The sequence below is a fragment of the Xanthomonas sp. NCPPB 1068 genome (assembly GCF_041479385.2).
GTDB lineage: Bacteria > Pseudomonadota > Gammaproteobacteria > Xanthomonadales > Xanthomonadaceae > Xanthomonas > Xanthomonas cannabis.
On the sequence record NZ_CM192986.1, the window covers coordinates 1196745 to 1658117 of the forward strand.

General features: G+C 65.6%; 379 protein-coding genes, 12 tRNA genes, 5 other RNA genes, 6 pseudogenes and 1 riboswitch (2 of these 403 running past the window's edge). Of the genes and pseudogenes, 234 read left to right on the forward strand and 168 right to left on the reverse strand.

Translation table 11 applies throughout. The annotated features are described in order from the left end of the window. Positions 1-261: the 3' portion of a mechanosensitive ion channel family protein gene (locus ACCQ12_RS05130; protein ID WP_104581681.1), read on the forward strand. Its footprint begins 867 nt before the window's first position; the window shows 261 of its 1128 coding nt (coding positions 868-1128); the start codon falls outside the window, past its left edge; its stop codon occupies positions 259-261. Between the two features lie 179 nt (positions 262-440). Here ACCQ12_RS05130 and ACCQ12_RS05135 read toward each other — a convergent pair whose 3' ends face one another. The 3 genes from ACCQ12_RS05135 to typA all read right to left on the reverse strand — a co-directional run bounded on the left by ACCQ12_RS05135 (position 441) and on the right by typA (position 4478). Further along, positions 441-2054 (reverse strand): amidase, encoded by a 1614-nt coding sequence (locus ACCQ12_RS05135; protein ID WP_372383558.1) that lies wholly within the window; start codon positions 2052-2054, stop codon positions 441-443. Positions 2055-2159: 105 nt separating this feature from the next. Next, positions 2160-2630 (reverse strand): DUF2127 domain-containing protein, encoded by a 471-nt coding sequence (locus ACCQ12_RS05140; RefSeq protein WP_372383085.1) that lies wholly within the window; start codon positions 2628-2630, stop codon positions 2160-2162. Positions 2631-2648: 18 nt separating this feature from the next. After that, positions 2649-4478, reverse strand: a complete 1830-nt coding sequence (gene typA / locus ACCQ12_RS05145) for a translational GTPase TypA (RefSeq protein ID WP_039413200.1) — start codon at positions 4476-4478, stop codon at positions 2649-2651. Between the two features lie 242 nt (positions 4479-4720). Here typA and ACCQ12_RS05150 point away from each other — a divergent pair, with 242 nt between their 5' ends. Next, positions 4721-5215, forward strand: coding sequence for a peptidylprolyl isomerase (locus ACCQ12_RS05150; protein ID WP_039413197.1), 495 nt, complete (start codon positions 4721-4723; stop codon positions 5213-5215). A gap of 118 nt (positions 5216-5333) precedes the next feature. Continuing rightward, positions 5334-6320, forward strand: a complete 987-nt coding sequence (locus tag ACCQ12_RS05155; protein ID WP_039413194.1) for a malate dehydrogenase — start codon at positions 5334-5336, stop codon at positions 6318-6320. 189 nt (positions 6321-6509) lie between these two features. Here the strand turns inward: ACCQ12_RS05155 and ACCQ12_RS05160 are convergent, their stop codons facing one another. Next, complete coding sequence (locus tag ACCQ12_RS05160) at positions 6510-7124, reverse strand: glutathione binding-like protein (RefSeq protein WP_166750201.1); 615 nt, start codon at positions 7122-7124, stop codon at positions 6510-6512. A 38-nt stretch (positions 7125-7162) separates the two neighbouring features. After that, positions 7163-7237, reverse strand: a non-coding RNA gene (locus tag ACCQ12_RS05165) — sX9 sRNA. A gap of 372 nt (positions 7238-7609) precedes the next feature. On the opposite strand from ACCQ12_RS05165, the gene ACCQ12_RS05170 reads away from it, so the two are divergent. Continuing rightward, positions 7610-9445 carry a chloride channel protein gene (locus tag ACCQ12_RS05170; protein ID WP_372383086.1) on the forward strand — a complete coding sequence of 612 codons (1836 nt, stop codon included), beginning with the start codon at positions 7610-7612 and terminating at the stop codon, positions 9443-9445. A 90-nt stretch (positions 9446-9535) separates the two neighbouring features. Here ACCQ12_RS05170 and ACCQ12_RS05175 read toward each other — a convergent pair whose 3' ends face one another. The 3 genes from ACCQ12_RS05175 to ACCQ12_RS05185 form a co-directional block, all read right to left on the reverse strand. Next, entirely contained in the window at positions 9536-9997 is a 462-nt protein-coding gene (locus ACCQ12_RS05175) for a cell wall hydrolase (RefSeq protein WP_039413190.1), read from the reverse strand. Positions 9998-10608: 611 nt separating this feature from the next. Next, positions 10609-12642: an NADPH-dependent 2,4-dienoyl-CoA reductase gene (locus tag ACCQ12_RS05180; RefSeq protein ID WP_047695382.1), complete on the reverse strand. Its 2034-nt coding sequence runs from the start codon at positions 12640-12642 to the stop codon at positions 10609-10611. Between the two features lie 266 nt (positions 12643-12908). Beyond that, positions 12909-13931: a zinc-binding alcohol dehydrogenase family protein gene (locus ACCQ12_RS05185; RefSeq protein ID WP_372383087.1), complete on the reverse strand. Its 1023-nt coding sequence runs from the start codon at positions 13929-13931 to the stop codon at positions 12909-12911. 414 nt (positions 13932-14345) lie between these two features. Here ACCQ12_RS05185 and ACCQ12_RS05190 point away from each other — a divergent pair, with 414 nt between their 5' ends. From ACCQ12_RS05190 to ACCQ12_RS05200, 3 genes are all read left to right on the forward strand, one after another. Next, entirely contained in the window at positions 14346-15443 is a 1098-nt protein-coding gene (locus ACCQ12_RS05190; protein WP_029219243.1) for an OmpA family protein, read from the forward strand. A 201-nt stretch (positions 15444-15644) separates the two neighbouring features. After that, a complete protein-coding gene (locus tag ACCQ12_RS05195) occupies positions 15645-16145 on the forward strand; it encodes a hypothetical protein (protein WP_184372237.1) in 501 nt (166 codons plus the stop codon). Positions 16146-16164: 19 nt separating this feature from the next. Beyond that, positions 16165-17025 carry a pseudouridine synthase gene (locus ACCQ12_RS05200; RefSeq protein WP_372383088.1) on the forward strand — a complete coding sequence of 287 codons (861 nt, stop codon included), beginning with the start codon at positions 16165-16167 and terminating at the stop codon, positions 17023-17025. Here the strand turns inward: ACCQ12_RS05200 and ACCQ12_RS05205 are convergent. Beyond that, a complete protein-coding gene (locus tag ACCQ12_RS05205; RefSeq protein WP_166750197.1) occupies positions 16964-17368 on the reverse strand; it encodes an HNH endonuclease in 405 nt (134 codons plus the stop codon). The two genes, ACCQ12_RS05200 and ACCQ12_RS05205, sit on opposite strands and share 62 nt — an antisense overlap. A gap of 2 nt (positions 17369-17370) precedes the next feature. After that, the gene (gene kbl / locus ACCQ12_RS05210; protein WP_166750196.1) at positions 17371-18579 is read right to left on the reverse strand and encodes a glycine C-acetyltransferase; all 1209 of its coding nucleotides are present in this window, start codon (positions 18577-18579) and stop codon (positions 17371-17373) included. 92 nt (positions 18580-18671) lie between these two features. Here kbl and ACCQ12_RS05215 point away from each other — a divergent pair. From ACCQ12_RS05215 to ACCQ12_RS05235, 5 genes and pseudogenes are all read left to right on the forward strand, one after another. Continuing rightward, positions 18672-19768: pseudogene (locus ACCQ12_RS05215) on the forward strand (sulfate ABC transporter substrate-binding protein). A gap of 2 nt (positions 19769-19770) precedes the next feature. Then, entirely contained in the window at positions 19771-20631 is an 861-nt protein-coding gene (gene cysT, locus ACCQ12_RS05220) for a sulfate ABC transporter permease subunit CysT (RefSeq protein WP_372383089.1), read from the forward strand. Then, positions 20628-21581 carry a sulfate ABC transporter permease subunit CysW gene (gene cysW / locus ACCQ12_RS05225; RefSeq protein ID WP_184439640.1) on the forward strand — a complete coding sequence of 318 codons (954 nt, stop codon included), beginning with the start codon at positions 20628-20630 and terminating at the stop codon, positions 21579-21581. Before cysT ends, cysW begins: the two co-directional genes overlap by 4 nt. Positions 21582-21588: 7 nt before the next feature. Next, on the forward strand, positions 21589-22620 hold the full coding sequence (locus ACCQ12_RS05230; RefSeq protein ID WP_372383090.1) for a sulfate/molybdate ABC transporter ATP-binding protein: 1032 nt from the start codon (positions 21589-21591) through the stop codon (positions 22618-22620). 293 nt (positions 22621-22913) lie between these two features. After that, a complete protein-coding gene (locus ACCQ12_RS05235) occupies positions 22914-23630 on the forward strand; it encodes a TorF family putative porin (protein ID WP_372383091.1) in 717 nt (238 codons plus the stop codon). Positions 23631-24617: 987 nt separating this feature from the next. Here ACCQ12_RS05235 and tdh read toward each other — a convergent pair. Beyond that, positions 24618-25652, reverse strand: coding sequence for an L-threonine 3-dehydrogenase (tdh, locus tag ACCQ12_RS05240; protein WP_179455019.1), 1035 nt, complete (start codon positions 25650-25652; stop codon positions 24618-24620). A 606-nt stretch (positions 25653-26258) separates the two neighbouring features. After that, positions 26259-28673, reverse strand: coding sequence for a TonB-dependent receptor (locus ACCQ12_RS05245; protein WP_372383092.1), 2415 nt, complete (start codon positions 28671-28673; stop codon positions 26259-26261). A gap of 103 nt (positions 28674-28776) precedes the next feature. Between ACCQ12_RS05245 and ACCQ12_RS05250 the strand changes: the two genes are divergently transcribed. The 11 genes and pseudogenes from ACCQ12_RS05250 (at position 28777) to ACCQ12_RS05300 (ending at position 40974) form a co-directional block, all read left to right on the forward strand. Further along, entirely contained in the window at positions 28777-30858 is a 2082-nt protein-coding gene (locus ACCQ12_RS05250; protein ID WP_372383093.1) for a phosphocholine-specific phospholipase C, read from the forward strand. Between the two features lie 43 nt (positions 30859-30901). After that, positions 30902-31294 (forward strand): annotated as a pseudogene (locus tag ACCQ12_RS05255) (S46 family peptidase); the annotation flags it as partial. A 55-nt stretch (positions 31295-31349) separates the two neighbouring features. After that, on the forward strand, positions 31350-31994 hold the full coding sequence (locus tag ACCQ12_RS05260) for a histidine phosphatase family protein (RefSeq protein ID WP_039412210.1): 645 nt from the start codon (positions 31350-31352) through the stop codon (positions 31992-31994). 250 nt (positions 31995-32244) lie between these two features. Then, positions 32245-32730, forward strand: coding sequence for a hypothetical protein (locus ACCQ12_RS05265; RefSeq protein WP_372383094.1), 486 nt, complete (start codon positions 32245-32247; stop codon positions 32728-32730). Positions 32731-32965: 235 nt separating this feature from the next. Beyond that, positions 32966-34165, forward strand: coding sequence for a bifunctional tetrahydrofolate synthase/dihydrofolate synthase (folC, locus tag ACCQ12_RS05270; RefSeq protein ID WP_372383559.1), 1200 nt, complete (start codon positions 32966-32968; stop codon positions 34163-34165). A gap of 68 nt (positions 34166-34233) precedes the next feature. Then, on the forward strand, positions 34234-35313 hold the full coding sequence (locus ACCQ12_RS05275) for an SPOR domain-containing protein (protein ID WP_372383095.1): 1080 nt from the start codon (positions 34234-34236) through the stop codon (positions 35311-35313). Between the two features lie 216 nt (positions 35314-35529). Then, complete coding sequence (locus tag ACCQ12_RS05280) at positions 35530-36276, forward strand: CvpA family protein (RefSeq protein WP_372383096.1); 747 nt, start codon at positions 35530-35532, stop codon at positions 36274-36276. Between the two features lie 30 nt (positions 36277-36306). Further along, the gene (gene purF / locus ACCQ12_RS05285; protein WP_039412221.1) at positions 36307-37773 is read left to right on the forward strand and encodes an amidophosphoribosyltransferase; all 1467 of its coding nucleotides are present in this window, start codon (positions 36307-36309) and stop codon (positions 37771-37773) included. Between the two features lie 126 nt (positions 37774-37899). Next, a complete protein-coding gene (locus tag ACCQ12_RS05290) occupies positions 37900-38724 on the forward strand; it encodes a ferritin-like domain-containing protein (RefSeq protein WP_372383097.1) in 825 nt (274 codons plus the stop codon). Positions 38725-39170: 446 nt separating this feature from the next. Next, positions 39171-40424, forward strand: coding sequence for a zinc-dependent metalloprotease (locus tag ACCQ12_RS05295; RefSeq protein WP_228333410.1), 1254 nt, complete (start codon positions 39171-39173; stop codon positions 40422-40424). A 130-nt stretch (positions 40425-40554) separates the two neighbouring features. Then, complete coding sequence (locus ACCQ12_RS05300; protein ID WP_047695397.1) at positions 40555-40974, forward strand: hypothetical protein; 420 nt, start codon at positions 40555-40557, stop codon at positions 40972-40974. A 109-nt stretch (positions 40975-41083) separates the two neighbouring features. Here ACCQ12_RS05300 and lpxH read toward each other — a convergent pair whose 3' ends face one another. From lpxH to ACCQ12_RS05340, 8 genes are all read right to left on the reverse strand, one after another. Continuing rightward, on the reverse strand, positions 41084-41827 hold the full coding sequence (gene lpxH, locus ACCQ12_RS05305; RefSeq protein WP_104581150.1) for a UDP-2,3-diacylglucosamine diphosphatase: 744 nt from the start codon (positions 41825-41827) through the stop codon (positions 41084-41086). 614 nt (positions 41828-42441) lie between these two features. Further along, positions 42442-42984, reverse strand: a complete 543-nt coding sequence (locus tag ACCQ12_RS05310) for a phosphatase PAP2 family protein (protein WP_104581075.1) — start codon at positions 42982-42984, stop codon at positions 42442-42444. Next, a complete protein-coding gene (locus ACCQ12_RS05315; protein WP_372383098.1) occupies positions 42965-44101 on the reverse strand; it encodes a glycosyltransferase family 4 protein in 1137 nt (378 codons plus the stop codon). Before ACCQ12_RS05315 ends, ACCQ12_RS05310 begins: the two co-directional genes overlap by 20 nt. Positions 44102-44310: 209 nt before the next feature. After that, a complete protein-coding gene (gene ppx / locus ACCQ12_RS05320) occupies positions 44311-45831 on the reverse strand; it encodes an exopolyphosphatase (protein WP_179455073.1) in 1521 nt (506 codons plus the stop codon). Positions 45832-45893: 62 nt separating this feature from the next. Then, the gene (gene ppk1, locus ACCQ12_RS05325) at positions 45894-47996 is read right to left on the reverse strand and encodes a polyphosphate kinase 1 (protein WP_166751514.1); all 2103 of its coding nucleotides are present in this window, start codon (positions 47994-47996) and stop codon (positions 45894-45896) included. Between the two features lie 109 nt (positions 47997-48105). Next, positions 48106-49434, reverse strand: a complete 1329-nt coding sequence (gene phoR / locus ACCQ12_RS05330; RefSeq protein WP_039412235.1) for a phosphate regulon sensor histidine kinase PhoR — start codon at positions 49432-49434, stop codon at positions 48106-48108. Positions 49435-49507: 73 nt separating this feature from the next. Further along, positions 49508-50197: a phosphate regulon transcriptional regulator PhoB gene (phoB, locus tag ACCQ12_RS05335; RefSeq protein ID WP_002806631.1), complete on the reverse strand. Its 690-nt coding sequence runs from the start codon at positions 50195-50197 to the stop codon at positions 49508-49510. 185 nt (positions 50198-50382) lie between these two features. Continuing rightward, the gene (locus tag ACCQ12_RS05340; protein WP_372383099.1) at positions 50383-52029 is read right to left on the reverse strand and encodes a M48 family metalloprotease; all 1647 of its coding nucleotides are present in this window, start codon (positions 52027-52029) and stop codon (positions 50383-50385) included. A 149-nt stretch (positions 52030-52178) separates the two neighbouring features. On the opposite strand from ACCQ12_RS05340, the gene grxC reads away from it, so the two are divergent. From grxC to ACCQ12_RS05355, 3 genes are all read left to right on the forward strand, one after another. Further along, positions 52179-52487 carry a glutaredoxin 3 gene (gene grxC / locus ACCQ12_RS05345; RefSeq protein ID WP_039412239.1) on the forward strand — a complete coding sequence of 103 codons (309 nt, stop codon included), beginning with the start codon at positions 52179-52181 and terminating at the stop codon, positions 52485-52487. Further along, a complete protein-coding gene (locus ACCQ12_RS05350; protein WP_039412241.1) occupies positions 52484-52879 on the forward strand; it encodes a carboxymuconolactone decarboxylase family protein in 396 nt (131 codons plus the stop codon). Before grxC ends, ACCQ12_RS05350 begins: the two co-directional genes overlap by 4 nt. A 562-nt stretch (positions 52880-53441) precedes the next feature. After that, positions 53442-54449, forward strand: a complete 1008-nt coding sequence (locus ACCQ12_RS05355) for an isocitrate dehydrogenase (protein ID WP_010368534.1) — start codon at positions 53442-53444, stop codon at positions 54447-54449. Positions 54450-54582: 133 nt separating this feature from the next. Here ACCQ12_RS05355 and ACCQ12_RS05360 read toward each other — a convergent pair whose 3' ends face one another. Then, positions 54583-55344 (reverse strand): Bax inhibitor-1/YccA family protein, encoded by a 762-nt coding sequence (locus ACCQ12_RS05360; protein WP_039403972.1) that lies wholly within the window; start codon positions 55342-55344, stop codon positions 54583-54585. A 151-nt stretch (positions 55345-55495) separates the two neighbouring features. On the opposite strand from ACCQ12_RS05360, the gene ACCQ12_RS05365 reads away from it, so the two are divergent. The 4 genes from ACCQ12_RS05365 (at position 55496) to ACCQ12_RS05380 (ending at position 55970) form a co-directional block, all read left to right on the forward strand. Continuing rightward, a tRNA-Pro gene (locus ACCQ12_RS05365) sits at positions 55496-55572 on the forward strand. A 42-nt stretch (positions 55573-55614) separates the two neighbouring features. Continuing rightward, a tRNA-Arg gene (locus ACCQ12_RS05370) sits at positions 55615-55691 on the forward strand. Positions 55692-55723: 32 nt separating this feature from the next. Continuing rightward, a tRNA-His gene (locus tag ACCQ12_RS05375) sits at positions 55724-55800 on the forward strand. Between the two features lie 94 nt (positions 55801-55894). Continuing rightward, positions 55895-55970, forward strand: a tRNA-Lys gene (locus tag ACCQ12_RS05380). A gap of 13 nt (positions 55971-55983) precedes the next feature. Here ACCQ12_RS05380 and ACCQ12_RS05385 read toward each other — a convergent pair. The 3 genes from ACCQ12_RS05385 to ACCQ12_RS05395 form a co-directional block, all read right to left on the reverse strand. Next, positions 55984-56133, reverse strand: a complete 150-nt coding sequence (locus ACCQ12_RS05385; protein ID WP_158255459.1) for a hypothetical protein — start codon at positions 56131-56133, stop codon at positions 55984-55986. A 98-nt stretch (positions 56134-56231) separates the two neighbouring features. Continuing rightward, positions 56232-57494 carry a lipase family protein gene (locus ACCQ12_RS05390; protein WP_104581080.1) on the reverse strand — a complete coding sequence of 421 codons (1263 nt, stop codon included), beginning with the start codon at positions 57492-57494 and terminating at the stop codon, positions 56232-56234. A 723-nt stretch (positions 57495-58217) separates the two neighbouring features. Further along, complete coding sequence (locus ACCQ12_RS05395) at positions 58218-59486, reverse strand: two-component system sensor histidine kinase NtrB (protein ID WP_372383100.1); 1269 nt, start codon at positions 59484-59486, stop codon at positions 58218-58220. Between the two features lie 271 nt (positions 59487-59757). Between ACCQ12_RS05395 and ACCQ12_RS05400 the strand changes: the two genes are divergently transcribed. From ACCQ12_RS05400 to ACCQ12_RS05445, 10 genes are all read left to right on the forward strand, one after another. After that, a tRNA-Leu gene (locus tag ACCQ12_RS05400) sits at positions 59758-59842 on the forward strand. A 204-nt stretch (positions 59843-60046) separates the two neighbouring features. After that, positions 60047-61339, forward strand: a complete 1293-nt coding sequence (gene tig, locus ACCQ12_RS05405) for a trigger factor (protein ID WP_372383101.1) — start codon at positions 60047-60049, stop codon at positions 61337-61339. 92 nt (positions 61340-61431) lie between these two features. Further along, entirely contained in the window at positions 61432-62058 is a 627-nt protein-coding gene (gene clpP / locus ACCQ12_RS05410; RefSeq protein ID WP_002806026.1) for an ATP-dependent Clp endopeptidase proteolytic subunit ClpP, read from the forward strand. Between the two features lie 125 nt (positions 62059-62183). Beyond that, positions 62184-63470, forward strand: a complete 1287-nt coding sequence (clpX, locus tag ACCQ12_RS05415; RefSeq protein ID WP_003483788.1) for an ATP-dependent Clp protease ATP-binding subunit ClpX — start codon at positions 62184-62186, stop codon at positions 63468-63470. 143 nt (positions 63471-63613) lie between these two features. Next, complete coding sequence (lon, locus tag ACCQ12_RS05420) at positions 63614-66085, forward strand: endopeptidase La (protein ID WP_372383102.1); 2472 nt, start codon at positions 63614-63616, stop codon at positions 66083-66085. Between the two features lie 214 nt (positions 66086-66299). Further along, positions 66300-66572, forward strand: coding sequence for a non-specific DNA-binding protein Hbs (hbs, locus tag ACCQ12_RS05425; RefSeq protein WP_002806049.1), 273 nt, complete (start codon positions 66300-66302; stop codon positions 66570-66572). A gap of 11 nt (positions 66573-66583) precedes the next feature. Continuing rightward, positions 66584-66658 (forward strand) — tRNA-Val (locus ACCQ12_RS05430). A gap of 27 nt (positions 66659-66685) precedes the next feature. Continuing rightward, positions 66686-66762 (forward strand) — tRNA-Asp (locus tag ACCQ12_RS05435). A 92-nt stretch (positions 66763-66854) separates the two neighbouring features. After that, positions 66855-66931: transfer RNA gene (locus tag ACCQ12_RS05440), tRNA-Asp, on the forward strand. A 272-nt stretch (positions 66932-67203) separates the two neighbouring features. Then, positions 67204-69174 carry a peptidyl-prolyl cis-trans isomerase gene (locus ACCQ12_RS05445; protein WP_047695407.1) on the forward strand — a complete coding sequence of 657 codons (1971 nt, stop codon included), beginning with the start codon at positions 67204-67206 and terminating at the stop codon, positions 69172-69174. 425 nt (positions 69175-69599) lie between these two features. Here the strand turns inward: ACCQ12_RS05445 and ACCQ12_RS05450 are convergent, their stop codons facing one another. Both ACCQ12_RS05450 and gloB read right to left on the reverse strand, forming a co-directional pair. Continuing rightward, positions 69600-70775 (reverse strand): transglycosylase SLT domain-containing protein, encoded by a 1176-nt coding sequence (locus tag ACCQ12_RS05450; RefSeq protein WP_372383103.1) that lies wholly within the window; start codon positions 70773-70775, stop codon positions 69600-69602. Further along, positions 70772-71539 (reverse strand): hydroxyacylglutathione hydrolase, encoded by a 768-nt coding sequence (gene gloB / locus ACCQ12_RS05455; protein ID WP_372383104.1) that lies wholly within the window; start codon positions 71537-71539, stop codon positions 70772-70774. The genes ACCQ12_RS05450 and gloB overlap by 4 nt, the downstream gene beginning before the upstream one ends. A 12-nt stretch (positions 71540-71551) precedes the next feature. Here gloB and ACCQ12_RS05460 point away from each other — a divergent pair, with 12 nt between their 5' ends. The 3 genes from ACCQ12_RS05460 to dnaQ are packed head-to-tail and all read left to right on the forward strand — an operon-like array spanning position 71552 to position 73438. Next, positions 71552-72208, forward strand: a complete 657-nt coding sequence (locus ACCQ12_RS05460) for a hypothetical protein (protein WP_372383105.1) — start codon at positions 71552-71554, stop codon at positions 72206-72208. 34 nt (positions 72209-72242) lie between these two features. Then, complete coding sequence (gene rnhA / locus ACCQ12_RS05465) at positions 72243-72695, forward strand: ribonuclease HI (protein WP_047695411.1); 453 nt, start codon at positions 72243-72245, stop codon at positions 72693-72695. Positions 72696-72703: 8 nt separating this feature from the next. Continuing rightward, positions 72704-73438, forward strand: a complete 735-nt coding sequence (gene dnaQ / locus ACCQ12_RS05470) for a DNA polymerase III subunit epsilon (protein WP_372383106.1) — start codon at positions 72704-72706, stop codon at positions 73436-73438. A gap of 131 nt (positions 73439-73569) precedes the next feature. Here the strand turns inward: dnaQ and ACCQ12_RS05475 are convergent, their stop codons facing one another. Then, positions 73570-74274: a PP2C family protein-serine/threonine phosphatase gene (locus ACCQ12_RS05475; RefSeq protein ID WP_039404013.1), complete on the reverse strand. Its 705-nt coding sequence runs from the start codon at positions 74272-74274 to the stop codon at positions 73570-73572. Positions 74275-74469: 195 nt separating this feature from the next. Here ACCQ12_RS05475 and ACCQ12_RS05480 point away from each other — a divergent pair. Together ACCQ12_RS05480 and ACCQ12_RS05485 are read left to right on the forward strand one after the other, a co-directional pair. Beyond that, positions 74470-74560 (forward strand) — tRNA-Ser (locus ACCQ12_RS05480). Positions 74561-74816: 256 nt separating this feature from the next. Next, positions 74817-75221: a DUF6165 family protein gene (locus ACCQ12_RS05485; protein ID WP_039404016.1), complete on the forward strand. Its 405-nt coding sequence runs from the start codon at positions 74817-74819 to the stop codon at positions 75219-75221. A gap of 189 nt (positions 75222-75410) precedes the next feature. Here the strand turns inward: ACCQ12_RS05485 and ACCQ12_RS05490 are convergent, their stop codons facing one another. Next, on the reverse strand, positions 75411-76460 hold the full coding sequence (locus ACCQ12_RS05490; protein WP_372383107.1) for a glycosyltransferase family 9 protein: 1050 nt from the start codon (positions 76458-76460) through the stop codon (positions 75411-75413). Between the two features lie 20 nt (positions 76461-76480). Here ACCQ12_RS05490 and ACCQ12_RS05495 point away from each other — a divergent pair, with 20 nt between their 5' ends. From ACCQ12_RS05495 to ACCQ12_RS05525, 7 genes are all read left to right on the forward strand, one after another. Further along, positions 76481-77230 carry a 3-deoxy-D-manno-octulosonic acid kinase gene (locus tag ACCQ12_RS05495; RefSeq protein WP_047695414.1) on the forward strand — a complete coding sequence of 250 codons (750 nt, stop codon included), beginning with the start codon at positions 76481-76483 and terminating at the stop codon, positions 77228-77230. After that, positions 77230-77979, forward strand: a complete 750-nt coding sequence (locus ACCQ12_RS05500) for an MBL fold metallo-hydrolase (RefSeq protein WP_372383108.1) — start codon at positions 77230-77232, stop codon at positions 77977-77979. The genes ACCQ12_RS05495 and ACCQ12_RS05500 overlap by 1 nt, the downstream gene beginning before the upstream one ends. Beyond that, entirely contained in the window at positions 77979-79013 is a 1035-nt protein-coding gene (gene moaA / locus ACCQ12_RS05505) for a GTP 3',8-cyclase MoaA (RefSeq protein ID WP_184376104.1), read from the forward strand. Before ACCQ12_RS05500 ends, moaA begins: the two co-directional genes overlap by 1 nt. Before the next feature lie 41 nt (positions 79014-79054). Beyond that, positions 79055-79321: a hypothetical protein gene (locus ACCQ12_RS05510; RefSeq protein ID WP_372383109.1), complete on the forward strand. Its 267-nt coding sequence runs from the start codon at positions 79055-79057 to the stop codon at positions 79319-79321. Between the two features lie 75 nt (positions 79322-79396). Beyond that, on the forward strand, positions 79397-79894 hold the full coding sequence (moaC, locus tag ACCQ12_RS05515; protein ID WP_166744022.1) for a cyclic pyranopterin monophosphate synthase MoaC: 498 nt from the start codon (positions 79397-79399) through the stop codon (positions 79892-79894). Then, positions 79891-80136, forward strand: a complete 246-nt coding sequence (gene moaD / locus ACCQ12_RS05520) for a molybdopterin converting factor subunit 1 (protein ID WP_047695418.1) — start codon at positions 79891-79893, stop codon at positions 80134-80136. The genes moaC and moaD overlap by 4 nt, the downstream gene beginning before the upstream one ends. After that, a complete protein-coding gene (locus tag ACCQ12_RS05525) occupies positions 80133-80573 on the forward strand; it encodes a molybdenum cofactor biosynthesis protein MoaE (RefSeq protein ID WP_372383110.1) in 441 nt (146 codons plus the stop codon). Before moaD ends, ACCQ12_RS05525 begins: the two co-directional genes overlap by 4 nt. 281 nt (positions 80574-80854) lie before the next feature. On the opposite strand, the gene ffs is transcribed toward ACCQ12_RS05525, so the two are convergent. Continuing rightward, positions 80855-80951, reverse strand: an RNA gene (gene ffs / locus ACCQ12_RS05530) — signal recognition particle sRNA small type. 74 nt (positions 80952-81025) lie between these two features. After that, a tRNA-Ser gene (locus ACCQ12_RS05535) sits at positions 81026-81118 on the reverse strand. Positions 81119-81253: 135 nt separating this feature from the next. Between ACCQ12_RS05535 and dnaX the strand changes: the two genes are divergently transcribed. The 4 genes from dnaX (at position 81254) to ACCQ12_RS05555 (ending at position 84719) form a co-directional block, all read left to right on the forward strand. Beyond that, complete coding sequence (gene dnaX / locus ACCQ12_RS05540) at positions 81254-83254, forward strand: DNA polymerase III subunit gamma/tau (protein WP_372383111.1); 2001 nt, start codon at positions 81254-81256, stop codon at positions 83252-83254. A gap of 6 nt (positions 83255-83260) precedes the next feature. Then, the gene (locus ACCQ12_RS05545; protein WP_005913896.1) at positions 83261-83581 is read left to right on the forward strand and encodes a YbaB/EbfC family nucleoid-associated protein; all 321 of its coding nucleotides are present in this window, start codon (positions 83261-83263) and stop codon (positions 83579-83581) included. Positions 83582-83681: 100 nt separating this feature from the next. Beyond that, a complete protein-coding gene (recR, locus tag ACCQ12_RS05550) occupies positions 83682-84275 on the forward strand; it encodes a recombination mediator RecR (protein WP_166750139.1) in 594 nt (197 codons plus the stop codon). 93 nt (positions 84276-84368) lie between these two features. After that, the gene (locus tag ACCQ12_RS05555; RefSeq protein WP_039404049.1) at positions 84369-84719 is read left to right on the forward strand and encodes a histidine triad nucleotide-binding protein; all 351 of its coding nucleotides are present in this window, start codon (positions 84369-84371) and stop codon (positions 84717-84719) included. Positions 84720-85026: 307 nt separating this feature from the next. On the opposite strand, the gene ACCQ12_RS05560 is transcribed toward ACCQ12_RS05555, so the two are convergent. The 4 genes from ACCQ12_RS05560 to ACCQ12_RS05575 are packed head-to-tail and all read right to left on the reverse strand — an operon-like array spanning position 85027 to position 89417. Continuing rightward, positions 85027-85560, reverse strand: coding sequence for a Slp family lipoprotein (locus ACCQ12_RS05560; RefSeq protein ID WP_372383112.1), 534 nt, complete (start codon positions 85558-85560; stop codon positions 85027-85029). Continuing rightward, positions 85557-87509 (reverse strand): transglutaminase TgpA family protein, encoded by a 1953-nt coding sequence (locus ACCQ12_RS05565; RefSeq protein WP_372383113.1) that lies wholly within the window; start codon positions 87507-87509, stop codon positions 85557-85559. The genes ACCQ12_RS05560 and ACCQ12_RS05565 overlap by 4 nt, the downstream gene beginning before the upstream one ends. Beyond that, on the reverse strand, positions 87502-88458 hold the full coding sequence (locus ACCQ12_RS05570) for a DUF58 domain-containing protein (RefSeq protein ID WP_372383114.1): 957 nt from the start codon (positions 88456-88458) through the stop codon (positions 87502-87504). The genes ACCQ12_RS05565 and ACCQ12_RS05570 overlap by 8 nt, the downstream gene beginning before the upstream one ends. A 5-nt stretch (positions 88459-88463) precedes the next feature. Further along, entirely contained in the window at positions 88464-89417 is a 954-nt protein-coding gene (locus tag ACCQ12_RS05575) for an AAA family ATPase (RefSeq protein WP_039404058.1), read from the reverse strand. A gap of 37 nt (positions 89418-89454) precedes the next feature. On the opposite strand from ACCQ12_RS05575, the gene ACCQ12_RS05580 reads away from it, so the two are divergent. From ACCQ12_RS05580 to ACCQ12_RS05590, 3 genes and pseudogenes are all read left to right on the forward strand, one after another. Then, entirely contained in the window at positions 89455-91296 is a 1842-nt protein-coding gene (locus tag ACCQ12_RS05580) for a glycosyltransferase family 39 protein (protein ID WP_372383115.1), read from the forward strand. Positions 91297-91304: 8 nt separating this feature from the next. Beyond that, positions 91305-92278, forward strand: a pseudogene (locus ACCQ12_RS05585) (glycosyltransferase family 2 protein). Next, positions 92275-94131 (forward strand): hypothetical protein, encoded by a 1857-nt coding sequence (locus ACCQ12_RS05590; protein ID WP_372383560.1) that lies wholly within the window; start codon positions 92275-92277, stop codon positions 94129-94131. Before ACCQ12_RS05585 ends, ACCQ12_RS05590 begins: the two are co-directional and overlap by 4 nt. 14 nt (positions 94132-94145) lie before the next feature. Here ACCQ12_RS05590 and ACCQ12_RS05595 read toward each other — a convergent pair whose 3' ends face one another. Beyond that, positions 94146-94721 carry a Maf family protein gene (locus ACCQ12_RS05595; protein WP_372383116.1) on the reverse strand — a complete coding sequence of 192 codons (576 nt, stop codon included), beginning with the start codon at positions 94719-94721 and terminating at the stop codon, positions 94146-94148. Between the two features lie 108 nt (positions 94722-94829). Here ACCQ12_RS05595 and ACCQ12_RS05600 point away from each other — a divergent pair, with 108 nt between their 5' ends. The 14 genes from ACCQ12_RS05600 (at position 94830) to ACCQ12_RS05665 (ending at position 106174) form a co-directional block, all read left to right on the forward strand. Beyond that, positions 94830-95339, forward strand: coding sequence for a YceD family protein (locus tag ACCQ12_RS05600; protein WP_039564560.1), 510 nt, complete (start codon positions 94830-94832; stop codon positions 95337-95339). Positions 95340-95436: 97 nt separating this feature from the next. Then, positions 95437-95631: a 50S ribosomal protein L32 gene (rpmF, locus tag ACCQ12_RS05605; protein ID WP_039404068.1), complete on the forward strand. Its 195-nt coding sequence runs from the start codon at positions 95437-95439 to the stop codon at positions 95629-95631. Positions 95632-95720: 89 nt separating this feature from the next. Next, entirely contained in the window at positions 95721-96698 is a 978-nt protein-coding gene (locus ACCQ12_RS05610) for a beta-ketoacyl-ACP synthase III (protein ID WP_005995227.1), read from the forward strand. Between the two features lie 60 nt (positions 96699-96758). Further along, positions 96759-97541 carry a BUD32 family EKC/KEOPS complex subunit gene (locus tag ACCQ12_RS05615; protein ID WP_372383117.1) on the forward strand — a complete coding sequence of 261 codons (783 nt, stop codon included), beginning with the start codon at positions 96759-96761 and terminating at the stop codon, positions 97539-97541. A gap of 104 nt (positions 97542-97645) precedes the next feature. Next, positions 97646-98590: an ACP S-malonyltransferase gene (gene fabD, locus ACCQ12_RS05620; protein WP_372383118.1), complete on the forward strand. Its 945-nt coding sequence runs from the start codon at positions 97646-97648 to the stop codon at positions 98588-98590. Between the two features lie 82 nt (positions 98591-98672). Continuing rightward, complete coding sequence (fabG, locus tag ACCQ12_RS05625) at positions 98673-99416, forward strand: 3-oxoacyl-ACP reductase FabG (protein WP_372383119.1); 744 nt, start codon at positions 98673-98675, stop codon at positions 99414-99416. A 154-nt stretch (positions 99417-99570) separates the two neighbouring features. Next, entirely contained in the window at positions 99571-99810 is a 240-nt protein-coding gene (acpP, locus tag ACCQ12_RS05630; protein ID WP_002814322.1) for an acyl carrier protein, read from the forward strand. A 143-nt stretch (positions 99811-99953) separates the two neighbouring features. After that, positions 99954-101189 carry a beta-ketoacyl-ACP synthase II gene (gene fabF / locus ACCQ12_RS05635; RefSeq protein WP_166744033.1) on the forward strand — a complete coding sequence of 412 codons (1236 nt, stop codon included), beginning with the start codon at positions 99954-99956 and terminating at the stop codon, positions 101187-101189. 173 nt (positions 101190-101362) lie between these two features. Next, complete coding sequence (locus tag ACCQ12_RS05640; RefSeq protein WP_372383120.1) at positions 101363-102718, forward strand: aminodeoxychorismate synthase component I; 1356 nt, start codon at positions 101363-101365, stop codon at positions 102716-102718. 60 nt (positions 102719-102778) lie between these two features. Next, positions 102779-103852 (forward strand): endolytic transglycosylase MltG, encoded by a 1074-nt coding sequence (mltG, locus tag ACCQ12_RS05645; protein ID WP_372383121.1) that lies wholly within the window; start codon positions 102779-102781, stop codon positions 103850-103852. Continuing rightward, complete coding sequence (locus ACCQ12_RS05650; RefSeq protein WP_372383122.1) at positions 103849-104808, forward strand: DNA polymerase III subunit delta'; 960 nt, start codon at positions 103849-103851, stop codon at positions 104806-104808. Before mltG ends, ACCQ12_RS05650 begins: the two co-directional genes overlap by 4 nt. Beyond that, positions 104805-105158 (forward strand): PilZ domain-containing protein, encoded by a 354-nt coding sequence (locus tag ACCQ12_RS05655; RefSeq protein WP_003483889.1) that lies wholly within the window; start codon positions 104805-104807, stop codon positions 105156-105158. The genes ACCQ12_RS05650 and ACCQ12_RS05655 overlap by 4 nt, the downstream gene beginning before the upstream one ends. Positions 105159-105394: 236 nt before the next feature. After that, a tRNA-Val gene (locus ACCQ12_RS05660) sits at positions 105395-105469 on the forward strand. 378 nt (positions 105470-105847) lie between these two features. Continuing rightward, positions 105848-106174, forward strand: coding sequence for a hypothetical protein (locus ACCQ12_RS05665; RefSeq protein ID WP_047695464.1), 327 nt, complete (start codon positions 105848-105850; stop codon positions 106172-106174). Between the two features lie 43 nt (positions 106175-106217). Here ACCQ12_RS05665 and prpR read toward each other — a convergent pair whose 3' ends face one another. Next, positions 106218-107828, reverse strand: a complete 1611-nt coding sequence (gene prpR / locus ACCQ12_RS05670; protein ID WP_372383123.1) for a propionate catabolism operon regulatory protein PrpR — start codon at positions 107826-107828, stop codon at positions 106218-106220. A 124-nt stretch (positions 107829-107952) separates the two neighbouring features. On the opposite strand from prpR, the gene prpB reads away from it, so the two are divergent. Together prpB and prpC are read left to right on the forward strand one after the other, a co-directional pair. Beyond that, positions 107953-108849 carry a methylisocitrate lyase gene (prpB, locus tag ACCQ12_RS05675; RefSeq protein WP_104581110.1) on the forward strand — a complete coding sequence of 299 codons (897 nt, stop codon included), beginning with the start codon at positions 107953-107955 and terminating at the stop codon, positions 108847-108849. 72 nt (positions 108850-108921) lie between these two features. Further along, the gene (prpC, locus tag ACCQ12_RS05680) at positions 108922-110076 is read left to right on the forward strand and encodes a bifunctional 2-methylcitrate synthase/citrate synthase (protein ID WP_047695436.1); all 1155 of its coding nucleotides are present in this window, start codon (positions 108922-108924) and stop codon (positions 110074-110076) included. Positions 110077-110099: 23 nt separating this feature from the next. On the opposite strand, the gene ACCQ12_RS05685 is transcribed toward prpC, so the two are convergent. Continuing rightward, entirely contained in the window at positions 110100-110336 is a 237-nt protein-coding gene (locus ACCQ12_RS05685) for a hypothetical protein (RefSeq protein WP_372383124.1), read from the reverse strand. A 32-nt stretch (positions 110337-110368) separates the two neighbouring features. On the opposite strand from ACCQ12_RS05685, the gene acnD reads away from it, so the two are divergent. The 9 genes from acnD to pbpC all read left to right on the forward strand — a co-directional run bounded on the left by acnD (position 110369) and on the right by pbpC (position 131921). Then, positions 110369-113011: a Fe/S-dependent 2-methylisocitrate dehydratase AcnD gene (gene acnD / locus ACCQ12_RS05690; RefSeq protein ID WP_372383125.1), complete on the forward strand. Its 2643-nt coding sequence runs from the start codon at positions 110369-110371 to the stop codon at positions 113009-113011. A gap of 54 nt (positions 113012-113065) precedes the next feature. After that, positions 113066-114265 carry a 2-methylaconitate cis-trans isomerase PrpF gene (prpF, locus tag ACCQ12_RS05695; protein ID WP_372383126.1) on the forward strand — a complete coding sequence of 400 codons (1200 nt, stop codon included), beginning with the start codon at positions 113066-113068 and terminating at the stop codon, positions 114263-114265. A gap of 474 nt (positions 114266-114739) precedes the next feature. Further along, a complete protein-coding gene (locus tag ACCQ12_RS05700) occupies positions 114740-116956 on the forward strand; it encodes a TonB-dependent receptor (RefSeq protein WP_372383127.1) in 2217 nt (738 codons plus the stop codon). A gap of 107 nt (positions 116957-117063) precedes the next feature. Further along, positions 117064-118029, forward strand: coding sequence for a nucleoside hydrolase (locus ACCQ12_RS05705; protein ID WP_372383561.1), 966 nt, complete (start codon positions 117064-117066; stop codon positions 118027-118029). Between the two features lie 1171 nt (positions 118030-119200). Next, complete coding sequence (locus tag ACCQ12_RS05710; protein WP_372383562.1) at positions 119201-124078, forward strand: alpha-2-macroglobulin family protein; 4878 nt, start codon at positions 119201-119203, stop codon at positions 124076-124078. A 152-nt stretch (positions 124079-124230) separates the two neighbouring features. Then, the gene (locus tag ACCQ12_RS05715; RefSeq protein WP_372383128.1) at positions 124231-124698 is read left to right on the forward strand and encodes an REP-associated tyrosine transposase; all 468 of its coding nucleotides are present in this window, start codon (positions 124231-124233) and stop codon (positions 124696-124698) included. Between the two features lie 449 nt (positions 124699-125147). Further along, positions 125148-127976, forward strand: coding sequence for a TonB-dependent receptor (locus ACCQ12_RS05720; protein ID WP_372383129.1), 2829 nt, complete (start codon positions 125148-125150; stop codon positions 127974-127976). A gap of 188 nt (positions 127977-128164) precedes the next feature. Beyond that, complete coding sequence (locus tag ACCQ12_RS05725; protein ID WP_372383130.1) at positions 128165-129112, forward strand: glycerophosphodiester phosphodiesterase family protein; 948 nt, start codon at positions 128165-128167, stop codon at positions 129110-129112. A 388-nt stretch (positions 129113-129500) separates the two neighbouring features. After that, a complete protein-coding gene (gene pbpC / locus ACCQ12_RS05730) occupies positions 129501-131921 on the forward strand; it encodes a penicillin-binding protein 1C (RefSeq protein ID WP_372383131.1) in 2421 nt (806 codons plus the stop codon). A gap of 339 nt (positions 131922-132260) precedes the next feature. Here pbpC and ACCQ12_RS05735 read toward each other — a convergent pair whose 3' ends face one another. Together ACCQ12_RS05735 and ACCQ12_RS05740 are read right to left on the reverse strand one after the other, a co-directional pair. Beyond that, entirely contained in the window at positions 132261-132821 is a 561-nt protein-coding gene (locus ACCQ12_RS05735) for a ferritin-like domain-containing protein (RefSeq protein WP_047695444.1), read from the reverse strand. 40 nt (positions 132822-132861) lie between these two features. Beyond that, positions 132862-133344, reverse strand: coding sequence for a peroxiredoxin (locus ACCQ12_RS05740; RefSeq protein ID WP_372383132.1), 483 nt, complete (start codon positions 133342-133344; stop codon positions 132862-132864). A 163-nt stretch (positions 133345-133507) separates the two neighbouring features. Between ACCQ12_RS05740 and ACCQ12_RS05745 the strand changes: the two genes are divergently transcribed. From ACCQ12_RS05745 to ACCQ12_RS05790, 10 genes are all read left to right on the forward strand, one after another. Beyond that, entirely contained in the window at positions 133508-133984 is a 477-nt protein-coding gene (locus ACCQ12_RS05745) for an Hsp20/alpha crystallin family protein (RefSeq protein ID WP_047695446.1), read from the forward strand. Positions 133985-134381: 397 nt separating this feature from the next. Then, complete coding sequence (locus tag ACCQ12_RS05750; protein ID WP_039565242.1) at positions 134382-135278, forward strand: DnaJ C-terminal domain-containing protein; 897 nt, start codon at positions 134382-134384, stop codon at positions 135276-135278. A gap of 605 nt (positions 135279-135883) precedes the next feature. Next, a complete protein-coding gene (gene pilH / locus ACCQ12_RS05755; protein ID WP_039407238.1) occupies positions 135884-136270 on the forward strand; it encodes a twitching motility response regulator PilH in 387 nt (128 codons plus the stop codon). 432 nt (positions 136271-136702) lie between these two features. Further along, the gene (gene hflK, locus ACCQ12_RS05760) at positions 136703-137839 is read left to right on the forward strand and encodes an FtsH protease activity modulator HflK (protein ID WP_372383133.1); all 1137 of its coding nucleotides are present in this window, start codon (positions 136703-136705) and stop codon (positions 137837-137839) included. Further along, complete coding sequence (hflC, locus tag ACCQ12_RS05765) at positions 137839-138702, forward strand: protease modulator HflC (RefSeq protein ID WP_047695448.1); 864 nt, start codon at positions 137839-137841, stop codon at positions 138700-138702. The genes hflK and hflC overlap by 1 nt, the downstream gene beginning before the upstream one ends. A gap of 231 nt (positions 138703-138933) precedes the next feature. Beyond that, entirely contained in the window at positions 138934-139398 is a 465-nt protein-coding gene (locus ACCQ12_RS05770) for an REP-associated tyrosine transposase (protein WP_047695449.1), read from the forward strand. A gap of 329 nt (positions 139399-139727) precedes the next feature. Next, positions 139728-139913 (forward strand): DUF2065 domain-containing protein, encoded by a 186-nt coding sequence (locus ACCQ12_RS05775; RefSeq protein WP_179454896.1) that lies wholly within the window; start codon positions 139728-139730, stop codon positions 139911-139913. Positions 139914-140327: 414 nt separating this feature from the next. Further along, the gene (locus tag ACCQ12_RS05780) at positions 140328-141620 is read left to right on the forward strand and encodes an adenylosuccinate synthase (RefSeq protein WP_166744048.1); all 1293 of its coding nucleotides are present in this window, start codon (positions 140328-140330) and stop codon (positions 141618-141620) included. 177 nt (positions 141621-141797) lie between these two features. Beyond that, positions 141798-142082, forward strand: coding sequence for a YlcI/YnfO family protein (locus ACCQ12_RS05785; protein ID WP_166751250.1), 285 nt, complete (start codon positions 141798-141800; stop codon positions 142080-142082). A gap of 1 nt (position 142083) precedes the next feature. Continuing rightward, on the forward strand, positions 142084-142380 hold the full coding sequence (locus ACCQ12_RS05790) for a type II toxin-antitoxin system RelE/ParE family toxin (RefSeq protein WP_184369500.1): 297 nt from the start codon (positions 142084-142086) through the stop codon (positions 142378-142380). Positions 142381-142557: 177 nt separating this feature from the next. On the opposite strand, the gene ACCQ12_RS05795 is transcribed toward ACCQ12_RS05790, so the two are convergent. The 3 genes from ACCQ12_RS05795 to bdcA form a co-directional block, all read right to left on the reverse strand. Further along, entirely contained in the window at positions 142558-143883 is a 1326-nt protein-coding gene (locus ACCQ12_RS05795) for a Smlt3024 family type IV secretion system effector (RefSeq protein WP_372383134.1), read from the reverse strand. 23 nt (positions 143884-143906) lie between these two features. Next, the gene (locus tag ACCQ12_RS05800; RefSeq protein WP_372383135.1) at positions 143907-144770 is read right to left on the reverse strand and encodes a Smlt3025 familytype IV secretion system inhibitor; all 864 of its coding nucleotides are present in this window, start codon (positions 144768-144770) and stop codon (positions 143907-143909) included. A gap of 258 nt (positions 144771-145028) precedes the next feature. Further along, positions 145029-145742, reverse strand: a complete 714-nt coding sequence (gene bdcA, locus ACCQ12_RS05805) for an SDR family oxidoreductase (protein ID WP_166744051.1) — start codon at positions 145740-145742, stop codon at positions 145029-145031. A gap of 71 nt (positions 145743-145813) precedes the next feature. On the opposite strand from bdcA, the gene ACCQ12_RS05810 reads away from it, so the two are divergent. The 11 genes from ACCQ12_RS05810 (at position 145814) to ACCQ12_RS05860 (ending at position 158627) form a co-directional block, all read left to right on the forward strand. Continuing rightward, positions 145814-146410 (forward strand): TetR/AcrR family transcriptional regulator, encoded by a 597-nt coding sequence (locus ACCQ12_RS05810; RefSeq protein WP_372383136.1) that lies wholly within the window; start codon positions 145814-145816, stop codon positions 146408-146410. Between the two features lie 130 nt (positions 146411-146540). Further along, entirely contained in the window at positions 146541-147071 is a 531-nt protein-coding gene (locus tag ACCQ12_RS05815; protein WP_372383137.1) for a MarR family transcriptional regulator, read from the forward strand. Beyond that, positions 147061-147747, forward strand: coding sequence for a hypothetical protein (locus tag ACCQ12_RS05820; RefSeq protein WP_372383138.1), 687 nt, complete (start codon positions 147061-147063; stop codon positions 147745-147747). The genes ACCQ12_RS05815 and ACCQ12_RS05820 overlap by 11 nt, the downstream gene beginning before the upstream one ends. Before the next feature lie 95 nt (positions 147748-147842). Continuing rightward, positions 147843-148106 (forward strand): YlcI/YnfO family protein, encoded by a 264-nt coding sequence (locus tag ACCQ12_RS05825; protein WP_372383139.1) that lies wholly within the window; start codon positions 147843-147845, stop codon positions 148104-148106. Positions 148107-148112: 6 nt separating this feature from the next. After that, positions 148113-148421 carry a type II toxin-antitoxin system RelE/ParE family toxin gene (locus tag ACCQ12_RS05830; RefSeq protein ID WP_372383140.1) on the forward strand — a complete coding sequence of 103 codons (309 nt, stop codon included), beginning with the start codon at positions 148113-148115 and terminating at the stop codon, positions 148419-148421. A gap of 73 nt (positions 148422-148494) precedes the next feature. Continuing rightward, complete coding sequence (locus ACCQ12_RS05835) at positions 148495-151578, forward strand: BPTD_3080 family restriction endonuclease (protein WP_372383141.1); 3084 nt, start codon at positions 148495-148497, stop codon at positions 151576-151578. A 1-nt stretch (position 151579) separates the two neighbouring features. Then, complete coding sequence (locus tag ACCQ12_RS05840; RefSeq protein WP_372383142.1) at positions 151580-154450, forward strand: site-specific DNA-methyltransferase; 2871 nt, start codon at positions 151580-151582, stop codon at positions 154448-154450. A gap of 7 nt (positions 154451-154457) precedes the next feature. Then, on the forward strand, positions 154458-155558 hold the full coding sequence (locus ACCQ12_RS05845) for a hypothetical protein (RefSeq protein ID WP_372383143.1): 1101 nt from the start codon (positions 154458-154460) through the stop codon (positions 155556-155558). After that, complete coding sequence (locus tag ACCQ12_RS05850; RefSeq protein ID WP_372383144.1) at positions 155555-155929, forward strand: hypothetical protein; 375 nt, start codon at positions 155555-155557, stop codon at positions 155927-155929. Before ACCQ12_RS05845 ends, ACCQ12_RS05850 begins: the two co-directional genes overlap by 4 nt. A gap of 22 nt (positions 155930-155951) precedes the next feature. Then, complete coding sequence (locus ACCQ12_RS05855; RefSeq protein WP_372383145.1) at positions 155952-158030, forward strand: UvrD-helicase domain-containing protein; 2079 nt, start codon at positions 155952-155954, stop codon at positions 158028-158030. A 327-nt stretch (positions 158031-158357) separates the two neighbouring features. After that, entirely contained in the window at positions 158358-158627 is a 270-nt protein-coding gene (locus ACCQ12_RS05860; RefSeq protein WP_372383146.1) for an XAC0095 family protein, read from the forward strand. Positions 158628-158632: 5 nt separating this feature from the next. On the opposite strand, the gene ACCQ12_RS05865 is transcribed toward ACCQ12_RS05860, so the two are convergent. Beyond that, the gene (locus ACCQ12_RS05865) at positions 158633-159262 is read right to left on the reverse strand and encodes a TetR/AcrR family transcriptional regulator (protein ID WP_372383147.1); all 630 of its coding nucleotides are present in this window, start codon (positions 159260-159262) and stop codon (positions 158633-158635) included. A 180-nt stretch (positions 159263-159442) separates the two neighbouring features. On the opposite strand from ACCQ12_RS05865, the gene ACCQ12_RS05870 reads away from it, so the two are divergent. The 3 genes from ACCQ12_RS05870 to ACCQ12_RS05880 all read left to right on the forward strand — a co-directional run bounded on the left by ACCQ12_RS05870 (position 159443) and on the right by ACCQ12_RS05880 (position 162873). After that, positions 159443-160222, forward strand: a complete 780-nt coding sequence (locus ACCQ12_RS05870) for a histidine phosphatase family protein (protein WP_372383148.1) — start codon at positions 159443-159445, stop codon at positions 160220-160222. Beyond that, positions 160222-161091 (forward strand): NAD(P)H-hydrate dehydratase, encoded by an 870-nt coding sequence (locus ACCQ12_RS05875; protein ID WP_372383149.1) that lies wholly within the window; start codon positions 160222-160224, stop codon positions 161089-161091. Before ACCQ12_RS05870 ends, ACCQ12_RS05875 begins: the two co-directional genes overlap by 1 nt. 303 nt (positions 161092-161394) lie before the next feature. Continuing rightward, positions 161395-162873, forward strand: a complete 1479-nt coding sequence (locus tag ACCQ12_RS05880) for a glycoside hydrolase family 30 protein (protein ID WP_372383150.1) — start codon at positions 161395-161397, stop codon at positions 162871-162873. 281 nt (positions 162874-163154) lie between these two features. On the opposite strand, the gene ACCQ12_RS05885 is transcribed toward ACCQ12_RS05880, so the two are convergent. Then, positions 163155-164960: a glycoside hydrolase family 15 protein gene (locus tag ACCQ12_RS05885; protein WP_372383151.1), complete on the reverse strand. Its 1806-nt coding sequence runs from the start codon at positions 164958-164960 to the stop codon at positions 163155-163157. Continuing rightward, the gene (locus tag ACCQ12_RS05890; RefSeq protein WP_372383152.1) at positions 164957-165859 is read right to left on the reverse strand and encodes an SDR family oxidoreductase; all 903 of its coding nucleotides are present in this window, start codon (positions 165857-165859) and stop codon (positions 164957-164959) included. The genes ACCQ12_RS05885 and ACCQ12_RS05890 overlap by 4 nt, the downstream gene beginning before the upstream one ends. A 212-nt stretch (positions 165860-166071) precedes the next feature. Between ACCQ12_RS05890 and ACCQ12_RS05895 the strand changes: the two genes are divergently transcribed. Then, positions 166072-166770, forward strand: coding sequence for a DUF429 domain-containing protein (locus ACCQ12_RS05895; protein WP_372383563.1), 699 nt, complete (start codon positions 166072-166074; stop codon positions 166768-166770). 1 nt (position 166771) lies between these two features. On the opposite strand, the gene ACCQ12_RS05900 is transcribed toward ACCQ12_RS05895, so the two are convergent. Both ACCQ12_RS05900 and ACCQ12_RS05905 read right to left on the reverse strand, forming a co-directional pair. Then, a complete protein-coding gene (locus ACCQ12_RS05900; protein WP_372383153.1) occupies positions 166772-169126 on the reverse strand; it encodes a GH92 family glycosyl hydrolase in 2355 nt (784 codons plus the stop codon). Between the two features lie 280 nt (positions 169127-169406). Continuing rightward, positions 169407-170387, reverse strand: a complete 981-nt coding sequence (locus ACCQ12_RS05905) for an SDR family oxidoreductase (protein ID WP_372383154.1) — start codon at positions 170385-170387, stop codon at positions 169407-169409. A gap of 161 nt (positions 170388-170548) precedes the next feature. Here ACCQ12_RS05905 and ACCQ12_RS05910 point away from each other — a divergent pair, with 161 nt between their 5' ends. Together ACCQ12_RS05910 and ACCQ12_RS05915 are read left to right on the forward strand one after the other, a co-directional pair. After that, positions 170549-171178 carry an alpha-ketoglutarate-dependent dioxygenase AlkB gene (locus ACCQ12_RS05910; protein WP_372383155.1) on the forward strand — a complete coding sequence of 210 codons (630 nt, stop codon included), beginning with the start codon at positions 170549-170551 and terminating at the stop codon, positions 171176-171178. 210 nt (positions 171179-171388) lie between these two features. Further along, the gene (locus ACCQ12_RS05915) at positions 171389-173083 is read left to right on the forward strand and encodes an FAD-dependent oxidoreductase (RefSeq protein WP_166751266.1); all 1695 of its coding nucleotides are present in this window, start codon (positions 171389-171391) and stop codon (positions 173081-173083) included. A 102-nt stretch (positions 173084-173185) separates the two neighbouring features. On the opposite strand, the gene ACCQ12_RS05920 is transcribed toward ACCQ12_RS05915, so the two are convergent. After that, a complete protein-coding gene (locus ACCQ12_RS05920; protein WP_166744063.1) occupies positions 173186-173932 on the reverse strand; it encodes an EAL domain-containing protein in 747 nt (248 codons plus the stop codon). A gap of 148 nt (positions 173933-174080) precedes the next feature. Between ACCQ12_RS05920 and ACCQ12_RS05925 the strand changes: the two genes are divergently transcribed. Further along, a complete protein-coding gene (locus ACCQ12_RS05925) occupies positions 174081-174719 on the forward strand; it encodes an HD domain-containing protein (RefSeq protein WP_047695851.1) in 639 nt (212 codons plus the stop codon). A gap of 115 nt (positions 174720-174834) precedes the next feature. Further along, the gene (locus tag ACCQ12_RS05930) at positions 174835-177369 is read left to right on the forward strand and encodes an excinuclease ABC subunit UvrA (RefSeq protein ID WP_372383156.1); all 2535 of its coding nucleotides are present in this window, start codon (positions 174835-174837) and stop codon (positions 177367-177369) included. A 260-nt stretch (positions 177370-177629) separates the two neighbouring features. Here ACCQ12_RS05930 and ACCQ12_RS05935 read toward each other — a convergent pair whose 3' ends face one another. The 4 genes from ACCQ12_RS05935 to ACCQ12_RS05950 all read right to left on the reverse strand — a co-directional run bounded on the left by ACCQ12_RS05935 (position 177630) and on the right by ACCQ12_RS05950 (position 184074). Continuing rightward, positions 177630-179915 carry a glycoside hydrolase family 3 N-terminal domain-containing protein gene (locus tag ACCQ12_RS05935; protein ID WP_372383157.1) on the reverse strand — a complete coding sequence of 762 codons (2286 nt, stop codon included), beginning with the start codon at positions 179913-179915 and terminating at the stop codon, positions 177630-177632. Positions 179916-180140: 225 nt separating this feature from the next. Beyond that, positions 180141-182438 carry a xanthine dehydrogenase family protein molybdopterin-binding subunit gene (locus ACCQ12_RS05940; protein ID WP_372383158.1) on the reverse strand — a complete coding sequence of 766 codons (2298 nt, stop codon included), beginning with the start codon at positions 182436-182438 and terminating at the stop codon, positions 180141-180143. Beyond that, positions 182435-183523 carry an FAD binding domain-containing protein gene (locus ACCQ12_RS05945; protein WP_372383159.1) on the reverse strand — a complete coding sequence of 363 codons (1089 nt, stop codon included), beginning with the start codon at positions 183521-183523 and terminating at the stop codon, positions 182435-182437. Before ACCQ12_RS05945 ends, ACCQ12_RS05940 begins: the two co-directional genes overlap by 4 nt. After that, on the reverse strand, positions 183496-184074 hold the full coding sequence (locus ACCQ12_RS05950) for a (2Fe-2S)-binding protein (protein WP_104581140.1): 579 nt from the start codon (positions 184072-184074) through the stop codon (positions 183496-183498). The genes ACCQ12_RS05945 and ACCQ12_RS05950 overlap by 28 nt, the downstream gene beginning before the upstream one ends. Before the next feature lie 275 nt (positions 184075-184349). Between ACCQ12_RS05950 and ACCQ12_RS05955 the strand changes: the two genes are divergently transcribed. From ACCQ12_RS05955 to ACCQ12_RS05970, 4 genes are all read left to right on the forward strand, one after another. Further along, positions 184350-185681, forward strand: coding sequence for a DUF763 domain-containing protein (locus tag ACCQ12_RS05955; protein ID WP_372383160.1), 1332 nt, complete (start codon positions 184350-184352; stop codon positions 185679-185681). Continuing rightward, the gene (locus tag ACCQ12_RS05960) at positions 185678-186271 is read left to right on the forward strand and encodes a GIY-YIG nuclease family protein (protein WP_372383161.1); all 594 of its coding nucleotides are present in this window, start codon (positions 185678-185680) and stop codon (positions 186269-186271) included. The genes ACCQ12_RS05955 and ACCQ12_RS05960 overlap by 4 nt, the downstream gene beginning before the upstream one ends. A 63-nt stretch (positions 186272-186334) precedes the next feature. Continuing rightward, positions 186335-186676, forward strand: coding sequence for a cupin domain-containing protein (locus tag ACCQ12_RS05965; RefSeq protein WP_047694220.1), 342 nt, complete (start codon positions 186335-186337; stop codon positions 186674-186676). A 188-nt stretch (positions 186677-186864) separates the two neighbouring features. Continuing rightward, the gene (locus ACCQ12_RS05970; RefSeq protein WP_372383162.1) at positions 186865-187380 is read left to right on the forward strand and encodes a DUF6496 domain-containing protein; all 516 of its coding nucleotides are present in this window, start codon (positions 186865-186867) and stop codon (positions 187378-187380) included. Positions 187381-187583: 203 nt separating this feature from the next. Here ACCQ12_RS05970 and ACCQ12_RS05975 read toward each other — a convergent pair whose 3' ends face one another. Next, complete coding sequence (locus ACCQ12_RS05975) at positions 187584-188009, reverse strand: type II toxin-antitoxin system death-on-curing family toxin (RefSeq protein WP_039413334.1); 426 nt, start codon at positions 188007-188009, stop codon at positions 187584-187586. A gap of 9 nt (positions 188010-188018) precedes the next feature. After that, positions 188019-188240 carry an AbrB/MazE/SpoVT family DNA-binding domain-containing protein gene (locus ACCQ12_RS05980; protein ID WP_166751276.1) on the reverse strand — a complete coding sequence of 74 codons (222 nt, stop codon included), beginning with the start codon at positions 188238-188240 and terminating at the stop codon, positions 188019-188021. A gap of 149 nt (positions 188241-188389) precedes the next feature. Between ACCQ12_RS05980 and lexA the strand changes: the two genes are divergently transcribed. The 5 genes from lexA to ACCQ12_RS06005 all read left to right on the forward strand — a co-directional run bounded on the left by lexA (position 188390) and on the right by ACCQ12_RS06005 (position 195672). Then, positions 188390-188995: a transcriptional repressor LexA gene (gene lexA, locus ACCQ12_RS05985; protein WP_123137481.1), complete on the forward strand. Its 606-nt coding sequence runs from the start codon at positions 188390-188392 to the stop codon at positions 188993-188995. 1 nt (position 188996) lies between these two features. Further along, a complete protein-coding gene (gene imuA, locus ACCQ12_RS05990) occupies positions 188997-189650 on the forward strand; it encodes a translesion DNA synthesis-associated protein ImuA (protein ID WP_372383163.1) in 654 nt (217 codons plus the stop codon). Between the two features lie 9 nt (positions 189651-189659). Then, positions 189660-191078, forward strand: a complete 1419-nt coding sequence (locus ACCQ12_RS05995; protein WP_372383164.1) for a Y-family DNA polymerase — start codon at positions 189660-189662, stop codon at positions 191076-191078. 172 nt (positions 191079-191250) lie between these two features. Next, positions 191251-194502 (forward strand): error-prone DNA polymerase, encoded by a 3252-nt coding sequence (locus ACCQ12_RS06000; RefSeq protein WP_372383165.1) that lies wholly within the window; start codon positions 191251-191253, stop codon positions 194500-194502. Positions 194503-194853: 351 nt separating this feature from the next. Further along, positions 194854-195672: an HDOD domain-containing protein gene (locus ACCQ12_RS06005; RefSeq protein WP_047694267.1), complete on the forward strand. Its 819-nt coding sequence runs from the start codon at positions 194854-194856 to the stop codon at positions 195670-195672. 18 nt (positions 195673-195690) lie between these two features. Here ACCQ12_RS06005 and ACCQ12_RS06010 read toward each other — a convergent pair whose 3' ends face one another. Further along, positions 195691-196182: a DUF3757 domain-containing protein gene (locus ACCQ12_RS06010; RefSeq protein WP_372383166.1), complete on the reverse strand. Its 492-nt coding sequence runs from the start codon at positions 196180-196182 to the stop codon at positions 195691-195693. Positions 196183-196569: 387 nt separating this feature from the next. Between ACCQ12_RS06010 and ACCQ12_RS06015 the strand changes: the two genes are divergently transcribed. The 5 genes from ACCQ12_RS06015 to ACCQ12_RS06035 all read left to right on the forward strand — a co-directional run bounded on the left by ACCQ12_RS06015 (position 196570) and on the right by ACCQ12_RS06035 (position 203888). Next, positions 196570-198540, forward strand: a complete 1971-nt coding sequence (locus ACCQ12_RS06015; RefSeq protein ID WP_372383167.1) for an OPT family oligopeptide transporter — start codon at positions 196570-196572, stop codon at positions 198538-198540. Between the two features lie 532 nt (positions 198541-199072). After that, entirely contained in the window at positions 199073-199918 is an 846-nt protein-coding gene (locus ACCQ12_RS06020; protein ID WP_184369596.1) for a transporter, read from the forward strand. Between the two features lie 146 nt (positions 199919-200064). Then, positions 200065-202185, forward strand: a complete 2121-nt coding sequence (locus tag ACCQ12_RS06025) for a prolyl oligopeptidase family serine peptidase (protein ID WP_372383168.1) — start codon at positions 200065-200067, stop codon at positions 202183-202185. A gap of 374 nt (positions 202186-202559) precedes the next feature. Further along, positions 202560-203039, forward strand: a complete 480-nt coding sequence (locus ACCQ12_RS06030) for a hypothetical protein (protein WP_047694236.1) — start codon at positions 202560-202562, stop codon at positions 203037-203039. Positions 203040-203162: 123 nt separating this feature from the next. Then, positions 203163-203888 (forward strand): AraC family transcriptional regulator, encoded by a 726-nt coding sequence (locus tag ACCQ12_RS06035; protein ID WP_039413302.1) that lies wholly within the window; start codon positions 203163-203165, stop codon positions 203886-203888. Positions 203889-205065: 1177 nt separating this feature from the next. On the opposite strand, the gene ACCQ12_RS06040 is transcribed toward ACCQ12_RS06035, so the two are convergent. From ACCQ12_RS06040 to gcvP, 4 genes are all read right to left on the reverse strand, one after another. Next, complete coding sequence (locus tag ACCQ12_RS06040; RefSeq protein WP_372383169.1) at positions 205066-207174, reverse strand: catalase; 2109 nt, start codon at positions 207172-207174, stop codon at positions 205066-205068. Positions 207175-207364: 190 nt separating this feature from the next. Then, positions 207365-208219 (reverse strand): aldo/keto reductase, encoded by an 855-nt coding sequence (locus ACCQ12_RS06045; RefSeq protein WP_372383170.1) that lies wholly within the window; start codon positions 208217-208219, stop codon positions 207365-207367. Positions 208220-208321: 102 nt separating this feature from the next. Continuing rightward, entirely contained in the window at positions 208322-209992 is a 1671-nt protein-coding gene (locus tag ACCQ12_RS06050) for a carboxylesterase/lipase family protein (protein ID WP_372383171.1), read from the reverse strand. Positions 209993-210139: 147 nt separating this feature from the next. Continuing rightward, entirely contained in the window at positions 210140-213013 is a 2874-nt protein-coding gene (gene gcvP, locus ACCQ12_RS06055; protein ID WP_372383172.1) for an aminomethyl-transferring glycine dehydrogenase, read from the reverse strand. A 90-nt stretch (positions 213014-213103) separates the two neighbouring features. After that, positions 213104-213218: riboswitch (glycine riboswitch) on the reverse strand. Positions 213219-213482: 264 nt separating this feature from the next. On the opposite strand from gcvP, the gene ACCQ12_RS06060 reads away from it, so the two are divergent. Then, complete coding sequence (locus ACCQ12_RS06060) at positions 213483-214736, forward strand: multidrug effflux MFS transporter (RefSeq protein ID WP_372383173.1); 1254 nt, start codon at positions 213483-213485, stop codon at positions 214734-214736. Positions 214737-214752: 16 nt separating this feature from the next. Then, positions 214753-215157, forward strand: coding sequence for a hypothetical protein (locus ACCQ12_RS06065; protein ID WP_039409783.1), 405 nt, complete (start codon positions 214753-214755; stop codon positions 215155-215157). Between the two features lie 260 nt (positions 215158-215417). On the opposite strand, the gene ACCQ12_RS06070 is transcribed toward ACCQ12_RS06065, so the two are convergent. The 5 genes from ACCQ12_RS06070 to ACCQ12_RS06090 all read right to left on the reverse strand — a co-directional run bounded on the left by ACCQ12_RS06070 (position 215418) and on the right by ACCQ12_RS06090 (position 224011). Beyond that, positions 215418-217340, reverse strand: coding sequence for an XVIPCD domain-containing protein (locus ACCQ12_RS06070; RefSeq protein WP_372383174.1), 1923 nt, complete (start codon positions 217338-217340; stop codon positions 215418-215420). 139 nt (positions 217341-217479) lie between these two features. Continuing rightward, positions 217480-219498: a M2 family metallopeptidase gene (locus ACCQ12_RS06075; RefSeq protein ID WP_372383175.1), complete on the reverse strand. Its 2019-nt coding sequence runs from the start codon at positions 219496-219498 to the stop codon at positions 217480-217482. 257 nt (positions 219499-219755) lie between these two features. Continuing rightward, on the reverse strand, positions 219756-221417 hold the full coding sequence (locus tag ACCQ12_RS06080; RefSeq protein ID WP_372383176.1) for a phosphoethanolamine transferase: 1662 nt from the start codon (positions 221415-221417) through the stop codon (positions 219756-219758). Continuing rightward, complete coding sequence (locus tag ACCQ12_RS06085; protein ID WP_372383177.1) at positions 221414-222178, reverse strand: phosphatase PAP2 family protein; 765 nt, start codon at positions 222176-222178, stop codon at positions 221414-221416. The genes ACCQ12_RS06080 and ACCQ12_RS06085 overlap by 4 nt, the downstream gene beginning before the upstream one ends. Before the next feature lie 99 nt (positions 222179-222277). After that, a complete protein-coding gene (locus tag ACCQ12_RS06090) occupies positions 222278-224011 on the reverse strand; it encodes an ArnT family glycosyltransferase (protein ID WP_372383564.1) in 1734 nt (577 codons plus the stop codon). A 216-nt stretch (positions 224012-224227) separates the two neighbouring features. Between ACCQ12_RS06090 and ACCQ12_RS06095 the strand changes: the two genes are divergently transcribed. Both ACCQ12_RS06095 and ACCQ12_RS06100 read left to right on the forward strand, forming a co-directional pair. Continuing rightward, a complete protein-coding gene (locus ACCQ12_RS06095) occupies positions 224228-224944 on the forward strand; it encodes a response regulator transcription factor (protein ID WP_104580986.1) in 717 nt (238 codons plus the stop codon). Next, entirely contained in the window at positions 224937-226238 is a 1302-nt protein-coding gene (locus tag ACCQ12_RS06100; protein WP_372383178.1) for a sensor histidine kinase, read from the forward strand. The genes ACCQ12_RS06095 and ACCQ12_RS06100 overlap by 8 nt, the downstream gene beginning before the upstream one ends. A gap of 173 nt (positions 226239-226411) precedes the next feature. Here ACCQ12_RS06100 and ACCQ12_RS06105 read toward each other — a convergent pair whose 3' ends face one another. The 5 genes from ACCQ12_RS06105 to ACCQ12_RS06125 all read right to left on the reverse strand — a co-directional run bounded on the left by ACCQ12_RS06105 (position 226412) and on the right by ACCQ12_RS06125 (position 229508). Continuing rightward, on the reverse strand, positions 226412-226903 hold the full coding sequence (locus ACCQ12_RS06105) for a hypothetical protein (protein ID WP_039409866.1): 492 nt from the start codon (positions 226901-226903) through the stop codon (positions 226412-226414). A 153-nt stretch (positions 226904-227056) separates the two neighbouring features. Further along, on the reverse strand, positions 227057-227314 hold the full coding sequence (gene minE / locus ACCQ12_RS06110) for a cell division topological specificity factor MinE (RefSeq protein WP_011036323.1): 258 nt from the start codon (positions 227312-227314) through the stop codon (positions 227057-227059). Between the two features lie 2 nt (positions 227315-227316). After that, on the reverse strand, positions 227317-228126 hold the full coding sequence (gene minD, locus ACCQ12_RS06115; RefSeq protein WP_184439826.1) for a septum site-determining protein MinD: 810 nt from the start codon (positions 228124-228126) through the stop codon (positions 227317-227319). 35 nt (positions 228127-228161) lie between these two features. After that, positions 228162-228908, reverse strand: coding sequence for a septum site-determining protein MinC (gene minC, locus ACCQ12_RS06120; RefSeq protein WP_039409811.1), 747 nt, complete (start codon positions 228906-228908; stop codon positions 228162-228164). 3 nt (positions 228909-228911) lie between these two features. Then, complete coding sequence (locus ACCQ12_RS06125) at positions 228912-229508, reverse strand: GNAT family N-acetyltransferase (RefSeq protein WP_039409814.1); 597 nt, start codon at positions 229506-229508, stop codon at positions 228912-228914. Between the two features lie 245 nt (positions 229509-229753). Here ACCQ12_RS06125 and ACCQ12_RS06130 point away from each other — a divergent pair, with 245 nt between their 5' ends. The 5 genes from ACCQ12_RS06130 to ACCQ12_RS06150 all read left to right on the forward strand — a co-directional run bounded on the left by ACCQ12_RS06130 (position 229754) and on the right by ACCQ12_RS06150 (position 234247). Continuing rightward, positions 229754-230950, forward strand: coding sequence for a sensor histidine kinase (locus ACCQ12_RS06130; RefSeq protein WP_039409817.1), 1197 nt, complete (start codon positions 229754-229756; stop codon positions 230948-230950). Further along, positions 230951-231592, forward strand: coding sequence for a response regulator (locus tag ACCQ12_RS06135; RefSeq protein WP_039409820.1), 642 nt, complete (start codon positions 230951-230953; stop codon positions 231590-231592). Positions 231593-231920: 328 nt separating this feature from the next. After that, complete coding sequence (locus tag ACCQ12_RS06140) at positions 231921-233102, forward strand: polyketide cyclase (RefSeq protein WP_372383179.1); 1182 nt, start codon at positions 231921-231923, stop codon at positions 233100-233102. Positions 233103-233198: 96 nt separating this feature from the next. Next, positions 233199-233570 carry a DUF423 domain-containing protein gene (locus ACCQ12_RS06145; RefSeq protein ID WP_372383180.1) on the forward strand — a complete coding sequence of 124 codons (372 nt, stop codon included), beginning with the start codon at positions 233199-233201 and terminating at the stop codon, positions 233568-233570. Positions 233571-233572: 2 nt separating this feature from the next. Beyond that, positions 233573-234247, forward strand: coding sequence for a DNA-3-methyladenine glycosylase family protein (locus tag ACCQ12_RS06150; protein WP_372383181.1), 675 nt, complete (start codon positions 233573-233575; stop codon positions 234245-234247). A 36-nt stretch (positions 234248-234283) separates the two neighbouring features. Here the strand turns inward: ACCQ12_RS06150 and ACCQ12_RS06155 are convergent, their stop codons facing one another. From ACCQ12_RS06155 to ACCQ12_RS06170, 4 genes are all read right to left on the reverse strand, one after another. After that, positions 234284-235081, reverse strand: coding sequence for a M15 family metallopeptidase (locus tag ACCQ12_RS06155; protein ID WP_166750523.1), 798 nt, complete (start codon positions 235079-235081; stop codon positions 234284-234286). Positions 235082-235292: 211 nt separating this feature from the next. Continuing rightward, positions 235293-235472 carry a type II toxin-antitoxin system antitoxin gene (locus ACCQ12_RS06160; protein WP_047695959.1) on the reverse strand — a complete coding sequence of 60 codons (180 nt, stop codon included), beginning with the start codon at positions 235470-235472 and terminating at the stop codon, positions 235293-235295. Then, complete coding sequence (locus ACCQ12_RS06165; RefSeq protein ID WP_039409835.1) at positions 235469-235753, reverse strand: hypothetical protein; 285 nt, start codon at positions 235751-235753, stop codon at positions 235469-235471. Before ACCQ12_RS06165 ends, ACCQ12_RS06160 begins: the two co-directional genes overlap by 4 nt. Positions 235754-235762: 9 nt before the next feature. Further along, positions 235763-236632 carry an SPFH domain-containing protein gene (locus ACCQ12_RS06170; protein WP_228333204.1) on the reverse strand — a complete coding sequence of 290 codons (870 nt, stop codon included), beginning with the start codon at positions 236630-236632 and terminating at the stop codon, positions 235763-235765. Between the two features lie 127 nt (positions 236633-236759). On the opposite strand from ACCQ12_RS06170, the gene purT reads away from it, so the two are divergent. Then, the gene (gene purT / locus ACCQ12_RS06175; protein WP_372383182.1) at positions 236760-237962 is read left to right on the forward strand and encodes a formate-dependent phosphoribosylglycinamide formyltransferase; all 1203 of its coding nucleotides are present in this window, start codon (positions 236760-236762) and stop codon (positions 237960-237962) included. Positions 237963-238275: 313 nt separating this feature from the next. Here purT and ACCQ12_RS06180 read toward each other — a convergent pair whose 3' ends face one another. Both ACCQ12_RS06180 and ACCQ12_RS06185 read right to left on the reverse strand, forming a co-directional pair. Continuing rightward, entirely contained in the window at positions 238276-239535 is a 1260-nt protein-coding gene (locus ACCQ12_RS06180) for an endonuclease/exonuclease/phosphatase family protein (RefSeq protein WP_372383183.1), read from the reverse strand. A 21-nt stretch (positions 239536-239556) separates the two neighbouring features. Beyond that, positions 239557-240471 (reverse strand): arginyltransferase, encoded by a 915-nt coding sequence (locus ACCQ12_RS06185; RefSeq protein ID WP_166750656.1) that lies wholly within the window; start codon positions 240469-240471, stop codon positions 239557-239559. Positions 240472-240511: 40 nt separating this feature from the next. Between ACCQ12_RS06185 and ACCQ12_RS06190 the strand changes: the two genes are divergently transcribed. Then, positions 240512-241111: an EF-hand domain-containing protein gene (locus tag ACCQ12_RS06190; RefSeq protein WP_372383184.1), complete on the forward strand. Its 600-nt coding sequence runs from the start codon at positions 240512-240514 to the stop codon at positions 241109-241111. Between the two features lie 167 nt (positions 241112-241278). Here ACCQ12_RS06190 and ACCQ12_RS06195 read toward each other — a convergent pair whose 3' ends face one another. The 5 genes from ACCQ12_RS06195 to ACCQ12_RS06215 form a co-directional block, all read right to left on the reverse strand. Beyond that, positions 241279-241764, reverse strand: coding sequence for a hypothetical protein (locus ACCQ12_RS06195; RefSeq protein ID WP_372383185.1), 486 nt, complete (start codon positions 241762-241764; stop codon positions 241279-241281). 305 nt (positions 241765-242069) lie between these two features. Continuing rightward, positions 242070-243263: an RNA polymerase sigma factor gene (locus tag ACCQ12_RS06200; RefSeq protein ID WP_104580994.1), complete on the reverse strand. Its 1194-nt coding sequence runs from the start codon at positions 243261-243263 to the stop codon at positions 242070-242072. Between the two features lie 121 nt (positions 243264-243384). Next, the gene (locus ACCQ12_RS06205; protein ID WP_047695967.1) at positions 243385-243894 is read right to left on the reverse strand and encodes a putative signal transducing protein; all 510 of its coding nucleotides are present in this window, start codon (positions 243892-243894) and stop codon (positions 243385-243387) included. A 208-nt stretch (positions 243895-244102) separates the two neighbouring features. Continuing rightward, positions 244103-245008: an acyl-CoA thioesterase II gene (tesB, locus tag ACCQ12_RS06210; RefSeq protein ID WP_372383186.1), complete on the reverse strand. Its 906-nt coding sequence runs from the start codon at positions 245006-245008 to the stop codon at positions 244103-244105. A 70-nt stretch (positions 245009-245078) separates the two neighbouring features. Further along, complete coding sequence (locus tag ACCQ12_RS06215; protein WP_372383187.1) at positions 245079-245849, reverse strand: enoyl-CoA hydratase/isomerase family protein; 771 nt, start codon at positions 245847-245849, stop codon at positions 245079-245081. Between the two features lie 23 nt (positions 245850-245872). On the opposite strand from ACCQ12_RS06215, the gene ACCQ12_RS06220 reads away from it, so the two are divergent. Then, positions 245873-246343: a copper chaperone PCu(A)C gene (locus tag ACCQ12_RS06220; protein ID WP_166751298.1), complete on the forward strand. Its 471-nt coding sequence runs from the start codon at positions 245873-245875 to the stop codon at positions 246341-246343. A gap of 220 nt (positions 246344-246563) precedes the next feature. On the opposite strand, the gene ACCQ12_RS06225 is transcribed toward ACCQ12_RS06220, so the two are convergent. Both ACCQ12_RS06225 and uvrA read right to left on the reverse strand, forming a co-directional pair. Then, on the reverse strand, positions 246564-246968 hold the full coding sequence (locus tag ACCQ12_RS06225) for an acyl-CoA thioesterase (RefSeq protein WP_047695975.1): 405 nt from the start codon (positions 246966-246968) through the stop codon (positions 246564-246566). Further along, the gene (uvrA, locus tag ACCQ12_RS06230) at positions 246968-249934 is read right to left on the reverse strand and encodes an excinuclease ABC subunit UvrA (protein WP_047695977.1); all 2967 of its coding nucleotides are present in this window, start codon (positions 249932-249934) and stop codon (positions 246968-246970) included. Before uvrA ends, ACCQ12_RS06225 begins: the two co-directional genes overlap by 1 nt. 292 nt (positions 249935-250226) lie before the next feature. Between uvrA and rplU the strand changes: the two genes are divergently transcribed. The 3 genes from rplU (at position 250227) to obgE (ending at position 252111) form a co-directional block, all read left to right on the forward strand. Further along, complete coding sequence (rplU, locus tag ACCQ12_RS06235) at positions 250227-250547, forward strand: 50S ribosomal protein L21 (protein WP_003484328.1); 321 nt, start codon at positions 250227-250229, stop codon at positions 250545-250547. 12 nt (positions 250548-250559) lie between these two features. Beyond that, positions 250560-250820, forward strand: a complete 261-nt coding sequence (rpmA, locus tag ACCQ12_RS06240; protein WP_003484326.1) for a 50S ribosomal protein L27 — start codon at positions 250560-250562, stop codon at positions 250818-250820. A gap of 238 nt (positions 250821-251058) precedes the next feature. Next, positions 251059-252111 (forward strand): GTPase ObgE, encoded by a 1053-nt coding sequence (gene obgE, locus ACCQ12_RS06245; RefSeq protein ID WP_039409562.1) that lies wholly within the window; start codon positions 251059-251061, stop codon positions 252109-252111. Positions 252112-252202: 91 nt separating this feature from the next. Here the strand turns inward: obgE and rpsT are convergent, their stop codons facing one another. Further along, positions 252203-252472 carry a 30S ribosomal protein S20 gene (gene rpsT, locus ACCQ12_RS06250; RefSeq protein WP_003484323.1) on the reverse strand — a complete coding sequence of 90 codons (270 nt, stop codon included), beginning with the start codon at positions 252470-252472 and terminating at the stop codon, positions 252203-252205. Positions 252473-252588: 116 nt separating this feature from the next. On the opposite strand from rpsT, the gene murJ reads away from it, so the two are divergent. The 13 genes from murJ (at position 252589) to ACCQ12_RS06315 (ending at position 269149) form a co-directional block, all read left to right on the forward strand. Next, a complete protein-coding gene (gene murJ, locus ACCQ12_RS06255; protein WP_372383565.1) occupies positions 252589-254193 on the forward strand; it encodes a murein biosynthesis integral membrane protein MurJ in 1605 nt (534 codons plus the stop codon). Between the two features lie 287 nt (positions 254194-254480). Beyond that, the gene (locus tag ACCQ12_RS06260) at positions 254481-255644 is read left to right on the forward strand and encodes a bifunctional riboflavin kinase/FAD synthetase (RefSeq protein ID WP_372383188.1); all 1164 of its coding nucleotides are present in this window, start codon (positions 254481-254483) and stop codon (positions 255642-255644) included. Between the two features lie 6 nt (positions 255645-255650). Then, on the forward strand, positions 255651-258482 hold the full coding sequence (gene ileS, locus ACCQ12_RS06265; protein WP_372383189.1) for an isoleucine--tRNA ligase: 2832 nt from the start codon (positions 255651-255653) through the stop codon (positions 258480-258482). Positions 258483-258674: 192 nt separating this feature from the next. Then, on the forward strand, positions 258675-259193 hold the full coding sequence (lspA, locus tag ACCQ12_RS06270; protein WP_039409539.1) for a signal peptidase II: 519 nt from the start codon (positions 258675-258677) through the stop codon (positions 259191-259193). Positions 259194-259257: 64 nt separating this feature from the next. Then, positions 259258-260208 (forward strand): 4-hydroxy-3-methylbut-2-enyl diphosphate reductase, encoded by a 951-nt coding sequence (ispH, locus tag ACCQ12_RS06275; protein ID WP_104581001.1) that lies wholly within the window; start codon positions 259258-259260, stop codon positions 260206-260208. Between the two features lie 87 nt (positions 260209-260295). Beyond that, a tRNA-Thr gene (locus ACCQ12_RS06280) sits at positions 260296-260371 on the forward strand. A 356-nt stretch (positions 260372-260727) separates the two neighbouring features. Continuing rightward, positions 260728-261663 carry a ubiquinol oxidase subunit II gene (gene cyoA / locus ACCQ12_RS06285; RefSeq protein ID WP_372383190.1) on the forward strand — a complete coding sequence of 312 codons (936 nt, stop codon included), beginning with the start codon at positions 260728-260730 and terminating at the stop codon, positions 261661-261663. Then, positions 261663-263663, forward strand: a complete 2001-nt coding sequence (cyoB, locus tag ACCQ12_RS06290; RefSeq protein ID WP_047696032.1) for a cytochrome o ubiquinol oxidase subunit I — start codon at positions 261663-261665, stop codon at positions 263661-263663. Before cyoA ends, cyoB begins: the two co-directional genes overlap by 1 nt. Next, positions 263660-264295, forward strand: coding sequence for a cytochrome o ubiquinol oxidase subunit III (cyoC, locus tag ACCQ12_RS06295; RefSeq protein WP_179454805.1), 636 nt, complete (start codon positions 263660-263662; stop codon positions 264293-264295). The genes cyoB and cyoC overlap by 4 nt, the downstream gene beginning before the upstream one ends. After that, positions 264295-264630: a cytochrome o ubiquinol oxidase subunit IV gene (gene cyoD / locus ACCQ12_RS06300; protein WP_003484294.1), complete on the forward strand. Its 336-nt coding sequence runs from the start codon at positions 264295-264297 to the stop codon at positions 264628-264630. The genes cyoC and cyoD overlap by 1 nt, the downstream gene beginning before the upstream one ends. Positions 264631-264796: 166 nt before the next feature. Continuing rightward, on the forward strand, positions 264797-266677 hold the full coding sequence (locus tag ACCQ12_RS06305; protein ID WP_186005755.1) for a M61 family metallopeptidase: 1881 nt from the start codon (positions 264797-264799) through the stop codon (positions 266675-266677). Positions 266678-267042: 365 nt separating this feature from the next. Further along, complete coding sequence (gene radA / locus ACCQ12_RS06310) at positions 267043-268434, forward strand: DNA repair protein RadA (protein ID WP_104581003.1); 1392 nt, start codon at positions 267043-267045, stop codon at positions 268432-268434. Between the two features lie 328 nt (positions 268435-268762). Beyond that, entirely contained in the window at positions 268763-269149 is a 387-nt protein-coding gene (locus tag ACCQ12_RS06315) for a DUF805 domain-containing protein (protein WP_047695990.1), read from the forward strand. Positions 269150-269269: 120 nt separating this feature from the next. On the opposite strand, the gene ACCQ12_RS06320 is transcribed toward ACCQ12_RS06315, so the two are convergent. After that, a complete protein-coding gene (locus ACCQ12_RS06320) occupies positions 269270-270055 on the reverse strand; it encodes a winged helix-turn-helix transcriptional regulator (protein ID WP_166743421.1) in 786 nt (261 codons plus the stop codon). A 919-nt stretch (positions 270056-270974) separates the two neighbouring features. Here ACCQ12_RS06320 and ACCQ12_RS06325 point away from each other — a divergent pair. From ACCQ12_RS06325 to ACCQ12_RS06335, 3 genes are all read left to right on the forward strand, one after another. Beyond that, positions 270975-272330 carry a helix-turn-helix transcriptional regulator gene (locus ACCQ12_RS06325; RefSeq protein ID WP_355609218.1) on the forward strand — a complete coding sequence of 452 codons (1356 nt, stop codon included), beginning with the start codon at positions 270975-270977 and terminating at the stop codon, positions 272328-272330. A 210-nt stretch (positions 272331-272540) separates the two neighbouring features. After that, positions 272541-274409, forward strand: coding sequence for an ATP-binding protein (locus ACCQ12_RS06330; RefSeq protein WP_372383191.1), 1869 nt, complete (start codon positions 272541-272543; stop codon positions 274407-274409). 24 nt (positions 274410-274433) lie between these two features. Next, positions 274434-276758: a tetratricopeptide repeat protein gene (locus ACCQ12_RS06335; protein ID WP_372383192.1), complete on the forward strand. Its 2325-nt coding sequence runs from the start codon at positions 274434-274436 to the stop codon at positions 276756-276758. Between the two features lie 128 nt (positions 276759-276886). Here the strand turns inward: ACCQ12_RS06335 and ACCQ12_RS06340 are convergent, their stop codons facing one another. Continuing rightward, positions 276887-277105, reverse strand: coding sequence for a hypothetical protein (locus ACCQ12_RS06340; protein WP_372383193.1), 219 nt, complete (start codon positions 277103-277105; stop codon positions 276887-276889). A gap of 462 nt (positions 277106-277567) precedes the next feature. Between ACCQ12_RS06340 and ACCQ12_RS06345 the strand changes: the two genes are divergently transcribed. From ACCQ12_RS06345 to ACCQ12_RS06375, 7 genes are all read left to right on the forward strand, one after another. Continuing rightward, positions 277568-278410 carry an STAS domain-containing protein gene (locus tag ACCQ12_RS06345; protein ID WP_039410094.1) on the forward strand — a complete coding sequence of 281 codons (843 nt, stop codon included), beginning with the start codon at positions 277568-277570 and terminating at the stop codon, positions 278408-278410. A 1-nt stretch (position 278411) separates the two neighbouring features. After that, entirely contained in the window at positions 278412-278774 is a 363-nt protein-coding gene (locus tag ACCQ12_RS06350) for an STAS domain-containing protein (protein ID WP_047695998.1), read from the forward strand. Beyond that, positions 278771-279166 (forward strand): ATP-binding protein, encoded by a 396-nt coding sequence (locus ACCQ12_RS06355; protein WP_039410100.1) that lies wholly within the window; start codon positions 278771-278773, stop codon positions 279164-279166. The genes ACCQ12_RS06350 and ACCQ12_RS06355 overlap by 4 nt, the downstream gene beginning before the upstream one ends. Continuing rightward, complete coding sequence (locus tag ACCQ12_RS06360) at positions 279157-280167, forward strand: ATP-binding protein (protein WP_179454795.1); 1011 nt, start codon at positions 279157-279159, stop codon at positions 280165-280167. Before ACCQ12_RS06355 ends, ACCQ12_RS06360 begins: the two co-directional genes overlap by 10 nt. Beyond that, a complete protein-coding gene (locus ACCQ12_RS06365; protein WP_047696002.1) occupies positions 280164-281033 on the forward strand; it encodes a sensor histidine kinase in 870 nt (289 codons plus the stop codon). The genes ACCQ12_RS06360 and ACCQ12_RS06365 overlap by 4 nt, the downstream gene beginning before the upstream one ends. Beyond that, positions 281030-282985 carry a response regulator gene (locus tag ACCQ12_RS06370; protein WP_372383194.1) on the forward strand — a complete coding sequence of 652 codons (1956 nt, stop codon included), beginning with the start codon at positions 281030-281032 and terminating at the stop codon, positions 282983-282985. The genes ACCQ12_RS06365 and ACCQ12_RS06370 overlap by 4 nt, the downstream gene beginning before the upstream one ends. 509 nt (positions 282986-283494) lie before the next feature. Next, on the forward strand, positions 283495-285861 hold the full coding sequence (locus tag ACCQ12_RS06375) for a TonB-dependent receptor (protein WP_372383195.1): 2367 nt from the start codon (positions 283495-283497) through the stop codon (positions 285859-285861). Between the two features lie 105 nt (positions 285862-285966). Here ACCQ12_RS06375 and trxC read toward each other — a convergent pair whose 3' ends face one another. The 6 genes from trxC to ACCQ12_RS06405 form a co-directional block, all read right to left on the reverse strand. Beyond that, entirely contained in the window at positions 285967-286413 is a 447-nt protein-coding gene (gene trxC, locus ACCQ12_RS06380; RefSeq protein WP_372383196.1) for a thioredoxin TrxC, read from the reverse strand. 170 nt (positions 286414-286583) lie between these two features. Next, positions 286584-286949 carry a DUF1428 domain-containing protein gene (locus tag ACCQ12_RS06385; RefSeq protein ID WP_039410146.1) on the reverse strand — a complete coding sequence of 122 codons (366 nt, stop codon included), beginning with the start codon at positions 286947-286949 and terminating at the stop codon, positions 286584-286586. Between the two features lie 381 nt (positions 286950-287330). Further along, positions 287331-288455 carry a hybrid sensor histidine kinase/response regulator gene (locus ACCQ12_RS06390; protein WP_039410116.1) on the reverse strand — a complete coding sequence of 375 codons (1125 nt, stop codon included), beginning with the start codon at positions 288453-288455 and terminating at the stop codon, positions 287331-287333. After that, complete coding sequence (locus tag ACCQ12_RS06395) at positions 288452-289036, reverse strand: chemotaxis protein CheB (RefSeq protein WP_372383197.1); 585 nt, start codon at positions 289034-289036, stop codon at positions 288452-288454. Before ACCQ12_RS06395 ends, ACCQ12_RS06390 begins: the two co-directional genes overlap by 4 nt. After that, positions 289033-289881: a CheR family methyltransferase gene (locus ACCQ12_RS06400; protein WP_179454789.1), complete on the reverse strand. Its 849-nt coding sequence runs from the start codon at positions 289879-289881 to the stop codon at positions 289033-289035. Before ACCQ12_RS06400 ends, ACCQ12_RS06395 begins: the two co-directional genes overlap by 4 nt. After that, entirely contained in the window at positions 289854-293018 is a 3165-nt protein-coding gene (locus ACCQ12_RS06405) for a response regulator (protein WP_372383198.1), read from the reverse strand. The genes ACCQ12_RS06400 and ACCQ12_RS06405 overlap by 28 nt, the downstream gene beginning before the upstream one ends. A 159-nt stretch (positions 293019-293177) precedes the next feature. On the opposite strand from ACCQ12_RS06405, the gene ACCQ12_RS06410 reads away from it, so the two are divergent. Together ACCQ12_RS06410 and ACCQ12_RS06415 are read left to right on the forward strand one after the other, a co-directional pair. After that, the gene (locus tag ACCQ12_RS06410; protein WP_372383199.1) at positions 293178-294341 is read left to right on the forward strand and encodes a PAS domain-containing hybrid sensor histidine kinase/response regulator family protein; all 1164 of its coding nucleotides are present in this window, start codon (positions 293178-293180) and stop codon (positions 294339-294341) included. After that, positions 294334-294702, forward strand: coding sequence for a response regulator (locus ACCQ12_RS06415; protein ID WP_184439885.1), 369 nt, complete (start codon positions 294334-294336; stop codon positions 294700-294702). The genes ACCQ12_RS06410 and ACCQ12_RS06415 overlap by 8 nt, the downstream gene beginning before the upstream one ends. A gap of 28 nt (positions 294703-294730) precedes the next feature. Here ACCQ12_RS06415 and ACCQ12_RS06420 read toward each other — a convergent pair whose 3' ends face one another. Beyond that, the gene (locus ACCQ12_RS06420) at positions 294731-296080 is read right to left on the reverse strand and encodes a glycoside hydrolase family 16 protein (protein ID WP_179454785.1); all 1350 of its coding nucleotides are present in this window, start codon (positions 296078-296080) and stop codon (positions 294731-294733) included. Between the two features lie 372 nt (positions 296081-296452). Further along, positions 296453-296728: a DUF2798 domain-containing protein gene (locus tag ACCQ12_RS06425; protein ID WP_039410133.1), complete on the reverse strand. Its 276-nt coding sequence runs from the start codon at positions 296726-296728 to the stop codon at positions 296453-296455. Between the two features lie 134 nt (positions 296729-296862). On the opposite strand from ACCQ12_RS06425, the gene ACCQ12_RS06430 reads away from it, so the two are divergent. After that, positions 296863-297816 carry a LysR family transcriptional regulator gene (locus tag ACCQ12_RS06430; RefSeq protein WP_372383200.1) on the forward strand — a complete coding sequence of 318 codons (954 nt, stop codon included), beginning with the start codon at positions 296863-296865 and terminating at the stop codon, positions 297814-297816. Between the two features lie 112 nt (positions 297817-297928). Here ACCQ12_RS06430 and ACCQ12_RS06435 read toward each other — a convergent pair whose 3' ends face one another. Next, positions 297929-299512, reverse strand: coding sequence for an alpha-N-arabinofuranosidase (locus ACCQ12_RS06435; RefSeq protein WP_372383201.1), 1584 nt, complete (start codon positions 299510-299512; stop codon positions 297929-297931). A gap of 248 nt (positions 299513-299760) precedes the next feature. On the opposite strand from ACCQ12_RS06435, the gene ACCQ12_RS06440 reads away from it, so the two are divergent. Further along, the gene (locus ACCQ12_RS06440; protein WP_372383202.1) at positions 299761-300810 is read left to right on the forward strand and encodes an aldose epimerase family protein; all 1050 of its coding nucleotides are present in this window, start codon (positions 299761-299763) and stop codon (positions 300808-300810) included. A gap of 335 nt (positions 300811-301145) precedes the next feature. Here ACCQ12_RS06440 and ACCQ12_RS06445 read toward each other — a convergent pair whose 3' ends face one another. Next, the gene (locus ACCQ12_RS06445) at positions 301146-301937 is read right to left on the reverse strand and encodes a cytochrome C assembly family protein (protein WP_047696025.1); all 792 of its coding nucleotides are present in this window, start codon (positions 301935-301937) and stop codon (positions 301146-301148) included. Positions 301938-302323: 386 nt separating this feature from the next. Here ACCQ12_RS06445 and ffh point away from each other — a divergent pair, with 386 nt between their 5' ends. From ffh to ACCQ12_RS06490, 9 genes are all read left to right on the forward strand, one after another. After that, on the forward strand, positions 302324-303700 hold the full coding sequence (ffh, locus tag ACCQ12_RS06450) for a signal recognition particle protein (RefSeq protein ID WP_047694273.1): 1377 nt from the start codon (positions 302324-302326) through the stop codon (positions 303698-303700). Between the two features lie 25 nt (positions 303701-303725). Then, positions 303726-305024, forward strand: a complete 1299-nt coding sequence (locus ACCQ12_RS06455) for a hypothetical protein (RefSeq protein ID WP_372383203.1) — start codon at positions 303726-303728, stop codon at positions 305022-305024. A gap of 245 nt (positions 305025-305269) precedes the next feature. Beyond that, positions 305270-306340: an NAD(P)H-dependent flavin oxidoreductase gene (locus tag ACCQ12_RS06460; RefSeq protein ID WP_372383204.1), complete on the forward strand. Its 1071-nt coding sequence runs from the start codon at positions 305270-305272 to the stop codon at positions 306338-306340. Next, complete coding sequence (locus tag ACCQ12_RS06465; RefSeq protein ID WP_372383205.1) at positions 306331-307128, forward strand: aminotransferase class IV family protein; 798 nt, start codon at positions 306331-306333, stop codon at positions 307126-307128. Before ACCQ12_RS06460 ends, ACCQ12_RS06465 begins: the two co-directional genes overlap by 10 nt. Positions 307129-307227: 99 nt before the next feature. Next, a complete protein-coding gene (rpsP, locus tag ACCQ12_RS06470; RefSeq protein WP_039414145.1) occupies positions 307228-307488 on the forward strand; it encodes a 30S ribosomal protein S16 in 261 nt (86 codons plus the stop codon). A gap of 41 nt (positions 307489-307529) precedes the next feature. Beyond that, positions 307530-308042, forward strand: a complete 513-nt coding sequence (rimM, locus tag ACCQ12_RS06475) for a ribosome maturation factor RimM (RefSeq protein ID WP_228333144.1) — start codon at positions 307530-307532, stop codon at positions 308040-308042. A 63-nt stretch (positions 308043-308105) separates the two neighbouring features. Continuing rightward, complete coding sequence (trmD, locus tag ACCQ12_RS06480) at positions 308106-308864, forward strand: tRNA (guanosine(37)-N1)-methyltransferase TrmD (RefSeq protein WP_039566185.1); 759 nt, start codon at positions 308106-308108, stop codon at positions 308862-308864. 144 nt (positions 308865-309008) lie between these two features. After that, entirely contained in the window at positions 309009-309416 is a 408-nt protein-coding gene (gene rplS, locus ACCQ12_RS06485) for a 50S ribosomal protein L19 (protein ID WP_005989873.1), read from the forward strand. 105 nt (positions 309417-309521) lie between these two features. After that, a non-coding RNA gene (locus ACCQ12_RS06490) (sX9 sRNA) lies at positions 309522-309598 on the forward strand. Positions 309599-309694: 96 nt separating this feature from the next. On the opposite strand, the gene ACCQ12_RS06495 is transcribed toward ACCQ12_RS06490, so the two are convergent. Beyond that, positions 309695-311182, reverse strand: a complete 1488-nt coding sequence (locus ACCQ12_RS06495; RefSeq protein WP_372383206.1) for an MATE family efflux transporter — start codon at positions 311180-311182, stop codon at positions 309695-309697. A gap of 464 nt (positions 311183-311646) precedes the next feature. On the opposite strand from ACCQ12_RS06495, the gene ACCQ12_RS06500 reads away from it, so the two are divergent. Continuing rightward, positions 311647-312054: an RNA-binding S4 domain-containing protein gene (locus tag ACCQ12_RS06500; RefSeq protein WP_349775940.1), complete on the forward strand. Its 408-nt coding sequence runs from the start codon at positions 311647-311649 to the stop codon at positions 312052-312054. 150 nt (positions 312055-312204) lie between these two features. Here the strand turns inward: ACCQ12_RS06500 and katG are convergent, their stop codons facing one another. From katG to mutS, 3 genes are all read right to left on the reverse strand, one after another. After that, the gene (gene katG / locus ACCQ12_RS06505; protein WP_372383207.1) at positions 312205-314451 is read right to left on the reverse strand and encodes a catalase/peroxidase HPI; all 2247 of its coding nucleotides are present in this window, start codon (positions 314449-314451) and stop codon (positions 312205-312207) included. Between the two features lie 364 nt (positions 314452-314815). After that, positions 314816-315430: a DUF937 domain-containing protein gene (locus tag ACCQ12_RS06510; protein WP_372383208.1), complete on the reverse strand. Its 615-nt coding sequence runs from the start codon at positions 315428-315430 to the stop codon at positions 314816-314818. Positions 315431-315643: 213 nt separating this feature from the next. After that, a complete protein-coding gene (gene mutS / locus ACCQ12_RS06515; RefSeq protein ID WP_372383566.1) occupies positions 315644-318199 on the reverse strand; it encodes a DNA mismatch repair protein MutS in 2556 nt (851 codons plus the stop codon). 631 nt (positions 318200-318830) lie between these two features. On the opposite strand from mutS, the gene ACCQ12_RS06520 reads away from it, so the two are divergent. Both ACCQ12_RS06520 and ACCQ12_RS06525 read left to right on the forward strand, forming a co-directional pair. Next, positions 318831-319124, forward strand: coding sequence for a hypothetical protein (locus tag ACCQ12_RS06520; RefSeq protein ID WP_052077005.1), 294 nt, complete (start codon positions 318831-318833; stop codon positions 319122-319124). Between the two features lie 867 nt (positions 319125-319991). After that, positions 319992-321920, forward strand: coding sequence for an alpha-L-fucosidase (locus ACCQ12_RS06525; RefSeq protein ID WP_372383567.1), 1929 nt, complete (start codon positions 319992-319994; stop codon positions 321918-321920). A gap of 395 nt (positions 321921-322315) precedes the next feature. On the opposite strand, the gene ACCQ12_RS06530 is transcribed toward ACCQ12_RS06525, so the two are convergent. The 7 genes from ACCQ12_RS06530 to ACCQ12_RS06560 form a co-directional block, all read right to left on the reverse strand. Beyond that, a complete protein-coding gene (locus ACCQ12_RS06530; RefSeq protein ID WP_147423591.1) occupies positions 322316-322918 on the reverse strand; it encodes a hypothetical protein in 603 nt (200 codons plus the stop codon). A 301-nt stretch (positions 322919-323219) separates the two neighbouring features. Further along, positions 323220-324242, reverse strand: coding sequence for a hypothetical protein (locus ACCQ12_RS06535; protein ID WP_372383209.1), 1023 nt, complete (start codon positions 324240-324242; stop codon positions 323220-323222). 1036 nt (positions 324243-325278) lie between these two features. Next, positions 325279-327846 carry a beta-galactosidase GalA gene (gene galA / locus ACCQ12_RS06540; protein ID WP_372383210.1) on the reverse strand — a complete coding sequence of 856 codons (2568 nt, stop codon included), beginning with the start codon at positions 327844-327846 and terminating at the stop codon, positions 325279-325281. Next, complete coding sequence (locus tag ACCQ12_RS06545) at positions 327843-329054, reverse strand: glycoside hydrolase family 53 protein (protein WP_179454763.1); 1212 nt, start codon at positions 329052-329054, stop codon at positions 327843-327845. Before ACCQ12_RS06545 ends, galA begins: the two co-directional genes overlap by 4 nt. A gap of 195 nt (positions 329055-329249) precedes the next feature. Beyond that, positions 329250-329322: non-coding RNA, sX9 sRNA (locus ACCQ12_RS06550), on the reverse strand. A gap of 68 nt (positions 329323-329390) precedes the next feature. Next, complete coding sequence (locus tag ACCQ12_RS06555; RefSeq protein WP_372383211.1) at positions 329391-332081, reverse strand: TonB-dependent receptor; 2691 nt, start codon at positions 332079-332081, stop codon at positions 329391-329393. Between the two features lie 366 nt (positions 332082-332447). Then, on the reverse strand, positions 332448-333833 hold the full coding sequence (locus ACCQ12_RS06560) for a helix-turn-helix domain-containing protein (protein ID WP_372383212.1): 1386 nt from the start codon (positions 333831-333833) through the stop codon (positions 332448-332450). Between the two features lie 133 nt (positions 333834-333966). Here ACCQ12_RS06560 and ACCQ12_RS06565 point away from each other — a divergent pair, with 133 nt between their 5' ends. The 7 genes from ACCQ12_RS06565 (at position 333967) to ACCQ12_RS06595 (ending at position 342298) form a co-directional block, all read left to right on the forward strand. After that, the gene (locus tag ACCQ12_RS06565; RefSeq protein WP_104581030.1) at positions 333967-335472 is read left to right on the forward strand and encodes a CoA-acylating methylmalonate-semialdehyde dehydrogenase; all 1506 of its coding nucleotides are present in this window, start codon (positions 333967-333969) and stop codon (positions 335470-335472) included. Positions 335473-335482: 10 nt separating this feature from the next. After that, positions 335483-336664 (forward strand): acyl-CoA dehydrogenase family protein, encoded by a 1182-nt coding sequence (locus ACCQ12_RS06570; RefSeq protein ID WP_047694301.1) that lies wholly within the window; start codon positions 335483-335485, stop codon positions 336662-336664. Then, the gene (locus ACCQ12_RS06575; protein ID WP_372383213.1) at positions 336661-337458 is read left to right on the forward strand and encodes an enoyl-CoA hydratase; all 798 of its coding nucleotides are present in this window, start codon (positions 336661-336663) and stop codon (positions 337456-337458) included. Before ACCQ12_RS06570 ends, ACCQ12_RS06575 begins: the two co-directional genes overlap by 4 nt. Next, positions 337458-338636, forward strand: a complete 1179-nt coding sequence (locus tag ACCQ12_RS06580; RefSeq protein ID WP_372383568.1) for an enoyl-CoA hydratase/isomerase family protein — start codon at positions 337458-337460, stop codon at positions 338634-338636. Before ACCQ12_RS06575 ends, ACCQ12_RS06580 begins: the two co-directional genes overlap by 1 nt. A 133-nt stretch (positions 338637-338769) precedes the next feature. Continuing rightward, positions 338770-339657, forward strand: coding sequence for a 3-hydroxyisobutyrate dehydrogenase (mmsB, locus tag ACCQ12_RS06585; RefSeq protein WP_372383214.1), 888 nt, complete (start codon positions 338770-338772; stop codon positions 339655-339657). A gap of 136 nt (positions 339658-339793) precedes the next feature. Further along, the gene (locus tag ACCQ12_RS06590; RefSeq protein ID WP_372383215.1) at positions 339794-340786 is read left to right on the forward strand and encodes a cation diffusion facilitator family transporter; all 993 of its coding nucleotides are present in this window, start codon (positions 339794-339796) and stop codon (positions 340784-340786) included. Positions 340787-341014: 228 nt separating this feature from the next. Further along, positions 341015-342298, forward strand: a complete 1284-nt coding sequence (locus ACCQ12_RS06595; RefSeq protein WP_104581035.1) for an aspartyl/asparaginyl beta-hydroxylase domain-containing protein — start codon at positions 341015-341017, stop codon at positions 342296-342298. A 23-nt stretch (positions 342299-342321) separates the two neighbouring features. Here the strand turns inward: ACCQ12_RS06595 and ACCQ12_RS06600 are convergent, their stop codons facing one another. Beyond that, the gene (locus ACCQ12_RS06600; protein ID WP_372383569.1) at positions 342322-343824 is read right to left on the reverse strand and encodes a tetratricopeptide repeat-containing sulfotransferase family protein; all 1503 of its coding nucleotides are present in this window, start codon (positions 343822-343824) and stop codon (positions 342322-342324) included. A 122-nt stretch (positions 343825-343946) separates the two neighbouring features. On the opposite strand from ACCQ12_RS06600, the gene ACCQ12_RS06605 reads away from it, so the two are divergent. The 3 genes from ACCQ12_RS06605 (at position 343947) to ACCQ12_RS06615 (ending at position 349201) form a co-directional block, all read left to right on the forward strand. After that, positions 343947-344432, forward strand: coding sequence for a hypothetical protein (locus ACCQ12_RS06605; protein ID WP_372383216.1), 486 nt, complete (start codon positions 343947-343949; stop codon positions 344430-344432). Positions 344433-344470: 38 nt separating this feature from the next. Beyond that, complete coding sequence (locus tag ACCQ12_RS06610) at positions 344471-346051, forward strand: tetratricopeptide repeat-containing sulfotransferase family protein (protein ID WP_372383217.1); 1581 nt, start codon at positions 344471-344473, stop codon at positions 346049-346051. Positions 346052-346348: 297 nt separating this feature from the next. Next, positions 346349-349201 carry a TonB-dependent receptor gene (locus ACCQ12_RS06615; RefSeq protein WP_372383218.1) on the forward strand — a complete coding sequence of 951 codons (2853 nt, stop codon included), beginning with the start codon at positions 346349-346351 and terminating at the stop codon, positions 349199-349201. 128 nt (positions 349202-349329) lie between these two features. Here the strand turns inward: ACCQ12_RS06615 and ACCQ12_RS06620 are convergent, their stop codons facing one another. Then, a complete protein-coding gene (locus ACCQ12_RS06620; protein WP_372383219.1) occupies positions 349330-351411 on the reverse strand; it encodes a 3-hydroxyacyl-CoA dehydrogenase NAD-binding domain-containing protein in 2082 nt (693 codons plus the stop codon). A gap of 235 nt (positions 351412-351646) precedes the next feature. On the opposite strand from ACCQ12_RS06620, the gene rpoE reads away from it, so the two are divergent. From rpoE to recO, 9 genes are all read left to right on the forward strand, one after another. After that, positions 351647-352267, forward strand: coding sequence for an RNA polymerase sigma factor RpoE (gene rpoE, locus ACCQ12_RS06625; RefSeq protein ID WP_039406677.1), 621 nt, complete (start codon positions 351647-351649; stop codon positions 352265-352267). Further along, positions 352264-353130 carry a sigma-E factor negative regulatory protein gene (locus tag ACCQ12_RS06630; protein ID WP_372383220.1) on the forward strand — a complete coding sequence of 289 codons (867 nt, stop codon included), beginning with the start codon at positions 352264-352266 and terminating at the stop codon, positions 353128-353130. The genes rpoE and ACCQ12_RS06630 overlap by 4 nt, the downstream gene beginning before the upstream one ends. A 109-nt stretch (positions 353131-353239) precedes the next feature. Next, a complete protein-coding gene (locus tag ACCQ12_RS06635) occupies positions 353240-354826 on the forward strand; it encodes a DegQ family serine endoprotease (protein WP_372383221.1) in 1587 nt (528 codons plus the stop codon). 191 nt (positions 354827-355017) lie between these two features. Further along, entirely contained in the window at positions 355018-356808 is a 1791-nt protein-coding gene (lepA, locus tag ACCQ12_RS06640) for a translation elongation factor 4 (RefSeq protein WP_047694313.1), read from the forward strand. A gap of 104 nt (positions 356809-356912) precedes the next feature. Then, complete coding sequence (gene lepB / locus ACCQ12_RS06645) at positions 356913-357713, forward strand: signal peptidase I (protein WP_039406666.1); 801 nt, start codon at positions 356913-356915, stop codon at positions 357711-357713. After that, entirely contained in the window at positions 357714-358121 is a 408-nt protein-coding gene (locus ACCQ12_RS06650; protein WP_081419377.1) for a DUF4845 domain-containing protein, read from the forward strand. It begins immediately after the preceding gene. After that, entirely contained in the window at positions 358111-358791 is a 681-nt protein-coding gene (gene rnc, locus ACCQ12_RS06655) for a ribonuclease III (protein WP_372383570.1), read from the forward strand. The genes ACCQ12_RS06650 and rnc overlap by 11 nt, the downstream gene beginning before the upstream one ends. Beyond that, positions 358788-359684, forward strand: coding sequence for a GTPase Era (gene era, locus ACCQ12_RS06660; protein WP_047694318.1), 897 nt, complete (start codon positions 358788-358790; stop codon positions 359682-359684). The genes rnc and era overlap by 4 nt, the downstream gene beginning before the upstream one ends. Positions 359685-359916: 232 nt before the next feature. Continuing rightward, complete coding sequence (recO, locus tag ACCQ12_RS06665; RefSeq protein WP_372383222.1) at positions 359917-360639, forward strand: DNA repair protein RecO; 723 nt, start codon at positions 359917-359919, stop codon at positions 360637-360639. A 136-nt stretch (positions 360640-360775) separates the two neighbouring features. Here the strand turns inward: recO and ACCQ12_RS06670 are convergent, their stop codons facing one another. Beyond that, positions 360776-361498 (reverse strand): response regulator, encoded by a 723-nt coding sequence (locus ACCQ12_RS06670; RefSeq protein ID WP_039406654.1) that lies wholly within the window; start codon positions 361496-361498, stop codon positions 360776-360778. Between the two features lie 158 nt (positions 361499-361656). On the opposite strand from ACCQ12_RS06670, the gene rlmD reads away from it, so the two are divergent. The 10 genes from rlmD to ACCQ12_RS06720 all read left to right on the forward strand — a co-directional run bounded on the left by rlmD (position 361657) and on the right by ACCQ12_RS06720 (position 371712). Continuing rightward, complete coding sequence (gene rlmD / locus ACCQ12_RS06675; RefSeq protein ID WP_184552364.1) at positions 361657-362991, forward strand: 23S rRNA (uracil(1939)-C(5))-methyltransferase RlmD; 1335 nt, start codon at positions 361657-361659, stop codon at positions 362989-362991. Between the two features lie 175 nt (positions 362992-363166). Then, positions 363167-363658 carry a CYTH domain-containing protein gene (locus ACCQ12_RS06680; RefSeq protein ID WP_039406648.1) on the forward strand — a complete coding sequence of 164 codons (492 nt, stop codon included), beginning with the start codon at positions 363167-363169 and terminating at the stop codon, positions 363656-363658. A gap of 161 nt (positions 363659-363819) precedes the next feature. Continuing rightward, positions 363820-364503, forward strand: coding sequence for a DsbA family oxidoreductase (locus ACCQ12_RS06685; protein WP_123137393.1), 684 nt, complete (start codon positions 363820-363822; stop codon positions 364501-364503). A 15-nt stretch (positions 364504-364518) separates the two neighbouring features. Next, a complete protein-coding gene (locus tag ACCQ12_RS06690; protein ID WP_372383223.1) occupies positions 364519-365607 on the forward strand; it encodes an NAD(P)/FAD-dependent oxidoreductase in 1089 nt (362 codons plus the stop codon). A gap of 154 nt (positions 365608-365761) precedes the next feature. Next, a complete protein-coding gene (locus tag ACCQ12_RS06695) occupies positions 365762-367339 on the forward strand; it encodes a cryptochrome/photolyase family protein (RefSeq protein WP_372383224.1) in 1578 nt (525 codons plus the stop codon). 180 nt (positions 367340-367519) lie between these two features. Further along, positions 367520-368521 (forward strand): beta-N-acetylhexosaminidase, encoded by a 1002-nt coding sequence (gene nagZ / locus ACCQ12_RS06700; protein ID WP_372383225.1) that lies wholly within the window; start codon positions 367520-367522, stop codon positions 368519-368521. Further along, positions 368521-369075 carry a hypoxanthine-guanine phosphoribosyltransferase gene (locus ACCQ12_RS06705; RefSeq protein ID WP_039406636.1) on the forward strand — a complete coding sequence of 185 codons (555 nt, stop codon included), beginning with the start codon at positions 368521-368523 and terminating at the stop codon, positions 369073-369075. Before nagZ ends, ACCQ12_RS06705 begins: the two co-directional genes overlap by 1 nt. A gap of 224 nt (positions 369076-369299) precedes the next feature. Next, positions 369300-370052 carry an S-methyl-5'-thioinosine phosphorylase gene (locus ACCQ12_RS06710; RefSeq protein ID WP_184439947.1) on the forward strand — a complete coding sequence of 251 codons (753 nt, stop codon included), beginning with the start codon at positions 369300-369302 and terminating at the stop codon, positions 370050-370052. An 87-nt stretch (positions 370053-370139) separates the two neighbouring features. Continuing rightward, entirely contained in the window at positions 370140-370346 is a 207-nt protein-coding gene (cspE, locus tag ACCQ12_RS06715; RefSeq protein ID WP_003488188.1) for a transcription antiterminator/RNA stability regulator CspE, read from the forward strand. Between the two features lie 94 nt (positions 370347-370440). After that, entirely contained in the window at positions 370441-371712 is a 1272-nt protein-coding gene (locus ACCQ12_RS06720) for an FAD-dependent oxidoreductase (protein ID WP_372362594.1), read from the forward strand. A gap of 27 nt (positions 371713-371739) precedes the next feature. On the opposite strand, the gene pdeM is transcribed toward ACCQ12_RS06720, so the two are convergent. The 11 genes from pdeM to ACCQ12_RS06775 all read right to left on the reverse strand — a co-directional run bounded on the left by pdeM (position 371740) and on the right by ACCQ12_RS06775 (position 383263). Continuing rightward, positions 371740-372384 (reverse strand): ligase-associated DNA damage response endonuclease PdeM, encoded by a 645-nt coding sequence (gene pdeM, locus ACCQ12_RS06725; protein WP_372383226.1) that lies wholly within the window; start codon positions 372382-372384, stop codon positions 371740-371742. Continuing rightward, positions 372374-374875 (reverse strand): ligase-associated DNA damage response DEXH box helicase, encoded by a 2502-nt coding sequence (locus ACCQ12_RS06730; protein ID WP_372383227.1) that lies wholly within the window; start codon positions 374873-374875, stop codon positions 372374-372376. The genes pdeM and ACCQ12_RS06730 overlap by 11 nt, the downstream gene beginning before the upstream one ends. Beyond that, complete coding sequence (locus ACCQ12_RS06735; protein WP_372383228.1) at positions 374872-376476, reverse strand: ATP-dependent DNA ligase; 1605 nt, start codon at positions 376474-376476, stop codon at positions 374872-374874. Before ACCQ12_RS06735 ends, ACCQ12_RS06730 begins: the two co-directional genes overlap by 4 nt. Beyond that, positions 376473-376706, reverse strand: coding sequence for a hypothetical protein (locus tag ACCQ12_RS06740; protein ID WP_372383229.1), 234 nt, complete (start codon positions 376704-376706; stop codon positions 376473-376475). Before ACCQ12_RS06740 ends, ACCQ12_RS06735 begins: the two co-directional genes overlap by 4 nt. Beyond that, positions 376703-377722: a ligase-associated DNA damage response exonuclease gene (locus tag ACCQ12_RS06745; RefSeq protein WP_047694345.1), complete on the reverse strand. Its 1020-nt coding sequence runs from the start codon at positions 377720-377722 to the stop codon at positions 376703-376705. Before ACCQ12_RS06745 ends, ACCQ12_RS06740 begins: the two co-directional genes overlap by 4 nt. A gap of 231 nt (positions 377723-377953) precedes the next feature. Then, positions 377954-378319, reverse strand: a complete 366-nt coding sequence (locus ACCQ12_RS06750) for a hypothetical protein (RefSeq protein ID WP_372383230.1) — start codon at positions 378317-378319, stop codon at positions 377954-377956. Then, the gene (locus ACCQ12_RS06755) at positions 378316-378882 is read right to left on the reverse strand and encodes a bactofilin family protein (RefSeq protein ID WP_166750585.1); all 567 of its coding nucleotides are present in this window, start codon (positions 378880-378882) and stop codon (positions 378316-378318) included. The genes ACCQ12_RS06750 and ACCQ12_RS06755 overlap by 4 nt, the downstream gene beginning before the upstream one ends. Before the next feature lie 110 nt (positions 378883-378992). After that, a complete protein-coding gene (locus ACCQ12_RS06760; protein WP_166750586.1) occupies positions 378993-380702 on the reverse strand; it encodes a diguanylate cyclase in 1710 nt (569 codons plus the stop codon). A 365-nt stretch (positions 380703-381067) separates the two neighbouring features. Further along, positions 381068-381394, reverse strand: a complete 327-nt coding sequence (locus ACCQ12_RS06765; protein ID WP_047694353.1) for an XAC1346 family secretion chaperone — start codon at positions 381392-381394, stop codon at positions 381068-381070. 229 nt (positions 381395-381623) lie between these two features. Then, positions 381624-381965: a hypothetical protein gene (locus tag ACCQ12_RS06770; protein WP_039406586.1), complete on the reverse strand. Its 342-nt coding sequence runs from the start codon at positions 381963-381965 to the stop codon at positions 381624-381626. Positions 381966-382087: 122 nt separating this feature from the next. Continuing rightward, positions 382088-383263, reverse strand: coding sequence for a thiolase family protein (locus ACCQ12_RS06775; RefSeq protein WP_372383231.1), 1176 nt, complete (start codon positions 383261-383263; stop codon positions 382088-382090). A 159-nt stretch (positions 383264-383422) separates the two neighbouring features. Between ACCQ12_RS06775 and ACCQ12_RS06780 the strand changes: the two genes are divergently transcribed. Next, on the forward strand, positions 383423-386266 hold the full coding sequence (locus ACCQ12_RS06780; protein WP_372383232.1) for a S8 family serine peptidase: 2844 nt from the start codon (positions 383423-383425) through the stop codon (positions 386264-386266). A gap of 102 nt (positions 386267-386368) precedes the next feature. Here ACCQ12_RS06780 and ACCQ12_RS06785 read toward each other — a convergent pair whose 3' ends face one another. The 3 genes from ACCQ12_RS06785 to ACCQ12_RS06795 all read right to left on the reverse strand — a co-directional run bounded on the left by ACCQ12_RS06785 (position 386369) and on the right by ACCQ12_RS06795 (position 389418). Continuing rightward, the gene (locus ACCQ12_RS06785) at positions 386369-387469 is read right to left on the reverse strand and encodes a Glu/Leu/Phe/Val dehydrogenase dimerization domain-containing protein (protein WP_184374031.1); all 1101 of its coding nucleotides are present in this window, start codon (positions 387467-387469) and stop codon (positions 386369-386371) included. A gap of 156 nt (positions 387470-387625) precedes the next feature. Beyond that, entirely contained in the window at positions 387626-388882 is a 1257-nt protein-coding gene (locus ACCQ12_RS06790; RefSeq protein ID WP_372383233.1) for a 2OG-Fe(II) oxygenase, read from the reverse strand. Between the two features lie 35 nt (positions 388883-388917). Next, the gene (locus tag ACCQ12_RS06795; protein ID WP_081419382.1) at positions 388918-389418 is read right to left on the reverse strand and encodes a M48 family metallopeptidase; all 501 of its coding nucleotides are present in this window, start codon (positions 389416-389418) and stop codon (positions 388918-388920) included. A 422-nt stretch (positions 389419-389840) separates the two neighbouring features. Between ACCQ12_RS06795 and ACCQ12_RS06800 the strand changes: the two genes are divergently transcribed. After that, entirely contained in the window at positions 389841-390014 is a 174-nt protein-coding gene (locus ACCQ12_RS06800) for a DUF1328 domain-containing protein (protein ID WP_003489471.1), read from the forward strand. 134 nt (positions 390015-390148) lie between these two features. Here ACCQ12_RS06800 and ACCQ12_RS06805 read toward each other — a convergent pair whose 3' ends face one another. Beyond that, a complete protein-coding gene (locus ACCQ12_RS06805; protein ID WP_047693727.1) occupies positions 390149-390403 on the reverse strand; it encodes a DUF2789 domain-containing protein in 255 nt (84 codons plus the stop codon). A 142-nt stretch (positions 390404-390545) separates the two neighbouring features. Between ACCQ12_RS06805 and ACCQ12_RS06810 the strand changes: the two genes are divergently transcribed. Then, the gene (locus ACCQ12_RS06810; protein WP_184386902.1) at positions 390546-390812 is read left to right on the forward strand and encodes a DksA/TraR family C4-type zinc finger protein; all 267 of its coding nucleotides are present in this window, start codon (positions 390546-390548) and stop codon (positions 390810-390812) included. A 130-nt stretch (positions 390813-390942) separates the two neighbouring features. Here the strand turns inward: ACCQ12_RS06810 and ACCQ12_RS06815 are convergent, their stop codons facing one another. From ACCQ12_RS06815 to ACCQ12_RS06835, 5 genes and pseudogenes are all read right to left on the reverse strand, one after another. After that, entirely contained in the window at positions 390943-391536 is a 594-nt protein-coding gene (locus ACCQ12_RS06815) for a mechanosensitive ion channel family protein (RefSeq protein WP_184439968.1), read from the reverse strand. 407 nt (positions 391537-391943) lie between these two features. Next, positions 391944-392129: a hypothetical protein gene (locus ACCQ12_RS06820; protein ID WP_029221706.1), complete on the reverse strand. Its 186-nt coding sequence runs from the start codon at positions 392127-392129 to the stop codon at positions 391944-391946. Positions 392130-392317: 188 nt separating this feature from the next. After that, positions 392318-393694 (reverse strand): Hsp70 family protein, encoded by a 1377-nt coding sequence (locus ACCQ12_RS06825; protein ID WP_372383234.1) that lies wholly within the window; start codon positions 393692-393694, stop codon positions 392318-392320. Positions 393695-393819: 125 nt separating this feature from the next. Beyond that, positions 393820-394293, reverse strand: coding sequence for an FKBP-type peptidyl-prolyl cis-trans isomerase (locus ACCQ12_RS06830; RefSeq protein ID WP_372383235.1), 474 nt, complete (start codon positions 394291-394293; stop codon positions 393820-393822). Between the two features lie 339 nt (positions 394294-394632). Next, positions 394633-395595: pseudogene (locus tag ACCQ12_RS06835) on the reverse strand (cation diffusion facilitator family transporter); the annotation flags it as partial. Positions 395596-395811: 216 nt separating this feature from the next. On the opposite strand from ACCQ12_RS06835, the gene ACCQ12_RS06840 reads away from it, so the two are divergent. Then, positions 395812-396147, forward strand: coding sequence for a zinc ribbon domain-containing protein YjdM (locus ACCQ12_RS06840; RefSeq protein ID WP_104581570.1), 336 nt, complete (start codon positions 395812-395814; stop codon positions 396145-396147). 207 nt (positions 396148-396354) lie between these two features. Here the strand turns inward: ACCQ12_RS06840 and ACCQ12_RS06845 are convergent, their stop codons facing one another. The 3 genes from ACCQ12_RS06845 to ACCQ12_RS06855 all read right to left on the reverse strand — a co-directional run bounded on the left by ACCQ12_RS06845 (position 396355) and on the right by ACCQ12_RS06855 (position 399723). Continuing rightward, complete coding sequence (locus tag ACCQ12_RS06845) at positions 396355-397155, reverse strand: hypothetical protein (RefSeq protein WP_179455057.1); 801 nt, start codon at positions 397153-397155, stop codon at positions 396355-396357. Between the two features lie 182 nt (positions 397156-397337). Then, the gene (locus tag ACCQ12_RS06850; RefSeq protein WP_047693714.1) at positions 397338-398387 is read right to left on the reverse strand and encodes a L,D-transpeptidase; all 1050 of its coding nucleotides are present in this window, start codon (positions 398385-398387) and stop codon (positions 397338-397340) included. Between the two features lie 241 nt (positions 398388-398628). After that, complete coding sequence (locus ACCQ12_RS06855; protein ID WP_166751355.1) at positions 398629-399723, reverse strand: alkene reductase; 1095 nt, start codon at positions 399721-399723, stop codon at positions 398629-398631. A 244-nt stretch (positions 399724-399967) separates the two neighbouring features. On the opposite strand from ACCQ12_RS06855, the gene ACCQ12_RS06860 reads away from it, so the two are divergent. From ACCQ12_RS06860 to ACCQ12_RS06890, 7 genes are all read left to right on the forward strand, one after another. After that, on the forward strand, positions 399968-401176 hold the full coding sequence (locus tag ACCQ12_RS06860) for an MFS transporter (RefSeq protein WP_372383236.1): 1209 nt from the start codon (positions 399968-399970) through the stop codon (positions 401174-401176). Between the two features lie 278 nt (positions 401177-401454). Beyond that, positions 401455-401631 carry a hypothetical protein gene (locus ACCQ12_RS06865; protein ID WP_372383237.1) on the forward strand — a complete coding sequence of 59 codons (177 nt, stop codon included), beginning with the start codon at positions 401455-401457 and terminating at the stop codon, positions 401629-401631. A gap of 212 nt (positions 401632-401843) precedes the next feature. Beyond that, positions 401844-402299 (forward strand): PA2169 family four-helix-bundle protein, encoded by a 456-nt coding sequence (locus ACCQ12_RS06870; protein ID WP_047693704.1) that lies wholly within the window; start codon positions 401844-401846, stop codon positions 402297-402299. A gap of 263 nt (positions 402300-402562) precedes the next feature. Next, positions 402563-403162, forward strand: a complete 600-nt coding sequence (gene thpR, locus ACCQ12_RS06875) for an RNA 2',3'-cyclic phosphodiesterase (RefSeq protein ID WP_166743320.1) — start codon at positions 402563-402565, stop codon at positions 403160-403162. A 45-nt stretch (positions 403163-403207) separates the two neighbouring features. Further along, positions 403208-403813 carry an HD domain-containing protein gene (locus tag ACCQ12_RS06880; RefSeq protein ID WP_047693699.1) on the forward strand — a complete coding sequence of 202 codons (606 nt, stop codon included), beginning with the start codon at positions 403208-403210 and terminating at the stop codon, positions 403811-403813. Between the two features lie 63 nt (positions 403814-403876). Further along, a complete protein-coding gene (locus ACCQ12_RS06885; protein WP_047693696.1) occupies positions 403877-404059 on the forward strand; it encodes an oxidoreductase-like domain-containing protein in 183 nt (60 codons plus the stop codon). A 69-nt stretch (positions 404060-404128) separates the two neighbouring features. Next, positions 404129-405502: a virulence factor gene (locus ACCQ12_RS06890; protein WP_104581575.1), complete on the forward strand. Its 1374-nt coding sequence runs from the start codon at positions 404129-404131 to the stop codon at positions 405500-405502. A gap of 294 nt (positions 405503-405796) precedes the next feature. Here the strand turns inward: ACCQ12_RS06890 and mprF are convergent, their stop codons facing one another. Continuing rightward, positions 405797-408361: a bifunctional lysylphosphatidylglycerol flippase/synthetase MprF gene (mprF, locus tag ACCQ12_RS06895; RefSeq protein WP_372383238.1), complete on the reverse strand. Its 2565-nt coding sequence runs from the start codon at positions 408359-408361 to the stop codon at positions 405797-405799. 262 nt (positions 408362-408623) lie between these two features. Here mprF and ACCQ12_RS06900 point away from each other — a divergent pair, with 262 nt between their 5' ends. Genes ACCQ12_RS06900 through ACCQ12_RS06910 form a run of 3 tightly spaced genes read left to right on the forward strand, consistent with a single transcriptional unit; the run spans position 408624 to position 409695 of the window. Further along, positions 408624-408818 (forward strand): hypothetical protein, encoded by a 195-nt coding sequence (locus ACCQ12_RS06900; RefSeq protein ID WP_372383239.1) that lies wholly within the window; start codon positions 408624-408626, stop codon positions 408816-408818. 9 nt (positions 408819-408827) lie between these two features. Continuing rightward, complete coding sequence (locus ACCQ12_RS06905; RefSeq protein WP_372383571.1) at positions 408828-409337, forward strand: DUF998 domain-containing protein; 510 nt, start codon at positions 408828-408830, stop codon at positions 409335-409337. A gap of 10 nt (positions 409338-409347) precedes the next feature. Then, positions 409348-409695 (forward strand): RidA family protein, encoded by a 348-nt coding sequence (locus tag ACCQ12_RS06910; protein WP_039412318.1) that lies wholly within the window; start codon positions 409348-409350, stop codon positions 409693-409695. Positions 409696-409847: 152 nt separating this feature from the next. On the opposite strand, the gene ACCQ12_RS06915 is transcribed toward ACCQ12_RS06910, so the two are convergent. From ACCQ12_RS06915 to gloA2, 19 genes are all read right to left on the reverse strand, one after another. After that, entirely contained in the window at positions 409848-410918 is a 1071-nt protein-coding gene (locus ACCQ12_RS06915; RefSeq protein WP_372383240.1) for an SAM-dependent methyltransferase, read from the reverse strand. 17 nt (positions 410919-410935) lie between these two features. Next, on the reverse strand, positions 410936-411718 hold the full coding sequence (locus tag ACCQ12_RS06920) for a DUF1295 domain-containing protein (RefSeq protein WP_372383241.1): 783 nt from the start codon (positions 411716-411718) through the stop codon (positions 410936-410938). Continuing rightward, the gene (locus ACCQ12_RS06925; protein WP_372383242.1) at positions 411715-412260 is read right to left on the reverse strand and encodes a DUF2878 domain-containing protein; all 546 of its coding nucleotides are present in this window, start codon (positions 412258-412260) and stop codon (positions 411715-411717) included. Before ACCQ12_RS06925 ends, ACCQ12_RS06920 begins: the two co-directional genes overlap by 4 nt. Beyond that, a complete protein-coding gene (locus ACCQ12_RS06930; protein ID WP_372383243.1) occupies positions 412257-413549 on the reverse strand; it encodes a class I SAM-dependent methyltransferase in 1293 nt (430 codons plus the stop codon). Before ACCQ12_RS06930 ends, ACCQ12_RS06925 begins: the two co-directional genes overlap by 4 nt. Next, on the reverse strand, positions 413546-414430 hold the full coding sequence (locus tag ACCQ12_RS06935) for a DUF1365 domain-containing protein (protein ID WP_047693679.1): 885 nt from the start codon (positions 414428-414430) through the stop codon (positions 413546-413548). The genes ACCQ12_RS06930 and ACCQ12_RS06935 overlap by 4 nt, the downstream gene beginning before the upstream one ends. Further along, positions 414430-415680: an NAD(P)/FAD-dependent oxidoreductase gene (locus ACCQ12_RS06940; RefSeq protein WP_184439991.1), complete on the reverse strand. Its 1251-nt coding sequence runs from the start codon at positions 415678-415680 to the stop codon at positions 414430-414432. Before ACCQ12_RS06940 ends, ACCQ12_RS06935 begins: the two co-directional genes overlap by 1 nt. Continuing rightward, the gene (locus ACCQ12_RS06945) at positions 415677-416675 is read right to left on the reverse strand and encodes an acyl-CoA desaturase (protein ID WP_372383244.1); all 999 of its coding nucleotides are present in this window, start codon (positions 416673-416675) and stop codon (positions 415677-415679) included. Before ACCQ12_RS06945 ends, ACCQ12_RS06940 begins: the two co-directional genes overlap by 4 nt. A gap of 346 nt (positions 416676-417021) precedes the next feature. Next, complete coding sequence (locus tag ACCQ12_RS06950) at positions 417022-417855, reverse strand: anti-sigma factor (protein WP_184439995.1); 834 nt, start codon at positions 417853-417855, stop codon at positions 417022-417024. After that, the gene (locus tag ACCQ12_RS06955; protein WP_039412353.1) at positions 417852-418415 is read right to left on the reverse strand and encodes a sigma-70 family RNA polymerase sigma factor; all 564 of its coding nucleotides are present in this window, start codon (positions 418413-418415) and stop codon (positions 417852-417854) included. The genes ACCQ12_RS06950 and ACCQ12_RS06955 overlap by 4 nt, the downstream gene beginning before the upstream one ends. A 58-nt stretch (positions 418416-418473) precedes the next feature. Continuing rightward, positions 418474-418839 (reverse strand): DUF4345 family protein, encoded by a 366-nt coding sequence (locus tag ACCQ12_RS06960; RefSeq protein ID WP_047693671.1) that lies wholly within the window; start codon positions 418837-418839, stop codon positions 418474-418476. 85 nt (positions 418840-418924) lie between these two features. Then, complete coding sequence (locus tag ACCQ12_RS06965; protein WP_372383245.1) at positions 418925-419713, reverse strand: hypothetical protein; 789 nt, start codon at positions 419711-419713, stop codon at positions 418925-418927. Between the two features lie 176 nt (positions 419714-419889). After that, a complete protein-coding gene (rnfB, locus tag ACCQ12_RS06970; RefSeq protein WP_104581584.1) occupies positions 419890-420309 on the reverse strand; it encodes an Rnf electron transport complex subunit RnfB in 420 nt (139 codons plus the stop codon). 7 nt (positions 420310-420316) lie between these two features. After that, positions 420317-420907: an HAD family hydrolase gene (locus tag ACCQ12_RS06975; RefSeq protein WP_047693667.1), complete on the reverse strand. Its 591-nt coding sequence runs from the start codon at positions 420905-420907 to the stop codon at positions 420317-420319. Between the two features lie 395 nt (positions 420908-421302). After that, a complete protein-coding gene (gene metG, locus ACCQ12_RS06980) occupies positions 421303-423387 on the reverse strand; it encodes a methionine--tRNA ligase (protein WP_372383246.1) in 2085 nt (694 codons plus the stop codon). A 122-nt stretch (positions 423388-423509) separates the two neighbouring features. After that, the gene (locus tag ACCQ12_RS06985; protein WP_372383247.1) at positions 423510-426614 is read right to left on the reverse strand and encodes a TonB-dependent receptor domain-containing protein; all 3105 of its coding nucleotides are present in this window, start codon (positions 426612-426614) and stop codon (positions 423510-423512) included. Between the two features lie 460 nt (positions 426615-427074). Continuing rightward, positions 427075-427524: a DUF2147 domain-containing protein gene (locus ACCQ12_RS06990; protein ID WP_047693663.1), complete on the reverse strand. Its 450-nt coding sequence runs from the start codon at positions 427522-427524 to the stop codon at positions 427075-427077. Between the two features lie 221 nt (positions 427525-427745). Continuing rightward, positions 427746-431345: an ABC transporter permease/M1 family aminopeptidase gene (locus ACCQ12_RS06995; RefSeq protein ID WP_372383248.1), complete on the reverse strand. Its 3600-nt coding sequence runs from the start codon at positions 431343-431345 to the stop codon at positions 427746-427748. 12 nt (positions 431346-431357) lie between these two features. After that, a complete protein-coding gene (locus ACCQ12_RS07000; protein WP_372383249.1) occupies positions 431358-432251 on the reverse strand; it encodes an ABC transporter ATP-binding protein in 894 nt (297 codons plus the stop codon). A 140-nt stretch (positions 432252-432391) separates the two neighbouring features. After that, positions 432392-432781 (reverse strand): SMU1112c/YaeR family gloxylase I-like metalloprotein, encoded by a 390-nt coding sequence (gloA2, locus tag ACCQ12_RS07005; RefSeq protein WP_047693747.1) that lies wholly within the window; start codon positions 432779-432781, stop codon positions 432392-432394. Positions 432782-433372: 591 nt separating this feature from the next. On the opposite strand from gloA2, the gene ACCQ12_RS07010 reads away from it, so the two are divergent. From ACCQ12_RS07010 to mmuM, 5 genes and pseudogenes are all read left to right on the forward strand, one after another. After that, entirely contained in the window at positions 433373-434065 is a 693-nt protein-coding gene (locus ACCQ12_RS07010; RefSeq protein WP_372383572.1) for a hypothetical protein, read from the forward strand. Between the two features lie 56 nt (positions 434066-434121). Continuing rightward, entirely contained in the window at positions 434122-434547 is a 426-nt protein-coding gene (locus ACCQ12_RS07015) for a hypothetical protein (protein ID WP_184386921.1), read from the forward strand. An 18-nt stretch (positions 434548-434565) separates the two neighbouring features. Next, positions 434566-434798, forward strand: a pseudogene (uvrD, locus tag ACCQ12_RS07020) (DNA helicase II); the annotation flags it as partial. 303 nt (positions 434799-435101) lie between these two features. After that, on the forward strand, positions 435102-436499 hold the full coding sequence (gene mmuP / locus ACCQ12_RS07025; protein WP_372383250.1) for an S-methylmethionine permease: 1398 nt from the start codon (positions 435102-435104) through the stop codon (positions 436497-436499). After that, entirely contained in the window at positions 436496-437464 is a 969-nt protein-coding gene (mmuM, locus tag ACCQ12_RS07030; protein WP_104581589.1) for a homocysteine S-methyltransferase, read from the forward strand. The genes mmuP and mmuM overlap by 4 nt, the downstream gene beginning before the upstream one ends. Positions 437465-437592: 128 nt before the next feature. Here mmuM and ACCQ12_RS07035 read toward each other — a convergent pair whose 3' ends face one another. The 3 genes from ACCQ12_RS07035 to ACCQ12_RS07045 all read right to left on the reverse strand — a co-directional run bounded on the left by ACCQ12_RS07035 (position 437593) and on the right by ACCQ12_RS07045 (position 441193). Further along, on the reverse strand, positions 437593-439542 hold the full coding sequence (locus tag ACCQ12_RS07035; protein WP_039564068.1) for a DUF885 domain-containing protein: 1950 nt from the start codon (positions 439540-439542) through the stop codon (positions 437593-437595). A gap of 195 nt (positions 439543-439737) precedes the next feature. Beyond that, positions 439738-440514, reverse strand: a complete 777-nt coding sequence (locus tag ACCQ12_RS07040) for a queuosine precursor transporter (protein WP_372383251.1) — start codon at positions 440512-440514, stop codon at positions 439738-439740. Positions 440515-440518: 4 nt separating this feature from the next. Next, positions 440519-441193 (reverse strand): DUF502 domain-containing protein, encoded by a 675-nt coding sequence (locus ACCQ12_RS07045; protein WP_039409647.1) that lies wholly within the window; start codon positions 441191-441193, stop codon positions 440519-440521. 479 nt (positions 441194-441672) lie between these two features. On the opposite strand from ACCQ12_RS07045, the gene ACCQ12_RS07050 reads away from it, so the two are divergent. After that, positions 441673-443040, forward strand: coding sequence for a hypothetical protein (locus tag ACCQ12_RS07050; protein WP_372383573.1), 1368 nt, complete (start codon positions 441673-441675; stop codon positions 443038-443040). A 286-nt stretch (positions 443041-443326) separates the two neighbouring features. Here the strand turns inward: ACCQ12_RS07050 and ACCQ12_RS07055 are convergent, their stop codons facing one another. After that, on the reverse strand, positions 443327-444880 hold the full coding sequence (locus tag ACCQ12_RS07055) for an alginate export family protein (protein WP_166750615.1): 1554 nt from the start codon (positions 444878-444880) through the stop codon (positions 443327-443329). 351 nt (positions 444881-445231) lie between these two features. On the opposite strand from ACCQ12_RS07055, the gene ACCQ12_RS07060 reads away from it, so the two are divergent. Together ACCQ12_RS07060 and ACCQ12_RS07065 are read left to right on the forward strand one after the other, a co-directional pair. Further along, the gene (locus ACCQ12_RS07060; RefSeq protein WP_104581592.1) at positions 445232-445594 is read left to right on the forward strand and encodes a PadR family transcriptional regulator; all 363 of its coding nucleotides are present in this window, start codon (positions 445232-445234) and stop codon (positions 445592-445594) included. Further along, a complete protein-coding gene (locus tag ACCQ12_RS07065) occupies positions 445591-446508 on the forward strand; it encodes a sensor domain-containing protein (protein ID WP_104581593.1) in 918 nt (305 codons plus the stop codon). Before ACCQ12_RS07060 ends, ACCQ12_RS07065 begins: the two co-directional genes overlap by 4 nt. A gap of 86 nt (positions 446509-446594) precedes the next feature. On the opposite strand, the gene ACCQ12_RS07070 is transcribed toward ACCQ12_RS07065, so the two are convergent. From ACCQ12_RS07070 to ACCQ12_RS07080, 3 genes are all read right to left on the reverse strand, one after another. Then, positions 446595-446670: non-coding RNA, sX9 sRNA (locus ACCQ12_RS07070), on the reverse strand. Positions 446671-446784: 114 nt separating this feature from the next. Next, on the reverse strand, positions 446785-448128 hold the full coding sequence (locus tag ACCQ12_RS07075) for a polyhydroxyalkanoate depolymerase (protein WP_372383252.1): 1344 nt from the start codon (positions 448126-448128) through the stop codon (positions 446785-446787). Between the two features lie 589 nt (positions 448129-448717). Next, entirely contained in the window at positions 448718-449320 is a 603-nt protein-coding gene (locus ACCQ12_RS07080) for a methyltransferase (protein WP_039409602.1), read from the reverse strand. A gap of 73 nt (positions 449321-449393) precedes the next feature. Here ACCQ12_RS07080 and ACCQ12_RS07085 point away from each other — a divergent pair, with 73 nt between their 5' ends. Beyond that, complete coding sequence (locus ACCQ12_RS07085; protein WP_166750617.1) at positions 449394-449840, forward strand: CopD family protein; 447 nt, start codon at positions 449394-449396, stop codon at positions 449838-449840. A 77-nt stretch (positions 449841-449917) separates the two neighbouring features. Here ACCQ12_RS07085 and ACCQ12_RS07090 read toward each other — a convergent pair. The 8 genes and pseudogenes from ACCQ12_RS07090 to lpxD all read right to left on the reverse strand — a co-directional run. Next, positions 449918-450010, reverse strand: a pseudogene (locus tag ACCQ12_RS07090) (tetratricopeptide repeat protein); the annotation flags it as partial. Positions 450011-450081: 71 nt separating this feature from the next. Continuing rightward, positions 450082-451041, reverse strand: a complete 960-nt coding sequence (locus ACCQ12_RS07095; RefSeq protein ID WP_039409599.1) for an acetyl-CoA carboxylase carboxyltransferase subunit alpha — start codon at positions 451039-451041, stop codon at positions 450082-450084. Positions 451042-451199: 158 nt separating this feature from the next. Continuing rightward, a complete protein-coding gene (dnaE, locus tag ACCQ12_RS07100) occupies positions 451200-454793 on the reverse strand; it encodes a DNA polymerase III subunit alpha (protein WP_372383253.1) in 3594 nt (1197 codons plus the stop codon). Positions 454794-455056: 263 nt separating this feature from the next. Then, positions 455057-455755 (reverse strand): ribonuclease HII, encoded by a 699-nt coding sequence (rnhB, locus tag ACCQ12_RS07105; RefSeq protein WP_372383254.1) that lies wholly within the window; start codon positions 455753-455755, stop codon positions 455057-455059. Next, positions 455752-457023, reverse strand: coding sequence for a lipid-A-disaccharide synthase (lpxB, locus tag ACCQ12_RS07110; RefSeq protein ID WP_372383255.1), 1272 nt, complete (start codon positions 457021-457023; stop codon positions 455752-455754). The genes rnhB and lpxB overlap by 4 nt, the downstream gene beginning before the upstream one ends. A gap of 29 nt (positions 457024-457052) precedes the next feature. After that, on the reverse strand, positions 457053-457844 hold the full coding sequence (lpxA, locus tag ACCQ12_RS07115; RefSeq protein WP_166743297.1) for an acyl-ACP--UDP-N-acetylglucosamine O-acyltransferase: 792 nt from the start codon (positions 457842-457844) through the stop codon (positions 457053-457055). 23 nt (positions 457845-457867) lie between these two features. Beyond that, positions 457868-458329, reverse strand: coding sequence for a 3-hydroxyacyl-ACP dehydratase FabZ (fabZ, locus tag ACCQ12_RS07120; RefSeq protein WP_039415369.1), 462 nt, complete (start codon positions 458327-458329; stop codon positions 457868-457870). Beyond that, positions 458326-459339 carry a UDP-3-O-(3-hydroxymyristoyl)glucosamine N-acyltransferase gene (lpxD, locus tag ACCQ12_RS07125; RefSeq protein ID WP_166750622.1) on the reverse strand — a complete coding sequence of 338 codons (1014 nt, stop codon included), beginning with the start codon at positions 459337-459339 and terminating at the stop codon, positions 458326-458328. The genes fabZ and lpxD overlap by 4 nt, the downstream gene beginning before the upstream one ends. Positions 459340-459466: 127 nt before the next feature. Between lpxD and ACCQ12_RS07130 the strand changes: the two genes are divergently transcribed. Beyond that, on the forward strand, positions 459467-459658 hold the full coding sequence (locus ACCQ12_RS07130; RefSeq protein WP_372383256.1) for a hypothetical protein: 192 nt from the start codon (positions 459467-459469) through the stop codon (positions 459656-459658). Positions 459659-459738: 80 nt separating this feature from the next. Here the strand turns inward: ACCQ12_RS07130 and bamA are convergent, their stop codons facing one another. Continuing rightward, positions 459739-461373: the 3' portion of an outer membrane protein assembly factor BamA gene (bamA, locus tag ACCQ12_RS07135; RefSeq protein WP_372383257.1), read on the reverse strand. Its footprint extends 729 nt past the window's final position; the window shows 1635 of its 2364 coding nt (coding positions 730-2364); its start codon lies off the right edge, out of view; the stop codon is at positions 459739-459741.

The window sequence follows — 461373 nt, forward strand, 5'->3', positions numbered from 1 at the left end:
ATCACCGATACCAGCGACAACACCATCCAGGTGCGATTGCTGGTAAGCGCGCGCAATTCCGGCGATGCGTTCGATCTGCGCTGCCTGGTGCGCGAACGCATGATCGACTTCCTGACCCGCGAGCACGCCTATGCGCTGCCCAGGATCCGCGCCGAAATTGCGGCGCAGGAAAAGCCGGTGTCGCGTGCCGCAGAACCGATCTCGCCAGAGAGCGTGCGTTCGCCGGGTGCGGAAGACGGCGAGCCTGCGGCATCGATCTAGCGTTGCCGGCAGACATGCCTGGTCGCGTCGGTGGGCGTTGGCGGCCAAGCGGTTCGCCATGCTGCGCATCGGACGGACGACGGTGCGCAGCTGCCTGGGTGGCAAGCAGCGCGACAGCCGGGTGAGGCTGTCTCATGGCGTCGATGCCCGTACCGCCGCCGCGTTGCCTTGCGGTGTAGTCAGTCGGCCGTCTTCGGTTGCGCTGCGCCCGGTGCCGCCGGCGGTGCGCTCGGCGCGTAGCCGGGCGCGAACCGCGCGTGGCTGCGTTGCTCGTAGGCATAGGCCAGTTCGATCAGGCGCGGCTCGCTCCAGGCAGCGCCCATGAATAGCAGTCCGAGCGGCAAGCCTTGGGTCTGCCCCATCGGCACGCTCAGGCTTGGATACCCGGCCACTGCCGCGGCGCCGTAGCCGGCACCGGGAAAGGTGTCGCCCTTGCCGAGCGTGGTGACCCAGGCGGCGCCGGTGGTCGGCACGATCAGCGCGTCCAGGCGGTCGGCCTTCAAGGCCGCGTCGATGCCTTGTTCGCCGGCGAGCCGTCTGGCGCTGGCACGCGCGCGCAGATAGCCCGCGTCCTGCAGGCCCGGCGCAGCCTGCGCCTGCTCGAACAACTCCTGGCCGAAGTAAGGCATTTCGCGCTGCGCATTGGCGCGATTGAAGGCAATCAGGGCCTCCAGATCCTTGACCGGTGCGGCATGGCTGCGCAGGTAGGCATTCAAGCCGGCCTTGAATTCGACCAGTAAGACCATCTGCTCAGCAGCATCCCACTTGCCATCCGTGACCAGGGCAGTCTCAACCACCGTGGCACCTGCCGCGCGCAAGGTCTGTACGGCGCGATCCAATGCGGCGGCGATCGCGGGATCCTCGCGCAGTGGATTGCGCAGCAGTCCCAAGCGCGCGCCGCGCAGGCCGTCGGGTTTGAGGTGGGCGAGATAGTCTGGAGTGGACGACGGCGCAGTGCGCGTGGCCGGGTCCTGCGGGTCGGGTGCGACGATGGCCTGCAGCAGCGCGGCCGCGTCGGCCACGCTGCGCGTCATCGGCCCGGCGGTGTCCTGGCTGGCCGAGATTGGAATGATGCCGTCGCGGCTGACCAGGCCCACCGTCGGCTTGAGTCCGACCAGGCCATTGACCGCGGCCGGGCAGGTGATGCTGCCATCGGTTTCGGTGCCGATGCCGAGCGTGGCCAGGCTGGCGGCGATCGCCGCGCCGGTGCCGGCGCTGGAGCCGCACGGGTTACGGTCCAGCGCATACGGATTGCGGGTGAGCCCGCCGCGGGCGCTCCAGCCGGAACTGGACTGGGTGGAGCGGAAGTTGGCCCACTCGCTCAGGTTGGTCTTGCCCAGGATCACGGCGCCGGCCGCCCGCAGGCGCTGCACCAGGAAGGCGTCGCGTGTCGGGCGGAATCCGGCCAGGGCCAGCGAGCCGGCACTGTTGACCATGGGCAGCGCATCGATGTTGTCCTTGAGCAGCACCGGAATGCCCTGCAGCGGCCCGCGCACGCGGCCGGCGCGGCGCTCTGCATCCAGCGTGCGCGCATCGGCTTCGGCCTGTGGATTGAGTTCGATCACGGCGTTGAGCTGCGGGCCGGCGCGGTCGATGCTGGCGATCCGCTGCAGATAGCCGCGCGTCAGCGCCAGGCTGGTGGTGCCGCCATCGCGCATGCGGGCCTGCAGGCCGGCGACATCGGCATCGATCAGATCGAGCGTAGCGGTAGAGGGGGCGGCTGTGGCTGCCGGACGTGCCGGGTCATCGGCATGCGCGCAGCTGCACAAGGCCAGCGACAGCGCAAAGGACAGGACGGTGGATCGCATGGATGGTCTTCCCCGGGAACTGTCCGCAGGCTAACGGCGCTGCGTCGGGGTGACAACGGATAAGACGTGCCCGCAGACGGGTAGGGCGGGTCAGCGGCGCCGACGCCGGACCAGATCGCGCGCCAATACGCCGACCACGATCAGATTGATCGCCAGCACGGCCCAGGCGGTCCAGCCGGGATGGCGGACGATGGCGTAGATATCGAAAGGCAGATAGATGGCCGCCGACAGGCAGCCCAGCACCGAGGCCCAGGCCCGGGCACGCCACAGGCCCCACGCTTCCACCACATGCAGCAGACCGTAGGCCAGCATGGCGGCAGCGGCCAGATGCACGGCATCGGGGCTGATGGTCTTGAGCAACGACGGCAGAGCGCCGTGGTCGGGGTCCAGATTGAAACGGCGGATCAGCGTGCTGACCGCATGCTGCAGCGGGAGCGGGCCCAGAATTTCCAGGCCCGTCGCCGCCAGCAACGCAAGCGTGCCCTTGACCGCCTCCAGCAAGGCGATCGCGTGGAGGCCCGGATGCGCGCGCGCATCCGGGCTGTAGGGCGTGTTGCTCACGACAGTGGTCGTCAGTGCTTAGCCGGAACGGCCAGCGCGCTTACGGTCGCTTTCGGTCAGGAACTTCTTGCGCAGGCGGATTTCCTTCGGGGTGACTTCCACCAGCTCGTCGTCCTCGATGAAGTCCAGCGCCTGTTCCAGCGTGTACTTGATGGCCGGGGTCAGCTTGATTGCATCGTCCTTGCCCGACGCACGCATGTTGGTCAGCGGCTTGGTCTTGATGGCGTTGACGGTCAGATCGTTGTCCTTGGAGTGGATACCGATCAGCTGGCCTTCGTACACGTTGTCGCCTTCAGCGGCGAACAGGCGGCCACGCTCTTCCAACGGCCCCAGCGCATAGGCCGGCGTTGCGCCCGGTGCATTGGCAATCATCACGCCGTTCTGGCGCTTGGCGATGGCGCCCTGTTCCTTCGGACCGTAATGGTCGAATACGTGGAACAGCAGGCCCGAGCCCTGGGTCAGGGTGCGGAATTCGTTCTGGAAGCCGATCAGGCCGCGCGCCGGGATCATGTAATCCAGACGCACGCGGCCCTTGCCGTCCGGCTCCATGTTCTTCAGCTGGCCCTTGCGGGTGCCCAGCTTTTCCATCACGCCGCCCTGGTGCTGTTCTTCGATGTCCACCACCAGCTGTTCGATCGGCTCCATCAGCTTGCCGTCGATTTCCTTGATGATGACTTCCGGACGCGACACGGCCAGCTCGTAGCCTTCACGGCGCATGTTTTCGATCAGCACCGACAGGTGCAGTTCGCCACGGCCGGAGACCAGGAACTTGTCGGCGTCGGAGCCTTCCTCGACCTTCAGTGCCACGTTGTGCACCTTCTCGCGGTCCAGGCGGTCGCGCAGCTGGCGGCTGGTCAGGAACTTGCCGCCGGACAGGTCCTTGTTGCCGGCGAACGGCGAGTTGTTGACCTGGAAGGTCATCGAGATGGTGGGCTCGTCCACGGTCAGCGCCGGCAGCGCTTCGGGGTGATCGAGCGCGCACACGGTGTCGGAGATGGTCAGCTCCTGGATGCCGGAGATGGCCACGATGTCGCCGGCCTCGGCGGTGTCCTGCTCGATGCGTTCCAGGCCCAAAAAGCCCAGCACCTGCAGCACCTTGCCCTGGCGCTTCTTGCCTTCGCGGTCGATCACGCTGACCGGCATGTTCTTCTTCAGCACGCCGCGCTGGATGCGGCCGATGCCGATCACGCCGACGAAGTTGTTGTAGTCCAGCTGGCTGATGCGCATCTGGAACGGGCCGTCCGGGTCAACGTCCGGGGCCGACACGTGCTGCATGATCGCTTCGTACAGCGGGGTCATGTCGCCGTCGCGCACGTCCGAATCCAGGCTGGCGTAGCCGTTCAGTGCGGAGGTGTAGACGATCGGGAAGTCCAGCTGTTCGTCGGTGGCGCCGAGCTTGTCGAACAGGTCGAACACCTGGTCGATCACCCAGTCCGGGCGTGCGCCGGGACGGTCGATCTTGTTGACCACCACGATCGGCTTGAAGCCCATCGCAAAGGCCTTCTGGGTCACGAAGCGGGTCTGCGGCATCGGGCCGTCCATCGCGTCGACCAGGATCAGCACCGAGTCCACCATCGACAGCACGCGCTCGACTTCGCCACCGAAGTCGGCGTGTCCCGGGGTGTCGACGATGTTGATGCGGTTGCCCTGCCAGGTGATGGCGGTGTTCTTGGCCAGGATCGTGATGCCACGTTCCTTTTCCTGGTCGTTGCTGTCCATCACACGCTCAGCCAAGACGGTGCGTTCGGACAGGGTGCCGGACTGCTTCAGCAGGCAGTCGACGAGGGTGGTCTTGCCATGGTCGACGTGCGCGACGATGGCGATATTACGGAGTTTTTCAATGGACATGCGGAAAGGGCCCCTGTCTGGCGCCAGTCTTGAGATGAGGTAAGCCCGACATTATAGCGGTTTCATTGCGCTACCGTTGCCAATTGGCCAAAGTCGATTCAGATCGCCCATTCAGCCAGCGTGACGGGCCGGGGGGTGTGGCAGGCAGGAGCGTTGGACCATGGTCGTATCCGCACGGTCGTCCACGCGCCCGGGTGTATCCTAATGAGCTGTTGATCACCCCAGAACCTGCAAGGATTTCCATGTCCCTGATCGCCACTTTCGACACGTCCCGCGGCCCGATCGTCGTCGAGCTGTACCCGGAGAAGGCACCGCTAACCGTTGCCAACTTCGTCAACCTGGCCAAGCGCGGCTTCTACAACGGCCTGAGCTTCCACCGCGTCATCGCCGACTTCATGATCCAGGGCGGCTGCCCGGAAGGGTCCGGTCGCGGCGGCCCGGGTTACCGGTTCGAAGACGAGACCAATAACGGCGTCGGCCACGAGCGCGGCGTGCTGTCCATGGCCAATGCCGGCCCCAACACCAACGGCAGTCAGTTCTTCATCACCCACACCGCCACGCCGTGGCTGGACGGCAAGCACACCGTGTTCGGCAAGGTCACCCAGGGCCTGGACGTGGTCGATAGCGTTGCCCAGGGCGACACCATCAACACGCTCACTATCGAAGGCGATACCGACGCCGTGCTGGCCGCCAAGGCCGACCGCGTTGCGGAGTGGAACAAGATCCTCGCCGCCTGATCGCATCCTGTCGAACGGCCGCCCTGTGCGGCCGTTTGCTCGTCAACGCGCGCCGCCAGGCCGTGGGCCCCGCCAGCGCGCCACCCCCACCAACGCTTTTTAGCAGAGGAAACACCCCATGAAAGCACCTGTTCGTGTTGCTGTGACCGGCGCCGCCGGCCAGATCGGCTATGCCCTGCTGTTCCGTATCGCCTCGGGCGAAATGCTGGGCAAGGATCAGCCGGTCATCCTGCAGTTGCTTGAACTGCCGCTCGAGAAGGCGCAGGCCGCCCTCAAGGGCGTGATGATGGAACTGGAAGATTGCGCGTTCCCGCTGCTGGCCGGCATGGTCGGTACCGACGACGCCGAAGTGGCGTTCAAGGACGTCGATGTCGCCCTGCTGGTGGGTTCGCGTCCGCGCGGCCCGGGCATGGAGCGCAAGGACCTGCTGCTGGCCAATGCGGAGATCTTCACCGCGCAGGGCGCGGCGTTGAACAAGGTCGCCAAGCGCGACGTCAAGGTGCTGGTGGTCGGCAACCCGGCCAACACCAATGCCTATATCGCGATGAAGTCGGCGCCGGATCTGGACCCGAAGAATTTCACCGCCATGCTGCGCCTGGACCACAACCGCGCGCTGAGCCAGCTCTCGGCCAAGCTCGGCAAGCCGGTCGGCGGTATCGAAAAGCTGGTGGTGTGGGGCAACCACAGCCCGACCATGTACCCGGACTACCGTTTCGCCACCGCTGACGGTGCCTCCATCGGCGATGCGATCAACGACCAGGAATGGAATGCGTCCACCTTCATCCCGACCGTGGGCAAGCGCGGCGCGGCCATTATCGAAGCGCGTGGCCTGTCCTCGGCTGCGTCGGCTGCCAATGCGGCCATCGATCACGTGCGCGACTGGGTGCTGGGCAGCAACGGCAAGTGGGTCACCATGGGCGTGCCGTCGGACGGTTCCTACGGCATTCCGGAAGGCGTGATGTTCGGCTTCCCGGTCACCACCGAAAACGGCAAGTACACTATCGTCAAGGATCTGCCGATCGACGACTTCAGCCAGAAGTACATCGACAAGACCCTGGCCGAGCTGGAAGAAGAGCGCAGCGGCGTGTCGCACCTGCTGGGCTGAGTCATACGTGTGTCGCAAGTAAAAAACGCCGGGCACTGCCCGGCGTTTTTTTGTGGCCGCATGCCGGTAGTCTCGCTAAGCGATGCGATGCGCGGCGATGGCGCGCCTGAGGCGGGGTGCCTTGCGACGTGCATCTTCAGCGATGCACATCGCTGGCAGCCACGTCGCGCCACCAGGCAGCGGTGGCGTTTACGCCAGGCCTTCGGCCGACAGCGCAGCCTGCACATCGGCGTCGGCCTGCATGCGCTGGAAGAAGGCATCCAGTGCGCTCAGCCCGCTCAGATCCACGCCTGCCTTGTTGGCCCAACGCACCGTCACGAACAGATAGGCATCGGCTCCGGTATGGCTGTCGCCGGCCAGCCACTGGCGGTCTTGCAGATGTGCATCGACGCGGGCATAGAGCGCACGCAACTTGCTGCGTGCATCGTCTTGGCTGCGCGCAATCAAGGCCTCGTCCTGCAGATAGGCGGTGCTGCCGAAGATGGGCTTGAAGGCCGGATGCACATCGGCATTCGAAAAGGCGATCCAGCGGTTGATCTCGGCGCGGCTGCGCGCGCTGCCATCGCCGCCCAGGCCGGTAAGCGGGGCGATGTCGGCGATGTAGTTGAGGATGGCGGCATTCTGGGTCAAGGCCCAGTCGTCGACGACCAGCAGTGGCACCGCACCGGCCGGGTTCAGGCGCAGATACTCGGGCGACTTCATGGTGGCTGCATCGACCACGACCAGGTCGAAGGGCAGCCCGGACCAGCGCAACACGATGTGATCTGCCAGCGAACAGGCGCCCGGCTTAGTGTAAAGCTTCATGGTCAATCCAATGAGGAACAGGTGCGCAAGCTTAGAGCAGCCAACAGAACGTAGCGAGCAGTCGTCAGGTAGCTGTGGACAGCGGGCTCGGAACCGGAGTACGCGTGGTACATGCCGATTCCGGGCGCCGACCGCGCCCGCCTGACGGCTGCACAGTGATGTTGTCAGCCGCTCTTAGGCGGGCGTATGCCGCTGCCGTGCGGTCGTCCGGCCGGCAGCGAGCGTGGTGCGGGCGGCTGCGTGTGGCCATCGAATGCGCATGCAAGGCGAGCCAGGTGGCGCATGTAGGGCGCCGCCGGCTCGATGCGACGAGAGAAGGAGCTAGACGTCTTTGCTGCGGTGTCCTGCCTGGCGCGTGGGATGTTGCGTGCGCGATTGAACGACATGCCTCGCCGATGCGGTGCGCGCGCCGATTTAAGTTCCAGCCAGCTACTACGAGGTGATCGGCGTAGCCTTTGCCGCGTCGCATTTTCTGGCGTTTCCCCTTGAACGACTCTGCTCCCACCACGCAATCACGCGCGGCGATTCCGCTTGTCCCCTCGTTGGGCGCCGCGCAGGTGCAGGCCCACTTGCCGCAGCAATCTCCACCGCTGGAACGTCGCGTGATCTGGATCGCCAGCCTGAGTGTGCTGCTGGCGTTCGTGGTGGCCGGCGTGGCGCAGGTGCTCACCGCGTTGATCGGACTGGTGACCAATCTTGCGTACTTCGGGCGCCTGCGCACCGAGATGGTCAGCCCGGCAGGACACGCACTGGGTGCCTTGGCCATTGCAGTGCCGGTGATCGGTGGAGTGATCGTCGGCATCATGGCCCGCTATGGCTCGCGCGCGATTCGCGGGCACGGCATTCCCGAAGCGATGGAACAGGTGTTGCGCAACGACAGCCGCATTCCGCCGATCATGACCTGGCTCAAGCCGACATCGTCTGCGGTGGCGATCGGGACTGGCGGGCCGTTTGGTGCGGAAGGGCCGATCATCGCCACCGGTGGCGCGCTCGGTTCGCTGCTGGGGCAGCGGCTGCATGTCACTGCCGACGAGCGCAAGACCTTGCTTGCCGCAGGTGCAGCCGCAGGCATGGCCGCGATCTTTGCGACACCGATCGCAGCGGTGGTCCTGGCGATCGAATTGCTGCTGTTCGAACGCCGCGCGCGCTCGTTGATTCCGGTGGCATTGGCTGCGATGGTCGGCGCTGCGATGCATGCTGTGTTCGAAGGCAGCGGGCCGGTATTTCCGATGCCGGCATTGCCGCCGGCGATGCTGAGCGCATTGTTCGCCTATGTCGCGATGGGCGCGCTGGTCGGTGCGATCAGCGTTGGGGTGACGCGTCTGACCTACGGCATCGAAGACGCGTTCGAGCGGATTCCGCTGCATTGGATGTGGTGGCCTGCGATTGGTGGCCTGGTCGTCGGCATTGTCGGCTATTGGGTGCCGCGCACGTTGGGTGTGGGCTACGACAACATCATTTTCGTGCTGGGCGGCAGCGCGGGGCTGGGCACGATGCTGGTGCTGTGCGTTGCCAAGCTGGTGTCCTGGTCGGTGGCGCTGGGCAGCGGCACGTCCGGCGGCACGCTCGCACCGTTGTTCACCATCGGCGGCGCCTTGGGTGGCGTGCTGGGGATCGCGTTGGCGACGTATGCGCCCGTCCTGGGCGTGGATCCGCGAATGGCGGCACTGGTGTGCATGGCGGCGATGTTTGCAGGCGCATCACGCGCATTTCTGGCGTCGGTGATCTTTGCCTTCGAAGCCACGCAGCAAACGCACGGGTTAGTGCCGTTGTTGGGTGCCTGCGCGGCGGCGTATCTGGTGTCGGGCCTGATGATGCAGCACACGATCATGACTGAAAAAATCGTGCGTCGCGGTGTTCGCGTTCCATCGGACTACAGTGCGGATCACCTGGATCAGATTGCCGTGCGTACCGTGTGCAGCCGCGACGTGGTGAGCCTGCATGAGACGCAAACCCTGCACGAGGTACGCCAGTGGTTGAGCAGTGGCGCAGCAGGCATCACCCATCACGGCTTCCCCGTGATCGGATCCGACGGTGCGCTGCGGGGCGTGCTGACACGCCGCGATCTGCTCGATTCCCGCCACGCAGACGACCTGCCGCTCTGCGCACTCGTGCAACGCGCACCGGTGGTGATCGGTGAAGAGCACTCGTTGCGCGATGCCGCCGATCACATGAGCGATGCCGGGGTGGGGCGGTTGGTGGTCGTCGACGGGGCGCAAACATTGCGCGTGCTCGGCATCGTCACGCGTAGTGATCTACTGGCGGCGCACCGCGGACGCCTGCGTGCATCACGCGATATCACGTGCAGCGCGATGCAGTAGATCGTTATCCGTGGGAACGGCGGCAAACACTGCGTGCATGCGGGCGGCGGTAACGACACGCCGCAGCGCACTGCAAGGCAGGGATGTCGGTCAAGACGCAGTGCGCGGACGCAGCTTCTGCACGCGGTAGAACGTGTGGTCGCCGATGGTGGCAACCTGATAGGCGTTACGCCAGCTCGGGCTGGCGATTGCACTGGCGGCGAAGTGGCTCGCGCCTGGCACGATCTCCTTGCGCTGCCCCACGGGCAACGCCCAGTTGCGCTCCGCAGCCAGGGCCACGCCCAATGCCTTGTTCCAGGCATCGTCGTTCTTCAACTGCGTACCCGGAGAGACGATGGTGGGTGCGAACTGCTTGCGCGCGGTCACCACCTGGCACATCGAGTCGCCCCACAGTCCGCTATCCAACCGACGCAACGCAACTTCTGCAACGGCCTGCTGGCCACGCAAGGTCTGGTCGCGCGCTTCCAGGTAGACGGTGGTACTCAAACACAACGAATCTGCAGCAGGCTGCGGCAATAATTGCGACAGCCAGAGTATCCAAGCCAGTTTCATAGAACTCCTTGCTCCGTATGGGCCGATCCGCAGAGCGCCCAATGTGGGTGCACCAGTGCGAAGGGCTTGGCGTCATGGGGAGGCGACCTGTCACGGGCCGCCCGGTCTCCGGCGAAGAGAGATCTACCGGAGGTGCCCACCAAGTGGGTGGGTCAAAAAGTTGGCGCAAGGTAGGCGCCGATCACACAATCGTGGCTGAATGGGCGGGGTTGACGTGGCGTCAGCGCGGCCACGCCTACGTTGCGCAGGTGCCGGCTCACGCATCGCAACACGCTGCACGCGTCGCATTGGCAGAGCGACACGCGCGCTTTGCGAAACGGCAGGCGATGCAGCGCAAGCACGATGGCGCGCGCACCTTTTTTAGTTCACACGGCCTGCACGCACTGCGTGTTTGACAGTGAATACGCATGTGCTTTTCTGTCACATGAGACCGTTGCAACGCACGATGTCATTGCGCACGGCGCACGACAAAACCACTTACGTCGGCAAGGACGCGTTCCGGCATACAAGCACAAGCCGCATGCGCTTTATCGTCAGATGCACAATGACCGAAGCTGCGCCACGGTATGAAGTCAGCTCTCGGCGTACCGGCGTCGTTCGAGTTGGGTTGTTTACAACGTGGCAGCGAGTCGGCTGGCCTGGTTGATGGCACGCTTGGCATCCAGTTCGGCGGCCACGTCTGCGCCGCCGATCAGATGCGGTTGCTGACCGTTGGCCTGCAGCGCGGCAAGCAATTCGCGCCGCGGCTCCTGACCGGCGCAGACCACCACCGTGCCCACGTCGAGCAGTTGCTCGCTGCCGTCCACGCGGATGCGCAGGCCGGCATCGTCCACCCCCAGGTACTCCACACCACCGAGCATCTTGACGCCTTTGGCCTTGAGCGTTGCGCGGTGGATCCAGCCGGTGGTCTTGCCCAGCCGCGCGCCGGGGCGCCCGGGGCTGCGCTGCAACAGCCAGACCTGGCGGGCAGGGCGCTCAGGCTGCGGTTTGCACAGCGCGCCGCGTGCCTCGAAGGTCGGATCCACGCCCCACTCGGCCATCCAGCGCTGTGGATCCAGCGATACCGACGCACCCTCGTGCACCAGGAATTCGCCGACATCGAAGCCAATTCCACCGGCCCCGATGATCGCCACCTTGCCGGCGGCGACGTGGCGGCCCAGCACCACGTCCAGATAGCTGACCACCATCGGATGATCGGCGCCGGGAAAGTCCACCTTGCGCGGCTCGATACCGGTTGCCAGCACCACCTCGTCGAAGTCCTTCAGGTCGTCTGCCTTCACGCGCGTCTCCAGTCGCAGCTGCACGCCGGTGGCCTCGATGCGGTGGCTGAAATAGCGCAGCGTTTCAGTGAATTCTTCCTTGCCGGGAATGCGTTTTGCCACGTTGAACTGGCCGCCGATGGCGCTGCTCGCATCGAACAGCGTCACCCGGTGACCGCGTTCTGCCGCCACCGTCGCGCACGCCAGGCCCGCGGGTCCGGCGCCGACCACGGCGATGCGCTTGGGCGTGGCCGTGGGTGCGTAGACCAGCTCGGTTTCGTGCACGGCGCGCGGATTGACCAGGCAGGTGGCCAGCTTGTTTTCGAATACATGGTCCAGGCACGCCTGATTGCAGGCGATACACGTATTGATGGTGTGCGATTGCCCGGCGCGCGCCTTGTTGGCCCACTGCGGGTCGGCCAGCAACGGCCGTGCCAGCGACACCATGTCCGCCGCGCCATCGGCGAGGATGCGCTCGGCCACCTCCGGCATGTTGATGCGGTTGCTGGCCACCACCGGAATGCGCAGGTGCGGTTTGAGCTTGGCGGTCACGCTGGCGAATGCGGCGCGCGGAACCGAGGTGGCAATGGTCGGAATGCGCGCCTCGTGCCAGCCGATGCCGGAGTTGATGATGGTCGCGCCGGCCGCTTCGATCGCCTGCGCCTGTGCCAGGATCTCCTGCCACTGGTTGCCGTCCTCGACCAGGTCCACCAACGACAACCGGTAGATGATGATGAAGTCCTCTCCGCAGGCCTCGCGGATGCGGCGCACGATCTCCACGGCAAAGCGCATGCGTTTGGCTGCGTCGCCGCCCCAGGCGTCGCTGCGCTTGTTGGTACGCGCGGCGGTGAACTCGTTGATCAGATAGCCTTCCGATCCCATCACCTCCACGCCGTCGTAGCCGGCCTCGCGTGCCAGCCGCGCTGCGCGGGCGTACGCGGCAATCTGCCGGTCTACTGCCGATGCCGACAACGCGCGCGGGGTAAAGGGGTTGATCGGCGCCTGCAGTTTGGAAGGCGCCACCGACAACGGATGGTAGGCATAGCGCCCGGCGTGCAGCAGTTGCAGGCAGATCTTGGCGCCGTGCGCGTGTACCGCCCGGGTGACCTGGCGATGCGGGCGTACTTCCCAGGGCCACGACAGCTTGCCGCCGAAGGGTTTGAGCCAGCCCACCACGTTCGGCGAGAAACCGCCGGTCACGATCAGGCCGACACCGCCCTCGGCGCGCTCGGCAAAATACGCGGCCAGCTTGGGGAAATCGCGCGCGCGGTCTTCCAGCCCGGTGTGCATCGAGCCCATCAGGACCCGGTTGCGCAGTTGGGTGAAGCCCAGATCGAGCGGGGTGAACAGGTGCGGGAAGGCGGAAGGGCCGGTGGCGGGCGACATGGGATGGATACGCTGGCGTACGGAGTGCGCACGATGCCGTCAAACGGGCGTGGCGGCAAGCCCTGGTAGCGGATTTCGCTTCGCGACGGCACCGCAGGCACCATCGCGCCTTCCGTGCGCGCCACCGCCTTCTTGCGTACCGTCTGCCCATGCAGCCGCAGCGGGGCCAGATCCTGGCGTTCGTTGTCACCGGATGGCAGGCGTCGGCAGCGTGCCGCGCGTCCGCTGCCTCTGCCGTGCAAGCGGTGGCGTAGCCGCCGATGCGCTTACCAGCCGGCCAGCACCAGCTTGCCGATCGTGCTGCCGCTTTCCAGGCGCCGATGCGCCTGGCGCATATTCTCGGCGTTGATCGGCGACAGCGTCTCGGTGTGCGTCGAGCGTAGCTCGCCGGCATCGATCAGGCTCGCGGCGCGGTTGAGGATGCGGTGCTGTTCCACCATGTCGCCGGTCGCGTGGCGCGCCCGCGCGAACATGTGCTCCCAATGGATGCCGATGCACTTGGACTTGTAGGGGCCGCCAATGGTCAGCGCACCGCGCGGCTCCACGATCAGGCCGACATGTCCTTGCGGTGCCAGGACTTCGCCCAACTGCTGCCAGTAGCGGTCGGTATCGGCCAGATTCAGCGCCGCGTCCACGGTCTGCAGGCCCAGTGCCTGCAATTGCGCGTGCAGCGGCCGATGGTGGTCGATCACATGATGAGCGCCCATCTGCCGGACCCATTCGATGCTCTCCGGGCGCGATGCAGTCGCGATCACCGTGAAGCCGGCGTGCCGTGCCAACTGGATCGCGATCGACCCAACGCCACCAGCACCGCCGATGATCAACAGGTGCCGGCCGCGTTGACGCGCGCCGTCGAAGGCGAAGGGCATGCGCTGGAACAGCAGCTCCCAGGCCGTCAGGGTGGTCAGCGGCAATGCCGCTGCCTGCGCAAAGCTGAGCGAGGTCGGCTTGCAGCCGGCAATGCGTGCATCCACCCACTGGAACTGCGCGTTGCTACCCGGCCGGCCGACATCGCCGGCGTAATACACCTCATCGCCTATCGCAAAAGCGGTCACCTCCGGACCGACCGCTTCGATCACTCCGGCCGCGTCGTAGCCCAGGATCATCGGCTCGGGCAAGGCCTGCGGCGTGGACGCGCGTACCTTGGTGTCGACCGGATTCACGGAGATCGCTTCCACCCGTACCAATAAGTCATACCCCGAGGGCGCTCCAGGGCTCGGCACCTCGATGTCAAGCAGCGATGCGGGGTCGTCGATCGGCAAGTATCTGGTGAGGGCGACGGCTTTCATCGGGGCGCTCCTGATGGGAAGTTCAGGGTGCGTTGTGAAGTCAGTGCGCTGCAACCACGCACCCCACAATTCAGCTCGCACGGGGCCTGGCGTTCACCTATGTGGTTTTCCTGCCACGCTGGGACACCGGAAAGTGCCTTGCATGGAACCGTCTTCAATCGCCTCGATTCGGCTGATGTTCATGTGCTTCGATAAGCGAAAGTGAGCGCCGGGCCCTTTTCTTCATGAAACTGTATACGTAATATCGAGTGGGCTCGGCGGCCCTGGCGATTGCTTTCACATGTTATATGACCGTTAACGCGATCTTCACCGAGGCCGGCTTAATCTGCGCCCCGATGGCTCTGGATGTGACGAGCATCTTTACCAAGAACACCGCCTCTATCGGTTTTATCTCCCAAAGAAGGAGCTGTATAAATGAACAAGAAAATTCTCACTGCCGCGTTGCTCGGCGGTCTGGCAGTGGCCCAGGCTGCTTCCGCGCAGGAGTTCGATGACCGTTGGTACCTGACCGGTAGCGCTGGCTTCAACTTCCAGGACAGCGATCGCCTGACCAATGATGCTCCGTTTGTCACCCTGGGCCTGGGCAAGTTTGTCAGCCCGAACTGGTCGATCGACGGTGAACTGAACTATCAGAACCCGAACTTCGACGCCAACCAGGACCAGAACTGGAGCCAGTACGGCATCTCGTTCGACCTGCGTCGCCACTTCATCCAGGAAGGCCGCGGCTGGAACCCCTACCTGCTGTTCGGTCTGGGCTACCAGCGTTCGGAAGAAGAATTCGACGCGACCCCGAACCCGGTGTCGCCGGGCCAGCAGAAGGACGGCAACTTTGCCGCCAAGGCTGGTGTCGGTCTGCAGACCACCTTCGACAAGCGCGTCGCCGTGCGTGCTGAACTGGCCTACCGCGCCGACTTCAACGACCAGAGCGTTGCTGCTCCGCAGGAAGACTGGTTCGGCGACGTGCTGGCTTCGGTCGGCGTCGTGATCCCGCTGGGACCGGCTCCGTCGACCGCTCCGCCGCCGGCTCCGGCTCCGGTTGCTCCCAGCTGCGCCGATCTGGATGACGACGGTGACGGCGTCAACAACTGCGACGACAAGTGCCCGAACTCGCAGCCTGGCCAGACCATCGGTCCGGACGGTTGCCCGGTTCCTGTCTCGATCGACCTGAAGGGCGTGAACTTCGACTTCAACAAGTCGACCCTGCGTCCGGATGCCGTGTCGATCCTGAGCGAAGCGACCGAAATCCTGAAGCGTTACCCCGACCTGAAGGTCGAGGTTGCCGGTCACACCGACTCGAAGGGTACCGACGCGTACAACCAGAAGCTGTCCGAGCGTCGTGCGACCACCGTGTACGACTACCTGACCAAGAACGGCGTCGATGCGTCGCGTCTGGTTGGCCCGATCGGCTACGGCGAGAGCCGTCCGATTGCTCCGAACGCCAACCCGGATGGTTCCGACAATCCGGAAGGCCGTGCGAAGAACCGTCGTACCGAGCTGAACGTCCAGAACTAATCTGGCCGCTGGCTTGCTTCATACAAAACCCGGCCTCGTGCCGGGTTTTGTCTATGTGTGATCCGAAAACTCCCGAATTCAGCCGCAGCCGGACCGCCATGCTGTCTGCGTTGCCATCGATATGCGGTTCCTGTTGAAAACAGCGTTCATCGCTGCCTACACTCGCCGCGTCGACACCACACTTTTACTGGAAGAACCACGATGCTGCGTACCGCTTCGGCAGGATTGCTCTGTCTCGCCTTGATTCCCGCCGCCTACGCCGCACCGAACTGCGCCGGCAACACGGTCTCCCAGCCGCTGCCGTTGCCCGCCACCGTCATCGCGCCGGCCGCTGCCGAGTTCTATGCCCGCAGCGTGCAACTGGGCATGCCCACCGGCGTGCTGGCACAGCCGTACAGCAGTGATCAATCGGTCGACCGCGTGCTGCTGCGCCTGCGCGTGGAAGGCTGCCAGGACCTGGCCAAGGTCATTCCACCGGGCGGCACCGTCAACCCGAACGATCCGGCGGCCTACAAGGCCACGACCGCTTTCGACAACACGCCGTGGCGCTTTGACATGAGCCAGAACGGCAAGCGCATGACCGCCGAAGAATTTGATGCCTGGATGAAGGCGCGCGGCGTGCGCGTGGTCAAGGCGCGTCCGGTGGCTGCACCGGCGCCGGCTGCGCCTGCTGCCGACGCCAAGCCGGTCGAAACCAAGTAAGCCGCACGGTCGGGACGGCATGACCCGGCGACCACCGCCGGTGACGTCCCGGCCTCGTCAGCGCGCCTCGGCTGCATCGGTGCGCGGCGTGCGTGCATCGGCTGCAGGTGCCGCTCACTCTGCGCCACGCCATGGGCTGGCGCGGGTGTTGTCCAAGCTGGGTGTGTGTTCGCGCACCGAAGCGGCGCGCTGGATCGTCGATGGGCGGGTCAGCGTCGCCATGCGGGTGATCCGCGACCCCGAGTTTCCGATCCGCACCGACCAGCAGGCATCCATCACCGTCGATGGTCAGCCGCTGGCCGGGCCTGCGCGCGTGTACCTGATGCTCAACAAACCGCGCGGTGTGGTGACCACTGCCCGCGACGAGCAGGGCAGGGACACCGTTTACCGCTGCTTCGATGGCGCCGGTCTGCCGTGGATCGCGCCGGTGGGGCGGCTGGACAAGGCCAGCGAGGGGCTGCTGCTCTTCAGCAATGACCCGCAATGGGCTGCGGCAGTGACCGACCCGGGCAGCGGGCCGGACAAGACCTATCACGTGCAGATCGATTGCCGCCCGAGCGCCGAGCGGCTGGCGCAGCTGCAGGCCGGGGTGGTCGACCCCGACCCGGACGGCGGCGGGGCGTTGCTGCGCGCCAAACAGGTGCGCTTGTTGCGCGAAGGCGAGCGCAATGCCTGGCTTGAAATCGTGCTGGACGAAGGCCGCAACCGGCAGATCCGCCGGCTGCTGGCGGCCGTGGATATCGGTGTGCTGCGGCTGGTGCGCGTGGCGATCGGTTCGCTGGCAATGGGGGCGCTGGGCAAGGGCGCCTGGCGCGAGCTCAGTGCGGCGGAAGTCCGGGCGCTGATGTCGGCTCCCGCCAGCGCGCCAGGCGCGCGCTGAGCAAGGCGCCGACCACTTCGACAGCGCGCGCATCGCCAGCACCGTTGGCGTCATGGCGCCGCCCCTTGGCGTGGTTGCAGCTGGCACAGGCCAGCGCGAGATTGCGTGCGTCGTTAGGGGCGTCGCCGACCAGCGCGCAGAGCGCGGCGGCGGCGCGCCGGCCGAACCAGGCCTGCGGCACCACGTGTTCCAGGGTGGTGTGGCCGAGCGGCTCGCCGTCGGCACGGACCTGCAGGCGCCGCCGGCAATGCAGGCAGCGGGTTTCCCAGCGATCGGCAAGCAGCTGCGCCTGGGCATCGGTCTGCGCCGCGAGCAGAAGCCGTTGGCGCAGGACCGTGCGCATGCTCAGGACTTGATGACGTCCAGTTCGCGGCCGATCTTGATGAAGGCATCGATGGCCTGATCCAGGTGCTCGCGGGTGTGTGCGGCGCTGATCTGGGTACGGATGCGCGCCTGCCCCTTGGGCACCACCGGGAAGAAGAAGCCGATGGCGTAGATGCCTTCTTCGAGCAGGCGCTCGGCAAACTTCTGCGCCAATGGCGCGTCGTAGAGCATCACCGGGCTGATCGGGTGCACGCCGGGCTTGAGATCGAAGCCGGCTGCGGTCATGCGCTCACGGAAGTAGCGGGTGTTCTCCACCAGCTGCGTGCGCAGCTCGCCGGCCGCGTCCAGCATCTCGAACGCCTTGATGCCGGCGGCCACCACGTGCGGCGGCAGCGAGTTGGAAAACAGGTAGGGCCGCGAACGCTGGCGCAGCAGTTCGATCACTTCGCGCCTTGCGGTGGTGAAGCCGCCCAGTGCGCCGCCCATGGCCTTGCCCAGGGTGCCGGTGAAGATGTCGATCTGGTCCAGCACGCCCTTGACCTCGGCCGAGCCACGACCGCTGGCGCCCAGGAAGCCGGTGGCGTGGCATTCGTCGATGTGCACCAGCGCGTTGTACTTGCGGGCCAGGGCAGTGATCTCGTCCAGCGGGGCGATGAAGCCGTCCATCGAGAACACGCCGTCGCTGGTGATCAGCTTGGTCTTGCAGCCGGCCGCGTCGGCGGCCTGCAGCTGCGCTTCCAAGTCGGCCATGTCGCAGTTGGCGTACCGGAAACGCTTGGCCTTGCACAGGCGCACGCCGTCGATGATGGAGGCATGGTTGAGCGCGTCGGAAATGATCGCATCCGCTTCGCCGAGCAATGGTTCGAACAGGCCGCCGTTGGCGTCGAAGCAGGCCGCGTAAAGGATGGTGTCTTCGGTGCCGAAAAACTCGGCGATGGTGCGTTCCAGTTGCTTGTGCAGGTCCTGGGTGCCGCAGATGAAACGCACCGACGCCATGCCGAAGCCATGCGTGTCCAGCGCGTCCTTGGCGGCCTGGATGATGTCCGGGTGGTCGGCCAGGCCCAGGTAGTTGTTGGCGCAGAAGTTCAGCACGCTGCGGCCGTCTGCCAGGGTGATCCGGGCCGACTGCGGGCCGGTGATGATGCGCTCGGACTTGAACAGGCCCTGGGACTGGAGGGTCTCCAGTTCGGCGGCGTAGTGGGCGGTGAGCGCGGCAGGCGGACGGGTCATGGCGGTCGCTGTGGCAAAGAAAGAAGCGCAATGTTAACGATCACAATGGCATACCACTACGTCATGCAAAATCGGCATAAGCGGCGGCGTGGATGTCATTTCACCGCCCGCGTGCCGCTGCGCAGCATGGCATGCTTGCTGTTCAGCTGCGCCCACCGGCCAGGAGATCGTTGTGACACACCCCCGTATCCGTCTTGCTTCCCTGTTCTGCACGCTGCTGGCGCTGGCTGGCCCGGCCGGCGCGCGTGATATCGGGCTGCTCAACGTGAGCTACGACCCCACCCGCGAGTTCTACCGCGACTACAACACCGCCTTCGCAGCCCAGTGGAAGCAGCAGCATCCGCAGGACACGGTGACGGTGGAAACCTCGCATGGCGGGTCGGGTAAGCAGGCGCGGGCGGTCATCGACGGCATCGAAGCCGATGTGGTCACCCTGGCACTGGCCTACGACGTGGACGCGATTGCCGAAAAGGCCAAGCTGATCGACAGCGATTGGGAAAAGCGGCTGCCGGACAACAGCGCCCCTTACACGTCGACGATCGTGTTCCTGGTGCGCAAGGGCAACCCGAAAAATATCCACGACTGGCCGGACCTGCTGCGCTCGGGCGTGGCGGTGGTGACGCCGAACCCGAAGACCTCCGGCGGTGCGCGCTGGAACTATCTGGCCGCCTGGGCCTATGCCGACCACATCTTCAAGGGCGACCGCGAGCGCATCCTGCGCTACATGCAGGCCTTGTTCCGTAACGTGCCGGTGCTCGATACCGGTGCACGCGGCGCTACCACCACCTTCGTCCAGCGCGGGATCGGCGATGTACTGCTGGCCTGGGAAAACGAGGCGCTGCTGGCGCGCGAGGAACTGGGCAAGGACAAGTTCGAGATCGTGGTACCGAAGCTGTCGATCCTGGCCGAGCCGTCGGTGGCGCTGGTGGACAAGAACGTGGACAAGCACGGCACCCGTGATGTGGCCGAGGCCTATCTTCGCTACCTGTATGCACCGGAAGGCCAGAAGCTGGCTGCCAAGCACTTCTATCGCCCGCGGCATCCGGAGTTCGCCGATCCGGCGGATGTGGCCCGCTTTCCCGACATCAAGCTGGTGACCATCCAGCAGGCCTTCGGCTCGTGGGACAAGGCACAGCAGGAACACTTTGCCGACGGCGGTCTGTTCGACCAGATCCAGGCCAAGAAGTAGCCATGCAGACATCGGTTGCATCCGGCACGGTGTCGCCATCGCGCCGGCGCGTGATGCCGGGGCTGGGTCTGAGTCTGGGCATCACCCTGACCTGGCTGGGCCTGATCGTGCTGATCCCGTTGCTGGGGATTTTCATCAAGACCAGTGGGCTGGGCTGGGAGGGGCTGTGGAAGGTCTGGAGCGAGCCGCGCGTGCTGTCGGCGTTGCAGGTGAGCTTCGGCACCGCGTTCGCGGCCGGTGCCTTCAATGCGGTGATGGGCACGTGGGTGGCCTGGGTGTTCGTGCGCTACAGCTTTCCGGGCAAGCGCTTGTTCGATGCGGTGATCGATCTGCCGTTCGCGTTGCCCACGGCAGTGGCCGGTATTGCGTTGACCGCGTTGTATGGCGGCAACGGCTGGGTCGGGCGTTGGCTGGAGGTGATCGGCATCAAGGTGGCCTACACCCAGCTGGGCATCGTGCTGGCGCTGGTGTTCGTGGGCCTGCCGTTCGTGGTACGGGTGGTGCAGCCGGTGCTGGCCGAAAGCGAGCGGGAGCTGGAAGCGGCTGCCGCCACGCTGGGCGCCTCGCGCTGGCAGACGGTGTGGCGGGTGGTGCTGCCGGGGCTGTGGCCTGCGGTGCTGACCGGCTTTGCCCTGGCGTTTGCGCGCGGGGTGGGTGAGTACGGCTCGGTGATCTTCATTGCCGGCAACCTGCCCAATTCCACCGAGATCGCGCCGCTGCTGATCACCATCCGGTTGGAAGAGTTCGACTACGCCGGCGCCACCGCGATTGCGGCGGCCATGTTGCTGCTGTCGTTCGTGATCCTGCTGCTGGTCAATACGTTGCAGGCACGCCTGCTGCGCTATCAACGGAGGCCCGCATGAGCGATGCTGTCTCATCGTTGCCCTCCCTGTTGCAGACACGCACGATGACCGAGCAGGCGCGCCGCATCACCGACTCGGCCACCAATGAGCCGCGCTGGGTGCAGTGGTTGATGATCCTGGGCGCGTTGGCCTTCCTGCTGGCCTTCCTGCTGCTGCCGCTGGTGCTGGTGTTCGCCGAGGCGTTGCGTGGCGGCTGGGATACCTTCCTGCGCGCAGTGGTCGATCCGGATGCGTTGTCGGCGATCAAGCTGACCTTGCTGGTGACCGCGATCGTGCTGCCGTTGAATCTGGTGTTCGGCGTGGCCGCTGCGTGGGCCATCAGCAAGCATCAGTTCCGGGGCAAACGCTTGCTGGTCAGCCTGATCGACCTGCCGTTCTCGGTGTCGCCGGTGGTGGCGGGCCTGATCTTCGTGCTGATCTTCGGGCGCAGTGGCTGGGCCTGGCCGCTGATCGACGAAGGGTGGCGGGTGCAGCTGCCGGCGCTGGGCGAATTCGTGATCCAGCTGCCGCGGATCGTGTTCGCGTTGCCGGGCATCGTGCTGGCAACGACGTTCGTCACTTTCCCGTTCATCGCGCGCGAGCTGATGCCGCTGATGGAGCAGCAGGGCAGCGACGAAGAGCTCGCTGCACTGAGCCTGGGTGCGAGCGGCTGGCAGATGTTCTGGCGGGTGACCCTGCCCAATATCCGCTGGGGCCTGCTGTACGGCGTGCTGTTGTGCGCGGCGCGCGCGATGGGCGAGTTCGGTGCGGTATCGGTGGTGTCCGGGCATATTCGCGGACGCACCAACACGCTGCCGCTGCACGTGGAAATTCTCTATAACGAATACGCCTACAGCGCCGCATTTGCCTGCGCCTCGCTGCTGGCCTTGACCGCGCTGCTGACGCTGGCGTTGAAGACATATCTGGAATGGCGGCACGGCGATGCGCTGGCCGCCAACCACCGCCACTGAGGTGACCATGGGCATCCGCATCCACCGCCTGCGCAAGCAGTTCGACACCTTCACCGCGCTGGACGACATCACCCTGGACGTGCGCCAGGGCGAGTTGCTGGCCCTGCTCGGTCCCTCAGGTTCGGGCAAGACCACCTTGCTGCGGATCATGGCCGGGCTGGAGCATGCCGATGTCGGGCAGGTGCTGTTCGGCGACGAAGACGCCACCCGCATGAGCGTGCAATCGCGCCGGGTCGGCTTCGTGTTCCAGCACTATGCGCTGTTCAAGCATATGGACGTGTTCGAGAACATTGCCTTCGGGCTGCGCGTGCGGCGTGGCAACGAGCGCTGGGCCGAAGCGCGCATCCGTGCACGCGTGGAAGAGCTGTTGGCGCTGGTGCAGTTGCAGGGCCTGGAGCAGCGCTATCCCACCCAGCTCTCCGGCGGCCAACGGCAGCGCGTGGCATTGGCGCGCGCGCTGGCGATCGAGCCGCGCGTGCTGCTGCTGGACGAGCCGTTCGGTGCGCTGGATGCGCAGGTGCGTCGCGACCTGCGGCGCTGGCTGCGCGAGCTGCACGAGCGCACTGGCCTGACCACGGTGTTCGTGACCCACGATCAGGAAGAGGCGCTGGAACTGGCCGACCGCGTGGCCATCCTCAACCGCGGCCGCATCGAGCAGCTCGACACGCCGGCGATGATCTACGACAAGCCGGCCTCCCCATTCGTGTATTCGTTTGTGGGGGCGGTGAACCGCATTCCCGGGGTGCTGGCGCAGGGGCAGATCCAGGTGGCCGGGCATGCGCTGCCGCTGGCCAATGCCGCGCTGGCTGCAGGGCCGGTCGAGGTTTACGTGCGGCCGGAAGATCTGGTCCCCGACGAGGCGGGCTGGCCGGCCACGGTGGCCTGGTCGCAGCGTAGCGGGGCGCGTCTGCGCCTGCGCGCGACGCTGGAGCCGGCAGGCAACGAGGTAGAGGTGGAGCTGCCGGCGTCGGCCGGAAGTTTTCAGCCAGGGCAGCAACTACGCCTGGCAGCGCGCCACTACGGCGTGTTTTCTGCCTGACCTAGCCGGCTGGTACTAGCCGGGACTCGGGATGGGGGATTGGTGATAGGGATTGGGGCACGGCAGGGATTCTCTTCGCTGTGGCCAATCCCCAATCTCCACTCCCGTCCCATCAAGATTCGGCTCTGCCGGTCGATGAGACGGAGGCCTGATCGGCGTCATCGGCTTGTGCAGGATGTGCGCTGGATCCAGCGAGCGCGACGTTCATGTTGCGCTGCAATGACAGTTCGACTAAGAAGTCAGTGCAGCTCGCTTCGCGCCATCCGCCCGCCCATCGCTCCAGGAGATGCCCCATGAAGCAGACCCCGCTCGCCTGTCGTCTGTCGTTGCTGTTGTTGTCTGTCGTGCCGCTGGCACAAGCGCAGGAGGAAGACGCGCCTGCCTCGCCACTCAGCGGGACCTTTGCGGTGACCAGCGACTACCTGTTCCGCGGTATCTCGCAGACCAACGAAGACCCGGCGTTCCAGGCCGGGCTGACCTACAAGTTGCCGTATGGCTTTTACGTCGGCACCTGGGGTTCCAATGTCGACTACGGCGCTGGCGATCCGGATTGGGAAGTGGACGGCTTCGTCGGCTACAACACCGACCTGAGCGCCAACTTCAACCTGGATGTGATGGTGAACCGCTATCAATACCTGGGCGCGGGCGCATCCAACTACGCCGAGCTGATCACCAAGACCACATTCCTGAAAACCTACAGCCTGACCCTTGCCTACACCAACGATCTGTACGGCACCGACACGGACGGCTACTACTACGCGCTGGATGCCAATTGGGCATTGCCGCACAACTTCACCATTGGCGCCCATGCCGGGCACAGCATCTACACCGCCGCACTCAGCAAGGTGGACCACGACTACAACGATTTCGGCGTCAACGTGGGCAAGACCTTCGGCCCGCTGGGCCTGACCGTGGGCTATTACGACACCAGCGAAGCGGCCGAATTCGGTTTTGGCCGGCAGAATTCGCAGAACCATCTGGTCGCGACTGCGACGGTCACCTGGCCGTGATGGCGATGGACTAAACAGCGGCTCTGACGAGTCGGCTGTGAAGTGGTGAGGCGGCAAGAGTGGCTACGTGGATTCTTCGCCGCCTGTTTAAACGACGCTTTGCTTTAAATCTTGGTTGTTTTGTTTTGGCGTGATTGCATCGTGCGGATCGATCACTTGTAGAGCGGTTGATCTGTGTCTTGGCTGCAGGGCCCTTGCCCGCCCACCATCGCGGGACACGCTGCAAGTACGTCCATGTAGCTCCGTGGCGGCATCCATGCCGCCAAGGGTCCCGCGACGGTGGGCGGGCAAGGACCAGTTGAGACGGTCCTTGCGTCGCGTTTTCAAAAAGCACCAGTAAACCGTCTGACGCGGTGTTTTGTTCTCGATCAAGCAGCTGGAAAACTGGCGCGTGCGGTTTTTCGTTCTTTATGTGCAATCAGCCAACTGTCTGGTGCGGTGTCCTCGCCGATTGCGGGACCGTTGGCGGCATGGATGCCGCCATCGAGCCTCCACGGACGGATTCACGGCGTGTCCCGCGAGCGGTGAGGGCACCGCGCCCTCGACGCTGAGGCTTGGCTGCAGGGCCCTTGCCCGCCCACCGCCGCGGGACACGCTGCAAGTACGTCCATGTAGCTCCGTGGCGGCATCCATGCCGCCAAGGGTCCCGCGACGGTGGGCGGGCAAGGACCAGTGGAGATGGTCGGTACGTTGCGTTTTCAAAAAAGCACCAGTAAACCGTCTGACGCGGTGTTTTGTTCTCGATCAAGCAGCTGAAAAAAACTGGCGAGTGCGGTTTTTTTGTTCTTTATGAGCAATTAGCGAACGGTCTGGTGCGGTGTCCTCGCTCACTCAACCGACTGAGCTTTGTCTGCATCCTCGCCGACGTCGCGTATCTTGAAGCGCTCGCCTGCACCCAAGGATCACCCGCTGCGTTTAAGCACTTCTGAAGACCGAAATACAAAAGGCGCCTCGCGGCGCCTTTTGCGTATCTGCACCATTAGCCAATCAATTCCAGCTCAACACAACCTTGCCGGCCTTGCCTTCTTCCATCAGGTCGAAGCCTTTCTGGAAATCGTCGATCGGCAACTGATGGGTCAGCACCTTGTGCAGCGGGAAACCCGACAGCACCAGCTGCGTCATCTTGTACCAGGTCTCGTACATCTTGCGGCCGTAGATGCCCTGCACGGTGAGACCCTTGAAGATGATCTTGTCCCAGTCGCAACCGGCGCCGCGCGGCATGATGCCGAGCATGGCGATCTTGCCGCCGTGGTACATGCAGTCGAGCATGTCGTTGAACGCGCGCGGGTTGCCGCTCATTTCCAGGCCCACGTCGAAGCCTTCCATGTGCAGGTCGGCCATGACGTCCTTGAGCGAGGTCTTGGAGACGTTGACCACGCGCGTGGCGCCCATGTCGGCGGCCAGCTTGAGGCGAAAATCGTTGACGTCGGTGACCACCACATTGCGCGCACCGATGTGCTTGCAGATGCCGGCGGCAATGATGCCGATCGGGCCGGCGCCGGTGATCAGCACGTCCTCGCCGATGACATCGAATTCCAGCGCGCAATGCGCGGCATTGCCGTACGGGTCGAAGAAGGCGGCCAGCTCGGACGGAATCTGGTCCGGAATTGGCCACAGGTTGGACGCCGGCATCACCATGTATTCGGCAAAGGCGCCGTTGACGTTGACGCCGATGCCGACCGTGTTCGGGCACAGGTGCGGACGGCCGCCGCGGCAGTTGCGGCAGTGGCCGCAGACGATGTGGCCTTCGGCCGAGACGCGCTGGCCCACTTGGTAGCCGGTAACCGCCGAACCGAGCTCGGCCACGCGGCCGACGAACTCATGGCCGATGGTCAGGCCGGGGGTGATGGTGCGCTGGCTCCACTCGTCCCACAGGTAGATATGCAGATCGGTACCGCAGATGGCGGTCTTTTCCAGCTTGATCAATACCTCGTTGGGGCCTGGCGTGGGCACGGGAACCTGTTCCAGCCAGATGCCTTTGTTCGCTTCGCGCTTGACCAGCGCCTTCATCGTCTGCGCCATCTGGCGGGGCCTGCTGAGTGAAAGATAAGCCGCCGATTATATGCGGGGGCCAGGCGTATGCATGTGGCGGTGCAAGAGCAATGGTCCCGGCGCAGTCCGGGTCGGGAGGTGGTGGTGATGGGTGGGTTGGCGGACAGGATGCGTCTGTTGCCGGGCGGTTGCCCCCATCCGCCCTTCGGGCACCTTCCCCCGCAGGCGGGGGAAGGGCAGGGAAGTCGAGCGACAGGGAAATCGAGGTACAAGGGAGTCGAGCGACAGAGAAGTAGAGCTACAAGGAAGTCGAGCGACAGGGAAGTCGGCAAGCAGGGAAGTCGACAAGGAGGGAAGTCGACAAGGAGGGGAGCCGCTGCGCAAGACCGGCCACCGCTCGGAGAAGGCAGAAAGGAAAAGCGGAGAAGGCAAAAAGTAGATGAGGCCGAGAACGGCAGGGAAGACAGGAAGCAGGTGAGGCGAGATACGGATAAGCCGAGCAAGTGTGAACGTATGGGAACGGACGCTGCGGACCGGCTTGAGGCGTCAAGACGCTGCCGGCCTGCCTTCTCCCGCGCGCGGGAGAAGGTGGCGCGTAGCGCCGGATGAGGGCGCTTTCAAACGATGTAGCGCTGCTTAAAACTTCACATCCAGGCTCATGAAGTACTGCCGTGGCGCACCCACCACCATGGTCTGGTTGTAGCCGTCCGGATCGGAGGCGACGTAGCCGTTGGTGCCGGTGCTGGCGAAGTAGCGCTTGTCGGTGAGGTTGGTGATGTTGAGGGCGAGCGCGACATTCTCGACCGGGCCCACGCGGCCGAAGTCGTAGCGTGCGCCTGCATTGAACAGCCAGTACGACGGCACCTGCGAGTCGTTGAGGAAGGTGATGTAGCGCTTGTCGACGTACTTGCCGTCCAGGTCCAGGCGCAGGTTGCCAAGCTGGTAGCTGGCGCTGGAGGAGAACATCAGCGCCGGAATGCCGACCACGTCCTTGCCGGAGGTGGCGACCACGCCGTTGTTGAGGTAATCGTCCTGATAGCGCGAGCGGTTCCACGACAGCGAGTTCAACCAGCTCAGGCCTTCGACCGGGCGCCACATCAGCGCCAGATCCGCACCGGCGCTGTGCACCGCACCGACATTGCTCAGGATCGAGGCGCAGGTCTGCACCGCGGTGCACGGCGAGGTGGTCAGCAGGCGGTTGGAGAACTTGGTGAAGTAGGCATCGGCCGAAAGCTGGAACTGCTCGTCCTGAAGGCGGTACCCCATCTGCACGGTTTGCGATTCTTCCGGCTCCAGCGTGGAGCGGCTGCGGTCGAAGGCGGCCTGCGAGGTGGCGAACGGGGTGAAACCGAAGGCGGCGATGTTCTTGCTGTAGGACGCGTAGATGTCCTGGCGCTCGTCGAGTTTGTAGTTCACGCCCACCTGCGGAAGGAAGTTGTCTTCGGCGCGGATGCGGCCCTGCGCCAGTGCGGTGGTCGGCACCAGCGATTGCGCGCGTGTGGTGGTGTCCAGCGCCTTTGCGCCGTAGTTCAGCGTCAGCCGATCATCGAGCAGGCGCAAGGTGTCCTGCAGGTACAGCATGCGGGTCTGGGTGGTGTAGCGCTGCTGGAAATCGCGGCGGAACGGGGTCTGTGCCTCAAGGACGTTGTATAGCGAGGTATAGCCCTCGTTGCCGAGCGCGAAGTAATTGCGGCCCTGCGTGGTGCGCGCGTTTTCCGCCCATGCACCGACTTCCAGATCGTGATTGCCCCACGACCACTTCAAGGCGCTGGTGCCGCCAAAACGATCCAGACCATAGTCGGTGGTACGCATCGACACCGGAATCTGCGCCGAGGTGGCCACGTACGGCGTCACCCATTGCCCTTCGCCACGATTGGCGTGGTAGTAGCCGGTGGCATCGAGCGTTGCGCCACCGAACACGAAGGTGCCGGACAGGCCGGCAAGATTGTCGCGACGCAGGCCGCCGCCGGCGTAGTAGCTGGCATCGAGCCAGCTGTAATCGCTGGGAAGCCCGGCCAGCGATTGCGGGTAACCGTTGGCCACGCCGCTGGTGGCGCCGGTGTTTTGATATGCACGCGCCATCTGCACGGCGGTGGCCCAGTCCGGCTGCAGGTAATCGTAGTCCCAGCCCAGTGCGCGCTGGCTGGTCAACGACAGATCCATGTAGTCGTATTCCTTGCGCCGCGAGGTATCCAGAAACAGGCTCAGGCGGTTGCCGTCGCCCCACTGGTACACGGTCTTGAGGTTGGCCTGTTCGGAGGTCTGGTCGCCGAAGCCCTTCCATTTGTCGGTGCTGGCATTGGCGTAGGACAGGTACGCCGACAAGCCGTTGCGGTCGCCGGTGTCGGCGCGCACGAAGGTACGGCGCGTCGCATCGCTGCCCACCGTCTGCACCAGCCGCGCGCCGGGCGTGGTCTGCGGATCGGCCGAATAGAACTGCATGGTGCCGCCGAGATTGGTATTTGAGGCGGTGCCGAGCGCGCCGGCGCCTTGCGCGATTTCCACCGAGCCAAGGTTTTCCGAAATGATGGCGCGGGTGATGTGCAGGCCGTTGGTGACGCCGTAACTCATGTTGCCCAGCGGGATGCCGTCGAGCGTGTAGCCCAGACGGCTCTGATCGAAGCCGTGCAGGGTGACCTGCGTGGACCATTCGTAGGTGCCGAACGGGTCGGCCGACTGGAACTGTACGCCGGGCAGTTTTTCGACGGCCTTGAAGGCGCTGCTGCCCGGTGTGAGTTGTTCGATGTCCTGGCGGCTGATGCGCTGCACCTGCCGCGTGCTGCCCTGCGAGACCACGTTGATGGCATCCAGCTGCGTTGCATTGCCTGCAGCATCGGCCGTCGTTGCCGGTGCGTCGGCCACGCTGGCGGTCACCGGGTCGGCGGCCTGCGCCATGACGGGAAGCAGCGCGGCCAGGGCGAGCGCCAGCGGAGTGACATCAAAACGACGAGCGGAAGTCATGGGGGAATCCTGTTCGAGCACGGCTGAGGGCGGACGCGCGGTGCAACACCGGCGTTTCGCGACGCAGGGTGTCAACGGCTCATGAAACATTGATGACGGCGGCTGTCGCAAAACTGTCGCGCTTGCCCGCTATACACGTGTTCTGCAGCCGCATCGCGCGCTGCATTGCACGGGCTTCGCTAGGATTTTGGTCATGACGTCATCTGCTTCGCGCCGCGATTTCCTCAAGCGGGTTGCTGCACTCACTGCGGCCGGAGCGCTGCCTTCGTCGATCGGGCGCGCGCTGGCGCTGCCGGCCAATTCGCGTACCGGCACGTTGCGCGACATCGAGCATGTGGTGATCCTGATGCAGGAAAATCGCTCGTTCGATCATTACTTCGGCGCACTGCGTGGCGTGCGCGGATTCGGCGACCCGCATGCGTTGCAACTGCGCGACGGCAACCCGGTCTGGAGCCAGCCTGCGGCCGATGGACGGCGCCTGTTGCCGTTCGCGTTCGATTCGCAAACCACCTGCGCGCCGCTGATCAAGAGCCTGGACCACTCCTGGAAAGCCGGCCACGGGCAGGACCCGGCACGCTGGGCCGAATACGACACCTGGGTGCCGTACAAGGGCGAGCTGACGATGGGGTACTTCCAGCGTCAGGACATCCCGTACTACCACGCGCTGGCCGACGCCTTCACCATCTGCGATGGCTATTTCTGCTCGATGCATGGGCCGACCAATCCCAACCGCATGTACCTGTTCACCGGCACCAGCGGCCTGAGCGTGGGCGACCTGCGCGCACAGGTGGCCGACAACGCCGACGATGGCAACTGGACTGCCGACATGGCGCGCGACAAACCCGGTTACGCGGCGATGGGGTGGACCACGTATGCGCAGCGGCTGCAGGCCGCCGGCATCGATTGGCGCGTGTATCAGGAATACGACAACTTCGGCTGCAACTCGCTGGCGTATTTTGCGCACTACCGCGGGCTCGATCGCGCCGACGAGCGCTATCGGCGCGCACGTGCCTGCGTGCCCGGGTCCACCGCAGAAAACGCGCCCCACACCCAGGCCGATCACCTGATTGCGGCCATTGCAGCCGATGTGCAGGCCAATCGCCTGCCGCAGGTGTCGTGGATCATTCCACCCACCGCGTATTGCGAACATCCCGAAGCACCGCCGGCCTATGGCGAATCGTTGGTGGCGCGTTTGATCGACGCGCTGACCTCCAATCCGGAGGTCTGGGCCAAGACTGCATTGATCATCAACTACGACGAGAACGACGGCTTCTTCGATCATGTGCCGGCACCGCTGCCGGCGCTGGATGCACGCATGGGGCGCAGCAATGTCGATGTGCGCGGCGAGTCGTATAACGGTGTGCCGGTCGGCCTGGGCATCCGCGTGCCGATGTTGGTGATCTCGCCTTGGACGCGGGGCGGCTGGGTCAATTCGCAGGTGTTCGACCACACCTCGGTGCTGCGCCTGCTGGAGCGTCGCTTCGGTGTGGCCGAGCCGAATATCAGTCCATGGCGTCGTGCGGTCAGCGGCGATCTCACCAGCGTGTTCGACTTCCGCAAGCCGGACGATTCGGCGCTGAGCGCCTTGCCCTCCATCGACGACTACCGTGCGCGCACGGCTGCGGTGCGCAACAAGCCGCTGCCGGCGCCACCGGCCACGGCGCGCATGCCGCGCCAGGAGCCGGGCCAACGTCCGGCACGCGCGTTGCCCTACGCCCTGCAGGTGCATGCGCGCGAACACGCGGGCGAAGCGCTGCAGCTGCACTTCGTCAACACCGGCACCGCTGCGGCGGCCTTCAATGTCTACAGTGGCGCCGCCAGCGGCGGGCCCTGGTATTACTCCGTGTTGCCGGGCACGCAGCTCGACGATGTGCCGGTGGGCGCTGCACTCGATGGCGCGTATGCGTTGCGCGTGCACGGGCCCAATGGATTCCTGCGCGAGTTTGCAGGCGTCGTGCGGCCCGCATCGGCGCAGCAGGCGGCGCCGTGGCTGGAAGCGCGGCAGGAGGGCGATGCGCTGGTGCTGGAGATCGGCAATGCCGGGCAACAGGCCTGCACGCTGCAACTGCGCGCGCTGGACCACGGCGACTCCAGTCCACGCTCGCTGCAGCTGGCCGGTGGTCAGCGCCAGACCATCCGGCTGGCGCTGGCGGCAAGCGATCACTGGTACGACGTGATGGTAGAGCAACCGGGTGCGGCATTTCGCCGCCGGCTGGCCGGTCATCTGGAAACCGGTCGGCCAAGTCGCAGCGATCCGGCGTTGGGACGCGCCTGAGCGGAGGCCTGCCGCTGCGTGCGTCAGCGGGCGTGGCGTGACTTCCACGCTGGATGGAATGGCCGCCAAGGACACCGACGCCGCCCCGTTCAACGCGCTCAAGCCGTTGCCGGCGGCGGTCAGGGCCAAGCGCTGCAGGGTTCGAAGACAAGCGCCCGGGCTCGGTGCCGGTCAACCTCGTGTCGGAGCTGGACATCAGTGGCGGCAGCGCCGGCGTGCCGGTAATGGATGCGCAGGGCAGTTGGTCGGTCTGGGGTTCGACGGCAACCGGGAGTCGGTGAGCAGCGACTGGACCTTCGACCCGGCGATGACCCGCTCGACCGCTGCACAAAGCGATCTGCGCTGGATCATGACTGTGGTGGCGCCCGCATTGCAGGTCCCGAAGGCGCCGGGTGTGCGCTGGGTTGGCCGGGCAGGGGACGGGGAGCGGTTATGATGCGGTCCGGTTTCGCCGCAGCGAGCCGGCCCCTCCCCCAAGGAACTCTCAGCGCATGCGCATCCTGCTTGCTCGTCACGGCGAGACGCCGTGGAACGCCGAAGGCCGTTACCAGGGCCAGATCGATATTCCGCTGTCGCCGGTGGGCGAAGGGCAGGCACGTGCGCTGGGCGAACGGCTGCACACGCTGCAGATCGACCGCGCAGTGGCCTCGCCGCTGTCGCGCGCGCAGGCCACCGCCAAGGCTGCGTTGGGTGCATCGCGCGAAAGCCTGCTGCAGACCGATGCCGACCTGCAGGAAATCGCCCATGGCGAGTGGGAAGGTTTGCTGGCCAGCGAAATCAACGACAAGGATCCCGCCCGCCTGCGTGCCTGGCGCGAAGAACCGGACACCGTGCTGATGCCGGGCGGCGAATCGTTGCGCCAGGTGCTGGACCGCAGCTGGCGCGGCCTGGCGCGTGCCGCCGACGGGCTGGGCGCCGACGACACCTTGCTGGTGGTCGCGCACGACGCGGTCAATCGCGTGATCCTGTGCAAGATCCTCGGCCTGCCGCTGTCCAAGCTGTGGAGCTTCCGCCAGGCGCCCACCACTCTCAACCTGCTCGAAGGCGACGACGTCGACCACCTCGAAGTGGTCCGTTTGAACGACTGCGCCCACCACACGCCGTTTTTCGGTGAGGCCAAGCATCGGGCGTTGTAACGTCTCGCAACGCAGCGTAGGTCTACCAGTACGGAGACGTATCATCATAGACAGCGCGACATATCAGTAATTTGGTAATGATGCGCCGTCCTGCCGGATGGCGTTATCTCGCTGCTTAAGCGATGGCGCAAACTCAAGATGGAAAATGGTCAGGCAGGCGATGACTCATTTGCGTCCAGAAGTAGCTCCGCGAACATCCAAGTTATTCGCCTGGAGCAAGGTCATATTGCTTTGTGCACCGATAGCTCTGGTGCCGTTGAGTCTGTTCGTCGATTTTGCACCCGCTCCATTTTTAAGGTCTGACCTTTGGTTCTGGCCGATGACGGCCCTAGGTGCTGTGCTGTGCGTGCTATTGCAGAGGAATGCACGTCGGCATGGGCGCGAGGGAATTTTCAATCAAAACAGCCGGTTGTTTTCGGTATTCATGATATGCGGCGCACCGATATTGTTGGGCTGTGTATGCTTGTTACTGTTGTGCAAGCTGTTGCCGTGGTTATTCACCCTGGCGGTGGGCGAATCATTCGAACACACATATGTGATGCAGACGCATTACCAACATGATCGAAAGCTTTGCGAGTACCGGTTAACTGGCGCGCCGATGGAGGGTGCCGTGCCCAGCTATCTCTGTATCAACGCGTCTTCTTATCGGCGTCATCCGGAGCAACCGGTGCAGGTGCTGTTGACCGGTCAGCGGTCTGTGTTGGGTCTGCGGATCGAAAGGTTCTACGAAAAATAGCCACGCAAAGCGAGGATTGCAGCGGGGATAGCCTGTGGCGGAGTTGTCTTCCGTGTGGGAATACTGCCGTAGTTTCTTCATCGCGGCCAAACCATCGCTTCCCTGATCAACTGTGCGCTGCATTGGCGATAATGCCCTCCAATGCGCATGACATCAGGTAAATTCAGTGACTACCCCCACAGTACTCTCCGACTGGCTCGCCTACATCGAGCAGCAGCATCCCAACGCCATCGACATGGGCCTGGAGCGCGTGCGCGAGGTTGCGGCGCGCCTGCAGATCGAAGCGCCCGCCAGGCATGTCATCGTCGTGGGCGGCACCAACGGCAAGGGCTCGACGGTGGCCTTCATCGAGGCGATCGGGCGCGCGGCCGGCTGGAAGGTGGGTGCCTACACCTCGCCGCATCTGCTGCGCTACAACGAACGCGTGCGCATCGACGGCAATGAGGCCAGCGACGCGCAGCTGGTCGAAGCGTTTGCTGCCGTCGAGGCGGTGCGCGGTGATACCACGCTGACCTATTTCGAATACGGCACGCTCGCCGCGCTGTGGCTGTTTCAGCAGTCCGCGCTGGAGTTGGCGGTGTTGGAAATCGGCCTGGGTGGGCGCCTGGATGCGGTCAACATCGTCGATTCGGACGTGGCGGTGATCACCACCGTGGATATCGACCACACCGACTGGCTGGGCGAGGATCGCGAGGCCATCGGCACCGAGAAGGCCGGCATCATCCGCGCCTGGAAACCGGTGGTGCTGGGCGAAATCGACCCGCCGTCCAGCGTGCTGCGACGCGCTTACCAACTGGGCGCCAATGCCATCCGTGCCGGCAGCGATTACTTCTTCGAGCCGATCGACGCCCGGCAATGGCGTTGGCGCGATGTGGCCGTGACCCTGGAGCTGCCGATGCCGGCCCTGCTGGCGCCGGTGCAGCTGGCCAATGCCGCAGCCGCGATCGCGGCGCTGCAGGCCTTGCCGGTGGACGTGCCCGCAGCGGCCTGGGCGCAGGGCATGACCGACGCACAGGTGGCGGGGCGCCTGCAGCGCATGGACGTCGCCGGCGTGGAGGTGCTGCTGGATGTGGGGCACAACCCGCAGGCTGCACGCGCTCTGGGTCAGGCACTGGCTGCGCAGCCGATCGCCGGCGTCACCCATGCCGTCTATGCCGCGCTGGCGGACAAGGATGCGGTGGGCGTAGTGGAGGCAGTGGCGGCGCAGGTGGATCACTGGACGCTGGCGGGGCTACAAGGCGTCCGCGCCCAATCGGCGAAGGCCTTGCAGCAGCGTCTGCAGGGCACGGCCGCGGCCCAGGCGGCGTGTCATGCCGATGTTGCGCATGCGCTACGCGCGGTGCTGGCCGCCGCCCGGCCCGGCGACCGTGTATTGGTCTTTGGCTCCTTTCTTACCGTTGCCGACGCGCTAACCGCACTTCGTTCAGCCCACTAGGGTCGGCGGGGTGGCGCCGGCCTTATAATCGCCGCGGCACCCCGCCACGCCGCCTTTAGCTCTCTTCTGTGGACACTGCTCTGAAACAGCGACTGATTGGCGCCATCGTTCTGGTGGCACTTGCCGTGATCTTCCTTCCGATGCTGGTCAAGGGCCCCGCGCCAGCCAGCGGCGTGGCCGATGTCCCGCTCGAAGCACCTGCCGCGCCCGGCAATGGCGAATTTGAAACCCGTGAATTGCCGCTGGTCACCCCCGGCAATGCACCGGCTGGTGGCGCCTTGGGCATGGCCGGCGCTCCCAGCGCGCCTGCAGCGGTGCAGGACAACCCGGATGCCGCCGATCTGGCCAACCCCTCCAGCGCGCCGTCGGCGCCAGAAGTGGCGGCCGGCAACTACGCGGTGAATTTTGGCGCGTATGCCACCAGCGCCGATGCCGATGCTGTGATTGCGCGGCTCAAGCAGGCGCAGTTGCCTGGCTTCAGCGAGAAGACCCAGATCGGTGATCGCCCCGCCTGGCGTGTGCGCGTGGGGCCGTACGCCGATCAGGCCCAGGCCGAATCGGCCCGCCTGCAGGCAGTGAAGGTGCGCAGCGACGTCAATGCGCAAGTGGTGACGCTGGACGCGAATGCCGCCGCACCGGCGCCGGTCGCGACGCCGACGCCCGCGCCGGCTGCTAAACCGAGCAGCACCGTGGCCGCTGCCAGCGCGCCGGCTGCGCCAAAGACCGAGAGCCTTCCGCCGGAACCGGCCAAGCCGGTCGCAGCGGCACCCAAGCCGGCCGAAGCGCCCAAGCCGACACCCGCCCAGCCAGACGTTGCCAAGGCAGCGCCGGCCAAGCCAGAACCTGCCAAGCCCGAAGTTGCCAAGCCGGTCGCCGCTGCACCGGCCGCGCCGCCAGCACCTGCCGCCAGCGGCGTCGGGTTTGCCGTGCAGCTGGGCGCATTCGGTCGCGCCGAAGATGCCGACGCGCTGCGCGACCGCGTGCGCGCCGCCGGCTTCAGCGCCTTCGTCGAACAGGTCCGTACCGACAAGGGCGCGCTCAACCGCGTGCGTGTCGGGCCGGTGGCCAATCGCGGCGACGCCGAGCAGTTGCGTGCGCAGGTCGCCGCCAAGGTCGGCATTTCCGGCATGGTGCGCCCGCATCCATAAACGCCTGCGCCGGCCGCAAGCAAGCGCGGCCGCTGGGTGTGTGGCAGCCGCTTGTACACTGCACGGCTGGCGCACCGCCATGTGTCCGCTAACTGCGCGCATTGCGCTGCCGGCTGCGGCTGGACTTTTTGAACGCCTCGCACCCACGGAGGGGAGGGCAATGACGACCGAGCCAGAGTGCAGCAACGGCGCGCGCGCCGCGCGGAGACCTCGCCAATGATCGACATGGTGCTGGGCGTCATCATTCTGGTGTCGGCGCTGCTGGGCTTGCTGCGCGGCTTTGTCGCCATCGTGGTCGGCACCTTGTCGTGGCTGCTGGCCGGCTGGGCCACCTTTCTGTTCGGCGGCGCGGCGGCGCGCTGGCTGGCCGATGGCAAGCATCCCTCGGCCACCGAGTCGTTCGGTGGCTACGCCATGGTGTTTGTCGGCGTGCTGATCAGCGTGGCGGTGATCGGCATGGTCATTCGCGCCGGCGTGGACGCGGTCAAACTCGGTGGCACCGACCGTATGCTCGGCTTCGGCCTGGGCGTGGTGCGCGGCGCGTTCTTGGCCAGCGTGCTGGTGCTGCTGATGGGCTTCACCCCGCTGCCGCGGGAGCCGTCCTGGCGCCAGTCGGTGCTGCTGCCCATGCTCCAGCCCGGTGTGGGCTGGATGCGCGCGCAGCTGCCGGCCTGGCGGATGCCATCGATGGAGATGCCATCGATGGAACTCGGCAACTTGCCAACGGAGTTGGGGAAGTTGCCCTCGGCAGGCGATAATACGGACCTGGGCAAGGCGCTTGGCGGTTCCGGCCTGAGCGACACCATCACGCGTGCGCTTGGCAAACCCGGCAAAGCTGCCAGCGACGGACGCGATCCGACGCAGGCGATGCCGGCCAATATCGATCCGGCGCAGGTTCGCGGCGGAGAAAGCGACCCGGCTCGGGTCGAATCCCAAGGCCAGGCACGGCCACCTTCACAGTAACGGCGCAAGCCGAAGCGGAGAACGCGCACCATGTGTGGCATCGTCGGTATTGTCGGCAACCAGAACGTCGCCGGGCAGCTGTATGACGGCCTGACCGTCCTGCAGCATCGTGGGCAGGACGCCGCAGGCATCGCCACCGCAGATGGCACGCGCCTGCGCGTGCAAAAAGCCAATGGCCTGGTGCGCGACGTCTTCGACGAAAAGAAGATGGCGGTGCTGGAAGGCCGCGTCGGCATCGCGCATTGCCGCTACCCGACCGCAGGCTCGGAAGGCATGGACGAGGCGCAGCCGTTCTACGTCAATTCGCCCTACGGCATTGCATTGGCGCACAACGGCAACCTGATCAACACCGAGGCCTTGCGCCAGCAGGTGTTCGAAGCCGACCGTCGCAACATCAATACCGATTCGGACAGCGAAGTGCTGCTGAACGTGTTCGCCTACGAGCTGGACGCGCAGCGCATGCTCACTCCCGAAGCGGCAATCCGCGCGGTGGCCGGCGTGCACCGCCGCTGCAAGGGCGGCTACGCGGTGGTCAGCGTGGTGCTGGGCCTGGGCCTGGTGGCGTTCCGCGACCCGCACGGCATCCGTCCGCTGGTGCTGGGCAAGCGCGAGCACGCCGAGGGCACCGAATACATCGTGTCCTCCGAATCGGCCGCGCTGGACATCCTGGGCTATCAGCGCGTGCGCGACGTGCGCCCGGGCGAAGCACTGGTGATCACCGCGCGTGGCGAGCTGTTCTCGGAAGTGTGTGCGTCGCCGACCAACAACGCGCCGTGCATCTTCGAATACGTGTATTTCGCGCGTCCCGATTCGATGATCGACAACATCTCGGTGCACAAGGCGCGCATGCGCATGGGCCTGAAGCTGGGCGAAAAGATCCTGCGCCTGCGTCCGGACCACGACATCGACACCATCATCCCGATCCCGGATACCTCGCGCGATGTGGCGCTGGAAATGTCCAACGTGCTCGGCGTGAAGTACCGCGAGGGGTTCGTCAAGAACCGTTACGTGGGCCGCACCTTCATCATGCCGGGGCAGGGCGAGCGGCAGAAATCGGTGCGTCGCAAGCTCAATCCGATCCATCTGGAATTCCGCAACCGCGTGGTGCTGCTGGTGGACGATTCCATCGTGCGCGGCACCACCAGCCGGCAGATCGTGCAGATGGCGCGCGATGCGGGGGCGCGCAAGGTGTATCTGGCCTCGGCCGCGCCGCCAGTGCGCTATCCCAATATTTACGGCATCGACATGCCGGCCGCCGAAGAGCTCATTGCGCATGGCCGCAGTGAGCTGGAAATCCAGGAATTTCTTGGCTGCGACTGGCTGATCTACCAGGATCTGGAAGACCTGGAAGTGGCCGTGCGCGAAGGCAATCCGGAGATCAAGCAGTTCGATTCCTCGTGCTTCAACGGCGAATACATCACCGGCATCGAGCCGGGCTATTTCGAACGCATCCAGCAGCTGCGCTCGGACGATGCCAAGAAGCGTCGTCGCGCCTGAGTCATCGCGGTGGCGCGGCCGATTGGCCGCGCTGATGCTGCCGGCAGGCCGTGCGAGACAGCACGCCTGCGGGCGCTTGCGGGCGTACTGGGTGTCTGCTGCAAGCGGTCACTCGTGGCCGACGGCATGAGCATCGGTTCGTTCGAAAGCACCGATCTCTTTTCTGCTGCGCGCCTGTGCCTGGACCAGGCCGACCCGCTGCAGAAAGTCGCACTGACCCAGCAGTACGCTGAGGCCTTTCGCGCAGGCCATCTCATGATCGCTTCGGCGGCGCCTGCGCCCGAACCGATCCGCATGCCGGGGCGGCCGCCAACACCAATCCTGGTGCATCCACGCGAGCTGCCGCGACGCGGATTGGGAACACCGGAAGGGCGCGCCGCGTTCATCCATGCCATCGCCCATATCGAGCTCAATGCCATCGACCTGGCCTGGGATGCGGTGTATCGCTTTCGCGGGCTACCCGAGGGGTTCTATGCCGATTGGGTGGCAGTTGCCGACGACGAATCGCGCCACTTCATGCTGCTGCGTGCGCGCCTGAAGGCGCATGCCCACGACTATGGCGACTTTGCCGCGCATAACGGCTTGTGGGAAATGTGCGAGAAAACCGCGCACGACGGCCTGGCACGCATGGCCCTGGTGCCACGCGTGCTCGAAGCGCGTGGCCTGGACGTAACGCCGGCGATGATCGTCAAGCTGCGCTCGCTCGGCGATGCGGCAACCGCCGACGTGCTGGACATCATCCTGCGCGAAGAAGTGGCCCATGTCGCGGCCGGCTCGCGGTGGTACCGCTGGTATTGCGAACAGGCCGGCGTCGAGCCGCGTGCGCGCTTCAAGGCCCTGTTGCGCGAGTACGCCGGCGGCTACCTGCATGGGCCGTTCAATATCCAGGCGCGGTTGCTCGCCGGGTTCGATGAGGAAGAACTGGCCGATCTGGTAGAGCAGGCCGGCTGATCGCTGCGCCGATGCGCAGACGAGACGGTGTGGCATGCGTGCCGACACCCCGCCGCCGAACGCGTGCACCGACCAGCCAGTGCCGCTGTCATTTGGCTTGACCGAACGCCAAGCGGTGCGCCGATCGTATCGCGCTGCCGTTGTCCCGCGCTGCGCATGCTCCAACGCAACGCCCCCGCACGCAGTGGGGCAGCGTGCTGCCCAAATTCTGCACGTGTCCTCGCCGCTGCGTTCCCCCGGTGCCGCGACTCACACACCGGACTGTGCGCTGGTTCCTTCCATGCCGCCGCCGGAATCGCATCCAGTCATCGGCAAACATCACAAAAATGTAATTTTCCTTTGTAACAACTTGCAATCTGTCCTTTGTGGCGCGCCCTAATGACGTCCCGGGGACAGGGGCCCGGTGTTTCGCATCCGTTACTTCCATGTCTTAGGAGAGAGAGACGATGAAGTCGAAGTCGATGTGCACCACGCTGGGCCTGGTGGCCATGTGCCTGGCCGGGTCGGCCGCCGCTGCCGGCAAGCCGCTGTACCAGACCGGCCCGGCGCTCAGCCGCAGCGCCACTGCCACCGCTGCAGCCGAACCTGCGCTGCAACGCCTGCTGACCGCCCCGTCCACTGCCAACGCACAGGTGGTCCAGCTCGACGCCGGCGCGGTGACCGCGACGGAAAAACTGCTGGAACTGCAGCTGGACGGCCAGACCATCACCGCCACCCAAGCCAAGGTGGATGCGCTGGAAGGCGGCGACAGCGTCTGGTACGGCAACCTCGGCCCGCGCGCCGGCACCCGCGCGCGCACGTTGTCGGGTGTGGACCCGTTGAACTCGGCCATCCTGGTGCGTAGCGGCGACACCGTCACCGGCACCATCCGCTACGCCGGCAAGCTGTATCGCCTGCGTCCGCTCGCCGATGGCCGCCACGTGCTGGTGCAGGTGGACGAGCGGCGCATGCCGCAGGAGCATCCGGCCGAATACAGCCTGCTGCCGAAGTTCGACATGCCCAGCGACGGACGCGTCACCGCCGCCGCCGCGTCGTCCGGCAGCCCGGCCACCATCCGCGTGCTGGTGGTCGCCACCAACAAGGCCGTGACTGCCTATGGCGGCAACATGCAGTCGCTGGTGCAGCTGGCGGTGGCCGAGGCCAACCAGGGCTACATCAACAGCAACGTGGGCATCACCCTGCAACTGGCGCGCTACGAGACCACCAGCTACACCGAAACCGGCAACTTCACCACCGACCTGCAGCGCTTCCGTGTGACCAACGACGGCTACATGGACAGCATCCACACCAGCCGCAACACCTACACCGCCGACGTGGGCGTGATCGTGCTGGACAACAGCAGTTACTGTGGGCTGGCGTCGGGTATCGGTTCGACTGCCGCCAGCGCATTCGCATCGGTGTACTGGGATTGCGCCACCGGCTACTACAGCTTTGCGCATGAAATCGGGCATCTGCAGAGCGCACGCCACGATGCCACCAACGACCCCAGCACCTCGCCCTATGCGTACGGCCACGGCTACCGCTACGGCAACAGCTGGCGCACCATCATGGCCTACGACTGCACCAGCGGCTGCCCGCGGTTGAACTACTGGTCCAACCCCAACATCAGCTACAACGGCGTGCCGATGGGCAATGCCAGCACCGCCGACAATCAGCGCGTGCTGGTCAACACCAAGGCCACGATCGCCGGCTTCCGCTGATCCTGTTGCACGTTCACACGGCCCGGCACCGGCAGGTGCCGGGCCAATGCGCTACACCCGGGCGCGGTGATCGCGCAGACTAGACGCACCGCCGGCCGCTGCCGGCCACGTCCTGTCGAGCGGAGCCCTCATGTCCACTTTCCTGCGTTATGCGCTGCTGTGTCTGGTCGCACTGGCCGCTGCCGGCTGCCGCCAGCAACCGGCCGAGCCCGCCGCCACCGCACCCACGCCCACCGTGGAAACCCCGGCGCCGGCGACCAGCAACGATGCCCGGGCCCGCGCCCTGCATGTGCTCGAAGCGCGGTTGCAGAGCGACCACGCCTACCCGGATAACTGCATCAGCATCATCGACGAAGACGGCGATGCGCCGTCCACGGACGCCTTCGACTTTGCGGTGCGCGAGCGCCACGGCGACGGCTGCCCCGGTGACCCGCAGACCAGCCCGGTGCGTGACCGCTTCCGCGTCCAGGCCGATGGCACATTGCTCTGGTACGACGTGGTCAATGCCGATTTCGTCGACTACGCCGAGCGTGCACGTAGCACGCAATGATGTCGTGCACTCAATGGCTCGCGGCTCCACCGCCGAGCCGGGCTGGTTGAACAGCGTATAGCGCCCCGAACGACCGATGCCTGCGCGCGCTGTCGCTGCGCCGCGTGGACTACAGCGCCAGCTGCTCCAGCGACACGCCATCGGCATCCACGCGCAGCACCGAACCTTGTTCGTACCAGTCGCCCAGCACGATGCGCGTGCAGGTCTGCCCGCCTGCCTGCAGCGTGTGGATCGCGGGACGGTGGGTGTGCCCGTGAATCATTCGATCCAGTCCGTAGCGGACAAAAGTGGCCTCCACCTCGGCCGGCGACACGTCGGTGACCGTCTCAAAGCGCGACTGGTCGCCTTGTTTGAGTTCGGCATGGCGTGCCTGGCTGGCTGCACGTGCCTGCTGCGCGAACGCCACGCGCGCGGCCAATGGCTGGGCCAGGAACTGCGCCTGGAACACCGGGTCGCGCGTCTGCGCGCGGAACGCCTGGTAGGCGGTGTCGTCGGTGCACAGCAGGTCGCCATGCATCAGCAGCGTCGTATGGCCGTACAGATCGATCACGCTGGGGTCGGGCAGGATGCGGAAGCCCGCGCGCTGCGCGTAGGTATCGCCGACCAGGAAGTCGCGGTTGCCCGCCATGAAGAACACCGGCACGCCGGCGTCAGCCACTGCATGCAGTGCCACCGCGACCGCATCGGCAGCGGTGGAAGGAGTGTCATCGCCGATCCAGGCTTCGAACAGATCGCCCAGGATGTACAGCGCGTCGCTGCCGGGCACCTGCGTGCGCAGGAAATCCAGAAACAGCTCGGTGATTGCCGGCCGGGCCGGGTCCAGGTGCAGGTCGGAAATGAACAGGGTCGTCATTGCGCCATTGTACGGCGGCAGGACGGGGCGGGAATGGGGAATGGGGAATGGGGAATCGGGAATCGGGAATCGGGAATCGGGAATCGGAGAATCGGAGAATCGGAGAATCGGAGAAGCGGAGAAGCGGAGAAGCGGAGAAGCGGAGAAGCGTTTCGGCTGCGCAGCGATGGGTGTGCGAACGATTCTTGCAACTACGCCGGAGGCTGGCGATCGCCATCAGACATCCTGCGGTCGTACGCGCCGTGGGACATACGCTTGGGTGGGCAGCTTTCTGTCAGCTCACCGCATACCTTCAGCGCAAGATCCCCTCTCCCTGCGGGAGAGGGGTAGGGGTGAGGGTACGGGGCGAAGCCACGCGCTGAAGTCGCAATTGCTGCGTCATGGCTCTTTTCGACTTGTGCGAAACACCAATCGACGGCAAATGAATGAGGCTTGCGCACGGACCCTCATCCGCCCCTGCGGGGCACCTTCTCCCCCATGAAGGAGGACAATGTCCCGGCAAGAGAAAGCCGCGGCGCAGAAGCCTTGCTGCTTACTTGCCACCGTTCTGGTAACTGTCCGTTTGTCCTTACGCTTACCTGTCAGCAAGCCGCCCTCACGCAAACCGCCAGCGCTTACCCCAACATCGCCGGCAGCCCCCATAACGACAGGCTTGCCAGCAGCACGCCGATCGCCGTGGCCGCCAGCACATCGCTGGGGTAGTGCAGGCCCAGCACCACCCGCGACAGCGCCACGCCGGCCGAAAACGGCACCAGCAGCGGGGCAAGCCACGGGTAGTACGCCAGTGCCACGATGCTGAAGGACACCGCGTGCAAGGTATGGCCGGAGGGGAAACTGAACTCGTCCAGCGGCGCCACCCACGCGCGGATGCGCACATCGGCCGCGTACGGGCGCGGGCGTCGGGTCCAGCGCTTGAGCGCCTTGTACAGCGTCAATGCCAGCACGCCGGTGGCGGCCATATGCGCCGAGGCGCGAACCCCGTCCATGCCGTCGAGCACCACCAGCAGGCCCATCAGGCTGTACCAGAACACGCCATCGCCCAGCCGGCTGATGGTGGCGAAGGCGCGCCGTACCGGGTGACGTCGGCACCAGTGATTGGCGCGCCGGCACCAGCGCGCTTCGTGGCCGCGCAAGACCTCAAGCCGCGTTGACGACATAACGCCCCCGTGCCGCGGTGATGCCCAGCAACAAGGCTTCGAAATCGGACACCACGTTGTCCGGATGCAGGCGTTTCATTGCCTGCGCTGCGGCTATACCCAGGCGTTGGCGCAGTGCGTCGTCCTGGGTCAGCGCAACCGCGGCCTGGATGAATGCATCATCGGAGTCCACCGCTGCGCCGTTCTGGCCGCTGCGTAGATATTCGCGTGCGGCACCGTAGTCGAAGGCGACCGTCGCGACGCCGCTGGCCATCGCTTCCAGCGTCACGTTGCCGAAGGTCTCGCTGCGGCTGGGAAACAGAAACAGGTCGCCGCTGGCGAAGTGGCGCGCCAGCGCCTCGCCGCGCTGGATGCCGCAGAAGATGAAGTCGGGGTGCTCCTGCGCGATCTTCTCGCGCGCCGGGCCATCGCCCACCCAGACGAAGCGCGCCTCGGGGCGGGCCCGCTGCAGCGTGCGAAATGCCTGGATCGCCAACGGCAGATTCTTTTCGTTGGCGATGCGTCCGACATAGATCGCCGCAAAGCCGTCGCCGTCGATGCCCCATTCGGCGCGCAGCGCGGGATCGCGACGGCGCGGATCGAACTGCTGGCTGTCCACGGCACGCGCCAGCAGCTGCACGCGCGCAAAGCCGTCGTTGCGCAGAAACTGCAGCAGCTCGCGCGTGGGCACCAGCGTGGCATCGGCCTGGTTGTGGAACCGCCGCATCCAGCGCAATGCGGTGCCCTGCAGCCAGGCCGCGCCGTAGTCGGGCAGGTATTCGTCAAAGCGGGTGTGGAAGCCCGACGCGACCGGAATGCCCAGCCGGCGTGCCGCACGCATCGCCGACCAGCCCAACGGGCCTTCCGTGGCCACGTAGATCGCATCCGGTTGCGTCGCGCGCCAATGGCGAATGAGGCGATGAGTGGCCGGCAACCCGAATTTCAGCCCCGGGTAGCGCGGCAGCGATGCGCCGCGCACCAGCAGCGCTGCGCTCGGTACGGTGTCGGCGCTCTGGCGTGGACGTACCACATCCACCTGGTGTCCGCGTGCGCGCAGACCGGTTTCCAGTCCGTGCACGGTCAGTGCAACACCGTTGACCTCGGGGGGATAGGTTTCGGTAACGATCGCGTAGCGCATGCCCGTTCTCCCGTTTTGACTAGCTTCCGGGCATGCGATGGCATGGGTGTTGCGCCGATAAGACGTGGCGGTGACAAGCGCGACGGGAGTAGGAATTCGGGATTCGCAGAAGCGGGCTACGCCAATGTCAGCAAGCCCGCAACACATGGTCTGCCGGGATCAACAAATCCCCAATCCCGAATCCCCAATCCCGCCTGAGGCCGAAGGCCTCAGGTCACAAACGGTTTGAACGCGATCCCCAGGCCGGCCATGCTTTCGACTTCGCCGATTAGGTCGGCGCGCAGCAGCGGGCGCGAGTCGATCCAGCTTTGCGACAGGATCAACGACAGCCGCGTGTCGTCGGCGGTGAGTTCCAGGGTCGGAATCGGGTCCGACTCGTGCGCGCGGTGCAGCAACACCGCCAGCCGCAGCAGTGCGGCCTTGCGGCGGGTGGGCAGCAGCAGGCGGTCGGGCAGGGCCTCGAACGCGGTCTTGGGCACGTTGCGCCGATGCGTGCGCACCAGCGAGGCCAGCACCTGTTGCTCCTGCCGCGAAAACCCGGCGATATCCGAGTGTTCCAGGATGTAGCTACCGTGCACATGGTACTGGCTGTGCGCAATGATCAGCCCCAGCTCGTGCAGGCGTGCGGCGCGGCGCAGCACCTGCGCATCGTCGCCGTCCAGTTGCCAGGATTCGCAGACCTGGTCGAACAGCCGGCAGGCAGTGGCTTCCACGCGCTGCGCCTGTACTTCATCGATGCCATAGCGCTGCACCAGCGAGGCCACCGAGCTGTCGCGCGGGTCGTTTTCGCCGCCGCGGCCGAGCATGTCGTACAGGATGCCTTCGCGCATCGCTGCCTTGCTGACCATCAGCTTCTCCAGCCCCAGTGCCTGAAACGCGGCTTCCAGCACCAGGATGCCGCCGGCGATGATCGGGCGGCGCTCGGCGGCAAGGCCGGGCAACTGGATGTCTTCGATGCGCTTGGCCTTGAGCAGTTCATCGCGCAGCGCTGGCAACGCCTGCGCGGTGATCGCGCCCTTGGTCAGCTTCATCGCCGCGCAGATCTCGCCGATGGCCTTGTGCGTGCCGGACGAGCCGATCGCCTCATGCCAGCCCAACGCCTTGTACTGGCCGGCGAACTGCTGGAACTCGGCGCCGATCTCGGTCAGCGCATCCTTCCATTTCTTCTTCGATAATTTGCCGCCGGGGAAAAACCGCCGCGTACTGGCAATGCAACCGGCCTGCAGGCTTTCGCGTTCCAGCGTCTGGAAGCCGCGGCCGATGATGAACTCGGTCGAGCCGCCGCCGATGTCGATCACCAACCGGCGTTGGTCGGGCTTGGGCGGCTGCGCATGCGCCACGCCCAGGTAGATCAGGCGCGCTTCCTCGCGCCCGCTGACCACTTCGATCGCATGGCCCAGCGCGGTCTCCGCCGGCATCAGGAAGGCCTGCGGCGAGCGCAGCTGACGCACCGTGTTGGTCGCCAGCGCACGCACGCGCAGCGAAGGAACTTCGCGGATGCGTTGACCGAAACGTGCCAGGCATTCGAGCGCGCGCTGGCGCGCCTCGTTGGACAGGCCACCCTTGCCATCCAGGCCGTCCGCCATGCGCACGGTCTCGCGCAGGCGGTCGACGACGCGCAGCTGACCCATCAGGTAGCGCGCAATGACCATGTGGAAACTGTTGGAGCCTAGGTCGATGGCAGCGAGAAAATCGCCATCGCGCAGGGGCGGAATCGTGGGGGAAGGCATTGGCATGGCCGCATGGTAGCCGATGGGCCGTTGGCCACGTGAGAGGCCACGGCCGCGGCCTCTCAGATCCGGTCGAGCAGGGTCATCTGCGCCGAATGTGCCGGCTCGCCCGGTGCCGGCGTGCGCTTGTGGTACACGCCATCGGCATCCAGTTCCCACGCGCTGACGTTGTCGTCCAGGTAGTTCTGCAGCACTTCGCGGTAGACACGCTTGGCCAGGTCCGGGTCCAGGATCGGGAAGCAGGTTTCCACACGGCGCAGCAGGTTGCGTTCCAGCCAGTCGGCACTGGCGCAGTACAACTCGGCCGCACCGTCATTGCCGAACCAGTACACCCGGCTGTGTTCCAGGAAACGCCCCACGATCGAGCGCACGCGGATGTTGTCCGACACGCCCGGGACGCCGGGCCGCAGCGTGCAGGCGCCGCGCACGATCAGGTCGATCTGCACGCCGGCCTGCGAGGCGGCATAGAGCGCACGCACCACTTGCGGCTCGTTGAGCGCGTTCATCTTGGCGATGATGCGGCCGGGGCGGCCATTGCGGGCCAAGCGCGTCTCCCGTTCGATCCGCTTCAGCACGCCGGCATGCAGCGTAAACGGCGATTGCAGCAGCTGATCCAGCTTCATGCGCGGAGCAAGACCGGACAACTGCTGGAACAGCATGTGCACGTCGTTGCCGATCTCCGCATCAGCGGTGATCAGGCTGATGTCGGTGTAAACGCGTGCGGTGCCGCTGTGGTAGTTGCCGGTGCCCAGGTGCACGTAGCGTTTGAGCTTGCGTCCCTCACGGCGCACGATCAGCAGCATCTTGGCGTGGGTCTTGAAGCCGACCACGCCGTAGACCACCTGCACGCCGGCTTCCTGCAACTTGTCGGCCAGGCCCAGGTTGGCCTCTTCATCGAAGCGCGCGCGCAGCTCCACCACCACGGTGACGTCCTTGCCGTTGCGCGCGGCCAGAATCAATGCATCGACAATCAGCGAATCCTTGCCGGTGCGGTACAGCGTTTGCTTGATCGCCAGCACATTCGGGTCGACGGCGGCCTGACGGATCACATCCAGCACCGCAGTGAACGCATCGAAGGGGTGATGCAGCAACACATCGCCCTTGCTGACGATCTGGAAGATGCCCTCGCTGTCGCGCAAGGTGCGCGGATTGAACGCGGGGTACTTCAGCTCCGGGCGCTGCACCAGGTCGTAGACCTGGGTGACGCGGCTCAGGTTGACCGGCCCGACGATGCGGTACACCGCGTTCTCGTTCAAACCGAAGTTCTGCAGCAGGGTACGCATGATCGGCGCCGGGCAATCGTGCGCGATCTCCAGCCGCACGGCCGGCCGGTAGCCGCGCGTGACCAGCTCGTCACGCAGCGCAAGCGCGAGATTTTCGACTTCTTCCTCGTCCACCACCAGTTCGGAGTTGCGGGTGACGCGGAACTGGTACGAGCCCTTGACCTGCATGCCCGGGAACAGCTCGTCCACGAACTCGGACAGCACCGAGGACAGGAACACAAAGCTCTGCGCGCCTTCCGGCGACAGGCTGGCCGGCAACTGGATGATGCGCGGCAACGAGCGCGGCGCACGCACGATGGCCAGATGGCCGGCGCGCCCGAATGCGTCCTGGCCTTCCAGCACCACCACGATGTTCAAGGTCTTGTTGAGGATCTTCGGGAACGGGTGCGCCGGGTCCAGCCCCAGGGGCGACAGCACCGGCATGATCTCGTTGCGGAAGTAGGCGCGCAGCCAGCGCTTCTGGCGGGAATTCCACGTCGAGCGACCGAGCACGGCCACGCCGGCATCTTCCATCGCCGGGCGCAGCACTTCATTCCATGCGTGGTACTGCTGCTCGACCAGCTTGGCCGCACGGTCGTGCACCGCGTTGAGGATGGCGGTCGGGCTCAGCCCGTCCGGGGCCGGCGGCAGGCCGAACTCCTGCGCGTGCCGCACGGTGGCCGCGCGGATCTCGAAGAACTCGTCCAGATTGGTGCACGAGATGCACAAAAAACGCAGCCGTTCCAGCAGCGGAACCTGCTCGTCCAGCGCCTGCGCCAGTACCCGGAAATTGAAGTCCAGTTGCGACAGTTCCCGGTTGATGTACAGCGCCGGATCACGCAACGGATCGGTGGCGATGTCGTCGCCGGGTGTGATGTCGTGCAGTTGTTTGGCGTGGCCCATGGAGTCGGTCATCAAGACGGAAAGTGTGCGTGTTTGCCGCGCGTGCCATGCAGCGAAGGTAACGCGGTGTGCGCGTTACGCGCCCATCGCAGCGCATGCTCCCTACATATCACGCCGAGCGTGACAGTGGCAGGGAGTGCTCGCGCTGCACGATGCGTGCAGCGACGAAATGACACGAGAATTCGCTGCCGCGTCCCACTTCGCTTTCGATCTCCAGGCGCGCCTGGTGCAGGCCCAGGATGTGCTTGACGATCGACAGCCCCAGCCCGGTGCCGCCACTCTCGCGCGAGCGGCTGCTGGACACGCGATAGAAGCGCTCGGTGATGCGCGGCAGATGCGAGGCGGGGATGCCGTAACCGGTATCGCGCACCGCCAGCGCCGCGCCGTCGCCTTCGCGCACGAAGCGGATCGTCACCGTGCCGCCGCCGGGTGTATAGCGCACCGCGTTGGTCACCAGGTTGGAAAACGCGCTGTGCAGTTCCTTGTTGGAGCCGAGCAGATCCACCCCGGCCTCGTCGATCACTTCAACCGTGTGCCGGCCCTGGCTGTGCGCCTCGGCCTCGCGGCGCAGGGTGGAGAGCATCGGCGCCATCGCCACGTGTTCTTCGCCGAGCTCTTCCTGCGATTCCAGTCGCGACAGGGTCAGCAGGTCTTCCACCAGCTGCGCCATGCGCTGCGATTGCTTGCGCATCTCCGCCAGCATCGGGCCGGAGTCCGGGAAGTCTTCCGGGTCGAGCATGTCCAGGTAGCCGTGCACCACCGTCAACGGCGTGCGCAGCTCGTGCGAGACATTGGCCACGAAGTCGCGGCGGACCTGCTCCAGGCGCAACAGCTTGCTGACATCGCGCGCCACCAGCAGCCAGTAGTCGTCCGAGTACGGGATCAGGCGCAGGTTCAAGCGCAGGTCCGGGTCCACGGGCGAGGGCGCATCCAGCATCGGCTCGGCATTGCGGCCGGCCGCCAGCCAATGTGCCAGCGGCAGCGGTTGCAGGCGTTCCACCACCGACACGCCCATGTCGCCGGGATGATGCAGCCCAAGCAGGCCGCCCGCGGCCTTGTTGAACCACTGCACGCGCTGGCTGTTGCGGTCCACCACCACCACCGCATCCGGCAACGCCTGCGCGGCGGCGCGGTAGGTGCGCAGCATGTCGATCAGGCGACGCTTGCGCCCGCGCATTTCGGCCTGGCTGCGATACAGCAGCCGGTCCAGCTCGTTCCAGGCGCCGACGCCGGCAGCAGGCTCGGCACGCTGGCGTGCGGTGAGCCGGCGCAGCACCTGACGCAGCCGCCAGTAATGCCAGGCCAGGACGCCCAATGCAGTGAGCGTCAGCGCCATCCATACATGCCCGATCAGCACGCCGGCCACGACGGCAGCGCCCAGCAACAGCGCAAGGGTGCCGAGCGTCTTGAGCCAGGCGGAACGGATATGTTGGGGCATGGAAGGCGTGATCACGAAGCGTCAGGTAGGCAGCCGCCCCGGCCAGAGCGCGGCCGGGCGGCTTGGCGGCACGTCAGGTCGCCGAAGAAAAACGATAGCCCGAGCCACGCACGGTCTGCACCATGTTCTCCAGGCCGAACGGCTCCAGCGTCTTGCGCAGGCGGCGGATGTGCACGTCGATGGTGCGCTCTTCCACATACACGCTGCCGCCCCAGACATGGTCCAGCAGCTGGGTCCGCGTGTACACGCGCTCGGGGTGGGTCATGAAGAAATGCAGCAAACGATATTCGGTCGGGCCGATCGGCACCGGCGCATCGCCGGCGAACACGCGGTGCGCGGCGCCATCGATGCGCAGCCGGCCCACGGCCACGCTGCCGTCCTCGTCGTCCTCGCGGGTGCGCCGCATCACCGCACGGATCCGTGCCAGCAGCTCGCGTGCCGAAAACGGCTTGACCACGTAATCGTCGACGCCGGCTTCCAGGCCGCCGACGCGGTCGTTCTCTTCGCCGCGCGCGGTGAGCATGATGATCGGAATCTCGCGGGTCAGCTGCTCCTTGCGCCAGCGGCGGGCAAGATCCAGGCCGCTGGTGCCGGGCAGCATCCAGTCCAGCAGGATCAGGTCGGGCACGCGGTCGGCGATGGCGGTCTGCGCCTCGCGGGCGTCGCCGGCGTGGATGGGCTCGAACTCGCCCTTGCGCAGCGCGAACGCCACCATGTCGCGGATCGCGGGTTCGTCATCGACGATCAGAATGCGTTTCTGCACGCGGGGCTTACCGTCTGGCTTTGGTGATCGCCAGTAGACTACGGTTTTGTGACTCTCATGTGACATGCCGGGCGCAGGCTGCAGCCAGACTGCGGTTCTGTGAAGCGGGCTGGGCTGGTAGTGCGGCGGCGGTATCGACGGTTGCAGGATGCGGCGGTCGGGCCGGCTCCTCGCACCCGGCGACATCAGCGCGTGGACAGGTCCGGGTCGCGGATGCCCTGACGGCGCAGCTCCAGCACCGTTGGCGTGATCGCGGCGATGCGGGCATCCACGCGTGCCCGTGTCACATAGTCCAGGTCCTTCTTCTTCAGTGCTTCCAGCTGGATCAGCGCCTGCTCCGGGCGCCCATTCAAGTAAGCAGACTCGGCATAGGCTTCGCTGGCGCGCAGATGATCGCCGGCCAGCTCGCAGGCACGCGCATAGGTCTGCTGCAGCAGCGGGTCCTCGCCACTGCGGTACAGCAACGGTTCCAGCACCTGCCGCGCGCGCTGGCCGGACTCCTTGCTGGCCTGCTCGTTGAGCGCGCCGGCATAGGTCAGTGCCACCGCGCGGTTGCTCGGCAGTTGCTTGAGCAGCGCATCGAAGCGCGCATTGGCCGCTTCGCGCTGCCCCACGCGCGCCTGCGCCTCGCTCAGGCCCAGCGCCAGCCACAGGTTGTCCGGGTGCGCCTCGAGCAGGCTGGTCAGCTCGGCCACCGGCTCGCTGGGCCGGCTGCCGCTGTTGCGCAGCCGCGCCAGCGCCAGCCCGTAGCGCTGCGCATCGCTCAGCCCCTGCTTGGCGCTGCGGCGCAGGTTTTCGTACTCGCGAATGGCTGCGTCCGGGGTGCTTGCACTGAGCACGCGCAGGCGTTCCTTGGCCCAGTCGAAACCCTGCTGGTCGCCGCCGCGGCTGAGCGCATCCACCGGCAGCCGCAGCGTATAGGGAAGCAGTGCGTTGCCGTTGCGACTCAACGGCTCCGACAGGCTCGGGTCTGCCGGGTCCACGCGTTCCTGGCGCGTTCCGCCCGGCACCGAGGTGGTCAGCACCACGGTGTTCTTCTTCATCTGTTCGGCGCGTGCCTTGGCCTCGCTGATGCGGGTGGTGGTGACCGGGTGGGTCTGCAGGAAGTCCGGGGCGCTGTAGCCGCCCTCGTTGGCACGCATCGCCACCGACATGCGCTCGAAGAAGCCGGCCATCGCGTCCACGTCGTAGCCGCTGCGCACCAGCGTGCGGATGCCCAGTCGGTCGGCCTCGGATTCGTTGGAGCGGGTGTAGTCGATCTGGCGTTGCTGCATCAGCCCCATCGCACTGGTGATGGTGGCCATGGTGGCATCGCCCTTGGAGTTGCCGCCGGCCTGCTGCGCGGCGACCACCGCGGCCAGCATGCCGAGCAGGATCGGGATCTGGTCGCGCTGGGCCCGCTCCACCCCGCGCAGCACATGCTGCTGGGTGACGTGGGCGATTTCGTGCGACAGCACCGCCGCCACCTCGTCCTCGCGCTCGGCGGTCAGCACCAGCCCGGCGTTGACCGCGATATAGCCGCCCAGGGTGGCGAACGCATTGATCTGGCGGTCGCGCAACATGAAAAACGTAAACGGCTGCTGCGGTTGATCGCTGTTGGCGCCCAGCCGGGTGCCCATGGTCTGCAGCCAATCGCCGATCAGCGGGTCGTCCAGCACGTAGTCGTAATTGCGCAGCTCGGCCAGCATCATCTTGCCGTACTCGGCCTGACGCGCCGGGGTCAGCAGCTCGCCGGCCGAGGAACCGATATCGGGCAGGCGGCTTTCCTGCGCGGGTGCCACACCCACGGCGACGGCCAGCGTAAGGGCGGTGGCAAGCGGAAGCAGGCGCAAGTGGAACTCCCAGGTGATGCGCGGAGCATGCGGGCAGCGCAGCGCAGCGGCGTGAATCGGCAATTAATCCACAGTGTTGCGGTGACGACATGGAAATTCCAGTCGCCCGCTACCATGTGTCAGACCTCAGACCAACCACGGAGTTTCCCGTGAGCCAAGACCATACCGTGCAGGACGCCGCCGGCGGCCCACATATCACCCTGTATTCCACCGCCATCTGCCCGTATTGCGTGGCCGCCAAGAACTTCCTCAAGAGCAAGGGCCAGACCTGGACCGAGGTGCGCATCGACCTGGACCCGGCCGAGCGCAACAAGATGGTCGCCCTGGCCAAGCGCACCAGCGTGCCGCAGATCTTCGTCGGCGACGTCCATGTGGGCGGCTACGACGACATGATGGCCCTGCATCGCGCCGGCAAGCTCGAGCCGCTGCTGGCCGGCAGCACGGGCGGGCAGGCATGAGTGGTTCCGACGACGGCAGCGCCGACCGCCTGCGCGAGTTCACCGAATTCCGCCAGCGCATGAACCAGCGCATCCTGGCCGAGCCCAACCAGGTGGTGCGGCGTTTCTTTGCGCTGGACACCCAGACCTACCAGGCCGGTGCGCTGGACGTGAAAACCAAGGAGCTGCTCGGTCTGGTGGCCTCGATGGTGCTGCGCTGTGACGACTGCATCAGCTACCACGTCGCCCAGTGCAAAGAGGCTGGCGTGAGCCGTGAAGAGTTCTTCGAAACCTTCTCGGTCGGACTGGTGGTCGGCGGCTCCATCGTGATCCCGCATCTGCGCCGCGCAGTGGATTTTCTCGACCAGCTCGAAGGCGGCGCGCAGGCGCCGGCGCAGCACGCGCACGAGTGAGGGGCCGAGCCGGGCGGCTGCATGCCGCTCGGGATTGGCGATTTGGAATTGGGAATTCGTCAAAAGACAGGTCGCGCGCCGCCGTCAGGGCGGCGCGTTGCGTTCGGGTGCTCGGCCGCCCCACGCCGACAGCATGCGTAGCCAGCGTGCCCGCGGCGGCGTAAGCCGGCCGCACGCATTGGTGGGCTCGCTGTGCTGTCGACGTACGTACCGCGCAGGATGGGCGGGTGCTCGGAGCGGTCAGGGGTTTGGCGGCAGGTGACGCGCTGATACCGGGGTCTCGGTAGGCGGCAGTCTCCGCACAGCGGCCGGCGCCTGTGGTTTGCGTCGTCGCGCATGCGCCTGCCAGGCAGCCTGGCCTGGCAAGGGTCGGAGGCGTCCGCATCCGTCGGCCGCGCAGCGACTGCCGCGCCCTGCCTGCGCCGTGCCAGCCGCTCTTAGACCAAGGTCGGTTTGGGCGCCTTCACCGGCATCGGGCATAATTGCCCGTGAAACCTCCTTGCGCCGATCTGCCGGGTTCGACGGCTGGCGCTCCCCCCTTCAAGTTCGGAAACCCAACGATATGACGCAGACAATCACGGTCATCCGCGGCGACGGTATTGGCCCGGAGATCATGGATGCCACGCTGTTCGTGCTCGATGCGCTGCAAGCTGGCCTGACCTACGAGTACGCCGACGCTGGCCTGGTCGCGCTGGAAAAGCACGGCGATCTGCTGCCCGAGTCCACCCTGGCGTCGATCACCAAGAACAAGGTGGCGCTGAAAAGCCCGCTGACCACGCCGGTCGGCGAAGGTTTCAGCTCGATCAACGTCGCCATGCGTCGCAAGTTCGACCTGTACGCCAACGTGCGTCCTGCCAAGTCGTTCCCGAACACCAAGTCGCGTTTCGCCGATGGAGTGGACCTGATCACCGTCCGCGAGAACACCGAAGGTGCCTACCTGAGCGAAGGCCAGACCGTGTCCGAGGATGGCGAGACCGCGTTCTCCGGCACCCGGATCACCCGCAAGGGCTCCGAGCGCATCGTGCGCTATGCCTTCGACCTGGCGCGCGCCACCGGCCGCAAGAAGGTCACCGCGGTGCACAAGGCCAACATCATCAAGTCGACCTCGGGCCTGTTCCTGAAGGTGGCACGTGACGTGGCCGCGCAGTACCCGGAAATCGAATTCCAGGAAATGATCGTCGACAACACCTGCATGCAGCTGGTGATGCGTCCGGAGCAGTTCGACATCATCGTGACCACCAACCTGTTCGGCGACATCATCTCCGACCTGTGTGCCGGTCTGGTCGGCGGCCTGGGTCTGGCCCCGGGCGCCAACATCGGTCTGGACGCGGCGATTTTCGAAGCCGTGCACGGCTCGGCGCCGGATATTGCAGGGCAGGGCAAGGCCAACCCGTGCGCGTTGCTGCTGGGTGCCGCGCAGATGCTGGACCACATCGGTCAGCCGCAGAACGCCGAGCGCCTGCGCGAAGCCATCGTGGCCACCCTGGAAGCCAAGGACTCGCTGACCCCCGACCTGGGCGGCACCGGCAACACCATGGGCTTTGCCAAGGCCATCGCCAGCCGCCTCTGAGCGCACTGGCAACGCCGCACAAAAAGAAAGGGCGCCCAGGGCGCCCTTTCTTTTGCTTGGAAATGTCTGAAGCCACTCCATGCCATAGATCGCAGGGAAACGCTCTAGCGATTCCCCAATCCCGATTCCCCGCTTAGTTCCGCGACTGCAGCTTCGACAGCAAGCGCAGGAACTCGATGTACAGCCACACCAGCGTCACCATCAGGCCGAACGCGCCGTACCACTCCATGTGCTTGGGTGCGCCCTGCTCGACACCGCTCTCGATGAAGTCGAAATCCAGCACCAGGTTCAGTGCCGCCACCACCACCACGAACAGGCTGAAGCCGATGCCGACCAGGCCCGAGTCGTGGATGAAGGGAATCCGCACGCCGAAAAAGCCCAGGACAATTGTCGCCAGATACACCAGCGCGATGCCGCCGGTAGCCGCCACCACGCCCAGCTTGAAGTTCTCGGTTGCCTTGATCATGCCGCTGCGGTACGCGAACAGCAGCGCGAACATGGTGCCGAAGGTCAGCAGGACCGCCTGGAATACGATGCCGTTGAAGCGTGCTTCGTACACGGCCGATATCGAACCCAGGAAGAAACCTTCCACCAGTGCGTACAGCGGCGCGGTGATCGGCGCCCAGGTCGGCTTGAAGCTGGTCGCCAGCGCGAACACCAGACCGCCGATCGCACCGGCAATCATGTAGATACGTGCGGCCGGCAGCGGGACGCCGTCGGCGCCAAGCGATTGCGACCACGCGAACGCGGCGGTGAGGACCGCCATCAGCAACAGCAGCCCGGTCTTGTTGACCGTGCCGTTGAGTGTCATCGCCTGACCATCGCGGGTGACCACCGAGCCGGAGCCGAGGTCGAGGAACGTGGATTCCCGGAGGGCCGGGTTACCGCTACGCATGCGTGTTCTCCATGAAAGTGTGTGCTCGCCGAGTTGACGAGCGTTGTTGCGAGGATACCGGATCGCCCAATTTACACTGGGTGATTGACAGCGAGGCCAATCGTTCCCAAAATAGCCGACCTTTCCAGCCTTCGGGATTGAAAGGTCCCGCCGGGGTATAGCGCAGTCTGGTAGCGCGCCTGCTTTGGGAGCAGGATGTCGGGGGTTCGAATCCCTCTACCCCGACCATTCCGAGCTCCTGACGGCGTGGGAATGCGAAGTTCGGTCCGGGCGCCCGTAGCTCAACCGGATAGAGCACCGGCCTTCTAAGCCGGCGGTTACAGGTTCGAGTCCTGTCGGGCGCGCCATCGGCGGTACGGTAGGAAGCAGGTTTTCAGTGGTGGCTGTAGCTCAGCTGGTTAGAGTACTGGATTGTGATTCCAGATGTCGGGGGTTCGAGTCCCCTCAGCCACCCCACTGAATGACAGGCAAGTGCAGGAAAGTTTGACCCGATGCGTCGCGGGGTGTTGCAACGAAGCAAAAACGCGCATACAATGTGCGACCAGTTTCAGGGCCGTTAGCTCAGTTGGTAGAGCAGTTGACTCTTAATCAATAGGTCCAAGGTTCGAATCCTTGACGGCCCACCAGACAGGCAGCCACTCAGCGCAAGTTGAGTGGCTGTTTTTCTTTGCGCAGATGCTTGTCGCAGACGCAGGCAATCTTGGCCTGCGTGGCATCCGGCGCGTCATTGCTGTGTGCAATGACTGCCGGCGCGTCGGGCGCCAAATCAGTGGCGCCCGGCTTTTTCATCCTGGCAACGGCATCGTCGCTGTGCAGACGGCGGCAATGCGCTGCGCGCCGTCCTGGTGTTGCGTGCGTCCCGGGCCGCTGTGCGCAAGCGCCTGCGCTCAGCGTTGCTTGTCCAGCAACTGCTGGCGCACGGCGATCATGCAGCTTTCCTTGCTGGCCAGATGTGCCAGGGCATCGTTGTCGGCGGGATCGCCGCTGCCCACATCCACCACCGAGACCTGAGTGCTGCCGCGGCGCTTGAAGGCGTCGATGGCGGTGCTCGCGTTCTTCAGTGGCACGGTGGCGTCATTGGAGGAGCCGCAGAGCAATGTGCGCGTCCGTGGCGTCCAGTCCAGCAGATCGTTGCGCACCAGGTCCTGGCGGAACCGGTTGTTGGGGTTACGCAGGAAGTCCTTGTAGAAGCTCGGCTGGAAATAGCTGCCGACCTTGTCGATCGTCGGCAACAGTCCGCCGACGGCCAGATCGATCAGATCGTTCTTGCCCGGGAAAAGGCCTTCGACTTTTCCCGCCCACGGGTCCTGGAACACCTGTGACGGCGAGAGGTAGACATTCTGGTAGGCGTGCTGCATGCCGACCAGGGCGTAGGTCACCAGCACCAGGCCGAACGTGCTTTCGCCAACGGCATTGCGTCCGCTCCAGCTGTCCAGGAAGGTCTGGCTCAATGCATACGGGCCGGAAATCGGCGCGCTGGCGGCCAGCTTGAACTCGTTGGGATAGTGCGCCTCGATTTCGCGCTGGGTTGCCATGGCGGCGTGACCACCTTGCGAGTAGCCCGACAGCATCACCTTGCCCGACAGCGGGGTGTTCAGCCGTGCCAGGACCTGGCGGGCGGCGCGCATCGCATCGATGGTCGCGCTGGCTTCGCTGTCCGCGTGCAGGTAGGGGTGGAATGGATAGGTGGACTTGCCCAGGCCCAAATAATCGGTGCTGACCACCACGTATCCCCGGCCGGCCAGTCGGGTAACGATCGGGTCATCGCCCTTTGCGTCACGAATCTCCTTGGCCTGCTCTGCGGCACGTTGCGGTTCGGTGCCTGGGTCCCAGCTCAGCAACGGATAGGGGCCTGTGCAGCTGGCACCACCTGGCACGAGCAATACGCCAGACGCCGTGGTCGGTTCGCCCTTCACGCCGACCGTTGCATAGGTGAACTCGGCCACCCTGACATCGCATTTGGGCAGGTCGCTGGCCTTGTCGTTGGGCAGCAATGCAGCAAGCGCGGTGCGGGTATAGCTGGTGAGGAAGTTGCTGTTGAGCAGGGTGCCACGCGCAGGCGATGCCATCGCGATCACGGGCAGGAAGGCCAGCGCAGTTCCAATGGCGGTGAACAGACGTGATGCATTGCGATTTCGTTTGTTTCCCATGGCGGATGTCCTGATGTGCGACCGCAGGTGAATGCGGCTGCGTGGGGGAGTGGTGGGACGCTTCAAGGTGTCGGCTGCGACAGTGGTGGCATGGATCGCATGCAATCGGCGCTTTGTCAGCGGGGTGTGTGGATCGAGGCAAACGCGGTGCCCTGATCGGCAGTGACGGCGTTGCGACAGGTAATGGATGGGTGCTGGCGAGGCCCTGACTGTTCAGGAGGCCAGACTATGGGCCTGTGGATCAGGGCCGCATTCCGCAACAACGAAGCGCGCACTCCCGGCGCGAATGCGCGAAGTGTCACGCACGTCTTCGCCTGTATCGATTCATCGGATGTTGGACGCGGCTGCCTGGACGCAGGCCAGCATCAGTGCGCCAGCGGCTGCCGCTTTCCGGGTGCAAGGGCCAGTCGGGACGAGTCGGTGTCACTAGGCGGTTCGATCGCCATCCAGGCTGCGCGGCAAGTGACTGGCAAGGCTGCATCGGTCACAAAAGTGGCTGGATGACTCTCAGCACGAGCGCATGTCATCGTTGCAGACGTCCCGCCGACTTCTTGAAGTACATCGGCATGTTGCCGACACGACCGAGGTAGTGCCGGCGGGCGGCAGTAATCGGCCTGTGGCATCGATGATGCGGTGCGCCGCATTACGCAACGGTTTACACCGGTATCTCACTTGCTTGCGGCGCAATGCAGTGCGCCGGCTCCCGCACCCGCCGATCAGATGCTAAGCCTGATCCACGCGTGGAAACGCAAGCAGGAAGCGCGCGCCTTCACCCGGCGCCGAAATGACCTCGACAAAACCGCCTGCCTGCCGCACGGCGCTGTAGACCTGCGCCAGGCCCAGGCCGGCGCCGCGGTCTGCACCCTTGGTGGTGAAGTACGCTTCGAACAGCCGTGACTGCACCTGCTGATCCATCCCATGGCCATCATCGGCGACGGCGATGGTGACGTAGGCCCCGGCGGGTTTGGTCAGGCTTGCGTCGGCCTCGGTCACGCGTGCGTAGCCCGTCTCGACACGGATGATGCCGCCGCTGTCACAGGCATCGCGCGCATTGATGACCAGGTTCAAGAGCGCGCGTTCCACCGTGTGTCGGTCGACCATCGCGCAGCATCCGCCCGCATCGCTGTGCAACTGCAGCTGCAGGTCCGCGCCGATCACCTGCTCCAGCAGCGGGTTGAGCTGTTCGGCCAGGGCGGCCAGGTCGACCACTTCGGGGCTGTACGGATATTGGCGCGAAAACCCGACCAGGCGCTGCGCCATGACCGAGCCGTGTTGAAGCGCCGCATCGGCGACGGCGAGCAGCTTGGCATCCTTTGCGTCGATCTGCCCGCGTTGCACCACCAGATCGATCGCCGACGTGGCGGCCTGCAGCACGTTGTTCAGGTCGTGCACCACGCCGGCAAGCAATTGGCCGACTGCCTCGCCTTTCTGCGCCTGCTCGGAAATCTTCTCCGCAGCGCCCTGCGCGGCACGCGCGATGTCCAGGTCGCCTTCGGTGCGCTCGTGCAGGCCGCGCAAGGTATGCAGCTCGGTCGACAGCGAATGCTCGCGCGTGCGTGCCAGCATCAGCGCGCCGGTGGAGAATTCACGCTCTGCCTTCAGGGTGCGGTCCAGCGTGTGGAAGGCCGCCTCCAGTGCCCGGCGGTCAGAGATGTTCTTGCTGACCGCCAGGATGGCTTCGACATTGCCGAACTCGTCGAACAACGGGCTGGTGACCACCTGCCAGGTCTGCCGGACGCCACCGAAATTGACGCAGGTCGCCTCGAACTCGTGCACCGTGCCGTCGATCGATGCTGCCATTGCCGCATCCACCAGGTGCACGGACTCCGCCGGCCATAACTCGCGCCACGGGCGGGAGAGCAACTGGTCCTGGTGGCTGGCGCCAAGGACGGTCAAGCCGTTGACGTTGACTGCCGTGATCCGCCCGTCGAGGTCGATCTCTTTGATGCAGTCTCGCGACAGTGCCACGATCTGCCGATACCGATCTTTCATCGCGGCGGTTGTCTCTCTCGGCTGATTAACGGAATTTTCGCAAACATTGCCGTCGCCGTGCGCAAGAACACGGCATTGCTTCATCCTGCAACAGGGCGCTACGCTGAACCATTCACCGGACTCTAGCGTACTGGTAGATGTCGGGAGCGCTGCGAAGAGGGAGCCAACGGCCGCCAGGTAAGGTCAGAAATGGCGGCAGACCGCCCTGGACAGGCAGCAGCGCTTTTTCTTTGCCAGCATCCCTGCAACAATGGCGGGCGCGTACAGCACTGCGAAAGTGGCGGAATTGGTAGACGCACCAGATTTAGGTTCTGACGCCGCAAGGCGTGGGGGTTCGAGTCCCCCCTTTCGCACCAGTGCAGCTCGGCCGTGAGTGTTCCGGCCGCCGACGCCCATGTAGACCACAGGTTTTTCTCGCCAGGCGTGCCATTGCACGCATCCCGCTGGCAGCGGCCGCCGTTATCGGCGAAACTACAAGGCTCGGCGGCTTTCTCGCCATCCGTCAACCCGCATCTTCCATCTCGTGCCGACGCCGTGCGCTGTCGGTGGCAGGAGTCAACATGCAAGCATCGATCGAATCCACCGGCAATCTGGAACGCCGCCTGACCTTCACCCTGCCGCAGGAGCGCCTGGAGACGCATGTCGGTGGCCGCCTGCGCGAACTTGCGCGGACCACCCGCATCAAGGGCTTTCGTCCCGGCAAGGTGCCGACCAAGGTCATCGAGCAGCGCTTCGGTCAGCAGGTGCGTGCCGAAGCGATGGAAGGCCTGCTGCGGGAGACCTTCGATTCGGCGGTGCGCGAGCACTCGCTGCGCCTGGCCGGCAACCCGCGGATCGACCAGGGCGAGAGCGACTTCGATTTCGTCGCCACCTTCGAAGTGGTGCCGGATTTCGGCGACATCGACGTGAGCCAGCTGTCGGTGGTGCGTCATACCGCCGAAGTGACCGATGCCGATATCGACCAGATGATCGAAAACCTGCGCCTGCAGCGCCGCACCTGGAATCCGGTCGAGCGCGGCGCGCAGGTCGGCGACCTGGTGGCGCTGGAGACCTGGTCGCAGGCCGGCGACGAGCGTCTGCCCGCCGAAGGCGTGGAGACCGGCAGCAGCGTGCTGGGCTCGGGCGTGATGTTCGACCAGATCGAAAAGGGCCTGGAAGGCCTGACCAAGGGTGAAGAAAAGACCCTGACCGTCGATTTTCCTGCCGAATGGCGCGTGCCGCAGCTGGCAGGCAAGACCGTGCAGGTGCACGTCAAGGCGGTCGAGGTCTCCGAGCCGGTGTTGCCGGCAGTGGACAAGGAGTTCATCAAGAGCTTCGGCGTGAAGAGCGGCGATGCCGAGCAGTTCCGCGCCGACATCCGCACCAACCTGGAGCGCGAACTCAAGGGCGCGCTGATGAACCGTCTGCGCCGCGAAGTGGGCGAGCAGCTGATTGCCGCCTACGCGCACGTCGAAATGCCGCCGCGCCTGGTCGAGAACGAAGCGCGTTCGATGCTGGCCCAGCAGGTTGAGCAGGTTCGCCGCAGCGGCCGCGATCCGGGCCAGGTGCCGGACGACGCGCATCAGGGCTTCATGGACGCGGCCGCCAAGCGCGTGCTGGTCGGTCTGCTGGTGGGCGAGGTGGCCCGTCGCAATGAACTGCGTCTGGAATCCAAGCGCGTCAGCGAAACGCTGCGTCTGATCGCCTCGACCTACGAAGAGCCGGAACAGGTCATTGAGATGTACCGCAACGACCCCCAACTGATGGGTGGGCTGCAGAGCCGTGTGATGGAAGAGCAGGTGATCGACTGGATCGCCGAGCGCGCCCAGCACACCGAGCAGCCGCTGTCGTTCCAGGACGCCATTCGGGTCTGAGGCGGTAGCAAGAGAACCGCGCCCTGCCGTCGTCAGGGTGCGGATATCGAACACGGGCGTCGGCACAGGCCGCTGCCACAACAGGAAGACCGATGAGCATTGTGACCAAAGCCCTGAACCTGGTGCCCATGGTGGTCGAGCAGACCAGCCGTGGCGAGCGTGCGTACGACATCTACTCGCGTCTGCTGAAGGAGCGTCTGATCTTCCTGGTCGGTCCCATCGACGACCATATGGCCAACGTCATCGTGGCCCAGCTGCTGTTCCTGGAAGCGGACAACCCGGAAAAGGACATCAGCATCTACATCAATTCGCCCGGCGGCGTGGTCACTGCCGGCATGGCGATCTACGACACCATGCAGTACATCAAGCCGGACGTGAGCACCATCTGCGTCGGTCAGGCGGCCTCGATGGGCGCGCTGCTGCTGGCATCGGGTGCGGCCGGCAAGCGTTACGCGCTGCCGAATTCGCGCGTGATGATCCATCAGCCGCTGGGTGGTTTCCAGGGCCAGGCGACCGACATCGACATCCACGCCCGCGAAATCCTGACCCTGCGTTCGCGCCTGAACGAGATCCTGGCCAAGCACACCGGCCAGTCGCTGGAAACCATCGCGCGCGATACCGAGCGCGACAACTTCAAGAGCGCGGTCGATGCGCAGGCCTATGGTCTGGTCGATCAGGTGCTCGAGCGTCGTCCGGAAGAGTCGATCCAGCCGTCTTGATCGCCAGGTCGCTGAAATTGCAGGAAAAACCGGCAGGGTCGGGTGGGGCGAATGTCCTCCCGACCCTGTGCTATTCTCGAAATCGAACCCCCGTACATCGGGTGGGGTAACTGGGTAACAGAAGCATGAGCGAAGACCGCCAAGGTCGTTCCGGCGACAGCAACAAGATTCTCTACTGCTCGTTCTGCGGTAAGAGTCAGCATGAAGTCCGTAAGCTGATTGCCGGTCCCAGCGTGTTCATCTGCGATGAGTGCGTTGAGCTGTGCAACGACATCATCCGCGAAGAACTCGAAGAGAAGGCGCAGTCGGCACGTTCCAGCCTGCCCAAGCCGCGCGAGATTCTCGAGGTTCTCGATCAATACGTAATCGGGCAGTTGCGCGCCAAGCGCACGCTCGCAGTAGCGGTGTACAACCACTACAAGCGCATCGAGAGCCGCAGCAAGAACGACGACGTCGAGCTGGCGAAGTCCAACATCCTGCTGGTCGGTCCGACCGGGTCGGGCAAGACGCTGCTGGCCGAGACGCTGGCACGCCTGCTCAATGTGCCCTTCACGATCGCCGATGCCACCACGCTGACCGAGGCCGGCTATGTCGGCGAGGACGTGGAAAACATCATCCAGAAGCTGCTGCAGAAGTGCGACTACGACGTCGAGAAGGCGCAGCAGGGCATCGTCTATATCGACGAAATCGACAAGATCTCGCGCAAGAGCGAGAACCCGTCGATCACCCGTGACGTGTCCGGCGAAGGCGTGCAGCAGGCCCTGCTGAAGCTGATCGAAGGCACGGTTGCCTCGGTGCCGCCGCAGGGTGGCCGCAAGCATCCGCAGCAGGAATTCCTGCAGGTCGACACCAAGAACATCCTGTTCATTTGCGGCGGCGCGTTCGCCGGCCTGGACAAGGTGATTCAGCAACGTTCCAACGACGCCGGCGGCATCGGCTTTGGTGCCAAGGTCAAGAGCAGCGAGCGCAAGCAGGAAGTCGGCAAGATCCTGGCAGAGGTCGAGCCGGAAGATCTGATCAAGTTCGGTCTGATCCCCGAGTTCGTCGGCCGCCTGCCGGTGGTTGCAACGCTGGAGGAGCTGGACGAGCCGGCGCTGATCAAGATCCTGACCGAGCCGAAGAACGCCATCACCAAGCAGTTCAAGAAGCTGTTCGACATGGAAGGCGTGGAACTGGAGTTCCGCCCGGATGCCTTGTCCGCGATCGCCAAGAAGGCGCTCAAGCGCAAGACCGGTGCCCGTGGCCTGCGCACCATCGTCGAATCGGTCCTGCTGGACACGATGTACGAGCTGCCCTCGCAGGAAAACGTCAGCAAGGTGGTGGTGGACGAGTCGGTGATCGAGCACAAATCCGAGCCGTATCTGATCTACCAGGCGCAACCGGCCCCGGCCAAGGCCGCGTCCGGCGACTGAGCCCTGCGGCCGCGTTGCCCGGGCCTGGCCCCGCTCGCGGCTAAAGGCTTTCCGAGCGCTACTTGCAACACCTCGCCGATGGCCCCATAACGGGGCCATCGGCTTTTTTGTGCCTCTAAACCCCCATTCCTGCGGAGCGCCCCATGGCCCAGTCCCAATCAGAAGTTCTCGATCTGCCGGTGTTGCCGCTGCGTGACGTGGTGGTATTTCCGCACATGGTGATCCCGCTGTTCGTCGGCCGTGACAAGTCGATGCGCGCGCTGGAAAAAGCCATGGAAGCGGACAAGCGCATCCTGCTGGTAGCGCAGAAGTCGGCCGAAACCGACGACCCGGCGGCCGGCGATCTGTATGCCGTCGGCACCCTGGCGCAGGTGTTGCAGCTGCTCAAATTGCCCGACGGCACCATCAAGGTGCTGGTCGAAGGCCTGTCGCGCGTCACTGTCGACAAGGTCGTCGAGCAGGACGGCGCACTGCAGGGCCAAGGCACCGAGGTCGAAGCCAGCGATGCTCGTGAGCCGCGCGAGGTGGAAGCGATTGCGCGCTCGCTGATGTCGCTGTTCGAGCAGTACGTCAAGACCAACCGCAAGCTGCCGCCGGAACTGCTGCAGACCCTGGCCGGCATCGACGAGCCGGGGCGCCTGGCCGACACCATTGCCGCGCATATCGGCGTGCGCCTGGCCGACAAGCAGCGCCTGCTGGAGATCACCGATATCGGTGAGCGCCTGGAGCTGCTGGTTGGCCTGGTGGACGGCGAAATCGACGTGCAGCAGCTGGAGAAGCGCATTCGCGGCCGCGTCAAGTCGCAGATGGAAAAGAGCCAGCGCGAGTACTACCTCAATGAACAGATGAAGGCGATCCAGAAGGAACTGGGCGACCTGGACGACGCGCCGGGTGAGCTGGAAGAGCTTGCCCGCAAGATCGCCGAGGCGGGCATGCCCAAGCCGGTCGAAACCAAGGCCAAGGCCGAGCTCAACAAGCTCAAGCAGATGTCGCCCATGTCCGCTGAAGCGGCGGTGGTACGCAACTATCTGGACTGGCTGCTGGGCGTGCCGTGGAAGAAGCGCACCAAGGTGCGCAAGGACCTCAAGGTCGCCGAAGACACGCTGGACGCCGACCATTACGGTCTGGACAAGGTCAAGGAGCGCATCCTTGAATACCTGGCTGTGCAGTCGCGCGTGAAGCAGATGAAGGGGCCGATCCTGTGCTTGGTCGGTCCGCCGGGTGTGGGCAAGACCTCGCTCGGGCAGTCGATCGCAAAGGCGACTAACCGCAAGTTCGTGCGCATGAGCCTGGGCGGCATCCGCGACGAGGCCGAGATCCGCGGCCACCGCCGGACCTATGTTGGCTCGATGCCGGGCCGCCTGGTGCAGAACCTCAACAAGGTCGGCAGCAAGAACCCGCTGTTCCTGCTGGACGAGATCGACAAGATGTCGATGGACTTCCGTGGCGATCCGTCGTCGGCATTGCTGGAAGTGCTGGATCCGGAGCAGAACAACTCCTTCAACGACCATTATCTGGAAGTGGATCTGGATCTGTCGGAGGTGATGTTCGTCGCCACCTCCAACTCGCTAAATATCCCGGGCCCGCTGCTGGACCGCATGGAAGTGATCCGCATCCCCGGCTACACCGAGGATGAAAAGCTCAATATCGCCATGCGGTATCTGGTGCCCAAGCAGATCAAGGCCAACGGTTTGAAGCCGGAAGAGATCGAGATCGGTGGCGACGCGATCCAGGATGTCGTGCGCTATTACACGCGCGAATCGGGCGTGCGTAACCTGGAGCGTGAAATCGCCAAGATCTGCCGCAAGGTGGTCAAGGAGATCGCGCTGGCCGGCCCACAGCCGGCAGCCAAGAAAGCCGTGGCCAAGAAGGGTAAGCCAAAGGCGCTGGTGACGGTTGGTTCGAAGAATCTAGACAAGTATCTGGGTGTGCGTCGTTTCGACTTCGGTCGCGCCGAAGAAGAAAACGAGATCGGCTTGGTGACCGGTCTGGCATGGACCGAAGTCGGCGGCGAGTTGCTGCAGGTCGAATCCACGCTGGTGCCGGGCAAGGGCAACCTGATCCTCACCGGTCAGCTTGGCAACGTTATGAAGGAATCGGCATCGGCTGCGTTGTCGGTGGTACGTTCGCGCGCCGAGCGGCTGGGCATCGACGTGGATTTCCTGCAGAAGCAGGACGTGCATGTGCACGTGCCCGACGGTGCCACCCCCAAGGATGGCCCGAGCGCGGGCATTGCGATGGTGACCTCGCTGGTGTCGATCCTGACCAAGGTGCCGATCCGTGCCGATGTGGCGATGACCGGCGAGATCACGCTGCGTGGCCGCGTCTCGGCGATCGGCGGGTTGAAGGAGAAGTTGCTGGCGGCATTGCGCGGCGGTATCCGCACGGTGTTGATCCCGGACGAGAACCGCAAGGATCTTGCCGACATCCCGGCCAACGTCACCCGCGATCTCAACATCGTGCCGGTGAAGTGGATCGACGAAGTGCTGGACCTGGCGTTGGAGCGCCCGCTGGCGCCGAAGAAGGCCGGCAAGGAAAAGGCGCGCAAGACCGCATCGCGCGTTGCCGTCCGCGGTAAGTCGCGCACCACTCCCGGCGCGCGCGTCAAGCACTAACGCGCGCTGTCTAGGACATCCCGAAACAAGCCAAAACCCGCGTCGTTATTGGGTTTTGGCTTGCGTGCTGTTGGGGGCGCTGGTATAAATGCACGACTCGTGGGCGCGGCAAAATGTGATGCGTCACGCGATACCACTTGTGTCGGGTTCTTCGCTAACGGCAAGAGCGCCGATTGTCGATTCCGCGGCATCTGCCGCAAAGGGAGTTTCAAGAATGAATAAAACCGAATTGATCGATGGCGTTGCCGCTGCCGCTGACATCTCCAAGGCTGAAGCTGGCCGTGCTGTCGACGCGGTTGTGAGCGAAATCACCAAGGCGCTGAAGAAGGGCGACGCCGTCACCCTCGTTGGCTTCGGCACCTTCCAGGTCCGCGAGCGCGCTGAGCGTACCGGCCGCAATCCGAAGACGGGCGACAGCATCAAGATCGCCGCTTCGAAGAATCCTGCATTCAAGGCTGGCAAAGCCCTGAAGGATGCAGTAAACTAATCGACTCGCTAGGGTGCTTAGCTCAGCGGTAGAGCGTCTCCCTTACACGGAGAGGGTCGGGGGTTCGAAACCCTCAGCACCCACCACTAAGCACCAGGCAAAGTTTCAAGCGCGGAGCGGTAGTTCAGCTGGTTAGAATGCTGGCCTGTCACGCCGGAGGTCGCGGGTTCGAGTCCCGTCCGCTCCGCCAGTTACACCGAAGCCCCTGAGCGATTGGGGGCTTCGTTTTCTCCACAACATTTGCGCTGCGAATGCGTTGGGGAAGATGTCCAAGTTTAAAGCGGAGCGGTAGTTCAGCTGGTTAGAATGCTGGCCTGTCACGCCGGAGGTCGCGGGTTCGAGTCCCGTCCGCTCCGCCAGTTGTACCCAAGCCCTCGGCCTTGTGCCGGGGGCTTTTTTTATGGTGTCTGTCTCGCGGTGGGTTTGGCGGTTGCGGCGCTGCAGACAAATGGCCTGGGCATGGCGGAGCGGGTGCCATGTCTGTCCTTCTCTCCATCACGTCCAGGGCGCCGCGGCTTCTGCGCCGGGATCCAGTTTATGCATCGCCGCGCTGCGGCAGCGGGCGTCGGGCTGGGTGCTTGGCGTCAGGCGGGTTACACTGCGCGGCTCGCCCACAGGCCGTGATTTGCCAATGCTGCAGAAACTTCGCGACAAGACGTCAGGCTGGATCGCTACCGCCATCCTGGGGTTGCTGATGATTCCGTTCCTGTTCGTCATCGACAACAGCTACCTGGGCGGCATTGGCGCCAACAACGTGGCCAAGGTGCAGGCGCCACCCACGTGGTGGAAATCGGCACCGTCATGGTGGCCGGTCTCGCTGCTGTGGCAGCACCATGAAATCAGCACGCAGGATTTCCGTGCACGCTTCGAGCAGGCGCGCATGCAGGAACGTCAGCGCCAGGGCGAGAATTTCGACCCGCGCACGTTCGAATCCCGCGAGAACAAGCTGCAGGTACTCGACCAGCTGGTCGACGAACAAGTGGTGCGTCTGGGCGCGGAAGATGCCGGCATCGTGATCGGCGATGCGACGGTGCGCGATTACATCACCAACATCCAGGCGTTCCAGGTCGACGGCAAGTTCAGCCCCGACCAGTATCGCGCCGCGCTGGCACAGGGCACGCCGCCGCGCACGCCTGCGCAGTTTGACGCGCTGGTGCGCGACAGCCTGCAGCAGTCGGTGATCCCGCAGGCCGTGGCCGAATCGGGGTTTGCAACCAAGGCCGAATTCGAGCGCCTGCTCAAGCTGATGGGCGAGACGCGCGATGTGGAGTTGGCAATGCTGCCGGCGCCGGCGGCCGATACCGCACCCGTTAGCGATGCGCAGATCAAGCAGTGGTACGACACGCATGCGCAGGACTTCCGTCAGCCCGAGACGGTGACCATCGAATATGTGGAGCTCAATGCCGCCACGATGCCGCCTGCGACGGCAGCCGACGAGGCGACGTTGCGCAAGCGCTATGAGGAAGAGAAGGCGCGCTTCGTCGAGCCGGATCAGCGTCTGGCGTCGCATATCCTGATCAGTGCCGGCAGCGATGCTGCCGCGCAAAAGGCGGCCGAGGCGAAGGCGGCAAAGCTTGCAGCGGAAGCCAAGCAGCCAGGCGCCGATTTTGCGGCACTGGCCAAGGCCAACTCGCAGGACCCCGGTTCCAAGGCTGCCGGTGGCGACCTGGGTTGGGTCGAAAAGGGCACCATGGTCAAGCCATTCGAAGACGCACTGTTTTCGATGAAGGCGGGCGACGTGGTCGGGCCGGTCAAGAGCGAATTCGGTTATCACGTGATCCAGTTGCGTGAGGTCAAGGGTGGCCAGGGCAAGTCGTTCGAGCAGGTGCGTGACCAGCTGGCCGCCGAGCAGCTCAAGGCAGACGCCGACAAGGCATTTGCGGACGTGAGCGGCAAGCTTGTGGATCAGGTCTACAAGAACCCCACCGCGCTGGAGCCTGCGGCCAAGCAGGTCGGCCTGCCGGTGCAGACGCTGGGCCCGTTCTCGCGGACCACGGCCAGCGGCATTGCCGCCAACCCGGCGGTGCTGCGTTCGGCGTTCTCCGAAACGCTGGTGCAGGACGGCACGGTGAGCGACCCGATCACCATCGCGCCCAACCACAGCGTGGTGCTGCGTGTAACCAATCACACCGCCGAACAGGCGTTGCCGTTGGACAAGGTGCGCGACAAGGTGATTGCCGCGGTCCACGCCGATCGCACTGAAAAGGCGGCTGCTGCTGCGGCCGATGCGCTGCTGGCGCGCGTGCAGAAGGGCGAGACCCTGCAGGCACTGGCTGCAAGTGAGAAGCTGCAGGTGCAGCCGATCCCGGGGTTGCCGCGTACCGCGCCGATTCCGACGCCGGCTGCAAACCGCGCAATCTTCAGTGCCCCGCGTCCGACTGCAGGCAAGCCATCGGCAGGGAAGGTGGAGCTCGATGGCGGTCGTTTCGCGGTCTTCGTCATCAGCAAGGCGACGCCGGGCGACCTCAAGCAGATGCCGGCCGAACAGCAGACGATGCTGCGCGAGCAGCTGAGCCAGATCGATGGCAACAATGCCGCCCAGGCCTATGTCAAAGAAATGCGCAAGCGGTACAAGATCCAGATCGAAGAAGCGCAGCTGTAAGGTCGCGCTGTCGGATGGTGTCAGGAACGAGCCCGGGTAACCGGGCTTTTTCTTTGCCTGTCACCGTGCTGTGCGAACAGTCCGAGGGTGCGGTGGTGTGCTTGCCTATGCCAGCGCTTGGCGCATGCAGAATCTGCTGCCTGGATTCGGAAAGACGTTTCCAGACAAGGCCGTTCAGTGGCAATGACGCGCATGGCCCGCGCTCGAGCGGCGTTGCAAGCTATCCAGTGCAGGATTGCCGGGCACGAGCGGCCGGGTCGTTACGCACTGCGCGTAGTGTCGTGGTGGTAGCGGCCCTGGCCGCGAGGGGACTGTTCCCGGGAACGTCCCCCTCGCGGCCAGGGCCGTTTCTGCAAGAGCGTGATGGCTATGGCGGTTGGGGAGTTCGGCACCCGGAATGGTGGGGGCGCCCGACCGGTGCGCCCTCAGGGTGCGTCGTTGAACGACAGCACCATGCCCGGCTTCAATACCGCGCGCTTGTCCAGGCCATTGCTGGCAAGCAGGGTGGCCACGGTGATGCCGTAGCGGCGGGCAATGGCCCAGGCAGATTCGCCGTTGCGAACCGTGTGGGTCCGGGCGGGCGCGCCGGAGGCCTTGGCTATCACAGTACTGGTGGTGGCAGCGGCACCGTTATCCGTTGCCATCATCGGAGTCGTCGAGGCGACGACGGCACCGCTGGATCCGGGCTGCGCGGGCGCTGCCGGAGCCAGGACATGGACGCCCCTGGGGGCCGCGCGCGCTCCTGCCACCGCAGGGTTCAGGCGAGCCAGCAACTGCGGCTCGATGGCACGTTGCCCGGCCCAGGTGTTGAGGCTGGTACCGGCAGGGAGTGCGTGCTCGGTCAATACCGGCACCTGGCGGTCCAGCGAGGTCAGCAACGTACCCTGTTGTTGCGCGTGGTCCAGGACACAGGCCAGCGCATGCAGCTTTTCGACGTAGTCGTAGGTGACCTTGGACATGCCGGGCAGTTGCGACGGGCTGGCATTCTGGGCATTCACCCCGGCGCTGCGCATCGCCTGCAGCACGCGGTACTCGCCGGCGTTGTACGCCATCAGCGCCAGTCGCCAGTCGCCACCGAACATGCCGTACAAGGTCTTGAGATAGCGCACCGCCGCAGTGGTGGAATCCACCGCCGACAGGCGGCCATCGTATTGCGCGCCGACCGGTACATGGTGGTTACGTGCAGTGGTGGCGACAAACTGCCACAGGCCCGCAGGGCCGCTGCCGTTACGTGCACCGGGGCGATAACCGCTCTCGACGAAGGGGATCAGCGCGAATTCCGTCGGCATGTCGGCGGCGCGAAGTTCATCGACGACATAACCGAACAGCGGCAGGACATCCTGTGCATCGTCGGCCAGGCGGGCCGGGGCGCGTGAGAAGTGCTGCTCCCAGCGCGTGTCACTGTGTTCGCTGTCGCAGCCGGGATCGGCGCGGCCGTCCAGGAATGCCGAAAAGATCTCCCGCCCGTTACGCATGCTGGGGGCGGCGGGCGATGCGGTGGGGCCGTCTGCGGGTTTCAGGCGGGCTGCGTCGTTGGACGAGGCCGCCGCCGGTGCAGTGACCGCAAACGCGGCCAGCACTGCCAACACCAACGGCCTCATGCGCGAAATTCGTCTTTCCAGCGCCGAAGTTCGGCGAATACGTCTACTTCGGAGGATACCGCTGCAGTCGCGCGCAGTGTGACTGCGGCGCGGATCTCGGGGCGGTTGGTACGTAAGAACGGATTGGTGGCCAGTTCACTCTTGAGCGAAATCGGCAGGGTAGGACGGGCTGCATGACGCATGGCCTGGGCTTCCTGTTGACGGCGCTGCAAGGCAGCGTTGGTGGGATCGACATGCAGCGCAAAGGCCGCGTTGGCCAGGGTGTATTCGTGGCCACAACACACAAGCGTGTCGCCAGGCAGGGAGGCCAGGCGCTGCAACGAGTCGAACATCTGAGGAGCGGTACCTTCGAACATCCGCCCACAGCCTAGGCTGAACAGGGTATCACCGCTGAACAAGTGGGTGCCCGTTGCAAACGCGATGTGGGTGCGGGTGTGGCCGGGAACCTCCAGCACCTCCAGTGCCGTCCCCAATAGCGCTAGGCGCTCGCCCTGACCAACCCGATGCGCGTTGCCGGGAATGCGCTCGTCGTCAGGCCCGAACACCTCCAGGTCCGGCCAGCGCTGCTGAAGCGTGGCCACGCCGCCGACATGATCGGCGTGATGGTGGGTCAACAGGATGGCCGTGGGCACCACGCCATCGTGCTGTGCGGCGGCGATGACCGGCTCGGCCTGACCGGGGTCGACAATGATGGCGCGGCCATCCGCAGCGACCAGCGCCCAGATGTAATTGTCATCGAATGCGGGCAGGGCGATCAGTCGCATAGAATTGGGACCATGCCTGCCCCGCCATTCTCCCGTCAAGCTGGTGTCTCATCCTGGTTTGATACGGGGGCAGGGCGCGGCCTGCTCCAGTCCGAGCGTCGCCTGGCACTGGAGGCGCTGCAGACGCGTCCCTCCCAGCCGTGGTTGTGGCTGACGCCGACCAAGGATCTGCCACCACGCGAGTCGCTGGATGGGCGCGGGCTGCGCCTGTTCCGCAGTGCGGGGCGGTTCGCCGGCGATGCCCGCTGCACCATGCCGTTCCCGCTGCCAACCGAAAGCCTGCAGGCCATCGTGGTGCAACATGCCGTGGTCGGCGGTGCGGCGGATTTCCTGAGCGAGTGCGAGCGGCTGTTGATGCCGGGTGGCCGGCTGTGGCTGTTTACGCTCAACCCGCTGAGCCCTTACCGGTTTCATTGGGCGCGCCGCGGCCCGGTGGCCTTGCGGCCGGATCGCTGGCGGCTGCTGGCGCAGCGCGCCGGCCTGCATTGCGTGGAAACAGAGCGCTACCTGGGGCCGGTCTGGCGTGTCGGGCGCGGCTCCTCCGATCCTGGCCACGCTCCGTGGCGCGCGGTGTATTTACTTGAAGTGGAAAAGCGCGCCTCGGCACCGATCGCGCCCACACCGATTGCGCTGCCGTCGCGTTGGCCGCAACCGGTGGCCACGATCTGACTGACCTTTGCCTCATTGCAACTCTTGGAACCTGATGAAATCAATTGAAGTGCATACCGACGGCTCCTGCCTCGGCAACCCCGGGCCGGGTGGCTGGGCAGCGCTGCTGCGTTACAACGGCCGCGAAAAGGAACTGGCCGGCGGCGAAGCGGTGTCCACCAACAATCGGATGGAGCTGATGGCGGCGATCATGGCCCTGGAAACGTTGACCGAGCCATGCCAGATCGTGCTGCATACCGATTCGCAATACGTGCGCCAGGGCATTACCGAATGGATGTCCGGCTGGGTGCGCCGCGGATGGAAAACTGCCGGCGGCGATCCGGTCAAGAACCGCGAGTTGTGGGAGCGGCTGCACGCGGCAACCCAGCGCCATCGCATCGATTGGCGCTGGGTGAAGGGGCACAATGGCGACCCGGACAATGAGCGCGTCGACGTGCTCGCCCGCAACCAGGCCATCGCCCAGCGCGGTGGCGCTGCAACTGCGTAAGAGGATTCATGCGTCAGATCATTCTCGATACAGAAACCACCGGCCTGGAATGGCGCAAGGGCAACCGCGTCGTCGAAATCGGTGCGGTGGAGCTGCTGGAGCGACGGCCCAGCGGCAACAATTTCCATCGCTATCTGAAGCCGGACTGCGACTTCGAGCCCGGGGCACAGGAAGTGACCGGGCTGACCCTGGAATTCCTGGCCGACAAGCCGCTCTTCAGCGACGTGGTGGAGGAGTTTCTCGCCTACATCGACGGTGCGGAGCTGATCATCCACAACGCCGCATTCGACCTGGGCTTTCTGGATAACGAGCTCTCGCTGCTGGGCAGCGGCTATGGCCGCATCACCGATCGCGCCAGCGTGACCGATACCTTGATGATGGCGCGCGAGCGTTACCCGGGGCAGCGCAACTCACTGGATGCCTTGTGCAAGCGCCTGGGCGTGGACAACTCGCATCGCCAGCTGCACGGCGCCCTGCTCGATGCGCAGATCCTGGCCGATGTCTACATCGCGCTGACCTCCGGGCAGGAAGAGATCGGCTTTGCCAGCGCCGATGCCGGCCAACGCTCCGAGGACGGCAGCGGCATGATCACCTTCGACCCGGCCTTGTTGTTGCCGCGGCCGCGGGTCGTGGTCACCGCGTCGGAAACGCAGGCGCACGAAGCGCGGCTGGCGCAGTTGCGCAAGAAAGCCGGTCGTGCACTGTGGGATGCGCTGGTTGAGGAGGTTGCTGCGGCAGGCTAGGACGGCTGCGCCGGGGGCGTCTGCCGTCACGCGCTCGCGGCATACGCCATGGTGGGCCTGTGCCAGGTGCAGCACGGCGCTGTGTTAGGCGATCAGCGCCGACGTCCGAGGCCGACGGCGCGCAGCCTTGCTCAGTAGCTGCGCACCAGGATGGCGGTGATGTTGTCCGAGCCGCCGCCATCCAGTGCCGCGGCCACCAGGCATTCCACGCACTCCTGCGCGCTGCAGTCGGCCTGCGACAGGGTTGCGGCGATGGCGGCATCGTCCACTTCCTCGGTCAGGCCGTCGCTGCACAGCAGTAGCTGCATGCCGGATTTGAGTTCGCCCTGCATGGTGGCAACGTTGAGGTGCGCCGGGTCGGTGACGCCCAACGCCTGGGTCACCACATTGCGATGCGGATGCGCGCGCGCCTGCTCGCTGGTCAACGTGCCTTGGGCGATGAGTTCCTGCACATAACTGTGGTCCTGGCTCAACTGCGCCAGACGGCCGTCGCGCCACAGATACGCGCGGCTGTCGCCGACCCAGGCCACTTCGAAGCGCTGGCCCAGCACGCGTGCGGCGACCACGGTGGTGCCCATCGGCAACGTGTCGTTGCATCGGCGCGAGGTCTTGATGATTTCTTCGTCGGCGATGCGCACGGCCTGGGCGAGCGGGGTGCCGGCGCGGACTTCGCGCACGATGGTCTCGCGCGCCAGCGCACTGGCCACCTCGCCGCAGGCGTGACCGCCCATGCCGTCGGCCACCAGCCACAGCCCCAGCTCGCTGTCGCCGTAATAGGTGTCCTCGTTGAGGTCACGGCGCAGGCCGACGTGGGTGAGGTGTCCGAATTCGAGCATGGGGCCGGTCGCCAGGGAGAAGGTACGCCACCATCATCGCGGCCGGGACGGCCAGCAGCAACCGAGCCATTGCCGGTGCCGCAGCGCCGGTTCACGCCGGGCCGGCGGGCGGTGACACCGACGCTGGCCCAGGCCGCTTGTGGCCTGACGCGTGTGCCCGTATGATGCACGGCCCCAGGACACTGGGGACCATCTGGAGAGGTGGCAGAGCGGTTGAATGTACCTGACTCGAAATCAGGCAGGCGTTTATAGCGCCTCGGGGGTTCGAATCCCCCCCTCTCCGCCAGATTGAGGCGAGCAGTTGTGCCAGTGCCGCGTGAGTTTCGCCGGCGGCGTTGGGGGGTGAGAAGCCCCGGGTTCGACAGACAGCGCAGCTGTCTGCACGGCGAAGCCGCCCGCAGGGCGAAGGCACGTAGTGCCGAGTGAATCCCCCCTCTCCGCCAGATTCGCATCAGCCCCCGCAAGGGGGCTTTTGTTTATGTGTCGCAGCCGGCTGTGGCTGCGATGACTACAATCCGCTCGATCCCCGTTGGAGGCCTGTCATGTCCGAGATCCTGGTGCCCGTGTCCTTTGGTGAGCTGCTCGACAAGATCGCGATCCTGCAGATCAAGTCCGAGCGCATGAGCGATGCGGCCAAACTGGCGAATGTGCGCAACGAGTTGTCCGCGCTGGAAAACAGCTGGATGGCGCATCCGGCCGCCGGCCACGACATTGTGCGTCTGCGCGCCGAGCTCAAAGCCGTCAACGAGCGGCTGTGGGTGATCGAGGACGACATCCGGCTCAAGGAACAGGCGCAGACCTTCGACGACGGCTTCGTGCAGCTGGCGCGCAGCGTGTACATCGAAAACGACGAGCGTGCGCGGATCAAGAAGCAGATCAATCTGGCGCTGGGCTCGTCGTATGTGGAAGAGAAGTCCTATCAGGATTACCGCGCAACCGGCGCCTGAGACGTGATCGGGTGATCGCGCTGGCGTACGTCAGTGGGGCCACAGGGCCGGCGGTGCGTGTCCCGGCGGCTGGCGATCAGGGCGTTGCCCATTGCCTCGTGGGACGATGAGATCGCTGTGTCGCGTTTGCGCGCCGCGCAGGCTCACCGCGCAACACGCCGGTACGCGCGTGGCTGCAGCGGCCAATGCTCAACGCGGATGATCGGCGCGATAGCGTTCGAATGCGGCAATCGCATCGTCGACGGTGATCAGCGACATCACCTCGTCGAACTCGATCTTGGTGCCCCAGCGGAGCTGCTCGGCCGGTTTGCCCAGGTGTTTGCGCGCGGCCGCGTCGTAGCGGTCCACGCAATAGCGCACATCCGAGTAAGGCCCGCTACGTCTGGGGTTGCTGGCCGCGTGCAGGCCAAGCACCTTGGTGCCCATCGCGTTGGCGATGTGCATCGGCCCCGAATCGGGGGTGACCACCAGGTCTGCGCGGGCAAGCAGCGCGGGCAGCTGCTTGAGTGTGTCCTTGCCGACCAGGTCCAGTACCGGCGCACGCGTGGCGGCGACGATGGCGTCGGCCGTGCTGCGTTCCAGTGCACTGCGGCCGCCGCACAGCACGATGCGCCAGCCTTGCGCCGCCGCGTGATCGGCCAGCGCCGCGTGGCGCTCCGGGTACCAGTTACGTCGCACATGGCTGGAGCAGGGCGAAATCATCAGCACCGGGCGGCCGTCGTCGTCCCACTGCGCGCCTGCCCAGGCGTGCGCCTCGGCGGGCACCGGCAGGTCCCAGCGAACCTGCGTCTGGCGCAGGCCCAGCGGCTCGGCGAAGCTGCCGATGGCATCGAGTACGTGGATGCCCGGGCGGTCGGGGATGCGTTCGTTGACGAACAGCCCGTGCAGATCCTTGGAGCGGCTGCGGTCGTAGCCGATACGCCGGCGCGCCGGCACGAACGCCGACAACACGTTGGCGCGAAAGGCCACCTGCATTTGCAGCAAGGCGTCGAAGCGCCCCAGCGGCGCCAGCGACCGGCGTAATGCGCGCATGCCGGCCACGCCGCTGCGTTTGTCGTAGGCATGGAACTGCACGCCCGGCAGGCCATCGAGCAGCTTGAGTCCCGCCTGGTCGATGATCCAGTGCAGCTGCGTCTGCGGGAAACCCGCTTGCAGCGTGCGCACCAGCGGCACCACATGGGTGACATCGCCCAGGGCGGACAAGCGCAGCAGACACAGCGATGCAGGCGTTACAGCCATGGTGTTGTTAGACTCGATAGATGGTTTCTTTCGACGCCACCGAAGCACTGACGCCGTACCGCGAGGGTCGCGGGTACGGCGCCATTCTGTTCGACCGCGAACGGCTGCGGCAAGCCGACGCCGGGCTGTTTTCGCCGCAACGCTGGGGCGACAGGGCGCGGCCGGTCGGTGAGGGTGGCCGCGGCGGGGCCTGGTTTGTGGATGCGCCATTCGGCCGCAGCGTGTTGCGCCAGTACCTGCGTGGCGGCATGGCGGCGCGGGTGAGCCATGACCGGTATCTGTGGAAAGGTGCCGGACGCACGCGCAGCTTTGCCGAGTTCCGGCTGATGCGCGAACTGATCAAGCGCAAGTTGCCGGTGCCGCGTCCGCTGGCAGCCTGCTATCTGCGCGAAGGCCTGGGCTACCGCGCGGCCTTGTTGATGGAGCGGCTTGAAGATGTGCGCTCGCTGGCCGACCACGCGCAGGTGGCCGGGCGTGGCGCACCGTGGGAGGCCACCGGCCAACTGATTGCGCGGTTTCATCGCGCCGGGCTGGATCACGCCGATCTCAACGCGCACAACATCCTGTTCGATGCCGGCGGGCATGGCTGGTTGATCGATTTCGACCGCGGTGTGCTGCGTATTCCGGCCACCCGCTGGCGCGAGCGTAACCTCAAGCGGCTGCACCGTTCGCTGCTGAAGCTGCGCGGCAACCGTAGCCGCGAAGAGGTCGACAAGGATTACCAGCGGCTGCACCGCGCGTATGAGCTGGCCTGGGGCCGGGGCTACTGATGCATTGGGCGTTGCGGATGCAAGGGGTCGGCAATGCGTCGGCGGTGGCGCTCGGTTCGCCGATGGCAACCATCGAGCGCGCCGGCGCTCCGTGGTTGACCATCGATTGCGGCAGCGAGGGGCTGACTGCCTATCAGGCCCATTACGGTCAGCTGCCGCAGGCGATCTTCATCACCCATGTGCACCTGGATCATGTCGGCGGGCTGGAGCGGGTGTTCGTCGACAGCTATTTCTCCGAGCGGCGTGGGCGCACGCGCCTGTATGTGCCCGCGCCGGTGGTGCCGCTGTTGCAGCGGCGCATTGCCGATTACCCGAACGTGCTGGCCGAAGGCGGGGCGAACTTCTGGGACGCATTTCAATTGGTGCCGGTCGGCGATGCCTTCTGGCACGACGGGGTGCGGCTGGAAGTGTTCCCGGTACGTCACCACTGGCCCGAAACTGCTTACGGGCTGCGTCTGAAGGGCGCGCTGGTGTGGACCGGCGACACCCGGCCGATCCCGGAAATGCTGAAGCGTTATGCCGACGACAACGAGCTCATCGCGCATGACTGCGGTGTTCACGGCAACCCGTCGCATACTGGCGTGGACGATTTGGAGCGGGAATACCCGCAGGACCTGTTGAGCCGCATGCTGCTGTACCACTACGCCAGCGACGCCGATGCCGATGTGCTGCGCGCGCGCGGCCATCGTGTTGCCGTGCCTGGGCAGCATCTGATGCTGGCGGACTCGACCGCTGCCACGGTGCGCTGATGGGTGCCCTGACCCTGCCCACCCTGGCCGGTGCGCCCATGCAGGACCGCTACGGCCGCCCGCTGCGCGACCTGCGCCTGTCGGTGATCGAGGCCTGCAACTTCCGCTGTGGCTATTGCATGCCGGCCGATCGCGTGCCGGACGACTACGGGTTCGATGCGCAGCAGCGCCTGAGCTTCGAGCAACTGGAAACCCTGGTGCGGGCCTTTGTTTCGGTGGGCGTGACCAAGGTCCGCCTGACCGGTGGCGAGCCATTGCTGCGGCGTGACCTGCCGGCCCTGATCGCGCGTCTGACGGCGATCGACGGCATCGAGGATCTGGCATTGACCACCAATGGCGTCCTGCTCGCGCGCCAGGCTGTGGCGCTGCGCCAGGCCGGGCTGCGCCGCATCACCGTCAGCATGGATGCGTTGGAGCCGGCATTGTTCAGACGCATGAGCGGCGACCGCGGCGATATTGCCCAGGTGCTGGCCGGGATTGCGGCTGCCGAGCAGGCCGGCTTCACGCGGTTGAAGATCAATTGCGTGGTGCAGCGTGGCGTCAACGAGGATCAGGTGCTGCCGCTGGTGGAGCACTTCCGCGGTACCGGGCACGTGCTGCGCTTCATTGAATTCATGGACGTGGGGAGCTGCAACGGTTGGTCACCGGAGGCGGTGGTGAGCTCTGCGCAACTGCACGCGCGCATCCATGCACGCTGGCCGCTGGTGCCGCTGGATGCCAATTACACCGGCGAAGTCGCTCAGCGCCACGCATTTGCAGATGGCGCCGGCGAAGTGGGGTTCGTCAGTTCGGTCAGCGTGCCGTTCTGTGGCGACTGCCAGCGCGCGCGCGTCTCGGCCGACGGCCATCTGTATACCTGTCTGTTTGCCAGCCAGGGCCATGATCTGAAGCCGGCCTTGTCCGACGGCGAGCACGGGTTGGCGGACCACCTGCGTCAGCGCTGGAGCCTGCGTGGCGACCGCTACAGCGAGGTGCGTGCGGTGGCGGCGCCGCGTCGGGGTAAACCGGTGGAGATGTTTCTGATCGGCGGGTGAGTGCGGGCGGGCTTCTGGCGCTATGCGCGCCGCACGCGTGCTTGCGCGATTTGCTGATGCGCGCGCGTTGGCGCATTGCGCGGCACCGACTGGACGTCACCGCGTCCGGGCGCCCTGCAGTCGCAGCGGACGATGTGCAGCGATCGCTGCGCCAAGTGCGGATCTCGCTGTCGATGACCGCGTCGAACGCGTCTGAAACGTTGTTTTCTTGCAATCCTGCGCCGCTGGATCATCGGTCGACCGCCAGGCGACTGCCGGATTGCGTGCTGCTGCGCGTCGCACGCTGGCGCAAGGATGCACGCTGCTGACAGCTGCTGTTCCATCAAGGCGCCTCGTTCACCGAGAATGCCGCATCCTGCCCGCCTGTCACCGTGTAGTTCTCCATGCCTCCCAAATCACGTTCCGCGCGCCTGACCCACCTGGACGATGCCGGGCTCCCCACCATGGTGGATGTCTCGGACAAGGCGGTCACCGCACGCAGCGCCACGGCCGCCAGCCGGGTGCGTTTTCCGGTTGCGGTCGCAGCCCAGTTGCGTGCCAGTGGCCTGCGCAGTGCCAAAGGTGGCATCGTCGAGACGGCAGTGATCGCCGGCACGATGGCGGTCAAGCGCACGCATGAGCTGATCCCGTTCTGCCATCCGTTGCCGATCGATGCCTGCCGTTTCGAGATCGATTGGGCTGGAGAGCAGGTGCTGGACATCCAGTGCACGGTCCGTTGCGTGCATCGCACTGGCGTGGAGATGGAGGCCCTGACCGGCGCCAGCGTTGCGGCGTTGACGGTGTATGACATGTGCAAGGCGCTGTCGCACGCCATGACCATCGGGCCGACCAGGTTGGTCTCCAAGCGTGGCGGCAAGCGCGACATCGGAGCGGCGCGATGACTGCCACGGTAACGGTGTTGTATTTCGCCAGCCTGCGCGAGGCGGCAGGGGTGGCCGACGAGCGCGTGCAGTCCAGTGCTCAGGACCTGCGGGGCCTGTATGCCGAGCTCGATGCACGGCACGGCCTGCGCTGGACGCCGGCGCAGTTGCGCGTCGCCGTCGATGGGGCGTTTGCGCGCTGGGAGGATGCGGTGCGCGACGGCAGCGAAGTGGTGTTCATTCCGCCAGTGTCGGGAGGTTGAACGTGAGAGAGCAGACAACCGCCGTGTTTGCGCTGTCCGACATTGCGCTGCCGGTCGATCACTTGCGTGCAGGGATGGAACATCCGCACGCCGGCGCCTTCGCCAGTTTCGAGGGCTGGGTGCGCGACCACAATGAGGGCCGCGGCGTTGCCGGCTTGCGCTACGAAGCCTATGCCGCACTTGCCCAGGCCGAAGGCCAGCGCGTGCTCGATGAAGCGGTCAGCCGCTTTGCCGTCGTGCAGGCGCAGTGCGTGCATCGTGTGGGTGAGTTGCGTATCGGCGAGATGGCGGTGTGGGTCGGTGTGAGTGCGGCGCATCGCGGCGCCGCGTTCGACGCCTGCCGTTACATCATCGACGAGGTCAAGGCGCGCGTGCCGATCTGGAAGCACGAGCATTACCTGGAAGGGGATGCGGGCTGGCTGCATCCGGAGGCCTAGGGGTGAAGGCAGCGCAGTGGCGTGCCGAGTCCTGCAAGTTTCATGCTGACGATGGCGCGCGGCTCGAGGGCGTCTGCAGCGCGCGTCAATGCGCTTGTGTAGTGTCCAGCCCTGCGCACGCCACGTCGGTCCGCAACGCGGCACTCCTTGCCAACAACACCGCACTGATGTTCCTGCAGACGCCAATGGAACTGCAGAACGTGGTCGCCGCGTGATGCAGGCAGGCGTACCGCTGTGGCGGCGACTGGCCGGCCCGGCGCGTGCTGGAGGTTGGGGTGGTGTCCCCGCCGGTTGACCTCGGCGCCCGCATCAATCGATACCGTTGCTGCCTTCCGGCCCTGGCGGGATTTTCGATCTAGCGTCGCGAGGGACCGACGGGGCCACCATAAGACGTGGGCCACTGGCGTGGCCCGGGATCTGCTGCGACGGTGTCATCGCGCACATCATGAAACTGGCGGAGAGAGGGGGATTCGAACCCCCGAAGCGCGGTTTAGACGCTTACACACTTTCCAGGCGTGCTCCTTCAACCACTCGGACACCTCTCCGTACCTGCACGACCGGGGCCTTACAGGGCCGCAAATTCTAGCGGTCGCCGGGCCATACCACAAGCTGAATCTTGCAGGCGCAGTCGATGAGACGGGCCGTGGCACAATATCGGCTCAGAACAAGCTGGTTGCCCGATGTCTTATCTCGTTCTCGCCCGCAAGTGGCGCCCGAAGCGTTTTGCCGAACTCGTAGGCCAGGAACACGTGGTCCGCGCGCTCAGTAACGCGCTCGACAGTGGGCGCGTGCACCACGCGTTCCTGTTCACCGGCACCCGCGGCGTGGGCAAGACCACCATTGCGCGCATCTTCGCCAAGTCGCTGAACTGCGAGACCGGCACCAGCGCCGACCCGTGCGGGACGTGCCCGGCCTGCCTGGACATCGATGCCGGCCGCTATATCGACCTGCTGGAAATCGACGCCGCATCCAACACCGGCGTGGACGACGTGCGCGAGGTGATCGAGAACGCCCAGTACATGCCCTCGCGCGGCAAGTTCAAGGTCTATCTGATCGACGAAGTGCACATGCTCTCCAAGGCGGCGTTCAATGCGTTGCTGAAGACGCTGGAAGAGCCGCCGGAGCATGTGAAGTTCCTGCTGGCCACCACCGACCCGCAAAAGCTGCCGGTGACCGTGCTGTCGCGCTGCCTGCAGTTCAACCTCAAGCGGCTGGACGAGGATCAGATCCAGGGCCAGATGACGCGCATTCTGGCGGCCGAACAGATCGAATCGGATCCGTCGGCGATCGTGCAGCTGTCCAAGGCGGCCGATGGCTCGCTGCGCGATGGTCTGTCGCTGCTGGATCAGGCGATCGCCTACGCCGGCGGCGCGCTGCGCGAGGACGTGGTGCGCACCATGCTGGGCACGGTCGATCGCACCCAGGTCGGGGCGATGCTGCAATCGCTGGCCGATGGCGATGGCGCGCGCCTGCTGCAGGTGGTGGCCGCGCTGGCTGAATTTTCGCCCGATTGGAGCGGCGTGCTGGAAGCCCTGGCCGAGGCGCTGCACCGGGTGCAGGTGCAGCAGCTGGTGCCATCGGTGGCCTTTGTGGGCGATGGGATCGACCCGACCCCGTTTGCCGCGCAGCTGCGCCCGGAGGTGGTGCAGCTGTGGTACCAGATGGCGCTCAACGGGCGCCGCGATCTGTATCTGGCGCCAAGCCCGCGCGCCGGGTTCGAAATGGCGGTGCTGCGGATGCTGGCCTTCCGGCCCGCGGCGGCGGTGCCTGCCGGTAGCAGCGACGACGGCCGTGGGGCCAGTGCCGGCAGTGGCACACGCGTGCCGGGCGCAGGCGTGCAGGCCGCTGCGCCTGCTGCCGCGGCCGCAGCGCCTGCAGCGATGCCGGCAGCGGCGATGGAAGCAGTGGTTGCGCCAAACGTGGCAGTTGCCGCCGCTGCGCCAGCTGCCGTCGCGGCAGCGCCGGTGGTCTCGCTGGCTGCTTCGGCGGTTCCCGCGGGCGCTGCGCCTGCGCGCACTGACGACACCCCACCCTGGGCGGTGGACGACGCACCAGTGAGGACGCCTGCCGCAGTGACGGAGACCTCGGCTCCCGCATCCGGGGCGGCCACTGCCCCGTCGATCGCGTCGCCCTCGGTCATGGCCACGCCGGAAGCGGCCATGGCGCCTCCCCTGGACGCTGCGGACCCGGCAGCGGCAACCGAAACGATGGCGGCGACACCGCCGTCGCACGTTGCAGCAGCATCCCCGGCGCCTTCCACCGCTGCGGTGGCACCGATCGACGATGGCCGCATCGCCGATGCCGAGCAGTGGCTGGAGCTGGTCACGCGCAGCGGCTTGAATGGCCCGTCGCGTCAGCTTGCTGCCAACGCGGCATTCATTGGCCATCGCGACGGCGTGCTGCGGCTGGCGCTGGCGCCGGGCTTCGAATACCTCAACTCAGAACGCTCCATCGCCAACCTGGCTCAGGCATTGGCGCCGGTGCTGGGCGACACCCCGCGCATCGTGATCGAAACCGGCAACGCCGATGTCGAGACCTTGCACGAGCGGGCCAACCGCCAGAAAGGCGAGCGCCAGAGCGCAGCCGAAATCGCCTTCATGAACGACCCCAATGTGCAGCAGCTGATTCAGCAGCAGGGCGCGCGGGTCGTCCCCGATTCCATCCGCCCTTACGACGAGTAACGCCCCATGCGTGGAAACATTGCCCAATTGATGCAGCAGGCGCAGAAGATGCAGGAAAACCTGCAGCGCGCCCAGGAAGAACTGGCCAAGCTGGAAGTCACCGGCACCGCCGGCGGCGGCATGGTCAGCGTGACGCTGACCGGCGCCAAGGAGTGCCGCAAGGTGCGCATCGACCCGAGCATCCTCTCCGACCAGGAAATGGCCGAAGACCTGATCGCCGCTGCGTTCAACGACGCCTCCAACAAGATCGACGCCGAATCCAAGGACCGCATGGGCTCGGCCACCGCCGGCATGCAGCTGCCGCCCGGCATGAAGTTGCCTTTCTGATCGAGGGGATTCGGGAGTCGGGATTGGGGATTCGCTAGAAGCGAGGTTCGCTTCTGCATTTGCGAATCCCGAATCTCCACTCCCGAATCCCGGCCGCCCAATGTCCACTCTGCTCGAACAACTGATCGAGGCCTTCCGGGTATTGCCCGGTGTGGGCCAGAAGTCGGCGCAGCGCATGGCCTACCACGTGCTCGAGCGCGAGCGCGAGGGCGGGCGGCGCCTGGCCGCGGCGCTGGGAAATGCGGTGGACAAGGTCGGGCATTGCGTGCAATGCCGCGATTTCACCGAGTCGGAAGTCTGCACCATCTGCGCCAGCAGCAGCCGTGACCGCCAGCAGCTGTGCGTGGTCGAGTCACCGGCCGATCGCTTGGCGATCGAGCACGCCACCGGCTACCGCGGTCTGTATTTCATTTTGCAGGGGCGCCTGTCGCCGCTGGATGGCATCGGCCCGCGCGAGCTGGGGCTGGACCGCCTCGGCGAGCGCCTGGCCGCTGGCGAAGTGACCGAAATGATCATCGCCACCAACGCCACCGTGGAAGGCGAGGCAACCGCGCATTACCTGGCGCAGTTGGCACGACAACATGCCGTGCGGCCCAGCCGGCTCGCCCAGGGCATGCCGCTGGGCGGTGAGCTGGAATACGTCGACCGCGGCACCCTGTCGCACGCCTTCGGCACCCGCAGTGAGGTGCTGTGAGGGCGGGGATTGGGGAGTCGGGATTGGGGATTCGCAAAAGCCGGTCGGCGCGCGCGGTAAGCTTTGGCCAATCCCGAATCCCGAATCCCGTCTATGACCGACACCATCTTCGGCAAAATCATTCGTCGCGAAATTCCGGCCACCATCGTTTATGAAGACGACGAGGTGCTGGGCTTCGAGGACATCGCACCGCAGGCGCCGGTGCATGTGCTCTTCATTCCCAAGCAGCACGCCATTCCCACCCTGGACGATGTGCCGCCGGAGCAGGCACTGCTGGTCGGCAAGCTGGCCATTGCGGCGGCGGCCTACGCGCGTGCGCAGGGACTGGCGCAGGACGGTTACCGCATCGTGATGAACTGCCGCGAGCATGCGGGCCAGACCGTGTTCCATATCCATCTGCATCTGCTGGCCGGTGCGCCGCTGGGCCGCTTCGGCACCCCATGACGGAGTGGGGCAGGACGTTGCCGCCGATGTGACCGAACAGGTGGTCGAGCGGCAACGGCAGGCCAGGCTTGAGCATGGCCGGTCGTCGCTACTGCGGTTATAAGCCGATGCACGCCAGTAGGCGCTCATGGCAGCCGCGCAGCCGCGATTCCTGCAGGCTTGTTGCTCCCGCGTAGCGCCGGGGCCGGCAAGATGGCGAAGTGACGATCCAGCCGGAATGCGCTGATGCAGGCGGCTTGACCTGCACCAACAAAAACGCCGCTCCTTCAGGAGCGGCGTTTTGCATCACGGCTGACTCAGCGATGGATTACCACCAACCGCGGCCCCAACCCCAGCCGCCGCCCCAGCGCGGACCCCACGGGTCGCCCCAGGGGCCGTACGGGTAGGCCGGAATCACGTCGACGTCGCGCACTTCCGGCCACAGGTAGACCACATCGGCAGCCACCTTGGGCAGATTGTAGTCGTACTCGCCGATCTTGGTGGTTTCATAGCCTTCGATCTTGCCGATGAAGGTGACCTCGCGGCCCGGCTCGAACACGGCCGGATCATAGAAGCCCGAGCGGCATGCCAGGAAGCGGCCATCGCTGGCATCCACCGCATTGCGGTCCGGGCGGCCACTGGCGTTGAGCGGACGCGAGATCAGCTCGAAGCAGGTCTGGCCCTGGCCGGGTTTGGTCTGAATGATCTTGCCGCCCCAGCGCACCGAGGTGCCCAGTTGCGCGCTGGCAGTGGAATCGCTCGGGCTGACCGTGGGGAACTGGCCCTGCAGCGGCTTGGGCGCGGTCGCGCAGGCTGCGAGCCCGAGCACAGCGACAATGGGGAACAGAAAACGGGTACTCATGAGGAAGCTCCGGTTCGCGGGCGATGCTGCAGCAGGTCTTTCAGGAGAGTGGCGCTGTCCGAATCAGCGCCAGCGTATCGCGCGGCAGCGAAACGTTGGCTGAGCGCCAACAGTGCCGTGTCCGGGTGCGAGCGGGCGACGCGTTGCGCCCAGTCAATGGCCGGTTCGTGGGGTTCGCGGGCCAGGCCCAGCTTGCCGTAGCGGCGACTCAGCCGATGCCAGGCGCGCAGTAGCGGGTCGCGTTCGCGCTCGCCGCGGGCCAGCAGCCAGCCCATCCAGGCCAGGGCACTGACGGCAAACACGCCGAAGATGGCAGCCAGTTGCGTGGGCTCCAGGCGGTCGATGCCGAACGGCTGCAGCAGGCGCTGCTGGCGGTCGGCATTGAACGACAGCACCAGGTCGTTCCAGCCGCGGCGCAGCCAGTCGCCGACCTGGCTCAGGCCGGCCCAGGTGCCGAGCTGGGCCAGGCCGGCGCCGCCATCGGTCTGCAGGCGATCTTCCAGCGTGTCGTAGATGCGTTCCGGCGCCACCGCGGCAGTCGGGTCCACGCGCACCCAGCCGCGGCCGGCCAGCCACACCTCGGTCCAGGCATGCGCATCCATGCGCCGCACCACCCAGTAGTTGCCCAGCCCGTTGTAGGTGCCGCCGGCATAGCCGGTGACCACGCGCGCCGGGATGCCGGCCGCACGCATCAGCACCACAAACGATGAGCTGAAGTGTTCGCAGAAACCGGCCTTTTGCTGGAACAGGAATTCATCCACGCTGTTGCGGCCGAGCAGCGGCGTATCCAGCGTGTAGGCGAATTCGCGGGTGATCCACCCCAGCGCGCGCTGCACCACCGCATCGTCGTTGCTGCCGGCCTCCGCGCGCCATTGCCGGGCCAGGGTGAGCGTGCGCGGATTGAAGCCTGGAGGCAGCGCGAGCGCGCGCTTGCGCAACTGGTCGGGCAGGTCGGTATCGAAACGGGTGGGCGGTGCCGATTGCAGCTCCCAGCGTGTCAGCGCGCTCAACGGGCGCTGTGCGAACAGTTCGTAATCGGGTGAGAGCTCGGCGTTGGCAACGCCCCGGGTCGGCAGGTCCAGCGACACCAGCTGGCGACGATCTGTGGGCTCGTAGTCCAGTCGGTAACGATAGGTTTGCGGGCCTGCGGTGACCGAGGCGGGCTGGCCGCGGCCGGTCCAGCGCGCGCGCTGCCAGGTACGGCCGTCGAAGTCCCACATCACCGGTCCGCGCCAGTAGCGTTGCTGCGGCGGTGGCGCCTTGCCGGTGAACTGCACGCGCAAGGCCGGGCTGTCGTCGGCCATCAGGTCGATCCATTCGCCCGGGGACATGTTGTCCGACAGGCCGGGCCGCGACAGTGCGCGCTCGGGCACGCCCCACAAGGGCGAACTCAGGCGCGGCAGCAGCCAGAAGGTGACCAGCGCCAGCGGCACGCCGATGGCGACCAGTTTGCCGATGCTGCGCAACTGCAGGCGCAGGCCGGGCGTGCCGGTGCGGTGCTCTTCGTCGGCCAGCCGCTGCATGCTGATCAGTGCGCTGACCACCGCCAGCAGCGCCAGGCCCATCGTCGTCGGGCCCTGGTCGAGTAAGAAGGCCGCAAACGGCGCAAACAATACAAAGCCCAGCAGGCTGCGCGCATCGCGCAGGGTGCGCAGTTCGGAGGCCTTGATCGCCAGCATCGCCGCCAGCACCGCGCAGCCGGTGTCGCGCCCGAAACGCATACCAATTTGCCAATACACCGCCGCCAGCATCGCGATCACCAGCAGGACGCGCACCGGTGCCATCAGGGTGCCGCGCCAGCTCATCACGCCCACCAGCAGTGCGGCGATGGCGATGGTAGAGGCCAGCAACCCGGGCAGCTGCAGCAGCAACGGCGTGAGCGCCAGCCAGCTGGTGGCCAGCACCCAGCCACGGCTGGCCTGGGAAATGGGAAGGGCGGGCTCAGTCATGCGGCAGCAGCGCCAGCGCGCGCAGGCAGAGGTGATGGTGCGAAGGCCCCTGTGCAGGGCCCAGCGGAGGTTGGCCCGGCAGCAGCAGCCGGTAGCGTCGCCCGTCGCGCTCTGCCAGATTGACCCAGCGCGCCAGCCGCGCGATGCGGCGCTCGTAGGGCAGCGCGTGGAGGCTGCGCCAGTCCAGTGTCACTTCGATACCGAGCGGTTGTTCGTACTCGCGCACCAGCAAGGTGTCGCGCCGCGCCGAGTGCTTCCAGGAAATCGTGCGTGGCGCATCGCCTGCGCGGTACGGGCGCAGCTGATGCAGTTCTTCGCCTTGCGCGTGCAGCCGGGTCTGGTTGGGCGACCCGGCGCCCTCGGGCAATGACGGTCCCTGTTCTTCGGGCCTGGGGTAGGCCAGCAGCGGCGTTTCCGGCCACACCCACGACCATGCCCGTACCAGCCCCAGCGGTTGGGTACTGGACAGGCGGATGCGTTCGATGTCCTGCCAGCCGCGGCGCTCGGTGGGCACCAGCAAGTCGATCTCGGCCATGTCGTGGTCGACCAGCGAACAGAAGCCGCTGCTGTCCAGATGATCCAGGCGCACACCGCGGCGTGCGCGGGTATCGCGGCGTGCCAGCGACACCCGCATGCGCAGCGGCTCGCCGGCCACCACCGGCTCGGCCGACACCGCCTCGATACGCAGCGCCGACAACTGCAGGTGCGCCATGATGCTGCTGGCGACCCCGGCGGTGGCCAGCAGCAGGGCCAGCAACAGCGCGGGGTTGTTGTTGTAGTTCAGCGCGCCCAGCAGCATCGCCAGCAACAGCGCGGTGACGAACAGTCCGAAGCGGGTGGGCAGCACATAGATGCGCCGCCGGTCCAGCACGATCGGCAAGGTTTCGGCTCCCCGCGGACGCGCCAGCAGGCTGAGCCGGCGGCCGATGCCGCGCAGTGGCGCACGCACCTGGGTCAGTCCACCGGCACGCTGTGCAGCAGCGCCTTGGCCAGCGCCGGCCCGGACGAGGATTCGGCCTCCGGCACCAGCCGGTGCCCGGCCACGGCGACAAACAGCGCCTGCACGTCTTCCGGCAGCACATGTTCGCGCCCCAGCAGCAGCGCGTAGGCCTTGGCGGCACGCAACAGCGCAATGCCGGCGCGCGGCGACAGCCCCACGCGCACCCCGGCGTGCTGACGGCTGCGCAGCAGCAAGGCCTGCACATAACCGATCAAGGCATCGCTGGTGTGGACCTGGCCGACCACTGCGCGCAGCGCCACCACGTCGGCGTCGCTGAGTTGCGGGGCGGCCTGGGCGATCAGCTCGCGTCGGTCGGTGCCCGACAGCAGCGCGCGCTCGGCATCGGCGCTGGGGTAGCCCAGGCTCAGCCGCAGCAGGAAGCGGTCCAGCTGCGAATCGGGTAGCGGGAACGTGCCGGACAGATCGACCGGGTTCTGCGTGGCGATCACGAAGAACGGCTCCGGCAACGCATGCGTCACGCCGTCCAGTGTCACCTGCTGCTCGGCCATGGCTTCGAGCAGCGAGCTTTGCGTGCGCGGCGGCGCGCGATTGATCTCATCGGCCAGCAGCACGTTGGTGAACACCGGGCCGGGATGGAACTGGAACTGGCGCGAGGCCGCGTCGTAGACCGACACGCCCAGCACATCGGCCGGCAGCAGGTCGGAGGTGAACTGCACGCGCTGGAAGCCCAGCCCCAGGCTGGACGCCATCGCGTGGGCCAGGGTGGTCTTGCCCAGGCCGGGCAGGTCCTCAATCAACAAATGCCCGCCGGACAGCAGCGCCACGAACGCCAGCCGCACTTCCTGCGCCTTGCCCAGCAGCAGCGAATTGACCTGGTCTTGCGCGCGCCGCAGCGATTGACGCAGCGCATCGGTTAGCATTTCCGTGGAACGCAGCGGTGTCGACATCACAATTCCGTAGGTGAAAAGAAGAGTGCACAGGGCAATGCAGGGGGACCAACGCGCACATCGCACCTTCGTGATCCTGTGGACACTGGCGACGGCCGTCAAGCTATTGATCGCCGCACGCTTGCCGCTATTCGTGGACGAGGCGTTTTACTGGCAGGAAGGCCAGCATCTGGCCGCAGCCTATTCGGATCTGCCGGGCCTGACCGCCTGGCTGGCGCGGCTGGGCGTGGAGCTGGGCGGGCATCATCTGCTGGCCTTGCGGCTGCCGTTCCTGGCCATTGCCGCGCTGATTCCCTGGTTGATCGCGCATATCGCCACGCGCTGGTTCGGCTCCAACCTGGGCTGGCAGGCCGGCAGCCTGACCCTGCTGATGCCGTTGTCGGCCACGTTGGGCATCCTGGCGGTGCCGGACGTGCCGATGGCCCTGGCAGCGGTGCTGTGCATGGACGCTGGCGCGCGCTTGCTGCGCGAGGTCGATGCCACCAGTGCGCTGGAGCTCGCCATTGGCCTGGTGATCGGCGCGCTCAGCCATTACCGCTTTGCCGGGGTGATCGGGGTGGGCTGCATCGCGCTGCTGTGCATTCCGCAGGGGCGCGCGGTGATGCGCGACCCGCGCATCTGGATGGCGCTGACGGTGGGTGCGGTGAGCTGGCTGCCGCTGCTGTTCTGGAACACCGACCATGACGAGGCCGGCCTGCGCTTCCAGTTGGTTGACCGGCACCCGTGGCGCTTTCAGATCACCGGGCTGTGGTTTCTGTTGATCCAGGCGGCACTGGTGACGCCGTTGCTGGCCTGGGCAATGGTCAAGGTGGGCCTGGCCGGCACGCGGACCGGTGGCGGTTCGCGCGCGCAGTGGCGCTATTTCGGCCTGCTGGGCGGCATTTCGACCGTAGCGATCTTCGTGCTGGGCTTCTTCAGCGATGCCGAGCGGATCAGCTTCCATTGGCCGTTGCCGGGGTATCTGGCGCTGCTGGTGGCGGTGCCGGTGATCCTGATGCGCTGGCCGCACCCGCTGCGCCGTGCGGCGTGGCTGATCGCGCTGCTCGGCACGCTTGGTGCGTATGGCTATTACCTGGCCGTCTCGGTGCCGTCGATCCGCGCGCACGCGGCTGGCGAAAAATACTACCCGCGCAACTTTGCCGGCTGGAACGATCTGGCGCGCGCGGTCAAACGTCAGCTGGCGCAGATGCCGCCGGGCACGCGCGTGCTGGCAGAAAACTTCAAGGTCGGCGCCGAGCTCGGTTTCCAGTTGCACGACGCCAACATCGAGGTGCTGCGCGCCGACTTGAACGACAAGCACGGGCGCAGTGCGCAGTTGCTGCAGTGGGGGTTGCTCAGCGATGGCACGCGGGATGGGCCGCGATTGCTGGTGCTCTCGCCCAGCGATCAGCGTTACCGTGATCTGCTCGTGCGCTACCACGACATCTGCAAGATGGTCGGGCCATTGCCATCGCCCACCGTCGTCTCCACCGATCACGGCTATCAGCGCTTCCTGCTGCTTGCACTGCCGGCGCAGCGCGCGCCCGGGGCGTGCGTTACCCCGGCGATGGCCTGGATCGACACGCCGCTGCCGGACGCGGCGGTGTCCGGCCAGGTCCAGGTGCGCGGTTGGGCGTTCAAGGACGGCGTCGGCCTGGCGACCGTGGAGCTGCTGCTGGACGGTCGCCCGGTCGCGCAGGCCGCTTACGGCAGCGTGCTGGACGTGCGCCCGTACTGGAAGATTTCCACCGACCCGCAGCACCCGAACGTCGGCTTCTCCGCCACGCTCGACACGCACGCGTTGCCGCCCGGCACGCATTGGTTGGGACTGCGCCTGCACGGCCGCAACGGCAGCGTCGAGGACTGGTGGGAGCAGCCCGTCGCCGTTTCCGCACCCTAGATCGCCCAATGACGCAATCCTTGCCTGTTCCCCATCCCGCACCGCTGTCCGGGATTCAAATCGCCGTGCTGGTGCCTTGCCATGACGAAGCGGCAACAGTGGCCGAGGTGGTCGGCGCGTTTGCTGCCGCCCTGCCGGGCGCGGTGATCTACGTGCTGGACAACAATTCCAGCGATGCCACCGCAGCAGTCGCCGCGGCGGCAGGTGCACAGGTGTGCCGCGTCGCACTGCAAGGCGAGGGCAACGTGGTGCGGCGTGGATTTGCCGACGTCGAAGCCGACATCTACGTGCTGGTCGACGGCGACGCCACCTACGACGCCGGTGCTGCGCCCGCGCTGGTGCGCAAGCTCATCGACGAACGCCTGGACATGGTGGTCGGCGCGCGGCGCGATCAGCAGCAGGCCGCCTATCGCCCCGGCCATCGGCTGGGAACGTGCTGCTGACGCGGTGCGCCGGGCTGCTGTTCGGGCGCAGCTTCGATGACATGCTGTCCGGGTACCGGGTGTTTTCGCGGCGCTATGTCAAATCCTTCGCGGCCCATGCCCATGGTTTCGAGACCGAAACCGAACTGGCCGTGCACGCGTTGCAGTTGCGCATGCCGGTGGCCGAGGTCGAAACCGCCTACGGCGTGCGACCGGAAGGCTCGCAAAGCAAGTTGAATACCTGGCGCGACGGCTGGCGCATCCTCACCACGATCGCCAAGTTGTTCAAGGCCGAGCGGCCGTTGTTGTTCTTCTCGGTGGGTTTTATTGCCTGTGCCCTGGCTTCGGTGGGATTGGCGATCCCGTTGTTTGAAACCTACGCCCAGACCGGCCTGGTTCCGCGCTTTCCCGCCGCCATCCTGTGCGTGGCGCTGATGCTGCTGGGGTTCTTGTTGCTGGCCTGCGGGTTGATCCTGGATACCGTCACCCGTGGACGCATCGAGGCCAAGCATCTGGCCTATCTTGCCGAGCCCTTGCTGGGGCCGGGGGCGCATCGATGAGTGCCCTGTTCGCGCGCGTCTACGCCGGCGCTGCCGCCTCCGGGCAGGGGCGCAGGATCGCCCGCTTGTTGCATTGGGCCGATCACCGCTTCGCGTTCCGGCGTCCAGCCAACGTGGTCGCGGCGGTGACCGCCGTTGCGCTGCTAGGTGGGCTGGTGGCGTTGTGTCTTGGGCAGGATGCCAACTGGGACCTGCGCAATTACCACGTCTACAACGGCTATGCGTGGTGGCACGGTCGCCTGACCCAGGATCTGGCTCCGGCGCAGTTGCAGAGCTATTTCAATCCGGCGCTGGATATCGTCCAGTACGCGCTGCTGACACGCTGGCCCGGGCCAATGGCCGGCGCGCTGATGGGCGTGCTGCATGCATTGGTGTTCGTGCCGGTGGCGGCAATCGCCTGGTATGTGCTGGAGGCAGACTCCCAGCGCGCTCGCCTCGCCCCGCCGCTGGCGCTGGCTGGCCTGTGCAGCGCGGCATTCCTTTCCGAATTTGCCAACACCATGGGCGATGCGAGCACGGCGCTGCCATTGCTCGCGGCGCTGGCATTGGTGATGCGCGCGCAGCGCCGACAGCAGGCCGGTAGTGCGCTTGCTGCGGGTCATTGGCTGCTCGCCGGGTTTTTGCTTGGTCTCGCCGTGGCGTGCAAGTTGACCAACGCGCCTTATGCAGTGGCATTGGCTTGTGCGGCGCTCTGCGCCGGTGGGCGGCCGCGCGCACGGGCGCTGGGTTTGGTGAGCATGGCGCTAACGGCATTGCTGGTCTTTGCCGTGATCGCTGCCCCCTGGTATCTGCGGGTCTGGGAGCAGTTCGGCAACCCCTTGTTTCCGCAGTTCAATGGCCTGTTTCGCGCGCCACTCGCGCAACCTGTTTCGCTAGGTGACACCCGTTGGCTGCCGCGCAATGTTGGCGAGTGGTTGGCGTGGCCGCTGGTGCTGACCTTCAATCCCTGGCGGGTGAGTGAAATTGCGCTGTTTCAATGCATCTGGGCACTGCTTTATCTGGCCGTGCTGGGAATCGTGGGGCGCGCGCTATGGCGCAGGTCGTTGCCCGTTCGCGGGTGGAATGCCCAGGCGACGACGCTGCTGGTGTTTGTCGGGGTGGGGTATCTGCTCTGGCAGAGCATGTTTTCGATCCATCGTTACCTGGCGGCATTGGAACTACTGGCGCCGTTGGCGCTCTGGCTTTGCTGTCAGCGGCTGTTCGCCGCCGCCCGGGCCCGCACTGTGGCCGCCTGCCTGGTGCTCTTCAGTGCGGTGATTGCGCTCGGGGGCTGGAACGACTGGGGCCATGAATCGTGGGCACGGCACAGCATCCAGGTGCAGCCACCACCGATCGATGCACCAGCGTCCAGTACCGTGTTACTGGTCGGAAACCAGCCACAGGCATGGCGGATTGCGCTGCTTGCGCCAGCGGCACGTTATGTCGGTGTGGCCAGCAACCTTGCCGAGTCGGATGCCTATCGCGCCCGCGTGCGCGCGCTGGTGGCAGAGCGGCCCCAGCTGTATGCGTTATGGGATGCTACCCGGGACAAGCAGAGCCCCCGCGTGGAACGGATGAATCGGTGGGCGCGGCGTCTGGGATGGAGTGCTGGGCCGGAATGCCCCCAATTACGCTGGCTGACGGCGCATGGATTGCGTGCCGAACTCGATGCATCCCGGCCCGGACTGTGCCAGTTGCGCGTTCCCGAACACAAGGCGAGGGAATTGGTGGCTGCCGATCGCCGCCTATTGGAGCAGGCGCGGCAGCAGCTGCTTGCGTATGGGGTGAGGCTGGATCCGGCGAGTTGTCGCAGGCTTTCCTCGCAAATCGGGCAGGGAGAGTATCCCTACCAGTTCTGCAGGCTCGATCGATGAGCCCAGGCGATAGCTCAGGGCAGTTGAAACCCCGCCTGGCGCAGTAACCGCGCCAGCGCGATCAGCGGCAGCCCGATCAGGGCCGTGGGGTCCTCAGAGCGAATCGCATCGAACAGGCTGATGCCGAGGCCTTCGCATTTGAAGCTGCCGGCACAATCCAGTGCGGGTTCGGCGGCCAGGTAGCGCGCGATCGCGTCGGGCGTCAGCGGGCGAAGCTGGACTTCGGTCAGGTCCAAGGCGTGAAAGGCGCCGTCCGGGCCGATCAGGCTGACCGCGGTGTGGAAGCGCATCGTGCGCCCGGACATGGCGCTCAACTGCGCGCATGCCTGGTCCAGTGTGCCGGGCTTGCCCAGCGCCTGGCCGTCGAGGTCGGCCACCTGATCCGAGCCGATCACCCAGGCGTCGGGCGTGTGGGTCGCGATGGCGGCGGCCTTTTCGGCAGCCAGGCGGCTGGCCAGGGCGCTCGGGGCCTCACCCGGCTGCGCCCGCTCATCGACCTGCGGGCGTGCGGTGGTGAAGTCCAGTTGCAGGCGGCCAAGCAGCTCGCGCCGGTACGCGGAAGTGGAGGCTAGGATCAGGCGTGGCATCATGGACGCTGCTGGAAACGGGCAGGGCAGTCTGCCAGTCTGCACCCGGTGCAGCACACTGAATGGGTGCATTTGACATGGCCACGGCGGGTCTTTAACATTCTGCGGCTTATGTCCGCGAACGTACCCGAAATGCTGGATGCTTGGCGGATGGTCGCAGCGCGCAGGCGCTTCGATGGCCGCATCCCGCTCTCTGCGATGACCCGTCTGCAGGGGAGTCTGGTCGATACCGAAGGCGAGTGTGTCTATTCGCTCCAGTTCGATCAGGACGCTCTGCTCAAGGTCGCCTATGTCGAACTCAGCATCGATGTCGAGCTGCCGCTGGCCTGCCAGCGCACCTTGCAGCGTTTTCTGTACCCGGTGCAGATCAGGCAGCGTCTTGGCCTGATCCGCGACGAGGACGAAGAAGCCGCGTTGCCGCCGGATTACGAAGCTTTGCTGGTGCCCGACGACGGCATGTTGCGGGCGGCGGACCTGGTGGAGGACGAACTGGTGCTGTCGGTGCCAGTGGTGCCGATGGCGCCGGGCAGCGAAGCGATCGATGCCGAATGGGTTCCGACCCAGGAAGAGCAAGACAAGGCCAGTCCGTTCGCGGCGCTGGCAGCGTTGAAGAAACAGTAACCGCCGCTGTTAAGGGCGGAAAGACAGGTCGACGCGGGCGTAGAGCGTGCTGTTCGACTCAACAGACAAGTTATCGAACTAAAGTTGGAGCAATCCCATGGCTGTGCAGAAATCCCGTGTCACCCCGTCCCGTCGCGGCCAGCGTCGTTCGCACGACGCCCTGACCGCCAAGCAGCTGTCGACCGACCCGACCAGCGGCGAGATCCATCTGCGCCACCACATCACCGCTGACGGTTACTACCGCGGCAAGAAGGTGATCGCGACCAAGTCGTCGGCCATTCAAGAAGATTGATTCGTGGCACCCGGCGCCTCTGCGCGGCCGGGTGACTCTCGCTTCTTCCGGAGCCGCCGGTCACCGCGGCTCTTGCACCAGGAAACAGTATGAGCAAGCGGATCTATTCCAGAATCGCGGGCACGGGTAGCTATTTGCCCGAAAAGGTGTTGACCAACGACGACATGTCCAAGATCGTCGACACCAGCGATGAATGGATCTTCTCGCGCACTGGTATCCGTGAGCGTCACATCGTCGCCGACGACCAGACCACCAGCGATCTGGCGTATTTCGCCTCGCTGAAGGCGATGGAAGCGGCCGGCGTCACCGCCGACGAGATCGATCTGATCGTCATCGGCACCACCACCCCCGACCTGATCTTCCCGTCCACGGCCTGCCTGCTGCAGGCGCGGCTGGGCAATGTCGGGTGCGGGGCGATGGACGTCAACGCGGCCTGCTCGGGCTTTGTCTACGCGCTCAGCGTGGCCGACAAGTTCGTGCGCAGTGGTGACGCCAAGACCGTATTGGTGGTTGGCGCCGAGACGCTGACCCGCATTGTCGACTGGACCGACCGCACCACCTGCGTGCTGTTCGGCGACGGTGCCGGTGCGGTGATCCTCAAGGCCGATGAAGAAACCGGCATCCTCAGCACCCATCTGCATGCCGACGGCAGCAAGAAAGAGCTGCTGTGGGACCCGGTGGGCGTGTCGGTCGGCTTCGGCGAAGGCAAGAACGGCGGCGGCGCGTTGCTGATGAAGGGCAACGACGTGTTCAAGTACGCGGTCAAGGCGCTGGATTCGGTGGTCGATGAGACCCTGGCCGCCAATGGCTACGACAAGCACGACCTGGACTGGCTGATCCCGCATCAGGCCAACCTGCGCATCATCGAGGCCACCGCCAAGCGGCTGGACCTGCCGATGGAGCAGGTGGTCGTCACCGTGGATCGCCACGGCAACACCTCCTCGGCCTCGGTGCCGCTCGCGCTGGACGAAGCGGTCCGCTCGGGCCGCGTGCAGCGTGGCCAATTGCTGCTGCTGGAAGCCTTCGGTGGTGGATTTACCTGGGGCTCGGCGCTGCTGCGCTACTGAGTCCCGCAGGCCCGGCCGCGTCCGCCGGCTGGGTCTGACTGCGTCGAAGGACGGACCGTCATGGCAGAACCCATCGTCATCGCCGGCCAGCGTGTCTGGCTCAAGCAGTACCGCCGCAGCAATCGGGCGGTCTCGCTGGGCGCACTCAACTTTGTCGCACGCCGCTGGGGCCTGGATGCATTGCGTCCACCGCCGCACCGTGGCGGCGACGCCGCGCGCGACCTCGAAGCGCGCCGGCTCGGCGAGCTGCACGCGCAGTCGGTCAATGTGCCGCGCGTGGTCGGCTGTGGGCAGGCGGCCCTGATCCTGAGCGACAACGGCCGCTCGTTTGCCACCTGCCTGCGCGAAGCCGACGTGCCCGAGCGCGACCGCCTGGTGGCGCTGGCGGTGTCGGCCATGGTCCATGCGCATGGTCATGGCGCCTATTTCGGGCAGCCGTTGCCACGCAACATGACCTTCGATGGCCAGTCGGTCGGCTTTATCGATTTCGAAGAAGATCCACTGGAAGTGATGGACCTGGCGCAGGCCCAGGCGCGCGACTGGCTGGTGTTCGGCTATGGCGTAGCCAAGTACTACCGTGGCCGGCGCGAGGTGCTGCAGCGCTTGCTGGCGCGCGCCTTCGATACCGCCGGCCCGGCGGTGGTCGAACATGCGCATACGGTCACCGGGCGGCTGCGGCGCGTTGCGCAGGTGGCGCGCGGCCTGGGCCGCTCGGCGAGCGCGCTGGGGCGGGCGATCCAGGCCATCCATGCGGCCAGTGCCTTCGGCGTGGTGTTGGTGCTGGCGCTGTGCGTGGACTGGTTTGCCGACGGCGAAATGGACCTGCTCGCAGCCTTGCTGTAAGCGTGCCGGCCGCTGCGTCGGTGCCGGCTTGCATACGCGGCAGTACAGACGCCAGGGCGATTTCGCACGTATCATCCCGGCTCGATTTTTGCAGGCAGCAGCGCGTGACCGAATCCACTCTCGCCTTCGTGTTTCCCGGCCAGGGCTCGCAGTCCTTAGGGATGCTGGCCGAACTGGCCGAACTGCATCCGCAGATCCGTGACACGTTTGCCGAAGCCTCCGAAGGCGCCGGTGTCGATTTGTGGGCCCTGTCCCAGGGTGGCCCGGAAGAGATGCTCAGCCGCACCGAATACACCCAGCCGGCCTTGCTGGCCGCGGGCGTGGCGGTGTGGCGGTTGTGGACTGCCCAGCGCGGGCAGCGCCCGGCGCTGCTGGCCGGGCACAGCCTGGGCGAATACACCGCCCTGGTCGCCTCCGGCGCCTTGTCGCTGCACGACGGCGCGCACCTGGTGCGGCTGCGCGGCCAGTTCATGCAGGCCGCCGCGCCGGCCGGCGTTGGCGCGATGGCGGCGGTGCTTGGCGCCGACGACGCGTTGGTGCTGGAGGTCTGCGCCGAGGCGGCAGGCAGCCAGGTGGTGGTGCCGGCCAACTTCAATTCGCCCGGTCAGATCGTGATTGGTGGCGATGCCGGCGCGGTGGACCGCGCGCTGGCATTGCTGGCCGAGCGCGGCGTGCGCAAGGCGGTCAAGCTGGCGGTGAGCGTGCCCTCGCATACGCCGCTGATGCGCGATGCCGCCAATCAGCTGGCTGAAGCCATGGCCGGGCTGAGCTGGCAGACGCCGCAGATCCCGGTGGTGCAGAACGTCGATGCACGCGTGCACGAGGGCAGCGCCGCGATCCGCCAGGCGCTGGCCGAGCAGCTGTACCTGCCGGTGCAATGGACCGGGTGCGTGCAGGCGCTGGCTTCGCAGGGCATCACGCGGATTGCCGAATGCGGCCCGGGCAAGGTGCTGAGCGGGCTGATCAAGCGCATCGACAAGAGCCTGGATGTGCGCCCGCTGGCCACGCCGGCCGACTATGCCGGCGCGCTCGACGCGTGGGCGCACTGATCTACTGCATATGCCGGTCGTGCCGGCCTCCCTCGACGTTCGCGGCCACCGTTGCGACGTCCCCCTTCGAGGAACAGCATTCATGAGCAAGCCTCTGCAGGGCGAAATCGCCCTTGTCACCGGTGCCAGCCGCGGGATCGGCGCGGCCATTGCCGACACGCTGGCCGCCCAGGGCGCCACCGTCATCGGCACTGCCACGTCGGCCTCCGGCGCTGCGGCGATCGGCGAGCGCCTGGCCGCCCACGGCGGGCATGGTCGCGAACTCAACGTCACCGATGCGGCGGCGGTGGATGGCCTGATCGATGCGATCGGCAAGGAATTCGGTGCGATCTCGATCCTGGTCAACAACGCCGGCATCACCCGCGACAACCTGTTGATGCGGATGAAGGACGACGACTGGCAGGCGATCATCGACACCAACCTGACCAGCGTGTTCCGCACCTCCAAGGCGGTGATGCGCGGCATGATGAAGGCGCGCAAGGGCCGCATCGTCAATATCGCCTCGGTGGTCGGGGTGACCGGCAATCCGGGCCAGACCAACTACGCCGCGGCCAAGGCCGGCATCATTGCGTTCTCCAAGTCGCTGGCCAAGGAAATCGGCTCGCGCGGGATCACCGTCAACGTGGTGGCGCCCGGTTTCATCGACACCGACATGACCAAGGCGCTGCCGGACGAGGCCAAGACCGCCTTGCTGCAGCAGATCGCACTGGGCCACCTGGGCGCCCCGGAAGACATCGCCAATGCGGTGGCATTCCTGGCTGGCCCGACCGCACGCTACATCACCGGCGAGACCCTGCACGTCAACGGCGGCATGTACATGCCGTGAGCGTGCGGCGCCGGGAGGCGCTAAGTGGCTGATCGGCCGGGACTTGTGATGCAATGCAAGGCTCGGGCGCTTCCACTACACTATCCAACGCGGCCATCGCAGCCCGATGGCGTTTTTTTGTACCACCACTACTCCATCTGGAGCGATATCCCCAATGAGCACCATCGAAGAACGCGTCAAGAAAATCGTCGTCGAACAACTCGGCGTCAAGGAAGAGGAAGTCACCACCAGCGCATCGTTCGTCGATGACCTGGGTGCCGACTCGCTGGACACCGTCGAGCTGGTGATGGCGCTGGAAGAAGAGTTCGAGTGCGAGATCCCGGACGAAGAGGCCGAGAAGATCACCTCGGTCCAGCAGGCGATCGACTACGTCAAGGCTCACGTCAAGAGCTGATGCGTTGTTCCTGACGGCGGTGGCGCGCATCATCACGCCGCTGCTGCGTCAGACATTCCATGGGGCCGCTGATGCGGCCCTGTGTTTTTAGGCGTCACCCGCAAACCGCAAGCACCGTTCGTTCCGTGGTGAGGAGATCTGCAATGAGTCGTCGTGTTGTCGTTACCGGCATGGGCATTGTGTCGCCGCTGGGCAATGATCTGGCCAGCAGCTGGGATGGAATCATCCACGGGCGCTCCGGCATTGGCCCGATCACGCAGATAGATGCCTCGCAGTTCACCACCAAGATCGCCGGCGAAATCAAGAATTTCGACCCCACGCTTTTTGTGTCCGCCAAGGACGTCAAGAAGATGGACTCGTTCATCCACTACGGTGTCGGCGCCTCGTTCATGGCGCTGGACGATTCCGGGCTGGAGATCGACGAAAGCAATGCCGAACGCATCGGTGCCATTCTTGGCTCCGGCATCGGCGGGCTGCTCGGTATCGAAGAGCAGACCATCAAATTCCATGAGGGCGGCGCGCGCAAGATTTCGCCGTTCTACGTGCCCAGCACCATCATCAACATGTTGCCGGGCCAGGTCAGCCTGATCAAAGGTCTGAAGGGTCCGACGTTCTCGGCCGTGTCGGCGTGTGCCACGTCCAACCACTCGATCGGCACCGCAATGCGCATGATCCAGTACGGCGATGCCGACGTGATGCTGGCCGGCGGCGCCGAGCGCGGCTCCTCGCCGAGTTCGGTCGGCGGTTTCTGCGCCATGAAGGCCATGTCCACTCGTAACGACGATCCCGCTGCGGCCTCGCGTCCGTGGGACAAGCAGCGCGACGGCTTCGTGCTGGGCGACGGTGCCGGCGTGCTGGTGCTGGAAGAGTATGAACACGCCAAGGCGCGTGGCGCACGCATCTACGCAGAGCTGGTCGGCTTCGGTGCCAGCTCGGATGCGTTCCACATGACCGCCCCCAGCGAAGACGGCGAAGGCGCGGCGCGCAGCATGCTGGCCGCCATGCGCGATGCCAAGCTCAATCCCGAGCAGATCGGCTACCTCAACGCGCACGGCACCTCCACGCCGCTGGGCGATCTGGCCGAAACGCTGGCGATGAAGCGCGCGCTGGGCGACCACGCCTACAAGACCATGGTCAGCTCGACCAAGTCGATGACCGGACACCTGCTCGGCGCGGCCGGCGGCGTGGAAGCGATCTTCTCGGTGATGGCGCTGCACACCGGCATCATTCCGCCGACCATCAACCTGGAAGAGCCCAGCGAAGGCTGCGACCTGGATTACGTGCCCAACGTGGCGCGCGAGGTACAGGTGGATGCGGTGATGTCCAACGGCTTCGGCTTTGGCGGCACCAACGGCACGCTGGTGTTCAAGCGCGTCTGAGTCGATGCGCCGTTTTCTTTTCTGAAAACGGTGTGCGGTGCCTCAGCTGCTGCGCGTGACGCGTCGGCGCGGCAGTCGCTGCTGACGTTTCCGATTGACAGCCGATCCATCTCATCGCGGACGCCGCGTTTACCGCAGCGGCCCGCGTCTGCACCTCACGCCACGCCGGACCGATGACGCTCACCCGATCACTGCATGCGGACATCGACCTGCTGGCGCTGCATCGGCTGGCACCGCAACGCTATCCGGCCCTGCTCGAATCCACTGCTTCCGGAACCGCCCACGGGCGCTGGGATGTGCTGCTGCTGGCAGAGGGCGCAAGCCTGCGGCTGGACGGCGATGGGCGCACCCGCGATGGCGATGGCCGGGTGCTCGAAGGCACGTTTCTGGACGCGCTGGATGCCGCCTGGCAGGCCGAGAGCGTGCCGCACGATACGACCAGCCCATGGCCGTTCCGTGGCGGCTGGGCGGTCTTGCTGGATTACGAACTGGCCGCGCAGGTCGAACCGATTCTGCAGCTGCCCGCCCGCGGCGATGGCATGCCGACTGCGCTGGCGTTGCGCGCGCCGGCAGCGTTGCTGCGCGACCGCGTGGAAGGGCGCTGCGTGGCGCTGGCCGAGCCGGGGCGTGAGGATCTACTGACCCGCATCGTCGAAGACATCGCTGCCTGCGCTGCACTGCCGCCGTTGCCCGCGTGGAGCGGGCCGGTCGCGGTGGAAGAAGACGCGGCCGAGCGCTTCACCGACGCGGTGCAGCGGGTGCTCGATTACCTGCGCGCCGGCGATGTGTTCCAGGCCAATATCTCGCGTGCATGGCAGGCCACATTCGCCAACGCGGTCGACCCGGCCGCGCTGCATGCGCGCCTGCGCGCGGCCAACCCTGCGCCGTTTGCCGGCCTGTTCGTGGCGGCCGGGCGCGCGGTGGTGAGCTCCTCGCCCGAGCGGTTGGTGTCGGTGCAGGGCGATGCGGTGCAGACCCGCCCGATCGCCGGTACCCGCGCGCGCTTTGCCGGCGACGACGACGCTGCGCGGATCCGTGAACTGGTCGGGCATCCCAAGGAGCGTGCCGAGCACGTGATGCTGATCGATCTGGAGCGCAACGACCTGGGCCGCATCTGCGCGCCCGGCACGGTGGAAGTGGACGAGCTGATGGCCGTGGAGAGCTACGCGCACGTGCACCACATCGTCAGCAACGTGCGTGGCCGCCTGCGCGCCGGGGTGACCCCGGGCGCGGTGATCGCGGCGGTGTTTCCCGGCGGCACGATCACCGGTTGCCCCAAGGTGCGCTGCATGCAGATCATTGCCGAGCTCGAACAGACCGCGCGCGGCGCCTACACCGGCGCGTTCGGCTGGCTCAATCGCGATGGCGATATGGATCTGAATATCCTGATCCGCACGGCCGAGGTGGCCGGCGAGCAGGTGCGTTTCCGCACTGGCGCCGGGATCGTGGTGGACTCGGACCCGCAGCGCGAGCTGGACGAAACCCGCGCCAAGGCGCGTGGCGTGTTGCGCGCGATCGAGCAGACATGAGCGCTTCAACGGGACATCACCGGCGCGCGGTATCCTGCGCGGTGCTGGGGCAATGACGAGGTGGGTGTGGCGGTGACTGGCAAACGCGGATGTCTGGCCGTGCTGGGCACGGCATTGCTGCTCGCAGCGCTGCTGGCGATTGCCGCGGTGGTGGCGTGGCGGCATTACCTGCACTTCGCCGATACCCCCGTGCCTGCGAGCGCGCCCAGTGTGGTGATTGCGCCCGGCGATTCGCTCAAGGTCACGCTGCGCAAATTGCGCGCGGCCGGCCTGGAGCAGGGCACCGATCTGGAATGGCAGCTGCTCGCCCGCCAGGTGGATGCCGCCGGCAAGCTCAAGGTGGGCGAGTACGCATTGGCGCCGGCACTGTCGCCACGCGAGGTGCTCACGCGCATGCGCCAGGGGCGTGTGATCCAGTACCGTTTCACGATCGTGGAGGGCTGGAATTTCCGGCAGCTCCGCGCCGCACTCGCCACCGCCACGCCGTTGCAGCACTCCATTGAGACGCTGGACGATGCTGCGCTGATGGCCAAGTTGGGAGCCGCCAAGCAGCATCCGGAAGGGCGATTCCTGCCGGAAACCTATGTATATCAGCGCGGCGATAGCGATCTCGACGTGCTCAAGCGCGCACACGCCGCCATGGACAAGGCATTGGCGCAGGCCTGGGAGCAGCGCGCCCCGAACCTGCCGCTTAGCTCGCCGGAACAGGCATTGATCCTGGCATCGATCATCGAAAAGGAAACGGCCCTGGGCTCCGAGCGGCCGTTGATCGCGGGAGTGTTCCTGCGCCGCCTGCAGCTGGGCATGAAGCTGCAGACCGACCCGACCGTGATCTACGGCATCGGCAGCAGCTACGACGGCAATATCCGCCGCCGCGACCTGACCACCGACACGCCATACAACACCTATACGCGCACCGGCCTGACGCCGACGCCGATCGCGATGCCGGGCCGCGAGGCCCTGCTGGCGGCGGTGCAGCCTGCGCCCGGTGAGGCGCTGTATTTCGTGGCCGTCGGCGATGGCACCGGCGCGCACGCATTCTCGGCCACGCTGGCCGAACATAACGCGGCGGTGGCGCGCTACCTGCAGCGCCGCCGCCTGCCGAGCGCGCCGCAGACGGAGCCCACGCCATGACCGCCGCATTTTCGCCCTGGCAGCAACGCGCCTTCGACCAGACCGTGGCTGCACTGGATGCCGGACGGCTCGGGCACGGGTTGCTGATCTGCGGGCCGGAAGGGCTGGGCAAGCGCGCGGTCGCCCTGGCCCTGGCCGAGCACGTGCTGGCCAGCTCGCCGGACCCGGCACTGGCGCAGCGCACGCGGCAGTTGATCGCCGCCGGCACCCACCCCGACCTGCAGCTGGTGTCCTTCATTGCCAACCGTACCGGCGACAAGCTGCGTACCGAGATCGTCATCGAGCAGGTGCGCGAGATTTCGCAAAAGCTCGCGCTGACCCCGCAGTACGGCATCGCCCAGGTGGTGATCGTGGACCCGGCCGATGCGATCAATCGCGCCGCCTGCAACGCCTTGCTCAAGACGCTGGAAGAACCATCGCCCGGCCGCTACCTGTGGTTGATCAGTGCCCAGCCGGCGCGGTTGCCGGCGACCATCCGCAGCCGTTGCCAGCGCCTGGAATTCAAATTGCCGCCCGCGCACGAGGCACTGGCCTGGTTGCTGTCGCAAGGCGTCAGCGAGCGCGCTGCGCAGGAGGCCCTGGACGCCGCCCGCGGCCATCCCGGCCTTGCCGCGCAATGGCTGCGCGAAGACGGCCTGGCGGTGCGGCGTGCGGTGGCGCAGGACCTGGAGCAGATTGCCAGCGGCCGCGTCGGCGCGGTGGAGGTTGCGCAGCGCTGGACCAATGATGGCCAGGCCGATCAACGTCTGCGGCATGCCGCCGATCTGGCATTGGCGCAGGCCTCGGCCGGCTTGACCGATCCATCGCGGTTGCACAAGCTGGCGACCTGGTTCGACGCCGCCAACCGCACCCGCGACCTGCTGCGCACCACCGTCCGCGCCGACCTGGCAGTGACGGAATTGTTGCTGGCCTGGCGCGAGGGAGAGCGCCAGCCACGTTCTAGGGGAACTCGATGAGTGCAATGAATGCACGCCAAGGCATTTTGTCGCTGGCGTTGAAAGACAAGCCGGCGCTCTATAGCGCCTACATGCCGTTCGTGAAAGGTGGCGGCATCTTCGTGCCGACCCCCAAGCGCTACATGCTGGGCGACGAAGTCTTCCTGCTGCTGACCCTGCCCGATTCCAGCGAGCGCCTGCCGGTGGCCGGCAAGGTGATCTGGACCACGCCGGCCGGCGCCCAGGGCAACCGCGCTGCCGGCATCGGCGTGCAGTTCCCGGACGGCCCGGAAGGTGAGGCAGTGCGCAACAAGATCGAGACCCTGCTGGCAGGCCTGACGACCTCGGACAAACCGACGCATACGATGTGACGTGGTGCGGCGCGGTGCGGTTGCGTGCGTGATTGCCGTCGTATTGGCAGCGGGTCGTCGAAGGGGCGTATCGGGCGTTTGAATGGCGCCGAATCGATTATCGCCATGGCGCCGCCAGACCGCCGGCACGGCGCGCCCAGTCATTGGACCGGACGTTTTCGACCAGGTCCTCGCCGTCGCGGATGTACCTGTTGACGATTGCCGCAGCTGCCCTATAATGTGCGGCTCGCGTCACCGGGCGGTTAGCTCAGCGGTAGAGCATTGCCTTCACACGGCAAGGGTCACAGGTTCGAACCCTGTACCGCCCACCATAGAAATCCTGCACTCCACGGGATTGGACGCGAAGAAAAAGCCGGCCATGTGCCGGTTTTTTTGTGTCTCGCCTCCCATGCGGGAGGCTCAAGGACGCAGCAACGCGCGGGACGTCATGGGTGACGCCTGCTGCAGGCGGTTGCGGTAGGCGAATTTGGTTGAATGCACGTTGCCGCTACGGGAGTGATAGCGCACCTGGCAATCAGTAGAACGTCGTTCCCGGTCTTGCAGACATGTCCGTTGGCGCCCGGAGAGTCGGGCCTGCGCCCCGTGACCTTTCTTTCCGGGTGGTCTGTCTCGTCGCTTGTGCCTGCTTGTTGCGGGCTCAGCAAGGACTTGCCATCCTGCGAGACCCCCGCGTTGAAGAAGGTATGGCGATGAAAGCACTGCTTGGAAGTGCCCTGATTGCGATGGCGCTGCTGACCGGCTGCGCGCGCGATGTTGGCGAGCAGTACGTGGGCAAGTGGGTCAATGTGAAGTCGCAGAAGAATGTACTGAGCATCGAGCACAACGGCGAGAGCTTCATCATCCGCGACACCTCGCCGGAGATGTTCGGCAATGGGGTCAAGACCCGAAATTACCCGGCGTTGTTGACCAAGGGCGTGCTGCAGGTGTCCAGTGGCAATGGCACGGTCAACTATGCGATCGACGAGGCGAGCGGTCGTTTGAGCACCGGCGATACCGAGTACACGCGGGTCAAGTGAGCCTCTGCGCCTGGGCGTGCGCCTTGCAGTCGTCGCGTCCGTTCTAGGTAGCTTGCGCCTGCATCCAGCGCCACAGTGTCGTGCGCGAAACGCCGAGCGCCTGTGCGGCGAGGGCGCGATTGCCGTTTGCGCGATCGAGCGCCGCGCGGACGGCTGCAGCGGTGAGCTGCAGGCGGGACGCCGCCAGGTCGCTGCGTGCGGATGTCGCCGCGGTATCGCCGATCTGCGTGTCGAACAGTTCCGGTGCCCACCAATGCAGTTGCTCAAGGCTCAGGCTCTCGTGCGCCTGCGCCTTCCAGTGGATGCACAGGCGTTCGACCAGGTTGCGCAGCTCGCGCACGTTGCCGGGCCAGGTGTGTAGTTGCAGTCGTTGCAATGCAGCCTCCGACAGCGGCGAGGCGATATTGCCGAGTTGCTGGAAGTAATGCGCCAGCAGCAGTGCGATGTCGTCGGGGCGCTGACGCAAGGGGGGCAGCGCGATGCGTAACGCTGCCAGGCGGTAGAACAGGTCGCGACGGAATCGCCCTTGTTCGACCAGCGCGTGCAGCTCCTGCAGGCTGGCGGCCACCACACGCACGTCGATTGCGACGGGCAGGGTTGCGCCAACGCGCAACACTTCGCGTTCTTCCAATACGCGTAAGAGCCGTGTCTGCAACGGCATGGGCAATTCGCCGATTTCGTCGAGGAACAGCGTGCCATCCTGCGCGGCTTCGATCAGGCCGGTGTGCCCGCCGCGGCGGGCACCGGTGAAGGCGCCATCGCTGTAGCCGAACAGCTCTGCCTCCAGCAACGATTCGCTGATGGCCGCGCAATTGATTGCCACGAAACGGCCGCGTCGACGGCTGCCGGCATGCAGTTGTCGGGCGACCAATTCCTTGCCGGTGCCGGTTTCGCCGCTGATCAGGACGGTGCCGGCATGCGGGGCATACAGCTGCACCAAGGCACGCACCTGCGCCATGGCGGCGGCGTCGCCAAGCAGCGCATCGCTACGTCGGGGGCGCCTTGAGTGACTACGCGCGGAGGGCCGCTCCCGGCTCGATGCCGTGCCCAGTGCGATGGCCTGCTCCAGCGCCTGGCGCACCGACCCTGCCGAATACAGCAGCACGCCGGGCAGCCCGGCCTGTTCGGCGAAATCGATCGCCATGCCGGTGCCCACAATGACCTTGATACCGGCGGCGCGCAGGTCGGCAATGCAATCGCGCGCGTCCTCGGCAGTGACGAATCGGCGGTGCTCGATATCCAGGTCGAAACTGATCTGGAAGGCATGAAACGACGGGACGTCGCTGGCATGGGTCACCACGCCGATGCGCGGGGCAATGCGGCGCGCGCGCGCCAGTGCTTCCATCAGGTCGAACCCGGTCGCCTGGATTGGTGCCAGCGGCAATGCCAGGCGGCTGCGCAGATAGGCGGCGTTGGAGCCGCCGGCCACCAGGGCGTCGCAGCGTTCGCGGCGCAGTCGCTGGCCGATGACTTCCACCGCTTCGGCAAAGCCAAGGTTGATCTGCTCGATGCGCGCGCGCTGGTCGAACTCGGGGATGACGTCGGCGAGCAGGCCGGTCAGGCGGGACACGCTGACGGTCCAGATTACCGGCAGAGAGGTGTCTGCTGCGTCGGAGGTGCTGGAGGTGCGCGGGAAGTCGAGCTGTTTCGTCATGTTTCATGATGTTCCATCAGTTCCAAAACCGCAACAATGGTGTCTCCGGTTCGTAGCAGAATCAGACACTTGCGATTGGCACGACGTTTGCTGACCAGCTAACCATCTCATCCCGGGAACTGTCATGACGTCCTCCTATCCAGCCTCTGCCGGCACGCGCTTCCGCGCAGCGCTGGCTGCCGAGTCGCCGCTGCAGGTGATCGGTGCGATCAATGCCAACCACGCGCTACTGGCCCAGCGTGCGGGCTACCAGGCCATCTACCTGTCCGGCGGCGGCGTGGCGGCTGGCTCGCTGGGCTTGCCGGATCTGGGGATCAACACGCTGGAAGACGTGCTGATCGATGTGCGCCGCATCACCGACGTGTGCGAACTGCCGCTGCTGGTGGATGTGGATACCGGCTTCGGGCCGAGTGCCTTCAATATCGAGCGCACCATCAAGTCGCTGATCAAGGCCGGCGCGGCCGGTTGCCATATCGAAGACCAGGTTGGCGCCAAGCGTTGCGGGCATCGGCCGGGTAAGGAGATCGTGAGCCAGGGTGAGATGGTCGACCGGGTCAAGGCAGCAGCCGATGCCAAGACCGATCCAGCGTTTTTCTTGATTGCACGCACCGACGCCATCCAGATGGAAGGGGTGGATGCGGCGATCGAACGCGCCATCGCCTGCGTGGACGCGGGCGCCGACGGCATCTTTGCCGAGGCCGCCTACGACCTGGAGACCTACGCGCGCTTTGTCGATGCAGTGAAAGTGCCGGTGCTGGCCAACATCACCGAGTTCGGCAAGACCCCGCTGTTCACGCGCGACCAACTTGCGCAGGCCGGTGTGGCGATCCAGCTGTTCCCGCTGTCGGCGTTCCGTGCAGCCAACAAGGCCGCCGAGGCGGTCTATACGGCGATTCGGCGCGATGGCCACCAGCAGGCCGTGCTGGAAACGATGCAGACCCGCGAAGAACTCTATGAGCGCATCGGCTATCACGGCTACGAACAGCGCCTGGACGCGTTGTTTGCGCGCAAGGGCGCATGATCGCCGCTTGCTGGGTCCATCTGGTCAATCCTTCGTGACATTGCAACACGCCACAGCTTGGGAGCTCATCGCATGAACGACACTGCCATTCCCGGTTTCAAGCCGAAAAAATCCGTCGCACTGTCAGGCACTGCCGCGGGCAACACCGCGCTGTGCACGGTGGGGCGCAGCGGCAACGATCTGCATTATCGCGGTTACGACATTCTGGACCTGGCCACCACCAGCGAGTTCGAGGAGATCGCCTACCTGCTGGTGCACGGCAAGTTGCCCAACAGCGGCGAGTTGCGCGGCTACAAGGCCAAGCTGCGCTCGTTGCGGGGTGTGCCGGCGGCGGTGAAAACCGCGCTGGAACAGCTGCCGCCATCCGCGCACCCGATGGATGTGATGCGCACCGGTGTGTCGGTGTTGGGCTGCCTGCAGCCGGAAAAGGACGATCACAACCATCCCGGTGCGCGCGATATCGCCGACAAGTTGATGGCCTCGCTCGGTTCGATGCTGCTGTACTGGTATCACTACAGCCACAACGGCAAGCGCATCGAGGTGGAGACCGACGACGACTCCATCGGTGGGCATTTCCTGCACCTGCTGCATGGCTTTGCGCCGAAGGATTCGTGGGTGCGCGCAATGCACACCAGCCTGATCCTGTACGCCGAGCACGAATTCAACGCCTCCACGTTTGCGAGCCGCGTGATTGCCGGTACCGGTAGCGATATGTACAGCGCCATTGCCGGTGGTATCGGCGCATTGCGCGGTCCCAAGCATGGCGGCGCCAACGAGGTGGCCTTCGAGGTACAGAAGCGCTACGACACGCCAGACGAAGCCGAGGCCGATATCAAGGCACGTGTGGAGCGCAAGGAAGTGGTGATCGGCTTCGGGCATCCGGTGTACACGGTGTCCGACCCGCGCAACAAGGTGATCAAGGACGTGGCGCGCGAGCTGTCCGAGGAGCAGGGCAGCCGCAAGATGTACGACATCGCCGAGCGTCTGGAAAGCGTGATGTGGGACATCAAGAAGATGTTCCCGAATCTGGACTGGTTTAGTGCGGTGAGCTACCACATGATGGGTGTGCCGACAGCGATGTTCACCCCGCTGTTCGTGCTGGCACGCACGGCGGGCTGGAGTGCGCACGTGATCGAGCAGCGCGTGGATGGCAAGATCATTCGGCCTTCGGCCAATTACACCGGGCCGGAAGATCAGGTGTTTGTGCCGTTGGATCAGCGCGTCTGAAAAGTGCCACTTGCGAGTGGCCCTCATCCGCCCTTCGGGCACCTTCTCCCGCGTTGCGGGAGAAGGGAGCGTGGCGAGTGGCACGTGGTGAGCAGGAATACGAGCAGCAACAGCAACAGCAATAGCAACAGCAATAGCAACAGCAACAGCAACAGCAATAGCAACAGCAATAGCAATAGCAACAGCAATAGCAACAGCAACAGCAACAGCAACAGCAACAGCAACAGCAACAGCAACAGCAACAGCAACAGCAACAGCAATAGACCCCGCCCGCCTTGTGATATCGCCAGCCATGAATAGCCAGTACCGCAAGCCCTTGCCGGGCACCGCGATGGATTACTTCGATGCACGAGCCGCCGTGGATGCGTTGCAGCCCGGTGCATATGCAGGCTTGCCGTACACCGCACGCGTGCACGCGGAAAATCTGGTGCGGCGCGCCGAGCCGCAGATGCTGGAGGCGTATCTGCGCCAACTGATCGAGCGCAAGCGCGAGCTGGATTTCCCGTGGTTTCCGGCGCGCGTGGTCTGCCACGACATCCTGGGCCAGACCGCCTTGGTGGATCTTGCCGGACTGCGTGATGCGATTGCCGAGCAGGGCGGCGATCCGGCGCAGGTCAATCCGGTGGTGCCGGTGCAGCTGATCGTCGATCACTCGCTGGCGGTGGAATACGCCGGCTTCGACAGGCAGGCCTTTGTCAAGAACCGCGGCGTGGAAGACCGTCGCAATGCCGACCGCTTCCATTTCATCGAATGGACCAAGCGCGCGTTCGAGAACATGGAAGTGATTCCGCCGGGCAACGGGATCATGCATCAGATCAACCTGGAGAAGATGTCGCCGGTGATCTACACGCTGGACGGCGTGGCGTTTCCGGATACCTGCGTGGGCACCGATAGCCACACTCCGCATGTGGATGCGTTGGGCGTCATCGCAGTGGGCGTGGGCGGCCTGGAGGCAGAAAACGTGATGTTGGGACGCGCCTCGTGGATGCGCCTGCCGGACATCATCGGCGTGGAACTTACCGGGCGTCCGGCACCGGGAATGACTGCCACCGATATCGTGCTGGCCTTGACCGAATTCCTGCGCCAGCAACGCGTGGTGGGCGCCTATCTCGAATTCTATGGTGCAGGCGCCAGTGCGCTGACCATCGGCGACCGCGCCACCATTTCCAACATGACGCCGGAATTCGGCGCGACCGCGGCGATGTTCTACATCGATCAGCAGACCATCGACTACCTGCGGCTCACCGGGCGCGACGACGCGCAGGTGGCATTGGTGGAGAACTATGCACGCCATACCGGGCTGTGGGCCGACGATCTGGCCACCGCACAGTATGAGCGCGTGCTGCAGTTCGATCTGTCCAGCGTGGTGCGCAACATGGCCGGGCCCTCTAACCCGCACAAGCGCGTGGCCACCAGCGAGCTGGCTGCGCGCGGCATTGCCGGCGCCTGGGACGAAGTGCCGGGGCAGATGCCCGATGGCGCGGTGATCATTGCGGCAATCACCTCGTGCACCAACACTTCCAACCCGCGCAACGTCATCGCGGCCGGTCTGCTGGCACGCAATGCCAACGCGCGTGGCTTGACCCGCAAGCCGTGGGTGAAGAGTTCGCTGGCGCCGGGTTCCAAGGCAGTGCAGCTGTACCTGGAAGAAGCCGGTTTATTGAGCGAACTGGAACAGCTGGGCTTCGGCATCGTGGCGTTCGCCTGCACCACCTGCAATGGCATGAGCGGTGCGCTCGACCCAACCATCCAGCAGGAAATCATCGACCGCGATCTGTATGCCACTGCGGTGCTGTCGGGCAACCGCAATTTCGACGGGCGCATCCACCCGTATGCCAAGCAGGCGTTTCTCGCCTCGCCGCCGTTGGTGATCGCCTATGCAATCGCCGGAACCGTGCGCTTCGATATCGAAAAGGACGTGCTGGGCATCGATGCCGATGGCGTGTCGGTAACGCTCAAGGATCTGTGGCCGAGCGATGCGGAGATCGACGCGGTGGTGGCGCGCAGCGTCAAGCCTGAGCACTTCCGTCGCGTGTACGACCCGATGTTTCAGCGCAGCAGTGGGCAGGGCATCAGCGTGAGCCCGTTGTACGACTGGCGCCCGACCAGCACCTACATTCGCCGCCCGCCGTACTGGGAGGGCGCATTGGCAGGGGCGCGCAGCCTGCACGGCATGCGGCCGCTAGCCGTGCTCGGCGACAACATCACCACCGATCATCTGTCGCCGTCCAATGCGATCCAGGCCGGCAGTGCGGCTGGCGAGTACCTCGCGCACATGGGCGTGCCCGAGGAGGATTTCAATTCATACGCCACCCATCGCGGCGACCATCTCACCGCGCAGCGCGCCACCTTCGCCAATCCCAAATTGATCAACGAAATGGCCGTGATCGATGGGCAGGTCACCGCAGGCTCGCTGGCGCGGCTGGAGCCGGAAGGGCAGGTCATGCGCATGTGGGAGGCCATCGAAACCTACATGACCCGCAAGCAGCCGTTGATCATCGTTGCCGGTGCCGATTACGGGCAGGGCTCCTCGCGCGACTGGGCAGCCAAGGGCGTGCGTCTGGCCGGTGTGGAGGTGATCGTGGCCGAAGGCTTCGAACGGATCCACCGCACCAACCTGATCGGCATGGGCGTGCTACCGCTGGAGTTCAAGCCGGGCACCGATCGCAAGACACTTGGCATCGATGGTAGCGAAACCTTCGATGTGACCGGACAGCGCACGCCGGGGGCCACGCTGACACTCTCGATCCACCGGCGCAACGGCGAGCAGTTGCAGGTGCCGGTCACGTGCCGCCTGGACACTGCAGAGGAAGTCTCGATCTACGAAGCCGGTGGTGTGCTGCAACGGTTTGCGCAGGATTTTCTGGAGAGCCGGGAATCGGGAGTCGGGAATCGGGATTCGTTGAAAGCGAGATCTGCACCGCAAGCGCACTAACGTCACTGGCTGCTGCCATCGCACTGCCGCTTTAATCCCTAATCCTGGCCTCCCATGACCCATTTCCCCCAACTCCGTATCCCCGCTACCTACATGCGTGGCGGCACCAGCAAGGGCGTGTTTTTCCGTTTGCAGGATCTGCCCGTGGCCGCGCAGCAGCCGGGCGCTGCACGTGATGCGCTGTTGCTGCGGGTGATCGGCAGCCCGGATCCGTATGCCAAGCAGATCGATGGCATGGGCGGGGCGACCTCGAGCACCAGCAAGAGTGTGATCGTCTCTGCCAGTACGCGTGCCGGGCACGATGTGGACTATCTGTTCGGGCAGGTGTCCATCGATAGCGCGTTCGTGGACTGGAGTGGCAACTGCGGTAATCTTTCTGCGGCGGTGGGGCCGTTTGCGATTGCCAGCGGATTGATCGATGCCACACGCGTGCCGCGCGATGGCATGGCCATGGTAAGGATCTGGCAGGCCAATATCGGCAAGACGATCGTGGCGCATGTGCCGATGACCGATGGGCTGGTGCAGGAAACCGGCGACTTCGAACTGGATGGGGTGACCTTTCCGGCGGCCGAGGTGCAGCTGGAATTTCTCGACCCGGCCGATGACGCCGAAGGCGAGGGTGGGGCGATGTTCCCCACGGGCAATCTCATCGATCGATTGGAGATTCCCGGGCTGGGCACGCTGGATGCCACGCTGATCAATGCCGGCATTCCGACCATCTTCGTCAACGCGCGCGATCTGGGCTACACCGGCACTGAGTTGCAGGAGGCCATCAATGGCGACCCACGCGCCTTGATCATGTTCGAAACCTTGCGCGCGCATGGCGCGGTGCGGATGGGTTTGATTGCGAAGGTGGAAGACGCCGCGACGCGGCAACACACGCCCAAGGTGGCCTTTGTGGCGCCGCCGGCCGACTACACCGCCTCCAGCGGCAAGCCGGTGCACGCGGCCGAGATCGATCTGCTGGTGCGTGCGATGTCGATGGGCAAATTGCACCACGCGATGATGGGCACCGCAGCGGTGGCGATTGGTACCGCTGCGGCGGTGCCGGGCACCTTGGTCAACCTGGCGGCCGGCGGCGCGGCCCGCTCGGCGGTGCGCTTCGGGCATCCGTCCGGCACCTTGCGCGTGGGCGCCGAGGCAACACAGGTCGATGGGCAGTGGCAGGTGACCAAGGCGCTGATGAGCCGCAGTGCGCGCGTGCTGATGGAGGGTTGGGTGCGGGTGCCCGGCGGCATCGCCGAAGGCGAGTGAGCAGAAGCTGGCACGGGTGGTGTGCTTGCGGCAGGTGCGCATGTTCGGGATGGACAACGCGGCTGCGTAGGTTTGCGCCGTAGTTGTCATGTCCAGGGCTTCGGTGCGCCGTCCGGGTCGAGTGTCGCGATGGCGCGGCGGGTGCGCTTGCGAATCGGTAAGGTGCTGGTGCAGGGGCGCGTCCCTGACGTCTTGTCACGCCAGGCCAGCTCTTAGCGATGCGCCTGGGTCGCGACTTGTGTAGCCGACCATGTGAATGCCGAAGTTGGCAGTTGCCGGCCACGGACCGCTTTTGAGACTGACAGGGCTCCGACGCACAAATTGCACGCCCGTGTTGCATTAATTAGAACGCCCGTGCGAATTATGGAAACTTTTTCGTACGGGCTCTGCCATATTTGTGTAAATCGTGTTAATTCTGTTGCACCGCGGCATGCAGGCCAGGCCGCCCCGCCACCAGAATTTGGAGTGCTTCCCATGTCAGCCAGCCGGTCGCTCAAGATCAGCGCGCTTGCCGTTGCCGTCGTTTCGCTTCTTCCGTTTCACGCTGCTGCACAGCAGGCGCCCAGCGACGACGGTGTCGTGCGTCTGGATGCGGTCAAGGTCACGGTCGAGCGTCGCTCGGAAGACTCCAAGGATGTGCCGGTTTCCGCCAGCGTGCTGCGCCCGGAATTTCTCGATGCCATTTCCACCAGCGGCTCGGACATCCGCGTGCTGGCCGGCAAGGCGCCGAGCCTCAACATCGAATCGTCCAACGGCCGTGTGTTCCCGCGCGTGTATATCCGCGGCTACGGCAACACCGACTTCAACACCTACGCGTCGCAGCCGGTGTCGCTGATCTATGACGAAGTGGTGCAGGAAAACGCGTTTTTGAAGGGCTTCCCGATCTTCGATCTGGAAGGCCTGGAAGTGCTGCGTGGCCCGCAGGGCACGCTGTTCGGCCGCAATACGCCGGCCGGCGTGGTCAAGTTCAATTCGGTCAAGCCGACCATCGGCGCCAATGACGGCTACGCCAGCCTGTCGTACGGCACCTACGGCACCATGACCCTGGAAAGCGGCCTGAGCATCGCGATGGGCGACCATTGGGCGGCGCGTCTGTCCACCTTGGGCCAGCGCCGCGACGATTGGGTGGAAAACCGCGACGGCCGCGATCTGGAAGGCTATACCGACTCGGCCGTGCGTCTGCAGCTGCTGTACCAGGCCAGCGACGATTTCAGCGCGTTGTTCAACGCGCATGCACGCCATCTGGACGGCACCGCGCGGCTGTTCCGCGCCAACATCATCCAGCCCGGCACCAATCAGCTGGTGGATGGCTTCGACGAAGAAAAATCCTTCATCGACGGCGCCAACACCCAGGAACTGCAGACCTATGGCGGCAGCGCCAACCTGACCTGGGACCTGGGCGATATCGCGCTGCACTCGATCACCGCGTACGAAGGCATCGGCAAGTACTACAGCCGTGGCGATATCGACGGCGGCTTCGGCGCGGTGTTCGCACCGCCGTCCGGCCCGGGCGTGATTCCGTTCCCGGTGGAAACCGCCGGCGGCATCAAGAGCCTGGACCAGTACAGCCAGGAAGTGCGCGCCGAATCGCAGTACGAGGGCCCGCTCAACTGGCAGGCCGGCCTGTACTACTTCCACGACGATGTGGAAGGCGAAAACTACACCTACAACACCTTCAGCGGCGGCGACCTGGCCAGCTACCAGCTGACCCGCCAGCGCAATACCTCATGGGCGGCATTCGGCTCGTTGAACTACGCGGCCACCGACCGGTTGAACCTGCGCGCCGGCATCCGCTACACCTACGACAAGAAGACCTTCGACGTGCTGGCGCTGGACCGCGTCACCCTGGTCGAGCCGTCCAGCGGCGAGACCGACAACTCCAAGGTCACCGGCGATCTGGCCGCGACGTTCTCCATCAACGACGACGTCAACGTGTACGCCCGTGCGGCGCGCGGTTTCCGTGGCGCCAGCTTCGGCGTGCCCTCGGGCACCGCGCCGCTGACCGTGGCCGAGCCGGAGACGGTGGATTCGTTCGAGATTGGCATCAAGTCGGATCTGTTCGACAACCGTGCGCGCCTGAGCTTCGACATCTACGATTTCCGGGTTAAGAACCAGCAGCTCACCGCAGTGGGCGGCGAATCCAACGACGTGCGCCTGCTCAATGCCGACAAGACCAAGGCGCGCGGTGCCGAGTTCGACTTCGAAGCGTTGATCACCCAGAACCTGCGCGTCACCGCTGGCGGCGCCTACAACTGGACCCGCATCGACGACCCGAGCCTGTCGGTGGGCGTGTGCCGCACCTGCACCGTGACCGACCCGCTCAATGCGGCCGGCCGCGCGCTGATCGACGGCAACGACCTGCCGCAGGCGGCCAAGTGGATGGCCAACGCGACGCTGCGTTACGGCATCCCGATGGGCAACGACGGCGAGCTGTTTTTCTACACCGACTGGTCCTACCGCAGCGAAGTGAACTTCTTCCTGTACGACTCGCGTGAGTTCACCGGCCAGCCGCTGGTCGAGGGCGGCGCCAAGATCGGTTACAACTGGGGCGCGGGTGCGTACGAGTTGTCGGTGTTCTGCCGCAACTGCACCAACCAGATCCGCGTGACCGGTGCGATCGACTTCAACAACCTCACCGGCTTCATCAACGACCCGCGCATCGTGGGCGCGCAGTTCCGCGCCAACTTCTGATCGGCGTCGTGGTGTAGCACTATCGAACCGCCGGCCAACAAGCCGGCGGTTTTTTTTATGGCAGCAGGAGTTGATGCATGCGGCGGATCATTCGAGATGCGTGGTTGATTGCGGGGCTGTGGTGTGCGGCTGCCGTGGCGCAGGCACAGGCGGCTGCGGTGACGACAGCGCAGGCCGCGCAATCGCCCACGGCCAGCGAGCTGCTGGTGGTCTCCACCGATATCGGCGACGACATCGACGATGCGTTTGCGCTGGGGCTGCTGTTGCGCAGCCCGCAGTTGCAGGTACTGGGTATCGCATCGGCATGGGGCGACACCACGTTGCGTGCGCAGCTGTTGCAGCGCTTGTTGCGGCAGGCCGGGCGCAGCGAGATTCCATTGGCGGTGGGGGCACGCACGACCAGCACCATTGCCTTCAGCCAGGCACGCTGGGCCGCCAAGGAACAGTTGCCCGGCAAGCTGCCGGATGCGGCGGCCATGATCCTGCAGCAGGCGCGCCGGCACCCGGGCGAGGTCACCTTGCTGGTGCTGGGGCCGATGACCGATGCGGCGTTGGCGCAGCAGCGCGACCCGGCCGGCTTTGCCAAGCTCAAGCGCATCGTGGCGATGGGCGGCTCGGTGCGGGTGGGTTACGGCAAGTCTGCCTATCGGCCGGCCAGCGCACCGGCGCCGGAGTACAACATCCTCTCCGATGTGCCGGCGGCGCAACGCGTGTTCGCGGCCGGCGTGCCGATCGTGTTGCTGCCGCTGGACGCTACGCAGATCACGCTGGAAGAACCCGAGCGTATCGCCTTGTTCGCGCATGGCGATGGACTCACCGATGCGCTCACCCAGCTGTACTATCAGTGGCGCAATACCGACCAGCCCTGGGCCAATGCCACACCGACGGTGTTCGATGCGGTACCGGTCGCCTGGCTGCTGAGCCCGGCGCTATGCCCGACCACGCCGCTGCATCTGGATGTCGATGCACAGGGCTATACCCGCGAAGGGCCAGGCATACCGAACGTGCGGGCGTGCCTGCGTCTGGACAAGCCGACGTTCATTGCGTTGTACATGCGCCAGCTGCTGCGCTGAGACGCGTGCCGTGGCGTTGCCAGCAAGGCGCTTGGGTAGTTGGTGCTGTTGGTCCTACGCCGGGTCATTGGTCTGGGGCAGCGGCGTGTACCGCCCCTCATCCGCCCTTCGGGCACCTTCTCCCGTTGACGGGAGAAGGAACGGCTTGCGCTTCGTGGTGTTGCTGGCACAGCTGGTGTGAGCGTTCGTAATGGCGTGAGCCGTCCCTCATCCGCCCTTCGGGCACCTTCTCCCGTCGACGGGAGAAGAAACGTCTTGAGCTTCATGGTGTTGCTGGCACAGCTGGTGTGAGCGTTCGTAATGGCGTGAACCGCCCCTCATCCGCCCTTCGGGCACCTTCTCCCGTTGACGGGAGAAGGAACGTTTTGTGCTTCATGGCGTTGGTGGCACGGCTGGTGTGAGCGTTCGTAATGGTGTGAACCGCCCCTCATCCGCCCTTCGGGCACCTTCTCCCGTCTACGGGAGAAGGAACGTTTTGTGCTTCATGGCGTTGGTGGCACGGCTGGTGTGAGCGTTCGTAACGGCGTGAACCGTCCCTCGTCCGCCCTTCGGGCACCTTCTCCCGTTGACGGGAGGAGGAACGGCTTGAGCTTCATGGTGTTGATGGCACGGCTGGCGAGCGATTCGTAATGGTGTGAGCCGTCCCTCATCCATCCCTCGGGCACCTTTCCCATCAGCGGGAGAGGGGAGATCGACAAGCTTTTTGGTGCTGCCGGCACCGCTCAAGTGTTGAAACAGCTTCCGCGGGTACGAGGCAGGCGAGCCGACGAACAGGTATGTACGTCGCTTGCGTGCGTACGGCGACCCAACGCGCGGTGCCAAGCATCACGCTGGCGGCCGAGACCTAGTCCATCCAGCCCTGGCACTCCTTCTCCCGTGGGCGGGAGAAGGTGCCCGAAGGGCGGATGAGGGGCTGTTGAGGACATCCCCGCCAGCCCAGCACAGGCACATCCAGTCTTCAGCTTGCCTGCGCGCAGCCGATCCAACAGGCGCCAGGAGTCCTTACCCGAGGCCACTGCAAGTCGCATGGCGCGCAGCGCCAAGGGGGGTATGCCTATGCTGCCGCGCAGCGCGTGCGGGTGGGGTGCGTCGCTATACTGGTCGTCTCAGTCATGGGATAGCACGAATGGACAGCCGGGAATCAGGGATGAGGGCGTCGGGCACGCGGCGTATGTTGCTGTGGGTGGTACTGCTCACGGTGGCGATTGGCGCGGTGGCCTGCAAGCGCAACGAAAGCGGCCAGTTGCCTGCCGCCAGCGGCGAGGCGATCAAGGCTGACAAGCAGGCCATTACCGGCTTCGCGCTGGCGCGTGCCTATCCCGACCAGACCAGCGATGGTCTGTCGCTGGCGCTGGAATTCTCGCGGCCGTTGGTGGGCACCCAGGATTTCGATGCTCTGGTGCGCTTCGAAGAAAAGGTTGGTACCGGCGACAGCAGCTGGTCGCTGTCCGAAGACGGCAAGACGCTGCGCTACCCGTACGTGGAGGCCGCCAAGGACTACACGGTGCTGGTCGACGCCAATTTGCTGGCCGCCGACGGCAGCCGCCTGGGCAAGCCGCTCAAGCAGAAGGTCTACACCGGCGAACTCAAGCCTGTGGCCGGGTTCGCTTCGCAAGGCAGCGTGTTGCCGGCGCGCGAAAGCCGCGGTCTGCCGGTGGTGTCGGTCAACGTGCCGGAAGTGGATGTCGAGTTCTTGCGCGTGCGCGAGAAATCGCTGCCGGCGTTCTTCCAGCAGTTCCAGCGCGGCGGTCGTCGCGGCAGCTGGGATCTGGAAAGCGAGTACAGCGGCAACGAGCCGCTGTCCAAGCTGGCCGACCCGGTCTACGTCAACCGTTTTATTTTGGGCGGCAAGCAGAACGAGCGTGTGCTGACCTACCTGCCCACGCAGGACATCAAGGAGCTGCAGGAGCCGGGCCTGTACTTCGCGGTGATGAAGCGTGCCGGCAGTTTCGAAAACGAATTCGATACCGCGTTTTTCACCGTCAGCGACATCGGCCTGCACGCGCGCGCCTACAAGGACAAGCTGTTCGTGCACACCGCCTCGTTGCAGAGCGGCGAGCCGATCAAGAACGTGGAACTGCGCATCCTCGATGCCAAGGGCGAGCTGTTCCTGAAAGGTGCGACCGACGGTAACGGCAACGCACTGCTCAACTACACGCTCGACGCCGGCCATGTGCTGACCGCGCGCAGCAAGACCGATGTGTCGTTGCTGCCATTCAATCAGCCGGCATTGGATCTGAGCGAATTTGCGGTGGCCGGGCGCCAGAGCGCGTGGTTCGATGTGTTTGCCTGGGCAGGTCGCGACCTGTATCGCCCCGGTGAGACCATGCGGGTCTCGGCGATCCTGCGCGACAACGACGGCAAGCCCACCAAGCCGCAGCCGGTGTTCCTGCGTCTGAAGCAACCGGACGGCAAGACGTTCCGCGAGACCAAACTGCAGCCCGGCGAGCAGGGCTATTTCGAGTTCACCCAGCAGATTCCGGCCGATGCGCCGACCGGCCGCTGGCAGGTGGAATTCCGCACCGACCCGGCCAGCAAGGACGCCGTGCAGGGCATGACCGTGCGTGTGGAAGAGTTCCTGCCCGAGCGCATGAAGCTGGACCTGGACAGCACCCAAAAGACCTTGGGCGCCGGGCAGCCGTTCAAGCTGGTGGCCAATGCCGCGTACTTGTACGGCGCGCCGGCCGATGGCAACCGCTTCACCGCCAAGCTGGCGGTCAGTGTGGAGCAGCATCCGCTCGAATCGTTGCCGGGCTGGTTCTTCGGCGACCCGACGCTGGAGCTGCCGCGCGAAGCCAAGGACGTGATCGATACCGAGTTCGGCAGCGACGGCATCCTGCGCGAAGACATCGCGTTGCCGGCCGAGGCCAAGCCGGTCAGCACGATTGCGGCAGTGGTCTCCGGCAGCGTGTATGAAACCGGCGGGCGCACCGTCACCCGCACGCTCAAGCGGGTGCTGTGGCCGGCCAAGGCGTTGGTCGGCGTGCGCCCCTTGTTCGACGACGCCGATGGTGCCGACGCCAACAGCAATGCGCGTTTTGAAATCACCCGCGTGGATGCCGATGGCAAGCCGCAGCCGGCCAAGGGCCTGAAGGTCACCCTGGTGCGCGAGCTGCGCGACTACCACTGGAACTACACCGACAACCATTGGGATTACGACTTCACCCGCCGCTTCGAGAACAAGGACACGCGCACGCTGGACGTGGGCAGCGCCAATGCCAAGATCGATTTCCCGGTGGAGTGGGGCGAATACCGCCTGGATGTGTTCGACCCGGCGAGTGGGCTGACCACGCGTTACCCGTTCCGTGCCGGCTGGAGCTGGAACGACGAAAACCGCGGCCTGGACGCGCGCCCGGACAAGGTCAAGCTGGCGCTGGACAAGACCGGCTACCGCGCCGGCGACACGCTCAAGGTGACGCTGACCCCGCCACATGCCGGCAAGGGCGTGCTGCTGGTGGAAAGTGACAAGCTGCTGTACGTACAGGACATCGACGTCAAGCCGGGCAGCACGTTTGAACTCCCGGTCACGGAAGCCTGGGAGCGGCACGACGTCTATGTCACCGCGCTGGTGTTCCGCGGCGGCACCGCGCCGAGCAAGATCACCCCCGCGCGTGCGGTGGGCGTTGCGCATGTGCCGATGGACCGCAAGGCACGGCGTGTGGCGGTGGGCTTGTCCGCACCCAAGCAGATGCGCCCCGAGCAACCCCTGCCGGTGACGGTGAGCGTGCCCGAGCTGGCCGGCAAGGCCGCGCACGTGACCATTTCGGCAGTGGACGTAGGCATCCTCAACATCACCCGTTTCCCGGTGCCCGACGCCAACGCGCAGTTCTTCGCGCAGCGCCGCCTGGGCACCGATGCCTATGACATCTACGGGCGGGTGATCGAAAGCTTCGAAGGCGCCAGCGGCAAGCTCAAGTTCGGCGGCGACATGGCACTGGAAGCCTTGCCGCAGGCCAAGCGCCCGACCGCGCGCGTGCAGACCGTGGACCTGTTCTCCGGCTCGGTGACACTCGATGCCAAGGGCAACGCGCGGGTGCAACTGCCGGTGCCGGATTTCAACGGCACCTTGCGGGTGTCGGCATTGGTGTACTCGGACACGCGTTACGGCAACCGCGACATGGAAACCATCGTGCGCGCGCCGATCCTGGCCGAGGCCAGCATGCCGCGCGTGATGGCCCCGGGCGACCGCAGCACGGTGACGCTGGATGTGCAGAATTTCACCGGCAAACCGGGCGAGTTCAACGTGCGTGTGGAAGGCATTGGCCCGCTCGCCATCGCGGAGGCGGCACGCAGCGTCAAGCTGGGTGTGGACGCCAAGCAGACGCTGAGCTTTCCGCTGAGCGCCACCGAAGGCTACAGCGTGGCCAAGGTGCGCGTGCGCGTGGATGGCAATGGCTTCAAGGCCGACCGCAGCTACGAGCTGCCGGTACGCGCCGGCTGGCCGCAGGTATTGCGTACGCAGACCCGTGTGCTCGACCCGCTGGCGCCGATCACCCTGGACAGGAGCTTTGCCGATGGCCTGATGGCCGGCTCGGTGACCGCGCGCATGGTGGTCAGCCCGCTGCCGCCGATTCCGTTCGCCAGCGCCCTGCAAGGCGCGTTGGAGTACCCGTACGGCTGCGCCGAGCAGACCACCAGCAAGGGCTACGCGGCGCTGTTGCTCGACGATGCCACCGCCAGGGCGCTGGGGACCAAGGGGCTGGAAGCGGCCAAGCGCCGCGAGCGCATGGAAGGCGCGTTCGGCCGGCTGGCGTCGATGCAGATCGCCAGCGGACATTTTTCGATGTGGGGCGACGATGGCTACGTCAACCCGGGGCTGACGCCGTACATCGCCGAGTTCCTGCTCGATGCCAAGGACGCCGGCTTTGCGGTGCCCGACAACGTGCTGCAGAAGGCGCTCAATCGTTTGAGCGAAGACCTGTTGTCCGGCGGCAACGAGTTCTATGGGCAGGACCGCCGCGACAACCTGAAGTTCGCCAATCAAGCCTGGTCGGGCTATGTCCTGGCGCGCGTCAATCGCGCCCCGCTGGGCACCTTGCGCGCGCTGTACGACAACCAGCGCGACAAGGCGCTGACCGGCCTGTCGCTGGTGCATCTGGGTGTGGCGTTGTCGCTGCAGGGCGACACCAAGCGCGGCGATGCGGCGATCAAGGCCGGCTTTGCCAAGGACAGCAGCGAGCGGCCGCCGTATTTCGGCGATTACGGCAGCGCGATCCGCGACGATGCGTTGATGATGGCGTTGCTGCACGAGCGTGGCTTGTCCAAGCCCGAGTACGACACCCGTGCGGTGGCACTCGGGCGCGCACTGGATGCACGTCGCGCCACCGGCTGGCTGTGGCTGAGCACGCAGGAACAGGTCGCCCTGGCGCGCCTGGGCAAGGCGCTGATGGTGGGGCAGGGCAAGCAGGTGTCCGGCACGCTGACGGTCGGCGGCGATGCACAGCAGATCGCCCCTGCACGTTTGTTCGGGCGCAGCTTCGACAGCGCCGCGCTGGCGCGTGGGGTGCAGTTCGTACCGCAGGGCGAAGCCCCGATGTATGCCAGCCTGGAAGTGGCCGGCATCCCGCGCAGCGCACCGGAGCCGGACACGCGCCATCTCAGCGTGGAGCGCAGCTGGTACACCACCGACGGCAAGCCGTGGACACCGCAGGCCTTGAAGGAAGGCGAGGCGTTGATCGTGCGCGTCACCATCACCGCCAACAGCAACATGCCCGACGCCTTGCTCACCGACCTGTTGCCGGCCGGGCTGGAGATCGAGAATTTCAATCTCGGCGATGCCAAACAATGGGCTGACGTGGTGGTGGACGGCATCGGCATCAGCGAGCGTTCCAGCGCCGCCGACGTCAAGCACGAAGAGTTCCGCGACGACCGCTATGTGGCCGCGCTGGCGCTGTCCTCGGGCAGCAAGGCGCAGGTGTACTACCTGGTGCGCGCAGTCTCGCCGGGTACGTACACGGTGCCGCCATCGCTGGTGGAAGACATGTACCGCCCCGAGCTGCGTGGCGTGGGCCGCAGCACGCCGGCCACGATGACGGTGGTGCAGCCGTAGGGCAAAAAGGTAGGAGCGCGCTCGCGCGCGATGAGGCTTTCCCAAGGATGCCCCATCGCGCGCAAGCGCGCTCCTACGTTCGGGAGTTTTCTCACCGACGCGGGCGTGCGACTCCCATTCAAGCGCTTGCTTAGGTGGAGCAGCATGCATCGATGATCAGCTCTACTTCCGCAGGACATCGCGCGCTTCGTCGTGGCCGACGCTCGCTTGAAAATTGCTGCTATCTACTCACCGTTACAACCTGTCAGCGGCGACGTGTGTTCCACGATTTTCAGCTGGCTGCGTTGGCTTGCCGTGCGTCCATCGCCGCGCTACCCGAAGATGCCACGTTGCTTGCTTGGGTGCTGATGCCGGACCATGTCCACTGGCTGTTGCAGTTGGGAGATGTCACGCCACTGGCGCGTACTGTGTCATGCATGAAGGCAGCAAGTACGCGTGCGGTCAACAGGCAACGGGAATTGCCCAGCGCGGTTTGGGCGCGCGCCTACCACGACCGCGCCTTGCGCAAGGACGACGATCTGCGCATCGTGGCTCGCTACCTTATCGCCAATCCGCTGCGCGCCGGAATGGTTGAACGGGTCGGTGATTACCCATTTTGGGACGCAATCTGGTTGCCGTAGGAGCGCGCCCGCGCGCAATTGGGCATCGCCGGGAAAACCTCATCGCGCGCGAGCGCGCTCCTACGCCAGTAAAAACGCCGCTTCGCAGCAAGCGACGTCACTGCGCACTGTCTTCTTGATGCGATGCGCGCGACACGCAAGGGTCATTTTTACGGGCTACGGTGGCGTGCTTTCTCATCGGCGCGGCGTGATTGCTGCGCGACTTACGGGATTCCATGCAGCACTCCGACTCGTACCGTGTACACCTGTCCGTTCTCGCCGTGGCCATCGCGGCCTGTTCGCCTGCCTCGCAGGCATCCGCCAACGAGCGCGCGGCGATTGCAGTCGACGCCCCGTCTCAGACGTCTTCTGCGGCGATGGCCACGGCCACGAGCGCATCGGCGAGTGCAGTTACAGCGACAACCGATAATGGCGAGGCAACCACGTCCGGCGCGGGGATTGCGACCGCAATGCAAGGTTCTTCGGTGTCAGCCGATGCCTCTGCAGATTCCAGAGACCCTGCATCGTCGTCATCGATACAAGACGATGCAACCAACACCGACAGACCGCCCACCACCGCATCAGGCGTACAAACCCTCGATGCAATGCAGGTCACCGGTGTGCGCCGCGCCAATGCGGCGGCGGTGGAGAGCAAGCGTGCGGCGACCAACATCACCGATGTGATCAGCGCCACGGACGTACGCGCCTTGCCCGACAGCACCATCGTCGAAGCGTTGCGCCGCGTGCCTGGCTTGTCGGTGTTACCGGCCACCGACAACGAGCATCCGCGCGATGAAGCCGCCACGCCGGTATTGCGTGGCCTGGGGCCGTCGTACAACAACGTCACCATCGACGGGCTCACCATCGCCTCGCCCGGTACGCCGAACGGGACGCTCGGTTCGATCACCCGCGGCGTGCGTCTGGATTTGGTGCCCGCCTCGATGGTCAGCGAGTTGCAGGTGGTCAAGACGTTCACCCCCGACCTGGATCCCAATGCCACCGGCGGTGCAATCAACCTCAAGACCCGCAGCGCATTCGAAAACGGCGGCAAGCCGTTCTTCAGCGCCGAAGCCGCACTTGGCCACGCCAACGACGTGGGCAAGCCACGCGATCAGGACGAGCTGGGCTACCGGTTGAATGCCACCGGCAGCCGCACCTTTGGCAGCGAGCAGCAATATGGGCTCACGGTGTCGGCCAACTACCAGACGCTCAGCAGCTATACCGAAACCCATATGACCACCGACACGGTGCATTACGGGTTCTACGACAACAACGGCATGCTGCAGACCGGCGCCAATCTCGGCAATGGCTGGGCAGTGCCGCAGCAGGACAAGTATTGGTACGTGCAAAACCAGCGCGACCGCTACGGCGTCACCGGCAAGTTCGAGATGCGACCCAGTGCCGCGCTCGAAGCGTATGCGATGGCCGGCTACTACTATTTCAAGGACGACATGGAGCGCAACGAGGTCATCATCGACCCGCGCAACCGCAACCAGGTGTTCGATCAGACTGCCTCCTCCGGCAGTTATCCGGGTGGCGACATCGAGGTGGGTTACTCGAACCAGATCGTCACCACGCGCACCAAGGTCGCGCAGCTGGGCACGATCTGGCGGCCCACCGATCGGCAGCAGTTTTCCGCGCGCGGTGCGTGGTCGGATGCGACCTACGACGAGCCGATCCGCATGATCAAGTACGCCACCGGCATCAGTCGCACCGCGCCGGTGCCGGTGGGCCAGACCGGCAGTGGCGTGACCATCAATGCCACGCCAAATTATGCGTTCAACTACGACACCTCCGGTTTCGATCAACGCTTCGCGGTATCGCCGCAGGCGTACAACACCCTCGACAACTACAGCCTGTCGTACTGGCGCCCGGACTATAAGCGCACCGCGGCCGATCGCATCCTCACCGGCCGGCTCGATTACGGCTTCAATCAAGGGGAAAGCGATCAGGGCGTCGGCTTCGCGGCGGGCGTGTCGTACACCACCGACAAGCCGTCATACGACATCTTTCGTGTCGAGTATCAGCCCAACACGACGGCGCCCGCGTTCGGCCTGGCCGATGTGGTCGGCACCGGCAGGGCACCGATGCGCTACGCTGGTTTGAACCTGCTGAGCATCGACCCGAACAAGGCCAATCGCGTGTTGGCCGCCACGCCGCTGAGCGCGTTCAATAGTACCGACCAACAGGCTTTCAGTAATCAGGACAACTTCACCCATACCGAAAAAACCTTCGGCAGCTACGGCCTGGTCAGCTATCGCAGCGACCGCTTCAACGTGCAGGCCGGCGTGCATTTCGACAGCACCAAGCTCGACACGGTCGGCCGCCAGAGGCAGCTGGATGCAGCAAGCAATCGCTACGTGTATGTCGATAACCCAACCAGTGCGGACTACGACTACCTGTTGCCGTCGGCGGTCATGACCTATCACCTGACCGACGCACTGGACCTGCGCGCCGGTGCGAGCCGCACGCTGGGCCGCCCACCGTACGATGCCTATGCGGCGCGCACCTCGATCGGCTTCGTCAACACGGCTGACGCCGGCAACCCGAATGCGCAGGGCGTCACCGTCACCATCGGCAACCCGGACATCAAGCCGCGTGTGTCCAATAACCTGGACCTGTCGCTGGAATGGCGCCTGCCCGGCGACTTCGATGCATTCGCGTCCGCTGCCGTGTTCGACAAGCGCATACAGGACGAGATCTTTACGCTCTCGCGCACCGACAGTTTCACTTTCGATGGCACCACTTACGCGAATGCGTTGATCAGCACGCCGGCCAATGCGGCCAAGGCGCGTATCCGCGGTGTGGAGCTCAACGGCATCGTCAATACGCTGGCGCCCATCGCGCCGTGGTTGAGCGGTGTCGGTTTCAGCGCTAATGTCGCGGTGCTCGATGGCAGCCTGGATGTGCCTTACAGTGTTGGCAGCGGCAGCAGCCTGACCCAGCGCGAGCGCAAACTCGACAATCTGGTCGGTCAGCCGGACTACACCGCCAATGCCACGCTGTTCTACAACACCGGCGGGCTGGAGTTGCGTGCGGCCTACAACCGGCAAGGCAAGGCATTGCGGTCCATCGTCAGCAATATCGATTGGCAGGACCTGTACTGGTCGCCGCGCTCGCAGCTGGATTTCACTGCCACCTATGCGGTCAGCAAGCAATTGAGCCTGATCGGCCAGGTCAGCAACATCACCCACAGCCGCATCACCAGCGTGACCGGCCCGGGGCAGAACCTGCTCAAGGACAGTTATTCGGTGCCCACCACCTACTGGGTGGGTCTGCGGTTTACGCCGGCGTTGTAAGCGCGATCAGTTTGCGTTGGCAACGTTGTAGAGCTGTGCCATCCCGCCGGAGTGCTGCCATCCAGAAGCGCATCACTACAACCTACACACTTCATCCGTATCTGCATCTACAGCGTCGAGCACGCCACGCGGCAATGCATCTGCGCCGCACACTGGTTTTGCAAGTCACCCGATTGGGAGTTGTTCGAATGACACCACGTTCCATTGCCATCCTCGCTGCCTTGCTGTGCGCTGCCGTGGTCACCACAGCGAGCGCAGCGCCTGCGGGCGTCGCCGCGATCCAGGCACGCCTGGCCAACCCGCAAGGCGGCATCGTGGTGGTGGCGCACCGCGGTTGTCATGCCGCCGCACCACAGCACGGCTTCACCGATACAGCACCGGAGAACTCGCTTGCGGCACTGGAGCGCTGCATCGCAATCGGTGCCGATGTGATGGAAACCGATGTGCGGCGCGCGGCCGATGGCACGCTGGTGATGCTGCACGATGCCACCGTGGACCGCACCACCGACGGCACCGGCAAGCTGTCCGAGCTCACGCTGAGCGACCTGCAAAAACTGCGCCTGCGCAGCGATGAAGGTGGCGCACAGGCACCGCTCACCGACCAGCGCGTGGTCACGCTCGACCAGATGCTTGCCAAGGCCAAAGGGCACATCCTGCTCAACCTGGACGTCAAGGATGCGATCTACGTACAAGTGATCGACGCGGTCGCGCGCGCCGGCATGCAGCATCAGGTGATCGTCAAGGCCGAGGCGGGCATCGCCACGCCACCGCTGGCAGCGATGGTGCCGTTCGACACCGTGTACTTCTTTCCGATCCTGATCAATGCGCACGGCAATGCCGACCTTGCCGCCATTGCCACCGCGCAGACCCGCAATGCGCGTCCGATGGCGTTTGAGTTGCCCAAGATGGCTGCGGCGCAGTTGCCGGCATTGGTGGCGGTGAGCAAGGCACACAACGTACGGCTGATGGTCAATTCGCTGTGGGAAGGCTTCATCGCCGGCTACGGTGGCGACGCCGATGCCGAGCGCGACCCGGACAAGGTGTGGGGCCGGATGTACAGCGATGGCGTGTCGATCATCCAGACCGATGCACCGGAAGCCTTGTTGCGCTATCGCGCCAGCTTGGAAAAGCGCTGAGCGGAAGCGACCAGGCGGCTGTCCCACGCGGCGGCAACCAGGTGTAGCACGGCGCGCGGTGCATCAAACAACGCAACGACCGATACGTCACGTCAACCAAACTGTATTTGTAGGCATGGCCATTGCCTGCCGGCAATGCGTGCTGCTACCGATGGGCACCGACCACGCCCTTCGGTGTGAGTGGCCTGATCGTTGCAGGCACTTCATGCGGCGGCCACGGATAAGATCAGACGGTGGATCGCAAGGATATCCACCTGTCGCTCAGGGTTTGCGCCTGGCCCTTGGGCCAGTAGCTTGTCCGGCTGTCGTGCAGCTGATCGCGCCAAGACGCCGGGCCCGGGCCGCATAGCAGTGGCCGAAACGCGTTTTGCCCTGCATGCTCTGCGCGATGGATGAACAGCCGCAGGTAAAAACAGGGATGGATCGGACGCAGGCGCACCCGAAAGCGCCGAACCATCAGGCTCGCGACGGGCGCCGCTGGCTGCGGTGGCTGCGCTTGAGTGCGGCTGCCCTGCTGAGCGCCCTGCTGCTGCTCGATCTGGCCTTCCCGTTGCCGTTGCCCAAATCCCGCGACACCTCCACCCTGGTGGTTGCGCGCGACGGCACGCCGTTACGTGCGTTTGCCGACCGCAATGGCGTGTGGCGCTATCCGGCCACGCCGCAGAGCGTGTCGCCACTGTATCTGCAGGCATTGCTCAATTACGAAGACCGCTGGTTCTGGCGCCATCCCGGCGTCAATCCGTGGGGCCTGCTGCGTGCCGGCGGGCAGTGGATCGGGCAGGGCCGCATCGTGTCCGGCGGCTCGACGCTGACCATGCAGGTGGCGCGCATTCTGGACCCGCACACGCGCACGCCATGGGGCAAGGCCAAGCAGTTGTTGCGCGCATTGCAGCTGGAAGCCCACTTGAGCAAGCGCGAGATTCTCAACCTGTACCTGGAACGGGCGCCCTACGGCGGCACCATCGAAGGCGTGGAAGCGGCCAGCTGGGCGTACCTGGGTAAACCGGCGAAAGCGTTGTCGCAGGCCGAAGCCGCGTTGCTGGCGGTGCTGCCGCAATCGCCCAGCCGCTTGCGGCCGGACCGTCACCCGGAAGCGGCGCAACGCGCCCGCGACAAGGTGCTCGATCGCATGGTGGAGCTGGGCGTGTGGTCGCGCGCGCAGGTGGACGATGCGCGCATCGAGCCGGTGGTCACGCGCTCGCTCAAGCCGCCGTTGCATGCGGCCCTGCTTGCCCAGCGCCTGCACAGCGCGCAGCCGCGCGCGGCGCGCATCGTAACCACGCTGGATGTGGAACTGCAGCGCACGCTGGAAGAGCGCGTGGCCACGTATTTTTCGCAGCTGCCCGAGCGCACCTCTGCAGCCTTGCTGGTGGTGGACAACGCCAGCATGGAAGCACGCGCCTATGTCGGCTCGGCTAGCTTCGGCGATCGTCAGCGGCTGGGGCATGTGGACATGGTGCAGGCCTGGCGCTCGCCTGGCTCCACCCTCAAGCCGTTCCTGTACGGCATGGCGCTGGACGATGGCCTGATCCACTCGGAGAGCCTGCTGGTAGACGCGCCGCAGAGCTTTGGCGATTACCGGCCGGGCAACTTCGATGCAGCCTTCAATGGCCCGGTGAGCGCAGCCACTGCATTGCGCTTGTCGTTGAACGTGCCGGCAGTGGATCTGCTTGATCGCATCGGCCCGGCGCGCTTTGCCGCGCGATTGGGCAATGCCGGCATCGCCCTGCATTTTCCGCGTGGCAGTACGCCATCGCTGGCCGTGATCCTGGGCGGCACCGGCGCGCAATTGCAGGAACTGGTGGGTGCATTCGCCGCGCTCAATCGCGGCGGCATCGCCGGGCGTGTGCGCTATACGCCCGGCGATGCGCGCGTCGAGCGCCGGCTAATGTCGCCGGGCGCGGCCTGGATCGTGCGTGAGATCCTGCAGAGCAATCCGCGCCCTGGCTACGGCAGCGGCACCTTCGATACCGCAGCGCGTCCGGGCGTGGCGTGGAAGACCGGTACCAGCTACGGCTACCGCGATGCCTGGGCGATCGGTGGCACGCGGCGTTACACCGTGGGCGTGTGGGTGGGGCGGCCGGATGGCACGCCGTTGCCCGGCCAATACGGCGCGGTGACTGCGTTGCCGTTGATGTTCGAAGTCATCGATGCCTTGCCGCGCAGTGCCGGCGACAGTGCGCCGCTGCCGATGCCGGCCACCGTGCAGCGCGTGCAGATCTGCTGGCCGCTGGGTGGTGCTGCCGACCAGACGCCACCGCCCTTGTGCGCGCGCCGTGCCGACGCCTACGCGCTCGACGGCGCGGTACCACCCACCTTTGCCGAGCGCGATGCACGCCTGTGGCAAAGCGGGCAGCTGCAGTTCGAGGTGGACGCGCGCAGCGGCCTGCGCCTGTCACAGGAGTGCACCCAGCCGCACGCGCGTGCGGCGCGTGCATTGGCGCGCTGGCCGGCACTGGTGTCGCCCTGGCTCAGCGCCGCAGAACGTCACGCCGCACAACTGCCGCCACTGGCGCCGGACTGCCTGCCGGACGGGCGCATGACCGGCGGCGGTGTGCTGCGGATCGACGGCCTGACCGACCGCGCCACCCTGGCGCGCGCCAACGACACCGCACGCCCGGTGCGCCTGCAGCTGCGCGCACTGGGCAGCGAGGCGCGCATCGACTGGCTGCTGGACGGCCGCTGGATCGCGCAGACCAACGGACGACAAGGATTCCAGCGCGACTTCGAAGAAGTCGGGATGCATACGCTTACCGCAATGGCCAGCGATGGTGCATGGACGCAGGTGCGTTTTCGCGTATTGCGCTGAGCGCCGCCGCAGCGTGATCGATCACCAGCTGACATGTAGGAGCGCCCCTGGGCGCGATGGGCGTTACCGGGAAGGCCCGTCGCGCCCGGGGGCGCTCCTACGAGAAGCACTGCGTATCGATCTTGTGACTTGCTGACGCGGTTACGTCGTCGTGCGACATGCGCCGAAAACAGAAAGGGCGCACGTGGCGCCCTGTCTGTTTCGTTATCGAGGGGTGTCCACGTCATGCCGATGCAGTCATCCGGCATGACCTAGCGCATCGCGGTTGCAGGCACGTGCAAATGATCGACGTTGCCTGCGCTCCCAATGCATGCGGTGCGCAGCACCACACCGATCACCTCATTCGCCGATCCAGCCTTCCAGCATGTCGGCGAACTCGTCGGCGTGCTCTTCTTCCTGGGCCAGGATGCTTTCCAGGATGCGCTTGGTGGTGGTGTCCTTGTCGCCGATGAAATCAATCATCTCGCGGTAGCTGTCGATGGCGATGCGTTCGGCGATCAGGTTTTCCTTGACCATGTCGCGCAGGTCGGTGCCTTCCTTGTATTCGGCGTGCGAACGCTTGGTCAGCGTGTCCGGGTTGAGGTCGGGTTCGCCGCCCAGTTGCACGATGCGCTCGGCAAGCTTGTGCGCGTGCGCCTGTTCCTGCTGCGCGTGCTCCAGGAATTCGCCCTTGACCGCATCGGCCAACATACCCTTGGCCATGAAGTAATGGCGGTAGTAGCGCAAGGTGCACACGTATTCGGTGGCGAGCGCGGTGTTGAGCAACGCGATCACTTTTTCGCGATCGGCATGGTAGCTCTCGGTGATGGCGCCGTCTTCGATGCTCTGGCGTGCGCGGGCGCGCAGGGTGGCGGTATCGGTGATACCGGCGGGGGTGGTGCTGGCTGGCTGATCAGACATGGCTGGCCGTTTTCCTTCTGAGTGGACGGGGACTTACGCTTCAATCGGGCAGGTGCTGCAGCACGTAATCGGCTGCAGACACTTTGAATTCGCCGGGCTCTTCGACGAACAAGGCCTTGACCACGCCGTCGTCGGCATACAACGCGTAGCGACGCGAACGCAGGCCCATGCCCGAGCCGCTCGCGTCGATTTCCAGGCCCAGTGCGCGGGCAAGTTCGGCATTACCGTCGGGCAGCAGATGCAGGCCGTCGGGTATCAACTGGCTGCGGCCCCAGGCCTGCATCACGAACGGGTCGTTGACGGCGGTGCACAGGACCTCGATACCGCGTTTGCGGAACGCTTCGAAGTGCTCCACGTAGCCCGGCAGGTGCTTGGCCGAACAGGTCGGCGTGAATGCGCCCGGCACCGCGAACAGCAGCACCTTGCGGCCGGCAAACAAGGTATGGGTGTCGACCGCCTCGATGCCTTCGCGCATGCGCTTGAGCACCACTTCGGGAATGCTGTCACCAACGGCGATGGTCATGGGGCTGTGCTCCTGTGGCTGAACGAATTCTAGAAAAGGGCAGGGGAAAGGCGCGTCAACGCGCTTGAAATCCGCAGCGCGACGCCTATCTGACGCACATGGCCGGCGCGGTGCGCGCATGCCGCCGCCGCCGGCCCCTTACCCAACCTTTTGGAGGCTCGCAATGAACATCGTTCGTTATCCCCAGTGGCCCACCCACGCCCTGCAAAACGAGATCAAGCATGTGTTCGACCGCTTCTTCGAGCAGAACGGCGACACCGACGAATCGGCGGTGGTGACCGCGCAGTGGGTGCCGCGTGTGGACATCAAGGAAGAGGCCAATCACTTCGTACTGTATGCCGACCTGCCGGGGATCGACCCCAGCCAGATCGAGGTGCAGATGGACAAGGGCATCCTGTCGATCAAGGGCGAGCGCAAGGGCGAGTCCAGCACCGAGACCGAGCGCTTCTCGCGTATCGAGCGCCGCTACGGCAGCTTCCACCGCCGCTTCGCGCTGCCCGATAGCGCCGATGCCGACGGCATCACCGCAGCCGGGCATAACGGTGTGCTGGAAATCCGCATTCCCAAGCGTCCGGCGGCCACCCCGCGTCGCATTCAGGTGGGCAACGGGCAGGACACCAGTGGCAGCACCGTGCAGTAAGCGCGCGCAGCGGTTGCGCTGAGGTAGTTGCCGGGCGAGTCGCCTGTTTGGTCTGAGCGCTGGTGCGCCCAGCCTTCGGCCCTCCGGCGACCACCACCCGTGCAGGCGGCGCACCGCTGCGAGGCAACGGACCCTGGAGCGATGTCGCCTGACTTCGCTCCCCGGCGACGACCGCGCCGTAGAATAGGCGCGGTCGCCCGCCCGGCTGCGAAGAGATCGGCCAGCAACCCCGTTGCGTGACCGTCATGCGGGTGCGGCTGGTGGTGCAGTTGCGGGTACGGCATGTACCCGTCACGTTTCGCCAGCTGCGCCATCCATGGCTGTCCTACGGGAATGCCCGCCCTCGAACTGGCTCGTGGCCTCGGCTGCGGGCCGTTTTTTTTCCAGAGGTGATTAGATGGAATTCAAGGATTACTACGCAACGCTGGGCGTGGAGCCCAGCGCGGGCGATGCGGAAATCAAGACCGCCTATCGCCGGTTGGCGCGCAAGTACCACCCCGACGTCAGCAAGGAAGCCGGCGCCGAAGACAAGTTCAAGGCGATCAACGAAGCCTACGAGGCATTGCGCGACCCGGCCAAGCGCAAGGCTTACGATCAGTTGAAGGCGCAGGGGTATCGCCCGGGCGACGAGTTCCAGGCCCCGCCCAGCTATGGCGGCGGGCAGGGCTTCGACTATGAAGAGGTGTTCGGCAACGGCGGCGCCGGCGGCGGTTTCAGCGATTTCTTCGAGAGCCTGTTCGCCGGCCAGCGCGGTGGCCGTCCGCGCGGCCCGGGTGCCGGTGCGGGCGCAGGTGCCGGCCCACAGACGCGCGGCGACACCCGCGCCAAACTCGCGGTACCGCTGGAAGCCGTGCATTCGGGTGACAGCGTGCGCATCACCATCAACGGCAAGCAGCTGGACGTGCGCGTGCCCAAGGGCGTGCAGCCAGGCCAGGTGATCCGCCTGAGCGGGCAGGGCAACGGCGGCGGCAACCTGCTGCTGGAGATCGAGTACGCCGCCCACCCACAGTTCGAGGTGGACGGGCGCAACATTTTGTACACCCTGCAGGTCATGCCCTGGCAGGCAGCGCTGGGCACCACCATCAGCGTGCCGACCCTGGGCGGCTCGGTGGAACTGAAGGTGCCCGCCGACTCGGACGCCGGCCGCAAGTTGCGCCTGCGCGGCCGCGGCCTGCCGGGCACGACCCCGGGTGACCAGATCGTGGAGCTGGAGATCCTGGCCCCGGCTCCCACCGACGACGCGCAGAAGAAGGCGTACCGTAATCTCGCCAAGGCATTTGGCGAGACGGTGTGAGTGAGCTGATCAGCGCCTGCTAGAAGAGCCCCTCTCCCTGCGGGAGAGGGGTTGGGGTGAGGGTACGTAGGTCAGCGATGCGGCAGTCGCCCTCGAACTGCGCTGTCGAATCGCGGCCGCACCCTCATCCGGCGCTGCGCGCCACCTTCTCCCGGTGGGAGAAGGGTGCACGTCCCTCTCCTCGTGGGGGAGAAGAAGGATAAGCACCTCTCCTGCGGGAGAGGGGTTGGGGTGAGGGTACGTAGGTCAGCAATGCGGCAGTCGACCTCGACCTGCGCCATCGAGCCGCAGCCGCACCTCATCCGGCGCTGCGCGCCACCTTCTCCCCTATGCAGCAAGCAATGTCCGATGCGAGAAGGGATCAGCGTCGCTGTCCGTCGATTCCTGCGTTGAATCCAACCGTGGCTTGGCCGACGTAGTACTCCAGCAGTCGCCTACAAAGAACGACTGCGCGTCAGTCCATCGCATGTCGCAACCTTCGCCAACCACCAACCACCAACCACCAACCACCAACCACCAACCACCAACCACCAACCACCAACCTGGCCCAGCTATCGAAAGCGCAGCCGGCGCACTACACTCGCCGCGCACACTAGGGGAAACACATGGCACGCATTTTGATCGTCGACGACTCGCCGTCGCAGCTGCTGGGGATTCAGCGCATCGTCGAGAAGCTCGGGCACGAGACCATCACCGCCACCGATGGCGCCGCCGGCGTGGAAGCGGCCAAGGAGTCGCTGCCGGATCTGGTGCTGATGGACGTGGTCATGCCCAACCTCAACGGCTTCCAGGCCACGCGCACGCTCAAGCGCGAGCCCACCACCCAGCATATCCCGGTGATCCTGGTGACCACCAAGGACCAGGACACCGACCGCATGTGGGGCATGCGCCAGGGCGCCCGCGCCTACATCACCAAGCCGTTTTCCGAAGACGAACTGCTGGAAGTGATGGAGCGCGTGTTCAACCAGAAGGACGAATCGCCGACGGCGTGATCGCGGGGGTGCCGCGCCGCGTGTGCAGCCCCTGCGGCCGTTGCCGCACTACCGTGGCGGCCGGCGCCGCAGCTGCCGGCAGTGTCGGTGACGGTTCCACATCAGCCAGCCGGCAAGGCTGCCGCCGGGCAAGGCAGGGCAGATCAGCGCTGCGGTCAGTGCGTCCGTCCTCGCGCATGCCCGGTGAGACCGGCAGGTACTTGTGCTGGTCATCCATCAACAGGGCACCGGCGCGCCAGCGAGGTCCCTCGTCCCCCGCACATGCCATGCTGCACAGCAATGGGCCCCAATCCACCCAGCGGCTAAATCGCCGATGCACCGGACCGGGCCTTTCAAAACGGCCGGTCTGCCCCATCTAGTAGAATCGGCGAATCAAACAACATGGCGGCACTGCGGGACTGGCCCGCACAGCCCCTCGATCATGGAGCGTGCATGGCCTGGAACACACCCGGCAACAAGGGCGGAGACGGCCCGGATCCCAACCGTCGCAGGTCCTGGGGCCCGCGCGGTGGTGGCAACGGTGGCGGTTGGGGCAATCTGCCTGCGCCGCTGAAAGAGCTGTTCGACGGTGGTGCGGGGCGCTGGATCCTGGTCGCGGTGGTGCTGATGGTGCTGTTCTCCAGCTTCCAGCTCATCGGCGAGCAGCAGCGTGGCGTGGTGCTGCGCTTCGGCCAGTTCTCGCGCATCCTGCAGCCCGGCCCCAATTTCAAGCTGCCGTGGCCGATCGAGTCGGTGCGCAAGGTCAATGCCACCGAGATCAAGACCTTCAGCAACCAGGTGCCGGTGCTGACCCGTGACGAGAACATCGTAAATGTCTCGCTCAACGTGCAGTACCAGATCAGCGACCCGCGCAAGTACCTGTTCGGCTCGCGCAATGCCGACCTGGTGCTGGAGCAGGCCGCGCAAAGCGCCGTGCGTGAGCAGGTGGGCCGCTCGGATCTCAATACCGTGCTCAACAATCGCGGCCCGCTGGCGATCGCCTCCAAGGACCGCTTGCAGGCGGCGCTGGATGCCTACAACACCGGCCTGGCCGTCACCGGCGTGACCCTGCCCGACGCGCGTCCGCCGGAAGAAGTGAAGCCGGCCTTCGACGAGGTCAACGGTGCCCAGCAGGTGCGCGAGCGCCTGATCAACGAAGCCCAGGCGTATGCCGCCAAGGTGGTACCGGAAGCACGTGGCCAGGGTGCACGCACCCGCACCGGTGCCGAAGGCTACAAGCAGGCGGTGATCTCCAAGGCCGAGGGCGACGCCGACCGCTTCAGCCTGCTGCAGGAGCAGTACGCCGGCGCGCCCGAAGTCACGCGCAAGCGCCTGTGGCTGGAAACCGTGCAGAAGGTGCTCTCGGAGAACCGCAAGGTGATCGGCAGCGATGGCCGCCAGGTCATCTACGTACCGCTGCCGGCCGATGCCAACAAGGCGTCCGCGACCAGCGGCAATACGGGCAACAGCGGCATGCCGTCGATGGTGCCGCAGGACGTGCTGTTGAATCCGCCGCAAAGCTCCAGCAGCGAGGCCATCCGCAACCCGGAGCGCGGGCCGCGCCCGACCGGCCGTGAGGGAACCGAATAATGAAGAATTCGCTAGTCATCGGCCTGATCGTCGCCGTGTTGCTGACCCTGATGGGCTCGGTGTTCGTGGTGCGCGAAGACCAGACGGCCATGGTGCTCAACCTGGGCCGTGTGGTGCGCGCCGACCTCAAGCCCGGCCTGCACTTCAAGATTCCGGTGGTGGAATCGGTACGCGTGTTCGATCGCCGCTTCCAGGTGCTGGATACCGCCCCGGCGCGCTATTTCACCGCCGAGCAGAAAGACGTGAGCGTGGACTTCTTCGCCATCGGCTACATCTCCGATGTGCGGGCGTTCTATCGCGCCACCGGTGGTGAGGAGTCGGTGGCCAACTCGCGCCTGGCCCCGATCATCACCGACTCGCTGCGTAACCAGATCAACTCGCGCACTCTGCAGCAGTTGGTCTCCGGCGACCGCAGCGAATTGATCGCCAGCCAGCTCAAGGGCATCAATGGCGCCATCAAGGGCCTGGGGATGCAGATCACCGACCTGCGCATCAAGCAGATCGACCTGCCGACCGACAGCCAGGTGATCACCGACGTCTACGAGCGCATGCGTGCCCAGCGCAAGCAGGAAGCCAGCAAGCTGCGCGCAGAAGGCGAAGAGCAGGCCCTGACCATCCGTGCACAAGCCGATCGCGAAAGCACGATCATCAAGGCCGATGCCGAGCGCGATGCCCAGAAACTGCGCGGCGAAGGCGATGCCGACGCGGCCCGCATCTATGGCCAGGCCGGCGCAAAGGACCCCTCGTTCTACGCCTTCTACCGCAGCCTGGAGGCATACCGCGAGTCCATGACCGACGGTAACGGCGTGGTCGTGCTCGACAAGAACGACCCATTCCTGCAGTACCTCAAGAGCGATCGGTGATCGCTCTGCCTTGAAACAAAAACGCCCGCGTAACGCGGGCGTTTTTGCATGCGCCTGTTACTGCCGCGCAGGCAGACGCGCCCCCCACCGTAGGAGCGCACCCGGGCGCGACGGGCCTTACCGGCGGACCCCGCTGATCTCACCTGGCAGTCAATCGCCACAGAGATCCCCTAGCGCAGAACGCGGCAACCGCCGATATCCCGCGTTGCCCAATGCCGTCAGCATCACGCCATGGCCGATATCGATTCTCCGGGGCATCGCGCGTTGCGCCGCGGCAGGCAGTCTTTGCCCAACAGCGCATACCTGCTGACCACCACGACATGGCAGCGTCGCGCTGTGTTCGCAGATTTTCTGCTTGCAGCAACCGCCTGCCGGGCATTCACTGCCGCCACGCCTTGCGATGCCACGCTGCTGGCCTGGGTGTTGATGCCGGACCATGTCCATTGGCTGTTGCAACTGGGGAGCGTCACCTCGTTGGCCGACGCCGCTTCACGCATGAAGGCGTGCGCAGCGCGTGCGGTGAACGATCAGCGCCAGCATCACGCACCGGTCTGGAGTCACAGCTATCACGACCACGCGTTGCGCAAGGACGACGACCTGCACGCAGCCGCGCGTTACCTCATCGCCAATCCCCTCCGTGCCGGGCTGGTCAGCCGCGTGGGCGATTACCCGTTCTGGGACGCAATCTGGCTCTGAGAGGGGATTAATGCGCATCCAAACCCCGGCATCCGCGTAGGAGCGCACCCGGGCGCGACCGCTTTACCGGCAATGCCCGTCGCACCCAGGTGCGCTCCTACCGGCGCGGTGTGTCCGGGTGTCGATTCAGTGCCTATCGTGGACCGAATGATCGTGCGTCGGGCGATCTGCAGATCTCGCGAGGCACGCCACCCTGCCATGTAGGAGCGCACCCGGGCGCGACGGCTTTACCGGCAATGCCCGTCGCGCCCAGGTGCGCTCCTACGGTGTGGCGTGTCGGGCTGCCGAACCGGGCACACTGCAACTCCCACGTCGTCCTGGTGTTGCTGATGCACGAGTTCCTGTCCGCGTTATGCCTGATCGCCGTCATCGAAGGCCTGCTGCTGTTCGCCGCGCCCGCCGTCTGGAAGCGGATGGTCGAGCAGCTGTTCAGCCTGCCCACGGCCCAACTGCGTGCCATCGGCGGTGTGACCTTGGTGCTGGGTGCGGTCGCGCTGTGGATCGTGCGTCACTGAGTGGGTGGTCCCTTCCGACCGAAATGGGCAGCGTATGGACGCACCTGGGCGCGACAGGCGTTACCGGTGAAGCAGTCGCGCCCGGGTGCGCTCCTACGACCCGCGATGGGGTTTGGGATTGCTAGGGGGCCGGCAGCGCCCGGAGCACCGCGCGACCGATGGCCAGCGGCAATCCGGCTAGCCCTCGATCCGCCGTTTGCCGGGGGTAGTGCACGCCACCGGAAACCCGGATAATGCACAAAAGCCGGCCGGGCACGCTCCACGCAGAGCACCCCGTTCGGCTTTTTCCGTGTCAGGGCTGGTCGCCGCTGCAACGCTCCCCGATGGAGCCGCGCGTACGGTGGCGCCGCCAGCCCGAGCCGGTCCCATCCCGCGGCCCCGATGGCTGCAGCAAAACTCAGGAGTTCACCCGTCATGGGTCAATCAGTTGTCGTGCTCGGTGCCCAGTGGGGCGATGAAGGCAAAGGCAAGATCGTCGATCTGCTCACCGAAGAGATCGGTGCGGTCGTTCGCTTCCAGGGCGGCCACAACGCTGGCCATACCTTGGTCATCAACGGCAAGAAGACCGTCTTGCATCTGATTCCGTCCGGCATCCTGCGCGACGACGCGCTGTGCCTGATCGGCAATGGCGTGGTGATCTCCCCGGCCGCGCTGATCAAGGAAATCAGCGAGCTGGAAGGCGCCGGTGTGGAAGTGCGTTCGCGCCTGAAAATCTCCCCGGCCGCGCCGCTGATCATGCCGTACCACATCGCCCTCGACCAGGCGCGCGAAAGGGCCGCCGGCGGCAAGGCCATCGGCACCACCGGCCGCGGCATCGGCCCGGCGTATGAAGACAAGGTGGCCCGTCGCGGTATCCGCATCGCCGACCTGCATTACCCGCCGCAGCTGGAAGAACTGCTGCGCACCGCGCTGGATTACCACAACTTCGTACTGACCAAGTACCTGGGCGTGGAAGCGGTCGATTTCCAGAAGACCTTCGACGAGGCGCTGGCCTTCGGCGACTACGTGCAGCCGATGAAGTCCGACGTGGCCGGCATCCTGCATGACCTGCGCAAGCAGGGTAAGCGCGTGCTGTTCGAAGGCGCGCAGGGCGCATTGCTGGACATCGACCACGGCACCTACCCGTACGTCACCAGCTCCAACACCACAGTGGGCGGCGCACTGGCCGGCACCGGCGTGGGCGCTGACGCCATCGACTACGTGCTTGGCATCGCCAAGGCCTACGCCACGCGCGTGGGCGGCGGCCCGTTCCCGACCGAGCTGGACGACGAAGTGGGCCAGGGCATCCGCGACCGCGGTGCCGAGTACGGCGCGTCCACCGGCCGCCCGCGTCGTTGCGGCTGGATGGACATCGTCGCGCTCAAGCGTGCGGTGGCCATCAACGGTATCTCGGGCCTGTGCATCACCAAGCTCGACGTGCTCGACGGCATGGAAAAGCTCAAGGTCTGCATTGCGTACGAATACCGCGGCAAGCGCACCGAATATGCGCCGCTGGACGCGCAAGGCTGGGAAGAGTGCACCCCCGTGTACCTGGAGTTCCCGGGCTGGACCGAAAACACCCACGGCATCACCGAGTGGGACAAGCTGCCGGTGGCCGCACGCGCCTACCTGCGTGCGCTGGAAGAACTGGCTGGCTGCCCGATCAGCATCGTCTCCACCGGCCCGGACCGCGACCACACCATGGTGCTGCAGGACCCGTTCGCCTGATCGGTTGATCTCGCGTTGTCATACCCAACGGCCCGGCTTGTCCGGGCCGTTGGCGTTTGAGGATTCAGGCGCGGTCGCTTCCGGGCGGGCCGGCAACGGCATGCGGTGTGACGACACGGTGGTGTGACACACCTGTGCTACATTCGCGCGTACGAAATGCACACGCTTGAGGGTTTCATGAGCACCACAACCATCCGTCTTCCAGACGAACTCAAGATGCGCGTTGCTGCGGCGGCGAAGCAGGGCGGCACGACCGCACATAATTTCATTCTGGAAGCGATCGCCGAAAAGGCGGAGTCGGTCGAACGTCGTGCCGATTTCGATGCGGTTGCCGAACAGCGTTATGCCGGCATCGTGGCGTCCGGAAAGACCATCGCCTGGGACGACATGCGTGGCTATCTGGAAAAGCGCATGGCTGGAGAGCCGGCAAAGCGTCCCGCGGCCCGCAAATTAGCCCCGTAGCGTGGCGCGTATCGAACTGGCACCGGAGGTTGCACAGGATCTTGAGCGGATCTTCGATCACCTCCAGCGCCATGAAGCCGCACATGTCGCAGCACGCCTGCACGAGATCATCGCGGCAATCGATGTGCTGGAAACCAATCCGCTGATCGGCCGGCCGGCTGGTGGCGACAAACGCGAACTGGTGATCGGTCGCGGCGCGCATGGCTATCTGGCGCTGTACTGCTATGTCGCGCAGATCGACACGGTGTTTGTGCTGGCCGTTCGCTCGCAACGTGAGGCGGGCTTTGCGGGGCCGTGATGTTCGCAGTTGCCCCATCGCCGTAGCCCGGCGTCCCTGTTATTCGATGCACTGCCACCCGACCCGCGCAAGCCGGTGCTGGAGATCGTCGCGCGCCACGCCGACGTTGCCAACCGGTATCGCCGGCACGCCATTGCCCAGAAGCCGCCGCAATGCCTTGCCACCCGCCCAGCGCCGTTATCCCATGCGCATCGACGCACTCTCACGTTGCCGGTTGTCCGTTTCCTGCTGCTGGCGCTGCGCCAACGCCTGCTGGCGGTCGGCACTGGCCACTTCCAGCTGCTGCAGCGACTGCTCCACCGGCGTCTGCACGGCCACATCGGTCGGCATGTGGGCGCGCAGGTGCGCCGGGTTGTTCAACTCGCCCTGCACCACAAACACATTGCGGCCAGCCGGGCTGTCGGCGGTCTGTTGGCTCAGTACCACATGGTCGGCCCGGTCCAGGTTGTTCTGGCGGGCGAGGGTCATCACGCTGGCGATCAGGCGCTCGCTGTTTGCGTCTGGTGTGCGCCCGGCTTGCGCATCGATCGCGCTTACGCCCGCATGCACCTGCTGTAGCAGTGCGTAGTCCCGGTGATCAGGGCCGATATCGGCCAGTTTGGTGGGCGCCTGCATCCGATCGGGCAGGCCGTCAGCCGACGCCGTGAACGGGCTGCGGGTGATGGAGCGGTACGGATCGTCTTCGTGGAACTGCGTGGCTTTCTGCTGCCGCTCCAGGCGCACGGCGCGGGCATCATCGAGTTCGGCGATACGGCCGGGACTGGTTTCTTCGCGCATGGACAGATGCCCGCCGCCTGCGCTGACGTTCACCCACTTCTGTTCTTTTTCGAAGTACATCGCATAGAAGCTGTTGCTGCCGACCACATTGGGGTCGACGGCGGAGCGGCCCTCCAGCATCTGGATCGCTTCTGTAGTGCCGAGCTTGGTCAGGTACTCGCTGCCGGCCGCCAGTCCCATCTGCGCAAAGGTCTCGTAGCTCGTGTTCTTTATACGGGCAGCGCCGCGATACTCGTTGTCGAGCATGTTGGTCCAGATCTCTTCGAGCTTCTGCGGGCCGCTTTTTTGCTCGGCTGCTTCTAAAAGGACGCGAGGTGTCCAGCAGTTGGGGTCGAGCTGATGAAATTCGAATGCTCGATCATGTGCAGTCATCACATCCTTGCCAGGAAGGTTCAAGGCCAGGTCCGGGCGGCGCTGTTCCATCCAATGCATCCGCTGCGCCAAATCCTGTTTGACCAGCGTCTGCCCGAATACCTCCCATTGGCGCTCACTCAGTTCGGCATTGGCAAAGCGCGATCCGTTGTCGTGTTGTTGCCTGGCGTAATCCTGGGCATAACTGTTTGCCACTTGGCCGGGCAAGCTGTCATTGCGAACGACACCCAATGCCAACGTTCCGTAGCCATCGGCACCTGGCAACTGGGAAAGATAGTTCCAGTAGAGTTCGCGGTTTCCATCTCTGGCATAGCTGGTCAGGACAGCCAAATCCTTCTTAGTCAATCCACTCATGATTCACTCCGGCAATGGGCGGATTACTGCACTTTGGTTCGCGCCAGTACATCCCGTACTGCGTCTTCCATGCGCGTCCAATCCTTCAGGAACGCTCTTTTGTAGGTCAACCTGATTGACAGCTTATTCTCGATATCCGAGAAATAATGAAAGCAACCGGCGGAAACTGCGCCATCCTCGTTGATGACCTGATCACCCTCCAGGCGCACGCCATCTCCTCGAAACTTCTTGCTGTCGCATTTGATAAATGTCGTCAGGTTGCCCTTTGGTCCGCGCGCGATATACCAGTCGTCTTCGTAGCCGGGGTTACGTGTTGGTGGTTTGCCATAGCGTGCTTCGTATTCTTTCGAAAATCCTGCCATCTTTGCTTCGTCAATGTTGTATAGCATTAGCCCCATGGTCTCGGTTTGGGCAATGCGTAAGTCCAGGCGATCTCTTGGATCTCGGCGTTCCACCGAACCGTCTTCAGTGATGGCCTCGTTGGACGACAGCCTCTCCAGCGATGTTTCGATGGGGGCGCGGTCGATGTAGTCGATCGACACGGAAATTTCTTTCCGGAAATCATTCGTACGCGGGTTAGCCCGTGCACCGGGCGGGGTGGGGGTCATGTCCGGCCATTCAATGACCAGCGTCACGCCTTCGCCCGGCCATGGCGCGATCTGGCTATCCAGGTAGTTGGCGGGGATGCGGAAGGTGTTCGGCCCCAGCTTTACGTCAACCGGAGCATCCGAATAGGTGTGCCCGTTGATGGTGCGGCCTGTGGTGACGGTGTCCGACATGGGGGAAGTCCTTTTGTGTTCGGGTGATGGCGTCCGTGCACATGCACTGCCGGTCACAGCGACGGCGAGTGCAAGGGCCAGGCACCGGCCGGATGACATCATGTGCATGGGTCAGTCCATTGCAGGGTTCGTCACGAACTATAGGCAACTCGGGGTCAACACGACAGCAAGGTCCAGGCAGCCATTGCATGTGCAAGCGCCGCATGACATCCGAGTGCGATCACGCGCCGCCAGCAGGCTAAGGCGCGTGGATCACGATGCTGGCGGTGCAACAGCAGCTCGCCATGCGCGTTGACGGAGGGCGTTTGCGGCCATCCATCAACGCGCATGGCGAGCTGCAGTGCCCTCAACGCAAACGTCGCCGCGTCATGCCCCGAATGCGCCGTCGATCGTATGCATCGCGCCAGTCACAAAGCCCGCTTCCGGGCCGGCAAGCCAGGCCACCATGCCGGCGACTTCCTCGGCGCGGCCGTGGCGCTTGATCGCCATGAAGCTGTGCATCAGGTCTTTCATCGGCCCGTTTTCCGGGTTGGCGTCGGTATCGATCGGGCCGGGTTGCACCACGTTGATGGTGATGCCACGCGGCCCGAAGTCGCGGGCCAGCCCGCGCGCCAGCCCTTGCAGCGCGGATTTGCTCAACGCGTACGACGCCATGCCGGGCAGCGGCATGCGGTCGCCGTTGACTGAGCCAATCACGATGATGCGGCCGCCGGGCGGCATCTGCCGCGCGGCCTCCACGGCCGCGTGGTAGGGCGCGTGCACGTTGATGCGGAACAGCCGGTCCACCGCATCCGGATCCTGTTCCAGCGCATCGCCGAACAACGCAATGCCGGAGTTCACCACCAGCACATCAAGCGGCCCACTGCGCCGCACCGTGTCGATGACCGCATCGCGGTCTGCGCTATCGGCCAGCACCGTGCTGCTGCCGGTGTCGCTGGCCAGGCGCTGCGCCGCCTCGGCAGAGCCGGCATAGGTAAACGTCACTCGCGCCCCTTCGGCCACGAAGCGCCGCACGATCGCGGCCCCAATTCCCCGGCTGCCGCCGAGCACCAACACAGACTTGTCTTTGAACGCTGACATGCACCCACCTCGCAATTAATGTAGCGAGTAATACATAATAGATTTGGCCTGCCGTCAAGAATTTTGTAACAATGACTACAGAAAACTCCAGGGCCCGCGGCCGGCCGCGCGCATTCGACCCGGACCAAGCGGTCGCCACCGCGCAACAGCTGTTCCATGCGCGCGGCTACGACGCACTGAGCGTGGCCGACCTCACCAAGGCGCTGGGCATCAACCCGCCCAGTTTCTACGCCGCCTTCGGCAGCAAGGCCGGCCTGTATGCGCGCATCCTCGACCGCTACGCGCAGACCGGTGCCATCCCGCTGCCGCAGATTCTGGACGCCAACCGCCCGCTGGCCGACGCCCTGGCCGATGTACTGGAGCACGCCGCCCGCTGTTACGCCGCAGACCCCGCTGCCACCGGCTGCCTCGTGCTGGAAGGCACGCGCAGCAACGACCCGCAGGCGCGCGAGGCCGCCTGCGGCTTTCATGTCGCCGCACAGGAGTTGATCCGCGCCCACATCGTCAAGCAGTGCCCGCACGACGCAGACCGGCTGGCGGATTTCATCAGCACCACCATGGCCGGGCTGTCGGCCAGCGCGCGGCATGGGCAGAGCCTGGAGCGCCTGTTGGCGAGTGCGCGGTTGGCGGGGGAGGCGCTTCGGGTGGCGCTGCGGGGAATTGGGTGAGCGTGTCTGGCTTCCGCCGTTGAGCGATAGACCCTCGTTTAGTCAGGGCACTTAGCGACGACTGCTTGCAAAAACAGCTCGTTGGCTGGATATTCCATATTTCGGAATATGGAATAAGGCGAGCTTGGCCGTGGAACTGAAGCCCCAGGATCTGGTGGTGCTGTACAAGCAGGTCGCCCAGGCTGGCCAGGCCTGGACCTATGCATCCCTTGGAGAAGCGCTGGGCATGAGCGCCTCCCAGGTGCATCGCAGCGTCAAGCGCGCTGTGGCATCCGGCCTGGCGCTGGAAAAAAGCCGCGGCGAGTGGGAGACGGTGCGCACTGCTTTGCATGAGTTTGCGGTACATGGCGTGCGTTATGCCTTTCCTGCCGTGATCGGGCCGCTCAGGCGTGGCATTCCTACGGCCTTTGGCGTGCCCCCACTGTCCACTGCGATTGCCAGCGTCCCAGGGGAGGCACCGGTGTGGCCAAGCGCGCAGGGCACAGCCAAAGGCCCCAGCTTGTCGCCGTTGTCGGCCGGTGTGCCCAACGCTGCGCTGGCCGACCCTGCCTTGCACCAATTGCTGGCGCTGCAGGACGCCCTGCGTAGCGGGCGCGCCCGCGAGCGCACGCTGGCAGCGCGCTATCTCAAACAATTGCTGGGGCTTGGCGATGCGCTCTGATGATCCCAATTTGCCGCATCTGCTGGTGATTGCGGATGCACTGGGCGAACTTCGCGACCACGTAGTATTTCTTGGCGGGGCAGTTGTTGGACTGCTGGTATCCGATCCATTGGCGGAAAGTGTCCGCGCCACCTATGACGTCGATGCGGTGGTCAATCTTGATTGGGCCCGGTTCCGCGGTATCGAGGCGCGCGTGGAATCGCAGGGCTTTGCGCGCGAGATGCGCAGCGGTGTTGTCTGCCGCTGGGTACACGAAGCGTCGGGCGTCCTCTTCGACCTGATGCCGGTGGATGCCGGCGTGCTTGGCTTTTCCAACCGCTGGTACGCCCATGCGGTAGAGACGTCCCAAGTGGTGGCCTTGAGCGATCGCCTGTCCATCCGCTTGGTCACAGCGACTGCATTCGTGGCAACCAAGCTCGAAGCCTTCGTTACCCGAGGCAACAGCGACTTCCTTGCCAGTCACGACCTGGAGGACGTCCTCAATGTCGTCGATGGCCGGGCCGAGCTGGTGGAAGAGTTTGCCGTGGAGCATGCAGACCTTCGGCATTGGGTTGCCGACGTGTTCGAGGGGCTAGTGGATAACCCGGCGTTTGTGAACGCGTTGCCGGGGTTGGTCGCCGAACCGGAGCGCGCAAGCGTGGTGCTTCAGCGCCTACGCACTATTGCATCAGCGTAGCTGCGGCATCGTCGGGTTAGGTCTATAAAGAAAACCTTGAAGCACCGGCGCTCGCTTGCGATGATGCATCGCAATTGCAACGCACTGGGTCTGCCATGAAATCCGCATCTCTTCCATCGCTCCGGGTAGATCCCGCGCTGCGCGAAGCGGCCGAAGCCGTGTTGCAGGAGGGTGAGACGCTGTCCAGCTTCGTCGAGTACTCCGTGCGTGCCCAGGTGCAGCAGCGCCAGCAGCAGGAAGCCTTCATTGCACGCGGGCTGGCGTCGCGTGACAGCGCCAGGGCGGCGGGCCACTACATCGACGCGAAGGATATGCTGGCCGGGCTGCAGTCCCAACTGGACAAGGCGCGTAAGGGCTAAGCCAGCGTGGGATTTTCTGTCCGCTTCACCCAGGAAGCGCGCGAAGATCTCGCGCGTCTTTACGACTGGCTGCTACAGCGTGCCGAAGGCGACTTCACCGTGGCCGAGCGCGCGCTGCAGGCCATCCGCGATGGCGTCACCGTGCTTGAACTGGCCCCGTTGAGCTGCCGCAAGGCGGGGGTGGCAGACCCGTTCTTGCGGGAGCTGGTGATCGGCTTCGATGCCGGTGGCTATGTGCTGCTGTTCGAGGTGGAAAGCGATCAGGTCGTCACCGTTTTGGCAGTCAGGCATCAGCGTGAAGACGACTATCATTGAGTTGGGCACCTGCGTCCACCTCTTGGCGTAAGAGTCGATGCCCGGGTAGGGCAAAAATCAGGGGTTAAAGATAGTGAGTGACCAGTTTTTCAAGCAGCCTATTCTCAATTCTCCATACGGTTACCCGTCTTTGCACTGGGAGCTCGACGAAAAGGGGCAACCTACACAGCAAGTAGTCGAATCTCGCCGAGCATCCAGCTTCGTTAGTCCGATTCCAAAGCCACGTCGGCACCAGGGCGAGCAGGCTACCCTGGCGCTGGATGAAGTTGAGAGCCTGGCTGATGACGGGCAGCGCTACCGACACTCTGAGCTAATCAATTCGGTGCGGCGGGAGGTCGATGCTTGGCGTCTCTTGCCACCTGCGCAGTGGCGCGTCACCCCTGAAACAGCACGATTACTGGAACATTGGCGCAACCACAAGTTCGCCGGTGTGCGCCCATTCTTTTGCCAAGTAGAAGCGGCCGAGACCGCCATCTGGTTGACCGAGGTCGCTCCACAGCTTGGAAAGAACGGCGAGCGCTTCCTCGATCACCTGAAAAAGGCCAGCACTGATGCTAATCCCGGCTTGATGCGTTTGGCGCTGAAGCTGGCGACTGGTGCAGGCAAGACCACGGTCATGGCCATGCTCATTGCGTGGCAGACGGTTAATGCCGTACGGCATCCGCAGAGCAAGAAATTCACTCGTGGTTTCTTGCTGGTCGCTCCTGGCCTGACCATCAAGGATCGTTTGCGTGTGCTATTGCCCAATGATGCAGACAGCTACTACGCCAACCGCGAAATCGTGCCACGCGACATGCTGGCCGATTTGGACAAGGCCAAGATCGTTATCACCAATTACCACGCTTTCAAGCGACGTGAACGCATGGAGCTGTCCAAGGGCGGCCGCCGCCTGTTGCAAGGCCGCACCGGCAGCGAGCTGGAAACGCTGGAAACCGAGGGACAGATGCTCCATCGAGTCATGCCGGAATTGATGGGGCTGAAGAATATTCTTGCCATCAACGACGAGGCACACCATTGCTATCGGGAGAAGCCGCACGCTGTCGTAGACGACGAAGATCTCGATAAAGATCAGAAAGCAGAAGCCGAGGACAACAATGAAGCCGCTCGGCTTTGGATTTCTGGCCTAGAAGCGGTCAACCGCAAGCTGGGGCTGCAGCAGGTGATGGACCTGTCTGCAACGCCTTTCTTCCTGGCCGGCTCTGGCTATGTGGAGGGCACGCTCTTTCCGTGGACGATGAGCGATTTCTCGCTGATGGACGCTATCGAATGCGGCATCGTCAAGTTGCCGCGCGTGCCGGTTGCCGACAACATTCCCGGTGCGGAAATGCCTATCTATCGTGAGCTCTGGAAGCACATAGGCAAGAAGATGCCGAAGAAGGGGCGCGGCAAGAACGCCCAGCTCGATCCACTGGCCATTCCGGTGGAATTGCAGACCGCACTGGAAGCCCTGTACGGCCACTACCTCAAAACGTACGAAGCGTGGAAGCAGGCGGGGATTCAAGTGCCACCGTGCTTTATCGTGGTGTGCAACAACACAGCGACTTCAAAATTGGTGTTTGATTACATCTCCGGTTTTGAGCGCACGGATGAGAATGGCTTCATCAAGCCTGTACCCGGCAGGCTTGAATTGTTCCGAAACCATGATGAACACGGTCCGTTAGCACGTCCTAACACCCTGCTGATAGACAGCGAGCAACTCGAATCCGGCGAGGCGCTGGACGATAACTTCCGGGGGATGGCGGCCTACGAGATCGAACGCTTCAAGCGCGAAATCATCGAGCGCACCGGCGATCGCCGCCAGGCTGAGAACCTGAGTGACAGCGAATTGCTGCGCGAGGTGATGAACACCGTTGGCAAGCAGGGCCGCTTGGGTGAACAAATCCGCTGTGTAGTGTCGGTGTCGATGCTCACGGAAGGCTGGGATGCCAATACAGTTACCCACATCCTCGGCGTGCGTGCCTTTGGTACTCAGCTGCTGTGTGAGCAGGTGATCGGCCGTGCCCTGCGTCGCCAGTCCTATGAGCTGAACGAGCAAGGTCTCTTCGACGTGGAGTACGCTGACATATTCGGCATACCCTTCGACTTCACAGCAGAGCCTGTCGTCGTCACGCCGCCCAAGCCCCGCGAAACCATCACAGTCAAGGCACTGCGTCCGGAACGCGATCATCTGGAAATCTGGTTCCCGCGCGTACAAGGCTATCGCGTCGAACTGCCAGATGAACAACTCGAAGCAGAATTCAACGACGATCACCACCTCAGCCTGACGCCCGACATGGTTGGTGCGACCAGAACCCACAACGCCGGCATCATTGGCGAAGCGGTGGAGCTGGATATCAAGCATCTAGGGGACGTGCGCCAGTCCACCCTACTGATGGAGTTGACCAAGCATCTGCTGTTCCAGCATTGGCGTGATCTAGGTCAGGATGCACCGATTGCCTTGTTCGGGCAGCTCAAGCGTATCGTGCGCCAGTGGCTGGACCAGTGCCTGGAATGTAAGGGTGGCACCTACCCGGCGCAGTTGATGTACCGCGAACTGGCAGATATGGCCTGCCAGCGCATCACCAAGGGCATCACTGCGAAGGAACTGGAGAAGGGCAGGCAGGTCAACGCCATCCTCGATCCATTCAATCCGACCGGCAGCACCGCGCACGTGCGTTTCAACACTTCTCGTCCGGGCAGTGAACGCTGGGAAACCCTCGGCGTGGAGAACCAGCCGAAAAACCAAGTCAATTGGGTGATTCTGGACAGTGGCTGGGAAGGGGAATTCTGCCGCATTGCCGAATCGCATCCCAAGGTGCTGGCCTACACCAAGAACCATAATCTCGGCCTGGAAGTACCTTACCGCTTTGGCTCGGCCAACCGCATCTACATCCCAGACTTCATCGTCCGAGTGGACGATGGTCGCGGCAAGGAGGATCCACTGAACCTGATCGTTGAGATCAAGGGTTACCGGCGCGAAGATGCGAAGGAGAAGAAGTCCACCATGGACACCTATTGGATTCCCGGCGTGAACCACCTCGGCGCCCACGGTCGCTGGGCCTTCGCCGAGTTCGGCGACGTGTACGAAATGCAGGATGACTTCGCGAAAGAGGTCGAGGCGAAGTTTAACCAAATAATTGAAAAAGCTACGCCTGCGGCGGGAAACAAGGAGTACTGAGATGGGAACCAAAAAAACGCAGACGCCCGGCAAGAGTATCGAGCAGATCACGCACACCGAGGCCAAACGCAAGAATATCCCGACCGTGGAGCATCAGTCGGTGATGCAGCACCACGAACAGGCACCGGTGAAGGTGAAATACCCGCGCGGTAACAACGGAATGGACGACGAAAAGGCCCAGCGCAACCGCGACCTCGACCCGCAACTTGTTTGGCGAGGCAAGGATCAACAGGACTGGTCAGATCTGGTTGTTAATGCGCCGCCACTCTACATCCAAGAGAAGGTGAAGCCCAAGGTGCTGATCGACGATCTTCGGCGCGTCAGCGAAGCCGCTGCGTCGCAGACCAGCGCGCTGGACCTGTTCGGCGACTTCAATGGTCTGCCAGAAGGCGCGGATCGCACCGAGTTCTATCAGCACGAGGGACATTGGCAGAACAGGATGATCCTGGGCGACAGTTTGCAGGTGATGGCCTCGCTGGCAGAACGCGAAGGGTTGCGGGGCAAGGTGCAGTGTATCTATTTCGACCCTCCTTATGGGATCAAATTCAATAGCAACTTTCAGTGGAGTACTGCTGATCGAAGCAATAGTAACGATGCGCCAGATAAGGTCACTCGTGAACCTGAGCAAGTTAAAGCATTCCGGGATACATGGCGTAATGGAATTCACAGTTATCTGACCTATCTTCGGGATCGGCTAAATGTGGCAAGGGATTTATTGACGGATACTGGCTCAATTTTTGTGCAAATTGGCGATGAGAATTTGCATCGTGTGCGCGCCATAATGGATGAGGTATTTGGTGATGAGAACTTTATCTCTATCATTACGTTTAAAAAAACTCACTACTTAGAGTCAGACAATGTCTCAAATATTTCTGATTATCTCGTTCTTTTTGCTAAGGATATAAAAAAAAATAAACATAAAAAGTCGTTTCGGCCAGCAAGCCTTTTTGAAGTTGATTATTCGAAGTACACGAAGGCCTTCACGCCAAGTGGAGTGCAGAAGATACCAAAGAAATGGCGAGAGGACCCCTCGCTCTTTGCAGAGGGCTGGCGTCCGTTCCGAAGCGATATTACTCTGACCCAAGACGGCGATTCTGGTAATTCGCAGGTTATTTGGAGTGTTTGCGGTTCAGCTTACTTGCCGGGACAAGGCCGTCATTGGAGGACTCATGAATTAGGAAGGAATCGTCTCTATAAAGCAGGACGTGTAAACCCAAGCGTGTCGCGGCCTTTCTATATTGAAGGGTTCGACGATTCGCCATCAACAGCATCTTCAAACATCTGGACCGAAAGCTTGGCGGGTGCTCAAGGGAAGATTTACGTCGTCCAAACCAATGAAAGGGTATTAGAGCGGTGCATCCTGATGGCGTCCGATCCAGGCGACTTAGTCCTAGACCCGACATGTGGTTCAGGTACCACTGCTTACGTCGCGGAGCAATGGGGCCGCCGTTGGATTACGGTTGACACCAGTCGCGTTGCGTTGGCATTGGCCCGTGCCCGCATTATGGGCGCGCGCTACCCATTCTACCTGTTGGCCGATAGCCCTGAGGGCCAGTTAAAGGAAGCCCAGATCACCCGCAGCACACCGTCCAGCAAACCTACCTTTGGCAATATCGCCCATGGCTTCGTCTATGAGCGTGTGCCGCATATTGCGCTCAAATCCATCGCCAATAATGCCGAGATCGACGTCATTTGGGACAAGTTCCAGACGGTGCTGGAACCGCTGCGCGATCAACTCAACAACGCGCTGAAAAAAAACTGGCAAGAATGGGAAATCCCGCGCGAGCTCGATGCCAAGTGGAACGATGCGGCCAAGAAGCTGCACGCCGACTGGTGGGAGCAACGGATCGCACGGCAGAAGGAAATCGACGCCTCCATTGCTGCCAAGGCCGAGTTTGAGTTCCTATACGACAAACCGTACGAGGACAAAAAGCGTGTGCGCGTGGCAGGTCCCTTCACTGTTGAGTCGCTATCGCCGCACCGTGTGCTGGGCGTGGACGAGGAAGACAACCTGATCGATCATGTGGCCGACACCCAGGCGGAGTACGGACAAGATTTCGTCAGTCTGATCTTGGCCAATCTGCGCACCGCCGGCGTGCAGCAGGCGCACAAGGTCGACAAGATCGAATTCACCTCATTGGAGCCGTGGCCGGGCGAGCTGGTCTGTGCCGAAGGCCACTATCTGGAAAGCGGACAAGTGAAGCGTGCTGGCATTCTGGTCGGTCCAGAATTTGGTACCGTCACTCGTGTTGACCTGGTCGATGCTGCCCGCGAGGCCGGCGACGCCAATTTCGATGTGCTCATTGCCTGTGCCTTTAACTTTGACGCACCGGCCAGCGAGTTCAGCAAGCTGGGCCGCATTAACGTGCTCAAAGCGCGCATGAACGCTGACCTTCACATGGCCGAAGATCTGAAGAACACCGGCAAGGGTAACCTGTTCGTGATCTTCGGCGAGCCGGATGTGGATGTGCTGGACACACAGGGCCACAGCATCCGCCGATACGATGGCAAGCGTGACGTTATTGAGGTGCCTGCTGACGGGCAACTGGTGGTGCGCATCAATGGCGTGGATGTGTTCCACCCCAGCACCGGTGAAGTGCGTAGCGACGGGGCGGACGGCATCGCTTGCTGGTTTTTGGACACCGACTACAATGAGGAATCCTTCTTCGTCCGCCATGCCTACTTCCTCGGCGCGAATGACCCGTACAAGGCTTTGAAGACTACCCTCAAAGCTGAAATCGACCCCGACGCTTGGGCAACGCTCAACTGTGACACCTCGCGCCCTTTCCCGAAACCGAGTAACGGTCGGTTTGCGGTTAAGGTCATCAATCACCTCGGTGATGAGGTGATGAAGGTTTTCAAGGTAAGCTAGAAGATATATGAAGATCGACTTCTCCCAGCCCAAGTTCACTGGCGCACGCTTTGACGAGCATACATTGCCTGTCGACGTGGCTCGTGATCTGGCGGCCTATGAACGTCTAATTGTCGAACTGGCCAAGCATCTATATTTGCAGGAGCACCCAGGACGTCAGCGTGTGCCCAAGGGCTTTGAAGCGGGTTTCCGCTTGGATATTGAGCGAATCGACGAAGGTAGCACCAAGCCGATGCTGGCGCTGGTCATTGCTGGAGCGCTTGCCCTGCAAGGCGGTGAGAGAGATTATTTCGAGCGTGCCCGTGATTTGGTGGCTGAGTGTATCGCAGCACCGGTTACTGCATTGCCAGATGCATTTCCGAAAGAATTGTTAGGGCACTTCAATCAGTTCGGACGCTCTTTGCGTGCCGACGAAGCTTTAGAGTTGCCACTTCAAATCGGCAATCCGGCCCGCCTAACGCAGGACAAACGCAAGCAACTGGTGCTGGCTGCGGATCAGGTATATGAGCGAGAAATCTTGCTCAATGGCTACATTGAAGAGGTCGATTTCGCCAAATCGTCATTTCGCCTGAAGCCGGTAGACAATAGTCCGGCCGTTGTTATTCCCATGGTGGACTCGTTTCATAACACGGCTCGCATCTATGGGGGGCGCGAGCGTCATCAGATTAGCGTGGTAGGCGTAGGTGCTTACGACTCTTACGAACGCCTGCAAAAAATAATTTCCATCGAGTCACTGGAAGTCACCAAGAACTACGCCATCTCGGCACGGTTCGACGAGATCTCCCAGCTGGAAAGTGGCTGGTTTGCGGGTAGTGGTCTGGCTCCAGATGCCGACAGGCTGTCTGGTGTCTCTGAAAAAATAATCGCTGATTACCCGGATAAATTACCGTTACCCATAATTGTTCCAAAGCAGGATGGCAATCTTTTGCTCGAATGGAAAGTCGAAGGTGACCCGTCGTTGGACATCGACTTGACGAACTTGCAGGCCAGTTACCATGCGTTCGGAGCCGATGAGGAGGACGTGGAGAGAGACTTCAATCTGGATCCTGTCGGCTGGAAATCCCTGTTCGCGTTCTTGAATGACACCATCAAGGTGCAGCAGGCATGAACGATCAGACCTTATTGCTGCGCCAGGTGCATCCGAATTTTTTTCCCGATGGCGAAGTCTCCAGTCAGGCTTTTTTTCCCTTCCCAAAGGATGACGGAAAGCTGTCCATTTACGATGGCGATCAGACTACCGCGGAAGCATCGCATCATCATTACACACTGGATCTCGGTTTGGAGTCAGTTGGTGTGTGGGCTGTCAGTGGCGCAGAGGCCGCATCGGTTGGGCTGATACATCAGCCCGATCCCGTCCCCGGGAATCCAGCGCACGCGATTATTAATTTCAACGTGGTCACCGAAAAAGAGTGTCGGAAGCTGGCGAAGAAACTGAAAAAATTTGCGGTGGATCGCGGTAGCCAGTACCGCGCAGCGTAATTGCCAGAATTGAGAGGAACTGATGGAATTCCGCATCGCCGACACCTTTACCACTAGTCTTGCGCGCTTGACCGGCGATGAGCAAAAGGCAGCCAAGACCACTGCCTTCGATTTGCAGGTGGATCCTGTCGGTAACGGCATGAGCTTCCATAAGCTCGACAGAGCCAAAGATCCGAACTTCTGGTCGGTGCGTGTCAGCCGCGATATTCGCCTGATCGTCCACAAGACCGCTGGCAGTCTGCTGCTCTGCTATGTCGATCACCACGATAAGGCCTATCAATGGGCCGAGCGGCGGAAGCTGGAAGTGCACCCGACCACCGGCGCAGCGCAGCTTGTCGAAGTTCGCGAGCGTGTCGAGGAGATCCTCGTTCCGAAGTACGTCGAGGACAGCAGGCCTGCCACGTGGCGGAAGCCGAAACTGTTCGCGAAACATGGTGACGACCAACTGCTGGCCTATGGGGTGCCGCAGGATTGGCTTGCCGACGTGAAAGCTGCCGACGAGGATTCGCTGCTTGAGCTGGCTCATCATCTTCCCGGTGAGGCGGCAGAAGCCCTGCTTGAACTGGCGACCGGTGGCACGCCGGCGTTGCCGGAGGTGGCGGGTAAGGGCGCGGATCCGTTCCAGCACCCGGACGCGCAGCGTCGCTTCCGCGTCATGTCCGATATGGACGAGCTGGCTCGCGCCTTGGAATACCCGTGGGACAAGTGGACAGTGTTCCTGCATCCGGCACAACGGCAACTTGTCGAGCGTCATTACAACGGTGCGGCGCGTGTGTCTGGCTCGGCGGGTACGGGCAAGACAGTGGTTGCCTTGCACCGGGCTGTGCATCTGGTGCAACAGGACGAAGACGCACGCGTCCTTCTTTCCACGTTTTCGGACACGTTGGCCAACGCCTTGCGCGGCAATCTGTATCGGCTGATCTGGAACGCGCCGAAGCTAGGTGAACGTATCGACGTATTTGCCATGGATGCTCTTGGTATCCGCTTATACGCGGCGGAATTCGGCAAGCCGGTATTTGCCAGTCGTGATGAAACTTCCTCTCTGCTGAAGTCAGCTGCTACGCAGGTCGATGGCCTGAAAGCCAACGCTGCGTTTTTGCTGTCCGAATGGGACGACGTGGTGGATACATGGCAAGTGGAAAGCTGGGAGGCTTACCGCGATGCCAAGCGGTTAGGGCGCAAGACACGTTTGCCGGAGGCGCAGCGAGCGTTGTATTGGCAGGTTTTCACCCAGGTGCAGGCGCAATTGAAACAGGCCGGCAAGATCACTACTGCCGAAATGTTCGCCAAGCTGGCCGAAGTCATGCCTAGTCGCAAACATCCGGTATTTGATTACATCGTGGTGGATGAAGCGCAGGATATCAGCGTGCAACAATTGCGCTTCCTCGCAGCGATTGGTGGCAACCGCGCCAATGCGCTCTTCTTCGCCGGTGACCTCGGCCAACGCATCTTCCAGACGCCCTTCTCGTGGAAACATTTGGGTGTTGATGTGCGTGGTCGATCGCGCACGCTCAATATCAACTACCGCACCTCGCACCAGATTCGCTCGCAGGCCGATCGTCTGCTCGGCCCCGAGGTATCCGATGTGGACGGAAACGTCGAAAGCCGCAAGGGCACGATTTCCGTTTTCAATGGGCCGGAGCCGACCATCTGCAGCTATGCCGATGCTGAGGCAGAAATCCAAGCAGTCGGCGCATGGTTGAAGCAATGCAACCGCAGTGGCGTGCTGCCGCAGGAGATCGGTGTCTTCGTTCGATCCGAAAGCGAACTGTCTCGCGCACAGGCGGCGGTAAAGGTCGCGGACCTGCGGGGGCGCGTGCTTGGCAAGGACATGGCGACGGAAGAGGGCTTCGTCAGCATCACCACCATGCATCTGGCTAAGGGTATGGAATTCCGCGTGGTCGGGGTGATTGCCTGCGATGATGAAATCATTCCTTCACAGGCGCGCATCGATACTGCCGCCGACGAAGCCGATTTGACCGAAATCTACAATACCGAGCGCCAGTTGCTGTACGTGGCTTGTACCCGTGCCCGTGATCAGCTACTCGTTTCGGCAGTGAAGCCAGAGTCTGAGTTTCTGCGGGACCTAGTGCAAAAGTAACCGTGCTAATTTTGGATTTCTTCAGAGAATCGGCATCCGAATGCGGCTTTCGCGCGTCGTCTTGACTCATTGCAGTTTGGGTAGCAATCTAGGTGCACGGAGCCTCGAAACTCCACGTATAGCGGTACCCACCTCCGACAAGCCGGTGGGTTTTTTGTGCCTGCTTGTTTAGGGGTGCAACCGACGTGATGCCTGCGTCGGGAGGGCGGCTAATACAACACCCGCAAGGGGAATACGCCCGCCGGCTATACGCGGTTTCGAGCCTCCCGACTTCCCGTCCGCCGCCTTGCGGCGGGCGGGCTGATTCCATGGAATGAGGAGCAGGCCATGTCGGATGTCGTACGCGATGCGCAGTCACACCCGGGCTATTACCTACCAGAAGGCGCGCAGTACCGCTTGCAGCAGCTGCGCGACCATATGCGCTTTTTGGCGCGCCTGGCGCAGCCACGCACGCAGGCTGAAGAGCGAGCTAGGCAGCCAGCCATCTGCATGGACGAGTTGGCGTTTTGTCTTGAGCTGCTTGCCGATCAGATGACCCATGCGCTGAAGCAAGTGCAGTGGCCGGCGAGTCTGGAAGAATCAGGCGGAAAGAAGTAGCGCTCCTACACCGGCGCAGACTTCAAAATCCCCGACAGACTCTCCCGCAGGATCAGCTGCAGGTGCATGCGGTTGAGTTCCATGCCGCTGGTCATGACGTTGTGCAGGCCGCCGCACATGGCGGCGACGGCGAAGACGCGGGCCTGGAATTCCTGTTCGCTGTTGGCCGGGTCGGCGTGGCCGCGGAGCAGGCGCTTGAGCAGGGCGCTGAGGTGTTCGATCAGCGAGGCGCTCTGCCGGCGCATGAAGGCAGCCAGCACCGGGTCGCGCAGGGTGGCCAGGTGCAGTTCCAGGTCGATGCGGGTGCGCTTGATGTTGATTTCCTGCAGCAGCCAGTCTTCGAGCAGGCCGGCGATGAAATCCACCACGTGCACGTTGGCCGGGCGTTCCACCAGCCACATCTGGCGGATGGCACGCATGTAGTTGCGCTCCAGCAATGCGCGCACCAGGGCGTCCTTGTCTTCGAAGCGCTGCAGCAGGCTGCCGCAGGAAACCTTGGCGCGTTCGGCGATCAGCTCGAAGCTGGTGGCGCCCAGGCCAATCTCGTCGATGCATTGTTCGGTGGCGTCCAGCACCTCTTCCAGGCGCAGTTCTTCGCGCTCTTTCGCCGTGCGTAGCAGCAGAACGTTGGACATGGGGAGCAGGTAGGCGGGGGGCTGCAGTATAGCGGCGTTGCGTTAGTCATCCGTTGCGTTCGCTTGGCTGTAGGCCATTGGTCATGGGTGCGGCGTGCGCTGCGTTGCAGTTGCCGCAGATGCGGTGATCGACCGGTTTTTCACGGCCGCTATGCGACACGTGATGCTCGGTTGCAGGAGATGCATGTGAGTGAGAACAGTGCGGTTGCAGGGGTGTCGGCGCAATGGCCGGCGCGGTTGTGGGTGGTGCGGCATGGGCAGAGCGCGGGCAATGTGGCGCGTGATGTGGCCGAGTCCAATGGCGCCACGTTGATCGACCTGGAGCACCGCGATGCGGATGTGCCGTTGTCGGAATTAGGCGAGCGCCAGGCCGAGGCGTTGGGCGCATGGATGGCCGGCTTGCCCGAGCACGAGCGGCCGACCTTGATCTTGAGCTCCACCTATGTGCGCGCGCGACAAACGGCTGCGGCGGTGGCGCGGGCGCTGGGTCAGCCGGACGCTGCGGTAAGCGTGGACGAGCGGCTGCGCGAGAAAGAGTTTGGCGTGCTCGACCGCTACACCACCGCCGGCATCCTGGCGACATTTCCGGAGCTGGCGGAGCAACGCAAGTTGGTGGGCAAGTTCTACTTTCGCCCGCCGGGTGGCGAGAGCTGGTGCGATGTGATCTTCCGCTTGCGCAGCGTTGTGGGCGATTTGCAGCGCAACCATGTGGGCGCGCGCGTGTTGATCGTGGGGCACCAGGTGATCGTCAATTGCTTCCGTTATCTGATCGAGCGCATGGACGAGGCCACCATCCTGGGCATCGATCGCGAGGGCGATGTGCCTAATTGTGGGGTCACCGAATACGCCGCCGCGGCCGACGGGCAGTCGTTAGAGTTGGTGCGGACCAAGTTCGTGTCGCCGGAGCTGGCACAGGAGCCGGTAACCACCGAATCTGACCGGCCGGCCGGAGCGCGCTGATGGCCGCCGCTCGCCTGCGCACGTTGAACGCTGCTGCGCTGCGCGCGATGCCGCTGCCACCGCCGGGCGGCGATAAGGAGCAGCGTGGGCGCGTGTTGATCGTGGGCGGCTCGATGCGTGTGCCGGGTGCGGCCTTGCTGGCGGGCGAGGCGGCATTGCGTGCGGGCGCGGGCAAGTTGCAGATCGCCACGGCGGCGAGCGTGGCGCCCGGCATGGCGTTGGCGGTGCCGGAAGCCTTGGTGCTGGGGCTGGCGCAAAACGGGCAGGGCGAGATTACGCGTGGGCATCGTGCGCTGGAGGCGGCGTTGGCTGCGTGCGATGCGGCGGTGATCGGGCCGGGTATGGCATCGTCTTCGAAGACCGCTGCATTGGTGAAGCTCGCTGCGCAGAAGGCGGTGTGCACGCTGGTGCTGGATGCGGGCGCGTTGTCGCGCACCTTGCGTGCGCCGCCTGGCCGCCCGTTCGTGCTGACGCCGCATGCCGGTGAGATGGCGACATTGGCTGGCGACGACAAGGCGGCGGTGGAAGCGGCGCCCGGTGAGTACGCGCTGGCATTTGCAAAGAAGATGCGCAGCGTGGTCATCGTCAAAGGCGCGGACAGTTTTATCGCCGGGCCGGACGGTGCGCTGTGGGTTCACCGTGGCGGCGTGCCGGGTCTGGGCACCTCCGGGTCGGGCGATACCTTGGCCGGGGTGATCGCGGGTTTCGCTGCGCGCGGTAGCGATGCGCTGAGCGCTGCGCTATGGGGCGTGTTCGTGCATGCGGCTGCGGGCAAACAGCTCGCAAAGCGCATCGGTACGGTGGGGTTTCTGGCGCGTGAGATTCTGCCGGAAGTGCCAGGCATCCTGGATCGTTTGTCGCGCGGGTGATTAAGCCCCTCTCCCTACGGTAGAGGGGTTGGGGTGAGGGTGCGGCTGCCGGGATTGGTGCGGATTGAAGTCTTATATTCCTCGCTGTTTGTGATGCATCACGCGCTGGCGTCACCGCTGCGTGTGCACGTACCCTCATCCGGCGCTGTGCGCCACCTTCTCCCCCCAGAGGGAGAAGGGGAGGTCGATGCGCGCTTGCGCTCGTTTGCTGTGCCATGTTGCGGCGCGCTGCTCGGTTAGGCTGGCGCGATCTACCTGGGAGGGTGCGCAGTGAAGCGAGCGATGACGTGGTCGGTGGTGGGAATGTTGGGGATGGGACTGGGCACGGTGGGCAGCGCGAGTGCCGTAGCCGCGGCCGTGGCACTTGCGGCGACCCCAGCAGCGTCAGATGCGAGCTCGCCAGCGACGCGCAGCGATGGCGCGTTGCGTATCTACACCAGCTCTCAAGGCGCCACGCAACAGATGCGCGCCAGCACAGCGGCCGCTCCTGTCGCCGGGCATGCGTTGACCGAGAAAGAAAACTCCATCTTCGTCAATCCGCAGCGGCAGTTTCAGGAACTGCTGGGGCTTGGCGGGGCCATCACCGATTCCAGCGCAGAGACCTTTGCCAAGCTGCCCAAGCGTGCGCAACGCGCGCTGCTCACCGCCTACTACGATCCACAGAACGGCATTGGCTATACGTTGGCGCGCACCACCATCCACAGTTCGGACTTCAGTAGCGGCAGCTATACCTACATCAAGGAGGGCGATGCGGCGCTGAAGACCTTCTCGGTCAAGCACGATGCCAGGTACCGCATCCCGATGTTGCGCCAGGCCATTGCCGCTGCAGGCGGCACGCTCACCACCTTTGCCAGCCCGTGGAGCGCGCCGGCCTTCATGAAAGACAGCAAGACCATGCTCAAGGGCGGCAAGCTGCTGCCGGAATATGCGCAGGCCTGGGCGCGTTACTACACGCGGTTCATTGCGGCGTACGAGAAGGCGGGTATCCCGATCTGGGGCATCAGCCTGCAGAACGAACCGATGGCGGTGCAGACCTGGGAGTCGATGCTGTTCTCTGCCGAAGAAGAGCGCGATTTCTTGAAGAACCACCTGGGGCCGACCATGGCGAGCGCTGGCTACGGCGATCGCAAGATCATCGTGTGGGACCACAACCGCGACATGATGGTGCACCGCGCGCATGTGATCTTCGACGACCCGGAAGCGGCCAAATATGCCTGGGGCATGGGCTTCCACTGGTACGAAACCTGGGCCGGATTTGAGCCGATGGTGGAGAACGTGGCGGCGGTGGCGCAGGCGTACCCGGACAAGCACCTGCTGTTGACCGAGGCGGCGGTGGAAAAGTTCGATGCCGCCAAGTTGCAGTATTGGCCCAATGGCGAACGTTACGGCACCGCCATCATCAACGACCTCAATCATGGGGCGGTGGGCTGGACCGACTGGAACATCCTGCTCGACCAACACGGCGGGCCCAATCACGTGGGCAATTACTGCTTTGCACCGGTGCATGCAGATACGCGCACCGGTGAGGTCACGTACACGCCGAGCTATTGGTATATCGGCCACTTTTCCAAGTTCATCCGGCCCGGCGCGCGGCGGGTGAGTGCGGCTAGCAGCCGTAGCAATCTGATGACCACCGCATTTGCGAACCGCGATGGGTCATTGGCAACGGTGGTGATGAATGCCGGCGACGTGGCGATTCGTTACAACCTGTATGTGGGTGAGGCGTCGAGCGAGTTGGAGATTCCGGCGCATGCGATTCAGACGGTGGTGTTGATGCGGTAGGGGGGGCGACGATGGCTGGTTTGGATCGCGAGCAAGCGTGCCCTCATCCGCCCTTCGGGCACCTTCTCCCGGTGGGAGAAGGGGAGGCGTCTCGATAGTTTAGAGCGGCTAAGAAAGCGACTGCGCTCACCGCCAGGCGGGCGCAGCCGGTGCGCGGACTCGGCATATGCCATTCGTACACTGCGTTTTCTCAGCGTCTGCGTACTCGCCTGACGGCTGCTTGCCAGCTGTTATGCGCCGCGCTTATTCCGGCGCGCTTCGCGGGTTGCCACTTCACGGGCCTATACGCCATCCACAGCGAGCGCCGCGTGGATCAGCGCTAGGTGACTCAGGCCTTGCGGTAGATTGCCCAAGGCTTCACCGGTGGCGGCATCCACCATCTCCGGCATCAGGTGGACGTCGTTGCCTTGCTGCTCCAGCAGGCACTCGAACAATTGCCTGGCTTCCTGGCGATCGCCGAGCAGGCCGTAGGCTTCCACCATCCAGAAGGCGCAGGCGGTGAAGCTGCCTTCGCGGTTTTGCATGCCGCTGTAGCGGTGCACCAGCGCGCCGGTGGCGAGTTCCTTGCGGATGGCCTCGCGTGTGGCAATCATGCGCGCGCGGCGTGGGCCACCCAGGCCGAAGCGCGATGCCAGCAGCAGGCTGGCATCCAGGTCCTCGGTGCCAGCGTAAAAGGTGTACGACTGTTTTGCGTCCGACCAGCAATGGGTGTCGATCCAGTCGAGGATGCGCTGTTGTTCGCGCTCCCAACGCGGCAGCATGGCGCTGGACAAGTGCCCGGCCCTTGCAAGTTCGCTGGCGCGGCGCAATGCAAGCCAGCATTCCACCTTGGACATGGTGTAGTGCTCGTTGGCCTCCAGTTCCCAGAAGCCGGCGTCCTTGCGCATCCAGGTGTTGGCGCATTCGTTGCCGAGTTCGAACAGCTGGCGGGCGGTCTCCTGGTCCAGGATGTGGCCGGCATCCAGAAAGCGCGCTGCCATCTCGAAGATGTCGCCATACAGGCACAGCTGCAGTTGGTTGTTGGCGGTGTTGCCCACGCGCACCGGGCGGGTGTTGCGGTAGCCGGGGATGTCGATCTCGCGCTCGTCCGGCACCAATTCGCCATCGAGCGTGTAGCACGGCCGCACGCCGGGGCGGTGGCGGCGGATGGTGCGCATCAGCCAGCTGAAAGCGGCCTTGGCGTCGGCCAATGCGCCCACGCGCAAAAATGCCTTGGTGGTGTATGCCGCATCGCGCACCCAGGCGTAGCGGTAGTCCCAATTGCCGTTCTCGCCGATCTGCTCCGGCAACGAGGTAGTCACCGCCGCGGCAATTGCGCCGGTGGGGGAAAACCACAGGAACTTCAGCGCCAATGCCGAGCGGATCACCTCGTTGCGATAGCCGTTGTCGTAGCGCAGATTGCCGCTCCATTCGCGCCATTCTTCGTCGCTGCGATCGATGCGCCCGTCGATATCGGCCAGCGACGGCACTGGCAGGGCATCGTCTTCGGCAGCCAGCAGGGCGACCACGTGTGTCTCGCCTGCGCGTGCGGTGAGCGTGGCATGCACGCCGCGATCGTCGCAGTGGGTGACATCGACGGCGGCGCTGTCGAAGCGCAGCATCGTCATCAACGGGCCGATGTGATGCACGCGGCCGTTGGGCGTTTCGCTGTGCCAGGGCGTCGCCTCGCCGGCGCGTGTGCCGGGGCGGTAAACCAGATCGAACCGCACCTCGCCGTCGATGCCTTCGATACGGCGTGCCAACTCCGACCACGGCAGGCGGCCTGCTTCACCGCTATTGAGCGACTCGGTCAGGCGCGCGCTGCCGGTGTCGGTGGTAAAGATGGTTTCCAGAATGTTGCTGCCGTCGCGATAGCGGCGGCTTACCTGCTGCAGGGCGCGCGGCGCCAGAGCGAAATAGCCGCCTGCGCCCGCATCGAGCAGGCGATCGAACAGTGGGGGCGAGTCCATCGTCGGCACGCACCACCAGTCGATGCTGCCGTCGGCGCCGCACAGGGCGACCGAACGCCCGTCGCCGACCGCTGCATAGGCAGCGATCGGCAAGCTGCCGCTGGCATCGCGTTTGAACTGCGCGTCGGGCCGGCTCAAGACAACAGCAGGCCGCCGGTGGCGCCGAACACTTCACCGGTGACGTAGCTGGATTCCTGCGTGGCCAGGATGACGTAGAGCGGTGCCATTTTTATCGGTTGGCCGGCACGCTTGAGTGGCGTTTCCGAGCCGAAATCCGGAATCTTTTCCGGCGGCTGGCCACCGCTGGGCTGCAACGGCGTCCATACCGGGCCGGGTGCGACCGCGTTGACGCGGATACCTTTTTCCGCAACCTGCTGGGCCAGGCCCTTGGTGAAGTTCACGATGGCCGCCTTGGTGGAGGCGTAGTCGAGCAGGGTGGGCGAGGGCTGGTAGGACTGGATCGAGCCGGTGTTGATGATGGACGCGCCCGGCGGCAGATGCGGAATGGCCGCCTTGCACAACCAGAACATCGCGTATACGTTGGTCTTGAAGGTCGCGTCGAACTGCTCGGTGGTGATGTCGGCAATGTCCTTGATGGCGGTCTGCTTGCCGGCGATATTGACCAGCAGATCGAGCCCGCCCAGTTCGTTGACCGCACGCGCCACCAGTTCGTTGCAGAATGCTTCGTCCTTGAGGTCACCGGGGATGGGGATCGCCTTGCGACCCTCGGCCTTGATCAGTTCGACCACTTCGGCGGCGTCCTGTTCTTCTTCGGGCAGATAATTGAGCACGATGTCCGCGCCTTCGCGTGCATAGGCAATGGCGGTGGCACGGCCGATGCCCGAGTCTGCGCCGGTGATCAGCGCCTTGCGGCCGAGCAGGCGGCCAAAGCCTTTATAGCTCTGCTCGCCGTGGTCGGCCTTGGGTTGCAGCGCATGGACGGTACCGGGCGCGTCCTGGGTCTGCTCCGGGAACTGCGGCTGCGGGAATTGGGTCAGGGGGTTTTGCATTTCGTACTGGTTCTTCGCGCTGGACATGCACGGACTCCTGCAGTGGGGGATGGCGCGGTACGCGCGGACACAGCGCACCGATGCCGCCCAGTGTGGGAACGCCGCTGCTGTGCACGGGTGAAAAAAACTTGTGCATCATGTGAACGCGTGACGCGACGACGCTGTGTGCGCGTCACTCCAAGGTCACCTCGTCCATCTTTCACACAAGAGAATCTGTCGCCGTGCAACAACCTTGGTGTGTGGGCGTCGATGGGGCGCGCAGTGGCTGGATTGCCGTGTGGGACAACGGCGACCTGCTGGCATTTGCCTATTACCCAAGCGTGGCTGCGCTGGCAGTGGCCCTGCCTGCGGTGGACGTGCTAGGCGTGGATATCCCAATCGGGCTGAGCGAGCACGCACCGCGCGTGGCGGATGCGCAGGCACGCCGATTCGTGGGCGGGCGGCGTGCGTGCAGCATCTTTGCTGCGCCGTTGCGCGGCATCTTGCAGGCACGCACCCAAGCGGAAGCCTCTGCGCTGCATCGCGTGCTGGATCATGAGAAGCAGCGTGGCTTTGGCGTGCAGTCGTTTGCGTTGCTGCCCAAGATCCGCGATTGGGACGACGCCCTGCGGGCAGACCCCGCATGGGCCGCACGGGTGTTCGAGGTGCATCCGGAAGTCTCGTTTGCGGCGCTTGCCGGCGGGCCGGGCCTGGCTGCAGCGAAGAAAAGCAGCGAAGGGCAGCGGCAACGCTGCCGGTTGCTAGGCGACCACTACGGCGCGGCGCGCGTTGCCTCGCTGCTGGAACGCGTGCCGCGTGCCTGCGCGCAGCCAGACGATGTGCTGGACGCCCTGGCGGCCTGCTGGAGTGCGCAGCGGATCGCGGCAGGCACCGCCGGCAGCCTGCCGGCGGTGGTCGAGCGCGACGCCTGCGGGCTGCGCATGGGCATCTACTACTGAGTCAGCGTGGCTGCGCCGACATCGAATACGGCCGTTGCGCCGGGTCCGTTGCCCACTGCTGATTCGGCGTGGCCTGCATGCGGAAACGCAGCTCGCCGCCGGCCTGAATCTCCTGATGCGTCAGGTAGGCGCGGTTCAAGGCCTGGCCATTGAGCGTGGCGCTGCCGATATACGGGCGTGATGCGCTCAAGCCATCGGCGACGATACTGAAGCGCTTGCCGTTGGGCAGGTTGAGCGTGGCGCGCGGCAGGAACGGGCGGCCGATGATGTATTGATTGCTGCCCGGCGCCACCGGGTAGAAGCCTAGCGTGGTGAACACGTACCAGGCTGACATCTGGCCAAGGTCGTCGTTGCCGGCTAAACCTTCGGGTCCGGCGTGATATTGGCTACCGATGATCTGGGTCAGGCGCGCCTGCGTGCGCCAGGGTTGGCCGGCGTAAGCGTAGAGATAGGCCACGTGGTGGCTGGGTTCGTTGCCATGCGCATACCAGCCGATCAGCCCGGTGATGTCTTCCATGTGCTCGAAGACCTTGGGGTCGACCTTGGCGTCGAACACCGCATCCAGGCGCGCGAGGAGTTTGTCTCCGCCGCCATGCGCGGCGGCCAGCCCGGCCACGTCTTGCGGCACGTACCACGAGTACTGCCATGCATTGCCTTCGGTGTAGTCGCTGCCGTAGCCGCTAGCCGAAGGATCGAACGGTTCGCGAAAATTGCCGGCACGGGTACGCGCACGCATGTAGCCGGTGGCCGGGTCGAAGGCGTGCTTCCAGTTGCCGGCGCGTTTGTTGAACTCTGCGGCGATCTCCGGCTTGCCGAGCGCCTGGGCCATGCGCGCGATGGTCCAGTCGTCGAAGGCGTATTCCAGCGTCTTGGACGCCGCTTCGCCTTCTTCGTCGATGGGCACATAGCCGAGCTCGCGGTATTGCGCGATGCCGTCGTACGGGCCGTAGTCGGCGCTGGCCACCATCGCCTGCAAGGCTTCGTCGGCGTCGAAACCACCGATGCCCTTCATGTACGCATCGGCAATCACCGGCACCGCGTGGTAGCCGATCATGCACCAGGTTTCCAGGCCGTGGAATGCCCAGACCGGCAGGATGCCGTAAGGGCTGTCGCGGCGTGCGGCGAGCAGCGAGTTGACTATGTCACTGCTGCGTTGCGGCGGCTGCACCAGGGTCAATAACGGGTGCAGGGCCCGATAGGTATCCCACAACGAGAACGTGGAATAGTTGGTCCAGCCGCTGGCGTGATGCACGGCGTTATCCGGCCCGCGATACTGGCCGTCGCTGTCCATGAACAATGTGGGGCCGAGCAGCGTGTGATACAGCGCGGTATAGAGCTGGGTGCGTTGCTGTGGCGTGCCTTGTGCATCGATCGCCGCCAGCGCCTGCGTCCATTGCGCACGCGCATCGGCGCGCACGCGGTCGAAGTCGAAGCCCGGCACTTCCGCATCGAGATTGGCGATGGCGCCGGCTTCGCTGACCGGCGATAGCGCAACCTTCACCACCAGCGGCGTGCCGTCGTTGGCCACATCGAACACGCCCACCAGTTGCCGGCCTTCGATCTGCGCGCGCTGCGCCGGGTTGTTCGCGCCGGGCGGCGGAAAGCCCTTGTATGCAATATCCTGCTCGGTGTCGTGCAGTTGCGTGGCAGTGAGCGGGCGCGAAAACCGCATGGCGAAATACAGTTGCCGGCCGGGCGCCCAACCGCGCGTTTCGCGAAAGCCGGTGACGGTGCCATCGCTACGCACGCGCAACCGCGACCACTGCACCTTGCCCGGGTAGTCGTACAGGCTGGTGCGCAAATCGACCAGCACATGCGCCGGTGCGCCTTTTGGAAACTGATAGCGGTGCACGCCGACGCGCGCGCTGGCGGTGAGTTCGGCGCGGATGTTGCGGTCTTTCAGGGTGACCGCGTAATAGCCGGGCTGTGCCTGTTCGCTGCTGTGATCGAACTGCGCGGTGTAGCCGCTGCCGGGCGTGTTCGCATCGCCACGTTCGAGCTTGATTTCGCCCACCTGCGGCATCAGCAGGATGTCGCCCAGGTCCGAATGCCCGGAGCCGGAAAAATGCGTATGCGAAAACCCGACGATGGTGGTGTCGCTATGCCGGTAACCCGCAGCCCAGCCATAGGCCTCCTTGCGCGGTTTGATCTGCGTATCCGGGCTCAGCTGCACCATGCCGAACGGGACCGTGGCGCCGGGATAGGTGTGGCCTTCGCCACCGGTGCCGATGAATGGGTCCACGGCGGCAAAGGCAGACTCGGCCGTGCGGGCTGCCGCGTTGCCGGTGATGGCCGCAAGACTGGCAAACAGCAGCAGCCAGCGCAGACGAGGAGATGCGATCAATCGATGCGGCATGCGAATGGCTCCGGCGGATGCAGCGCCGGACCGTAGCACAGCGTCCTGGCGGGCCACAGGGGTGCGGTGCAGGCAGCAGTGCGCTGCCGGTTGGGTTCGCCACGCGACCAGACACCAGCCAGACTTCTTCAACGCAGAGCGGCAAGGACGCCGCTGTAGGCAACGCTGCCGGCTGGGTATCCGTTGCACACGGTAGGTGTGCACCTGCCAGCCAATCGCCCCTACTGCCTATCGCCTGCAATGCGTTGCCCAGCCATTGCGGCAGCAGGATGAGAGCGCCTCACCGTCGCCGCAGCGCCAGTACGGCCAGGGCCGCAAGCCCCGCTGCTGCCGCGCCGATCACCAGCGTGTTGCGGGGCGAGCGTGGATGCGCTGCCGCGCGCCTGCGGTAGCCGCCGTCGATGCCTCCTGCAATGGCCGGCGGGCCGAGCACATTGCCGCTGGATTGCAGCACGCGTGGTGCCTGCGCGAAGTAACGCGTAAACACGCGATGGGTGAGGCGGGCCAGCAGATTGGGCGCCAGTGCGTGTGCGGCGCGCATTGCGTGCACGGGCGCGCCCAGCACGACGGTGGCGCGCGGACGGTCGAGCAAGCGCAGCACCGCTGCAGCCACGGTGCGGGTGTCCAGCATCAACGGCGGGCCGCCCAGACGCCGGCCCACGTAGTTGGCGCCGTGGGTGAGGCCGGGCGTGTCGACAAAATACGGGTACACGTCGCAGACATGGATGCGCGGGTAGTCGGCCAGCTCGGCACGCAGCGCTTCGGAAAACCCGCGCTGGCCGAACTTGCTGGCGCTATACGCTGCCGCATACGGCGTAGGTGCAAAGCCGCCGGAGGAAATCATGTTGACGAAGACGCCATGGCCCTGCGCGATGAAGATCGGGATCACCGCGTGCGCATCGTGCATGCGCCCCAGCAGGTTGGCGTGGATGACCGCAGCGCTGGCCTCGATTGGCACCTCGTGAAATTTGCCCACCGCGCCAACACCGACATTGCCGAACCACAGATCGATGCGGCCCAGAAAACTCTGTGCGGCGGTGGCCAGTGCCTTGACCTGGTCGGCATGCTTGACGTCGGTGGGCACCACCAGCACGGTGGCGCCGCGTGCGCGGCAGCGTTCGGCAACGGCCTGCAGGGCGTCTTCGCCGCGTGCAGCCAGCACCAGGCGCGCGCCGTGTTCGGCAAAGGCTTCGGCAGTGGCCTGGCCGATGCCGCTGGAGGCGCCGGAGATCACCACGTGGGCAGGAGAAGTGCGATGCATGCGAGAGCTCCACAACGTTGGACAGGCATGCTTGATCGCTCGGCGTGAACACGACGCGGCTGTTTGCGTACCGCTGCGTGAAGCTGAACTGGTCGGGTTGCTGCACGGCGTGACGCGGGCGTGGTGCTGAAATCGCCTGCGCCCGCCCGCATATGGCAGCGATGGATCTGTTCGACACTGCCACCACGCCCTTGCAGGTGCTGGACGATGCCGAAGGCGGCGTGCGCTATTGGCCGCAGCTGCTTGCGCCGGCGCTGGCACAGGCGTGCTTCGACGCGCTGCGCGATGCAGCGGACTGGCGCAGCCAGCGGCGCGAGATGTACGACCGTATGGTCGAGGTGCCGCGCCTGCTGGCCTCCTACCGGCTGGATGACGCGTTGCCTGCCGGCTTGCCGTTGCATTGCCTGCTCGATGCGGTGCAGGCGGTGGTGCCCGCGCCGTACAACGCGGTGGGGCTGAACCTGTATCGCGACGGGCGCGACAGCGTGGCGATGCATCACGACACGCTGCAGACGCTGGTGGCGCCGTATCCGATTGCGCTGGTGTCACTGGGGACGCCGCGACGCATGAACCTGCGTGCCAACACTCGCCATGCACGCGCCATCGGCCTGGAGCTGGCGCCGGGCAGTCTGCTGGCGATGAGCCATGCGTCGCAGCGAACGCATACCCATGGCATTCCCAAGACCAGCCGCTCGGTGGGCGAACGCCTGAGTGTGGTGTTTCGCGTGCGCCCGGCAGAGCGCATGGCCGCAGGCCGGCATGGCCCGCACTGGGAGCCGCCGTCGCCGTGATGCGCGTGCAGATGTGATGGCCCGGTGGCGCTCGCCTGCGCAGGCAAGCGCCAGGACGCGGCCGTGCGCAATCGGCTGCCACCTCCGCTCGCGTGCGCTTGCGGCGCGTGTGCCGCGTGTCATGCGCTGCCGTGCCTATTTCGAGTGATTGCCATTGCCGTCACCACTGCGCATGCTTGCATGCAATCCCCCTTCAAACGCTGCCGATCCATGCCTCTGGACGAGACCCGCCACCATCAGATGTTTCCCGAGCTGGATGCGGGCCAGTTGGCAATCACGCGGCGCTTTGCCAGCGGGCCGGCGCAGCGGTTCGGCGCTGGCGAGACCGTGTTCGAAGTGGGTGATGCGCACGCGCCGGTGTGGGTGGTGCTGGAAGGCGCCATCGAAGTGGTGCGCCGCGACGGCCTGGGCAACGAAAAACCGATCACGCTGCACACGCCCGGCCAGTTCACCGGCGAGGTGAGCCAGCTGGCCGGGCGCGCGTCGCTGGCGGCCGGGCGCGCCGGGCCGGACGGTTGCCTGGCGCTGCCGTTCGACACTGCACATCTGCGCGCGCTGATGATCAGCTCGGCCGAAGTGGGCGAAGTGGTGATGCGTGCGCTGATCCTGCGCCGGGTGGGGCTGATCGAAGGCGATGCCTCCGGCTCGGTGTTGATTGGCGAGCCGGACGACCCACATTTGACCCGTTTGCAGGGCTTTTTGACCCGCAACGGCTACCCCAACACGGTGATGGATGTCTCCGACGACGACGGCCGCGCGCTGGTGGAGCGGCTGGGCATCCAGGAGCACGACCTGCCGGTGATGGTGTGCCCCAGTGGCCGCGTGCTGCGCCAGCCCAGCGATGCCGAGGCCGCGCATTGCCTGGGCATGACCCCGGACATCGACCCGGACAAGCGCTACGACGTGGCGATTGTGGGCGCCGGCCCTGCAGGCCTGGCGACGGCGGTGTACGCGGCCTCGGAGGGCTTGTCGGTGCTGGTGCTGGATCAGCGCGCCATCGGCGGGCAGGCGGGCGCCTCGGCGCGGATCGAAAATTATCTGGGCTTTCCTACCGGGATTTCCGGGCAGGCGCTGGCCGGGCGTGCGTACAACCAGGCGCTGAAATTCGGCGCCGAGCTGGCCATCCCGCTCGAAGCGGCAACGCTGGAATGCGGGCGCGACGACGGTGCGCTGCATCTGGACCTGGCCGATGGCAAACAGGTGCTGGCCAGCACCGTGGTGATTGCGTCCGGTGCGCGTTATCGACGCCCCGACATCGAAGGGCTGGAGCGCTTCGAAGGCCACGGCGTGTCGTACTGGGCCTCGCCGGTGGAAGCGCGCCTGTGCGAGGGCGGCGTGGTGGCGCTGGTGGGCGGCGGCAATTCTGCAGGGCAGGCGGTGGCGTTCCTGGCGCCGCGGGTCAAGGAATTGCACCTGATCATCCGCGGCAACGGGCTGGAAGCGTCGATGTCGCAGTACCTGATCGAGCGCATCGCTGCGTTGCCGAACGTGCAGCTGCATACCGGCACCGAAGTGGCCGCGCTGGACGGTGACCCCGATCGCGGCCTGCAGGCGGCCGTCCTGCGCACCCGCGCAGATGGTGCGACCACACGGGTGGAGTTGCGCCACCTGTTCCTGTTCGTCGGTGCCGACCCCAATACCGGTTGGCTGCAGAACTGCGTGGAAACCGACAAGCGCGGTTTTGTCATTACCGGCACCGCGCGCGGCGATGGCGTGCCGGCCTGCCTGCCGCTGGAAACAAATCGCCCGGGTGTATTCGCCATCGGCGATGTGCGGGCCGGCTCGGTCAAGCGCGTGGCTGCGGCCGTGGGCGAGGGCGCGGCGGTGGTGGCGCAGGTCCACCAATACCTGGCGCATCAGGCCAACCCGGTGCCGGTCTCTGAACTTGCCAGTGCTGGGGAATAGGGAATAGGGAATCGGGAATCGGCTTGCGTGCCGGGGGATGTCTTCGGGTGCGGATGGTGTGTTGCGCTCGTGCCGATGGGGGCGCGATTGGCATGCGCCTGCTTACTGCGGCCAGTGCACCTGCGGTAGCGCGCCGATCTGCGGTCTGGCGAACAGGTAGCCTTGCTGCAGGTGGATGCCCATGTCGCGCAGGGCGCGGGATTCGTCGGGTTGTTCGATGCCTTCGGCAATGACGGTGATGCCGAGTTCTTCGCACATGCGGGTGACGTGCAGGACGATGGCCTGGCGGCTGCGGTTGGTGTCGACGCCGCGGATCAGGGCGATGTCGAGCTTGAGCAGGTCGGGCTGGAAGTCGGCCAGCAGGCCGAGCCCGGCGTAGCCGGCGCCGAAATCGTCGATGGCGGTCTTGAGGCCGCGGGCCTGGTAGGTGCGCAGGATGTCGAGCAGGTGGGCCGGGTCGGTGAGGTGCTCCTGCTCGCTCACCTCGAAGATGATGGCATCCAGCGGCCAGCCGTATTGCTCGGTAGCCGAGAGCGTGGCGCGCAGGCAATGCTCGGGGTTATAGACCGCATTGGGCATGAAGTTGATCGACAGCAGCGTGGGGAGTGCGATCTGCGCGGCGCATTCGATCGCCTTGATGCGGCAGGCCTGGTCGAAGGCATAGCGGTTGCGCGCATCCACCGCCGCCAGGATGCTGCCGGCCGACTCGCCGTTGACCCCGCGCACCAGCGCTTCGCCGGCATAGAGGCTGCGCGTGGCGACATCGACGATGGGCTGGAACGCCATGGTGATGGCGGTGGGAAATTCCTGGCCGTCGCGGCAGGCGTTGCAAACAGGAATCTGGGTCATGGCGTGGTCCATCATGCGGCGTGGGTCGAGCCTAGTCCTATCGGCCGCAACAGCGCGTCATTGAGGGCGCACCGCCCATCGCAGCATCCTCACTGCGCGCGTGGTCGGGCTCGGCGATACTGTCACCATCGCTCGCATCGGACGCCCCATGACCGCTCTTACCGAACGCTACGCCCTGGCCGTGGACTACGCGCGCATTGCCCATGCCGGACAGGTGCGCAAGGGCACGCAGATTCCGTATCTGAGCCATCTGCTGGGCGTGTCGACACTGGTGCTGGAATGCGGTGGCGACGAAGAGCAGGCCATTGCCGGCCTGCTGCATGACGTGGTGGAAGACTGCGGTGGCGGCCACGAGGCCTCGATCCGCGCGCAGTTCGGCGACGCCGTGGCCGACATCGTGATGGCCTGCACCGACGCCACCGCCGAAGACAAGGCCGAGGTGGACAACAGCGCGCGTGCGCGCAAGCGCGATTGGCGCGAACGCAAGCTGGCCTATCTGGAGCACCTACGCAAGACGCCCGAGCGCGCGCTGCTGGTGTCCGGCTGCGACAAGCTCTATAACGCGCGCACCATCGTGCAGGACCTGGACAACCCGGCGGTGGGGCAGGACATCTTCAAGGTGTTCACCGCCGGCCGCGACGGCACGCTGTGGTACTACGCCGCGCTGGAAGAGATCTTCCGCAGCCGCAACGCCGCCACCGCACGCCTGTTCAGCGGCGTGGTTGCGCGGATGCAGGCATTGGCCGACCACGGCGAGCAGGCGCTGCCGGCGCACGCACCGGGCTGAGCGCGGGCGCGCGCTGGTCGATCAGCACTGGGTGATCAGCACCGGCCGCAAGCGCTGACATCGGCTGCATGCCGCGCACGCTAGGCTGCGGCCTTGTCGATCTGGTTTTACCGTCATGTCCAACGCAATGTCTGCTTCTTCCGGCCTGGTGCGCGTGCGCGGTGCGCGCGAGCACAATCTTCAGCATGTGGATGTGGATATTCCACGCGATGCGCTGGTGGTGTTCACCGGTGTGTCCGGTTCGGGCAAGTCGTCGTTGGCATTCGGCACCATCTTTGCCGAGGCGCAGCGGCGCTATCTGGATTCCATCTCGCCCTATGCACGGCGGCTGATCGACCAGGTCGGCGTGCCGGAGGTGGATTCCATCGATGGCCTGCCGCCGGCGGTGGCGTTGCAGCAGGCGCGCGGCGCACCGAGTGCGCGTTCGTCGGTGGGCAGCGTCACCACCATCTCCAACTCGTTGCGCATGCTGTATTCGCGTGCGGGCCAGTATCCGCCGGGGCAGGACATCATCTACGCGGACGGGTTTTCGCCGAACACGCCGGCCGGCGCCTGCCCCACCTGCCACGGCCTGGGCCGCATCTACGACGCCACCGAGGCGACCATGGTGCTGGACCGCAGCCTGAGCATCCGCGACCGCGCGGTGGCGGCCTGGCCGGGCGCCTGGCATGGGCAGAACCAGCGCGACATCCTGACCACGCTTGGCCACGACGTGGATGTGCCGTGGCACAGCCTGCCGAAGAAGACCCGCGACTGGATTCTCTACACCGACGAACAGCCGGTGGTGCCGGTATATGCCGGCTACAGCCTGGCCGAGGTCAAGCGCGCCCTCAAACGCAAGGAAGAGCCCAGCTACATGGGCACCTTCACCAGTGCGCGCCGCTATGTGCTGCACACCTTTGCCACCACGCAGAGCGCGCAGATGAAAAAGCGCGTGGCGCAGTACCTGATCAGCACGCAATGCCCGCAGTGCGATGGCAAGCGGCTGCGCCGCGAGGCGCTGTCGGTGACCTTTGCCGGGCTGGATATCGGCGAGCTGTCGCGCCGGCCGCTGGACGAGGTGGCCGAGTTGCTGCGCCCGGCCGCGCAGGCCGATGTGCGCACGCAAGGCAGCAGGAAGGGCGCTGCCAGCCACCCGGAGCAGGCGATTGCCGCGCAACGTATCGCTGCCGACCTGCGCGCGCGCATCGGCGTGGTGCAGGCGCTGGGGCTGGGCTATCTGAGCCTGGAACGCAGCACGCCCACGCTGTCGCCGGGCGAGCTGCAACGGCTGCGGCTTGCCACGCAGATCCGCTCGCAGTTGTTCGGCGTGGTGTACGTGATGGACGAGCCATCGGCGGGTCTGCATCCGGCCGATGCGCAAGCGCTGCTGGGTGCATTGGATCAGCTCAAGGCGGCCGGCAATTCGGTGTTCGTGGTCGAGCACGAGGTGGACGTGATCCGCCACGCCGACTGGATCGTGGATGTGGGCCCGGCCGCCGGCGTGCATGGCGGGCAGGTGTTGTACAGCGGCCCGCCTGCCGGATTGGAACAGGTGCAGGCCTCATCCACGCGGCGCTATCTGTTCGGCACGCCGCCACCGGTGCACAGCCGCGCGCGCGCGGCGACCGGCTGGCTGCAGCTGCGCGGCATCACCCGCAACAATGTGCGCGCGCTGGACGTGGATCTGCCGCTGGGCGTGTTCACCACCGTCACCGGTGTGTCCGGCTCGGGCAAGTCGTCGCTGGTGAGCCAGGCGTTGGTGGAACTGCTGGCGGCCCATCTGGGGCACACGCCGGCAGACGAAGACGAGGCACTGGACCCGCTGGAGCGCGGCACGCAGCTGCCGTTGGGTGGGGCGATCGTGGGCGGGCTGGAGCAGGTGCGCCGGCTGGTACGCGTGGACCAGAAGCCGATCGGCCGCACGCCACGCTCCAATCTGGCCACCTACACGGGCCTGTTCGACCCGGTGCGCAAGTTGTTTGCCGCCACGCCTACCGCCCGCCGCCGGCGCTACGACCCCGGGCAATTCTCCTTCAACGTTGCCAAGGGTCGTTGCGCCACCTGCGAAGGCGAGGGCTCGGTGTCGGTGGAATTGCTGTTCATGCCCAGCGTGTATGCGCCGTGCCCCACCTGCCACGGCGCACGCTACAACGCCAAGACCCTGGAGATCGAACTGCGCGGGCACACCATTGCGCAGGTGCTCGCGATGACGGTGGATCAGGCGGCCGACTTTTTTGCCGACGACACCAGCGTGGTGCGGCCGCTGCAGGTGTTGCGCGAAGTGGGGCTGGGGTATCTGCGCCTGGGCCAGCCGGCCACCGAACTCTCCGGCGGCGAGGCGCAGCGCATCAAGCTGGCGAGCGAGTTGCAGCGTGCGCAACGCCGCGACACCGTCTATGTGCTGGACGAACCCACCACCGGCCTGCATCCGGCCGACGTGGACACCTTGATGACCCAGCTGCAGGGCCTGGTGGATGCCGGCAATACGGTCATCGTGGTCGAGCACGACATGCGCGTGGCGGCCAGCAGCGACTGGGTGCTGGACATGGGGCCGGGCGCCGGTGGGGGCGGTGGCAGCGTGGTGGTGGCGGGGACGCCGGCCCAGGTTGCGCGGCAGCGTGGCAGCCGCACGGCGCCGTTTCTGGCGCAGGTGCTGGCCGGGAAATAGGCAGGGCTGGCGCCGGTGGCCGCCATCGCAGGCTGCGTGTGCCGGCGATGCAGCGCGCCGGATGCGCGTACGCAGTGCGCACCGCCAGTGTGGTCGCGCACGCTGGCGCCGACGTATCGCGTTGATGCCTTGGGTGGCCGCCGGCCGGCCGCTGCGTCAACAGCCGGCGCGTGTTGCGATGCTGCCGCCGCCGCTGCAATGCCCGGGCTCTGCAATCAAGTGCAACGCAACGCGCAACGACTGCGGCGACATCGCCGCGCTCATCCCAGCAGTTCGAATCTGCCGCTCACGCCATCGGCTTCGGCCGACGGCGCGATCCAGACATCGAACACACCGGGCTCCACGGTCGGCGTCATGGCCTGCCCGACAAACAGCAGGTGCTCGCGGCGCAGCTCGAACTGCACCTCGACGCTAGCGCCGGCCGGCACCCTGACCTTGCGGAAGCCCTTGAGCTCGCGCACCGGGCGGGTAACGCTGGCGGTGCGGTCGCGCACATACAGTTGCACCACTTCGTCTGCATCGCGGCTGCCGCGGTTGCCGATGCGCGCGCTGAGTTGCAGGCGGCTGGTGGCGGTCAGCTGTGGTGCGCTCAGGCGCAGGTCGCTGTAGTCGATGCGGCCGTAGGTCAGGCCATGGCCGAACGGGAACAGCGCCGTATTGGGCACGTCGCGGTAATGCGTGGTGTACGGCTGCAAGGTGGCCGGGTTCAGATTGGGCCGGCCGCTGGGCGGATGCGCGTAGGTGTAGGGCACCTGGCCCGCCGCCTGCGGAAAACTCACCGGCAGGCGGCCGCTGGGTGCCTGCGCACCGAACAGGATGTCGGCCATCGCGTTGCCGGCCTGCGAACCCAGGAACCAGGTGACCAGGATCGCTGCGCTTTGCAGCGCCGGGCCTTGCAGCGCCAGCGCCCGGCCGGTGCTGAGCAGCAACACCACCGGCGTGCCGGTGGCCGCCACCGCCGCCAGCAGTTGTTGTTGCACGTCCGGCAGGACGATCTCGGTCCGCGATTGCGCCTCGCCGGAGTAGGTCATCGGCTCGCCGACCGCCAGCAGGGCCACGTCGGCCGTGCGCGCGGCCGCCACGGCGGCCTGCACGCCGCCTGGCAGCGGCTGGTCGAAGCCGCACCCGTCCACCACCTGCAGCAGCTGCGGGTCGGCCATGGCACGCGCCACGGCCGCGGCCACGGTGTTGTTGCGGTCTTCCTGGTCGAACAGGCTCCATGGCCCGGCGTGGTTGACCCAGTCGCGCGCCATCGGCCCGATCAGCGCAATACGTTGCCCGCTGCGCTGCAGGGGCAGCAGCGCGCGCTCGTTCTTCAGCAGCACCACCGACTTGCAGGCGGCCTCGCGCGCCAGCGCCAGCGTGTCTGCCTGGCGCTGGCGCGGCTGCGCCCGTGCCGGCTGCAGACGCCGGAACGGGTCGTCGAACAACCCCAATGCCGCCTTGAAACCCAGCACCCGGCGCACCGAGGCGTCCAGGCGCTGCATCGGCACAACGCCCGCGGCCACCAGCGCGGGCAGATGGCGCAGATACAGGCCGCTCTCCATGCTGATGTCCACGCCGGCCAGAAACGCCAGCCGTGCCGCGTCGCGGTCGTCGGCGGCCACGCCATGCGCCACCAGTTCCTGGTCGGCGGTGAAGTCGGACACCACCAGGCCGCGATACTGCAGGTCCTGCCGCAGCACCGTGCCCAGCAACCAGGCGTTGGCGGTTGCCGGCACACCCGACAGCGCGTTGAACGCGGCCATGGTGGTCACCGCGCCGGCGTCGAAGGCGGCCTGGAACGGAGGCAGATACACCTCGCGCAACGTGCGCTCGGAGATGTCCACGCGGCTGTAGTCCAGGCCGCCTTCGGCCGCGCCATAGGCGGCAAAATGCTTGGGGCAGGCGGCAAGCGCATCGGCATGCGCCAGCCCGGCCTCGCCCTGGAAGCCACGCACGCGTGCCTGCGCAAACTGCTGCGCCAGCTGCACGTCTTCGCCGGCGCCTTCCACCCCGCGGCCCCAACGGGCATCGCGGGCGATGTCCACCATCGGCGCGAATGTCCAGTCGATGCCGACCGCGCTGGCTTCCATCGCGGCGGCACGCGCGGTGCGTTGCGCCAGCTCCGGCTCGAAGCTGGCCGCTTCGCCCAGCGGCACCGGAAAGACCGTGGTGTAGCCATGGATCACGTCGGCGGCAAAGACCAGCGGGATTTTCAGCCGGCTCTGCATGGCGGCCTGCTGCAACTGCCGATGCCAGCGCACGTTGGAGCCGTTGAAAACCCCGGTCAGCTGCCCGGCGCGCGCTGCCGCCAGCTGGGTGCGGCCGGCCGCGTCCTTGTGGATCGGGTTGGCGACGATGGCCTTGTCGATCTGTTCTGCCGAGCTGAAAAGACTGAGCTGGCCGGCCTTTTCCTCCAGCGTCATGCGTGCAATCAGGTCTTCGATGAAGGCCGGCCCGCGCGCAGGGGCGTGCGGCAGCGCCCAAGCGCTCGGGACCCGGCTGAGCACGGCCAGCGTGGCCGCACCGCGGAGCAACTGTCGACGGGTGGTGCGCGGTGCCATACGAGCCTTGCGGTGGGCGGAGGTCCGCTCACGCTACAGCAGCGCCGCGGCATTCGCGCCGGTGGCGTTCGCATTTGATGTGGCCGCTTCGGAGGGGCTGGCCTGTGCAACGCGCAGTGCCAGCGGTGTAGTCGCAAGATGCGACGGGCCCGACATCCTGCAATGTCGAGCCCGTGCGTTGCCGTCGTGGTCACGCCGCGGATGGACGCATCCGCGGCCAATCGCTCAGTCCGCCATCACCTTGTCCGGCGTCATCGGCGTGCTGCGGATGCGTTTGCCGGTGGCGTGGAAGATCGCATTGCAGATGGCCGCCGACACGCCGACCTGCCCGATCTCGCCCACGCCCTTGGCGCCCAGGCTACTGACCACGCGGTCGTCTTCGTCGGCAAAGATCACCTCGATGTCGTGGATGTCGGCGTTGGCCGAAACGTGGTACAGCGCCAGATCGTGATTCATGAAGCGCCCGAAACGATGGTCGGACTGGGTGTGTTCGTGCAGGGCCTGGCCGATGCCCCACACCACGCCGCCGATGATCTGGCTGCGCGCGGTGGTGGGGTTGAGGATGCGTCCTGCGGCAATGGCGCTGACCACACGCGTCACCCGTACCGTGCCCAGCTCCTCGTCCACCCGCACTTCCACGAAGACTGCGCCATGCGTGGCGCGGGTGTACTTGCGCTGCTTGAGCACGTTGGGCAGCAGCAGGAACTTGTCCTCGATCTGCTCCAGCTCGGCCGCGCGCAGCAACGCCGGTAGCGCGATCGCACTGCCGGCATCGCCACGCAAGGCAATGGCCCCATCGGCGAACACCACAGCGTCCTGCTTGACCCGCGCAAAGCGCGAGTCGGGCAAGGCCTGCGCCAACCGGAACAATTTGGTACGCAATTTACCGCAGACCCCATCCACGGCCGAACCCACCGTGCTGACATGCGAGGAGCCGCCTTCGATCGGCGCGACGGGCAGGGTGGAATCGCCCAGCTGGAAGGTCACCTGTTCCAGCGGCAGGCCAAGCGCCTCGGCGGCGATCATCGCCATCACCGTGTAGGTGCCGGTGCCGATATCGCTGGCGGCGCTGCTCACCACCAGGCGGCCATCGGCATGCAGCACGGCGTGCGCACGCGCAAACATCTGCATGGCATCCCACTGCCCGGTGGCCATGCCCCAGCCCACCCACTCGCTGCCTTCCTTGCGCGCACGCGGTTGCATGGGGCGCTGCGCCCAACCAAACCGTTCGGCACCTTGCTGGTAGCACTCGCGCAGCGCCTTGGTGGAGAACGGCTTGTCGTCGGCCGGATTGACCTCGGCGTAATTCTTCAACCGCAACGCCAACGGGTCGATACCGACCTCGTAGGCCAGCTCGTCCATCGCCACTTCCAGCGCATGCACGCCATGGGTGGCGCCGGGCGCGCGCATGTCCATCGGGCTGTACTGGTCCAGGCTGACCAGGTTGTAGCCCAGATGCACGTTGTCGCAGGCGTACAGCTGGCCGCTCCAGTTGACCACCACCTCCACGTAATCCTCGATGCGCGAGGTTTCGGCGATGGCCTCGTGCCAGATCGCCCGCAACGTGCCGTCGCGGTCGGCGCCGAGCTTGAGCCGCTGCACGGTTTCCGGACGATGGCCGAAGGTGAACATCTGTTGGCGGGTGAGCATCACCCGCACCGAGCGATCCAGCAGGATCGAGGCCATCACCGCCAATGCGAGCTGATATTGCGGGCGCAGGCCCGAACCGAAGGCGCCGCCCACATACGGGTTGCGCACGGTGACCTTGCGCTTGCTCAGGCCAAACACGTGCGACACATACCAACGGCTGTTCTGCGAGCCCTGGGTCTTGTCGTAGATGGTGAAGTGGCCGTCCGCCTCACGGATCACGGTGGAGGCGAACAATTCCATCGGATTGTGATGCTCCACGCCGCTGTAATAGTCGCCCTGCACCTGGCAGGCGGCATTGACGAACGCGGTGTCCGGCTCGCCCTTGTCCTTGGGCGGCGGCGAGAAGCCGGCCTTCATCGCCTTGGGCTTGTGCGCCCGGTCCAGATTGGTCATCAGGTTGGTGTCGTGCGGCTCCTGGGCGTAGTCCACCTGCACCAGATGCGCGGCGTGACGCGCCGCTTCGAAGGTCTCGGCCACCACCAAGGCGATCGGCTGCCCGCTGTACAGCACGGTGTTGTCGTACAACGGGCGGAACGGCGAGCCGGCCGGTGCGGTCATGTCCTTGTAGAACAGGTCCATGCCGCGCATGTGCGGACGGTTTTCATGGGTGATGATGTCCAGCACGCCAGGTACCGCACGCGCGGCTGCCAGGTCGAAGCCGATGATGGTTCCCTTCGCGATGCTGCTGCTGACCACCACGCCATAGGCCAGGTCCGGCACCGGCCATTCGGCGGCATAGCGTGCCTGGCCGGTGACCTTTGCGCGCCCGTCGATGCGCGGGACACCGGTGCCGGTGGGGCGAAAGCCGGTGCCCTGGTCGGCAACCGGTGGCGTCAGTTCGGTGTTGGACAGGTCGGTGCTGCGTGCATTCATGGCGATTCCTCCAGCGCGCTGGTGCGCCCGCGGTTGTCGATGGTGCCCTCGCGTGCGACCTCCAGTGCGCGCACGATGGCGCGGCGCGCCAGCGGCAGCTTGAAGCCGTTTTCGCCTTGCGACTGTGCGCCCTGCAGCAGCGCATCGGCCAGACGCGCGAAGGTCTCGGCGTTGGCGGGCAGGCCCACCAGCTGCGCCTCGGCAGCGGGATTGCGCCATGGCTTGTGCGCCACGCCGCCGAGCGCGACGCGCACCTCGCCGATGCTGCCGTCCTCTGTCAGATCCAGCGCGGCGGCAACCGACACCAGCGCGAACGCATACGACAGGCGCTCGCGGATTTTGAGATAGGCGCTGTGGGCGACAAAGCGCTGCGCGTCGGGCAGGTCGATGTGCACGATCAACTCGTCCGGCGCCAGGGTGCTGTCCAGCTCCGGATGGTCGCCGGGAAGGCGATGGAAATCAGGGAAGGCAATGGCGCGTTCGCCCTGCGGGCCCTGCACATGCACCACCGCATCCAATGCTGCCAACGCCACGCACATGTCCGAAGGATGCGTGGCGATGCAGTGCGCGCTGGCGCCGAGAATGGCGTTGTACTTGGTGAGCCCGCCAATGGCCGAACAGCCGGTGCCCGGTGCGCGCTTGTTGCAGGGCGTGGCGCGGTCATAGAAATACATGCAGCGCGTGCGCTGCAGCAGGTTGCCGCCATTGCTGGCCATATTGCGGATCTGCGGCGAGGCACCGGCCAGGATGGCCGCGCTCAGCAACGGATAGCGTGTTTCCACCTCCGGGTGGTAGGCGGTCTCGGCATTGCGTGCCAGCGCACCCAGGCGCAGCCCGCCTTCCGGCAGCGTGGTGATGCTGTCCAGCGGCAAGCGGTTGATGTCGACCAGGCTGCTGGGCCGCATCAGCTGCAGCTTCATCAGGTCGGTGAGGTTGGTGCCGCCGGCAATCAACCGCACCGGCGCGTCTGCGGGTACCGGATGCGGATCATCCCCACGCGGCGCGATGGCGGTGAGCGCGGCATCGATGCTGTCCGGGCGCGCGTAGCTGAGCGGAATCATGCCGGCACCGTCCCGGGCGTCCACGGCGTGGTGGCGCTGTCGCGGCTGTCGCCGGGCTTGCCCAGGACCTCCATCACCGCATCGGTGATCTGCGGATAGGCACCGCAACGGCACAGATTGCCGCTCATCAGCTCGCGCACCTGATCGCGATCGTGCGCCTTGCCCTCGTTGATCAGGCCCACCGCGGAACACAGCTGGCCCGGCGTGCAGTAACCGCACTGGAAGGCATCGTGGTCGATGAAGGCGCGCTGCAACGGGTGCAATTGCTCGCCATCGGCCAGGCCTTCGATGGTGGTGATGTCGGCGCCGTCCTGCATCACCGCCAGGGTCAGGCAGCTGTTGATGCGGCGCCCATCGACCAGCACCGTGCAGGCACCGCACTGGCCGTGGTCGCAGCCCTTCTTGCTGCCGGTCAGATCGAGCCGGTCGCGCAACAGATCGAGCAGGCTGACCCAGGCTTCGAGCTGGAGGTGATAGGGCTGGCCGTTGATGCGCAGATTCACCGGATAAGTCGGCGCAGGGGCAGTGGCGGTGGCCGGTGCCGTTTCATGGGCAGTGGCGGGCGTGGCATTCATGCGAACCCCGTGGCGATGGCTGAGGAGGGCCACCACCTTGACGACGAAGGGGTCAACGCAGAGTGACCACCTCCTCTATTCATTCGAGGTGATATCGCGCATCTGCAGCGCTGTGACGGTTGCACCCTTGTCGTGAAGGGCATGCTGATCCGCTGCGAGGCGGTGCAAGTGCTCCGAACTGAATTCGTCAGCAATGCGGCGCGCTGCACCAGCTGCGTCCCAGCGGGTGCGACGCAGCGCCGGTATTCTGGTGGCATGAACAAGCAGTGGCAGTCATGAGCCGGCGCGGCGGCAGTGCAGATCTTCCCTTGCATGGCGGACGCGTGCCGCAATGGCTGGGGCAGCGGATGACGCGGCTGGGTGCGGTGATGTGCGAGGCCATCGTGCACAGCTATGGGCGCGATGAGTTGTTGCGTCGGCTTGCGCATCCGTTCTGGTTTCAGTCGTTCGGTGCGGTGATGGGCATGGACTGGCATTCGTCCGGCATCACCACCAGCGTGATCGGCGCGCTCAAGCGTGGGCTGACGCCTCTGGCCGGCGAGCTGGGCATCCATGTGTGTGGCGGGCGCGGCCGGCATTCGCGCGCCACACCGGCCGAGCTGCTGGCGGTGGGCGACGCGGTGGGGCTCGATGGCGCGGCGTTGGCGCAGGCCAGCCGGCTGGTGGCCAAGGTCGACAGCGCGGCAGTGCAGGACGGTTTCGACCTGTACCTGCACGGTTTCATCGTCAGCGACGACGGCCGCTGGGTGGTGGTGCAGCAGGGCATGCATGGGCAACGCAAGCAGGCGCGCCGGTATCACTGGCTCTCCGAGGGGCTGAGCAGTTTCGTGGATGCGCCGCATGCAGCCATCGACGGGGCGCATCAGGGCAGGATCGTCAATCTTGCAGATCAACGGGCCGCCGCCTCGCGTGAGGCGCAGGTGGAACTGTTGCGCAGCACCGCGCCGGATCAGCTAGCGCGTGAATGGCAGCGGATTGCGGGTGTGGAAGCGCCTGTAGCGGCGCCCGCTGCGCAAGGCCCGGTGACTGGCGATCTGTTCGCCGGGCACGGTTGGGACCCGGCGCAGCAACCGCATCTGTCCATGCCCGAGCATCACGACGTGCGCAGCGAAAACGTGATCGTCCGGCGGCTGCACGCCAGCCTGGCCGCTGCCGCCGAAGCCGGCCCGCGCGATTTCACCGCATTGCTGCAAGTACCTGGCGTAGGTGCGCGGACCTTGCGTTCGCTGGCGATGGTGGCCGAAGTGGTGCATGGCACGCCATGCCGTTTCAGCGACCCGGCACGCTTTTCGTTGGCCCACGGCGGCAAGGATCGCCATCCGTTTCCGGTGCCGACACGGGTGCTCGATCACACCATCGGCGTACTCAAGCAGGCGATGCAGCAGGCCAAACTGGGCAACGACGAACGCTTGCAGGCGATCGCACGGCTGGACGCGCAGGCGCGCCGGCTCGAAGCCAGCGCGCAAGGTCCCACGGTGGAGGAGTACATCGCACAGGAACGCCGCGATTCGCACCGTTACGGCGGGCGCAGCGTCTTCGGCTGGGAGCCGGCGCCGTCATCGTCCCAACCCGCTGCGCCAGTGCGTACGCGTGCGGGGCAGCGGTGAGCACGCGGGCACGCCGCGCCACGACGGTCGCCACCGACGGACGCTGCTTCACCTACGTGTTCCCGTGCCAATGGGAAGACCATTGCAAGATCGGTTTCTCGCGCGACCCGTTGGGGCGCATCGGCAGCCTGCACCCGCGCTGGTTCGATTTTTTCGATCTGGAGCGCGGGCTGTTGGTGGAAGCCGAACGTGAGCGCGATGCACGCGACCTGGAGCTGCAACTGCGCCGCCCGTTGCTTGCGCACAACGCGCCAGCGCCCCTGGCCATCCGTGCGACGGCAGGCGGGCATACCGAGTGGTTCCGTGGCGTGAGCCAGGCGTTGGAGCTGGCGGTGGCTGACCTGCAGACGCAGGGGTATCGCGTCTTTGTGCTGCGCGATTGGCTGCAAGCGGCGATGGCGCAGCGGATCGATCGCCTGTACGACTGGTCGGCCGTGCAGTTGAGCCCGGACGAACTGGATGGCCTGCTCGGCACCACGCCGGCGCAACGCGCGCTGCGCGATGTGCTTGATGGGTATCGTGCGCTGGATCTGCCGCTGCAGGCGCACCTGCCCGACCAGGTCTGGGCGTGGTACTGCCATCACCCATGAGCGCGTTGCCAGCGCGTTGACGCGTGGCGGCCCAGCATCGCGTCAATCCCGAGGAGATGCCCCATGCGCAGTGCACAGCTGACGTTGACCGATGCGTTCAAGGTGCTGTTTTCGGTGCGCCAGGTGCAGGCCGCCGAAATGGTGATCGCGCCGGGCGAGGGCGAAGGCGGGCCCGACAACCGCCACCGCGGCGCCGATCAATGGCTGTACGTGGTGGACGGCACCGGCGTGGCAGTGGTCGAGGGGCAGGCGCATGCGCTGCAGGCCGGTTGCCTGATCGCCATCGAGCGCGGTGAAACGCACGAGATCCGCAACACCGGGCACACGCCATTGAAGACGGTCAATTTCTATCACCCACCCGCCTACGATGCGCAAGGTGAGCCGCTACCGGCTGGCGAAGCGTAGTGTGAGCTGAGCGCGGTGACGCATACATCTGCTGGGTACGCCGATGCGCTCAGTCTTGCGCAAGCCAGGCGCATGCACAGGCCTGGGGTGGCGTCAGGCACGCTTCAACGTCAGGTGAGCATTGCGCCCACTGCATATTGACGCTGCGCTTGTTACATCGGGCTGCCATCCACAGCCCGGGAAGTGCCATGCCACAGACCAAGACGCGCCGCGCTGCCGACAAGGACAAGCGCGAAGGAAAATCGCCCAGTATCCAGGCCGGCGAATACGTCAAAGAAGAAATCGAACAGGTGCGCGAAGGCGCGCATGGAGTGAAGAACACCAAGCAGGCCATCGCGATCGGCTTGTCCAAGGCGCGCCGCGATGGCGTGGATGTCGCACCGTCCGGTTCCGCGTCCAAAGCCACCAAGAAGAAAGCTGCACAGGACAGCGCAGCTGCAACTTCCAAAAAGCCGGTGTCGCCTACACGCTCGGCCGGCGCCAAGAAAGCCTTGAAGACCGCCAGCAAGGGCACCACCGCCAAGAAAACGGTAGGCAAGCAGGCCTTGTCCACGCAGACCAAGGGCGCCGCCAAAAAGCGCACAGTCAGTGATCGCTCGACAGCAGCGAAAAAAGCCGCAACGACCAAGGGTCCTGCAGTGCGCAAGGCGGCCGCGAAGAAGGCAGCTGCAACGCGTAAGCGTACCGAAGCCAAAGACGCTTAGACGGCGAGTACGAGCGTAGCGTGCAGTCGTTAGCCGGAGTGGGACGGCGTGAGGGAGATTGGCGTGCAACGGGCGCATGCCATGCCCACAGAGAATCGACTCTCCAGGTGATTGGTTGCGCGGTTACTTTTATTTATGCCTGCCACGCTCAGCAAGAAGTGCTGCCACGCGGCACGCACGAACAGTGCCGCTCCGGCGGTCACTCAGCCGTAGGTCGGTGCTGATTCATGCACACGCTGCTGGTGGCGGGATTGCAAACGTGGACGCAGCCAAGCGGCACAAGCGGCTTCATCGAGCGAGCCGTCCGCCAAGCCGATATAAAACCCGTAGAGTTCCAGATCGCCCGCCACCAAGGTGGCGCCGTTGAGCACAATGAAGGTTTCGCAGGCCACTGCTGCGGTGCGCTTGTTGCCATCGACAAATGGATGGTTACGGGCCAGGCCATACGCCAGGCTCGCTGCAAGCGCCGCCAGGTCCGGTGGCGGGTCGCCATAGGCAGCCAGTTGTTTCGGTCTGGCAAGCGCCGAATCGAGTAGCGCATCGTCACGCACACCGCTCCCGCCGCCATGTTCGGCCAGCTGGCGATCGTGAATGGCCAAGACAAGTGGCCGCTCGATCCAGATGAGCATGCGTGCGCGTTACTGTGCCAGTTTGTTGAGCAAAGTGCGGCGGTCACGCATCACCTGCTCGGCCACATCCATCTGCGCAGCCAATGTAGGGTCGAATGCGGTCAGCTTGATGCCGTCTGGCGTTTCCAGCGCATAGAGTTCGTCGCCCTTGCCCAGGCGCAGGCGGGCGAGCAGTTCCTTGGGCAGGATGACGCCGGAGGAATTGCCGATGGCAGTGATCTTGAGTTTCATGGCGGCACCTTGCGTTAATACGTAAGTTATAACTCCCCAGCGACCCGTTCGCAAGCCGGCCCGGCTGAATCGGCTCAGTAAGCCAATCTCGTCTGCTGCGACCGATGGGTGTACAAATATACACCTTGTCCCGTCCGGCTGCCGTTGCCATGCCCCCACTGTCTCCTCAACGCGCTGCGGTGCTGGCCTTTCTGCAAGAGCAGGCCCAGGCCGGCGTGTCGCCCAGCCTGGCCGAGATTGCGCAGGCCTTCGGGTTCGCCTCGCGCAACGCGGCGCAAAAGCATGTGCAGGCCCTGGCCGAGGCCGGGTTGATCGAGCTGCTGCCCAACCAGAAGCGCGGCATCCGCATGCCCGGCGGGGCAAGACGCGATGCGGTGCTGGCCTTGCCGGTGCTGGGGCGGGTGGCGGCGGGTGTGCCGATCGGCGCAGACATCGGGCTGGAGCGTCAGCTCTGGCTGGATCGCGCGCTGTTCTCGCTGCGCCCGGATTACCTGCTGAAAGTGCAGGGCGATTCGATGATCGACGACGGCATCCTGGATGGCGACCTGGTGGGCGTGCATCGCAGCAACGAGGCGCGCGATGGGCAGATCGTGGTGGCGCGGGTGGACGGCGAAATCACCATCAAGCGCCTGGAGCGTGGGCCCGAGCGCATCCGCCTGCTGCCGCGTAACCGCGCGCATGCGCCGATCGTGGTGGCAGCCGATGCCGACTTCGCGATCGAGGGACTGTACTGCGGCCTGATCCGGCAGGGCTGACATGAGCCAGGAGCGCGCGCGCACCAGACAACACGGCAATGCGGCGCTGGCGTTGCCGCTGGATGCCTTGCTGGCCGCGCGCACGGTGTGGCGGGCCGGCCATGGCACGGCCACCGCCAATGGCGGCGAAGCCACCGGGCATGCCGCACTGGATGCGCTGCTGCCCGACGGCGGCTGGCCGCGGCGTGCGCTGACCGAGTTGCTGTTGCCTGCCCACGGCGTGGGCGAAATCGCCTTGTTGTTGCCCACCCTGGCACGCATGACCGCTGCCAGCAGCCGGGTGGTGTTGGTGGCCCCGCCGTTCATTCCGTATGCGCCGGCCTGGCAGGCGGGCGGGGTGGTGCTGGAACATCTGGAGGTGGTGCAGGCCGAGCCGCGCGAGGCCTTGTGGGCGTTCGAACAATGCCTGCGCAGTGGCGCCTGCGCGGCGGTGCTGGGCTGGCCGCAGACCGGCGATGCGCGCGCATTGCGACGGCTGCAGGTGGCAGCCGACAGCGGCAACTGCTGCGCGTTTGCGTTGCGCGACCGCCGCCATGCGGTCAATGCATCGCCGGCAGCCCTGCGGCTGGAATTTCTGCCCGAGCGCGATGCCTGGCAGGTGCGCAAATGCCGCGGCGGGCAGGTCCCGTCGCAGCCGTTGCGGCTGGTGAATTGAGCCGCGCGCATGTTGTGGGCCTGCATCTTATTGCCGCAGCTGGCACTGGACGCCGTTCTCCGGCGGCTTGAAGAGCCACACGCGCCGTTGGTGCTGGTGCAGGGGCCGGCCCAGCTGCGCAGCCTGCACTCGGTCAATCTCGCCGCCGCGCAGGCGGGGCTCAAACCGGGCATGCGCTTGTCGGCGGCGCATGCCTTGATGGCGCAGGTGCGCACGATCGATTACGAGGCGCACAACGAGGCGCGCACGCAGCGCTTTCTGGCCGCCTGGGCCTACCGGCACAGCTCGCTGGTGAGCCAGCAGTGGTCGCGCGCCATCGTGCTGGAAGCCGGCGCCAGCTTTCGGTTGTTCGGCCCCTGGCCACGGTTCGAGCGGCGCCTGCGTGACGAGCTGCAGGCGCTGGGCTTCCAGCACCGGCTTGCGCTGGCACCCACGCCGCGCGCCGCACGCGTGCTGGCCGGCCTGCGCGATGGCATGGTGGTGACGGAATTGCCGTCCTTGCACAGCACCCTCGACAAGGTGCCTGTACGCCGCGCCGCGTTGCCCGAGGATACCGGCGAGCGCCTGCAGCACATGGGTGTGCGCACGCTCGCAGCGCTGCGCGGGTTGCCGCGCGATGGGCTGCGCCGGCGCTTCGGTGCCAGCCTGCTGGATCATCTGGATCGCCTCTACGGCCAGGTCGACGACCCGCTGGAGTGCTACGCGCCGCCAGACCATTTCGACCACCGCGTGGAGCTGGGCTACGAGGTGGAAACGCATCCGGCGCTGCTGTTTCCGCTGCGCCGGCTGATCGGCGACCTGTGCACGTACCTGTCCATTCGCGATGGCGGCGTACAGCGGTTTTTGCTGCGCCTGGAACACGAAGAGGGCGCCACCGATGTGGAGATCGGCCTGTTGACTCCGGAGCGTGCGCCCACGTTGTTGTTCGAGCTGGCGCGCAATCGGCTGGAGCGGGTGGAAATTCCGCGCCCGGTGGTAGCGATGCGCCTGCTGGCGCGGCAACTGCCGCCGTTTGTGCCGGCCATGCGCGACCTGTTCGATCAGCGCGCGCAGCAATCGGTGGAGTGGCCGCAACTGCGCGAACGCCTGCGTGCGCGGTTGGGCGATGACGCGGTGTATCGCATCCTGCCGGCCGACGACCCGCGCCCGGAACGTGCCTGGCGTCGCGCCATCGGCGATGCGGTGCGCGAAACCGCCGCGCCGCCACGTCCGCCGCGTCCCACCTGGCTGCTGCCGCAGCCGGTGCCGCTGCACGACCCGCATCTGCGCATCGTGTCCGGCCCGGAACGGCTGGAAAGTGGTTGGTGGGACGACGACGACGCGCGTCGCGATTACTACGTGGTGGAAACCGCGCGCGGCCGGCGCGGTTGGGCATTCGCCGCACCGGGCCGGGTGGATGGCTGGATGCTGCATGGGTGGTTTGCGTGAGCGCGCATGCCCGCGCGGTATCGGAGCACGTGCAGCTTGGCTGCTCATTGCGGCTGCGGCGTACGCGGCCGGTGCCAAGGCTCCAGACAAAACGCGGCAGGATCTGCGGCGATGCCATCTGCCGCGCACTGGACATCTGCAGGGCGCAGCCCGAAGTTGAAGGCGTCCGTGCATGAGCTGGGATGACGCCGTCGATGGCGTGGACCGCGACACGCCCGGCGGGCGCATGCCGCGCGCCTGGAACGTGGCGGCGCGGCTGCGTGCGGCCAACGACGACATCACCCATGCGCAGGTCGCCGATGGCTTGCCCGCGTATGCCGAGCTGCATTGCCTGTCGGATTTCTCGTTCCTGCGTGGCGCCTCCAGCGCAGAGCAGTTGTTCGTGCGCGCACAGCACTGCGGCTACAGCGCCTTGGCCATTACCGACGAATGCTCGCTGGCCGGCATCGTGCGTGGCCTGGAAGCGTCGCGTGCCACCGGCGTGCGGTTGATCGTCGGCAGCGAATTCACCCTCGTCGATGGCACCCGCTTCGTGCTGCTGGTGGAAAACGCGCAGGGCTATCCGCAGTTGTGTGCGCTGATCACCAGCGCGCGGCGTGCCGCAAGCAAGGGCGCGTATCGGTTGGGGCGTGCCGAAGTGGAAGCGCAGTTTCGCGACGGTGTACCAGGTGTGTTTGCACTGTGGTTGCCCAGCGCGCAGCCGCAGGCAGAGCAGGGCGCCTGGCTACAACACGTGTTCGGCGAGCGTGCGTTTCTGGCGGTGGAACTGCATCGCGAGCAGGACGATGCCGCACGCCTGCAGGCGCTGCAATCGCTTGCCCAGCAACTGGGCATGACCGCCTTGGCTAGCGGTGATGTGCATATGGCGCAACGCCGCGAGCGCATCGTGCAGGACACCCTGACCGCCATCCGCTACACCCTGCCACTTGCCGAGTGCGGCGCGCATCTATTTCGCAATGGCGAGCGCCATCTGCGTACGCGGCGCGCGTTGGGCAATATCTACCCGGATGCGTTGTTGCAAGCCACGGTGGAGTTGGCGCAACGCTGCATCTTCGATATTTCCAAGATCAGCTACACCTACCCTAAAGAACTGGTGCCGGAAGGGCATACGCCAACCAGTTATCTACGTCAGCTCACCGAAGCCGGCATTCGCAAGCACTGGCCGGGCGGCATCTCGGCAAAGGTGCGCGAGGACATCGAAAAAGAGCTGGCGCTGATTGCGTTCAAGAAGTACGAAGCGTTCTTCCTCACTGTCCAGGATGTGGTGCGCTTCGCGCGCGAGAAAAAAATTCTTTGCCAGGGCCGTGGCTCATCGGCCAATTCGGCGGTGTGTTATGCGCTGGGCATCACCGCAGTCAATCCCGACGAGACGCGTTTGTTGATGGCACGCTTTCTCTCCGAAAAACGCGATGAGCCGCCAGACATCGACGTGGATTTCGAACACGAACGCCGCGAAGAAGTGCTGCAGTACGTCTACAGCAAGTACGGTCGCGAACGTGCGGCGCTGGCGGCAACAGTGATCTGCTATCGCGGCAAGAGTGCGGTACGCGACGTGGCCAAGGCCTTCGGCCTGCCGCCGGACCAGATCGCGCTGCTGGCCAATTGCTACGGCTGGGGCAATGGTGAAACGCCGATGGAACAGCGCATCGAAGAAGCCGGGTTCGCTCTGGCCAATCCGTTGATCAACAAGATCCTTGCAGTGACCGAGCAGCTGCGCGATCACCCACGGCATCTCTCCCAGCATGTCGGCGGTTTCGTCATTTCCGACGAGCCGCTATCGCTGCTGGTGCCGGTGGAAAACGCCGCCATGGCCGATCGCACCATCATCCAGTGGGACAAGGACGATCTGGAAACCATGAAACTGCTCAAGGTCGATTGCCTGGCGCTGGGCATGCTGACCTGCATCCGCAAGACGCTGGAGTTGGTGCGCGGTCACCGCAGGCGCGACTACAGCATTGCCACGCTTCCGGGTGACGATCTCCCAACCTACAAGATGATCCAGCGCGCCGATACGGTCGGTGTCTTCCAGATCGAGTCGCGCGCGCAGATGGCGATGCTGCCGCGGCTCAAACCTGCGGTGTTCTACGACCTGGTGATCGAAGTGGCGATCGTGCGTCCCGGGCCGATCCAGGGCGACATGGTGCACCCGTATCTGCGCAGGCGACAGGGCCGCGAAGAAGTGAACTATCCATCGCCGGAAGTGGAAGACATCCTCAAACCCACGCTGGGCGTGCCGTTGTTCCAGGAGCAGGTGATGGAACTGCTGATGCATGCCGCCGAGTACACCGAAAGCGAAGCGGACAATCTGCGCCGCTCCATGGCGGCCTGGCGGCGCGGCGGCGACATGGAACAACATCGCACGCGCGTGCGCGAGCGCATGCAGAACAGAGGCTACGCCTCCACCTTCATCGACCAGATCTTTGAACAGATCAAGGGCTTCGGCTCCTACGGGTTTCCGCAAAGCCACGCCGCCTCGTTCGCCAAACTCGTCTATGCCAGCTGCTGGCTCAAACGCCACGAACCGGCAGCCTTCGCCTGCGGGCTGCTCAATTCGCAGCCGATGGGGTTTTATTCGGCCAGCCAGATCGTGCAGGACGCGCGCCGCGGCAGCCCGGAGCGCGAGCGCGTGGAGGTGCTGCCGGTGGACGTGTTGCACAGCGACTGGGACAACACCCTGGTCGGTGGCCGGCCGTGGCGAAGCGACGCCGACCCGGGCGAACAGCCGGCGATCCGGCTGGGCATGCGGCAAGTCGCCGGGTTATCGGAGGTGGTGGCAAATCGCATTGCCGCTGCACGCACGCAACGGGTTTTCGCCGACATCGGCGACCTGTGCCTGCGCGCGGCACTCGACGAAAAAGCGCGCCTGGCCCTGGCCGAAGCCGGCGCCCTGCAGGGCCTGGTGGGCAATCGCAACGCCGCGCGCTGGGCCATGGCCGGTGTGGAGGCGCGGCGGCCGTTGCTGCCGGGCAGCCCGGAAGAGCGCCCGGTGGAGTTCGAAGCGCCGCGCGCGGGCGAAGAAATCCTGGCCGACTACCGCGCGGTCGGCTTGAGCCTGCGCCAGCACCCGATGGCGCTGCTGCGCCCGCAGATGCGCCAGCGACGCATCCTGGGCCTGCGCGAATTGCAGGGACGCCGCCACGGTAGCGGCGTGCATGTGGCCGGCCTGGTCACCCAGCGTCAGCGCCCGGCTACCGCCAAGGGCACCATCTTCGTCACCCTGGAAGACGAGCACGGCATGATCAACGTCATCGTCTGGTCGCATCTGGCGCTGCGCCGCCGCCGCGCGCTGCTGGAGTCGCGCCTGCTCGCGGTGCGCGGCCGCTGGGAACGCGTGGACGGCGTGGAGCACCTCATCGCCGGCGACCTGCACGACCTCAGCAACCTGCTCGGCGAGATGCAGCTGCCCTCGCGCGATTTTCATTGAGCGCTGCCCGCGTGCAGCAGGTATCGGCAGCGCAACACTCCATCGTGTCGATACGCCTGCCCGGATGCTTCATTCGTGTACTGCAATGCAGGGTGGGTGACCACCTGTGGTGCCGATCACCCGCGCATCGCCGGTATCACAGGCGCCGAGCGACGCCGGGCAGGGCGGAGTTGTCGAGGTCGCTATCGGTGAAGACCCGCCTGAGGCCCGTCCACGCAGGCGTTGTGCACCACGAAACCCGGACGCGCATGAATACTGCCCTGCGTTGGTCACCGACAGCCAACCGGTCTGTGCTACACCATGCAGGCTGGCGCGGCCGCGCTGGCTTATCCCTTCACCCACGAGGCGATCATGAAGTTGGAGGCGCTGTTCGAGCAGTTGCATACCTTGCCCACGGTACCCAAGGTGGCGCAGGACCTGATCCGTCAATTCGACGATCCGCAGACCGATATCGATACATTGGCGCGCAGCATCGAGCGCGATCCGGTGATCGCCGCAAAGGTGCTGCGGCTGGCCAATTCGGCGCGCTTTCACGGCCTGCGCGATTCCACCAGCGTGGAAGACGCCGCGATGCGCCTGGGCTTCAATACGCTGCGCACCCTGGTGCTGGCCTCGGCGATGACTGGCGCCTTCCGCGCCGGCCCGGGCTTCGACCTCAAGGCATTCTGGCGGCACAGTTTCGAAGTGGCCGGCATCTGCCGCCTGCTGGCGCGCCAGCACGGCCTGGACCCGGAAACCGCCTTTACCTGCGGCATGATGCACAACATCGGCGAGCTGCTGATCCAGTCCGGCGCCCCGGATTACGCCAGCCGCATCAACCACGACACCTCGTCGGCCGGCCATGCCGCCGAAGAGACGCTGCAACTGGGCTTCGGCTACCCGGAAGTGGGCGCCGAGCTGGTGCGTCGCTGGCAGTTGCCAGCCGTGATCCAGGAAGCCATTGCCTACCAGGTCCGCCCCGCGGCCGCACCCGACGGCGCGCGCATGCCCTTGCTGGTCGCCCAGGCCGTGCAGGTCTCCGACGCCCTGCATGCCCATGGCGGCGACCCTGCGGCGGCACTGCAGGCGGTACGCGGCCCGCTGATGGACGGCGTGGATCTGGACGCGTTGTTCGCCGCGCTGCCTGAGGTCATCGAAGCCGACCGCGCGTTTGCCGAATTGCTGCATTGAACAGTGGTTGCCGCTGCGTCACTCCAGGCGCAGCGGCTCGAACGCGCAGTCCGCCGTGCTCCGGATGTCCTCGCTCCGGGAACAGGCATAGAACTGATCCTGCCCAGGCGCTGGCGCTTGATCGAGCTGCCAGCGGGATGGGTGCTGCAGGGTGACGATCAGGTTGCGTTGCGTCTCCGGCGTCTGGCGATCGAAGTAGGCCAGATCCACCTCCGTGCCACCGCGTAACGTGTAGCTGCAATTGACCAGCACTCCGGTGCTGGGCGCCGCCACGGCTAGGGTGCCGTAGTAGAGCGCTGATGAAAAATGCCGTGGACTGCCCGCGTTGGGTTGCAGGGTACTGGCCCACACGCCGCTCCCGGAGCCGACCTCAAGCCGGACAGGGGCGCGATAGCGTCCGGCCGCGTAGTGCACCGTTTCAGGTGCCGGGCATCGTGCCGCATCCTGAGCGGGCTGCTTGCCGGATGCATCGGCGGCAGCAGGCGGCAACAGCATGCCGGCCAGAATCAACGGTGTCAGTGGACGGATCATGTGTCGGACCTTTCGGCGCGCGGCCGCGGTATGCGATGGAAGGCCGATGAAACAGGCTTGGCGGTCAGCGCACGCCGCATCGGCCGGAGCGGGGCGCACAGGCTCTTGTCGACGCGCTGCTGTGCAGGACGATAGCGAGCCCCACGCCCAGGCCGGCGCCGTGTGCGAATCCGTGGCGCCACGGGCGCATCGATCCACACAGGCTGCCGCCAGCTGGCGTCTCCATCGCGCCACGCAAGGCGTCGCCGCCGATGTCGTTGGTGCCGCACGCCATGCCTTGCACACTGTCACGCCGCGGCGCAGCTGGACGGAAACCTGCGTAGACGCTAGCGTGGTGCGGATTTTTTGCCTACAGGGGAACGCCCAATGCGCCATGACGCGCAGCCGCGCCAGCTCACTTTCCGCGCCGTCGTGCTGGCCATCGTGCTGGCGGTGGTGCTTTCGGCCGCCAACGCCTATCTCGGCCTGTTTGCCGGCCTGACCATTGCCACCGCCATCCCGGCAGCGGTGGTGTCGATGGGCGTGCTGCGCCTGCTCGGCGGCGGCACCATCCTGGAAAACAACATCGTCCAGACCGGCGCCTCGGCCGGTTCGTCGATCGCGGCGGGGGTGATCTTCACCATCCCGGCGCTGGTGATCATGGGCTACTGGCCGGACTTCAAGTACTGGTGGGTGCTGGGCATCGCCGGCATGGGTGGTCTGCTCGGCGTGCTGTTCTCGGTGCCGCTGCGGCGCTCGATGATCGTCGAAGACCCGCTGCCGTTCCCCGAAGGCAAGGCCGCCGCGGAGGTACTCAAGGCCGGCGAAAACCCCGGCCCGGGCCTGAAGATCCTGGCCGCCTCCGGCGCTATCGGTGCGCTGGTCAAGCTGGCTGCGGCCAGCGGCCTGCGCGTGATCCCAGACACCTGGGCGCAGGCCACTTACCTGGGCAGCAGCCGCCTGGTCGGCTATATCGGTACCAACCTGTCGCCGGCGCTGCTGGGCGTGGGCTATATCGTCGGCCTGAATGTCGGCATCGTGGTGCTGTCCGGCTCGATCCTGTCCTGGCATATCGCCATCCCGCTGTATCAGCAGTTCTTCATGGGCAGCGATCCGGCGCTGGCGCAGAGCCTGGCCGGTGCGCCGGCCGCCGATGCGGCATTCGGCATCTGGGGCGCGAAGATCCGCTACCTCGGTGTCGGTGCGATGCTGATCGGCGGCGTGTGGACGCTGTTCTCGCTGCGCAAGTCGCTGTTTTCCGGCATCAAGAGCGGCTTTGCGGCCGCGCGCAAGAGCAGTGGCGGCGTGGTCGCCGAGACCGAGCGCGACCTGCCGATGAAGTGGATGCTGGTGGCGCTGGTGCTGTGCACGCTGCCGCTGCTGGGCCTGTATCAGGCCATCGTGCAGCAATGGCACGTGTCGATCCCGATGACCATCATCATGATCGTGGCCGGCTTCCTGTTCGTGTCGGTGTCCGGCTACCTGGCCGGCTTGATCGGCTCGTCCAACAACCCGGTTTCCGGCATCACCATCTCCACCATCCTGTTCGCGTCGGCGGTGCTAGTGCTGCTGCTGGGCAAGAGCGGCCTGGTGCCGGTGGGCATCGGCGCCGCACCGCTGGGCGCGGTGGCGGCCATCATGATCGGCGCGGTGGTGTGCTGCGCGGCGGCGGTGGGCGGCGACAACCTGCAGGACCTCAAGGCCGGCTACCTGGTCGGTGCCACGCCATGGAAGCAGCAGTTGATGCTGGGCATCGGTGCGTTTTCGTGTGCGTTGATCATGGCGCCAGTGTTGAATCTGCTGGCCCAGGCGTACGGCATCGGCCCGGCCACGCCGCAACATCCCAACTCGCTGGGCGCGCCCCAGGCCACCTTGATGGCGTCGGTGGCCAAGGGACTGTTTGGCGGCCAGTTGCCGTGGACCATGATCGCAATCGGCGCCGGCGTCGGTGCGGCGATCATCGCGCTGGACGAATGGTTGAAGGCCACCGGCAAGCGCTTCCGCGTGCCGGTGCTGGCGGCGGCCATCGGTATCTACCTGCCGCTGGAACTGATGGTGCCGATCTTCATCGGTGGCCTGATTGCGCACCTGGTGGAGCGCTTCCACAACATCCGCGCCGACGACGAAGATGGCCGCGACCGCGTGCATCGTCCGGGCGTGCTGTTCGCCGCCGGCCTGATTACCGGCGAGGCGCTGATGGGCATCGCCATTGCCGTGCCGATCGTGCTGTCCAGCCGTGCCGATGTGCTGGCACTGCCGGCCGCCCTGCAGCTCAATCAATGGATCGGCCTGGCCATTCTCGCCCTGGTTGGCTGGCTGCTGTACCGCATCGGCAAGCGCGGCGAACAGGCCGCCTGAGCCTGCGACAGACACGGCGCATGCGATGCATGCGCCGTCCTGGCAGGCGCGCAACGCGACCTGCCCGCAGCGGATGTCGCTGCCATCATCTGCATCATCCCCACGCACGGCCGCTGCAAACTCCATCGACGGTCCCTGACGGCACCTCGTCGTCTGCGGCCTGTCTTTGCGCCGACTTTATGCCGGGTCCAGCGCTCATGCATAGCGCCTTTATGCCGCCGCTGCGTATCGTGCCGTCTCCCGCACGGATGATGCGCCACCACTGCCGCAAGCCTGGATCGACCCCGCTGATCTCCGCGCCATAGGCCATCGCGCCGCCGCTGCTGCCGACAAAAACGTTAGCCCAATCACACTGCGCTCCTTTCAAGGCACGGTTGCGGCCGCTTTTTGTCTGGCGAGCTCGACAGTTCGATAGGATCGACCAGACGTCGCCGTTTGGGCGTCTGGTCGATCCACCTCTCCACGCGCATTCCCCCCACTCACTGCTGGCCTGTTGTGTCCTGGCCCAGCGCTCTGCCATGGAGTTACTGCAATGCCGACTGTTATTTCCGGTTCTTCTTCCCGCGCACGCCGCATCTCGCTGCTGACCATCGCCGTGGCCGGCATGCTGTGCGGCCTGGCCACTCAAGCGCAGGCGCAAGACGCCACCGAAGCGGCGCTCTGCACCGATCGGCCGACCAAGGCCAATTCCACCTGTACCGTGCCGACCGGCGCCTGGCAGCTGGAAACCGATATCGGCAGCTACACCCGCGACAGCCAGCCCGGCACACGCATCGAAACCTCGGTGTTTACCAATCCCACGCTCAAGTACGGCGTCAGCGACCGCATCGATCTGCAGCTCAACTGGGCGCCACAACTGCAGGTCAAGAGCACCGATCGCGCCACCGGCGCACGCAGCAGCCTGAGCGGCGGTGGCGACATCTATCTGCGCATGAAGGCGCGGTTCTACGAAAGCGACACCGCCACCGTGGCGGTACTGCCGTTCGTCAAGGCGCCGACCGCCCGCACCGGCCTGGGCAACGACGAGTGGGAAGGCGGCGTCGCTCTGCCGATCAACTTTGCGTTGCCCAACAGCTTCTCGTTGACCTTCGGCCCGGAGCTCGACTGGTTGGCCGACAGCGATGGCAGCGGCAAACACATCGCGGTGATCAATGCGATCAACCTGGCCCATCCGCTCACGCCGAAGCTGTCGATGGCGGTGGAGGTGTGGTCCTCGATCAACCGCGATCCTGCACAGACGGTCGAACAGTATTCGGCCGACATCGCCGCGGCGTATCTGCTCAACCCGCTGTTGCAACTGGACGTGGGCGCCAACTTCGGCCTCAACGACCGCACCCCGGACGCGCAGGTGTATGTGGGCATGTCGCACCGCTTCTGATGCGCTGCCGCCCGTGCCGCCCATAGGCGGCATGGGCAATGCGCACGACGGCGTGCCGCGCCACTTCACGCCGCATGACGTCCTGCCTTTGCGCGTGCGCCGCAGCAACGCCTACCATCGGCGTTTTGCCGTTGCGGGAATTATCGATGAAGCTGCGTCACGCCGTATTGCCCTTGTGTTTGCTGGCCGCCTTGCCAGACCTTGCCGCCGCGCGCGGTTTCGATGTGCGCGACATGGTGGCACTGGACCGGGTGTCCTCACCCACGCTCACGCCCGATGGCGGCAGCGTGCTGTTCGCCAAACGCCAGGCCAAGACCAGCAATGGCAAGCCGGCCACCAGCCTGTGGGTGCGCAATCTGCGCACGCGCGATCTGGCGCCACCCAAGCGGCTGACCCCGGAAGGCTGGAACGTCAACAGCCCGGCGTTGTCGCCCGATGGCAAGACGGTGTACTTCCTCAGCAGCAAGTCCGGCAGCCAGCAGCTCTATGCGCAGCCGATGGCCGGCGGTACCCCGCAGCAACTCACCGCCTTTGCGGTGGATGTGGACAGCTACAAGCTCTCGCCCGAGGGCAAGCGCATCGTCTTCAGTGCGGGCGTGTTCCAGGACTGCGGTTCGGACCTGGGCTGCACCAAGAAGCGGCTGGGCGAGCTCAAGAACAGCAAAGCCAGCGGCGTCGTGTACGACCAGCTGTTCGTGCGGCATTGGGACACCTGGAACGATGGCCGCCGCAATACCTTGTTCGTGGCCGACCTGCCAGCGGCAGGTGGCAAGGCCGTGGTCGGGGCGTCGGCCATCAGTGCCACGCTGGCCGGCGACGCGCCCTCCAAGCCGTTTGGCGGCAACGACGACTACACCTGGTCGCCCGATGGCAGCACCGTGGTGGCCAGTGTGCGCATCCCGCAGCCGCATGGCCCGGAAGCCGGCAAGAACGGCAAGGCGGCTGGCAAGCCCACCGGCAACGACGAGCCGTGGCAGACCAACTTCGATCTGTATCGCCTGGATGCCACCGGCAAGTCTGCACCGGTCAATCTCACCGCGGCCAATCCGGCCTGGGATGCCGGCCCGGTGTTCAGCGCCGACGGCAAGACGCTGTACCACCGCGCCATGAAGCGCCCGGGGTTCGAGGCCGATCGCTTCGGCCTGATGGCGATGGACGTGGCCAGCGGCAAGACGCGCGAGATCGCGCCGAAGTGGGATCGCTCCGCCGGTGAGATCGTCTTGAGCGAGGACGGTACCAGCCTGTACACCAGCGCTGACGAGCTCGGCGAGCACCCGTTGTTCAAGATCGACATCGCCACCGGCACCACGACCAAGCTGGTCGGCGAGGGCGCGGTGCACGCACCGACGCTGGCTGGAACCACGCTGGCGTTTACCCGCAACTCGCTCAAGAGCGGCGACCAAATCTTCGTGAGCGACCTGCAGGGCCAGGGTCTGCGTGCGATCAGCCAAAGCGCAGGCGAGCAGCTGCCCGACGTGCAGTTCGGCGACTACGAGCAGTTCCAGTTCAAGGGCTGGAACAACGACACCGTCTACGGCTACGTGGTCAAGCCGTACAACTATCAGGAAGGCAAGACCTACCCGGTGGCGTTCCTGATCCATGGCGGTCCGCAGGGCAGCTTCGGCAATGGCTGGAGCAACCGCTGGAATCCGCAGACCTACGCCGGCCAGGGCTACGCGGTGGTGATGATCGACTTCCACGGCTCCACCGGCTATGGCCAGGAATTCACCGATGCGATCAGCCAGCACTGGGGCGACCGCCCGCTGGAAGACCTGCAAAAGGGCTGGGCCGCCGCGCAGAAGCAGTACGGCTTCCTCAATGGTGACAAGGCGTGCGCGCTGGGCGCCAGCTACGGCGGCTACATGGTCTATTGGATGGCGGGCAACTGGAATCAGCCGTGGAAGTGCCTGGTCGACCACGACGGTGTGTTCGACAACCGCACCATGGGCTACGCCACCGAAGAACTATGGTTCAGCGAATGGGAAAACGGCGGCACGCCGTGGCAGAACCCCGCCGGCTACGAGAAGTTCAACCCGGTGCTGCACGTGGACAAGTGGAAGGTGCCGATGCTGGTGATCCACGGCCAGCAGGATTTCCGTATCCCGGTCGAACAGGGCCTGGCCGCATTCACCGCGCTGCAGCGCAAGGGTATCGACTCCAAGTTCCTGTATTTCCCGGACGAAAACCACTGGGTGCTCAAGCCGGACAACAGCATCCTGTGGCACGACACCGTCAACGGTTGGTTGAAGCAGCACATCGGGCAATAAGCCGGCGATACCGGCACGCCGCGCAATGCGGCGTGCCGGTCTTCATTGATAGGCACGCTGCAACGTTGGTTTACAAACAGCAGCGCGACACGTGTGCGCACGCAACCGCGACACATGCGGCTGCGTGCGCCGAGGTCGACCCGCAGCATGCAGCGATCGCTGCTACAGCTGCATTGCTGTCGGGTTCGCTTGCGGTCACACACGTTACGCCGAGACAAGCGCTGTCGAGTGCGCTTGCCGGCGCGCGCAAACCGTGTCGCGACGAAACGGCGGCTGATCGCGCACGGGCATCATCGCCCCGGCGTCATGTCGACGTGTCAAAATAGCGCTTCTTTAACTTTCCCAGTCCCTGCAGGATCGCAAGGATCTTCCGTATGCGCACGTTCGCCCGTCCCGCCCTGCTGGGGCTCGCCCTGATCTTCAGCCCTGCCTGGAGCGCCACGCCGCGGACGGCAGCTGGCGCACCTGCGCGTGTGCCGGCACCTGCGGCGCCCGTGGCCGCAGCGGAGGCGGCCGACAGCGAGCTGCTGGTGCCGCTGCCGGCAACACTGAAGTCGGGCATGAACTACCGCGCGTTCTCGCAGGCAATTGCCGAACAGGGCTGGCAGCCTGTGGATCCGCTTGCAGCCGACAGCTGCATGGCGGCGGGCGACTGCGAAATCGAATTTGTGGCACCGGCTGCCGGTGCGCGTCTGCGCGTGCAGGTGGGGTCGCAATCGGGTGCGGCCGTGGTGCAGAGCTGGGCGGCACGGCGCACGCCGGCCGATCGTCTGGGCGCGACCAGTGCTTCGCTCGACACCGCCAAGGCCGCTCCCGCTGCAGCCACGGCCACCGTGGCCGAAGAGCCGCGCTGACCTCCTGCAAGCCGTGCGGCCTGCGCGGCGTATCATGAAGCGGCGCGGCGATGCTGTTCGCCGAGATGGCTGCGTCGTTTTCTTGCTGCCGCGTCTTTCCTGCTCACGAGCCCACCGTCCTGCATGAAGAGCATCGATCCTGCCGATCTGGAAGCGTTGTTCGATGCCGTGCCGGACGTGCTGTTCTTCGTCAAGGATCGCGAGGGCCGCTATACCCACGTCAACCAGACCATGCTGCGGCGGCTTGGTCTGAAATCGCGCAAGGAGCTGATCGGCAAGCGCGTGGCCGAGGTGTACCCGAGCGGCCTGGGTGCCAACTACGCTAATCAGGATGAGCAGGTGCTGGCCGGCGAGGTGATCGACAACCTGCTGGAGCTGCACCTGTTCGCCAACCGCGAACCGGGTTGGTGTCTCACCTGCAAGCGCCCGCTGCTGGTGGATGGCAAGGTGCAGGGCATCATCGGCATCTCACGCGATCTCGGTCCGCAGGACGGGCACGAGTCGCAGTACGAAAAATTGCGGCTCGCACTGGCCTACCTCAACGCCAACTACGCGCAGAACGTGCGCATGCAGGCGCTGGTGGAAATCACCGGGTTTTCGATGTCCAAGCTGCAACGCTCGTTCCGCAAGGTGTTCCAGCTCACTCCGCAGCAGGTATTGGCCAAGTTGCGGCTGCAGATGGCCATGCATCTGCTGCACGGCGACAAGAGCCTGACCGAAATCGGCCACGCCTGCGGCTTCAGCGATCAAAGCGCCTTTGCGCGGCAATTCAAGCAGGCCGTGGGCATGACGCCGCGCGAGTATCGTGCGCTGGCGAATGCGCAACGGTTTGCTGTCGAAGCGGTGTAGAGCTGCAGACCACACGACTGCACCGCTGTGGAGTATGCGTGGCTAGTTCCAGCATCTCTCTTCCAATGTTCAACATCTAAACGATGGGTCGGTCGAGGGCGCGGTGCCCTCACCGCTTGCTGGACACGCCGTGAATCCGTCCGTGGAGGCTCGGTGGCGGCATCCATGCCGCCACACGGTCCCGCAATCGGCGAGGGCACCACGCCAGACAGTTGGCTAGTGCTTTTTTTGAAGAGCATCAAGGTCACCGCGCCGCCAGGCTGCTGGCCGCTGGTGGAGATCCTTGCCCATCGACCAACTCCACTGGTCCTTGCCCGCCCACCGTCGCGGGACCCTGAGCGGCATGGATGCCGCGCCGGAGCCTACATGGACGTACTTGCGGCGTGTCCCGCGATAGTGGGCGGGCAAGGGCCCTGCAGCAAAATGCAGAGGTGGCACTCCGCAGCTGGTCTTCCGCGCTGTCAACGTACCTTATGGCGATCAGCATCGGCGTTCTGGTCTTGCTGGTTCAGTCAAACGCTGAGTCGGTCGAGGGCGCGGTGCCCTCACCGCTCGCGGGACACGCCGTGAATCCGTCCGTGGAGGCTCGGTGGCGGCATCCACGCCGCCACACGGTCCCGCAATCGGCGAGGGCACCGCACCAGACAGTGTGCTGGCGACGTCGTTGAAGGACGAAAGCACCGCACCGGACAGTTGGCTGATGGTTTTGTTGAAGAGCGAAGAAGCCACGCCACGCGCCTTGCCGATTGCTTATCAAAGCGCTGCGCATCAACTAAACACCGCGCACCGACCATCTCCACTGGTCCTTGCCCGCCCACCGTCGCGGGACCCTTGGCGGCATGGATGCCGCCACGGAGCTACATGGACGTACTTGCAGCGTGTCCTGCGATGGTGGGCGGGCAAGGGCCCTGCAGCAAAATGCAGAGGTGGCACTCCGCAGCTGATCTTCCGCGCTGTCAACGTACTCCATGGCGATCAGCATCAGCATCAGCGTCTTGCAGGTTCAGCCAAATGCGGCGTCGATCGAGGGCGCGGTGGCCTTGACCCATGCAATCAACAGCAAGCTCAACGCCTCCGGCGATGCATCTTCATCGCTGCCTTGCGGAAACAACTTGGGCGCGAAACGGCTACTGGAAAGCCGCCCGCGCCCAAGCCTGCATCTGCCAACCAGCCGCGATTACGCCAGCATGCGCACCTTCGGCTCGCGTGCCCACTGGCGGGTCTTTGCCGCCGCGATGAAGGCCTTGGTATCGGCGGCAGAAACGATGCCCGCGTCCTTGCCGACGTTGCCGGCCTTGAGCAGCAGTTGCGCACCGTCGTCGAAGGCGATCGCCTTCAGATGCGCCCAGGCGTTGCTGACGAAATCCAGCGCCGCCGATTCGTTGGTCAATGCCTTGGCCGCTTCCGACGACAGCAATACCGCCACCGCATCGAAGATGATCGACGGGGTGCCGGCCAGCTGGCCATCGGCCGCCAGTTGCTTGCCATCGCTGAGCCTGGCGCCCCCCAGTTTGGGTGCCACGATCTTGACCGTGGCGCCGGCCGCTTCCGCCGCCTTGCGCACTGCCTTGATCGCGGCAGCATCCGAGCCGTCGTGGATCAGGATGCCGACCGTGCGGCCTTGCAGGGTGTCCTTCATCTTGCCGATCAGCTGCAACGCCGGCGACAACGGCATATCGGTGGGCGCAACGGCCGCTGGCGGCGCGGGTGGCAGCGTGGTCATGCCCATGCCGTCGGCCACGCGCTTGGCCAGGCTTTCATCGATGTGGCGCAGATGGCCGACAACGGCCTCGCGCACGTGCGCGGTTTCGACCTTGGACAGTTCAAATACCAGCGCCGATGCCAGGTGTGCCTGCTCCGGTGCGGTCTGGCTGCGGAAGAACATGCGCGCCTGGCTGTAATGGTCGGCAAAGCTGTCCGCACGCACGCGGCCCTTGACGCCATCCTCGGCGGGCGTGGCATGGCTGGGGAATCCACGCAGCGCCTCGCGCGGCGCATCTGCCTGCAGCGAGCTCGGTTCATAGGCCACGCGTCCCTTCGGCACGCCCATCTGCATGTGGCCATCGCGTTGGTTGTTGGCGAACGGGCACTTGGGTGCGTTGATCGGAATCTGGTGGAAATTCGGCCCGCCCAGACGGCTGAGCTGGGTGTCCAGATACGAGAACAGACGCCCCTGCAGCAGCGGATCGTTGCTGAAGTCGATGCCGGGCACGATGTTGGCCGGGCAATATGCCACCTGCTCGGTCTCGGCAAAGAAGTTGTCCGGCCAGCGGTCCAACACCATGCGCCCGACGATCTGCAGCGGCACCAGTTCTTCCGGAATGACCTTGGTCGAATCCAGGTGGTCGAACGGGAATGCCTCGGCCTCGGCCTCGGTGAACAGCTGCACGCCCAATTCCCATTCCGGGAAGTCGCCGTTCTGGATCGCTTCGAACAGGTCGCGGCGCTGGAAGTCCGGGTCGGCGCCGGCGATCTTCACCGCCTCGTCCCAGATGGTCGATTGCAGGCCAAGCTTGGGACGCCAATGGAATTTGACGAAGGTGCTTTCGCCCTTCTCATTGAGGAAGCGGAAGCTGTGAATGCCGAAGCCTTCGATCATGCGCAGCGAACGCGGAATGGTGCGGTCGCTCATCGCCCACATGATCATGTGCATGGATTCGGGCGTGAGCGAGACAAAATCCCAGAACGTGTCGTGCGCGCTGGCGGCCTGCGGAAAGCCACGGTCAGGCTCCATCTTTACTGCATGGATCAGGTCCGGGAACTTCATCGCATCCTGGATGAAGAACACCGGGATGTTGTTGCCGACCAGATCCCAGTTGCCCTCCTTGGTGTAGAACTTCACTGCGAACCCACGCACGTCGCGGGGCGTGTCCACCGAGCCGGCGCCACCTGCCACGGTGGAAAAGCGCGTGAACAGCGGGGTTTTTTCGCCGAGCTCGGTGAAGATCTTGGCCGTGGTGTACTGGCTCAACGATTTGGTCAGCTCGAAATAGCCATGCGCCGCGCTGCCGCGCGCATGCACGATGCGCTCAGGAATACGCTCGTGATCGAAGTGGGTGATCTTCTCGCGCAGGATGAAGTCTTCCAGCAACGTCGGCCCGCGCGGCGTGGCGCGGAGCGAGTTCTGGTTGTCGCCGACCGGGATACCTTGATTGGTGGTCAGTTGCGGATGCGAGCCGCCGGCCTTTTGATGCAGTTCGTCGCCGCGACCGCGCGACACATCGGCGGTGGCGCTTGCGGTAGCGGCGGCAGGAATCTGCGCGGGTTTACTGGGGGACTTGGCCATGGGACTCCACTCTGGCGAGCTGATTGCGGGCTGAGCCACAGAGCGTGCGAGTGGCGCTGTTAACTGCATGTGTCTGCTTGAGAACGAATACTCACATCTGCGCAGAACCCTGCAGCGCGTCGCAGCGCTTTGTTGCGCGCGTCACGTCAGTGGGCACATGCACCGAATGATGTGCATGCGCAGGCCGGTGTTACAGCAGATCCAGCGGCTGCTTGCGCGTTGGCGCAGGGAAACTGCGGTCCAGCTCGGCAAGATCGTCGTCATCCAGCTGCAACGCACAGGCGGCGGCGTTCGCGCGCACATGCTCCGGCGTGCCCGACTCGGGAATGGCGATGACCTTGCCGCTGCGAATCGCCCACGCCAGTGCGACGGCAGTGGCCGCCACGCCGCGTCGCGCACCGATGGCCTGCAAGGTTGGGTGGCCGAGCAGGGCGCGGCTACCCAACGGCGAGTACGCCATCACTGTCACCTGATGGTCGGCGCACCACGGCAGCAGATCGAATTCGATGCCACGGCTGCCGGCGTGGTACAGCACCTGATTGACCAGGCAGCGTTGTCCGCCATCGATGGACCACAGTTCTTCCATGTCATCGACATCGAAGTTGGATACGCCCCAGTCGCGGATCTTGCCGGCATCGCGCAAGGCTTCGAACGCATCGACCACCTCGGCCAGCGCGCTGCCGCCGCGCCAATGCAGCAGGTACAGGTCCAGCGTGCGCACACCCAGCCGCTGCAGGCTGGCCTCGCAGGCGCGCGCAATACCGCGCGCGCTGGCATTGCCGGGCAACACCTTCGACACCAGATACGGCGGCTGCCTGCTGTCGATGGCCTGGCCGATCAGCTGCTCCGAGCGGCCATTGCCGTACATCTCGGCGGTATCGATCAGCCGCATGCCCAACTGCTGGCCAACCTGCAGCGCATCGATCTCCTGCTGCGACGGATGCCGGCCCTGGCCCAGATTCCACGAGCCCAGCCCGAGTGCCGGTACCTCGCGCCCATGACGCAGGCGCAACTGGGGACAGGAGGGTGACGGGGCGATGGACATGGATGGCTCCTCTGCGGTGATGGCGGTTGGTCGTGTGTCCCGTGCGACGGGCGACGTGCATGCACGGTTGCGGGCGCCTGCCGGCATCCCGCGGCAGCGGTCCTATCGTTGAGCAGCGTGCGTTACGTCGGGCTGATGCTGTTGCGAAGGCGATGGGACGTTTGCCGTGGCAGCGCGCGCCTGTGCGTCCCAAAAGCCACAGCGGTGCCGTTGCATGAAGTCCGGCGTTGCGCCGATCCGGGCGGGCGACAAGGTCAGCGGTGTCTGGCCAGCGAATCGCGGCCACCGCGGGCGTCCGTTCCCGTTCGGATCGCCGGTACGCGCGAACGCGCCCCAGTAGTCCTGCAACGTGTCGGAGAACGCCTGCTGCGCCGGACTGAACTGCGGATCGCCGCTGAGCACCCATGGGCGCTGAAACAGATACACCAGCTCGGAGGCGTGAAAGGCGCCCAACGTCGGCGAGAACGGCAGGCGCAGCAGCCCGTACGGCGCCTGCGAGTCATCGAACTCGTATGCGTACACCGGGGCATGCGTGCGCAATGCCTGGCCCAGCCGGCGCGTCGGACAGGCGAAACCGCCGTCGGTGACGATGTCGGCAAACGCCTCCCAGCGCGAATGCGTGGCGACATCGGCGTACTGCGCCATGATCGGCGCCGCAGACGCGTGCATGCGTTGGATGCGTGCCTCGTAGCCACTGCGCGAGGTGAGCTTGCCAAGGTAGGACAGCAGCTGCGCAAACAGGCGTCCCTCATCGCGGTTATTGCCGATCAGTACCGGCACCTGTGCGTGTTGCGCGCTTGCGATCGCCTGTGCAGGTGGTAGCGGCAGCACATCGCCGCCGGCCATCGGCGCCCACGCATCGCGCCCGGTCAGGCCGCGTCGCTGCGGCGTTGCATCGGCCAATGCATCGGCCGGAAGCGCGCGCAGGCATGCTGCAACATCGGCCGTGTGCGTGCAGCCAAGCGCCTGCGCCATGCGCACACCGCCGTGTTCGGCTTCATCGCGGGTCACGCTGGAATCGGCGGCCAGGCAGCTGCCGCTTTGCAGGATGGCACGCTGGAACAGCCCTTTGGCCGTTGGCGAAGTGAGCTGATAACAGATGCTCCATGCGCCGGCGGATTCGCCGAACACGCTGACGTTGTGCGCATCGCCGCCGAACCCGGCGATATTGCGTTGTACCCAGCGCAGCGCGGCCTGCTGGTCGAGCAGCGCATACGCGCCTTCGCCCTCGCCACGCAGACCAGGGTGCGCAAGAAAGCCGAACACGCCCAGCCGGTAGTTGGGCGCCACCACGATGACATCCTGGCGCGCCGCCAGTGCGCTCAGGTCGTAATCCGCATTGCTGCCCAGCTCCAGCGCACCGCCATAGATCCATACCATCACCGCGCGTGGATGCGCGGGGGCCGGGCCGGGCGGGGCATAGATGTTCAGCGTGAGGCAGTCCTCGGAGACATGCGTGCGTCCGATGCGATAGCGCGGCAAGCAAGCGGGCCCTGCGTGCGTGGCATCGCGCACGTCCTTCCAGGCCGGCACCGGTTGTGGCGCGCGAAAGCGCAATGCGCCCACCGGCGGCGCTGCGAACGGTATGCCCAGGAAGACCTTGCCGTGCGCGCTGGTCACACCGCGCACCGGCCCGGCGTCGGTCTGCACCACCGCCGCACGCGCATCGTGCGCCTGCACCAGTGCCGGCACCTCGCCGGGACGACGCGGCGCGCAGCCGCTCAACATGCAGGCGGCCAGCAGCACGGCGCCGAGATGTTTCAGTTCAAGCATGTGCGAGGCTCTGCCAGTGCGGTAAGGACGTCCGCCATCATCCCGACTGCACGTGTAGGCCAGGCAAATGAACGACGCGCCTTGCGCGCAATGAAAAACCCAGCCGTTTCCGGCTGGGTTTTTTGTTTACAGCATGCGTGGCGCTACTCAGGCTTCGGCGTCTTCCTTGTACGCGTCCACCGGGATGCAGGCGCACATCACGTTCTTGTCGCCATAGACGTTGTCCACGCGCGCCACCGGCGGCCAGTACTTCTGGTGCTTCAGGCTGGGCAGCGGGAAGGCGGCCAGTTCGCGCGGGTAGGCATGGGCCCACTCGCTGGCCGAGACCTGCGTGGCAGTGTGCGGGGCGTGCTTGAGCGGGTTGTCCTCGCGGTCCAGGCGGCCGTCCTCGATGGCGCGGATCTCTTCGCGGATCTGGATCATCGCGTCGATGAAGCGGTCCAGCTCATGCTGCGATTCGCTTTCGGTGGGTTCCACCATCAGCGTGCCGGCGACCGGGAAGCTCAAGGTCGGTGCGTGGAAGCCGAAGTCGATCAACCGCTTGGCGATGTCTTCGGCGCCGATGCCGCTGGTCTTCTCCAACGGGCGCACGTCGAGGATGCATTCATGCGCCACCAGCCCGTTGCGGCCGGTGTACAGCGTCTTGTAGTGCGGGGCCAGGCGCTTGGCGATGTAGTTGGCATTGAGCAGGGCCACCTGCGTGGCCTTGCGCAGGCCGGCGCGGCCCATCATGGTCACGTACATCCAGCTGATCGGCAGGATGGAGGCAGAGCCATAGCTGGCCGCGCTGACCATGCCGACATCGCCTTCGCCGCCCAGCGTTCTCGGTAGGAACGGCGCCAGATGCGATTTGACCGCACACGGGCCCACGCCCGGGCCGCCGCCGCCGTGCGGAATGCAGAAGGTCTTGTGCAGGTTCAGGTGCGACACGTCCGAGCCCCACTTGCCGGGCTTGGCCACGCCAACCAGCGCGTTCATGTTGGCGCCGTCGGTGTAGACCTGGCCGCCATGCGCATGCACGGCTTCGCAGATCGCCACCACGTCTTCTTCGAACACGCCGTGGGTGGACGGGTAGGTGATCATCAGCGCAGCCAGGCGGTCGGAATATTTCTCCGCCTTGGCGCGGATGTCTTCGACATCGACGTTGCCGTTGGCATCGCACTTGGTGACCACCACGGTCATGCCGCACATCTGTGCGGAGGCCGGGTTGGTACCGTGTGCGGACTCCGGGATCAGGCAGATGTCGCGATGCGCCTCGCCGCGCGCGCGGTGATAGGCACGGATCGCCAGCAGGCCGGCGTACTCGCCCTGCGCGCCGGAATTGGGCTGCAGGCTCACCGCGTCGTAGCCGGTGCATTCGACCAGCATCGCTTCCAGCTCGTCGATCAGCTGCGCGTACCCGGCCGACTGTTCGGCCGGGGCCAGCGGATGGATCGCGCCGAACTCCGGCCAGGTCACCGGGATCATTTCGGCGGTGGCGTTGAGCTTCATGGTGCAGCTGCCCAGCGGGATCATGGTGCGATCCATCGCCAGGTCCTTGTCGGCCAGCGAACGCATGTAGCGCAGCAGTTCGTGCTCGCTATGGTGGGTGTTGAACACCGGGTGGGTCAGGAACGGCGTCGTGCGCAGCAGGCCTTGCGGCAGGGCATCGGCGGTGGCGGCATCCAGCGCGTCCACATCGGCCGTGGCACCGAACAGCTGCGCCAGCGCGACCACGTCGGCGCGCGTGGTGGTTTCGTCCAGGCTGATGCCGACCGCCTCGCTGTCGATGGCGCGCAGGTTGATGCCGGCCGCACGCGCGCGAGCGTGGATGGCATCGGCATCGATTGCCTTGACGTGCAGGGTGTCGAAGAAATGCTCGCCCACGGTGACGCCGGCGCTGCGCAGTGCGGCCGCCAGGATCGCCGCCAGGCGATGGGTGCGGCGCGCGATGCGGGTCAGGCCATCGGGGCCGTGGTAGACCGCGTACATCGACGCCATCACCGCCAGCAGCACCTGCGCGGTGCAGATGTTGGAGGTGGCCTTCTCGCGGCGGATATGTTGCTCGCGGGTCTGCAGGGTCAAGCGATACGCCGGGTTGCCGGCGGCATCGATCGACACGCCGATCAGGCGGCCCGGCATCGAACGCTTGTAGGCATCGCGGCAGGCCATGAAGGCCGCATGCGGGCCACCAAAGCCGAACGGCACACCAAAGCGCTGCGAATTGCCGACCACGATGTCCGCGCCCCATTCGCCGGGGGCGGCAATCAGGGTCAGTGCGAGCAGGTCGGTGGCCACCGCGACCAGGCCGCCCTGCGCATGTACCGCCTCGGCCAGCGCGGCGTGATCGCCGATATGCCCGAAGCTGTCCGGGTACTGCAGCAGCACGCCGAAGCATTCGGCCTGCAGCGCTTCTTCCGGCGTACCCACGCGCAGCACGATGCCCAGCGGCTCGGCGCGCGTGCGCAGCAGTTCCTGCGTCTGCGGGTGCACTGCGTCGTGCACGAAGAAGATGTCGGACTTCGATTTGGCCGAGCGCTTGGCTAGCGTCATCGCTTCGGCCGCGGCGGTGGCTTCGTCCAGCAGCGAGGCGTTGGCGATCTGCATGCCGGTCAGATCCGCGCACAGGGTCTGGAAGTTGATCAGCGCTTCCATGCGGCCCTGTGAGATCTCCGCCTGATACGGCGTGTAGGCGGTGTACCAGGCCGGGTTTTCCAGGATGTTGCGCAGGATCACCTTCGGCGTATGGGTGCCGTAATAGCCCTGGCCGATGAAGGTGCGCTGCACCTGGTTCTTGCCGGCGATGGCGCGGATCTTGGCCAGCGCTTCTTCTTCGGTGATGGCATCGGGCAGCGCCAGCGCGGCCGGCGACTTGATGTTGCCCGGCACGATGGCGTCGGTGAGCGCATCCAGCGAGGCGTGGCCGACCACCTCGAGCATCTGCGCGATTTCCGCGTCGTTGGGGCCGATATGGCGTTCGACGAACGCGCCGTGGTGTTCGAGGTCGCGCAAGGAAGACGGGGTCTGGGACATGGCGGGCATCCGGGGCAGGGGGCAGACGAATGGTCGACGCGTCCCGCAGCCGGCCCGGCGCGCATGGCGCACCGCGACCCGCCGTAGCGACGGTCTTCCTCGCGCCCCTCTGTCCTTTTGCCTGAGAGTTTAAAAACGCGGCATGGCGCCTGGCCTGCCTGCGTTCCGTGCCCCTTCGGCGCCGGCATCGGCCGGTCTCTCCAGAGTTGTACTGCGGATGGTATCGGGCCTGAGCGATTACGGGCTGTTGCGCCTTCGGCAGCGGCAGTGCCGCTTCTCCCACCGTGTTGCCGGCCGATTATAGCGTGGCTGCGCATGCTGGCGGGCCCGCGTGGGTCGCCGGCAACGGCCCGTGCACTTGGGTTTGCTTAACCTCGCCGGCGCAAGCGCCTATCATCGGCGCCCTCACGCGCTATCCGGTGCCGCCCCCGGCGGATGCCGGCGTGCGTCCCGGATGCATCACGTTTCGGATCCCTGCATGACCCCCACCACGCCCTCCACCCGGCGCATGGCGCTGCTGCTCGCCGGGCTGGCGATGTTCGGCCCGTTTTCCATCGACACCATCTTCCCGGCGTTCTCGCGGCTCAGCCGCAGCCTGGCGGTGGACCAGGTGGCGATCCAGCAGACCATCAGCGTCTACCTGCTGGCCTATGGCGTGATGAGCATCGCGCACGGGCCGCTGTCCGATGCCTGGGGCCGCAAGCGGGTGATCCTGGGCGGGCTGGTACTGTTCATCGCCGGCTCGATCGGCTGCGCGCTGTCGCAGGACCTGCCCACGCTGCTGGCGTTCCGCGCCTTGCAGGGCCTGTCGGCCGGGGTGGGCATGATCGTCGGGCGGGCGGTGATCCGCGACCTGTTCCATGGCCCGGACGCGCAGCGGCTGATGAGCCAGGTCTCGATGATCTTCGGCATCGCGCCGGCCATCGCGCCGATCATCGGTGGCTGGATCCTGCTCAGCGGTGCCGGCTGGCCGCTGATCTTCTGGTTTCTGGTGGTGTTCGGGCTGGTGCTGCTGGTGGCCACCATGACCTGGCTGCCGGAAACCCACCCGGTGGAGGCACGCACCCCGCTGCAGTTCAAGCGCCTGCTGCAGGACTATGTGCGCATCGGCTTCAATCCGCGCTTCCAGCGGCTGGCCGCGGCCGGGTCGCTCAACTTCGCCGGCATCTTCCTGTACATCGCCTCGGCGCCGGTGCTGATCATGCAGCACCTGCATCTGGGCGAGGGCGACTTCGCCTGGCTGTTCATTCCCACCATCGGCGGCATGACGCTGGGTTCGTTCCTGTCCGGGCGCATGGCCGGGCGCATGGAGCCGGTGCGGCAGATCCGCATCGGCTTCATCTGCTGCGGTGTGGCAGCGCTCGCCAACCTGGGCTACACCATGACGGTGGCGCAGATCGCGCTGCCCTGGGCGGTGCTGCCGATCTTCCTGGCCGGCGTGGGCATGGCGTTGATTTTCCCGATCCTGGCGCTGGCGGTGCTGGACATGTACCCGCACCAGCGCGGCCTGGCGTCCTCGCTGCAGGCCTTCACCCAATTGATGACCAACACGCTGGTGGCCGGGGTGCTGTCGCCGCTGCTGAGTGAACACCCGCGGCATCTGGCGATCGGGATGACCGGTTTTTTCTTGCTGGGCTGGCTATTCTGGCGCTGGGAGCGCCGCAGCGGCCGCCGTCTACGGCACCGCCAGGCCACCGAGGCAGTGCCTCTGGAGCCGGCCGACCACCTTTGACCCCACAGGAGCCCGCATGTCCACCGATTCCAAGTTGCGCCGCGATGCCCGCAAACGCGCCGCCGAGCGCCAGCGCAACCAGGCTGCCGCCAAGGCCACGGCCGACTCGCCGATCGAACCGCATGCAGAACTCCGCGATCAGCAACGCACCCTGCTGGCCGGCATCGTCCGCCGCGACGGCGAATGGGTGCTGGGCATGGACGGCCGCATCGCCGGCGAAAGCACCAGCGCCGCCCAGGTGCTGGCGCTGATCATGCGCGCGGCCGAACTGCACGAACGCCAGGGCACGCCGGTGCGCCTGACCTACTCGGACGCCCTCAAGGACGCCGCGCACGCCGAAGCCCGAGCCGACGGCATGGAGTTCGAACAATTCAAGACCAAGTTGAGCGAACGCTTGCAGGGCGGCGCCAAGCTCAATTGAGCCACGCTCGCCGTGTGCCTTCGCTGGTGCCTTGAGAGACGCGTCGTTTAGAACGGGTTACCGGGTTGCTGTGCCTGCTGCAAGGATGTGCAGCAGGCCGGTGTTAGATCCGCTGCCTGGCAGGTGTGGCGCGCGGTATCACCGGCCAGCCAGCAGATCATCGTTCCCGTCCAGCCCACCGGGCCAACATCGCGGTTGGCCATGCGTGTCTTCGAACGCTTTCGATCGGGGAATTCAGGTGCAGCCGCCAGCGCGCAGTCTCAGCGCGCCTGCGCCTGTCGCTGCGTTTCCTGCTGCGACGCCTGCGCCTGCGTGGCGGCATCGCGCTCCGTGCCGGTTTCCAGCGCCTGCAGGCGTTGCAGGCTGTTGGCAATGGGCTCCTCCTGCACAGCCTTGGCATCGAAGCTGCCCCGCAAATGCGCTGGCGAGTCGAGCGCTCCCTGCACCACGAACCCGCGCGCGGGATCGTTGCCGAGTAGCACGTGATCGACCCGCTGCAAGCCATTCTCGCGTGCGGCTACCACCGACCCCAAGGCCAGGCGTTCGCTGTCCATCCCGGCCGCAGGGCCGGGCGTCGCCTGCAGGCGCTCCACTGCCGCCGTGCATTGCTGCAGCAATGCATGATCCGGGTGCGTTGCATCGCGCGGGTCCGGCAGCGTCGGGGTGGCGTCCGTCGGTCGCGGCAGTACGGTGGCATCCACACGCTGCAGCTGGCCGTCGTATGTTCCGTCGGCACCGTCGGCGATGCGCTGCAGCCGCTCGGCAAACCCATAAGGCGATCCACCCACATTGCGCGCCATCGCGATTGCGAACTGCTCGGGCGACTGCGACGGGGCGTTGCGGTCGCCGACCAGCGCCGTCAACGCGCTGCCGCTGATCTTGCCGGCGTCGGCGCTGGCGCGGGTCTGCTCCAGCAGCGCCTGCATCTGCACCTCGCTGAATTCCAGCGTGGTTTTCTGCCCTGGCGCGATTGCGCCAGGACCCGCCATGTCGCCGCTCAACGCGCTGTTGAGGGTCTGCGCGATCGCCTTTTCCTCGCTGGCCTCGTTGCGCCCGCCCAAGCGCTGCAACAAGCCCGGCGCGGCCACATCGCCATCGATCTCGAAACGGTAGCTGCGCTGCTCCACGCGTTCGGCATCGTTGCCGTCGTACTGGCGCACGATCGTCAGCGGCACGTTGTCGCCGTACTGCAGCTGTTGCACCACGGTGTAGCCGTCCTGGCCCGGCGTGCTGATGCGCACCTGGCTGCCTTGGTTGCGGTTGCCGGCGACATCGGCGCTGAGCGGGCCCAGTTCCAGCTGCAGACGCTGCTGCGAGCTGAAATTGATCCGTTCCAGCGTCTGCATCTCATCGACGCCGGGCACGCCCGGCGCAATCTTGCCCTCGCGCACGAACGCACCCATGGCCGCAAGCGCACGCGGATCGGCCAGGTCGAACTGCGCGCTGTGCACCTGCGACTGGCCCAGCGAGTCGGCGCGACCGAGCAGGGCCTGCGCCGGTCCGGCCTTGATGCCCAACGCATTCACCGCCTCGATGGCCGCGTTCGGCCCAGTCACCACCCGCACGTGGCGCTCGTCGACGCGTTCGATCATGTAGCTGCGGCCGCTGGCTTCGGTGATCTCGCTCTGCGTGGTCAGCGATCGCAGGCTTGCCGAGGATTCGCGCTGCACAAAAGTCTGGGTGTCCATCACCACGCGTGCGCCGATCGGAAGGCTCTCCGGCTGCAGCGGATTGACTTGCCTGGCGGCTTCCAGCGGTTGATCGACACCGGGCAGCGTCACTACGTAGCGCATGCGCTGCCCGGCACTGGTGTCTGCCTCGATGCTCAGCTTGCTGTCGCCGAGCTTGGATTGCAGGCGTTGGTGCTGGCCGGTCTGTGCATCGGCCTCAAGGCTGAAGGTGGTGGTCTTTGCATCGGCATCGCTGAGCACGCCTGCGCTCAGCGCGCCGCCGCGACGCAGGCTGGTCTCGCCCAGTGGCTGTGTCGGGCTGCCGATGCTCTGCGAAACTTTGGCCGACTGCTCTGCCGGGGTGACCGAGACGGTGCCGCTTCCCACCTTCGCCGCGTATTCACTGTTGGAGCTGCTGTAGGTCGGGTCGAACGCGCGATCGTTCGCATCGTCGATGAACTGCGTGTTGCGGTCCACATCGCGCGCGTCCGGGCCGGTGGAGGCGTTGCTCATTAGGATGCTTCCTGCATGCTGCGCCTGTGCAGCGGGCGCGCAGTATATCGCCGGCGTTTTAGGCGTTTATCAAAGGAACGTTAGGCGGCGGCCCTGGTGACGGCCGCCGCATGCTGCATGCCGCAGCGACAGCGGCGCGTCAGTGCAGCGCGGCAGGCGCAGGCGCGTTGCTCGTGGCAGCAGGCGCAGTCGCCTGCCACCCGCACATCTGCCCCTGATTCTGCTGCTTCAGCCACTCGCTCATCGGCGCGAAATATTCCAGCATCGGGCCGGCGTCGAGTTTGTCGCTGCCGGTGAGTTCCTTCAGCGTGGTCTGCCACGGCTGGCTCGCTCCACGTTGCAGCATCGACCAGAATTTCTGCCCGGCGTCCTTGTTGCCGTAGAAGCTGCACTCGTACAACGGGCCCTGGTGGCCGGCGGCCTGGCACAGGCCCTTGTAGAACTGGAATTGCAGGATGTGGGCCAGGAAGTAGCGCGTGTAGGGGGTGTTGCCCGGCACATGGTATTTGGCGCCGGCATCGAAGAACTCTTCGCCGCGCGCGGTTGCCGGCGCCACGCCTTGATAGCGGGCTTTCAGTTCCCACCAGGCCTGGTTGTAGCGCTCCGGCGGAATCGAGCCATCGAACACCCCCCAGCGCCAGCGGTCGATCATCAGGCCGAACGGCAGGAATGCCACCTTGCTCAGCGCCATGCGCATCTGCGAGTTGATCAACGCCTCGCGACCGGCCTGTTGTTCGCCCACCATGCCGATCGACTGCAGATACCTGGGCGTCATCGCCAGCACGATGGTGTCGCCGATCGCTTCATGAAACCCATCGTTGGCACCGTTCTGGAACAGCGGCGGCAGCGGGTTGTAGGCCAGGTCGTAATAGATGTGGCCCAGCTCATGGTAGATGGTGGTGAAGTCTTCCTCGGTGGGCTTGATGCACATCTTGGTGCGCACATCCGCACCGATGTTCTGGTTCGCCTCGCCGCCCATGTTCATGTCCCAGGCGCTGGCGTGGCAGACCACATCGCGGTCCAGCGGTTTGATGAACTGCGAGCGCTGCCAGTAGGTGTCCGGCAACTTGGGCATGCCGAGCGAGGTGTAGAAATCCTGCGCGCGCTCGGTCATCTGCCTGGCGGTGCGCAGCTGCGCCTCGCGCTCGGCATTGAAGCGTGCCGCGGTGCCGCCGTCGCCACCGGTATTGCGTGCCAGCACTGCGCTCAGATTGCCCTGGTACTGCTTTTCCAGGGCCGAAGTGATGTCCAGATCACCGGCGCCGGGGTAGGGCTGCAACAGGTCCCACAGATTGCTCCAGTCCTGCTGCCACATGTTGCCCATCAGGTGCGCCGGCAGCAGGCCGCCGGCCACCTCGCCCTTGTCCTTGCCGTATTGCGTGTCCAGCTTGCCGCGCGCATAGCACTGCAGCTGTGCGTACAGCGGTTTGACCTGCTCCCACAGGCGGTCGGTTTCGCTGGCCAGCTGCCGCGGCGGCATGTCGTAGCCGCTGCGCCACATCACGCCGACATCGGCAAACCCCAGGCCGCGCGCGCCTTCGTTGGCCAGCTCGACAAAGCGCTGGTAGTCCTTGCGCATCGGCTGCGCGGTGCGATGCCAGCCCTGCCAGGCATCGAGTTGTTCGTTGTAGTCGCGGCTGCTGGCCAGTACCTGCTCCAGCTCGCCCAGCTGGCGGCAGCGGCGTTGCTCGCCATCGCCCACGCAATAGGTTCCGGCGCCGTAGTCGCCTTCCATCTTGGCGGCGATGCGGGTGAGTTCGGCCAGTTTGGCTGGGTCGCGCGGAGCGGGCAGGGCGCTCATCAATTTGAGCAACTGCAGCGCACGCGTGCTGTCGGCCGACATTGGCGTGCCGGCGTAGCGCTTGGATTGTTCGATCCAGCGATCCAGCTGCGCCAGCGAACGCTCGTTGGCCTTGGCGGCCAGCAGTTGTGAATCGCCGTTGATGTAGGTGGACGACAGCCACTGCGCCGCGGTGACTTCCGGGTAGGCCGCCTTGTACTCGGCGCTGATGCGCGCGACGAACTGGTCGGCAGTTTCGCCCGGCGCGGCGTTGGGTGCGGCCGGTGTGACCGGCGGTGCGGCATCCTTGCGACAGGCCGACAGCGACAACGTGCCGGCGGCAACAGCCAGCGCCAGCAACAGCAGACGAGGATTCACGGGTGGTCCTTGCGGTGAAGTCCGGCGAAGGCTAGAGCGCGCCGGTCTTCAGGGCAAGCGGTGCGACGGCAGGCGTCACGCCGACGATCGATCTGGGCAGCGATCCGGCAGAACGGTTGGCGCGCGCGCGGACCCTGGCCGACCAGGGTCAGGCGGTGTGATCGGCGCCCAAGCTGCAACGCGGCAGATGGAGATGCGGCGCGGAGCACCGCCCGCGCCCGCCTGCTGCGCGCGCCGCAGGCATGGCCGCGCTCAGCTCAGCGCTTGCCCGTGCATTGCGCGAACACGTCCCGCTCGCGCGCATACACACTGGTCCTGACCTGCATCAGGCCCAGCACCGAAGGAAACAGCGCATCCTGATCGGTGTACTGTCCGGCGCGGTGGCGCAGGCAGGCCTCGTCCAGGCCGCGGTCGCGCGCGAACTCCGGCGAGAACCACATCACCATCGGCACATGGGTCTGCTCCTTGGGTGCGATCGCGTACGGCACGCCATGCAGGTACAGGCCTTTTTCGCCCAGCGATTCGCCATGGTCGGATAGATAGATCAGCGCCGTGTCGTAGTCCTGCAGCCCGCGCAAGGTGTGGATGGCCTGGTTGAGGAAATGGTCGGTGTAGCTGATCGAGTTGTCGTAGGCATTGACGATGCTCTGGCGGCTGCAGCTGCCCAGGTCGGCGGTCCTGCACACCGGCTTGAAGCGTTCGAAATGCGCCGGATAGCGTTCGAAATAGCTCGGGCCATGGCTGCCCAGTTGATGCAGCACCACCACGCGGTCGCCAGGCTTTGCCCGCACCTGTGCGGCCAGATCGCTTAGCAGGATTTCGTCCATGCAGCGGCCATCGGCGCACAGGCCCGGCGTGGTGGCATCGTCGAGTTTCTGCAGTTCCAGCCCGTCGCAGACACCCTTGCAGCCGGACTGGTTGTCACGCCACAGCGTGGAGATGCCGGCGTGTTCGAGCACATGCAGGAACGATTGATGCCCGCGGATCATGTCTTCGTTGTAGTCGCGGCGGCCGAATGGCGAAAACATGCAGGGCACCGAGACCTCGGTGCTGGTACCGCACGAATGCATGTCCGGGAAGTTGATGACCCCGGCCTGCGCCAGCTCGGGCGTGGTCTGGCGCGCATAGCCGTTGAGGCCCCAGTTCTGCGCACGCGCCGTTTCGCCCAGCACCAGCAGCAACAGGCGGGGGCGGCTGCCGGCAGCGCGCGGCGTGGCCGTGGCGTCGTGTTCGATCGGCTGTTTGGGCGCATGCTTGATCGGCGATTCGGATTTGAGGTTCTGCCGCAACGCCACGATGTAGTTGATCGGCGTGGCCAGATAGCGCACTTCACGGTGATTGCGCATCAATGCCGAAATATCCTGCGACGACAGCAGGGTGCCCGCAGCGCCCACCACCGCGACCACCAGCAGAAACCCCACCCGCACCAGAAACGCCTTGCCCACGCTGCGTGCGCGCAGACGCGTGCGCCACAGCAACGTGGTCGGAATCAGGAAGTAGCCCACCAGCGGCAGGATCAATCCGGGCGTGAGCAGCTCGCGCGATTCCTTGTGGTCGGTATGCAGCACGTTGCGCAGCATGTCCGCATCCAGATAGACGTTGTAGCTGTCCATGTAGTGCGCGGCCAGGGCGGTGGTGAACAGCAGCAGCGTGAGCAGCGGCTTGGCATTCCAGCGCCAGACCAGCACCCCCAGCAGCAGCGCATGCACGGCCACCAGCAGCGCCATCAACGACACCGCAAAGCCAAGGCTGCCCGGATGCGTGGCCATCGCCGTGCGCCAGAACAGCTGGTTGCACACCAGCGCGAAAAACAGGCTCGACAGCAACACCAGCGCTTCGGTCGACACCGTCGGCCGCGTACTCCATGTCAGCGCGCGCAGGCCACTACGCCTGCGCGGTTCCGGTAACCAGGTGCTCACGCTGCGTCCCCCGATAGCAACATCAAACCAAGCGCGCGATGCGGCCGTTGCAGCATCGCGCAGTACAGTGCCAGTGCGCTCACCCAGCACACCGCCAACGACCAGACATCGTGCGAGAGAAAATGCGCGCCACGCAGTTGTTGCGCAACACCGAAAACGAGACCTGCTGCCAAGCCTGCGAACAAGCCTGCAAAGCGCCATGCAGGACGGAGCGCCAGCGCACAGAAATACAGCGCCACCCACGCATAGCCGGCACTGGCATGGCCTGCCGGAAAACAACCGGACGCAGCAATGCCGTTGCGCGATTCAAACAGCCCGATCATCGCGTGCGTGCCGCCATAACGGCTCAGATCCCAAGGGCAGTCCATCGCAGTCCACGACTTGAGCAACGACACCAGCGAGGTCGACAGTGCGACCGATGCGGCCAGATACGTCAGCGGCCAGCGCAATCCCTTCAGACGCGGCCGGCACCACGCAACGCCGGCCAGCACCAACACGCTGACACCGGCAGTCGTGCTCAACCATTTGCCCACCCGGTGGATCACGCCGCTGGTGAACCAATGGTCCTTGAGCAGCCAGTGCCCGCCTTCCAGCCGATACAGCGCGTCGGCAATCCACTGGTCGCCACCGGCGCCCATCAGTAGCGCACTCGCCAACAGCACGCAGGCCAGCGGCAGCCACAGATGCCGAACAAGAAACTGCGCCTGCACATCGCTGGCGGTATGCGCCACGCTGGGCGCATGGAGAGGAAACGAGCTCATCAAGATGTCGGTCTGTGTCAATGCCCGGCATCTTCGAAACCCGGATGTCGGAGAGCGGTCGGACCGGAGTTGCTCAGGTGTTAACCCGACACCAAGCGTTCAGTCTGTCTCGTCGTCATTGCCGGTTTGCTCGCTGTCCGACGCCGTGGCAGCGCATCCGGCATGCCACGCAGTGCCCGGCACCAACTGCCATTGATTGCGATTGGATTCGCCGATATCGATGCGTTGCGCAGGGTCGATACACGCCGGCACCGCCTGCCGGAGCACGAACAGCCAACGCCGCTCAGGCGCCTGTGCGAGCCAGGGGCCCGCCTTGGCCCACTGCTCCTGCCAGCTCGCCTTGAAGCCGAAGTCGGTGACCGGGCGATCGGCCTGCAGCAGGTTCTGCTCGCGCCAGGCCAGCATGCCCAACTCCGCGTCCGGCCCGATGCGCTGGCCCACCCGCTGCATCAGACGCGCGGATGAACTGTACGGGTCCAGTGCCGGCATCAAGCCCAGGCCGTACACCGTCCATAGCGCGGCGGTCATCACCACCAACGCGGTGCCCGCGCGTTGGCCGCGCGACCATGCAACCGTGGCAAAGCCGACCACGCACAGGCCGATCAGCCAGAACCCCACCGACTGCAGCGAGGCCAGCTCCATCCCGCGTTTCAGCGCCGGGTTCTCCGCCCAGTGCAGATGCAGCGCGATGCCGCCTCCAAGGATCAACCCGGCCAGCGCAAGCAGCAGCACATAGCCGCTCAGCAACACGCGCACGCCGCGCCGGCGCAACAGCCCGGCCAGCAGCGGCGCGGCTGCAACGCACAACGCTGGCAACATCGGAAAGATATAGACCTCGCGCTTGCCCGGGCTGGCGCTGAAGAACAGCAGCACCAGCGCGCTCCAGGCAAGCAACAGCACATAGCGCGGGTCGCCGCGGCGCAGTCGCCGCCACCAGGCCGGCAGCAACCACGGCAACAGCAGGCAGCCCGGCAGCCACAAGGTGGCGATCACCTGCAGGTAGTACCAGAACGGTTTGACGTGATGCCAGGCGTGCGCGTACCGCGTGCCGGTCTGCTTGAACAAAAGCTCGTGCGCGTAAGCGTGCAGCTGGGGGGCGTCGCTGTGCCACAGCGCGATACCCAGCGGCCCCAGCCACACGGCGGTGCCAGCCACGAACGCCGGCAGCACCAGCAGCCAGCTGCGCCCCGCCTGCGCACGCGCCGGCAACACGCTCCAGTGCCGGCGCGGCAGCGCCATCCACGGCAACAGCAGCAACAGCGGCAGGAAGCCGACGCCCTTGGTCACCGTGCCGACGCCGGCGGCAAACAGCCCCAGCGTCCAGGCGCGCCAGTCCGGCCCGCGCAGCAGATGCCGCAGCAGCCCCCACAGCGAGAGGGTGGTCAGCGCCACCAGCACCATGTCGATCTGCGCACGCTTGGCCATCAGGCCGAACTGCAGCACCGTGAACAAGGCCAGCACCGCATACACCGCCACGCGCCGGTTCCACAGCCGGCGCGTCATGTCCCAGGTCAGCCACAGCGTGGCCAGCGCGGCCAGCAGCGAAGGCAGCAGGAATGCCACCGGCCAGTGCGGTATCAGCGTGTAGGTGGCGCCCTGCAGCCACATGAACACCGGCGGCTTTTCCGCATACAGCTCGCTGCCCCGGTGCGGCAGCAACCACTGGCCGCTTTCGACCATCGTGCGTGCAGCCAGCACGAAGCGCGGCTCGTCCGGCGGATTGGGCTGGCGCATGCCCAGCCCGGCCAGCAGGCTGATCGCGATCAACAGCAACGCGGTCATCAGCGCGCGCTGGCGGGATGAGAAGGCAGAAATGGCAGGCGACACGCGCACGCCCTGAGTGAATGCGGGCACACACTATCTGGCAAACAGGTCGGAAATTTGTCGGAACCGCGCAAGCGGAGCGCACGCCGCAGTGCAGGCGTTGCAGCGTGACGGGGTCTTGAGCACAACCGATTGCGAGGCGATCCCGGCGATACCGGCCGCGTTCGGCTTGCCTCGGTTAGGATGCGCACACCGTCCCGGTCGGGCCGTTCTGGAATCGCGCGCATGCGGCTGCTGGTCATCGAAGACAACCGCAACATGGTTGCCAACCTGTTCGACTACTTCGAAGCGCGCGGGCACACCCTGGACGCAGCGCCCGACGGCGTCACCGGCCTGCATCTGGCCACCACCCAGCAGTACGACGTGCTGGTGCTGGACTGGATGATGCCGCGCATGGACGGCCCGGAAGTGTTGCGCCGCCTGCGCGAGCAGCATCAGTCCGAATTGCCGGTGATCATGCTCACCGCCCGTGACGAGCTGCCCGACAAGATCGCCGGCTTCCGCGCCGGCGCCGACGACTACCTGACCAAACCGTTCGCGCTGCCCGAGCTGGAAGTGCGCATCGAGGCCTTGCTGGCGCGTGCGCACGGCCGCCGCCGCGGCAAGCTGCTGCAGGTGGCCGACCTGCGCCTGGATCTGGCCACGCTGGAGGCCACCCGCGCCGGCCAGGCGCTGCACCTGTATCCGGCCTGCCGCAAATTGCTGGAGGTGCTGATGCAGGCCAGCCCGGCGGCGGTGACCCGGCAGCGGCTGGAGCAATCGCTGTGGGGCGACGACCCGCCCGATGGCGACATGCTGCGTTCGCATATCTACGAATTGCGCCGCAGCGTGGACGGCCCGTTTGCGCAGAAGTTGATCCACACCCTGCCGCGGCTCGGCTACCGCCTGGCCGAGCTCGACAGCGGCAGCGAGCCTGCACGCAGCGACAGCGTCGATGGCTAAGCAGCGCCCGCTGGGCCGCCGCGTCATGGTGTGGCTGTTCGGGTACACGCTTCTGATGACGCTGGCCGTATTCGGCACCGCGCAGTACCTGCACGAGCGCGCAGAGCATGGCGTGTGGCGCTCGTTGCTGAACTCCGAGCTGGACAGCATCCTCGATCGCAGCACGCAGAATCCGGACTACCGCTGGCAGGACTCGGACACCTTGCGGCTTTACCGCATCGATGGCTCGTCAGGCGTGCCGCCGGTGCTGCGCACCCTGCACCCGGGTCTGCACGACGAGCTGGAGGTTGCCGGCCGCCAGAGCGCGGTGATGGTGCGCGATACCCCACAGGCCGGCCGCCTGGCGCTGGTGCTGGACATCACCGATTTCGAGGCGTTGGAAAAGTTCCTGACCCGCTGGATGCTGGCCGCCGGCATCGCGCTGATCGGCATCACCGTGCTGATGGGCACCTATGCGATGGCGCGCCTGGTGCGCCCGCTGGTGGAACTGGCCCGCGACATCGGCGCGCTGCGCCCGGAGCAGCGCGCGCAGCAGATCGCGGTGGGCGCACAGGGCAGCGCCGAGCTGTACGTCATCGCCGATGCGCTCAACGATTATCTGGAGCGCAACAGCCACTTCGTCGAGCGCGAACGCGCCTTCATCGACAGCACCAGCCACGAGCTGCGCACGCCGATCGCGGTGATCGGCAATGCGGTGGAGCTGGCGCTCGAACAACCCGGCACGCCGCCGGCGGTGCGCCATCAGCTGCAGCGCATCGCCCAGACCAGCGCGTCGGTGGAGCAGCTGATCACCTTGTTGCTGGTGCTGGCCAAGGACCCAGGCCGGCTGGTGCGTAGCAGCGATACGCTGCGGCTGGATCAGCTGCTGCCGGACATCGTTGCCGACCATGCGCATCTGTGTGCCGACAAGGACCTGCAACTGGTCATCGACCCGCTGCCGGCCTGCAGCCTGACCGCGCCGGTGGCCATCGTGCAGACCGCCATCGGCAATCTGCTGCGCAATGCCATCGAAAACAGCGACCGCGGCATCATCCGGATTTCGCTCTCGGCACCGGGCACGGTGCGCATCGCCGACCCGGGCCACGGCATGACGCCGGAAGAAGTCAGCGCCATCTACGCCCGCTTGGCGCGCGGCAATGCACGCCAGGGCAATGGCATCGGGCTGGAGCTGATCGGCCGGCTGTGCGAGCACCTGGGCTGGAAGCTGAGCCTTGCATCCGATGCAGGGCAGGGCACGGTGGCCACGCTGGATCTGGTCGATGCCAGCACGGCGGGTGCACCGGTGCACGCCTAGGAACCGAGATGACACGGCCTGCGCGCGACCTGCGACAGGCCCGATCGCCCGCAGGCGGCGTGCGGACGTCGATCCATCCGCACTGGCGATGCGTGCAGCGAGCGGCGACCCTGGCGCGGCACGCAGATGCCACGGCGTGCTGCGCTATCGTCCACGCGGCCACGTCGCCGCCCTCAGGCAGGCAGCAACCCGCGCGCGTTCAACCAGCTGCGCGCGTTCTCGGCATCCTGCTCGAACCAGGCGCGCGTGGAGCCCAGGCGGTAGGTGTAGCCCCAGGCATCCATGTCGGCCATCAACCGCGCGCTGCCCACCCCGGGCAGCTGTTCGGCCAGCAGGATCTGCAGGTAGCAGGTGGCGTCCTCCTCATCCACCGAATCGGTGGCATCGGTGTGTACGGCTGCACGCCTGTCGGCCGGCAACACGATCAGGTGCCCGGCTTCATGGAGCATCGAATGCACCGGGGTGTCATCGCGCACATAGACATCGCAGCCGATGATGCCGGCCTCCGGTTCGCCCCAGAAACTGCCGGGAATCGGCGCGCCCGCGTCGACGCGGTGCAGGCGCAGGCCGTAGCGGCCGAGCAACGCCGTCGGCGCCTCCAGGCCGATATCGGCCACGCACAGCACTTGGGAAGCATCAGGCACCGGGGCAGGGTCAGCAGTCACGCGCAGTCGCTCGCGGTCGGGCGCGCCGCAGGGCGCGGTGGGGCAGACACCAAAACGGTACCGTGCGAACACGGTACCGTCGGCAGAAGGTCGACGCTGCGGCCAAGCAGCGCGCCCGTGTGGGCGGACGGCATGGCCGCAGCGGGAGGTCGCCTACTTGTCGCCGTCTTCCGGCAGCGCGACCGTGATATCGAGCACGTCGTGTTCGCCATCCTTGACCAGATCAACCCGCACCGCATCGGCATCGATGTTGACGTATTTCTTGATCACCTCCAGCAATTCGCGCTGCATCAGCGGCAGGTAATCCGGCCCGCCACGGTGGTTGCGCTCCTGCGCAATGATGATCTGCAGGCGGTTCTTGGCCGTCTCGGCGGTGTTCTTCTTGCTCTTGAGAAAATCGAGCAGGCCCATGCTTACCCTCCGAACAGCTTGCTGAAGAAGCCTTTCTTCTCCACGGATGTGAATCGCATCGGGCGCTCCTCGCCCATGATGCGGGCGACTGCGTCCTCATACGCCTGACCGGCCGGGGATTCGGCGTCCAGGATCACCGGCTCGCCCTTGTTGGAGGCATTGAGCACGTCGCCGGATTCGGGAATCACGCCAATGGCCTTCAGGCCCAGCACTTCTTCCACGTCGGTGATGCTCAGCATCTCGCCGCCTTCCACGCGGCCGGGGCTGTAGCGGGTCAGCAGCAGGAAGGCCGGTACCGCCTTGCCTTCCTCGGCCTTGCGGGTCTTGGAGTCGAGCAGGCCGATGATGCGGTCGGAGTCGCGCACCGAGGACACTTCCGGGTTGACCACCACCACCGCGCGGTCGGCGAAATACATCGCCAGGAACGCGCCCTTTTCGATACCGGCCGGCGAATCGCAGACGATGTAATCGAAACCGTCGGCGGCCAGATCCTTGAGCACCTTTTCCACGCCTTCCTGGGTCAGCGCATCCTTGTCGCGCGTCTGCGAGGCCGCCAGCACGTACAGGTTGTCGAAGCGCTTGTCCTTGATCAGCGACTGCTTGAGCGTGGCTTCGCCATGCACGACGTTGACGAAGTCGTACACCACGCGCCGCTCGCAGCCCATGATCAGGTCGAGGTTGCGCAGACCGACGTCGAAGTCGATGACGGCCACCTTCTTGCCGCGCTTTGCCAGCCCGCAGGCCAGGCTCGCGCTGGTGGTGGTCTTGCCGACGCCGCCCTTGCCGGAGGTGACTACGATGATTTCAGCCAAAGGATTTCTCCGAATGTTTCTGTGGTTGGGCCGCGTCAATCAAGCGCAGCGATCTTGATCTGATCCTGCTCCAGCCAGACCTGGACGGCCTTGCCACGCAGGTCCATGGGAACATCGTCCAGCACCTTGTAGTGGCCAGCGATGGCGACCAGTTCGGCGTGGAAGTCGCGGCAGAAGATGCGCGCGTCGGGGTTGCCCTGCGCGCCGGCCAGAGCGCGGCCACGCAGGGTACCGTAGATATGGATGCTGCCGTCGGCGATGACCTCCGCCCCCGCACCCACCGTATTGAGGACGGTCAGGTCGCAGTTCTCCGCGTACAGCTGCTGGCCCGAACGCACCGCGGTGCGCTGCATGCGGCCCGGTGCCGGGCGCGCGGCGGGCGGTGCCGGTTCGGCGCGTGCGGGCGGCGGTGGCGGTGGCGGCGGGCTGACTGCAGTCGGCTCGTACTGCGCGCGGAACTTGGCCAGCAGCGGCACGCCAAGCTGCTGCGACAGCAGGTCGATTTCGCTGGTGCCGTAGGCCAGGGCCACCGGCAGCACGCCGGCATCGCGCAGGCCGTCCAGCAGTGCCTTGGCGGTGGCCACGTCCGGCACTTGCGACAATCCGCCGAAATCCAGGATCACCGCTGCGCGCCCGAACAGCTTGGGGGCACGGTTCACGCGTTCGCGCATTTCACGCACCAGGCGCGGCACGTCCAGGGTGCGTATGCGCAGGTTGGCAATACCCACCTGGCCGATCTTCAGTTCGCCGGCCTGCTCAAAATCCACATTCACGCTCGACACGCCTCAGGCCCCCGTCGGTTGATTGGCGGTGGCGGCATGACGCGGCCGGCCGACCCACGGCAGGTCCTCGGGCAGGTTGCCGCCATAGGTCTCCTTGACCCACGGATAGCTGCACATGTCCTTCAGCAGCATGCTGGCGCGCACATCCACGTCGGGCATGGTGTTCTGGCCCACTTCGCGGAAGCCGAAGCTGCCATGGAACAGCAGCGCCGCATCCGCGCCATGGTCCAGGAACACCTCGCAGGCCAGTTGCGGGTAGCGCAGCTCGGTGTAGCTCTGCACATCGGCGTAGAACGCGCGGCCCACGCCACCACCGCGGCGGCGGCTGGCGACCACGATGCGGTCGATATAGAAGAATTCCGGATGACGGTCCCGGAACCAGGCGAAATTGCTGCTGTCGTGCGCACTGCCGCTACCGAACCCGACCAGGAACCCGGCCAGGTTGCCGTCGCGCTCGGCGACGCGGAAATATTCGGCCTGCGCATAGAACCGTTGCAGCTTGTTTGAATCCAGCGGCAGGATCGCCAGTCCGGCATTGTTGTTCAGGGCCAGGACGGAATCGAGCTCGTGCTCGCGCACGTCGCGGATGACGATCGACATTGGGACTCCGTGGGGTAACGCTCTCGATCCGAAATCGGATCTGCGTCGGATTATTACATGCGTGGCCTGAAGCGGCGACCCGGAGCGCACACCGCGATGGCGCGCTGCGTCCCGGCAGGCTACGCGCACGCACGCCGGGATGCCGCGCAGGCACCGCCGTCGCCAGTCCGCGCACGCCGCCGATGACGTGCAGGCATGACTTCCGGCAAGAGGGCAGCGGCGCGGCTTGGCCCTAAGATGCGGACATGTTGGGATACCTCAGTCATACGCGCGTCCTGCGCTTCGCCGGCCTGTTCACCTGGGCCATGATCGCCATGCCGCTGGTGTACACGTATTGGCCGCCGGCCGAGGAGGGCGATCATCGCAGCGTGGCCGAGGCCTTGATCATGGCGGCCTTCTTCGTCGGCTTCGGCGCCAGCTACTTCTGGTTGACCCGCGGCCTGAGCAGTGGCGGCCACGCACACTGGTACGACCGGGTACTGCTGTTGCTGCTGACGATCTGCGCCCTGGCGGTGAGTTATCTGAGCGGCACCGGCCTGGGCAGCATCCTGATGATGGTGGCGGCCGGTGTGATCCCGTGGCTGTTGCCGCTGCGGGTGGGCGTGCTGTGGCTGGTGCTGAGCCAGCTGGCGGTGTTGCCGGTGTTCTATTACCTGCGGGCGGACTTCACCCTGCTGGCCGCGCTGATGCAGTCGCTGCTCTACGGCGGCTTTTCGATGTTCATCTTCGTCACCAGCCTGGTGGCCCGTCAGCAGACCGAAGCGCGCGAAGAACAGCGCCGGCTCAATGCCGAACTGCGCGCCACCCGCGCGCTGCTGGCCGAGAGCGCGCGCATCAACGAGCGCACCCGCATTTCGCGGGAATTGCACGACCTGCTGGGCCATCACCTCACCGCGCTGAGCCTGAATCTGGAAGTGGCCGGCCACATCACCGAGGGCCAGGCACAGGAGCACGTGCGCCAGGCGCATACCCTGGCCAAGCTGCTGCTCACCGACGTGCGCGAAGCGGTCAGCCAGCTGCGCGACAGCGGCGCCATCGACCTGGAGGCGGCGCTGCGCCCGCTGGTGACCCAGGTGCCTTCGCTGGACATCCACCTGGACATCGCCCAGCCGCTGACCCTGGACGACCCCGAGCGCGCCCACGTGCTGCTGCGCTGTACCCAGGAAATCATCACCAATGCGGTCCGCCACGCCGGCGCGCGCAATCTGTGGATCCAGGTGCGCCGCGACGCCGACAGCGTGCTGATCGACGCCCGCGACGACGGCCACGGCGCCGACACGGTCGCGCCCGGCAATGGCTTGCGCGGCATGCGAGAGCGGCTCAACCAGTATGGTGGGCAGCTGGAAATCCAAACCCGGCGGGGTGACGGCTTCGGCCTGCGCATCTCCGTTCCAGGCGCGCCGGCACTGATGCCGGCGGCCGTGACTCAAGGAGTGTTTTAGATGATCCGTGTGTGCCTGGTCGACGACCAAACCCTGGTACGCCAGGGCATCCGCTCGCTGCTGGCGCTGGACAACGGCATCGAGGTGGTGGCCGAGGCCTCGGACGGCAAGCAGGCGGTGGAGCAGATTCCACAGATCCGGCCGGACGTGGTGCTGATGGACATGCGCATGCCGGTGATGTCCGGGCTGGAAGCCCTGCAGATGCTTTCGCGCAACGGCACGCTGCCGCCGACCATCATCCTGACCACCTTCGACGACGACCAGCTGGTGCTGGCCGGGCTCAAGGCCGGCGCCAAGGGCTACCTGCTCAAGGACGTCTCGCTGGAACAGCTGGTCGGCGCCATCCGCACCGTGGCCGATGGTGGTTCGCTGGTGCAGCCGGCAGTGACCCAGCGCCTGCTCTCGGGCCTGGAGCACATGCGCAACGAGTTCGTCAGCCTGGACCGGCCCGATCCGCTCACCGACCGCGAGACCGAGATCCTGCGCCTGATGGCCAGCGGCTTTTCCAACAAGGAGATTGCCAACTCGCTGGGCGTGGCCGAAGGCACCATCAAGAATCACGTCTCCAACATCCTGTCCAAACTGGGCGTGCGCGACCGTACCCGCGCGGTGCTGAAGGCGTTCGAGCTGCAACTGGTCTGATCGTGACCGCTGCTGCCACCTGCGTGCCGCAGGTCGTGGTCCGGTTGCCGCGGCGGCCCGTTCAGATGTGGTGCCGGCGGCCATCGGCGTCCGCAACGGGCACGGCATCACGCGCACGCAGCGCACGATGTGCATGATGGCTGCGCGCGCGGCGCAAACCCTTGCGCAGGCAGGGATTGCGCAGTTCCACCAGGGCGTCGCGCGCGCTGGATGACACCGCAAGACCGCGCTACCCGTCGCACAACTGAACATCTTTCTCGAAGCCTGCTAGGATGGTGGCTTCGCTTCACTCAACCCGGCCGTGGGATCGGCCCCGGAGACCTCCTGAATGACCCGTATTATCGAGTTCCTGATCGCCTTGGGGATCGTGGCTGGCTTGTTTGTCGTGGTGGGCTTGGTGTTGCCCTCGGAGCGGCAGATGTCCGAGAGTGTTGAGACCAACCGCAGGATGACGATTGTTTACGACACCGTGAACAGCTTCCGTCGTTTCAAGGATTGGAACCCGCTTGTGCTGCGTGACCCGAAGATCCAGCTGAAGCTGGCCGGCCCGGAAGAGGGCAAGGGTGCACGCGTCGAGTACAGCTCCAACGAGGGCTATATCGGCAAGGGCAGCTGGGAAATCACCAACACCGTCAAGAACGAGCGTGTTGAGATTGCGATCGAAGATCCCACCAAGGGCTACGACAAGGTCACCAATTTCACCCTGGCGCCGACCGGCAAGAACAACAAGAACGTCAAGATCACCCAGGACTACAGCGTCAAGTACGGCTGGAACCTGTTCGGTCGCTACGCCGGCTTGTATGTCAGCCGTCACGTGGGCGATGACCTGAAGCTGGGTCTGTCGCGTCTGGCAACCGCCTTGGCCACCGTGCCGAATTTCGACTACCGCGCGCAGCTGGATGGCAAGCCGGTGTTGAGCGATCTCAAGATCGTCGATGTGCCCGCCGAGGACCTGCTGGTCGTCACCGCAGGCAACATCGATCGTGACAACGAGACGATCAAGAAGTCGATCAAGGACAACCAGGAGTGGATCAAGCGCGTCATGGACGCCAATGGTCTGGAAACTGCTGGCCCGGTGCGCATCGTCACCACCGACTTCGCCACCGACAAGTACGCCTTCGACGTCGTGCAGCCGGTCCGCAAGCGTGCCGGTGGCGCGCCGAAGGCCGACGCCAAGACCGGCACCGCCAAGGCCGATGCCAAGAAGGACGACGCCGCAGCCGCTGCACCGGTCGATGCAACCCCGGTTGCCGCAACGGGCGAAGAGCTGAAGGTCAACATCCCGTCCGAGGCGCCTGTGAAGTACCAGCGCACCCCGGCGCACCGCTCGGCGTTTGCGACCTATGCAGGTCACATGGCTGGCCTGGATGCCGTGCGCAACTCGCTGCGTGCCTGGGCTGCCACCAGCGGTATGGACGTAACCGAGCGTCCGTACGAAAGCTGGAAGGGCGGCGTGGACAAGTCCTTTACGCAGGACGGCACCTACGACGTCTACTGGGCCATCAAGTAATCGTCTCACCGCGATGATCTGATCCAGACAAAAACGCGCCGCAGTCCTGCGGCGCGTTTTTTTTTGCGCCATGGCGCTGCCAGGAAGTCTCCCCTCATGTCGTTGCTCGACCGTCGCAAGAAACACCCCTCGTTACTGGCGTTCTGCGGCGGCGTGCTGGCCGCCACCGCGGTGGGCCTGTCTGCCTACGCCTCGCATGGCGTGTCCGATACGCTGGTGCAGTCGCGGCTGCAACTGGCGTCCCTGTACGCCTTCGGGCACGGCGCGGTGCTCACCGTGCTTGGCGCCACCGAAACGCGTGCACTGGCGCGGGTCGGGCTGTCGTTGTTGTTGCTCGGCACCGTCCTGTTTTCGGGCAGTCTGGTCGGCGGCGTGCTGCTGCATTGGCCGACCAGCCTGGCGCCCGTAGGCGGCATGAGCCTGATGCTGGGCTGGGTGGTGCTGGCCATCGGTGCGTTGAGGCGCTGAGCATGCCGCGCCATACCCGCGGCTTCGATGTGGAGATGGCGTTTGCACACCTGAGCCGGCGCGATCGCGCCCTGGCTGCGTGGATGCGGCGTATCGGCCCGATCGCCCCGCAGCCGGGATGGCGCAAGCCGTTCGACCCGGTGGATGCGTTGGCGCGCGCCATCCTGTTCCAGCAACTCAGCGGCAAGGCGGCGTCCACCATCGTGGCACGGGTGGAAGCGGCGATCGGCTCGCCGCGCCTGCATGCGGACACCCTCGGTCGCGTGGACGATGCGGCATTGCGTGGCTGCGGAGTTTCCGGCAACAAGGCGCTGGCGTTGCGCGATCTGGTACGCCGCGCGTGCGACGGCCAGATTCCCTCCGTGCGCAAGCTTGCTTTCATGGACGACGAGGCGATTGTCCAGGCACTGATTCCGGTGCGTGGCATCGGCCGCTGGACGGTGGAAATGATGCTGATGTTCCGCCTGGGCCGGCCGGATCTGCTGCCGATCGATGACCTGGGCGTGCGCAAGGGCGCCCAGCGCGTGGACAAGCAGGCGCAGATGCCGACGCCAAAGGAGCTGGCCATCCGTGGCGAACGTTGGGGCCCGTACCGCACCTATGCCGCGTTCTATCTGTGGAAGATCGCCGACTTCAGCGTGGCAGCCAAGGTGCCGACGCCGCGTTCGCAGGAGTGATCCATCGCGGCCACTGCGTCTTGCATGCCGCGTCTGTCAGGGAGCATGCCAACGCCAATGCCACGGCTCGTAGACGATGCCGTGTGGGTTGTCGCGTGGGTAGCTCAGGCGATAGCCGAAATCTGCCGCATGCTCGTTCAACCAGGCAAACGCCGCGGTGGTCTCAAACGACTCTTCGGCCGGTGGCTCGCCGGGGGTGCCGATATCCAGCGCGTCGCCGCTGTGGTGTTCGCTGAAACCGGGCGCGGCGTTGACTGCAAGGATCTGTTCCAGGGTAAGCCCACGCGCAAATTTGCGCTCGAAGATTCCCAGCTGGTAGTCGTGACTGCGGTAGCCGGAGATGGCATCCAGCACGATGTCCGTTCGCAGCGCTGCCGCGCGCATGTGGTGCCAGGCGCGCGCGGCGCCTGCGCTGAGCCAGAGCGGGCGGCCGAAGCGATCGCGCCCGGCAGATTGCAAGGTCGCCGGCTCGGCGATCAGCTGCAGGCCGGTTTGTTGCTGATAGCCGTCTGCATCCAGCCCGAGTCGGCCCAGGCGGCGCTGCAGGCCGTCGACCATCAGCGTCATGCCGTGCGGCGGTTGCGTGCCGGCAGCGGCGGCCTGCAGCCGGTCCAGCGCCTCGTCCAGCCCGGGCTCGCGTGCCAGCCGCGGTATCAGCGGCATGAGGCCCTGTGCCAGCTGCGCGGCCAGATAGCGTCCGTCGCGCTTGCGCCGCAGCAGCCAGTCGGCCTGCGCCAGCACGCGTGCATCGGCATTGCTGCGCGCGCGCAGCAAGGCGGCAGGCAGCAACTCGATGGCAGTGGTGTTGAGCAACGTGGTGAGGAGAGGGCGCATTGCGACAGGGTAGGGTGAAGTGGTGAGCGTCACCAGTGAGCACGAGCGCATGTGGTCAGCCTGGACTGCTCCAGGCGGGCGTATGACATGCGGTCGGCCGCCGCGGGGGCTGCAGCGCTGGGGTGCACTCAGGGCTGCCTCTGGCCATCTTGCCTGCAGATGCGAGGTGACGTCACTGCGCGCGCGTTCGTGCGACGACTCCCACGCGTCGTCAGTCGTCGGCTGTCCTGTCGCCCTGGGGCTTCGGTAGCCGCCCGGCCTTGCGCAGCGCATCGCGCAGCACGTATTCGATCTGCGCGTTGAGGCTGCGCAGTTCGTCATCGGCCCAGCGCTGCGCGGCGGCCAGAACATCGGCATTGATGCGCAGCGGGTAGGCCTTCTTTTCGCTCATTCGCCGTTCCTGCGGCTGCCGTGGCGACGCAGGTGCATGACCATCGACACGATCAGCGTGTTGACGCCGATGATCATGCCGATCACCACCGCGTAGATGCCGGCGCGGTTGTCGCCGGCCCAGTACAGGCATGCCGCGCCGACCAGGATCACCAGGCTGATCAACGCCCAGCGCAGGCCCAGGCCGCGCGCGCGGTCGTCGTCGTCCGCCCCGATCGAGGCGGCGATCGCCAGCGCGGGCAAGCCGGACAGCGCGACGACCAGTGGCACCATGACATTCATTGCATCACCTCAATACAAGGAGCCGGCATTGACCACCGGTTGGGTACCGCGATCAGAACACAACACGGTGAGCAGGTTGCTGACCATATGCGCCTTGCGCTCTTCGTCCAGCTGTACCACGCCGTTTTTCTGCAGCTCGGCCAGCGCCATCTCCACCATGCCGACCGCGCCGGCCACGATGCGGGTGCGTGCGGCGATCACCGCATTGGCCTGCTGGCGCTGCAGCATGGCCTGGGCGATTTCCGGCGCATAGGCCAGGTGGCTGATGCGTGCTTCGATCACGTCCACGCCGGCCTGGGTGAGGCGCTCGTCCAGATGCCGCTTGAGCTGCTCACTGATTTCGGCCGGGTGACTGCGCAGCGAGATCTGGCCGTCTTCGTGCTGGTCGTACGGGTAGCTGGTGGCCATGGCACGCAGCGCCGCCTCGGACTGGATGTGCACGAAGCTCTCGTAGTCGTCCACGTTGTAGACGGCTTCGGAGGCATCCAGCACCTGCCACACGATCACCGCGGCGATCTCGATCGGGCTACCGTCCAGTTCGTTGACCTTGAGCCGCCCGCTCTCGAAGTTGCGCACGCGCTGGCTGACGCGGCGCTTGGCGTAGAACGGCACATTCCAGCGCAGGCCGGCGTCCTTGACCGTACCGACATACTTGCCGAACAGGCTCAGTACCGCGGCCTGGTTGGGCTCCAGCGTGTACAGGCCGGCCAGGATGAAGATGCACGCCGCCGCGCCCAACGTCGCCCCGACCAATCCGCCGGGCGTGAGGCTGGTGCCGGCCATCGCGGTCAGCAGGTACCAGGCTGCGCCGATCAGGCCGGCGCCGGCAACGAGGACGAGCGGGATGCCCGGCAATGAGCGGATCGGCTTCTCTTTCATGAGTAGGTCTCCTTGGGTTCGGAGAAAACGATATCAAAGTGATATCAGTCAGCGCAAGCCGCCGGGCGACGATGATCAGGGCTGGCCGTTAGAATGGCCGCCCCCCTTCCGATCTGGACCTGCGCTCATGACTACTCTCGGCACGCCGCTGTCGCCCTCCGCCACCCGCGTGCTGTTGCTTGGCTCGGGCGAACTGGGTAAGGAAGTGGCGATCGAGCTGCAGCGTTTCGGGGTGGAAGTCATCGCCGCCGATCGCTACGCGAACGCGCCGGCGATGCAGGTGGCGCACCGCTCGCACGTGCTGGACATGCTCGATCCCGCCGCCTTGCGCGCGCTGATCGCCACCGAGCAGCCGCATCTGATCGTGCCGGAAATCGAGGCGATCCATACCGAGACCCTGGTGGCGCTGGAGCGCGACCAGGGCCAGAAGGTGATTCCGACCGCGCGTGCCGCACGCCTGACCATGGACCGCGAAGGCATCCGCCGGCTGGCTGCCGAAACGCTGGGCCTGCCGACCTCGCCGTACCGCTTCGTCGACACCGCCGCGGAATACCGCGAGGCGATTGCCGCGGTCGGTCTGCCGTGCGTGGTCAAGCCGGTGATGTCGTCCTCGGGCAAGGGCCAGAGCACCTTGCGCAGCGAAGCGGACATCGACGCGGCGTGGGAGTACGCGCAGACCGGCGGCCGTGCCGGTGCCGGCCGCTGCATCGTCGAAGGCTTCATCGATTTCGATTACGAGATCACCTTGCTGACCGTGCGGCATGCCGGCGGCACCTCGTACTGCGACCCCATCGGGCATTGGCAGCAGGACGGCGACTACCGCGAAAGCTGGCAGCCGCAGCCGATGTCGGAAGCCGCATTGCGTCGCTCGCAGCAGATCGCAAAGGCCATCACCGACGACCTCGGTGGCTGGGGCCTGTTCGGCGTGGAGCTGTTCGTCAAGGGCGACGAGGTGTGGTTCAGCGAAGTGTCGCCGCGCCCGCACGACACCGGACTGGTCACGCTGGTCTCGCAAGACCTCAGCGAATTCGCACTGCATGCGCGCGCGATTCTCGGCTTGCCGGTGGGCGCAGAAGACGGCGGCGTCATCCGTCAGAGCGGCCCGTCGGCCTCCTGCGCCTTGCTTGCGCACGGCCATGGCGTGCCGTTGTTCGACAACGTGGCCGACGCCCTGCGCGACCCGGATACCGCGCTACGCCTGTTCGGCAAGCCGCGCGTGGACGGTCACCGCCGTGTGGGCGTGACGCTTGCCCGCGCGGGCAGCATCGACGACGCACGCGATAAGGCGCGCGTGGCGGCCGCTGCACTGTCGATCCAGTTGCAGGCCTGACGCGCTGCACATCCGACGCAATGCAGCGCACCGCCGCATTGCGTCAAAGCACCAAAGAACCAAAGCAACAAAGCAACAAAGCACCAAAGCACCAAAGCACCAAAGCATGGCGAGGTTCGTGCGCACGTCCAGGCGCGCTGCCTTTCGCCAAAGATTGACCACCCTTGGTGACGCCACGTCACTGCAGGCGGAGCTGCGTCGCTCCGCACGGCTGGCCGCGCATACCCACGTCCTTTACTAGCCGAGCTCCACTAACGCAGCCGGACAGGGAACCCGCTCTTCCGACGCCCCAATCCCGACTCCCCAATTCCTGCTACCAACCCACATCCACCCACACCGCATGATGGTCGCTGCCATCGGCAATCGCCGCGTCGGCGGTGGTGCCGGCCGGCCAGAAGATGCCGCTGCCGACCAGGGTGAACTGGTGGGAGGGCAGTACGTAGTCCAGGCGCATGGTGCCGGCCTGCGGGCCGAAGTCGCCGGTGACCTGGTGCGGGTCGCCGGTGTGCGCGATGCCGCGCGCGGCGTATTCGGCGGTCTTTTCCGCGCCACCTTCGCTGCGCGGTGTGGGGTACTGCAGGACGCGCGGGTGATGGACCAGTGCGCGGATCGCTTCGTGGCGGCCGGCGCCATCGATCGGATCGTTGTTCAGATCGCCCAGAATCACAAAGCGCGCATCCGCCGGCAGGCCGCCGCAGGTGCCCTTGTCGTCGCAGAGCCAGCGCGTGCTGTCGGCGGCGTTGTCCAGGTACGCGCGCCACAGCGCGAGCTCGTCGTGATTGCGCGCGGCATTGCGTTTTTCCGCGCCATCGAACACCGGCGGGGTGGGGTGCGACACCAGTGCATGCACCACGCCCTGCGGCGTACGGACCGGCACGTCCCAATGCGACTTGGACGACAGCCGCAGCTGCGCCCAGATTGCGTCGCTATAAAACGAGGTCCGCGTGGTCGGATCGATCGGCCGCAGCGCACCTGGTAATGCACTCCATTTCAGCAACTGGAAACTGCGCACGGCCTGCGCATCGATCGGATAACGCGACAGCACCAGCATGCCGTATTGCCCCGGATGCAGGCCGAACCCCCAGGCATCGTTGCCGCGGTTGCGGCCATCGCCGCCGACGCTGCCGCTGTTGTCCAGATCCAGCCCGCTCGGCACACCGGTGTTGACCGGCGCCAGATACCGATACGGATAACGCAGCGGCTCGCCGCCGCCGGGCTGGGCGACCTGCAGATAGCGCTGCTGGAACAACTCGGCAGCGCGGTGGTCGGGGTCGAAATCGAACTCGTTGAGCAGCACCAGATCCGGGCGCACGCGCTGCAGCACGGCCGCAATCTTGCGCGCGTGCGCGCTGTCGCCCTGCAGCTCACGGACCAGGCCGCCGGCCTCGTCGGAGTACAGCGAGGTGTTGTAGGTGGCGATGCGCAACTGCGCGGGCGATGCCTGGCCGGACGCAGTGTCGGCGGTGGCCGCCGGTGTGGCCGTGCGATGGGTACAGGCAGCGCAGAGCGCGGTCAGTGCGAGCAGCAGCAGTGGCTTGATCATTGCGAGATTGTCGCATGCTGGATGCGACAAGCCGATGTCGCCGCCGGCACGTCAGGGCGCTGGCGCAGTGGCCGGCAGTCCGCGCCAGTGGCGGCCGTCGTAGGCTTCCAGCGCGCCGAACCGCCGCTTGTAGTTCATCTTTGCGTGCCCATCGATCCAGTAGCCCAGATAGACATGCGCGCGTCGCTCGCGGCGTGCCCATTGAATCTGCTGCAGGATCGCCAGCGTGCCCAGGCTGCGCGCGGCCGCATCCGGCGCATAGAACGTGTAGACCGCCGAGAGCGCGTGCTCGGTGACGTCGGTGACCGCGACGGCCAGCAGGCGCCCGGGCACATGCGCGACAGCCGGTTCGCGGATCTCAAGAAAGCGCCCGTGCGACCAACCGCCGATCAGGAACTGATCGAACTCGGTGGCGCCATGTTCGTCCATGCCGCCACCGGGATGCCGGTGCTTGAGGTACTGGCGATAGAGCGCAAGTTGTTCTTCGGTGCGTTCGGCGGCCACCACGCGCACGACCAGGTCCTGATTGCGTGCCAGGCACCGGCGTTGGCTGCGGTCGGGACGAAAGGCATCCACCGCAATGCGCACCGGCACGCAGGCACGGCACCGTTCGCAATGCGGGCGGTAGACCAGATCGCCGGAGCGGCGGAAGCCCCATGCCAGGGCTTGCGGATAGATCGCACCCAGGCGCGGGTCGTGTGGGTCCAGCACCAGGTCGCGCGCTTGCCGGTCGGACCAATAGCCGCAGGCATGCTCGCCGGTCTGGAACAGGCGCAGGTCGTCGTGAGTGTCGGCATGGATGGCCATGGCCGCAGGATAGCGCCTGTGCGTCGCAGCAGCGGCGACTGTCCGCCGGATGAATACGCCCGGCCCGGACGTCAACGCGTACGCCGATGGCTCGTTGATGTGGGTGTTGGTGGCAGCGCACGGGCGATCCGGACGCACCACCCACGCGATGCGGCCCATGCAGGTGCCGCGTGTGGTTCCCATCTTCCAGGAGTGTCCCATGACGTCACGCAAACCTTTCCTCGCCCTGGCCGTGCTGGCCGCGCTGTCCACCGGCGCCGTGTTCGCCGCCACCGTGCCGGCCCCCGGCGATGCGCCGCGGCCTGCCAAACTCGACAAGAACGGCGATGGCGTGATCGACCGCAGCGAAGCGGCCGCGGACCCGAAGCTGGCCGCGCAGTTCGATACGCTGGACACCAACAAGGACGGCAAGCTGTCGCGCGACGAGCGTCCACGTCATCGCGGTCCGGGGCGCGAGGGCCGTGGCGAATGGATGGCCAAGCTCGACACCAACAAGGACGGCCGCATCAGTCGTGAAGAAGCCAAGGCCGACCCCAAGTTCGCTGCACGCTTCGACCAGATGGATGTGAACAAGGACGGCTTCGTCGACCGTGCCGATCGCGAATTGCGCATGCAGCAGCATCGCGATGCATGGTTCGCCAAGGCCGACACCGACAAGGACGGCAAGCTGAGCAAGGCCGAGTTCGACGCGGCCTCGAAGCTGCGCGGCGACCACGGCCCGCGCGGTCCGGGCGAGCATGGTGAGCGTGGCAACCACGGCAAGCATGCGATGCCGGCCAAGCCTGCTGCGGGCAACTAAGCAGTAGTGCGCATCGATGCAGCGGCCGGCGCGTGACAGGCGCGGCGGTCGCTGCATCAGCAGCAACACGTAGCATCAAAACGTAACAAGGCGCCGATCGACCGCGCCCTCTCGCCTGGCGGGAGGGCGCTTGCGTTTGGGCTAGATGCGGGGCGCGGTTGCAACGATCAGTCGTGCTTCCAGGACGTGGGAACCGGATTGGAAACGGTGTTTTTCTCCAGCGTGTAGGTTCCGTTCTGCTGTGCGATCGCTTCGCCGGTGTCGACGATGGCGTTCTGGATGAAGACATTCTGCTTGTCGCCGCGCACGAAGGTCAGCTGATGGAACGCAGTCTTGTTGCCCCAGTCTTCCGAGGGCAGGGAGATGAAACGGATTGTGTAGGTCTGGTCGTCGAACGTCCCCTGCAGGACGTAAACCCCGTAATGGTTTTCCCCTTGCGAAATGATCTTGTACATGCCGTTGCTGAAATAATAGATTTCCGCATCGGGGAACGGTTTCTTCTCGTACATCTTGTTGTAGTGAAGCACCTGTTTGAAGGTAGGCGCTCCGAAACTCACCGACAGGGTCTTGCCATCGTGGGATGTCGTCAGTCCGTCCGCGTGCGCGCCCATGCTGGCCATCATCAGCAGACTGGTGAGGAGACTTGCCTTCACTTCATTGCTCCGGGGTTTGGTCGAATTCTCCCTGCTTGTAGCAGCGTGGACGCTACCCGGTGGCCGCTGAAGTCGGATATGAACGCATCACTTCGGACCATGCGACGTTGCTGCCCGCGGCGTTCACCGTTGCAGGCAGGCAGGCTGGGCCGCAGCGTGCTTCAGTGTGCGTCGTCGATAACCATGTCGCCAAGCCTGCGTAACGCAAAGCCGGTGCTGCCGCCAGCGCGGGTGGATCCGCAGCCGCATGTCCTCGTCTCGGAACAGGTTGCAACTGCCGGTGCTGCGGTGACGTCACGCCAGCCTCAGAACATTCCCAGCTGCATGTAGTGCCGCACGATCGGCAGAATGACAGCCGCTGTGCTCACCACCATCGCGCCCGGACTGAACATGCAGCGGTACAACAGCGGTGCCTGCGTGGCGCCGCGCCTGCGCGCATCGCGTTCCAGCATGGGGCGCATCACGCGTGGCAGGATGCGCAGGGATTGATAGTTGAGTACCGCCATGCCTGCGCACAGCGTCAGAACCGATGCCCACGCGCCCGCCTGCAGGTATTTCAGCACCAACGTGCTGCCGCACACCAGAGCCGAGGTCAGCGTGGTGATGTGCATGAAACGACGGATCGCTGCTGCCTCGCTGGCGGTCTGTGCGAAGCGCAGCAGGTACCAGTACGACCAGTACGTGCCGATCCCGGCAACCAGCACCGCGCACGCAGCGAACAGTGTCGGCATGCCGAGCCAGAGGCTGAGCGCGCCGGCGGCGCCGCCCCCACCAAGCGCCGAGCCGCTTAACCCGCTCGCGCCTAGTTTGCCCGCGCCTCCGATGCTCGTCAGCACAACCGCCGCGCTAGCCTTGCCCGGCGCGCCCAACAGGGTGGCCGAGGTCACCGCGGTGGCAAACGCCACACTCGGCGCGCTACCGCGTGCGAATTCGCCGAAGCGGCGCAGCAACTCGCTGCGCACGCTGGCACGGGCGCGCGACAGCCGTTTGCGTACCGCCGCGTCGCTGAGCCCGAGCAGCGCGGCAACCTGTTGCGAGCTCTGGCCTTCGCGGTAATACAGCAGCAGCGTTTCGCGGCTCTCTTCCGGCAGTGCAGAAATGATATCGAGCGCGGCGATCTCTTCTTCCACCTGTAGCAGCTGGTCGGCGGGTGAGGGCGCCGGGTCGGCTGCCATCGCGATGGCAAGCTCGGCGGCCTCGCCGCTGAGCGCACGATGGCGGTTGGCACGCAGCCAGTCGCGCGCCAGGTTGCGGGTGATCTGCCGAAGCCAGGGCAGAAAGCTTGCCGGCTGATGCAGCTGCGCCAACCGCTGCCAGGCACGCAGGAAGGCCTCCTGGGCGATGTCTTCGCTGGCTGCGATGTCGCGGGTGATCGCCAGCGCGATGGCAGTCACCGTGTTCTGGCAGGCGCCCACGATGCGCCCATACGCCTGCTGGCAGCCGGCCGCGGCGTTGGGCAGTTCGCGTTGCAACATCAGCTCCAGCGTGTTGGCGTTCATCGGCGCAATCCATGTCCTGTTGCCAGCATGACGCATGCCGGCAAGGGATGTGACTGGGCTGATGACGTGCGCGCGGCTATCCCGCCATCAATTGGGCGCGCCGCGCTCTGGTCGGCCGCGCTCAGCGCGCCGGCTGGATCCGCACACGCATTTCGTCGTCTGCTGCCGGTTGGGCGGCATCTGGCGCCGGCGCCTGTTGCGACGCCGGCTGTGCCGCCGGTGCCAGTGGCGCAGGCGCGCTGCGATGGCGCATCACCACCACCATGGCCACGGCGCCGATCACCAGCAGCAGCACCAGACGGATGCGCCAGGCCCAGCTGCGCGCACTGGCACTGGAGCCGTTTTCGCCATCGCGGAAGGTGTATTCCACGTTCGGCAGATCGCGGCGGGTGGTGTCGAGCAGGCGTGCATCGCGCAGCAGTTCGCGCGCACGCGGTTGGTCGTTGGCATGCACGATCCACACGGTGGGCTGTGCCTGCGCGTTGCTTTGCTCCAGATAGCTGAACTGGCCGCCGCGCTTGCTCTGGTACGAGCGGCCATTACTGAGACGGATCTCGATGCCCGCATCGCGCAACAGATTGGCGACGCCCTCGGCGGTTTCGATACGTTGACTGCTGAAGATCTTGCGCATGCTGGAAACCGCCGTTGGGTCCGGAACAGATGGCGCCACTGCTGCGCCGGTTCAAGGTGGAAAGGAATGCCGATCAACACTGCGACTGACGGTGCACGCAATGCAGGCGTGCGACAGCAGGTCCCGGTGGCAGTACGCCGGGGGGAGTGGGACGCACGTGGTCAGTGCACGGTCGCCCACCCACTCGGCGCGACGCAACGCTGCACGCCTAGCCCTTGGCCGGCACGGCAATCGCACTGCCATCGGGCACTACGCGGATCAGCCCCTCCTGCGTGGTGCTGGCCACCAGCACGCCATCGCGGGTGAAGAACTGCCCGCGCGCCAGGCCGCGGGAGCCTTGTGCGGTCGGGCTGTCCAGCGAATACAGCAGCCAGTCGTCGGTACGGAACGGCCGATGGAACCACAGCGCATGATCGAGCGAGGCCATCTGCACATTGGGCGTGTAGTAGCTGATGCCGTGCGGAAACGTGGAGGTGCCCAGCAACTGAAAATCCGACGCGTATGCAAGCAGCACCTGATGCAGCCCTACATCGTCGCCGATCGGGTCGTTCAAGCGCAGCCACATCTGCTGGAACGGTGGGCGCTTGGGCGGCTTGAGTTCGTCGCGTGGAAACACGTGGCGAAATTCGAACGGGCCGCCGCGCGACAGCCAGCGCTGCACTTTCGGAGGCAGGTTCGCCAGCACCTCCGGTGCCAGCGGCGCGGCCGGTTCGATGTCTTCCGGGGGCGGCACCACCGGCATCGCCGACTGATGCTCGGCGCCGTCTTCGCGTTCCTGAAACGAGGCCGCGCAGAAAAAGATCACTTTGCCGTGCTGGATCGCGGTGACCCGGCGGATCGAAAAACTGCCGCCATCGCGGGTGCGGTCGACGTCGTAGACGATGGGGTGGTCGATATTGCCGGCACGCAGAAAATAGGCATGCAGCGAATGCGCCTGGCGCCCGTTGTCGACCGTGGCCTGCGCGGCCGACAGCGCCTGGCCCAGCACCTGTCCACCAAAGACGTATTTGGTGCCGATGTCGCGGCTCTGGCCGCGGAACAGGTTGTCCTCCAGGCGCTCCAGCGACAGCAGGCTGATCAGTTCGGAGACGACGGGTTCGGCGGTGGCGGACAAGGGGCTGGCCTGGGTGCGACGGACCGCGATTATAGCGGGCCGCTTCGTGGTCACCGCGGCAGTGGAAGGCTCAGCCCTTCTGCAGGCGCGCGACCAGCCCGCGCAGTGCGGCCTGTGCATCCGGGGCGTACCAGCCGTCGACGAACCGCTCCAGCTGGATCAGCTCCGGCGCCAGGGCCGCGCGCAGGTCTGCGCGGGCCACCGCGCGCGTGGCCAGCATCGGCTGACGCGGCAGCTGCTGCAGTTCGTGCAGCCAGGCCACGGCGCGAGCGGTGACCAGCTCGCCGTCGACCAGTTCATCCACCAGGCCGATCTGCACCGCCTGTTCGGCAGGCAGCAGCTGCCCGGCGATCAGCAGGCGCTCGGCACGGTGCGCGCCAACCACCCGGCGCAACAGCCGCTGGATGCCTTCTGGTGCGGCCAGGCCGACCTGCACTTCGTTCAAGCCGATCGTGTACGGCCTGGCGGTATCGGCGCTGCGTGCCATCACCCGGTAGTCGCAGCACAGCGCCAGCACGCAGCCGCCGGCCGGCGCATGCCCGCCGATCGCCGCGACCACCGGAATCCGGCTGTTGGCCAGCGCCTGCGCAGCCTCGAAGAATGCCGTCCAGCTGGCCAGCAACGCGGCGCGGTCGGTACCGTGCGCCAGCAGCTGCGGTACATCCATGCCACCGGAGAAGATCCGCTCGCTGCCCGACAGCACGATGCCGTCGGCCTCGTCGCCGGCCTGTTGCACCGCAGCGCTCAGTGCCTGGCACAGCGCACGATCCAGCGCATTGACCGGCGGGCGCGCCAGACGGATTTCGCGAACTCGGCCATGGTCTAAGATCTGGATGCTCATTCGGGGCTCCTGGAGGTCGGGTCATGATAGACGGCAGTCGAAGCAGGTGGCAGCTGCGTGCACGCGTGTGGCTTGGTGTGATGGCGCTGCTGGCCAGCGCGGGCGCTGCGGCGCAGTGCATGCCGGAGTTCAAGGACGGCTGGATCCGCATCCCGCCACCTGGCGGCATGGGCATGGCCGCGGGATTCGGGCAATTCCACAATGGCTGCACGCAACCGCTGACGATCACCGCGGCCACAAGCAGCGCCTTCGCCGACGTGTCGCTGCACGAGACCACGCAGAGCAATGGCGTCAGCCGCATGCGTGCGGTACCCGCGCTGGCCCTGCCCGCCGGCAAGACGGTGCCCCTGGCACCCGGCGGCCTGCATCTGATGTTGATGGAGGCACGCGCCCCGCTGCAGGAAGGCGCGCAGGTGCCGGTGACGTTCACCTTGCAGGACGGTCGCCAGATCAAGGCCACGCTGCTGGCACGCAAGCGCGCGCCGGGCGGCTGAGGAGCGGGGCGGATGAATGCCCGGGCAGCCGGCTTCGTCTTCCGCATGCACGTGCGTGCGGCGTTGCCGGGTCGCTTGGGCATGCGGCCTGCGGCCATGTGCAGCGGGATCGGCTCGCGCGGCACCACTGCCAGATAAAGCACGCGCCCATAAAAAAACGGCGGCTCCCGCAAGAACCGCCGTCGATAGCGTGATTGCCCAGGCCTGGCGGCGCGCCCGCTCAGGTGCTGGCGAGGCGCACCGCGTCCGGCAGCGGCGCACTCTTGCCGGTCTGCGTGTCGATCCACACCACCACCACGTTGCCGTCGGAATACAGCACGCTGTCGTCCTTCTGGTCGAAGATGCGGTGGCCGATGGTGACGCTGCTGTTGCCCAGCCGCTCCACGAACAGCTCCACCGTGATGTCGTTGGGCCAGATCAGCGGCTGCTTGTAGTTGACGTTGGTGGCCGCGACCACCGGTGCGATGCGGTCGGTCATCGCCACGCCTTGCACGCCCAGCATCCAGCGCACGCGTGCCTCTTCCAGATAGGAAATGTACTTGGCGTTGTTGACGTGGCCCATGCTGTCCATGTCGCGCCAGCGCACGCTGATCGGAATGCGTGCCAGGATCTTGTGTTCGCTCATCAGCTTGCCTTCTTCTTCGCGGTTTTCTTGGTGGCGGACTTGGCGACCTTGGTCACCTTCTCCGGTTTGACCTTGCGCGGCGGGCGCGCATCCGGCTTGTTGGCCATCGCCGCCGGACGTGTCTCGCGCGCCTTCACCGACGGCAGCATCTTGGCCAGGAACTGGCCGGTGTAGGATGCCTCGTGCACGGCCACATCTTCCGGCGTGCCAGAGACCAGGATGGTGCCGCCGCGATGGCCACCTTCCGGGCCCAGGTCCACGATCCAGTCCGCGGTCTTGATCACGTCCAGATTATGTTCGATCACCACCACCGTATTGCCCTCGTCGCGCAGCTTGTGCAACACGCCGAGCAGGGCTTCGATATCGTGGAAGTGCAGGCCGGTGGTCGGTTCGTCCAGGATGTACAAGGTGCGTCCGGTATCGCGACGCGAGAGTTCCTTGGACAGCTTGACGCGCTGCGCTTCACCGCCGGAGAGCGTGGTCGCGCTCTGGCCCAGCTTGATGTAGCTCAGACCCACATCGACCAGCGTTTCCAGCTTGCGTGCGATCGACGGCACCGGCTCGAACAGGCGCAGCGCGTCTTCCACGGTCATCTGCAGCACATCGCTGATATTGAAGCCCTTGTAGCGGATCTCCAGCGTCTCGCGGTTATAGCGCTTGCCATGGCAGACATCGCAGGGCACGTAGACGTCGGGCAGGAAGTGCATCTCCACCTTGATCATGCCGTCGCCCTGGCAGGCCTCGCAGCGGCCGCCGCGCACGTTGAAGCTGAAACGCCCCGGCGAGTAGCCGCGCGCGCGCGCCTCGGGCACCTGCGCAAACAACTCGCGCAACGGGGTGAACATGCCGGTGTAGGTGGCCGGGTTTGAACGTGGCGTGCGACCGATCGGCGACTGGTCGATGTCCACCACCTTGTCGAACAGATCAAGATTTTCGACTTCGCGATGTGGCGCTACCACGTGCGAGGCACCGTTGATCTCGTTGGCCGCCAGCGTGAACAAGGTATCGTTGATCAGCGTCGACTTGCCCGAGCCGGACACGCCGGTGATGCAGGTCAGCAGACCGGCCGGAATGTCCAGGTCGACATTTTTCAGGTTGTTGCCGGTCGCCCCGCGCAGATGCAGCATCATCTTCGGGTTGGGCTTGTGGCGCTGCTTTGGGATCTCGATGCGGCGCTTGCCCGACAGGTATTGGCCGGTCAGCGAACGCGGCGATTTCAGGATGTCCTCCAGCGTGCCCTGCGCGCAGATCTCGCCGCCATGCACGCCGGCACCGGGGCCGATGTCCAGCACATGGTCGGCCAGGCGGATCGCATCTTCGTCATGCTCGACCACGATCACCGTGTTGCCCAGGTCGCGCAGCCGCGTCAGCGTGCCGAGCAGGCGTTCGTTGTCGCGCTGATGCAGGCCGATCGATGGCTCGTCCAGCACATACATCACGCCGACTAGGCCGGCACCGATCTGGCTGGCCAGACGGATGCGCTGCGCCTCGCCGCCGGACAAGGTGTCGGCCTTGCGTTCCAGGGTGAGGTAATCCAGGCCCACATCGACCAGGAAGCCCAGCCGCTCGCCGATCTCCTTGACGATCTTGCTGGCGATCTCGCCACGCCAGCCCGGCAGCGACAAACCACGGAAAAAGTTCAGCGCTTCGTTGACCGGCAGCACCACCAGTTCCGGTAGCGGGCGATCGGCCACGAACACATTGCGCGCAGCACGATTCAAGCGCGTGCCATTGCAGGCCGGGCAGGGCTGCTGGCTCACGTACTTGGTGAGCTCTTCGCGCACCGCCGGCGATTCGGTTTCGCGGTAGCGACGTTCCAGGTTCGGCAGGATGCCCTCGAAGCGATGCTTGCGCGTGGTGCGCCCGCCCGCGTCGGTGAAGTAGGTGAAGCTGATCACCTCATCGCCGCTGCCGAACAGCACCGCCTGGCGCACCTTGGCCGGCAGCGTGTTCCATACCGCGTCCACATCGAACTTGTAGTGCTTGGCCAGCGAGGCGATCAGCTGGAAATAATAGGCATTGCGTCGATCCCAGCCGCGCACCGCACCGGCCGACAGCGACAGCTCCGGATGCACCACCACACGGTCCGGGTCGAAGAACTCGGCCACGCCCAGGCCATCGCAACTCGGGCAGGCGCCCACCGGTGCGTTGAACGAGAACAGCCGCGGTTCCAGCTCCGGCAGCGAGTAATCGCACACCGGGCAGCTGTACTTGGACGAGAACAGGTGCGGTGCGGCGGCCGGGTCGTCCAGCGACTGCACCGCCACCATGCCTTCGCCCAGCTTGAGCGCGGTTTCGAAACTTTCCGCCAGGCGCTGCTTGATGTCTTCGCGCGGGCGGAAACGGTCGATCACTGCTTCGATGGTGTGTTTCTGGCGCAATGCCAGCGGCGGCACCGCATCGATCTCGTACAGTTCGCCGTCCACGCGCACGCGCACGAAGCCCTGCGCACGCAGTTGTTCGAACACCTGCGCATGCTCGCCCTTGCGGTCGCGGATCACCGGGGCCAGCAGCATGTAGCGCTGTTCCTGGTCCTGGGTAAGCATGTGGTCGACCATCTGGCTGACCGTCTGCGCTTCCAGCGGGAAGCCGTGATCCGGGCAGCGCGGCTGGCCGACGCGCGCGTACAGCAGGCGCAGGTAGTCGTAGATCTCGGTGATGGTGCCGACGGTGGAGCGCGGGTTGTGCGAAGTCGATTTCTGTTCGATCGAAATTGCCGGGGACAGGCCTTCGATATGGTCCAGGTCCGGCTTTTCCATCACGCTCAGGAACTGGCGCGCATACGCCGACAGCGACTCGACGTAGCGGCGCTGGCCTTCTGCATAGATGGTGTCGAACGCCAGCGACGACTTGCCCGAACCGGACAGGCCGGTGATCACGATCAGTTTGTCGCGGGGCAGGTCGAGGTCGATGTTCTTGAGGTTGTGCGTCCGCGCGCCGCGGATGCGGATGAAATCCATCGCCATGGGGGATCCGATGTCGGGCCGGCGAACCGGCGGTGGTGCGAGCGTGCTCAGCAGGAATGAGTGGCAGTCGATCAGCCTACCCGCCGACCTAGGTGAGGGCAATTGCCCCAAATGCCAGTCTGCCGGGGCCGTTGTGGCGGCCGGATGATGCGTTCCACCAGGCCGATTCCGGCCGGCAGTGGCGGGCCGGCTTGCGGGTTGACCCGAAACCGGCTAGGCCAGTACAATTCCGCTCCTGTCTGCCCCATGGGCAAGTCAGGCGACCATAATAACTACAGAGGAACACCTGGTCATGTACGCAGTTCTGGTAACCGGCGGTAAGCAATACCGCGTCGCGCAGGGCGAAACGCTCCGCGTGGAAAAGCTCGAAGTCGAAGCTGGCAACGAGATCAAGTTCGACACCATCCTGATGCTGGGCGATAGCGACGGCATCAAGCTGGGCGATGCGCTGAAGGGCGCCTCGGTCACCGCCAAGGTCGTGGCCCATGGCCGCGCCGACAAGGTGCGCATCATCAAGTTCCGTCGCCGCAAGCACCACATGAAGCGTCAGGGACACCGTCAGCACTACACCGAAATCGAGATCACCGGCATCGCCGGTGGCGACAAGAAGTAAGGAGAACCAGTCATGGCACATAAAAAGGGCGTAGGTTCCTCGCGCAACGGTCGCGATTCCAACCCGAAGTACCTCGGCGTGAAGATCTTCGGTGGCCAGGCCATCGATGCCGGCAACATCATCGTGCGTCAGCGCGGCACCCAGTTCCATCCGGGCGCCGGCGTCGGCCTGGGCCGTGACCACACGCTGTTTGCGCTGGTCGACGGCAAGGTGGAGTTCTCCACCAAGGGCCCGAAGAAGCGTCGCACCGTCAGCGTGGTTGCCGAGGCGTAATCGCCCGCTCCATGCAGGCCAGTTCGCCCGGCAACGCTGCCGGGCGAATGAGACGGAAAGCCCCGCTTTTGCGGGGTTTTGCGTTTGAGAGCCGGGAATCGGGATTCGGGATTGGGGATTCGCAAGAGCGGGTCCCTTGGCATCCTGGCGTTCCCATCCTTCCCTGCTGACGGCTCGCCATGGTTGCGTTGCCGCGTTGTCACCAATCCCAAATCACGAATCCCGAATCCCGAATCCCATGAAATTAGTCGACGAAGCAGAAATCCTGGTCACCGCCGGTAATGGCGGCAATGGCTGTGTCGGCTTTCGCCGCGAGAAGTTCATCCCGTTGGGCGGGCCCGATGGCGGTGATGGCGGGGCAGGCGGCAGCGTCTGGATCGTGGCCGACGAAAACGTCAACACCCTGGTCGACTTCCGTCATGAGCGCACCTTCAAGGCGCAGCGCGGCGAGAACGGCATGGGTCGCCAGGCCTATGGCAAGGGCGGCGAAGATCGCGTCATCGTGGTGCCGGTCGGCACCGTGGTGATCAACGTGCAGACCGATGAAATCATTGGCGACCTGGTCCAGCACGGCGATCGCCTGCTGGTGGCCAAGGGCGGCAAGGGCGGTCTGGGCAACATGCATTTCAAGAGCTCGGTCAACCGTGCGCCGCGCCAGTCCACCACCGGTGAAGAGGGCGAGGAGCGCCTGCTCAAGCTGGAGCTCAAGCTGCTGGCCGACGTTGGCCTGCTGGGCTTCCCGAATGCCGGCAAGAGCACGCTGATCCGTGCGGTGTCTTCGGCCACGCCGAAGGTGGCCGACTACCCGTTCACCACGCTGTATCCCAATCTGGGCGTGGTCAGTGTCGAGGCGTACCGCAGCTTCGTGATCGCGGACGTGCCCGGCCTGATCGAAGGCGCAGCCGATGGCGCCGGCCTGGGCACGCAGTTCCTGCGTCACCTGCAGCGCACCCGCCTGCTGCTGCATCTGGTGGACATGGCCCCGATGGATGGTGGGGTGGACGGTGTGTCGCCGGCCGACCAGGTGCGTACCCTCGAGCGCGAGCTCGAGCGGCATGATCCCGAGTTGCTGAAGAAGCCGCGCTGGCTGGTGCTCAACAAGGCCGACCTGATGTTCGAGGACGAGGCGCGCGCCGCTGCCGAGGCCATCGTGGCCGAGCTGGGCTGGACCGCGCCGTGGTATCTGGTGTCGGCGCTGGGTCGTGACGGCACCTTCCCGATCATGAAGGACGTGATGGCCTTCTTCGACCGCCAGCGCGAGGACGAGCTCGAGGCACGCGATGCGGGCTGAGTGCGCACACGCACACACAAAAAACCCGGCCGAGGCCGGGTTTTTCTGTGCTACCGGAAGCCAGGCTTCCGGCAACGTTGCTGCCGATCGCTTACGCGGCCTTGATGGCCTTGATGCGTGCGGTCAGACGGCTCTTGTGACGTGCAGCCTTGTTCTTGTGAATCAGGCCACGGGCGCTGAAACGGTCGAGGATCGGCTGTGCAACGGCGAAAGCGGCTTCGGCGCCTGCAGCATCGTTGGCGTCAAGGGCCTTGATCACCTTCTTGACGGCGGTGCGCAGCATCGAGCGCTGACCGGTGTTGCGCTCATTGCGCACAATGGTCTGCTTGGCGCGCTTCTTGGCGGACTTGATATTGGCCACGGTGGTGGTTTCCTGAAAAATCGGTGTGGTGGAAAAAGCAAGCGCGAAAGTATGATGGACCCAGATATCTACGTCAAGTCAGTTGTCAAGAGGCAGTCCCCATGAGCACCCCCCGCATGATGAGGGGCCTGCTCTCCTTCAGCAGCATGACCATGGTGTCGCGGGTGCTGGGGCTGGTGCGCGACCAGGTCATCACCACCACCTTCGGCAGCAATGCGGTGACCGATGCGTTCTGGGTGGCCTTCCGGGTTCCCAATTTCCTGCGGCGGCTATTTGCCGAAGGCTCCTTCGCCACCGCCTTCGTGCCGGTGTTTACCGAAGTCAAGGAAACCCGGTCGCATGCCGAGCTACGCGAGCTGATGGCGCGCGTGGCCGGGACCCTCGGCGGCGTGCTGCTGCTGGTCACCGCGCTTGCGCTGATCTTCGCCCCGCAGCTGGCCACGCTGTTTTCCAGCGGGGTGGACACCGATCCGGCCAAGCATGGCCTGCTGGTGGATCTGTTCCGTCTGACCTTCCCGTTCCTGCTGTTCGTGTCGCTGACTGCGCTGGCGGGCGGGGCACTGAACAGCTTCCAGAAGTTCGCCATGCCGGCGCTGACCCCGGTGATCCTCAACCTGTGCATGATCGCCGGGGCGGTGTGGCTGGCGCCCCGGCTGGGTGGGACGCCGGAAAGGCAGATCCTTGCGCTGGGCTGGGCCGTGCTGGCGGCGGGCATGCTGCAGTTGCTGTTCCAGTTGCCTTCGCTGAAAGGCATCAACCTGTTGACCCTGCCGCGCTGGGGTTGGCGACATCCGGGTGTGCGCAAGGTGCTGACCCTGATGGTGCCGACCCTGTTCGGCTCTTCGATCGCGCAGATCAACCTGCTGCTGGACACCGTGATCGCCGCCAAGCTGACCGATGGCTCGCAGTCGTGGCTGTCGCTGGCCGACCGGTTCCTGGAACTGCCGTTGGGCGTCTTCGGCGTGGCGCTGGGCACGGTGATCCTGCCGGCGCTGGCGCGGCATCACGTCAAGACCGACCGCACCGCGTTTTCCAGCGCGCTGGACTGGGGCTTCCGGACGACCTTGCTGATCGCAATGCCGGCCATGCTGGGGTTGTTGCTGCTGGCCGAGCCGCTGGTGGCAACGTTGTTCCAGTATCACAAGTTCACCGCCTTCGACACCCGCATGACGGCGTTGTCGGTGTACGGCTTGAGCTTCGGACTACCGGCGTACGCCATGCTCAAGGTCGTGCTGCCGGCGTTCTATGCGCGTCAGGACACCCGCACCCCGGTGCGCGCCGGCGTGGCGGCGCTGGTGGCCAATATGGTGTTCAACTTTGCGTTCCTGGCGGTGCTGTACCAGCTCATGGTGCCACCGGAGCTCAAGGCGCAGGGCGTGATGCAGGCGCTGGGTAAGCAGCCCGGGCTACATCTGGCGCTGGGCATCGCCAGTGCGCTGTCGAGTTATCTCAACCTGGGGCTGCTGTGGTACTGGCTGGGCAAGTCCGGCGTGTATCAGCGCCGGCCGGGCTGGGGCGGCTATGTGATGCGTCTGCTGCTGGCGTGTGCGGCCATGGTGGCGGTGCTGTTGAGTTTGCTGTGGTGGCTGCCGTCGTTCACCGGAATGGACAAGTGGCAGCGGATCGGCTGGCTGGCGGTGCTGGTCGGCAGTGGCGGGCTGACCTACGTGGTGGCACAGCTGGCGCTGGGCTTGCGGCCGCGGGATCTACGCGAGGGCTGAGCCTGGATGTCGGGTTTTGTGATGGGGCAGGCGGCCTTGCCGGCCTCTGGAATGGGGAACGGCAGGGCGGCATGCAAGGCGGATTTGCCCCTTGTCCACGGTGACGGCCGGCGGATTGTCGGCCGCGGCCTGCCCGGCAGGTGCGTCCCAGAGGCTGGTGTAGCGCGTCATGCCGATGGGCGCTTGCGTGATCGGTGCGGGCCGTGCGGGTTGACAGGCACGGCTATACTTACAAGTTATGTATCAGCGAGGGTCGGCCGCAAGCCGGCATCTGTTTGGATCGAGGAATGAGCAGGCTGTTTAGAGACGTCGAGGGCGGGACGCTGTTCCCGCACGGAAGCGTGGTCTGCATCGGCGCCTTCGATGGCCTGCACCTGGGGCATCGGGCATTGGTGCAGCATGCGGCTGACCGCGCGCGCGCGCTGGGCGTACCGGCGGTGGCGTTGAGCTTCGAGCCATTGCCGCGCGAGTTCTTCGCCCCGGCCGCACCGCCGCCGCGGCTGACCCTGGCGCGCGCCAAGATCGAAGGCCTGCTCGGCTTCGGCGCCGACAGCGTAGGCCTGATCCGTTTCGATGGCCGTCTGTCGGCGATGAGCGCCGAAGACTTCGTGCGGCTGGCGCTGGTGGGCCGGCTCTGCGCCCGCGAGGTGTGGATCGGCCCGGAATTCCGTTTCGGCCATCGCCGTGGCGGCGACATCGCCTTGTTGCGCACACTGGGCGAGCAGCACGGTTTTGCGGCCGGGGAGATTGCGCCGGTGCATCTGCATGGCGAGCGCATTTCCGCCACGCGCATCCGTGAATTATTGGTGGCAGGCGAGTTTGCGCACGCCGCCGATCTGCTTGGCCGCCCGTACGCCATCGGCGGGCGGGTGGTGCGCGGCAAGCAACTGGGTCGCACGTTGGGCTACCCCACTGCGAATCTGCGGTTTTCGCGCACGCCGGCGCTGTCGGGCATCTATGCCACCTGGGTGCACGGCGTGGCCGCGCAGCCGTGGCCCTCGGTGTCCAGCTTCGGCACGCGGCCGACCGTGGCTGGCGTGGAGCCGCTGCTGGAAGCGCACCTGTTCGATTTCCAGGGCGATCTGTACGGCCGGCATCTGGAAGTCGAATTCGTCGCCAAACTGCGCAACGAGGAAAAGTTCGATGGTCTGGAAGCGCTGACCGTGCAGATGCATCGCGATGCCGAACAGGCGCGCGCGGTGCTTCAGGGCAGCCCGTCGCGGATGCTGGTTGGCGCTGAACTCATGGGCGGCCTGCAGCAGGCGCGCGATGTTTCCGTGCATGCCGAAAGCAGTCGCGCGCACGGCGCTGTGGCGCCCGGTGCAGACCCCAATGATGCGAGTCTCTCGCAACAGCCCGCACGTCCCTGTGCGGACTCCAATGATGCGAGTCCTTCGCAACAGCCCGCACATCCCTGTGCGGACTCTTCAATGAAAGCAGCGCAACGGTAGATTCCTGTGACCCAAGACTACAAAGCCACTCTTCATCTGCCTGCGACGGACTTTCCGATGCGCGGCGACCTGCCCAAGCGCGAGCCGGCGATGCTGGACCGCTGGGAGCGCGAGGGTCTGTATACGCAGCTGCGCGCGAACGCGGCCGGACGCCCGCTGTTCGTGCTGCATGATGGCCCGCCGTATGCCAACGGCCAGATCCATCTCGGTCACGCGGTCAACAAGATCCTCAAGGACATCATCGTCAAGTCGAAGTATCTGGCTGGCTTCGATGCGCCCTACATCCCGGGCTGGGACTGCCACGGCTTGCCGATCGAGATCGCGATCGAGAAAAAGTACGGCAAGGTCGGCGTGAAGCTGGACGCGGCGGAATTTCGTCAGAAGTGCCGCGAGTACGCGAGCGAGCAGATCGATCTGCAGCGCCGCGACTTCAAGCGCCTGGGCGTGGTGGGTGATTGGGACAACCCGTACAAGACCCTGGATTTCCGCTTCGAGGCCAACGAGCTGCGCGCGCTGGCAAAGATCGTCGACAACGGCCATCTGACCCGTGGCGTCAAGCCGGTGCACTGGTGCTTCGATTGCGGCTCGGCGCTGGCCGAGGCCGAGATCGAATACGCCGACAAGGTCTCGCCGACGGTGGACATCGCCTATCCGGCGCGCGATCCGGGCGCTGTCGCTGCCGCATTCGGTGCGACGCTACCGGCGGGCGTGAGCGTGGCGGTGCCGATCTGGACCACTACGCCGTGGACGCTGCCGGCGTCGCTGGCGGTGAGCCTGGGTGCGGAACTGGATTACGTGCTGGTCGAAGGCCCGGCCGATCGCGGCCAGCCGCGTTGGCTGGTGATCGCCGAAGCGTTGGCGGCCAAGGCGCTGTCGCGCTACGGCGTGGACGAGGTGGTGGTGCACGGTCGCGCCAAGGGCGCGGCGCTGGATCAGATGCTGCTGAACCACCCGTTCTGCGCCGAGCGCGAGATCCCGCTGCTGCTGGGCGACCATGTGTCGGCCGAGGACGGTACCGGCGCGGTGCACACCGCCCCAGGTCACGGCCAGGAGGACTACCAGGTCTCCAAGCAGTACGGGCTGCTGGAGCGCTACGGCGCTGCGCAGATCAATCCGGTGGACGGACGTGGCGTGTATCTGCCGTCGACCCCGCCGCTGGGTGACACCGTGCTGGCCGGGCTGCATATCTGGAAGGCCAACGACGTCATCATCGACGCGCTGCGCGATACCGGCGTGTTGCTGGCCGCCAGCAAGATGGAGCACAGCTATCCGCATTGCTGGCGCCACAAGACGCCGATCGCCTTCCGCGCCACGCCGCAGTGGTTCTTTTCGATGGAGCAGGCCAACCTGCGCGCTGACGCGCTCAAGGCGGTCGAACAGGTGACCTGGTACCCGGCTTGGGGACAGGCGCGTATTGCCGGCATGGTCGAAGGACGTCCGGACTGGACCATCTCGCGCCAGCGCACCTGGGGCGTGCCGATCGCCCTGTTCGTGCATCGCGAAACCGGCGAGCCGCACCCGCGCAGCACCGAGTTGCTTCGCCAGGTGGCCGACCGGGTGGAGCAGGGCGGTGTGGACGTGTGGTACACGCTGGATGCCGCCGAGCTGCTGGGCGACGAGGCCGCCGACTACGACAAGATCACCGACATCCTGGATGTGTGGTTCGACTCGGGCGTGACCCACGAGGCGGTGCTGGTGGACCGCGGCCTGCCCACGCCGGCCGACCTGTATCTGGAAGGCTCCGATCAGCACCGCGGCTGGTTCCAGTCCTCGCTGCTGACCGGCGTGGCGATGAATAAGGCAGCGCCGTACAAGCAGTGCCTGACCCACGGCTTCACCGTGGACGAGCACGGCCGCAAGATGTCCAAGTCGCTGGGCAACGGCATCGAGCCGCAGGACATCATGAAGACGCTGGGCGCGGACATCCTGCGCCTGTGGATCGCCTCGGCCGACTACAGCAACGAGATGTCGCTGTCGCAGGAGATCCTCAAGCGCAATGCCGATGCGTATCGCCGGCTGCGCAATACCGCGCGTTTTCTGCTGGGCAACCTGCATGGCTTCGACCCGCTGCAGCATCTGGTGGCGCTGGACGACATGGTGTTGCTGGACCGCTGGATCGTGCATCGCGCGCATGAGCTGCAGGAAAAGATCGTGGCCGCCTACGCGCGCTACGACTTCGCCGAAATCGTGCAGGCGCTGCTGAACTTCTGCAGTGTGGACCTGGGCTCGCTGTACCTGGATGTCACCAAGGACCGTCTGTACACGATGGCCGAGGATTCGCGCGGCCGGCGTTCGGCGCAGAGCGCGATGTATCACGTGGCCGAGGCGTTCGTGCGCTGGGTCGCGCCGGTACTGAGCTTTACCGCCGACGAGCTATGGGCCTATCTGCCGGGCGAGCGTGCCGGCAACGTGCTGTTCGCCACCTGGTATGACGGCCTGGCGCCGTTGCCGGCCGATGCCGCCTTGACCGGCGCGGACTTCGACAAGTTGCTGGCGCTGCGTGAGCAGGTGGCCAAGGTGCTGGAGCCGATGCGTGCAAACGGCGCGATCGGCGCGGCGCTGGAAGCGGAGATCACCGTGGCTGCCGATGCGCAGACCGCCGCGCGCTGGCAGCCGCTGGCCGATGAACTGCGCTTTTTGTTCATCAGTGGCGATGTCACCGTGACAGCGGCCAGCACCGACGACATCTTCGTCAGTGCGCAGCCCACGACCAAGGCCAAGTGCGTACGCTGCTGGCATCACCAGGCCAGCATAGGCAGCGACCCGCGGCATCCCGAGCTGTGCAGCCGCTGCGTCAGCAATATCGAAGGCCCCGGCGAGGTGCGTCGCTGGTTCTAGCGTCGCGGGTTCTGATGTGTTGATTGCTTCTCCCGCAAGCGGGAGTCCGTTCCAATACCCTTCTCCCGCAAGCGGGAGAAGGTGGCGCGCAGCGCCGGATGAGGGCATTGCTTCGCATCCGGCACTGCTTGCCGATTTGCCCGTCGGGCAGCTTCTTCCGAACCCGGGAGCAGCAACAGCTAAGGTGATTCCATGACCGCAAGACCCAAACCCTCCGCATTGATCTGGTTGCTGCTGTCGGCCGTGGTGATCGGGCTGGACCAGTGGAGCAAGGCCTGGGTGCTGTCCAGCCTGCCCGAGTACACCCCGGTGCCGGTCATCGAGGGTTTTTGGAACTGGTACCGCACCTATAACACCGGCGCGGCCTTCAGCTTTCTGAGCGATGCCGGCGGCTGGCAGCTGTGGTTCTTCACCGCGTTGGCGGTGGGTATCAGCGGCCTGCTGGCGTTCTGGCTGTCGCGCACCGCGCGCAACGAGTGGCGCAGCGCGCTGCCGTATGCGCTGGTGATCGGCGGGGCGATCGGCAATGTGATCGACCGGCTGATGCACGGCCATGTGGTCGATTTCATCCAGTGGTACATCGGCAGCCATACCTGGCCGTCGTTCAACATCGCCGATTCGGCGATCGTGGGGGGCGCGATCGGGATTGCCGTGTTCGGCCTGTTCGACAAGTCCGGCAAGCGGGAGCCGGGAATCGGGAATCGCCGCTGAAGTTCCCGCGGACCGGCGCTGCCCGGCTCCATTCCCCAATCGCCATTCCCGTAGAATGCACCGCATGGATGTCCTGCTCGCCAATCCCCGTGGTTTTTGTGCCGGCGTCGACCGCGCGATCGAGATCGTCAAGCGTGCGATCGAGACGCTGGGCGCGCCGATCTATGTGCGGCACGAGGTGGTGCACAACCGTTTCGTGGTCGACGACCTCAAGCAGCGCGGAGCAATCTTCGTCGAAGAACTGGACGAGGTGCCCGACAACGCCACGGTGATCTTCAGTGCGCACGGCGTCTCACAGGCTGTGCGCCAGGAGGCCGAGCGCCGTGGGCTCAAGGTGTTCGATGCCACCTGCCCGCTGGTGACCAAGGTGCATTTCGAGGTGGCGCGGCACTGCCGGGCCGGCCGCGACGTGGTGCTGATCGGCCATGCCGGGCATCCGGAAGTGGAAGGCACGATGGGGCAGTGGAGCCGTGAGCGTGGCACGGGCACCATCTATCTGGTCGAGGACATCGCGCAGGTGGCCACGCTCCACATCAACCAGCCGGAAAACCTGGCCTACACCACCCAGACCACGCTGTCGGTGGACGACACCATGGGCATCATCGAGGCCCTGCGCGCACGCTACCCGGCGATGCAGGGGCCCAGGCACGACGACATCTGTTACGCCACCCAGAACCGCCAGGACGCCGTGCGCGATCTGGCGCGCCAGTGCGACCTGGTGCTGGTGGTCGGTTCGCCCAACAGTTCCAACTCCAACCGGCTGAGCGAGCTGGCCCGGCGCGATGGCGTGGAGTCGTACCTGATCGACAATGCCAGCGAGATCGACCCGGCCTGGGTCGTCGGCAAACAGCATATCGGCCTGACTGCCGGTGCCTCCGCGCCGCAGGTGCTGGTCGACGGCGTGCTGGCCCGGTTGCGCGAGCTCGGTGCGGCAGGCGTGTCCGAACTGGAAGGCGAGCCGGAATCGATGGTGTTCGCGCTGCCCAAGGAACTGCGGCTGCGTCTGGTCAGTTGAGCGCGACGGACGCCGGCAGCATCGGCGATGGCGCGACAGGCGGCATCGATTGACCGGGCTGCGTCGTGCTCCTACAATGCACGGCTCGCCGGAATAGCTCAGTTGGTAGAGCGGCGCATTCGTAATGCGTAGGTCGTAGGTTCGATTCCTATTTCCGGCACCAACGCTTCAGCACTGGGTCGGCCCTTGGCCGGCCCAGTCGCGTTTTGGGACGGCGCTCAACTGGATGCGTCTTTCAACACCGCTTTTTTGGCACGGTTGCAGCGCTTCAGTAACGGCCACGGCCGCCCACTGCACCCGCGCGCTGCGCTGCGACAACATGTCGCACACTTTTGCGCGCATTAATTGCGGCAGATCATTGCCAATGGGTTTCGTGCAGGTGCAGCAAAGATTAAAATTGGCGCGCTAACCCGTGTCTTCGGTCTGCGCGGGCCCGCCTTCACCAGGAAGGGCAGTGTCGGACATCTCCCTTGCGGAGCGACGAACGAGGCTGGCGTTCCTTCGCACTTGGATCGACCGATGATTCCGCTGAAACATCTCGGGCGTTTACTTCGTCCAGGCCTGGTGTTGCCGTTCCTGCTGCTGGCAGGCTGCAACTCGGCCATCCTCAATCCGAAAGGCCAGATCGGCCACGACGAGAAGCAACTGCTGATCACCTCGGTGGTGCTGATGCTGATCGTGGTCATCCCGGTGATCGTGATGACGATTGCGTTCGCCTGGAAATATCGCGCGTCCAACACGAAGGCACGCTACGAGCCGGATTGGTCGCACTCCACCGCCATCGAAGTGGTGGTGTGGTCGATCCCGTGCGTGATCATCCTGGTGCTGGCGGTGCTGACCTGGCGCTCCTCGCACGCACTGGACCCGTACCGGCCGCTGGATTCGGACGTCAAGCCGATCAACATCGAAGCGGTGTCGCTGGACTGGAAGTGGATGTTCATCTACCCGGACCAGAACATCGCCACCGTCAACGAGATCGCGTTCCCGGTGCACACGCCGCTGAACTTCAAGATCACCTCCGACACGGTGATGAACTCGTTCTTCATTCCGCACATGGGCACCATGATCTACGCCATGGCGGGCATGGAAACCAAGCTGCATCTGGTGGCCAACGAGCCGGGTGAATATTTCGGCCTGTCGACCAACTACAGCGGTCACGGCTTCTCGAAGATGAGCTTCAAGGCGCATGCGGTCGATCAGGCCGGCTTCGAGGCGTGGGTGGCCAAGGTCAAGGCCTCGCCGACCGCGTTGAATGCTGCCGAGTACCAGGTGCTGGCCGCCAATCGCAACGACAAGGAACAGTATCCGGTCACCTACTACTCGTCGGTGCAGGACGGCATGTTCCGCTCGCTGGTCGACAAATACATGAATGGTCCGGGCCACAGCAAGGGTCATGGCGACCATGAGGCATCGGCTGCAGAGCCGGTCGCCATGTGCACTTCTGGAGACAAGTGATGCTAGGCAAACTTACGATCGAGGCAGTTCCGTACCACGAGCCGATCATCATGGTCGCGCTGGGTGGTGCAGGGCTGCTCGGCCTGCTCATCGCGGGCGCCATCACCAAGTACAAGCTGTGGGGCTACCTGTGGAAGGAGTGGTTCACCTCGGTGGATCACAAGCGCATCGGTGTGATGTACATCATCGTGGCGCTGGTCATGCTGCTGCGCGGCTTTGCCGACGCGGCCATGATGCGTACCCAACAGGCGCTGGCAGGTAACGGCGGCGAAGGTGTGCTGCCTCCGCATCACTACGACCAGATCTTTACCGCGCATGGCGTGATCATGATCTTCTTCATGGCCATGCCGTTCATGACCGGCCTGTTGAACCTGATCGTGCCGCTGCAGATCGGCGCACGCGACGTGGCGTTCCCGTTCCTGAACTCGCTGAGCTTCTGGCTGTTCGTGGCCGGTGCGGCGCTGATCAACATCTCGCTGGGTGTCGGTGAATTCGCGCAGACCGGCTGGCTGGCGTATCCGCCATTGTCGGGGCTGGAATACAGTCCAGGGGTCGGTGTCGATTACTACATCTGGGCGTTGCAGGTGTCCGGGTTGGGCACGTTGCTGACCGGCATCAACTTCTTCGTGACGATCATGCGGATGCGCGCGCCGGGCATGACCCTGATGCGCATGCCGATCTTCACCTGGACCGCGCTGATCACCAACATCCTGATCATCGCCGCGTTCCCGATCCTGACCGTGGCGCTGGCGCTGCTGGGTGCCGACCGTTACCTGGGCACGCACTTCTTCACCAACGACGGTGGCGGCAACGCCATGATGTACGTCAACCTGATCTGGATCTGGGGTCACCCGGAGGTCTACATCCTGATCCTGCCGGCGTTCGGTATCTTCTCCGAGTTGATTGCGACTTATAGCCGCAAGCGGTTGTTCGGCTACACCTCGATGGTCTATGCCACCTCGTGCATCGGCGTGCTGTCGTTCGTGGTGTGGTTGCACCACTTCTTCACCATGGGCTCGGGTGCCAACGTCAATGCCTTCTTCGGCATCACGACGATGATCATCTCGATTCCGACCGGCGTGAAGATCTTCAACTGGCTGTTCACCATGTTCCGCGGTCGCGTGCACATGACCTCGCCGGTGCTGTGGACGATCGGCTTCATCATCACCTTCACCATCGGCGGCATGACCGGCGTGATGCTGGCGATTCCGGCCGTGGACTTCGTGCTGCACAACAGCCTGTTCCTGATCGCGCACTTCCATAACGTGATCATCGGCGGCGTGGTGTTCGGGTATCTGGCGGGCCTGACCTACTGGTTCCCGAAGGCGTTCGGCTTCAAGCTCAACGAGAAGATCGGCAAGGCATCGTTCTGGTGCTGGATCATCGGTTTCTTCGTGGCCTTCATGCCGCTGTACGTGCTCGGCTTCATGGGCATGACCCGTCGCATGAACACCTACAACCATCCCGAGTGGGCGCCGTGGCTGTATGTCGCCGCGGTGGGTGCTGCGATCATCGGCCTGGGTATCTTCCTGAACCTGGTGCAGATCGGCTACAGCGTGTGGAAGCGCAAGGAGCATATGGATTACACGGGCGATCCGTGGGATGGCCGTACGCTGGAATGGGCCACCTCCTCGCCGCCGCCGTTCTACAACTTCGCCGTGCTGCCGCACATCGACGACCGCGACCAGTTCTGGGCCGACAAGCAGAACGGCAAGGGCTGGGTGCGTCCGTCCAAGTACGAGCCGATCCACATGCCGCGTAACACCGGTGCAGGCGTCTATATCGGTGCCTTCAGTGTGCTGCTGGGTTTCGGCCTGATCTGGCACATCTGGTGGCTGGCCATCATCGGCCTGGTGGGCATGATCGGCAGCTTCATTGCACGCACCTTCGATGACGACATCGATTACTGGGTGCCGGCCGATGAAGTGGAGCGCATCGAAAACGCACGCTTTGCCCTGCTCGAACAGCAACAGGCGGCGCAGGCCGCGAAGGTGGTATGACCATGGCTTCCTCGACCACGCTTGACCACGCCGCCCACGCGGGCGGCCACGATCACGACCACGACGAGCATCACGACGGCGGTGGCAACACCGTCTTCGGGTTCTGGGTCTACCTGATGAGCGACTGCCTGCTGTTTGCGGGCCTGTTCGCCACCTACGCGGTGCTCTCGGGCGCCACGGTGGACGGGCCGACAGCCAAGGAGCTGTTCGACCTGAAGTTCGTGCTGGTGGAAACCTTCCTGCTGTTGTTCAGCAGCCTGAGCTTCGGCTTTGCGATGATCTCGGCGCACAAGCGCAGCATGACCGGCCTGTATGGCTGGCTGGGCGTCACCGCGCTGCTGGGTATCGGCTTCCTGTGCATGGAAGTGTGGGAGTTCAATCACCTGATCCATGAAGGTGCCGGCCCGGGTCGCAGTGCGTTCCTGTCCGCCTTCTTCACCCTGGTGGGCACGCACGGTCTGCACGTGGCATCGGGTCTGTTGTGGATGGCGGTGCTGGTGATCCAGATCTCCAAGAACGGCCTGACCCCGCGCAACAGCACGCGTCTGGCCTGCCTGAGCCTGTTCTGGCACTTCCTGGACATCATCTGGATCGGTGTGTTCACCGTCGTCTATCTGCTGGGAGCGCTGTAATGGCCAATCACCACCACACCGATACTGCTGCCGATGCGCATGCCGGCGGCTTGAAGTCCTACCTGATCGGCTTCGTGATGGCCGTGATCCTCACCGTCATCCCGTTTGCGATGGTGATGAGCGGCGCCTTCTCCAAGGGCGTCACCATTGTCGTGATCTCGGTCATGGCCGCGGTGCAGATGCTGGTGCACATGGTGTATTTCCTGCATATGGACCGCACGCCCGAGCAGCGCTCCAACGTGCAGGTGGGCCTGTTCTCGCTGCTGATCATCGGCATCGTGATCGTCGGCTCGCTGTGGGTGCTGCACAACATGAACGTCAACATGATGCATTGAGACGGCACCACGCCGGATCGATGCAGCGTTGAAGAAAAAACCGCCAAGCGATTGGCGGTTTTTTTTATGCGTCAATCGCGCGCAACATGACCAATGGCATACGGGGAAGCACAGGCGGGCGCTTAGCATCGTGGGCTTGCCTGTTCCAGGTCCCTGCGGAGTTGCGATGAAGATGCCCACCCTGTTGTCCGTGTCGTTGCTGGCGGCACTGTCGTTGCCTGCGGCCGCGCAAACCGCACCCCCGCAGGACGTGCCGTTCGACGGCACCTTGAAGATCGACGTGGATGCCACCGATCTGGCGCACCGCATCTTCAAGGTCAAGACCAGCATGCCGGCCAAGCCCGGCCCGATGACGTTGCTGTACCCGCAATGGATTCCCGGCAACCATTCGCCGACCGGCCCGATCGACAAGCTGGCCGGTCTGGTGATCAAGGTCGATGGCAAGGTGGTGCCATGGACGCGCGACCAGTTCGACGTCTACGCGTTCAAGGTGGACGTGCCGCAGGGCGCCACCGAGCTGACCGCCGAGTTCAAGTTCCTCTCGCCGCAGGCTCCCACTCAGGGCCGGGTGATGATGACCCCGGAAATGCTCAACCTGCAGTGGAACACCACGGCGCTGTATCCGGCCGGTTATTTCGCACGCAACATCAAGGCGCAGGCCAGCGTCACCTTGCCGGCCGGCTGGAGCTATGCCACCGCGCTGGAAACCGACCGCCGCGTGGGCGACACGGTGACCTTCAAGCCGATCGATTTCGACGACCTGGTCGATTCGCCGATGTTCGCCGGCAAGTACTACAAGCGCGTGGAGCTGAGCACCGGCGAACAGCCGGTCTATCTCAATGTGTTTGCCGACGAAGCCAAGTCGCTGGACGCCAAGCCCGAGCAGATCAAGGCGCATGCGGCGCTGGTGCAGCAGATGGACAAGCTCTACGGCGCGCGGCATTTCGATCATTACGAATTCCTGCTGGCGCTGACCAAAAAGCTGGGTGGCATCGGCCTGGAGCATCACCGTTCCAGCGAAAACAGCGGTGTGCCGACCTATTTCACCGAGTGGGACAAGAGCTGGACCGGACGCGACCTGCTCGCGCACGAATTCAACCATTCCTGGAACGGCAAGTACCGCCGTGGGGCCGACCTGGCCACGCCCAATTTCAACGTGCCAATGGGCGACAGCCTGCTGTGGTTGTACGAAGGCCAGACCCAGTTCTGGGGCGAAGTGATGGCTGCGCGGTCCGGCCTGTGGACGCAGGACCAGGCGCGCGACATGCTGGCCGGCGTGGCGGCCCAGTACGAGCGTGGTCGCCCCGGCATGGCCTGGCGCACGGTGCAGGACACCACCAACGATCCGACCATGTCGATGCGCCGCCCGAAGGCGTACCGCAACTATCAGATGAGCGAGGATTACTATTCCGGCGGCCAGATGATGTGGCTGGAAGTGGACAGCAAGCTGCGCGCGCTGACCAACAACAAGCGCTCCATCGACGACTTCGGCAAGGCGTTCTTCGGCATGAAGAATGGCGATTGGGACGTCAACCCGTACACCTTCGACGACATCGTGAGCACGCTCAACGGCATTGCACCGTACGACTGGGCGAGTCTGTTGCGCGAGCGCATGGACGGGCACGGCTCGTTGAATGGCGGCATCGAGGCCAATGGCTGGAAGCTGGTCTACAACGAAGAGCCGAACCTGGCGACCAAGGCCGACGAGAGCGACGACAAGGACGTCAGCCTGACCTATTCGCTTGGTCTGTCCTTGAAAGCCTCGGGCGATATCAGCGATGTGCTGTGGGACGGCCCTGCGTTCAATGCGGGGCTGATTACCGGCAACACCATCGTGGCGGTGAATGGCCGCGCTTTCAGCAGCGAGGTGATCAAGGACGCCATCAAGGCGGCCAAGGGCACCACCGCGCCGATCGAATTGTTGGTCAAGCGCCTGGACCGCTACGACACCGTGCGCCTCGATTATCACGGTGGGCTGTTGTACCCGCATCTGGAACGCATCGCCGGCAAGCCAGATCGCCTGAGCGAGTTGTACAAGCCGCGCTAAGTCATGCACTCCACGGCGTTCCGCACCGTGGGAGTGGTGGAGCCGAAGCTGCCTGACTGCTCGTACCGGTCAGGCAGCTTTTTTGCATTGATGCGTCGATGTGATCCGAGATGGACAGCAGCCGAGCACATTGGCATCGTCTGCGTGCACGTCATTGCATAGCGCACCAGGTCGTCATCGACTCTGACGATTCCCGATTCCCGATTCCCGATTCCCGATTCCCGATTCCCGATTCCCGATTCCCGATTCCCCATTCCCCATTCCCCATTCCCCATTCCCCATTCCCCATTCCCGAAAGCGTGCGTCGCGCATGCTGAGACCGTCAGCCACTATCCTGTCGGTTCGAGAACAACAGGCAAGAGACGATGGCGAAGGCGAAAACGGCCTATGTCTGCGGCGAGTGCGGCGCCGAGTACACCAAGTGGCAGGGGCAGTGCACCGAGTGCGGTGTCTGGAATACGCTCAGCGAGATCGTGCTCGAAAGCGCCACGCCCGGCGGCAAGGCCTCGCCGGCGGCGTCGCGGCGCAGCGGCTGGGCCGGCAAGGCCGAGGCGCCCAAGATCATGGCGCTCAAGGACGTGCAGCAGACCGAGCAGGCGCGCGTGTCCACCGGCATCGGCGAGTTCGACCGCGTGCTGGGCGGCGGGCTGGTGGAAGGGGCGGTGGTGCTGATCGGCGGCGACCCGGGCATCGGCAAGTCGACGTTGCTGCTGCAGGCGCTGGCCAGCATGGCCAGCACGCTGCCGGTGCTGTACGTCACCGGCGAGGAGTCGCTGGCGCAGGTGGCCGGACGTGCTGTGCGCCTGGATCTGCCGCTGGAAGGGCTCAACGCCCTGGCCGAAACCGGCATCGAACACATCCTGCAGCACGCCAGCGTGGCGCGGCCCAAACTCATCGTGGCCGACTCGGTGCAGACGTTATGGACCGAGTCGCTGACTGCGGCGCCGGGCTCGGTGAGCCAGGTGCGCGAAAGCGCGGCGCGGCTGGTGCGCTTCGCCAAGGAGACCGGCACCGCCGTGTTCCTGGTTGGCCATGTCACCAAGGAGGGCGGCATTGCCGGCCCGCGCGTGCTCGAGCACATGGTCGATGCGGTGCTGTATTTCGAAGGCGAGAGCGGCAGCCGGTTCCGCTTGTTGCGCGCGTTCAAGAACCGCTTCGGTGCGGTGAACGAGCTGGGCGTGTTCGCGATGGGCGAGAAGGGCCTCAAGGAGGTCTCCAACCCGTCGGCGATCTTCCTGTCCGGCGGCAGCACCCAGCAGCCGGGCAGTTGCGTGATGGTCACCCGCGAAGGCACCCGGCCGTTGATGGTGGAAGTGCAGGCGCTGGTGGATGCATCCCCCTTGTCCAATCCGCGGCGGGTCGCCGTGGGGCTGGAGCAGAACCGCCTGGCGATGTTGCTGGCAGTGCTGCATCGGCACGGCGGCATCGTGGTGGGCGATCAGGACGTATTCGTCAACGTGGTGGGCGGCATTCGCGTGCAGGAAACCGCGGCCGACCTGCCGGTGCTGCTGGCGGTGCTGTCCTCGTTGCGCGACCGGCCGTTGTCCGAGAAGACCATTGCCTTTGGCGAAGTAGGCCTGTCGGGCGAGATCCGCCCGGTGCCCAACGGCGAGGACCGGTTGAAGGAGGCCGCCACCCACGGCTTCAAGCGCGCAATCGTGCCCCGTGCCAACGCGCCCAAGACCGCCAGCATCAAGGGCATGGAGATCATCGCGGTGGAGCGGCTGAGCCAGGCGCTGGAAGCGGCGGCGGAGTAGCGGCATTCCGCTTGATTCGTGCAGGCAGCCTGCACGAGGACAACCCGGTCGGCCCGTTGCCGGGCGGGGCACCGCGAGCAGCTGCAGCAGGCGGTTGCGCTGTCGCGAGACACCGAACGCCTTGCGAGCCCAGCCTGCCGGAACAATGCGCCGTCCCTGAAAAACGGCCTCTACCGAGGCTGCGACCGTCTGTCGGCTGGCACGGTGTCATCTGCATCTGTGGAGACAGAAACCGTTTTCACCCGATGTGCGCTATGGCAACATGCGCGGCCGCTGCATCGAGCAGCGGATCACAAACACCGCTGACTGCCCGTACTGGAGAAACACAATGGAATGGATGTTGTTGCCGCTCAAGCGCTATGCCGACTTCGAAGGGCGTTCGCGTCGCAAGGAATATTGGATGTTCATGCTGTTGCAGGCGATCATCCTGGTCGTCCTGACCATCATGTTCGGTATTGCGGCAGCGGTCATGGGCGGCGACGGCAACCCCGGCCCGCTGGCGTGGCTGGTGTTCGCCATCATGATCATCGTGGTATTGGCGATGATGGTGCCGAGTATCGCGGTGACCGTGCGTCGCCTGCATGACCAGGACAAGTCGGGCTGGTTCTATCTGATCAGCTTCGTGCCGTACGTCGGCGGTCTTGTCGTGCTGGTCTTCATGTGCCTGGAAGGTACGCCCGGCCCGAATCAGTATGGCGAAAACCCGAAGCTGTAAGCAGCTGGTTCAAGCGTGATCGAACGATGGCGCAGGCATCCCCTGCGCCATCGTCGTTTACGCGGCCGGATGTCTACGGCGCGGAGCGTGGCATGGGGCACGACCTCATCGGCAGCTTGCTCAGCAGGCGGCGGAATGATGCGCAGTGGTTGCACTCAGGCTCTTACCTGGCAAAAGCGGATCCTTGTCTGATGAGGCAAGTTCCAGCTTGTATCCGTGCGAATACACGGTCCGGATACGTACCGCACCACTGTGATTGCACAGCTGCAGTTTCTTGCGCAGCTTGTAGATGTGCTGTTCCATCGTGCGGTCGGTGAATTCGGTGTGGCTGCCCCAGACCGCCTTGGCCAACTGGCAGCGGCGGAAGCACACGCCAGGGCTGGAGAACAGGAGCCAGGCAATCGAAAATTCGCGCGAGGTCAGCACGATCGGCTTGCCATGCAGGTAGACGGTGTTCTCCTCGCGCACGAGTTGGTACGGGCCGACACTCAGTTGCTGGACTTCCTGGCAGGCCTGGGGCGCCGGGCTGACCGCCAACGCCGCACGCACCTGCAGCTCGTGCGAGTTGAATGGGAGCGCTAACACTTCCTGTGCGCCGGACTGGTACCAGGCCAGGATGTCGTTCGGGCAGTCGAACCGCCCCAGCACGATCAGTGGCGTGGGATGGCCGCTGTGGCAGCGCTGCCAGGCCAGCACCGAGCTGTCGTCCGAGGCCACGCAAGTGGCGTCGAAGATCAGCAGCTCGCAGGGCGAATGCCGCAGCGTCCGCAAGAGCTCCAGTTCATCGGAAAACACCGCGACGTGCGGAGTCAGCGGGGCAAGGCTCGCATTGACCTGCGAGGCCAGGCGTGCGTCCTGCGTCAACAGGAAAGCCGATCCCTGCTTCCCGGAGGCGTTGCCGTGCATCAGCCGGCCTTCCCGTGCTGGCACGCAGACAGGGCATGTATTGGATGCCGGCAACGGGCGGTTGGCGCCATGATGAAACCCACATCTCTGGATAAGTGCATCGCCATACCATCGGGCTGCCGGGGGAAGGGTCTGACCGAGGTCGGACGAATGGTATGTACCATTCCAAAGGCAGAAAGTTTCACTGCTGCGCACTTTTCTTCGGGTTCGGGTAGGCGCGCTTTAACTTGCGCTCATGTATGCGTAATGCAGCTCTTACACACAGGGCATGCGCGATACGAAAGACGCATAGACGCGCAGTTGGCAGCGGAATCCTGGCGGCTTCAGCTGTGCAGCTGGCTGGGCGGCAGCCATGAAATTGGTCGTGAGAGGTCTAGACCAGGGTATTGCGATTAGGACGCTCGCGCATCGCAGTTGGAATAGGTTTGCGGGGTCGGTAACCAGAAAGTGACTTCGGTTATGAGTGGCCGACGCGCGTGCGTTGAATGCTCTGGATCGTCACACGTGCCGATGCGTAGCGACCGCTAACCGCCCAAAATCCATGTCGAGGTGATGTGTTGGCAGACGTTGTGCAATGAGCGCGCAGGAAGTGGCGCCAACGTGTCTTCGATACACGCTCGAATCGGTTGCTATGTCCTGCGCTAGACATTCTCTGGCGTACGCAAACAACCGCGGCGCTTATGCAAAACGCACGGCAGGGCCGGTGGTGGACAGAGTGAGGTTTTTTGATTTTTGCGGTGCTCCAAGGTGAGAAATTCCATTGGATCCGCTGCATACAATCGTTTGCGCCAGCGAGAGCGGCGCGCTGTTGTCATTTGCTCATCCCCCTATGAGAGAGCCCGGCATGATCCTTTCCACCTACTTCGCAGCGATTTCTGCCCTGTCGTACGCAGATCGTCTTCCTACCTATACAAGCAGGATGCTGGTTGGTGCCTGGCCGCAAGGTCTGCAACATCTTCAACAACGCCGCGACGGACAGGCCGCGCCCGAGGGAGCCGACGATGAAGTCGCGCTGCTCGGTGCCAGTGGCGATGCGTTGTTGATCCTGGAGTACCAGGAAGAGGCCGAAGACGCCTACCGCCACGCCCTGAAGGCAATGCGTGGCCATCAGCGGCAACTGCGGCTGCTCTCCTGCCGCAATACCGCATGGTTGATGCTCAGCCAGCGCCGACTCAGCGCCGCACTGAACTGCTTCGCGCAGCTGGCGATGGATCGCGACACCCCCGCCTGCCTGGGCGGCGAGAGCCTGCTGGGCAAGGCGCTGACCCATTTCCACCTTGGCCAGAGCACGCTGGCACTGCAGACCCTGGAGCGGGCGCACGAGGTGCTGGCGGAGCTTGAAAGCGGAGCCTCGGACTGGCTGCGGATCACCACCGCGTTGCGGCTGGACATGATCGCGCAGCTGCGCATCCGCCGTGCCGACCGCATGAGCGACCACGTGTTCTGGCAGGCCACGCTGCGCCAGGAAGATGCCGCGCATGCGTTCGAGCCCAGCGAACTGCGGGCCTGCATTGCCGATCTGGCCGAGAGCATGCCGGTGCTTGCACAGCGCATGCGGCATGTCCGCAACCTGCTGCGGATTGCCGGCGGCGACACGTTCGGTTTCGACGCCCAGATCGATGCATTGCCGGCGGCGGCGAACGGCTGCCCGCCGTGCGCACGGCAGGATGCGCAGGTGGAGCTGGCGCTGGCGGCGCTGGCGGTGGGCCGGGCCGATCTGGCCGAGCGTGCGCTGGCCGGCGCCGGGCGGCATCACGCGCCACGCTGGAATCTGGAGTACGAGTATTGCCAGGCCAAGATCAGCCAGGCGCTGGGTCGTACCGAACAGGCCTTGCTGCTGTACAACCGCTACGCGCTGGGTGCGGTGCAATGCCTGCGCAGCGAAGTGCAGGCGCCGCGGCTGCTGGAAAGCGGCACGCCTGCGCATGTGAGCGACGACATCTCCGCGCGGTTGCCGGCCAAGTACCGGCGCGCGTATAGCTACATGATCACCAACGCGCACCGCTCGGATCTGTCGATCAATGAAGTCGCCGCGCAGATCGGGGTTACCGGGCGCGCGCTGCAGCAGGCGTTCAAGTCGGCCACCGGGCTGTCGCCGACCCAGGTCCTGCGGCGTTACCGCATGCAGAGCATCCGCGATGAACTGCTGGCCGACGGCGGATGCGGCAGTGTGCTGCAGGCGGCCAGCCGCTGGGGCGTTGGCAGTCGTTCAGCGCTGGCCAAGGGGTACCGCCAGCACTTCAACGAGGCGCCGATGGAAACCTTGCAGCGTTAGTCGACCCGGCCGCGGCCCGGTGCGCATGCCGGGCCGCGGCGCGTCGTTTTCGATGGCCGGAGACAGGCGCCGTTGGCTGTACGCACGGTAGGGCAGGAGCCGAAGTGAGACGTGCGTACAAGATGGCCAGCGGCTATCCTTGCCGGCTCGCACTGCCATCAGGAGGCGCGTCCGAGGACGGGCGTGGCCGCCAAGGAAACGACGACGATCATGCAAGATCCTATCTCCGAGGCGACGGACGCCTCACAGATCCGCCGCGCCGGCGTCGATCTCAATGGACTGATGTCCGTGCTCAGCAAGCATCTGTATTCCACGCCGGTGGTCGCGCTGCGCGAGCTGGTGCAGAACGCGCACGATTCGATTCTGCGCCGCCGCCTGGAGCAGCCTGATTGGCATGGCGAGTCGCGCATCCATGTACAGGCCGATCCGGCGCAGGGCATCGTGCGCATCATCGATACCGGTGCCGGGCTCACTCAGCAGGAAATCCACGACTATCTGGCCACCGTCGGGGTGGGATACACCCGCGGGCTGCGTCAGGGCGGGCATGAAGACAGCGGTTTGATCGGCATGTTCGGGCTGGGGTTCTTGTCTGCCTTCGTGCTGGCACGGCGCGTCACCGTGCGCACCACCTCCTACCAGAGCCCGACGTCGGGCCATTGCTACATCTCCAGCAATGCCGAGCACTACACGGTGAGCCCGATTCCGGCGCGTGCCCAGGTGGGCACCGAGGTGGTGCTGGAACTGCATGAGCAATATCTGCCATTGGCGCAGCAGGGACGGCTGCACGAGATCCTGTCGCGTTACTGCGCATTGCTGCGCGAGCCGATCTGGGTCGGCGCCGATGCGCAACCGATCAATCCCGAGCCGCCGCCGTGGCGCACGCACGATGCGGTGCCGCTGCATCCGGTGCAGGCGTGGCGCCGGCAACGCGAGTTCGCGGCACGCTTCGAGCGCAACTTCGAACCGCTGTGCTGCATGCCGGTACGTGCCGACGATGGCAGCGATGCGGTGGGACTGCTGTGGGTGCAGGACGGCGCAACCTATGGCACCAGCGACAACCGCAATCTGTCGGTGTTTCTGCGTGGCATGTTGCTGGACGACAATGCGCGCGAACTGCTGCCACCGTGGGCGGGCTTCATCGGTGGGGTGATCGAATCCAACCGCCTGACCCCGACCGCAAGCCGCGAGGATCTGCAGCGCGATACGGTTTACAGCGCGGTGCAGCATGCCTTGTCCGAAGCCCTGGTGCAGGGGCTGGCGGAGGTGGCGCGCCAGCAACCGGAGGCGTGGCGCCGCATCCTGTTGCGGCATAACGAAGCGTTGCTCGGCGCGGCGCTGTGCGATGAGCGCCTGTTCGAGTTGCTGCTGGAACACGTGCGCGTACCCACCTCGCAGGGCGACCTGCCGGCGCAGCAATTGCCGGCGCGTGGCGCGGTGCATGTGATCCTCGACAGCGACGGCGGTTTCGAGGAAATGCTGTTCCGTGCGATGGGCGTGCCGGTGGCCTATGGAAACCGCTATGCGGTGGTGCCGTTCCTGCGTCGCTGGGCGCAGGCCAAGGGGGTGCGGCTGGTCGAACTGGGCACCGAGCACGGTAACCGCCAGCTGTTCCATCTGGACACGCTGCCGGCCGACGAACTGGCGTGGCTGGAACAGCACCTGGGCGATGGCGAAGCCCTGGTGCCGGCGCGCTTCAGCCCGGAAGAACTGCCGCTGGTGGTGGTGCCCGACCGCGAGGCCGAGCTCAAACGCCGGCTGGAACAGGACGAAAACGACAAGCGGGTGTCCACCGCCGCATTGCGGCTGGCGCGCCAGTTCACCGCGCGCATCGAAGCACGCCAGACCCAGCGGCTGTATCTCAATCTGGACAATCCGGCGTTGCAGGCATTGCTGGCCGCGCAGCGCGCCGGCAACCCGCAGGCAGCGGTTGCCGCGCGCCTGCTGCGCTCGCTCAAGGTGATCGTGTCGGCACAGGGGCGCACGCAGCCGCCGCCCGGCGGCGGCGCATCGGGCGGTCCGGATCTCAACCAGGCGTTCGGCGATCTTGCCGGGGCCGTGACGCAATTGCTGGCGCGCTGAGCGCCGCACTGAAGGACGCACGCGATGGAAATCTGGAACTGGGTGGAAAAGCTGCAGGACGACCTGGGCGACGCCGGGCAGCCGCAGAACGCGCAGCTGCTGACGCGCTTGACCGACCATATCTGCGATCTGCAGATCGAGCGCGCCGAGGCCCTGTTGCCCGAGGCGCGTGCGCTGGGCAAGACGCTCGCCAACCCGTGGCTGGAGGTGTTCGTCGGCCACTGGGAGATGCGCAACCGGGTCGGCAATCTGTGCGAGGGCGAGCGTGCGCTGGGCGATGCGGTGGCCTTGTTCGAGCGGGCGCACCGTGCCGATGCAGTGGAGTGCCCGCAATCGGTGTGCGTGACGCAGGATCTGGCGGCGTGCTACGCCAATATCGATGGCCCGGGCTGGGTGCAGGAGCGTATCGAGGTCTGCGACGAAACCCTGGGCCGCATCGACCCGAGCTGGTCGTGCTATCAGTGCCTGAGCTGCGAAAAGGCCGATGCCCTGCTCGACGACGGTCGCGGCGACGCTGCACTGGCGTACCTGGATCAACAATCGCAGGCCATCATTGCGCACGGCGGCGAGATCTTTGATGGCGTGCCGGACATGCGCATCTCGATCCTGCTGTCGCTGGGGCGTGCAGACGAGGCGCTGGCTCTGATCGAACAACGCGAACGCGACGCGGCGCGCGAAGGCGCAGAGTGGGCCAATTGCAGCCAGCCGCGTCGCCTGCAGAAGGCGCGCGCGCTGGCCATGTTGCATCGTGATGACGAAGCGATGGAGTCGCTGCTGCCGTGGCGCGAGGTGGCGCCGCGGTATCGCCTGCACTGGCTGCGCGCAGTGGCGGTGCTGGCCGCGCGCACACCTGCACGCAACACCTGGGATCTGGGCAGCCGCCTGCAGCTGATGCTCGATCATTACGCGCAGGTCGGTGCGCATCGCATTCTGATCGAGGCGGCCGAGCTGGCGATCGACCTGGCACTGCAGCGCGGCGCGGTGTGGACCGCGCGCCGGCATCTGGTCCTGGCACGCACGCATGCGTCCAAGCTGCGCCAGGACCGTGGCGCGACGCAGGCGCTGGATGGCTGGGCCGCGCGTATCGAGGCGGCCTCCACCGGCGAGGCGCCACCGGTGCCAGCCGCACAGTTGCTGGCGTGGTTGAACGCGCAGGGCGAGGAGGTGGTGCGTAACCCGGAGCGCGAAGCGCAATGGCTGTTGCAGGCGGCCGCCGAGCGCCCCGACGACGCCGAGTTGGTCGACACCGCGGCATCGGCGCTGAGCGCCTGCGCGGCGGACGAGCAGGCCATCGCGCTGCTGTGGTCTTTCGTGCAGCGGCATGCCGACCACGAAACCAGTCCGACCTTCCGCCTGATGAATTTATTGCTGGGCCGTGGCGACGATGCCGGTGTGCGCCGCCTGGCGCTGCTGTATCGCCCGCAGGTGCCGGTGGTGGCGTTGTGGTGCGAGGCGCAACTGGCCCAGCGGCTGGCCGACTGGCCGGCGCTGGAGCAGGCCTGCATGGCGCTGCTGGAGCTTTCTCCGGGCTCGCATGGCGCGCGCGGATTGCTGGCGCGCATGTATCTCACCACCGGCCGTTTTACCGAGGCGGCCGCGGTGTATCGCCAGTTGATCGCGGTGCTGGAGGAGCCACGTTCGGCGTACTGGGACCACATGACCGCGGCCAGCGCCGCGCAGGACTGGGACGCGGTGCGGGCCTCGGCAGCGGCGATCGGCATGGAACTGAGCAGCACCAGCGGGGCGGTCGAGGAAGACTGGGGCTGGGTGATCGTGCGTTGCGTCGACGATGGCGAAGTGGCCGAGTACTACGCGCGCCGCACCGGCCCGGTGACGGCGCGCATCATCGAAAACGCGCCCGCGCACCGCCGCCAGCATGTGGGCGATTGGGTCGTGTTCGATGCCGAGTTGCTGTACCCGGCGCCTGAAGACGACGCCGAGCGCGAGCGCTTCGTGCCGACCTATGCGCAGGTGCACGTGCTGCAGACCGGCGGCTACGGCAGCAGCTGGCTGGTGGATGGTGTGGACCCGGGAGAAGAGGTGGTCGAGGCCTTGCGTGCCGACCTGGAGATGCGTGGATGGAAGCTGTGGCGGCATAGCCGCGCGGACTACCGCGTGGTCGACCCGGAACACCCGGAGGCGTTCGACCCGGAGGACCCCGCCTCGGGTCTGCCGGGGGTGTTGTTCACGGTGGCGCTTCCGGAAAACGTCTCGCCGCAGGAATTGCATCGCGTCTTGCGCTGTACGACCTCGCGCTGGTCGCACCCGATGTGCTGGCTGCGCCTGGCCGAGGCCTGCGATCAGGATCCGCGCCCGCATCTGGATGCGGTGGAGCGCTACGGGCTGTAAGGCAGTCCGTAGATAACACGCTGCGCATGCTGCGAGGCTGCGCATCCAGCGGCACCCTTGCCGCATGCCGACGATCAACTGTGTTTGCCGTAGCGCTCCAGCCAGTGCGCGCAGGAGGCCGGCAGCACCTACGACGGGCGTACCTGGCCCAGTGCCAGTGCCGCCGGAGACGGCCACTGCGGGTTGGTCAGGTGCGCGCGGCCGATCATCACCAGTGCCATCCGCCCTTCGGCCGCCACCCGGTCTGCATCGTGCGGGTCGTCGATATTCGCGGACGAGGCAACCGGCAACTGCGCCTCGCGGCTGAGGCGTTCGGCGATCTGCGCCAACAGCGTCGGCGCCCCCACGGAATCTGCGCACTCGGCGTGCTGAAGCCCTTGCTGACATCCGGCAGGTCCAGGCCGCTGCGTTTGAAGTGGCGGGTCGGCGCGATGGCCCCGGCCAGCATCTGTTCGTCGCGGCCGTCGATTTCGGGAATGCGCCGATGCGAAGGACGGATGCAGGGTGGTGCGGTTCGCACCCGATGCAGCAGGGCAGAGGCACGCCGCGGTCGCGGCGGCCCGCTCCGGTGGCCATCGATGCGCCGCGCGGGCGTTGTCTGCAGGCGTGGCCCGGCGCACGTTCGGTGATGGCGCCGCAATGTCAAACTGCCGCGGTGGCGTCCTCTGACCGCTACAGATTTGCTTGCTGGTTGCCGAATCTGAATTGCTTTACTCTGCTGCGCATCGGCGTGGGGGCGCCGCGTCGGACAGGGCGCAGTCCAGCCCGCATGCCCAGCCTCTCTACTTTTTACTTTGGCGGGTGATTTCATGGTGGCACTGCAGCAGCGCTCGATCGACGCGATTCGTGACCAGGAAGCCGCGTTGCTGGCCGCCTGGCTGGGGTCGGGCCTTGGCAACGATGCGCGCATCTCGCGGCAGGATCTGCAGGCCCAGGGCGCGGACTTCCTGCGCCTGCTGGTCGCCTCGCTGAAGGACGACGGCAGCAGTCTCGACAGCGCCGAGTGGAGCGAAGTGCGGCGCTTCCTGGAGACGCTTTCGCGCGATCGCGCCACGCGCGGCTTCGATTCGCAGGAAACCGCCAACTTCATTTTCTCGCTCAAACGCGTGCTGTTCGAGCTGGTGCAGCGCGAATACGCCAGCACGCCGGAAGACCTCGGGCAGCAGCTGTGGGCGCTGTCCGAACTGCTCGACCGCCTGGGCCTGTACACCGTCAAGGCGTTCCAGAAGACCCGCGAAGACATCATCGTGCGGCAGCAGGAGGAGATGCTGGAGCTGTCCACGCCGGTGGTGAAACTGTGGGAGGGCGTGCTGGCGCTGCCGATGATCGGCACGCTGGATTCGCAACGCACCCAGGTGGTGATGGAATCGCTGTTGCAGCGCATCGTCGACACCGGTTCGGAAATCGCCATCATCGACATCACCGGCGTGCCCACCGTGGACACACTGGTGGCGCAGCATCTGCTCAAGACCGTCACCGCGATCCGGTTGATGGGCGCCGATGCCATCATCAGCGGCGTGCGCCCGCAGATTGCGCAGACCATCGTGCATCTGGGGCTGGATCTGCAGGGCATCGTGACCAAGGCCAACCTGGCCGACGCGTTGGCGCTGGCGCTCAAGCGCACCGGCCTGACCGTCAGCAGGGCAGACTGACATGGAGCGCATCCCGATCCTGCGGATGGGCGACCTGTTGCTGGTCACCATCCAGGTGGACATGCACGACCAGCTCGCGCTGCAACTGCAGGAAGACCTGTCGGAAAAGATCAGCGCCACCTCGGCGCGTGGCGTGCTGATCGACATCTCCGCACTCGATATCGTCGATTCGTTCATCGGCCGCATGATCAGCACCATCTCCGGGCTGGCCGCGCTGATGGGCGCCAGGACGGTGGTGGTCGGCATGCAACCGGCGGTGGCGATCACCCTGGTCGAGCTGGGCCTGACCCTGCCTTCGGTGCGCACCGCGCTCGATGTCGAACGCGGCATGCGGCTGCTGCAACAACCCGACGCATCGTCATGAGCGCCGGCTCGCAACCGGTGCGCACCGAGCAGGATGTGGTGCTGGCGCGGCAGACCGTGCGCAAGCTGGTGGTGCAGTGTGGCCTGCGCCTGGTCGACCAGACCAAGCTGGTCACCGCCGCCAGCGAGCTGGCGCGCAATACGGTGATCTACGGCGGTGGCGGCGACATGGACTGGGCGGTGGTGGAAAGCGGCATCCGCAAGGGCGTGCAGCTGACCTTCCGCGACGACGGCCCGGGCATCCCCGATCTGGAACTTGCGCTCACCGATGGCTGGACCTCCGGCAGCGGGCTGGGCCTGGGCCTGTCCGGCAGCCGGCGGCTGGTGGACGACTTCGTGCTGGACAGCGCTGCGGGGAAGGGCACGCGCATCACCATCACCAAATGGAAGTGAATGTTGCCGGCGCGCTCACCCAGGTCATCCGTGTCGAGGAAGTGACCCAGGTGGGGCAGGTGCGCCGCGATGCGGTGGCGCTTGCCCAGGCCAGCGGATTCGACCAGGACGCCTGTGGGCGTGTCGCGCTGGTCGCCACCGAGCTGTGCACCAACCTGCTCAATCACGGCGGCGGCGGGCAACTGCACCTGTGCACCGTGGCCGGGCGCGGTGGCCTCGGTGTGGAGCTGTGTTCGATCGACCAGGGCCCGGGCTTCGTGCTCGCCGATTGTCTGCCTGACGGCTATTCCACCGGCAGCACGCCGGGCAACGGCCTGGGCGCGGTGCAGCGGCATGCGGCGTTGCTGGACGCGTATTCGGATGCCACCGGCGCGGTGGTGCTGGCGCGGGTGTATGCCGATGCGCAGGCCACGCCCGACCTGCCGTATGGCGCGATCCGGCTCCCGCTGCACACCGAAGTGGTGTGCGGCGATGGCTGGCACCTGGGCGTCGATGGCTCACGTGTGACGGTCACCATGATCGATGGTCTGGGCCATGGGCCGGGCGCAGCCGATGCCGCCGATGCCGGCACCCGGGTGGCGGCGACGGCCAGCGGTGAGCCCGGCGAGCGCATCGCGCGGCTGCATGCGGGCATGGGCGGCACCCGTGGCGGTGCGGCGGCGGTCATGCAGTTCGACGGCAGCAGCGGGCAGGTGCGCTTTGCCGGCGTCGGCAATCTCGGCGCAGCGCTCTGCGATGGCGATGGCGTGCGCGGCATGCCCTCGCATCCGGGCATCGTGGGGGTGCAATTTCGCAAGGCGCAGCCGTTCGATTTTCCGCAGGCCGCCGGCAAGTTGCTGGTGATGCACAGCGACGGCCTGCAATCGCGCTGGAACCTGCGCGACCACCCTGGGCTGTTGTCGCGCCATCCACGCATCATTGCCGCCGTGCTGTTGCGCGACTACGCGCGCGGCCGCGACGATGCCTGTGTCTTCGTCATGCGCCTGGGAGGCATGCAATGAATTCATCCGATGCGGCATCCGGCCACGCGCCGGGCACCGAGCTGGCGAACTTGCGCCAGCAGAACCAGGCCTTGCGCGAGGAGCTGGAAGAAACCAACCAGGGCGTGCTGGCCCTGTATGCCGAGCTCGATCAGCAGGCCGAGCAACTGCGCGAAGTGTCCGAGCTCAAGAGCCGGTTCCTGTCGTACATGAGCCACGAATTCCGCACCCCGCTGGGCTCGATCCTGAGCATCACCCGGCTGCTGGAAGACGGCATGGACGGCCCGCTCAACGACGAACAACTCAAGCAGGTGCGCTTTGTCAGCGCGTCGGCACGCGAGCTCACCGAGATGGTGGACGACCTGCTGGACCTGGCCAAGATCGAGGCCGGCCGCATCACCATTTCGCCAGGCTGGTTCGACCTGATGGACCTGTTCGCCGCGCTGCGCGGCATGTTTCGCCCGCTCACCGATGTCGGCACCACCACGCTGATCTTCGAAGATCCGCCGGTGCTGCCGATGCTCTATACCGACGACAAGAAGCTGGCGCAGATCCTGCGCAACTTCATTTCCAATGCGCTCAAGTTCACCCCGCAAGGCCACGTGCGCGTGCTGGCGCAGCTGGAAGGCGACAGCCACGTGCGCTTCAGCGTGCAGGACACCGGCATCGGCATTGCGCCCGAGCTTCACGACGCCTTGTTCGAGGATTTCGTACAGGTTGACTCGCCGCTGCAGAAGCGCCTGACCGGGACGGGGCTGGGGCTGTCGATCTGCAAGCGGTTCGCCGAGCTGCTGGGCGGCCGGGTGGGCATCAACAGCGTGGTCGGGCAGGGCTCGGAATTTTTCGTGGTGCTGCCGGTGACGCTGGCAGCGGAGAACGCAACGTGAGCAGCAGGCACCACATTCTGGTCGTCGACGACAACGCGGTGACGCGGTATTCGGTGCGGCGCGTGCTCGAACACCACCGGTTCGTGGTCGAGGAGGCCGGCACCGGCGCCGAGGGCCTGGCCAAGCTGGCCGCCCAGTCGTTTGCCGGCGTGGTGCTGGACGTCAACCTGCCGGACATGAGCGGCTTCGACATCGTGCGTACCTTGCGCGCCGAGCCACGCACCGCGCTGCTGCCGGTGGTGCATGTGTCGGCCGCCTCGATCGCCACCGGCGACATGATCACCGGCCTGGATGCCGGTGCGGATGCGTACCTGATCCATCCGGTCGACCCCAACGTGCTGGTCGCCACCTTGCGTACGCTGTTGCGCGCGCGCAACGCCGAGGAGGCACTGCGGGTCAGCGAGGCACGCTTTCGCGAGATGTTCGAACACATCAGCGCGCCGATTGCGGTGGTCGATGCCAACCTGCAGACGCACGAACTCAACGCGGCCTTCCAGCGCCTGGTCGGCAGCGCCACGCCGGGCGAGGCGATTCGTGCGGCCGGGCTGGATCAGGCGGCCACGGTGCAGGCGCTGACCACCGCACTGGCCCGGCGTGAGCGCTGGAGCGGCGCGTTGTCGCTCCTGCGCGAGGGCAAGTTGTGCGAAACCGAATGGCGGGTGTCGCCGTACCGCGAGCCGGACCTGGGCCTGCTGCTGGTGGAAGATGTCACCGAACAACGCCTGCGCGAGCGCGAACAACGCCAGGAGCTGGATACCGCCACCACCGAGCTGGCGCACCAGATCGCCGAGCGCCAGCGCACCGAAATCCAGCTGCTGCAGGCGCAGAAGATGGAAGCGCTGGGCAAGCTCACCGGTGGCATCGCGCACGACTTCAACAACCTGCTGACCAGCATCATTTCCGGCCTGGACATGATCCAGCTGGCGGTGGAATCCAACCGCATCGAGCGGGTGCCGCGGCTGGCCGAGATCGCCACCGGATCGGCGCACCGCGCGGCGGCACTGACCCAGCGCATGCTGGCGTTTGCGCGCAAGCAATCGCTGGATGCGCAACCATTCGACGTCAACCTGCGGGTGCGCTCGCTGGAAGACATGCTGCACCGTTCCATCGGCGAGAACATCGCCTTGGAGCTGGAGCTGGCCGACGCCTCCCTGGTGGCGATTGCCGACGCCAACCAGCTCGAGAACGTGGTGCTCAACCTGGTGATCAACGCCCGCGACGCACTGCAGGGGCAGGGCACCATCCGTGTGCAGACGGCCGCCTACACCGCGCACCAGGACCCCGAGCTGGACGACGGCGAATACGTGGCGGTGAACGTCATCGACAACGGCAGCGGCATCGCGCCGGCCATCCTCAACCAGGTCTTCGAGCCGTTCTTCACCACCAAGCCGATCGGCGAAGGCACCGGGCTGGGCCTGTCGATGACCTACGGGTTTGCCCGCCAGTCCGGTGGCACCGCGCGGATCAGCAGTCAGGTCGGGCAGGGCACGACGGTGGCGTTGCTGCTGCCGCGGGGGCTGTCTGCAGGCGAGGTGGCACCGGCGCCGGCGCCGAGCACGCCGCGCGCGCGCAACGAGCGCATCCTGCTGGTGGACGACACCGATGTGGTGCGCATGATGGTGAGCGAGGTGCTCAGCGACGCCGGGTATCAGGTGGTCGAAGCCCAAGATGCCACCGGCGCGTTGGAGCAGCTGCGCAGCGATGTGCCGATCGACCTGGTGGTGTCCGATGTCGGTCTGCCGGGCATGAACGGGCGCGACATGGCCGATGTGGCGCGCACGTTGCGGCCCGCGTTGCCGATCCTGTTCATCACCGGCTACGCCGAAAACGCAATCACCCGGCAGGAATTTCTGGCCGACGGCATGGCCCTGCTGCCCAAGCCCTTCAGCCTCAACGACCTGCTCAACACGGTCGGGCAGATGCTCGACAGCAGCGCGCAGGCGCGCACGTAGGGCGCAGCGGCGCGCGCCAGTGCGGTTGCCGCGGCCTCACCGCCAATGGCGCCGCAGCGCAACGGCGCGCTTGTGCGGCTCGCATGGAGTTGTGTCTGCCGCGGGCCGCGCGGTGGCAGGCAACCGCGATGCGGCGATACAGCACGACCGCGGCACCGGCGTCGTCGCGCACCAACGTGGCCGCCAGAAAGTGACTCTCCTTGCCGACCACTGCCAGACCTGCCTTTTCGCGGGCTGCCAGTGTTCAAGACAGTTCTCCGATGCTCAGCACTGGCGCGGCGCCAGCCCGGCCAGCATGACAGCTCGCGGCCGGGCGAGGGCATGAGGGAGCGAGGCGCTGCGCGCGGTGGCATGCCCTCCGCGACCGCACCGATCTGCGTCTGTGGACGGCTGCCACGCCGCTGCAACATTGCTGACATATCGTGCGCGCGGCGCCATGCTGCGCCTCCCTCCGGCATGCCCATGCCGAACGCTCTCACTTCCGCGTCTCATCCCAAGGATCCTCCCGCATGTCGTTGTACTCGTCTGTCTCCCCGTCGCTGACGTCCGCCGCCCCGCACGCCGCTGCTCGCAGCACCGCTCCGCAGCGCACGCCGCTGGCGCGTGCCTGTGCCGGCCTGCTGCTGGCCTCGATGGCGGCCGCCGCATCGGCGCAGCAAGCGCCGAGCAGCCAGGGCGAGGGCAGCCCGACCGCGCTGGATGCCGTCACCGTCACCGCCGAGCACCGCGAGCAGAACCTGCAGGAGGTGCCGGTGTCGGTGGGCGTGGTGCAGGGCGCGGCGATGCGCGAGTACACCGCCGGTGGCGACGACACGCTGCTGGCGCTGTCCGGCCGCGTGCCGGGCTTCTATGCCGAGACCACCACCGGGCGCATCTTCCCGCGCTTCTATATCCGCGGCCTGGGCAATATCGACTTCTACCTGGGCGCCTCGCAGCCGGTATCCATCATCCAGGACGACGTGGTGCTGGAGCACGTGGTGCTCAAGTCCAACCCGGTCTACGACGTGGACCAGGTCGAAGTGCTGCGCGGCCCGCAAGGCACTCTGTTCGGCCGCAATACCACCGCCGGCATCGTCAAGTTCGACACCGTCAAACCGGGCGATACCTATACCGGCCGTCTCGATGCCAGCTACGGCAGCTACAACACCGTGTCGCTGGACGGCGGTTTCGGTGGGCCGATCAACGACGTGTTGTCGTTCCGCGTGTCGGCCCTGTACCAGCACCGCGACGATTGGGTGGACAACACCTTTGCCGGCAGCAGCGCCGATGGCACGCGTACCCCGCGCAAGGACGCGATGGGCGGCTACAACGACCGCAACGTGCGCCTGCAGGTACTGCTCAAGCCCAGCGATGCGTTCTCGCTGCTGGGCTCGGTGCACACGCGCGACTACGACGGCACCTCCACGCTGTTCCTGCGCAACGCGGTCACTCGCGGCAGCGACAAGGTCGATGTGCCGCGCGACCGCGTGGCCTACGATGAAGCGCACGACAACCCGCAGGCCTATCAAACCGATGGCGGCTCGATCAAGGCGGTCTACGATTTCGGTGGCGTGTCGCTGACCTCCATCACCGCCTACGAAACCACCTCCGGCTTCAGCCGTGGCGACACCGATGGCGGCGCGGCTGCCAATTTCCCGGTCAACGGCGTGCCGAACGGGTTCGGCCAGTCGATGGGGCAGATCCGCGACCTGGACCAGTACACCCAGGAGTTGCGCCTGGCCAGCGAGGGCGACGCCGCGCTGCAATGGCAGATGGGCGCGTTCTATTTCGATGGCCGCGACACCACCGATTTCTATCAGCGTGCCTTCTTCCTGCAGTCCGCCGCGCGCAACCCGAACAACTGGGTGCGGCTGCGCAACACCAATACCTCGTGGGCCGGTTTCGGCCAGCTCAGCTACAAGGCCACCGACGCGCTGACGCTCACCGCCGGTATCCGCCAGACCAAGGACACCAAGCAAACCCGCCTGCTCAAGACCGCCGATACCGCCGCCGGTGCGGTGACCTACCGTGGCCGTCGCGACGTGCGCATGTCCGACACCCAGCCCAGCTGGGACCTGAGCGCGATGTATGCAATCGACCCGCAGCTGAGCGTATACGCACGCGTGGCACGCGGCTTCCGTGGCCCCACCATCCAGGGCCGCAGCGCGGTGTTCAATTCGGATTTCACCACCGCCGATTCGGAAACCATCCTGTCGTGGGAGGCCGGCATCAAGAGCAGCCTGTTCGACAATCGCCTGCGTTTGAATGTCAGCGGCTTCACCTACACCGTCGATGACATCCAGCTCAACGGCAACGACTCGGACGGCAATGGTGTGCTGTTCAATGCCGACAAGGCCAAGGCCTACGGTCTGGAAGCGGACCTGGACTGGCGCCCGATCTCCAACCTGTCGCTGACCGCCGGCCTGAGCCTGCTGCACAGCGAAATCAACGACAAGCGCGTGTTCGCACAGGCCTGCGCGCTCAATGGCGTGGTGGTGTGCACGGTCAACGACCCGACCATCCGCGTGGGGGCCAACACCTTCGCGCAGATCGACGGCAACCCGCTGCCCAACGCGCCCAAGTACAACCTCAACCTGGCTGCGCGCTACGACATCCCCATGGGCAACGATGGCGCGTTCTTCGTGTCCACCGACTGGAACAAGCAGGGCGAGACCAGCTTCGTGCTGTACGACTCCACCGAGTTCCGCGCCGACGGCAACTTCGAAGGCGGCCTCAAGCTGGGTTACACCGGCGGCTACGGTGCGTGGGAAGTGGCGGCGTTTGCGCGCAACATCACCAACGAAAAGAACGTCAAGGGCGTGATCGAAAACTACATGGCGGCGGTGTACAACGAGCCGCGCATCGTGGGCGTGTCGGTCAACGTCAACTGGCAATAATGGGTTGACACGTGAGTGCAGTCACTGCGGCGGATGCGTCGCAGTGATAGTTGCCGTGTGTCCATAGGCCAGCTGCGTGCATGCGCAGCTGGTCTTTCTGTTGGCTCATCGATTGCTCAGGGCCGACCGCACCCAGCTGACGATCTGCGCACTGCTCACTGCGCCGGAATGCCGGCCGATCTCATGCCCGCCCTGGATGATCAGCAACGTGGGGATGCTGCGGATGCCAAAGCGCGTGCCCAGCGCCGGATGCAGGTCGGTGTCCACCTTGGCCAGCCGCACCTGTGGCTCCAGCGTGGCGGCGGCTGCGGCAAATTGCGGTGCCATGCTCAGGCACGGCCCGCACCACGGTGCCCAGAAATCCACCACCAGCGGCAGCGTGCTGCGTACCGCGTGCTTGTCGAAGTCGGCCGCCGACAGGGCGACCGGCGCGCGCTGGAACAGCGGCCGGTGGCAGCTGCCGCAGTTGGGCGCCTCGTGCAGGCGCGTGGCCGCCACGCGGTTCATCGCCGCGCAGCTGGGGCAGGCGATCAGAAGCGGTGCGTCGGTCATGCAGTGATCTCCGATGGTCAGGCAGTCCAGCGGCGGCGCCCTCGCGGCGCGCGCAACGGCGCACTGCCAGTGTACCGATCACGGCGCAGACGCTTGCGTGCAACACCGCAGGCGAGCTGGCACTGCCGATGGCGGCATGTAGCTGGCATGCCGCCATCGCCCGGCACCACTCAGGCCGGTTGGCCCAAGGCCACCACCGGCACGAAGCCACCATAGATCATGCGCTTGCCATCGAAGGGCATCGGGTTGACGGCCGGGTCCATGCGCGGGTCGTCCATCATCTTGCGCATGCCGGCATCGCGGGTGGCCTTGTCCGGCCATTCGATCCACGAGAACACCACGGTTTCGTCGTCGGTGGCATCGACCGCACGCTGGAAGTCGGTCCATTGCCCCTGCTGGACGTCGTCGCCCCAGCACTCCACCACGCGCAGTGCGCCATATTCCATGATGATTGCATCGCCCATGCGGGCGTGCGCGATAAATGCATCCTTGTTCGCTCTGGGGACTGCAAGGACGAAACCATCCACATACGACATGACCACCTCCGCTGACATGACGCACAGCGTGCGCCTGATGATGACGAGACAGATCCTGATGCTGGAACGGGGGGCGGCAGGAGTGGGGCGGCGTCATGACGCCGGTGCGCTTGCTGGCGAGCATACGGCGCATTGCGCTGCCGAGCACTGCTCGCGCTCGCATAAGACGTGTGCAGTGTCGAGCTCGCCCGGCGGGCGATTGCCTGCCAATCACTGCTGGATTTAGAAACGGATCAGTCCGCCAGCGGCAGCGCACGGCCGCGCGTCAGGCGGCCCGGCCGCCGTTGCCGCCGTCGACAAATGCATCAAGCGTGGAGCCGCGTTGGCCACGCGCGATGGTGCAGGCAGGCGCGGTCTTACCCAGCGCAACGCCTGCTGCGCTCACGCCGCCAGGTTGTGCCGCCGCAGCCTGGCTTCGAACACCACGTCGCCGTCCTCGTTGCGGGCCTGCAGCGTGCCGCCGTGTGCCTTGACGAACTGATCGGCAATGAACAGCCCCAGGCCCAAGCCCTGGCTGGCGTGGAAACTCGCCTTGAACGGTTCGAACAGGCGCGGCATCAGGCTGTCGGGAATGTGCCCGGCATTGCGCACCGACAGCCGCACGACGTCGCGCTCGCGGCCGTCCAGATGCACCTGCACCGGGTGGCGGCCGCCGTGCAGCACCGCGTTGCCCACCAGATTGGAGACGACCTGCGCCAGCCGGTCGCCATCGCCGTCGCCGTCCAGGTCGCCCTCGGTGCGCAGGTCGATGGTGGTATGCGGGTTGGCCTGGGCCACTTCGCCGACCACGCTGTGCGCTACCTCGCCGAGGTTGCAGGGACCGAACTGCATCGACAATCCATCGGTGCGCAGGCGCGAGAAATCCAGCAACTGTTCGACCATGCGCGCCATGCGCCGTGCGCTGTTTTCCAGGTGTTCGAGCGTGCGCGCCGCCGATCCGTCGGCATCCACGTCCAGGCTCAGCTTGTCGGCGCACAGCAGGATCACCGACAGCGGCGTGCGCAGGTCGTGGGTGAGCACCGCCATCATGGTTTCATTGAGGGTGAGCGCGCGTTCCAGCGAAGCATTGCGTGCCTTGAGCAGGCGCCGCTGCTGGTACAACTCGATGAACACGTTGACCTTGCTCAGGATCACATGCGGTTCGATCGGCTTGTGCAGGAAATCCACCGCGCCGGTCTCGTACCCCTGGAAGGCACGCATCGGATCGTTCGGCGAGGCGGTCAGGAAAATGATCGGCACATGCCGGGTGCGCTGCGAACCGCGCATCAATTCCGCCAGCGAAAACCCGTCCATCTCCGGCATGTGCACATCGAGCAGTGCCAGCGCCACATCGTGTTCGAGCAGCAACTCCAGTGCCTGCGCACCGGACGATGCGCACAGCACCTGGATGCCGTCGCGCTGCAACAGCGCCTGCATTGCCACCAGGTTCTGCGGCACGTCATCGACGATCAACAGCTTGGCGGGTTCGTCGCTGTGTGCAGCGAGGCCGGTCGCGGTGAGGTTCATGGATGAAAGGTTTCCAGTCGGCTGCAGATCGCCTGCAGGGTCAGCACCGCATCGGCACCGGCGTGGGCAAGTGCAGAGGCGGGCATCAGCGGGGAGGCGGCATCGTCGGGCAGCTGAATCCAGGCGGTGCCGCCGGCCGCGCGCACGGCGGCCACACCGGCGCTGCCGTCGCTGCTGGCGCCGGTGAGCAGGATCGCCAGCAGGCGCTCGGCAAACACGTCGGCGGCCGATTCGAACAACGGGTCGATGGCCGGGCGCGAAAACAGCACCGGCGCATCCATCGACAGCGCCAGGCTGTCGCGGCTTTCCACCAGCAGATGGTAGTCGGGCGGGGCAATGGTGACCGTGCCGGGCAGCAAGGGTTGCTTGTCTTCGGCCTCGCGTACCGGTAGCGCGCAGCGCGCATCCAGCAGTTCGGCCACGTGGCTGGCGCGGTCGCGCGGCAGATGCAGCACCACCAGGACCGGCATCGGCAGGTTGACGGGCAGGCGCGACAACAGCGCCTGCAACGCCATCACGCCGCCGGCGGATGCGCCGATCACCATCGCCTCGAAGGGCGGATGCGCCGCTGCAGTGCTCATGCGGCCTTCCGGTACAGGCGCTGCTCGCGTGCGCAGGTCTCAAACGCCTGTGCATGCGCGCCGAATTGCAGCGACTCCTTGCTGCCCAGCCCGAGAAACCCGCGGTGCACCAGCGCATCGAAGAACAGGCCCACAGCGCGATCCTGCAGGCTGCGGTTGAAATAGATCAGCACATTGCGGCACGACACCAGATGCACTTCGGAAAACACCGTGTCGGTGGCCAGGCTGTGATCGGCGAAGACGATGTTGCGCTTCAGGCGGCGGTCGAACACCGCACCGTCGTAAGCGGTGGTGTAGTAATCCGACAGCGAGCCACGGCCGCCGGCCTCCAGGTAGTTGCGGCTGAACTGCGCGATGCGGTCGATGCCATAGGCACCGGCCTCGGCCATGGTCAGCGCCTCCGGATTGATGTCGGTGGCATAGATCACCGCCCGCTCCAGCAAGCCTTCCTCGTGCAGCAGGATCGCCAGCGACCAGACTTCTTCGCCGGTGCTGCATCCGGCCACCCACAGCTTGATCGAGGGATAGGTGCGCAGGACCGGTACTGCATGCTCGCGCAGCACGCGGAAGTAGGCCGGGTCGCGGAACATTTCCGAGACCTGCACGGTGAAGAACTGCATCGCCTGCGCAAACGCATCCGGCTCGTGCAGCAGCCGGTGTTGCAGATCGGCCACCCGCTCGCACTCGAAGCGCGCCATTGCGTGACGCATGCGTCGCCGCAGCGACGACACCGCGTAGTCGCGGAAGTCGTAGTGATAGCGCTGGTAGACCGCTTCCAGCAGCACGCGCAACTCCAGGTCGAACAGCTCCACCGGAGTCATTGCCGCGAGCACCACACGCGGCACAGCGACACCAGCTTGTCCACGTCGATGGGCTTGGCGATGTAGTCGTTGGCACCGGCCTCCAGGCAGCGTTCGCGGTCGTCGGCCATCGCCTTGGCGGTCAGCGCGATGATCGGCAGGTCCTGCCACTGGCGGTTGGCACGGATCTGCCGCATCGCGGTGATGCCATCCATCTCCGGCATCATGATGTCCATCAGCACGAGGTCCACGTCGTGCTTGGCCAGATGCTCCAATGCCTCGCGGCCATTGCGTGCGATCTGCAGCGTGACGCCCAGCGGCTCGAGCACGCTGGACAGCGCAAAGATGTTGCGCACATCGTCTTCGGCCAGCAGCACCGTTGCGCCGTCCAGTACCGCATCGCGGCGACGCGCCTCGCGTAGCAGCCGTTGCTGGTCGCTCGGCAGCGAGGCTTCCACGCTGTGCAGGAACAGCGTGACTTCGTCGAGCAGCCGCTCCGGCGACCGCACACCCTTGATGATGATGCTCTTGGAATACCGGCGCAGGCGCTGTTCTTCGTCGCGCGTCAAGGCACGGCCGGTGTAGACGATCACCGGCGGGAAGGCGACTGCATCGTTGCCGGCCATGCGTTCCAGCAGGTCGTAGCCGCTGCCGTCCGGCAGGGCCAGGTCGGTCACCATGCAGTCGAAGGTGGAGCCGGCCAGCTGCTCCATCGCCTCGGCAATGCTGCCGACCGCGACGATGTCCAGCTGATCGCGCGCCAGCAGCAATTGCAGGTTCGCGCGCAGCGCGCTGTCGTCTTCGACGATCAGCAGGCGCCGCACCGCGCGCGCATTGGTTTCTTCCAGCTGGCGGATCGCGCCGGCCAGCCGCTCGCGCGTGGCCGGCTTGATCAGATATCCCACCGCACCCAGCTCCAGTGCAATCTGGCTGCGCTCCAGCGCCGACACCACATGCACCGGGATATGGCGCGTGGCCGGGTCGCGCTTGAGGCGTTCGAGCACGCTCAGACCGGAAGCGTCCGGCAGGCCGATGTCCAGCAGGATGCCGCTGGGGCGCAGTTCGCCGGCAAGGCGCAGGGCTTCTTCGGCATTGGGCGCGACCACGCAGTCGAAGTCCAGTTCATGCGCCAGATCGACCAGGGCCTGCGCAAACCGGGTCTCGTCTTCCACCGCCATGATCAGCCGCCCGGGGCGCGTACGCTGGTCGCGATCGTCGTCGGCACGTTGCAGCGGCGCGGCGCTGGGCGCGGGAATCGGCAGCGGCTGTGGTGGGCTGGCGATGGCCTCGTTGCCACGCGCGGGCACGCGGGCGCCGTCGTGCGGGTGCCGCTGCGCCGTGGTGACGGGGGGCGATGCGGCACCCGCGCCGGGTGCCTGGGCCGCAGTGCCGGTCTCTGCAGGTGCGCCGTCGACGGGCAGTTCCAGCGTGAAGCAGCTGCCGCGTCCCGGTTCGCTGTCCACCGCGATGCTGCCACCCATGCGTTGCGCAAGATCGCGCGAGATCGACAGGCCCAGTCCGGTGCCGCCATAGCGCCGCCGCGTGCTGCCATCGGCCTGACGGAATGCCTCGAAGATCACCTCGGTCTGTTCGCGCGCGATGCCGATACCGGTGTCGTTGACCTTGAACAGCACGCGCCCTGGCGCATGCGCCTGCACCGACAGGCTCACCGTGCCATGCTCGGTGAACTTGATTGCATTGGCCAGCAGGTTCTTGAGGATCTGCTGCAGACGTTGGTTGTCCACCACCAGCTGGGTCGGCGCACCGGCGTCGGCGCCGATCTCCAGGCTCAGGCCCTTTTGCCGTGCCAACGGTTCGAAGGTTTCGCGCAGCCGCTGCAGCACCGAACTGGTCGCCACGGTTTCATCGGCCAGCTCCACGTGCCCGGCTTCGATCTTGGACAGGTCAAGGATGTCGTTGATCAGCGCAAGCAGATCGTTGTTGGACGACAGGATCGCCTGCGCGTACTTGACCTGCTCGGTGCTGAGCGTGCCGTCCTTGTTGTCGGCCAGCAGCTTGGCCAGGATCAGTGCGCTATTGAGCGGGGTGCGCAGCTCATGCGACATGTTGGCCAGAAACTCGGACTTGTAGCGCGAGGCGGTGGACAACTCGTTGCTGTTGCGCACCAGCTGATTCTGCGCGATCAACAAGGCCTGTTTCTGTGCCTCCAGCGCCTGGGTGCGTTCTTCCAGCTGCACGTTGGTCTGTTCCAGCTCGGCCTGCTGTTGCTCCAGATCGCTCTGCGATTGCTGCAGGCTGCGGCTTTGTTCTTCCAGCTCTTCGTTGGCAACGCGCAGTTCTTCCTGCTGCGTCTGCAGCTCTTCGCTCTGGCGTTGGGTCTCTTCCAGCAAGGCCACCAGCTGCGCACGCAGCAGCGCGGTGCGCAGCGCCAGGCCGATGTTTTCACCGCAACGGGCAAGCAGTTCCTGTTCGCGCGAACCGGCCGTCTGCGCGCCGGTGACGCGGCCCAGTTCCACCAGGCCGATCACGCGGCCGTCGGCGGTGACCGGCGCCAGCAGCAGTTCCGTGCATCCGCTCTGGCCCAGCCCGGAGGCAATCTGCAGATGCCCGGCCTCCACTCCACGCACCCGGCGCACCGTGCCACGCTGCAGCACCTCGCCCCATTGGCCGGCATTGGTCGGCAGGGTCTTCGGGATATCTGCCGGCAGCGCTGCGCCGCCGGTGAGCCGCAGGCGCTCGCCTTCGATGCGATACAGCGCGCCCACCTGCGCATCCAGCGTGTCGCACAGCGCGCGCAGGGCGGCGTCGGCCAGATCTTCCGGGCTTTGATCGCCGCGCAGGCTCGCCTCGACGGTGTTCTCGGCCTGCTGCAGCCACAGCGCGAATTCGGCCTGGCGCCGCGCACGGATTGCCTGCGTCACCACCAGCGCCATCGCCAGGAACGACACGCCACCGATGCTGCGATTGATCGAGGAAAAACTTGAATTGGTGCTCGGCGGCGCCAGCTGGAACCCGATCGCCAACAGCACGCACGACAGCACACCCACCACCAGCGGCGCCTGCGGGCGATTCTGGAAAACGGTCACGCCCACAGCCATGAAATAGGTCAGCCACACCGCATAACCCAGGGGCGTCACCAACTCCACGCCCAGGGTTCCCGCCATCAAGGCCCCCGCGATGACCCACACCCAGCGGTCGCGTGTGGTCGAGATGTTCTGCATGAGGCGCACGCACCGACGAAAGGGGGCAGTCATGGTATCCGATAAGTTTCACGCGCCAATCGCCGGGTTTTTGACGCTTTTTGCGGCCGGGTTGGCTTGCACGCACCCTTCACGGCGACGTCACTAACGTCGCGCGTTTTTCCGGGAACCTCGCGCAAAATGGGTACGGAAACGGTCATCGACAACGCGGGCCCGCTGTCGCACGACAGCCGGCAGTGCCAGCTGTTGGTGCAGAGCGTTTCCGATTACGCCATCTACATGCTCGACATCGGTGGGTATGTTCGCAGCTGGAACCCGGGTGGGGAGCGAATCAAGGGCTATTCCGCCGCTGAAGTGCTCGGCTCGCATTTTTCGCGTTTCTATCTTCCCGAAGACGTGCAGCGCGACGAGCCCACCCGCAACCTGGAAATTGCCGAGCGCCAGGGCCGCCTTGCCGCCGAAGGCTGGCGTGTGCGCAAGGACGGCAGCCGTTTCTGGGCCAGCGTGGTGATCGAGCCGGTGCTGGAATTCGGCGTGCTGGTGGGGTTTGCCAAGATCACCCGTGACATCACCGAGCGCCACGAAGCGCAGCGCCTGCTGCAACATGCCCAGGAGGCCTTGTTGCACTCGCAGAAAACCGAGGCGCTGGGCCGGCTGACGCTGGGCATGGCGCACGACTTCAACAACCTGCTGACCGTGATGGTGACCAGCCTCGACCTGATCGCGCTGCGCGCCGGCGAGGATGCGCGCACCCGCATGCTGGTGGAGGCCGCACAGACCGCCGTGGATCGCGGCACCCTGCTGACGCGCCAGTTGCTTGCGTTTGCGCGCGGCCAGCGCCTGATTCCGGAACGTCACGCGGCCAACGCGGTGGTGACGCGCTCGCTGGAATTGTTGCGCCGTGCCTGTCCCGCCGGAGTCGGGTTGTCGCTGGCCTTCGCCGATGCGCTGCCGGATGTGCGCGTGGACCCCGGGCAGCTGGAAGCGGCCCTGCTCAATCTGGTCTTCAACAGCTGCGATGCAATGCCTGGCGGTGGCGCGATCGAGCTGATCACTGCCGCGCAACGGCGGGTGGCGCCCTCGGATCCGCACGGCGTGCCGCGTGCATACGTCGGCATCGCGGTGCGCGACGACGGCCCCGGCATGTCGGCGCAGGTGGCGCGTTGCGCCAGCGAGCCGTTTTTCACCACCAAGGATGTCGGCAAGGGCTCCGGCCTGGGATTGAGCCAGGTGTATGGCTTTGCTTCCCAATCCGGCGGCTTTGTCGAGCTTGACACCGCACCCGGGTGCGGCACCACCGTGACCCTGTTCCTTCCGGCCGTCGAGGAGGCCGAGCATGACTGAATCCCTGCGCCTGTTGATGGTGGAAGATCAAGAAGAACTGCGCGAGTTGATCGGCGAGGCGCTGCGCGATGCCGGCATCCGTGTCGACACCGCCGACGACGGGCATGCTGCATTGCGCATGCTGCGCGACAGCGGCCCCTACGATGTGGTGTTCAGCGACATCCGCATGCCCAACGGCATGTCGGGTATCGAACTGAGCGAGCAGGTGGCGCAACTGCTGCCGGACGCGCGCGTCATCCTGGCTTCGGGCTTTGCCAAGGCGCAGCTGCCGCCACTGCCGCCGCACGTGGATTTCCTGCCCAAACCCTATCGCCTGCGTCAGCTCATCGACATGCTGAAGGGCGCTGCCGCCAACGCCTGAGCGCGTACGGCAGCGCTGCAGCGGCGGCTCAGCGACTCTGGTAGTAGACCTGGTCGATGGCGATCTCCACCGGCGCTGCCGGCGCATCGGCCGCCAGCATGAAGGGCTGTCTGACCGCCTGCAGGTCCAGGTCGTGGAATGCGCCGAGCGGGATCGTGACCTCGTGCCAGGCACCATCGCGCACCACGCCGTACTGATTGCCACCGGGCGCAATGGCCACCCAGCTGTCGCCGAAGCTGGTGTTGATGCCGATCCTGAAGGGGGAGGCGGTCGTGGTCTTCACCTGCAGCTTGAGCGCGCCGCCCGCGTAGGCCGCCAGATTGCGGTAATCGCTCTGGATCCCCAACCCGTACCAGGCACCGGCGTTGGCACGGTAGGCCATCACGTTGCGGCCCTCGAACGGCGCCTGCGCGATCGGGGTGAGGTTGTTCCATAGGTACAGCTCGGCGTCCTGGCCAAGGGTCAGTCGCGCGCTGGTGTCGGTCTGGTCGGTGAATACGCCGAAGCGTCCCGCCGGCGCGGCATGCTGGTTGCCCACGTACAGCTGCGCCCCGGGGTTTTGATACAGCCGGATGTAGTCCACTTCCATCTTTCCCGGCAGCGGCGCGGTCACTGCGGCCGGCGAGGTTACGCCGGTATAGGTGCCTCCGACGGCGAGATTGAGCAGCAGGTAGTGCTGCTGATGGAACTCGTGCAACGAGGCGCCCTCGATATTGGAGATCGCAAATTCGAAATAGTGCTGGCCATCGATCGAAATACGGATGAATTGCGGGTCCCAGGTCATGCGATACACATGGAAATCGTTGTGCAGGTTCACCGGGCTGGTGTAGCTGGTGTCGTAATCGGCTTGCGAGCCGTTGTAGTCCCAGTGCACGGCCGCGCCGATGCGGCGGTTGGCGGTGCCGTTGGCGATCGCGGCAGCCATGCCGGCTTCCATCAGATCGATTTCACCGCGCCCGGGCCACACGCCGATCGTGCCCAGCATCCAGTAGGCCGGCCAGAGCCCGTTACCCACCACCGGCGTCTTGATGCGCGCTTCCAGCGTGCCGTACTGGAAGTGCATGCGGCCTTCGGTCTTGAGCCGCGCCGACGTGAACGGCATGCCGCCGAAGGCTTCGCGACGCGCTTCGATCACCAGCCGGCCATTTTCGATGCGCGCGTTGTCGGGGCGGCTGGTGTAGTACTGCATCTCGCCATTGCCCCAACCGCACAGGCCGATCTGACAGCCATTGCCGACATCGTAGGTCCACTTGCTGCCGTCGATGCCGGGCCCGTTGAAGTTGTCTTCCCACACCAGTGTCTGCGCTTGCGCACCCGGTGTCAGGGCCATGCCCAGCACAACAGCGAACTGCACGGTGACGCTACGTAAGGCGCGCATGCGTGTCTCCAACGATGGACCGGATGGTCCGTGGAGGAGCGACGCTGCGCAGTGGCTACGTCGGAGTCAACGCAATTGAACGCGGCGTTTCAGTTCCGTGGTGTTCATTACGGAATATTCCATCATTGGCATGACGCCGGTCGCAGATGGCGCCTGCGGCATGTTGCGTGGCAGCAGCGGACGGGAGTGGGCACGCATGTTGCGTGCCGTCGCGCAGTCGTACGCCGAGCGATGGCAGGTACATCGTGTTGAAGCGGTTGCAAGCGCATGCGGGGAAGCCTCGCGCGCTGCCTTCGCCCAGGCACGCGATCGCCGCATGCGGTCGAGGCGACACCCCCGAGGCGATAGGCAACCAGCGCGGTGCGCGCCTCGTCAGTGTCCTGCGTGCACGGTCCAGGCCACCAGGCGGATCACCAGCGGCCGCACCACCAGCACGCAGCAGAACGCGGTAGGCATGGCGATGCGATAGGCATCGAGCGCGCGCCACACCAGGTCCGGCGTGGGCCCGGTGGCGATGCCGGTGATGACCAGGCACATCAGCAGCGCCATGATCGCGGCCATGTAGAACGCAAACACGAAGGGCGTGGCGCGCACGCCGAGCTTCCAGCGCGGGCGCACCATCGCAGACGAAGAGGGGGACGACGACATGGCAGGACCTCGGTTGCCGCACAGCGGCGGGATGGCCGAACTCTAGGGCAGCCTTGGCGTACGGAGTAGATCGCGTAAGCTTGCGGCTTACGTAAGTAAATCTTACGAATCGCGCCGCGATACTTGCTCAACTAATGAATATTCTTCAGTCGATTCGAAGCTTTGTCGGCACGGTCGATGCCGGCAGCATTGCCGGCGGGGCCAAGCTGCTCGGCGTCAGCCCTGCGGCGGTCAGCCAGAACATCGCGCGTCTGGAGCAGCACCTGGGCGTGCGTTTGCTGCATCGAACCACCCGCAGCCTGGCACTGACCGAGCGCGGCGCGGTGTACTTCGAGCAGGTGCGGCAGCTGGAGCGTGACCTGGAGCGTGCCCGGCAACTGGTCGCCGGCCCGCAGCAGGCACCGGCAGGCCGATTGCGCGTGGCCAGCACCGCCGCGTTCGCGCGTCACGTGCTGGCCCCGATGCTGCCGGCGCTGCGCCAGCAGTACCCGCAACTGGAGATCGAGCTGCTGTGCACCGACCGGGTGGTGCAGCACGCGCAGGAAAGCGTGGATGTCAGCCTGCGCATCGAGGCGCAACTGGAAGACGGCCTGGTGGCGCGCTGTATCGCGATGGTGCCGTTCGTGGTGTGCGCCGCGCCCGAGTATCTGGCCCGCTGCGGCACACCGACGCGGCCGGATGAGCTGAAGTATCACGACTGCCTGCTGCTGCGCTATCCGGCCGATGGCCGCTTCCTGCGCTGGAACTTCATACGCGACGGCGTGCGTTTCCAGCCTCAGCTTGGCCAGGCGCTGGTCAGCGACGACGTCGATGCGCTGGCGACCATGGCCGCTGCCGGTGGCGGCATCACGCGGCTGGCCGCATTCGTCGTGCAACCGTATCTGCAGCGCGGCCAGCTGCAGCAGCTGTTCACCCCCGACAGCGCCGACACCGGGCAGGCCGCACTCGAGCCATTGCGCCTGTATCTGTGCGTGGCCGACCGCCGCGACTTCACCCCGAAGGTGCGCGCCTTCATGGAACACGTACTGCAGCGCCTGCCACCGGACTGGCGGGTCACCGAGCCGGCATTGGCGCCGGGCTCGACGTAGAACCGCAGCAGCGCAGCGACCAGCGGCGTTGCTCCAGGCATGCCGGAGGCCAACCCGGCACTTGCGGACGCCTCGACTGCGGCACGCCTGTCGAGCGATGCCATGCGCCGCGTCAGTCCAGCCTGAGCATCACCACCGCATGCGCGGGCAGCGCCACCGTCAAGGCCTTGCCCTGCACGCGTGCACCGTTGAACGGCCTCGGCTCCACCACATGCGGCTGCGCGAAGCTGTTGTGCGCGGTGATCGCCGCCGCGCTGAGGATCTGTCCTTCCACACGCCGCGGCGCAAGGCCTTGCACGTCCACGCTGACGTTGGCGGGTGCAGTGGCGTCCAGGTTGGTCAGCGCGACATACACATGGCCATCCTTTGCCTTGACTGCCGAGCCGTGCACCGCCGGCACCTGCGTATTGCCGTGGCGGTAGTGCGGTGTCTGCAGCTGCAGCGGCAGGTGGGTGGCGTCCTGGTAGGGCTTGTACAGGGCGAACACGTGGTAAGTCGGCGTCAGCACCATCTTGTCGCCATCGGTAAGAATCATCGCCTGCAACACGTTGACCATCTGCGCGATATTGGCCATGCGCACGCGCTCGGCGTGGTTGCTGAAGATATCGATATTCAATGCCGCCACCAGGGCATCGCGCAGGCTGTTCTGCTGATGCAGAAAGCCCGGGTTTGCGCCGGGCAGGCCGGCGTACCAGGTGCCCCATTCGTCGACCACCAGCGCCACCTTCTTGCCGGAGTCGTATCTGTCCATGATCGCGCTGTGCCTGGTGATCAATTCGTCCATCACCAGCGTGCGCGACAGCGTGTCGATCCAGGCGCTTTCGTCGAAATCGGTCGAGGAGGCGCGCGGCGGCCAGCCACCGGGCACCGTGTAGTAATGCAGGCTCAGGCCGTCCATCAGCGTGCCGGCTTCGCGCATCATCACCTCGGTCCAGTGATAGTCGTCGTTGTTGGGGCCGGGCGCGATCTTGCGCAGCGTCTGATTGGCGGGCGCCTTGACGAAGGTCTGGTAACGCCGATACACGTCGGCGGCATATTCCACCCGCATGTTGCCGCCGCAACCCCACAGCTCGTTGCCCACGCCGAAGTAGGGCACCTGCCAGGGCGCATCGCGGCCGTTGGCGCGGCGCTCGCTGGCCAGGCTGGAGCGGGTGTCGGCGGTCATGTACTCGGTCCACTGCGCGATCTCGTCCGGCGCCGCATTGCCGACATTGCCGGCGATATAGGCCTGGGTGCCGAGCAGCTCGGTGAAGTCCATGAACTCATGGGTGCCGAAGCGATTGGACTCTTCCACGCCGCCCCAGTGCGTGTTGACGCGGATCGGGCGCCTGGCCGGCGCGCCGACACCGTCGCGCCAGTGGTATTCGTCGGCAAAGCAGCCGCCCGGCCAGCGGATGTTGGGCACCGCGATGGCCTTCAACGCCGCGAGCACGTCGTTGCGGTAGCCGCGCGTGTTGGGAATGGAGGCGTCCTCGCCCACCCACACGCCGCCATAGATGCCGGTACCCAGGTGTTCGGCAAACTGCCCGAACAGCTGCCGCGACACCTGTGCACCGGGTTGGTCCGCACGCAAGCTACCGGTCACCTCGACCTCGGCAGCGCAGGCGATGCAGGCACTGGTCGCCAGGGTGACGGCAACGAGCGCGGGCAGCAGCCGCCGGCGTGAGGTCTGCAACGCGAGGGAGATCCAATGCATCGGCGGGGCGCTCCTGTAGGGGGGGGCGAGGTGTTGGCGCACTGCCGGCGCAGCCGCATGCCGGTAGCGTAGTGGCAGTGGTGGTGCTGTGTCGCTGCATCGCGTTCGCCGCTGGCGAATCCTGCCGCGCCCGCGCAATGCGGTGCGGCCTGGTCGTCGTTCGGCAGGCCAGGATGTGCGCAAGGGCATGGTCGGGGCGCGCGCGACGCGGCTATGCTCGCGGGCTTCCATCCGCAGTGGGGCGATTCATGCAGCGAGTGTTCGGGCAGTTGCCAGACGGTGTCGAGGTTCACGCGCTCAGCTTGCGCAGCGACGACGGGCTGGAGGCGGACGTCCTTACCTACGGCGGCATCCTGCACGCGCTGCGGCTGACCACCGCGCAGGGCGTGGTACCGCTGCTGCTGGGTCTGCCGGACCTGCCGGCCTACGCCGCCGATGGCGACAGCCTCAACATCCTGGTGGGCCGCTTCGGCAATCGTATCGGCGGTGCACGCTATACGTTGGACGGGGTGACCCACACGCTGGCCACCAACGAGGGGCGCAACCAGTTGCACGGCGGCGAGCGCGGTTTCGGGCGACGGGTCTGGACGGTACTGGAGCAGGCAACCGATCAGGTGCTGCTGGGCTACGACTCGCCCGACGGCGAAGAGGGCTACCCCGGCAATCTGCAGGTGCGCGCCCGGCTTGCGCTGCAGCAGCGCAGCCTGCATCTGGACTTCGAAGCCCGCTGCGACGCGGCCACGCCGTTGAACCTGACCCATCACCCGTATTTCAATCTGTCCGGCGACCCGCAGCGGCGTGCCGCAGCGCAGGTGCTGCGGGTGCCTGCCGACCGCTATCTCCCGGTGGACGCAGAATCCATCCCGACCGGGGAGATCGCGTCGGTGGCCGGCACACCCTTCGACTTCCGCGACCCCGCCGCGCTGGCCGAGCGGATCGACCCGGCGCATCCGCAGGTCGTGCTCGGCAAGGGCTACGACCAGTGTCTGGTGCTGGCGCCAGGCGCCGACCGGGTCGCCGAGCTGTACTCGCCGCACAGTGGCGTGGCCATGCGCATCCTCAGCGACGCGCCCGCGGTGCAGGTCTACGAGGGGCAGCATCTGGACGCGCATCATCCGGGCCTGGGCCGCGGGGTGTGCCTGGAACCGCAGAGCTACCCGGACGCCCCCAATCACGCCAACTTTCCTTCGACCATCCTGCGTCCCGGCGAGGTCCATCGCCGCCGCATCGTCTATCGCTTCGCCACGCCAGGCCCGGATCAGCCGTGGGAGGTGGTCAGCGCTGCACTCGATGGCTGAGCAACGCTGACAGGGTCCAGGCGGATGCCCCGGATCCGCCGACCCACGCATTGCGCAACCATCGGGCAGGCGTGACCGATGTTGAGGGGCGGCACGGGTTCCGCGTCCTTGCGGCTCGTCCGTGCTGTCCGTGCCGTCCGCGCACCGTGCACCCGCGCGCAACCGCGTGTCAGCCGACCGCCGGCGCGGCGTGCTCGCATCTGTCGGTTCGGGCCGAATCGCCGGGGTGATCTCTGGTCAGGTGCGGTGCGACACACGGGCAGCGGGCCTGCAGGACACAAGCGGCCGGCCACGCGCAGGACTCGCTGCATGGCAGGCAGCGCCCGCCTGCGCGATCAGCGCGGCCCCAGCACCAGTTCGATCACGAACTTGCTGCCGAAGAACGACAGCACCAGCAGCGCCATGGCGGTCAGCGTCCAGTGCACGGCCTTGGTGCCGCGCCAGCCATTACGCCAGCGGCCGACCAGCAGCGCGCCAAACACGATCCACGACAGGATGCTGAGCACGGTCTTGTGCAGCAATCGTTGCGCCAGGAAATCCTGCACGAACAGCAGCCCGGTCAGCAGGGTCAGGCTCAGCAACACGAAGCCGACGGTGATCGTGCGGAACAGCAGGGTTTCCAGTTCGGTCAACGGCGGCAGCGCGCGCAGCCAGGGATGGAAGTCGCGCCGCCGCAACGCCCGCTCCTGCAGCCACAACATGATGGCCAGCAGGGCGGCGATGCCCAGGGTGGCGTAGGCCAGCAGCGCCATCCAGGCGTGCAGTTCCAGCCGCCAGCCCAGGTCTGCGCTCGGCTCATGGCCGTAGGCGTGGTAACAGGCCAGCAGGATGGCCGACAACGGAAACACCACCACGCCCACCGCTGCCATGCGGCCGCGCCCGCCGAACACCGCGGTCAACGCCGCCATGCCCAGGCCGGTCAGCGACAGCGCGGCAAAGAAATGCATGTCCGGCCCGCCCGCGGTGCGGAACGCCACCAGCACGTGATAGCCGGCGTGCAGCGCAACCGCAGCCAGCGCCGGCGCCAACCAGCGCGCAGGGGCCTGGTTGCCATCGCGCAGCACTGCCCGGGTGAGCAGGGCGGCAGCCAGCAGGTACAGGGCGAACGCGATGAGAACGATTGTCATCGTGGAAGTTTCGCATATTGGTGGGGCGGGAATCGGGAATCGGGAATCGGGAATCGGGAATCGGGAATGGGGAATCGGGAATGGGGAATCGGGAATCGGGAATGGGGAATGGGGAATGGGGAAAGCCGGGCCGGGGGCGTGGGGATAGGCGGGCAGGCAAGTGTGCTGGTTGGTAGCGGGTGGGTACGGGTAAGCCTGCCTGCGGGCGTGGCCGTTGCCTTCTCTGGTCTTTGCGGTGCTGCTCCCCTGGCTGGTTGCAGGGACTGCCGAGCGCCGGAGGGATTTGCCCTGGATTGGCTCGCTTCGGCCGGCGGGTCGATTGGGGCGGGGCATTGGCTGGTGCCGCTATAATCGGTGCCCGTTTCCCCTCACGCGGTCCCTTGCGCATGTTCGAGTCCCTTACCCAACGTCTCTCCGGCACCATGGAGCGCCTGCGCGGCCGCGGCCGCCTGACCGAGGAGAACATCCGCGAAGCCACCCGTGAAGTGCGCATCGCGCTGCTGGAAGCCGACGTCGCGCTGCCGGTGGTGCAGGCGCTGATCGAACGCATCAAGGTGCGCGCGGTGGGCCAGGAAGTGCTCAAGTCGCTGACCCCCGGTCAGGCGCTGATCAAGATCGTGCGCGACGAGCTCACCGCGGTCATGGGCGCGGCGGCGGCCGACCTCAACCTCAACGTGCCGGCACCGGCGATCATCCTGATGGCCGGCCTGCAGGGTGCGGGCAAGACCACCACGGTCGGCAAGCTCGCCAAGCACCTGAAGGAAAAGCGCAAGAAAAAGGTCATGGTGGTCTCTGCCGACGTCTACCGCCCGGCTGCGATCGAGCAGCTCAAGACCCTGGCCGAGCAGGTCGGCGTGCTGTTCTTCCCGTCCGACGCCTCGCAGAAACCGGTCGACATCGTGCGCGCCGCCATCAGCGACGCACGCAAGTCGTTTGCCGACGTGCTGCTGGTCGATACCGCCGGTCGCCTGGCGATCGATCAGGCGATGATGGACGAGATCAAGGCGCTGCACGCCGCGATCACCCCCACCGAAACCCTGTTCGTGGTCGATGCGATGACCGGCCAGGACGCCGCCAACACCGCCAAGGCCTTCGGCGAGGCGCTGCCGCTGACCGGCGTGGTGCTGACCAAGACCGACGGCGACGCCCGTGGCGGTGCCGCGCTGAGCGTGCGCTACATCACCGGCAAGCCGATCAAGTTCGTCGGTACCGGCGAAAAGACCGACGGCCTGGATGTGTTCCATCCTGATCGCGTCGCCAGCCGCATCCTGGACATGGGCGACGTGCTGTCGCTGGTGGAGCAGGTCGAGCACAGCGTCGATCAGGAAAAGGCCGCCAAGCTCGCTGCCAAGGTCGCCAAGGGCAAGAAGTTCGACCTCAACGACATGAAAGAGCAGCTCGAGCAGATGCAGAACATGGGCGGCATCCATGGGCTGATGGACAAGCTGCCGGGCATGGGTCAGATCCCGGACAACGTCAAGCAGCAGGTCACCGGCAAGGAAGTGCCGCGCATGATCGCCATCATCAATTCGATGACCAAGAAGGAGCGCCGCAACCCGGCGTTGCTCAACGGCTCGCGCCGTGCCCGCATCGCACGCGGCTCGGGCATGCAGCCGGCCGACGTCAACAAGCTGATGAAGCAGTACCAGCAGATGGAAAAGATGATGGGCAAGCTGGCCGGCGGCGGCATGAAGGGCCTGATGCGCAACATGAAGGGCATGATGGGTGCCATGGGCGGCCGCGGCGGCATGCCGTTCCGTTGATCAACCTGCGCAGGTTGCGCGCGCTGTGAGCACATCCGCAGGCGCGCACTGCGTGCATCTGGCGCTGGCCGTCGTGCTGGCGTGGCAGCTAACGGCAGGGTGGGCGTTACTGCCGGCAAGCGTTGTGTTGTGGCTGTGTATCGCACTGGTGGTCGCAGGAATCGACCGCCTGTCTGGCGCGCGGCCGGTCGCAGCACCGGCGTCAACGCCCACCTCCCAAGCGCAGGGTGGTGGCACTGGCGGCGGCATCGGCGGTACGCCGGCAATCGCTCGCCTGCCGCAGCGCGACACAGCCGCCAAACGCGTCGTCGCGCAGCACGTGCACGACACGTCGGTGCGACAGTGGCGGCGCCATATCGTCGACGTGGCGCCATACGAAGAAGAGCGCTACCCGCGGCAGGACATCTGCACCACGGTCGAGGTGTTCCTGCGTGCGGGCGACCATCTCGTGCTGGCGTTCCATCCTGCCAACGATGCTGCAGGTGTGGCCGCGTGGCGCTGCGATGTGTGGCACCCGGCTGGCACGCAATCGCAGTGGTGGGAGGTGCCCGCCGATGGCGAGGTGGACGTGCCGGTCACCCGCTCCGGGGTGTATTCGATCGGCATCGGCCAGGCCTATGGAACGTGCCCCGGCATGGTCGCGCTTTGGCTGCGCGTGCCCGAGCCGGATCGGCTGGCACTGCCGCTGCAGCCCACGTTCGGGTCGGCCATGCGATACGCGCGTCGCGACGACGGCGCGGCGGTGGTGCATCTCCAAGACGACGCACAGCTGCAGTCGCAGGCGCATCTGCCGTCAGTGCCCGTGCACGGCGCGCCCGCCGGCTCGACGTTGTTGTTCGCCAGCGCCGACGATGCCTGGGATGTGTCCGCAGGTTCCGATCCGGCATCGTCGTGGCGTGCCGAAAACACCCATCTTTACCGTTACTTCCTGCGCCTGAGCCAGGGCGACGTGCTGACGCTGGAACTGGTCTGGGCCGGCGAGCACTTCGATCGCCCGTTGCCGTTGCCCGATCAATGCACCGGTCGCACGCAGGGCGAGGTGCGTGTGTTCAAGCTGGTGCGTGGGCCGGATCTGGTGCATGCATGGGCGAGCGCGGCACCGGCCGCCTGCATGCAGATGACCTGTCCTGTCGATGGCGATTACTGCCTGGAACTGCGGCTGTTCGGCCCGCCCGCATGGCGCCAGCAAGCTATTGCTGCAGTGGTCGACCTGCGCGTGTGGGGTGCTTACCTGCAGCGTCCTCGGAGCTTGCGTGCATTCGCGTTGCAGGATATCTGGGTCGAAGACTGGTACCGGCAAGTGATGCCGGTGCCGGTGGATTGAGAGAACGAAGAACGAGCCACTGTGCTCGACGCCACATGGGCGTGGCCGGAGCTCGGTGCGGCATGTAGCAGTGGTATGCACCGGCAACTTCATGTCCACCTGATCACGGTTGCCACGTTTGGTGGCCGCTTTAGACGCAAGGTGCGGCATGCAGTGCATGCGCGACTGACCGTCTTGCGCGTGCAGGCATCCGCATCCGTCCATCGCGGTTACCATGCTCCGTCTCGTGGCCGCCGAGGTGGTGGATGACCAGATTTTCCAACGTCGATGCCTTCCAGCAGCGCTTCGGCCTGCGCCTGCCGATCCTGCTCAGCCCCATGGCCGGCGCCTGCCCGGTGCCGTTGTCGGCAGCGGTCGCCAATGCAGGTGGCATGGGCGCGATGGGTGCGGTGTTGTCGCAGCCGCAGGACATCGTGACGTGGATGGCCGCCTTTGGTGAGGCAAGTGCCGGGCCTGCGCAAGTCAATCTGTGGATTCCCGATCCGGCGCCTGTCCGCGATGCCGCTGCCGAAGCGCGCCTGCGGGTGTTTCTTGCGCAGTGGGGGCCGCCAGTGCCGGAGGCAGCAGGCGATGCAATGCCAGCCGATTTCGACGCGCAATTCGATGCATTGCTGAACGCGCGCCCGGCAGTGGCCTCGTCGATCATGGGTGTGTTCCGCCCCGATCAGGTTGCGCGCCTCAAGCATGCGGGCATCGCCTGGTTCGCCTGCGCCACCACGCTGGAGGAAGCACTGGCGGCGCAGGCGGCCGGGGCCGATGCCGTGGTCGCGCAAGGCGCCGAGGCCGGCGGTCACCGCGGCGCATTCGATGCCAGCCGCGCCGCGCAGCAGATGACCGGGCTGTTTGCCCTGCTGCCGCGGCTGGTCGATGGCCTGGAGATCCCGGTCATCGCCGCGGGCGGGATTGCCGACGCGCGCGGCATTGCCGCGGCGCTGGCGCTGGGCGCCAGTGCAGTGCAGATCGGCACCGGTCTGCTGCGCACGCCCGAGGCTGCCTTGCCCGGCGCCTGGGCCGGTGCATTGGCAGCCGCCGAGCCGGAACATACCCTGCCAACCCGCGCGTTTTCAGGTCGGTTGGGGCGGGCATTGCTCACCCCTTACGTGCGCGCCGCCACTGCTGCGGATGCGCCACCGCCTGCGCCGTATCCGGTGCAGCGCGGCCTGACCGCTGCGATGCGCCAGGCAGCGGCGCGCGACAACCGTCTGGAGGCGATGCAGGCCTGGGCAGGCCAGTCGGCCTGGATGGCGCCGGCGCAGCCGGCCGCACAATTGGTCGTGCAGTGGTGGGAGCAGGCGCAGGCACTGCTGTGTCGCTGATCTTCTGTAATGGCGAGGCGGCAACGGCGCAGCAACTCGGCGCGGCCGCCCTGATCAACTACGGGCACTTCACGACGCTGCAGGTGCGCAACGCCGCCGTGCGCGGGCTGGATCTGCATCTGCAACGCCTGCAACACGACAGTGCCGCATTGTTCGGCGCACCGATCGATGCCTCACGGGTGCGCGCGTCTCTGCGCGCGGCGTTGGCCAGTGCCGGTCGCGTGGATGCGAGCGTGCGCATCACCGTGTTTTCGCAGGCGTTCGCGCTGCGCGATCCAGCGCGCCAGGTGGCGCTGGACGTATTGATTTCGCTATCGCCGGCTGCGCAACTGCCCGATGCCGCGCTGCGCGTGCACGCAGTCACCCATGTGCGCGAGCAGGCGCAGTGCAAGCACGTCGGCACCTTCGCGCTGTTGCATCTGCGTCGCCAGGCGATGGCTGCCGGCGGTGACGATGCGGTGTTGGTCGATCCCCAGGGCCATGTGCTGGAAGGGGCGTTCTGGAATGTCGGGTTCTGGCAGCAGGGCAGGGTGGTCTGGCCGGCCGGGCCGGCGCTGGACGGCACCCAGCAGCGGTTGTTGCAGGCCGGACTGCAGGCGCTCGGCATCGCGCAGACCTCCCGCCCGGTCGCCCTTGACGAGCTCGCCAGCTTCGACGGTGGCTTCAGCTGCAATGCGCGGGGGCAGCAGGCCATCGTGGCCATGGGCCCGGCGCAGTGGTCGGCCGCTGCCGCGCAGCTGCCGCTGCTGGAGCGGGCGCTGCAAACCCAGGCCTGGCAAGGGATTTGAGCAAAACCACCGGCTGGCTTGGCTTCGCTGCGGGAGCCCGCTATAATCGCCGGCTTACCGCGCCACTCTGGCGACTGGGCAACTCAGGAAAACGACACCATGGTCAAGATTCGACTGACCCGCGGCGGCGCCAAGAAGCGTCCGTTCTACCACATCATCGTGACCGACGTGCGCAGCGCGCGCGACGGCCGCAACATCGAGCGCGTGGGTTACTACAACCCGGTTGCGCAGGGCGCCGAACCGCGCGTCGTGCTCGATATCGCCCGCGTCGACCATTGGGTCGGCAACGGTGCACAGCTGACCGACAAGGTGCGTAACCTGTATCGCGAAGCATCCAAGTCCCAGGCCGCTGCGGCCTGATCTTGAGGCCGGGCGTGTTTGCCCGGCCAGAGTCGACACAGATGAAGCCGACCGAGCGCCGCATCCTGTTAGGCAGGATTGTCGGCGCTTTTGGTGTCAAGGGTGAGCTGAAGCTCGAATCCTGGACCGAACCGCGCAGTGCGATCTTCCGGTATCAGCCGTGGGTCGTGCGCACGCCATCGGGGCAGGAGTCGGTCGTGAGCGGCGTACGGGGACGTGATCAGGGCAAGAATCTGATCGCGGTGTTCCCCGACGTGACCGATCGCGACACCGTCGAGGCCATGCATGGCACCGAAATCTATGTTGCCCGCAGCGCCTTGCCGCCGCCCAAGCCCGACGAATACTACTGGGTGGATCTGGAAGGATTGCAGGTGGAAACCGTCGACGGCGTCAAGCTCGGGACGGTGTCACACCTGTTTTCCACCGGCTCCAACGATGTGGTGGTCGTGCGCGGCGATCGCGAGCGGATGATTCCGTTCGTGCTACCGGAGTTCGTCAAATCGGTGGACTTCGAGGCCAATCTGATCGTGGTCGACTGGGACCCGGATTTCTGATCGAAGCGGTGCCCCGGCGCCGCTTTTGCTCTACCCATTCTCCACTCCCGATTCCCGATTCCCGTGCGCATCGACGTCATCAGCCTGTTCCCAGAGTTCATCGCGCAGTGCGCGGCGTTCGGCGTGGTCGGGCGGGCACAGGAGCGCGGTCTGCTGGACCTGCAGGGCTGGAATCCGCGCGACCATGCGCAGGGCAACTACCGCCGCGTGGACGATCGTCCCTTCGGCGGCGGGCCCGGCATGGTGATGTTGATCGAGCCGTTGCGGGCATGTCTGGAGGCGGTGCAGGCCGCCGACGCGCGACCGGCGCCGGTGATCTATCTCAGCCCGCAGGGACGTCCGCTCACCCAGCCCCTCGCGCGCGAGCTGGCGCAGTTGCCGCGCATGGTCTTGCTGTGCGGGCGCTACGAAGGGGTGGACGAGCGTTTCCTGGCCAACGCGGTGGATATGGAAATCTCCATCGGCGACTACGTGTTGTCCGGTGGCGAGTTGGGCGCTGCAGTCCTTGTGGATGTGGTGACGCGGCTGCAGGACGGCGTGTTGAACGACGCCGAGTCTGCTGCACAGGACAGTTTCGAAGGCCCGCAAGGCCTGCTGGACTGCCCGCACTACAGCCACCCGTCGGCGCATGCCTGGGGCGATGTGCCCGAGGTATTGCGCTCGGGCAACCATGGCGCGATTGCGCGCTGGCGCCGGCAGCAGTCGCTGGGCCGGACCTGGCTGCGTCGTCCCGATCTGCTGGACGAGGCAGGCCTGGACAAGCACGATCGTCGTCTCCTGGAGGAGTTTCGCCGCGAACTCACCCGGGGCGACGAGAAATAAGGGCGCACCCCTAGCCCTTGAAGAATTGATTGGGGTACAATATGCGGCTTGCTGGCCAGCCTTGCGTCTGGCCCTCTTACGAACCTCGAGCAATCGCCGTGCGGCGACTGCCGGTCCAATATCACCAGACACGCGGTGCCCACCATGAGCAAACTCAACAAGACCATCCTGGCTGACTTCGAAGCCGCCCAGATTCAGCGCAAGCTGCCGGAATTCAACCAGGGCGACACCGTTGTGGTGAACGTCAAGGTGAAGGAAGGCAACCGCGAGCGCGTGCAGGCCTATGAGGGCGTGGTGATCGGTACCAAGAATGCCGGCCTGAACTCCGCCTTCACCGTGCGCAAGATCTCGCACGGCTTCGGCGTCGAGCGCGTGTTCCAGACCCACAGCGCCATCATCGACTCGGTCGAAGTGAAGCGCCGCGGTAAGGTCCGCGCCGGCAAGCTGTACTACCTGCGCGGCCTGGAAGGCAAGGCTGCCCGCATCAAGGAAGATCTGGCCGCCGCTGCGCAGGCCAAGGCCGCTCGCCAGGCTGCTGCCAAGGCCGAGTAAGCCACACTGTTGGCGGGTCTCATCGATCTGCCACTGCCAAACGGCCGCCCTTGGGCGGCCGTTTGCGTTTGTGGAACCGGAATGGCGACAGCGCTCGAAGTCGGCATGTGCCACTCGCGCACTGCGGTTCTGGCCGCGATGCCCGCAGCCACCTGACAACCGCGCGCTACGTTTTGTCAGCCGTTCTCAAGTCGCAGCTTGAGGCCGGTCAATGCAGCGCATCGCCATCGATCACGTGGCTTGGCTGCGGTCGGCATGCGCGGATCAGCGCGCATGCATCAGCGCGAGCGTGTCCGGGTTGGCTCGGTGATCGGCTCGGCAATGGGGGCGGGGTCGGCAACCGGCGATGCAGGATGTGCGGGTACCTCGGCTGCCGCTGCCAGTACGGAAGGGTGGTTCGGCGTGGTCAGCATGCGCGCCTTGCGCCAGCCGCCCCAGCGGTAGTACGCCAGCGACAGCAGCATCGAGCAGGTCGAACTGATCGGGAAGCTCCACCACACCGCGTCTGCGCCCAGATGCGGCAGCAGGATATTTGCGAGAGGCACGCGTACGCCCCACAGCGAAAACGCCAGAATCAACAGCGGTGGGATCACTGCACCGGTGGAGCGCACCACCCCAGACACCACAAAGCTGACGCCAAACAACAGGAACGACCAGATCGCGATGTGGTTGAGATGCCGCGCGATCTCCAGGGTGGCGCTGCCTTCGGGCAGAAACAGGGCCAGGGTCCAGCGATCGAACAGGATCAACAGCACGATCAGCAGGCCCGTCATCAGGAAGTTGGCGGCGATGCCGGTACGGGCGACGGCATCCACCCGCGACCACAGGCCGGCACCCACGTTCTGGGCAGCCATGGTCGAACAGGCGGCGCCGACCGCCATTGCCGGCATCTGTACGTAGTTCCAAAGTTGCAGCCCCGCACCGAACGCGGCGGTGGTGTCGGTGCCGAAGCCATTGACCAGCGACAGCATCGCAATCATCGCCAGCGAGATCATCACCATCTGCAGGCCCATCGGAACGCCCTTGACGATGAGCGCGCGCAGGATGGCGGCATCGATTCGGAACAGATGCAGGTCGCGTCGTCCCAGCCACAGCACATGTTTTTTGTGCCGCAGATAGATCAGCAGGCCGGCCAGTGCAACTACCTGCGCAATCAGCGTGGCCCAGGCCGCACCGGCAATGCCCAGCGCCGGAAACGGGCCGATGCCGAACAGCAGCAACGGGTTGAACACGATATCCAGCAGCACCGACAGCAACAGGAACCGGAACGGCGTGCGTGCATCGCCGGTGCCGCGCAGGGCCGCCGATAGAAAGGCGAACAGATACAGCGTCGGCATCGCCAGGAAGATCACGCGCAGATACTCCTCGGCCAGCGTCTGCGAGGCGGCGGGCGTACCCATCGCGGTAAGCAGATGCGGCGCCAGGAACCAGCCCAGCACGGCGATCAGCGCCGACAGTCCGCCAAAGAAGCTGGCACTGGTGCCCATGACCTTGCGGGCCTGGGTGATGTTGCGCGCGCCCATTGCCTGGCCGATCAGGATGGTGGACGCCATGCCGATACCGAAGACCGATCCGATCAGGAAGAACATGATGCTGTTGGCGTTGGCTGCCGCGGTCAGCGCCTCTTCGCCGAGGTAGCGGCCGATCCAGATCGCGTTGACCGAGCCGTTGAGCGACTGGGCGATATTGCCCGCCATGATCGGCAGTGCGAAGAGCAGCAGGTTTTTGCCGATCGGGCCTTCGGTCAGGACAGCGGATTTGGGCATCGCGGTTGTATCGGTATGCGGACGTTGCGCACCCTAGCATTGCGCGGGTGAGATCCAGTGCAGTGCTCGCGTTGCGTACGCACTTCGGTTGGGGGAGCTCCACATTCACCGCCAGCGATGCAGCCTTGGCCGGGGCGTTGCGTTGCTTCGCTCGGCTGCGCAGCCGCGGTGGCCCTCATCCGGCGCTGCGCGCCACCTTCTCCCGCATGCGGGAGAAGGGGTGTGGCCGAGCGCTTGTTTGAACTGCAGTGCGTTGTTTGAACTGTAATGGGCTTGTGTGATCTGTACCGCGCTGGCAGTCCTTCCTTCCCCCGCCTGCGGGGGAAGGTGCCCGTAGGGCGGATGGGGGCGAGCGTCCAGCATCGAACTGGCGATCGACCCAGATGGCCGCGGCGACGGCCCAGCTTGAGTTCCGGGTGGCTGCCCAGATATCGGTTACCAGGCAGAGCGAGACAGCAAAACGTATGAATCCGGAGCTGGAACAGGGCACGACGGTCAGGCTGGACGTGTGGCTGTGGGCCGCGCGCTTTTTCAAGACGCGCAGCCTGGCCAAGAACGCGGTCGACACCGGCAAGGTGGACGTGGGCGGGCAGCGCCCCAAGCCATCGCGTAGCCTGCGCTGCGGCGAGCGTCTGCGTATCGACCGGGGCGGTGAAATCTTCGAGATCACGGTGGCCGGGCTCAGCGACGTACGCGGACCGGCGCCGGTGGCGCAGGCCCTGTACGTGGAGGGCGAGGCGTCGCGCGAGGCGCGTGCGCAGTGGCGGCTGCAACGTGCTGCCGAACGCACCGGTTACCGCGCGCCGGAGGGCAAGCCCGACAAGCGCGCACGCCGCTTGATCAATGCATTGGGCGATATCGACGCGCTCTAGCGGTCTGGCACCTTATCCCTGCCGTGCCCGATGGGTCCGCACGGCGACGCATGGCCAAGACGGTCGGGACGTCGCGCAAAAGAAATGCCCCGGTTGTCCGGGGCATTGTCTGGTTGCCAGGGCCTGAATCAGGCCGAACGATCCAGCGGTTTACGCCAGATCGAACCGATCCAGCTGCATCACCCTGGTCCAGGCGGCGACGAAGTCGTGCACGAACTTCTGCTGCGCATCGCTGCTGGCATAGACCTCGGCCACTGCACGCAGGATGGAGTTGGAGCCGAACACCAGATCCACGCGCGTACCGGTCCACTTGAGCTCGCCGGTGGCGCGGTCGCGGCCTTCGTAGAGGTCCTTCGCTTCGGAGGTCGCCTTCCACTCCGTGCGCATGTCGAGCAGGTTGGCGAAGAAGTCGTTGCTCAACACACCGGGACGGGTGGTGAAGACGCCATGCTGGGTGTCGCCGGCATTGGCGCCCAGCACGCGCAGGCCGCCGACCAGCACGGTCAACTCCGGTGCGGTGAGGGTAAGCAGCTGCGCCTTGTCGATCAGCAACGCTTCGGCCGGCACCGCGTAGTTGCGTTTGGCGAAATTGCGGAAGCCATCGGCTACCGGTTCGAGCACGGCGAACGACTCGACGTCGGTCTGCTCCTGCGAGGCATCGGTGCGGCCCGGTGCGAACGGCACCGTGACACTGTGGCCGGCGGCCTGCGCTGCGTGTTCCACCGCGGCGTTGCCGGCCAGCACGATCAGGTCGGCGAGCGAGATCTTCTTGCCGCCCGATTGCGCGGCGTTGAAGTCGGCCTGGATGCGCTCCAGCGTGGCCAGTACCTTGGCCAGCTGCTCAGGCTGGTTGGCCTGCCAGTCCTTCTGCGGTGCCAAGCGGATGCGGGCGCCGTTGGCACCGCCGCGCTTGTCCGAGCCACGGAAGGTGGAGGCCGAGGCCCACGCGGTGGACACCAGCTGCGCCACGCTCAAGCCCGAGGCCAGGATGGTCTGCTTCAATGCGGCCGCATCCTGCGCGTCGACCAACGCGTGGTCCACCGCCGGTACCGGGTCCTGCCACAGCAATTCTTCGGCCGGCACGTCCGGGCCCAGGTAGCGCGAGCGCGGACCCATGTCGCGGTGGGTGAGCTTGAACCAGGCACGTGCGAAGGCGTCGGCAAACTGCTCCGGGTGCTGATGGAAGCGGCGCGAGATGGCTTCGTACGCAGGGTCGAAACGCAGTGCCAGGTCGGTGGTCAGCATGGTCGGGCGGTGCTTCTTCGATGCGTCGTGCGCATCGGGGATGATGGCCTCGGCGTTCTTGGCCACCCACTGGTGCGCGCCGGCCGGGCTCTTGCCCAGCTCCCACTCGAACTTGAACAGGTGGTCGAAGAAATCGTTGCTCCACTGCGCCGGGGTGGTGGTCCAGGTGACTTCCAGGCCGCTGGTGATGGTGTCGGCGCCCTTGCCGCTGCCGTAGCGGTTGTGCCAGCCCAGGCCCTGGCTTTCCAATTCGCCGGCTTCCGGTTCGGCGCCGACGTTGTCGGCCGGGCCGGCACCGTGGGTCTTGCCGAAGGTGTGGCCACCGGCGATCAGGGCCACGGTCTCTTCGTCGTTCATGGCCATGCGCGCGAAGGTGTCGCGGATGTCGCGCGCGGCAGCGATCGGGTCGGGGTTGCCGTCCGGGCCTTCCGGATTGACGTAGATCAGGCCCATCTGCACAGCGGCCAGCGGGTTTTCCAGATCGCGCGTGTGCGGCACTTCGCTGTCGTCGTCCTTGACCAGCACGCCGTGCGCTTCGTCCACGCCGGGCGAGCCGCGCGAATAGCGGTCGTCGCCACCCAGCCACTTGGTTTCGCGGCCCCAGTACAGGTCCTGGTCCGGCTCCCAGGTGTCTTCGCGGCCGCCGGCAAAGCCGAACGTCTTGAAGCCCATCGACTCCAGCGCGACATTGCCGGTGAGGATCATCAGGTCGGCCCAGGAAATGGCCTGGCCATACTTCTGCTTGATCGGCCACAGCAGCCGGCGCGCCTTGTCCAGGCTGACGTTGTCCGGCCAGCTGTTGAGCGGCGCAAACCGCTGCTGACCACGGCCGCCGCCGCCACGCCCATCGCCGATGCGGTAGGTGCCGGCGCTATGCCAGGCCATGCGCACGAACAGCGGGCCGTAATGGCCGAAGTCGGCCGGCCACCAGTCCTGCGAGTCGGTCATCAGCGCACGCAGTTCCTGCTTGAGCGCCTGCAGGTCGATGCGCTTGAAGGCCTCGGCGTAATTGAACGTCTCGCCCAGCGGGTTGGACTTGTTCGAATGCTGGCTCAGCAGATCCACGCGCAGCTGTTTGGGCCACCAGTCACGGTTGGTGGTACCGGTACCGACGACAGCGTGGTTGAACGGGCACTTTGCTTCGGTGGTCATGGGATTTACCTGTGTGCGTGAGCACTTGGGGAGCGGCGTGCCGGAATGCCGGCACGTGCTGGTGGAATCGAGGTGGACGGCAGCGCCCTTGTCGTGGTCATCGACGATCACGACAGGGGAACAGTCGCCCGGCCGCTGGCGGACCTGCCGATGCTAGCGCCTGCTTGTGGCAGTCGAAACCGCCTGGCTGACGGGAAAGGCAATGGGCGGGCAGGCGCATCAGGCGGACTCATCATGGCGACGTTCGCACACGATAAAGCGCATCGATCATTTGGTGAATTCGAATTATTCGACCATATCGATAGCGTACTGCTATGGATAGCACGCCGGTGCTCGTCCGGCGTGCCCAGCGGCTACGGGTCGCTCAGCGCTTGCCGAACAGGCTGCCGCCCAGCTTCATGACATCGCCCAGGCCGAGCTGGCCATCGCCATCCTGATCCAGCACGCTGGTCAACAGGCCACCGGCACCGGCGTTCGTGCGCACCTGCTGATGTTCCTGGGCCAGCGCGGGGCCGAGCTGGCCGGCGGTGGCGGTATCGCCGCCCAGAAAGCGCTTGGCCAGATATGCCATCACGATGGGAGCGAGCAGCTGCAGCAGCTGGCTGGCCTTGCTGGTTTCCAGCCCGGTGGCCTGGCCCAGCCCGGCAGCGGCCTGTGGCGCCTTGTCGCCGAACAGATGGCCGACGATCCCGGCGCCATTGGCCGACGCGCCGCTGGCCGAACCGCCCAGCAGCGAACCCAGCAGGCTACCGATGTCCGGGCTGGCGGCGTGGTCGCGTTGCAGGGCGCCCAGCAAGGCATCGGTGCCGCCGGCCTGCTGGCTATTGCGGCCCAGCGCGCCCATCAACAGCGGCAGCGCGGTCTGCACGGCCGATTGCGCCTGCTCGGGCGCAATGCCCAGGCGGCCGGCGAGTTGTTGCAGCTGCGGGCCCTGCAACTGCGCGGCGAGCTGATCGGTCAATGAGGCGGACGTGGTCATCGGAAGGTTTCCTGTTGGACGAAGCGTTGCCGCAGGGTGCGCCCGTCGCGCCGACAGAGCAATCCATGCGGCATCGCGGCAGGTCAGCCGTCACGCACTGCACTTCTGCGGCCACCGATTCCTGCAGCGCATTGCATCCGCAAGCGCAGCAAGCATCAGCCATGCAGCTCCGCTCTTACAAATCCCAAATCCCGACTCCCCAATCCCGGCACCTCAAATCAACGCCTTCAACCGATACAAGGCCTCCAGCGCCTGCTTGGGCGTGAGCTCGTCCGGATCCAGGGCCTGCAGCGCTTCCTGCGCGGCGGAAGAGGGCGCGGTGAACAGCCCGAACTGTTGCGGCGCATCCAGCGCGGCCGGCGCCATCTGCGCGCTATGGCTTTCGCCGCCGCGTTGTTCCAGCTCCGCCAGGCGTCGTCGCGCCTGGGTCACTGCCGCCTTCGGCAGTCCGGCCAACGCGGCCACCTGCAAGCCAAAGCTGCGATTGGCCGGCCCATCCTTGACTGCATGCATGAACACCAGGCGCTCGCCGTGTTCGACCGCATCCAGATGCACATTCGCAATACCGCTGGCGCCACCGGCATGCGATTCGTCCGCCAGCGCGGTGAGCTCGAAATAATGCGTGGCAAACAGCGTGTAGCAGCGATTGGTGTGCGCCAGATGGCGCGCCACCGCATCGGCCAGCGCCAGGCCATCGTAGGTGGAGGTGCCGCGGCCGATCTCGTCCATCAGCACCAGCGAGTGCGGGGTGGCGTGATGCAGGATGTAGCTGGTTTCAGCCATTTCCACCATGAAGGTGGATTGCCCGCGTGCCAGGTCATCGCCGGCGCCGATACGGGTGAGGATGCGGTCGATCGGCCCGATCACCGCGCGGCTGGCAGGCACGTAGCTGCCGATATGCGCCAACAGCACGATCAAGGCGTTCTGCCGCATGTAGGTCGACTTACCGCCCATGTTCGGGCCGGTGATCACCAGCATGCGGCGGTCGGCATGCAGCTCCAGATCGTTGGGTTCGAACGGCTGGTCGCGCACCGCTTCCACCACCGGGTGGCGGCCGCGTTCGATGCGCAGGCACGGTGCGCTGTCCAGCTCCGGCTGCGACCAGTCCAGTGCCTGCGCGCGCTCGGCGAACGCGGCCAGCACATCCAGTTCGCTCAATGCACCGGCGCAGCGCTTGAGGCCTTCCAGCTCGGTGCCGAGCGCATCCAGCAGGCCTTCGTACAACAGTTTTTCGCGCGACAGCGAACGCTCGCGCGCGGACAGCACCTTGTCTTCGAAACTCTTGAGTTCTTCGGTGATGTAGCGCTCGGCGTTGGTCAGCGTCTGCCGGCGGCTGTAGTGCAACGGCGCCTTTTCCGCCTGGCCCTTGCTGATCTCGATGTAGTAGCCGTGCACGCGGTTGTAGCCGACCTTGAGCGTGGCGATGCCGCTGCTGGCGCGCTCGCGTTGTTCCAGATCGATCAGGAATTGGTCGGCATTGGTGGACAGGCGGCGCAGCTCATCCAGATCGGCGTCGTACCCGGTGGCGATGACGCCGCCGTCGCTGAGTTTGAGCGGCGGTTGCTCGGCCACGGCGCTGATCAACAGATGCGCGGTGGCATCGTGCTCGCCGAGTTCGGCAAACAAGGTCTGCAGCCGCGGCGAATCCAGCGGTGCCAGGATTGCGCGGACCTTCGGCAATAGTGCCAGGCCATCGCGCAGGGTGGAAAAGTCGCGCGGGCGCGCCGAACGCAATGCCACGCGGGTGAGGATGCGTTCCAGATCGCCTAGCGCGCGGAAGGCCTCGCGCACGTCGACATCGGCGCCCGCGTCGATCAAGGTGCCGACCGCGTGGTGGCGCTGCACCAGCACATCGCGCAGGCGCAGCGGGCGGTGCAGCCAACGCCGCAGCAGGCGCCCGCCCATCGGCGTGACCGTGCTGTCGAGCACCCCGAGCAAGGTATTGCGCGTGTCGCCATCCACGCGCGTATCCAGCTCCAGATGCCGGCGCGTGGCCGCGTTCATCGAAATCGCTTCGCTGGCCACTTCCATCGCGATGGAGGTCAGGTGCGGCAGCCGCTGTTTCTGGGTCTCTTCGACATACCCCAGCAAGGCGCCGGCCGCAGCGGTGGCGCAGGGCTTGTCGTCGATGCCGAAGCCGGACAGGTCGTGCAATTTGAAGAACGCCAGCAACTGGCGCCGGCCACTGTCGGCGTCGAACAGCCACGGCGGCCGACGCCGCACGCCGATACGCCCGCGCAGGAACTCCGGCCAGTTGTCTTCATCGGGCACCAGCAGCTCGGCCGGCTCCAGGCGCGCGATCTCAGCTTCCAGCGCATCCACGCTGTCCACTTCGTTGACCAGGAAGCGCCCGCCGGCCAGATCGGCCCAGGCCAGGCCGTAGCCCTGCTTGCTGCGCGAAATCGCCATCAACAAGGTGTCGCGGCGCTCGTCCAGCAGCGCCTCGTCGGTGACCGTGCCCGGGGTGACGATACGCACCACCTTGCGCTCGACCAGCCCCTTGGCCAGCGCCGGGTCGCCGATCTGCTCGCAGATCGCCACCGACTCGCCCAACGCGACCAGCCGCGCCAGGTAGCCTTCATACGCATGCACCGGCACACCCGCCATCGGAATCGGCGCACCACCGGAGCTGCCGCGCTGGGTCAGGGTGATATCCAGCAGGCGCGCCGCCTTGCGCGCATCGTCGTAGAACAGCTCGTAGAAATCGCCCATGCGGAAGAACAGCAGCAGGTCGGGGTAGTCCGACTTGGCGGCGAAGAACTGCTTCATCAGCGGCGTGTGCTCGGGGGTTCCCGTGCCTTGCTTGGCTTTGTCTTTGGTGTCGGTGGTTTGCAATTACGTCTTCCGGAATCTGGCGCGGTGAGGGGCGGGCAGGTGGTGACCCGCAGTGCCGGTGGCAGGCGTGTGGCCGGGCGCTCCGCGCGGCGGCTGAGCTGGCTGGGTCAACGGCGGCGTGCAAGTTTAAGCCGAGCCGCCCGGGATCGCGATCCGGGCGCTTGCCCATGCGCCGGCGGCTCAGTTGTTGCGGGGGCGACGCGCTTCTGCCCGGCCCGGCGCAGCGGTGGCGATGCCTTCATCGCAGGCAGGGGGCGCGGCCGGTGGTGACGCTGGAGCAAGCCGATCACCGCTGATGACAGGGATACCAGCCAAGGTGGCGGTTGGTTGGCGCTCTTGCGACACGCTGCATCGGGCCTCAGATTCAGGCTGCGTGGCGGCCGGAGGTCATGCCCCCTGTCGAGATGGCGTCCGACGGTGCTGATCAGCCGTGCCGTTATCTTGCTGAAGGCCTTCGCCTGTCTCGGCAGGTGCCGCTCAGGTGATCCAGGGCCGAGCCACTCCACATCGCCGTGGCGGCGGCGGGGCTAGAGTGCCCAGCCACTCATCACGTACGACACGCCGCATGGATAACCGACATCAGGAATGGATGCAGGCCGTCACCGACGCGCTCAGCGACCTGCTGGCCGCGCGCGTTGCGCAGGCCACGCTGCTGGAGGCCATGCTGGTCTCGCATCCGGATCCGGTCGCCTTGAGAAAGGCATGGGACGAGCTGTCGTCTCAGCGGATTGCCGTCGTTGCACAGAACAAGGCCGCCGCTGCGGTGGAGCGGCCGATGGATGGCTACACGCTGGACCAATTCCAGGCCTGGGAAGAAAAGTTTCGCCGCTATTTTCCGCGCGATGTGGATCTGGAATAAACGGAGGCGCGACCGCGCGTTCTTGCCGGCAACCAAAGAGTCGGTGTGCAGTGTGCGCCCTCGAGGCCTGCGTGCTTCGATGATGAGAGCGCTGCACAAGCGGCAATATTCCTGAAGTCCGTTGGCGCATCTCCGGCCCACCAAGCTGGCCAGAGGCATCGGGCTGAAGGTCAGACGTCCCCCATCCGCCCTTCGGGCACCTTCCCCCGCAGGCGGGAGAAGGGACCGCGGTTGCGGTGTGCCATGCACTGGCGTGTCGCATCTCCGGCGGGGGTCACGCTGTAGTTGCCTTGCGCTTGGCAGAGCGCTGCAAGACACGGATCTCGTCGAGTGGTTTGCCATTGCCGGATCGCTTAAGCATGCTTCTGCGGCAGAAGATGACCGCAACATCTCCGCTGCTGCGTGCGGTGACTGGCCAGTCTATTCCGCTGCCGGAGAGGTGGCCCGATCAGCCAACGCAGTTGCTGAAACGCGACGACCTGTGGGCTCCCGGCAAGTCAGTGTCGGCCAAAATAAGCAGTTTACGGTCAATGTTGAAGCCAATACTTGGCGCATGTCAGTCCGCATCAATTGTCGTGCGGGCGATGTTGGTTGTCGTCGGATAGCCATTGTTTGTCCTGTTCGCGGAGCTCGCTTGGCCTGCGGAAACAGCATGGACATGCGAGCACCAACGACACAGTGCAAGCCGAGGTCGTTGGCCGCCCAGCCACGAATGCGCGCAGTTGCTGGCACGCGCGTCAACGCAATCTGTGCAGGGTCTGCTTATGTATGCGCCGTGCCTTGCACACACGCCTGTCGCTTCAGGGCTGGAACTCTTTCGTCTTTGGAAAAGCTAAGATCGAAGCTTGTGCAATGTCGGAGGCGCCAATGATCGATCGTCGTACCTTTCTTGCTACGGGTGTGGCGGCCGCTGCCGCCAGCTTCAGTGCATCGGCGGCCCGGATCGCGCAGACACCGCGCGCCAACGGGCCGGCGCCGTGGGGCGCAGTGCCCAGCGCACGCCAGCTGCGGTGGCATCGGTGGGAGCAATACGCCTTCGTGCATTTTGCGATGAACACCTTCACCGACAAGGAATGGGGCTACGGCGACGAGGATCCGCGCAAGTTCGATCCCAGCGATTTATCAGCCGATCAAATTGTCGCTGCGGCCAAGGCCGGCAATCTGAAAGGACTCATTTTCACGGCCAAACACCACGATGGTTTCTGTCTTTGGCCGACACGCCTGACCGAGCATTGCATTCGCAACTCGCCCTACAAGAACGGCAAGGGCGACATCGTCGGCGAAATGGCAGCGGCGTGCCGACGCGCTGGCCTGGCGTTCGGTCTTTACCTCTCACCCTGGGATCGCAACCACGCCGAGTATGGTCGCCCCGGCTATATCGACTATTTCCGCAAACAGATCGTCGAACTCTGCACGGGCTATGGCGACCTGTTCGAGTTCTGGTTCGACGGTGCCAATGGCGGTGACGGCTATTACGGTGGCGCACGCGAATCACGCAAGATCGACGCGCCGGCGTACTACAACTGGCCGCGGATGATCGAGCTGGTGCACCAGCACCAACCAATGGCCTGCACCTTCGACCCACTCGGTGCCGATATCCGCTGGGGCGGCAATGAGGACGGCATCGCCGGCGATCCGAGCTGGCCGACCATGCCGAATGCCCCGTACACCCAGGAAAACGGCAATTCCGGCGTGCGCGGCGGGGCGCTGTGGTGGCCGGCTGAAACCAACACGTCGATCCGCCCGGGCTGGTTCTACCACGCCGATGAAGACGGCAAGGTGCGTAGCCCGGAAAACCTGGTGCGCTATTTCGACACCTCGGTCGCGCGCGGCACCAACATGAACCTCAATCTCCCACCCGACCGACGCGGCCGCATTCCCGACCATGACGTGGCGGTGCTGCAGAGTTTCGGCGACGCCATCCGCGCCAGCTTCGCCATCGATCTGGCCAAGGGCGCCAGGGCCAGCGCCAGCGCGTCACGCGGTGCCGGGTTCGAGCCGGCGCGCGTGCTCGACCGCCAGCCGGACAGCTACTGGTCCACGCCGGATGAGATCACTACGCCCACGCTGACGTTGGAGCTGTCGGCGCTGCGCAGCTTCGATCTGATCCGGCTACGCGAATACCTGCCGCTGGGCGTGCGCGTCACCCGCTTTGCGGTCGAAGCCGAAGTCGATGGCCACTGGCGGCGGCTGGCCGAAGCGCAATGCATCGGTGCCCAGCGGATCCTGCGGCTCGATCGCCCGATCACCGCGCGCCGTGTGCGTTTGGTCGTGCTCGAGGCGCCGGTCTGCCCGGCGATCAGCGAATTCGCGCTGTTCCGCGCGGTTGCGCCAGTCCCGGTTGCGCGGCCGGCGGCGAACGCGCCGGATGTGCTGTCAACTGCAGGCTGGCGCATCGTGGAAGCCAGCGCGCCGGGATCGGAGGCATTGCTGGACGACGATGCCAGCACGATCTGGACCGTGCCCGCTCCTACATCTGGCCACCCCGTGCAGGTGACCATCGACCTTGGCGAACTGCGTGACGTTGCCGGCTTCAGTCTCACGCCCTCGCGCACGGTGATGAACGGTGCGGCGCCGCCGAAGGGCTATCGTGCCGAAAGCAGCGAGGATGGTCAGCACTGGCAGCCGGCCGGCGGCGGCGAGCTGTCCAATATCGCCTATGCGCTCTCGACCCAACGGCTCAATTTCCCCGAAGTCCGCCAGATCCGCTACCTGCGGCTGTCGTTCGCGGAAACGGCGGCGCCTGCCGAGCGGCTGGCGATTGCGGGGATCGGTGCGTTTTCGCGTATGCGATAAGCGCTTGCCCCCCCTCGCGGCCATGCGCCGCGAGGGGGGGCGTAGTTGAAGCGGTGCAGTTTCACTGGTTTGAAAATGCGTGAAATCGGTGAAGACGAGGTGGGAGCATCGGCGACTTTGCCGAGACTGTACGCTATTGCTTGCCCCTACCGCGGCATTGGCGGGTTGTATGTGTCGACGTAGACAATCGAATGCAAGTGTTCAGGTGAAGCGACGAGGACGGGAATAGTTATCTGACGATATGTCAACGGCACTAACAAATAGTGCTGCATGGATTCCTGAGTGCGAAGTCCCGGGCCCACGAAATGCCGCAGGCCCGGGGTTGCGATTCTTGCTGCTACCGGAAATTAAGTAACCGCATAAATGTCCCGTGCGCAAGAAAATGCGGTTATCAGTCAAATTTTCTGATAGTCGCAGGTCAGATTTTCAAACTCGGGTAAATATCCTTGGTGGTCATAAGTCCCGCCGGCGTAGGTGCATACACGCTCAAGAGTACGTCCCGAAAGCCTGACTTTGCCATTCCATTTGTTCTCGCAACCCTTGTATGCCGGGATAACATAAGAATTGGGTGTTCCACCAGTCACGTGCAGCTTGCCAAAGCGTTCGCCCATCAAGACTGCGGCTCTGCCCTTGAAGCCCGGTTTAGGCTGGCACTGCGTAGTTTCACTCCGTTCGTGGCATGCGCTCCAGCTAGAGCCTTTGCTCCCGCTCAAGGAAAACGGGCCCCAGCCAGCAGGGGCAGGGAGCTCGAAGCTTGCACCAAGTTCAAACGATTCTTCATAGCACTGGCTCGTGCCAGACGTCAGCGAAACGACAACGCATTCGCCTCCTCGGTCGTTATAGCATGTGGCCCACCTTGAAGGGTCGATAAATTCTGATTTCTGATTTTTGCCTAGCCATCCTTGAAAAGAGGTGGTTAATTCTGCCGCCTCAGCAACGCCAACGGTCGCAGCTGCCGCAAACAAAAATGGCGCAATTTTGTTCTTTAAAAATTTCATTTTGAATCCTTGGGTGGTGATAGGTGGCTAAATGGGAAATTCAAAGCGTGAAGCGTGGCGCACGGAAAATTTATGAAAGATCCTAAATAAATATTTTATTGAGTGTTTTAGGTGTGGCTAGATTTAAATACAATTTTCCGCAGCTCAAAATCGTTACGGCACTGCCGTAGCCGATGAAACTGAAATTGATGCACTAGCATGGTCTCTGCCACACTAGTTTGGAAATTGAAATTTTTCTGGTCTATGCCTCGGGTATTTTAGGCTATCGGCTCAAAAATCGGGTTTCGTTTGCGAATCGCTATTAGCTGTGGCCCGATACGATAACTTGTCTAAATCTATCGCGTTCTTCAGTGGTTGCCGACGGCCGCGCGACTGCGCTTACAAGCGTGGCGCGAAGCGGCGGGGTCAACTCGACGTCTCCGCTATTGATGGAATCAAGCGTTTGCATGACTAATGAACTGTTTGCATCGCGTCTGATGAATTCAACCGCTGCATCAGCGGCGCCTTCAGGTGAGGAAAGTCTATATATCTTCTGAGCTGCCAAGCCACGAACGACCTCTTCGCTTTGGCCGGAAACAACCGAGTTCAATTGAGAAATTGCGTTGGTCCGTAACTTTCCTGCATCTGCAGAATCGTCTTTTTCTATCGTTCCAATGAAATTTAGCGCGGCAACTGCGGTGCGGGTGTCCGTACTTTGGTCGCTGAGACTTGATAGGGCATTTGCCAGAACATTTCGTGATGCTTGACCCGGAAGGTTCGAATACGTTTCATACATATGCGAATACAGAGTCTTATCCTTACTATCCCATATCCTGTTTGCTTCGTTAAGAAGGATGGATCTGCCTTCCGGACTGATCGCAAGCATGTTTCGCATCACGTCGCGGTCCATTTGATTGTTGGCGGGCATCTGGCCGTAGAAATCCGCGACAGCTTTCTTTGTGTTTTGATCTGCGTCGATGGCTATGGCCAGCCGCTGCGCGAAGGCATCGCGTTCTGCGCGAGACATTGGCGGGTCGGCGTAGAAACGTGCATAAAATGATTTTATGTGATATTGAACGTCCCCGGCAGAAAATGGCTTGTCGCCTTGAGGTGCTATGAAGTCGCTTTCGTCCCAATGCAGGTGATGATCGCTCGATTGGTTTGCAGGCCGATGACTGGACGGTGTCCTTGAGTTGGCGGTGCTCGCGTTTTTTTCGCTATCGACTGATGAAGCGACATTCATCGGGATGGCGGATTGATAAAAGTATAGTGCTGCGCTGAGAAGCAAGCCTCCAGTAATAAGGATGGGCGTGTATTTTTGTGTTCTTGAGTTCTGATCGTTCATCGGCTGAGTAAGTCCAGGTGAGTTGACTGATCTGTATGCCGGTGGGGCCTTTTGGACTGCTTGTTGTGATGCTTCGGTGCAGGGCGCATGTATGGATATTGATGCACGCCTGAAATTTTCAACATTTATCTTTTATCGATAAACTTAACTAGTTGAAAGCTGCGAGCGGAGGTTGGAACGGAACTGCGATTTTGGGGCATCTAGAATCGGCGCTTTGCATATGTTCCTGGCGGTCGCAGTTCTAAATATTTCATGTGGATGCTGTTTTCGTTTTCGCTGAACGTGCGCTGTGCGTTCGCGTAAAGTACGCGCTATGAGGTTTATACAAATGTCATTGCGTGACACGTACTGCCAAAGAACGAAAAATGCTGCTTGTGTGAATTTAAATATAATTCTTGACTGAAGAATTTTCGGTGGGGGCTGGTTCGATTAATAGTCGTGCTCTCAATCTGAGCAGTTATCTGGGATTGTTTGGTTGTATTCCTGGATGCGAAGTTAGTCGTTTATTTGCGATAAGTTGGACGATTATAGGCTTGGTTTGAAGGTCGCCATGAGGAAATGTGGGCCAGGCTAACCTTTTGTGGCATGTATAATTCGACCGGCGCGCCTTGCATGCCTGGGTTGGGAATCTGCTGATTGAGCGGCGCAAGTAGCAAAAAATTTCATCAAAATTATTACGCCGCGTTCTGTCAAACTCACTGTGAGGGGTAGATTTGCGCGGCGTCGATATCTTTTGCGAGGTGTCTTCGGTAAGGCCACTTGGGTTTGCCGAAGCAACCGTGACGCCGTACGACGACTTGTCGCATGTAGGACCGGAATGCCGGCGTGGAGCGCAGCACTGTGGTACTCCGGCGATTTCTGCCGGCGCTTAACTGACAGTGTGCGGGCCGCTTTGGGCTGTCAAGGCACACGGATGCCGGATTTTCTGCCGTTCAAGTGCTATGGCGCTTTGATGCTCTCCGCGTGATGCATGGCCGAGAAGCCGTGATCGGCTCTCGATTTTTTGATAAGGGACGCGTCGCCGGATGCCGGACGGTCAAAGGATGAAAGCGCGTGGCGTCGCGCGATCTGCGCTTAGACGCAGAGTCGTTGGCATTAGGCCTGCTGCATTTGCCTGCAGCACGATATCGCCGCTGTTGCGCGTGGTCTGCAGCAGGACGGCACACAACCCGTTAAACGCCTTGCGTTGCGGCGCCTTGTCGTCCTCGTGGCTGCTAGGGTCGCCGTTGCCGACGCCGATCAGGCGTGCGGGGCCGCGCACGGCGAACTGCACCTGATTGTCGGCGGTCGGCACCAGGCGCCCTTGCGCATCGACGATTTCCACCTTCACCACGGCTACGTCTTCCGCATTGGCGCGCAGTGCTTCGCGGTCGCAGCTCAGGCGGATCGCTGCCGGCTTGCCAGCGGTTTCGCGGCGTTCGGTGAGTACCAACTTGCCGCCGCGATAGCCGCGCGCTTCGATCGCGCCCGGTGCATACGCCACGCGCCATTCGACATGGCCGTAGGCCGGCACCTGCTGCAGGCCCTGGCTGACACCATTGACCAGCAGTTCCACCGCCTCGAGATTGCTATGGCACCAGACCGCGATGTGGCCGTTGTCGTCGGGCTGCAGCGCGCCATCCCAGTTCCAGTGCGGGAACAGATGCAGGACCGGTTCGCTGGTCCATTGTGCGCGGTAGTACCAGTAATTGTCTTTGGGAAAGCCGCAGCTATCGAGCACGCCGAATTGCGAAGCCACATTCGGCCAGCGGTTGTAGGGCGTGGGCTCGCCGCGATAGTCGAAGCCGGTCCAGATGAAGCCGCCGGCGATGTACGGGCGCTGCGCGACATAGCTCCACCACGCTTCGGCGGTACTGGCCCACCAGGGGTGGTCGAGGTCGTAGGCGCGGGTGTAGCCGCGTTTGTCGTCGCGCTGGTAGTTGCCGCGCACCGACACGGTGCTGCCGGTTTCGCTGCCGTAGATCGGAATGTCGGGGTATTGCGCGTGGAAGCCGTCCATCTGGCTGGTGCGGTAATTGAAGCCGACCACATCGACCACTTGACCGACGCCATCGCCGAAGCCTTTATCCATGGCAAAGGTGGTGGGGCGTGTGGGATCGAGCTGGCGCACGCGCTGTTGCATGCGGGCGACGATACGTGCGCCGCGCTCGGTGACCTGCTGCGGTTCTTCGTTGCCCAGCGACCACAGGATGACGCTGGGATGGTTGCGGCCGCGCCGTACCATCGTTTCCAGTTCGCCCATGGCTTCGGCGTCGGTGGACATGCGGCGGGTTTCTTCGATCACGAACATGCCCAGGCGGTCGCACAGCGCGAGCAGTTCCGGTGTGGCCGGATTGTGCGAGCTGCGGTAGGCGTTGCAGCCCATCGATTTGAGCTGGCGCAGGCGCCACTCATGCAGGCTGTCCGGGATGGCGGTGCCGACGCCGGCATGATCCTGGTGATTGTTGGTGCCGTGCAGCTTGAGCGGTGCGCCATTCAATAAGAAGCCGCGCTGCGCATCGAAGGCGATGCTGCGCACGCCGAACGGTGTGACCAATGCATCGACCGCTTTGCCGTCGCTGTGCACGCTGGTAGTCAAACTGTAGAGCTGCGGGGTGTCGATCGACCACAGCGCGGCCTGGCCGAGCGGCAGGGTCTGTTCGACGACCTGCACCTGGCCCGGCGCAACCGTGATGGTTGCGCTGGCTGCCTGGGCAACGGTGCGTCCATCCGGTGCGGTGATGCGCGCCTGCACCACGCATTGGCGTGGCGCTGTGCCGTCGTTGTGCACTTCGGTGGAGAGCTGCGCAGTGGCGTTGCCGTCCTGCACGGTGCTGCGCACGAACACGCCATCCTGCGGCAGGTGCAGCGGGTCGGTCTTCTGCAGCCACAGGTGCCGGTAGATGCCGGCGCCTTCGTAGAACCAGCCTTCGCCCAGTGTGGCATCCACGCGAATGGCGATGATGTTGGGCTTGCCATAGTCGAGCACCTCGCTGAGGTCGACTTCGAAGCCACAGTAGCCGCTGGCATTGCGGCCGACGATATGGCCGTTGCAGAACACGATGCAGTCGCGGAATACGCCATCGAACACCAGGCAGATTCGCTTGCCCAGATCGCTTGCCGGAATCTGCAGCGTGCGCCGATACCAACCCACACTGTTTTCCGGGAAGCTTGTGCCCAGTGGCTTGTAGCCATGCGCGGCGGCTGGGTCTTCCTCGGTCATGGCGGCGGAGATCGGCTCCTGCCGAAATGGCAGGGTGACGGCCCAGTCGTGTGGCAGGTCCACCTGCTGCCAGGCACTATCGTCGAACGCCAGCTGCGCGGCGGTGGCGGTGTCCTTGCCGGCCTTGGCGAAGCTGCGCTGAAAGGTGCCGAACTCGAAATCGCGCGATGCATCACTGGCGTGGCCCAGGTGGAAGCGCCAACCGAAGTCGAACAGCAGTCGCTCACGCGGCGCCAGCGCTGCATCGCCCAACGGCACAGGTGTTGCGGTGTCTTTTGCAGCGGCCGGGGCAGCCGCAGCGCTGGCAGACACCAGTGCACCGGCCGTGCCCACCGGCAATGCGGCGCTCACGCCACTGGCTAGCATGCCGCGCAGCAACTCACGCCGATTGATGCCACTCATGGTTGCGTCCTTTTGCCGACTTCTGCGGAACCGTCAGGCGTACTCGCAGCATGTTCGCTTGCGTTGGGCTTACGCGACGCAGGCACACCGGTGTACGGGTGGCGCATGAAGTCGATCGCCGGCAGCACCTCGTTGCCGTGCTTGAAGTCGAAGAAGCTGGCGTTTTCCCATGACGAGCCGGTGCCCCAGCGCGTCTTGCAACTGCTGCTGGTCCATGCCGGTTCCCAATACACCACGCCGGCACCACCGGTATCGATGACCAGTTGGGTGAGATCGACCATGTACTTCGCCTGGCCCTGCGGTGTGGCCGGGTAGCCGGCAATCAGCGAGTCTTCGCCGAGCAGGTTATGCGAGGTGTCGCCAGCGTCCAGCGTCCACGGGTACGCGGTTTCCACGACCACCACATCGGCGTCGTAACGCCCGCGCAGGCGCTTGATGGTCTTGCCCAGCTGCGCCATCGATTGGGTGGACCACTTGCGGTAGTAGCTGATGCCGATCAGATCGAAATCGGTGACCCCGGCCTTGGTGGCCGCGGCAAACCATGGCTCCACATTTTCCGGCTGGGCGATATGCAGCATCACCCGCGGCTTGATGGCGGAGCGCGCGCTCATGTCGCGCACTGCCTTGATGCCGGCATTGAACAGCTTGGCGTTGCGCTGCCAGTTGATCGGGCGCTTCTTGTCCCAGGGCGTGCTGTCCATCAGGTCGGAATTGCTTTCGTTGCCCACCTGCACCAGCTCCGGCATCAGGCCGGCGCGGTCGAGTGCGCTGAGCGTGTCGTAGGTGAAGCCGTAGAGCGTGCGCGCCAGTTCGTCGGTGTCGGTGATGCTGGCCCAGGCCTTGGGAATCAGCTGTTTTTCGCCGTCGGCCCAATCGTCGGAGTAGTGCAGGTCCAGCAACACCTGCATGCCTTGCGCGCGCGCACGCGCAATGGTTTTCTTGACGTCGGACAGGTCGCTGTATTTGGTCCAGCGCGCATCGTTCCACAGGCGCACCCGCACCAGGTTGGCGCCATGTGCGTGGAAAAGTTCGAACGGATCGGTGACCACGCCGTTCTCGCGGTATTGCACGCCGCATTCCTCCATCTCGTTGACGTAGGACAGGTCCGCGCCGAGATACAGCGTGGCCGGCGCCCGGCCGGCGTGTGCGGAGGTGGAAATGGCCAGCGCCAGTAGCGCGGGCGTCCAGAGACGGCGTGGTGAGCGCATGCAATTCCTCGACTGATAAACGTGGAGCAGGTGACAGCATGCCGCAGGCAACCGCGCTGCTGCACGGCCGCTGTGCAGAATCCAAACGTGGATTGCAGATTGCAGTCCACACTGCGGCTGCTGCTTTGTGCAGATGCGCGTTGATCGGATTGGCTGCGTTCAAGTGCTCGCAGCCGATCTGGCAACGCATAGGGTGGCCAACAAAACGTAGCGGTCGTCAGGCCGGTGCTGGCGGTGCGCTCAGCACCTCAGTGTACGAGCGGTATCTGCCGCACCGAACATCGAGCACCGAGCACGCCCGCCTTGCGGTGAGCGCCACTGTGTTGTTGACGGCGCTTAGAACCGGTAGGTCGCTTCCAGCTGGTAACGGCGGCCGAACACCTGGTAGCCGCCATCGTCCTGGTTGGCCAGACGGTTGGGCTTGTTGTCGGTGTAGGCGCGCAGCGGCTCGTTGGTGAGATTGCCGGCCTGGAAGCGGAAGCCCAGCTGCTTGCTGTACTGCCAGTTCAGGCTCAGATCCACCGTGCCTTCGCTCTGCAGGCGTGCCAGGCGCGCGGCATTCCAGCCGTACACCACGGTGTAGGGGCTGTGGTACTTGTAACCCACACGCGCTTCGAAGGTGCCGTTGCTGTACCACAGGTCGAAGGTGCCGGTCTTGCGTGCCAGGCCGCTGAGCGGCAGCGGGTTGTCTTCGGGCGAGAATTCCTTGAGGTTGGAATCCACCAACGAGAAGTTGGAGTAGACGCCGAAATTTTCCATGTGCGGGATGAAATAGAACGGCGTCTGGAAGGTGAGCTCGACACCGTTGATATGGCCGCCGCCGCCATTGAAGGGCGCGCTGACCAGGTAATCCAGGCCGTTGATGATTTCGCGGTCGGTGCGGTAGCCGATGCTGGAATCCACTTCCTTGCGGTACACCGCCAACGCCGCCAAGGCTTCCTTATGGAAGTACCACTCGTAGGACAGGTCGACCTGGGTGGCCTTGAACGGGTCCAGCTGCGGGTTGCCGCCGCTGCCGGTGAGCTGGCCGACGGTGACGCTGGGGTCGTCCAGGCGACGGCCGGTGCGCAGCTCGTCCAGCGGCGGACGCGCGATGACCTTGGCCACTGCAAAGCGCAGGATGCGCTGGTCGTCGATCAGGAAATTGAGCGTGGCGCTGGGCAGGACGTCGGTGTATTCCTTGCTGTCGGTGCTGGGCTGGATGGTGCTGCCCACCGAATCGAAACCGTCGCTGGTGGTCTTGGTGTTGACCAGGCGCACGCCGACATTGCCGGTGACATCGGTGCCGAACAGTTGCGAGCTGAAGACCGCCTTGGCGAAGGCTTCGCGCACATCTTCCTTGACGTTCCAATGGTCGAGCAGTTGTTCGTCGAGCGTGCCCGGATCGAAACCGCCAAAGCCCACCCGCGCGATCTCGGCCATGTTGCCGCCGGTCAGGGTGGGCACGTTCAAGTCGGGCATGGTGACCGGAAAGATCAGGTCCTGGTATGCCGCGATCGGTTGATCGAATCCGGACTGGTTGCCGATGAAGCGGCGGTTCTGTTTTTCGCGTCGTGCCGCGCGCGCACCGAACTCCAGCGAATTGAACGGACCTGCGTCCACCGCGCGGCTGGCGTTGAGCGCCAGCGCGGCGATCTTGTCGCGCAGCGCCTGCGGCTCGGTCTGGCCGTTGATGCCCCACTCGGGCGTGTCCGAGCTGGTGCTGATGGTGGGAGTGACGCTGCGGCGGAAATCGAACGAAACGGTGTCCGGGTTGCTGCCGAAGCGCACGGCCTGCCAGGTGTTGTCGCGCTTGGCCTGCGAGAACGACAGGTCGCTGCCCAGCGTCCACACATCGCCGCTCCACTTGGCGTTCAAACCGCCGGCGGTCAGCGTCTTGACCTCGTTGTAGTGGCTGACCACATGGTCGACCTGCAGGTTGGAATTGGCCAGGGTGCCGGCCACCACGTCGCCATCGACGATGGTGTAGGAGGAGCCCGGCGTGGTGTACGGATTGGCGCCGGTCGAGAAGGTGCTGAAGGCCAGGCCGTTGAACCAGTTCTGCAACTGGTCTTCGTCGATCTCGATGCGCGAATACAGGCCGTCGAACTTGAGTTCGAAGTTGCCCGAGCGCCACTGCACGGTGCCCATCGCACCGGTGCGGGTCTGCTCGGTCAGCTTGAGCTGGTCGGCTGCGCCGAAAGGGGTGGGGTCCACGGTGCCGTCGCCATCCACATCGCGCGAGGTGGCGGCATCGGTATAGCCCCAGCTGCCGATCGAGGAGTTGGCGTTTTTCTGCTTCTGATACGTGGCGCCCAGCGCCACCGCCAGGTTGTCGTTGATCTTGTGCACCCAGCTGGCGCCGAGGCGGCTGCCCCACGGGTTGTAGCCGTCCACATCCTTGGCGTGGTCGTAGAACACCGGGCCGGCGGTGCCGACGAAGCCGGGGCCGGTGTAGTCGAGCGGACTGATGGTGGAGATGTCCACGGTGGCGGCCAGGCCGCCGGCGACCAGATCCGCCGACTGGGTCTTGTAGACCTTGACGGTGGAGACGATCTCGGTGGGAAACACTTCCCAGCGCACCGCGCGGTTGGGTTCGGAGGAAGCGATCTCGCGCCCGTTGACGGTGCCCATGGTCATGCGCGGGCCCAGGCCGCGCACGGTGGCCAGGCTTTCGTTGCCGCGGTCGCGGGTGCCGTTGACGCCGGGCAGGCGCACCAGCGCTTCGGCCACGGTGACATTGGGCATCTGGCCCATGTTGTCGGCCGAGATCACTTCCATGACGTGATCGGACATCTGCTTGGTCTGCACGGCCTGGTTGAGGCTGGCGCGCTGGCCGATCACGGTGATGTTGTCCAGGGTTACCGGCGCCTGGCCGCTGGCGGCGCTGCTGCTGCCGGTGGCTGGCGGCACGGCAGGCGCGGTGTCCTGGGCCTGCGCACTGAAGGCGGTGGCCAGGACCAGGGCGATGGTGGTGCAGAGGACGTCGCGGACCGGCGTGCGGCGCAGGCGCCGGCTGGCCGAATGGCCGGTGTGGTGAACAGGCATCGGTTGATCCCTCCCAGGACAAAGTGACCGAATGAGTGGTGGTGGCTGCCGTGGCCCACCGGCGCCGACATGGGTCTGGCGCGGCCGAGCGGGCATGGCGGAGTGGTGCGGTGCGGTGTTACTGGAGCGGTGGTTGCTGTGGCGCTGCGGCGAACGATGTCGCGCTGGCGTCCCCTTGTCCTGCATGTGTCCGCTTCAGGGTAGAAGCGCGAGTCATTCCATTCCAATGAAGCATTTTGCGGCAGCTATCTCAGCTTGGAATGCTGCACTGCAGCGCTAGCGCCTGCTTGGTCACACTTCCGCGGTGGGTGCCGGTTTGGCCAGCCGAAGTTGCCCAGGGTGCCGCCTGGCACCGTGGTCTCGCCGCTAACGTGTGCTGGCGGCGAGCCGGGGCAGGGCAGGGAAGGCGCGCTGCACGCAATTGCTGCGCTCGCAGGTCAGGCAGCCCGGGCCGATCGGCACCGCATCGTCCACCGCGCCCAGATCCCAGCCGCGCGCATACACCAACTGGTCGGCATGGCGCAGGTCGCAGCCCATCGCCAGCGCGAAGGTCTTGCGCGGGCGGCCGTAGCCCGGCGCGCCGCTGCTGACCTGCCGCGCCAGCCAGAAATAGCGGCGTCCGTCGGGCATGCGCGCAATCTGGGTCAGGATGCGGTCGGGCTGGTTGAATGCCTCGTACACGATCCACAGCGGGCACGCGCCACCGACGTGCGAGAAGTGGAAGTCGGTGGCCGAGTGGCGCTTGGAGACATTGCCGGCCCGATCCACCCGCATGAAGAAGATCGGCAGCCCGGCCGCCCCCCGTCGCTGCAGGGTGCTGAGCCGATGGCACACCGCCTCGAAGCCGACCCCGAAGCGGTCCGCCAGCCATTCGATGTCGTAGCGCGAGCGCTGTGCGCTGTGCAGGAACTGGCTGTACGGCATCACCAGCGCGCCGGCGAAATAATTGGACAACCCGATGCGCGAAAGCGCGATGCGCTCGGCATCGGCGAAGCCGGCATCGGCAATGCGCGCGTCCAGCAACGGTGCGCATTCCAGCAATGCCAGCTGCGCGGCCATCTGGAAAGCCTGCTGGCCGGGGCGCAGATGCGCCGGCAGCCATAGCACGCGCGCCTGCGCATCCACGGCGCGCTTGTCGCTCTGCAGGTCGGTGGCCTCCTGCACGAGCAGGCCGTGGCGGTCGGCCAGACGTTGGCGCAGCCGCAGCGGCAGGTTTTCCGGGGTCAGCCCCAGTTCGGCATACAGCGCCTCGGCATGTTCATCCAGCTCGTGCAGGTAGTTGTGCGCGCGGTTGAAGTAATCGCGCACCTGTTCGCCGGGCGACAGCGAGGGCAGGGCGGCGTGCTCCACCCCGATCTGCACCTCCAGCGCGGCATTGCGCTCGAGCAGCTGCTGGTGGGCGCGATGCAGGTCCAGTAGCGCCTGCGCCACCTGCGGCAGGTTGCCGGTAAGCGCACGCAGCTCGGCCGGCGACAGCGTATGGCCCAGGCTGCGCAGCGATTCGTCCAGCGGTTCGACCAGCGCGGCCGGGTCGTCCAGGTCCAGCAGGCCGTCCAGATCGCCCAGCGTGGCCTTGAGCCGCTGCTGGATCGCCAGGGTGAGCGGGCGCTGGTTGCGCTCGATCTGGTTGAGATAGCTCGGCGACAGCCCTAGCCGGCGCGCCAGCTCGGCCTGGGTCAGGCCGTGGCGCTGACGCAGCCGCTGCAGGCGCAGGCCAAGCTGGTGGCGTAACGGGGACTGCGACTGGGGCATTCGCAAGATTCGCAAAATTGTGCCGCCAGCTTAGCGCGATTAAGCAGATGCTGGCTGGGAATGCGAGTGCGCGCTGCGAACAATGCGAAGCACTGGGCCGTCCGGCCCGATGTCTTCTGCGAGCGAGCCTGCAATGAGCGAATCCGTCCCCCGCGTGTCCCTGTTGATCGACGGCGAGTTGGTGGTCTCTGCCAGCGACCGTTGGCAGGACGTGGTCAATCCGGCCGACCAGTCGGTGCTGGCGCAGGTGCCGTTCGCCACCACCGCCGAAGTGGACGCGGCAGTAGCCGCGGCCAGCCGTGCCTTCACCAGCTGGCGCAAGACGCCGATCGGCACGCGCGCGCGCATCTTCTTGAAGTACCAGCAGCTGATCCGCGAGCACATGCCCGAGCTGGCCGCGCTGCTGAGCGCCGAGCAGGGCAAGACCCTGGCCGATGCCGAAGGCGATGTGTTCCGCGGGCTGGAAGTGGTGGAGCACGCCGCGGCGATCGGCAACCTGCAGCTGGGCGAATTGGCCAACAACGTGGCCAATGGCGTGGATACGTACAGCCTGCTACAGCCGTTGGGCGTGTGCGCCGGCATCACCCCGTTCAACTTCCCGGCGATGATTCCGCTGTGGATGTTCCCGATGGCCATCGCGACCGGCAACACCTTCGTGCTCAAGCCCTCCGAGCAAGACCCGATGGTGACCATGCGGCTGGTGGAACTTGCGCTGGAAGCCGGCATTCCCAAGGGCGTGCTCAACGTCGTGCATGGCGGCGAGGACGTGGTCAACGCGCTGTGCGATCACCCCGACATCAAGGCGCTGTCGTTCGTCGGCTCCACCAAGGTGGGCACGCACGTCTATCGCCGCGCCTCGCTGGCCGGCAAGCGCGTGCAATGCATGATGGGCGCCAAGAACCACGCCGTGGTGCTGCCGGACGCCAACCAGGAGCAGACCCTCAATGCGATGGTCGGTGCCGCATTCGGTGCTGCCGGCCAGCGCTGCATGGCGGCGTCCACGCTGGTGCTGGTGGGTGAGGCACGCGCGTGGATCCCGCAGCTGGTGGCCAAGGCCAAGGGCTTGAAGATCGGCGCCGGCAACGCCCCGGGCACCGAGGTCGGACCGCTGATTTCCTGCGCCGCGCGCGAGCGGGTGGAAGGCTTGATCGCCTCCGGCGTGGAGCAGGGCGCCACGCTGGAACTGGATGGTCGCGCCCCGAGCGTGCCGGGGTTCGAGCAGGGCAACTTTGTCGGCCCGACCATCTTCTCCGGCGTCAAACCCGGCATGCGCATCTACGACGAAGAAATCTTCGGGCCGGTGCTGGTGATTCTGGAAGCCGCCACGCTGGACGAAGCCATCGCCTTGGTCAACGCCAATCCCAACGGCAACGGCACGGCATTGTTCACCCAATCCGGTGCCGCCGCGCGGCGTTTCCAGGAAGACATCGATGTGGGCCAGGTCGGCATCAACGTGCCGATTCCGGTGCCGGTGCCGCTGTTTTCGTTCACCGGTTCGCGCGCCTCCAAGCTCGGCGACCTGGGCCCGTACGGCAAACAGGTGGTGATGTTCTACACCCAGACCAAGACCGTGACCGCGCGCTGGTTCGACGACGAAACGCTGGGCCACGGCGTCAACACCACCATCTCTCTCAAGTGACCCGATCGCCATGAATGCAGCCATCCAGCTACACCCCAACGCGGCCGATCTGAACGACGAGCAGGAAGCCTTCCGCGCCGCCGCGCGCGACTTCGCCGACAAGGAACTCGCCCCGCATGCCGCGCAATGGGATGCGGAAGGCCACTTCCCGCGCGAGGCGATCGCCAAGGCCGCCGAACTCGGCTTTTGCGGCCTCTATACCGACGAAGGCGTGGGCGGCCTGGGCATGCGCCGGCTCGATGCGGCAGTGGTGTTCGAGGAACTGGCCACGGTCGATCCATCCACGTCGGCCTTCATCAGCATCCACAACATGGCCACCTGGCTGATTGCCAGCTACGGCACCGACGTGGTGCGCGCGCAGTGGGGCGAGGCGATGACCAGCGGCGCCAGGCTGGGCTCGTACTGCCTGACCGAACCGGGCAGCGGTTCGGACGCAGCGTCGCTCAAGACCCGTGCGCAGCGCGACGGCGACAGTTACGTGCTCAACGGCAGCAAAGCCTTCATTTCCGGCGCGGGCGCCACCGATGTCCTGGTGGTGATGGCGCGCACCGGCGACGACGGTGCACGTGGCATCAGTGCGTTCGTGGTGCCGGCCGACGCGCCTGGCATCAGCTACGGCCGCAAGGAAGAAAAGATGGGCTGGAACAGCCAGCCCACGCGCGGCATCACCTTCACCGACGTGCGCGTCCCCGCCAGCCATCTGCTGGGCAAGGAAGGCGAGGGCTTCAAGATGGCGATGAAGGCCCTGGACGGTGGCCGCATCAATATCGCCGCCTGCTCGCTGGGGGCCGCGCAGGGCGCGTTGGACGCCGCGCGTCGCTACATGGGCGAGCGCCGCCAGTTCGGCAAGAAACTGGCCGATTTCCAGGCCCTGCAGTTCAAGCTGGCCGACATGGCCACGCAACTGGTGGCCGCGCGGCAGATGGTGCACACCGCCGCACGCAAGCTCGACGCCGGCAGCCACGATGCCACGGTGTGGTGCGCGATGGCCAAGCGCTTCGCCACCGATGCCGGCTTTGCCATCTGCGACGAGGCCCTGCAGATCCATGGTGGCTACGGCTATATCCGCGAGTATCCGATCGAGCGCCTGCTACGCGACAGCCGCGTGCATCGCATCCTGGAAGGCACCAACGAGGTGATGCGCATGATCGTGGCACGCCATCTGCTCAACGGCGAGGAGGAACTGCGATGAGCGACTGGGAAGCACACGCCCATACCGGCTTGCAGGTGCAGCGCGACGGCCATGTGGCCATCGTCACGCTCAGCAATCCACCGGCCAATACCTGGACCGTGCACAGCCTGGCGGCCTTGCGCGACCTGGTGCGCGCACTGGATGCCGACCGCAGCGTGTATGCGCTGGTCATCACCGGCGAAGGCGACAAGTTCTTCAGCGCCGGTGCCGACCTCAAGCAATTTGCCGATGGCGACAAGGCCAACGCGCGTGAAGCTGCGCGCCGCTTCGGCGAAGCCTTCGAAGCCTTGAGCGCCTTCCGCGGCGTCTCGATCGCCGCCATCAACGGCTATGCCATGGGCGGCGGACTGGAGTGCGCCTTGGCATGCGATCTGCGCATCGCCGAGCAACACGCACAGCTCGCCTTGCCCGAAGCCAGCGTCGGCCTGCTGCCATGCGCAGGTGGCACCCAGAACCTGCCGCGTCTGGTGGGCGAGGGCTGGGCCAAGCGCATGATCCTGCTCGGCGAACGCATCGATGCCCCCACCGCGCACCGGATTGGATTGGTGGAGGAAGTGGTAGGGAAGGGTGAATCACGCGCGCTGGCCCTCGCCTGGGCGCAGCGTGCCGGCAAGCAAAGCCCGGCCAGTGTGGCGGCCTGCAAGCGGCTGGTGCAGTCCACCCGCCACGGTACGCATGCTGCCGCACTGGTTGCGGAGCGCGAAGCCTTCGTCGACCTGTTCGAGCACGCCGATCAAGCCGAAGGTGTTGCAGCATTCCTGGAAAAACGCGCACCGCAATGGAGCGCGCGGTGATGGTGGAGACCAGCACGGCTGACCAGGCACCGGTCCTGTTCGAGCAACGCGAGTGCACCGACGGGCATTGCATCGGCATTGCGACCTTGAACGCACCCAGGACGCTCAATGGCCTGTCGTTGCAGATGGTGCGTTTGCTCGACACCCAATTGCATGCGTGGGCCGATGACGCCCGGATTGCCTGCGTCGTGTTGCGCGGCGCGGGCGAGAAGGCGCTGTGCGCCGGCGGCGATCTGCATGGCCTGTACCAGAGCATGCGCGCGCATCGCGACGCGGTACCCGACGCTGCGCTGCGACAGGCAAGGCCGCAGGACAATGCGCACGCCGCGGCATTCTTCGAAGAAGAATATCGGCTGGACTATCGCATCCACACCTATCCCAAGCCGTTGCTATGCTGGGGCCACGGCATCGTGATGGGCGGCGGCATCGGCCTGATGTCCGGCGCCAGCCATCGCGTGGTCACCGAGCGTTCGCGCCTGGCCATGCCCGAAATCAGTGTGGGTCTATTTCCCGATGTCGGCGGCAGCTGGTTGCTGCGCCGCGTGCCGCAGGGCGCCGGGCTGTTTCTGGCGCTCACCGGCGCGCCGCTCGACGCGAGTGACGCCATCTACGCCGGCCTGGCCGATGTACGCCTGGAGCACGCGCAGTATGCGGCGGTGCTGGATGCCTTGAGCGCACATGCATGGACAGGCCATGCCGACGACGATCGCCTGCAACTCAGTGCGTTTCTGCAGGGCATTGCGCAACCGATGGAGCCCGGTCCGCTGCAGCTTCATGCGCAGCTGATTGCAGACCTGGTGGCTGGCGAATCGCTGGAGCAGGTGGTTGCTGCCATCGTGGCCCTGCAAAGCGAAGATGCCTGGTTGCAGGCCGCGCGCAGCACCCTGGCGGCCGGTGCGCCAGGTTCGGCGCGGCTGGCGTGGGAGCTGCATCGTCATCCGGACACCGCAACACTGGCCGACACGTTTCGCATCGAGTACGTGGTCGCGCTGCATGCCGCCGCGCACGGCGATTTTGCCGAAGGCATCCGCGCGCTGCTGATCGACAAGGACCGCCAGCCCCACTGGCAGCCGGCCACCTTGGGCGAGGCAGACGCCCAGTGGGCTGCCGGTTTTTTCACCGCCCCCTGGTCGGCGGCGCAGCATCCGCTGGCAGATCTGCGTGCACGCCAGGCTTAGCCACCGCGTGTGCTGCAGGCCTGCTACCGCGCGTGCGGCAGTCATCGCCTGCATTGCTCCGGCGCCGCGCGCCATCGCCCTGCCTGCGCGCAAGCCCCCTGTTTGATAGTTGCTCCCTCCTGGAGATCGCACAATGAGCAAGATCGCCTTTATCGGCCTGGGCAACATGGGCGGCCCGATGGCCGCCAACCTGATCAAGGCCGGGCACCAGTTGCGGGTATTCGATCTGGTGCAAGGCGCACTGGACGCCGCATTCGCCGCCGGGGCCCATGTCGCCGCCTCGGCGCATGACACCCTGGCAGAGGCCGAGATCGTCATCTCCATGCTGCCCGCCAGCCGGCATGTTGAAGGGCTGTATCTGGGCGAGGGCGGCATCCTGGCGCAGATTCCGGCCGGAGCGCTGGTCATCGACTGCAGCACCATCGCACCGGTGTCCGCACGCAAGCTGGCCGACGCTGCGCGCGCGCGCGGGCTGGCGATGCTGGATGCGCCGGTCTCCGGTGGCACCGCCGGCGCCAGCGCCGGAACGCTGACCTTCATCGTTGGTGGCGATGCCGACGTCCTGGAACGCGCGCGTCCGGTGTTGCAGGCCATGGGCAAGAACATCTTCCACGTGGGCGACAACGGCGCCGGCCAGGTGGCCAAGCTCTGCAACAACATGGCCTTGGGCGTGATCATGGCGGCGACCGGCGAGGCGCTGGCGCTCGGCGTCGCACAGGGCCTGGACCCGGCAGTGCTGTCGCAGATGATGGCGGTCAGTACCGGCCGCAGCTGGGCCACCGAAGTCTGCAATCCGTGGCCGGGCGTGCTGCCCAACGCACCGGCCTCGCGCGGCTATAGCGGCGGCTTCGGCAACGACCTCATGCTCAAGGATCTGGGCCTGGTGGCCGAATCTGCAGTGCAGGCTGGCGTGTCGATTCCGCTGGGTGAGCTGGCGCGCAACCTGTATGCCATGAACAGCCAGGCCGGCAACGGCGCGCTGGATTTTTCCAGCGTGGTCAAGCTGGTGGCCAAGGTGTAGACCGGTGCAACCTCGCAACGCGTGATGCGGGGCGGCTGCATATCGGCAGGTGATGTCATCGCATCACCTGCGGGTGTAATAGTCTCCGCCAGCGCGCGCGCCTAAGGTGCGCGCATTGCATACGGCTAGCGCACCCATGGGACACGACCACAACCACGCCCCCACCGAGATTCGTCACGAAGCACCGTTGTGGTGGGCGCTCGGCCTGACAGCCACGTTCCTGGTGGCCGAAGTCATTGGCGCGTTCGTGTCCAACAGCCTGGCCTTGCTGTCGGATGCCGCGCACATGGCTACCGACACGCTCGGTCTGATGATCGCGTTGCTGGCGGTGCGCCTGAGCCGCCGCCCGGCGGATGCGCGCCGCACGTACGGCTATGTGCGACTCGAGGCCTTGGGTGCCCTGGTCAACGGCGCGCTGCTGTTTGGCGTGGGCGGCTACATCCTGTGGGAGGCCGCGCAACGCTTCCGCGCGCCGCAGGACATTTCCTCCAACGGCATGCTGCTGATCGCCGGGCTGGGCCTGGTGATCAACCTGATCGCGATGAAGTTGCTGCACGCCGGCAGCGGTGAAAGCCTCAACGTCAAGGGCGCCTATCTGGAGGTCTGGAGCGACATGCTCGGCTCGGTGGCGGTGATCATCGGCGCGCTGCTCATCCGCTGGACCGGCTGGCACTGGATCGACCCGGTGCTGGCCGTACTGATCGGCCTGTGGGTGCTACCACGCACCTGGGTGCTGCTGCGCGAAGCGATCAACGTCCTGCTCGAAGGCGTGCCCAAGGGCATCGACCTGGCCCAGGTCCGCGATGCCCTGACCAGCTATCCCGGCGTCGACGACGTGCACGACCTGCACGTCTGGGCGCTGGCCTCCAGCACGCCGGCACTCACCGCACACGTGGTGGTGGGCGAGTCCACCGACCGCGACCGCCTGCGCGACGCACTGGGCACGCTGCTGCACGACCGCTTCGACATCGCCCACGTCACCTTGCAGGTGGAAAGCGGCGACTGTGGCACCGACCCCTGCGGCTCCCCGGCCAGCGCCCCGCAGCACGGGCATGCTGCGCATGCAGGGCATGACGTTGGACACCAGCATGGGCACTCGCATGGGCATGGTGGTCATCACCAGCACTGAACGGCAGGCGCTCCGCGCCAGAGTCCGCAAGTCGCTGACGTCGCACCGCCTTGTCGGTGCCATTGGGCACGAGCTGCCCCCCAACCGGTTCGTGCACGAACACTGCCGGCGCACCATCGCACGGTACGCCATGCAGGCAGCGGCGGCAGGTTGGCGGACCACCGGCTGTCGGGTTGCAGCCCAAATCGTATGATCGGAGCTGGATGAGTCCGACAGGCGGCGGGTGACATGGCAGTGAATGTCGAGCAAATCAATGTGCAGATTGCCGATCTGATGCGGGAGGCGGGCGCCGCAGCATCAGCGGGCGACTGGCCGCAAGCCGAGCGGCTATGGGGACGGGTGCGGCAGCTGGCGCCCGATCATCCGCAGGCCTTGTATAGCCTGGGCGTGCATGCCTATCAGCGGGGCGACGCCCCGGCCGCGCTCGACTATCTGGTAGCTGCGCAGGCAAGCGCCCCGTCCGATCCGATGATCGTCTTGACCACCGCCGTGGTGAAGCAGGCGCTGGGAGACATTGACGGCGAGTGGGAGGCCATCGCCGCTGCCCTGGTATTGGACCCGTACTTTCTACCCGGGCTGCTGGCAAAGGGGGCATTTCTGGAAGCGCGTGGCCGCTCCCGTGCGGCGGCCGGTGTCTATCGGGATGCCTTGACCGTCGCGCCGCCGCAACCGCAATGGCCGGCGGTTTTGCGTCGCAAACTGGCACATGCCAGCCAGGTTGTGGAGCAGGACATGTTGGAGCTGGAAGCGCAGTTGCACGCCGCGCTTCAGGCCCCGCGCGCTGCAGTCGATGCCGCACTTCACGGGCGCTGGGATGAAGCCGCGGCTATTGCAAGTGGCCGCTGCCGCCCGTTCCATTCGCAATCCAACCGTCTGCACATTCCGCGTTTGCCTGCATTGCCCTTCCATGACCCGGCAGCGTTTCCGTGGATCGACGCAGTACAGAGGCAGACAAGCGTCATCATCGAGGAGTTGCAGGCAGTGATGGAAGCGGACTCGGACGGATTTGCCCCCTACATCGCTTACGCGCCTGGTCAGCCAGTGAACCAGTGGACGGCGCTCAACCATTCGCCCGCATGGAGCTCGTATCCGCTCTGGCAACACGGCCAGCCCGTCCCGGTGCATTTGCAGCGCTGTCCGGCAACTGCCGCTGCCCTGGCGTCGGTCGATACGGCGCAGATCGATGGTGTCTGTCCCAACGCGATGTTTTCCGTACTGGCGCCGCACACCGTGATTCCTCCGCATTGCGGTGAAACCAACGCGCGTCTGGTGGCGCATTTGCCATTGATCGTGCCGGATGGTTGCAGCTTCAGGGTAGGCCATGACTGGCGCCGCTGGGAGGTCGGACAGGTCCTGGTGTTCGATGACTCGATCGAACATGAGGCACGCAACGACAGTGCGCAGGTGCGCGTGGTCCTGATCTTCGATGTGTGGAATCCATTGCTCAGCAATGAGGAGCGTGCAATGGTCAATGCCATGGAAGCGGCCATTGCACTGCATCGTGCGGGATGAGTACACGCCTGCCGGGCCGGTGATCAGTCTTCGATTGCGACGCCTGCCTGCATGAGCGCACGACGTAGCGGCGCAAGTTGCGCGGCGTAAGCGCGCCAGCGGCCTGACGCGTCCGCATGCAGCGGGCGGCGGACTTGCCAGTAGCTTGCAGTCCTGACCGCGTTCTGCGCCCGGTGAAACTGCAGGCATTCCGGCTCCCATGGCAGTTGCAGGAAGTCGAGCAGTGCGCGCAGGGAGGGCTCTGGCGCCGTGACGAATGCGTCGTAATCGAAGGTGTGGATGCTGTCCGGGTACAGCGCCAGCCAGTGGTGCATGAGTTGCGCATAGGCGCCGTAGAAGTGGCCGATGTCTTCCAGCCTGCCGGCATAGCTGAATTGCCGAGGATTGAGTTGGTGCATGAAGATCGACAGCCCGTTGTCCAGCGGGTGACGTCGTGTGTGCACGATCCTGGCGGAGGGAAAGAGCTGCTTGATCAAGCCGATCAGTTGAAAATTGTCCGGCCGCTTGTCAGTGAGATAGCGCAGCTGCGCGTGCTGCGGAACAGCCTGTGCAAGAAGGTGTTGATAGCGCTCCGCCAGTTGCGCGCTGGTCTGCGCAGACAGATCCTGCGCGGCCTGCGGAAACGGCGACAGCGCCTGAGCCACCAGGCGAGGCAATGCGTCCAGTTCGCCGCCGGCGGCAATGGACGGGTGACGCGACAAGACCTGTTCGAGCAAGGTTGACCCGGAGCGGAACATGCCGCAGATGAAGAGCGCGGACGGGGACTGCTGCGCAGGGAGCGGGGCGGCTTGCCCGGGCGTAGCGACGCAGACGGAAAACACCGCGGATATCTGGCGGAACCGCTGCTGGGTCTGCGCTGGATCGTAGCGCCCTGCGTGCGCATGCCCATGCCGATTGGCTGCAGCCGCACACTCGAATGCGCGCTCGTGCAACCCAAGGCGATCGTATGCCTGGGCAAGCGCATGCAGGAGGGTAGATGCCAGCAGGCTGTCCTGCCCGGGTAGCGCGGCGGCTCGGACAAGGCTGGCCAGGCGCCGGTCCGAGGGATGTGTCGGTGGATCCAAGTGGAGTAAGCGCGCGGTTGCTTGCAGCTGAAGTGGGCGGGTCGACGCATCGGCATGGGCTGTCGCCAGAAGTCGGGAATACACCGCGATCGCCTGGTCGCGTTGTCCCAACTCTTCGTGGAGATTGCCCAGGTTGAGCAGCGCCGGCGGATAGTCGGGATGGCAGCGCAAGGCAAGCTCCAACTCATGCAACGCCAGGCTGTCCAGATGCAGCTGTTCACTCAGCACTGCGGCGCGATTGAGGTGGATCTGCTCGGGAGCCGCGGCGCCACAGGCCAGGGCCTGGCCATAGGCCTCGAGTGCGCCGTTCGCTTCGCCTGTCCGGCGCAGCAGATACCCCAGGTTGTACCAGGCATCGGCACAGCGGGGTTGGATGCTCAGCACGTGGCGGTACGCATCGATGGCCTGCTGCAGGTGCCCCTGCTGCAATAGCTGCGCAGCCTGCCGCAAAGAAATGTCCAATGCACGTTCCCAGGTGGTGGCCAGGCAAGAGAGTCTCCGCAGCTTAGGTTGCCGATGCCAGGTGTTCAATCATCGCCGACAAGGACAGGCCTGCTACGGTCCACCGAACGCAATTGCCTTGTATGCTCAGCCCTCGTCGACAGCAAAGGCGCGCGATGCCTACGTGGAAGTCATGGGGAGTGATGGCGCTGGTATGCGCGCCGGGCGCAATGGCGCAGGAGCCGACGACACACCCGTGTGCGTCGGTGCTCGATCCATTGCCACGCCTGGCCTGCTACGACGCCCGCTTTCCGCCATCGCCCGCGGTGCGTGCTGCCGATGCCAGCAGAGGTCTTCGGGAGTTTGGCCGCGACGCAGCGCGTGCATCGGTGATGCCGGTGGCAGCATCGCCTGCCCAGGTGAGCGCAACCGTAGTCTCGGTCGCGTATCAGGCCGATGGCACGCGCATCGTGGCATTGGACAGCCAACAGCGCTGGGCATTGACCGAGCCCACCAGCCGCGGTCATTTGGCCGATGGCGACAAAGTGGTAATCCGCAAAGCGGCGATGGGGAGCTATATGTTGGTCACTTCAGGCGGTGTCGCACTGCGTGCACGCCGCATCGATTGACCTGGCTGGGACCAGCTGCGTAACCGGGAGAGAGTGGATTGATCGAGGTGGAGCGACAAGCCGTCCTGCGTGACGGATATCAGCTGTTGCGTCAGGGACGCTACCGCGAAGCGGTCGAGTTCGCGGAGGGCGCTTGCGCAGGACATCCGGAAGATGCGCATCTGCTTGAGCTGGCCAGCGAGGCGTGGTTGGCGAACGGCGACCCGGACACGGCCGCCAAACGTATCGCGCGTGCCGCAGCAGTGGCCGTATCGCCGGTTCCGCTTCTCATCAAGCAGGGCACGCTGTTGGTGCAACTTCGTCGCCGGCGTGAGGCCAGGCACGTCGCGCAGCAGGCGCAGGCGCTGTCAACGGCGGACGGGGCGGCACTCTGGCAGATCGGTACGCTGTATAGCGGGTGCCAGGACGTGGTTGCGGCACGCGACGCCTACCAGCAAGCGCTGGAGCTGCTTGGCGAGCAGCCGCGGCTGATGTACGACCTTGCGACGATGCAATTTTTCAGCGGTGCCTTCGATGCGGCCGACATGGTGCTCGAGCGGCTACTGCAACTGGTCCCCAATGCCGGCGATGCGCTGTACCTGCGCGCGTGCTTGCGACGACAGAACGCACAGTACAACCACCTGGACGATCTGCGTCACAGGCTGGCAGCAGTTTCTTTCGATCCTCCGGCCAGGGCGGCAGGCCTCTTTGCACTGTCCAAGGAACTGGAAGACCTGGGCCAGCATGAGGCATCGTTCCAGACATTGACCACCGCAGCGACAAGCAAGCGTGCGACCCTGCATTACGACGTAGCAGCCGAATGCGCGCGTATCGCGCAAGTGCGCGACGCCTATTCCCATAGCGCAATCCAGGCCCTGAACCCTGGGCAGGGCGGTGAGGGCGTCATCTTCATTGTCGGCTTGCCGCGATCGGGAACCACCCTGCTCGAGCGATTGCTCGTGCAACGCGGTGATGCCCGCTCGGCCGGGGAACTGATGGACTTGGGTGCGCTATTGGGGAATGCGACGTCGCGCGTGCTGGCGCGTAATCCGGACCTGACGCCCGCCCAGGCATCGTTGCAGATTGATTTTGCCGCGCTCGGCGGCGACTACCTGCGCGGCGCTCGTGAGGTTGTCCATGGGCACCCGGTACTGATCGACAAGATGCCGATCAACTATCTGTACTGCGGAATGATCGCAAAGGCACTTCCGCAGGCGCGCATCATGCATCTGGTCCGCGACCCGCTCGATACCTGTTACGCCATGTACAAAACCCTGTTCTATAACGCGTATCCGTTCTCTTACGCGCTCGACGAACTGGCAGAGTACTACCTGGCGTACCGGCAGACCATGCGTCACTGGCATGCGGTGTTACCCAAAACGATTCTGGATGTGCATTACGAAGACCTTGTCCGTGATACGGACGAACAGACGGCCCGGGTATTGCGGTGGTGCGGGCTTACGCCGCGTGCGACCCCACCCGAGTTGGCGGACGTGGCCTTTGTAACCGCCAGTGCGGCGCAGGTGCGCGGAGAGGTCCATCAGCGATCGGTGCATGGCTCACGTCGCCACCTTGCTGGGCTTGAGATGCTCGTCGATCGGCTCCGGGCAGCAGGCGTCGAGGTGCCCGGTGTCATGTAACGACGCCGGATGTTCGCGAGCATGGACGTCTGCTGAGCGGCAGCGTTTTGTGATGAATGCACCGCTTTGGGGCTTGGTTGCACCGTTTCAGAGCATTGCTGAACAGGGGTTTAATTCTCTCTGACATCGTCTTAACATCGGGTTGGCAGCGTTATTGAGGGCGCTCGTTCGTCCTCCCGCTAGTCAATGTGGCAGCGCCGTTGCTGCGCTCGCCTGCGTCGTCGCAGTGGCCCGCACATGCCGTTACGTCAGGCATGTCTTGCACTGCGCATTCCGTTCGTACTGTCGGAGAGAGAGATGAGATTGAAGACCACCAAGTTGCGCGATGCCATCAGGGCATCGCTCACGGTTGGCGCTGCCGCACTGGCGTTTACAGGCACGGTGATGGCCCAGGAGCAGCCATCGTTGGATGCCAAGAGCCTGGATACGGTCAATGTCACCGGCACGCGTATCAAGAGCCAGACGATGACTGCCTCCAGCCCGGTGGCGGAAATAAACAAGGAAGAATTCCAGTACACCGGCTCGACCAAGGTCGAAGATCTGATCAACCAGTACCCGCAGCTCGCTGCAAGCTTCGACAACTTTGCCAACAATGGCTCGCAGGGATACGCCACAGTCGACCTGCGTGGATTGGGTGCGCAGCGCACCCTGACCTTGGTCAACGGCAGGCGTATTCCCAAGGGCATCGGCGAGAGTCCGGATATCAGCATCATTCCCGCAGCGCTGGTGCGCCGCGTGGATATCCTCACCGGCGGTGCTTCTGCAGTGTATGGATCGGACGCAGTGGCCGGCGTGGTGAACTTTGTGCTGGACGACGAGTTCGACGGCGTCAGTGTCGAGATGGGCTACAACGCTTATCAGCACGACAACGGCAACAAGCTGATGCGCGGCCTGATGGATGATGCCGGCTACGATTATCCGACCGGCAATTCCGGCTTCGATGGCATTTCGCGCAACGTGGATCTGGCAATCGGCGGTAGCTTCGGCGAATCCGGCCATGCTACCGCATGGGCCACCTGGCGCGAAAACGATCCACTGCTGCAAGGGCAGCGCGACTATTCGGCCTGCGCGTTGAGCAATCGCGGCACCGCGTGTGGTGGCTCGGCCACAGCCGATCCGGCCAATTTCTATGTCGTTGCGCCGTCCGCTGGCGCGTTCTATGTGCAGCCATCCGCAGGCGGCACCTGGTCGCAGGTGGCCTCTCCCAATCTCTACAACTTTGCACCGTTGAATTATTACCAGCGGCCGGATACGCGTTACACGGCAGGCAGCAGCATCAAGTACGAAGTCAACGATCACTTCAAGCCCTACCTCGAAACGCTCTTCGTCAACCGCAAGAGCTCCACCCAGATCGCGCCATCGGGCGCCTTCTTCACCGATGTCAACGTCAACTGCGCCACCTCGGTGATCGGCAGCCTATGCAACGATGTGGGCATTACCGACGACGAGTTCACCGTCTACGTCGCCAAGCGCAACGTGGAAGGTGGTCCGCGTATCACTGAGTCGGACACCAATAGCTTCAGCATCACCGCCGGTGCGCAGGGCGATATCAACGACAACTGGTCCTATGACGCGTCCTTTACCTACAACCGCAGCACCACCAAGTCAGAGAACATCAACGACTTCGTGACAACCCGGGTGCGCGATGCATTGCTCGGCTGCCAACCGGGTTCGTTTGACGGCTGCGTCCCGTACAGCGTCTGGAACGACAGCGTGACTGCCGCAGAGGCACAGGCGCTGCAAGGCGTAGGCATCGTCAACTACGAAACCTCGATGCGAGTCTTCAATGCCTACGTCACCGGCAATTTCGGCTACAGCTTGCCGTGGGCCGGCGATAACCCCATCAGTGTTGTCGGCGGCGTGGAAACCCGTACCGAAACCTTCAAGCGGGTAGCAGACAGCAACATGCAGACCGGTAACTTCACCGGCCTGGGTGGCCCGACCTCCAACGTCTCGGGCGACATCGGTGTCAAGGAGCTGTTCCTGGAAGGTGCGGTGCCGCTGCTGGCCGATGCCGGTAGCCTGGACCACCTTGATATGCAGCTCGGTTATCGCTACTCGGACTATGACATTTCCGGCGGAGTAAGCACCTACAAGGCTGGTCTGGGCGCGACGTTTGTGGATGGCAAGTATCATCTGCGTGCCGGTTGGAACCGTGCGATCCGCGCTCCAAACGTCACCGAGCTCTATAACGAAAATACGATCGGGCTATGGAGCGGTAGCGACCCGTGTGCCGGCGCCAATCCAACATTCACCCAGGCCCAATGCGCCAATACCGGCGTGACCGCGGCGCAGTACGGTCGCGTGGCAGCTAACCCGGCAGGCCAGTACAACGAAATTGGAGGCGGCAATACATCGCTGCAGCCGGAGACGGCCAATACCTGGACAGTCGGTTTTGCTGCAAGCCCCATCAAGGGGCTGGACCTGAGCGTGGACTACTACGACATCAAGATCGACGATGCCATCCGTGCCATTGGCTCTTCCAATATCCTCACCGCATGCGGCGTGACCGGCAACGCAGACCTTTGTAGCCGCATCCGCCGCAATGCAACCACAGGCGACCTGTTCCGTGGCAGCGATGCAGACATCTCCGGTTTGATCTTCAATTCCCAGGACAATTTCGGTTCATTGCACTTCCAGGGTATCGATCTGACGGCGTCCTATGCGTGGAGTGTCGGCCCGGGGCGCCTGACTGCCAGCATGATGGGCAGCTACGCGCTCAAGCAAGAGTACGAGCCGGTTCCGGGGGTGCAGGAAGTGACCTACGACTGCGCCGGCGTGGTCAACGTGGCTTGCAACAGTGCCGAATGGCGGCATGTGCTGAGCACGCGCTACAGCTTCGACCGCTATACGGTCGGCCTGCGGTGGCGCTATATCGGCCAGCTGGATTACCAGAATACCGACGGCACCCGCGGTACCACGGACGTGCGCCTGGTCAACCAGGACAACAAGGTGTCGGCCTACAACTATTTCGACCTCTCCGGCTCGGTGCAGTTGGGCGATTACGTGACATGGACCCTGGGCATCAACAACATCGCCGACAAGGAACCGCCGCTGGTGGGCGGTAGCTTGACCTTCAACGGCAACTCGCTCGGTGGTTACGACCAGGCTGGCCGTTACTTCTTTACCAGCGTTGGCCTGCGGTTCTAAGAACGCGCACTGTGTTGGACACGACAACGGCGAGCCTCGGCTCGCCGTTGTCTTTTGCTGTCGGCAATCTGCGCGATCGATGCCTGGCGGCGCCTCGCGTCACTCAGCCCATTGGCAACACCTACACCTCAAGCCGCCGGCTCACGCAACACCGGCGAGTCCCAGCCCGGGCGCGGTGCGAAGCGTTCGCCGTAGCGCGTATGCAGTGCCTGCAGGCGTTCCAGCAGGGCGTCGGCGCCGACACTGCGGATGTGCTGGATCGGGCCGCCACGGAAGGGGGCGAAGCCGGTGCCGAAGATGACGCCGGCATCGAGCAGGTCTGCGTCGGCCACCACGCCGTCGTGCAGGCACGCCACCGCTTCGTTGAGCAGCGGCAGGATCAGCCGGTCTTCCAGGTCGGCCGGCACCGCATAGCCGCTGGCCACCTCGGGTTTGACCGCGCGCCCGTTTTCCCACTTGTACAGGCCCTGGCCGTCCTTCTTGCCGCGCTTGCCTGGCTCTACGGTCGCCAGTGCGGCCGGGATCGGCAGGTGCAGGAACGGCGCCAGCTCCGCGCCGACGCCGGCAGCCACATCCAGACCCACGGTGTCGATCAGTTCGATCGGCCCCATCGGCATGCCGAACTTGACCGCGGTCTTGTCCAGCACCGGGCCGGGAATGCCTTCGGCATAGGCGGTGGCCGCTTCAAGCAGGTAGGGGAATAGCACGCGGTTGACCAGGAACCCCGGCGTGCCGGCCACCGGTACCGGAAACTTGTCCAGCGCCTTGCAGAACGCCGCCAGGCGCGCCACGTTGGCTGGGTCCAGACTATCGTGCTGCACGATTTCCACCAGCGGCATCATGGCCACCGGGTTGAAGTAGTGCAGGCCGGCGAACTGCGCCGGGCGCTGGATATGACCACGCAACTCGGTGAGCGGAATCGACGAAGTATTGGTGGTCAGCAATGCATCGGGCTTGAGCTGTGGCTCGATCGATTGATACAGCTCGCGCTTGGCTTGCGGGTTCTCGATGATCGCCTCGATCACCAGATCGGCTTGCGCCACGCCTGTGCCGGACAGGTCGCCGCGCAGGCGCGCCGCCACCGCCGGTCGCTTGCTTTCGTCCTTGACGCGCTTGGCGAACAGTTCGCCGCCACGGCCCAGTGCCGTATCGATGAAGCGCTGTTCGCGGTCCTGCAGCGTGACCTCGAAGCCCTTGTAAGCCGCCCACGCGGCGATGTCGCCGCCCATCACGCCGGCGCCGATCACATGCACATGGCGAATCGGCGGCAGCGCGGCGGCGCCCGCCTCCTTGCTACCGAGCGCCTTCAGGCGTTCGGTGAGGAAGAAGATGCGGATCAGGTTGCGCGCGGCCGGGGTGCTGGCGAGCTTGACCACTGCCTTGCGTTCGGCCGCAAGGCGCGCCTGGATACCGCTGCCACCGGCCCGTTCCCAGACATTGATCAAGGCGTATGGCGCCGGGTAATGCTCCTTGCGCGCCTTGCGTGCGACCTGCTTGCGCATCTGCGGCGCCAGCAGCTTGCGGGCGAGCAAGGTATTGGTGGCCCACGCGGTGGCGCGCTGTTTGAGCGGCCGCGTGGTGCCGGTAAGTGCCAGCGCAGCGGCCACATCGACCAGCACGGCAGGCGCCGCGACCTTGTCCACCAGGCCCATCGCACGCGCGGCCTTGGCCGAGACGGTGCGCCCGGTCAGCATCAGGTCCATCGCTGCCGGTGCGCCGATCAGGCGCGGCAAGCGGGCGCTGCCGCCCCAGCCGGGAAAGATGCCGAGCTTGGTTTCCGGCAGGCCGATGCGCGTGCTGCCGTCATCGGAGGCCACGCGGTAGCGACACGCCAACGCAATCTCGGTACCGCCGCCCATGCAGAAGCCCTGGATCGCCGCCACCGTGGGGCAGGGCAGCTCGGCCAGTTTCTGGAAGACCTGCTGGCCGCGATGGATCGCATCGTTGACCGTGCCCTTGCGATCGAATTCCTGGAATTCCTTCAGGTCGGCGCCGGCGATGAAGCCGTTGGCCTTGCCTGAACGCAACACCACGCCCTTGGGTGGCTCCAGCGCCAGCCGCTCGACCAGTGCGCCCAGTTCGAGCAGCACCTCCTGCGAAAATGCGTTGACCGGTGCGCCCTGGCGATCAAGGCTGAGCACGACCACGCCGTCCTCGCGCAGGTCGGCCTGCCAATGGCTGAATCGGAGCCCGTCGAAACCTGGAAGCATGCGTCTGGCCGTCCGGCAATAGAAGGAAAGGCCGTTATCATCCAGAGGTTGTTTCCTTCACGTCAAATACCCATCCCTGTCGACAGGACGGCATGCGCCTGGTTCCGGGCATCGCCAGCGGCGCATCGGTGCCGCTACCCTGATGCGTGACGGTCGTACGGATCGGTATGAACTTTTCCTTTCAATGGCGGTCTCATTGCCCGACTTCGGTGGGCTGACAGGAGTGCGGCCCGACATGGCCGAAGTCGATACACCTCAGGAGCTGGACCTGGAACTGGTCCGGCGTGTGCAGCGCGGCGAAAGCGCGGCGTTCGATGTACTGGTGCGCAAATACCAGCATCGGATCGTCGCGTTGATCGGGCGCTACATCGCCGACTGGAGCGAATGCCAGGACGTGGCCCAGGACACCTTTGTGCGCGCTTACCGCGCGATCAACAGTTTCCGCGGCGACTCCCAGTTCTATACATGGCTGCACCGCATTGCCGTCAACACCGCCAAGAACCATCTGGTGGCACACAACCGCCGGCCGCCTACCGACGACATCGAGATCAGCGATGCCGAGCAGTTCGACGGGGCGACCCGGTTGCGCGACACCGACACCCCGGAGCGCGAATTGATGCGACAGGAGCTGGAACAAACGGTGATGCGTGCGGTCCAAGCGTTACCGGAAGAACTGCGGTCGGCCATCACCCTGCGCGAGGTGGAAGGGCTGAGTTACGAGGAAATCGCGCGAAAGATGGATTGCCCGATCGGAACGGTGCGCTCGCGCATCTTCCGGGCGCGTGAGGCCATCGACATCGAGCTGCGGCCTCTGCTGGAGACCGAAAGCGCTACCCGTGAGCGACACCGTGTATGAGCCATAACCCCGCCATGTCCACCACCGACAAGTTCGAACTTCACTATCGCCAGCAGCTGTCTGCACTGGTCGACGGAGAATTGAGCGCAGACGAGTCGCGCTTCCTGTTGCGCCGTCTGGCCCACGACGAAGAGCTGGCCGGCTGCCACGAGCGCTGGCAACTGTGCGGCGACGTGCTGCGCGGTGCGGCCAGCGCGCCGGCACCGCTGGATTTTGCGGCGCGTGTGCGCACAGCCATCGCCGACGAACCCGCTTCCCGGCCGCAGCAGGCTGCCCGCCCGGCGGCGCGCTGGCGCTGGGGTGGTGGTGCGGCGATTGCGGCATCGGTTGCGGCCATCGCCCTGTTCATGGCGCGCGAGCGCCTGCCGGAGACGGCGCCGCCGGCATCCCGTGTGCCGGTATACGCCACCACCGCGCAGCTGCCCGCCGCCGCCACGCCCCCGGCCTTGCCAAAGGCGCCGGCAACCCCGGACCCGGCTGGCCCGGGCGACGGCGGCGCGCTGGTTGCGGCGGTGCCGGCGGCGGCGTTGGCGTCGACCCGGCGCGGCGCTGCCACCCGCAATCAGCAGGTCGCCCGTAGTGCGGCTGCGCGCCAGCAGCAGGCGCCGACCCGCATGGTGGCAGCGGCCCCGGCGGTCGCGGCCCCGGCGGCGTCATCCAATCCGTTTACGCATCCGGACACCACGCTGCAGGCCCGTCCGTGGCCGCGCGCGGCGCTGTCCGGCGCCGGCGACAGCCCCCTCAACGCCAGTTTCAGCCAGAGCCGCCAGGTCCCGGCGTTCTACCCGTTCGAACCTGCGCCGCAGGCGACGGGTCACCCGGCGCCGAACCGGCCCCTGCCGGCACCGCTCCCGCAAGACTGATCCGGCGGCCGCTCTTCATCCTGTCGGCTCGCGTCCTTCCGTTATCTTGCCGGGCCCGCGTCATCACGCGGGTTCCGGCCCCTGTCGCCCTGCCATCGGAGGCAACTCGATGAACCACCGCATCCGCACCCAGATGTTCGGCCTGATCGCCATGACCTTGCCGCTGGCCGCCTGTGCCCAGCAGACGGCGTCCGCGCCGGCCGCCAAGGCCAGTGCGCCGATCGCCGCCAACCGCAGCACCACGCCGGCGCCGCAGCTGGTCGCCGGCCTGCCGGATTTCACCAACTTGGTCGAACAGGTCGGCCCGGGCGTGGTCAATATCGAAACCACCATCACCCGCAAGGACGCGATGGCACGGCAGCAGCGCAGCGGCCCGGGCGGTCGCGGCGGCGGCGCGATGCCCGACGATGAGATGCCGGAGTTCTTCAAGCGTTTCTTCGGCCCGGATTTCCAGATGCCCGGTGGGCCGCGCCAGGGGCCGGGGCAGGGTGGTGGCGACGACGATGGCGGTATCGCCGGCAAGTCGATGGGCTCGGGCTTCATCATTTCTGCCGACGGCTATGTACTGACCAATCACCACGTGGTCGATGGCGCCAGCGAGGTCACCGTCAAGCTGACCGACCGCCGCGAGTTCAAGGCCAAGGTGGTCGGCAGCGACGAGCAGTTCGACGTGGCGCTGCTCAAGATCGAGGCCAAGGGCCTGCCGACGGTGCGCCTGGGCGATTCCAACACGCTCAAGCCGGGTCAGTGGGTGGTGGCGATCGGCTCGCCATTCGGCCTGGACCACTCGGTCACCGCCGGCATCGTCAGCGCCACCGGGCGCAGCAACCCGTACGCCGATCAGCGCTATGTGCCCTTCATCCAGACCGACGTGGCGATCAACCAGGGCAACTCCGGCGGCCCGTTGCTCAACACCCGCGGCGAGGTGGTCGGCATCAACTCGCAGATCTTCTCGGCCTCGGGCGGCTACATGGGGATCAGCTTCGCGATCCCGATCGACCTGGCCTTCAGTGCGGCCGAGCAGATCAAGGCCACCGGCCGCGTGAGCCGCGGCATGCTGGGCGTGGCGGTCGGCCCGATCGATTCGCTCAAGGCGCAGGGACTTGGGTTGCCGGATACGCGCGGCGCGCTGGTCAACGACATTCCGGCAGGGAGCCCGGCCGCGAAGGCCGGGATCGAGGTGGGCGATGTGATCCGCTCGGTCAATGGCAAGCCGATCGAGGTCGCCAGCGATCTGCCGCCGATGATCGGCCTGATGGCGCCGGGTACCAAGGTGGCGCTCGATGTGCTGCGCGACGGCAAGCCGCGCCAGGTCACCGTCACCCTGGCCCCGTTGCAGGATGGCAGCGACAGCGCCGCACCGCGCTCCGCCGCCGAGGACGCCAAGCCGGAGGCCCCGGCCAGCGTGGCCTTGCTGGGCCTGCAGGTGGCTGATCTCACCGGCGCCGAACGCAGCCGCCTGGGGCTGGACGCCGGGGAGGGCGTGCGGATTGCGGCAGTCACCGGTGCCGCAGCGCGCAGCACCCAGCCGCCGCTGTCGCCGGGCCTGGTCATCGCGCGTGTCGGCCGCACCAAGGTCGGCAGCGTCGCCGAGCTCAATCGCGCCCTGTCCAGTTACAAGAAGGGCGACGTGGTCATGCTGCTGGTCACCGACGGCAAGGCGACGAGCTACGTAGCCTTGAAGGCCGGCGGCTAACAGAGGCCGGGATTGGTGATTTGGGATTCGGGATTGGCAGCAGCAGGTCCGCACGACACGGCCCGCCCTGCTTTTGCGATTCCCGAATCCCGATTCCCCAATCCCCGGCCCCAAAGGGGCCGAGCATGCGATAATGCTGCGTTACCCTGACGACGGCTGCGCCGGCGCCCACCTCAATGTCCTCTGATTCAATGCGGAATATCCGCAACTTCTCCATCATTGCCCACGTCGACCACGGTAAATCCACCCTGGCCGACCGGATCATCCAGCTGTGCGGCGGCCTGCAGGCGCGCGAGATGGAGGCCCAGGTGCTCGACTCCAACCCGATCGAGCGCGAACGCGGCATCACCATCAAGGCGCAGTCGGTGTCGTTGCCGTACACGGCAAAGGACGGGCAGACCTACCACCTGAACTTCATCGACACCCCCGGGCATGTGGACTTCTCCTATGAAGTCAGCCGCTCGCTGGCCGCGTGCGAGGGCGCGCTGCTGGTGGTGGATGCCGCGCAGGGCGTGGAAGCGCAATCGGTGGCCAACTGCTATACCGCGGTGGAGCAGGGGCTGGAAGTGGTGCCGGTGCTCAACAAGATCGACCTGCCTACCGCCGATGTCGACCGCGCCAAGGCCGAGATCGAAGCGGTGATCGGCATCGACGCCGAAGACGCCGTGGCGGTCAGCGCCAAGACCGGCCTGAACATCGATCTGGTGTTGGAAGCGATCGTGCATCGCATCCCGCCGCCCAAGCCGCGCGATACCGACAAGCTGCAGGCGCTGATCATCGATTCCTGGTTCGACAACTACCTGGGCGTGGTCTCGCTGGTGCGCGTGATGCAGGGCGAGATCAAGCCGGGCAGCAAGATCCTGGTGATGTCCACCGGGCGCACGCATCTGGTCGACAAGGTCGGCGTGTTCACGCCCAAGCGCAAGGAACTGGCCGCACTGGGCGCCGGTGAAGTGGGCTGGATCAATGCCTCGATCAAGGACGTGCACGGCGCGCCGGTCGGCGACACTCTGACCCTGGCGGCCGACCCGGCACCGCATGCGCTGCCCGGTTTCCAGGAAATGCAGCCGCGTGTGTTCGCCGGCCTGTTCCCGGTCGACGCCGAGGACTACCCAGACCTGCGCGAAGCGCTGGACAAGCTGCGCCTGAACGATGCGGCGCTGCGCTTCGAGCCGGAAAGCTCCGAGGCGATGGGCTTCGGCTTCCGCTGCGGCTTCCTGGGCATGCTGCACATGGAAATCGTGCAGGAACGCCTGGAGCGCGAGTACAACCTGGACCTGATCAGCACCGCGCCAACCGTGGTGTATGAAGTGCTCAAGACCGATGGCTCGATCATCAACATGGACAACCCGGCCAAGCTGCCGCAGTTGAACCTGGTGGAGGAAATCCGCGAGCCGATCATCCGCGCCAACGTGCTCACTCCCGAAGAGTACATCGGCAACATCATCAAGCTGTGCGAAGAAAAGCGCGGCACCCAGATCGGTATCAATTACCTGGGCAGCCAGGTGCAGATCAGCTACGAGCTGCCTATGGCCGAGGTGGTGCTGGATTTCTTCGACAAGCTCAAGTCGGTCAGCCGTGGATACGCGTCGCTGGATTACCACTTCGTGCGGTTCGATGCCGGCCCGTTCGTGCGCGTGGACGTGCTGATCAACGGCGACAAGGTCGATGCGTTGTCACTGATCGTGCACCGCAGCCATGCCGACCGGCGCGGCCGCGAGCTGTGCGAAAAGATGAAGGATCTGATTCCGCGGCAGATGTTCGACGTCGCCATCCAGGCTGCCGTCGGCTCGCAGATCATCTCGCGCTCCACCGTCAAGGCGATGCGCAAGAACGTGTTGGCCAAGTGCTATGGTGGCGACGTTTCGCGCAAGAAAAAGCTGCTGGAAAAGCAGAAAGAAGGCAAGAAGCGCATGAAGCAGGTCGGCCGCGTGGAGATTCCGCAGGAGGCCTTCCTGGCTGTCTTGCAGATGGACAAGTAGCTGGGAATGGTGAATCGGGAATCGGGAATCGTAAGAGCGCGAGTGCTCCTGCTGTTCCGATTCCCCATTCTCGATTCTCGATTCCCTTTCCGAAAGGAACACCAATGAAATGGTTTGAAATCATCCTGGTTGTGCTGACGCTGGGCTCCGGCTTCATCTGGCTGCTGGACAAGCTGTTCCTGGCCAAGCGCCGCGCGGCACGCGCCGGGCTGCTGGACAGCGAGCCGGCGATCATCGATTACTCGCGCGCCTTCTTCCCGGTGCTGGCGGTGGTGTTGATCCTGCGCAGCTTCGTGGCCGAGCCGTACAAGATTCCGTCCAGCTCGATGATGCCCAACCTGCTGATCGGCGATTTCATCCTGGTCAACAAGTTTGCCTACGGCTTCCGTCTGCCGATCACCAATACCAAGTTCATCCCGACCGGCGAGCCCAAGCGTGGCGACGTGGTGGTGTTCAAGCCGCCGCATGCGCCGGACCAGAACTGGATCAAGCGCGTGGTCGGCCTGCCGGGCGACAAGATCGGCTTCCACGGCGATACGCTGTACATCAACGACAAGCCGATGCGCTATACGGTCAAGGGCGAGTACATCGGCAAGGGCAAGGGCGCCGAGATGACCGGCACCACGCTGCTGGTGGAAGACCTGCCGGGCCGCACGCATACCGTGCTGGAGTGGGTGGACCGCAACATGCCGGCCGGCCAGGGCGACTGGACGGTGCCGGCAGACAGCTATTTCGTGATGGGGGACAATCGCGACAACAGCGAAGACAGCCGGTTCTGGACCCAGACGCATTTCCTGCCGGAAGCCAATCTGCGCGGCAAGGCGTTTTTGATCTGGCTCAATTGCGAAGGGTGGTTCTGCAAGGGGAGTTTCGATCCATCGCGGATCGGGACTGGAATCCAGTAAATGCACGCACGGCGTGCCGGGGGAAGCACAATGAAGCGCAAGCAAAGCGGTATGACGTTGACGTCGTTCGTGGTGGTGCTGGCGGTGGTCGGGTTCGGCCTGTACATCGGGATGAAGCTGTTTCCGATGTACCAGGAGTATTACTCGGTACGCACGGCGATGAAGGGTCTGGCCAAGGAGCCGGGCAGTGCCAACATGGACCCCTCCAAGCTGCAGGATCTGTTCTTTCGTCGCCTGTACATCAACTACTCGGAAAACGTCAAAAAGGAAGACGTCAAGTTCGAGCGTGTGGATGGCGGCTGGCGCATGAAGGTCAATTACGAAGTGCGTCGCGAGCTGATCGGCAATCTGGACATTGTCGGCAAGTTCGATACCTCGCAGGACATGACCGGACGTGGTGGCGAATAGAACCTTCCAGCGCGGCGATCCGATCGGGCACACCTTCGCCGATCCGGGTCTGCTCACCCAGGCGCTGCGCCATCGCAGTGCCGGGACGCCGCACAACGAGCGCCTGGAATTTCTTGGCGACGGCATCGTCAACCTGCTGATCGCCGAGGCGCTGTATCAGCGCTGGCCCAAGGCCGACGAAGGTGCATTGACGCGCGCGCGCGCCGAACTGGTGCGCGAAGGCGCCCTGGCCGTGATCGGGCGCACCCTGAATCTGGGCGAGCGGCTGACGCTTGGACCAGGCGAATTGAAGTCCGGCGGCCATCGCCGCGATTCGATCCTGGCCGACGCGGTCGAAGCGGTCGTGGCGGCCATCTATCTGGACTGTGGGTTCGAGCGTTGCCGCGCGGTGGTGCTGCCCTGGTTCGAATCATCGCTGGCGGCATTGCCGGTGGGCAAGGCAGAAAAAGACCCCAAGACCCGGTTGCAGGAATGGCTGCAGGCGCGCCAGCTGCCGCTGCCTAATTACGCGCTGATCAGCGAAACCGGCGACGAGCATGCCAAGCAGTTCCATGTCGCCTGCATTCTGGAGCAGCCGATTGCCCGTGCCGAAGGCCAGGGCACGTCGCGCCGTCTTGCCGAACAACAGGCGGCGGCTACCGTCATCGCACAACTGGATTCAAACACGTGAGCGAACCCTCTTCCCACCGTAGCGGCAGCGTTGCCGTGATCGGCCGGCCCAATGTCGGCAAATCCACCCTGACCAATGCCCTGGTGGGCGCCAAGGTCAGCATCGTCTCCAACCGCCCGCAAACCACGCGGCACCGCCTGCTCGGGATTGCCACCTTCCCGGAGGGGCAGCTGGTGCTGGTCGACACGCCCGGATTGCACCGTGAGCAGAAGCGCGCGATGAACCGGGTGATGAACCGTGCCGCACGCGGCTCGCTGGAAGGCGTGGATGCCGCGGTGCTGGTGATCGAGGCCGGGCGGTGGGACGAGGAAGACACCCTGGCGTTCCGCGTGCTCAGCGACGCAGACGTGCCGGTCGTGCTGGTGGTCAACAAGGTCGACCGGCTCAAGGACAAGACCGCGCTGTTCCCGTTCCTGGCGCAGGTCAGCGAGGGCCGCACGTTTGCCGCCGTGCACCCGGTTTCTGCGCTCAAGCGCAAGGGCCTGGAAGCGCTGGTGAGCGACCTGCTCAAGCTGGTGCCCGAAGCCGAGGCGATGTTCGGCGAAGACGAAATCACCGACCGCAGCCAGCGCTTCCTGGCCGGCGAACTGGTGCGCGAGCAGCTGATGCGTCAGTTGGGCGAAGAATTGCCGTACGCCACCACCGTGGAAATCGAGCGCTTTGCCGAAGACGGCGCTCTGCTGCGCATCGGTGCGGTGATCTGGGTCGAGCGCGAAGGCCAGAAGGCGATCGTGATCGGCAAGGGCGGTACCCGCCTGAAAGAGATCGGTGGCAAGGCGCGTTTGCAGATGGAGCGCCTGTTCGGTGCCAAGGTGTTCCTGGAAACCTGGGTGCGCGTGCGCGAAGGCTGGTCGGATGACGAGGCGGCGCTGAAGGCGTTCGGCTACGAATGAGGCCGGGAAGGCCGGGACCCGGGACCCGGGACCCGGGATTCGGGAAAGGCTGGGTCATGCAGTTGGTCGGCATACTGCCGGGAAGACGTTTTTTCGCATTTTTCAGATTCGCGTGCTGCGCTGACGGCATTGGCTCGGCCCCCGATCGCCGCGCCGCGTTGCAGGTCGACGGCCGATCCGGCGCTTTTCCCGGGTCCCCGGTCCCGGGTCCCCAGTCCCGGCTTTCCCTCTCATGCTGATCGAACACGAGCACGGCTTCGTCCTGCATGTGCGTGCCTGGCGCGAGACCAGCCTGCTGGTGGAAGTGCTGACCGAGCAGCACGGGCGGGTCGGGTTGCTGGCGCGTGGCGTGCAGGGGCCGCGCAAGCAGGCGCTGCGCGCGGCGCTGCAGCCGCTGCAGCTGATCCAGTTCACCGCCGTGCAGCGCGGCGAACTTGCGCAACTGCGCCAGGCCGAAGCGCTGGACACCGCGCCCCGTTTGGTCGGCGAGGCCATGTTGGCCGGCTTCTATATCAGCGAGCTGCTGCTGAGGCTTGCGCCGCGCAACGATGCGGTCCCCGAGCTCTACGCGTGCTATGCGCAGGCACGCGCGCATCTGGCGGCCGGGCTGCCGCTGGCCTGGGGACTGCGCCGGTTCGAGCGTGATGTGCTGGGCGGGCTGGGGTTTGGCTTCGATCTGCAGCACGACAGCGAGGGGCAACCGATCGACCCGGCGGCGCGCTATCGGCTCGATCCCCAGGAAGGCGCCATGCGGGTGCTGAGCGAGCGCCTGGCACAGGATCGGCGCGAGACCGTGACCGGTGCGGCCTTGCTGGCGCTGGGCGAAGATACCCTGCCGGCGTCCGAGGATATGCCCGGCCTGCGGCGCAGCATGCGCAGCGTGCTGCTGCATCATCTGAACGGACGCGGGCTCAAATCCTGGGAAATGCTCGAGGATCTGGCGCGACGCCGCTGATCGGGGCAGGGTGGGCATCGATGCACGATCTTGCCCGGCAGGCCCCTGCCATCGCGTTGCGTCTCCGATGTCGACCAGGCCAACGTCGCACTCCAGGCCCGCGCGCTGGAGTGCTCGCCACAAACGCAGGCGCAACTCAGTGCAGTAACGCCGCCACCGCCGCGTGGAACTGGGTTTGTGCAGCCCGCGATTGCGGGTCGCCGCGAAGCAGCCGCACCGCTCCGGCAAGCCGGGCGGCCCCGACGAAGCCGCAACTGGCCTGCAGCCGATGCAGGTGATTGCGCAGCGCCTGCTCATCGCTGACGTTCAGCGCCGAGGTCACCGCATCCCGCGTGCCCGGCAGCTCCGCCAGGAACAATTCGCGCAAGGCGTTGAGATGATGCTGCTGCCCGTTGAGGGCGCTCAGTGCCGCGGCCTCGTCCCAGTCGCTGGCCGCGATGTCCACCACGCCGACCGGCGCAACGCTGTAGCGGCCGCGCGCCAGGCCGCGGCGCACCGCCTGCAACAGGCGTTCGGTGCTCAACGGCTTGACCAGCATTTCCAGAAATCCATCGGACTGCAGGCCGCGCTGCATCGCCATGTTGCCGTCGGCGGTGTGCGCCAGCGCGGGGACGTCCGGATGCAGCAGGCGCAGCGCCCGCAGCAGCCCGCTTCCGGTGCCATCGGGAAGATTGACGTCGATCAGCCACAGGTCGTGGCGATGGCCGCGCGCGCGATCCAGCGCCGAGGACAATGAATCGGCGCAATCCACCTGGGCCGGAAGGCCCTCCAGCGCAGCCTGCAGGAAGCCACGGCTGATCGGGTCGTCTTCCACCAACAAGAGTCGTGGATGGGGTTCCTGACGTGTCGCCATATTCATGCTGCCTCCTTGTCAGCGATGCCGCGTCCTGTGCTGCCGCGCGCACATGCAGTTTGCCTGTGTTTGCGGGGCGCCACAATTGCCGCGCCAGGCGGCGCGGCCTCCGTCGATCGCATCTGCGACAATACGCACCCTTTTTGCCCGCAGCTCGTCGCCACGTGGCCAGAACCCGAAACCGTTTCGACCGTACTCCCTTCCAGACTGCCATCACCGACCTGAGCCATGACGGGCGCGGCGTTGCGCGCCGTGACGGCGAGGGCGGCAAGGTCACCTTCATCAGCGGCGCCCTGCCCGGTGAGCTGGTGCGTGCCGAACCCACCGCGCGTAGCCGCCATTTCGACGAGGCCAAGACAGTGGAGGTGCTGGAAGCCTCCCCGCAGCGCGTGACCCCGCGCTGCCCGCATTTCGGTGTCTGTGCCGGCTGCGTGTTGCAGCATCTCGAGGAGTCGCAGCAGATCGTGGCCAAGCAGCGGGTGCTGATGGACAATCTTGAACGCATCGGCCACGTCAGCCCGCAGACCGTGCTGCCTGCGCTCACCGGCGACAACTGGGGCTATCGCCGCAAGGGCCGTTTCTCGGTGCGCCGGGTCGAGAAGAAAGACAAGACGCTGGTCGGCTTCCGCGAGCTCGACCCACGTTTCGTGGCCGACCTGTCGGTCTGCTACACGGTGATCCCGCAGATCGGCGACAAAATCCCGCTGCTGGCTGCGCTGGTCGAGGGCATGGATGGCAAGCGCGATATTCCGCAGATCGAATTCATCGCCGGCGACGACGCGGTGGCCCTGACCATTCGCCACATGCAGCCGCTCAGCGAGCGCGACCAACAGGCCTGGGTGGCGTTCGCGCAGGAGCACGGCTTTGCGATCTTCCTGCAGCCCGGCGGCGTGGACAGCGTGCATCCGCTGTGGCCGCAAGAGGTGCCGCTGTCGTTTCGCCTGCCGCAGTGGGATGTGGAACTGGCCTTCCGTCCGCTGGATTTCATCCAGGTCAACGCCTCGCTCAACCAGAAGATGATCGCGCACGCGCTAGCACTGCTCGATGCCAGGCCCGATGACCGTGTGCTCGATCTGTTTTGTGGGTTGGGCAACTTCACCCTGCCGCTGGCGCGCACCGTGCGCGAGGTGGTCGGGGTGGAAGGCGATGCCGGGCTGGTCGCGCGCGCCAAGGACAATGCACAGCGTAACGGCTTGCACAATGCGCAGTTCCATGCGGCAGACCTGACCCAGGACCAGCGCAGTGCGTCCTGGATGCGCCAGGGCTTCGACAAGTTGCTGCTGGACCCGCCGCGCTCCGGTGCGCTGGAAGTGCTGCAGCAATTGCCGCTGAAGAAGTTCGAACGCATCGTCTATGTCAGCTGCCACCCGGGCTCGCTGGCGCGCGACGCCGGTTATCTGGTCAACGAGCAAGGCTTCACGCTGGTGTCGGCCGGTGCGATGGACATGTTCCCGCATACCGCCCATGTGGAGAGCATCGCGGTGTTCGAGAAGCGGTGATTGGGGATTGGGCATTGGGGATTCGCAACGGCGAGTCGTGATGTGTCCTTTCGCTAATCGCTTACCCAAGCGTCAGATCGAAGCATTGCCCCTGGTATGGCGGGGTCTTGGCAAGAGCCCCACAGGCACGCAGTGCGTTGCTTTAACCAATCCCCAATTCCAAGTCCCGAATCCCATGCCTCTAGAAATCGAACGCAAGTTTCTTGTCTCCGGCGATGGGTGGCGTGCTGCCGCGCATGCGGTGATCCCGATGGCGCAGGGCTACATCAATGACCAGGCGGCGTTGCGTAGCGGGGCGCAGAATGCATCGGTGCGTGTGCGTGTGCAGGGCGAGGGTGCGTTCTTGAATCTGAAGTCGCGTGAGGTGGGGCATACCCGCCAGGAGTTCGAGTACCCGATTCCCCTCGCCGATGCGCGCGCGCTGCTGGACCTGTGCGTGGGCGGGCTGATCGACAAGCGCCGGCATCTGGTCGAGTACCAGGGCCATGTGTGGGAAGTGGACGAATTTCTCGGCGACAACGCCGGGCTGGTGGTGGCCGAGATCGAGCTCGCCAGCGCCGACGAAGCCTTTGCCAGGCCCGAGTGGATCGGTGCGGAAGTGACCGACGACACGCGGTATTACAATCTGGCGCTGGCATCGCATCCGTTTTCGCGCTGGGCCGGGTGATTCAGGAGCGGGGATTGGGGATTCGGGATTCGCAAGGGCAGGGTGCGGCGCCGCGCTGATCGATGCTGTCCGGGCATTGCCCTCACTCGTTTCTAATTTCCGCTGCAGCGATTGGGCTTATGCTCTGCGAATCCCAAATGCCCAATCCCACATCCCCGCTTATGCGCATCGATATCTGGTCCGACGTAGTCTGCCCCTGGTGCTGGATCGGCAAGCGCCGGTTTGAACAGGCCGTCGCAGCGCTGGGCGCAAGGGCGCCGGTGTTGGACATCCATTACCACGCCTTCGAGCTGGATCCGGACGCTGGCGCCGAGCCGGTACCGCTGCGCGACGCGCTGGCGCGCAAGTTCGGCGGGGTCGAGCGCGTCGAGCAGATGCTGGCGCAGACCCAGGCGACCGCGCGTGCGGAGGGCCTGCCGTTCGACTTCGGGCGCGGCCAGGTGCAGGTGAGTACGCTGCGTGCGCATCGGCTGTTATGGTTGGCCACGCATGAAGGCGATGTCGGTGCGGTGATGGAAGCGCTGTTTCATGCGCACTTTGCCGAAGGCCGCAACGTGGCGGCGACCGAGACCTTGCTGCGTGCCGGTGAGGCCGGCGGTCTTGCCGCCGCGCGCGTGCAGGCGATGCTCGACTCCGACGAAGGCACCGTCGAGGTCCAGGCGCAGCTGGCGCAGGCCCGTGCGCTGGGCATTCGCGCGGTGCCCAGTTTTGTGATCGACGGGCGCAGCCTGATCCAGGGCGCGCAGCCAGCCGAGAGCTTTGCGCAGGCCTTGTTGCAGTTGGCCGCCGAGTCGGTACCGGTCGGCGGCCCCGACGCCTGCGGGCCGGATGGCTGCCCGGTCTGATCGACCGGTTGCGCGATGCCTCTGCCAGCCAATGACCAGACAGCCGGTCCGCACCGTCCGCTCACGATTGCGGTGATCGGCGCCGGCCTGGCCGGCCTTGCCTGCGCCGACGCCCTGCACGCTGCCGGCCATGCGGTCACGGTGTACGAGCAGGGCGACGCACCCGGCGGGCGCATGCGTGGCCACGCCGGCAACCGCTGGCAATGCGATACCGGGGCACAGTATTTCACCGCACGCGATCCGGCGTTTGCGGCGGTGGTCGAGACGTGGATGGGCGCTGGTGTTGCCGCGCGCTGGCCGTTGCGCATCGCCAGTTGGGATGGCGTAGAGCGGCGCCTGTCGCAAAGCGCGCTGACGCGTTTTGTCGGCGTGCCGGACATGGCCGCCCCGGCGCGTGCGCTTGCGGTGGGCCTGGATGTGCGCATGCACGCGAAGCTGCGCACGCTGCAACGCAGCGGGCAGGGCTGGGCGGTGGATGTGCAGGACGGCGCTGCGCCGCACGGCGTCGATACGCTGCTGCTCGCGCTTCCGGCGCCCGAAGCGGCAATATTGCTCGCCAAGGTTGCGCCCGCGCTGTGCGAGATTGCCTGCAGTGCGCGGATGCGGCCTGCGTGGGCGCTGGTGCTGCGCTTCGATGCACGCATCGATCCGGGCTATGACGCGTTGTTCGTCAATGCCGGGCCATTGCGTTGGGTGGCGCGCGATTCCAGCAAACCAGGGCGAGGCGGCGCGGAGACCTGGCTGCTGCACGCCACTGCCGAGTGGAGCCGGGCCCATCGCGATGCATCGCCTGCCGAGGTCATCGCGCTCCTGTTGCCGGAATTGGCGGCGCTTGGCCTGCCGCTGCCGCACGCCTGCGATGCGTTTGGATGGACGGTCGCAAGTACCGAGCCGCCACTGCAGCTTGATTGCGTGTGGGACGCGCAGCGTGGTATCGGCATCTGCGGTGACTGGTTGGCCGGCGGCAAGGTCGAAGGCGCCTGGCAAAGCGGAACTGCGCTGGCGCAGCAGGTCTGTGCGGGTCATGCTGCCGACCGTGCCGACCGTGCCGACCGTGCCGACCGTGCCGACCGTGCCGACCGTGCCGACCGTGCCGACGCGTGACTCGGGGCTGCGTCTGCGCAACAACGAGACGCAGCGGCAGCGCGTCGCTTGCAGGGTTGGCGTACTGCGCGATACAGCGCGCGGTGCCATGGCGCATGGTCGAGCGCAGCGCCGGGCGATGCATGGACCGCGCGCACCGGCAGGGGCTGTGCTGATGCCTGACGCCGCTCCGGCCTCTGCCGACAGCACCACACAGGCGCCCGCACATACGCTGCGGCTGATCCTGGGCGACCAGCTCAACCCGCAGCACAGCTGGTTCGCGACCCGCGACCCCGGTGTGGTCTACGTGCTGATGGAAGTGCGCGAGGAAACCGACTACGTGCTGCATCACGCGCAGAAGATCCTGGCGATCTTCGCAGCGATGCGCGCGTTTGCGGCCGGGCTGCGGCAAGCCGGGCATCGGGTGCGCCATGTCGCGATCGACAGCCCCAGTAATCGGCAGTCCATCCCTGCCAATCTCGATGCGCTGATGGCCCACTACCGCGCCGGCCAGCTGGACTACCAGGCGCCGGACGAGTGGCGGCTGGATCAAGCGCTGCGGCAATGGAGTGCAGGCCGTGCGTTTGCCACGCGCATGGTCGACAGCGAGCATTTCCTGACCACGCGCAAGGAGGTCGCTGCATGCTTTGGTGCGGGCAGCCAGTGGCGCATGGAAGTGTTTTACCGCTACATGCGCCGCCGCCACCGCATCCTGCTCGACGCGGCCGGAGAGCCGCAGGGCGGGCGCTGGAATTTCGATCACGACAACCGCGCGCCGTGGCCGGGCGATCCGCCCGCGCCGCAGGACTGGCGTACAGCGCACGACCACCGCGCGTTGTGGCGCAGCATCGAAGCTGCCGGTGTGCGCAGTTTCGGAGCGCCCAGCGCCGAGGCATTGCCCTGGCCATTGGATCGCAACGAAGCGCTGCAGCAGCTGGATGCCTTTATCGCGCAGGCGTTACCGGACTTCGGCCGCTACGAAGATGCGATGAGTACCCGCAGCCCGCGGCTGTTCCACTCGCTGCTGTCGTTCGCGCTCAACGTCAAGATGCTGCACCCGGCCGAGGTGATTGCGCGCGCCGAGGCGTCATGGCATCACGGGCAGGCACCCCTGGCATCGGTGGAAGGCTTCATCCGCCAGATCCTGGGCTGGCGCGAATACGTGCGCGGTGTGTACTGGTCGCAGATGCCCGAGTACGCCCACACCAATCGCCTGGATCAGCATGCGCCGCTGCCGCACTGGTTCTGGGATGGACAGGTCGGCATGCGCTGCCTGGCCGATGCGGTCGGCAACTCGCTGGCCAATGCGCACGCGCACCACATCCAGCGGCTGATGGTGATCGGCAATTTTGCGCTGCTGGCGGGGCTGGACCCGCAAGCGCTGCATCGCTGGTATCTGGGCGTGTATATCGATGCGTTCGAATGGGTGGAGCTGCCCAATACGGTGGGCATGAGCCAGTTTGCCGATGGCGGCCTGCTCGGCAGCAAGCCCTACATCAGCGGCGCGGCCTACATCGACCGCATGAGCGACTACTGCGCCGGGTGCGGGTATCAGCGCAAGGCACGTACCGGCCCCAAGGCCTGCCCGTACAACGCGTTGTACTGGGATTTCCTTGCGCGGCAGCGCCCGCTGCTGGGCGGCAACGAGCGCCTGGCGATGCCGTACCGGCAGCTCGATGGCATGGCACCCGAGGTGCTGGAGGGCATCCAGGCCCAGGCCGCGCATTGGCGGGCACACCTGGACGTGCTCTGAAGCCGTTGCGGGGCCGGGCCAGGGCGCGGTCGCCGGGCGCTCTGCACCTGCGCTCAACGCGCGTCCCGGCCAGCCTGCCGATCCAACGCCCGCCTGAATGCGCGATCTGACGCTGCAACGCGCATCTGCGACAATGCCGCGCTGCGCCCTCGTGGCGCCTGGCCCGGGAGTCCCCCCAACATGCTTCTGATCGGCGTTGCCGGTACCGAACTCAGCGCACAGGAACGCGACTGGCTGCAGCACGATGCGGTTGCCGGCGTGGTGCTGTTCACGCGCAACTTCGCCTCGCGCACGCAGGTGGCCGAGTTGTCGGCGTCCATCCGCGCGGCCGCGCCGCGCCCGGTGTTGATCTGCGTGGACCAGGAGGGCGGACGCGTGCAGCGGTTTCGCGAAGGCTTCAGCGCGCTGGCGCCGTTGCAAAGCTTCGGTGCGCAGTACGCGCAGGACCCCGAGGCTGCGCTGGCCGCGGCCAGCGCGCACGCGCAGCTGATGGCCAGCGAGGTGCGTGCCAGCGGCGTGGATCTGAGCTTCGCGCCGGTGGTGGACCTTGGCCGCGGCAACCGCGCCATCGGCGACCGCGCCTTCAGCGACGACCCGCAGATCGTGGCCACCTTCACCCGTGCCTATGTGCAGGCGCTGCACGGCGCCGGCATGGCCGCCACGCTCAAGCATTTCCCCGGCCACGGCACGGTGCTGGAAGATACCCACGTCGACCACGCCAGCGACCCGCGACCGCTCGAAGTGCTGCAGGCGGAAGACCTGGTGCCGTTCGTGGCGGGGATCGAGGCGGGCGCCGACGCGGTGATGATGGCGCACGTGGTCTACCCGCAGGTCGCGCCGGAACCGGCAGGCTACTCGCCGCGCTGGATCGAGCAGATCCTGCGTGGGCAGCTGGGCTTCCGCGGCGTGGTTTTTTCCGACGACATCGGCATGGCGGCGTCGTTCACCGCCGGTGGCGTGGCGGGCCGGGTGCATGCGCATCTGGATGCCGGCTGCGACGTGGTGCTGGTCTGCCACCCGGAGCTGGTCGACGAATCGCTGCAGGCCGTGCAGGGCCGCAGCCTCAATACTGCAGCCCTGATCGGGCTGATCGGTCGTGGCGCGCTCGGCTGGGATGGCCTGCTGGCCGGCACCGACGCTTCCTTCAACACTCCTTCTGCCTCTTTCGGAACAATTGCCTGATGTCCACGCTCACCATTTCCCAGGCCCTGGCCCAAGCCGATCTGCTGGTCGACCGCCCGGCCATCGATGCCGCCGTGTCCACCATTGCCGACGCCATCGCGCGCGACTACGCCGGTGAAGTGCCGGTGTATCTCACCATCATGCACGGCGCGCTGCCGTTCTCCGGCCAGCTGGCGCTGGAACTCGGCGCACGTGGCCAGGACCTGCAGTTCGATTACCTGCATGCCACCCGCTACCGCGGCGAAACCGTTGGTGGCGAGCTGGTGTGGAAGCATCGTCCGGCCACCGCACTGTTCGGCCGCCGGGTGATCCTGGTCGACGACATCCTCGACGAGGGCTACACCCTGCAGGGCGTGCGCCAGTGGTGCCTGGAGCAGGGCGCCACCGACGTGCGCGTGGCGGTGCTGACCGTGAAGCGGCACGACCGCTGCGTGCCCGGCGTCACCGCCGACTACGTGGGAGTGGAAGTGGCAGACCGCTACGTGTTCGGTTTCGGCATGGACGTCAACGAGCAGCTGCGTGGCATTCCTGCCATCTACGCGATGAAGCAGTAATCCACGCGGCGTGGCCGGGCGTGGTGGCTGCGCTCGGGGCTCGAAGCAGCGCGCGGACGCGGCGCAGCGCCGCGCGCCGTGCCTGGGGACGCGGAGATCGCAGTCCTGCATGTTCACTATCGACACCGATAGCCTTGTCGGCGTCGTTCGTATTGGCCCGCCACTGCGCGGGCAACCTGGCGCGCGCCGCGCGCATCCACGTCCGTTCGTAGCAGAGGTCGCCCATGTCCCCCAATTCCATCGCCCTGGCCGTCATCGGCGGCACCGGTGTCTACAAGCTCGCGCAGCTCGACGACGTGCAGACGCATGAGCTCGACACCCCATATGGCGTACCGTCCGGGCCGATCCGTGTCGGCATGTTGCTCGGCCATCGCGTGGCGTTCCTGGCCCGGCACGGCGAGGGGCATTCGTTGCCGCCGCACAAGGTCAACTACCGCGCAAACATCGCTGCGCTGCAGCAAATCGGTGCCTCGCGCGTGCTTGCGCTCAACACGGTGGGCGGAATCACCGACCAGTTCGGGCCGCGCGTGCTGGCGTGCCCCGACCAACTGATCGACTACACCTGGGGCCGCATTTCCACCTTCTGCGAAGAGCCCGGCAGCGAGGTGCAGCATGTGGATTTCGGCCACCCGTATTCGCCCATGTTTCGCAGCAAGGTGATTGCCGCCGCCAAGGTGACCGGCGTCACGCTGGTGGCCGGTGGTTGCTATGGCGCGACGCAAGGACCACGGCTGGAAACGATTGCAGAGATCGCACGCATGCGTCGCGACGGCTGCGATCTGGTCGGCATGACCGGCATGCCCGAAGCGGGGTTGGCGCGCGAAAAAGGCCTGGAATATGCGTGTCTGGCGATCGTGGCCAACTGGGCGGCCGGCTGCGGCGACGCGCAGGAGATCACCATGGCCGACGTGTTGGCCAACGTGGATGCCGCCTCGTCCGGCCTGCCGGAGCTGATTGGCGAACTTGCACGCGGGTGATTGTCATTGGGGAATAAGCTTTGCATACTCGGCGCGTACGCACCGCCGTACACCACCCATTAATTATTGCAAAGGTCTCGCATCACCATGCCGAACGGTACCGTCAAGTGGTTCAACGACGCCAAGGGATTTGGCTTCATCTCACCGGAGGACGGCAGCGCCGATGTCTTCGCGCACTTCTCCGCGATCAATTCCAAGGGCTTCCGCAGCCTGCAGGAAGGCCAGCGCGTCAGTTATGACGTGACCCAGGGCCCCAAGGGTGCCCAGGCTTCGAACATCACGCCGGTCGAGTAATCTGTCTCGATTGTGCGGTTGAAGAACCCCGCCACGGCGGGGTTTTTTTTGCGCCGTTGTGCGTGGGCAGCAATAACGAAACAGAGCAGGGACGATGCAACGAACATTACGGATTGCGGTGGTTGGCTACGGAACGGCGGGGCAGGCGCTGGCAGTGTTGCTGGGGGCCGATGGGCATCAACTGGAGGTGTTCGAGCGCGCCGCCGCGCCCGGGCCGGTGGGCGCAGGCTTCTTGCTGCAGCCCAGTGGCCTGCAGGTGCTCTGGAACATGGGCTTGCTGCCGCAGGCGCTTGCGCATGGCGCACCGGTGCGCCGCTTGTACGGCGACACGCCCTGCGGACGCGCAGTGATGGACATGCAGTACCGTGATCTGGATGCGCGCCTGATGGGTGTGGGCATGCAGCGCGGCGCCTTGTTTACGCTGCTGCGCGAGGCCTGGCCGCAGCACGCGCAGCTGCATGTGGATACGCAGATCACCGCCATCGACCACGACGGCGTGCGCGTGCAGGATCAACGCGGGCAATGGCACGGCCCTTTCGATCTGATCATCGCCGCCGATGGCTCGGCCTCCACCTTGCGCGCGCAGGCGCAGGGAACCCGGCTGGATCGGGTGTATCCATGGGGCGCGCTGTGGTGTCTGTTGCCGCGCGAGGACTGGCCGTTCGTGGACGAATTGCGCCAGCGCTATATCGGCGCGCGCAAGATGATCGGCCTGCTGCCGGTGGGTACGCGTCCGGGCGACGACACCCCGCGGCTGAGTTTTTTCTGGAGCCTGCCGTGCAGCGATTTCGTGGCCTGGGAACAACGCGGCATTGCCGCCTGGCGCGACGAGGTGGCGCAGATGTGGCCGGAAGCGCACGCGCGGCTTGCCACGGTGCAGGTGCATGGCGCACTGGCGCGGGCGAGCTATCGCGATGCGGTGGTGTCGCGCTGGCATCGCGGCCGCTTCGTGCTTGCCGGCGATGCGGCGCATGCGATGAGCCCGCAGCTCGGGCAGGGCGTGAACATGGCCCTGCTCGACGCGCTGGCCATGCGCGATGCATTGCGTACGGGCAGCGATCTGGACGAAGCGCTGCAGCGGTATCAACGCGAACGCCAGGCGCATGTGGCGATCTATCACCGCTGGAGCCGCTGGCTGACGCCGTTGTTCCAGTCAGAACGCGACCTCTGGGCACAGGGCCGCGATCTGCTGCTGCGCCCGATGGGACGTGTGCCGGGCGGGCGCGGGCACATGCTGCGCGTGCTCAGCGGCACCCAGCATGGCTGGTTCGGCAAGTTGGCGTTGGCGCCGGAATTCGTCGAGGCGTTATCGCAACCGGTGGCGCATGCGGCCGACGACACGGCGGAAGTGGCCGCAGCGTCGTAGCGTTGGCCGGCGCATTCGCGGCGCTGGCTAACGCACCGGCAGTGCCATCGCGTCGCCTTCCACACAGGCGACCAGGCGCTCGCCTTCGGTGAGCGTCGGCACGATGCCTGCGGTGAACTGCGAGAACGCCGGCAGGATGGTCACGCGCTCGCGCAACCAGAAGGCGGGCCAACGTCGCGACAGCCCCGGCAGCTTGGCCAGTGGATGCAGATGCCCGCACAGCACATGGCCGGTGGGGTGCGGCACTGGGTCGTGGCGCAGCACGAACGGGCCATCTTCGACCTGTTCGCCGGCCGCTTCGATCTGCAACCCGGCACCTGCCAGTGCGCGGTCGTGATTGCCGCGGATGGCGATCACCCGCAACGCGCAATGTTGCTCGCGCCATGCGCTCCAGCGCCGATGCCAGGCGGCGCGCGGTGCCGGGCCGTGCAGCAGGTCGCCCAGGATCCACAGCGCGTCGACCTGGCGCTGGGCGAGCAACCCATCCAGCCGCTCCAGATCGTGCGCGGTGCCGCCGGCCGGCAAGCCGATGCCGGCGCGCCGGAACACATCGGCCTTGCCCAGGTGCAGATCGGCAATCAACAACGCGCGCTGCGCGGGGCGATACAAGGCACGTTCGCCGAGCAACTCCACGGTTTCGCTGGCCAGCTGCAGCTGCACGCTATCGCCCATGCTTGCGCTCCAGTTGTTCGGCAGCGCGCAACACGCGCGCCTTCCAGTCTTCGGTACTCAGTTGCCCACGCACGCGTTCGGCCCACAGCGGAAACGACAACGGGGTGAGGCTGCGCGGCTTGCACAAGCGCAATTCGCGTCGCGCGCAGTCTTCCAGCGCATGTGCCAGGCGGGCGAGTTCCAGCTGGCCTTCGAACACCTCGCGCTCGGCCTGTGCCAGCAACAGGTGATCCGGGTCGAAGCGCTGCAACACGTCGTACAGCAAGCCGCTGGAGGCCTGCAGCTGACGCAGGCTGCGCGGCGCACGCCCAGGCAACGAGGGCGACAGCAAGCCGGCCACGCGCGCGATCTCGCGGAACTGCCGGCGTGCCAGCTCGCCCAGGTTGAGGCTGTCGCGCAGATCGTCGAACAGCGCTACCGGCGACAACAAGCTCTGTAGTACATCGGCATCGATCTCGACGTCCTGCGCCGGCGACAGCACAAAGCCATAGTCGTTGGCAGCGAAGCTGAAGGTGTTGCGCTGACGCCGGCCCCAGCGCGCCGCCAGCAACGCGGCCAGCCCTTCGTTGACCTGCCGGCCGGCGAACGGGTACACGAATACATGCCGGCCATCGCGGGCCTTGATGCTTTCCACCAGCAGATGGTCCGGCCCCGGCAGCGAAGAGAGCGAGGCCTGCAGCTGCAGTAACGGCGCCAAGGCCTGCATCTCCGGCGCATCGCCGGGGTCGGCGAATACCGCTTCCACTTCGCGCCCCAATGCCGACGACAGCGGCATGCGTCCGCCCATCCATTTGGGCACCACGCCGCTGCCGCCCTTGGCCACGCGCACGTAGGCGGTCATGTCTTCCAGCCGCACCAGCTCCAGCAGGCGGCCGGCAAACTGGAAGCGGTCACCGCGGCGCAGACGGCCGACGAACTGTTCTTCCACCGCGCCCAGTCGCCCGCCGCGCAGGAACTGCACGCGCACGCTGCCATCGCTGGTGATGGTGCCGATGGACAACCGGTGCCGAAGCGCCACACGCCGATCGACGACGCGGTACACGCCGTCGTCGTCGCGCACCACCTTGTGGAAATCCGGGTAGTGCGCCAGGGCACTGCCACCTTGCACGATGAAGTCCAGCACCGCATTCCAGGTGGGTCTTTCCAGCGCAGCGAAGGCATCGGTGCCGCGCACTTCCTCGAATAACGCATCGGCCTGGAAGCCGCCGCCGAGGGCGAGGGTGACGCAGTGTTGCGCCAGCACATCCAGTGACAAGCGCGGCGGCGGCCGTGCTTCGATATGGCCGTGGGTGAGCGCGCGTCGGGCGGCGGCGTATTCCACCAGTTCCAGCGCATGCGAGGGCACGCACACCACGTGCCCGGACTCGCCGGGGCGGTGACGTGCGCGCCCGGCGCGCTGCAGCAGGCGCGCGATGCCTTTGGGGCTACCGACCTGCAACACCTGATCCACCGCCGGAAAATCCACGCCCAGATCCAGGCTGGACGTTGCCACCACGCAGCGCAGGCTGCCATCGGCCAGGCCGCGCTCGGCGGCCGCGCGTAGCGATGGATCCAGCGAGCCGTGATGCAGCGCGAGCGTGGCCAGGTCTTCGGGCCACACCGCGCTCAAGGCCTGATGCCACAACTCGGCCTGCGCACGCGTGTTGGTAAACACCAGGCTGGTGCGCTGCTGCATGATCTTTTGCAGCACGCGCGCCAGCTGTGCCAGACCAAGATGGCCCGCCCATGGGAACCGCTCGCCACTTTCCGGTAGCAGCGTTTCCAAGGTCATCGTGCGCGGTTTGACGCCCGATACCAGCGCTGCATCGGGCAGGTGCGGCAGCAGCACATCGCGCGCCTGCGGCAGATTACCCAGCGTTGCCGACAGCCCCCAGATGCGCAGGTGCGGCGTCCATCCGCGCAAGCGCGCCAGACACAGTTGCAGCAGCACGCCACGCTTGTTGCCGAGCAGCTCGTGCCACTCGTCGACGATCACGCAGCGCAGCGCCGACAGCTGCGGCGCGGTGTCCGGATACGACAGCAGCAAGGCCAGCGATTCGGGCGTGGTGACCAGCACGTCGAGCTTGCCGCTGCGTGCCAGCCGCTTGTCGCGCGCGCTGGCATCACCGGTGCGCAGTCCCACCTGCCAGTCCAGCCCCAGTGCTTCCACCGGTTCGCGCAATGCGCGCGCGGTGTCGGCGGCCAATGCCCGCAACGGCGTGATCCACAACACCTGCAGATTGCGTTGCTGCTGGCGCCGCGCAGGTGCAGCAGGTTTGCCTTGTTTAAGCGGTAACTTGCGCCCGCGCGCAGCCAATGCGTCCAGCAATGGCCCGCCGAACGCCGCCAGCGTCTTGCCGCTGCCGGTGGGCGTGTGCAGCAAGCCGGACTCGCCATCGAGATAGCGCTTCCACACATCGCGTTGAAACGGCAACGGCGCCCAGCCGCGCTGCGCGAACCAGTCGCGCCACTGCTGCAATGGCGTGCCGCGTGTCTGCTGCGCCGCCGTCACCGCGCCAGGGCCTGCAGGCTGCTCAGGTGGTCGGCCTCGGACATCGGCTTGTCCTGCCGCCAGCGCAGGATGCGCGGGAAGCGCACCGCGATACCGGACTTGTGCCGTGCGCTGCGGTTCACCGCTTCAAACCCCAGCTCGAACACATGATGCGCGGTGACCGCGCGCACCGGGCCGAACCGTTCGGTGGTGTTGGCACGAATCCAGCGGTCCAGCTGCAGGATTTCCTTGTCGTCCAGGCCCGAATAGGCCTTTGCGATCGGCACCAGCTGTCCCTCATGCCACAGCCCGAAGGTGTAGTCGGTATACAGCGTGCTGCGCCGGCCGTGGCCGGCTTGCGCGTACAACAACACCGCATCGATGGTGAGCGGGTCGATCTTCCACTTCCACCAGTCGCCACGTCGGCGCCCGGCCTGATAGACGGAGTTGGCGCGCTTGAGCATCAGCCCTTCCACGCCGCGCTCGCGCGCCTCCACGCGCACCTGCGCGGCGGCCTGCCAATCGCTCACCTGCACCAGCGGAGAGGCGACGATGCGCGGGTCGGCGCGTGTGGCAAGCACGCCGTCCAGCAGTGCGCGTCGCTCCTGCAGCGGGCGCTCACGCAGGTCTTCGCCGTCCAGTTCGAGCAGGTCGTAGGCGACCACGCGCGCCGGCGCGTCGGCCAGCGTCTTGGGGCCGGGCTTGAGCCGTTGGATGCGCGTCTGCAAGGCAGTGAACGGCATCGGCAAGGGCTGCTCCGGTTTCCAGGCCAATAGCTCACCATCGATGACGGTGCCGTCGGGCAACTGCATCGCCGCGCGTTCGATCTCCGGAAAGCGCCCGTCCAGGCGCTCTTCGCCGCGCGACCACAGCGCCGTTTCGCCGGCGCGCCGGATCAGTTGCAGCCGGATGCCGTCCCACTTCCATTCCAGCAGCCAGTCGTCGATGGGTCCCAGCGTATCGACGGCCGCTTCGAGCGGTGAAGCAAGAAAGAACGGGTAGGGCTGCTGACGATCGCCGGGCAGTTCTTCGCTGGTCAGCAGATCGGCCAGATAGGTCGGATGCGGGCGCCAACTGCCGAGCATGCGCTGCGCGATGCGCGCGATGTCCACGCCTGACAGCTCCGCCAGCGCCTGCTGCACGAGCCGCTGCGACACGCCGACCCGCAACGCGCCGGTGAGCAGCTTGTTGAACACCAGCCGCTCGTCGAAGGCCAGGCTGCGCCAGGCCTGCACGATGCACGCCTTGCGCACGGCGACGTCCTGATTGGCGATCGGCAACAGCCGGTGTTCGATCCATTCCGCCAGCGGCAGGTCGGCCGCTTCGGTGTCCGGGTCGTCCAGCAACAGGGCCAGCGTTTCAGCCAGGTCGCCGACATGGTCGTAGCTGTCGGCCACCAGCCAGTCGGCGATGCCGGCGGTGTCGGTGATCCATTCGCGTAATTCGCCGCTGCTGGCAATGCGCATGCGCGTACTGGCCACCTTGCCGCCGGCCAGCAGATACAGTGCCCAGGCCGCATCCAGCGGCGCGGCATCGCGAAAATAGGCGACCAGCGCCGCACGCTTGTCCAGCGTGCCGGTGCTGCGGTCCAGGGTGCGGTACAGCGCGGCAAACCGCTTCACGGCATTGCCTCTGCCTTGGCCTGTCTGTTGGCCGCGCGCAGTTCCAGCGCGCGGCGCGTGAATGCGGCCAGCGTGCGTGGACGACGTTGCAGACGCGGCGGGCCGATGACCGCCGCCGGCACGCTGCGGCACACACGAAATGCCAGCGCATGCCGGCCGAACGCAAGTGCGCCGCTCAGGCGAATGCGCACACGCGCGCGTGTATACCGACGTGCGGGCAACGGGTTCATTCCTCGGCTCCGAAATCGGTGCGGAAGGCTTCGGCCGCAACGCCGCGCTCGCGCAGGTGCTGGATCAGCGCATCGGTGTTGCCGTGGGTGGCGATCACACGGCGGGCGCCGGTGTCTTCGATGGTCCGCAGCAGGTCCGGCCAGTCGGCATGATCGGAGACCACGAAGCCGCGATCGTAGTTGCGGCGCCTGCGATTGCCGCGAATGCGCATCCAGCCCGATGCGAATCCTTGTTGCGCGTGGCGGAAGCGGCGGATCCAGGAGCTGCCGGCCGCCGACGGCGGTGCCAGCACCAACTGCCCGGCATAGTCCGCGCCGCGCGCATGTTCGCTGACCGGCTGCGTGTCCAGCATCGCGATCCCGGCCTGGCGGTACACCGCTACGCCGGCCGCAATCGCGCCGTGCAGCAGTGCGGGCTGGGTGTCCCAGGCGCGCAGCTCGGCCAGCACGCGCTGCGCCTTGCCCAGTGCGTAGCAATACAGGATGGCAGCCTCGCCACGCTCGGCGCACTCGCGTCGCCAGGCCACGATATCGGCCGCCACATCGGCGGTGTCGGGCCAGCGATACACCGGCAAGCCGAACGTTGCCTCGGTGATGAAGGTGTCGCATGGCACCACTTCGAACGGCGCGCAGGTGGGATCGTGCTGGCGCTTGTAATCGCCGGAGGCCACCCAGACTTCACCATCCACTTCGATGCGCACCTGCGCCGACCCCAGCACGTGTCCGGCCGGATGCAGCGACACGCGTGCGCGTCCCAGCGTAAACGCCTCGCCATCGGCATGCGGGTGATAGACCTGTTCGCCAAGCCGCCATTGCAGGATCGGCAGGCTTTCGCGGGTGCAGTGGTATTCGCCCATGCCGCCACGGGCGTGATCGCCGTGGCCATGGGTGATCACCGCACGCGGCACCGGGCGCCAGGGATCGATATGGAAGTCGCCCTGCGGGCAATACAGCCCCTCGGGGCCAAGTACCACCAGATCACCGCGTGGGTTCGTGTCGTCGTTGCCGTTGCGCATGCGGCAACTCTGGCCAAGCCGGTGTGCAGATCCTGAGAATGGGAATGGCTGCATCGGCTGGGCAACAAGACGTGGTCGCGCTGCCAACCGCAGGGCCAGCGCTGGCGCGATGTCGGTGCACATGGCGGGTGGATGCGGGCGCGGACCGGACGCGATGCCGCGCCTGCATTGCCAACGCACAGTCGCCATGGCCGGTGCCGGCGATGGTGACGCGCTACCGCAAGCAGCCCGTCAATGCCGCGTACGCCGCCCGGATGCGCGTACCGCCATCGCCTCCACGGCCAGCGTGAACCCACGCTCCTCGCCGCCCTGCATTGCGCCTACGTCGACCACGTGGCGGCGGATCTCCTCACCCTTGCCGTTACGCACCACCACGACCACGGTGTATTCCCACGGATCGCCGTCGGCGGGGTGGCGGATGGTGCCGTCGACCTTCAACGGCACGATCCGCGCCGGCTGCGCGTGCTGTGCAGCCGCCGAGTCGAAGCGCAGGTGGTGTTTGCAGGCAGGGCAGATGATCGCGCTTTCCAGGATCGTGGCCTTGCAATGCGGACAGCTGCGCGTGGCGCCGGGCGTGCCCGGGCGCGGTGCACTCATGTGGCGTCGGTGCTGTCGCCGCCCACGCTGGCCTTGGCGGCGGCTGACGGCTTGCTGCCGGCGTCTTCGCCCCAGCCGAAGTCGGCCTGGCCACGCATGCGGGCGCCCGAGGCGACGGTGAGGTTGCCGGCCTTGACGTCGCCGACCAGCACGCCGGACGTCTGCAGTTCCACCTGCGCGGCGGACTCGATATTGCCTTCCAGCTCGCCGGCGATGATGACCTTGTTGGCGCGCACGCCTCCGGTGAGCTTGGCGCCGCGTTCGATGGTGAGATCGCCCTTGACGTTGACGTCGCCCTTGAAGCGGCCGGCCAGACGCACGTGACCGGCGCCCTCGATCTTGCCTTCGATGCTGATGTCGGCGGCGATCAGCGATTCCTTGGCTTCGCCCTGACGCTGCGATGGCGCAGCGGCCGGCACGACGCTGGGCGCTGCGGCGGCGGCCGGCACCGGCGGGGCGGGGCCGGGGTCGGCATTGAACAGCCGGCCATCGGCGGCAGGCGCCTCCGGGGCTGCGGGAGCGCCGTCTTTCTTGTTGGGACCTTGATCGCGCCACATCGACATCGGACTGCCTCGCTTCGGGGGTCTGGGCCGACTATCGCTGCGTCAATCGATCTTTTGTGTGACAGAGCGCGCAATCCGAGACCGACAGCGCGCCGCTCTGGCCCTGTGGGTCAATCCGGCCTGCTCGCTCCGGCGCCATGACGCTCGACCCGGTTGCGTCCGCGATGCTTGGCGGCATACAGCGCCGCGTCGGCCTTCTGGATCAGGCTGGCGCCCAGTTCGCCGTCGGCCGGGAAACTGGCCACACCGATGGACGCGGTGACGCGCGGCAACGCGCGTTGCCCATCGGTGACCGCCAATGCCGCGATCTGCGCGCGGATCTGCTCGGCCACGCGCATGGCTTCCTCGCCATCGGCCTCGGGTAGGATCACGGTGAATTCTTCGCCACCGTAGCGGCAGGCCACGTCTTCGGCGCGCAGACGGGTCAGCAACAGCTCGCCCACCGCAGCCAGCAGCAGGTCGCCGCCGGCATGCCCCTGGCTGTCGTTGAACTGCTTGAAGTGGTCCACGTCCAGCATCAGCACCGACAGCGGCAGCCCGCGTCGCGCGCAGCGGGCCAACTCATGACTGAGCGATTCTTCCAGATAGCGGCGGTTGTACAGCCCGGTCAGCGCATCGCGGATCGACTGCCGGCGCAGCGATTCGCGCAGGCGCAGGTTGCTCAGCGCCAGCGACAACTGCTCGGCCGCAGCCTCGGCGATCTCCAGGCGCGGCATCGGGCCCGGACCGGGCGAGGACAGAAACAAAAATCCCAGTTGGGTGCCTTGCGCCGACATCGGCAGGCACGCGGTGGTGATCGGCGTCTGGCCACCCGGCTCCTCGATGTGCGCACACAACGCATCGCGGGCGAGGTCGTCGATGACATGCGGCTGGCCGCGGCGCAGCGCCCAGCATTCTTCCGGCAGCAGATGCGGTGCACTCTGCACCAGCGGCTCGCCCCAGTGACTGATCGCCTCGGCGCGATCCTGCGAGGCACGCAGCAGATACACGCTGCCGGCAACGCCCGGCAGCAGGCTGGCCAGCGTGCGGCTGGTGACCACCAACGCTTCTTCTGCGCTGATGCAGCTCTGCAGCAGCCCGGTGTAACGGCTCAGCAGGTTGAGATCGGCGGTACTGCGCTGCAGCGCGCCGACACTGTCGCCCAGTTCGCGATTGGCTTGCGCCGCCAGACGCTCGGCCTGCGCGCGATGGCGCAATTCGCGCATCAGCACCGCATACACGGTGCCGACCACCGCCAGGCCGAACGGAATGCCGGCCAACGCCAGCACCAGCAACAGGGTCGCGCTCTGCCGGCTGCTTTCGGCACGTTGCGCAAGCAGCTCCTGCTCGCGCTGCACCATCGTCAGCGCCTGCTCGCGGATGGCGCTGGTGGTGCGGAACGCGCTCTGGCGGATGCTCGCACGTGCCGGCTCCAGGCCGCCCTGGGCATAGACATCGAGCACCTGCTGGATCTGCCGCAGCCGCGCCTCCACCAACGCCTGCAGCTGGGTCAGGTGCTGCTCCTGCGACGGGTTGTCGACGATCAGCCGGCGCAGGTTGCCTAGCAGGATCGGCAGGCGCTCGACGCTGGTCTGATAGTCCAGCAGGTAGGCATCGTTGCCGGTGAGCAGGAAGCCGCGCTGCGCGGATTCGGCATCCAGCAGGCGTGCCTGGATCTCGTCGACTCGGCCGATCACTTCATGGGTGTGCGAGACCAGCGCCGCGTCGGCCAGCGAACGCCGCGCACCGACAAAGATGCCGACGCCGATCACGATGAAGATCAGCGCAGAGAAGATCAGCGCCAGCTGGTTGCGGCGGCGCGAGGTAAAGAATGAGGGCATGCAGGATGCTAGCCTGCCGGCCTCGACAACACGAGCCCAATCGCGGCGCAAGACGTGCGCGCCGGCACGAAAGTGAAGGCAGGCCGGCGATGCGATGTGCTGCGTTCACCGTGGCGGACAGCGGGAAGTTGCTTGTCGGCATGCCTGGTGCCGGGAGGTGTCCGGCGGCGTGCGCATGCCGAGCGTGGCGCATCCTGCGCCCACCGGGGCGGTGAGCGCAGGGGACAGATGCGGCTTGAGGCAGCTGACGAATCTACTGCGCAGTAGTCAGGCGGGTGCGGCCGGTGCGCGAAAGCGGTAGGTGCCGCGTGTACACCGATGCTCTATGCGGGCCGGCGATGCCTACCTGATAACTGCTCGTGGTCTTAGTGCTGCGGATGCTCGGCGTCGTGCTTGTCGGCGTTCTGCTCGGCCTTGTTGGCCATCTCGCGGGTCTTGTCGGCGGTTGCGTCTGCGGCATTGGCAGTCGCACGGCTGGCGTCGGCGGCCAGTTCGCGTGCGGCCACGCGGGCGTCGGCGGTGGCGGCCTTGGCCTGCACTGCGGCGCGGTCGGCGGCCTGTTCGGTAGCAGCTGCGGCATGCTTTGCGGCAGAGGCAGCGTCGCGGCGCGCCTGCTCCGCATCGGGGCCCTGACAGGCAGCAAGGGTGAGGGCGGCAATGGCGCTCAACGACAGCATGCGGATCGTCTTCATGAGGTGGTCCTGTTCCTGTTCCGGTGTTGGAGAGCGGAGCTTATGCAGGGCTCGATGCAGCCTGCGTCAAGGTGCGGCCCAGGCCCGGGGCGCCGGACGACAGGGCCGGGAGCGCGGCCTCCAGGCCGTCGCGCGTGGAAGCAGACGCGTTGCCCGGCAAATCGCAGGCAAAGAAAAAGCCGCTGGAAACCAGCGGCTTTTTCCGAACTCGCTTGGAGTCAAGAAGTGATTACTTCTTGGCTTCTTCGGCGGTGTCCTTAGCAGCTTCGGCGGTGTTTTCAGCCGTCTTGGCAGCGTCGGCAGCCTGCTCAGCAGCAGCGTCGGTCGCGGCGCCGGAAGCGGACTGGGCAGCGTCAGCAGCGGTGTCGGCCGAAGCAGCGGCGGTGTTGGCAGCAGCCTGAGCGGCGTCAGCCGACTGCGAGCCCGAGGCAGCAGCCTGGTCGGCAGCGGTCTGAGCGTCGGCAGCAGCTTCGTTAGCCGAAGCAGCAGCGTCCTGAGCCTGTTCCGGCTTCGAGCAAGCGGTCAGGGCCAGGCCCAGCGCCATTGCGATCAGCAGCTTGTTGATGGTCATTGTTTCAATCCTCGTCGTTAGATTAGGCAACGCGCTATTGCGCGCCCCCGACATGATGACGGCCACAAGACGAGTGTCAAGCGTACGCGCATTCAGCTTTGCAAAATCGACGTTAATACCAATTAAATCAATTCGATAGCGATAGCGGTCGCCTCGCCGCCACCGATGCACAGCGTCGCGATCCCGCGCTTGCCTCCGCGCGTGCGCAACGCGTTCACCAATGTCACTACCAGCCGCGCACCGGACGCGCCGATGGGATGGCCCAGTGCGCAGGCACCACCGTGCACGTTGACCTTGTCGTGCGCGATGCCCAGTTCCTTGATCGGCACCATCGGCACCACGGCAAAGGCTTCGTTGATTTCAAACAGGTCCACCTCGTTCAGTTGCCAGCCGATCTTGCCGACCAGCGACTGGATCGCCGACACCGGTGCGGTGGTGAACCACTCCGGTGCCTGCGAGTGGGTGACGTGGCCGACGATGCGCGCCAGTGGCGTCACGCCACGCTGTTGGGCATCGTCCGCGCGCATCAGCACCGTGATTGCCGCGCCGTCGGAAATGCTCGACGAACTGGCGGCGGTGACGGTGCCGTCCTTCTTGAAGGCCGGCTTCAGGGTCGGGATCTTGGCCACGTCGGACTTGCCCGGCTGCTCGTCGCTGTCGACGACCACCGCGCCCTTGCGCGTGGTCACCGTGAACGGAACGATTTCAGCGGCGAATGCGCCGCTGCGCTGCGCCGCCTGCGCACGCTCGACCGAAGCGATCGCGAAGGCATCCTGGTCTGCGCGGCTGAAACCGAACTTTTCCGCCGTGGCCTCACCGAACACGCCCATGGCCTGGCCATCGTACGGGTTGGTCAACCCGTCCCAGGCCATGTGATCCACCGCCTGGAAGTTGCCGTAGCGGTTGCCGGTGCGCGAGTTGGGCAGCAGATGCGGCGCGTTGCTCATCGACTCCATGCCACCGGCCACCACGATGCTGGCCGAACCGGCCTTGATCAGGTCGTGCCCGAACATGATCGCCTTCATCCCCGAGCCGCACACCTTGTTAATGGTGGTGGCACCGGTGGAGGTAGGGATGCCGGCGGCGATCGCGGCCTGCCGTGCAGGCGCCTGGCCGAGATTGGCCGGCAGCACGCAGCCAACGATGACTTCGGACACATCGGCCGGCGCGATCTGCGATTGCGCGAGCGCCGCTTCGATGGCGGCGGCGGCGAGCGTGGGTGCCGGCACACCATTGAATTGACCGAGAAACGAGCCGATGGCAGTGCGTTTGGCAGCAACGATGACGATGTCGGACATGAGCGGATACCGTTTAAAGTGAAACGATTATCTGCCTCGCGGCTGATTCGCGCCAGCAAGCTGAAGTGCGACGACAGCGGCGCGGCCGTGGTGTATATGATGCGGTCAGGGCCCGGGATGGGGCCCATCCATGGAATGGGTTCGGGGAGAACATACGCAATGAAGAAGAGAGACGTCGCCAGGACCGTCCTGGCCTCGGCGTTGGCTGTGGCGTTGACCGCCTGTGGCGGCGGTGGTGGCGGAGGCGGGATTCGTCCCACCACCCCCAGCGCACCGCCACCGACCTCGCCGCCACCACCGCCACCACCTACGTCGCCGCCACCGCCACCGCCGCCGGTGACTGCACCGACACCGGAGCCTGCGATCGACGCGCATCTGGCGTTGACCAACACGCGCGCTGCGCAGGCGTTGGGCTTTACCGGCGCCGGCTACCGCATCGGCGTGGTCGATAGCGGCATCAACGCCAATCATCCGGCCCTGCAGGGGCGCGTGAGCGACAGCTTCATCCACGTCGACCCACGGACCAACAACGTCGCGGTCGGCGACGTGGTAGGCCATGGCACGGCGGTGGCCGAGCTTGCCGCCGGGCGCGCGGTTGGCCAGTGGCCTGGCGGCATCGCTCCGGGCGCCGGCCTGGTCTCGGCGCGCATCATCAACGACCGCGCGCCGGTGGACGATGGCAGTGGCCAAGGCAACGAGCTCGATGGGCCGCTCGGCCTGGCACCGGTGCACACCGATCTGATCGGTGCTGGCGTGCGCATCATGAATAATTCGTGGGGCGGTCTGTATTGGAACAATCCAGCGGTCACCAATCAGGTCGCGCAGGAATACCGCTCCTTCGTGATCGGCAACGACGGTCTGGTGGTGTTTGCCTCGGGGAACGAGTCGCGATCCCAGCCCTCCGATACCGCAGCGTTGCCCAGTCAGGTGGGTCCCAACGGGACGCTGCCGGCGGCGGATCTGGAGCGCGGCTGGCTGGTGGTCGGCGCGCTGGACACCGCCAATCCCACCCAGCTGGCGTCGTACTCCAATGCCTGTGGCGTGGCGATGCGGTATTGCCTGGTCGCACCGGGCACCTCGCTGTTCGTCGATCCGGACGCCACCGCCGGCAACGTCAGCTATTTCTACGGTAGCGGAACCTCGTTTGCCGCACCGCTGGTATCGGGCGCAGCGGCATTGGTATGGCAGGCGTTTCCGTACTTCACCAACGATCTGGTGCGGCAGACCTTGTTGGGCACGGCCACCGATCTGGGCGCGACAGGTGCCGATCCGGTGTTCGGTTACGGCCTGCTCAACGTGGGCAAGGCGGTGCTTGGGCCGGCGCGTTTCGACTGGGGCACGGTCGACGTCACGGTCAACACGCTGCGGTCCACCTGGGCCAACGACATCAGTGGCGCTGGCGGCCTGACCAAGCGCGGTACCGGCACCTTGGTGCTGGGCAGCACGGCCAATACCTATAGCGGCGACACGCAGGTGCTGGGCGGCACCCTGCAAACCGCCAGTCTGCAAAGTGCGCGCGTGGGCGTTGCCAATGGCGCCACGTTGATTGGCGCCGGCCGCATCGGCGGCGCGCTCGCCAACGCAGGCACCGTGCAGGTGAACAGTGCGGTGCTGACGGTCGACGGCAACTACACGCAGGCCAGCAACGGCCGTCTGGCCGTGAACGTGGGCGACCGCTTGAACGTGACCGGCACCGCGACCATCGCCGGCGATCTGCAACTGCTCGGCCGGCGTGCGTACGTGGCCGACAATACGACCTACGCGGTCCTGCAGGCGACCAATGGCTTGCAGGGTACCTTCGATACGGTCAGCGGCGGGCCGGCAGTGACGTTCCTGACGGCCACGCGCAGCTACGACGCCAACACCGCATTCGTGTCGCTGCAACGCATGGATGTCACGGCGGTTGCCGCATCGCTGGGTGCGATCGGTACCGCGTCGATGGACGCTGCCATCCGCGTGGAGCAGGCTTTCCAGAAAGTGGACGCGCAGCAGTTGCAGGGCAGCGCTGGCATCAGCAGCGGCTTCATTCGTGCTGCGGCGGCGTTGCAGCAGGCACCCGATGCGAAGGCGGCAGCCGATTCGTTGCGCAGTCTGTCCGGGCATGCGCATGCGGCGTCTGCGGCGATGACCTTCGACACCATCGATCTGGGGCGGCGCGCCCTGGCATCGCACTTCGATGGTCTGTCGCAGCAACCGCGCATGCTGGGCACCTGGCAGCGTGCGCTGGGCGGGCCGGGCGAGGGCGGAGTGACCACGGCAGGATTTGCCAGCTCCGGCTGGATGATGGGCAACGACCTGCGTCTGTCATCAGGCGCCGTGGCCGGGTTTGCGTTTGGCGAAACACGTTCCAATAGCCTCGGTGATCTGGACGCTGCACGCGGCCGCGACCGGCAGGTGCAGGCGCAGCTCTATTGGGGGACGACACGGGGGCCGGCGTACACGCTGGGCCAGCTGGGCGTCGGCAACGTCGACCGGCAGATCGAACGCAGCCTGCAACTGGGCGAAGAACGCAGCAGCGCCTTCAGCGATTACAGCGCCAGCTATCTCAGCGGCAATCTGGAAGCCGGTTATCGCCTGGGCCACGCAGCGGCGTCGTTGACGCCTTACATGGGCCTGGACTACGTGCATTTGCGCAGCGAAGGCTTTCGCGAAAGTGGCGGCGATGGTTTCGGCCTGCGGGCCGATGCGAGCACCTCATCGCGCACCCAGATGCTGGCTGGCCTGCGCTCTGCCTACCGCTGGCGCGGCCTCCAGCTGGGCGGTTACGCCGAGTGGCAGCAGGCGTTGAGCAGCCAGGGGCTGATGCTGGACGCCAGCTTCAATGGCGTCGAGGCGTGGGCCCCCTTGCGCGGCATGCAGCCGGCACGCTCGGGCGCTGTGTTCGGGCTTGCCGCCTCTGCGCCGTTGGGGCACCAAAGCCAGCTGCGTTTCGGGTACGACCAGCGGGTGGGCGAACGGGGCGACGACCGCGCGTTGAGCCTGAAGTACAGCGCCGATTTCTGATCGGTGTCTGCGGCGCCCGGGTGCAATGCCCGGGCGCCGTGTGCGTGGCGGCGATCGCGGACGCGCGCAACCTGTCAGGCGCGGCCCGCCCGCCGGACGCGCTTATTCGCCGCGTAATTTGTGCAGGAAGCGCGGTGCGGTGCGGCCCAGCGGCAGTTTGAGTTTGCTGATGGCCTCGATGCGCGTTTCGGCTATCTGATCGGCCGCCTGCTGCGGCGACACGTCCAGCTTGGCCGACAGGTCGAAGACCTTTTCCAGGTTGTGATAGATGCTGCGGATCAGCCGCATGGCGCGTTCGCGGTTGTAGCCATCGATTTCCAGCGACACATTCATGACACCGCCGGCATTGACCACATAATCCGGTGCATACAGGATGCCGCGCCTGTGCAGTTCCTGGCCGATGGCCGCGCTGGCGAGCTGATTGTTCGCGGTGCCGCAGATGATCTTGGCCTTGAGCTGCGGCAACGTGTCTTCGTTGATTGCGCCTTCCAGCGCGCAGGGGGCGAACACGTCGGCGGACACCTGGTGGATTTCGTCCGGGCGCACCGCCTCGGCGCCATATTCGGCTACCGCGCGATCCACCAGCGCCTGATTCAGATCGGCCACATAGAGTTTGGCGCCGCGTTCCTTGAGCAGCTTCACCAGCTCCATGCCGATGTGGCCCAGGCCCTGGATCGCGATGCTGGCCTTGCCCACTTCCTCATGGCCGAGCTTGCGATTGAGCGAGGCCATCAGTGCCTGCAGCGCGCCATAGGCGGTAAACGGTGCCGGGTCGCCGGAGCCGCGATGCACCTGATGCACGCCGGTGACGTATTCGCTCTCCAGGTAGATCTGCTCCATGTCGTTGACGTCGGTGCCGACGTCTTCGGAGGTGATGTAGCGCCCGCCCAGGGTGTCGACAAACCGGCCGAAGGCGCGAAACAGCGCCTCGCTCTTGTCGGTCTTGGGGTCGCCGATGATCACCGCCTTGCCGCCGCCCACGTTCAGGCCGGCCAGCGCGTTCTTGTAGGTCATGGTGCGGCTGAGCCGCAATGCGTCCGTGAGCGCCGCCTCGCTATTGGGATAGGGGCGCATGCGCGCGCCGCCCAGGGCCGGGCCCAGCTGCGTACTGTGCAGGGCAATGATGGCTTTCAGACCGGCGTCGCGGTTGTGGCAGAAGATCACCTGCTCGTGGCCGGTGGTATCGAGGGTTTCGAAAAGCATCGAAGGCTCCGCGGGGCTGCGTGATGTGCCTTCCCTGAGGCCGGGCGTGGACCCGAGCGATGGGAAACAAAAAACGCGACGTCTGCAGACCCTGTCCGATCACGTCGCGCTGCAACATTTTAAACCACGTCGGCAGGGGGGCGTGCATGAATCTGTTCACCAATCCCGATAGCGCTGCTGCCGCATCCACAGCGTCCCCAGCCACTTGGTGCCAACCACAACCGGCAGGCCTGCATGCAGCGAATCGGGATCGGGGCGGCCGTCGGCGTGCAGGTTGTCGAAGCACACCACCGAACCGGCGCGCGGTTGCACGCTGACGCCGGCAACCGGGAAATCGGTCTGACCACCTGCCTCGACCGCATTGAGATACACGCAGACGGTGCGCAGGCGATTGCCGGCCGCCGGGCGATCTGCCGCGACCCTGGCCGCGGGGAGATAGTCGCGATGCGCGCGATAATGCTCTCCTGGTGCATAACACAGCACCGACAGCGGCTCGGCGTGGGTCAGGGGCAGCTGCGCGCAGGCCGCCAGCCGTGCCTGCGCCACGCGGGCGGCGAAGTCTTCCAGCACCGGGTCCAGCGTGGCGCCGCGGCTGGTGCGGATCGGCGTGCGGTGCGTCAGCGCATCATCGGGGTCGACGACCTGGGAGGCACGCAGGTGCGGCTGCGCCAGCAGGATCAGCAAGCGGCACTCGTCGGCGGACAGCACGGCCGCATGCTCTTCGATCAGCGGGGCGGCATGACGGCGCGTCGGCATCGCGCGCGGGGTGAAGCGGACACGCTCGGGGCCGCCGTCGTCGGCACGGTCCGGTGGCGCAACGTGGACGGCCGGCAGTGCCGCGACGCCGACCTGCTGCAGCTGTTGCAGCAGGCGTGCGGCGGCCTCCGGCTGGGCCGGGACGCCCTCGCCACGCAGCAGTCGCTCGGCCAGCAGGGCGGCCGCAGGCGCATCGCCGGCCGCCGCTGCGCGCTCCAGCAGGCTGACGCAGCGCTGCTGCTGGTGCGGATGATCGATGCGGCCGTGGAGCACGGCCAGGGCACGCAGGGCGGGCGGGTAGCCGGCCGCAACGGCGGCGTGCAGGCGTGCGACCGCCTGCGGCTCCAGCGCAAGCGGATCGTCGGTGACGGCACACGTGGCCAACAGGTACCCCGCTTGTGCGGCGCCCTGGCGCTCGGCGGCTTCCCAATGCGTCAGCGCCTGCCGCAGATCCACTGCGCAGCCGATGCCGTAGGCCAGCAGGCGGCCGGCTTCGATCCGGGCGGTGACATCGCCTGCGGCCGCACCGCGTGCGTACCAGGCCAGGGCTTGCTCTGGCTGGCCGGCGCGGACCAGTGCCTGCGCCAAGGCATTCATGGCCGCCGGCTGCCGGCTGTGTGCAGCGAGGGTGAGCTGTGCGAGAGAGGATGCAGGCATGCCTGCATCCTAAGCCCACACCCGACACGGCGCGATCAGCCGCCCGCTTCCAGCGCCAGCTGGGTCAGATACAGGCGCAGGTCGAACTCCAGTTGGTGATAGTCCGATGTCATGTGGTTGCACAGTTGATAGAAGGCCTTGTTGTGATCGGCCTCCTTCAGGTGCGCCAATTCGTGGGCCACGATCATCTGCAGGAAGGGTTCGGGCGCGTCGCGGAATACCGAGGCGATGCGGATTTCACGACTGGCCTTGAGCCGCCCGCCGTGCACGCGCGAGATGGCGGTGTGGGTGCCCAGCGCGTGCTTCACCACCTGCAGATGATTGTCGTACACGGCCTTGTGCAAGGTGGGCGATGAGCGCATGTAGCGCTCCTTCATTGCCTTGACGTAGTCGTACAGATGACGATCGGTGCGAACCGTGTGCCGGTCGGGGTAACGTCGCGCCAGCACTGCGGCAAGCTTGTCCTGCGCTATCAGCGCGCGCACCTGATCCAGGACGGCGGGCGGATAACCGGCGAGATAACGAAGAGTGTCCATGGCCAATGCAGGCTGCGAGAACTCCATGATCGCGCATGCGGAGGACGCTGGCTAATCCGTGTCATTGGACTGTGGCGCGCAGCTCTCCAAACGCGGTGGATGGCAACGGGTGTCGCCCGGCAACGCGGGCGTGCGCCGGGCGAAGGATGCAGCCGGCGTGACGGCTGCGATGGTGCTGCGGTCACGCGCGGTGATTCACACGGCGGCGCTCTGGCCACGTCAACGCGCGGTCAATGGCGATCCGCACGCCCCCGCCTCTGCGGGGCGCCGATACTGCGCAACGCAGCAATGTGGCAGCGTGTGTCATGCGTATTCACGAATGCGGCACGCCGGAATCGGTAGCGTGCAGCGCATGTTTTGCGGCGACGCGTCGCAAGCACACGATCGAACAACGGCGCTGTGCCGGATTAGGAGACGACAACATGATCAAGTGGGCCATTATTTTCGCCATCATCGGACTGATTGCCGGTGCGCTCGGTTTCGGCGGGATGGCAGGCGCTGCGATGGGGATTGCCAAGTTCCTGTTCTGGGCCGGCATCATCATTGCCATCGTGCTGTTTGTGCTGGGCATGACGATTGCCAAGAAGGTGACCTGACGCGCAACCCGCAGCCGGACGCCATGTGCCGTCGGCTGCAGTTACGCAAAGAGCGGCCATTGGCCGCTCTTTTTTTTGGGGCGAAACTCAACCGCAAGGATCGCTGCCGGGCTCGACCGTCACAGGGCGGTCGGTCAGACGCCGGTGTCGTCCGCTGTGGTGTGCAGCGCGATGTTCAATTGATCGATGGTCACGATCCAGTCGGCATCGTCGAGACGCTCTTCACGCAGCAACTGTGCCTGTGCCGGCGTCCAGAAAGGTGCTTCTTCCAGGCGCATGTCGCCCGGCAACGGCGAATGCTCGGCGATGAAGGTGCGAATGCTGGCTTCATCGGATGGCAAGCCGAGCTGGGCGAACAGTTCGGAGAAGGGGTGGACCGGTTGTTCCATTGCAAATCCCTCGTAGGTGCGGATGACGGGTGCGGATGAATGAATGGTAGAGCACCTGGCTTGAGGACACTGTGCACGGCTGGCTTGGATTTGCCTGTGGCCATGACCATAGTGTCTGCCTGACCAGCGAGGCGAGACGACCATGGCAACCGGATGGGCGGGTGATGGGGCGGTGCAGGACCAGATCGATGCCACCGTCGAGGACGCGATCAAGCGTGCGCGGAGCCAGCTGCACCAGGGCCCGAGCCTGACCCACTGCGAGGAATGCGATGCGCCGATTCCCGACGCGCGTCGCAAGGCAGTGCCTGGCGTGCATCTATGTGTGCAGTGCCAGCAAGCGCATGACCAGGAGCAGGGTGCGCAGAGTGGCTTCAACCGTCGTGGCAGCAAGGACAGCCAGCTGCGTTGAACCAGTGGCGTTGAAGCTGGACCGAAGGGCGACCTGGTGTGCAATGGCCCGATGCGCTACAGCGCTGGACACGCGATGCACGCGCGGCAAGGCTCCGGGAATGCGCGGAGCGCAGCGGCGTCTCTTGCACTCAGTTGGCGTTGAAGCCGCTGCTCTCGCGCCAACGGCGCGTGGTGCGCTGGAAAAACAGGCTGTTGGGCACTTGCAGCACGCTGCCGGCATGGTCGCCGGTTTCTTCGAGCGTGGTGTAGATCACGTTGATGTCGATCACGCGGCCTTTCAGGCCGGGCTTGTCGCCGCCTTCCAGCAGCTCGATGTGATCGTGCAGCCGGAACGGACGCGTGGTGATGATCAGGAAGGTGCAGAAGATATTCGACAGCACGCTCCATGCAGCGAAGAACGCCACTGCGCCGACGGCCGCGAAGCTGGTGAAGGCGGTCCACAGCACGCCGGTGGAGACACCGAGGATATGCAATGAGATCAGGACGGCGCTGAGCGAGATCACGAAGCTGCCCACACGTCGGATGCCGATCGTGATCTCGACAGGCACGTTGTAATGCGCGCACAGCCGCCGGAGCAGCTGTCGCAGCAGCAGCCGCGTCAGCGCGGCAGCCGCCAGGATCAGGACGATGTTGATGGTGGGCACCGCAACCGCCAGCCATTCCGGATTCCAGTGCGGCAACAGGCTTCGGATCATTGCGGGCAAGGCGTCGGGCGCGGACATCACATCATGCGAAAGCAAAAGAGCCGCCATTGTAATGGTGCGCCCTGCGTGCACCAGATGCGTGGGATGAATGCATGCTCATCCGGCACTGCGCCGGGCGCGCCGCGCGAGATGTGAGCGGCGCTGGATGCGTATGTCTTCAGTGGCGACACATCATTCGGTGGCTGCCAGGGCGACGGCCGGGCAACCGTGCCGGCAAAGCGCCTGCCTGCGACGCTCGGCGCGGCGAACGGTGGCATCACACTGGAGTCGCACTCCGGGTCGGTACGCCCCGATGACGCCAGAAGGCCGGAAACAAACGTGCCACCTTGCGGTGGCACGTCGGTTCAACACTTCAAGGCAACCCTTGCAGGCAGCTACCGGTCTGCACGCGTAGCGGCGGGCATCGACGGCAGCCTGTCTGCCGCTCAGCCGATCTTGTCGCCATCGTTGCGCGCGGGGCCGAAGTTGGTGGTGAGCACTTCGATCCGGCCGCCGGTCTTGCGGAACGCGGCGATGTCGGCAGCGATACGCTCACGACTGAGCGGCTGCGACTTGCCTTCGCTGCGAGCGATGCTGGGCTGGGATTTCTGCTTGGTCGCGGGACGTGCCATGTGGCCTCCTGTAGCGGGGAAGTGCAAGGACACCGCATGCGGCAAGGGTGGCGCGCGCGGAAGCGGTGTCGAGAGGTGCGAGTGCGTTCGGTGCGCAATCGCGGCGGCACGGCGGGCGTGCCTTGCAGACAAGACGGCGGGGCGTCAGGCAGCAACCGCGTATTATAGGCGCCAAGTACCGATTTGTGTTAATGCTCCGACGGACGGGCGTCGCCCGCCGCGGCCCAGGCCAGGCCCTGCACCACGCCGAAGGACGGATCGCCGTGCACCATGCGCGATTCCGGAAATGCCGCCGCCACCGTGTCGCGGATGTAGCCGGCACGCGACATGCCACCGGTGAGAAACAGCGTGGCCGGAGGCGTGGGCAGGTCGGCGCGCACCTGCGCCAGCAGTCCTGCCAGTTCCTGGAGGTAGTTCGAGGCGGACGCAACCAGTGCGCTGGCCTGCACGTCCACGTGCAGGGCGCGTTCGATGAACTCCAGCGATGCCTGGTGCTGGTCGAGCTCGCTGAGCGCGATCTTGCAGGCTTCCACGGCGCGATACAGGCGCGCGGTGTTGCCGGTGTCCTGCAGGGCCTGCAGGCGGGTGTCGAACGGGGCAGGGACGTCGCGGTACGTGTGCAGGCGGAATTCGCGTTGCCGGGTCATGTCCTGCACCATCGCCGCTTCCACGTAATGGTGCGCCGGAACGCGGGTGATGCCGCGGCCGAACAGCGGCATGTAGGCGGCCAGACTGAGCGCCAGATCGATATCGGTGCCGCCGCGCGCGATCCCCCAGGCGCGATGCACCTGCGGTGGTGCGCTGCCGCCCACGCTGGCATGGGCGATATCGGTGGTACCGCCGCCGATGTCCACCACCACGGTGTCGTGCCGGGCGTCGTGGCTGACGTGGTAGTGCATGGCGGCCGCGGCGGGTTCTTCGAGAAAGTCCACGCTGTCGAACCCGGCTGCGATGGCGGCGGTCTGCAGGATCTCCAGCGCCTGCGCATTGCCGGCTTCGCCGATCGAACTGCGAAATTGCACCGGGCGGCCGATCACGGCATTGCGGATGGTGACATCGAACTGGCGCGAGGCAGTGAGGCGGATGTGCTCCAGCACGTGCGTGGCGATGCCGGTGATGGTCTGGCGGGCCCGCGGGTGCAGGTTGTAGCCCAGCATCGATTTGGGGCTTTGCACCAGATTGCCTTCGCCTTCCAGGAAGTACGCATCCAGCGCGTCGTCGCCGTAGACCGCGTTCTGCAGCAGCGCCGCCGAACTGCGTGGCTCACGCACCTGTTCTTCCATCCATTGGCGACGCACGATGCGCAGCGCTTCGCGGCGCAGGCTGTCCTGATTCGGCGTGCGGCCGGCGGCGGTGGCGTCGCGGCGCGCGGAGTCGATCAGCCGCTCCATCTCGTATTCCAGCGCGGGCGTGAGATTGAAATCCTCCGGGTCGCGCATGGTCTCGGGAAAGTACACCGTGGTGCGGAACTGCAAGGCGTCGCCGAAGCGCACCGGTTCCACCTGGCCATCGACGATTGCGGCGGCGGCGGAGTTGCTGGTACCGAAGTCGATGCCGAGTTTCATGCAGACAGGCCTTCAAAGCGGGCCGCGCACTTTACTACGGCCGCCGCAGCTGCCGTCCAGACCGGCGTGCAGCGGCGGCGCGCCGGCCGATGCGCCGCGCGCCGGCTGGCACGCGACGCACTGGATCAGGCGGCGATGTCGTCGACGTGGCCCTGATTCAACTCATCGGTGGTGGCTTCGCGCACGTCCAGCACTTCCACCGCAAAGTGCAGGGTCTGGCCGGCCAGCGGGTGATTGCCATCCACGGTGACCTGTTCCGGGCCGACCTCGGTGACGGTGACCAGCACCGGGCCCTGCTGGGTACGGGCTTCGAACTGCACGCCCGGGACCACGTCCACATCGGTGGGGAAGGCCTCGCGCGGAACGTGCTGGATCAGCTGCTCGTGGCGCGGGCCGTAGCCTTGTTCGGGCGCCACGTCGGCGGTGAGTGTGTCGCCCACGCGCCGGCCGTCCAGCGCCTGCTCCAGGCCGGGCACGATGTTGCCGGCACCGTGCAGATAGCTCAACGGGGTGTCGGGAGTAGAACGGTCCAGGACCTGGCCGCTGTCGTCGGAAAGGGTGTAGTGAATGGTCGCAACGCGACCCTGGCTGATTTCCATTGGAAACCTCCATGCGGGTGATCGAGGGGGAAGTGCATCGGCTGATTCACGATGCCAAGAGGTGCTGCACCCACACCGTAGGCAATCGCACCGGATCATGCAACCGCTGCGGAACCTGCGGTTGGGCGAGGATCAGGTTGGCCGTCGTCGTGCATCGCTGTGGACGTGCGGCAGGCATTACGGGGTGAGGACCGACCCTGCTGCGGCCCGATGGAAAGTGCGGCAGCGGCCCGGGCCTGACGTTGACCGCGATTGCGCGGCACTCCGCTCACCGGCAACGCCGCTGATGTCGCGACCATTGCGGCACCTGTAGTGGCTGCAGCCCGTACACGTGGTTGCCTACTCGGTCTGCGCGCCGCGTTCGATCTGCGCGCGACGTGCGCGCCAGGTTTCCGGTGTCTGCGGTTTGACGAACAACGCGGTGACTTCGGGATGCTGGCGCTTGGCGGCGGCTTCGATGCGCCCCACGCAGGCTTCGATCTGCGGCGTGCTGCGGCTGTCTTCGAATTCCGCGCTCAATGCGGCAACGACCTGGTTGGGGCCCATCTGCATGGTCAGCACGCCGTTGGCGGCGCGCACGTCCGGGTCGCTGGCGGCAATGCGCAGCAGCGAGTCGGTGACGTGCGCATGGGCCGGCTCGCCGATCAGCAGCCCCTTGGTCTCGCGCGCCAGCAGGAAAGCGGTGAAGGCCAGCACGCCGGCGATGCCGATCGATGCGATGCCGTCGAGTTCGGGCATGTCCAACAGCTGCGCACCGGCCAGGCCGAGCAAGGCCATGAACAGGCCGATCAATGCGGCGCTGTCTTCCAGCAACACGGTAAAGGTGCTGGGGTCCTTGCTCTGGCGAAATGCTTCGAAGTAGCCCATGCGGCCCTTTTTTGCACGGAATTCGCGCAGTGCCACGATCCAGGAAATGCCTTCGAACACGATCGAAACGCCGAGCACGCAATACGCGATGAGATGACTCTTGGCCGGCTCGGGGTGACGCAGGTGCACGATGCCCTCGTACAACGACACGCCGGCACCCATCGCAAACACCAGCAACGCGACGATGAAACTCCAGAAATACAGTTCACGCCCGTAGCCGAAGGGATGCGTCGGCGTGGGTGCCTGCGCAGCGCGACGTAGACCATAGAGCAGCAGCACCTCGTTGACGGTGTCCACCAGCGAATGCACGCCCTCGCTGAGCATGGCCGAGCTGCCGGAAATTCCGGCGGCAATGAACTTGGCCACCGCAATGGCCAGGTTGCCGGCCAACGCGACGTAGACGACCAAATGCGCGCCCTTGGGCTTGCCGGGGCGCTCTGCGGGACTGTCGGGATGGCCTGGCGCGCCAGGCGCGTTGCCGGGCGCCGGGGCGGCTGGTGCGGCGCCTGGCGCGGGGTGTACTGGCTCGTTGGACACGCGCAACCTGCAGGACATTCGATAAGCGCTGCACTATCGCGCCGCCGCCGTGCCGGATGCGTGATCGCGCGGCCGTGGCGCTACAATCCACGCCCGTTTCGATCAAGGAATCGCATGTCTACCGTTCCCGCCTGCCCGCAATGCGGCCAGGACAACACCTATGCCGACGGCGCCTTGTCGATCTGCGCGGACTGCGGTTTCGAATGGAGCGCAGCCGAGGTCGCCGCGAACACGACCGTGGTGCGCGACAGCAACGGCAATGTGCTGCAGGCCGGCGACACGGTGACGGTGATCAAGGATCTCAAGGTCAAGGGCTCGTCGATTCCGCTCAAGCAGGGCACGGTGATCCGCAATATCCGCCTGGTCGAGGACGACGCCGAACATATCGAAGGCAACTCGGAAAAGATCAAGGGCCTGGTGCTCAAGACCTGTTTTCTGCGTAAAGCCTGAGTCCGCTCCCGTAGGAGCGCATCTGAGCGCGACAGGCACACCGATAACGCCTCATATCGCGCGAGCATGCGCCTGCGGTTCGTGCGCAGCCCGAGCCGCCCGGCGGCATGACGCGCGTGACGCGCCTCAGCGCGATGGCGGTACCGATCGCACCACGCCACGCGCCAGCGTGTCCTGCCAGGCTGGTACTGCGCCGGGTGTGGCGGCTCAATCGCGCGGGTAGACCGCCGCCACTGTGCAGCTTTGGCGCATGCGCGAAAACTTGCCGCCGCGCGAGGTGCTGAGGTCGCCTTGCTGGCCGGCGCCGACGCCTGCGCCGGCAATGCCGATTTCGTCGAGCACGTCGACCTTGTCGCCGGGGTTGCCGCAAATCGCATTCAGGCCCATGCCGGATACGAAGCGGATCGGCGGTGCGCCGCTGAGCTCGCGGCAGCTGTCCATCAATTCGACGCGATAATGGCGGTGCGTGCCGGGATGGCGCGGCGACACTTCCACCACCAGACCCTGCGCGTCCTCCGACCACGCCCGCACCATGCCGGGCTGGAAGCAATAGCTTGCGGAGCCGGCGAAGTTGCGACGACGTGCTTGCCGCACGCTCACGCCGTCCAGGGTGGGGATGCCGTCGGCCTGCCGCTGACGGGCCATGCTGGCGTAGTCGCGTGCACTGAGCGGGGCGACCTGGCTGATCGCGCACCGTTGCTGCCCGGTGCTGACGGATGCCTGTGCACCATTGCAGACCCAACCGTGCGGTGCGAGCACGGTGGCGTCTGCGTGCACGGTCAGGCGCGGGCAGTCCTGTGCCAATTGCAGGCGGAACAGGCGGCCGCCGCGTTCGGCAACGGCCAGGGTCCGCGCATCGGTCTGATGCAGCTCGCTCACCTGGCGGGCATCCAGGCACTCGGGACCGGGCGCGGCAGGGCGCGGGGAGTGCGCCGCTGCGCCGCCCACCGTGCAGGCCATGATGCTGGTGCCGAGCAGGACCACAGGGAGCAGGCGCATCACGCACATCCTTGGCAATGAGATGGCTGCATCATGTGCCGGCGTCGGCGCCGTGACAATCGCCCGGCAGCGGGACGCGGGCGTGTGCCGCGATCAAGCCGGCACACCCAGGCAGGCCCTACACGGCGTGGGCGCCGTATCGGCAAGCCGAGCTTGGCGAACCCTGCGCCACGCGTTGGTGTGCACGTGCGCTACGGCGTGTCGGGCGGGTCCGAATCCAGCACCTGCAGCTTGCCGCCGGTGGTCTCCGGCAGGATGCGCTGGTCGGTGGCGACCAACACCACGCCCGGCGTCAGCAGCGGCAGCAGATTGGCCAGGAATGCCGGCGGCACCTGCAGGCGCGCAATGGTGTCGGCATCCAGCGCCTGGCCTGCCGCCGCAGCGCTGCCGGGAATGCCGATGCGCATCCAGTTGGGCATGCGATGACCGGGCAGGCCGGGAATGTCGCCCGGCAGGAAGCCCTGGCCGACGATGAAGGCCTGCGTGCCCAGCGGCGCTGCGCCAGGGGGTGCGTGCAAGGCCACCTGCGCGCGGCCGATCTCCATGCCATTGCGGTACACCACCAATTGCTGGTCGGTGCTGCTGATCAGCATCGAGATCGGGCCGGTGGGCGCCAGCGCCGGTTGCCAGGCAAATGCCTGGCCATTGGGGAGCGGCAACACGGGGCGCTCGGCGCCGGTGGTCGGGTCGATCGGGCTGAGCGCGCGTGGATGCACCACATCGTCGGCACTGACACCGGCCTGCGCGACCACCACCACCATGCCCATGTTGGAATTGTCGAACAGCAACCGGGCAAATTCCGATGGCAGATGCACGCAGCCATGCGACTCCGGGTAGCCCGGCAGGCCGCCGGCATGCAGCGCCACGCCGTCCCAGGTGAGCCGCTGTTGATACGGCATGGGTGCGGCGTTGTAGAGATTGGAGCGGTGGTCCTTGTCCTTCTGCAGGATGGTGAACACGCCGGTGGGTGTCTCGTGCCCGGGCTTGCCGGAGCTGATGGTGGACACGCCGATCAGGATGCCGTTGCGATACGCATAGGCGCGTTGCTCGGTGAGGCTGACGATGACGGCCATCGGGCCCCAGCCTTTACTGACACCGCCCCAGATCCATTCGCCCGGTTTGAGCTGGGCCGGCAGGGTGTCGGCGGGACTGGACTGGCGCGCACCCCAGAACGGCACGGCCAGCGCCTGGCCACCGATCAGCAATGTGCAGAGCAGCGCAAATGGAAGAAGGCGGCGCATGGGCGTTCCAGGATCAGGGGCTGCCTGGATGCTAGCGGGGAGCGCTGTGCGCGTCATGTGGCGACGGCGCGCAAGCGACGTGCGAAGCGAACCTGTCGGTGCGGTCCATGCGGCCAACCGGCCACTGCGATGGATGCGGAAAGAGAGCGCTTAGGCAGTGCGTGGTGCGCGGACGCGACGCGCCACCGGCCGGCCATCGCCGCGCTGGATGCGGTAATGGCCGGCCGGTGTGCCTACAGGATCACTCCGGCAGTGCGGGGTAGTCGGTGTAGCCCTTGGCGCCGCCGCCGTACATGGTGGCCTGATCGACCTCGGCCAGCGGTGCGTTCTCGCGCAGGCGACGCACCAGATCCGGGTTGGCGATGAAGGGGCGCCCGTAGGCGATCGCATCGGCATAGCCGCTGCTGATGGCCTGTTCGGACATGGCGCGGTCGTAGCCGTTGTTGGCGATCCAGGCACCGTCGAACTTGGCGCGCAGCGCCGCGTAATCGAAGGCGATGTTGTCGCGCGGGCCACCGGTGGCGCCTTCGATCACATGCACGAAGGCCAGGCCGCCGATCAGGTTCAGCCGCTCCACCGCACGTTCGAACAACGGCTGCGGGTCGGAGTCGTGCGCGCCATAGACCGGAGTGACCGGCGACAACCGCACGCCGGTGCGCTCGGCACCGATCTCGTCGGCAATGGCCTGCACCACTTCGATCAGCAGCCGGGTGCGGTTTTCGATATCGCCACCGTAGGCATCGGTGCGCTTGTTGGCGCTGTCACGCAGGAACTGGTCGAGCAGGTAGCCATTGGCGGCATGCACTTCCACGCCATCGAAACCGGCGTCGATCGCGTTGCGTGCGGCACGGCGGTAGTCCTCGATCAGCGCGGGGATTTCATCCAGCGCCAGTGCGCGCGGTTCGGACACATCCTCGAAGCCGTTCTGGGTGTAGGTCTTGCCTTCGGCACGAATGGCGCTGGGCGCGACCGGTACTTCGCCGGGGGGCAGTACGCTGGTGTGCGACACGCGGCCGACATGCCACAGCTGCAGCACGATCTTGCCGCCACGGCGATGCACTTCATCGGTGACGGTGCGCCAGCCGGCGACCTGTTCCGGCGTGTGGATGCCGGGCGTGTCCAGGTAGCCCTGGCCGAGCGGACTGATCTGCGTGCCTTCTGCCACGATCAGGCCGGCGGTGGCGCGCTGGCCGTAATACTCGGCGGCAAGCGGCGAGGGCACCTGCCCGGCACCGGCGCGGTTACGCGTCAGCGGCGCCATGATCACGCGGTTGGCAAGATCCAGCGCGCCCAGGCGCACCGGGGAGAACAACGGAGATTCAGTGGATTTGGACATCAGCAACCAGTGTTTGGGATCACACGCAAGGCGCGGCGCCACGACGATCGCGGTGCCCCACAGCGATGGTGGCGCGGCGGGCGGGATTCGAGCAGCGTCAGTAGGACACAGCGTCTTCTGCGGGCATCCAAGCCGAGCGAACCGTGACCCGCGAGGCCTTGGCGCGGCATCGCTGTGACGTGCGGCCTTTCGTCGAATGCTGCATTGCACAATAATAAGCTGCCCCGTCATTCTGGAGTCGGGCATGTCCGATACCGAGCTGTCCGCGCCGCGCGTGCCGCGCCGCGATTACGTGCTGATCCTGCTCGCGCTGGCGATGGGCGGCTTTGCGATCGGCATCAGCGAATTTTCCACCATGGGCCTGATGACGCAGATCGCGCAGGGCCTGCAGATCAGCGAGCCGCAGGTTGGCCATGTCATCAGCGCCTATGCCTTGGGCGTGGTGGTCGGCGCACCGCTGCTGGCGATCCTGGGCGCGCGCTGGCCGCGACGCACCTTGCTGTTACTGCTGATGGTGTTCTACGCACTGGGTAACCTGGCCAGTGCGTTGGCGCCCGGCTACCGCGCCATGTTGGTGTGCCGCTTCATCGCCGGCTTGCCGCATGGCGCGTATTTCGGCGTCGCCTCGCTGGTGGCAGCCTCGATCAGCCCGCCCAACCAGCGCGCCACCGCCGTCGGGCGCGTGCTGCTGGGGTTGAGCGTTGCGTTGCTGGTCGGCAACCCGCTGGCGACCTGGCTGGGGCAGGTCGTCAGCTGGCGTTGGTCGTATGCCTCGGTCTCGGTCATCGCGCTGGGGACGGTGGCCGCGGTGGCCGCGCTGTTGCCGCCCGCACCGGATGAGCCGCGCCAGCAGCCGCTGCGCGAGCTGCGTGCGTTCAATCGGGCGCAGGTGTGGCTGGCCCTGGCGATCGGAGCCGTCGGGTTTTCAGGCATGTTCTGCGTTTTCAGTTATCTGGCGCCGACCCTCACTGCCGTTACCGGCGTGGCACCGGCACGCATTCCGCTGGCCATGGCGGCGTTCGGCGTCGGCGGTGTGCTCGGCAGCATTGCCGGCGGTTGGTTGTTCGACCGGATGCAGTTCCGTGCGGTGCCGGTGCTGCTGGTGTGGTCGATCGTGGTCATGTTGACCTTTCCGATGGCCGCGCATGCGGGGCAGTGGGTGTTCGTCTCCATCGTGGCAGTCGGCACGATGGGCGCGCTGGCGCCGGCCTTGCAGACGCGCCTGATGGACGTGGCGGCCGAGGCGCAGACGCTGGCAGCGGCCTCGAACCATGCCGCATTCAATACCGCCAATGCCCTGGGCCCCTGGCTGGGCGGCATGGCGATCACCGCTGGCTGGGGCTGGACATCCACCGGCTATGTCGGTGCAGCAACCGCGCTCGGCGGACTGTTGGTGTACGCATGTGCGGTGTGGCAGGAGCAGCGCCAGCGCAGCCTGGCGACCAACTGCTGAGCAAGTGCGCCGGGCGGCCGCACGCATCGCCCGGCGTGCACGGGCGCGCATCTCGATCGATGGCCTGCGCGTTGCGTGCTGCTGCATGCCACTCATCATCCCCGGCACTCGGCTGCACACAGACACGTGGCGCAAGGCCTCACTGCAGTGCCGTGCCTTGACGCGCGTGCTCGCTGTCGGAGCGGCGATGCCAACCGCGCATGCCAGCCACATCCACAGCCAACTCACGGTACGCGCCCGAGACTGCGCGCTTGACCACAAGCGAGCAGGACCGCGCCATGACCGACTTCACGCCACCGCCGTGGAAGCGCTCCAATCCGACGTCCAAACGCGCCTCGACGCCACTGACCGACGCCCAGAAGGCAGCGGCAAGACAACGCGCCGAAGCAGCCGGGCGGCCGTACCCGAACCTGGTCGACAACATGTGGGCCAGCCGGCAACCGAAAGGGTCTTGATGCGCCGTTGGCATCGATGAATCGCGATTCATCGGCCGCACGAACGCGTGAGGATGACGCCCACATTGCTCACATGTCGATTATGGGTGCGAGCCCAGGATGAGGCCGTACACAACGCAAGGCATCGCAATCAACGCATCGATTGCGCTTCTCCCCGAAAGCCGGCGCATTGCACCCCCGTGCAGCGCGGCCCATCCAACAAGGAGCGACACATGAGCATTCAGAGCAAGACCGAGCACAGCCTCAACGACCTCATCGCCATTTCCCGTGACGGCAAGGACTTCTACGACGAAGCGGCGTCCAAGGTGGGCGATGCAGAGCTTGCAACGTTGTTCCGCCGCATTGCCGGCGTCAAGACCGACATCGTGAGCAGCCTGAGCAGCGTGGTCACCTCGGTGGGCGGCACGCCGGAGCAGCACGGCACCATGGTCGGCAGCATGCAGCAGTTCTACGGCAAGGTCCGTGCAACGCTGGGCGATACCAAGTACGGCTACGTGGCCGAGCTGGAAGAATCGGAAGATCGTTTGCTGAAGGCGTTCGACGAAACCATTGCCGATGCAGACACGCCGGCCGCCGCGCGCGATGCCGCACTGCGTCTGCTGCCGGAAGTGCGCGCATGTCACGACGTGATGCGTAACCGCAAGCACGCGATGAAGAGCGCCGCATAAAAGCGCGGCGCGTCCGAAGTGCATCTGGGTTGATGCAGCTCCGGAGTAAACCGATACAGGCGGGAAACGGGTGGCGCAAGCTGCCCGTTTCTTTTTGTGTCCGATGCGAAGCGACAACGCGAAAACGCGCGATGGCGGTTCCACGTCAGTATCGCGTTCCACGTTGAAGCCGATGGCAGGCGGCGTATTCGCCGCGCGTCGTGTCTGCTAGTATCCGCCGCCCTTCTTCACCCAGGCCTGCGCAGGCGGTCGTGGACTTACCCATGAAGCAGCAGTTTCTGTATTTGTCATCGGCCGAAGCGCAGTTGTCGCTCGGTCTGGGGGAAGAAAAGACGACCGAGCGGCTGTTCTTTGCGGTGATGGCCGATGCGGACACTGCCGAACGCGCGAGTCGTATCAGTGAGGGCCTGCTGCAAGGCGGGGTCGATGGAAAGCCGCTATCACGCGACCGCCTGCATGTGACCCTGCACCATCTTGGCGACTATGCCGGGGGTTTGCCGCCGTCGCTGGTCAGCCGTGCCAGCCAGGCCGCCGACCGTGTGGCGTTGCAGGCGTTCGAGGTGGAGTTCGACCGGGTCGGTACCTTCGGTGGACGGCGGTCGCAACTGCCTTGCGTGCTGCGCGGCGAAGAGCGCGTACGCGGCCTGTACGAGTTGCAGGGCGCGCTGGGCCGTCAGCTGGCGCATGTGGGCATTGCCGGCGATGCCCAGTACACGCCGCACATGACGCTGCTGTATTGCAATCAGACCGTGCCGCAACGGCGCTGCGACGCGCTTGCGTGGACCGTGCGCGAGTTTGCGCTGGTACGCAGCTTCCTCGGCCAGTCGCGCTACCAGTTCGAAGGACGCTGGCCGCTGCGCTGAGCGCCTGTGTGTGGGACGCAGGCCCGGGTGCGATAGCCTGCACGGATGGACACTTCAACGCCCCTGCCGTTGCACGCCGATCACCTGGCCGCGCTGGAGCAGGCCTATGCCACGCCGCCGCGCGCCTATCACCACTTCGGCCACGTGCGCGCGCTGCTGCAGCACTATGCCGAGGTCGCCAGCGGGCCGGGCTGGCAGCAGCCGGCCGAGGTGTGGCTGGCGGTGCTGTTCCACGATGCGGTATATCAACCCGGGCGCAGCGACAACGAGACGCAATCGGCGGCGTGGGCGCTGGAATGCAGTGCGCGCTGGTGGCCGCAGGCCGCCGTGGATCTGCAGCGCGTACAGGCGCTGATCTTGCTCACTGCGCGGCACGGCCAGCTCGAGCCGCAGGACGTTGACCAGGAGGCGGCGCTGTTTCTGGATTGCGATATGGCGATCCTGGCGGCGCCGGCAGACGTCTTCGATGCCTACGACCGGGCGATTGCCGAGGAGTACCGCGGCCATGTCCCCGCGCTGCTGTTCCGGCTCAATCGCCGCCGCTTCCTGGCCGGCCTGCTCAAGCGTCCGCGCATCTTTCTCAGTGACTACTTCCACGCGCGCCTGGATGCTGCCGCGCGGGCCAACCTGCGGCGGCGCCTGGGCCGCTGAACTGTCCGCAGCGGGCGGTTCGCATCAACCGGGCGCTGCAGGTGCGCACGCTACAATGGCCGCATGCACGAGCGCGCCGTTTCCACCGCCGATCCACGTCCGCAACCGCCACAGGCGCCGGCCCCCAACGAGTGCTGCGAAAGCGGTTGCCCGTTGTGCGTGCACGATCTGTATGCCGAGGAACTGGCCCGCTACCGCCAGGCGCTGGCCGCCTGGGAAGCCCGGCAACCGCCGCAGGCGCGATAAGCGAAGCGCCACGCTTCGCGATGCCGCCTGGAACGATTATCTTTGGACCACTTTCCGCGATGGTGCGACATGCGACGACTTGAAATGTGGGGCGCGCTCTGCGGCGCGGCGGTGTTGACGCTGTCGGGATTGGCCGCCGCGCAGGCGCCTGAGCCGGTCACTCACGGCCGTTTCGAGCAGGTGCCGGTGCTGATGCCCAAGGGCGAACCGCAGCGGGTGGTGATCTGGTTCGCGGGCGCCGGCAATGCCGCAACGCGCCAGGCGCAGGTCGAGGCATTGCGCGACGACGGCGCGATGGTGGCGGTGGTGGATACCGCGCACCTCTACGCGGTGGTGCGCAAGGACGGCGGCGCCTGCGCGTTTTCGGTCGGCGACGTGGAGAATTTCTCCCGCTATGTGCAGGCCTTCTATCACATCCCCACCTATCGTCTGCCGCTGCTGGTCGGCGACGGCGAAGGCGCGGCGTTGGCCTATGCCATCGGCGCGCAGGCCAAGCCGCATGTGCTGGCCGGCGTGCTCACCGATGGCCTGTGCCCGGCGACGGTATCCGACCAGGCGATCTGCCAGCCGGGCGTGCGCCCGGGCAGCAACACGCTGGTGCCGTCGCCGTTGCAGATTCCGTGGGTGCTTGCCGGCAGCCAGGACAAACGGTGCCCTGCGGCGGCCGAGGCGGCCTTCATCAAACAGATCCCGCAGGCGCGCACCTTCACGCGCTCTGCCAAGGGCGACATCCTGCCGGGCCTGCGCGCTGCGGCGCGCTCGCTGGGCGAGCAGAAGGGCGTGGCGTTGCCGCCGCCGCCCGGTGGCCTGGCCGACCTGCCGGTGGTCGAGTTGCCGGCCAAGCCGGACGGCGACAGCGACGACGACACCTTCGTGATCTTCGTTTCCGGCGACGGCGGCTGGGCCGGACTGGATGAAGAAGTGGCCGACGCGCTGGCCGCGCAGGGCATTCCGGTGGTTGGCCTGGATTCGCTGCGTTATTTCTGGACCGAGCGCACCCCGCAGGGCTTTGCCACGGATCTGGACCGCATCGCGCGGGTTTATGCGCAGCGCTGGCAGCGCAAGCGCGTGGTGCTGATCGGCTTCTCGCAAGGTGCCGATGTGTTGCCGGCGGCGATCAACAAGCTGCCCGCGCAGACCAGGCAAAACATTCGTATGACCGCGCTGTTGTCGGTGGGCAAGCTGGCCGACTACGAATTCCACGTCAGCAACTGGCTGGGTTCGGACGACGAGGGCCTGCCGATCGCGCCGGAGGTGCAACGCCTGCCCGCCAGCACCACGGTCTGCATCTACGGCCAGGACGACGACGACGCGCTGTGCCCCAGCCTGCCGGCGCAGGCGGCCACGCGGGTGGCGCTGCCGGGCGATCACCATTTCAAGGGCGATTACGCGACCCTGGCCAAGGTGATCATGGAGCAGTTGCACGCGCTGTCGAAGCCGTAAAAGAGCAGGGCATCTGTGAGCTGGTTCGGCCCGACGCCGGGCCGGCGCAGGCCAATAACCCAGTCGTCGTCGTTCGGTTCGGCCTCCGTCCAGCCTGGCAGGCCCTCGGCATTTCTTTCCGCAACCGCCACCAATCGGTGGTGCTTGCACGGGTGCCGGTGTGGGACCTCGAGCGGCATGGATGCCGCGCCAGAGCCTGCATGGACGGACTTGCGGCGTGCCCCACGCCGGTACGCGTGCAAGCGGCCGCAGCAGACCAAAGCATTTGCGTAAAACCGCAGGTATCGAGCGGCCTTACTCCTGCCGGCCCGGATCCACCGAGATCAAGCGGGTGACATCCAGCAATGCGGCCGGCAGATGCATGCCGCCGGGCGCCACCAGATAGCGCGGGCGCCAGGTCGGGGCGAACTTCGACTTGAAGCGGCGCAGCCCGCTGAACCCGTAGAAGCGTTCGCCATGGCGTGCCACCAGGCTGGCGAAGCGGTTCCAGCGGCCGGCCAGGCGATGCTCGGCCAACCCGGACAATGGCGCCATGCCCAGCGAGAAGCGCTTGTAGCCGTTGGCCTGGCCCCACAGGAACAGCTCGATGAACAGGAAGTCCATCGTGCCCTTGGGGGCTTCGGCGCTGTGCCGCATCAGGTCCACCGACAGCTCGCCGCCGGCCGGCGCCCACCACACGTTGGCGAAGGCCACGATCCGGCCTTCCGCCTCGGCCACCGCCACCGGAAAACGGCGCAGGTAGTCGGCATCGAAGCTGCCCAGCGAAAAGCCCTTTTCTTCGCCGGCCTTTTCGTCCAGCCACTGCTCGGACACCTCGGCCAGGCGCGGCAACACCGCATCCACCTGGTCGGGCTGCAGCATGCGGAAGGTCAGGCCGCTGCGCTTGCCACGGTTCCAGGCCTGGCGCAGATCGGCGCGGTCGCGGCCCTCCAGGGTGAAGTTCTCCAGCGGCACGATCGCCTCTTCGCCCAGCTTGACCAGGGTCATGCCCATGTCCAGGTAGCTCTGCCAGTATTTCTCGCCCACCTGATAGAACACCGGACGCAGGCCCATGTGGTCGGCCTCCTCGCGGAAACGCCAGATCAGTGCGCGCGCCACTTCGGGCGGGCCCACCGGGTCGCCCATCGAAATCAGCGACCCGCCATAGCGCTGCATCATCACGAAGCCGCGGTTGCCCTCATCGAACAGGAACGCCTTGTCGCCGGTCAACGCCAGGCAGGCCTGGGTGTCGGTGCTGGTCTCCAGGATCGGCGCCAGCGCCTGCAGGGCCTGCGCATCGGCCGGCGGCATCGGCCGGCGGCCGCCGCGCAGCAGCCGCGCCATGCCGAACATGATCACGCCCACGCACAGGATCAGCGCCGCGCGCAGCGCACGCGGTGCATTGGCCGAGGTGGCGAACTCCCACCACAGATCGTTGCTGTATTCGACGTGGCTGTAGACGAAGAACAGCAGCCAGAACGTGGCCACCAGCACCAGGCCCAGGTTGCTCAACCAGCGCCAGGACCAGGCTTCGTCCAGCAGCGCGCCCTGGCGGTAGAACTCGCGGCGCGCCGCCCATAGCGCCAGGGCGGCCAGTGCGGCCGACAGCGACACCGAGATATGGCTGCCGCGCAGCAAGGCCAGCGGCGGCACCAGCACGCACACGCCCAGCGCCAGCATCCAGGCCGCGTGACTGCGGCGCTGCAGGCCCTGGCCGATCAGCAGCAGCATCATGCCGCCCAGGCTGACCAGCAGATGCGAGGTTTCGATCAGCGGCAATGGCGCCACTTCCTGGCGCGCACGCGGGGTGGGCAGGGTGCCGTCGATCATCAACGCCGCGCCCACCGCAAACACCGCCAGGGCCAGGATCTGTGGCAACCACGGGCGCAGCGCCTTCCACACCGTGCGTGCAGTACTGGCACTGGCGCGCACCGGTGCGCCCAGCCCCGAGGCGGCGGCCATGGCCACCGAAATCAGCAGCGGCACGATGTAGTAGGTGACGCGGTACGCCAGCGCTGCGGCCAACACGGCGGCAGGCGTCACATGCGGCAGCAGCTTGAGCAGGCTCCACTCGAACACGCCCAGTCCGGCCGGCACGGTGGAGATCAGGCCGGCGACCACCGCCACCAGCCAGATACCGATGAAGCCGAAGTAGCCGGTGCCCGGGTCCGGCGGCAGCAGCACGTAGAACGCCGCGGCGGCCAGGCCCAGTTCGACCACGCTCAGGGCGGTCACGCCGAGCACGGTGGTGCGGTCGGGCAGCCAGAAGCGATGGCTGCGGATGCCGAATTCGCGGCCATGTCTGCCCACCAGCACCAGCATGGCCACATACCCCACCAGCAAGGCGATGCCGGCGATGCGGATGGCGTCGGCGGTGATCGGCAAGGCGCGCGCGGCCGCTTCCGGTTCCAGCATCAGCGCCAGCCCGAGCAGGACCCAGGCGCCGAAGATGAAGCCCAGCGTGCTCATCAGCACCACCTGGCCGATCTCGGCCAGGGTCAGCCCGACGCTGCCATAGCCGCGCAGGCGCACGGCGCCGCCGGTGAGTGCGGCAAAGCCCAGGGTCTGGCCCACCGCATGCGCCATGAAGGCGGTGATGCCCACCCGCGCCGGATGCAGCCGCTTGCCGGTGCGCTTGAGCCCCACCCAGTCAAAGCCCACCAGGCATGCGTAGCTGCTCAACCCCAGCAGCAGCGTCAGTGCGATCTGCCCCGCACCCAGTGCACGGAACGCCTGGCGGATCTGGCGATACCCATGGTCGGTGAACTGCGCCGACAGCGCATGCAGCGCCATCGCCAGGATGGCCAGGCTGATGATGACCGGCAGGGCGCGACGCCAACCGCTGGAAGGCGCTTCGGTAGACACGGGGGTATCCGTCATGAGGGCAACGGGATCTGCATAAGAGGGAAGGAAGACGCATGCACGAGATGTGCCGCGGGCGCGGTGGGTCTGCATGGGCCGGACGGTTGGAGAAGCATGCAGCGTGATCGCGTCAGTGCCGAAACAGGGTGAACGCACGGCGCGATCGGGCCGGCACCTGTCGGCACGGGCCGGCCGCGCGCATCATAGGGCAAAGGCACACGCAGGTGCCGCAGGGGACACAGATGCACTGCACCACAGTTGGAAGGCAGACAGGCTACTGATGGGCACTCCGGACCTTGGCGCGCCGGCAGCGCCCATGTCGGCGGCAACGTCGCCGCCGCCGCACTGGAGCGGCCAGGCCGGTGCGCTTGCCGCCGGCGCCGGCAGCGCCTTCATCGGCCTGGTGGTGCTGCTGCAATGGCTGCGCGACGACCTGTGGTGGATCGATGCGCAACTGAGCGCCTATCTGCATTGATCCTACGGCCTGCTGCTGCGCACCGCGTATTGCCTGCTGGCGGCGGCAATGGCGTGGCTGGCGGCGGGCGTTTACGCGGCGCTGGCGCCGGTGGCACGCAGCCGCACGGTACTGGGCCTGTTCTGGTGTGCGGCGCTTGGCCTGTGCGCGGTGTCGATCGGCGACAGCTGGATGCCGCAGCTGGCGCCGGATGCGGCACCGATGGTGCACGTGCTGTCGGCGGACGCCACGTTCCTGTGCGTGATCGCTGCGGTCTTGCTGCAATCGTGGTATTTCCGCCGCGATCGGGCGTGGCGCGCGCATTTTTTCGGCGCATTCGCGTTGGGCTGGGCGGCGTTCGCGGCCTTGCTGTTCCATGTCACGGTCAGCGGCGCGCCGCTGGGCATCAGCCAGAAGATCGCCATCGTGCTGATCGTGGTCTGGATGGTGCGGGTCGGGCTGTGGCTGCGGCGCGTCGCGCGGGATGGGGCTGCACGCCTCGCGCATTCGCGGGACAATGGCCGGGTCCACCAACCGTAGGAAGTCAGAAATGCTGCAGCGATTCGATGCGGGTCCGCGTATGTCCGAGATGACCGTCCATGGCGGCGTGTGTTACCTGGCCGGCCAGATTGCCGAAGACACCAGCGAAGACATCACCGGGCAGACCCGCCAGGTGCTGGGCGAGATCGACAAGCTGCTGGCGCTGGCCGCCAGCGACAAGACCAAGATCCTGCGCGCCGAAATCTACCTGGCCGACATTGCCGATTTCGACGGCATGAATGCCGCCTGGGACGAATGGGTACCGCATGGCTTCACCCCGGCGCGCGCCACCGTCGAGGCCAGGTTGGCGCGGCCGGAATGGAAAGTGGAAATCGTGATCACCGCCGCGGCGGGCTGATCGCACGATTCGCCGCGGCGATCGAGCGGCTGCACGGGGCAAGGCGCCGCCCCGTGCACGGAAGTGCATGCACTGCGGTTCCGAGTGCGTGCCGCCTCCGATGCCCGCGACGCCAGCCATCACTGCACGCCTGTGCCAACCGCCGCGGACGATCAGCGCTTGACGAAGCGATAGTGCGCCACTCCCCATTCGCGGCCCTGGTCGTAGCCGAACAGTTCCGCGCAGGCCAGCCAGAACATGCGCCAGCGCTGCCACCACCGCTGCGCGTCGTCGCCATAGGTCTGGCGCAGCAACGGCATGATCTGGTCGCGGTGGCGGTCCTGGTTTTCCAGCCAGGCATTGGCGGTCTTTTCGTAATGCTCGCCCGACAGCACCCAGCGCTGTTCGATGACCACGTCCTGCTGGAAATGCAGCAGCGTATCGGCTGCCGGCATCAGCCCGCCGGTGAAGAAATGCCGCCCCATCCAGTTGTCTTCGCCGGCCACTTCGAACGGGTAGGCCAGATCGCGGTGGCAGAAGATATGCACGAACAACTTGCCGCCCGGCGCCAGCCAGCTGCCCACGCGTGCCAGCAGGTCGCGGTAATTGCGCATGTGCTCGAACATCTCCACCGAGACCACGCGGTCGAAGTTGCCGGGTGGCAGCGCCAGCGCGTTGACGTCGGCGGTGATCACCTGCACGTTGCCCAGGCCGCGGATGCGGCACTGCTCCAGGATATGCGCGCGCTGCGGGCGTGAGTTGGATACCGCCGTGATGGTGGCATTGGGGTAACGCTCGGCCATCCACAGCGTCAGCGAGCCCCAGCCGCAGCCCAGCTCCAGGATGCGCTGGCCGTCGGCCAGCTCGGCGCGCTCGCCGTACAGCGCCAGCATGCGTTCTTCGGCCGCATCCAGATCCGGCGTGCTCGCGTCCCAGTAGCAACTGCTGTACTTCAGCCGCTTGCCCAGGCACAGGGTGAAGAACTGCGGTGGCAATTCGTAGTGCTGGCGATTGGCCGCATCGGTTTCGATGGCGATGGCGCTGGCGCGCAGGCTGTCGATGAAGGTGCGCTGGCGCTCGCCGTTGGCATCGGCATCGTTACCGCGCTCATCGCGCAAGCGCTGCGCACACAGACGGCGGATGCCGTAGCGCAATGCGGCGTCGGGCAGCACCCCCGATTCGGCCAGGCGGGTGGCAAAGGCTTCTTCGGGCAGCGAGGAGGACGGGGCGGTGACGGTGGACATGCAACTCTCCAGGCAACTCAGGACGAAGGGGGAAGCGGGAAAAACGCACTGGTGGTGCGCTGGTAATGCGCGTAGTCCTCGCCACGCGAGCGCAGTGCCTGCTGCTCGGTGTAGGGAATACCGGTGAAGCGATACAGGAACACGAACATCACCACCGGCCCGAGCGCGCACAGCGCCACCGGCCAGGGCCCGGCCCCGACCGCCAGCGCCAGATAGGCAAACCAGTGCACGAACTCGAAAAAATAATTGGGGTGGCGCGAGTAGCGCCACAGCCCCTTGCGGCAGGTGGTGCCGCGATTGGCCGGGTTGGCCTTGTGCGCCGACAGCTGCCGATCGGCCAGGGCCTCGCCACCCACGGCGATCAACCACACCACGATCGCGATACCGCTCCACACGCTCCAATGCGGCTCCGGATTGCTTGCTGCAGCGAGGAACGGCACCGCAAACAGCACCACCACCACCGCCTGCGCCAGGAAGAAGCCGAGAAACTTGGCCTGGTTGCCGTTCCAATGCTCACGCAATGCGCGGTAGCGGCCGTCTTCGTGCGGGTCGCCGAACACGCGCACACCCAGGTGCCAGGCCAGGCGCGCGCCCCAGACGCCGCCGAGCACCGCCACCAGCACGCGCGGCAACGGCGCGCCGTCGGCCATCCACGCGCAACAGGGCGCGGCCAGCGCCAGGCAGCCGGCCCACAACACATCCACCGGGCCGGCATTGCCGCTGCGGCGCTGCCACAGCCAGCCCAGCACCATCACCCCCGTGGCAAATAGCGCGACATGCAGCAGCGGCCAGGCAGTCATTGCAGTTCTCCGGTCATGGTCTGCGGCAATGGTCGCGCCAGGCGCTGTGCATACAGCGACAACACGCCGCAGGCCAGGCCCCAGCCAACACTCAGCGCGAGCGCGGCATGCAGTTGCGGCGACAACAGCTCCACCGCATGCCAGCTGCGTTGCGCCAGCCAGTACGACACCGGCCCGAACACCGCGCCGAGCAGCACCGCCAGCCATGTCCGCTGCATCACGCTGCGCAAGGAGTGGTTGAGCGTGAGCGCAAAGCCCAGCCACAACGCCAGGATCCACGGCGGCGCCAGCACGCTCCCGGGCCAGGGCGCGGCGTAACGCAGCCAGCCGCCGGCGGCCAGGGTGGTATCCAGCAACAGCCCCAGCGACAGGCCGGCAATCATCAACTGCACATCGCCCGCAGCGCGTCGCGACGGCCACAGCTGATAAAAGGCAAACAGCGCCAGCACCAGCAGCGTGGGCCACACCCGCGCATGCGCGGCGGCGCTGACGGCCGCCAGCCACAGCACCTGCAGGCCGAGGTAATTGCCGAGTTGCTTCATGCGCCCGCAAGGCCCGGCACGAACTGCGGTGGACGTGCGCCGGGCTTGCTCAGCCACAGGTGCACGTCGCCGATCGAGCGCTCCAGAAAGCCGGCCTCGCAGTAGGCCAGATAGAACTCCCACATGCGGATGAAGCGCTCGTCGTAGCCCAGCGCACGCACTTGCGGCAGTTGCGCCATGAAACGCTGCCGCCAGGCGCGCAAGGTCAGCGCATAGCTGGGGCCGATGTCTTCCAGGTTGAACAGCCGCAGGTCGCTGGCGCGTGCGATCGCACCGGTCATCGCCGCCACCGACGGGATGAAGCTGCCGGGGAAGATGTGGCGCTTGATGAAGTCCACCGAATGCAACGCCTGCTTGTAGCGATGATCTTCGATGGTGATGGCCTGGATCAGCGCTTCGCCGTCGTCGGCCAGCAGGCTGCCGACCTTGGCGAAATAAGTGTCCAGATACTGGTGGCCGATCGCCTCGATCATCTCGATCGAAACCACGCGGTCGAAGCGGCCTTGCAGGTCGCGGTAGTCGCTCAGCAGTACGGTGACCCGATCACCCAGGCCGGCGTCGGCGATGCGTTGCGTGGCCAGGTCGAACTGCTCGCGCGAAATGGTGGTGGTGGTGACGCGACAGCCGTGCTCGCGCGCGGCATGCAGGGCAAAACCGCCCCAGCCGGTGCCGATCTCCACCACGTGATGCTGCGGACCCAGGCGCAGTTTCTGGCAGATGCGTTCGAGCTTGCGGGTGGCGGCGCGTTCCAGGGCCGCCTCGCCCTGCGCTTCTTCGCCATCGACGAAGATCGCCGAGGAGTACATCAGGTTCTCATCCAGGAACAGCTTGAACAGCGGGTTGCCCAGGTCGTAATGCGCGGCGATGTTGCGGCGGCTGCCGCTGCGGGTGTTGCGGGCCAGCGCGTGCAGGCTGCGCATCGCCCAGCCACCGATGCGTGCGGTGCCGGTTTCCATTGCATCGAGCCGCGCGCGGTTGCGCAGCAGCAGGCGCATCAGCGCGACCAGGTCGTCGCACTGCCACTGGCCATCCATGTACGACTCGCCGGCGCCCACGCTGCCGTTGAGCGCAGCCTGGCGATAGAAGCCGGGGTCGATGACGCGCAACTGCATCTGCAGCGCCTGCGCGCCGCTGGCATTGCCGAGCGTGGTGACGCCGTCGGCCTCGTGCAGGTGCAGTTGCCCGTCGCGCAGCTCGCCGAGTGTGGCCAGCAGGCGCTTGCGCAACAGGCGGTCCGTCCAGGAGGCCGCGCGCGGCGCAGCGGTATCGGGCAGGGACGTGGCGTTCATCGGGGATCTCGCACAGGCGGATGGGGATGGTCGTGGACCGGGTTGCCGCGCAGCCACAGGCGCAGTGCCTGCCAGTGGATGGCGACCACCACCTGCACGGTCATCAGGGGATAAGCGAACAAGGTGCGCGCCAGGGTGCGCGCAGTCAGGGGCTGGCGTTGCAGCACCAAGGTGGCATCGAAGCGACGCACCGGGCTGTTGTCGATGGCGCCCGCGGCATCGTCGTCGAGCGCATCCAGCACGTCCATGTGCACACGCAGCTGCGCATCCGGCACGCTGAAGCGCCAGTCGTAGCGATGCTGCATGCCCATGAACGGCGACACGTGGAAGCGCTTGTCGAAGCGCCATGCGTGCACATCGCGATGGGTACGCGCCTGTGCGACAGGCAGCACGTAGGTGTGCCGTTGTTGCCACGGCGTGTTGGTGATCTCCGCCACGATCCAGCGCAGCGCATCGTGGCGATCGAAGCAGTAATAGAAGCTCACCGGGTTGAACACATGCCCGAAGTAACGCAGATGCGTCAGCAGGCGGATCGCGCCCTCCGGGCGCTCGCCAGTGTGCGCGTGCACGCACGCACGCACCGCCTCGTCCAGCGGAATCTGCGGGTCGCCGAGATAATCGCTGCGGCGAAATTGCGCGAGATTGGCCCGGCCCACCGACCACAGCCAGCGGTGCGCAAACACCCGATCCAGCTCGGACAGGTCCAGGTACATCAGGAACAGGCGATAGCGGAAATCCAGCGGCTTGGGCACGAAGCGCCGATGCCGCACCCATCCGGTATAGACCGCGCTGCGCAGTGTGCCTGCCATGCTGGCGGAGCCGCTGTCCTCACCGGGAGGCAGCGGCACTGCCCCCTGGCCGGCTTCGCGCAGCAACTGCATCACCAGCTCACTCCCAGCGCGTGCGCCACGTCCGCGCCGCTGCGCAGGCCGTCTTCATGGAAGCCGAAGCCCCATGCGGCGCCGGCAAACCAGGTGTGCTGCACGCCCTGGATCTCGGCCTTGCGGCCCTGTGCCGCGAGTGCGGCCGCGTTCTGCACCGGGTGGCGATAGCGCATGCGTCGCAGCACCTTGTCCGGGTCGATGTCGTGATCGCGATTGAGGCTGACGATGAACGGCTGCGGCGATTCGATCGACTGCAGCGCGTTCATCCAGTAACTCACCGTGCAGGGTGCCTGCGGGTCGGCTGGTACGTGCGCATTCCACGCCGCCCAGGCACGCCGGTCGCGCGGCAGCACGCGGGCATCGGTGTGCAGCACGGTGTCGTTGTCCTGGTAGGTGATCCCGCCCAGGATCTGTCGCTCGGCATCGGTGGCATCGCTGAGCAATGCCAGCGCATCGTCGGCGTGGCAGGCCAGGACGACTTCATCGAAGTGTTCCTGGCCGCGCGAGGACGTCACCACCACGCCATCGGGCGCGCGCCGGATCGCATGCACCGGCGTGGAGAGCCGCTCCAGCACCTGCCAGCGCCGACGCAGCGCACGCACGTAGCTGTTGGAGCCGCCGCGCACCACCTGCCATTGCGGCCGGCCGCTGATCTGCAGCATGTGATGGTTGGCCATGAAGCCGATCAACTGGCCCATCGGAAATTCAAGGATAGTCTGCGACGGCGAGGACCACAGCGCCGATGCCATCGGCACCAGGTGCTGGTCGCGGAACGCTGCCGAGTAGCCATGCCGCTGCAGATACGCGCCCAGGGTGCTAAAGCGCTCCTCGCTGTGCAGTACCGCCGGCGCCTGGCGGTAGAACCGGCGCAGGTCGGCCAGCATGCCCCAGAAGCGCGGGCTGAGCAGGTTGCGGCGCTGGCAGAACAGCCCGTCCAGCGTGCCGGCGTTGTATTCCAGCCCGCTGCCGGCATCGTGCACCGAAAAACTCATCGTGGTCGGCTGGGCGGCCACGTCCAGTTCGGCAAACAGGCGGGTGAGCAACGGGTAGTGCTGCGGGTTGAACACGATGAAGCCGCTGTCCACCGCATAGCGCTGACCGTCCAGCTGGAGGTCATGCGTATGTGTGTGACCGCCCAGGTAATCTGCAGCCTCGAACAAGGTGACTTCGTAGCGACGCGACAACAGCCACGCGGCGCCCAGGCCGGCAATCCCGCTGCCGACCACGGCAATCTGGCCCTCGCTCATCGCGACACCCGCTGCGTGCGGCGGGTGAGCATGGCCGGCATCGGCTTGAGATCCCACACCAGCCCGACCCACGACATCGCCTTGAGGCCGTACCAGGTCATGTCGTACTCCCACCAGCGCATGCCTTGCCGCGCCGAGCCTGGGAAGAAATGGTGATTGTTGTGCCAACCTTCGCCGAAGGTGATCAGCGCCAGCAGCCAGTTGTTGCGGCTGTCGTCGCGGGTGTCGAAGCGGCGGCTGCCGAAGCGGTGCGCCAGCGAGTTGATGGTGAACGTTGCATGGAACAGCGCCACGGTCGAAATCGCGAACCCCCACACCAGCAGCTGCGGCCCGGTGGTCTGCAGCGCCGGCGCCGCATCGGCCAGCCAGTCGCCAAGCAGGTACAGCCCCAGCGCCAGCAGCACCGGCATCACGATGTCGAAGCGGTCGAGAAAGCGCAGCTCGGCAAACCGGCGCAGATCCGGGATCACCTCCCAGTCGGTGCGGAAGTTGCGCGGGGTCAGGAACCAGCCGGTATGGCTCCACCAGAAGCCATGCTGGGCCGGCGAATGCGGGTCGCGGCCGGTGTCGGTATGCCGATGATGGTTGCGGTGATGCGCCGCCCACCACAGCGGCCCGCGCTGCACGCAGGTGGCGCCGATGGCCGCAAACACGAACTGCAGCACGCGCGAGGTCTTGAACGCGCGATGCGAGAAATAGCGGTGATAGAACCCGGTAAGGGCGAACATGCGCAGCGCATACAGCGCCAACGCCGTGCCGACCGCAAACCACGACGCGCCCACCCAGAACACCGCCAGGCAGGCCACATGCAGCGCAATGAAGGGCAGGGCACGCAGCCAGTCGATCCGGTCGGCGCGCGCCTCGTCCAGCGGCTCATCGGTTTGCGAATCTACCCAGCGGCGCAGGCTGCCGACACGGGACGCAACCCAGCCACGGCGCTGCGTGGATGGCGGCTGGGGCGGTGCAGCGCGAGGGTCGAGTTCAGTACTCGGCACGCATGAATCTCCATGGATAGTCGTGACCCTCTACGGAAACGGCCGGCCAATAGATGCACCAGCCCGCTTGATCGTCGCATGCATGGATGAGGCCCGGTTGGCTGCGCCAGGCAATCGCGCAACGCGCACACCAATGTGTGCGCCCAGTATCACTGACGCGGATGAGGCTGCTTGTGAAAGACGCTGCGCAGACAGGGACGCATGCCAAGCAGATCGGCCCGCCTCACGCAGGCCGGACGGCCCCCTGTCGACGGGAGCCGGCGCGGGCCACTGTACTGCGAAGACGGTTGGCTACCACCTGCTGCGCACCGTCATGCGACGCGCAACAGGTGGGTGCCACGATGGATCAGGGCGCCATTGCCAGCGTGCTGATGCCACCCTTGGCGACCACGGTGCCGGTGGCCACGCCACCCGGCGCACCGCCCGGTGGCTCCAGCGTCACGGCCAGGATCGCCTCGTTGCTCAGCATGGGCATCAGCTGATCGGGAATCTGCGCGCGACGTGCGCGCTGGTCGTCGAAGGTGCCCATCGAATGCGCCTTGCCGTCGGGAGTGATCAGCCACAGCTCCGGCACCTTGTCGGCGGTGGCGGTGCGATCCAGTGGCGTCACGGTGATGGTGTGCTTGTCGGCATCCATCAGCGCCACATAACCCGGCCGGCCGTCCTCGGTGGCGAGGGTGGACGTCATGGCGATGCCGGTGGCCGGCGGCGGCGTGACTGCAGGCGGGGTAACCGGCGTCTGCACGACAGGCCCCGAGGTCGGTGGCGGCACCGGTGCCTGCGGCGTGCGCAAGGTCAGCAGTGCGAGCACGCAGACGGCCGCGGTGGCAACGCCACCCGCGCTGGCCCAGCGCCAGAACCGCACGTTGTTCCACAACGGCGCGACCGGCGCGGTGGTCATGGCCGGCGTTGCCGAAGGCACGGCACGTAGCGGGGTGTCGAAGCCCAGGCTCTGGCGCACCTGCGCCCAGACCTGGTCGGGGGGCGTCACCGCGGCGATTTCTTCCAGTAGTGGCGCCAGATGCGCCTGCCACTGCAGCACCGCCTGCGCGAACTGACCGTCGGTGGCAATGCGCTGTTCGGCTGCCAGGCGCTCTTCGGCGCGCAGCAGGCCCAGTACGTATTCGCCGGCAAGCACGTCGCGCGGCGGTTCCTGGTCGATGGGAAAGGGCGTGCTCATCGTTCCAGACATGCCTTGAGTTTGGCCAGGCCGCGGCGGATCCAGCTCTTGACCGTGCCGATCGGTGTATCGGTGCGCGCGGCGAGTTCTTCGTAGGTGATGCCTTCGAAGAACGCGGTGCGGATCAATTCGCTGCGTGGCGGCTCGAGCTCGGCCAGGCAGTGGTCGATGCGCCGCCGCGTGCTGGCACGCTCGGTGCGCTCCAGCGGCGAGACATCGCCATCGCGCAGTTCACCTGCATCGTCCAGTGCCACGTTGCGGCGCTGCGGCGCGTTGGCGCGCAGGTGATCGATCGCCTTGTTGCGCGCGATCATCGCCAGCCAGGTCAGCCCGCGCGCACGGCTGGGGTCGAACTGGCCGGCCTTGTGCCAGATCAGCGTGAACACGTCCTGCAGCACCTCTTCGGCTTCGGCACGTTGCGGGATCATGCGCAGGCAGACCCCGAACAGTTTGGGCGAGGTCTGCCGGTACAGCGCTTCGAAGGCATGCCGGTCGCCGCCCGCGGTTGCGGTCAGCAGGCGTCCGGTTTCATCGTCGTCGTGGCCAGGAATGGCACTCATGCGGTCGGGCGTTGGGTAAGGTGGGGGCGATGCTACCGGACTGGGCAGGCGCTGTCTGTCACTTGCGCAGCCATAGCAGCACGGCGGCGAGCAGCAGCAGGATCTCCACGCCGGCAAGCGCCACGGTAGGCGCGGAGACCGGCCACAGGCGCGCCAGCGAGACGCTGCGGAACAGCACGATGGGGACGTAGAAGGCCAGTGCGACCAGCAGGCCGGTGCGTGGCTGGTCGATCCAGGCGAAATAGCCGAACAGGAACGCCATGCCCAGCTGCAGGCCGCCATAGATGACCAGATATTCCGACTGGCCGGCCGGCGACAGCTGCGTGTAGCCGACCGCGTTCGCGGTCTTGGTCGGGGAAAGCGTGCACCAGATCGCCAGGACGACGTAGAGCACTGCGTTGATCCAGAGATAGGCTTTTGCCATGACGGTGGTCCTGTACGAGGAATGGGTGCCCGGGCCGTTGTACGCAACGGCGTGTGGTCGGGCGTGAAGATGTGGCGCGTGTGGCTCACGGCGCCTCGCAGCTGCGGGCCAGCGCCTGCTCGCGCGCCTGGCGCAGCTCGTCATCGGTGCTGGCACGCGCAGCGGTGTCCGGGAAAACGATGCGCACCCGCGGGTAACGCCCCTGCGCATCGCGCAGGTTGCCGACGCCGCGGAATTCGAGCAGACGCTTGTTGGCGATGGAATAGCGCACCTCCAGCGACGGCACCGCCGCGCCGTACCACGCATCGAGCGAAATGCGCAAACGCCGCTGGCCGCCGCTGTCGCCGATGCGTTCGACCTTGAACGCCAGCTGCCGCTGCAGGCTGGGCAAAACGAAATCCACGCGCTGCGGGGCGCCGGCGAGCGCGTCCCAGTGGGTGCGCAGATATGCATCGAAGCCGGCATCGATCACGCGCTCGTCTTCGCCGGCCGGCAGTGGCGTATGGCGTTCGGGCTTGCCGGGCTGCTGCTGGAACATTTCGCGCACGCCATCGCGCCGACGCACGCCTTCGCGATAGCCGTCGCGTCCATCGAGCAGGCTGAAGTCGGGCGCGGTGCCGCCGCCTTCGACCTGCTTGCGCGCAAAGGGTTGCCCGTTCGGGCAGCGATACAACACCAACCGACCGCCGTCGTCGAGCAGCCAGTGCGATTCGCGATACCGCAGTGCGCCGTTGTCGGCATCGAAGGCATCGCCATCCACGCGCGTGACCGCTGCGGCCGACAGCGGTGCACTGCCCAGCACCAGCAGCAGCAACGGCGGAATCGGCCGGCAGTGTCTGGCCAGCGCGGCAACGGCATCAGCAAATGGACGCATCGGTGGAATCCTCGATGGGAGTGCCTAGCAATACGGGCGCGGCCGCAGCACGGATGCGCCGGCGGGGTCAGGACGTTCCTGACTGCATGTAGGACCGGGCCACCGGTCCGGCGCCGCGCCGGGTCGCGCGGCTGGGAGCGCGCAGGGCCAGTACCGATGCGCGGGCAGGCCGATGCCTAGCCGGCGGCGTGCAGCACGATGCAATCCACCGGGCATGCCGGCAGACACAGCTCGCAACCGGTGCACAGCGGTGCGATCACCGTGTGCATGTGCTTGGCACCGCCGACGATGGCATCCACCGGGCAGGCCTGGATGCATTTGGTGCAGCCGATGCAATCGGCTTCCACGATCCAGGCCACCTGCGGCGGTTTGTGCGCGCCGCGGCTGCGATCGAAGGGGCGCGCCGGCACATCCAGCACCCGGGCCAGCGCACGTGCGCCGGCATCGCCGCCGGGCGGGCAATGGTCCACGCCGGCGCGCCCATCGGCCATGGCCTGCGCGTACGGGCGGCAGCCGTCGTAGCCGCACTGGCCGCATTGGGTCTGCGGCAGCAGGCGGTCGAGGCGTTCGACCAGATCGGGCGCAGGCGTGTTCATTGCCGCATCAGTGCAGCGGATGGCCGCGAAACCAGCGCTGTTGCGCCAGTGCGAGCATGGGTTTGTCTTCGCGGCTGTCGCCATAGGCATGCACGCACGCATAGTGCGACAGATCGTAGCGCGCGCGGATCTGCGCGGCCTTGTACGGCCCGCAATCGCCCTCGGCATAGCGCCCGCTGAGGCGGCCGCCGTGGTGCTCCAGCCGGTTGCAGATCAGCGACAGCCCGTGTTGCGCGCACCACGGTTGCAGGTACAGATCCAGCGATGCCGACACCAGCACCACTTCGTGCCCCTGCGCCTGATGCCAGTCGATACGCTGCATCATCTCGGCACGCAACACGCCCGGGAGCGCGGTGCGCGCGTAATCGGCGCCATGCGCGACCATCTCGTCCAGCGCGCGGCCACTGAACACCAGGCGCGTCACGCGGGCACGCAAGGCCGCTGCAGACACGATGCCCATGCGATAGCCAAGTACCCAGGGGCCAACCTGCCACTTTGCCGCTGCCACCTGCGCCGGCGCCGCCACCTTGCGCAGGAAGCGCGCGTAGGTGTCGCAGGTGGTGATGGTGTGGTCGAAATCGAACAGGGCCAGGTGCATGGGGGGCTGGGATTTGGGATTTGGGATTCGTGGGAGTTGGGGCGAGAGTCGGTTCGGGAGCGAGAGTCGGGAGCGAGAGTCGGGGAGGGCGCTGTATTTCTCGGGCCAATCCGCTTTCCCTTCTCCCTGTGGGAGAAGGTGCCCCGCAGGGGCGGATGAGGGTACGGGCGAAGCCACGTGCAGTCTGGCAAGACGTCAGGGCTTCGCACCGTACCCTCACCCCAACCGCTCTCCCGGCGGGAGAGGGGCTTTCAACCCGGGACGTGTGCAGACGGGTTCGGCACTCGCCGTTGAAATCTCTCAGTGGTCAGATCCTGGAGATTCACCGGCATGTCTCGCAGACCAAATCAGGTGTCGCTTCTACGAATCCCCAATCTCCAATCCCCAATCCCGCTTCACCGCACCGGCATACCCGGCTGCGCGCCATCATCGGCATCCAGCAGCGCCAGTGCGCCGCCGTCGAAGCCGGCCGACAGGATCATGCCTTCGCTGATGCCGAAGCGCATCTTGCGCGGGGCCAGGTTGGCGATGAACACCACGCTGCGGCCGACCAGCGTTTCCGGTTCGCCGTAGCTGCCGCGGATGCCCGAGAAGATCTGGCGCTTGCCCAGCTCGCCGGCATCCAGTTCGAAGCGCAGCAGCTTGTCCGAGCCTTCCACGAATTCGCAGACCAGCACCTTGCCGATGCGCAGGTCGAGCTTGGCGAAATCTTCGATGCCGATGAGGCCGGGATTGGAGATTGGGGATTCGGGATTCGCCGCAGCGGCGGGCTTTGCGTCGGCCTTGGTTGATACCGGCTTGGCGGTTGCAGCGGGTACAGCAGGGGCGGCGAGGGTGTCTTTGGAAGCGTCGGTCATGGCGTCGATCAGTTTGGGGTCGATACGGGTGAACAGGGCGGTGTAGGGCTGGATCGTATGCGTCGTCAGCGGGCGCTCGACGTCTTCCCAGCTGGTCATCGGCGCAGACAGAAACGCTTCGGCTTCGGCGCAGGTGCGCGGCAGGATCGGCTTGAGCGCGGCCACCAGGATGCGGAACAGGTTCAGGCCCTGCGTGCACACCGACTGCAACTGCGCATCGGCGCCGTCCTGCTTGGCAATGACCCACGGCTTGGTGTCGTCGATGTACTTGTTGGCCTCGTCGGCCAACGCCATGGTCTGGCGGATTGCGCTGGCCGCATCGTTGCGTTCGTAGGCCTCGCGAATCGGTGCCAACGCCGCGACGAAGCGTTCGTATTGCGCGGCATCGGGCAGCGCCTCGGCCAGCTTGCCGTCGAAGCGCTTGCCGATGAAGCCGGCGCAGCGGCTGGCCAGGTTGACGAACTTGCCGACCAGGTCCGCGTTCACCCGTGCGATGAAATCGCCAAGGTTGAGATCCAGGTCGTCCACACCGCCGGAGGATTTGGCCGCGAAGTAATAACGCAGCGCTTCCGGCTCCAGGCCGACATCCAGGAACGTCCGCGCCATCACGAAGGTGCCGCGCGACTTGGACATCTTGGCGCCGTCCACGGTGAGATAGCCGTTGACGTGCAGGCGCGTGGGCGCGCGGTGGCCGGTGCCGTGCAGCACCGCCGGCCAGAACAGGCCGTGGAAATTGACGATGTCCTTGCCGATGAAGTGATGCAGCTCGGTCTGCGTGCCGGCCACCAGATGCGATTCGAAGTCTTCGCCCATCTGCGCGCACAGCGTCTTGAAGCTGCACAGATACCCGATCGGCGCATCCAGCCACACGTAGAAATACTTGCCCGGCTGGCCGGGGATCTGGAAGCCGAAATACGGCGCATCGCGCGAGATGTCCCAGGCGCGCAGGCCGCCTTCGGTGTCCAGCCATTCCTTGAGCTTGGCCTTGACGCCGGGCAGTGCCACGTCGCCGGCCAGCCAGTCCCGCAGGAAGCCGTCAAAATGGCCCACTTCGAAGAAGAAATGCTCCGAATCGCGCAGTTCCGGCGTGGCGCCGGAGATCACCGACTTGGGCTCTTTCAGCTCGGTTGGCGCATAGGTGGCGCCGCAGACTTCGCAGTTGTCGCCGTACTGGTCGGCGCTGCCGCAATTGGGGCAGATGCCCTTGATGTAGCGGTCCGGCAGGAACATGCCCTTGGCCGGGTCGTAGAACTGCGCCACCGAGCGCCGGCTGATATGGCCGGCGGCCTCGAGCCGGGCGTAGAAGGCCTCGGTCAGCTCGCGATTGACCGGCGAATTGGTCGAATCGTAATGGTCGAAGGTCACCCCGAACGCGGCGAAATCGCGCTCATGGCTGGCCTGGACGTTGGCGATGAAGGCTTCCGGAGTCACCCCGGCCTTCTCGGCGGCCAGCATGATCGGCGTGCCATGGGTGTCGTCGGCGCAGACGAACCAGGTCTTGTCGCCGCGCAGGCGGCGCGCGCGCACCCAGATATCGGCCTGGATATAGCCGACCAGATGGCCAAGATGCAGCGGGCCGTTGGCATACGGCAGGGCAGTGGTGACAAGTGCGGTGCGGGTCATGGCAGGCGTAATGCGGGGGACACGCGATTATCGCACGGCTATGCCAGCTGCCTGCCAACGTCCCGGGGCACGGCTGCAGTGCCGGCGACCGGACCCTTACCTGGCCCGGTCGCCGGCAGCCCTCAGAACCGGTGATTCAGGGTCAGCATGTAGCGACGGCCCAGCCCGTCATAGACCCACGGAAACGCCGCCAGCTTGTCGGTCACATTCAATGCGGCCAGATTGACGCTGGTGTGACTGTCGAGCGCATAGCCCACGTTCGCGTCATAGGATGTAAAGCTGGGAATGCCTGCAAAGTCGCGTGTCTCGACCGTGTTGTTGAGGTCATACACCGCGCCGCTGGTGTAGTTGGCGCTCAGGCCAAGGTTCCAGTGCGTGCTCATGTAGCGCGCATTCCACTGGAATTGCCGCTTCGAGGTGTTGATCTCGCCGACGGCTTCGTCGGGCGGAACATCCTGTGCCGGCGCGCTTTCCAGGGTCTTGGGGAAATAGCCATAAAAGCCCAGATCCACCACGCCGCTGCCCCAGTTCATGTCGGCCAGATCAAACCGATAATTGACCTCGGCAGTCCAACCGCGGAAGTTGGTGTACGGGCCGTTGGTATAGCTGGTGCGGATACTGTTGGCCACACCGGTTTGCGGGTTGCGCGTGATCAGGCTGCAGAAGCTGTTGGCATTGGGCACGTCGTTGACGTTGAAGGTGTCGCTATCGAAGCAGCCTGAGGCAATGTCGGCTTCCGTCAGCGTGGTGATCGAATTGGTGATCTGGATGTCGTACCAGTCCGCTGCGATGCGCAGACCCTTGATCCATTCCGGCTGCAGCACGATGCCGGCCGTCCACGACTCGGCCTGCTCGTTCTGCAGGCGCGTATTGCCACTGACCGATCCAAGCTGGCTGCTAGGCGCCTCCTCAAACGATGCCGGATCGACGTTGCTGTAATAGTCGAAGAATGCCTGGCAATTGCGTGCACGCACGTCCGGCCGGGGGCCGCTGCCGATCTGCGCTGCGCTGCAAGGCTCGGGAATGAAGTAGTACGCAGGCTGTTGGCTGGTGTAGAGCTCGGCAATGGACGGAGCGCGGAACGAGCGGGTCTTGTTGCCGCGCAGCTGTACGCCCGCAACGGGCTCGTATTGCAGCCCGTAGGTGTAGGCGCTGAACCAGCCGTTGACGGTATTTTCAACCCGGCGGATCTTGCCGGTCACATCCAGTCGGTGCAGGCCAGGAATATTGGCGTCCGGGTTGACCAATGGCGCAAGAATCTCGCCGAAATATTCGTTGGTTGTGTACTCGCCGGAGGCCGGCTCGATCGGAACCGAACGCCCCTGACCCAGACGCTCGAACTCGCTGGGCGTGAAGCTGCCCTGTTCCTTGCGGCGCTCGTAGCCGGCATTGAATCGCAGTTCGCCGCCTGGCAGGTCCAGTAGCGCGCCGGTGATATTGGCGTTGAACACCGTCTGCTTCATCTGCGCTTCTGTATGCGTCGGCGTTGTGACGTAACCGCGCGCAGCCGGAGAGGCGACACCTTCGCCGAAGATGTTCAACGGAACGCACCCCGGGTCGGCGGTCGTCCCGGCAGCCGTACTGTCGCAGACGATCTGGCCTGCACCGTTACGGGTGACGTTGAGCGCATTGATGAAGTTCTGCTGGATCAGTCCGGTGCCGTAATAATCAAAGTTGCCTTCGCCGTGATTGACGCTGGCCTCCCAGGTGAAGTTACGACCAGCCGCATCGAACGCACCTTGCAGGCCGAAGACCGCGCGCCACAGGTTGGTGTCGGTGCCCGAGTTGTTCAGGGCCAGGTCGCGCGATGAGCGTGACAGTACAAAGTCTTCTGCACCTAGGTTGCGCAGCACCTGCCGGTTTTGTTCGGTCAGGAACGGGTTGTTGATGTTGAAGTTCAAGGTGCCGCTCTGGTCGCCGCTGCCATCAACCGCGCCCACGCCGAAGCCGGCGGCGTTGTACACGTTCTGATCGACCAGCTCGCGTGCAGTCGAGCTGTAGAACGAAGCTTCGAAGAAGCCGGAGACGTGCTCGTTGAAGTCGTAATTGCCGAGAGCAAACACCGACTTCCGATCCAGGTCGGAGATGATCTGGGATGTTTCGGTCAGATCGACGCCGTCACCGCCGGAGGCATCGCTGACCCCAAAATTGGTGCCGGGGTTGTAGCTCACCAGGTTGCCATTGCGATCGAACTGCACGAACTGGTCTTCGTTGCTGCCGAATCCACGCAGCTGCCCGCTGGCGTCGCGCACCGTGTTCCCGTCGGCGGGAAACAACAAGCCACCCCAGGTCATGTCGCTGATGCGGCGATTGCGGATCAGGACACGCCCGGGGATGCCGTCGTTTGCACCCGTATTGAACCCGGTTTGCGGGTTTACCCGGCCGTCGTTGCCAGGCGTCCGGCCCGGCTGAAATGCCGCGATCGCGCTGGCCGAAGGGTTGGGACGGGACGAGTAGCTCTGGCGAAGGAATCTGCGTGCCGTGCTGAGGACGCCCTGGCTGTTGTCTGCGTCCAATGCGATGGTCACGTTCCCGCGGCCCTCGGCAAAATTGCTGCCGAGCAGCGCCGAATAGTTGAAGCGCTCGTTGTCGCCGCGATCAGTGAGGCCATAGCCCATGCGCACCTCCGCACCCTGGTAGTTCTTCCTCAGGATGATGTTGCTGACGCCGGAGATTGCATCTGAGCCATAGGTCGGAGCGCCGCCCACGCCGATGGTCTCGACCTGATCGATCAGGATGGTCGGGACAACATTGAGATCCACCTGGGTGCCTCCGCCATCGGGGCCGAAGACGGTTGGGGGATTGGAGGAAACGAAGCGACGGCCGTTGATCAGGGTTAGTTGACGATTCGAGCCCAGACCGAAACGGCCAAGAAAGTTGACGCCCGCACCATAGCCGGATTGGTCGCCCTGCGAGGACGCACCCGCACTGAAGCTGGGTTGGATGAACATCGCATCGGCCACATTGGTAAAGCCGAAGCCCTGGATGTATTCGCGGCCAACAACGTTGGCTGGCTCCAACGAATCGAACCCGACACGGGCGATGCGTGAGCCGGTCACCATGACACTATCGAGCTGCTTCGCCTCTCCGCCGGCACTGGCCTGGTCGGATGCAGGCGTTGTAAGTGCTTCACCCGTCTGCGCCTGTGCGGTGGTGGCGGCTACCAGTGCAGACATCAGGGCGAGACTCAGCGAGCTGGCGCGTGGCCAACGTGTGCGATTACTCATGGAATGGCTCTCTCCTCTAGCGGGCAGCGGTCATGTCGCAAAGGCATGACCGACGGATGAATTCCCGGGATATGTTTACCCCTTGTTAATTCATGCACGGTTGTGCTCGCTTTTGCAACGCGTCCATCCGCATTTGCTACGTATTTGGCGCATCAACTTCGTTATCGCCGCCGAACCCTGCCAGGCATACTTGCTGGCGCACGTTGAAGATGAAGTCGTCAGTTGCAGGCGGAAGCGATTGTGACGCCCAGAGTGCAACTCTCGCGAGTCGTATACCGCAAGAGGGTTCGCGCAGCTGACCAGGAAGGTCGGTCTCCGTGCTGTACAGATAACGAAACGGGGGCGGTTATGTGGCGCTTAACCTCCGTCGGATAATGGGAGGCCGTCGCTTAGTGCTCGTCTACAGCGCAAACGGGATGGTGGCGCATTGCACGCCACCATTGGCCATCGCATGTGCTGGCTACTCACGCACCCAGGTCTGCGTGCGGCCCAGCGCTTCGATGCCCACATAGCCGCGCATCTGCAGCTTCTTGCCGCCTTCGGTCAGGGTGATCTTGGCCTTGTAGGTCTTGCCCTTGGCCGGATCGAGCACCGAGCCGCCGTCCCACACGGCGGTGCCGTCGGCCTTGAGGCCCCACAGGATGGTCATGCCCTTGATCGGCTTGCCCTTGCGCTCGCCCTCGCACTTGTCGCAAAGCGGGTTCGGGCCCTTGGCCGACTGCAGGATCTCGACGACTTTGCCGCTGAGGGTGCCGTTGGCGGCCTGTTCGATCTGCACCACCGACTTGGGCTTGCCGGTTTCATCGTCGATGGTCTTCCAGCGACCGACCGGCGAGTCGGAGGCCTGGGCCAGCAGCGAGGCGGCGGCCAGCGGCAGGGCCACCAGCAGGGTCTTGAAGGTCTTGCGCATATGTCCCCTCCCAGGGATTGCTAGGGCCGCCGTCGGCGGCCTGATTGCGAATGTATACCGTGGAGTATGGTGCGGGAAAGACGCCCTGGAAGATGCGTTCATGCGCGGCCGCTGCAGGGTGAGCACAGCCCCGGCCTTCCGAACCACGCGCGCGCGACTACGGCGGATGCCGCAGCCACGCCACGTTGCTGCGGCCATCACGGCCTGCTGCACCCGGCAGGTCAGTGGGCCAGCAGACTGATCCGTTTGCGATTGTCGTCCGGTACCCGGTCGATCAGCTTGTTGTCGGGGTCGAACCCGGCTTCGATGGGCAGGGCGTCGACGGTCAAGGTGAAGCTGGGCGTTGCGCTGGTGATGTGCTGGCGTTGCAGCGCCAGCAGTGGCGCCGTGGCGTTCTTGCCAGAGGGCAGGCCGTAGATCGCCACTTCGATCCAGTCGTCCATCGGCACCGCATGTTCCTTGCCGCGGCCATCTGCCTGCATCTTGGCCGCCTGCGCCTGCACGGTCACATCGAAGCGTCCATCCGGGCGCTTGCGGGCCTGCGCGCTCACCACGCGGTTGTCGTAGAAGGTGATCCTTTCGAACAGGTCGGTGATCATTGCCTGCTGATCGGGGCGTGCCTCGGCACGAATGGCCTGCAGCAGCTCGGCGGAGGTGGTGTAAGGCGGCTGCTGAAATGCCTTGGCCTGCAAAAAACGCTGCAATGCGCGATTGAGCGCCTGCTCGCCGATTTCCTCACGCAGGCGATAGAACACCAGCGAACCCTTGCGGTAGTGGATGTACTGCTGGTTTTCCACCCGATACAACGGCAGCTCATCGATCGTTTCGCCGCTGCGTCCTTCCAGGTAACGGTCCAGCTCGTACTTGAGGAAGCGGCGCATGTGCGCGCGGCCGTATTCGCGCTCCATTACCATCAGCGCCGAGTACTGCGCCAGTGATTCGGACAGCATCGTGGCGCCTTGCACATTCGCACCGATCACCTGATGCGCCCACCATTGGTGCGCCACTTCATGCGCGGTGACGTAGAACACGTAGTCGATGTCGTTCTTGTCGCGCAGGTCGGCGATGAAACCGATCGATTCGGAATAAGGAATGGTGTTGGCGAACGACTGCGCAAACCCCGCATAACCCGGGAACTCGATGATGCGCACCTGATGGTGCTGGTAAGGGGTGAAATTGGCTTCGTAATAGGCCAGCGACTTCTGCACGCCTTCGATCATGCGTTGCACGTTGTATGGGTGCTTGGGGTCGTAATAGATCTCGATCGGAATCTTCTTGTAGTAGGCCTTGCGCACCTGCCAGCGCGCCGACAGGTACGCATAGAAGTTGAGCATCGGGCGATCCATCACGTAGCGGAAGCAACGCCTGCCAGCCTGCTGGAACTCCTTCTGCAGATAGCCTGGCGCCAGTGCGATCTGATCCGGGGCAGTGCAGATGGTGCTGGCGAACTGCAGCCAGTCGGCATCGTTGCTGACATACGTGTTGGCGCGGGCAGCCTGGTCTTCCAGCTTGGGCATGCGCGTCGGTTCGCCCAGGCCACGCTTGCGGCGGTCGTTGCGGTCGGTGATCTCGGTTTGCGTGTTGTAGCCGAACCAGGGCAACGACCTGCTGTTGAAGAAAGTGCCGTTGGCGACCAGATCGGTCTGTGCCTGCGCGGCGGTAAGGCCATGCGGGTGCTGGTCCACGCGGAAGCGGAACATGCGCTCCTCGCCAGGTTGCAGCGGGTGCTGCAATCGATAGATGCGGTAGCCGGCCGGAATGTCATGTGTGATCAGCGTCTGCCCGCCCAGGTCCACTGTCACCAGGCTACGGTCGCCGCTGCGGCCCTGCATGCCGACGTGCACCTCGCTGATCGGTACGCTGTGGGTATTGCGCACCGTCCAGGTGGCATCGATCACGGCCGACTGCGTTTCCGGATGCAGGTCGATGTGGTTGTCCACGGCGATGATGCGCGGCTGCGGCAGGTCCTTGTACTTACGGTATTCGCGCTCGTAACGTGCTTGCAGGTCCAGCTCTTGTTCCGGCGACAGGAAGCTGTTGTAGACGTTGGTGTTCCAGTACAGCCAGCCGCCGATTGCTGCAAAGCCGAGCAGGCTCATCGCCAGTGCCGCGCCGGTGGGGCCGCGCAGGCGCCGCAGCGCCACGCACGCACGTTGGCGCAGGCCATGGCCGATGCCACGCGGCCAGAACGCCGAGGACAGCAGCAACAAGGCCAGCAGGAACACGCCCCAATACGCCTGGAACCACAGCTGCCCGGGCAGGAAGTGGCCGAAGCCGTTCATGTCCGAATACGGTGCGTTGGGCCAGCTTCCGAAGTTGTACAGGTTCTGCGTGTAGTCGAGCAGCGACAATACCGATTGCCCGATCAACACCAGCATCAATGAGGCGTAACCGACGAACTTGTTGTTGCTCAACACCTGTAGCACCAAGGCCATGCCACCCATCAGGACATACAGCACCGAGCCCAGCGCCAGGGTCTTGAGATACAGCAATGGCTCGATCGTGGTGTAGCCACGGCCGAGTTGCAGCACGATCGAGGTCAACGCGCCAGCGAACTGGAAGCTGGCGATCACGGCCAGCAAGGCGACGAACTTGCCGAGCAGCGGAACCCAATCCGGCACAGGCATGGCATCGGTGATGCCGTCGATGCGGTTGCCGCGTTCCTTCCACACCAGTTCGCCGGCATAGAACAGCACCACGATGATCAGCAGAAAGCTGTAGCTGTTCTGCAGTGCTTGCAGCATCAACGAGGTGACCGGCAACACGGCGGTGCCGTAAAGGCGCGCATTGAACAACGCGGTCGGGATGAAGTTGGCCAGGCCCATCATGAGCAGCACCACGAACGGTGCGCTGCGCAGCACGCCGAGCGTATCGAAACGGATCTGGCGCAGCAGCTGCCGGAAGGCGGTGGTGGCCGCGAAGGCGGGCGTCACGGTGAGGCCGGTGGTGGTGATGGCACGCACGCCGGCTCTTTGCGCGCTGGAAGATGCCGCAGGCGTCGTGCCGCGGCGACCACGCGTGTCGCTACGTTCGGTGCGGAACAGTGCGAAGGTCGCAGCGAACAGCAGCGCGCTCATGCCCAGCCACAGCGCGCGATTTGCGAGCAGGTAGCCGGCCAACGGAGGCAACTGCAGGTTGCGTTGTTCGGCCGACCAGTAGCGCAGCGTTTGCGATAGTGCGCGGATGCCGAGTGGGTCGGACAGGGTGGCAACCCAGACGTTGTCCAGATCGGCCAGCAGTGCACGGCTCACGCCATACAACACGAAAACCACGATGACGCCGATGTAGACCCACAGGATGCTGCGCGTGGTGACCGCCAGCAGCGACAGCAGCGCGGTGGTGAACAGCAGGTTGGGCAGCACCAGCACCAGCAGCGACCACAGGTACGGCAGTAGCGCGACCGGCCCCAGCCGCACCGGGTCGATCCAGGGCATGAATTGCGCTACGAACATGCCCAGCGCGATCACCAGATACATCACCGTGCCGGCGATCAGCGCCGCGCCGATGCGGCCGCACAGGTAATCGCGGCGACGCACCGGGGTGGAAAACACCAGCTCTGCGGTGCCCAGCTCGAAATCACGCAACAACGCATTGCTGACGAACAGCGCAGCCACCAGCAGGCCGAGCAGGCTGAAAATCGCCAGCACGCTGGCGATCACGGTCGGCGCGTTGCGCAGCACATTGCCGATGCCGCCACCGATCTGCACCGCATCGCTGGCCAGCGCGGCAAAGGCCAGCAACGCGTACAGCGCGGCCAGCAGCCACAGGAAGGGCGAGCGCAGTTGTTCGCGCAGTTCGAAGCGCAGGAACGCCAGGATCATGGCCGCGCTCCGTCAGGCAGCCAACGCGTGCTTGCGCAGGCGCTGGAAATAGACATCCTCAAGATCGGGAGCGACCGGTTCGAAACCCGGTTCCGGGCAGTCCGCACTGAACACGTGGATGACCGGATGGCCGGCGATCAGGCGCGTGGACAACACGGTGAAGCGCGCTTCGTAGTCGGGCAGGGTGCTCTTGCTGACCTGCTTGCGCCAGACCTGTTGCTTGAGCATGTCGATGGCGTCGGACGGCCGTCCTGTCAGCAACACCTGGCCCTTGTTCATGATGGCCATCGTCGGGCACAGGTCGGTGACGTCTTCGACGATGTGGGTGGACAGGATCACCACCACGTTCTCGCCGATTTCGGCCAGCAGATTCAAAAAGCGGTTGCGCTCTTCCGGATCCAGCCCCGCGGTGGGCTCGTCGACGATGACCAGCTGCGGGTTGCCCAACAGCGCCTGCGCAATACCGAAGCGCTGGCGCATGCCGCCAGAGTAGGTGCCTAGCTTGCGCTTGCGCGCATCCCACAGGTTGACCTGCTGCAACAGGCGCTCGACCACCTCCTTACGCTGTGCACGGTTGGTCAGCCCTTTCAGCACCGCGAAATGATCGAGCAGGTCCAGCGCGCTGACCTTCGGATACACACCGAAATCCTGCGGCAGATAGCCCAGCCGGCGCCGCAACAGGTCTTTTTGCTTGAGTACGTCGATACTGCTGCCGTCGGCGCCGGTCAGCGTCACGCTGCCCGAATCCGGCTCCTGCAGGGTGGCGAGCGTGCGCATCAGCGAGGACTTGCCGGCGCCGTTGGGGCCGAGCAGCCCGAACATGCCGCGGGGAATGTCGAGCGTGACACCTTGCAGCGCATGCACGCCATTGGCGTAGGTCTTGGACAACGCGCGGATCTGCAGCATGGACGGTTCCTTTGCCCTGGGTACTGAGGATCTTCACGGCGTTGCCGCATGGCCGCATGCGCCGGAAGTCATGCCACATTGACGCGCAGATGCAGTGGATGTGACCTTACCCTGCAACCGGGCTGCGAGGTCCGCAGGTTCTAACCGACCTCGTACAACTCCAGCGGCAACGCATCCGGGTCGGCGAAGAAGGTGAAGCGGCGGCCGGTGTATTCGTCGATGCGGATGTCCTCGGTGGCCACACCGTGCGCGTTGAGATGCGCGACCGCGCTGTCCAGATCTACGACGCGAAACGCCAGGTGGCGCAGCCCTTGTGCTTCCGGGCGGCTGGGGCGTGCCGGGGCAGCGGGGAACGAGAACAGCTCGATCTGCCCGCCATCGGGCAGCGCCAGATCCAGCTTCCACGAATCGCGCGCCTGCCGGTAATGCTCGTCGAGCACGCGCAGGCCCAGGATCCCGCAGTAGAACTGTTTGGAGCGCGCGTAGTCGCCAGCGATGATGGCCACATGGTGGATGCCGGCGAGCATCATGCCGCGCTCCGACGCATTGACGTTGAGCAGTCGGGCAGTGTCGGCACGCTCCACGGCGCCGGGCATGCAGACGGCAGGCGTGTGCCCGCGATGCAGGACGCAGCAGCGTCATCGCACGCAGGGTGCTGTGGCATTGGCAGCGTTGTGGGCAAGCCCAAAGCAAGCAGGCAGTGCGCGGATGTTTGCGCAGATGGAAGGTAATGGTGCGGCATGTCAGAGGACCAGCAGAAACCAGTCGGCAGCATAACCGCCCGAGCGTTAGCCGCAGGCCCTGTTTCGCCGCTCGCCTGCGCATGGCTGTGCCGGTCTGCGTCCGTTGGGCAGGTTGGCCGATCGACATCGGGCGGAAGTGATGCAGTGCGCCTGACGCAGCGCTTCGCGCGTGCACGTCGTCGAGGACCACCGCACGGCTGACTCGCGCATGGCGCCAGCACGGACGTGCAGCGCCAACATCCTCCGCCTGGCAGGCCAATGTCAGGGGTTTGCCGATGGGCTGCACTGTCGACGCAACCGATGCTGGACACCGATGTCGTATCGGCGCGTTTGCATTACGCCGCCGGGGCATCGTCCTTCCATGACAGGAACTTACCCATGCCCATTCTCGCGTTCCGCCCGCCGCATCTCAAATCCATCCCCAAGGGCGTACATGTGATCCAGCACCCGGCCGACACGCTGCCCGGTCGCGATGCGATCGTCGCAGCCTTGCCGCGCACCGCGCAGGACACGCCGCAGTTGCAGTACGACACGGTGTGGATCGGCGGCGGCCACGGCAATGTGGACAACCACGGCGCTCCGACCCAGTTCAACGGCTGCAGCGATGCCGCCGTGTTCCAGCGCTTCATCGCGGATATGGTCGCCATCGGCATCCGCACGCCGGCGCTGATCGTTGATACCTGTTTTTCGCTGGCCTCGCTGCCGCAGCTGGTCCCGCTGCTCACCGAGCACGGCGTGTTCGCCGGCTGGTCGGGCATCTGCAACAGCAGTCGCATCGAATCGCTGACATCGGGCCGGTTGCCTGCGTTGGTTGAGCAGCCCGAGACCGTGCTGGCCCAGTTGGCCGCGGCCGCGTCCAGCCAGGTGGTCTACACCGCACACGACCGGGTGCTGATCCGCTATGCACGGTTGACCGTGAGCGAGGGAGTGATGACTGCCTGCGATATCCGCGATGCCGAGGCAACCCTCGCGCGCGTGGGCAGGGCGACCTGGCAGGACAGGCCGCTGATCGCGGCCGAACAGTGCATCGAGGACCGCGCCGGGTTCATCGAACGCCTGCACCGACTCTGACCGGCCCGGCACCGCCGCCCATCCGCGCATCCACCCGACACAAGAGGACTGTCTCCATGACCACCTACACCAACAACGGCACCGGCACGTTCGGCAGTGCCAGCAGCAAGATCCGCAAGCATGTGCTCGACGACTACCTGACGGCGAAGATCGCCAACTATGTCGGCATCGGCCGCACGAAGGTCAACGACGATACAGTGATCCAGGTCCCCGCCGACTATGCCAACAGCGAAGGCGTGATCGTGGGCATGGATCTGGTCAAAGGCCTGCGTGTGGACCTGCAACGGGCCCAGACCCACGACGGCAACACCTACGCGACCTGGCAGGTGCAGTGGGGCACCGGCAGCGACGGCAAAACCGGCGGTGCCTATGCCGGCGTGTTGATGCGCGTGGCGACCGACTTCACGTTCGCCGAGTTTCGCAACGCGATGCGCGAGAGCTTCGGCTATACACCGGGCGCCTACTGCCGGCTCGATCCCTGACCGGCACGGCGAAACGTCCTGCCCTCGCGCTTCCTGCGCGAGATCTCGCGCGAACTGCTGCACAACGTGCGGCCGAAGGTGTGCAGGTTTCGCGCAGCGCCTCATTGGGCGCGCCGCGCAGCATGCGGCACGGCATGATCGAGGCGCCGGCGATCACGCTCGGCGCCAACGTGCAGCATCCCAGGTTCGGCGGCGTGGTCATCGACGACCAAGACAGCGGCGCGCGTGCCCGCGTGCAGGCGCAGTTGGACCCGGCACGGTCACGGGCGCGTTGCACGTACAGGGCAGGCGTGTGCCTGCGATGCAGAGCGCAGCAAGGTCATCGCACGCACGGTGCTGTGGCATTGGAAGGTTCGTGGGCAAACCGGCCGCGCGCAGAGGTTTGCGCAGCTGGATGGTGATGATGCGGCAGGTCGAGGGCCTGCGGACACCAATTGGCGGCATCGCCGCCCGTCAGTCAGCCAGAGCGCATGGCTCACGGCTCGTCCGCACGCGGCTGTGCCCGCCTGCCTGCGCGTGGCAGGATACGGCTTCCCCCCCGTCCAGATGCACCCATGCCCGAATCGTCGCCGACCACCGCACCGCAGTTCCAGCGCAGCATGCAGGTGCGTCATCTGGTGATGCTGTCGCTGGGCGGGGTGATCGGTACCGGGCTGTTTTTCAACACCGGTTACATCATCGCCAGCACCGGCGCGCTGGGCACGGTGATCGCGTATCTGATCGGCGCGCTGGTGGTGTACCTGGTGATGCAAAGCCTGGGCGAACTGGCAGTGGCGATGCCGCAGACCGGCGCATTCCATGTGTATGCGGCGCGTTACCTGGGCCCGGCCACCGGCTACGTGGTGGCATGGTTGTACTGGCTGACCTGGACGGTGGCATTGGGATCGAGCCTGACCGCCGCGGCGTTCTGCATGCAGTACTGGTTTCCGCACAGCCCGGCATGGCCGTGGTGCCTGCTGTTCTGCGCGCTGATCTTCGGCTTGAACACGGTGTCGGCGCGCTGGTTTGCCGAGGGCGAATTCTGGTTTTCGTTGATCAAGGTGATCACCATCGTGGTGTTCATCGTGCTGGGTGGCGCGGCTGTGATCGGTGTGCTGCCGCTGGCCGATGGTTCGCCTGCACCGGGGCTGCGTCATCTGCGTGCCGACGGCTGGTTTGCGCAGGGCAGCTTGCCGATCCTGATGACGATGGTGGCGGTGAACTTCGCGTTTTCCGGCACTGAATTGATCGGCGTGGCCGCCGGCGAAACCGCGCAGCCTGCACGCGCGATTCCGCTGGCGATCCGCACCACGCTGGTACGGCTGGTGGTGTTGTTCGTGGGTACGGTACTGGTGCTGGCCGCCTTGCTGCCGGCCGGGCAGGCAGCGGTGGAAAAAAGCCCGTTCGTGCGCGCATTCGAATTGCTGGGCATTCCGTATGCGGCGGATATCTTGAATGCGGTGATCCTCACCGCGATCCTGTCGGCGGCCAATTCCGGCCTGTATGCAGCCGCGCGCATGCTGTGGTCGCTGGCCAACGAGGGCACCCTTCCGGCGGGCCTGGCGCGTCTGACCCGCCGCGGCATCCCCTTGCGCGCGGTGTCGCTGAGCATGCTGGGCGGCTTGCTGGCGCTGCTCACCGGCGTGTATGCGGCCGACACCGTGTTCGTGGCGATTTCGGCGGTCTCCGGCTTTGCGGTGGTGGTGGTCTGGCTGAGCATCTGCGCTGCGCATTACCGGTTTCGCCGCCAGCTGCTGCGCGATGGGCGCGCGCTGGAGACACTGGCGTACCGGGCGCCGTGGTATCCGTGGACGCCGATTCTGGGCTTTTTGCTGTGTCTGCTGGCCTGCCTCGGGCTGGCGTTCGATCCGCAGCAGCGCATCGCGCTGTACTGCGGCATTCCCTTTGTCGCGCTGTGTTATGGCGCCTACGCATTCACCCAATGGCTTGCGGCCCGGAGACTGCACCCATGACGATTCTTCCCCGCCAGCCGCGCGCCGATGCGCCTTTCAGCCAGGTCTTGCAGCACGACGGAGTCGTCCTGCTGGATGGCGCCCTGGCCACCGAACTGGAAAAGCGCGGCTGCGATCTCAACGATGCGCTGTGGTCGGCGCGCGTGCTGATGGAGCAGCCGGAGCTGATCTACCAGGTGCACCGCGATTATTTTGCTGCCGGCGCGCAGTGCGCCATCACTGCCAGTTACCAGGCCACGCCGTTGGGTTTTGCCGCGCGCGGCCTGGACCTGGCGCAGTCGCAGGCCCTGATCGCGCGCAGCGTGGCGCTGGCCGCACAGGCGCGCGCCGATCATCTGCAGGCGCAACCGCAGGACGCGCCGTTATGGGTGGCAGGGTCGGTCGGCCCGTACGGTGCCTATCTGGCCGATGGCTCGGAATATCGCGGCGACTACGTGCTGCCGCTGGCCCAAATGATGGACTTCCACCGTCCGCGCATCGCCGCGCTGGCCGCGGCCGGGGTGGACGTGCTGGCCTGCGAGACCCTGCCTTCGGCCAGCGAGATCGACGCCTTACGCCGGGTGCTGGAAGAGTTTCCGCAGCTGCATGCATGGTTCTCGTTCACCCTGCGCGACGCAGCGCATCTGAGCGATGGCACGCCGTTGGCGCAGGTGGTGCCGGCATTGGATGCCAGCCCGCAGGTGGTGGCGGTGGGGATCAACTGCATTGCGCTGGACCAGGTCACGGCAGCGTTGCAGAGCCTGGCGGCGCTGACCACGCTGCCGTTGGTGGTCTACCCCAACTCCGGCGAACACTACGACGCCAGCGACAAGCGCTGGCACGCTGGCGATGCGCCGGCGTGCAGCCTGGCCGACCAGCACACGCAGTGGCTGGCCGCCGGTGCGCGCCTGATCGGCGGCTGTTGCCGCACCACGCCGCGCGACATCGCTACGCTGGCCGCGGCGCGGGCGACCGCCCGGGGCTGACGATGGTCACGGCGGTGTGTGCCGTGGCCGCCGCGGCGGGGGACGGGCAGGCGCGGCGCGTTTGCCGGCGTGCGATGGCACGCCCGTTTCGGGGCGCGCGCGACGGGACTGTGCCGCGCGTGTCTGCCTCAGCCCTTCTGGGTGGCGATCCAGCGCTGGATCTTCTCCTGCAGGATCTCCAGCGGCACCGAGCCGTCCTTGAGCACTTCGGTGTGGAAGGCGCGCACGTCGAAGCGCGGCCCCAGCTCGCGTTGGGCCTGTTCGCGCAGCTGCGCGATCTTCATCTCGCCCACCTTGTAGGCCAGCGCCTGGCCGGGGATGGCCATGTAGCGATCGACCTCGGCTTCGGCATCGGTGCGGCTCATCGCCGAGTTGTCCAGCATGTAGTCGATGGCCTGCGTGCGGGTCCAGCCCTTGCTGTGCAGGCCGGTATCGGCGACCAGCCGGATCGAGCGCCAGAGCGCGTTCTGCAGGTAGCCGTAATAGTTGTACGGGTCCTGATACAGCCCCAGCTCGCGGCCCAGCGATTCGGCGTACAGCCCCCAGCCTTCGATGTACGCGGTCTCGCCGCCCAGGCGGCGGAACTTGGGCAGGTCGGTCAGTTGCTGCTGCAGGCCCAGCTGGTAGTGATGGCCGGGGATCGCCTCGTGCAGGTACAGGCTCTCCGCTTCCCAGGTCTTGCGCGAGGGCAGGTCGGAGGTGTTGACGTAGAAGATGCCCGGCGTGCTGCCCGCGCTGCCATTGGCGCTGGGGCGCATGTACGAGCCGCTGGCCGCCGACTGCGCGCGCTGCGGTTCCACCGCCCTTACTTCCAGCTCCGGCATGCCCTGGACGGTGAACAGGCGCGGCACCGCGCCCTGCACGCGCCCCTGCAGGCCCCGGTAATACCCCAGCAGCTCGGTCTCGCTGCGGAAGCTGAAGCGCCTGTCGGTCTGCATGAACTTGTAGAACTTGGGCAGGTTGCCGCGGAACTTGACCTGCTTGGCCAGCGCCTGGATCTCGCCCTGCAGGCGCGCCACCTCGTCCAGCCCGATCTGGTGAATCTGCTCCGGGCTCAGCTCCGAAGTGGTGCTCTGGCGCACGTCGTAGGCGTACCAGGCCGCGCCGTTGGGCAGCGCCGCCAGGCCGTCGGTGTCGCGACAGGCCGGCAGGTATTCGGTGGCGATGAAGCCGCGCAGCGCGCGGTAGGCCGGCAGGATGCGCACCTCGATCAGCCGCTTGTATTCGGCGGTGAGGCGCTGCTTGTCGGCTTCGGGCATGTCGGCCGGCAGGTTGCGGATCGGCCCCCAGAACAGGCTGTCTTCGGCACTGCGCGCAATGATCGCATCCAGCTGCGGCAGCACTTTCTGCATCAGCACCTTGGGCTGCACCACCCCGGCCTGCATGCCGGCGCGCATGTTGGTGATGGCCTGGTCGAACAGGTCCGGGATGCCCAGCGCACGCCGCGACCAGTTGTCGTAATCCTTGACCGTCTTGAACGGCTGCGCGCCGGTGCCCGAGCCCAGCACCACGGCGATGCTGGCGATGTTGTAGAACTGGTTGATCGGCAGCATCCAGCTGGGGAACTGCTCGGCGGCCAGCGCACTGCGCGCATCGCGCACGAAGATCTGATAGCTCAGCAGGTCCTGGCCGCTCAGACCGTCCGGCCCAAGCGCCTCGGCCTTGCCCAGCCACAGCACGGTGAAATCGTGCGACTGCTGACGGAATGCCGGCGACAGGAAGTTGGGCAACTGGTCGTTGTAGCGGCTCTCGCCCTGGAAGGTGGCCTGCAGCGGGTTGAGCTTGAGCGAGGCGTCCCAGTACTGGTCGTAGAGCAGGTTGAGTTGCTGGGCCTTGGTCAGCACCACCGGGGCGACGACGGGCCGCGGGCGCGCCTTGGCTGCCTTGCTGCCCTTGGCGGTCCTGGAGCCCTTGGCCGCGGGTTTGGTGGTCTTCTTGGCTTTGCCCGCCTTCGCGCGCGTCTGCGTGGTCTGTGCCTTGGCGGTCTTCTTTTTGGCCGCATCGGCGGGCGCTGCCACTGGCAGGCTCAACACGGCGGCGAGGGCCAGCGACAGCAGGCGGGAAAAGCTGAGGGGCATTACCGGCTCCGGAAACAAGCGAGCGGGGAGCTTGCCCGATCCGCACGGTTACGGCCACCCATCGCGGTCATACCGCCTATCGGCAATTCATGCGGCGCACTGGCTGGACGTGGTTCCGCTTCGGATGATGCAGCGCGGCAATCGGCGGATGCCTTGCAGCGCCCGGGAAGCGCGCCACCCGGCAAGCCTTGCCGCTCAATCGGCCGCGGCTTCCTGGCGCAACTGTTCGGCCCGCTCGGCGCCCAGGTAGGCGCCGATGCCGCGGCGCGCCAGATACAGCAGCGGGATCAGCAGGATGGCAAAGCCCATCTTGTACACATAGTTGAGCGTGCTCACCGCGAGGAACTGATCCATCGACCAGTGCTGGGGCCCGAGCACGAAGGCGATGTAGATCACCACGAAGCTGTCCACCAGCTGCGACACCGCAGTGGAGCCGGTGGCGCGCAGCCACACGTGCCGTTCGCCGGTGAGCTTGCGGATGCGATGGAACACCGACACGTCGATCAACTGGCCGACCAGGAACGCCACCAGCGAGCCGCCGATGGTCCACAGCCCTTGCCCGAACACCGCCGCAAAGGCGGCCTGATAGTCCGGCACGCCCTGGCTCTGCGCCGCGGTCACCCACCACCCGGCCGGTGCCAGTGCGATGGCCGCGAAGGCGAACACGAAGCCGTAGCCGATCAGCGCCACCGCCACCCACGAGATGAAACGCACCCCGCGGCTGCCGAAGAACTCGTTGATGGTGTCGGTCATGATGAACACCACCGGCCACAACAAGGTGCCGGCGGTAAAGCTCAGCGAGCCGCGTTGACCGAACAGGTTCCAGTTCAACGGCGCGATGCCCAGGGTGTCTTCCAGCGCGAAGATCTTGACGCCGATGAACTCGGCCAGTGCCGCGTTGACGCAGAAGAACGCGGCCAGCGCAATGAACAGGCGTACCGCACGATCGTCGAGGGTACGCATGTGTGTCATGGTCTCAGCGGTCCGCCGTCCGGGTGAAGGGGACCGATTCGGGTGCCACTGCGCCGCCGGAGATGATGAAGCTCATCGCCTGATCCACGCTCCAGTCGGTGGGCGTGAGTAGTTCCACCGGCACGATTTCCAGATAGCCGGAGGTCGGGTTGGGCGTGGTCGGCACATACACCGCCGCCAGCTCGCGGCCGGTGCCCTGTTCCTTGATGACGCGGGTGACCAGGCCGACCGACTTCATGTCGCGATGCGGGAAGTCGATCAGCACCACGCGCTGGGTGCTGCCCGGCTGGGTCTGCAGGATGTCGAGCAACTTGCGCGCGCTGTCGTAGACCACGCTGGCCAGCGGGATGCGCCGCATGATCGCCTCGAACCAGCGCAGCAGGCGCTGGCCGATCACGCGTCGGCTCAGGATGCCGACAAACAGGATCGCCGCCACGGTAGCGATCAGGGCAATGGTGTTCTGCACCCAGAGCGCCTTGATCCAGCCCAGGTTATCCGGGAACGAGGCGGCGATACGCTCGGACAGCGGCACCACCCACGGGCTGCTGATACCCGAGAGCAGCGCGAACACGAACTTCACCACCACCCAGGTCAGCCAGACCGGCAGCAAGGTCAGCAACCCGGTGAGAAACACGCGTTGCAGGGAAGGGCGGGAATGCGGAGTGGGAGATTCGGACATCTGCATAGTGTAGGCATTCGGCCGCGTCCGGTGGAGGTGGGGCCGGGATTGGGGAGTGGGCATTCGGGATTTGTAAACGCGCTCACTCACTGTTGGACTGCCGCGATCGGTAATTGCCGCGGCAACTGCAACTGCTGGGGCATAGGCAGGGGCAGTTGCAGTGTCAGTGGCGCCGGCAAGGCGAGGGCAAAAGCAAAGGCCGCTCCCTTCTCCCGCCGGGAGAAGGTGGCGCGTAGCGCCGGATGAGGGCACGACCGCCACTGATGTCCGCAACCCGGCCTTCCCAACTCCGCTGCCTGAAAACCGGCAGGCTGTCGCCAGCGTCCGCCGTCCTTGCCCGGACATTGCGCGTGCGTGTCGTTCAATCGGTTGCCGCTGCTTTTGCCTGCTGAAAGAACGCAATGCCGATACGTGGACGCGTCTTCGTCTACCCGTCGCGGTGCTGCGCCGATGGCACTAAGATGCGCAGCTTCCCAGGGATGGATGTGGACATGCTTGCCAAGTTCCTCAAGACCGCCTTGCTCGGTGTTTGCATCCTGCTTGCGGTAGTGGCGGCGCTGTATGCCGTCTCCCAACGTTGGCCCATTCCCGATGCACAGCGGCAGGCGCTGGCGCAGCTGCGTCAACCGCTGCCGCCGTTGCGTGGGGCCAATATGTTCGCGGCGCTCTGGTCGCTGTCCTACGCGGTTCCGGAAGCGCAGCGAGAGACCTTGCTGGCCCGGGACGTGGGGCGCCTGAATCAGCTGCAGCGGCAGGCGCCGTTTCGCAGTGCCGTCTCGGACTATCCGCGCCTGCCAAGCTGGCCAGCCACCGCGCCAGCCCTGTGCAGCGCCAGCGCAGGCGGATGTTTACAGCAGGTGCGCGAACAACCGCAGGCCTATGCCGATGCGCTGGCCGCACAGGCGCCGATGCTGAGCAGGATGCGGGCATTGGCCAACTACACCGACTACCGCAGCCCGTTCCGGCCACGCGCCGATATGACCTTGCCCGAGCTGCCGCGGATGCCGCTGTCGATGACCGCCAGCGCACTGGATTTCGTCCAGGGGCGTACCACCCAGGCCTTGAGCGATGTCTGCACCAGCGCGCAGGTTGCCCGGGTGCTGCTGCGTAGCAGCGACAACCTGGCGGTCACGATGATCGGCGCGGCGATGCTGCGCGGTAACGCGCAGCTGTTTGCGGACATGCTGGCCGAGCTGCCTGCGCAGGCGCCGTTGCCCGCGCAGTGCGCCGCGGCGTTCGCACCGGCGGCGATGGAAGAGATTTCGCTGTGCAATGCGCTGCACGGCGAATCGCGCTTGATGTTTTCGATGCTGCAGGACGCGTCCGTCCAGGATGGCGATCGCGACTGGCTGGATCGCATCTCACCACGGCTACTGGACCGCGAGCGCACCCAGGCGCTGCTGGCACCGACCTTTACTTGGGCCTGCAGCGCGCCGGTGCGGGCATTGCTGGCGCAGGATCAGGCGCTGCCGCCCGGCATGGTGGCAACGCCCGACACGGCCACGGTGGCCTGCGTGGCCAATGCCACCGGCTGTCTGTTGGTCAGCGCGGCGCGTCCGGACTATGCCGATTATCAGCACAAGCTGCAGGACACTGCTGCGGCAGTCCATACGGTGGCAGCCCTGCTGTGGTTGCGCGATCGCCCGGCCGATACACGGCCGCTTGCGGAGCGACTTGCCGAGCTGCCGCCTGCACTGCGCGGACAGATGCGCCCGCTGCAGGCCGGCGGCGACGGCAAGCATCTCACCATCGCTCGGTATGCCAGACGCCAGGACGGTACCGGAGACGACCGCTGGCCAGTGCCGGCCAGCCGGCTTGCGGAGCGCGCGAGCACTGCGATCCAGTAGTGTCGCAACGCGTCAGTGGCGTGGCGCATCCACCAGGTTGCTAGTGGAGCCTGAGGCCACGACCTGGTCCGTCAGCAGCGCCTCTGGAATTTCATGGCTGAGCCGGTGCGATCAGCACGGGATTGCGAGGCATGCGCGCCGCAGTCGTGGCACCCCACTGCAGTCAGCTGCGCTGAAAAGCAACATGCCGCGTCCCTGACAGGACGCGGCATGTCGATGTGTCGCTGTGCAGACGCGCAGCAATGACGCACACCGCATCGGTGCGCGCAGGCGTACCACCGCGTGCTTAAAAGCGGAAGTTCAACCAGCCCATCACGAAGGTCGAATCGCCATAACCGGCTCTTTCCAGCGCGGGTCCCGCCATCAGGTGCTCGGCGCGGAAGGTTACCGACCAGTTCGGGTCGATGTTCCAGGTGGCATTGATGCGCGGCATGGTGCCGATGCGGCGCTCGCCGGTGTTCTGCGTGCGTGCATAGGCGCGTGCCTGGTTGTTGTAGATCGCATCGCTGGTGGTCTGGCGCCACAGGGTTTCCCATTCCAGATTCACGGTGAGCTTGGAGGTGGGCGAGAAGGTAAAGGTCGGCGCAGCGGTGACCAGATTCACCGGACCGAAGAAGGTGGCCCAGCTGAAGTAGATCGTGTTGCCGTACAGGAAGTTGTTGTTGCGCAGCGTGCCGGTACCGGAGGTGCCGCCACCGCCGGAGGCGATTTCGCTATGGAACCCCAGGCGCGGCTTCCAGCCGGTTTCGCTCAGCGACCAGGCATTGGAGGTGCTGGCCATGTAGGCACGCAGGTCGCGTCCGCCAAAACTGCCGCGCTGCACGGTCACGAACGAATCGGTGCGCAGCTTGCCCACGTTGCCCCACAGGCGCAGGCCGTAGTAATTGCGGTGCTCTTCGGCGGTCTGCCGGCCCCACACCTGATTGTCGTTGCGGAACTGATAGAAGAACGGTTCCAGGTACATGGGCTTGGCGGTCGGCAGGCGGTAGCCACCGACCACACCGCGGAAGTGCCGCGAGCGGTCGATACGGTCGTCGCCCAGGCCTTCGGTGCCATCCAGGTTGAAATTGAAGTCGAACACGTCGACACGCGTTTTTTCGCCGATCGCCCAGGCGCGCGCACCGTTGAAGGTGACGAAGATGTCGGTATTGTCGCGCAGCGCCATCAAGGTGGTGGGGCCATCGACGAAGACCTGACGGCCTACCCGCAAACCGGTGTCGGCGCTGCCGATGCGGCCTTTCACGTCGAAGAACACCTGCTGCAGGATCGCGTTGTTCTCCTGCGTGCCAGTCTTGGCGCCTTCGTTGCGCCCATCCAGGCTACCGTGCGCCAGTTCCGTGTACAGACGGAAGTGTTCGCCCACGTGCAGGTCCGCGCCGAAGAACGCGCGCAGCAGATACTGCTGTTGCGAGTGGCTGCCGGGAATCAGCCCCGGGTTGGTGATGGTGTTGCTGCGCACGCGCAGCTCGTTGCTGAGCGAAACGTAGACATCGCCGTCTTCGCTGAGCGGGATGTACTTGAGCGGATCGAACGGGCTCTTGCGCTTGGACGTGTCTTTCAAATACGACCAGTCTTCGGCCCAGCGCACCTGCCACATGTTGCCGCCCTGCTTGGCGCCCCAGCCCTGGGCTTCCTGCGGATAGCCCTTTGCGGTGGCCGGCGCGGTGGTCACCGGCGCCTTGGCCGGCTCTGCAACGGCCTGCTCGGCGTTGGCCGGTGCCGGCTGCACCTGCGCCAGCGCCAGGCCCGGCAACGCCAACCCGATCGCAAGGCACAGGCGCCGTGTGGCACCAAAGGAAGTATCAGCCATGGCCGGCTGCGCCAAGCGTGTCAATTGCATCGTCTTGCCCCATCGAAAAATGAAAACCCCTGAGCGAAGCTTATCGGCACGGGGGGCGTTGACTGTAGTAAAGCCGTGCCGGAAACGCAGTAACCCAAAGGTTCTAAGCTCATGAACGCACTGGGGTTTGCGCAGGCGGGCGCGACAGGGGCAGGAATCGGGACTCGGGAATCGGGAATCGGGAATCGCAAATCGCAAATCGCAAATCGCAAAGGCGGATTTCCACCTTGGCGCGTCGGTATCGGCGCTTTTCCGATTCCCCATTCCCGATTCTCCATTCCCATGACTACCGGCACATTCACTATAGCTAGGTTCTACATAGCATCACCTTCGACCTAGCGGAGATGGCCGATGAGCGAGCCGGATATCCACCTACGCAAATTTCAGAAGGAGCTGAGTGCGGGCACCGTGTCGCTGGCCTTGCTGGCCGTCCTGGCACAGGCCGACGAGCCGCTGTACGGCTATCTCATCGCCAAACGGCTGGAGCGGCTGGAAGGCGTGCTCAGCGGCAAGCAGAGCGCCTTGTATCCGGTACTGCGCAATCTGGAAGGGGCAGGGCTGTTGCAGAGCCATATCGAGCCATCCGCGTCTGGGCCGCCGCGCCGTTATTACCGCATTACCGACAGCGGGCGTGACTGCCTGCGCGACTGGACCGCCGCCTGGCGTGCCACCCGAGATTCCGTTGATTCAGTGCTGCAGGGGACCCACTCATGAATACAGTTGCGCAGTCACATCCGTTGCCAACCACCATTTCCGATTACCTGGCGCAGCTACGACAGGCGCTGGCGGGGGCCGACCCGGCGATGATCCAGGACGCGCTCTACGACGCCGAAGAATATCTGCGCGCCGAGCTTGCGGAACAGCACGGCAAGAGCGAGGCGGAGGTCATTGCAGACGTGGCTGGCAGCTACGGCGCGCCGGAGGAAGTGGCCGAGATCTACCGCGAAACCGAAGTGACCGTGACCCGCGCGTTGCGTCCTCCGGCGCCGCCCAAACGCGCATCGTGGATTGCCAACTTCTTCGGTGTGGCAGCCGACCCGCGCACCTATGGCGCACTGTTCTACATGCTGCTGTCGCTGCTTACCGGCGTGTTTTATTTCACCTGGGTCGTCACTGGCGCGAGCCTGTCGATCGGGCTGCTGATCCTGATCATCGGCGTGCCGTTGCTGGTGTTGTTCTTCGGCTCGGTACGGGTGTTGTCGCTGGTGGAAGGCCGCGTGGTCGAAACGCTGCTGGGCGTGCGCATGCCGCGTCGCCCGCAACATCCGGGCCTGCAGGGCAGTTGGCTGCAACGCATCGGCGCGATGTTCACCGACGTGCGCACCTGGAGCACGATGCTGTACTTCGTGTTGATGCTGCCGCTGGGAACTCTCTACTTCACCGTGTTTTGCACGCTGCTGTCGCTGTCGCTGGGGCTGGCCGCTTCACCGCTTGTCGTGTTGTTCGACAACACGGCCGTGCTGACCTGGGATGGCGTGGACATCACCGGTTCCTGGCTGACGTTGCCGTTGTTCGCGGTGGGCGTGCTGTTGTTGTTTGTCACGCTGCATCTGGCGCGCGCCTTCGGCAAGCTGCACGGCATGTTCGCCAAGCAGCTGTTGGTCAAGAGTGGCGACGCGGCTGCGTGACGCGCGCGAGCGATGTATCAGCATGCACGGCATCGATGATGGCGTTTGCAGGCCGGCATTGCTTGGCGTGCTGTCGCACGTAGAACAGCTGACAACACGTGGCGAGCAGTTGTCGGTCGGGTGTGGGCAGCGCACAGGAACCGGAGTGTGCGAGCGAGATATACCGATTGTGGACGCCTGCCGCGCACGCCTGGCGGTTGCGTAGCAGGTTTGCCGGGCGACCTCAGTGGCGATGCAAAAAAATCCCCGGCCGTGCCGGGGATTTTATTTCTTGGTTCAGGCGCGTTTGCCGCGCTTGCGGATCGGGGTCACGGTGGCCGGGTCGCGGCTGCCGACCGGGTCGGCATCGTAGCGGGCGATGAATTCGCGTACCTGCGGATACACCACTTCACGCCAACGACGGCCACTGAAGATGCCGTAGTGACCGGCGCCTTCCACCACCAGATGGCGGCGATGCGCCGCATCGATGCCGGTGCATAGATCGTGTACCGCTTCGGTCTGGCCGAGGCCGGCGATGTCGTCCAGCTCGCCTTCGATGCTCAGCAGCGCGGTATTGCGGATCGCCGATGGCTTGACCAGTTGGCCATCCACTTTCCACTTGCCCTGCGGCAGCAAAAACTCCTGAAACACCACGCGAATGGTATCCAGGTAATACTCTGCCGGCATGTCGAGCACAGCGTTGTATTCGTCGTAGAACTGCCGGTGTGCTTGCGCATCCTGCAGGTCGCCCTTGACCAGATCGGTGTAGAAATCCCAGTGCGACATCACGTGCCGGTTGGGGTTCATCGACAGAAAGCCGGCGTGTTGCAGGAAGCCCGGATACACCTGACGGCCATGGCCCGGATACGGGAACGGCACGGTGTGGATCAGGTTGTTCTGGAACCACTCGATGCCGTTTTCCGTGGCCAGGTTGTTGACCTGGGTAGGGCTGCGACGCGCATCGATCGGCCCGCCCATCATCACCAGCGAGCGCGGGGTGGGCTCGTCGTTGCTGGCCATCAGCGACACCGCCGCCAACACCGGTACCGTGGGCTGACAGACGCTCACCACATGCAGGCGCTCGGCGCCGATATGGCGGATGAACTCCTGGATATAGGTGATGTAGTCCTCGAGCCGGAACGCGCCTGCTTCCAGCGGCACCATGCGCGCGTCCACCCAATCGGTCACATAGACCTTGTGGTTACGCAGCAGGGTGCGCACGGTGTCGCGCAACAGGGTGGCGTGGTGACCGGACAACGGCGCCACCACCAGCACGGCCGGTTGCTCCTTCATCTTGCCGATCAGCTCGACGTGGTCGCTGAAACGCTTGAAGCGCAGCAGCCGGCAGAACGACTTGCTCAACACTTCGCGTTCGATGATCGGCAGCGAATGGCCATCGACCTCGACATCGTCCAGCGCCCAAGCAGGCTTTTCGTATTCCTTGCCCAGCCGATGGAACAGCTCGTTGCTGGCGGCCATGCGTTCGGCACCGGGAAGCGATGCCCACAGGCTGTCGGGATCGGAGAACATCTTGGCGTTCGCCTGGGCCTGATGCACCCAGGGGGCTAGCAGATTGCGGGTCAGCTCATGCAGTTGATAAAGCATTCCACCCATCCGTGCGGTTTTGCTGCCGCGCAGCATACCGGGTTTGGCGCATTTGCACCTTAATGGGGCTCCGGGCGGTTGAGGCTGTCATGGGAGCTATGGCAGACATAGGCTGCGTTATCTGCTGCTGTCTATGCTCGTTCGGATGGCGCGCACGGACGGGAGATCGCGCTAGGCGGCCGGATGACGTTAGAAGCGATGCGACCAGCGTGTAATCGACAGTCCTGTCGAAGTGCCTGCAGAAGCAAAGTCCCTATCCTGCGGGAGAGGGGTTGGGGTAAGGGTACGGGGTAAAGCACACGTCCATTCAACCTGCGCGAGGCTTCGCCCGTACCCTCATCCGCCCCTGCGGGGCACCTTCTCCCCCATGAAGGAGGACAATGTCCCGACGGGAGAAGGAACAGCTCGCGCGACTGCAAGATGGCGTTAGGCGGCCGGATGACGCAGGGCCCGTAGAAGCAAGCCCCTCTCCTGCGGGAGAGGGGTTGGGGTGAGGGTACGTGGCGAAGCCCTCGCGGACTCAAATACGACCGGCGATACACCAACCACGTCGAGCCTGGCACGTCATCGCAATCCGTTCCTGCGAGGCGCCTTCTCCCGGCCGCCGGCCGCCGCGAACACCTGCTCAGCTGCGCTCCAATGCAGACGTCTCTCCAGCCAATTGCGGCGACAACCAGCAGTGCGACCCGAGCGCTGTAAAGCCCACGCTGGCGAAGCGGCGCCGGTACCAGCGCGATGGCCGCGCCTGAAAACCGTCATGGTCGCCTTCGAACGCATCTTCTTCGGCAAAGGTTTCCAGAAACGCCACGCCTGCGCACATGTCGGCCAATCCGGGCAGGCCCTGATTGAATTCGCGCGTGGGCACGTAATGCAGGACATCCGAGCAGATCAGCAGGTCCACCGGTGCGCAGGGGCGCAGCCAGGCGAAGTCGCCGAAGCGGGCAGGGTGGATCTGGCGGCTACGGCCGTAGCGCCGGACGGCGTAGTCGCTGCTGTCAAAGCCCAGGTAGCTGAGCTTGGGCCGCAGCGCCAGCAAGGGCGCGCGCCATGCGGCTTCGCCGCAGCCGACATCCAGCACGCTGCGGATCGGGCGTTCCAGGTAGTACTCGGCCTGTGCGACCGCGAGTGCGACCTTGCGTCGCAGGCGAGCGGGGTCGGCCAGCCCGGCATCGCGATACCAGCGGCGGAAATACTGGGCGTCGTACTGTTTCTGGTCTGACTGCTGCATGGTCTCAGCTGCTTTCGCGCGTGCGGATGGGTGAAAATGCGGGCCATCCTACGCGAGCCAACGGAGCCAGCGCATGACCCTGTATTTGTGGATCAAGACCTTCCATCTGTTGTTCGTGATCGCCTGGATGGCGGCGGTGTTCTATCTACCACGCATCCTGGTCAACATCGCCGAAGCCGGCGGCGAATCTGCAGTGCGCGCACGCCTGGTGTTGATGGGGCGGCGGCTGTACAAATTCGGCCACAGCATGCTGGGGCTGGCGCTGCTGCTGGGCGCAGTGCTGTGGCAGGGCTACCGCGTGATTCCCGATTTCCCGACCATGGTGACCGGCGGTTGGCTGCACGCCAAGCTGTTCGCGGTTGCGTTGATCCTGGCGCACTACATCGTAGCCGGGCGCTGGCTGAAGGGCGTGGACCAGGGGCGTGCCGTCCCGAGCGGGCGTGCACTGCGCTTGTTCAACGAGGTGCCGGTGATCCTGCTGGTCGGTGTGATCTGGCTGGTGCTGGCCAAGCCGTTCTGAGCGGCGTTGCATGCAGGGCGGCATGGCGTCGCCTCGTACGCAGGAGCCGAAGCTGACGTCGCCGCGATGCCGGCCTGAAACGTCAGCAGGATCATCATCCGGTAGGACGGACCACCGCTGCGCACCACGTGCACGCAGCAGGCCAGCTGCAACACGATCGACCGCAGCAGCGACTCAGGTTGGCTGGGACGTCCTTTCGTGCAGCGGGTTGCGCGCGCTCCGGGCCACGGAGCGCGACGGTTCAGTGCCCCTCGTAGGCACCGTAGCTACGCAGGCGCTCGTAGCGCTGCTGCAGCAAGGTTTCCACCGGGATCTTTTCCAGCGCGTCCAGCTCGTTGAGCAGCACGGCCTTCAGGCGCTTGCCCATCTGCTCGGGATTGCGGTGCGCGCCGCCGGTGGGCTCGCGGATCACCTTGTCCACCAGGCCCAGGCCCTTCAGACGCTTGGCGGTCAGGCCGAGCTGTTCGGCGGCGTCCTTGGCCTTGGCCGCGTCCTTCCACAGGATCGAGGCGCAGCCTTCCGGCGAAATCACCGAATAGGTGCCGTATTCCAGCATCAGGGTGCGGTCGCCCACGCCGATCGCCAGCGCGCCGCCGGAGCCGCCTTCGCCGATCACCGTGCAGATCACCGGGATCTTGAGTTCGGCCATTTCCAGCAGATTGCGCGCGATCGCCTCGGACTGGCCGCGCTCTTCCGCACCGATGCCCGGGTAGGCGCCGGGGGTGTCGATGAAGGTCAGCAATGGCAGGCGGAAACGCTCGGCCAGCTTCATCAGGCGCAGCGCCTTGCGGTAGCCCTCCGGGCGCGGCATGCCGAAGTTGCGCGCCACCTTGGTCTTGGTGTCGCGGCCCTTCTGGTGCCCGATGATCACCACCGGGCGGCCGTCGATGCGGCCCAGGCCACCGACAATCGCCTTGTCGTCGGCATAGGCGCGGTCGCCGGCCAGTTCCTGGAATTCGTCGCAGATGGTGCCGATGTAGTCCAGCGTATACGGGCGCTGCGGATGGCGCGCCAGCTGCGAGACCTGCCAGGCAGACAGGTCACGGAAGATCTGCGCGGTACGCACGCGCAGCTTGTCGCGCAGGGCGCGGACTTCGGTTTCCACGTTGACTGCAGGCCCGGTACTGGCCTTGCGCAGTTCCTGGATCTTGGCTTCCAGATCGGCGATGGGTTGCTCGAAGTCGAGGTAGTTAGGATTCATGCAATGGCGTCGTCAACGTAAGGCGGGGAGTGTAGCTGAAGCGGTGTGGCTGGCCCGTACGGGGGCGTTGGGAGCGGAATCGGGAATGGAGAATCGGGAATCAGAGCAAGGTATCCGGGCCGCCACGCTTTTGCGATTCCCCATTCCCGATTCCCGATTCACTGCGCCCACGGCGGGCTGTACTTGATCTTCACCGTCCGCACCGCCGGGTCGGCGCGCAGGCTGTCCATCAGCTGCTGGTCGATGCGCACCGAGTGGTTGCCGTTGAGGTCGAGCATCCCGGCCACCCCGCCGCTGGAGGCGCGCAGCAGCAGGTCCAGGCGCAGGGGGGTCTTGCCGGGGCGGTGCTTGGCCAGCAGCGCGTCGATGCGCTTGAAGGCCTGCTTCTCGCGCAGGTCCAGGCGCAATGACAGCCGTTGCGCGTGGTCGGCGCAGATCTGCTCGTAGTCCCAGCACTGGCGGATGCGCAGGCTGTAGCCGCCGTTGAATTCGTCCTCGCGCAGGCCGCCCTTGACGATCAGGATGCGGTCGCGGGTGAGCAGGTGGCCGAACTCGGCCATCGCATCGGAGAACGCGCTGCACTCCACCCGGCCGCGGCCGTCTTCGAGCTGCACGAACACCTGGCTGTCGCCCTTGCGCCGCACGCCGACCACCTGGCCGGCAAGAATGGCGCTGACCTCCGGGCGCCAGGCGCGTTTTTCGCCGTCGCCGCCACCACCGCCGCCGCCACGTTGTTGCGAGGCGAGGATCTTTTCCAGTGCGCCGAGGTCGCAACCGACCAGTTCGCGCACTTCTTCGCGGTGCGGGTCGAACGGGTGGCCGCTGAGGTAGAAGCCCAACGTTTCGCGCTCGCCGGTGAGCAACTGGCCGAGCGGCCATTCCTTGCTTTCGGGCAGGTCCAGGCGCATCGCCGGCGCGCCCGGGTCGGGCCCGCCGAACAGCGAGTTCTGCCCGGATGCACGTTCGCGCGCCATCTGCTCGGTGGCCTTCATCACCTCCGGCAACTGCAGCATCAGCGAGGCGCGGTTCTTGCCCAGGCCGTCCATCGCGCCGGCATTGATCATCGCTTCCAGCGTGCGCCGGTTGAGCTTTGCGGTGCCCACGCGCGTGCAGAAATCCAGCAGCGTGGTGTACGGGCCGCCGCGCCGGCGTTCTTCGACGATGGCCTCGCACGCGCCCTGGCCCACGCCCTTGATCGCGCCCAGCCCGTATTGAATGGTGTCCGGGCTGGCGGCCTCGAACTGGTAGGCCGATTCGTTGACGCGCGGCGGCTTGACGGTGAGGCCGAGGTTGCGCACCTCATCCAGGAAGCCCACCACCTTGTCGGTGTTGTCCATGTCCGAGGACAGCGTGGCGGCCATGAACTCGGCCGGGTAATGCCGTTTCAGCCACGCAGTCTGGTAGCTGACCAACGCGTACGCGGCGGCGTGCGACTTGTTGAAACCGTAGCCGGCGAACTTCTCCATCAAATCGAAGATTTCGTCGGCCTTGGCCGCGCTCACGCCGCCCTTGGCTGCGCCTTCGCGGAAGATTTCGCGGTGCTTGGCCATTTCGGCCGGCACTTTCTTGCCCATCGCGCGGCGCAGCAGGTCGGCGCCGCCCAGCGAATAATCGCCGACGATCTGCGCCATCTGCATCACCTGCTCCTGGTACACCATGATGCCGTAGGTGTCTTTCAGGATGACTTCGGTGCGCGGATCGGGATACACGATCTCCTGCTGGCCGTGCTTGCGCGCGTTGAAGTCCGGGATCAGGTCCATCGGGCCGGGGCGATACAGCGACACCAGCGCAATCAGGTCTTCGAAGCGGTCAGGGCGCGCGTCCTTGAGCAGGCGGCGCATGCCCGAGGATTCGAACTGGAACACCGCACCGGTATTGCCCGAGGCGAACACGCCCTTGTAGGTGGGCACGTCGTCCAGCGGAATGGTGGTGATGTCGACCGGGTCGATGCCCGCGCGCGCATGGCGCACGTTGATGGCCTTGACCGCCCAATCGATGATGGTCAGCGTGCGCAGGCCGAGGAAGTCGAACTTCACCAGGCCCACCGCTTCGACGTCGTCCTTGTCGAACTGGGTCACCGGGTTCTTGCCGCGGCCGTCCTCGTCGTGTTCGGCGAACAGCGGGCAGAACTCGGAGAGCGGCTCGGGCGCGATCACCACGCCGCCGGCGTGCTTGCCGGCGTTGCGGGTGAGGTCTTCGAGCTGGCGCGCCAGATCCATCAGGTCGCGCACATCGTCTTCGACCTGGTAGCGCTGGATCAGGTCCGGCGAGGCCATTTCCGAATCCTTGCCTTCGCCCATCGCATCCCTGAGCGTGATGCCCAGGATGTTGGGGATCAGCTTGGCAACGCTATCCACCAGACCGTAGGTGAAGCCGAGCACGCGCCCGGCATCGCGCACCACCGCCTTGGCGGCCATGGTGCCGTAGGTGATGATCTGGCTGACGCGCTCGCGGCCGTACTTGCGCGCCACGTAGTCGATGACTTCGTCGCGGCGGTCCATGCAGAAGTCGATGTCGAAATCAGGCATCGACACGCGCTCGGGGTTCAAGAAGCGCTCGAACAGCAGGTTGTACGGCAGCGGGTCCAGGTCGGTGATCTGCAGCGCCCAGGCCACCAGCGAACCGGCACCGGAACCGCGCCCCGGGCCGATCGGAATGCCCTGGTTCTTTCCCCACTGGATGAAGTCGGCCACGATCAGGAAGTAGCCGGGGAAGCCCATCTTGATGATGGTGTCCAGCTCGAATTCGAGCCGGTCCACGTAGTCCTGGCGCGTCTTGCCCGGTGCGATCGGGTTCTTTTCCAGACGTGCGGCCAGACCGTCGCGCGACTGGCTGCGGATCCAGCTGTCCAGCGTCTCGTCGTCCGGCACCGGATAGGCGGGCAGGAAGTAGGTGCCCAGGCGCATCTCGATGTTGCAGCGTTGCGCCAGCGCCAGCGTGTTGTCGATTGCGTCGGGGATGTCGGCGAACAGCGCCGCCATCTCCTCGCTGGACTTCATGTACTGCTGGTCGCTGTACTCGCGCGGACGTTTGGGATCGTCGAGCACGCGGCCCGACGAAATGCACACCCGCGCCTCGTGGGCATTGAAGTCGCTGGCGTACAGGAAGCGCACATCGTTGCTGGCCACCACCGGCAGGCCGCGCACACCGGCCGCATGCAGCGCGAACTGGTTGAAGCGCTCCTCGCCCTCGCGGCCGGTGCGGGTCAGTTCCAGATGCAGGCCATCGCCGAACACGCGCTGCCAGTCGGCCAGCTGCTGCTCGGCAAGATCCGCGCGGCCCTCGCCGAACAGGCGCCCGGCCAGGCTGTCGCGGCCGGCCAGCGCGAACAGGTTGGCGTGCCCGGCCTGCAGCCATTCCGGATGGATCGCCACCCCGCCTTCGGGGCGGTGGCCTTCCATCCAGGCGCGCGTCAGCAGCCGCGACAGGCTCAGGTAGCCTTCGCGGTCGCGGCACAGCAGGGTCATGCGCCACGGCGTCATGTCCGGCGTGGCGATCATCACGTCGGCGCCGGCGATCGGCTTGATGCCCACGCCTTCGGCGGCCTTGTAGAACTTGACCAGCGCGAACAGGTTGTTGAGGTCGGTGACTGCCAACGCGGGCATGTCGAGTTCGACCGCCCGGCTCAGCAGGTTGGCCTGCTTGGCCTTTTTCGGGTCAGCCTGATCCGGTTTCTCGGGCACACGGATGGTGGAATCCGCCAGCGAGAACTCGGTGTGGACGTGCAGATGGACGAAGCGGGAAGTGGACATGCGAGACCGGAATAATGCGCGGTCAGGGTACCGGCGGGGGCGAAGGCGAACAAGGCTTGACAGCTGCTGGCGGGACCCGGGGCCGCGGACCCGGAAAGGCGGTCAATCGCTTGCTGGGCAAGCGCTGCACAGGCATCCCGGGGCTGCGGGGCCGATACGCGTGGAATGATGTGTGTCTGGAGCCACCGCGCATGCCACCGCAACGTGCGGTGGTTCAGGCTCCGACGAGCAGCCGGACACGCCACGGCCGACCCTGGCCTTTCTTACAACGGCGCAACCAGTTGCCCGACCTGCAGCTGGTCCGGGCCCAGGGTCCCGGGAGACGGTTCCCGGCCTTCCAGCGCCAACCGCACCGGCGCAAAGCTGCGCCGATGCTGCGGACAGGGCCCATGGCTCTGCAGCGCGGCCAGATGCACCGGTGTGCTGTAGCCCTTGTGCTGGTCGAAGCGGTATTCCGGGTGTTGCGCGTGCAATTCGTGCATCAGGCGGTCGCGGGTGACCTTGGCCACGATCGACGCCGCCATGATGGCGCGGTCGATGGCATCCCCGCCGATCAGGGCCTCGGCCGGGCAGGGCAGCCCCTTGGGCACCCGGTTGCCGTCGATGCGCGCAAATCCGGCCACGTGCGCCACGCCTTCCACCGCGCGCCGCATGCCGAGCATGGTCGCCTGGTAGATATTGATGCGGTCGATCTCTTCGCTGTCGATCAGCACCACCGACCACGCCAGCGCGCGGTCGATGATGCGCGCATACAGCTGCTCGCGCCGTTCGGCGGTGAGCTGCTTGGAATCGTCCAGCCCGTTGATGCGCGGCTTGCCGGGGTCGAACACCACCGCCGCCACCGCGACGGGACCAGCGAGCGGGCCGCGGCCGGCTTCGTCGACGCCCGCGTAGAGCCGGGACCCGGGACCCGGGACCGGGGACCCGGGAAACAGCGACAGGGCGGCGTTGGGCGCTTTCATGAGGAACTCCGGTGTAGCTCCCGGGTCCCCGGTCCCGGGTCCCCGGTCCCGACCAACTCCGCCACCGCATCGGCCGAGCGCGCCGAGGCGTCGCGGCGCAGTTCGGCGTGCAGGGCCAGGTAGCGCGGTTGCAGGGCGGCGACCTTCTCGGGGTGTTTGAACCAGTCGAGCAGGGCGACGCACAGCCGCTCGGGCGTGCAGTCGTCCTGCATCAGCTCCGGGGCCAGGTCGTCGTTGGCCAGGATGTTGGGTAGCGCGTAGCGATTGACCTTGAGCAGGCCCAGCGTCTTGACGATGCGGTAGGTCAGCGGCGCGACCTTGTAGCCGACCACCATCGGGCGCTTGACCAGCATGGCTTCCAGTGTGGCAGTGCCGGAGGCCAGCAGCACCACGTCGGCGGCCAGCATCGCGGTGCGCGCCTGGCCGTCGAGCAGGTGCGAGCGCAGCACCGGCAGCGACGAACGCGAGAGCTGCTCGGCCAGCACTTGCTTGCAGCCCGGATTGGCCGCGGGCACCAGTACGTGCAGGTTGTGCAGATGCTCGGAGACCAGCCAGGCGGCCTGGAAAAAGGTGTCGCCGAGCCGGCTGATCTCGCCATGCCGGCTGCCCGGCAACACCGCCAGCACGGTGCTGGAGGCGGAGATGCCGAGCTTGGCGCGCGCGGCCTCGCGGTCGGCCTGGTAGGCGATGTCGTCGGCCATCGGGTGGCCGACGAAGCGCGCATCCACGCCGTGCCTGGCGTAGATCGGCGGCTCCATCGGGAACAGGCACAGCACCAGGTCGGCACTGACGCCGATCTTCTCGGCGCGCTTCTCGCGCCACGCCCACACCGAGGGGCTGACGTAATGCACGGTCTTGATGCCGCGCTGCTTGAGCCAGCGCTCCACCGGCAGATTGAAATCCGGTGCATCGATGCCGATGAATACATCCGGCTTCCACGCCAGCACGCGCTCGCGGAACGCGCTGCGCAGCTTGAGCAGGCGCGGCAGATGGCGCAGCACTTCGGTCAGGCCCATCACCGCCAGCTCGCTGGCATCGAACCAGGTCTGGCACCCGACGCCACGCATCGCATCGCCGCCGATGCCGACGAATTCGGCAGTGGGATAGCGCAGCCGCAGCTGCTCGATCAGCCCTGCGCCCAGGATGTCGCCGGAGGCTTCGCCGGCGATCAGCGCGATGCGCGGAGCGCGGAGATTGGGGATTGGGGATTGGGGATTGGCCAGCGCGTCGTGCACGAGTTGGCCCGGCTTGGTGGGGACGCTTTCCATCCCCAATCCCGAATCCCGAATCCCGGCCTTCATCGCAACAACGGCCGTTCTGCCGCGTCGATGAACTCGAGCATCCCGCGCACGTCGTCGCTGCTCTTGGCCTGTTCGGCCAACTGCAGTTTCGCGTCGGCCAGCGGCAGGCCGGCCACGTACAGCGTGCGGTAGGCGCGCTTGATCGCGGTGATGCGTTCGGCGTCGAAGCCGCGGCGCTTGAGCCCTTCGCTGTTGATGCCGCGCGGGCGGCCCAGCGATTCGCTGCCGACCATGGTGAACGGCGGCACGTCGCCGTTGGTCAGCGCGCCCATGCCCAGGAAGGCATGCGCGCCGATGCGGCAGAACTGATGCGCGCCGGCAAAACCGCTGATGATCACGTAGTCGCCCACGGTGACGTGGCCGGCCAGGGTGGTGTTGTTGGAGAACACGCAATGGTTGCCGACATGGCAATCGTGCGCCACGTGGGTATAGGCCAGCATCCAGTTGTCGTTGCCGACCACGGTGATGCCGCCACCGCCGCCGGTGCCGCGGTTGATGGTGACGAACTCGCGGATCACGTTGCCGTCGCCGATCACCAGCTCGGTGCGTTCGCCGGCGTACTTCTTGTCCTGCGGCTCGCCGCCGATCGCGGCGTGACCGATGAAACGGTTGTTGCGGCCGATCCGGGTCGGGCCATGGATCGAGCAATGCGGCCCCACCTCGGTGCCGGCGCCGATCTCCACGTCCGCGCCGATCAGCGAGAACGCGCCCACGCGCACATCGCTGGCTAGCTGCGCCGAGGGATCGATGACGGCGGTGGGATGAATCAAGGGTGCTTGATCACGCATCGTGTCTCACCTCCAAAAACGGATTATTCCTTGGCGCCGGCGCACATGACTTCGGCACTGGCCACGATTTCGCCGTTGACCTTGGCCTCGCCGTAATAGCATCCCATGTTGCGGATCAGGCGCTTCATCTGCACTTCCAGGATCAGCACGTCGCCCGGCACCACCTGCTTGTTGAAGCGCGCGTTGTCGACCTTGACCATGTAGAACAGCTTGGACAGCGCATCGCGCCCCAGGCCGAGCTGGGTCATCACGCCGCCGGCCTGCGCCAACGCTTCGATGATCAACACGCCCGGCATCACCGGACGGGTCGGGAAGTGGCCCTGAAAGAACGGCTCGTTGATGCTGACGTTCTTCTGCCCGACGATGCGCTTGGCCTCCAGGTCCAGCTCGATGACCCGGTCGATCAGCAGGAACGGGTAGCGGTGCGGAATCAGCGTCTGGATCTGGTTGACGTCGATCGGCAGCTCGTAAACGGGATGACTCATGCGTTCTCCTTGCCCACAGCCAGGATGCGCCTTGCCAGCGCATCGAGTTGTTTGAAGCGCGCGGCATTCTTGCGCCACGTGCGATTGTCGGTGAGAGGGGTGCCGGACGAATACTCGCCCGGCTCGTGAATGGAATTGCGCACCACCGACTTGCCGGTGATCACCACCTTGTCGCAGATCTCCAGGTGGCCGACCACGCCGACGTGCCCGCCGAGCAGGCAATAGCGGCCGATCTTGGCGCTGCCGGCAATGCCGGTGCAGCCGGCAATCGCGCTGTGCGCGCCGATGCGGCAGTTGTGCGCGATCTGCACCAGGTTATCCACGCGGACGTCTTCTTCCAGCACGGTGTCTTCCAGTGCGCCGCGGTCGATGCAGGTGTTGGCGCCGATCTCGCAATCGTCGCCGATCACCACCCCGCCAAGCTGCGGCACCTTGATCCAGTGGCCGGCATCCATCGCCAGGCCGAAGCCGTCGGCGCCGATCACCGCGCCGGGGTGGATCCGCACGCGCTTGCCCAGCCGCACGCGGGTGACCAGGGTGACCCGGGCCAGCAGCTCGCTGCCCTCGTCCACCACGCAGTCCTCGCCGATGATGCTGCCGGTGCCGATCACGCAGCCATCGCCCACGCGGCTGCGCGCACCGATGCTGACGAACGGGCCGACATGTGCACCCGGCGAAACCTGCGCGGTGGGGTCGATCACTGCCGACGCATGGATGCCGGGCGCGCGCACCGGCGCCACGTCGAACAGCGCGGCGATCTTGGCGAATGCGGTGTACGGGTCCTTGGCGACCAGGGCGGTGCCCTTGGCTGCCTCGGCATCGTCGGCGCGCACCACCACCACTGCGGCCTGGGTCTCGGCCAGCTGCGGGCGATAGCGCGGGTTGGACAGGAAGCTCAGCTGCCCCGCGCCGGCATGGGCCAGGGTGGCGACACCGGTGACTTCGGTGGTGCCGTCGCCGACGACGGTCAAGCCAAACTGTTCGGCAATCGCACTGGCGGTCAAGTGCATCAGGGTGAACCTCGCGTAAACATTAGGTGGCTGTTTTTACGGAAAAAAACCCGACCAAAGAGTTGCCAAACATGCGGGCGTATCTCTTCGCAGGTCGCAATCGTGCGGCGAACCTAGGAAGAAGCATATGAAACCTGCCCTCTCCATTGTCGGAAGCCTGCTCCTGCTTGGCGCCGTGACCACCGCATCGGCCGATGACTTCGCCGATCAGCGTGCCCAGGCGCATAGCTTCTGGGATCAGCAGATTGCCTGCGTCGATGCGTCCGACTGGAGCGCCACCTACACCTGCCTGAGCACCGTTTGGGATAGCTACCGCTAAAAGCTGCGCAGGATCCAGCGGTTCCTAAACAAACAATGGCGGCCCGAGATGTCGGGCCGCCATTGTTGTGCTCACGTCTCTTAGAACTGGCCGCCGAAGGTGAACTGCAGGCGCTCGATCTCGTCGTTGTCTTCCTTCTTCAGTGGGAATGCGTAGCTGATCGAGATGGGGCCGACCGGGGCGCGCCACAACAGCGCCACACCGGTGGAGGCGCGCAGCTCGTTGGCCTTGAAGTTGTCGACGCCGCTGTAGACGTTACCGAAATCGAAGAACGCCGAAACGCGGGCCGACGGGCTGTCGAACAGCTTCGGGAAATACATTTCCACCGAGCCGACGGTCTTGAACGAGCCACCCAGCGGCTGGCCTCGGTTGAAGCCAGGGAGCACTTCCGAGCGCGGACCCAGGGTGTTGTCTTCGAAACCGCGCACCGAGTTGGTACCGCCAGCATAGAAGTTCTCGTAGAACGGCAGGCCACTGGCAGTGATCGTCCGGGTCGATCCATCCGGATTGGTCAGTACGCGGGTACTGTCGTTGCCGTAGCTGTCACCGTAGCCCAGTTCGAAACGCGTGTTCAGCACCAACGCCGGAATGATCGGCCAGTAATTGGAGATCTGGTAGTTGAGCTTGTAGTACTCGACTGTGGATCCTGGAAGAGTGGTTTCCAGGCCGACGCGTTGGTACATGCCACGGGTGGGCATGAAGAAATCGTTGCGGGTATCACGCGCCCAACCCAATTCCGTGCGCCATGCATGGAAAGTGCGTGTCCCGACCGCATCGATATAATCGACAATCGCCTGCGGCGTTCCTGGGAACGTGTTGATCTGATTGCTGTCGATACCGATCATCGCTGAAACGGTGTCGTTTTCAGTGATCGGCACCCCAAACACAACCTGCGCGGACCCGTTCTTGCTGTTGTACTGTGCAGTATTAAAGTCCGAGTAGTCCAGCGAACGCCACGACAGGTTGTAGCCCAGCGACACGCCGTCATCGGTAAAGAACGGGTTGGTATACGAGAACGCATAACGCTGCTGGAAGGTGCTGCGCGACGCTTCCACTGCCACACGATTACCACCGCCCAGGAAGTTGTTCTGCGACAACTGCACCGAGGTGGTCACGCCGAAGGCCTGCGAGAAACCCAGGCCGAACACGAAGCTGCCCGAGGTGGTTTCCTTGACGTCATAGATCACGTCGACCTGGTCGTTGCTGCCGGGCACCGCGGGGGTTTCCACGTTCACCGACTCGAAGTAGCCCAGGCGCTGCAGACGGATCTTGGAACGGTCGATCGCCGCCTGCGAGTACCAGGTGTTTTCGAACTGGCGCATCTCGCGGCGCAAGACTTCGTCCGAGGTGCGGCTATTGCCCTTGTAGAGGATGCGGCGCACGGTCACGCGCGGGCCGGGCACCACCTGCAGGTTCACCGCAACGGTGCGGTCCTCGCGGTTCGGGGTCGGGATCGGATTGACCTTGGCGAACGCGTAGCCGACGTTGCTGAGCGTGTTGGTGATCGCATCGGAGGTGTATTCGAGCAGCGCGCGCGAGAAGATGTCGCCGGCCTTGGGAATCACCAGGCGCTCGATGTCGGCCTGCGGCAGCACGGTGTCGCCGGTGACCTTGATCTCGGAAATCTTGTACTGCTCGCCCTCGGTCACGCCGGCGCTGACGAACATGTCGCGCTTGTCGGGGCTGATCGACACCTGGGTGGAGTCGATGCTGAA

Excerpts from the sequence above, each read along its gene's own strand:
- typA (WP_039413200.1), bottom strand. The coding sequence starts at position 4,478 with ATGTCCATTGAAAAACTCCGTAATATCGCCATCGTCGCGCACGTCGAC.
- ACCQ12_RS05150 (WP_039413197.1), top strand. The coding sequence starts at position 4,721 with ATGTCCCTGATCGCCACTTTCGACACGTCCCGCGGCCCGATCGTCGTC.
- ACCQ12_RS05155 (WP_039413194.1), top strand. The coding sequence starts at position 5,334 with ATGAAAGCACCTGTTCGTGTTGCTGTGACCGGCGCCGCCGGCCAGATC.
- ACCQ12_RS05160 (WP_166750201.1), bottom strand. The coding sequence starts at position 7,124 with ATGAAGCTTTACACTAAGCCGGGCGCCTGTTCGCTGGCAGATCACATC.
- ACCQ12_RS05175 (WP_039413190.1), bottom strand. The coding sequence starts at position 9,997 with ATGAAACTGGCTTGGATACTCTGGCTGTCGCAATTATTGCCGCAGCCT.
- ACCQ12_RS05180 (WP_047695382.1), bottom strand. The coding sequence starts at position 12,642 with ATGTCGCCCGCCACCGGCCCTTCCGCCTTCCCGCACCTGTTCACCCCG.
- ACCQ12_RS05185 (WP_372383087.1), bottom strand. The coding sequence starts at position 13,931 with ATGAAAGCCGTCGCCCTCACCAGATACTTGCCGATCGACGACCCCGCA.
- ACCQ12_RS05190 (WP_029219243.1), top strand. The coding sequence starts at position 14,346 with ATGAACAAGAAAATTCTCACTGCCGCGTTGCTCGGCGGTCTGGCAGTG.
- ACCQ12_RS05195 (WP_184372237.1), top strand. The coding sequence starts at position 15,645 with ATGCTGCGTACCGCTTCGGCAGGATTGCTCTGTCTCGCCTTGATTCCC.
- ACCQ12_RS05200 (WP_372383088.1), top strand. The coding sequence starts at position 16,165 with ATGACCCGGCGACCACCGCCGGTGACGTCCCGGCCTCGTCAGCGCGCC.
- ACCQ12_RS05205 (WP_166750197.1), bottom strand. The coding sequence starts at position 17,368 with ATGCGCACGGTCCTGCGCCAACGGCTTCTGCTCGCGGCGCAGACCGAT.
- kbl (WP_166750196.1), bottom strand. The coding sequence starts at position 18,579 with ATGACCCGTCCGCCTGCCGCGCTCACCGCCCACTACGCCGCCGAACTG.
- cysT (WP_372383089.1), top strand. The coding sequence starts at position 19,771 with ATGCAGACATCGGTTGCATCCGGCACGGTGTCGCCATCGCGCCGGCGC.
- cysW (WP_184439640.1), top strand. The coding sequence starts at position 20,628 with ATGAGCGATGCTGTCTCATCGTTGCCCTCCCTGTTGCAGACACGCACG.
- ACCQ12_RS05230 (WP_372383090.1), top strand. The coding sequence starts at position 21,589 with ATGGGCATCCGCATCCACCGCCTGCGCAAGCAGTTCGACACCTTCACC.
- ACCQ12_RS05235 (WP_372383091.1), top strand. The coding sequence starts at position 22,914 with ATGAAGCAGACCCCGCTCGCCTGTCGTCTGTCGTTGCTGTTGTTGTCT.
- tdh (WP_179455019.1), bottom strand. The coding sequence starts at position 25,652 with ATGGCGCAGACGATGAAGGCGCTGGTCAAGCGCGAAGCGAACAAAGGC.
- ACCQ12_RS05245 (WP_372383092.1), bottom strand. The coding sequence starts at position 28,673 with ATGTTTCATGAGCCGTTGACACCCTGCGTCGCGAAACGCCGGTGTTGC.
- ACCQ12_RS05250 (WP_372383093.1), top strand. The coding sequence starts at position 28,777 with ATGACGTCATCTGCTTCGCGCCGCGATTTCCTCAAGCGGGTTGCTGCA.
- ACCQ12_RS05260 (WP_039412210.1), top strand. The coding sequence starts at position 31,350 with ATGCGCATCCTGCTTGCTCGTCACGGCGAGACGCCGTGGAACGCCGAA.
- folC (WP_372383559.1), top strand. The coding sequence starts at position 32,966 with ATGGGCCTGGAGCGCGTGCGCGAGGTTGCGGCGCGCCTGCAGATCGAA.
- ACCQ12_RS05280 (WP_372383096.1), top strand. The coding sequence starts at position 35,530 with ATGATCGACATGGTGCTGGGCGTCATCATTCTGGTGTCGGCGCTGCTG.
- purF (WP_039412221.1), top strand. The coding sequence starts at position 36,307 with ATGTGTGGCATCGTCGGTATTGTCGGCAACCAGAACGTCGCCGGGCAG.
- ACCQ12_RS05290 (WP_372383097.1), top strand. The coding sequence starts at position 37,900 with ATGAGCATCGGTTCGTTCGAAAGCACCGATCTCTTTTCTGCTGCGCGC.
- ACCQ12_RS05295 (WP_228333410.1), top strand. The coding sequence starts at position 39,171 with ATGAAGTCGAAGTCGATGTGCACCACGCTGGGCCTGGTGGCCATGTGC.
- ACCQ12_RS05300 (WP_047695397.1), top strand. The coding sequence starts at position 40,555 with ATGTCCACTTTCCTGCGTTATGCGCTGCTGTGTCTGGTCGCACTGGCC.
- lpxH (WP_104581150.1), bottom strand. The coding sequence starts at position 41,827 with ATGACGACCCTGTTCATTTCCGACCTGCACCTGGACCCGGCCCGGCCG.
- ACCQ12_RS05310 (WP_104581075.1), bottom strand. The coding sequence starts at position 42,984 with ATGTCGTCAACGCGGCTTGAGGTCTTGCGCGGCCACGAAGCGCGCTGG.
- ACCQ12_RS05315 (WP_372383098.1), bottom strand. The coding sequence starts at position 44,101 with ATGCGCTACGCGATCGTTACCGAAACCTATCCCCCCGAGGTCAACGGT.
- ppx (WP_179455073.1), bottom strand. The coding sequence starts at position 45,831 with ATGCCTTCCCCCACGATTCCGCCCCTGCGCGATGGCGATTTTCTCGCT.
- ppk1 (WP_166751514.1), bottom strand. The coding sequence starts at position 47,996 with ATGGGCCACGCCAAACAACTGCACGACATCACACCCGGCGACGACATC.
- phoR (WP_039412235.1), bottom strand. The coding sequence starts at position 49,434 with ATGCCCCAACATATCCGTTCCGCCTGGCTCAAGACGCTCGGCACCCTT.
- ACCQ12_RS05350 (WP_039412241.1), top strand. The coding sequence starts at position 52,484 with ATGAGTGGTTCCGACGACGGCAGCGCCGACCGCCTGCGCGAGTTCACC.
- ACCQ12_RS05355 (WP_010368534.1), top strand. The coding sequence starts at position 53,442 with ATGACGCAGACAATCACGGTCATCCGCGGCGACGGTATTGGCCCGGAG.
- ACCQ12_RS05360 (WP_039403972.1), bottom strand. The coding sequence starts at position 55,344 with ATGCGTAGCGGTAACCCGGCCCTCCGGGAATCCACGTTCCTCGACCTC.
- ACCQ12_RS05385 (WP_158255459.1), bottom strand. The coding sequence starts at position 56,133 with ATGAAAAAGCCGGGCGCCACTGATTTGGCGCCCGACGCGCCGGCAGTC.
- ACCQ12_RS05390 (WP_104581080.1), bottom strand. The coding sequence starts at position 57,494 with ATGGGAAACAAACGAAATCGCAATGCATCACGTCTGTTCACCGCCATT.
- ACCQ12_RS05395 (WP_372383100.1), bottom strand. The coding sequence starts at position 59,486 with ATGAAAGATCGGTATCGGCAGATCGTGGCACTGTCGCGAGACTGCATC.
- tig (WP_372383101.1), top strand. The coding sequence starts at position 60,047 with ATGCAAGCATCGATCGAATCCACCGGCAATCTGGAACGCCGCCTGACC.
- clpP (WP_002806026.1), top strand. The coding sequence starts at position 61,432 with ATGAGCATTGTGACCAAAGCCCTGAACCTGGTGCCCATGGTGGTCGAG.
- clpX (WP_003483788.1), top strand. The coding sequence starts at position 62,184 with ATGAGCGAAGACCGCCAAGGTCGTTCCGGCGACAGCAACAAGATTCTC.
- lon (WP_372383102.1), top strand. The coding sequence starts at position 63,614 with ATGGCCCAGTCCCAATCAGAAGTTCTCGATCTGCCGGTGTTGCCGCTG.
- hbs (WP_002806049.1), top strand. The coding sequence starts at position 66,300 with ATGAATAAAACCGAATTGATCGATGGCGTTGCCGCTGCCGCTGACATC.
- ACCQ12_RS05445 (WP_047695407.1), top strand. The coding sequence starts at position 67,204 with ATGCTGCAGAAACTTCGCGACAAGACGTCAGGCTGGATCGCTACCGCC.
- ACCQ12_RS05450 (WP_372383103.1), bottom strand. The coding sequence starts at position 70,775 with ATGAGGCCGTTGGTGTTGGCAGTGCTGGCCGCGTTTGCGGTCACTGCA.
- gloB (WP_372383104.1), bottom strand. The coding sequence starts at position 71,539 with ATGCGACTGATCGCCCTGCCCGCATTCGATGACAATTACATCTGGGCG.
- ACCQ12_RS05460 (WP_372383105.1), top strand. The coding sequence starts at position 71,552 with ATGCCTGCCCCGCCATTCTCCCGTCAAGCTGGTGTCTCATCCTGGTTT.
- rnhA (WP_047695411.1), top strand. The coding sequence starts at position 72,243 with ATGAAATCAATTGAAGTGCATACCGACGGCTCCTGCCTCGGCAACCCC.
- dnaQ (WP_372383106.1), top strand. The coding sequence starts at position 72,704 with ATGCGTCAGATCATTCTCGATACAGAAACCACCGGCCTGGAATGGCGC.
- ACCQ12_RS05475 (WP_039404013.1), bottom strand. The coding sequence starts at position 74,274 with ATGCTCGAATTCGGACACCTCACCCACGTCGGCCTGCGCCGTGACCTC.
- ACCQ12_RS05485 (WP_039404016.1), top strand. The coding sequence starts at position 74,817 with ATGTCCGAGATCCTGGTGCCCGTGTCCTTTGGTGAGCTGCTCGACAAG.
- ACCQ12_RS05490 (WP_372383107.1), bottom strand. The coding sequence starts at position 76,460 with ATGGCTGTAACGCCTGCATCGCTGTGTCTGCTGCGCTTGTCCGCCCTG.
- ACCQ12_RS05495 (WP_047695414.1), top strand. The coding sequence starts at position 76,481 with ATGGTTTCTTTCGACGCCACCGAAGCACTGACGCCGTACCGCGAGGGT.
- ACCQ12_RS05500 (WP_372383108.1), top strand. The coding sequence starts at position 77,230 with ATGCATTGGGCGTTGCGGATGCAAGGGGTCGGCAATGCGTCGGCGGTG.
- moaA (WP_184376104.1), top strand. The coding sequence starts at position 77,979 with ATGGGTGCCCTGACCCTGCCCACCCTGGCCGGTGCGCCCATGCAGGAC.
- moaC (WP_166744022.1), top strand. The coding sequence starts at position 79,397 with ATGCCTCCCAAATCACGTTCCGCGCGCCTGACCCACCTGGACGATGCC.
- moaD (WP_047695418.1), top strand. The coding sequence starts at position 79,891 with ATGACTGCCACGGTAACGGTGTTGTATTTCGCCAGCCTGCGCGAGGCG.
- dnaX (WP_372383111.1), top strand. The coding sequence starts at position 81,254 with ATGTCTTATCTCGTTCTCGCCCGCAAGTGGCGCCCGAAGCGTTTTGCC.
- ACCQ12_RS05545 (WP_005913896.1), top strand. The coding sequence starts at position 83,261 with ATGCGTGGAAACATTGCCCAATTGATGCAGCAGGCGCAGAAGATGCAG.
- recR (WP_166750139.1), top strand. The coding sequence starts at position 83,682 with ATGTCCACTCTGCTCGAACAACTGATCGAGGCCTTCCGGGTATTGCCC.
- ACCQ12_RS05555 (WP_039404049.1), top strand. The coding sequence starts at position 84,369 with ATGACCGACACCATCTTCGGCAAAATCATTCGTCGCGAAATTCCGGCC.
- ACCQ12_RS05560 (WP_372383112.1), bottom strand. The coding sequence starts at position 85,560 with ATGAGTACCCGTTTTCTGTTCCCCATTGTCGCTGTGCTCGGGCTCGCA.
- ACCQ12_RS05565 (WP_372383113.1), bottom strand. The coding sequence starts at position 87,509 with ATGACTGAGCCCGCCCTTCCCATTTCCCAGGCCAGCCGTGGCTGGGTG.
- ACCQ12_RS05575 (WP_039404058.1), bottom strand. The coding sequence starts at position 89,417 with ATGTCGACACCGCTGCGTTCCACGGAAATGCTAACCGATGCGCTGCGT.
- ACCQ12_RS05580 (WP_372383115.1), top strand. The coding sequence starts at position 89,455 with ATGCAGGGGGACCAACGCGCACATCGCACCTTCGTGATCCTGTGGACA.
- ACCQ12_RS05590 (WP_372383560.1), top strand. The coding sequence starts at position 92,275 with ATGAGTGCCCTGTTCGCGCGCGTCTACGCCGGCGCTGCCGCCTCCGGG.
- ACCQ12_RS05595 (WP_372383116.1), bottom strand. The coding sequence starts at position 94,721 with ATGATGCCACGCCTGATCCTAGCCTCCACTTCCGCGTACCGGCGCGAG.
- ACCQ12_RS05600 (WP_039564560.1), top strand. The coding sequence starts at position 94,830 with ATGTCCGCGAACGTACCCGAAATGCTGGATGCTTGGCGGATGGTCGCA.
- rpmF (WP_039404068.1), top strand. The coding sequence starts at position 95,437 with ATGGCTGTGCAGAAATCCCGTGTCACCCCGTCCCGTCGCGGCCAGCGT.
- ACCQ12_RS05610 (WP_005995227.1), top strand. The coding sequence starts at position 95,721 with ATGAGCAAGCGGATCTATTCCAGAATCGCGGGCACGGGTAGCTATTTG.
- ACCQ12_RS05615 (WP_372383117.1), top strand. The coding sequence starts at position 96,759 with ATGGCAGAACCCATCGTCATCGCCGGCCAGCGTGTCTGGCTCAAGCAG.
- fabG (WP_372383119.1), top strand. The coding sequence starts at position 98,673 with ATGAGCAAGCCTCTGCAGGGCGAAATCGCCCTTGTCACCGGTGCCAGC.
- acpP (WP_002814322.1), top strand. The coding sequence starts at position 99,571 with ATGAGCACCATCGAAGAACGCGTCAAGAAAATCGTCGTCGAACAACTC.
- fabF (WP_166744033.1), top strand. The coding sequence starts at position 99,954 with ATGAGTCGTCGTGTTGTCGTTACCGGCATGGGCATTGTGTCGCCGCTG.
- ACCQ12_RS05640 (WP_372383120.1), top strand. The coding sequence starts at position 101,363 with ATGACGCTCACCCGATCACTGCATGCGGACATCGACCTGCTGGCGCTG.
- ACCQ12_RS05650 (WP_372383122.1), top strand. The coding sequence starts at position 103,849 with ATGACCGCCGCATTTTCGCCCTGGCAGCAACGCGCCTTCGACCAGACC.
- ACCQ12_RS05655 (WP_003483889.1), top strand. The coding sequence starts at position 104,805 with ATGAGTGCAATGAATGCACGCCAAGGCATTTTGTCGCTGGCGTTGAAA.
- ACCQ12_RS05665 (WP_047695464.1), top strand. The coding sequence starts at position 105,848 with ATGAAAGCACTGCTTGGAAGTGCCCTGATTGCGATGGCGCTGCTGACC.
- prpR (WP_372383123.1), bottom strand. The coding sequence starts at position 107,828 with ATGACGAAACAGCTCGACTTCCCGCGCACCTCCAGCACCTCCGACGCA.
- prpB (WP_104581110.1), top strand. The coding sequence starts at position 107,953 with ATGACGTCCTCCTATCCAGCCTCTGCCGGCACGCGCTTCCGCGCAGCG.
- prpC (WP_047695436.1), top strand. The coding sequence starts at position 108,922 with ATGAACGACACTGCCATTCCCGGTTTCAAGCCGAAAAAATCCGTCGCA.
- acnD (WP_372383125.1), top strand. The coding sequence starts at position 110,369 with ATGAATAGCCAGTACCGCAAGCCCTTGCCGGGCACCGCGATGGATTAC.
- prpF (WP_372383126.1), top strand. The coding sequence starts at position 113,066 with ATGACCCATTTCCCCCAACTCCGTATCCCCGCTACCTACATGCGTGGC.
- ACCQ12_RS05700 (WP_372383127.1), top strand. The coding sequence starts at position 114,740 with ATGTCAGCCAGCCGGTCGCTCAAGATCAGCGCGCTTGCCGTTGCCGTC.
- ACCQ12_RS05710 (WP_372383562.1), top strand. The coding sequence starts at position 119,201 with ATGTTGCTGTGGGTGGTACTGCTCACGGTGGCGATTGGCGCGGTGGCC.
- ACCQ12_RS05715 (WP_372383128.1), top strand. The coding sequence starts at position 124,231 with ATGATCAGCTCTACTTCCGCAGGACATCGCGCGCTTCGTCGTGGCCGA.
- ACCQ12_RS05720 (WP_372383129.1), top strand. The coding sequence starts at position 125,148 with ATGCAAGGTTCTTCGGTGTCAGCCGATGCCTCTGCAGATTCCAGAGAC.
- ACCQ12_RS05725 (WP_372383130.1), top strand. The coding sequence starts at position 128,165 with ATGACACCACGTTCCATTGCCATCCTCGCTGCCTTGCTGTGCGCTGCC.
- pbpC (WP_372383131.1), top strand. The coding sequence starts at position 129,501 with ATGGATGAACAGCCGCAGGTAAAAACAGGGATGGATCGGACGCAGGCG.
- ACCQ12_RS05735 (WP_047695444.1), bottom strand. The coding sequence starts at position 132,821 with ATGTCTGATCAGCCAGCCAGCACCACCCCCGCCGGTATCACCGATACC.
- ACCQ12_RS05740 (WP_372383132.1), bottom strand. The coding sequence starts at position 133,344 with ATGACCATCGCCGTTGGTGACAGCATTCCCGAAGTGGTGCTCAAGCGC.
- ACCQ12_RS05745 (WP_047695446.1), top strand. The coding sequence starts at position 133,508 with ATGAACATCGTTCGTTATCCCCAGTGGCCCACCCACGCCCTGCAAAAC.
- ACCQ12_RS05750 (WP_039565242.1), top strand. The coding sequence starts at position 134,382 with ATGGAATTCAAGGATTACTACGCAACGCTGGGCGTGGAGCCCAGCGCG.
- pilH (WP_039407238.1), top strand. The coding sequence starts at position 135,884 with ATGGCACGCATTTTGATCGTCGACGACTCGCCGTCGCAGCTGCTGGGG.
- hflK (WP_372383133.1), top strand. The coding sequence starts at position 136,703 with ATGGCCTGGAACACACCCGGCAACAAGGGCGGAGACGGCCCGGATCCC.
- hflC (WP_047695448.1), top strand. The coding sequence starts at position 137,839 with ATGAAGAATTCGCTAGTCATCGGCCTGATCGTCGCCGTGTTGCTGACC.
- ACCQ12_RS05770 (WP_047695449.1), top strand. The coding sequence starts at position 138,934 with ATGGCCGATATCGATTCTCCGGGGCATCGCGCGTTGCGCCGCGGCAGG.
- ACCQ12_RS05775 (WP_179454896.1), top strand. The coding sequence starts at position 139,728 with ATGCACGAGTTCCTGTCCGCGTTATGCCTGATCGCCGTCATCGAAGGC.
- ACCQ12_RS05780 (WP_166744048.1), top strand. The coding sequence starts at position 140,328 with ATGGGTCAATCAGTTGTCGTGCTCGGTGCCCAGTGGGGCGATGAAGGC.
- ACCQ12_RS05785 (WP_166751250.1), top strand. The coding sequence starts at position 141,798 with ATGAGCACCACAACCATCCGTCTTCCAGACGAACTCAAGATGCGCGTT.
- ACCQ12_RS05795 (WP_372383134.1), bottom strand. The coding sequence starts at position 143,883 with ATGAGTGGATTGACTAAGAAGGATTTGGCTGTCCTGACCAGCTATGCC.
- ACCQ12_RS05800 (WP_372383135.1), bottom strand. The coding sequence starts at position 144,770 with ATGCACATGATGTCATCCGGCCGGTGCCTGGCCCTTGCACTCGCCGTC.
- bdcA (WP_166744051.1), bottom strand. The coding sequence starts at position 145,742 with ATGTCAGCGTTCAAAGACAAGTCTGTGTTGGTGCTCGGCGGCAGCCGG.
- ACCQ12_RS05810 (WP_372383136.1), top strand. The coding sequence starts at position 145,814 with ATGACTACAGAAAACTCCAGGGCCCGCGGCCGGCCGCGCGCATTCGAC.
- ACCQ12_RS05820 (WP_372383138.1), top strand. The coding sequence starts at position 147,061 with ATGCGCTCTGATGATCCCAATTTGCCGCATCTGCTGGTGATTGCGGAT.
- ACCQ12_RS05825 (WP_372383139.1), top strand. The coding sequence starts at position 147,843 with ATGAAATCCGCATCTCTTCCATCGCTCCGGGTAGATCCCGCGCTGCGC.
- ACCQ12_RS05840 (WP_372383142.1), top strand. The coding sequence starts at position 151,580 with ATGGGAACCAAAAAAACGCAGACGCCCGGCAAGAGTATCGAGCAGATC.
- ACCQ12_RS05845 (WP_372383143.1), top strand. The coding sequence starts at position 154,458 with ATGAAGATCGACTTCTCCCAGCCCAAGTTCACTGGCGCACGCTTTGAC.
- ACCQ12_RS05850 (WP_372383144.1), top strand. The coding sequence starts at position 155,555 with ATGAACGATCAGACCTTATTGCTGCGCCAGGTGCATCCGAATTTTTTT.
- ACCQ12_RS05855 (WP_372383145.1), top strand. The coding sequence starts at position 155,952 with ATGGAATTCCGCATCGCCGACACCTTTACCACTAGTCTTGCGCGCTTG.
- ACCQ12_RS05860 (WP_372383146.1), top strand. The coding sequence starts at position 158,358 with ATGTCGGATGTCGTACGCGATGCGCAGTCACACCCGGGCTATTACCTA.
- ACCQ12_RS05865 (WP_372383147.1), bottom strand. The coding sequence starts at position 159,262 with ATGTCCAACGTTCTGCTGCTACGCACGGCGAAAGAGCGCGAAGAACTG.
- ACCQ12_RS05870 (WP_372383148.1), top strand. The coding sequence starts at position 159,443 with ATGCATGTGAGTGAGAACAGTGCGGTTGCAGGGGTGTCGGCGCAATGG.
- ACCQ12_RS05875 (WP_372383149.1), top strand. The coding sequence starts at position 160,222 with ATGGCCGCCGCTCGCCTGCGCACGTTGAACGCTGCTGCGCTGCGCGCG.
- ACCQ12_RS05880 (WP_372383150.1), top strand. The coding sequence starts at position 161,395 with ATGTTGGGGATGGGACTGGGCACGGTGGGCAGCGCGAGTGCCGTAGCC.
- ACCQ12_RS05890 (WP_372383152.1), bottom strand. The coding sequence starts at position 165,859 with ATGTCCAGCGCGAAGAACCAGTACGAAATGCAAAACCCCCTGACCCAA.
- ACCQ12_RS05900 (WP_372383153.1), bottom strand. The coding sequence starts at position 169,126 with ATGCCGCATCGATTGATCGCATCTCCTCGTCTGCGCTGGCTGCTGCTG.
- ACCQ12_RS05905 (WP_372383154.1), bottom strand. The coding sequence starts at position 170,387 with ATGCATCGCACTTCTCCTGCCCACGTGGTGATCTCCGGCGCCTCCAGC.
- ACCQ12_RS05910 (WP_372383155.1), top strand. The coding sequence starts at position 170,549 with ATGGATCTGTTCGACACTGCCACCACGCCCTTGCAGGTGCTGGACGAT.
- ACCQ12_RS05915 (WP_166751266.1), top strand. The coding sequence starts at position 171,389 with ATGCCTCTGGACGAGACCCGCCACCATCAGATGTTTCCCGAGCTGGAT.
- ACCQ12_RS05920 (WP_166744063.1), bottom strand. The coding sequence starts at position 173,932 with ATGACCCAGATTCCTGTTTGCAACGCCTGCCGCGACGGCCAGGAATTT.
- ACCQ12_RS05925 (WP_047695851.1), top strand. The coding sequence starts at position 174,081 with ATGACCGCTCTTACCGAACGCTACGCCCTGGCCGTGGACTACGCGCGC.
- ACCQ12_RS05930 (WP_372383156.1), top strand. The coding sequence starts at position 174,835 with ATGTCCAACGCAATGTCTGCTTCTTCCGGCCTGGTGCGCGTGCGCGGT.
- ACCQ12_RS05935 (WP_372383157.1), bottom strand. The coding sequence starts at position 179,915 with ATGGCACCGCGCACCACCCGTCGACAGTTGCTCCGCGGTGCGGCCACG.
- ACCQ12_RS05940 (WP_372383158.1), bottom strand. The coding sequence starts at position 182,438 with ATGAATGCACGCAGCACCGACCTGTCCAACACCGAACTGACGCCACCG.
- ACCQ12_RS05950 (WP_104581140.1), bottom strand. The coding sequence starts at position 184,074 with ATGAATGCCACGCCCGCCACTGCCCATGAAACGGCACCGGCCACCGCC.
- ACCQ12_RS05955 (WP_372383160.1), top strand. The coding sequence starts at position 184,350 with ATGAGCCGGCGCGGCGGCAGTGCAGATCTTCCCTTGCATGGCGGACGC.
- ACCQ12_RS05965 (WP_047694220.1), top strand. The coding sequence starts at position 186,335 with ATGCGCAGTGCACAGCTGACGTTGACCGATGCGTTCAAGGTGCTGTTT.
- ACCQ12_RS05970 (WP_372383162.1), top strand. The coding sequence starts at position 186,865 with ATGCCACAGACCAAGACGCGCCGCGCTGCCGACAAGGACAAGCGCGAA.
- ACCQ12_RS05975 (WP_039413334.1), bottom strand. The coding sequence starts at position 188,009 with ATGCTCATCTGGATCGAGCGGCCACTTGTCTTGGCCATTCACGATCGC.
- ACCQ12_RS05980 (WP_166751276.1), bottom strand. The coding sequence starts at position 188,240 with ATGAAACTCAAGATCACTGCCATCGGCAATTCCTCCGGCGTCATCCTG.
- lexA (WP_123137481.1), top strand. The coding sequence starts at position 188,390 with ATGCCCCCACTGTCTCCTCAACGCGCTGCGGTGCTGGCCTTTCTGCAA.
- imuA (WP_372383163.1), top strand. The coding sequence starts at position 188,997 with ATGAGCCAGGAGCGCGCGCGCACCAGACAACACGGCAATGCGGCGCTG.
- ACCQ12_RS05995 (WP_372383164.1), top strand. The coding sequence starts at position 189,660 with ATGTTGTGGGCCTGCATCTTATTGCCGCAGCTGGCACTGGACGCCGTT.
- ACCQ12_RS06000 (WP_372383165.1), top strand. The coding sequence starts at position 191,251 with ATGAGCTGGGATGACGCCGTCGATGGCGTGGACCGCGACACGCCCGGC.
- ACCQ12_RS06005 (WP_047694267.1), top strand. The coding sequence starts at position 194,854 with ATGAAGTTGGAGGCGCTGTTCGAGCAGTTGCATACCTTGCCCACGGTA.
- ACCQ12_RS06015 (WP_372383167.1), top strand. The coding sequence starts at position 196,570 with ATGCGCCATGACGCGCAGCCGCGCCAGCTCACTTTCCGCGCCGTCGTG.
- ACCQ12_RS06020 (WP_184369596.1), top strand. The coding sequence starts at position 199,073 with ATGCCGACTGTTATTTCCGGTTCTTCTTCCCGCGCACGCCGCATCTCG.
- ACCQ12_RS06025 (WP_372383168.1), top strand. The coding sequence starts at position 200,065 with ATGAAGCTGCGTCACGCCGTATTGCCCTTGTGTTTGCTGGCCGCCTTG.
- ACCQ12_RS06030 (WP_047694236.1), top strand. The coding sequence starts at position 202,560 with ATGCGCACGTTCGCCCGTCCCGCCCTGCTGGGGCTCGCCCTGATCTTC.
- ACCQ12_RS06035 (WP_039413302.1), top strand. The coding sequence starts at position 203,163 with ATGAAGAGCATCGATCCTGCCGATCTGGAAGCGTTGTTCGATGCCGTG.
- ACCQ12_RS06040 (WP_372383169.1), bottom strand. The coding sequence starts at position 207,174 with ATGGCCAAGTCCCCCAGTAAACCCGCGCAGATTCCTGCCGCCGCTACC.
- ACCQ12_RS06045 (WP_372383170.1), bottom strand. The coding sequence starts at position 208,219 with ATGTCCATCGCCCCGTCACCCTCCTGTCCCCAGTTGCGCCTGCGTCAT.
- ACCQ12_RS06050 (WP_372383171.1), bottom strand. The coding sequence starts at position 209,992 with ATGCTTGAACTGAAACATCTCGGCGCCGTGCTGCTGGCCGCCTGCATG.
- gcvP (WP_372383172.1), bottom strand. The coding sequence starts at position 213,013 with ATGCCCGCCATGTCCCAGACCCCGTCTTCCTTGCGCGACCTCGAACAC.
- ACCQ12_RS06060 (WP_372383173.1), top strand. The coding sequence starts at position 213,483 with ATGACCCCCACCACGCCCTCCACCCGGCGCATGGCGCTGCTGCTCGCC.
- ACCQ12_RS06065 (WP_039409783.1), top strand. The coding sequence starts at position 214,753 with ATGTCCACCGATTCCAAGTTGCGCCGCGATGCCCGCAAACGCGCCGCC.
- ACCQ12_RS06070 (WP_372383174.1), bottom strand. The coding sequence starts at position 217,340 with ATGAGCAACGCCTCCACCGGCCCGGACGCGCGCGATGTGGACCGCAAC.
- ACCQ12_RS06085 (WP_372383177.1), bottom strand. The coding sequence starts at position 222,178 with ATGAGCTCGTTTCCTCTCCATGCGCCCAGCGTGGCGCATACCGCCAGC.
- ACCQ12_RS06095 (WP_104580986.1), top strand. The coding sequence starts at position 224,228 with ATGCGGCTGCTGGTCATCGAAGACAACCGCAACATGGTTGCCAACCTG.
- ACCQ12_RS06100 (WP_372383178.1), top strand. The coding sequence starts at position 224,937 with ATGGCTAAGCAGCGCCCGCTGGGCCGCCGCGTCATGGTGTGGCTGTTC.
- minE (WP_011036323.1), bottom strand. The coding sequence starts at position 227,314 with ATGGGCCTGCTCGATTTTCTCAAGAGCAAGAAGAACACCGCCGAGACG.
- ACCQ12_RS06125 (WP_039409814.1), bottom strand. The coding sequence starts at position 229,508 with ATGTCGATCGTCATCCGCGACGTGCGCGAGCACGAGCTCGATTCCGTC.
- ACCQ12_RS06130 (WP_039409817.1), top strand. The coding sequence starts at position 229,754 with ATGTTGGGATACCTCAGTCATACGCGCGTCCTGCGCTTCGCCGGCCTG.
- ACCQ12_RS06135 (WP_039409820.1), top strand. The coding sequence starts at position 230,951 with ATGATCCGTGTGTGCCTGGTCGACGACCAAACCCTGGTACGCCAGGGC.
- ACCQ12_RS06140 (WP_372383179.1), top strand. The coding sequence starts at position 231,921 with ATGACCCGTATTATCGAGTTCCTGATCGCCTTGGGGATCGTGGCTGGC.
- ACCQ12_RS06145 (WP_372383180.1), top strand. The coding sequence starts at position 233,199 with ATGTCGTTGCTCGACCGTCGCAAGAAACACCCCTCGTTACTGGCGTTC.
- ACCQ12_RS06150 (WP_372383181.1), top strand. The coding sequence starts at position 233,573 with ATGCCGCGCCATACCCGCGGCTTCGATGTGGAGATGGCGTTTGCACAC.
- ACCQ12_RS06155 (WP_166750523.1), bottom strand. The coding sequence starts at position 235,081 with ATGCGCCCTCTCCTCACCACGTTGCTCAACACCACTGCCATCGAGTTG.
- ACCQ12_RS06160 (WP_047695959.1), bottom strand. The coding sequence starts at position 235,472 with ATGAGCGAAAAGAAGGCCTACCCGCTGCGCATCAATGCCGATGTTCTG.
- ACCQ12_RS06165 (WP_039409835.1), bottom strand. The coding sequence starts at position 235,753 with ATGAATGTCATGGTGCCACTGGTCGTCGCGCTGTCCGGCTTGCCCGCG.
- ACCQ12_RS06170 (WP_228333204.1), bottom strand. The coding sequence starts at position 236,632 with ATGAAAGAGAAGCCGATCCGCTCATTGCCGGGCATCCCGCTCGTCCTC.
- purT (WP_372383182.1), top strand. The coding sequence starts at position 236,760 with ATGACTACTCTCGGCACGCCGCTGTCGCCCTCCGCCACCCGCGTGCTG.
- ACCQ12_RS06185 (WP_166750656.1), bottom strand. The coding sequence starts at position 240,471 with ATGGGCCGCATCGCGTGGGTGGTGCGTCCGGATCGCCCGTGCGCTGCC.
- ACCQ12_RS06190 (WP_372383184.1), top strand. The coding sequence starts at position 240,512 with ATGACGTCACGCAAACCTTTCCTCGCCCTGGCCGTGCTGGCCGCGCTG.
- ACCQ12_RS06200 (WP_104580994.1), bottom strand. The coding sequence starts at position 243,263 with ATGAACGCCAACACGCTGGAGCTGATGTTGCAACGCGAACTGCCCAAC.
- ACCQ12_RS06205 (WP_047695967.1), bottom strand. The coding sequence starts at position 243,894 with ATGCGCAAGATCTTCAGCAGTCAACGTATCGAAACCGCCGAGGGCGTC.
- ACCQ12_RS06215 (WP_372383187.1), bottom strand. The coding sequence starts at position 245,849 with ATGAGCATCCAGATCTTAGACCATGGCCGAGTTCGCGAAATCCGTCTG.
- ACCQ12_RS06220 (WP_166751298.1), top strand. The coding sequence starts at position 245,873 with ATGATAGACGGCAGTCGAAGCAGGTGGCAGCTGCGTGCACGCGTGTGG.
- ACCQ12_RS06225 (WP_047695975.1), bottom strand. The coding sequence starts at position 246,968 with ATGAGCGAACACAAGATCCTGGCACGCATTCCGATCAGCGTGCGCTGG.
- uvrA (WP_047695977.1), bottom strand. The coding sequence starts at position 249,934 with ATGGCGATGGATTTCATCCGCATCCGCGGCGCGCGGACGCACAACCTC.
- rplU (WP_003484328.1), top strand. The coding sequence starts at position 250,227 with ATGTACGCAGTTCTGGTAACCGGCGGTAAGCAATACCGCGTCGCGCAG.
- rpmA (WP_003484326.1), top strand. The coding sequence starts at position 250,560 with ATGGCACATAAAAAGGGCGTAGGTTCCTCGCGCAACGGTCGCGATTCC.
- obgE (WP_039409562.1), top strand. The coding sequence starts at position 251,059 with ATGAAATTAGTCGACGAAGCAGAAATCCTGGTCACCGCCGGTAATGGC.
- murJ (WP_372383565.1), top strand. The coding sequence starts at position 252,589 with ATGATGAGGGGCCTGCTCTCCTTCAGCAGCATGACCATGGTGTCGCGG.
- ACCQ12_RS06260 (WP_372383188.1), top strand. The coding sequence starts at position 254,481 with ATGAGCAGGCTGTTTAGAGACGTCGAGGGCGGGACGCTGTTCCCGCAC.
- lspA (WP_039409539.1), top strand. The coding sequence starts at position 258,675 with ATGACCGCAAGACCCAAACCCTCCGCATTGATCTGGTTGCTGCTGTCG.
- ispH (WP_104581001.1), top strand. The coding sequence starts at position 259,258 with ATGGATGTCCTGCTCGCCAATCCCCGTGGTTTTTGTGCCGGCGTCGAC.
- cyoA (WP_372383190.1), top strand. The coding sequence starts at position 260,728 with ATGATTCCGCTGAAACATCTCGGGCGTTTACTTCGTCCAGGCCTGGTG.
- cyoB (WP_047696032.1), top strand. The coding sequence starts at position 261,663 with ATGCTAGGCAAACTTACGATCGAGGCAGTTCCGTACCACGAGCCGATC.
- cyoC (WP_179454805.1), top strand. The coding sequence starts at position 263,660 with ATGACCATGGCTTCCTCGACCACGCTTGACCACGCCGCCCACGCGGGC.
- cyoD (WP_003484294.1), top strand. The coding sequence starts at position 264,295 with ATGGCCAATCACCACCACACCGATACTGCTGCCGATGCGCATGCCGGC.
- ACCQ12_RS06305 (WP_186005755.1), top strand. The coding sequence starts at position 264,797 with ATGAAGATGCCCACCCTGTTGTCCGTGTCGTTGCTGGCGGCACTGTCG.
- radA (WP_104581003.1), top strand. The coding sequence starts at position 267,043 with ATGGCGAAGGCGAAAACGGCCTATGTCTGCGGCGAGTGCGGCGCCGAG.
- ACCQ12_RS06315 (WP_047695990.1), top strand. The coding sequence starts at position 268,763 with ATGGAATGGATGTTGTTGCCGCTCAAGCGCTATGCCGACTTCGAAGGG.
- ACCQ12_RS06320 (WP_166743421.1), bottom strand. The coding sequence starts at position 270,055 with ATGCACGGCAACGCCTCCGGGAAGCAGGGATCGGCTTTCCTGTTGACG.
- ACCQ12_RS06325 (WP_355609218.1), top strand. The coding sequence starts at position 270,975 with ATGCTGGTTGGTGCCTGGCCGCAAGGTCTGCAACATCTTCAACAACGC.
- ACCQ12_RS06330 (WP_372383191.1), top strand. The coding sequence starts at position 272,541 with ATGCAAGATCCTATCTCCGAGGCGACGGACGCCTCACAGATCCGCCGC.
- ACCQ12_RS06335 (WP_372383192.1), top strand. The coding sequence starts at position 274,434 with ATGGAAATCTGGAACTGGGTGGAAAAGCTGCAGGACGACCTGGGCGAC.
- ACCQ12_RS06345 (WP_039410094.1), top strand. The coding sequence starts at position 277,568 with ATGGTGGCACTGCAGCAGCGCTCGATCGACGCGATTCGTGACCAGGAA.
- ACCQ12_RS06350 (WP_047695998.1), top strand. The coding sequence starts at position 278,412 with ATGGAGCGCATCCCGATCCTGCGGATGGGCGACCTGTTGCTGGTCACC.
- ACCQ12_RS06355 (WP_039410100.1), top strand. The coding sequence starts at position 278,771 with ATGAGCGCCGGCTCGCAACCGGTGCGCACCGAGCAGGATGTGGTGCTG.
- ACCQ12_RS06360 (WP_179454795.1), top strand. The coding sequence starts at position 279,157 with ATGGAAGTGAATGTTGCCGGCGCGCTCACCCAGGTCATCCGTGTCGAG.
- ACCQ12_RS06365 (WP_047696002.1), top strand. The coding sequence starts at position 280,164 with ATGAATTCATCCGATGCGGCATCCGGCCACGCGCCGGGCACCGAGCTG.
- ACCQ12_RS06375 (WP_372383195.1), top strand. The coding sequence starts at position 283,495 with ATGTCGTTGTACTCGTCTGTCTCCCCGTCGCTGACGTCCGCCGCCCCG.
- trxC (WP_372383196.1), bottom strand. The coding sequence starts at position 286,413 with ATGACCGACGCACCGCTTCTGATCGCCTGCCCCAGCTGCGCGGCGATG.
- ACCQ12_RS06385 (WP_039410146.1), bottom strand. The coding sequence starts at position 286,949 with ATGTCGTATGTGGATGGTTTCGTCCTTGCAGTCCCCAGAGCGAACAAG.
- ACCQ12_RS06390 (WP_039410116.1), bottom strand. The coding sequence starts at position 288,455 with ATGAACCTCACCGCGACCGGCCTCGCTGCACACAGCGACGAACCCGCC.
- ACCQ12_RS06395 (WP_372383197.1), bottom strand. The coding sequence starts at position 289,036 with ATGAGCACTGCAGCGGCGCATCCGCCCTTCGAGGCGATGGTGATCGGC.
- ACCQ12_RS06405 (WP_372383198.1), bottom strand. The coding sequence starts at position 293,018 with ATGCAGAACATCTCGACCACACGCGACCGCTGGGTGTGGGTCATCGCG.
- ACCQ12_RS06410 (WP_372383199.1), top strand. The coding sequence starts at position 293,178 with ATGGGTACGGAAACGGTCATCGACAACGCGGGCCCGCTGTCGCACGAC.
- ACCQ12_RS06415 (WP_184439885.1), top strand. The coding sequence starts at position 294,334 with ATGACTGAATCCCTGCGCCTGTTGATGGTGGAAGATCAAGAAGAACTG.
- ACCQ12_RS06420 (WP_179454785.1), bottom strand. The coding sequence starts at position 296,080 with ATGCGCGCCTTACGTAGCGTCACCGTGCAGTTCGCTGTTGTGCTGGGC.
- ACCQ12_RS06425 (WP_039410133.1), bottom strand. The coding sequence starts at position 296,728 with ATGTCGTCGTCCCCCTCTTCGTCTGCGATGGTGCGCCCGCGCTGGAAG.
- ACCQ12_RS06430 (WP_372383200.1), top strand. The coding sequence starts at position 296,863 with ATGAATATTCTTCAGTCGATTCGAAGCTTTGTCGGCACGGTCGATGCC.
- ACCQ12_RS06435 (WP_372383201.1), bottom strand. The coding sequence starts at position 299,512 with ATGCATTGGATCTCCCTCGCGTTGCAGACCTCACGCCGGCGGCTGCTG.
- ACCQ12_RS06440 (WP_372383202.1), top strand. The coding sequence starts at position 299,761 with ATGCAGCGAGTGTTCGGGCAGTTGCCAGACGGTGTCGAGGTTCACGCG.
- ACCQ12_RS06445 (WP_047696025.1), bottom strand. The coding sequence starts at position 301,937 with ATGACAATCGTTCTCATCGCGTTCGCCCTGTACCTGCTGGCTGCCGCC.
- ffh (WP_047694273.1), top strand. The coding sequence starts at position 302,324 with ATGTTCGAGTCCCTTACCCAACGTCTCTCCGGCACCATGGAGCGCCTG.
- ACCQ12_RS06460 (WP_372383204.1), top strand. The coding sequence starts at position 305,270 with ATGACCAGATTTTCCAACGTCGATGCCTTCCAGCAGCGCTTCGGCCTG.
- rpsP (WP_039414145.1), top strand. The coding sequence starts at position 307,228 with ATGGTCAAGATTCGACTGACCCGCGGCGGCGCCAAGAAGCGTCCGTTC.
- rimM (WP_228333144.1), top strand. The coding sequence starts at position 307,530 with ATGAAGCCGACCGAGCGCCGCATCCTGTTAGGCAGGATTGTCGGCGCT.
- rplS (WP_005989873.1), top strand. The coding sequence starts at position 309,009 with ATGAGCAAACTCAACAAGACCATCCTGGCTGACTTCGAAGCCGCCCAG.
- ACCQ12_RS06495 (WP_372383206.1), bottom strand. The coding sequence starts at position 311,182 with ATGCCCAAATCCGCTGTCCTGACCGAAGGCCCGATCGGCAAAAACCTG.
- ACCQ12_RS06500 (WP_349775940.1), top strand. The coding sequence starts at position 311,647 with ATGAATCCGGAGCTGGAACAGGGCACGACGGTCAGGCTGGACGTGTGG.
- katG (WP_372383207.1), bottom strand. The coding sequence starts at position 314,451 with ATGACCACCGAAGCAAAGTGCCCGTTCAACCACGCTGTCGTCGGTACC.
- ACCQ12_RS06510 (WP_372383208.1), bottom strand. The coding sequence starts at position 315,430 with ATGACCACGTCCGCCTCATTGACCGATCAGCTCGCCGCGCAGTTGCAG.
- mutS (WP_372383566.1), bottom strand. The coding sequence starts at position 318,199 with ATGAAGCAGTTCTTCGCCGCCAAGTCGGACTACCCCGACCTGCTGCTG.
- ACCQ12_RS06520 (WP_052077005.1), top strand. The coding sequence starts at position 318,831 with ATGGATAACCGACATCAGGAATGGATGCAGGCCGTCACCGACGCGCTC.
- ACCQ12_RS06525 (WP_372383567.1), top strand. The coding sequence starts at position 319,992 with ATGATCGATCGTCGTACCTTTCTTGCTACGGGTGTGGCGGCCGCTGCC.
- ACCQ12_RS06530 (WP_147423591.1), bottom strand. The coding sequence starts at position 322,918 with ATGAAATTTTTAAAGAACAAAATTGCGCCATTTTTGTTTGCGGCAGCT.
- ACCQ12_RS06535 (WP_372383209.1), bottom strand. The coding sequence starts at position 324,242 with ATGAACGATCAGAACTCAAGAACACAAAAATACACGCCCATCCTTATT.
- galA (WP_372383210.1), bottom strand. The coding sequence starts at position 327,846 with ATGAGTGGCATCAATCGGCGTGAGTTGCTGCGCGGCATGCTAGCCAGT.
- ACCQ12_RS06545 (WP_179454763.1), bottom strand. The coding sequence starts at position 329,054 with ATGCGCTCACCACGCCGTCTCTGGACGCCCGCGCTACTGGCGCTGGCC.
- ACCQ12_RS06555 (WP_372383211.1), bottom strand. The coding sequence starts at position 332,081 with ATGCCTGTTCACCACACCGGCCATTCGGCCAGCCGGCGCCTGCGCCGC.
- ACCQ12_RS06560 (WP_372383212.1), bottom strand. The coding sequence starts at position 333,833 with ATGCCCCAGTCGCAGTCCCCGTTACGCCACCAGCTTGGCCTGCGCCTG.
- ACCQ12_RS06565 (WP_104581030.1), top strand. The coding sequence starts at position 333,967 with ATGAGCGAATCCGTCCCCCGCGTGTCCCTGTTGATCGACGGCGAGTTG.
- ACCQ12_RS06570 (WP_047694301.1), top strand. The coding sequence starts at position 335,483 with ATGAATGCAGCCATCCAGCTACACCCCAACGCGGCCGATCTGAACGAC.
- ACCQ12_RS06575 (WP_372383213.1), top strand. The coding sequence starts at position 336,661 with ATGAGCGACTGGGAAGCACACGCCCATACCGGCTTGCAGGTGCAGCGC.
- ACCQ12_RS06580 (WP_372383568.1), top strand. The coding sequence starts at position 337,458 with ATGGTGGAGACCAGCACGGCTGACCAGGCACCGGTCCTGTTCGAGCAA.
- mmsB (WP_372383214.1), top strand. The coding sequence starts at position 338,770 with ATGAGCAAGATCGCCTTTATCGGCCTGGGCAACATGGGCGGCCCGATG.
- ACCQ12_RS06590 (WP_372383215.1), top strand. The coding sequence starts at position 339,794 with ATGGGACACGACCACAACCACGCCCCCACCGAGATTCGTCACGAAGCA.
- ACCQ12_RS06595 (WP_104581035.1), top strand. The coding sequence starts at position 341,015 with ATGGCAGTGAATGTCGAGCAAATCAATGTGCAGATTGCCGATCTGATG.
- ACCQ12_RS06605 (WP_372383216.1), top strand. The coding sequence starts at position 343,947 with ATGCTCAGCCCTCGTCGACAGCAAAGGCGCGCGATGCCTACGTGGAAG.
- ACCQ12_RS06615 (WP_372383218.1), top strand. The coding sequence starts at position 346,349 with ATGAGATTGAAGACCACCAAGTTGCGCGATGCCATCAGGGCATCGCTC.
- ACCQ12_RS06620 (WP_372383219.1), bottom strand. The coding sequence starts at position 351,411 with ATGCTTCCAGGTTTCGACGGGCTCCGATTCAGCCATTGGCAGGCCGAC.
- rpoE (WP_039406677.1), top strand. The coding sequence starts at position 351,647 with ATGGCCGAAGTCGATACACCTCAGGAGCTGGACCTGGAACTGGTCCGG.
- ACCQ12_RS06630 (WP_372383220.1), top strand. The coding sequence starts at position 352,264 with ATGAGCCATAACCCCGCCATGTCCACCACCGACAAGTTCGAACTTCAC.
- ACCQ12_RS06635 (WP_372383221.1), top strand. The coding sequence starts at position 353,240 with ATGAACCACCGCATCCGCACCCAGATGTTCGGCCTGATCGCCATGACC.
- lepA (WP_047694313.1), top strand. The coding sequence starts at position 355,018 with ATGCGGAATATCCGCAACTTCTCCATCATTGCCCACGTCGACCACGGT.
- lepB (WP_039406666.1), top strand. The coding sequence starts at position 356,913 with ATGAAATGGTTTGAAATCATCCTGGTTGTGCTGACGCTGGGCTCCGGC.
- ACCQ12_RS06650 (WP_081419377.1), top strand. The coding sequence starts at position 357,714 with ATGCACGCACGGCGTGCCGGGGGAAGCACAATGAAGCGCAAGCAAAGC.
- recO (WP_372383222.1), top strand. The coding sequence starts at position 359,917 with ATGCTGATCGAACACGAGCACGGCTTCGTCCTGCATGTGCGTGCCTGG.
- ACCQ12_RS06670 (WP_039406654.1), bottom strand. The coding sequence starts at position 361,498 with ATGAATATGGCGACACGTCAGGAACCCCATCCACGACTCTTGTTGGTG.
- ACCQ12_RS06680 (WP_039406648.1), top strand. The coding sequence starts at position 363,167 with ATGCCTCTAGAAATCGAACGCAAGTTTCTTGTCTCCGGCGATGGGTGG.
- ACCQ12_RS06685 (WP_123137393.1), top strand. The coding sequence starts at position 363,820 with ATGCGCATCGATATCTGGTCCGACGTAGTCTGCCCCTGGTGCTGGATC.
- ACCQ12_RS06690 (WP_372383223.1), top strand. The coding sequence starts at position 364,519 with ATGCCTCTGCCAGCCAATGACCAGACAGCCGGTCCGCACCGTCCGCTC.
- ACCQ12_RS06695 (WP_372383224.1), top strand. The coding sequence starts at position 365,762 with ATGCCTGACGCCGCTCCGGCCTCTGCCGACAGCACCACACAGGCGCCC.
- nagZ (WP_372383225.1), top strand. The coding sequence starts at position 367,520 with ATGCTTCTGATCGGCGTTGCCGGTACCGAACTCAGCGCACAGGAACGC.
- ACCQ12_RS06705 (WP_039406636.1), top strand. The coding sequence starts at position 368,521 with ATGTCCACGCTCACCATTTCCCAGGCCCTGGCCCAAGCCGATCTGCTG.
- ACCQ12_RS06710 (WP_184439947.1), top strand. The coding sequence starts at position 369,300 with ATGTCCCCCAATTCCATCGCCCTGGCCGTCATCGGCGGCACCGGTGTC.
- cspE (WP_003488188.1), top strand. The coding sequence starts at position 370,140 with ATGCCGAACGGTACCGTCAAGTGGTTCAACGACGCCAAGGGATTTGGC.
- ACCQ12_RS06720 (WP_372362594.1), top strand. The coding sequence starts at position 370,441 with ATGCAACGAACATTACGGATTGCGGTGGTTGGCTACGGAACGGCGGGG.
- pdeM (WP_372383226.1), bottom strand. The coding sequence starts at position 372,384 with ATGGGCGATAGCGTGCAGCTGCAGCTGGCCAGCGAAACCGTGGAGTTG.
- ACCQ12_RS06740 (WP_372383229.1), bottom strand. The coding sequence starts at position 376,706 with ATGAACCCGTTGCCCGCACGTCGGTATACACGCGCGCGTGTGCGCATT.
- ACCQ12_RS06745 (WP_047694345.1), bottom strand. The coding sequence starts at position 377,722 with ATGCGCAACGGCAACGACGACACGAACCCACGCGGTGATCTGGTGGTA.
- ACCQ12_RS06750 (WP_372383230.1), bottom strand. The coding sequence starts at position 378,319 with ATGAGTGCACCGCGCCCGGGCACGCCCGGCGCCACGCGCAGCTGTCCG.
- ACCQ12_RS06755 (WP_166750585.1), bottom strand. The coding sequence starts at position 378,882 with ATGTCGATGTGGCGCGATCAAGGTCCCAACAAGAAAGACGGCGCTCCC.
- ACCQ12_RS06760 (WP_166750586.1), bottom strand. The coding sequence starts at position 380,702 with ATGCCCTCATTCTTTACCTCGCGCCGCCGCAACCAGCTGGCGCTGATC.
- ACCQ12_RS06765 (WP_047694353.1), bottom strand. The coding sequence starts at position 381,394 with ATGAAGACGATCCGCATGCTGTCGTTGAGCGCCATTGCCGCCCTCACC.
- ACCQ12_RS06770 (WP_039406586.1), bottom strand. The coding sequence starts at position 381,965 with ATGACCATCAACAAGCTGCTGATCGCAATGGCGCTGGGCCTGGCCCTG.
- ACCQ12_RS06775 (WP_372383231.1), bottom strand. The coding sequence starts at position 383,263 with ATGTCCGACATCGTCATCGTTGCTGCCAAACGCACTGCCATCGGCTCG.
- ACCQ12_RS06780 (WP_372383232.1), top strand. The coding sequence starts at position 383,423 with ATGAAGAAGAGAGACGTCGCCAGGACCGTCCTGGCCTCGGCGTTGGCT.
- ACCQ12_RS06785 (WP_184374031.1), bottom strand. The coding sequence starts at position 387,469 with ATGCTTTTCGAAACCCTCGATACCACCGGCCACGAGCAGGTGATCTTC.
- ACCQ12_RS06790 (WP_372383233.1), bottom strand. The coding sequence starts at position 388,882 with ATGCCTGCATCCTCTCTCGCACAGCTCACCCTCGCTGCACACAGCCGG.
- ACCQ12_RS06795 (WP_081419382.1), bottom strand. The coding sequence starts at position 389,418 with ATGGACACTCTTCGTTATCTCGCCGGTTATCCGCCCGCCGTCCTGGAT.
- ACCQ12_RS06800 (WP_003489471.1), top strand. The coding sequence starts at position 389,841 with ATGATCAAGTGGGCCATTATTTTCGCCATCATCGGACTGATTGCCGGT.
- ACCQ12_RS06805 (WP_047693727.1), bottom strand. The coding sequence starts at position 390,403 with ATGGAACAACCGGTCCACCCCTTCTCCGAACTGTTCGCCCAGCTCGGC.
- ACCQ12_RS06810 (WP_184386902.1), top strand. The coding sequence starts at position 390,546 with ATGGCAACCGGATGGGCGGGTGATGGGGCGGTGCAGGACCAGATCGAT.
- ACCQ12_RS06815 (WP_184439968.1), bottom strand. The coding sequence starts at position 391,536 with ATGTCCGCGCCCGACGCCTTGCCCGCAATGATCCGAAGCCTGTTGCCG.
- ACCQ12_RS06820 (WP_029221706.1), bottom strand. The coding sequence starts at position 392,129 with ATGGCACGTCCCGCGACCAAGCAGAAATCCCAGCCCAGCATCGCTCGC.
- ACCQ12_RS06825 (WP_372383234.1), bottom strand. The coding sequence starts at position 393,694 with ATGAAACTCGGCATCGACTTCGGTACCAGCAACTCCGCCGCCGCCGCA.
- ACCQ12_RS06830 (WP_372383235.1), bottom strand. The coding sequence starts at position 394,293 with ATGGAAATCAGCCAGGGTCGCGTTGCGACCATTCACTACACCCTTTCC.
- ACCQ12_RS06840 (WP_104581570.1), top strand. The coding sequence starts at position 395,812 with ATGTCTACCGTTCCCGCCTGCCCGCAATGCGGCCAGGACAACACCTAT.
- ACCQ12_RS06845 (WP_179455057.1), bottom strand. The coding sequence starts at position 397,155 with ATGTGCGTGATGCGCCTGCTCCCTGTGGTCCTGCTCGGCACCAGCATC.
- ACCQ12_RS06850 (WP_047693714.1), bottom strand. The coding sequence starts at position 398,387 with ATGCGCCGCCTTCTTCCATTTGCGCTGCTCTGCACATTGCTGATCGGT.
- ACCQ12_RS06855 (WP_166751355.1), bottom strand. The coding sequence starts at position 399,723 with ATGTCCAAATCCACTGAATCTCCGTTGTTCTCCCCGGTGCGCCTGGGC.
- ACCQ12_RS06860 (WP_372383236.1), top strand. The coding sequence starts at position 399,968 with ATGTCCGATACCGAGCTGTCCGCGCCGCGCGTGCCGCGCCGCGATTAC.
- ACCQ12_RS06865 (WP_372383237.1), top strand. The coding sequence starts at position 401,455 with ATGACCGACTTCACGCCACCGCCGTGGAAGCGCTCCAATCCGACGTCC.
- ACCQ12_RS06870 (WP_047693704.1), top strand. The coding sequence starts at position 401,844 with ATGAGCATTCAGAGCAAGACCGAGCACAGCCTCAACGACCTCATCGCC.
- thpR (WP_166743320.1), top strand. The coding sequence starts at position 402,563 with ATGAAGCAGCAGTTTCTGTATTTGTCATCGGCCGAAGCGCAGTTGTCG.
- ACCQ12_RS06880 (WP_047693699.1), top strand. The coding sequence starts at position 403,208 with ATGGACACTTCAACGCCCCTGCCGTTGCACGCCGATCACCTGGCCGCG.
- ACCQ12_RS06885 (WP_047693696.1), top strand. The coding sequence starts at position 403,877 with ATGCACGAGCGCGCCGTTTCCACCGCCGATCCACGTCCGCAACCGCCA.
- ACCQ12_RS06890 (WP_104581575.1), top strand. The coding sequence starts at position 404,129 with ATGCGACGACTTGAAATGTGGGGCGCGCTCTGCGGCGCGGCGGTGTTG.
- mprF (WP_372383238.1), bottom strand. The coding sequence starts at position 408,361 with ATGACGGATACCCCCGTGTCTACCGAAGCGCCTTCCAGCGGTTGGCGT.
- ACCQ12_RS06900 (WP_372383239.1), top strand. The coding sequence starts at position 408,624 with ATGGGCACTCCGGACCTTGGCGCGCCGGCAGCGCCCATGTCGGCGGCA.
- ACCQ12_RS06910 (WP_039412318.1), top strand. The coding sequence starts at position 409,348 with ATGCTGCAGCGATTCGATGCGGGTCCGCGTATGTCCGAGATGACCGTC.
- ACCQ12_RS06915 (WP_372383240.1), bottom strand. The coding sequence starts at position 410,918 with ATGTCCACCGTCACCGCCCCGTCCTCCTCGCTGCCCGAAGAAGCCTTT.
- ACCQ12_RS06920 (WP_372383241.1), bottom strand. The coding sequence starts at position 411,718 with ATGACTGCCTGGCCGCTGCTGCATGTCGCGCTATTTGCCACGGGGGTG.
- ACCQ12_RS06925 (WP_372383242.1), bottom strand. The coding sequence starts at position 412,260 with ATGAAGCAACTCGGCAATTACCTCGGCCTGCAGGTGCTGTGGCTGGCG.
- ACCQ12_RS06930 (WP_372383243.1), bottom strand. The coding sequence starts at position 413,549 with ATGAACGCCACGTCCCTGCCCGATACCGCTGCGCCGCGCGCGGCCTCC.
- ACCQ12_RS06935 (WP_047693679.1), bottom strand. The coding sequence starts at position 414,430 with ATGCAGTTGCTGCGCGAAGCCGGCCAGGGGGCAGTGCCGCTGCCTCCC.
- ACCQ12_RS06940 (WP_184439991.1), bottom strand. The coding sequence starts at position 415,680 with ATGAGCGAGGGCCAGATTGCCGTGGTCGGCAGCGGGATTGCCGGCCTG.
- ACCQ12_RS06950 (WP_184439995.1), bottom strand. The coding sequence starts at position 417,855 with ATGAGCACGCCCTTTCCCATCGACCAGGAACCGCCGCGCGACGTGCTT.
- ACCQ12_RS06955 (WP_039412353.1), bottom strand. The coding sequence starts at position 418,415 with ATGAGTGCCATTCCTGGCCACGACGACGATGAAACCGGACGCCTGCTG.
- ACCQ12_RS06960 (WP_047693671.1), bottom strand. The coding sequence starts at position 418,839 with ATGGCAAAAGCCTATCTCTGGATCAACGCAGTGCTCTACGTCGTCCTG.
- ACCQ12_RS06965 (WP_372383245.1), bottom strand. The coding sequence starts at position 419,713 with ATGCGTCCATTTGCTGATGCCGTTGCCGCGCTGGCCAGACACTGCCGG.
- rnfB (WP_104581584.1), bottom strand. The coding sequence starts at position 420,309 with ATGAACACGCCTGCGCCCGATCTGGTCGAACGCCTCGACCGCCTGCTG.
- ACCQ12_RS06975 (WP_047693667.1), bottom strand. The coding sequence starts at position 420,907 with ATGCACCTGGCCCTGTTCGATTTCGACCACACCATCACCACCTGCGAC.
- metG (WP_372383246.1), bottom strand. The coding sequence starts at position 423,387 with ATGACCCGCACCGCACTTGTCACCACTGCCCTGCCGTATGCCAACGGC.
- ACCQ12_RS06985 (WP_372383247.1), bottom strand. The coding sequence starts at position 426,614 with ATGAGTAATCGCACACGTTGGCCACGCGCCAGCTCGCTGAGTCTCGCC.
- ACCQ12_RS06990 (WP_047693663.1), bottom strand. The coding sequence starts at position 427,524 with ATGCGCAAGACCTTCAAGACCCTGCTGGTGGCCCTGCCGCTGGCCGCC.
- ACCQ12_RS06995 (WP_372383248.1), bottom strand. The coding sequence starts at position 431,345 with ATGATCCTGGCGTTCCTGCGCTTCGAACTGCGCGAACAACTGCGCTCG.
- ACCQ12_RS07000 (WP_372383249.1), bottom strand. The coding sequence starts at position 432,251 with ATGCTGCAGATCCGCGCGTTGTCCAAGACCTACGCCAATGGCGTGCAT.
- gloA2 (WP_047693747.1), bottom strand. The coding sequence starts at position 432,781 with ATGATGCTCGCCGGCATCCACCATGTGGCCATCATCGCTGGCGACTAC.
- ACCQ12_RS07010 (WP_372383572.1), top strand. The coding sequence starts at position 433,373 with ATGCCCATTCTCGCGTTCCGCCCGCCGCATCTCAAATCCATCCCCAAG.
- ACCQ12_RS07015 (WP_184386921.1), top strand. The coding sequence starts at position 434,122 with ATGACCACCTACACCAACAACGGCACCGGCACGTTCGGCAGTGCCAGC.
- mmuP (WP_372383250.1), top strand. The coding sequence starts at position 435,102 with ATGCCCGAATCGTCGCCGACCACCGCACCGCAGTTCCAGCGCAGCATG.
- mmuM (WP_104581589.1), top strand. The coding sequence starts at position 436,496 with ATGACGATTCTTCCCCGCCAGCCGCGCGCCGATGCGCCTTTCAGCCAG.
- ACCQ12_RS07035 (WP_039564068.1), bottom strand. The coding sequence starts at position 439,542 with ATGCCCCTCAGCTTTTCCCGCCTGCTGTCGCTGGCCCTCGCCGCCGTG.
- ACCQ12_RS07040 (WP_372383251.1), bottom strand. The coding sequence starts at position 440,514 with ATGACACACATGCGTACCCTCGACGATCGTGCGGTACGCCTGTTCATT.
- ACCQ12_RS07045 (WP_039409647.1), bottom strand. The coding sequence starts at position 441,193 with ATGTCCGAATCTCCCACTCCGCATTCCCGCCCTTCCCTGCAACGCGTG.
- ACCQ12_RS07050 (WP_372383573.1), top strand. The coding sequence starts at position 441,673 with ATGGATGTGGACATGCTTGCCAAGTTCCTCAAGACCGCCTTGCTCGGT.
- ACCQ12_RS07055 (WP_166750615.1), bottom strand. The coding sequence starts at position 444,880 with ATGCAATTGACACGCTTGGCGCAGCCGGCCATGGCTGATACTTCCTTT.
- ACCQ12_RS07060 (WP_104581592.1), top strand. The coding sequence starts at position 445,232 with ATGAGCGAGCCGGATATCCACCTACGCAAATTTCAGAAGGAGCTGAGT.
- ACCQ12_RS07065 (WP_104581593.1), top strand. The coding sequence starts at position 445,591 with ATGAATACAGTTGCGCAGTCACATCCGTTGCCAACCACCATTTCCGAT.
- ACCQ12_RS07075 (WP_372383252.1), bottom strand. The coding sequence starts at position 448,128 with ATGCTGCGCGGCAGCAAAACCGCACGGATGGGTGGAATGCTTTATCAA.
- ACCQ12_RS07080 (WP_039409602.1), bottom strand. The coding sequence starts at position 449,320 with ATGCAGCAGTCAGACCAGAAACAGTACGACGCCCAGTATTTCCGCCGC.
- ACCQ12_RS07085 (WP_166750617.1), top strand. The coding sequence starts at position 449,394 with ATGACCCTGTATTTGTGGATCAAGACCTTCCATCTGTTGTTCGTGATC.
- ACCQ12_RS07095 (WP_039409599.1), bottom strand. The coding sequence starts at position 451,041 with ATGAATCCTAACTACCTCGACTTCGAGCAACCCATCGCCGATCTGGAA.
- dnaE (WP_372383253.1), bottom strand. The coding sequence starts at position 454,793 with ATGTCCACTTCCCGCTTCGTCCATCTGCACGTCCACACCGAGTTCTCG.
- rnhB (WP_372383254.1), bottom strand. The coding sequence starts at position 455,755 with ATGAAAGCGCCCAACGCCGCCCTGTCGCTGTTTCCCGGGTCCCCGGTC.
- lpxB (WP_372383255.1), bottom strand. The coding sequence starts at position 457,023 with ATGGAAAGCGTCCCCACCAAGCCGGGCCAACTCGTGCACGACGCGCTG.
- lpxA (WP_166743297.1), bottom strand. The coding sequence starts at position 457,844 with ATGCGTGATCAAGCACCCTTGATTCATCCCACCGCCGTCATCGATCCC.
- fabZ (WP_039415369.1), bottom strand. The coding sequence starts at position 458,329 with ATGAGTCATCCCGTTTACGAGCTGCCGATCGACGTCAACCAGATCCAG.
- lpxD (WP_166750622.1), bottom strand. The coding sequence starts at position 459,339 with ATGCACTTGACCGCCAGTGCGATTGCCGAACAGTTTGGCTTGACCGTC.
- ACCQ12_RS07130 (WP_372383256.1), top strand. The coding sequence starts at position 459,467 with ATGAAACCTGCCCTCTCCATTGTCGGAAGCCTGCTCCTGCTTGGCGCC.